The organism is Flavobacterium sp. GSA192 (genome assembly GCF_006386525.1).
GTDB classification, from domain to species: Bacteria; Bacteroidota; Bacteroidia; order Flavobacteriales; family Flavobacteriaceae; genus Flavobacterium; species Flavobacterium commune.
This window is the reverse complement of the sequence record NZ_VAHC01000001.1, coordinates 1-461373: the sequence shown is the minus strand read 5'-3', so window position 1 is coordinate 461373 and position 461373 is coordinate 1. Positions and strand designations below refer to the sequence as shown.

General features: G+C 34.4%; 373 protein-coding genes and 9 tRNA genes (1 of these 382 only partly in view). 136 read left to right on the top strand and 246 right to left on the bottom strand.

Annotated elements, in window-relative coordinates:
* The 7 genes from FDM27_RS16270 to FDM27_RS01875 form a co-directional block, all read right to left on the bottom strand.
* Positions 1-605 carry the 5' end (the start) of a recombinase family protein gene (locus tag FDM27_RS16270; RefSeq protein ID WP_410503833.1) on the bottom strand. It extends 1048 nt beyond the left edge of the window, so only the first 605 of its 1653 coding nucleotides appear in the window; it begins with the start codon at positions 603-605; its stop codon lies beyond the left edge, outside the window.
* Positions 606-609: 4 nt separating this feature from the next.
* Positions 610-762, bottom strand: coding sequence for a hypothetical protein (locus tag FDM27_RS15990; RefSeq protein WP_181161618.1), 153 nt, complete (start codon positions 760-762; stop codon positions 610-612).
* A gap of 150 nt (positions 763-912) precedes the next feature.
* Positions 913-1575, bottom strand: coding sequence for a recombinase family protein (locus FDM27_RS01895; RefSeq protein ID WP_140484979.1), 663 nt, complete (start codon positions 1573-1575; stop codon positions 913-915).
* 297 nt (positions 1576-1872) lie between these two features.
* On the bottom strand, positions 1873-2508 hold the full coding sequence (locus tag FDM27_RS01890; RefSeq protein WP_140484978.1) for a hypothetical protein: 636 nt from the start codon (positions 2506-2508) through the stop codon (positions 1873-1875).
* Between the two features lie 498 nt (positions 2509-3006).
* Positions 3007-3573 (bottom strand): hypothetical protein, encoded by a 567-nt coding sequence (locus FDM27_RS01885; RefSeq protein ID WP_140484977.1) that lies wholly within the window; start codon positions 3571-3573, stop codon positions 3007-3009.
* A 57-nt stretch (positions 3574-3630) separates the two neighbouring features.
* Positions 3631-3957: a hypothetical protein gene (locus FDM27_RS01880; protein ID WP_140484976.1), complete on the bottom strand. Its 327-nt coding sequence runs from the start codon at positions 3955-3957 to the stop codon at positions 3631-3633.
* 8 nt (positions 3958-3965) lie between these two features.
* Positions 3966-4214 (bottom strand): hypothetical protein, encoded by a 249-nt coding sequence (locus tag FDM27_RS01875; RefSeq protein WP_140484975.1) that lies wholly within the window; start codon positions 4212-4214, stop codon positions 3966-3968.
* Between the two features lie 108 nt (positions 4215-4322).
* Here FDM27_RS01875 and FDM27_RS01870 point away from each other — a divergent pair, with 108 nt between their 5' ends.
* Positions 4323-4535 (top strand): helix-turn-helix domain-containing protein, encoded by a 213-nt coding sequence (locus FDM27_RS01870; RefSeq protein ID WP_140484974.1) that lies wholly within the window; start codon positions 4323-4325, stop codon positions 4533-4535.
* A gap of 8 nt (positions 4536-4543) precedes the next feature.
* Here the strand turns inward: FDM27_RS01870 and FDM27_RS01865 are convergent, their stop codons facing one another.
* On the bottom strand, positions 4544-5452 hold the full coding sequence (locus tag FDM27_RS01865; RefSeq protein ID WP_140484973.1) for a DNA adenine methylase: 909 nt from the start codon (positions 5450-5452) through the stop codon (positions 4544-4546).
* Positions 5452-7029: a ParB N-terminal domain-containing protein gene (locus FDM27_RS01860; protein WP_140484972.1), complete on the bottom strand. Its 1578-nt coding sequence runs from the start codon at positions 7027-7029 to the stop codon at positions 5452-5454. Before FDM27_RS01860 ends, FDM27_RS01865 begins: the two co-directional genes overlap by 1 nt.
* A 374-nt stretch (positions 7030-7403) precedes the next feature.
* Between FDM27_RS01860 and FDM27_RS01855 the strand changes: the two genes are divergently transcribed.
* The 3 genes from FDM27_RS01855 to FDM27_RS01845 all read left to right on the top strand — a co-directional run bounded on the left by FDM27_RS01855 (position 7404) and on the right by FDM27_RS01845 (position 9348).
* Positions 7404-7658: a GIY-YIG nuclease family protein gene (locus tag FDM27_RS01855; RefSeq protein ID WP_140484971.1), complete on the top strand. Its 255-nt coding sequence runs from the start codon at positions 7404-7406 to the stop codon at positions 7656-7658.
* Between the two features lie 120 nt (positions 7659-7778).
* Complete coding sequence (locus FDM27_RS01850) at positions 7779-8033, top strand: GIY-YIG nuclease family protein (RefSeq protein WP_140484970.1); 255 nt, start codon at positions 7779-7781, stop codon at positions 8031-8033.
* Positions 8034-8316: 283 nt separating this feature from the next.
* Positions 8317-9348 (top strand): LacI family DNA-binding transcriptional regulator, encoded by a 1032-nt coding sequence (locus tag FDM27_RS01845; protein ID WP_140484969.1) that lies wholly within the window; start codon positions 8317-8319, stop codon positions 9346-9348.
* A 46-nt stretch (positions 9349-9394) separates the two neighbouring features.
* On the opposite strand, the gene FDM27_RS01840 is transcribed toward FDM27_RS01845, so the two are convergent.
* Positions 9395-11323, bottom strand: a complete 1929-nt coding sequence (locus tag FDM27_RS01840; protein ID WP_140484968.1) for a sialate O-acetylesterase — start codon at positions 11321-11323, stop codon at positions 9395-9397.
* Positions 11324-11330: 7 nt separating this feature from the next.
* Positions 11331-13547: a glycoside hydrolase family 3 C-terminal domain-containing protein gene (locus FDM27_RS01835; RefSeq protein ID WP_181161617.1), complete on the bottom strand. Its 2217-nt coding sequence runs from the start codon at positions 13545-13547 to the stop codon at positions 11331-11333.
* Positions 13548-13780: 233 nt separating this feature from the next.
* Here FDM27_RS01835 and FDM27_RS01830 point away from each other — a divergent pair, with 233 nt between their 5' ends.
* The 7 genes from FDM27_RS01830 (at position 13781) to FDM27_RS01800 (ending at position 24622) form a co-directional block, all read left to right on the top strand.
* On the top strand, positions 13781-15946 hold the full coding sequence (locus tag FDM27_RS01830) for an alpha-glucuronidase family glycosyl hydrolase (protein WP_140484967.1): 2166 nt from the start codon (positions 13781-13783) through the stop codon (positions 15944-15946).
* Positions 15947-15969: 23 nt separating this feature from the next.
* The gene (locus FDM27_RS01825) at positions 15970-18864 is read left to right on the top strand and encodes a glycosyl hydrolase 115 family protein (protein WP_219846395.1); all 2895 of its coding nucleotides are present in this window, start codon (positions 15970-15972) and stop codon (positions 18862-18864) included.
* 25 nt (positions 18865-18889) lie between these two features.
* Positions 18890-20014 carry an endo-1,4-beta-xylanase gene (locus FDM27_RS01820; RefSeq protein ID WP_140484966.1) on the top strand — a complete coding sequence of 375 codons (1125 nt, stop codon included), beginning with the start codon at positions 18890-18892 and terminating at the stop codon, positions 20012-20014.
* 26 nt (positions 20015-20040) lie between these two features.
* Positions 20041-21474: an MFS transporter gene (locus FDM27_RS01815; RefSeq protein ID WP_140484965.1), complete on the top strand. Its 1434-nt coding sequence runs from the start codon at positions 20041-20043 to the stop codon at positions 21472-21474.
* 30 nt (positions 21475-21504) lie between these two features.
* Positions 21505-22524 carry a glycoside hydrolase family 43 protein gene (locus FDM27_RS01810; protein ID WP_140484964.1) on the top strand — a complete coding sequence of 340 codons (1020 nt, stop codon included), beginning with the start codon at positions 21505-21507 and terminating at the stop codon, positions 22522-22524.
* A gap of 182 nt (positions 22525-22706) precedes the next feature.
* Positions 22707-23561 (top strand): transketolase, encoded by an 855-nt coding sequence (locus tag FDM27_RS01805; RefSeq protein ID WP_140484963.1) that lies wholly within the window; start codon positions 22707-22709, stop codon positions 23559-23561.
* A gap of 107 nt (positions 23562-23668) precedes the next feature.
* Positions 23669-24622, top strand: a complete 954-nt coding sequence (locus FDM27_RS01800; protein WP_140484962.1) for a transketolase family protein — start codon at positions 23669-23671, stop codon at positions 24620-24622.
* A gap of 198 nt (positions 24623-24820) precedes the next feature.
* On the opposite strand, the gene FDM27_RS01795 is transcribed toward FDM27_RS01800, so the two are convergent.
* The 26 genes from FDM27_RS01795 to FDM27_RS01670 form a co-directional block, all read right to left on the bottom strand.
* Positions 24821-26062, bottom strand: a complete 1242-nt coding sequence (locus FDM27_RS01795) for a cellulase family glycosylhydrolase (RefSeq protein WP_140484961.1) — start codon at positions 26060-26062, stop codon at positions 24821-24823.
* 127 nt (positions 26063-26189) lie between these two features.
* A complete protein-coding gene (locus tag FDM27_RS01790; protein ID WP_140484960.1) occupies positions 26190-27893 on the bottom strand; it encodes an endo-1,4-beta-xylanase in 1704 nt (567 codons plus the stop codon).
* A gap of 36 nt (positions 27894-27929) precedes the next feature.
* Positions 27930-28964, bottom strand: a complete 1035-nt coding sequence (locus FDM27_RS01785; RefSeq protein WP_140484959.1) for a DUF5627 domain-containing protein — start codon at positions 28962-28964, stop codon at positions 27930-27932.
* 43 nt (positions 28965-29007) lie between these two features.
* Positions 29008-30759: a RagB/SusD family nutrient uptake outer membrane protein gene (locus FDM27_RS01780; RefSeq protein WP_140484958.1), complete on the bottom strand. Its 1752-nt coding sequence runs from the start codon at positions 30757-30759 to the stop codon at positions 29008-29010.
* Between the two features lie 27 nt (positions 30760-30786).
* The gene (locus FDM27_RS01775) at positions 30787-33801 is read right to left on the bottom strand and encodes a SusC/RagA family TonB-linked outer membrane protein (RefSeq protein ID WP_140484957.1); all 3015 of its coding nucleotides are present in this window, start codon (positions 33799-33801) and stop codon (positions 30787-30789) included.
* 44 nt (positions 33802-33845) lie between these two features.
* Positions 33846-35741, bottom strand: coding sequence for a RagB/SusD family nutrient uptake outer membrane protein (locus tag FDM27_RS01770; protein WP_140484956.1), 1896 nt, complete (start codon positions 35739-35741; stop codon positions 33846-33848).
* A gap of 11 nt (positions 35742-35752) precedes the next feature.
* Complete coding sequence (locus FDM27_RS01765; RefSeq protein WP_140484955.1) at positions 35753-38965, bottom strand: SusC/RagA family TonB-linked outer membrane protein; 3213 nt, start codon at positions 38963-38965, stop codon at positions 35753-35755.
* A 948-nt stretch (positions 38966-39913) separates the two neighbouring features.
* Entirely contained in the window at positions 39914-41647 is a 1734-nt protein-coding gene (locus FDM27_RS01760; protein WP_140484954.1) for a glycoside hydrolase family 43 protein, read from the bottom strand.
* Between the two features lie 169 nt (positions 41648-41816).
* A complete protein-coding gene (locus tag FDM27_RS01755; RefSeq protein WP_140484953.1) occupies positions 41817-43181 on the bottom strand; it encodes a glycoside hydrolase family 43 protein in 1365 nt (454 codons plus the stop codon).
* Between the two features lie 4 nt (positions 43182-43185).
* Positions 43186-45120 carry a glycoside hydrolase family 97 protein gene (locus tag FDM27_RS01750; protein WP_140484952.1) on the bottom strand — a complete coding sequence of 645 codons (1935 nt, stop codon included), beginning with the start codon at positions 45118-45120 and terminating at the stop codon, positions 43186-43188.
* A gap of 57 nt (positions 45121-45177) precedes the next feature.
* Positions 45178-46074, bottom strand: a complete 897-nt coding sequence (locus FDM27_RS01745; RefSeq protein ID WP_140484951.1) for an alpha/beta hydrolase — start codon at positions 46072-46074, stop codon at positions 45178-45180.
* 34 nt (positions 46075-46108) lie between these two features.
* Positions 46109-47263 (bottom strand): alpha/beta hydrolase-fold protein, encoded by a 1155-nt coding sequence (locus tag FDM27_RS01740; RefSeq protein WP_140484950.1) that lies wholly within the window; start codon positions 47261-47263, stop codon positions 46109-46111.
* Between the two features lie 11 nt (positions 47264-47274).
* The gene (locus tag FDM27_RS01735) at positions 47275-48387 is read right to left on the bottom strand and encodes an alpha/beta hydrolase-fold protein (RefSeq protein ID WP_140484949.1); all 1113 of its coding nucleotides are present in this window, start codon (positions 48385-48387) and stop codon (positions 47275-47277) included.
* Positions 48388-48419: 32 nt separating this feature from the next.
* On the bottom strand, positions 48420-49718 hold the full coding sequence (locus FDM27_RS01730) for a glycosyl hydrolase family 8 (protein ID WP_140484948.1): 1299 nt from the start codon (positions 49716-49718) through the stop codon (positions 48420-48422).
* Positions 49719-49727: 9 nt separating this feature from the next.
* A complete protein-coding gene (locus FDM27_RS01725; RefSeq protein WP_140484947.1) occupies positions 49728-51287 on the bottom strand; it encodes a glycoside hydrolase 43 family protein in 1560 nt (519 codons plus the stop codon).
* A gap of 8 nt (positions 51288-51295) precedes the next feature.
* Complete coding sequence (locus FDM27_RS01720; RefSeq protein WP_140484946.1) at positions 51296-52255, bottom strand: glycoside hydrolase family 43 protein; 960 nt, start codon at positions 52253-52255, stop codon at positions 51296-51298.
* A 43-nt stretch (positions 52256-52298) separates the two neighbouring features.
* On the bottom strand, positions 52299-53141 hold the full coding sequence (locus FDM27_RS01715) for a sialate O-acetylesterase (RefSeq protein ID WP_140484945.1): 843 nt from the start codon (positions 53139-53141) through the stop codon (positions 52299-52301).
* A 33-nt stretch (positions 53142-53174) separates the two neighbouring features.
* Positions 53175-55634 carry a glycosyl hydrolase family 95 catalytic domain-containing protein gene (locus FDM27_RS01710; protein ID WP_140484944.1) on the bottom strand — a complete coding sequence of 820 codons (2460 nt, stop codon included), beginning with the start codon at positions 55632-55634 and terminating at the stop codon, positions 53175-53177.
* Between the two features lie 431 nt (positions 55635-56065).
* Positions 56066-57052, bottom strand: coding sequence for a pectinesterase family protein (locus FDM27_RS01705; RefSeq protein WP_140484943.1), 987 nt, complete (start codon positions 57050-57052; stop codon positions 56066-56068).
* Between the two features lie 15 nt (positions 57053-57067).
* Positions 57068-57877, bottom strand: coding sequence for a rhamnogalacturonan acetylesterase (locus FDM27_RS01700; RefSeq protein WP_140484942.1), 810 nt, complete (start codon positions 57875-57877; stop codon positions 57068-57070).
* A 6-nt stretch (positions 57878-57883) separates the two neighbouring features.
* Positions 57884-58840, bottom strand: a complete 957-nt coding sequence (locus tag FDM27_RS01695) for an alpha/beta hydrolase (RefSeq protein ID WP_219846394.1) — start codon at positions 58838-58840, stop codon at positions 57884-57886.
* 42 nt (positions 58841-58882) lie between these two features.
* Complete coding sequence (locus tag FDM27_RS01690; RefSeq protein WP_255510438.1) at positions 58883-59884, bottom strand: alpha/beta hydrolase; 1002 nt, start codon at positions 59882-59884, stop codon at positions 58883-58885.
* A gap of 97 nt (positions 59885-59981) precedes the next feature.
* Positions 59982-61520, bottom strand: coding sequence for a RagB/SusD family nutrient uptake outer membrane protein (locus tag FDM27_RS01685; RefSeq protein ID WP_140484940.1), 1539 nt, complete (start codon positions 61518-61520; stop codon positions 59982-59984).
* A gap of 29 nt (positions 61521-61549) precedes the next feature.
* Positions 61550-64870 carry a SusC/RagA family TonB-linked outer membrane protein gene (locus FDM27_RS01680; RefSeq protein WP_219846393.1) on the bottom strand — a complete coding sequence of 1107 codons (3321 nt, stop codon included), beginning with the start codon at positions 64868-64870 and terminating at the stop codon, positions 61550-61552.
* 99 nt (positions 64871-64969) lie between these two features.
* Positions 64970-66121 (bottom strand): FecR family protein, encoded by a 1152-nt coding sequence (locus FDM27_RS01675; RefSeq protein WP_140484939.1) that lies wholly within the window; start codon positions 66119-66121, stop codon positions 64970-64972.
* 102 nt (positions 66122-66223) lie between these two features.
* The gene (locus FDM27_RS01670; RefSeq protein WP_071185036.1) at positions 66224-66808 is read right to left on the bottom strand and encodes an RNA polymerase sigma factor; all 585 of its coding nucleotides are present in this window, start codon (positions 66806-66808) and stop codon (positions 66224-66226) included.
* A 336-nt stretch (positions 66809-67144) separates the two neighbouring features.
* Between FDM27_RS01670 and FDM27_RS01665 the strand changes: the two genes are divergently transcribed.
* The 8 genes from FDM27_RS01665 to FDM27_RS01630 all read left to right on the top strand — a co-directional run bounded on the left by FDM27_RS01665 (position 67145) and on the right by FDM27_RS01630 (position 78652).
* The gene (locus FDM27_RS01665) at positions 67145-69631 is read left to right on the top strand and encodes a DUF2339 domain-containing protein (RefSeq protein ID WP_140484938.1); all 2487 of its coding nucleotides are present in this window, start codon (positions 67145-67147) and stop codon (positions 69629-69631) included.
* The gene (locus tag FDM27_RS01660; protein ID WP_181161616.1) at positions 69618-70847 is read left to right on the top strand and encodes a hypothetical protein; all 1230 of its coding nucleotides are present in this window, start codon (positions 69618-69620) and stop codon (positions 70845-70847) included. The genes FDM27_RS01665 and FDM27_RS01660 overlap by 14 nt, the downstream gene beginning before the upstream one ends.
* Before the next feature lie 80 nt (positions 70848-70927).
* Positions 70928-71947, top strand: a complete 1020-nt coding sequence (locus tag FDM27_RS01655; RefSeq protein ID WP_140484937.1) for a LacI family DNA-binding transcriptional regulator — start codon at positions 70928-70930, stop codon at positions 71945-71947.
* A gap of 46 nt (positions 71948-71993) precedes the next feature.
* Positions 71994-72983, top strand: coding sequence for an L-glyceraldehyde 3-phosphate reductase (mgrA, locus tag FDM27_RS01650; RefSeq protein WP_140484936.1), 990 nt, complete (start codon positions 71994-71996; stop codon positions 72981-72983).
* A gap of 341 nt (positions 72984-73324) precedes the next feature.
* Positions 73325-75661 carry a glycoside hydrolase family 2 TIM barrel-domain containing protein gene (locus FDM27_RS01645; protein ID WP_140484935.1) on the top strand — a complete coding sequence of 779 codons (2337 nt, stop codon included), beginning with the start codon at positions 73325-73327 and terminating at the stop codon, positions 75659-75661.
* A 198-nt stretch (positions 75662-75859) separates the two neighbouring features.
* Positions 75860-78004 carry a hypothetical protein gene (locus tag FDM27_RS01640; RefSeq protein ID WP_140484934.1) on the top strand — a complete coding sequence of 715 codons (2145 nt, stop codon included), beginning with the start codon at positions 75860-75862 and terminating at the stop codon, positions 78002-78004.
* A complete protein-coding gene (locus FDM27_RS01635; protein ID WP_140484933.1) occupies positions 77994-78287 on the top strand; it encodes a hypothetical protein in 294 nt (97 codons plus the stop codon). Before FDM27_RS01640 ends, FDM27_RS01635 begins: the two co-directional genes overlap by 11 nt.
* 294 nt (positions 78288-78581) lie before the next feature.
* Positions 78582-78652, top strand: a tRNA-Trp gene (locus FDM27_RS01630).
* Between the two features lie 64 nt (positions 78653-78716).
* Here FDM27_RS01630 and FDM27_RS01625 read toward each other — a convergent pair.
* The 8 genes from FDM27_RS01625 to FDM27_RS01590 all read right to left on the bottom strand — a co-directional run bounded on the left by FDM27_RS01625 (position 78717) and on the right by FDM27_RS01590 (position 97546).
* Complete coding sequence (locus tag FDM27_RS01625) at positions 78717-79760, bottom strand: alpha/beta hydrolase (RefSeq protein ID WP_255510436.1); 1044 nt, start codon at positions 79758-79760, stop codon at positions 78717-78719.
* A gap of 150 nt (positions 79761-79910) precedes the next feature.
* Positions 79911-81473, bottom strand: a complete 1563-nt coding sequence (pelA, locus tag FDM27_RS01620; RefSeq protein WP_140484931.1) for a pectate lyase — start codon at positions 81471-81473, stop codon at positions 79911-79913.
* A 108-nt stretch (positions 81474-81581) separates the two neighbouring features.
* Positions 81582-83141, bottom strand: a complete 1560-nt coding sequence (locus FDM27_RS01615) for a DUF4957 domain-containing protein (RefSeq protein ID WP_140484930.1) — start codon at positions 83139-83141, stop codon at positions 81582-81584.
* A gap of 78 nt (positions 83142-83219) precedes the next feature.
* Complete coding sequence (locus FDM27_RS01610) at positions 83220-85016, bottom strand: RagB/SusD family nutrient uptake outer membrane protein (RefSeq protein ID WP_071185029.1); 1797 nt, start codon at positions 85014-85016, stop codon at positions 83220-83222.
* Between the two features lie 10 nt (positions 85017-85026).
* A complete protein-coding gene (locus FDM27_RS01605; protein ID WP_140484929.1) occupies positions 85027-88548 on the bottom strand; it encodes a TonB-dependent receptor in 3522 nt (1173 codons plus the stop codon).
* Between the two features lie 173 nt (positions 88549-88721).
* Entirely contained in the window at positions 88722-89861 is a 1140-nt protein-coding gene (locus FDM27_RS01600; RefSeq protein ID WP_140484928.1) for a FecR family protein, read from the bottom strand.
* A gap of 414 nt (positions 89862-90275) precedes the next feature.
* Positions 90276-90980 (bottom strand): hypothetical protein, encoded by a 705-nt coding sequence (locus FDM27_RS01595; protein WP_071185027.1) that lies wholly within the window; start codon positions 90978-90980, stop codon positions 90276-90278.
* The gene (locus FDM27_RS01590; protein ID WP_140484927.1) at positions 90977-97546 is read right to left on the bottom strand and encodes a T9SS type A sorting domain-containing protein; all 6570 of its coding nucleotides are present in this window, start codon (positions 97544-97546) and stop codon (positions 90977-90979) included. Before FDM27_RS01590 ends, FDM27_RS01595 begins: the two co-directional genes overlap by 4 nt.
* A gap of 495 nt (positions 97547-98041) precedes the next feature.
* Here FDM27_RS01590 and FDM27_RS01585 point away from each other — a divergent pair, with 495 nt between their 5' ends.
* The gene (locus tag FDM27_RS01585) at positions 98042-98581 is read left to right on the top strand and encodes a sigma-70 family RNA polymerase sigma factor (protein ID WP_071185025.1); all 540 of its coding nucleotides are present in this window, start codon (positions 98042-98044) and stop codon (positions 98579-98581) included.
* Between the two features lie 116 nt (positions 98582-98697).
* On the opposite strand, the gene FDM27_RS01580 is transcribed toward FDM27_RS01585, so the two are convergent.
* The 7 genes from FDM27_RS01580 to FDM27_RS01550 form a co-directional block, all read right to left on the bottom strand.
* On the bottom strand, positions 98698-100056 hold the full coding sequence (locus FDM27_RS01580; protein WP_140484926.1) for a glycoside hydrolase family 28 protein: 1359 nt from the start codon (positions 100054-100056) through the stop codon (positions 98698-98700).
* Between the two features lie 8 nt (positions 100057-100064).
* Entirely contained in the window at positions 100065-100796 is a 732-nt protein-coding gene (locus FDM27_RS01575) for a rhamnogalacturonan acetylesterase (protein WP_219846392.1), read from the bottom strand.
* A gap of 6 nt (positions 100797-100802) precedes the next feature.
* Complete coding sequence (gene pelA / locus FDM27_RS01570) at positions 100803-102833, bottom strand: pectate lyase (protein WP_255510435.1); 2031 nt, start codon at positions 102831-102833, stop codon at positions 100803-100805.
* A 10-nt stretch (positions 102834-102843) separates the two neighbouring features.
* Positions 102844-104469: a glycoside hydrolase 43 family protein gene (locus tag FDM27_RS01565; RefSeq protein WP_140484925.1), complete on the bottom strand. Its 1626-nt coding sequence runs from the start codon at positions 104467-104469 to the stop codon at positions 102844-102846.
* Positions 104470-104719: 250 nt separating this feature from the next.
* Complete coding sequence (locus FDM27_RS01560; protein ID WP_255510467.1) at positions 104720-105943, bottom strand: glycoside hydrolase family 105 protein; 1224 nt, start codon at positions 105941-105943, stop codon at positions 104720-104722.
* A gap of 28 nt (positions 105944-105971) precedes the next feature.
* Positions 105972-107204, bottom strand: coding sequence for a glycoside hydrolase family 105 protein (locus tag FDM27_RS01555; RefSeq protein ID WP_140484924.1), 1233 nt, complete (start codon positions 107202-107204; stop codon positions 105972-105974).
* A gap of 71 nt (positions 107205-107275) precedes the next feature.
* Complete coding sequence (locus FDM27_RS01550) at positions 107276-108718, bottom strand: glycoside hydrolase family 28 protein (RefSeq protein ID WP_140484923.1); 1443 nt, start codon at positions 108716-108718, stop codon at positions 107276-107278.
* A gap of 327 nt (positions 108719-109045) precedes the next feature.
* On the opposite strand from FDM27_RS01550, the gene FDM27_RS01545 reads away from it, so the two are divergent.
* The gene (locus FDM27_RS01545) at positions 109046-110068 is read left to right on the top strand and encodes a LacI family DNA-binding transcriptional regulator (protein ID WP_140484922.1); all 1023 of its coding nucleotides are present in this window, start codon (positions 109046-109048) and stop codon (positions 110066-110068) included.
* A gap of 227 nt (positions 110069-110295) precedes the next feature.
* On the opposite strand, the gene FDM27_RS01540 is transcribed toward FDM27_RS01545, so the two are convergent.
* The 22 genes from FDM27_RS01540 to FDM27_RS01435 form a co-directional block, all read right to left on the bottom strand.
* A complete protein-coding gene (locus FDM27_RS01540) occupies positions 110296-111912 on the bottom strand; it encodes a UxaA family hydrolase (RefSeq protein ID WP_071185017.1) in 1617 nt (538 codons plus the stop codon).
* Between the two features lie 28 nt (positions 111913-111940).
* Positions 111941-113383, bottom strand: coding sequence for a tagaturonate reductase (locus FDM27_RS01535; RefSeq protein ID WP_140485282.1), 1443 nt, complete (start codon positions 113381-113383; stop codon positions 111941-111943).
* A gap of 30 nt (positions 113384-113413) precedes the next feature.
* Positions 113414-114085 (bottom strand): bifunctional 4-hydroxy-2-oxoglutarate aldolase/2-dehydro-3-deoxy-phosphogluconate aldolase, encoded by a 672-nt coding sequence (locus FDM27_RS01530; RefSeq protein WP_071185016.1) that lies wholly within the window; start codon positions 114083-114085, stop codon positions 113414-113416.
* An 11-nt stretch (positions 114086-114096) separates the two neighbouring features.
* Entirely contained in the window at positions 114097-115119 is a 1023-nt protein-coding gene (locus FDM27_RS01525) for a sugar kinase (protein WP_140484921.1), read from the bottom strand.
* A gap of 31 nt (positions 115120-115150) precedes the next feature.
* Positions 115151-116560, bottom strand: a complete 1410-nt coding sequence (gene uxaC, locus FDM27_RS01520; RefSeq protein WP_140484920.1) for a glucuronate isomerase — start codon at positions 116558-116560, stop codon at positions 115151-115153.
* Between the two features lie 18 nt (positions 116561-116578).
* The gene (locus tag FDM27_RS01515; protein ID WP_071185013.1) at positions 116579-117370 is read right to left on the bottom strand and encodes a gluconate 5-dehydrogenase; all 792 of its coding nucleotides are present in this window, start codon (positions 117368-117370) and stop codon (positions 116579-116581) included.
* A 4-nt stretch (positions 117371-117374) separates the two neighbouring features.
* A complete protein-coding gene (kduI, locus tag FDM27_RS01510) occupies positions 117375-118214 on the bottom strand; it encodes a 5-dehydro-4-deoxy-D-glucuronate isomerase (RefSeq protein ID WP_083382094.1) in 840 nt (279 codons plus the stop codon).
* Between the two features lie 142 nt (positions 118215-118356).
* Positions 118357-119802, bottom strand: coding sequence for an MFS transporter (locus FDM27_RS01505; protein WP_140484919.1), 1446 nt, complete (start codon positions 119800-119802; stop codon positions 118357-118359).
* Between the two features lie 446 nt (positions 119803-120248).
* The gene (locus FDM27_RS01500; protein WP_140484918.1) at positions 120249-124280 is read right to left on the bottom strand and encodes a hybrid sensor histidine kinase/response regulator transcription factor; all 4032 of its coding nucleotides are present in this window, start codon (positions 124278-124280) and stop codon (positions 120249-120251) included.
* Between the two features lie 23 nt (positions 124281-124303).
* Positions 124304-126139: a metallophosphoesterase family protein gene (locus FDM27_RS01495; protein ID WP_140484917.1), complete on the bottom strand. Its 1836-nt coding sequence runs from the start codon at positions 126137-126139 to the stop codon at positions 124304-124306.
* Between the two features lie 22 nt (positions 126140-126161).
* Positions 126162-129125 carry a glycosyl hydrolase 115 family protein gene (locus FDM27_RS01490; RefSeq protein ID WP_140484916.1) on the bottom strand — a complete coding sequence of 988 codons (2964 nt, stop codon included), beginning with the start codon at positions 129123-129125 and terminating at the stop codon, positions 126162-126164.
* Positions 129112-130173 carry a phosphatidylinositol-specific phospholipase C1-like protein gene (locus FDM27_RS01485; protein ID WP_255510434.1) on the bottom strand — a complete coding sequence of 354 codons (1062 nt, stop codon included), beginning with the start codon at positions 130171-130173 and terminating at the stop codon, positions 129112-129114. The genes FDM27_RS01490 and FDM27_RS01485 overlap by 14 nt, the downstream gene beginning before the upstream one ends.
* Positions 130174-130223: 50 nt before the next feature.
* A complete protein-coding gene (locus FDM27_RS01480) occupies positions 130224-131366 on the bottom strand; it encodes an acyltransferase family protein (RefSeq protein ID WP_140484915.1) in 1143 nt (380 codons plus the stop codon).
* 2 nt (positions 131367-131368) lie between these two features.
* Positions 131369-133603 (bottom strand): alpha-N-acetylglucosaminidase, encoded by a 2235-nt coding sequence (locus FDM27_RS01475; protein ID WP_140484914.1) that lies wholly within the window; start codon positions 133601-133603, stop codon positions 131369-131371.
* Positions 133604-133629: 26 nt separating this feature from the next.
* Positions 133630-134616: a family 43 glycosylhydrolase gene (locus FDM27_RS01470; protein ID WP_219846390.1), complete on the bottom strand. Its 987-nt coding sequence runs from the start codon at positions 134614-134616 to the stop codon at positions 133630-133632.
* Positions 134617-134646: 30 nt separating this feature from the next.
* Complete coding sequence (locus FDM27_RS01465; RefSeq protein ID WP_140484912.1) at positions 134647-136941, bottom strand: GH92 family glycosyl hydrolase; 2295 nt, start codon at positions 136939-136941, stop codon at positions 134647-134649.
* A 28-nt stretch (positions 136942-136969) separates the two neighbouring features.
* Positions 136970-138550 (bottom strand): glycoside hydrolase family 28 protein, encoded by a 1581-nt coding sequence (locus FDM27_RS01460; RefSeq protein ID WP_255510433.1) that lies wholly within the window; start codon positions 138548-138550, stop codon positions 136970-136972.
* 203 nt (positions 138551-138753) lie between these two features.
* On the bottom strand, positions 138754-139602 hold the full coding sequence (locus FDM27_RS01455; RefSeq protein WP_140484911.1) for a DUF4861 family protein: 849 nt from the start codon (positions 139600-139602) through the stop codon (positions 138754-138756).
* A gap of 81 nt (positions 139603-139683) precedes the next feature.
* Positions 139684-141477 carry a hypothetical protein gene (locus FDM27_RS01450; RefSeq protein ID WP_071185002.1) on the bottom strand — a complete coding sequence of 598 codons (1794 nt, stop codon included), beginning with the start codon at positions 141475-141477 and terminating at the stop codon, positions 139684-139686.
* Between the two features lie 11 nt (positions 141478-141488).
* On the bottom strand, positions 141489-143804 hold the full coding sequence (locus FDM27_RS01445) for a GH92 family glycosyl hydrolase (RefSeq protein ID WP_140484910.1): 2316 nt from the start codon (positions 143802-143804) through the stop codon (positions 141489-141491).
* A gap of 430 nt (positions 143805-144234) precedes the next feature.
* Positions 144235-145848, bottom strand: coding sequence for a RagB/SusD family nutrient uptake outer membrane protein (locus FDM27_RS01440; RefSeq protein WP_071185000.1), 1614 nt, complete (start codon positions 145846-145848; stop codon positions 144235-144237).
* 31 nt (positions 145849-145879) lie between these two features.
* Positions 145880-148894, bottom strand: coding sequence for a SusC/RagA family TonB-linked outer membrane protein (locus tag FDM27_RS01435; RefSeq protein WP_140484909.1), 3015 nt, complete (start codon positions 148892-148894; stop codon positions 145880-145882).
* Positions 148895-149476: 582 nt separating this feature from the next.
* On the opposite strand from FDM27_RS01435, the gene FDM27_RS01430 reads away from it, so the two are divergent.
* The 4 genes from FDM27_RS01430 to FDM27_RS01415 all read left to right on the top strand — a co-directional run bounded on the left by FDM27_RS01430 (position 149477) and on the right by FDM27_RS01415 (position 154851).
* Entirely contained in the window at positions 149477-150358 is an 882-nt protein-coding gene (locus FDM27_RS01430) for an inositol oxygenase family protein (RefSeq protein ID WP_071184998.1), read from the top strand.
* Positions 150359-150393: 35 nt separating this feature from the next.
* Positions 150394-151968, top strand: a complete 1575-nt coding sequence (locus FDM27_RS01425; protein ID WP_071184997.1) for a solute:sodium symporter family transporter — start codon at positions 150394-150396, stop codon at positions 151966-151968.
* Between the two features lie 40 nt (positions 151969-152008).
* Positions 152009-153937 (top strand): glucosamine-6-phosphate deaminase, encoded by a 1929-nt coding sequence (nagB, locus tag FDM27_RS01420; RefSeq protein WP_140484908.1) that lies wholly within the window; start codon positions 152009-152011, stop codon positions 153935-153937.
* Between the two features lie 101 nt (positions 153938-154038).
* Positions 154039-154851, top strand: coding sequence for an SDR family oxidoreductase (locus tag FDM27_RS01415; RefSeq protein ID WP_140484907.1), 813 nt, complete (start codon positions 154039-154041; stop codon positions 154849-154851).
* Between the two features lie 120 nt (positions 154852-154971).
* Here the strand turns inward: FDM27_RS01415 and FDM27_RS01410 are convergent, their stop codons facing one another.
* Positions 154972-155829, bottom strand: a complete 858-nt coding sequence (locus FDM27_RS01410) for a leucine-rich repeat domain-containing protein (RefSeq protein WP_140484906.1) — start codon at positions 155827-155829, stop codon at positions 154972-154974.
* A gap of 180 nt (positions 155830-156009) precedes the next feature.
* Here FDM27_RS01410 and FDM27_RS01405 point away from each other — a divergent pair, with 180 nt between their 5' ends.
* Positions 156010-156495 carry a DUF1761 domain-containing protein gene (locus FDM27_RS01405; RefSeq protein WP_140484905.1) on the top strand — a complete coding sequence of 162 codons (486 nt, stop codon included), beginning with the start codon at positions 156010-156012 and terminating at the stop codon, positions 156493-156495.
* Positions 156496-156538: 43 nt separating this feature from the next.
* On the opposite strand, the gene FDM27_RS01400 is transcribed toward FDM27_RS01405, so the two are convergent.
* On the bottom strand, positions 156539-156817 hold the full coding sequence (locus FDM27_RS01400; protein ID WP_140484904.1) for a 4a-hydroxytetrahydrobiopterin dehydratase: 279 nt from the start codon (positions 156815-156817) through the stop codon (positions 156539-156541).
* Positions 156818-156915: 98 nt separating this feature from the next.
* Between FDM27_RS01400 and FDM27_RS01395 the strand changes: the two genes are divergently transcribed.
* Positions 156916-158064 carry an 8-amino-7-oxononanoate synthase gene (locus FDM27_RS01395; RefSeq protein WP_140484903.1) on the top strand — a complete coding sequence of 383 codons (1149 nt, stop codon included), beginning with the start codon at positions 156916-156918 and terminating at the stop codon, positions 158062-158064.
* Positions 158065-158069: 5 nt separating this feature from the next.
* On the opposite strand, the gene FDM27_RS01390 is transcribed toward FDM27_RS01395, so the two are convergent.
* Positions 158070-158948 carry a diacylglycerol/lipid kinase family protein gene (locus FDM27_RS01390; RefSeq protein ID WP_317133606.1) on the bottom strand — a complete coding sequence of 293 codons (879 nt, stop codon included), beginning with the start codon at positions 158946-158948 and terminating at the stop codon, positions 158070-158072.
* Positions 158949-159010: 62 nt separating this feature from the next.
* Between FDM27_RS01390 and FDM27_RS01385 the strand changes: the two genes are divergently transcribed.
* Complete coding sequence (locus FDM27_RS01385; RefSeq protein WP_140484902.1) at positions 159011-159976, top strand: App1 family protein; 966 nt, start codon at positions 159011-159013, stop codon at positions 159974-159976.
* A gap of 21 nt (positions 159977-159997) precedes the next feature.
* On the opposite strand, the gene FDM27_RS01380 is transcribed toward FDM27_RS01385, so the two are convergent.
* Entirely contained in the window at positions 159998-161905 is a 1908-nt protein-coding gene (locus FDM27_RS01380; RefSeq protein ID WP_071184988.1) for an ABC-F family ATP-binding cassette domain-containing protein, read from the bottom strand.
* Positions 161906-161970: 65 nt separating this feature from the next.
* Here FDM27_RS01380 and FDM27_RS01375 point away from each other — a divergent pair, with 65 nt between their 5' ends.
* Entirely contained in the window at positions 161971-162351 is a 381-nt protein-coding gene (locus tag FDM27_RS01375; RefSeq protein WP_071184987.1) for a DUF983 domain-containing protein, read from the top strand.
* 200 nt (positions 162352-162551) lie between these two features.
* Here the strand turns inward: FDM27_RS01375 and FDM27_RS01370 are convergent, their stop codons facing one another.
* The 7 genes from FDM27_RS01370 to topA form a co-directional block, all read right to left on the bottom strand.
* Complete coding sequence (locus FDM27_RS01370; protein ID WP_140484901.1) at positions 162552-163604, bottom strand: NAD(P)/FAD-dependent oxidoreductase; 1053 nt, start codon at positions 163602-163604, stop codon at positions 162552-162554.
* Positions 163605-163686: 82 nt separating this feature from the next.
* Positions 163687-164577, bottom strand: coding sequence for a gliding motility protein GldN (gene gldN, locus FDM27_RS01365; protein WP_071184985.1), 891 nt, complete (start codon positions 164575-164577; stop codon positions 163687-163689).
* A 51-nt stretch (positions 164578-164628) separates the two neighbouring features.
* Entirely contained in the window at positions 164629-166167 is a 1539-nt protein-coding gene (gene gldM, locus FDM27_RS01360; protein WP_071184984.1) for a gliding motility protein GldM, read from the bottom strand.
* Between the two features lie 57 nt (positions 166168-166224).
* On the bottom strand, positions 166225-166875 hold the full coding sequence (gene gldL / locus FDM27_RS01355; RefSeq protein WP_071184983.1) for a gliding motility protein GldL: 651 nt from the start codon (positions 166873-166875) through the stop codon (positions 166225-166227).
* 56 nt (positions 166876-166931) lie between these two features.
* A complete protein-coding gene (gene gldK / locus FDM27_RS01350) occupies positions 166932-168350 on the bottom strand; it encodes a gliding motility lipoprotein GldK (protein ID WP_071184982.1) in 1419 nt (472 codons plus the stop codon).
* A 260-nt stretch (positions 168351-168610) separates the two neighbouring features.
* Positions 168611-169762, bottom strand: coding sequence for a formimidoylglutamase (locus FDM27_RS01345; RefSeq protein ID WP_140485278.1), 1152 nt, complete (start codon positions 169760-169762; stop codon positions 168611-168613).
* A gap of 55 nt (positions 169763-169817) precedes the next feature.
* Positions 169818-172337: a type I DNA topoisomerase gene (topA, locus tag FDM27_RS01340; RefSeq protein ID WP_140484900.1), complete on the bottom strand. Its 2520-nt coding sequence runs from the start codon at positions 172335-172337 to the stop codon at positions 169818-169820.
* A gap of 315 nt (positions 172338-172652) precedes the next feature.
* Between topA and miaB the strand changes: the two genes are divergently transcribed.
* The 7 genes from miaB (at position 172653) to groL (ending at position 179671) form a co-directional block, all read left to right on the top strand.
* Positions 172653-174098 (top strand): tRNA (N6-isopentenyl adenosine(37)-C2)-methylthiotransferase MiaB, encoded by a 1446-nt coding sequence (gene miaB / locus FDM27_RS01335; RefSeq protein ID WP_071184980.1) that lies wholly within the window; start codon positions 172653-172655, stop codon positions 174096-174098.
* Between the two features lie 320 nt (positions 174099-174418).
* Positions 174419-175675, top strand: coding sequence for a sigma-54 interaction domain-containing protein (locus FDM27_RS01330; RefSeq protein ID WP_140484899.1), 1257 nt, complete (start codon positions 174419-174421; stop codon positions 175673-175675).
* Positions 175676-175773: 98 nt separating this feature from the next.
* Complete coding sequence (locus FDM27_RS01325) at positions 175774-176277, top strand: LptE family protein (RefSeq protein ID WP_083382171.1); 504 nt, start codon at positions 175774-175776, stop codon at positions 176275-176277.
* 78 nt (positions 176278-176355) lie between these two features.
* Positions 176356-177216, top strand: a complete 861-nt coding sequence (locus FDM27_RS01320) for a tetratricopeptide repeat protein (protein WP_140484898.1) — start codon at positions 176356-176358, stop codon at positions 177214-177216.
* Between the two features lie 3 nt (positions 177217-177219).
* Complete coding sequence (gene secG / locus FDM27_RS01315) at positions 177220-177558, top strand: preprotein translocase subunit SecG (RefSeq protein ID WP_140484897.1); 339 nt, start codon at positions 177220-177222, stop codon at positions 177556-177558.
* A 143-nt stretch (positions 177559-177701) separates the two neighbouring features.
* A complete protein-coding gene (groES, locus tag FDM27_RS01310; RefSeq protein WP_071184975.1) occupies positions 177702-177977 on the top strand; it encodes a co-chaperone GroES in 276 nt (91 codons plus the stop codon).
* A gap of 65 nt (positions 177978-178042) precedes the next feature.
* On the top strand, positions 178043-179671 hold the full coding sequence (gene groL, locus FDM27_RS01305) for a chaperonin GroEL (RefSeq protein WP_071184974.1): 1629 nt from the start codon (positions 178043-178045) through the stop codon (positions 179669-179671).
* A gap of 293 nt (positions 179672-179964) precedes the next feature.
* Here groL and FDM27_RS01300 read toward each other — a convergent pair whose 3' ends face one another.
* The 5 genes from FDM27_RS01300 to xrtF form a co-directional block, all read right to left on the bottom strand.
* Positions 179965-180648 carry a DedA family protein gene (locus FDM27_RS01300; RefSeq protein WP_071184973.1) on the bottom strand — a complete coding sequence of 228 codons (684 nt, stop codon included), beginning with the start codon at positions 180646-180648 and terminating at the stop codon, positions 179965-179967.
* 140 nt (positions 180649-180788) lie between these two features.
* On the bottom strand, positions 180789-182147 hold the full coding sequence (locus FDM27_RS01295; protein WP_140484896.1) for an MBL fold metallo-hydrolase: 1359 nt from the start codon (positions 182145-182147) through the stop codon (positions 180789-180791).
* Between the two features lie 15 nt (positions 182148-182162).
* Positions 182163-182993, bottom strand: a complete 831-nt coding sequence (locus tag FDM27_RS01290; RefSeq protein WP_140484895.1) for a restriction endonuclease — start codon at positions 182991-182993, stop codon at positions 182163-182165.
* Positions 182994-183234: 241 nt separating this feature from the next.
* Positions 183235-183678, bottom strand: coding sequence for an exosortase F system-associated membrane protein (locus tag FDM27_RS01285; protein WP_140484894.1), 444 nt, complete (start codon positions 183676-183678; stop codon positions 183235-183237).
* Positions 183668-184204, bottom strand: a complete 537-nt coding sequence (gene xrtF / locus FDM27_RS01280) for an exosortase family protein XrtF (protein WP_140484893.1) — start codon at positions 184202-184204, stop codon at positions 183668-183670. Before xrtF ends, FDM27_RS01285 begins: the two co-directional genes overlap by 11 nt.
* 119 nt (positions 184205-184323) lie before the next feature.
* On the opposite strand from xrtF, the gene FDM27_RS01275 reads away from it, so the two are divergent.
* The 4 genes from FDM27_RS01275 to FDM27_RS01260 all read left to right on the top strand — a co-directional run bounded on the left by FDM27_RS01275 (position 184324) and on the right by FDM27_RS01260 (position 189054).
* Positions 184324-185334: an energy transducer TonB gene (locus tag FDM27_RS01275; protein ID WP_140484892.1), complete on the top strand. Its 1011-nt coding sequence runs from the start codon at positions 184324-184326 to the stop codon at positions 185332-185334.
* Positions 185335-185368: 34 nt separating this feature from the next.
* Complete coding sequence (locus tag FDM27_RS01270; protein WP_140484891.1) at positions 185369-186316, top strand: energy transducer TonB; 948 nt, start codon at positions 185369-185371, stop codon at positions 186314-186316.
* Between the two features lie 134 nt (positions 186317-186450).
* Positions 186451-186720: a 30S ribosomal protein S15 gene (gene rpsO / locus FDM27_RS01265; RefSeq protein ID WP_071184966.1), complete on the top strand. Its 270-nt coding sequence runs from the start codon at positions 186451-186453 to the stop codon at positions 186718-186720.
* Positions 186721-186909: 189 nt separating this feature from the next.
* On the top strand, positions 186910-189054 hold the full coding sequence (locus FDM27_RS01260) for a polyribonucleotide nucleotidyltransferase (protein WP_140484890.1): 2145 nt from the start codon (positions 186910-186912) through the stop codon (positions 189052-189054).
* A gap of 79 nt (positions 189055-189133) precedes the next feature.
* On the opposite strand, the gene FDM27_RS01255 is transcribed toward FDM27_RS01260, so the two are convergent.
* Positions 189134-189631 (bottom strand): hypothetical protein, encoded by a 498-nt coding sequence (locus FDM27_RS01255; protein ID WP_140484889.1) that lies wholly within the window; start codon positions 189629-189631, stop codon positions 189134-189136.
* A gap of 236 nt (positions 189632-189867) precedes the next feature.
* On the opposite strand from FDM27_RS01255, the gene FDM27_RS01250 reads away from it, so the two are divergent.
* On the top strand, positions 189868-190731 hold the full coding sequence (locus FDM27_RS01250) for an RNA polymerase sigma factor RpoD/SigA (RefSeq protein ID WP_007804760.1): 864 nt from the start codon (positions 189868-189870) through the stop codon (positions 190729-190731).
* A gap of 145 nt (positions 190732-190876) precedes the next feature.
* Positions 190877-191539 carry a ribulose-phosphate 3-epimerase gene (gene rpe / locus FDM27_RS01245; protein ID WP_140484888.1) on the top strand — a complete coding sequence of 221 codons (663 nt, stop codon included), beginning with the start codon at positions 190877-190879 and terminating at the stop codon, positions 191537-191539.
* Between the two features lie 69 nt (positions 191540-191608).
* Here rpe and FDM27_RS01240 read toward each other — a convergent pair whose 3' ends face one another.
* The 34 genes from FDM27_RS01240 to mraZ all read right to left on the bottom strand — a co-directional run bounded on the left by FDM27_RS01240 (position 191609) and on the right by mraZ (position 238632).
* The gene (locus tag FDM27_RS01240; protein ID WP_140484887.1) at positions 191609-192712 is read right to left on the bottom strand and encodes an aspartate kinase; all 1104 of its coding nucleotides are present in this window, start codon (positions 192710-192712) and stop codon (positions 191609-191611) included.
* 83 nt (positions 192713-192795) lie between these two features.
* Positions 192796-194088 carry an O-acetylhomoserine aminocarboxypropyltransferase/cysteine synthase family protein gene (locus tag FDM27_RS01235; RefSeq protein WP_140484886.1) on the bottom strand — a complete coding sequence of 431 codons (1293 nt, stop codon included), beginning with the start codon at positions 194086-194088 and terminating at the stop codon, positions 192796-192798.
* 296 nt (positions 194089-194384) lie between these two features.
* Positions 194385-195245 (bottom strand): sulfite exporter TauE/SafE family protein, encoded by an 861-nt coding sequence (locus FDM27_RS01230; protein WP_140484885.1) that lies wholly within the window; start codon positions 195243-195245, stop codon positions 194385-194387.
* 461 nt (positions 195246-195706) lie between these two features.
* Positions 195707-196573 (bottom strand): DUF2971 domain-containing protein, encoded by an 867-nt coding sequence (locus tag FDM27_RS01225; protein ID WP_140484884.1) that lies wholly within the window; start codon positions 196571-196573, stop codon positions 195707-195709.
* 329 nt (positions 196574-196902) lie between these two features.
* Positions 196903-197565 carry a hypothetical protein gene (locus tag FDM27_RS01220; protein ID WP_140484883.1) on the bottom strand — a complete coding sequence of 221 codons (663 nt, stop codon included), beginning with the start codon at positions 197563-197565 and terminating at the stop codon, positions 196903-196905.
* Between the two features lie 30 nt (positions 197566-197595).
* Positions 197596-198678 carry a formylglycine-generating enzyme family protein gene (locus FDM27_RS01215; protein WP_140484882.1) on the bottom strand — a complete coding sequence of 361 codons (1083 nt, stop codon included), beginning with the start codon at positions 198676-198678 and terminating at the stop codon, positions 197596-197598.
* A gap of 179 nt (positions 198679-198857) precedes the next feature.
* Positions 198858-200498 carry an arylsulfatase gene (locus FDM27_RS01210; RefSeq protein WP_140484881.1) on the bottom strand — a complete coding sequence of 547 codons (1641 nt, stop codon included), beginning with the start codon at positions 200496-200498 and terminating at the stop codon, positions 198858-198860.
* A 24-nt stretch (positions 200499-200522) separates the two neighbouring features.
* Entirely contained in the window at positions 200523-201977 is a 1455-nt protein-coding gene (locus FDM27_RS01205) for a RagB/SusD family nutrient uptake outer membrane protein (RefSeq protein ID WP_140484880.1), read from the bottom strand.
* 10 nt (positions 201978-201987) lie between these two features.
* On the bottom strand, positions 201988-205035 hold the full coding sequence (locus FDM27_RS01200) for a SusC/RagA family TonB-linked outer membrane protein (RefSeq protein WP_140484879.1): 3048 nt from the start codon (positions 205033-205035) through the stop codon (positions 201988-201990).
* Positions 205036-205897: 862 nt separating this feature from the next.
* On the bottom strand, positions 205898-206794 hold the full coding sequence (locus tag FDM27_RS01195; RefSeq protein ID WP_140484878.1) for a carbohydrate kinase family protein: 897 nt from the start codon (positions 206792-206794) through the stop codon (positions 205898-205900).
* Positions 206795-206816: 22 nt separating this feature from the next.
* The gene (locus tag FDM27_RS01190) at positions 206817-209036 is read right to left on the bottom strand and encodes an alpha-galactosidase (RefSeq protein ID WP_140484877.1); all 2220 of its coding nucleotides are present in this window, start codon (positions 209034-209036) and stop codon (positions 206817-206819) included.
* Positions 209037-209147: 111 nt separating this feature from the next.
* Entirely contained in the window at positions 209148-210893 is a 1746-nt protein-coding gene (locus FDM27_RS01185) for a RagB/SusD family nutrient uptake outer membrane protein (RefSeq protein WP_140484876.1), read from the bottom strand.
* A gap of 9 nt (positions 210894-210902) precedes the next feature.
* Positions 210903-214055 (bottom strand): SusC/RagA family TonB-linked outer membrane protein, encoded by a 3153-nt coding sequence (locus tag FDM27_RS01180; protein WP_140484875.1) that lies wholly within the window; start codon positions 214053-214055, stop codon positions 210903-210905.
* Positions 214056-214067: 12 nt separating this feature from the next.
* A complete protein-coding gene (locus FDM27_RS01175; protein WP_140484874.1) occupies positions 214068-215669 on the bottom strand; it encodes a glycoside hydrolase family 32 protein in 1602 nt (533 codons plus the stop codon).
* A gap of 3 nt (positions 215670-215672) precedes the next feature.
* Complete coding sequence (locus FDM27_RS01170; protein ID WP_140484873.1) at positions 215673-216992, bottom strand: sugar porter family MFS transporter; 1320 nt, start codon at positions 216990-216992, stop codon at positions 215673-215675.
* Positions 216993-217499: 507 nt separating this feature from the next.
* The gene (locus FDM27_RS01165; RefSeq protein ID WP_140484872.1) at positions 217500-220217 is read right to left on the bottom strand and encodes a substrate-binding domain-containing protein; all 2718 of its coding nucleotides are present in this window, start codon (positions 220215-220217) and stop codon (positions 217500-217502) included.
* A 344-nt stretch (positions 220218-220561) separates the two neighbouring features.
* Complete coding sequence (locus tag FDM27_RS01160; protein WP_181161615.1) at positions 220562-220780, bottom strand: zinc-dependent peptidase; 219 nt, start codon at positions 220778-220780, stop codon at positions 220562-220564.
* A gap of 13 nt (positions 220781-220793) precedes the next feature.
* Positions 220794-221381: a zinc-dependent peptidase gene (locus FDM27_RS01155; protein WP_255510466.1), complete on the bottom strand. Its 588-nt coding sequence runs from the start codon at positions 221379-221381 to the stop codon at positions 220794-220796.
* 226 nt (positions 221382-221607) lie between these two features.
* Positions 221608-221856, bottom strand: coding sequence for a GIY-YIG nuclease family protein (locus FDM27_RS01150; RefSeq protein ID WP_140484869.1), 249 nt, complete (start codon positions 221854-221856; stop codon positions 221608-221610).
* Between the two features lie 106 nt (positions 221857-221962).
* A tRNA-Arg gene (locus FDM27_RS01145) sits at positions 221963-222036 on the bottom strand.
* Positions 222037-222059: 23 nt separating this feature from the next.
* Positions 222060-222509: a GatB/YqeY domain-containing protein gene (locus FDM27_RS01140; RefSeq protein ID WP_071184942.1), complete on the bottom strand. Its 450-nt coding sequence runs from the start codon at positions 222507-222509 to the stop codon at positions 222060-222062.
* Between the two features lie 176 nt (positions 222510-222685).
* Positions 222686-224650: a cell division protein FtsZ gene (gene ftsZ, locus FDM27_RS01135; protein ID WP_140484868.1), complete on the bottom strand. Its 1965-nt coding sequence runs from the start codon at positions 224648-224650 to the stop codon at positions 222686-222688.
* Between the two features lie 55 nt (positions 224651-224705).
* Positions 224706-226091, bottom strand: a complete 1386-nt coding sequence (gene ftsA / locus FDM27_RS01130; protein WP_071184940.1) for a cell division protein FtsA — start codon at positions 226089-226091, stop codon at positions 224706-224708.
* 6 nt (positions 226092-226097) lie between these two features.
* Positions 226098-226823, bottom strand: a complete 726-nt coding sequence (locus tag FDM27_RS01125; protein WP_140484867.1) for a cell division protein FtsQ/DivIB — start codon at positions 226821-226823, stop codon at positions 226098-226100.
* Positions 226807-228162 carry a UDP-N-acetylmuramate--L-alanine ligase gene (murC, locus tag FDM27_RS01120; protein ID WP_140484866.1) on the bottom strand — a complete coding sequence of 452 codons (1356 nt, stop codon included), beginning with the start codon at positions 228160-228162 and terminating at the stop codon, positions 226807-226809. Before murC ends, FDM27_RS01125 begins: the two co-directional genes overlap by 17 nt.
* A gap of 139 nt (positions 228163-228301) precedes the next feature.
* Positions 228302-229390, bottom strand: coding sequence for an undecaprenyldiphospho-muramoylpentapeptide beta-N-acetylglucosaminyltransferase (gene murG, locus FDM27_RS01115; RefSeq protein WP_140484865.1), 1089 nt, complete (start codon positions 229388-229390; stop codon positions 228302-228304).
* Positions 229391-229400: 10 nt separating this feature from the next.
* Complete coding sequence (locus FDM27_RS01110; protein ID WP_140484864.1) at positions 229401-230693, bottom strand: FtsW/RodA/SpoVE family cell cycle protein; 1293 nt, start codon at positions 230691-230693, stop codon at positions 229401-229403.
* Between the two features lie 104 nt (positions 230694-230797).
* Positions 230798-232129: a UDP-N-acetylmuramoyl-L-alanine--D-glutamate ligase gene (gene murD, locus FDM27_RS01105; RefSeq protein WP_140484863.1), complete on the bottom strand. Its 1332-nt coding sequence runs from the start codon at positions 232127-232129 to the stop codon at positions 230798-230800.
* 1 nt (position 232130) lies between these two features.
* Entirely contained in the window at positions 232131-233360 is a 1230-nt protein-coding gene (gene mraY, locus FDM27_RS01100; protein ID WP_071184935.1) for a phospho-N-acetylmuramoyl-pentapeptide-transferase, read from the bottom strand.
* Between the two features lie 7 nt (positions 233361-233367).
* Complete coding sequence (locus FDM27_RS01095; protein WP_140484862.1) at positions 233368-234834, bottom strand: UDP-N-acetylmuramoyl-L-alanyl-D-glutamate--2,6-diaminopimelate ligase; 1467 nt, start codon at positions 234832-234834, stop codon at positions 233368-233370.
* Between the two features lie 43 nt (positions 234835-234877).
* A complete protein-coding gene (locus FDM27_RS01090) occupies positions 234878-236881 on the bottom strand; it encodes a penicillin-binding protein (protein ID WP_140484861.1) in 2004 nt (667 codons plus the stop codon).
* A complete protein-coding gene (locus FDM27_RS01085; protein WP_071184933.1) occupies positions 236872-237219 on the bottom strand; it encodes an FtsL-like putative cell division protein in 348 nt (115 codons plus the stop codon). The genes FDM27_RS01090 and FDM27_RS01085 overlap by 10 nt, the downstream gene beginning before the upstream one ends.
* 59 nt (positions 237220-237278) lie before the next feature.
* Complete coding sequence (gene rsmH, locus FDM27_RS01080; protein ID WP_181161614.1) at positions 237279-238187, bottom strand: 16S rRNA (cytosine(1402)-N(4))-methyltransferase RsmH; 909 nt, start codon at positions 238185-238187, stop codon at positions 237279-237281.
* A complete protein-coding gene (mraZ, locus tag FDM27_RS01075) occupies positions 238162-238632 on the bottom strand; it encodes a division/cell wall cluster transcriptional repressor MraZ (RefSeq protein ID WP_071184932.1) in 471 nt (156 codons plus the stop codon). The genes rsmH and mraZ overlap by 26 nt, the downstream gene beginning before the upstream one ends.
* A gap of 380 nt (positions 238633-239012) precedes the next feature.
* Here mraZ and FDM27_RS01070 point away from each other — a divergent pair, with 380 nt between their 5' ends.
* Both FDM27_RS01070 and yihA read left to right on the top strand, forming a co-directional pair.
* Positions 239013-239792, top strand: coding sequence for an alpha/beta fold hydrolase (locus FDM27_RS01070; protein ID WP_071184931.1), 780 nt, complete (start codon positions 239013-239015; stop codon positions 239790-239792).
* A 26-nt stretch (positions 239793-239818) separates the two neighbouring features.
* On the top strand, positions 239819-240442 hold the full coding sequence (gene yihA / locus FDM27_RS01065; RefSeq protein WP_071184930.1) for a ribosome biogenesis GTP-binding protein YihA/YsxC: 624 nt from the start codon (positions 239819-239821) through the stop codon (positions 240440-240442).
* 121 nt (positions 240443-240563) lie between these two features.
* Here the strand turns inward: yihA and gldC are convergent, their stop codons facing one another.
* Positions 240564-240899, bottom strand: a complete 336-nt coding sequence (gene gldC, locus FDM27_RS01060; RefSeq protein WP_071184929.1) for a gliding motility protein GldC — start codon at positions 240897-240899, stop codon at positions 240564-240566.
* Entirely contained in the window at positions 240899-241858 is a 960-nt protein-coding gene (gldB, locus tag FDM27_RS01055; protein WP_140484859.1) for a gliding motility lipoprotein GldB, read from the bottom strand. Before gldB ends, gldC begins: the two co-directional genes overlap by 1 nt.
* A gap of 102 nt (positions 241859-241960) precedes the next feature.
* Between gldB and nadE the strand changes: the two genes are divergently transcribed.
* Positions 241961-242761, top strand: a complete 801-nt coding sequence (nadE, locus tag FDM27_RS01050; protein ID WP_140484858.1) for an NAD(+) synthase — start codon at positions 241961-241963, stop codon at positions 242759-242761.
* A 96-nt stretch (positions 242762-242857) separates the two neighbouring features.
* The gene (locus FDM27_RS01045; protein ID WP_071184926.1) at positions 242858-243487 is read left to right on the top strand and encodes a response regulator transcription factor; all 630 of its coding nucleotides are present in this window, start codon (positions 242858-242860) and stop codon (positions 243485-243487) included.
* A gap of 1 nt (position 243488) precedes the next feature.
* Here FDM27_RS01045 and dnaG read toward each other — a convergent pair whose 3' ends face one another.
* The 6 genes from dnaG to rlmN all read right to left on the bottom strand — a co-directional run bounded on the left by dnaG (position 243489) and on the right by rlmN (position 250493).
* Complete coding sequence (dnaG, locus tag FDM27_RS01040) at positions 243489-245543, bottom strand: DNA primase (protein WP_140484857.1); 2055 nt, start codon at positions 245541-245543, stop codon at positions 243489-243491.
* Positions 245544-245681: 138 nt separating this feature from the next.
* On the bottom strand, positions 245682-247007 hold the full coding sequence (locus FDM27_RS01035; protein ID WP_255510432.1) for a hypothetical protein: 1326 nt from the start codon (positions 247005-247007) through the stop codon (positions 245682-245684).
* Positions 247008-247036: 29 nt separating this feature from the next.
* The gene (locus FDM27_RS01030; RefSeq protein ID WP_140484856.1) at positions 247037-247723 is read right to left on the bottom strand and encodes a hypothetical protein; all 687 of its coding nucleotides are present in this window, start codon (positions 247721-247723) and stop codon (positions 247037-247039) included.
* Positions 247710-248279 carry an RNA polymerase sigma factor gene (locus tag FDM27_RS01025; RefSeq protein ID WP_140484855.1) on the bottom strand — a complete coding sequence of 190 codons (570 nt, stop codon included), beginning with the start codon at positions 248277-248279 and terminating at the stop codon, positions 247710-247712. Before FDM27_RS01025 ends, FDM27_RS01030 begins: the two co-directional genes overlap by 14 nt.
* 130 nt (positions 248280-248409) lie before the next feature.
* Entirely contained in the window at positions 248410-249387 is a 978-nt protein-coding gene (locus tag FDM27_RS01020; RefSeq protein ID WP_140484854.1) for a polyprenyl synthetase family protein, read from the bottom strand.
* A 62-nt stretch (positions 249388-249449) separates the two neighbouring features.
* Complete coding sequence (gene rlmN / locus FDM27_RS01015) at positions 249450-250493, bottom strand: 23S rRNA (adenine(2503)-C(2))-methyltransferase RlmN (RefSeq protein ID WP_140484853.1); 1044 nt, start codon at positions 250491-250493, stop codon at positions 249450-249452.
* 82 nt (positions 250494-250575) lie between these two features.
* On the opposite strand from rlmN, the gene FDM27_RS01010 reads away from it, so the two are divergent.
* Complete coding sequence (locus tag FDM27_RS01010; protein WP_071184921.1) at positions 250576-251217, top strand: O-methyltransferase; 642 nt, start codon at positions 250576-250578, stop codon at positions 251215-251217.
* 81 nt (positions 251218-251298) lie between these two features.
* Here FDM27_RS01010 and FDM27_RS01005 read toward each other — a convergent pair whose 3' ends face one another.
* From FDM27_RS01005 to FDM27_RS00985, 5 genes are all read right to left on the bottom strand, one after another.
* Positions 251299-251862, bottom strand: a complete 564-nt coding sequence (locus FDM27_RS01005; RefSeq protein ID WP_140484852.1) for a phosphatase PAP2 family protein — start codon at positions 251860-251862, stop codon at positions 251299-251301.
* Complete coding sequence (locus FDM27_RS01000; RefSeq protein ID WP_071184919.1) at positions 251862-252188, bottom strand: twin-arginine translocase TatA/TatE family subunit; 327 nt, start codon at positions 252186-252188, stop codon at positions 251862-251864. Before FDM27_RS01000 ends, FDM27_RS01005 begins: the two co-directional genes overlap by 1 nt.
* A 120-nt stretch (positions 252189-252308) precedes the next feature.
* A complete protein-coding gene (locus FDM27_RS00995) occupies positions 252309-253058 on the bottom strand; it encodes a hypothetical protein (protein ID WP_140484851.1) in 750 nt (249 codons plus the stop codon).
* Entirely contained in the window at positions 253048-253770 is a 723-nt protein-coding gene (locus FDM27_RS00990) for a carboxypeptidase-like regulatory domain-containing protein (protein WP_140484850.1), read from the bottom strand. The genes FDM27_RS00995 and FDM27_RS00990 overlap by 11 nt, the downstream gene beginning before the upstream one ends.
* Complete coding sequence (locus FDM27_RS00985; protein ID WP_140484849.1) at positions 253757-254494, bottom strand: hypothetical protein; 738 nt, start codon at positions 254492-254494, stop codon at positions 253757-253759. The genes FDM27_RS00990 and FDM27_RS00985 overlap by 14 nt, the downstream gene beginning before the upstream one ends.
* Before the next feature lie 129 nt (positions 254495-254623).
* Between FDM27_RS00985 and pepE the strand changes: the two genes are divergently transcribed.
* On the top strand, positions 254624-255331 hold the full coding sequence (pepE, locus tag FDM27_RS00980; RefSeq protein WP_140484848.1) for a dipeptidase PepE: 708 nt from the start codon (positions 254624-254626) through the stop codon (positions 255329-255331).
* A 34-nt stretch (positions 255332-255365) separates the two neighbouring features.
* Here pepE and FDM27_RS00975 read toward each other — a convergent pair.
* From FDM27_RS00975 to FDM27_RS00965, 3 genes are all read right to left on the bottom strand, one after another.
* Positions 255366-255438 (bottom strand) — tRNA-Gly (locus FDM27_RS00975).
* Between the two features lie 85 nt (positions 255439-255523).
* Positions 255524-255596 (bottom strand) — tRNA-Gly (locus FDM27_RS00970).
* A 143-nt stretch (positions 255597-255739) separates the two neighbouring features.
* Positions 255740-256462, bottom strand: a complete 723-nt coding sequence (locus FDM27_RS00965) for a murein L,D-transpeptidase catalytic domain family protein (RefSeq protein ID WP_140484847.1) — start codon at positions 256460-256462, stop codon at positions 255740-255742.
* A gap of 264 nt (positions 256463-256726) precedes the next feature.
* Here FDM27_RS00965 and FDM27_RS00960 point away from each other — a divergent pair, with 264 nt between their 5' ends.
* Both FDM27_RS00960 and gpmI read left to right on the top strand, forming a co-directional pair.
* A complete protein-coding gene (locus FDM27_RS00960) occupies positions 256727-259063 on the top strand; it encodes a DUF5916 domain-containing protein (protein ID WP_317133604.1) in 2337 nt (778 codons plus the stop codon).
* Positions 259064-259204: 141 nt separating this feature from the next.
* Positions 259205-260728 (top strand): 2,3-bisphosphoglycerate-independent phosphoglycerate mutase, encoded by a 1524-nt coding sequence (gene gpmI, locus FDM27_RS00955; RefSeq protein WP_140484845.1) that lies wholly within the window; start codon positions 259205-259207, stop codon positions 260726-260728.
* A gap of 78 nt (positions 260729-260806) precedes the next feature.
* Here the strand turns inward: gpmI and FDM27_RS00950 are convergent, their stop codons facing one another.
* Complete coding sequence (locus FDM27_RS00950; protein WP_140484844.1) at positions 260807-261724, bottom strand: LysR family transcriptional regulator; 918 nt, start codon at positions 261722-261724, stop codon at positions 260807-260809.
* An 88-nt stretch (positions 261725-261812) separates the two neighbouring features.
* Between FDM27_RS00950 and FDM27_RS00945 the strand changes: the two genes are divergently transcribed.
* From FDM27_RS00945 to FDM27_RS00905, 9 genes are all read left to right on the top strand, one after another.
* Complete coding sequence (locus FDM27_RS00945) at positions 261813-262133, top strand: hypothetical protein (RefSeq protein ID WP_071184911.1); 321 nt, start codon at positions 261813-261815, stop codon at positions 262131-262133.
* Positions 262123-263085: a sodium-dependent bicarbonate transport family permease gene (locus FDM27_RS00940; protein WP_071184910.1), complete on the top strand. Its 963-nt coding sequence runs from the start codon at positions 262123-262125 to the stop codon at positions 263083-263085. The genes FDM27_RS00945 and FDM27_RS00940 overlap by 11 nt, the downstream gene beginning before the upstream one ends.
* A gap of 209 nt (positions 263086-263294) precedes the next feature.
* Entirely contained in the window at positions 263295-263966 is a 672-nt protein-coding gene (locus FDM27_RS00935; RefSeq protein ID WP_140484843.1) for a TetR/AcrR family transcriptional regulator, read from the top strand.
* A gap of 6 nt (positions 263967-263972) precedes the next feature.
* Positions 263973-265643, top strand: coding sequence for a peptidase domain-containing ABC transporter (locus tag FDM27_RS00930; RefSeq protein WP_140484842.1), 1671 nt, complete (start codon positions 263973-263975; stop codon positions 265641-265643).
* Entirely contained in the window at positions 265636-266991 is a 1356-nt protein-coding gene (locus tag FDM27_RS00925; protein ID WP_071184907.1) for an HlyD family secretion protein, read from the top strand. The genes FDM27_RS00930 and FDM27_RS00925 overlap by 8 nt, the downstream gene beginning before the upstream one ends.
* Positions 266991-268400: a TolC family protein gene (locus tag FDM27_RS00920; protein ID WP_071184906.1), complete on the top strand. Its 1410-nt coding sequence runs from the start codon at positions 266991-266993 to the stop codon at positions 268398-268400. The genes FDM27_RS00925 and FDM27_RS00920 overlap by 1 nt, the downstream gene beginning before the upstream one ends.
* Before the next feature lie 42 nt (positions 268401-268442).
* Positions 268443-269261, top strand: coding sequence for a type I methionyl aminopeptidase (gene map / locus FDM27_RS00915; protein WP_071184905.1), 819 nt, complete (start codon positions 268443-268445; stop codon positions 269259-269261).
* A gap of 90 nt (positions 269262-269351) precedes the next feature.
* Complete coding sequence (locus FDM27_RS00910; protein ID WP_071184904.1) at positions 269352-269768, top strand: GxxExxY protein; 417 nt, start codon at positions 269352-269354, stop codon at positions 269766-269768.
* Positions 269769-269819: 51 nt separating this feature from the next.
* Entirely contained in the window at positions 269820-270584 is a 765-nt protein-coding gene (locus tag FDM27_RS00905; RefSeq protein WP_140484841.1) for a class I SAM-dependent methyltransferase, read from the top strand.
* A gap of 60 nt (positions 270585-270644) precedes the next feature.
* On the opposite strand, the gene FDM27_RS00900 is transcribed toward FDM27_RS00905, so the two are convergent.
* Entirely contained in the window at positions 270645-273455 is a 2811-nt protein-coding gene (locus FDM27_RS00900; RefSeq protein ID WP_140484840.1) for a M16 family metallopeptidase, read from the bottom strand.
* 155 nt (positions 273456-273610) lie between these two features.
* Here FDM27_RS00900 and FDM27_RS00895 point away from each other — a divergent pair, with 155 nt between their 5' ends.
* The 3 genes from FDM27_RS00895 (at position 273611) to pruA (ending at position 277109) form a co-directional block, all read left to right on the top strand.
* Positions 273611-274876 carry a DUF5103 domain-containing protein gene (locus FDM27_RS00895; protein WP_071184901.1) on the top strand — a complete coding sequence of 422 codons (1266 nt, stop codon included), beginning with the start codon at positions 273611-273613 and terminating at the stop codon, positions 274874-274876.
* A gap of 81 nt (positions 274877-274957) precedes the next feature.
* Complete coding sequence (gene apaG / locus FDM27_RS00890; protein ID WP_066326834.1) at positions 274958-275344, top strand: Co2+/Mg2+ efflux protein ApaG; 387 nt, start codon at positions 274958-274960, stop codon at positions 275342-275344.
* Positions 275345-275480: 136 nt separating this feature from the next.
* Positions 275481-277109, top strand: coding sequence for an L-glutamate gamma-semialdehyde dehydrogenase (gene pruA / locus FDM27_RS00885; RefSeq protein ID WP_140484839.1), 1629 nt, complete (start codon positions 275481-275483; stop codon positions 277107-277109).
* 71 nt (positions 277110-277180) lie between these two features.
* Here pruA and rsmG read toward each other — a convergent pair whose 3' ends face one another.
* Positions 277181-277810 carry a 16S rRNA (guanine(527)-N(7))-methyltransferase RsmG gene (gene rsmG, locus FDM27_RS00880; protein ID WP_140484838.1) on the bottom strand — a complete coding sequence of 210 codons (630 nt, stop codon included), beginning with the start codon at positions 277808-277810 and terminating at the stop codon, positions 277181-277183.
* Positions 277811-277918: 108 nt separating this feature from the next.
* Here rsmG and FDM27_RS00875 point away from each other — a divergent pair, with 108 nt between their 5' ends.
* The 3 genes from FDM27_RS00875 (at position 277919) to FDM27_RS00865 (ending at position 281060) form a co-directional block, all read left to right on the top strand.
* Positions 277919-279013, top strand: coding sequence for a fatty acid desaturase family protein (locus tag FDM27_RS00875; protein ID WP_140484837.1), 1095 nt, complete (start codon positions 277919-277921; stop codon positions 279011-279013).
* 103 nt (positions 279014-279116) lie between these two features.
* The gene (locus FDM27_RS00870; RefSeq protein WP_140484836.1) at positions 279117-280307 is read left to right on the top strand and encodes a pyridoxal phosphate-dependent aminotransferase; all 1191 of its coding nucleotides are present in this window, start codon (positions 279117-279119) and stop codon (positions 280305-280307) included.
* A 177-nt stretch (positions 280308-280484) separates the two neighbouring features.
* Positions 280485-281060, top strand: coding sequence for a hypothetical protein (locus FDM27_RS00865; protein WP_140484835.1), 576 nt, complete (start codon positions 280485-280487; stop codon positions 281058-281060).
* Between the two features lie 48 nt (positions 281061-281108).
* On the opposite strand, the gene FDM27_RS00860 is transcribed toward FDM27_RS00865, so the two are convergent.
* Positions 281109-281960, bottom strand: a complete 852-nt coding sequence (locus FDM27_RS00860) for an AraC family transcriptional regulator (protein WP_140484834.1) — start codon at positions 281958-281960, stop codon at positions 281109-281111.
* 133 nt (positions 281961-282093) lie between these two features.
* Here FDM27_RS00860 and FDM27_RS00855 point away from each other — a divergent pair, with 133 nt between their 5' ends.
* The 7 genes from FDM27_RS00855 to purT all read left to right on the top strand — a co-directional run bounded on the left by FDM27_RS00855 (position 282094) and on the right by purT (position 288384).
* Entirely contained in the window at positions 282094-283182 is a 1089-nt protein-coding gene (locus tag FDM27_RS00855; protein ID WP_073241367.1) for a mandelate racemase/muconate lactonizing enzyme family protein, read from the top strand.
* Between the two features lie 383 nt (positions 283183-283565).
* A complete protein-coding gene (locus FDM27_RS00850) occupies positions 283566-284672 on the top strand; it encodes a putative phage abortive infection protein (protein ID WP_140484833.1) in 1107 nt (368 codons plus the stop codon).
* A gap of 392 nt (positions 284673-285064) precedes the next feature.
* Positions 285065-286186 (top strand): leucine-rich repeat domain-containing protein, encoded by a 1122-nt coding sequence (locus FDM27_RS00845; RefSeq protein ID WP_140484832.1) that lies wholly within the window; start codon positions 285065-285067, stop codon positions 286184-286186.
* 170 nt (positions 286187-286356) lie between these two features.
* Positions 286357-286656, top strand: a complete 300-nt coding sequence (locus FDM27_RS00840; RefSeq protein WP_140484831.1) for a nucleotidyltransferase family protein — start codon at positions 286357-286359, stop codon at positions 286654-286656.
* Positions 286649-286810: a hypothetical protein gene (locus FDM27_RS16165; protein WP_255510431.1), complete on the top strand. Its 162-nt coding sequence runs from the start codon at positions 286649-286651 to the stop codon at positions 286808-286810. Before FDM27_RS00840 ends, FDM27_RS16165 begins: the two co-directional genes overlap by 8 nt.
* Positions 286774-287010 carry a DUF86 domain-containing protein gene (locus tag FDM27_RS16160; protein WP_317133608.1) on the top strand — a complete coding sequence of 79 codons (237 nt, stop codon included), beginning with the start codon at positions 286774-286776 and terminating at the stop codon, positions 287008-287010. The genes FDM27_RS16165 and FDM27_RS16160 overlap by 37 nt, the downstream gene beginning before the upstream one ends.
* Positions 287011-287220: 210 nt before the next feature.
* Positions 287221-288384 (top strand): formate-dependent phosphoribosylglycinamide formyltransferase, encoded by a 1164-nt coding sequence (purT, locus tag FDM27_RS00830; protein WP_140484830.1) that lies wholly within the window; start codon positions 287221-287223, stop codon positions 288382-288384.
* Here purT and FDM27_RS00825 read toward each other — a convergent pair.
* The gene (locus FDM27_RS00825) at positions 288381-289247 is read right to left on the bottom strand and encodes a helix-turn-helix domain-containing protein (protein WP_140484829.1); all 867 of its coding nucleotides are present in this window, start codon (positions 289245-289247) and stop codon (positions 288381-288383) included. The two genes, purT and FDM27_RS00825, sit on opposite strands and share 4 nt — an antisense overlap.
* Positions 289248-289337: 90 nt before the next feature.
* Here FDM27_RS00825 and FDM27_RS00820 point away from each other — a divergent pair, with 90 nt between their 5' ends.
* On the top strand, positions 289338-289700 hold the full coding sequence (locus FDM27_RS00820; protein ID WP_140484828.1) for a DUF983 domain-containing protein: 363 nt from the start codon (positions 289338-289340) through the stop codon (positions 289698-289700).
* 204 nt (positions 289701-289904) lie between these two features.
* Here FDM27_RS00820 and FDM27_RS00815 read toward each other — a convergent pair whose 3' ends face one another.
* The 4 genes from FDM27_RS00815 to FDM27_RS00800 form a co-directional block, all read right to left on the bottom strand.
* Positions 289905-291311 carry a RagB/SusD family nutrient uptake outer membrane protein gene (locus tag FDM27_RS00815; protein ID WP_140484827.1) on the bottom strand — a complete coding sequence of 469 codons (1407 nt, stop codon included), beginning with the start codon at positions 291309-291311 and terminating at the stop codon, positions 289905-289907.
* A gap of 31 nt (positions 291312-291342) precedes the next feature.
* Positions 291343-294822 carry a SusC/RagA family TonB-linked outer membrane protein gene (locus FDM27_RS00810; protein WP_140484826.1) on the bottom strand — a complete coding sequence of 1160 codons (3480 nt, stop codon included), beginning with the start codon at positions 294820-294822 and terminating at the stop codon, positions 291343-291345.
* A 93-nt stretch (positions 294823-294915) separates the two neighbouring features.
* On the bottom strand, positions 294916-296100 hold the full coding sequence (locus tag FDM27_RS00805) for a FecR family protein (protein ID WP_071184890.1): 1185 nt from the start codon (positions 296098-296100) through the stop codon (positions 294916-294918).
* Between the two features lie 155 nt (positions 296101-296255).
* Positions 296256-296855 (bottom strand): RNA polymerase sigma factor, encoded by a 600-nt coding sequence (locus tag FDM27_RS00800; RefSeq protein WP_071184889.1) that lies wholly within the window; start codon positions 296853-296855, stop codon positions 296256-296258.
* A 296-nt stretch (positions 296856-297151) separates the two neighbouring features.
* On the opposite strand from FDM27_RS00800, the gene FDM27_RS00795 reads away from it, so the two are divergent.
* From FDM27_RS00795 to FDM27_RS00730, 14 genes are all read left to right on the top strand, one after another.
* On the top strand, positions 297152-297727 hold the full coding sequence (locus tag FDM27_RS00795; protein WP_140484825.1) for a Crp/Fnr family transcriptional regulator: 576 nt from the start codon (positions 297152-297154) through the stop codon (positions 297725-297727).
* A gap of 160 nt (positions 297728-297887) precedes the next feature.
* Positions 297888-298604: a pirin family protein gene (locus FDM27_RS00790; protein ID WP_140484824.1), complete on the top strand. Its 717-nt coding sequence runs from the start codon at positions 297888-297890 to the stop codon at positions 298602-298604.
* A 10-nt stretch (positions 298605-298614) separates the two neighbouring features.
* The gene (locus FDM27_RS00785; RefSeq protein ID WP_140484823.1) at positions 298615-298899 is read left to right on the top strand and encodes a GNAT family N-acetyltransferase; all 285 of its coding nucleotides are present in this window, start codon (positions 298615-298617) and stop codon (positions 298897-298899) included.
* A 26-nt stretch (positions 298900-298925) separates the two neighbouring features.
* Entirely contained in the window at positions 298926-299333 is a 408-nt protein-coding gene (locus tag FDM27_RS00780; protein WP_140484822.1) for an OsmC family protein, read from the top strand.
* Positions 299334-299335: 2 nt separating this feature from the next.
* Positions 299336-299563 carry a (4Fe-4S)-binding protein gene (locus FDM27_RS00775; protein ID WP_140484821.1) on the top strand — a complete coding sequence of 76 codons (228 nt, stop codon included), beginning with the start codon at positions 299336-299338 and terminating at the stop codon, positions 299561-299563.
* Positions 299563-300093 (top strand): NADPH-dependent FMN reductase, encoded by a 531-nt coding sequence (locus tag FDM27_RS00770; protein ID WP_140484820.1) that lies wholly within the window; start codon positions 299563-299565, stop codon positions 300091-300093. The genes FDM27_RS00775 and FDM27_RS00770 overlap by 1 nt, the downstream gene beginning before the upstream one ends.
* Positions 300094-300251: 158 nt before the next feature.
* Entirely contained in the window at positions 300252-300926 is a 675-nt protein-coding gene (locus FDM27_RS00765) for a response regulator transcription factor (RefSeq protein WP_140484819.1), read from the top strand.
* A gap of 3 nt (positions 300927-300929) precedes the next feature.
* Positions 300930-302297, top strand: a complete 1368-nt coding sequence (locus tag FDM27_RS00760; protein WP_140484818.1) for a sensor histidine kinase — start codon at positions 300930-300932, stop codon at positions 302295-302297.
* Between the two features lie 98 nt (positions 302298-302395).
* The gene (locus FDM27_RS00755; RefSeq protein WP_140484817.1) at positions 302396-303118 is read left to right on the top strand and encodes a hypothetical protein; all 723 of its coding nucleotides are present in this window, start codon (positions 302396-302398) and stop codon (positions 303116-303118) included.
* A 114-nt stretch (positions 303119-303232) separates the two neighbouring features.
* Entirely contained in the window at positions 303233-303760 is a 528-nt protein-coding gene (locus FDM27_RS00750; protein ID WP_140484816.1) for a YceI family protein, read from the top strand.
* A gap of 177 nt (positions 303761-303937) precedes the next feature.
* A complete protein-coding gene (gene fabD, locus FDM27_RS00745) occupies positions 303938-304810 on the top strand; it encodes an ACP S-malonyltransferase (RefSeq protein ID WP_071184879.1) in 873 nt (290 codons plus the stop codon).
* 180 nt (positions 304811-304990) lie between these two features.
* Positions 304991-305779 carry a HipA family kinase gene (locus FDM27_RS00740; protein WP_140484815.1) on the top strand — a complete coding sequence of 263 codons (789 nt, stop codon included), beginning with the start codon at positions 304991-304993 and terminating at the stop codon, positions 305777-305779.
* A complete protein-coding gene (locus FDM27_RS00735) occupies positions 305757-306140 on the top strand; it encodes a DUF3037 domain-containing protein (protein ID WP_140484814.1) in 384 nt (127 codons plus the stop codon). Before FDM27_RS00740 ends, FDM27_RS00735 begins: the two co-directional genes overlap by 23 nt.
* A gap of 104 nt (positions 306141-306244) precedes the next feature.
* Positions 306245-306496, top strand: coding sequence for a hypothetical protein (locus tag FDM27_RS00730; RefSeq protein ID WP_071184876.1), 252 nt, complete (start codon positions 306245-306247; stop codon positions 306494-306496).
* A gap of 153 nt (positions 306497-306649) precedes the next feature.
* Here the strand turns inward: FDM27_RS00730 and FDM27_RS00725 are convergent, their stop codons facing one another.
* From FDM27_RS00725 to FDM27_RS00715, 3 genes are all read right to left on the bottom strand, one after another.
* Positions 306650-306844 carry a hypothetical protein gene (locus tag FDM27_RS00725; RefSeq protein ID WP_140484813.1) on the bottom strand — a complete coding sequence of 65 codons (195 nt, stop codon included), beginning with the start codon at positions 306842-306844 and terminating at the stop codon, positions 306650-306652.
* A gap of 105 nt (positions 306845-306949) precedes the next feature.
* Entirely contained in the window at positions 306950-307387 is a 438-nt protein-coding gene (locus FDM27_RS00720) for a nuclear transport factor 2 family protein (protein WP_140484812.1), read from the bottom strand.
* Positions 307388-307389: 2 nt separating this feature from the next.
* Positions 307390-308523 carry a DegT/DnrJ/EryC1/StrS family aminotransferase gene (locus tag FDM27_RS00715; RefSeq protein ID WP_140484811.1) on the bottom strand — a complete coding sequence of 378 codons (1134 nt, stop codon included), beginning with the start codon at positions 308521-308523 and terminating at the stop codon, positions 307390-307392.
* 153 nt (positions 308524-308676) lie between these two features.
* On the opposite strand from FDM27_RS00715, the gene FDM27_RS00710 reads away from it, so the two are divergent.
* Complete coding sequence (locus tag FDM27_RS00710; protein WP_140484810.1) at positions 308677-309903, top strand: 3-deoxy-D-manno-octulosonic acid transferase; 1227 nt, start codon at positions 308677-308679, stop codon at positions 309901-309903.
* 381 nt (positions 309904-310284) lie between these two features.
* Positions 310285-310494: a hypothetical protein gene (locus FDM27_RS00705; RefSeq protein WP_071184874.1), complete on the top strand. Its 210-nt coding sequence runs from the start codon at positions 310285-310287 to the stop codon at positions 310492-310494.
* Between the two features lie 90 nt (positions 310495-310584).
* Here FDM27_RS00705 and FDM27_RS00700 read toward each other — a convergent pair whose 3' ends face one another.
* From FDM27_RS00700 to mutS, 5 genes are all read right to left on the bottom strand, one after another.
* Positions 310585-310932, bottom strand: coding sequence for a YegP family protein (locus FDM27_RS00700; RefSeq protein WP_071186273.1), 348 nt, complete (start codon positions 310930-310932; stop codon positions 310585-310587).
* A gap of 68 nt (positions 310933-311000) precedes the next feature.
* A complete protein-coding gene (locus FDM27_RS00695; RefSeq protein ID WP_071184873.1) occupies positions 311001-311294 on the bottom strand; it encodes a Bor family protein in 294 nt (97 codons plus the stop codon).
* Between the two features lie 177 nt (positions 311295-311471).
* Positions 311472-311557, bottom strand: a tRNA-Leu gene (locus FDM27_RS00690).
* Between the two features lie 14 nt (positions 311558-311571).
* Positions 311572-311644: transfer RNA gene (locus FDM27_RS00685), tRNA-Gly, on the bottom strand.
* Between the two features lie 151 nt (positions 311645-311795).
* Positions 311796-314402: a DNA mismatch repair protein MutS gene (mutS, locus tag FDM27_RS00680; protein ID WP_181161613.1), complete on the bottom strand. Its 2607-nt coding sequence runs from the start codon at positions 314400-314402 to the stop codon at positions 311796-311798.
* 165 nt (positions 314403-314567) lie between these two features.
* Between mutS and FDM27_RS00675 the strand changes: the two genes are divergently transcribed.
* The 3 genes from FDM27_RS00675 to FDM27_RS00665 all read left to right on the top strand — a co-directional run bounded on the left by FDM27_RS00675 (position 314568) and on the right by FDM27_RS00665 (position 318845).
* Positions 314568-315011, top strand: a complete 444-nt coding sequence (locus tag FDM27_RS00675) for a DUF1573 domain-containing protein (protein ID WP_140484809.1) — start codon at positions 314568-314570, stop codon at positions 315009-315011.
* A gap of 85 nt (positions 315012-315096) precedes the next feature.
* On the top strand, positions 315097-315633 hold the full coding sequence (locus FDM27_RS00670; RefSeq protein ID WP_140484808.1) for an RNA methyltransferase: 537 nt from the start codon (positions 315097-315099) through the stop codon (positions 315631-315633).
* A gap of 32 nt (positions 315634-315665) precedes the next feature.
* A complete protein-coding gene (locus tag FDM27_RS00665; RefSeq protein WP_140484807.1) occupies positions 315666-318845 on the top strand; it encodes a T9SS type B sorting domain-containing protein in 3180 nt (1059 codons plus the stop codon).
* A gap of 1 nt (position 318846) precedes the next feature.
* Here FDM27_RS00665 and folK read toward each other — a convergent pair whose 3' ends face one another.
* The gene (folK, locus tag FDM27_RS00660; protein WP_140484806.1) at positions 318847-319983 is read right to left on the bottom strand and encodes a 2-amino-4-hydroxy-6-hydroxymethyldihydropteridine diphosphokinase; all 1137 of its coding nucleotides are present in this window, start codon (positions 319981-319983) and stop codon (positions 318847-318849) included.
* A 124-nt stretch (positions 319984-320107) separates the two neighbouring features.
* On the opposite strand from folK, the gene sppA reads away from it, so the two are divergent.
* The 3 genes from sppA (at position 320108) to FDM27_RS00645 (ending at position 325231) form a co-directional block, all read left to right on the top strand.
* Complete coding sequence (gene sppA / locus FDM27_RS00655) at positions 320108-321868, top strand: signal peptide peptidase SppA (protein ID WP_140484805.1); 1761 nt, start codon at positions 320108-320110, stop codon at positions 321866-321868.
* 155 nt (positions 321869-322023) lie between these two features.
* The gene (locus FDM27_RS00650; protein ID WP_140484804.1) at positions 322024-324684 is read left to right on the top strand and encodes an AsmA family protein; all 2661 of its coding nucleotides are present in this window, start codon (positions 322024-322026) and stop codon (positions 324682-324684) included.
* A gap of 187 nt (positions 324685-324871) precedes the next feature.
* Positions 324872-325231: a type II toxin-antitoxin system HigA family antitoxin gene (locus tag FDM27_RS00645; RefSeq protein ID WP_140484803.1), complete on the top strand. Its 360-nt coding sequence runs from the start codon at positions 324872-324874 to the stop codon at positions 325229-325231.
* 99 nt (positions 325232-325330) lie between these two features.
* On the opposite strand, the gene FDM27_RS00640 is transcribed toward FDM27_RS00645, so the two are convergent.
* Positions 325331-326125 carry a DUF2797 domain-containing protein gene (locus FDM27_RS00640; RefSeq protein WP_140484802.1) on the bottom strand — a complete coding sequence of 265 codons (795 nt, stop codon included), beginning with the start codon at positions 326123-326125 and terminating at the stop codon, positions 325331-325333.
* 97 nt (positions 326126-326222) lie between these two features.
* Here FDM27_RS00640 and FDM27_RS00635 point away from each other — a divergent pair, with 97 nt between their 5' ends.
* Positions 326223-327749 (top strand): GH3 auxin-responsive promoter family protein, encoded by a 1527-nt coding sequence (locus FDM27_RS00635; RefSeq protein ID WP_140484801.1) that lies wholly within the window; start codon positions 326223-326225, stop codon positions 327747-327749.
* A 55-nt stretch (positions 327750-327804) separates the two neighbouring features.
* Here the strand turns inward: FDM27_RS00635 and FDM27_RS00630 are convergent, their stop codons facing one another.
* The 9 genes from FDM27_RS00630 to FDM27_RS00590 form a co-directional block, all read right to left on the bottom strand.
* Positions 327805-328335, bottom strand: a complete 531-nt coding sequence (locus FDM27_RS00630) for an SRPBCC family protein (RefSeq protein ID WP_140484800.1) — start codon at positions 328333-328335, stop codon at positions 327805-327807.
* A gap of 2 nt (positions 328336-328337) precedes the next feature.
* Positions 328338-328772, bottom strand: coding sequence for a VOC family protein (locus FDM27_RS00625; RefSeq protein ID WP_140484799.1), 435 nt, complete (start codon positions 328770-328772; stop codon positions 328338-328340).
* A 21-nt stretch (positions 328773-328793) separates the two neighbouring features.
* Positions 328794-329228 (bottom strand): SRPBCC domain-containing protein, encoded by a 435-nt coding sequence (locus FDM27_RS00620; protein WP_140484798.1) that lies wholly within the window; start codon positions 329226-329228, stop codon positions 328794-328796.
* An 11-nt stretch (positions 329229-329239) separates the two neighbouring features.
* Entirely contained in the window at positions 329240-329647 is a 408-nt protein-coding gene (locus FDM27_RS00615) for a VOC family protein (RefSeq protein WP_071184816.1), read from the bottom strand.
* An 11-nt stretch (positions 329648-329658) separates the two neighbouring features.
* The gene (locus tag FDM27_RS00610) at positions 329659-330069 is read right to left on the bottom strand and encodes an SRPBCC domain-containing protein (protein WP_140484797.1); all 411 of its coding nucleotides are present in this window, start codon (positions 330067-330069) and stop codon (positions 329659-329661) included.
* A 112-nt stretch (positions 330070-330181) separates the two neighbouring features.
* Positions 330182-331420, bottom strand: coding sequence for a phosphoserine phosphatase SerB (gene serB, locus FDM27_RS00605; RefSeq protein ID WP_071184814.1), 1239 nt, complete (start codon positions 331418-331420; stop codon positions 330182-330184).
* 160 nt (positions 331421-331580) lie between these two features.
* Positions 331581-332813 carry an ATP-dependent Clp protease ATP-binding subunit ClpX gene (gene clpX / locus FDM27_RS00600; RefSeq protein ID WP_071184813.1) on the bottom strand — a complete coding sequence of 411 codons (1233 nt, stop codon included), beginning with the start codon at positions 332811-332813 and terminating at the stop codon, positions 331581-331583.
* An 80-nt stretch (positions 332814-332893) separates the two neighbouring features.
* Positions 332894-333565 (bottom strand): ATP-dependent Clp endopeptidase proteolytic subunit ClpP, encoded by a 672-nt coding sequence (clpP, locus tag FDM27_RS00595; protein ID WP_071184812.1) that lies wholly within the window; start codon positions 333563-333565, stop codon positions 332894-332896.
* A gap of 385 nt (positions 333566-333950) precedes the next feature.
* Complete coding sequence (locus tag FDM27_RS00590; protein ID WP_140484796.1) at positions 333951-335276, bottom strand: trigger factor; 1326 nt, start codon at positions 335274-335276, stop codon at positions 333951-333953.
* Positions 335277-335541: 265 nt separating this feature from the next.
* On the opposite strand from FDM27_RS00590, the gene FDM27_RS00585 reads away from it, so the two are divergent.
* Both FDM27_RS00585 and FDM27_RS00580 read left to right on the top strand, forming a co-directional pair.
* On the top strand, positions 335542-336240 hold the full coding sequence (locus tag FDM27_RS00585) for a hypothetical protein (protein ID WP_071184810.1): 699 nt from the start codon (positions 335542-335544) through the stop codon (positions 336238-336240).
* Positions 336241-336272: 32 nt separating this feature from the next.
* The gene (locus tag FDM27_RS00580; RefSeq protein WP_140484795.1) at positions 336273-336665 is read left to right on the top strand and encodes a lysozyme inhibitor LprI family protein; all 393 of its coding nucleotides are present in this window, start codon (positions 336273-336275) and stop codon (positions 336663-336665) included.
* Here FDM27_RS00580 and FDM27_RS00575 read toward each other — a convergent pair.
* The 11 genes from FDM27_RS00575 to FDM27_RS00525 all read right to left on the bottom strand — a co-directional run bounded on the left by FDM27_RS00575 (position 336662) and on the right by FDM27_RS00525 (position 345942).
* On the bottom strand, positions 336662-337483 hold the full coding sequence (locus tag FDM27_RS00575; protein WP_140484794.1) for an MOSC domain-containing protein: 822 nt from the start codon (positions 337481-337483) through the stop codon (positions 336662-336664). The genes FDM27_RS00580 and FDM27_RS00575 overlap by 4 nt on opposite strands.
* 264 nt (positions 337484-337747) lie before the next feature.
* The gene (locus FDM27_RS00570) at positions 337748-338347 is read right to left on the bottom strand and encodes a DUF3347 domain-containing protein (protein ID WP_140484793.1); all 600 of its coding nucleotides are present in this window, start codon (positions 338345-338347) and stop codon (positions 337748-337750) included.
* A gap of 25 nt (positions 338348-338372) precedes the next feature.
* On the bottom strand, positions 338373-339176 hold the full coding sequence (locus FDM27_RS00565; protein ID WP_140484792.1) for a hypothetical protein: 804 nt from the start codon (positions 339174-339176) through the stop codon (positions 338373-338375).
* Positions 339177-339704, bottom strand: coding sequence for a heavy-metal-associated domain-containing protein (locus FDM27_RS00560; protein ID WP_140484791.1), 528 nt, complete (start codon positions 339702-339704; stop codon positions 339177-339179).
* 77 nt (positions 339705-339781) lie between these two features.
* Positions 339782-340156: a heavy-metal-associated domain-containing protein gene (locus FDM27_RS00555; protein WP_140484790.1), complete on the bottom strand. Its 375-nt coding sequence runs from the start codon at positions 340154-340156 to the stop codon at positions 339782-339784.
* Positions 340157-340305: 149 nt separating this feature from the next.
* Positions 340306-340674: a hypothetical protein gene (locus FDM27_RS00550; RefSeq protein ID WP_071184805.1), complete on the bottom strand. Its 369-nt coding sequence runs from the start codon at positions 340672-340674 to the stop codon at positions 340306-340308.
* 88 nt (positions 340675-340762) lie between these two features.
* Positions 340763-341104 carry a phage holin family protein gene (locus FDM27_RS00545; RefSeq protein WP_071184804.1) on the bottom strand — a complete coding sequence of 114 codons (342 nt, stop codon included), beginning with the start codon at positions 341102-341104 and terminating at the stop codon, positions 340763-340765.
* A gap of 89 nt (positions 341105-341193) precedes the next feature.
* Entirely contained in the window at positions 341194-343113 is a 1920-nt protein-coding gene (locus FDM27_RS00540) for a family 43 glycosylhydrolase (protein ID WP_255510427.1), read from the bottom strand.
* A gap of 12 nt (positions 343114-343125) precedes the next feature.
* Positions 343126-344226: a glycoside hydrolase family 43 protein gene (locus tag FDM27_RS00535; RefSeq protein WP_140484789.1), complete on the bottom strand. Its 1101-nt coding sequence runs from the start codon at positions 344224-344226 to the stop codon at positions 343126-343128.
* Between the two features lie 168 nt (positions 344227-344394).
* On the bottom strand, positions 344395-345156 hold the full coding sequence (locus FDM27_RS00530) for an alpha/beta fold hydrolase (RefSeq protein WP_140484788.1): 762 nt from the start codon (positions 345154-345156) through the stop codon (positions 344395-344397).
* A gap of 72 nt (positions 345157-345228) precedes the next feature.
* Positions 345229-345942, bottom strand: a complete 714-nt coding sequence (locus tag FDM27_RS00525; protein WP_140484787.1) for a pyridoxine 5'-phosphate synthase — start codon at positions 345940-345942, stop codon at positions 345229-345231.
* Between the two features lie 116 nt (positions 345943-346058).
* Between FDM27_RS00525 and FDM27_RS00520 the strand changes: the two genes are divergently transcribed.
* From FDM27_RS00520 to murI, 8 genes are all read left to right on the top strand, one after another.
* On the top strand, positions 346059-346715 hold the full coding sequence (locus FDM27_RS00520; RefSeq protein WP_140484786.1) for a CBS domain-containing protein: 657 nt from the start codon (positions 346059-346061) through the stop codon (positions 346713-346715).
* A 5-nt stretch (positions 346716-346720) separates the two neighbouring features.
* The gene (locus tag FDM27_RS00515; protein ID WP_071184800.1) at positions 346721-347605 is read left to right on the top strand and encodes an NAD kinase; all 885 of its coding nucleotides are present in this window, start codon (positions 346721-346723) and stop codon (positions 347603-347605) included.
* 168 nt (positions 347606-347773) lie between these two features.
* Positions 347774-348457: a DUF6089 family protein gene (locus FDM27_RS00510; RefSeq protein ID WP_140484785.1), complete on the top strand. Its 684-nt coding sequence runs from the start codon at positions 347774-347776 to the stop codon at positions 348455-348457.
* 3 nt (positions 348458-348460) lie between these two features.
* Positions 348461-349201 (top strand): isoprenyl transferase, encoded by a 741-nt coding sequence (locus FDM27_RS00505; RefSeq protein WP_071184799.1) that lies wholly within the window; start codon positions 348461-348463, stop codon positions 349199-349201.
* Positions 349202-349208: 7 nt separating this feature from the next.
* Positions 349209-351872 carry an outer membrane protein assembly factor BamA gene (gene bamA, locus FDM27_RS00500; RefSeq protein ID WP_255510426.1) on the top strand — a complete coding sequence of 888 codons (2664 nt, stop codon included), beginning with the start codon at positions 349209-349211 and terminating at the stop codon, positions 351870-351872.
* Positions 351873-351904: 32 nt separating this feature from the next.
* Positions 351905-353107: an OmpH family outer membrane protein gene (locus FDM27_RS00495; protein ID WP_140484783.1), complete on the top strand. Its 1203-nt coding sequence runs from the start codon at positions 351905-351907 to the stop codon at positions 353105-353107.
* Between the two features lie 26 nt (positions 353108-353133).
* Positions 353134-353634: an OmpH family outer membrane protein gene (locus FDM27_RS00490; RefSeq protein WP_071184796.1), complete on the top strand. Its 501-nt coding sequence runs from the start codon at positions 353134-353136 to the stop codon at positions 353632-353634.
* A 111-nt stretch (positions 353635-353745) separates the two neighbouring features.
* Positions 353746-354519: a glutamate racemase gene (gene murI, locus FDM27_RS00485; protein ID WP_071184795.1), complete on the top strand. Its 774-nt coding sequence runs from the start codon at positions 353746-353748 to the stop codon at positions 354517-354519.
* Between the two features lies 1 nt (position 354520).
* Here murI and FDM27_RS00480 read toward each other — a convergent pair whose 3' ends face one another.
* Complete coding sequence (locus FDM27_RS00480; protein WP_140484782.1) at positions 354521-355762, bottom strand: OmpP1/FadL family transporter; 1242 nt, start codon at positions 355760-355762, stop codon at positions 354521-354523.
* On the bottom strand, positions 355763-357085 hold the full coding sequence (locus FDM27_RS00475; protein WP_255510425.1) for a DUF4270 family protein: 1323 nt from the start codon (positions 357083-357085) through the stop codon (positions 355763-355765).
* 230 nt (positions 357086-357315) lie between these two features.
* On the opposite strand from FDM27_RS00475, the gene FDM27_RS00470 reads away from it, so the two are divergent.
* From FDM27_RS00470 to FDM27_RS00450, 5 genes are read left to right on the top strand one after another with little or no spacing between them, the layout of a single operon-like run.
* Positions 357316-358161, top strand: a complete 846-nt coding sequence (locus tag FDM27_RS00470) for a DUF6268 family outer membrane beta-barrel protein (protein WP_140484781.1) — start codon at positions 357316-357318, stop codon at positions 358159-358161.
* 15 nt (positions 358162-358176) lie between these two features.
* Entirely contained in the window at positions 358177-359181 is a 1005-nt protein-coding gene (locus tag FDM27_RS00465; protein WP_083382084.1) for a Kelch repeat-containing protein, read from the top strand.
* Positions 359171-359527, top strand: coding sequence for a DUF4907 domain-containing protein (locus FDM27_RS00460; protein WP_071184791.1), 357 nt, complete (start codon positions 359171-359173; stop codon positions 359525-359527). Before FDM27_RS00465 ends, FDM27_RS00460 begins: the two co-directional genes overlap by 11 nt.
* A complete protein-coding gene (locus FDM27_RS00455; RefSeq protein WP_140484780.1) occupies positions 359528-360610 on the top strand; it encodes a sensor histidine kinase in 1083 nt (360 codons plus the stop codon). It abuts the gene before it with no gap.
* Positions 360611-360616: 6 nt separating this feature from the next.
* Positions 360617-361339 carry a LytR/AlgR family response regulator transcription factor gene (locus FDM27_RS00450; protein WP_140484779.1) on the top strand — a complete coding sequence of 241 codons (723 nt, stop codon included), beginning with the start codon at positions 360617-360619 and terminating at the stop codon, positions 361337-361339.
* Here FDM27_RS00450 and FDM27_RS00445 read toward each other — a convergent pair whose 3' ends face one another.
* Both FDM27_RS00445 and FDM27_RS00440 read right to left on the bottom strand, forming a co-directional pair.
* Positions 361340-361858, bottom strand: coding sequence for a gamma carbonic anhydrase family protein (locus FDM27_RS00445; RefSeq protein ID WP_140484778.1), 519 nt, complete (start codon positions 361856-361858; stop codon positions 361340-361342).
* A gap of 18 nt (positions 361859-361876) precedes the next feature.
* On the bottom strand, positions 361877-362875 hold the full coding sequence (locus FDM27_RS00440; RefSeq protein ID WP_140484777.1) for a type IX secretion system membrane protein PorP/SprF: 999 nt from the start codon (positions 362873-362875) through the stop codon (positions 361877-361879).
* A gap of 147 nt (positions 362876-363022) precedes the next feature.
* On the opposite strand from FDM27_RS00440, the gene FDM27_RS00435 reads away from it, so the two are divergent.
* The gene (locus FDM27_RS00435) at positions 363023-363922 is read left to right on the top strand and encodes a NifU family protein (protein ID WP_140484776.1); all 900 of its coding nucleotides are present in this window, start codon (positions 363023-363025) and stop codon (positions 363920-363922) included.
* 360 nt (positions 363923-364282) lie between these two features.
* Here FDM27_RS00435 and FDM27_RS00430 read toward each other — a convergent pair whose 3' ends face one another.
* From FDM27_RS00430 to FDM27_RS00405, 6 genes are all read right to left on the bottom strand, one after another.
* Complete coding sequence (locus FDM27_RS00430) at positions 364283-366253, bottom strand: KUP/HAK/KT family potassium transporter (protein WP_140484775.1); 1971 nt, start codon at positions 366251-366253, stop codon at positions 364283-364285.
* 97 nt (positions 366254-366350) lie between these two features.
* Positions 366351-367028: a response regulator gene (locus tag FDM27_RS00425; RefSeq protein ID WP_071184784.1), complete on the bottom strand. Its 678-nt coding sequence runs from the start codon at positions 367026-367028 to the stop codon at positions 366351-366353.
* Positions 367021-368052, bottom strand: coding sequence for an ATP-binding protein (locus FDM27_RS00420; protein WP_255510424.1), 1032 nt, complete (start codon positions 368050-368052; stop codon positions 367021-367023). The genes FDM27_RS00425 and FDM27_RS00420 overlap by 8 nt, the downstream gene beginning before the upstream one ends.
* 75 nt (positions 368053-368127) lie before the next feature.
* A complete protein-coding gene (gene tsaB, locus FDM27_RS00415) occupies positions 368128-368796 on the bottom strand; it encodes a tRNA (adenosine(37)-N6)-threonylcarbamoyltransferase complex dimerization subunit type 1 TsaB (protein WP_140484773.1) in 669 nt (222 codons plus the stop codon).
* A gap of 57 nt (positions 368797-368853) precedes the next feature.
* Positions 368854-370149, bottom strand: coding sequence for an efflux RND transporter periplasmic adaptor subunit (locus FDM27_RS00410; protein WP_140484772.1), 1296 nt, complete (start codon positions 370147-370149; stop codon positions 368854-368856).
* Between the two features lie 7 nt (positions 370150-370156).
* Positions 370157-371527 (bottom strand): TolC family protein, encoded by a 1371-nt coding sequence (locus FDM27_RS00405; protein ID WP_140484771.1) that lies wholly within the window; start codon positions 371525-371527, stop codon positions 370157-370159.
* Between the two features lie 172 nt (positions 371528-371699).
* On the opposite strand from FDM27_RS00405, the gene FDM27_RS00400 reads away from it, so the two are divergent.
* Positions 371700-373106 carry a DUF4403 family protein gene (locus FDM27_RS00400; protein WP_140484770.1) on the top strand — a complete coding sequence of 469 codons (1407 nt, stop codon included), beginning with the start codon at positions 371700-371702 and terminating at the stop codon, positions 373104-373106.
* 1 nt (position 373107) lies between these two features.
* On the opposite strand, the gene FDM27_RS00395 is transcribed toward FDM27_RS00400, so the two are convergent.
* From FDM27_RS00395 to deoC, 11 genes are all read right to left on the bottom strand, one after another.
* Positions 373108-373374: a hypothetical protein gene (locus FDM27_RS00395; RefSeq protein ID WP_071184778.1), complete on the bottom strand. Its 267-nt coding sequence runs from the start codon at positions 373372-373374 to the stop codon at positions 373108-373110.
* The gene (locus tag FDM27_RS00390) at positions 373364-373906 is read right to left on the bottom strand and encodes a DUF420 domain-containing protein (RefSeq protein ID WP_071184777.1); all 543 of its coding nucleotides are present in this window, start codon (positions 373904-373906) and stop codon (positions 373364-373366) included. Before FDM27_RS00390 ends, FDM27_RS00395 begins: the two co-directional genes overlap by 11 nt.
* Positions 373907-373909: 3 nt before the next feature.
* Complete coding sequence (locus FDM27_RS00385; RefSeq protein WP_140484769.1) at positions 373910-374596, bottom strand: SCO family protein; 687 nt, start codon at positions 374594-374596, stop codon at positions 373910-373912.
* An 11-nt stretch (positions 374597-374607) separates the two neighbouring features.
* Positions 374608-375249, bottom strand: a complete 642-nt coding sequence (locus FDM27_RS00380; protein ID WP_071184775.1) for a hypothetical protein — start codon at positions 375247-375249, stop codon at positions 374608-374610.
* 76 nt (positions 375250-375325) lie between these two features.
* Positions 375326-375676, bottom strand: a complete 351-nt coding sequence (locus FDM27_RS00375; protein WP_071184774.1) for a cytochrome C oxidase subunit IV family protein — start codon at positions 375674-375676, stop codon at positions 375326-375328.
* An 18-nt stretch (positions 375677-375694) separates the two neighbouring features.
* Positions 375695-376672: a cytochrome c oxidase subunit 3 gene (locus tag FDM27_RS00370; protein ID WP_140484768.1), complete on the bottom strand. Its 978-nt coding sequence runs from the start codon at positions 376670-376672 to the stop codon at positions 375695-375697.
* 42 nt (positions 376673-376714) lie between these two features.
* Positions 376715-377302 carry a heme-copper oxidase subunit III gene (locus FDM27_RS00365; RefSeq protein ID WP_140484767.1) on the bottom strand — a complete coding sequence of 196 codons (588 nt, stop codon included), beginning with the start codon at positions 377300-377302 and terminating at the stop codon, positions 376715-376717.
* A gap of 2 nt (positions 377303-377304) precedes the next feature.
* Entirely contained in the window at positions 377305-378219 is a 915-nt protein-coding gene (cyoE, locus tag FDM27_RS00360) for a heme o synthase (protein ID WP_140484766.1), read from the bottom strand.
* Between the two features lie 142 nt (positions 378220-378361).
* On the bottom strand, positions 378362-378742 hold the full coding sequence (locus FDM27_RS00355; RefSeq protein WP_140484765.1) for a DUF2750 domain-containing protein: 381 nt from the start codon (positions 378740-378742) through the stop codon (positions 378362-378364).
* Positions 378743-378793: 51 nt separating this feature from the next.
* Entirely contained in the window at positions 378794-380914 is a 2121-nt protein-coding gene (locus FDM27_RS00350; RefSeq protein ID WP_140485273.1) for a capsule assembly Wzi family protein, read from the bottom strand.
* A gap of 19 nt (positions 380915-380933) precedes the next feature.
* A complete protein-coding gene (gene deoC / locus FDM27_RS00345) occupies positions 380934-381677 on the bottom strand; it encodes a deoxyribose-phosphate aldolase (RefSeq protein ID WP_140484764.1) in 744 nt (247 codons plus the stop codon).
* A 391-nt stretch (positions 381678-382068) separates the two neighbouring features.
* On the opposite strand from deoC, the gene FDM27_RS00340 reads away from it, so the two are divergent.
* From FDM27_RS00340 to FDM27_RS00305, 8 genes are all read left to right on the top strand, one after another.
* The gene (locus FDM27_RS00340; RefSeq protein WP_140484763.1) at positions 382069-383442 is read left to right on the top strand and encodes a phage integrase SAM-like domain-containing protein; all 1374 of its coding nucleotides are present in this window, start codon (positions 382069-382071) and stop codon (positions 383440-383442) included.
* A 417-nt stretch (positions 383443-383859) separates the two neighbouring features.
* Positions 383860-384093, top strand: a complete 234-nt coding sequence (locus FDM27_RS00335; protein ID WP_140484762.1) for a hypothetical protein — start codon at positions 383860-383862, stop codon at positions 384091-384093.
* A gap of 35 nt (positions 384094-384128) precedes the next feature.
* Positions 384129-384773 (top strand): hypothetical protein, encoded by a 645-nt coding sequence (locus FDM27_RS00330; protein WP_140484761.1) that lies wholly within the window; start codon positions 384129-384131, stop codon positions 384771-384773.
* A gap of 87 nt (positions 384774-384860) precedes the next feature.
* Positions 384861-385142 carry a helix-turn-helix domain-containing protein gene (locus FDM27_RS00325; RefSeq protein ID WP_140484760.1) on the top strand — a complete coding sequence of 94 codons (282 nt, stop codon included), beginning with the start codon at positions 384861-384863 and terminating at the stop codon, positions 385140-385142.
* Positions 385143-385682: 540 nt separating this feature from the next.
* Entirely contained in the window at positions 385683-386597 is a 915-nt protein-coding gene (locus FDM27_RS00320; RefSeq protein WP_140484759.1) for a hypothetical protein, read from the top strand.
* A gap of 96 nt (positions 386598-386693) precedes the next feature.
* Positions 386694-387104, top strand: coding sequence for a lipocalin family protein (locus FDM27_RS00315; RefSeq protein WP_181161612.1), 411 nt, complete (start codon positions 386694-386696; stop codon positions 387102-387104).
* A gap of 18 nt (positions 387105-387122) precedes the next feature.
* Positions 387123-387356, top strand: a complete 234-nt coding sequence (locus FDM27_RS00310) for a hypothetical protein (protein ID WP_140484757.1) — start codon at positions 387123-387125, stop codon at positions 387354-387356.
* A 62-nt stretch (positions 387357-387418) separates the two neighbouring features.
* Positions 387419-387985, top strand: a complete 567-nt coding sequence (locus FDM27_RS00305) for a hypothetical protein (protein ID WP_140484756.1) — start codon at positions 387419-387421, stop codon at positions 387983-387985.
* Positions 387986-388064: 79 nt separating this feature from the next.
* Here FDM27_RS00305 and FDM27_RS00300 read toward each other — a convergent pair.
* Positions 388065-388146 (bottom strand) — tRNA-Leu (locus FDM27_RS00300).
* A gap of 112 nt (positions 388147-388258) precedes the next feature.
* Here FDM27_RS00300 and FDM27_RS00295 point away from each other — a divergent pair.
* Positions 388259-389647, top strand: coding sequence for a dipeptidase (locus FDM27_RS00295; RefSeq protein WP_140484755.1), 1389 nt, complete (start codon positions 388259-388261; stop codon positions 389645-389647).
* Positions 389648-389684: 37 nt separating this feature from the next.
* Positions 389685-390122: an energy transducer TonB gene (locus FDM27_RS00290; RefSeq protein WP_140484754.1), complete on the top strand. Its 438-nt coding sequence runs from the start codon at positions 389685-389687 to the stop codon at positions 390120-390122.
* A gap of 50 nt (positions 390123-390172) precedes the next feature.
* On the opposite strand, the gene FDM27_RS00285 is transcribed toward FDM27_RS00290, so the two are convergent.
* The gene (locus FDM27_RS00285; protein ID WP_140484753.1) at positions 390173-391531 is read right to left on the bottom strand and encodes a saccharopine dehydrogenase family protein; all 1359 of its coding nucleotides are present in this window, start codon (positions 391529-391531) and stop codon (positions 390173-390175) included.
* A 319-nt stretch (positions 391532-391850) separates the two neighbouring features.
* On the opposite strand from FDM27_RS00285, the gene FDM27_RS00280 reads away from it, so the two are divergent.
* From FDM27_RS00280 to FDM27_RS00270, 3 genes are all read left to right on the top strand, one after another.
* The gene (locus FDM27_RS00280; RefSeq protein ID WP_071184765.1) at positions 391851-392243 is read left to right on the top strand and encodes a DUF423 domain-containing protein; all 393 of its coding nucleotides are present in this window, start codon (positions 391851-391853) and stop codon (positions 392241-392243) included.
* A gap of 75 nt (positions 392244-392318) precedes the next feature.
* Complete coding sequence (pckA, locus tag FDM27_RS00275) at positions 392319-393908, top strand: phosphoenolpyruvate carboxykinase (ATP) (RefSeq protein WP_140484752.1); 1590 nt, start codon at positions 392319-392321, stop codon at positions 393906-393908.
* A gap of 153 nt (positions 393909-394061) precedes the next feature.
* Positions 394062-395162, top strand: a complete 1101-nt coding sequence (locus FDM27_RS00270) for a DUF4407 domain-containing protein (RefSeq protein WP_140484751.1) — start codon at positions 394062-394064, stop codon at positions 395160-395162.
* 212 nt (positions 395163-395374) lie between these two features.
* Here the strand turns inward: FDM27_RS00270 and FDM27_RS00265 are convergent, their stop codons facing one another.
* From FDM27_RS00265 to FDM27_RS00240, 6 genes are all read right to left on the bottom strand, one after another.
* Positions 395375-395920 carry a hypothetical protein gene (locus FDM27_RS00265; RefSeq protein ID WP_140484750.1) on the bottom strand — a complete coding sequence of 182 codons (546 nt, stop codon included), beginning with the start codon at positions 395918-395920 and terminating at the stop codon, positions 395375-395377.
* A gap of 168 nt (positions 395921-396088) precedes the next feature.
* The gene (locus FDM27_RS00260) at positions 396089-396892 is read right to left on the bottom strand and encodes a hypothetical protein (RefSeq protein ID WP_140484749.1); all 804 of its coding nucleotides are present in this window, start codon (positions 396890-396892) and stop codon (positions 396089-396091) included.
* 233 nt (positions 396893-397125) lie between these two features.
* Complete coding sequence (locus FDM27_RS00255; protein ID WP_140484748.1) at positions 397126-398376, bottom strand: hypothetical protein; 1251 nt, start codon at positions 398374-398376, stop codon at positions 397126-397128.
* Positions 398377-398938: 562 nt separating this feature from the next.
* A complete protein-coding gene (locus FDM27_RS00250; protein ID WP_140484747.1) occupies positions 398939-399994 on the bottom strand; it encodes a phytase in 1056 nt (351 codons plus the stop codon).
* A 212-nt stretch (positions 399995-400206) separates the two neighbouring features.
* A complete protein-coding gene (locus FDM27_RS00245; protein WP_140484746.1) occupies positions 400207-403017 on the bottom strand; it encodes a TonB-dependent receptor in 2811 nt (936 codons plus the stop codon).
* Positions 403018-403158: 141 nt separating this feature from the next.
* Positions 403159-404232 (bottom strand): helix-turn-helix domain-containing protein, encoded by a 1074-nt coding sequence (locus tag FDM27_RS00240; RefSeq protein WP_140484745.1) that lies wholly within the window; start codon positions 404230-404232, stop codon positions 403159-403161.
* Between the two features lie 139 nt (positions 404233-404371).
* Here FDM27_RS00240 and FDM27_RS00235 point away from each other — a divergent pair, with 139 nt between their 5' ends.
* Together FDM27_RS00235 and FDM27_RS00230 are read left to right on the top strand one after the other, a co-directional pair.
* Entirely contained in the window at positions 404372-406732 is a 2361-nt protein-coding gene (locus FDM27_RS00235; protein WP_140484744.1) for a TonB-dependent receptor, read from the top strand.
* A gap of 18 nt (positions 406733-406750) precedes the next feature.
* Positions 406751-408136 (top strand): hypothetical protein, encoded by a 1386-nt coding sequence (locus tag FDM27_RS00230; RefSeq protein ID WP_140484743.1) that lies wholly within the window; start codon positions 406751-406753, stop codon positions 408134-408136.
* Between the two features lie 61 nt (positions 408137-408197).
* On the opposite strand, the gene FDM27_RS00225 is transcribed toward FDM27_RS00230, so the two are convergent.
* The 11 genes from FDM27_RS00225 to ruvC form a co-directional block, all read right to left on the bottom strand.
* Positions 408198-408875 carry a PH domain-containing protein gene (locus tag FDM27_RS00225; protein WP_071184754.1) on the bottom strand — a complete coding sequence of 226 codons (678 nt, stop codon included), beginning with the start codon at positions 408873-408875 and terminating at the stop codon, positions 408198-408200.
* A 185-nt stretch (positions 408876-409060) separates the two neighbouring features.
* The gene (locus tag FDM27_RS00220) at positions 409061-410629 is read right to left on the bottom strand and encodes a sodium:solute symporter (protein WP_071184753.1); all 1569 of its coding nucleotides are present in this window, start codon (positions 410627-410629) and stop codon (positions 409061-409063) included.
* Positions 410630-410641: 12 nt separating this feature from the next.
* Positions 410642-411793: a four-carbon acid sugar kinase family protein gene (locus FDM27_RS00215; RefSeq protein ID WP_071184752.1), complete on the bottom strand. Its 1152-nt coding sequence runs from the start codon at positions 411791-411793 to the stop codon at positions 410642-410644.
* Between the two features lie 8 nt (positions 411794-411801).
* Entirely contained in the window at positions 411802-412845 is a 1044-nt protein-coding gene (gene pdxA / locus FDM27_RS00210; RefSeq protein ID WP_071184751.1) for a 4-hydroxythreonine-4-phosphate dehydrogenase PdxA, read from the bottom strand.
* Positions 412845-413774: a dihydrodipicolinate synthase family protein gene (locus FDM27_RS00205; protein ID WP_181161611.1), complete on the bottom strand. Its 930-nt coding sequence runs from the start codon at positions 413772-413774 to the stop codon at positions 412845-412847. The genes pdxA and FDM27_RS00205 overlap by 1 nt, the downstream gene beginning before the upstream one ends.
* Positions 413775-413784: 10 nt before the next feature.
* Positions 413785-414927 carry an iron-containing alcohol dehydrogenase gene (locus FDM27_RS00200; protein ID WP_140484741.1) on the bottom strand — a complete coding sequence of 381 codons (1143 nt, stop codon included), beginning with the start codon at positions 414925-414927 and terminating at the stop codon, positions 413785-413787.
* A gap of 99 nt (positions 414928-415026) precedes the next feature.
* A complete protein-coding gene (locus FDM27_RS00195; RefSeq protein WP_140484740.1) occupies positions 415027-416034 on the bottom strand; it encodes a LacI family DNA-binding transcriptional regulator in 1008 nt (335 codons plus the stop codon).
* 129 nt (positions 416035-416163) lie between these two features.
* Positions 416164-416535, bottom strand: coding sequence for an MmcQ/YjbR family DNA-binding protein (locus FDM27_RS00190; protein WP_140484739.1), 372 nt, complete (start codon positions 416533-416535; stop codon positions 416164-416166).
* Entirely contained in the window at positions 416532-416933 is a 402-nt protein-coding gene (locus FDM27_RS00185) for a GNAT family N-acetyltransferase (protein WP_140484738.1), read from the bottom strand. Before FDM27_RS00185 ends, FDM27_RS00190 begins: the two co-directional genes overlap by 4 nt.
* 100 nt (positions 416934-417033) lie before the next feature.
* The gene (gene hemW / locus FDM27_RS00180; RefSeq protein ID WP_140484737.1) at positions 417034-418167 is read right to left on the bottom strand and encodes a radical SAM family heme chaperone HemW; all 1134 of its coding nucleotides are present in this window, start codon (positions 418165-418167) and stop codon (positions 417034-417036) included.
* A complete protein-coding gene (gene ruvC, locus FDM27_RS00175) occupies positions 418167-418721 on the bottom strand; it encodes a crossover junction endodeoxyribonuclease RuvC (RefSeq protein ID WP_140484736.1) in 555 nt (184 codons plus the stop codon). The genes hemW and ruvC overlap by 1 nt, the downstream gene beginning before the upstream one ends.
* Before the next feature lie 145 nt (positions 418722-418866).
* Here ruvC and FDM27_RS00170 point away from each other — a divergent pair, with 145 nt between their 5' ends.
* A complete protein-coding gene (locus FDM27_RS00170; protein WP_140484735.1) occupies positions 418867-419811 on the top strand; it encodes a hypothetical protein in 945 nt (314 codons plus the stop codon).
* Entirely contained in the window at positions 419811-420911 is a 1101-nt protein-coding gene (locus FDM27_RS00165; protein WP_140484734.1) for a glycosyltransferase family 2 protein, read from the top strand. The genes FDM27_RS00170 and FDM27_RS00165 overlap by 1 nt, the downstream gene beginning before the upstream one ends.
* A gap of 47 nt (positions 420912-420958) precedes the next feature.
* On the opposite strand, the gene FDM27_RS00160 is transcribed toward FDM27_RS00165, so the two are convergent.
* The 7 genes from FDM27_RS00160 to FDM27_RS00130 form a co-directional block, all read right to left on the bottom strand.
* Complete coding sequence (locus FDM27_RS00160) at positions 420959-423817, bottom strand: glycoside hydrolase family 2 protein (protein ID WP_219846389.1); 2859 nt, start codon at positions 423815-423817, stop codon at positions 420959-420961.
* Positions 423818-423840: 23 nt separating this feature from the next.
* Complete coding sequence (locus FDM27_RS00155; RefSeq protein ID WP_140484733.1) at positions 423841-425274, bottom strand: glycoside hydrolase family 28 protein; 1434 nt, start codon at positions 425272-425274, stop codon at positions 423841-423843.
* 13 nt (positions 425275-425287) lie between these two features.
* The gene (locus FDM27_RS00150; RefSeq protein ID WP_140484732.1) at positions 425288-427846 is read right to left on the bottom strand and encodes a glycosyl hydrolase 115 family protein; all 2559 of its coding nucleotides are present in this window, start codon (positions 427844-427846) and stop codon (positions 425288-425290) included.
* Between the two features lie 16 nt (positions 427847-427862).
* Positions 427863-428702: a sialate O-acetylesterase gene (locus FDM27_RS00145; RefSeq protein WP_140484731.1), complete on the bottom strand. Its 840-nt coding sequence runs from the start codon at positions 428700-428702 to the stop codon at positions 427863-427865.
* A gap of 15 nt (positions 428703-428717) precedes the next feature.
* A complete protein-coding gene (locus FDM27_RS00140; protein ID WP_140484730.1) occupies positions 428718-430199 on the bottom strand; it encodes a rhamnogalacturonan acetylesterase in 1482 nt (493 codons plus the stop codon).
* 161 nt (positions 430200-430360) lie between these two features.
* Complete coding sequence (locus FDM27_RS00135) at positions 430361-431617, bottom strand: PKD domain-containing protein (RefSeq protein ID WP_140484729.1); 1257 nt, start codon at positions 431615-431617, stop codon at positions 430361-430363.
* 130 nt (positions 431618-431747) lie between these two features.
* Positions 431748-432224, bottom strand: coding sequence for a hypothetical protein (locus FDM27_RS00130; RefSeq protein WP_140484728.1), 477 nt, complete (start codon positions 432222-432224; stop codon positions 431748-431750).
* A gap of 123 nt (positions 432225-432347) precedes the next feature.
* On the opposite strand from FDM27_RS00130, the gene FDM27_RS00125 reads away from it, so the two are divergent.
* From FDM27_RS00125 to FDM27_RS00110, 4 genes are all read left to right on the top strand, one after another.
* Positions 432348-432851 carry a DUF456 domain-containing protein gene (locus FDM27_RS00125; protein WP_140484727.1) on the top strand — a complete coding sequence of 168 codons (504 nt, stop codon included), beginning with the start codon at positions 432348-432350 and terminating at the stop codon, positions 432849-432851.
* A 46-nt stretch (positions 432852-432897) separates the two neighbouring features.
* Positions 432898-433824 (top strand): DUF58 domain-containing protein, encoded by a 927-nt coding sequence (locus FDM27_RS00120; RefSeq protein WP_140484726.1) that lies wholly within the window; start codon positions 432898-432900, stop codon positions 433822-433824.
* Positions 433825-433910: 86 nt separating this feature from the next.
* A tRNA-Asp gene (locus FDM27_RS00115) sits at positions 433911-433984 on the top strand.
* 254 nt (positions 433985-434238) lie between these two features.
* Positions 434239-434312, top strand: a tRNA-Asp gene (locus FDM27_RS00110).
* Positions 434313-434576: 264 nt separating this feature from the next.
* On the opposite strand, the gene trxA is transcribed toward FDM27_RS00110, so the two are convergent.
* The 17 genes from trxA to FDM27_RS00025 all read right to left on the bottom strand — a co-directional run bounded on the left by trxA (position 434577) and on the right by FDM27_RS00025 (position 458450).
* Positions 434577-434894 carry a thioredoxin gene (gene trxA / locus FDM27_RS00105; protein WP_071184740.1) on the bottom strand — a complete coding sequence of 106 codons (318 nt, stop codon included), beginning with the start codon at positions 434892-434894 and terminating at the stop codon, positions 434577-434579.
* 233 nt (positions 434895-435127) lie between these two features.
* A complete protein-coding gene (locus FDM27_RS00100; protein ID WP_181161610.1) occupies positions 435128-435517 on the bottom strand; it encodes a VanZ family protein in 390 nt (129 codons plus the stop codon).
* Positions 435510-435890 (bottom strand): glycine cleavage system protein GcvH, encoded by a 381-nt coding sequence (gene gcvH / locus FDM27_RS00095; protein WP_071186246.1) that lies wholly within the window; start codon positions 435888-435890, stop codon positions 435510-435512. Before gcvH ends, FDM27_RS00100 begins: the two co-directional genes overlap by 8 nt.
* A gap of 82 nt (positions 435891-435972) precedes the next feature.
* On the bottom strand, positions 435973-443190 hold the full coding sequence (gene sprA / locus FDM27_RS00090; protein ID WP_140484724.1) for a cell surface protein SprA: 7218 nt from the start codon (positions 443188-443190) through the stop codon (positions 435973-435975).
* A gap of 21 nt (positions 443191-443211) precedes the next feature.
* A complete protein-coding gene (ruvA, locus tag FDM27_RS00085) occupies positions 443212-443793 on the bottom strand; it encodes a Holliday junction branch migration protein RuvA (protein WP_140484723.1) in 582 nt (193 codons plus the stop codon).
* A 216-nt stretch (positions 443794-444009) separates the two neighbouring features.
* Positions 444010-444444, bottom strand: coding sequence for a CBS domain-containing protein (locus tag FDM27_RS00080; protein WP_071184737.1), 435 nt, complete (start codon positions 444442-444444; stop codon positions 444010-444012).
* 85 nt (positions 444445-444529) lie between these two features.
* Positions 444530-445471 (bottom strand): tRNA epoxyqueuosine(34) reductase QueG, encoded by a 942-nt coding sequence (gene queG / locus FDM27_RS00075; RefSeq protein WP_140484722.1) that lies wholly within the window; start codon positions 445469-445471, stop codon positions 444530-444532.
* Positions 445472-445473: 2 nt separating this feature from the next.
* On the bottom strand, positions 445474-445827 hold the full coding sequence (locus FDM27_RS00070; RefSeq protein ID WP_071184735.1) for a four helix bundle protein: 354 nt from the start codon (positions 445825-445827) through the stop codon (positions 445474-445476).
* Positions 445828-445925: 98 nt separating this feature from the next.
* Positions 445926-446948: a Holliday junction branch migration DNA helicase RuvB gene (ruvB, locus tag FDM27_RS00065; RefSeq protein ID WP_071186244.1), complete on the bottom strand. Its 1023-nt coding sequence runs from the start codon at positions 446946-446948 to the stop codon at positions 445926-445928.
* 165 nt (positions 446949-447113) lie between these two features.
* Positions 447114-448910 (bottom strand): cbb3-type cytochrome c oxidase subunit I, encoded by a 1797-nt coding sequence (locus FDM27_RS00060; RefSeq protein ID WP_071184734.1) that lies wholly within the window; start codon positions 448908-448910, stop codon positions 447114-447116.
* Between the two features lie 28 nt (positions 448911-448938).
* The gene (locus FDM27_RS00055) at positions 448939-450087 is read right to left on the bottom strand and encodes a cytochrome c oxidase subunit II (RefSeq protein ID WP_140484721.1); all 1149 of its coding nucleotides are present in this window, start codon (positions 450085-450087) and stop codon (positions 448939-448941) included.
* A 19-nt stretch (positions 450088-450106) separates the two neighbouring features.
* A complete protein-coding gene (locus FDM27_RS00050; protein WP_140484720.1) occupies positions 450107-451498 on the bottom strand; it encodes a quinol:cytochrome C oxidoreductase in 1392 nt (463 codons plus the stop codon).
* Between the two features lie 27 nt (positions 451499-451525).
* Entirely contained in the window at positions 451526-452071 is a 546-nt protein-coding gene (locus FDM27_RS00045; protein ID WP_071184731.1) for a c-type cytochrome, read from the bottom strand.
* Positions 452072-452078: 7 nt separating this feature from the next.
* Positions 452079-452606: a DUF3341 domain-containing protein gene (locus tag FDM27_RS00040; protein WP_140484719.1), complete on the bottom strand. Its 528-nt coding sequence runs from the start codon at positions 452604-452606 to the stop codon at positions 452079-452081.
* Positions 452599-454002, bottom strand: a complete 1404-nt coding sequence (nrfD, locus tag FDM27_RS00035) for an NrfD/PsrC family molybdoenzyme membrane anchor subunit (protein ID WP_071184729.1) — start codon at positions 454000-454002, stop codon at positions 452599-452601. The genes FDM27_RS00040 and nrfD overlap by 8 nt, the downstream gene beginning before the upstream one ends.
* Before the next feature lie 30 nt (positions 454003-454032).
* A complete protein-coding gene (locus tag FDM27_RS00030; protein WP_140484718.1) occupies positions 454033-457086 on the bottom strand; it encodes a TAT-variant-translocated molybdopterin oxidoreductase in 3054 nt (1017 codons plus the stop codon).
* A 32-nt stretch (positions 457087-457118) separates the two neighbouring features.
* The gene (locus tag FDM27_RS00025; protein WP_071184727.1) at positions 457119-458450 is read right to left on the bottom strand and encodes a c-type cytochrome; all 1332 of its coding nucleotides are present in this window, start codon (positions 458448-458450) and stop codon (positions 457119-457121) included.
* A gap of 217 nt (positions 458451-458667) precedes the next feature.
* Between FDM27_RS00025 and FDM27_RS00020 the strand changes: the two genes are divergently transcribed.
* Both FDM27_RS00020 and FDM27_RS00015 read left to right on the top strand, forming a co-directional pair.
* Positions 458668-459057, top strand: coding sequence for an SPOR domain-containing protein (locus FDM27_RS00020; protein ID WP_071184726.1), 390 nt, complete (start codon positions 458668-458670; stop codon positions 459055-459057).
* Between the two features lie 265 nt (positions 459058-459322).
* A complete protein-coding gene (locus FDM27_RS00015) occupies positions 459323-459688 on the top strand; it encodes a helix-turn-helix domain-containing protein (RefSeq protein ID WP_140484717.1) in 366 nt (121 codons plus the stop codon).
* A gap of 145 nt (positions 459689-459833) precedes the next feature.
* On the opposite strand, the gene FDM27_RS00010 is transcribed toward FDM27_RS00015, so the two are convergent.
* Together FDM27_RS00010 and FDM27_RS00005 are read right to left on the bottom strand one after the other, a co-directional pair.
* Entirely contained in the window at positions 459834-460310 is a 477-nt protein-coding gene (locus FDM27_RS00010) for a hypothetical protein (protein WP_140484716.1), read from the bottom strand.
* Between the two features lie 123 nt (positions 460311-460433).
* Positions 460434-461255: an RHS repeat-associated core domain-containing protein gene (locus FDM27_RS00005; RefSeq protein WP_140484715.1), complete on the bottom strand. Its 822-nt coding sequence runs from the start codon at positions 461253-461255 to the stop codon at positions 460434-460436.
* Positions 461256-461373 lie beyond the last annotated feature (118 nt).

The window sequence follows — 461373 nt, the reverse complement described above, 5'->3', positions numbered from 1 at the left end:
GTTATTAATTGCGTTTCATTCAACAAAGAATAATCACCCACTTTTTTCCCTCGCATCGTATAACCCCGAGGAGCTTTACCAAGCCAATTACCCGCTTTTAACAGAGCTTTCATCCCAGGGATAGTCTTCTCCAATCTATCCATGTTTTCTCGTCTTGCATCAAGAAGTTTACCGTAAATATCTAATTTACTGTATTCGTCATCAGTACAAAGTCCAGATGACGTTTCAATCAGATGGACCCCTAACTTATCTACTAATTCCTGTACTATTGTAATAGCATTTCCTCCCGTTCTAGAGAATCTACTTATAAACTTTATCGCTATTGCAAAAGGTTTTTTCTTTGAACTTTTAACCTCATCAAGTAATTTAGTAAATTCCTTTCTTGTAAAATCCCCACTAGCACTCTCATAAGTTCCTCCAAGTATATTTTTCAAAGAATACCCTTTTTCATTAGCAAATTGAGTTATTTCTCTTTGTTGTTCTTCCAAACTATTATTTACTAGCTGCATTTTGGAGCTAACTCTTGTATAACCCCAAATCTCTTTTATTTCAACTTTTTCTGTTATTTTTTCCTTGTGAAATTTCTTAAATTTTTCTATTCCCATGATTTTATTCTTTTAAATTATACCCTATAATCGCTAATTGATATAAGGTCTCGATTATTTCATTAACTTCAGATTCTGATATTTTATCAAAACCATCAAATTTTCTTAACTCTTCTTTTGTTAATTTTTCACTATTATTTTTTGCATCGCAAAACATTTTTTTACTCAGTCACCCTTCTCATTCTTTTTAATCGGGTGGAAGATTAAATTGGACATAAAAAAACCCAACACGTATCATAACACCATTATGACACTTCAACAAAGAGTACACCTTTTTATTTTTTTAACCAATATAAGTCTTGAAAAACTATTTTTTTTGATATAATTGATATACAGAAGCAGGAAAAAACTTATTCCCGTGACGGGTCTTAAAATTGAGTTGATTAAGATATTCAGCAATTTCTCTGTAGCTCATTCCTCTATCCTTACAGTTTTGAATAATCGATTTTGCTTGTCTATTTCTATCGTTGTTGATTGCATTTTCCTTAATCTTTTGAATACCTTTAGCTCTTGCATCACTATTAAGATTCTTAGGATTACCAAGAGTAACCCCGCTTTTGCGTAATTCGGCTAAAGCTAATCGGGTCCTAGAACTAATTAATTTGGCTTCTTGCTCTGCCAATGCTGAATATATATGGATAGTAAAATGATTAGCAGTTGGCATATCTACTGCTAAAAATTCTATACCCGCATCCATCAAAGAGCTCACAAAATTTACGTTTCTTGCCAAGCGGTCAAGTTTTGCAATTACCAGAATAGCATTTTCGTTTTTGGCTAATTGGATTGCTTTCTGGATTTCAACTCTAATACGCTTATTTGTTCCCGTTTCGATTTCGGTGTATTCGTTCAAAATAATCCCATCTTGACTGGAAACATATTTTTGAACCGAGCTTCTTTGAGCTGATAAACCCAAACCCGAAATCCCCTGTTCTTTTCTGCTGACCCTGTAATATGCAATATACTTTTTCATAGCTCAAATATTAGGTGTAATAAATCTTAGACGACCGTTTATGTTTTATTACACAACAAATGTAAATTCCTGGAATTCAATAAACAAGATAAATCCTGGTTTTCCTGGGCTTCACAGTGATTCGAGTAATTTCTAGGCATAAAAAAACGAGGACTTAGCCTCGTGATTTTGATTGCAGTAATTGTGAAAGCTCTGAAAGCTCTTTGGGAGTAAAATTTGCGCCTTTAAAAATGATAGGATACCTCAATTCTTCGGTTTTGAGAATCTTCTTTAGCTGTGCAAGGGTAAGCCGTATTTTCATGACAACTTATTTTTATTGGTATTAATAAAATCCCAATCTTCCCCATTCAAACCATCTTTTGCCATATAGAACAATCCCGCTTTGTATCTGTCATATATACTTACATCTGTCCTATCGTAGTTGAAGTATTCTTGAATATCCGTTACAATTTGTTCATGCAGTTTTTTATCTTCAATATAAATTACAAAATGATTGTGATACCCCCTTCGATTGGTAAATTGTTCTGTTGTAAAGAACAATCTTAAATCTGTGGTATTGCCATACTTTTCAGCAAGATAATCATACATACCATGCATCTGTTTAAAGCAACTATTCTTTTTGCGGTCCAATTTATAAGCAACTGTAAAAAAGAAACTCCATTCCATTTGCCAAAAAGTATACTGTAAACTATTCTTATCTTCTAGACAATCAATAAGATTTCGCATCGACTGGTTTTCTTGGCGTAAAATTTTGTTTTCGTCAAACATTATTTCGCTGTCAAAATATCGTGCATGGTCTATTGGAAATAGTCGCTTCCCATTCCTTAATATAGTATCTGAGAATAACTCTTCATTCTTTTTATAAAATCTGTATATCTTACTTTTACTGGCTTTGGTAGTATTTTTAAATTCTATTATATTTTCAAGTCTCATGATTAAATTATTTTCTATTTTGTTATTATTCAGATACAAGAACTCCATACAAGGTTTTTAATCGAGCATCTGTAACAATAAATACGGTAGAGAATGTAAAAGTGTAGCCTATTGGGACTTTTTTTTGAAAAATATTTTTTGGAACTTGTAAATTACTGTCTCAAAATGATACAGTCAGCCCCATAATCCAGAAAATTTAGCCAAAATCTGCTTAGGATATCGTAGGAATGATTGAATGTGTAATGCAGTCTATTTAGTAAGAAAGGTAACAAACAGCTCAAAATGCATGATTTTTGTCTAAAAGTCATAAGTGAGGAGGGGGCTGAGGGTAGGGACTACCTATTATTTTGGAAATTAGAGCTTTAACGACAAACGTGCTTCGGATACTCAATATAGCAACAATATTTCATTCTTAATAGCAAATTTATGGTCTATAAAAGCCAAAAAGCCACCCTGTTATGGAGTGGCTTAAATCTCTAAAATATTAACGTTCTATAGCTATCTACAAGTAGGGCAAGAACTTTTTCTAGCTTCACTGCAACATTTATTCGAGCAATATATTCCTATCGAAGTGGAAGAATTCGTACTATAACAATCTGACATTTTCCCAAGATGCGTATAATGTGCTCCGCTAAATGACTTCCCACACCATGAACATGTTTTAGAAGAGGAATAAGACGACGAACCGTTAGAGGTAGTTTCTTCATTATAATATTCGCTATGGTTGTTCGACATTTCTTTAAAAGATGCTATTTTACCAGCAATTTCATTTATTAATTCATCGTTATTCCAAACAATTCCTCTTTTTCTACATTCAGCAGTAAGACTCACTAAATCATCTTTTAATTCAGTATAATCTACAATTAATTTTTCAGTAGAAGTATTATCTTCTTCAACTAATAATCTATCATATTTGGAAAGACATGAATACTCTTTTTGTTTTAAATCAAGAGGTAAGTTATCACAACTAACTAATAAAAAAGGAATTACCATAAACAAAAGAACACTAAAAGACTTCTTATATTCTACAACTAGGTTTTCTCTTTTTAAAAATACTTTTCTCATTTATTAATTTGGTTTTTAAGTTAAATTTATTATCCGCATTGTTTAGCAAATCAGTAATTATTTTAATACATATATAAATGTCTTATAATCTCCTTTTACAGGAATTAATGTATTGTCTGCTTTTTTATAGGTAACTTCAAACTTACCTTTGACAGCATAAATAATTTCTTCTATGCTTTCCTTGTAAACTGAAACACTTTCTATTTTGCTAAAGTTATTACTTGAACTATTAAGATTTAATGCTCTATCAGTCGTGGTATCTGTATATTCAACAATTAAATCGAAATTATTATAACAACTATTAAAAATGTTAAACTCTGATTTTACATTGGTGTTATTTATATTATATCCTTGAAATTGTTGTTTTGTTTGTTTATGGACCAAGCTTACATCTAAAAATAATTTGATTTTTCAAACTGCTCAACATTCTGGCTTGTCAATTCTACATTGGCATCGCAGCTGTTCGCACCTAAGCTAAATGTTTCTCCTTCTTCAAATTCATGGTGTAATGTTTCTCCGTCAACTGTAACATTACAATAGCCCTGATTGTCAGAAACATTGTCTTTGTTATCATCATTTGAGCATGATGTAGTTGCCAAAAAAAGCAGAAAAGAAGGTAAATAAAGTAGTGTTTTTTTCATTTTTCTATGATTAAATTTTATTGAAAAAATAGCAGTTATCTTTTATGATAACCAGTTTTGGCAAATATATAACAAAATTTGAATTATCATAAAAGATAACTCAAAAAATTGAAAATTTCCCTACAAAAGAAAGTTGGTAAACGTATCCAACAGATACGAATTGAAAAAAATCTAAGTCAACAAGATTTAGCGGCTCTATGTAATTTTGAGAAATCTAATATGTCTAGATTGGAGAATGGCAATGCTAATGCAACTCTTTCAACTTTGGAAAAAGTATGTGATGCATTAAAAGTAGATTATATTGAATTATTTAAGTTTTAAAAAGCTATTTATATAGCTATTTTTTCTTTTGATTCTTCTAATAAAATTTTAGTTTTCGAATAATGTAAATAACTATCTGTCATCCTACAATTTTTACTACAAATAACTAGTTCTCTACCAACTTTGGTCTTATTAGCAAAATAATTAAACTCAAAAATATTTTTTCGTACTTCTTTATAAATTTTATGAATTAACGGATTGTCATCGTAGGACACTAACCAATTACAAGTTGATTTTTTCTGTAGAAATTTTGAAAGTTTTAAGTGGTCATCTTTTCTATAAAAAACGTTATAAAGTCCCTCTCCCTGTTCAACATATGGGGGGTCTAAATACAACAGAAGGTTCTCTTTATCGGATATAGTTTTTTCAATAGTTTTGAGAAAAGTAACAGCATCTTGATTATAAATTTTGATTCTGTCTTTATAATAGGAGATTTTTTCAATTTTAGAAATTAAGTCCGACTTATTAAATCTGGCATCCATTTTCCATTCTCCAGTCTGGGCATTTCCCCCAATTACACCTGCTTTTATTATTCCTGAACGATTGCACCTATTAAGAAAAAAAGTTGTAAAACCTATCTCTATATCACTTAAACTATTTCTTAATTTTTCATCTTGAAGAATTTGTTTACGATAATTCCATTCTTCCATATCTAATTTGCAGTCTCGAATCTTTTGAATAAACTCTTGGGTATGATTTAATATTGCATGCCAAAACTTATACACCATTTCATCTTTATCATTTAGATGAATTTCATAGACATTTTCTAGCATTAATAGTTTTAAAGCGGCACCAGCACCACCCGCAAATGCCTCTACATAAACACCATCAACTATATTATTAGCTTTAATTGTTTTGTTTAAAAAATCATATAATGATGTCTTACCACCTGGATATCTTAAAGGACTATAATTCATTATTTTTTTAATTGGATAACAAAATAATTTAATAGAGGAAAAATTTGGACCCAAATTTTCTTTAACTCTTCAGCATCTGCTGTATAATATTCATTATGAACTAATAAGTTAAAATCACTATGTCCTAAAAGTTTAATATCATTTCTGATATAACCTTGCAAGGCCTGTTTTAACTTCTCATCTTCGATTAAAGTTGTTGAATTAGCAATATGTGTAAGCATATATTTTAACGAAGGAGCTAAATTTGACCTATCTATTCCTCCATTTATTCCGATAGCTTTTTTTAAACTTTCATCAGTGACATCCATCAAAATATCCTCTTTCAATTTTAAAATGTTAGCTTTTGCTTTAGTAAATTTTTTATCATTGTCGGCATTAAATTTACTAATTGTTTCCAATTTTAAAGCTTCAAGACCATTTGTTTTCTTTAGAAATTGATATGAGAGCATATCTAAATAACTTCTAAAGAGAACAGCAACAGCATTTGGATTAGTTTTAATATTAAGTGCTTTTAGTTCATAAAAAATTTCATCAATTCTATTAATCCCAGAATCTAAAAAAGTATTTCCAGACATTAATTTGTTGTTATGAGGTTTATTTTTAAAAGGCCTTTTAGGTTCGGCAGGAGGAACTTCAACAGATTCTTCTTCTAATTCATCTTCTGGTTGGTGATTGTATTTTATATCAGGATTAATTGAAGTGTCAAATTTACCTGAATTTACAAGTCCATTAAAATAGTTTCTCTTGTCAGCATCATCATTAAGTTTCCTCGAATTAATTTCGCCATTAACTACATCAATAGCAATTTGTGACATTCTTTTTTCAAACTCTTCTTTGGGTAATTTTTTTATTAAAGAATAAGATGTTTCATCAAAATCAAATCCCATAAAGTTAAGCCCTTCTTTAAATTGATAAGCTCTTTCTACATTGGTCATTTTAAAACTAGTTTCATCTAAAACAGCTTTTTTAACAGTATCATCTAAGTCTAAATTACAAAGTTCTTTATAAACATTGTATCGCTTAATTGAATTTTTAATTTCAGTCTTTGAAATAGGAAATTTAGAAGCCATTTGTTCAACTGACTCACCTGCAACAAATCTGTTGTATAGAAATCTATCTTGTTTTGTTTTATCCCATTTTTCAACTGCTGAACCACCTGTATGGCGATTTACAATCATTATATCTGCATCCTCTCTAGTTGGAGCCACTATACATTCTAATTTTTCAATTATTGACAAATCAAATGTTTTCAAAAGTCTTTTTATATTAGTTTTTCTTACTGAGCTTTTTATTAAATCTGGATTCATTAAAATTTTTGAAGCAGAAACTCTACGATTTCCCTCCAGAACATGATATTTACCACTTTCTTTTACGACAATTGGTTGTTCATTTAAAAAATAGCCTTTAGTAACTATATCATTAGCAAGCTCATAAACTTTTTCATTCTCAATGAGATAATCAATTATCTCATTTTGATTTAATTTTTTAGTTGTTTCAGATAAACGAGGGTTACTTATATCTAATCGTAAAGTTGTTACACTAATTTTTTTCTTAGGCCAAATTGAATAGTTTATCATATTAAAAATTTAGAAGGAGTAAATTTCTTGCAATATAATGCTTTTTCAAATCTTTTTTTAAATGTTATATAAAAAACATTAAGAATAATATTATTTATTTTTAATCAAATGTGTTTGACAGAAGTTCATGGTCTTTTTAAAACTTTTCGACCTTCATTAATCTATGATATGCAAAGGATAATTTCTTCAAATCTTCGATAAATTGATTCGACAATTCAATTGTAAAGGGTACGTTATACTAAAAGTAATCACAAGCACAAACAATCTTATAATAATCATCTATAAACTGGTTAGATTTTTTCAAATCACCCGCTACTACAAAAGCTTCATAGAAATATGAGGCTTTTTTTATTTATATTTATCAATAAAAACATATGGATGAATTTGTAGTTTACATTCTGTTTTCTGAAAACTTCAATCAGCACTACACTGGATACACTTCCAACATTATTGAACGTTTCAAATCTCACAATCATTTAGCAACAAAAGGACATACCATCAAATACAGACCATGGATTATAATTCATATTGAATTTTTCAATTCTAAATCTGAGGCAATGAAAAGAGAAAAATATTTTAAAACAGGAATAGGACGAGAATTTATTAAAAACATTATCAAAAACTTATAACTCATCAAGCTCATATCCGCCACGGCGGACACAGCTTCGAGTCTCCGCCGCGGCGGACTACTAAGAAAAACTTCATAGAAATATGAGGCTTTTTTTATTTATATTTATAAATAAAAACATATGGATGAATTTGTAGTTTACATTCTGTTTTCTGAAAACTTCTATCAACACTACACTGGATACACTTCCAACATTATTGAACGTTTCAAATCTCACAATCATTTAGCAACAAAAGGACATACCATCAAATACAGACCATGGATTATAATTCATATTGAATTTTTCAATTCTAAATCTGAGGCAATGAAAAGAGAAAAATATTTTAAAACAGGAATAGGACGAGAATTTATTAAAAACATTATCGAAAACTTATAACTCGTCAAGCTCATATCCGCCACGGCGGACACAGCTTCGAGTCTCCTCCGCGGCTGACTACCAGAACAGCTTAACATAAATAGAACATTTTTTCCACACCTTAAAACAAATCACTTATTCATAGCTCTTTTCGAATCTATCCAAACGCATCAAAATATTTTTGTTTAAATTACTATTTGTATTCACCTCAGGCTAACATTGTCACAAGCTAGAAATATTCCTAAAAAACGACAAAGACAATTACTCGAAAATGTATATATTTGTGATTCACACGTTTTAGTTTATGGAAGAAAATAAAGATATTACCATTTATGATATCGCTGAAAAACTGAATCTTGCAACCTCTACCATTTCGAGAGCGTTAAAAGATCATCCGTCAATTAGCGATAAAACGATAAAGAAAGTAAAAAAAACCGCCGAAGAAATGGGTTATGTACCCAATACTTTGGCAGCAGGACTTCGTGGTAACAAAACCAATACAATTGGTGTTCTAATACCCACCGTTACTCAACCTTTCCTTTCTTCATTAATTAGTGGTATTGAAATTACGGCTCAAAAATCAGGATACAACGTAATTATTATGCAATCACATGACTCTTACGAAGAAGAAGTCAGTTTAGCAAAGTCTTTATACAGCAGTAGAGTAAGTGGTGTAATTAGCTCCCTTGCAATGGAAACACGTGACACTTCGCACTTTCAACAATTTGTGAGCAACAATATTCCTTTAGTTTTTGTTGACCGTGTACCCAAAGATTTTAATACGTTCCGGGTTATCATTGATAACTATGCAGCCGGTTACAAGGCTACAAAACATCTTATTGAACAAGGTTGCACCCGTATTGCCCATCTTACCGCCGGATCGGAATTTGGTAATTTGTACAGCGAAAGAAAAAGAGGTTATCTTGATGCTTTAAAAGACCACAATTTGTCTTTAATCGAAGAATTAATAGTCAATCTGAAAACAGTTACCTACGAAGAAGGAGCTAAAGCCAGTAACAAATTATTTGATTTAGAACTTCGTCCGGATGGAATTTTTGCTTCCGGAGATATTATAGCTGTTAGTGCTATTCAAACCGCCAAAAAAAGAGGTATTAAAATCCCTGAAGAATTAGCTATAATCGGTTTTAATAATGACCCTATCTCACAAATTATAGATCCTAATTTATCCACCATTACGCATCCCGCTGCCAAAATGGGAAAAGCATCGGCCGAAATTATACTAAAAAACATAAAATCAAATAAAAAAGACGAAGTCAAAGAAATCACTTTTCTAAATACCGAAGTACTGGTTCGGGAATCTTCTAAAAGAATCTAAAAAAGAAACCACGTTAAGCATAATGTCTGCTAACGTGGTTTTTTGATTATTTCTTTTTCACTTCAAAAGGTGTTGCTGGTAATCCTTCTTTCGAAAATAAATTAGCATCCTCGGGATTATTATCCCAGGCATATCGAACGATTGTGGGATTGCTTATTTTTTCATTCCAGACTTCTACGTTATTACCAATTATTTTAGCCTTTGCCCAGACAAAATTTTTGCCATCATTTGAAATAGCAAAAGATTTTAATTCAGTTCCTTTTTTTACAATTAGTCCTCCTCCACTATTTTTGAAAGAAATAATAGCTTTATCTTTTTCGAAAACAGACTTATTTGGCATCGGGCTTGAAGGTTGTAATTTACGCTCTCCATAAGCTAATTTTCGAGCCAATAAAGACAAGCGTTTCCCCACATCTTCTTTATTTAAAGGATGAATATCGTTCCACTCTCCCAAATCAATCGTTACTGCCATAGCTGTATTAGGCACGCTTAATGTTTCTAACTGAGCTTGTCTTAAAGCCGCCCAATTGCTTTCTCTGGGTTCTGAAAAAGTTTCCATATAATTAGGTAATTGAACAAAAAGAAAAGGAAAATTACCCTGTCCCCATTTTGTTCTCCAATCCTGTATTAATGCTGGTAAAGCTTTAGCATATAATTTAGGATTTCCTGAATTTGATTCGCCTTGATACCATAAAACCCCTTTAATTTTTAAATTAGTTAAGGGAGCAATCATAGCATTAAATAAACCTTCTGGTTTCCAGCGAATAAAGGTCTCTCCTCTTAACGGCTTCATTGTTGCTCCCAATTTGTATTTCCACAATCCTTTTAAATCGATAGTATCTTTATCTACCGCCAAATAATAAGGTTTGTCCAACACAAATCCTCCCTGTCCGGAATTATTAATCACTCTTATCGAAATAACATTCTTTCCTTCTTTCAAAACAGTTGGTTTTAGGGTATATCTGCGTGGCGGATATTGATAACCGGTAGTACCTACTAATTCGTCATTGACATAAACAAAATCTTGATCTACAATGCACCCCATAAACAATTTGGCTGGCTTTCCTACCATTGATTTAGGGACTTGTATTTCTTTTCTAAACCAAACTACCCCATTGACATTCCCAATAGACTGACGATTCCAGAATCCCGGAATAGGCATTTGCTCCCAGTTTCCATCATCTGTTCCTGCTAAATTCCAGTTATTCTTTACACCTTCATCATTTGCATTTAATAATTGATGCCATTCATCTGCTCTTTTTTTATCAGCGGCTTCAATTTCTTTGATGTAACCATTGTTTTTGAATTTTTGAGCTTCGCTATAAGCCTCCGGAAAAGCTTTGAGTGCCGTGTCACTCAACCAGGCTTCTATAGGGGATCCTCCTAATGCTGAATTAATCAATCCAATAGGCACCGGATGTTTCTCATAAATATTTTTAGCAAAAAAATAGGCTACGCCTGAAAAATTAAGCACCGTTTCCGGACTGGCAGACACCCAATTTCCCGATTCTAAATCGGTTTGCTCTTTTTGAAAGTTATATTTATCAGGCACTAAGAAATGTCTGATATTGACATTTTTTGCGTTTTTAATCACCTCTCCATACTTTTCTTTGAGGCGTTCCATAGGAAGCTCCATATTTGACTGTCCTGAGCAAATCCAAACATCACCAAATAGAATATCTTTGATTACAATTTCATTACTAGCCTTAAGAGCCATTTGGTAAGGTCCTCCTGCCTTTTCAGCCGGCAAAATAATACTCCAGTTTCCTTCCTGATCTGCTTCTGTAAAATACACTTTGGATTTGAATTCCAACTTGATTTTTTCCTTTGGTGAAGCCCATCCCCAAATTTTTACTTTTTCATTTCTTTGCAACACAACCCCATCACTAATTAATTTAGGAAGTTTAATTTGTGAAAGAATAGTATTCGTTTGTGCCAAAAGCAAAACGAGAATTAAAAATTTCATTTTTTTCATTTTCAATCTATTTTAGAGTAACTAAAACTTCAGCCATTTTAGGCGCACCTAATTCAAAACTTCTTTTCATAGGACTGGATCCTCCCGCATAAATTTTAAAATCTCCGGCTTCCATAACCCGATTACCTTTATTATTAACCATTTCGAATGCTTCAGGAGTCAGAGTGAATTCAACCTCTTTTACTTCTCCGGGTTCCAGAGTAATTCTTTTCATATTAGCAAGCTGAAAATTAGGCACATCTACTGAGGCAACCAAATCCGAAATATACAATTGTACTACTTCATCTGCTTTCACTTTGCCTGTATTAGTCACTTTTACAGAAACGCTAAGATTGTCTTTTTTCGAAATTCTATCCGAAGATACTTTTATATCACCATAAGAAAAAGTAGTATAACTTAATCCAAAACCAAACGGATACATCGGATCTTCGTTCATGTATCGATACGTTCTTCCTTTCATCGAATAATCTTCAAATGGAGGCAATTGATTTAAGGATTTTGGAAATGTTATTGGTAATTTTCCTGATGGCGCAGTTCTGCCAAAAAGAATATCCGCTACAGCAGTTCCTCCTTCTTCTCCCGGATACCAAGCCAATAATACTGCATCTGATAACTCCTGTACTTCGGCAAGATTCATTGGACTTCCGCCTGTAATTACAGTTACAATTGGTTTTTTATCATTCGGATTTTTATCGGCTGTTTTTCTTAATTCTTTGAGATAATCAATTTGATTTTGAGGCAAATTATAATCCAGTCTATCTCCGGCTGTGGAAGAATCTAATGAATCTCCCTCCTCTCCTTCTATAGTACTCGAAACACCCAACACTACGATTGTTACATCACTATCTCCTGCATTGCCTGTAGCATAATTAATAGGATTTATAGATTTTTGATTCAGCATTGCCCCTAAACGATATTGCAACTGACTTGCCGGACTTATAGAAGCAGTAATTCCCTCTAAAATAGTGACCATATTTGGATTTATACCATAATAATTTCCTAAAAGCACTTCGATACTAGCTGCATTTGGCCCGGTTACAAAATATTTAGAAAGGTCATTTTTTAATGGTAAAATTCCATTGTTTTTTAACAAAACCATACTCTTTTGAGCCACTTCTTTTGCTAATTCCCGATGTGCTTTACTATTAACAACTTCAGGTGCAATAGCATCATAAGGATTACTTCCCATAGGGTCAAACAAGCCCAGTTTGAATCTGGTTTGCAACAAAATTGCCAATTGTTTATCAATATCTTTTTCAGTTATTAATCCATCCTTAACAGCCTGAGGAAGTGATTTATAAGAATCTCCACAATTCAAACTTACCCCGCTTTTTAAAACTAATGCAGCGGCTTCGGATTGGGTTTTCACAATCCCATGCCCTCCTTTATCTTTGGAAACATAAAAATCATCAATAGCTCCGCAATCGGTTACCACATGACCTTTAAACCCCCATTGTTTCCTTAAAACATCAGTAATTAAATATTTATTAGCACAACAAGGTTCGCCATCGGTACTGTTATAAGCACACATTACGGATTCAACCTTAGCTTCTACCAATGCCTGAAAAGCAGGTAAATAGGTTTCCCATAAATCTTTTGGAGTAACTTCGGCATTAAATTCGTGTCTTACTTTTTCCGGACCACTGTGCACAGCGAAATGTTTGGCACAAGCAGCTGTTTTTAAATAATTAGGATTATTCCCCTGCAATCCTTTTACAAATTCAGTACCTATCATAGCCGTCAAAAAAGGATCTTCTCCATAAGTTTCCTGCCCACGACCCCAGCGAGGATCTCTAAAAATATTAATATTAGGAGTCCAGAAAGTCAGACCTCCGTATTGTTTATTATAGCCTTTGGTTTTTGCTACATTATACATTGCTCTGGCTTCGTCTGAAATGGCACTAGAAACCCTAAGTGCTAAATCGGTATCAAAAGTAGCTCCTAAACCTATAGCTTGCGGAAAAACGGTAGCAGTCCCCGAACGTCCCACACCATGAAGTGCTTCATTCCAATAATCATAAGGTGTAATATTTAATCTCTTTATTTCCGGGGTAGCATTCATCATTTGCTCTACTTTTTCCTCTAAAGTAAGTCTGGAAATCAAATCCTGAACCCTTTGATCAATCGGTAATTTCGGATTATAAAAAGGTAATGTCTGACTCTGACAATGAAGAGCAACAAACAGCATTAACAACATGCCTGATTTTTTAAAATTAACACTCATAAGTAGATTTTTGTTAGTTATTATGTCTTTTTTCAATGAATATAAAAAAAATATGAGATTTTTTTTTTTTATATGATACAATGTTTTACTTTTACGCAACCGATTGCAAATATAAATAAAAAACGACACAAAGATTAAGACTGTAAAAAAATTATAACATGTACTCATAACTCAAACAGAGAGTAAATTCAATTGATGTGTTAAAAAAAATCGTTATATAAAATCAATACTAAATGAATCAGCCATTATTTCTATATATCCTATTGCAACTATCTTTTTTGATAGCTCCATTTAATATGTCTGCACAGGAGGATTATAAATTGTGGCTTCAGTACAAAAAAGTGCAGGACATTAAAACCGCTTCAAATTATCAGTCTAAAATTCAAGGAATTCTTGCCTTAAATAATTCTGAAACAATTCAGGTTGCTACAAAAGAATTACTATTGGGGCTTTCCGGTTTATTAGGTCATCAAATTGCTCTTCAAAAAAACACCAATACAGGAAACATGTTGATTTTAGGCAATCAATCCGTTTTAGATAAATCGATTCTTAAAAATCTAAAAAATGAGTTTGACTTGATTAATAATGAAGGATATATTATCAAAACAATCCAATTAAACAACAAAAAAAATATCCTAATCACAGCAAAAACAGATATAGGAGTTTTATACGGCGTTTTTAATTTTTTAAAATTACTTCAAACCAATCAGTCCATTGAAAATTTAGCAATTACTGATGCACCAAAAACCAATATCCGAGCACTGAATCATTGGGATAATTTAGACCGAACAGTCGAAAGAGGTTATGCCGGTTTTTCGCTTTGGAATTGGCAAAAACTACCTGATTTTATTGACCAACGTTATATCGATTATGCTCGTGCCAATGCTTCAATTGGGATCAACGGCACCGTTATTAATAATGTGAATGCCAATGCTTTGATATTAACACCACAGTATTTGGAAAAAGTCGAGGCATTGGCTAAAGTATTTCGCCCTTATGGAATAAAAGTCTATTTAACAGCTCGTTTTTCGGCACCCATAGAAATTGGCGGATTGAAAACTGCTGATCCTTATGATACTGCCGTTAAAAATTGGTGGAAAGAAAAAGCAGCCGAAATTTATGTCCGAATTCCTGATTTTGGTGGATTTTTGGTAAAAGCAAATTCAGAAGGTCAGCCCGGACCACAAAATTACGGTCGAAATCACGTGGATGGAGCTAACATGCTTGCTGATGCAGTGGCTCCGTTTGGAGGAATTGTAATGTGGAGAGCTTTTGTGTATTCAGAACATGATGCAGACGACCGCGCCAGACAGGCCTATAGCGAATTTGTTCCTTATGATGGACAATTCAGAGATAACGTAATTGTTCAGGTAAAAAATGGAGCAATCGACTTTCAGCCTAGAGAACCTTTTCATCCGATGTTTGGCGCCATGCCTAAAACGCCGCTGATGATGGAATTTCAAATTACTCAGGAATATCTAGGCTTTAGCACTCATTTGGTTTATTTGCCTAAATTATACCAGGAAGTTTTAGAATCTGATACGTATAGTAAAGGAAAAAGTTCCACCGTTGCTAAAATAATTGACGGAAGTTTAGACAAACATAAAATTACAGGAATTGCCGGTGTGGCAAATATTGGGAATGACCTTAACTGGACAGGACATCCATTTGCGCAAGCGAATTGGTATGGATTTGGACGATTGGCATGGAATCCGTATCAGGATTCGGAGACTATTGCCGAAGACTGGTTGCGCATGACTTTTTCTAACGAAGAAAAATTTATAAAACCTGTGAAAGAAATGATGCTGGAATCCAGAGAAGCTGTAGTCAATTATATGACACCTTTGGGGTTACATCATATAATGGATACAGGTCATCATTATGGTCCAGGACCTTGGGTAGGTAATTTATCCAGACCCGAATGGAATCCTACTTATTATCACAAAGCTGATACCAAAGGAATCGGATTTGATCGTTCTAAAACAGGAAGCAATGCAACGGCACAGTATGCTCCTGAAGTAGCCAAAATATTTGATGATGTAGCAACTTGTCCAGAAAAAGATTTGCTGTGGTTCCATCATTTACCTTGGGATTACAAATTAAAAAATGGTGAAACGCTTTGGAATTCTTTAGCTTTGAAATACCAGGAAGGTGTAAATCAAGTGGAATCAATGAGTTCAACCTGGAATAAAATGGAGAACTATGTTGATGAAACAAGATTTAAAGAAGTTCAAATGTTGCTCAACATTCAGCATAAAGAAGCCAAATGGTGGCGTGATGCCTGCCTGTTGTATTTTCAACAATACTCTGGAAAAGAATTACCTAAAGGAGTTGAAAAACCAACACAAACATTGAACTATTTTCAATCATTACAATTTCCATTTGCACCAGGGAATTAATAAAAGAAAAAACCGATTTGATAATGAAAGTTACTATTCGAAAAAACACATTTTTACCGCTATTATTATTGTTTTCAATAATGAACATTGGCTATGCCATAAACCCGGATAAATATGTAACCAATAAGGCTTCTAAAGAAAGCTTCCCTTTGGCTTCGAATGGAAAAGTAGCTTCTCTATTGGTAAGCGATATGGATTTCCCGGGAGTTTTGCGTGTGGTGAATCATCTTCAAAATGACATTCGTTTAGTGACTAGTATTTCACCAACTATTACCAATAAAAGCAGTACCGAAAACTACGTTGTTATTATTGGAACTCTAGGTAAAAGTCCCATCATTGATCAACTAGCCCGAGAAGGGAAAATTGATGCCAGTAAGCTGCAAGGAAAGTGGGAAAAATTCACCACTCAAATTGTCAATAATCCTATTGAGGGAGTACAAAAAGCATTAGTGATTGCAGGCTCAGACAAAAGAGGAACTATCTATGGAATTTATGATCTTTCTAATCAAATAGGTGTTACTCCATGGTATTTTTGGGCTGATGTTCCGGCAAAAAAACAATCGGAACTACACGTCCTTTCTGGCGTTCATACATTAGGAGAACCAAAAGTAAAATACCGCGGTATTTTTATCAACGATGAAGCTCCAGCTCTTACCGGTTGGGTTCGTCAGAATTACGGAAAATTTAATGCTAAATTCTATGATAAGGTTTTTGAATTAATCCTTAGAATGAAAGGGAATTATTTGTGGCCGGCCATGTGGAGCGAAAAATTTTATGCCGATGATCCTCAAAACGGAATTCTGGCTGACGAATACGGAATTGTTATGGGAACTTCTCACCACGAACCTTTAGCGAAAGCGCATGGAGAGTGGAAAAAAAATAGTAATGGAGAATGGGATTTTAATAAAAACCCGGAAAGTTTAAAGAAATTCTGGACAGACGGAATAGAACGAATGGGCAATAAAGAAACGCTGGTAACTATTGGTATGCGAGGTGATGGTGACGAGCCTATGACCGAAGGAACTGCTATTGAACTTTTGGAGAATATTGTTAAAACACAACGTGAAATTATAACAACCGTAACTAAAAAACCAGCTGAACAAACTCCTCAAATTTGGGCTTTATACAAAGAAGTTCAGGAGTATTATGACAAAGGAATGAAAGTGCCTGATGATGTTACTTTATTGCTTTGTGACGACAACTGGGGGAACTTAAGAAAATTACCAGCTCTGGATGCAAAACCCAGAAAAGGCGGTTACGGAATTTACTACCACTTTGATTATGTGGGAGGTCCCAGAAGTTACAAATGGATTAATACCAACCAAATTGAACGCACCTGGGAACAAATGCACTTAGCTTACGAGCATGGTGTGGATAAAGTATGGATTGTAAATGTGGGCGATATAAAACCAGTTGAATTTCCTATCGAATTCTTTCTGGATTATGCCTGGAATCCGGAATACTGGAATGAAACCAATTTAAATGACTATTATTTCCAATGGGCGAAGGATAATTTTGGAGGACAAAATACCGAAGAAATTGCCCATCTGTTAAAGATGTATTCTAAATACAATGCCAATAGAAAACCGGAACTTTTAGATTCTTCCAGCTACAGTTTAATTCATTACAACGAAGCTGAAAATGTAGTATCAGACTATAATAAATTGGCTAAAAAAGCCCAGGAAATCAATGCTAATCTGAAATCAGAATACAAAGACGCTTTTTACCAATTGATTTTATATCCTATTCTGGCCAGTGCCAATTTAAATGAATTGTATGTCACCGCAGCAAAAAATAATTTATATGCTAATCAGGGAAGAGCTGCAACCAATGAATATGCTGAAAAACTAAAATCATTATTTGATAAAGATGCGGAACTTTCGACCTATTATCATAAAACAATGGCTAATGGCAAATGGAATCACATGATGTCTCAAACGCATATTGGATATACCAATTGGCAAGATCCAAGGACTAATATCATTCCCAAAACGACAACTATTGAAATCCCTGTTAAAGCGGAATTAGGTGTTGCAATTGAAGGTTCAACAAATTGGTGGCCAAACGCAACAGAAAAAGCGGTATTACCAAGCTTTAATTCTTCTGAAAACAACACTTCTTATATCGATATTTTCAACAGAGGAACGACTCCTTTTGATTTTAAAATTACATCTAAATCAAACTGGATCAAATTTTCTAAAAGCAAAGGAAGTATTGACAAACAGGAAAGAATCATAGTGCAGATAGATTGGAAAAAAGCACCTCAGGGAAGTCATACTGCAACTGCAATCATTTCAGGAGCCGGTAAAAAAATAGCTATTGCCATTAAAACCAATAATACTGAACTTACTGATGAAAAAGGATTTATTGAAAACAATGGATTTATCGCTATAAATGCCGTGAATTTCTCTAATAAATACGAACCAGAATCTTTTAAATGGAAAGTAGTTCCTAATTTAGGAAAAACCGATGGAGCTGTAATTTCATCGCCTATCAAAAAAGGCAGAGTGGAACTGAATGAAAATGCTCCAAAACTATCGTATAATGTTCATTTGAAAACCCCGGGAACAATAAAAGTACAGTTGCATTTTTCTCCTACTATTCATTATTCCACAAGAGAAGGGATGTATTACGGATTGTCATTTGATAACGGAAATCCGGTTAAAGTAAACTATGCGTCAGATCCTGTTATTTTTGATTATAATGGAAAGGTGACCAAGAATTGGGACAAAAATGTTACTGACAATATCAAAGTTATTACAACTGAATTTCAAATCGATAAAGCAGGAAATCACACTTTAAATTATTATCGAATGGATGAAGGTTTAGTACTTCAAAAAATTATTATCGAAACAGAAAAAAGCGAATTAAAACCAACTCTTCTCGGTCCTTCTGAGAGTTCAAACATAAAAAAATAATCAAAAAATATAAAAATCAAAAAATATGAAACCAACCAAATCCTTTTTATTCTTATTCTCGGCAATACTTGCGTTAAGTAGTTGTAACAATAAAATCAATAGCCAATCTGTAGCAAAAAATTCTCTTAAAAATGCATACAAGGGTGATTTTTATATTGGAACAGCCTTAGATATTAATCAAATTGAAGAAAAGGATCCTAAAGTGACTAATCTAATTTCAAAAGAATTCAACAGCATCACTCCCGAAAACATCATGAAATCGATGTTTCTTCAACCCGAAGAAAATAAGTTTGAATTCGATGTAAGTGATAAATATGTAGCTTTTGGACAGAAACACAAAATGTTTATTCATGGACACACCTTGGTATGGCATAGCCAATTAGCACCTTGGATGTCAAAAATAAAAGACAGTGCGAGCATGGCTAATATGCTAACTAATCATATTACAACAGTAGTAAAAAGATACAAAGGAAAAATCGATTCATGGGATGTTGTTAATGAAGCCCTTAACGAAGATGGTTCATTAAGAAAATCAGTTTTTTTAAAAACGTATGGAAAAAATTTTATTACTCATGCCTTTAAAACAGCAGCTGCAATAGACTCAAAAGTAGAATTATATTATAATGATTACAATCTATGTAATGTTAAAAAAAGACAAGGAGCTGTTGAACTTGTAAAAAATCTTCAAAAAAACGGAGCTAAAATTGACGGAGTTGGAGAACAAGGACATTGGCATTTAGATACACCAACTCTTGAAGAAATTGAACAAACTATTTTAGATTTTTCTGCTCTTGGAGTAAAAGTATCTTTCTCTGAATTAGATATTTCTGTACTTCCAAGCCCTTATGGATTACAAGGTGCTGAAATAAGCCAAAGATTTGAGAATAACGAAAAAATGAATCCCTATCCTAAAAGCTTACCCGATTCTATGCAGGTTAAACTTGCTCAACGCTATAACGACATCTTTAAATTATTTTTAAAACACAAAGACAAAATAAGCAGAGTTACATTTTGGGGAGTTAATGATACTCAATCCTGGTTAAACGATTTTCCTATTAAAGGAAGAACAGATTATCCATTATTATTCGATACGAATTTACAACCTAAGAAAGCCTATGAAAGCGTTATCTCTTTGAAAGCAAAAAAATAAATCCACCTACTAAAACAAAAAATTAAATGACATCTATTTCACAAAAATTATCCATAAAAGAAAAAATTGGATACAGCTTGGGAGACCTTGCTGCCAACTTGGTTTTCCAAACCCTGATGACTTATCTTGCTTACTTTTATACTGATATATATGGTCTGTCTCCTTCCGATTCGTCAATAATTATGTTAAGCGTTGGATTAGTAGCTGCTTTTATCTTTAATCCAATCATAGGCGCCATAGCTGACAGAACCAATTCCAAATGGGGGAAATTTCGCCCTTGGATTCTGTGGACGGCAGTTCCTTTAGGAGTAATCGCTTTACTGGCTTTTACTACTCCTGATTTTTCATACAAAGGCAAAGTGATTTATGCTGTTATAACTTATACTTTACTACTCTTATTTTATGCAGGTAACAACCTTCCCTATTCCGCTTTAAGTGGTGTTATCACTGGTGATATGGGAGAACGCAACAGTCTTTCGTCTTATCGTTTTGTTGCTGTTATGTTTGCTCAGTTTTTCGTGCAGGTTTTCATGCTCGGAATCATTAAAAGTGCAGGAAATGGTGATAAAGCCATTGGTATCGAAAAAGTAATGACTGTGTTAGCTATTGTGGGAACCATCATGCTTTTAATTACTTTTTTTACTACCAAAGAACGAATTATTCCTAAACCGGAACAAAAATCGAGTGTTGGTGAAGACTTAGCCGATTTAGTGAAAAATAAGCCATGGTTAATTATGCTATCACTAACCACTTTAGTATTTATCACACTCGCGATGAAAGGTGGAGCTTATGTTTATTATTTTGAAAATTATGTAGATAAACAAGAATTGGCTATTGTTATCCAACCTATTTTGGACGTTTTAAACTCCATTGGATTGAATCAATTTGGTGAAGATCCTATTTCTGCCGGTTTCGGATTGTTTAATGCGGGAGGTATTATTTTTATGATTGTTGGAATTACTTTGTCAAAAAGATTAGCCGATAAATATGGCAAAAGAGACATTTTTGGATTTTTCCTTTTTATCTCAACCTTATTCATTATTGCTTTTTATTTTTTCTCTCCGCAATCGGTTTCCATGATGTTTATTTCCCAAATTTTTCACGGATTTTTCTACGGTATTACCATACCGCTTCTTTGGGCCATGATTGCTGATGTTGCCGATTATTCAGAATGGAAAAACAATCGTCGTGCTACTGCTATTATATTTTCAGCAATGATGGTTGGGTTAAAAGCGGGATTGAGCATTGGCGGAGCCTTAACAACTTCATTATTGGGTTATTTTAACTATACCCCAAACTCATTAGAGCAATCAGCAACGGCTATAAACGGAATAAAATTATTAGTAAGCGTATTTCCTGCCATTCCTTTTATGATAGGAGTTGGACTATTGTTTTTCTATGAAATCAATAAAAAAATGGAAGTTCAAATAGAATCGGATTTAAAAGGAAGAAGAGCTTAATCATTTTGCATCACAATAAAATTAAATAAAATGCCAGAAGAAAGTATAAAACATATAGACTTTAATGAATTAGCAAAAACAGCTATATCACAACCATTAGTATCCAATATATACACCGCAGATCCTTCGGCTCATGTATTTAATGGTAAAATTTATATTTACCCATCCCATGATATTGATGCAGGAATACCTTTCAATGATAATGGAGATCATTTTGGAATGGAAGACTATCACGTTATATCAATGGAAAGCGTTACTTCCGAAGCTGTAGATAACGGATTAGCATTGCATGTAGACGATGTTCCTTGGGCAGAAAGACAGATGTGGGCTCCTGATGCTGCTCATAAAAACGGAAAATACTATTTGTATTTCCCAGCCAAACGTGCCAATGGAATTTTCCAAATTGGAGTAGCTATTAGTGATTCACCAATAGGTCCTTTTTTACCAGAACCCGAAGCCATCAATAGAAGTTACTCTATTGATCCAGCCGTTTTTGAAGACGAAGATGGTAAATATTACATGTATTTTGGCGGAATTTGGGGAGGTCAACTTCAAAAATACAGAAACAACAAATATGCTGAAGAAAACGAAGAACCTTCAGCCGATGAAGCTGCTCTGGGACCAATTGTTGCCTTATTAACAGATGACATGAAGGAATTTGCCGAAGAACCTAAAGAAATCAAAATTCTGGATGAAAACGGCGAAGAAATTTTAGCAGGAGATAATGAAAGACGTTTTTTTGAAGCTTCATGGGTACATAAATACAATGGAAAATATTACTTCTCCTACTCTACCGGTGACACTCATTTTATTTGCTATGCAACCGGTGATAATCCTTACGGTCCTTTTACCTACCAAGGAATAATTCTTAAACCCGTAATTGGATGGACCTCACATCACTCTATTTGCGAAGTGGAAGGAAAATGGTATTTATTTTATCATGATTCCAGCCTTTCTAAAGGAGTAACTCATTTGAGATCTATTAAAGTAACTGAAATTACGTATAATGAAGACGGTACAATAATTCCTATAGATCCATATAGAGAATAAACTTCTAAAATTTCAAAAGAAAAAAATATCAGTTTTCTGTTTATTACTGTTTTACCTTTTTTTATAGTATTAATTTCTCAAAGTAAATAATACTAAGATAGGAAGGCTATCAAACATAGATTTATAAAAAAATTAATGTTTTGGTAAAATAACCATAAAGAGATTAATCATAAAAATATAAAATGAAACCTAACACTCAACAATTAAACGATTTAATTATCCAAGTAAGAAGAGACATCCTTCGAATGGTACACGCTGTTAATTCAGGTCATCCAGGAGGTTCTCTAGGTTGTACTGAATTTTTAGTAGCCTTATATCAAAATATAATGGACCGCAAAGAAGGTTTTGACATGGACGGAATTGGTGAAGATTTATTCTTCCTTTCAAACGGACATATCTCTCCAGTTTTCTATAGCGTTCTAGCTAGAAGCGGATATTTTCCAGTTTCAGAATTGGCTAGTTTCCGTTTGTTAAATTCAAGATTACAAGGACATCCAACTACTCATGACAACTTGCCAGGAGTACGTATTGCATCAGGTTCTCTAGGTCAAGGAATGTCTGTAGCAATTGGTGCAGCTCAAGCTAAAAAATTAAACAAAGACAATCATATCGTTTATACACTTCACGGTGATGGTGAATTGCAGGAAGGTCAAAACTGGGAGGCTATCATGTATGCTTCTGCTAAAGGTGTGGACAACTTAATTGCAACTGTTGACCTTAACGGAAAACAAATTGACGGTACTACTGACGAAGTTTTAGCAATGGGTAGCCTTCGTGCTAAATTTGAAGCTTTTGATTGGGAAGTGGTTGAAATCACTAAAGGAAATGATGTTGAAGCTATCATTGGAGGAATGGCTGAAGCAAAAGCAAGAACCGGTAAAGGAAAACCAGTTTGTATATTATTGCATACTGAAATGGGTAATGGAGTTGATTACATGATGTACAGTCATGCTTGGCACGGTAAAGCACCTAACGATGCTCAACTTGAAAACGCGTTAGGACAAAATTATAATACTGGAGGCAATTCAGATTACTAATCCCCTCCTAACCTCCCCAAAGGGGAGGAATATCAAAATTAATAAATAACATAAACCCTATTACCCCAATAGGAACTCCCCTCCTTCGGAGGGGTTGGGGGAGGAAAATGAAAAAATATATAAATACAGGAAGTAAAGATACCCGTTCAGGTTTTGGAGTGGGAATGACTGAACTAGGTCAGAAAAATGAAAATGTAGTAGCACTTTGTGCGGATTTGATTGGATCATTAAAATTTGATGATTTCAAGAAAAATCACCCGGAGCGTTTTTTCCAAATTGGTATTGCTGAAGCAAACATGATTGGAATTGCTGCAGGTTTAACTATTGGTGGAAAAATTCCTTTTACAGGAACTTTTGCTAACTTTTCTACAGGAAGAGTTTATGACCAAATTCGTCAATCAGTTGCTTACTCTGATAAAAACGTAAAAATCTGTGCTTCTCACGCTGGGTTAACGTTAGGAGAAGATGGAGCAACTCACCAAATCCTTGAAGACATCGGTTTGATGAAAATGTTACCGGGAATGACTGTAATCAACACTTGTGATCACAACCAAACTAAAGCAGCTACAATTGCATTAGCTGACCACCACGGTCCTGCTTACCTGCGTTTTGGACGTCCTGTTGTACCTAACTTTACTCCTGCTGACGAACCATTTATCATTGGAAAAGCAATCATGTTAAACGAAGGCACTGATGTAACTATTGTTGCTACAGGTCACTTGGTTTGGGAAGCTTTAATTGCTGCTGAGAAATTAGAAGAAAAAGGAATTTCTGCCGAAGTAATCAACATCCACACCATTAAACCATTAGACGCTGAAGCTATTTTGAAATCGGTAGCTAAAACAAAATGTATCGTAACTGCTGAAGAGCACAACTACCTTGGTGGTCTTGGAGAAAGTATTGCAGGTGTATTAGCTTTACACCATCCTACTCCACAAGAATTTGTAGCTGTTAGAGATAGTTTTGGTGAATCAGGTACTCCTGAACAATTAATGGAAAAATACAAATTAAACAATCAAGCGATTGTTGAAGCTGTAGAAAGAGTTATTAAAAGAAAATAATTCGCCCCGATTCCGATAGCTATCGGGACTTTCGGGACTGAAATAAAAAACGAAACCGTCAAAAGTAAAATTTGACGGTTTTTTTTTATGGATAAATTATAAGGTACTACATAAGCCTAAAAAAGGCTGCCCGAAAGGGCAGCCTTAATAAAGATAGATTCTCTTTTACTACAAGATTCACTACACTACAATTTAACATTAATTGCAAATAACCATCTTTTTAGCATATTCTTTAAACCATTTATTCACTGGATTTGCACATGCCTGTGGATCATTATCATAAGCAATACCTCCGTTGACAGATCCTTTATCGATAAGATTTTCCGGGGATAAAACATTCCAGCTTACGTTGCCAGATTCATCAGTCAGCACTTTAAAATTAGCACCAAATCCCCAGCCTCCGGCTGTACCTGTCACTCCTCCTTTTCCCCAAACAGCATATTTATCTGGTCCCCAATCAATTTCTGTAATGGCAATAGGAGCTTTATCGGCAATAGGCTTAATATTTTCATTCCAATTTGCCCTAAATACAGTTGGATCATTATTATCTTTTCCCCAATAACCAGGATAAATGTGTACTGCATAACCAATATTTTCTCCTTCAATAGGATTTACAGCATAACCTTTATATTGCGATTGCCAACCCGAACCTGGAATCCAAAGAATATTATTAGCCCCATTCGTTCTAATCATATCGACAATGGGTTGGAAAAACAATTTCAACTGATCAAAGTGAGCTTGGGTATTAGCTCCATAAGTACCATCGGGAAGTTTAATTCTTACGGGTTCATTAGCCAGTTCAAACATCACGTGATCTGAATTTTTTAAAGAAGGATGTTTCGATATATAATCCCAAATTACTTTTAAATAATCATGATAAGCATCACCTACTGCTATATGCTCAGGACAAACACCAGGTGGACGCAAAACAATATACATTCCTCTGGTTTTAGCATGTGCAATAAGAGGAAGAATCACTTTGTCTACCGCATCCTTGAAACGATCGATATTAAATTGAGAAATATCATTTTCCTGAATCCCTGAAACACCTAAATTATTAGTCCAATAGGGATCGATATGCAATCGCACATAATTAAGATACCAACCTTGTTTAGCATCAGATAATTTATCCATAATTGCTTTGTTATATTGTAAACAAGAAGCAACATCATAATTATTCCAACGCCATTCGCCAACTGCTCCACCATTGAACCAAGGACTTGGTGTCATAGCAACTCCATGCATATTAATTATATTACCACAAGGATCTTTTAGATATTTACCAACTACTTTTAATTTAGGCGTTGCCAATGGCCAGGCAATGGTTTCTTCAACCGGGACTTCTTTTACAGGTTCTGTTTTGGTTGGAGTATCATCCTTTGAACAGGAAAACAAAAACAAAAAAGCAAATTGTATGCTAAATAATTTATATAATTTCATTCTGACTGATTTTAAAATTAATAAACCCTTTGAACGTAATTAAAAAATAAGTACGCCCAAAGGGTAAACTCAAACTAGTTATTTATGATTGATTTTAGATTATAAAGTTTTTCAACTATTACAATGCTTATTTTGAGGATTTAAGACCTTCGGCAAAACCAGCATAAGCAGGTTTACGACTGTAGTTTAAACTCCAAAGTCCGATAGGTTCTCCTCCTCTCCAGGATGAATTAGCTGGACTATCTGTCGCAGCCCATTGCGTAATACCGTAACGCTGAGCAGCTGGTACAATGTCAAAATAAGCTTCTACTATTTCTTTATAAAAATCTGACATCTGCTGTAGTTGGGCTGGAGTAACATTTTCCGTTTTTACCATGACTCCGCCCACTTTGATTCCCATATCAAGTTCCGATATTTTCACGAGTTTGCCAGTTGCTGCTAATTTTGTTAACATTGTTCTTATTCTCTCAATTGTAGTTTCCCCTAAGGTTACATGCATCTGAGTACCTATACCGTCAACAGTTTGTCCTTTACTTTCAATGTAATTGACATACTGAATAAGACCGTCACATTTATCACCACCTCCTTCTAAACCGTAATCGTTAATAAAAAGTATATCATTTGGATTTCCATGTAGTCTGGCCAGTCTAAACGCTTCCACAGCATAATCCTTTCCTAAATAATCCTGCCAATAGAATTCATCAGCAGCCATATTAGTTTTACCAACACCTGTTTTTAACTCAAATTGATTTGGCCAATCTGACATTGGCTCATTCACAACGTCCCAGGCTTTTACATACGTTTTACAATTACTAACCATACCAGTTATCCATTTATCAAGTGCTTCAGCGATTATGGCTTTCTTTTGTTCAGGAGTTTTTTCTTGTGTTTGAATACTTCCCGTTGCATTATACTTTTCAATTTTGACATTATCATAATAAAAACTAGAAGCGGTTTTTCCAAGATTAAAGGCAATTGTATTACAGTCTTTCATTTGTTCAGTAACTGTAATCTCTTTTACATAAGCTGTCCATGTAGTAGTATAAGGAACAGCACCAAAGAAATCCCAATGTCTATAACCTCCTGGGTTTAATTGCGCCTGTGTAGGTGAAGATGCTGTAACATCAGCACGCACATCCATAGTAAGCCTGTATTTCTCACCCACTTGTACAGCAGGAGAAAATTTTATATAAAGCTGTGCATCCCATTCATTAGTACGAACACTGGCATTAGTCAATTTAAGTGCTTTTCCTGTTCCGTTTGCTCCTTGACCAACTGCAGTATAACTAGAAGTTAAACCTGCATTAATCTGATAATTGGAACTATCATCGGTCTCAAAATTATTTTGCATTATCAAATCCCAACCTGGACCTGTTGTTGATAAAACATTTGGAGCGATCAATTTATTCAGATAAGTCGCATTTTGATTGGCATGCCAACACAGTGTATGCCCAAAAACAGATACATTAGCTTCCTGAGCCGTTTCTAATAATTTATTGACATTATCAAGTGAAAGACTTCCATCAGCTTTCACTATTGCGCCATGCTTCATTTCATACCCAAGAGTAATCTCATCAAAGTTTCTATTGGCCAATCTGTACATTACATTTTTATTTACGTAATCAGACAAACTGATTCCTAAACCTAATTTAAAATTAGGATTAGCTGTTCTGTCAACATACGTCTTTAGATCAGCATAGGCATCTATTACCTCCTGATCTGCAATACTCGATGGCTTTTCAACTTCGAAAGGGAGCAGATGTGATTCAGTACAGGATGCTAATGAAAACAGCAAAGCTGAAAGTGGTAAAAATTTAAATATATTTTTCATTTTAAATAGTTTTAATTGTTGATAAAATTATCAAGACTAATTAATCTCTGGAGTAAAAACTTCGGCTTTTACCCCTCTATTTCTTAAAACCAGAGTATCCGTTGTAGTAATGTTAAAATCACCATAGTTAACATTGTAATTTAAGTAAAGTGCATCTCGATCCTTAGCACCCCAACTATTTTTCTCTCCTCGTTTAACAAATTTCCCTGTTCCAGTGGCTGGATATAAAGTAGGATTAGAAGAAGAAATACTAACATCTCCTGTAGTCTTGTCAATAGTTAATATCAAATTCAAATTCATGTTATTACCGGATGCATCCTTGTAAGTAACAGGGAAATCAATAGTAGATAATGAAAGTGTGTTGATTTTAAAAACTTGATCTTGCTCAACATATTGTTGATGTCTCTTATCAGTTCTATTTTGAGCAGAATTAGTACTGTTTGTATAAACGTCAACTCCTCTTCTTAAATAGAAACCATCCCAAGGATTGATATATTTGATAGCATAAAATATAAAATCCTTTGGAGCTATAGACCAATGACTAATAATAGCTCTATTAGGATTCGAAATTAATTGCTTACCAGACAAAATAGTATCGGCATTTACCACATTAGTCATTCTAAGAGGAATTACATAGGTGTTTTTTATTGCAAGAGGGTCTGCAAAGAAGGCATCAGTAAGTTGTACATCGATACCACCAGTAATTTGACCTTTAGAAATTACAATTTTATCAGAAAGCAAAGAATAGTAGTTACTGGGCATAGCAACAATAGGATCTCCTCCTGGCCTAAACAATAGACCAGTAGTTAGAGGATTAGCCACTTCAACATCAATAGTAACATCTTTATTATTACTATCGACCCCACCTAGTGTAGCCATAATTCTACATTTATAGTCATTATCTAAAGTAGTATCAAAAATATCTTCTCCCAAAGTTATGGTTCTGACAGGAAATTGATAAGCAAAATAGACTGACTGATAGTCAAAATTATTAAAATCAGTATCTTGATTAGTACATGAAGATAAGGAAACCAATAAAATGACTAAAACTGAAAATATTTTATTTTTCATTTTTTCTTATGTTATATTAAATAAATTACAAAGTAGGGAATGTCTATCTCCAACCTTTGTTTTGAATCAAAGCAGTAAATTTTAACGTTTCAAAATAAGGAATAGGGCCATAAATCATGTCAGTAGTGAACACTCTATTCTCCACTTCAGGAAGTATTGTGTAGGTTGGTAATCCACTTGTAACTTGAATATTAACACCTTTAGCAGGTTCTGTCAAGTTTTCTTTCCATCTTCTTAAGTCCCAAAAACGGAAACCTTCAAAACACAACTCTAAACGACGTTCATTTCTGATTAATTCTCTCATAGCATCCTTATCAGATTTAATCGACTCTAAATAAGCATCCGGTTGTGTAATTCCGGCACGTTTTCTTAGTGCTGCAACAACATCATAAGCAGAAAAACCATAACTAGCTGTTGCTAAAGGTCCCCATGCTTCATTAGCTGCTTCTGCATAGATCAAATACAATTCAGTGTAACGCATACGAGGTCTGTAATGTCTTTGTTGGGTTCTCGATTGAGGGTTCAGGTTTATATCCTGTCTAAGAAGTTTTTTCATGTAATAACCAGTACGAGTACTGGTTTCCACTTTGTTTAAACCATCAACAGTTGTACTATTACTTGCAGTTGAAATTACACTTCCAGATACACCAGCTGTTTGACCATTAACTAAAATAAAATGATTCAAACGTGAATCACGGTTAGTATATGGATTTGAATCGTTGTAATTGCTCAAAGGATGAGAAATTGGGTAACCATTAGAAGCAGGAAAAGCATCTACCAAATTTTGAGTTGGGTTTAGACGACCACTACCAAAAAGTGATGGCGGATAATGATCCAATTCTAAGTTGTTACTGTTAGCAATATCTCCTCTCCAAACTACCTCTCTAGAGTTAACTCCTGAACCTAAGGTTTCAATTTCTGCATTTCGATACCAAGTTAAACCATTAGGATCTATTCCTGCAACACCACCATTTAAGGCAAGTAATTCACCTGCATAATCAGCAGCATTTGCCCAAGCCGTTTGACTACCATTATTAAAAGCCGGACTAGCAGCTAGTAATGCTACTTGCGCTTTCAGGAACATCACTATTCTTTTACTTACACGCTGTCTTGCCTGATTATCAAATACACGATTATAATCACTTAAATTTGTAAAACCAGGAGGTAAAGTGGTAGCAGTCTCATAATCCAATGGGAGCATAGCACTCGCCTTTTCAATATCACTGTATATTTGAGCTAAACATTGCTGAAACGTGTTACGTGGAATATTAAAATTAGATGAAGTTGATTCTGGATCTAACAAAATTGGAACCCCTAGCAGTTCATTATTATCCGTCACTCCAGCGTGAGCTTGTAATAGATAATACATATATAAAGCACGAAGTCCGTAAGCCTCTCCTTTTAATCGTTGTGCAAATAACAATCGAGCACCTTCATCTTTAGTCCAAGTTACCTTGTCTGCCTCAGCGATAAAAATATTCAAATATTGAATTGCAGCTTTTGAATTTGTCCATTGGTCAAAAGGATTAAAATTAGAATCCCATTGACCAGTTGCAGCTCTTCTGAAATTATTCTGTAAATCATTAGATACTGCATCATCTGTTGCTACATCACTAAAAGTCCATCCATTAGTAGGTAAACGAGTGTACCCATTCAAGAGAATACCCTGAGCGAATAATGCATCATCATACATATCTTCAAGATTTCTATTGTTAGCAATGTTTGGATCAATCAAATCCTCGCAACTAGTAAAGGTGAGCGTAAATGCGATTAGTATTAAAAAAAATTTATTCATATCATTTAATTTTATAATGATTTGTAATTAAAAGGAAGCTTTCAAGCCTAAATTAAAAAACCTGGTCTGTGGGGCACCACCTATGTTTAATTCCATCAATTCACGTTCTTGAGATATAGTCAATAAGTTAGCTCCATTAATGTAAGCACTTAACTCATTTACAAAAGAACTCTGCAAAATACGTTTTGGGAAATCATAAGTAAGCTGAACTCTAGAAAGATCAAATCTGTTAGTACTGTACAGCCAGAAATCCGAATTACGGTAGTTATTATCAGAAGTAAGCGTTGTCAATCTTGGGAAAGTAGCTGTAGCCTGATTTTCAACTGTCCAACTATTTCTCACATTAACAGAGTACTTGTCAATACCATCAATATTGTAATATGCACTCTGATTTTTCAAAGCATAAGCACCAACTTGACCCGTAGCCATAGCAAATAATGTAAAGTTTTTCCATTTAGCTGTGAAGTTTAGACCTCCAAAGAAAGGTGAACCATTAAAACCGGCTTTTCCTAAATAGACTTCATCCTGTTGATTAATAACTCCATCGCCATTTTGATCCTGATATTTAATATCACCAGGTTTCACTGTACCAAAAGCAGTAGCTGGACTATTAGCAATATCCTGTGCATCAGTATAAAAACCTAGATTTTTTAAACCAAAAATAGCATCCAACGGTTTCCCTTGTCTATACTGATAATCATCTTCTAATATTTCGGCTCTGCGTGATGCTGTAGTATTATAGTAATTTCCAGTAACTCCTAAAGATAAATCAACTGCACCTACTTTTTTATTAAAAGTAATATTAAAATCCAGACCTATACGATCGTCATTATTAAAATTAATAAAAGGAAGTAACGAACTATTAGGAAAATTAGTAACAAAATAATTTGGAAACAAAGCATTTGCTTGTGTAATATTTCCTTTCATTCTGTTAGCATAAAAACTACCATTGAAGGTAATCAATCTATTTAAAAATGACGCTTCAATACCTGCATTAATCTCACGTCTTTGCGCAAATGTAAGATCCAAATTTTCTCCTCTTCTAATGTCTGTACTTCTCTCTAAAGCACCATCTCTCCAGCTAAACCATTGTCCATCTGTTTGAGAATAAACCGTTTCATAAAGATAATAGTTTGAAGCACTAATGTCTGTATGTAATATACCTGCAGAAACCGTAATTTTTAGATTATCTAAAGCTTTCCAGTTTTTAAGAAATTTTTCTTCACTAAGCCTCCATCCTAAGGACAAAGTAGGTGATGGCATCATTCTTTTAGACTTAGCAAATCTTGCAGAATGCACTAAAGCTTCATTGAAATCAACATAGTACTTATTGTCATAATTGTATGAAAGGTTTAAACCTAAATTGGCATTACTCTCCTTGTGATAAATGGCAGAAGTTGAACGTTGATAACCGTTGACAAGAAACATGGCACCGAAGTTATTTTTGTCAATTTGCCTTTTATAATCAAGATTAGTTGAAAAAGTAAGTGTTTGTCTGTAAAAACTATTCGTTACATTCTGTCTACCATTACTAGCATCGTCATTAATCTTAGATAATGACGAGATTTGATCAAAACCTGCAAAAGTGTTCCAAGTAGGCTGATAAACAGCATAGGTATCATTATAAGAAGTCGTGTATTGTGTATCATAGTCAATACCAAAATTAGTATGTAATGTCAAACCTTTCATTAAACTATTCAAATTGGCATCGATACCTGTATTGAATTGAAATTGACGACTTACAAAATTACTATGACCTCCTGCATAAATTGAGCCAATTGGATTAGTTGTTTCTAATTGATTACCACCTAATAAATACCTCCCATCAATTAAATTCTTACTATTTCTGATTTGCAATTGTGATGCGGCATCAGAAGCTTCAATAAGGTCAATAGGAATTAACGGAGTATAACGAAATGGTCTCAAAGTAGCAGCACCACCCCAATAATCGGCATTTACACCACGAGAATTAGAATAAATAGCATTAACACCCAGTTTTGCAGTAATGAAATCATTTATCGCAACATCAACATTACCTCTAACATTAAAACGAGTCGTCTGGTTGTTTTTAGCTTCACCAAAGTTTAAAAGATCATTATTGTTAGAAAAATTCACAACTGTATAATACTGCGCAACTGGGCTTCCGCCTTTTATTTCAACATTAGCATCATAACGTCTTGAAAAACTTTTCAAGTATTTGGATGAATAATAATCAACATCAGGATAACGAAATTCGTTACCATTTGCATGATTAAAAATTGTTTCCTCACTGTACAAAGGAGCAAGACCATCATTAGCCAATGCCTGATTGTAATAAGACATATACTCAGCTGATCCCAGATACTTAGCAAATCGTTTTGGTACATCAATCCCTGCATTGGCACGAACACTAATTTGCTGTTTTTGCACAGAACCTCTTTTAGAAGTAATGTAAACTACACCTTGAGCAGCTCTACTACCATACAAAGCAACTGCATTAGCTCCTTTTAAGAAAGTAATTTGATCTATTTCAACTGGCAAAATAGACCCTGGCTCACGAAGAAAACCATCAACTAATACTAAATATCCACCTTGTCCCCAAATGTTATAATTAAATCCTCCAACTAAAGACTGCATTCCATCCAAACTGAATGTGGAATAACTTTTATTTAAAATATCCTGTACATTAACAAAAGAAATACCACTGGAAAGATCTCTCTCTTGTACCTTCTTGAAAGCAACTTGTACAGCATTGTCTTTGAGTAAAGAAATATTAAAATCATTTGATTTACTATTAACCGTAAAAGATTTACCAACAAACCCTTTGGCAACAACTGATAATTTTGCCCCTAAAGGAACATTAATCGAAAACTTACCACTAGGGTCGGTAGTCGATAATATATTGTCTTTCTCACCTACAAGAGAAGCACCATCAATAGGCTTTCCTTCTGCAGTCTTCACGATACCATTAACTTCAACATTACTAACTTGAGCCAATGACACCTTAGGAAAAAAAGCAATAATTAAAAAACATAACACTATTCTTAGCTGTATATATCTCATTATTTTCTAATTTGTATTTATAAATTTTAAAATGATTGTAAGTATTACCAACCTGGATTTTGAGGAAACTCAAGATACATACTCACATCAGCGTTTTTTAATGGCAACCAATAGTGCTTTTCTGAAAAATTTCTTTCCAAAATAGTTACTTGTCTTAGGTTATTAACCTTATTCGTCTTTGGCGTAGCTGGATTAAATGAAGCGTCACGATCAAACTCAAGTGATTTTTTCAATGTATAAGGACTTTTAATCAATAACATCCAACGACGTAAATCATTAAAACGATGTCCTTCAAAAGCCAATTCTACAGCACGCTCTCTGCGTAACTCTGGCATAAAAGCATCAACTGAACCTGTAAATTTACTTGCAACATGACCTACTCCTGCTCTGTCTCTTACAAAGTTAATAGCTTCAACAGCAGTTTTATTATAAGATGGATCCTTAGCCGTAGGCGAATTGTAAGCAACAGCAGTAGCCTCAGCATACATCAAATAAATATCAGACAAACGCATCCATGGAATATGAATATTCAAATTATTACCATAATTATATCCTCCATCATACAAATTAGCAGTGATAGGAATGAACTTATACAATAAATACCCTGTACGGCTACCAGTACTAATATTTCTATAGCTTCCACCAGTGTATAAATTAGCATTACGGTTAGAAGCGCTCGCTGCTGGCATTGTACCACTTACCATTTTTACCCCATCATAAATGATATCATTATAAAAACGTGGGTCACGGTCTTTCCATGGATAAGAAGGATCATACCCTGATTCAGGATCTGCTTGTGTTGGGTCGGTAATTGGCAAACCATTAGCCATACCATAATTATCAACATAATTAGCGGTAGGTAAAAATTTAACATCCCCATCAGTTAAAATTGGTGCAGGCTGATATTGCTTTGCAGTACCATAAGTTGAGCCATGTGCTCCTAAATAAGGACCTCTAAAAATAGCTTCGGTTCCACCAGGTATAGCCCAGTTTTGTCCAGTTGTATAAAAATTATCACTGTATTTAGCAAATGGTAATAAAGCATGTTTAGAACCTCCAGACTCTGTAATATTCAATAACTCAGCAAATGCCTCACTAGCTTTTTTACAAAATTCAGTATTATAGGATTCATTACCTGTTGAAACTTTGTTCATCAACGGACTACCCGCCCATAAATAGTTTTTACCAAGATAACCTAAAGCCATGATTTTATTAATACGCAACGCATTTTTAGTTTCGGTTCTCTTACCTGTAACGGTATTATCCCAATCAGCTGGTAATAAATCGGCTGCAGCTCTAAAATCTGCTGCTGCTTTCTCTGCACATTCTGCATAAGAAAGTCTTGGCAATTGTATAGGTGCATCAGCAGGAATCACATGATCAATATAAGGTAAACCACCAAAATATTGCATAAACTGGAAGTGAAACCAACCTCTAAAAAAAAGCAACTGTCCTTTTATCAAATTTTTTTCTTCCTGAGTAGCTTCTTCTAAAAGATCGATGTTAGCTAAACCAAGATTGGCTTTACGAATACCATACCAACCCAAAGTCCAAAGGTCTTTATTAAACCTACTGTTGTCGGTTCTCATATTATTCCTGTTTCTATTCATCCATCCTGCTTGCCAACCGTCATGTTCAGATTGCCAACCTAAAAAATTACCGTTGTCAATTTTCACTACAAAGTGAAAATCACGAGCCGTAGATTGAATCTCATCTTCACCCCAATTCCATGAATTAGTCCAATAGGCATTAGAAAAATCCGGAATACACATGTATAATTCTTCTGTAAAACCTTGAAATCTAGTAAAATTCTCAAAAGCGGCAGTCTCAGAAACAACAGCCTCTTGTGTTATATCCAAATACTCTTCACAAGAACTGGAAGAAATAATTACACTAAATAAGAAACTATACTTTACTATTGATTTAAAATAATTTTTCATATTTCTAAAATTTAAAAAATAATATTAGCACCTACATTATAACGCTTCACTGTAGGATAAGCTCCCTGTGATGCCCAACCAGTTCCAGCAAAATTACTCTCTCTATCATCCGGCATTTTTGACCAAATATATAAGTTATCACCATTGACAAATATTCTTACACTTTGTATTCCTAAAGACTTTACAAAAGAGGTCGAATTATCAAACGTATAAGCTATTTCAGCATTTTTAAATCTTACATAGGAGCCATCATACATAAAACGCTGTGCATTATTATACGGACTCGGTGTTGACAACCATCGTGGCATAGGAACATCAGCATTTACATTGTCTTTATTCCAAAGTGATCCTTGATCATAAACTACGGTGTTTTGTGAAACTAAACTACCTAGAACTACTTGTCTAGTCACATTGTTTACGCCATAAAATTGAACAAAGGCACTAAATTTTTTCCAGTTTAAACCTACGTTTGCATTGTAGGTATTTTGCGGTACACCAGCATATCCATAAGGTATATTATCAAAAGTATTGATAACCCCATCAGCATTGTAATCGATAAGATTATAATTACCCGGTAACTTTTGAGCATCATTCTGATCGTGGATTGTACTTGCATACAACTCATCCCAAGTATTATAATAACCTTGAGCTACATGAGAGTAAGCTTGACCTAGAGGTCTTCCGTTTGGCTTCTGATAATCTGGCAAAAGTTTTGGAGCATCCAATTCAATGACTTCACTCTTAGCATGAGTCATATTTAAATCTGACCATAAATTCAAGCCATTAGCAAAAGTATGATTCAGTTTTACTTGAATCTCATAACCCTTATTTCTAACTAGACCAAGGTTAGCCGCAGGAGGTGAAGAAGCTCCATAGTAAGAAGGAATTGCTCTAGCGACACCGTTCAACATAATATCCGAACGTTCATCTTGAAAGACATCAACAGAACCTTTTAAGAATCCTTTGAAAAAACCAAAATCAATACCAAAATTTGATTTAACCACTTTTTCCCATTTCACATTAGGATTCCCTACTGTATTTTCCGTGTACCAAACATAAGGACTCAATTCACCGCCTTCACCAATAGTACCCAGTTGAGACTGACCTCCCAATCCCCATAATGATTGATAAGCAAATCTTCCTCCTGCATTATCATCCCCAACTTCACCATAATTGGCTCTTAACTTTAATAAATCAATAAAGGAACTGGTTTTCTTCATAAAATTCTCCTTGGTGATAATCCAACTCAAACCACCTGAAGAAAAGAAACCAAAACGATTCCCTTCACCGTATTTTTCTGAACCATTGTAAGCTCCATTGTATTCTATAAAATATTTTCCTTTGAAATCATAAGTAGTACGGAACACCCAGTCCTCACGATAACTAGGAATTTGAGAACCTTGTGTGAATTCGTTACGATTCACCAAAGCTGTAACTCCTATGTTGTGATCACTGTTTATTGTTGTATTATAATTTAACTGTCCTTGGTAAAACAATCTTCTATAAGTTTGATTGTTATCAACATTACCTGCACTAGGTGTCCACCTTACACCATCTTGAAAGTCAAATCTATTATTTGCATCGAATGGTCTTTTGTAAATTGTAAGACCCGTTGCTGGATCAATCCATTTTTCCTGAGTATTATTATTAATATCATTAACACCTCTAGAAACTTCACGAAAACTATTATCAAAGGCAATTGTACCCGTTAAAGAAAGTCCTTTTATGAATTTATCCAAATTTTGTGTTAGAGTAAAATCCGTATTAATTCTGGTAGTAGTCTGATATTCCACTCCACTTAGTGCCAAACTACGAACGGAGTTAGAGGCTCTACCTTCATTAGGTGCAAAATACCCCCAAGAACCATCACTCTCATAATAAGGTAAAAACACGTCTGGTGCAGTAGAATAAGCAGCATCCCACATGGTATATTCATTTAAACGTGCGGCTGGCATTTTTCTAACACCATGGGAACCTGATAAACTAACTTTAAAAGTAGTTGTAGGGCTTAGAGTAAAATCTAAATTTGTTCTTACGTTTATACGGTCAAAACCATAACCTCCTTCGTAACCTCTATTATTATCAACCTTTCTAAAAAGATCACCCTCATGTAAATAATCGATACTAGAGAAATATTTCACGAAATCGGTACCACCACTTACGTTTAAACTAGCATTGTGTGACATTACAAAATCTTTAAATAATGTTTTTGCCCAATCCACATTTGGATAACGTTCTCTCTCCGTTTGGTCAGCTGGAAATCGGTATTTATCAATAATCTCCTGAGGCAAATAATTGTTCCATCCTCCAGGAGAAAGAGACAACTCATTTTCGATAGCCTGATTTTTTATCATTAAAGCGTCATAAGCGTCAAACTTATTGGGCAATTGAGAAGGACTTTTCATAGTAGAGTTAACTCTTGCACGAATTTGAGCCTTTCCTAAACTACCTCTCTTAGTAGTAATAATAATAACCCCATTAGCCCCTCTACTACCATAAACTGCAGTAGCAGAAGCATCTTTCAATACCGAAACCGTTTCAACAGATCCAATATCAACACTATTCATTGGACGCTCAATACCATCTACCAAAACAAGAGGATCTGATCCACTAGGCGAACTGGAGCCACGTATTACGATACGAGGATCTTCTTCACCTGGCATTCCCGTACTTGCATTGGTTACTAAACCTGGTGCATTCCCCGTTAAAGCAGCACCTAAACTTGAAACACCTCCAGCGCGTTCTAAGGTTTTACCTGAAACTTGAGAAATAGCAGCAACTAAACTCTCCTTTTTTTGCGTTCCATAACCTACAATAACAACTTCTTCTAAAGTAGTTTGATCTGAAGTCATAATTACATCAATTACAGATTGCCCGCTTACCTTCTTCTCAATGGTTTTGAAACCAATGCTGGAAAAAACCAATATAGCATCTGATGACGGTACATTAATTTTATATTTTCCATCAAAATCGGCTACCACCCCAATTTTCGGATTTCCCTTCACTACAATAGTTACTCCAGGAATTGGCATCTTGTCGTCTGCCGAAATAATTGTTCCCGAGACAGTAATTTGTTGACTGTTTTGATTCTTTTTAAGAGCTAAATAAGGTAAAGATGAATTCCCTTCACTAGCCAACAATACATTCGAAAACAAAAACTGAAATAAAACTCCCATTACCACGATATTTGTTTTTCGTGGAATTTTAATTAATCGTATTTTCATATTAATATTTTGACATTTTTTAATTTATTACAAATTAGAACTTAACTTTTTTTTGCCATATAATTTTTTTCATTTTCAATAAAACTGATTTCTAATGAATCTAATTTATGGTTATGAAAATCACCATACATAAATACAGTGAAATTTTAAAAAAAACTTTCATTTCATAGGCTTGAGTTGGTCTGTTTAGTTGTTAGTTAATAGTTTTTTGTTTGGTTATTTAATTTAGTTTTTTGAATCTGTTTATGAAGCATTAAGCACTCCATAATTAATTGTCCTTTATTTTCAAATGCAACACCGCTGCTTAGCTATACTCTTTATAAATGTAAAAAAAGACTTTATAAAAAAACAACCGATTGTGCAGTTTAATCAACTTTTTTAATTTTTTTTTCCAGTTCTTACTAATATCAACACCTTCTACATTTATCCTGAATACAGTTTCTGACTTAAAAAAAGCCGAGAGTAACCAATTCCCGGCTTTAATAATAAAACCACACTAACTATGAATTCAAACTATTATTAAGAAAGCATTAATTACAATCTTCTATTAATACATTTACATTAACAAAACATTAAGAACTTAACAAATGTAAAATAAATTTACAAAACACACAACCGATTGCGTATTTATTTTTTAAAAAATTTACAATTAAAATTAACATTGTATATTTATAATCACATATAATTACCAAATAAACAATTTCAAACCAATTAACAAATTGGATTTTTAAACTTATTTCTAAATGAGTTATTGAGTAATAATTATTTTTAAAATGATTTTTCCACGCATTAACATAATTTTTAATAAAAAATCGTATCGAGAACAAGGTAATTTTATTAAAATGTCATCGATACGATTTCGTAAAAAAACACAATTCATTATCGGTAGTTTAGACCTCTACAGATAGCCCAACCACTTACAAGCATCCTTTTTAGTAGAAATTTTCATTATGGTCGTGCATCATTAGTTGAAGTAGCATACAATCCTAATAAACAACCTGTAAATCCACCTGCAACATCCGTTGATAAAATATCTCCGGAAACAATTCCTCCTACATTAACAAAATCAGTTCCGTTTACAGAATAAGCAAATTCATAATCATCCCCATTCGCTTTCATTTGAAGCTGAACCGGTTTTTTAAGATCTATTTTTGCACTTGCCACAATTGTAGAATTTATTGCGGCATCTCTTCTTGTTTTTTGATTTTTTTGCAGCACTACATAGTATTCTTTATCCTTCATGGTAATTCCAAAAACATAATTAGAACCTTCATTTTGCAAGGCTACAACCCCAGCTAAATCTTTGTCTGATTTCGGTTTGTAATCAATAGTAGTTGTCAATGAAAATCTATTATGTTGTTGGCGATAAAACAACGTAGATGTTGGTTTTAACTCTTTTATATTGGTTTCAAACGGATTAATTTGCAATCCTTTTTTGGTAATTGCTGTAAATTTTTCACGAGGTCCTCTTAGACCAATCCAACGATTATCCAATTTGTTTGATGTGAAATTATCATTGAAAGTGAAATTACCATTCGGGAAGAATCCTTCCTTACCTGTTTTGTTTTCAGTAGCTCCTTGTGGCATTTTCATTTTTGGTTCCAATGGAACCAATCCATTTTCGAAAACCGGAAATTCACCAGACCAATCTACAGGCAAAATAAAAGTTTCACGACCGGTATTTACCCTATTTTTTTCGTTTGGTCTAACCGCTAAGAAAACACCATAATATTTGTCTCCAGGTCCTTTAACCAAATCGGCATGACCAGCCCAATCGACTTTGTTTTTTCTGTCTCTTCCAAAATACTTTTGTGTTAGAATTGGATTGCTTGGTGCAGGAATAAATGGTCCTTTTGGACTATCACTTTTAAAGATAACCTCAGTATGATTGCCTCCAGTACCACCTTCAGCACACATTAAAAAATATTTTCCGTCTTTCTTATAAAGATGTGGTGCTTCAATCCAAATTGGATTTTTAGCAGGATCTACTCCTCCATCAACAATAATCTTGTCAGTTCCCGGAATTACTTTATCATTTTCAACATCATATTCCCAAATTTTAATCACACGATGTCCATTGTAACGCTCTTTCCCATTATCTGGAGCATCATTATGAACGATATAACCTTTACCGTTATCATCAAAGAAAATAGAAGGATCGATACCTCCAAAACCTAATTTTATTGGATTCCCCCAACCTTTTTTAGGATCTTTTGTTTTTACAATAATATTATTCAAACCTCCTGAAAATGCTGTTACAATCATATAGAATGTATCATTATGTGGATTATAAGTAATTCCAGGCGCATAAACTCCAGCACTAATTCCGGTGTCATGAGGATTGAATTGCGTAACATCATTCAATACTCCTCCCAGGTCAGTCCAGTTGACCAAATCTTTAGAGTGAAAAATAGGCACACCCGGAAACATGGCAAACGAAGAACATACCATGTAATAATCGTCCCCTTTTCTAGTGATGGCCGGATCAGGATAGCATCCTTGTAAAATAGGAGTATAAAACTCATCAGATTTTAATGGATTATCTATATACACCTGATCGTTTCCTTGATAGCTGAAATTAGAAAATAAAGGAGGATTATTTTTTGGTTTATTTTGGCTGTTTGCTCCAGTTACAGATAACAAAACAACGCTTAATAATAGTAAGACTTTTGTTTTTTTCATTAGGTTAATTTTTAATTGTTTATTTTTTATTGCTTAATTATTTTATTTCTAGACTTAATTTAGGATACTTTTGAAATCAGCTAACATAATTTTTATTCATGTATCTTTCGAATCCTAATTTAAAAACTTTTTAGACAACCGATTGCTTTTTTCTTAAAAAAAAATAAAATTATTTTGAGAATTTCCAATAATCAAAATACATAATATCCTTTTGGGCTTTCCCTTTAAAAACGAAATAGACATCATGAATTCCGGATACTTTTTTTATATCAATTGTCTGTAATACCCATCTGTCATTTCCTCCTGTCATTGGAACATTTACAGTTCCAATTAATTCTCCTTCTTTACTGTCCAATCTTACTTCCATAGTTACATTCCCGTTGTGAGTTGTACCTATTCGGGCTGTAAATTTAGAAGCTCCCTCTTGACGAAAATCTACCTCTTTGACTTTGGTATAAGCATTATTATATTTTGCTGTAATAAAATTACCAACTACATTATTCTTCATAGACTTCACACCTTCAGACCACGCAATAGTTTCTGCTTCAGTTTTCACATAAGGATTTAATGGAGCTAAACTCTTTTTTATGCCTTCGGTCATATTCATCTGTACAATCGAACCGTCTTTATTAAACTTAGCCTCTTCTACACTAACGGAACGGGTAAAACCTCCACCTCCCGGCAATGCACCATTATGATAGAAAAAATAACTTTTCCCTTTAAAATCAATAATCCCGGGATGATTGGTAAAAGAACCTCCTTGTGTAGGCATTACAACACCTTGGTATTTCCAGGGTCCAAGTGGACTTTTACTGGTTGAATAGCCAATATGTTCGGATATAGGTCCTGCTGCAAATAATAAATAGTAAAGACTATTTCGTTTGTATAGCCATGGTCCTTCTTCATAAGTTGTTGGTCTTTGTTCATTCACTTTTCCTTCACGCTTTCCAAATGCTTCTATTGTATTAGGAAATTGTTGGATTTCACCTTCATAAGAAATCATGTCTTCATTCAACTTAACATAATAACATACCGGATTTCCCCAAAATAAATAAGCCTGACCATCATCATCTATAAAAACGGTTGGATCTATATCGGCATTACTATTCGAAACTAAAGGTTTCCCTAATGGGTCAATAAATGGTCCATAAGGACTATAGGCAACAGCAATACCTATACCGTTCTTTCCTTGACGATCGGTAATGGGTACATACATATAAAATTTTCCCTTTCGTTCAATACACTGAGGTGCCCAGGCATTCATTTTTGCCCAGGCAAACTCTTTATAAGACAATACCGCTCCATGATCAGTCCAATTGACCATATCTTCAGTGGTATACAATCGCCAATCGTTCATGGTAAACCAGGTAGAATCATCTTCATCATGGCTTGTATATAAATACACTTTACCATTGTATACCATTGGAGCAGGATCGGCTGTATAATTGGTTTGTACAATAGGATTTTGTGCTTCTCCTATTGAACAATTTAAGAGGATAATAAATATTGCTACTATTTTATAGGGTTGTTTCATAGTTCTAATTCGTTATTACAAATCCTCCATTAGGTTGTATTGTTATTGATAACTGTCCGTTTTTAGAAACTTTTAAATTGCTTGTATACGTTTCTTTATCCGCTTTATCATTATACATAGTAACACTTTGGCCTGCAAGCATAGGAAGTTTAATTTTTAATTCTTTAGCTGTTTTTTCTGCATTTACACCTGCCACGTACCATTTTTGTCCATGTCGGCGGGCTAAAACACTGTATTTTCCTGGATATCCATCTATAAAAACCGTTTCATCCCATGTAGTTGGAACATTTCTTAAAAATTCCAATTCAAAAGCAGGTACATCTACAAGATTATTAGGAGTTAGACCAAACATTTGAACAGGATTTTGAAAAAGAACTGAAGTTGCTAACTGAAAAGCATCTGTAGTCAATCGGAGTTGTCCTTTTTGATTTCCTTTGTTTAGATATTTATTTAATAATACTCCTCCAAATTCCATACTACCTACCGCATTTCGAATAAAAGGATGCAATGAGGCAAAATAGGCTTCTTTTTCGCGTACATCCTGCGAAAAAATCAACATTTCAGAAGCTACTACCGCTTCGCTTCCCACAAAATTTGGATACATTTTTTCCCAGCCACGAGGCAATGTAGCACCATGAAAAACAATCATCAAACCATAATCATTAGCATCTGAAAGAATATCTTCATACAATTTCATCGTTTCTTGTTTGTCTCCTCCAAAGAAATCTACTTTCAATCCTTTTACTCCCGCTTCTTTAAGCCATTTCATTTCGTTCTTTCGGGCAATCGCAGTATTCATTTTATTAAGTGGAGTCTGAAAAGCATCATTAACAGTACCATTAGAATTGTACCACAAGAATACCTCTACATTTTTAGATTTAGCATACTGGATTAATTCTTTCATTTTATCATACCCAATTCTATCATCCCACCAGGCATCAATTAAAATGTATTCAAATTTCATAGCGGCGGCCAGATCAATATATTTTACCTGATCTTCATAATTCATACTATTGTCTTGCCATACAATCCAGCTCCAACTGCCTTTACCCATTTTATATTCTTGTGAAGGCTTGTAAAGTGGTTTTACAACATCAAAAGGAATTGTAGTTTCGACAATAGGTTTTAGTGTCTCTCCAACCGTAATTGTTCGCCAGGGTGTTACACCAGGAAGACTTATTTGTGCTCCCGAACTTCCAAAACCATTGTTTTGTTTCGAATTTGGATATTCTACAGTATATATTCCGTTTTTATACCCACTTAAATGTGAAGCGGTATACAAACTACTCACTCCTGTTTCTGATAATAAAACCCAAGCTTTATTGGCTAAATTGAAAAGTCCGGGAAATACATAACCTTCAGAAGATGTGGTTTTACTTAATGGAGCATCAGCTTCGTAACCGCTTTCATAACTAGGTGCAGTACGAGCAAATCCTGTCATTGGTCGCATCATTGGAGAAAGAAAAGTTGTGGTTGATGACGGAAATTTAAATCCTGTTTTTTCTTCAGAAACTACACAAACTTTAGTATCTCCCCACGCAGGAAGCTCATATCTAAAAGCAATATTATTATTACTTACCTGAAACAAAACTGCTATTTTTTGTTGCTTAGCATTCGAAAACACACAATTTAAAGTATTGGCATTATAGTTTACTTCTGATTGTTTAATCTTAGTCTGATGATAAGTTTCCTCTACTTTAGCTGCAGTTGAATTTACAAAATTCATATTAGTTGTAAAATCGCCAGCATTAGTAATTAATCCTAGTGGAGAATCTTCTAATACAATTCCTCCCTTGTAAGTAACGGAATAAAATGCCGTTCCATCATTAATTAATACCTTCAATGTCAGGTCTCCATTAGGACTGGAAACCGACATTGTATTTTGTGAATAAGCTGCTGAAAAAATTATGAAGCAGCATAAAACAATTATATTTTTCATTATCCTTTTTTTAATTCTATTCACTACATTTTTTTTAAAAATTCTAGTGTGTTTTTTTTATTTAGCGGAAGTAGAAGTATTATCCAAAATAGTGTATTGACCCAATGAAGAAACATCAACAGGCTTAAACAAAAACTGTGACAACATATACAAACCATTTTTCCAAACTTTAAAATCATGTCCGCCTGGCTCTAAGTAATATACATGTGGTACGTTTTTTTCCAATAAATAATCATGTAAACGCTTGCCATAAGTAATTAATCCATCTTTGTCTCCACAGGAAATCCAAAGCAATTTTAATTTTTTCTTTGCTTCTTCCGGATTTGGTACTAAAACTTCTGGTAATTTAGTATTAGGTGCAGATGAAAAACCTCCCACCCAGGCAAATTTGTCTAAGTTCCCTAAACCAAAATTAAGTGATTGACCTCCTCCCATAGAAAGTCCTGCAATAGCGCGGTTCTCTCGATCAGTCAGAGTTGGATATGTTTTTTCGATAAACGGAATTAAATCATCCAAAAGATCTCTTTCAAAAGTGGCAAAACCTTGAACCTTATCTGGAGCCATAATATTTCCAGTAGCCCGGTCATCTTTAATAGCTCGTCCGTTTGGCAACACCACTATCATTGGCTTGATTTTTCCTTCAGCAAATAAGTTGTCCAATATGATTTGTGGAGTCCCTCCTTTTAGCCACTCTTTTTCATCACCGCCAATACCATGCAGTAAATAAAGTACAGGATATTTTTTGTCCTTTGAAAATCCAGGAGTCTTATAAACTAAAGCCTTTCTGGTGGTTCCTACTGTTTTTGAATCATAAGCGATGGTATCTATTGTACCGTGAGCGATAGCTGGCTTTAATTGGTCAAATCCCTTCGGACCTTCTTTTTCGATTTTTTGTGCAACAACAATTAGATTACACATAAAAAGCATTGTTGCTGTAACAATAATTTTTTTCATTATTTTATTTTTAGGTTGGTTGATAATTGGTTTTTTATTTAAATAATTGAGTTACAAATTGATTTAAGCATCTTCTCCATGTAAGCCATTCATGCGCTGTTTCAGGAGATTCATAATAGGCATATCTAATTCCTTGTTGTTCTAACATGGTTCGAAATGCACCCACTGAACCCGGAAACGGATTAGGTTCTTTGGTTCCCAATCCTAACCAAAAGAGCTTTACTTTTTTATTAAGTACATTACCATCTTTAAATTTTCCATCTAAAAAAGTGTTGACATCAATTGCATCAGTACTCGGATAATTAGAAGTTCCGCTAAATCCTCCATAATGAGAAAAAGTATTTAAATTATTCATCATGATTCTCATCGTTTGATTGGCTCCCATAGAAAGTCCTGCAATTGCTCTATTTTCTCTGTTTGCAATGGTGCGAAACTTAGCATCAATCATAGGAATTATTTCATTTATTACAACCTCTTCAAATACTGATTCTGGGCGAGCTGTATTGCTTTGAGGTTTATAAGCATAACCATTATCCATTACAATAATCATAGGATTTGCTTTTTTCGAAGCAATCAAATTATCCAATATTAGATTGGCTTTTCCTTGAACTGCCCATCCTGTTTCGTCCTCAAAACTTCCGTGTTGTAAATAAAGTACAGGAAAACGAGTTTTTGAATCTTCATTATAATTTGCAGGCGTATAAACAAAACAGCGTCTAAACGAATTCGTTAGTTTAGAGAAATAAATATTTTCGCTAACAAGACCATGCGGAACATCTTTCATGGCAAAAAACTCCTGATCAACAGCTGGAATTTCTATACCGCTTCCCAACCTCCCAGCGCCGTAAAAATATACTGTTCCGGGGTCAGGAACTGATGCTCCGTCAATATTCAATTGATAATAATGGAATCCCTCATCCTGAGGTTCAGATACTCCTGTCCAGATACCTTTCTCATCTTTTACCATATCATATTTTGTACCTCCAAGATCAAGCTGAACCTTATTAGCCTGAGGTGCCAGAATACTTGCTCTAACCCGACCTTCGGAATTGACTTGCGGATATAACTTCCCTTGTTGATTTACAGACGATGGTTTAAAATCTTCTCTAACTTTAGGCGGATTATTTTGAGCAATGCCAATTGTGGTTATCAAGACACTCACTAAATAAATAATAGATTTATAATTCATAAAAATCTTTTTTAATCCTTAAAAAGTAATGGTGCTAACTCCTTAAAACTACGTCGCCAAGTTTGAAATTCGTGTCCTGTTCCTTCTGAAACATAGGAAATGGCATTAAATCCTGCGTCTTTCAGGCCAGTTACTGCATTTTTTACACCATCAGGACGCTCTTTACTTCCACAACTTAAAAAGATAAGTTTCACCTTCGATTTTTCTTTAATATCTTCCGGTTTATAAGTTCCACCGCTCAAAAGTGCATAATGAGAAAATACTTCCGGTTTGTTCAGTGTTATGGTTTTTGTTTCCATACCTCCCATTGAAAGTCCCGCCATGGCTCGATTTGCATGATTAGCCAGAGTACGGAAATTTGCATCGACATACGGAATTAATTCATCGACAAGAACCGTTTGAAAACCATCAATTTTGAAACTAGCCATACCTCCCCATTTAACTTCATTGGTCATTCCGTAAGTCATTACAATAATGAATGGTTTTATTTTCCCTTCGGCAATTAAATTATCCATTATTAAATTGACGCGTCCCTGATTACTCCAGGCAGTTTCATCTTCGCCCCAACCATGTTGCAAATACAACACAGGAAAACGTTTTGATTGTTCTTTTGAATAACCCGGTGGTGTATAAACATAAGCACGGCGCGAAGTGTTAGTACTTTTTGAAGGAAAAAGAATTTGCTGTACATTACCATGAGGAACGTTTTTTAATGCATAAAAATCCTGATCATGGGCTGGAATTTCTATTCCGCTTTCCCAACGGGTAGATCCATAAAAATTTAAGGCTCCGGGATCATTAAAAACACCTCCATCAACAGTTACATGATAATAATGAAATCCTTCATCCATTGCTCCTGCTGTAGTTCCCATCCAAAAACCATTCTCTCCTTTGGTAAGAACAGTACCTCCCTTTGCTCCTCCTAGTCCAAGACTCACCACAACCGATTGTGCTTCTGGAGCTAAAATTTTGAATCGTGCGTAGCCCTGAGAATTAACTTGTGGATATTCCTGTCCTGGCTGATTGACTGTGGAAGGCTTAAAATCTTCCACAATAGATTGTCCTAAACACAAATAGCTCGATAAAATAAATACCAATAACGTAACATTTAAATACTGTTTCATATTTTATTTTTTTAAGTTTAAAAATTTCAATTTCAATTAATTTCTGGCTCTATAATTTGATATTTCCCACTAAGGTGCATTAAACTGAAGAGATACATCAAACCATCATAATAGGGATCAAAATAGCCGTCTTCATAAGGCTCCAGTTTGGCATTCCAAATTGCATGAACAAAATCTACACTCCCTTTATCTTTATTGACAAGCGAAGCAGTTGCTGCAGTGGAAACCAATCCTATAGAATGTCTCAACTTTTTAACTGGACCAGCCTGAAGAATAAAATCCGGAACAGAACCATCTAAATTGAATTGATCCTCATAAGTTTCTAATCCTTTAGACCTAAGGAAATTTTGAAATCTCTTAGCGTAATCTTCCTGCCATTTTTTATCTTTTCCATACCAGGTATAATCCATCGCAATATTCATTGGAACACGCCAGGAATCATAACGAAAAGCTGCCGGCATCCATCGAGTGGAATGTGGTTGACCATTAAATTCCGTATAATCAGCATTTAAAGCCGTTACAGGATGACAGGCTTTGTGCAAAAAATCACGGGAAACATCCGCACATTCTTTATAAAACTCCTCATGTCCATCTTTGGCATACAATGCCCAAACTTCATAAAATGCAGGCAAATGATAAGAAGGATCTGTCCAATTGTAACTTCCTCCTTCAGGTACAAAGGTTATTTGCTTGTGCTCCGTATTTATCAGATTATATACATTATCAGTACCGTCTTTTTTCCACATCACATCTAATATTCTACGAGCTTCTTTATAATAATCAATACCAGTATTATTACCCCATTTATTAGAGGCAAATAGTAAACTGGTTATATAATATAATTCGCCATCTGAAGCTGAATTCTGCGAATTCTTTTTCTTGGTTTCTGGATTTACACTCCAAGCAAAGTACCCTTCTCTTGGTCCACTTTGATGCTGCATGTATTTTACTGACCAACGCCAAAGACGGTCAAAAACCTCTTTTTTATCCAATTGAACTGCGACCATCATACCATAAGACATGCCTTCGGTACGTGCATCTTTATTTTTAACATCAGAGACGTAACCTAAAGAATCGCCTTCTTCAAAATAAACATGATTTGGCCCTTCGAAAATATCATAGTATGCTTTAGCTAATTTCTGGTCTATTTCAACCTGACTATATCCTGCTTCTTTAAAAAGATTACGATATTGAGATGTTTTGATTGCTGATTTTACGGTTTTCTTTTTGTTTTGGCTTATGGCCAAAGCCGGAACTATCAAAATAAGAATCAGTACAAAAAATTGGATAATTCGATGATAATCCTGCTTATAAAATTTATTTATAACCATACTCAATCTTTATTTAATTCTGAACCAATCAAAATCTACATATCCACCCGTATTTTTTGTAGCATAATTAAACAGACCAAAACGGTATCCCATAAAATGTGGAAGTGTGTAAGGTAACTTTATAGTGTTCCCAATACTAATCCATTCTTTTCCGTCCAAACTGTAATAAAACTTTCCTTTATCTGCTCTATCTTTAAAATCACATTCTGCTTTAAAATATACTTTGTCTTGGTTTACAGTTACACTTGCAATTTCTTTTGGAATTCCTTTGGAAGCATCAATCATTACAATTTTTTTAGAACCATTTTCAATTTTCACCGCTATTAATCCAAATTCTTTTTGCAGTAAAGCAAGTCCTGCCATGTCTCCTTCTTTCATTTTAGAAATCTCAAGCATTGTTGAAGCCGAACTTTCAGGTCCAAAAGTTCTTTGAGTCAAGGTATTTTTAGCCTGAACAAAACTGCTGTCTATTCTGGCTGTTTTTAATCTTAAATACCCTTTTCTCTCTCTCACAGACCAAAGTGAATTGTCTGGGTTATGATTCCATTGCCAAACTAAAGACAAATCTTGATCACTTCTTTTACGTGTAAACTCATCTGAATTTACAATTCCAGGAATCAATCCTTTGCTTGGTGGTAAATCTAAATATTCAGGAACTTTTCCATTCACTCCTAATATTGGCCAGCCATCTTCCCATTTAACCGGAACTAAATAAGGAATACGTCCCACACCTCCGGCATCTTTAAATAAATAAGAAAACCATCTACCATCTGGAGTATCGATAAGTCCACCTTGTGCCACACCCTGATCTTGCAATCCCACTTTTCCTTCCCAAGGACCATTGATGTTATCGGCACGATGAATAATTACAGTACGCATTCCTCCTCTTGGCCAGTTGATATTAAATAAATAATATTTTCCGTTAATTTTAAAAAGTTGAGAACCTTCAGATTGCAACATTATATTGTTTCCAGCAGGAGCACTTGCATTTTCTATTAAGACTCTTTTAGTTTCTTCTTTTACTCCTGAAAGATCCTTATTTAGCTCTATAATTTGAATTTTTCCTGCTCCCCAAACCATATACACTTTTCCATCATCATCAAAAAGAATGGAGTGATCGTGGTATGAATTATTTAATACTATTTTTTTCCAAGGTCCTTTTTCTATGTTTTTTGTTGAATAAATATATGTTTTACCCGTTGTTCCTGAAAAAGTGCTTACATAATAAATTCCTTCATGGAAACGCAAACAGCTAGCCCATGAACCTCTACCATAATCATTTTTTCCATTATCTAAATTGAGTCTGTCATTGTCATCTTCTAATGTTTCATAAGCATAATTAACTAATTTCCAATTTACTAAATCAGTAGATTTCATAATTGGAACTCCCGGATTAACGTGCATTGTAGTGCTACTCATATAATAAGTATCACCTACTCTAATCATTGATAAATCAGGAACATCTGCATGAATCAATGGATTTTTAGCTTTATTTTCCTGAGCATAATTAGTAGTAATTGTTAAACCAACCAGCAAAACAATATAAAAAAAAGTATCTCTTATTTTCATGTCAATTTTTATTTTAAAGCTTTTACACCTTCAGTAGTTTGTACTATTTTCTGAATAGTTCCATCCTCATTATAATACATATAATCTACACAAACAGAGCGTCTGTAACTACCTCCTGTAGGCAAAGTTCCGTTATGATAAAAAAAGTATGAGTTTCCTTTATAATCAATAATTCCCGGATGTGTCGTAAAACTGTTAGGTACATTTTCCTGAATAATCCCCTGGTATGTCCATGGACCTGCGGGATTTGTAGCGGTACAATATTCAATCATTTCCGGTTTTGTACCTGAACTGGCATATACCAAATAATAAAGTCCTTTTCTTTTATAAACCCAAGGACCTTCGATATAATTTTTAGGCTTGAAAGTGGTAATAGGGCCATCCATTTCTATCATGTTCTCTTTCAATTTCACCCATTTACAGCTTCCATTACCCCAAAACATGTAAGCTTGTCCATCATCATCCACAAATACGGTAGGATCAATATCATCCCAAGCGTGAGGTAAATCTTTGGTCATTTCGTTTATCACAAGAGCTTTACCAATGGCATCTTTAAAAGGACCTGTAGGCGTATCTGAAACAGCAACTCCTATAGCTGCTCCGCCTCCACTAACTCCATCTTTTTTATGAAAGGTCGAAACAAACCAGTAAAATTTCCCGTTTCTCTCGATACACTGTGCGGCATAAGCATCACCTGTAGCCCACGAAAAAGTACTCGGCGAAAGTGGTGCCCCGTGATCTTTCCAGGTTGCCATATCAGTTGTAGAAAACACATGCCAATCGGCCATTTTATAATTAGTATCAGCTTCGGTAGCGACATCATGCCCTGTGTATAAAAACAGCGTATCTTTATGTACTATTGGCGAAGGATCAGCAGTAAAAATATGCTTGATGATAGGATTTTGTGCTGTAATTTCAATCATCGACAAACAACATAATGCCAATAAAACCTTGGTATTCAATTTCATATTTATATTTTTTTGGTTGGTTATTTTAAAAGACTAGCCTGATTTAAATTTTATTCTTTTTCATTATCTCAAGCATCTTTGCAGCATATCGTTTCCCAAACACTCTATATCCTTCGGCTGTAAAATGAAGATTATCTGCACCATCCTGGCATCCGCTGGAAGAAATCACATAGGAATTGGGGATTGTTTGAGGCAAAGTGGCAATAATTTTATTCATACCGGCACATACCCCATTTTGGTCTGCATGAACCACTTCTCCAGCCAATAAAGGCGTAGATTCAGCTTTAAGATTTAAATCTTTCAATAAATTATCATAAACTACTTTTACCTTTTTTGTCCAAAGCGTATCACCAGTATTCGATTCTCCCTGATGTAATAATATTCCTTTTATCACTCCGTCTTTCTGAGCAATTTTAGCCATTTCTACCAATCTGGCATACGGATTCCCGTCATATTGAGACACCGTCGATTTCAACCATTGTGGTGCTGTACTCACGTAAGCTTCATAATTATCTTTGTCAAAAAGTTCAATTTTACATCCTCCCACAGCTACATTGATAACACCAACTTTTACATCTTGCGGAAGATTAGCAATCATTTCTCTTCCAAAATAATCTGCCGGGCTAAGTCCTGTAGTACAACGACTCAAAGGCGGAACTGCTGTGTACCATTGTCCTTTTTTTCTGTTCAAATTATCACAATCTACTGCTTCTAAAACCTGAAAACGCTTATTTACTATAGTATCCTGAGGTTCAATTTTAGCATAGCCTTCCATATTAGACTGCCCTAAACAGAGATAAATATGAAATTTAGGATTTTGGGCAAATGTATTTGTTCCAAAAAATAATAGTGTGAAAGCAAAAAGTAGATTTAATTTTTTTTTCATTTTAGTCCTATTTTTAATTTTTATAAAATTGTTTTATTTACTAACAAATGTGTAAACATTCCCTTTTTTTGTTTCAATATCAACCAATATTGTAGGTTTAAGCTCAAGTGGTTTTATATTGGATTTTTCAGATATAATGGCTTGTGCCGTTTCATCAACAAAATAAAAAGGATTCGGATTTTCTCCATTTGCCATTGCTAATTCAGCACCTGATTTTTGTTTGAGATTATTTGGTAAACGCAATCTTAGATTCCCTCCTAATGTTGATTTTACAACTAATTTGGTAAGTTTATAATTCTTCCATTTCATCTCTACAATTTCGAAACCACCTCGAGCACGTATTCCTTCAACGCTACCGTCTGGCCAAACATCAGCTAATGCCGGAAGCAAATGAATAGCTCCGTCAGAACTTTGAACTAACATTTCTGTAATTCCCGAAGTACAACCAAAATTTCCATCAATCTGAAATGGCGGATGCGCATCAAAAAGATTATTATAAGTGCCTCCTCCTCCTTTGTTTACTCCTAAAGGTGTTAGCTGATTTTTTATAAGCGAAAAAGCATGATTCCCATCTTGCAATTTTGCCCACCAATTAATTTTCCAGCCCATACTCCAACCCGTGGATACATCTCCTCGTTGAAGTAAGGTATTTTTTGAAGCAGCAAATAATTCAGGTGTTCTATATGCAGAAATTTGATTAGAAGGAAATAATCCATAAAGATGAGACACATGTCGATGATTATCATTCGGATCATCAATATCATCCAGCCATTCTTGAAGCTGATTGTATTTCCCCACATGCATTGGAGCCAATCGACTGCGTAACTGTTTCAACGTATCTATTAAAATAGCATCCTCTTTTAAAATTTGTGCTGCCCGAATTGTGGTAGAAAAAACATCATAAACAATTTGGTTATCCATTGTTGTTCCTGCATCAAGCGATGAACCATTATGAGCCTGCGGAGCATTTTCCGGAGAATTCCCCGGATTTACAACCATCCATTTATATTTAGGATGTTCTACCAGAAAATCTACATAAAATAAGGCTGCACCTTTTAGTACAGGATATATAGATGCCAAAAATTCTTTATCTCCTTTATAAAGATAATGTTCCCATAAATGCTGACTGGTCCATCCGCCTCCAGCGGTCCATAATCCCCAGAAAGCACCATCCACAGCACCAGTAGCGCGCCAAATATCAGTATTATGATGCGCCATCCATCCTCTTGTTCCATACATGGTTTTGGCAGTTTCTTGTCCCGTCACAGCTAGATCTTTTACCATTTCTAAAAAAGGTTGGTGTAGTTCTGAAAGATTGGTTTTTTCAGCAGGCCAATAATTCATTTCAGCATTTATATTAATAGTGTATTTACTGTCCCAGGCCGGAGTAAGACTATTATTCCAAATCCCTTGTAAATTAGCCGGTTGTCCTCCAGGTTGCGAAGATGATATCAATAAATAACGACCATATTGATAATATAATGCTACAAATTGTGGGTCATTTGTATTTCTAAAATTTTTCAAACGTTCATCTGTTGGTAAATCAGCTGCCGGAGTTGTCCCCAAATCTAATTTAACCCTATTGAAATACTTTTGATAAGCTGCAATATGTTTCTTTCTAATGGTTTCATAAGATTTTCCATAGGCTGCATTCATATAATCAGCAGCACGTTTCGCTTCATTACCACTTACATCATTATAGTTATTAAAATTAGTTGCTATAGATATAAAAATAGTAACAGCATTCGCATTTTTTACAATAAGTGAATTATCAGTTTGTTCTAATTTTCCGTTATCTAATTTGATACGAGTTATTCCTTTAAAATTAATCAAACTTTTTACTCCTTCATGATCACTGGTAGTACCTGTGATTTCAAGATCTTTTGAATTGCTTACTGCAAAATTCTTAATCTTATGGGGCGAAGTATAATTAGCAGTGAATGAAAGACTCCCTTTTTTATTTGCCGTAAGATGAATTACAATCACTCTTTCTGAAAATGAAACAAAAGCCTCTCTCATATAAGTTACACCATCAACCTCATAACTGGTTTTAGAAATTGCATTTTCTATGTTTAGTTCTCTCCTATAATTAGAATACTTTTCATGCCCTTCAAAACTTAAATTAAGATTCCCTACCGACTGAAACATCTGCCCTTGTGATTTTTTTGAAATAAAAGCCTGGTTTGCTAATTTTTCAGCATCCTTATGTTTTCCATCAAAAATCATTTTCCGAATTTCCGGCAACGCGGCTAAAGCATTTGGATTATCGTTTCTATTCGGTCCACCACTCCATACGGTATTTTCATTTAACTGGATAATTTCATTTTCAACATTTCCATAAACCATAGCACCTAGAAAACCATTACCAATAGGCAAAGCATTTTCCCAAGTTTTCCCTGAAGGTTGATTATACCAAAGTTTCAGTCTATTATTCTCTTGGGAATATCCCAATGAAAACACTAAAACCAAGTATATTAAAAAAAAGTTTTTCATTCTATTAATTGACAAAATCCTAAATTATCTCCAATACTCCAATTTTAACAAACAGCTCCTTTATATATGTGTTTAAATAACACTTAAAAAAAGGAATAAAAAAAACCTTCAAATTAAAGTTTTTTTTTAATCACCAGATTGTTATTTTTCTTTTGAATTTTAACTTCTTTTGTCAGACTCAAAAGCTTAAGTATAAATTCAACTTTACAAATATATAAAAATTACACAATCGGTTGCATATTGTTTGTTATTTTATTTTTGATAAAAATATTTTAGTATTTTTTATAATACCATAAAATAATTCAATAAAAATTAGCCTAATATTTATACGATGAAAGTTATTACAAAAAAACCAGTGAAATATAATCCACTGGTTTAAAAATTTGTTGTTAACCCTGTCAATCTATTTTTAAGGTACCTATTTTAAAAAATCACAATTCATACCATTCCTTTTCTGAAGATTTTGAATTACTACCCAAAATAGTTTTCAAAGTATATCTTTCGGCTTCTGCTTTTTTCAGTTGATGTGTCCATGATGCTCTTTCTTTTGGTTTAAAACCTTCACCACTACATTCGTATTCCGCAAAAAAAGCAGTTTTTTCATTCTCAACATTTCCCCAATTATCCCATGCTGCCGGGGCGATTTGTTTAGGCAATTCACATTTTATAAATACTGATTTTGCCCAGGCTCTCCAAGGTCGGCCAAGGTACATTTTATCAACTTCGCTAGTCACACTAACTTTACAATCCATAAAGACAAAACCAAACTCTTTATCTTTTGGAGTATTGGGTGCTGTGATATAAGAATTCGCTTTACAAAGGATTGTACAATTTTTAAAAACTGCCGTTGCCGGACCGAATATAAAATCGGTTGTTCCCTCTATATGACAATCCACAAAAAATTGTCTCGAATATTCACCGCCATGATAGATCGTATCTTGATTTCCTAAAAATTTACAATTTTTAAAAACGGCTTTATCAGCATCAACATACAAGGCTACTGCCTGCCCTACCCTGCCTGCTGAATTTTCAAAAGTTATATTCTCGGCTTTGAATCGGTTTCCGGATATTTTAGCCGTATAGGAATTAAAAGTGCCCATTTTGCCTCTACCGGAATAATCGTTATAAGTAATAATCGTTTTATCTACACTTTCACCAATAAAAGTAACATCGGTATTATTAGCCGACAACTCTATCTTTTCGTTATAAACTCCATTTTTAATATATAAAGTGATTGGAGCCAAAGGGAATTTTCGCATCGCATCGATTGCATCCTGAATGTATTTATAATCACCACTACCGTCTTTAGCAACAACAAATTGATATTTATATTTTTCAGGATTTGCTGTTTGGGCAAAAAAGAATTGGCTAATAAATAAAAAAAACAAAATGTATTTTAGTCGGATTACATTTCTCATAGAAAACAGTTTTTATTAATTTTTAATAGTTGCATTTAATTCTTTCATTCCTTCAAAAACAAGTCGGGCTACCTCTATTGCTCCTTTGGTTTGAAAATGGGTATTGTCTTTTTGTCCCTCTGGATAAGCTTCATATTTACCGGCAGGGAAATTCATAAAATAATTTTCAGCCGAAAAAGTCTCTCCTTTTTTAGTGAAAAAATCCATTGATTTCTTGTTCAAATCGATAACCAAAACCTGCAATTCATTTGCCACATCTTTTGCAGCCTGATCGTACAATCCGTGAACATTTTGCAATTTCCCATCTTTCCAAGGATAATTTCTGGCCACTGGTGTTAAGATAATTGGAACTGCTCCTTTGGATCTGGTTTGGCTCACAAACAATCTCAAAAATTCCTTATAACCTTCAATGGTAACATATCTTTCGGCTCTGTCTTCGGCAGCATCGTTGTGCCCAAATTGCATCAAAACCAAATCATCTTTTTTAAGATTTTCATACACCGCCCGCCATCTTCCTTCCTGAAAAAATGTTCGTGTACTGCGACCGCCTCTGGCTCGGTCATCGACAAAAGCACTGTCAGTTTTGATTAATTTATTCACTTTTCGCAAACTATCTTTCACTAAATATTGCTGAAAAACCTGTCCCCATCCTGTAACCGGATATCTTGTTTTCATATAATCTTTGCCCGGCTCGTAATTATTAGCATAATCCGCCATTGTGGAATCGCCAACTAAATAAACCGTTACGTGATTTTTTTTCACACCGAAAGCCATTATAAAACTAGCTATTACACAAACGGCTGGAACTATAAATTTTATTTTCATATTCATTTATTTAAAAACTTTAAGTAAAAAATCATTGATATAATTCGCCGTTGGATCAATCCAGGGATTAAACAACCAGAATGTATGGAGCTGGATATCAAATTTATGAACTTCGGTATATATTCCCCAATCTTTCATCATCCCGATTAACTCATCCTGACCGGCGTGAAATCTTGGAAAACCACTATTGACAAACAAGATGGGACAAGATTTTTCATTAGCCCAAAAGATAGGAGAAGCATCTTTCCAAATTTCCGGTTTTTCATAAAAAGTGCCTCCTAACCATTGTACGTCTGGTGAATCAGGACCTCGTTTTAGATTAAGAGACAAAGGTGCCATAAAATCCACTACTCCATCCAAATCTACAATAGCTTGAACATTACTTGAAAAACCTAAATTTCCCTGATTTCCTTCCTTGGCTTCCACCCCGTTTGTCAATCCAACCAACAAAGCCAATTGTCCTCCTGCCGAACAGCCTGAAATCGCTATTTTATCCGAATCAATTCCGTATTTATCCGCATTGGCACGTACCCATCGCACTGCCGATTTTATATTAAAAACAGCTGCCGGATATTTGGCTTCCTGCAACAATTGGTATTCGACACATACTGTTACAATTCCTTTGGCTGCCAATTTTTGAGCCAGCGGTACTTGCAATGCTTTATCTCCCGCTCTCCATCCTTCGCCATGAACCATAATTAAGGCTGGATATTTTCCTTTTTTCTTTGGAGAAAACACATCAAGATGCAAATCTCTGTCTCCAAAAAGAGTATTTTTTAATGTGTTATAAACCAAATTCCTACTTTCATTTACATTTTCCGGCAAAGAATCTTTAGCGGGTTTTATATGTGGAAAGTTTTTCAGGTATTTTTTGTATTCATTTTTTACCGTAAAAGAAGTGTCTTTTGGAATCTTAATTGTGGTTTGTTGTGCTTTTGCATAAAAAGAAACAAAAAGGACCATCCAAAAAACATTTTGAAAAAAGGGCTTCATAGCATTGAAATATTATTTATTAAAAACTTTAGTTAAAAAATTGTCTATATATTGAATTGTTGGACTAAACCAAGGCTCATACAAACAAAATGAATGCGGTGCTCCTTCGAATTCTTTTACTTCCGAATAGATTCCGTTTTTATCCAAAACTTTGATATAATCTTCCCGCCCCGCATGCATCCAAGACACAGCACTATTGATAAAAAGTGTTGGTGGCGTTTGAGCACTTACATAACTCAACGGCGATGCTGCTTCCCATAATTTCGGGTTTTCTGCTTTTGAATAGCCAAACCAATAAGTCCCAGCTGAAATTCCTTTGCTATCGTCTCCTTCTCGACCATCCGGATGTACAAAAGATAAGGTTCCGTCAATATCTACCACGGCATTTGCATGAGATTTTGCATTTAAATTACAAGAAGTTCCTTCAAATAATGGCATATTTCCAGTTGTCCCCATAAAAGAAGCCATTTCGCCTCCAGCTGAAAAACCTAAAACAGCGATTCGATTGGCATCAAAATTATAAGCTGCTGCATTTTCCCGAACCCAACGAATAACTGCTTTAATATCATAAATAGCTGCCGGAAAAAGTGCTTCGGTAGAAAGACGATACTCTGGTGTAAAACACACATACCCCAAACTGGCTAACTTTTGCGCCATCGGATAATGTTGTTCCCTGATTCCCGTTCGCCAACCGCCACCGTGAATAATGATGATTGCTGTTCGTTTGGAATTTGCCTTTTCAGTATTGTAAAAGACATCCAAATTCAATTTACGTTTCCCAATTTCGCAATAGCTAATATTTCGTATTTCTTTAACTGAAGAAAACTTAAATTCAGTAACAATCTTGATAGACGGATGCGTTTTTACATCATATTTATAAGCATTTTTAGTAGAATAAGAAGAATCTCTAATTCCAGTTACTCCTGTATAAGATTGACCATAACTATGGTTCAACGATAGTACTAAAACAAAAATTAAAATAAATCTAATCGATACATTGGTAAAAGACATCATTACACACAAAATTAAATTAAGATAAAAAACCCATGTATTTTAGAATAATCTAGGAACACATGGGTTTAACCAACTATTTATTAACCAAATTTATTACTTAATTCAAAGGGTAACCTGGATTCTGTTCCAGTTTTGGATTTGCAGTTCGCTGCTCCTGAGGAATAGGATATATACCTCTAAAAGTATCCGTTTGCGTTGTTTTGAATGCCCAGGTTCCTGTAAAATAAGTCCCAAAACGAATCATATCTCTTCTACGGTGACCTTCCCAAATCAATTCTCTAGCTCTTTCGTCTTCAATATTTTTCAAAGTCAAGCTTGATAAAAGAGACGCATTACTTCTACCTCTTACGGTATTTACTAAATTTAATGGTGTATCAGTGATTGTTGTAGTACCTCCTCTAAACAAGGCTTCGGCTTTTATCAATAAAATATCAGCATAACGTATTAAAACCAAGTCATTATCAGCATTAAAACCAGACCAGGATGTTCCAATAGGAGTATATTTCAACACTTTATATCCTTCGTTATCCTCAGCACTTACTAAATCTTGCACTGCAATTATATTTAATTGCGTTCCATTTGGGTAAGTTAAAGGTGTAACACCATCTAAATAATATTGTGGACCATATTCAATCAATGACTTACGGACATCCTGATTTTCATATCTATCAAGAGCTTCCTGATAGGTACTGTAACCATTGGCGGGTGTAAAAGGTAAATTGTATTTTAATTTATCTAATGCGTTTTGAGTATATAAGATAAATTGATTGCTTCCTGCATTCTGTGCTGGTGCAATAGAAAAAGAGGAAATTATTTCTGTTGAATTCTGCTCTTTAGTTGACTTGAAATTATCTACTACAGCTGCTTCCAATGAATATTTATTGGTACCAATAATTTTATCACACATGGCTACCGCTTCAGTCCATTTAGGAGTTCCTGTATATACCTGAGCATTTAAATACATGGTTGCCAAAACTCCATAAATAGCTTCTTTTGTAAACCTTGGATAATAACTTGCTTTGTTTACAGATGTTATTGAAGGCAAATCTTCTATTGCAGCCAACATTTCTGTTTCAATAAAATCAAATATTTCTGCTCTGGGAGTAGTACCAGGTAAATTATTAGGGTCTATTCTTGCCACAGTAACTAATGGTACATTACCCCAAAAATCCATTGCATAAAAATAACCATAAGCACGTAAGGCTCTTACCTCAGCAATTAATCCTTTTAAATTGGCACTATTTGGCGATGCCTGCAAACTTTCTAAAACAGCATTAGCCGTACCAATTTCCTGAAAAATATTTCTCCATGCTCTACCACAAGTAGCGTTTGTTGGAGCTACAGTATGATTGATTATGTCAATATTATTTTGGTCAAACCATCCCCCACTGGCTCTTCCGGGAACTATAAACTCATCGGTTCCAAATTCGGCGATACGCCAAGGATCCCCAATATGAGCTACCTGAGACAAAGCCTGATAAACTCCCACTACAGAAGAAAGTGCCTCTGCTTCATTGTTATAATAAGTATCAGGAGACAAACTTCCAAATGTTTCCTCCTCTAAATTGGTACATCCCGGCAATAATAGTGAAACAGCAAATGAACACCATATTAATTTGATTATATATTTTTTCATAATAGTATTATTTTTAATTGAAGTTTAGTTTAGAAGGTTACACTTAATCCGGCACTTACTGTTTTAGCTTTTGGATAAGCTAAATAATCAACTCCAATAGGAGCAATTCCAGTACCAGAAACATCTGAATTAACCTCAGGATCTAAACCTGAATATTTAGTAAACAACAACAAATTCTGTCCCGTAATAAACAATCTTGCATTAGAGATTGCAGGCAAATTTTTAAGATTAATATCATAACCTAAAGTAATATTGTCTAATCTTACAAAAGAACCATCCTCAATCCATCTGGAAGAATATTGTTTAGGTTGCGTTCTTAAAACACCGCTTGAAACAGCTTCCTGCAATACATTTCGTCCAGGAAGATTACTTAAATACCCTAAGTTATTAGCAGTTAAATTAAACACATCATTACCAACAGATCCTCTAAAATTAAATCCTAATGATAATCTCTTATAGCTCAATGAATTTGTAATACCAAATGTAAAATCAGGTTGTGCTGAACCAATCACTTTCATTTCCGGATCAATTATCTCAACACCATTTTCAATCCCTTTAAATTCTCTTCCATAAAAAGTCCCCACAGGCAATCCCGGTTGTATAAGTTGGGCATAAATACCTGCTGTTAAGCCTTGTCCTTGCAATGGTGCAACCTGAATATTATCCCCTTTGTACAAACTATTAGAAAGACTTAATACCTTATTTCTATTTCTTGTATAGTTGATAGAAGTACTCCATGAAAAATCAGCTTTTTTAATGATATCAGCAGAAATTTCTAACTCAATCCCTTTATTTTGTACACTTCCCACGTTTGCTAATTGGGTACTAACAGCTGTAGGCGAAGGCACCGGAATACGCAGTAAAAGATCCGTAGTTTTTTTAACATAATAATCGATACTTCCGCGAATTCTACCATCTAATATCGAATAATCGATACCCGTATTAAACTGGGCAGTTTGCTCCCATTTTAAATCAGGATTAGCATATTGCAATGGCAACACAGTGGTAATTCTTTGTCCTCCAACAATATATCCTGCTGAAGTAGCTCCAAGTCTTGTAATGGAATTCAAATTTCCAATTTCCTGATTTCCTGTCACCCCATAACTGGTCCTGATTTTTAAATCAGAAATAGTTTTAGATTTAAAGAAATCCATATTAGAAACTCTCCATGCCAAAGACCCCGATGGAAATACCCCCCATTGATTTCCTGAACCAAATCGGCTTGAACCATCTCTTCTCACAGTTGCGGTTGCCAGAATAATATCATCAAAATTATAGTTTACCCTACCATACATCGAAATTAATTTATTACTTCCTTTGAAAGAAGTTACACCTTGATTCGTACTGGCAGCCTGAAGGCTATACCATCTGAATTCATCTGATAAAAATCCTGATACGGCATTACGGATTCCTTCGTTTACAAAATATTGGTATGAATAACCCGCAATAGCATCTACACTGTGTTTACCAAATGAGTTATTATATCTCAAAACAGTTTCTAATAACTTGCTGTAATCTTCTAGTTTTTGAACACTGGCATATCCGCCCATTCCTTCTCCTAACGGATTTGATTTTTTAACATAGGAATTTCTATTAATTGCTTGGTTAGTATAACCTAAATTCACATTCACACTTAAAGGATTAAAAATCTTATAAGTAGTGGATAAATTACCTAAGAAACGATTATTAGTTACTTCATCTAAAACATCATTAGAAAAAGAAACCGGATTGATTCTATAAGGAGGCACATGGTTGTAGTTTCCATTGGCATCATAAATTGGATACGTTGGATTAAAAACATAGGATTCGTAATTGATACTGGTTCCTGCTTCACTTCCTACTGTGTTTGACACCGGTGAATTATTAGAAAATGTTTGACCATAATTCACTCTAAAATCAAATGTAAGTTTATCATCAAGTGCAGAATGATTCACGTTGATTCTTGCATTAGCTCTTTCTAATTTGGAACCAATTAAAACCCCTTCCTGATTACCATATCCCAAAGAAGCTCTGTATGCGGTTTTGTCTGAGCCTCCTGAAAAAGATAAGTTGTAATCCTGTGTTTTTGCGGTTCTATAAATTTCGTCTTGCCAATTTGTATTTCCTCCTAAATCAGAAAAAGTCAAACCTAAATCGGTATTAATTTTTCTATACTCATCAGCAGACAAAACATCTAATTTGTTTGAAACTGTCGAAATCCCTCCGGTAACATCAAGACTCACTTTTAAATTTCCTGATTTTCCTTTCTTAGTGGTAATAACAATTACTCCGTTTGCTCCTCTCGAACCATAAATAGCTGTTGAAGAAGCATCTTTCAAAACAGTTACTGATTCAATATCATTTGGACTAATAGTCATCAAAGGATTGGTTGGTTCCTGATCGAAAAAATCAGTTCCATTTCCTCTAATATTTGCTGAACTCACTCCTGCCGAAGTAGAAATGGGCACACCATCAATAACATACAAAGGATCATTTGTTCCTGTTAAGGAAGTTCCTCCACGAATGATTACTGTATTAGAACCTCCTGGTTTACCACTATTCTGAGCAATTACAACACCAGCCATTTTTCCTTGAATAGCTTGCTGTGCACTTAATTGTGGTCCTTTGTTAAAATTTTCTGATTTTACAGAAGAAACAGAACCCGTTAAATCTTTTTGTTTACTTGAACCGTAACCCACTACAACAACTTCTTCTAATTTTGCGGTTTCTGGCAGAAGTTGGAAATTGATTACGGACTGATTATTAATCTTTATTTCTTTGGTTCCATATCCTATAAATGATACAACCAAAACACTCTCATTTGATGGTACTTTTATTAAATATTTACCGTCAAGATCAGTCTGTGTGGCTATTTGAGTTCCTTTAACAAGAATACTGGCTCCCGGAATAGGTTGATTATTCTCATCGGTTATTTTACCGGACACTTTTATTTCCTGAACAGCTTTTTCTTTCGCTTCAATGGGCTTTTCTTTCGCCTCAGTACTTAAAGTCTCTTTAATGATAATATTCTTATCGGCTGTTATTTCGAAATTCAAATTACGAGATTTAAAAATCGGAGTTAATAATTTAGAAATTTCAATGGTCCCTTTTTTCAATTGCACCTTTGGAGCATCTTTAAAAAAGTCGTTAGGATAAATAAAACTGTAATTGGTTTGCTTTTGAATTATTTTAAAAACTTCTTTGACCGAAACCAATTGATTTTCATCAATAGATATTTTTGCCTGCGAAAAAGTGGTTTCAGTATTGAAACTGAAAACGGTCGTACAAAATAGGATTAAAAATGTTTTCATCATAATCAATAGAAGCCGTTTTTGAAATTCAAAACGACAATTAATAGAATTAATTTTCATAGTTTTGTGGTTGTTAGTTGAACAATAGTTTAATTAATGTATAGGGAGGGAAGTAGTAAGGAAACCGCTAAATATCTAAACTACTAACCCTCTTTTTTTTTATTTCAGTATCAAGGTTTTATTTTTAAATTCATATTTCTTTATAATTCCGGAGTTTTTAATAGACCTTAAAATTTCATCAATATTTCTGTCTTTTATTAAAACTCCATTAAATTGCTCTTTTTTGATAGATTCGTTTTCAAAAACAACCTGAATATCATACCATCTCGATAGCACTTTCATAATTTCATCCAGTGGTTTATCTTCAAAACTGAAAACGCCATCTTTCCAACATATTTCGCTATAGACATCAACCTTAGCTATTTTCACCTTATTAGTTTTAAGATCAAAATTGGCGCGTTGATTTGGAATTAAGTTTTGTTTGACATTATCAAATTGCATTTCGACCTTTCCTTCTACTAAAGTGGTAGAAATACTCAAATCGTCTTTGTATGCTTTTATATTAAATTCGGTACCTATAACGTGGATTTTTTGAGCCTTTTGAGACACTGTAAAACCCGCCCCTTTATGAGCTGTACTTGGAGACACATCAAAGTAAGCTTCACCATAAACTAATTCTACTTCTCTGGTTTTTCCTTCTACAAAATTTACCGGAAATTTCAATTTGGTTTCTGAGTTCAACCAAACTTTTGTACCATCAGAAAGTGTGATGGCAAACTGCCCGCCTCTTGGAATAGTCAAATAATTATACGCTATTTTTTTTGAAGCCGAATTGGATTTGTTGTACAACAACTCTTTTCCAGTACTATTTACGTTTTTATTATTGTAAGTTTTACCTTTTTCTAAAACAACAGTGGAACCATCTTCCAAAGTTAACATTGCTTTATCAGTACCAACTTCTATTTTGTTAGGAACCGCTGCAACAACAGTATTTGTTTCTTGTTGATTAAAAAAAGCTGTAAATGCTATCAATACTGCTACTGATGCCGCTACAGCATATTTAAAGAAAGGTTTTTGATATAACGGAATTACTTTAGTTTCTTCTTTTTTATCAAAATCCAATTCTAATCGGATTTTTTCATAAATCCTTTCCTGAACATCTTCTTTGGATCCCAAATGAACAGGCCAATTTTCGATTTCCTGATTATTCAAAAAGAAATTCAGCAGTTTGTCTAATTCCTCTTTCGTAATAGAACCATCGAGAAGTTTACTAACTAATTCTGAAAAATAGTGTTGGTGATTGAAACTCATTTGTTCGTTTTTTGTATGCTTATATAACTAAGTCTCCAAAAAAACGTTTCACACCTGCTCTATTTGTAATTATTTTTACTTTTTTTTACACATCTTATTTTTTTACTTTAAAAAAAGTGTGATAAACTCAATACTTACGGCTACTCCAAGCGATTCTTTTAAAATCTTTAAAGCTTTAGAAATATGACCTTCAACCGTACGTTGCGAAATATTTAATTGCTCAGCAATCTCTTTATTAGACAACATATTTTCTCTGCTCAACTTATAAACCTCTTTGCATTTGTCCGGTAAAGTATCAATAATGGAATCTAAATGATGAATTAATTCTTCATGCATTAATTTGGTTTCTGGATTAGAAGTTTCAATTTTATTTTCAAAATTATCAAACAACTCGCCCTTTAGCATCTTTTTATTTTTATCAAAATGGTCATAGACTTTATACACAGTACTAGTGTACAAATAACTTTTCAAAGAAACTTTTATCTGCAACTTCGCCCTTCTTTGCCATAGCGAAATAAACACTTCTTGAACTATATCCTCACATACCGATCTATCTTTAACAAGATTATAGGCCGCCAAATACATGATTTCCCAATATTCTTTATAAATAATCGTCAAAGCTTCTTCTTCGTTTTCCTGAAGACGCTTCACAAGATCTATGTCATTGTATTTATTTACAAATGCCATTTAAAATATGCTTTAAGGGTTAGTGGGTCAAATCTAAAAATAAATAATCAATTTTCGAATATCTTAAAATTTTAACATAATATTTTATCAAACAAAGAGAACAATCCCTACAAACATTAAAAAAATAGGGTTTTGAAAATTATTTTTATTTCTCAAAAAACAGCATTCGTTACTATCATCCACAATAACAAGAATCAATGTAATTCTTTATTAAAAAACAAAACATTAGCAAAACGAATAAACCAACTTAAAAAAAGCAGCTAACATCAGAAAAAAATGACAGTTGATTTATAAATGTTACTATATTTACATTTCATTATTTTCAAAAAACCTGCTATGACCATTTTTTTATTGTTATTACTTTTTGGATTTTTATACTATATCAAAACCACTCTTGATTCAAAATTCGACGGACTTGAAGACAATTTAAGAGAATTGAGTCGGAAAATAGACCAACAAAAAGTAGTAGAAAAACTTCCTGAAAAACCAATTGCAACTCCTGAAGCTACAAAACCTCCAGTAGCTGTTGCAATCGAAAAACCAATAGTTCAAACCCCTATTGAAAAGGAAACAATTCAGGAAAAGACAGAGAACGTTATTCAGACAATAGAGACAGTTCCTACTCCAAAATTTGAAGAACAAAAACTAGCACCAAAACCATACATTCCTGTAGAACCTGAGAAAACTTTTTGGGAAAGATTCAGAGAAAACAATCCTGACTTAGAGAAATTTATTGGCGAAAACCTAATTAACAAAATCGGAATTTTAATTCTGGTTTTAGGCATTAGTTATTTTGTAAAATACGCTATCGACAAAGACTGGATTAACGAACCGGCCCGTGTGGGAATTGGTATGCTTGCTGGCGCATTAATCCTGGGAGTTGCACATAAATTACGTAAAAAATATGCCGCCTTCAGCTCTGTTTTTGTAGCTGGCGCCATTGCCGTTTTTTACTTTACTATCGCTATTGCTTTCCATAGTTATCATTTATTTGGTCAAACCGTGGCATTCATCATTATGGTGCTTATTACCGTATTTAGTTCACTCATTTCACTTTCTTATAACCGAAAAGAGTTGGCTGTACTATCTCTAATTGGCGGATTTGCAGTTCCGTTTATGCTTAGCACGGGCGAAGGAAATTATGTGGTATTGTTTAGCTATATCCTCATTTTAAACATTGGGATTTTAGCTTTAGCGTATCATAAAAAATGGGGGATCATCAACATCTTGTCTTACGCTTTTACGGTATTGTTGTATGGCGGTTGGTTATTTAATGAACTAGACGAAAAAACACCGCATTATCTTGGTGCGTTAATTTTTGGATTTGCATTTTATTTTGTTTTCATACTCATCAACATTATCAACAACATTAGAACCAAAGGACTTTTTTCTGTAACAGAATTGAGTATTCTGGCCAGTAATAGCTTTTTATTTTATGCTGCCGGAATGGTGATTTTAGAAAATTTCCATCCTGAACTGAAAGGAATATTCACCACCGCATTGGGATTATTAAATTTTACTTACGCCTGGTTTTTATACAAAAAAATGGGTCTGGACAAAACAGCTGTTTATCTATTGATTGGATTGACACTTACCTTTATAACACTTGCCATTCCAATACAATTTGAAGGTAATTACATTACTTTATTTTGGGCTGCAGAAGCTGTAATTTTATTATGGCTGGCTCAAAAATCAAAAATAAATTATTACCGATTTGCTTCAGTTATTGTTCAAGCCTTAATGACCATTAGCTTGTTGATGGACTGGAAAGCGATTTACCTATCTGATCTTGCGTTACCAATTGTATTCAACAAAATTTTTCTAACTGGTATTTTTGCTGTTGCTTCCTTATTTGCTGCCTATTATTTATTAAAAAACGAAGAAGAAAATCAACAAGAATTCGGAATCACTTTTAACCCAAAAGAGTACCGCTATTTTATAAATATCATCGGAATTCTAATCGGTTATTTGGTTGGATTATTTGAAGTAAATTACCAGGCTAATCTTCTTATCCAAGGAGTGAATTCGGCATTTACGCTTCCTATTACTTATCATTTTATCTTTAGTGTTTTTGTTTTCAATCATTTTTGTAAAATCAAAAACACCGTTGCAAATCAACTGGCAAATATTCTGGCGATTATCAATATTGTATTGTTTACATTTTTCTTTTCTAACTATTCGTTTTACGAACACGAACAATACATTGCAACAGGAATCCACCAAAGAATAGGATTCTATTTGCACTATATTTTGTTAATTATTACGCTGTTTTTTGGCTATAAGCTGTACCAAATCAATTCTGAAAAACCGATATTTGAAATATTCCAAAAGAAATTTTTTATTTGGATTGCCGCATTTTTCATTGTCTATCTAGCCAGTACCGAATTAATGCTTCACGGATTGGCATTTTCAAATGCACCAGTTACAGCACAAGATGTTCAATCTAGTCCATTTTATAAAAATTACGCAGCAAGCAATTTACAATATCTAAAACAGCAAATCGCTTTTGATCAAATACAACTCAGCCGAAACCAAATTATAAAAACCGCATATCCAATTTTATGGGGAATTCTTGCTTTTGTTTTCCTAATTATTGGAATTCGAAAACACATTAAAAACCTACGAATAGCAGCTTTAATCTTATTAGGAATTACTATTCTTAAATTATTTTTGTTCGACATCAGCAATGCTTCCGAAACTGGGAAAATAATTGCCTTTATCTTATTGGGAGTTCTAATTCTAATTATTTCATTTGTGTACCAAAAATTAAAAGTCTTGGTTCAGGATGATAATAAAAACCACGCCAACAATGAAACTGAATAAATTTTTAGCGTTTTTAATTCTGCTTACAAATGGTATTTTGGCACAATCCAATACTACTGCAAAAATCAATGCTGTAGCCAAAAATGGTTTGCATAAAATGAATTTGCCTGCCGAAATTCGTTCGTTTTCGAAAGAAGATTTGAGTGATTTTAGAATTCTTGATAGCAAAGGAACTGAAGTCCCTTATTACATTCTGCAAGGAAATATGGAAAGTAAATTCAGCTCTTTTTCGGAATTTAAAATACTTTCCAAAACGGCAATTCCAAAAAAAGAAACCACTATTATTTTCGAAAATGATAAAACATCAATTTCCGAAATCGCACTGTCAATAAACAATTCTGACGTTAGAAAACCGTACAGCATCAGCGGAAGTAACAACCAAAAAGAATGGTTTGGATTAGTGAACAAAGCCGTTTTAAGCGAACTTGAAAATAGTGAAGCTGTTAGTGTTTTCAAAACCATTCCGTTGCCGCTTTCCTCCTATCGCTATTTAAAAATTGATTTAAACGACAGCATATCATTACCCATAAACATCTTAAAAATTGGCTACTTTACCCATAAAATCAATGCTGCCAATTTAGTTGAAATTAAAACAAGTAGCATTAAAACAATGCAAATTCAGGCGCAGAAAAAAACGCTGATTCATGTTGCTTTTAAGTATCCTCAAATTGTTAACCAAATTCATTTCACAGTATCCAATCCGAATTTATTCCAACGCAATGCCCGAATTTATGTCAACAAAAAAACGCTTGTAAAACACAAAACCAAAAGCTACCAGGAAACGTTATCCAATTTCGAATTGAATTCCAATCAAAAGAACAGCTTTACAGTTCCTCAGTTTTTTGAAAAAGATTTTTTCATAGAAATTGAAAATCACGATAATCAACCTTTGACTTTTACTAAAATTCAGATTTTCCAAAATCCAATTACTGTAATTGCCGATTTCAAAGCCAATGAAAACTACAGCATCCAAACAGGAAATCCAAAACTTAATCAGCCAAAATACGATTTAGAAAACTTCAAAAACAACATTAATACTGATTTACCTGAAGCTACAATTCATGACATCCAACATCTTACTGCTAAAGAAAACAAAATCAAAACCCAGTCTTTTTGGCAACAAGCCTGGTTTATGTGGCTTTGCATTGGCTTAGGTGGAATTGCGATTGTATTTTTTACCGATAATTTGGTAAAGGATATGAAAAAGCATTCATAAACAATAATTTAGAAAATTTAACTCCCTCCTACTTCACTAATTCAAAATAATATTTTACTTTCGTAAACGATTACGTAAATATGAAGAATAAAATAACCATTAGCGATATTGCCAAAGAATTAGGAATTGCTCCTGCAACGGTTTCTCGTGCCTTAAGCAATCACCCTGAAATAAGTGCCAGTACGAAGAAAAAAGTAAAAGCAGTTGCTGAACGTTTGGATTATATGCCCAACAAAATAGCTTCATCCCTACGTTCTGGAAAAACAAAACTGATTGGTGTTTTAATTCCAACAGCCGAACATTTATTCTTTGGATCTGTAATTCATGGCATTTCAAATTTAGCGAGTCAACATGGCTATGATGTTTTGATCTATCAATCGAATGAATCGGAAGAATTTGAAAAAAAGGGAATTGACACTTTTATTGGTGCCAGAGTCGATGGCATTCTGGTTTCCATTTCTAAAAACACCACTAATTTCTCTCATTTCAAATCGGTTAAAGAGAAAAATATTCCGATTGCTTTTTTTGACCGAACCAATGACGATTTAGAAATTTCTTCGGTTTGTATTGATGATTATTTAGGTGCATTTATGGCAACCGAATCCCTTATAAAATCAGGATATCAGCGAATTGCTCATATTTCCGGACCGCAACACATCAAAGCTTTTTCGGAAAGGATTCGTGGTTATAAAGCCGCATTGGAACAATACAATATTCTTTTTGATGCCAGCTTAATTTATAGTGGAGACATTAGTATTGAAGCAGGAAGAAAAGGAGCAACTTATTTTTTAAATTTAGAAAATAAGCCGGATGCTATTTTTGCCGTGGAAGATTTTACAGCGCTTGGCGTTTTAAAAGAATTAAAAGAAAAAGGAATTCAAGTTCCAGATGCATTTGGAGTCATTGGTTTTTGCAATGACTTATTCGGGGAACACATCACTCCTTCTCTATCTACTGTCGATCAAAAAACAGTGCAAATGGGCGAAGAAGCCTTCCATCTTATTTATGAGTTAATTTCGAAAAAAGTAGAAAAAACAAACCATCAAAAACGAATATTGACTCCAACATTAATAACAAGAGAGTCATCCAAAAGAAACTAAAAAAATTTAATACTCACCGTAAACGATTACGAAAAACAACAAAAATATGACATATCAACCAGCAGCAAACCGATACGATAAAATGGAATATCGCCGATGTGGAAATTCAGGATTGAAACTTTCTGCATTTTCATTAGGACTTTGGCACAACTTCGGAGAAAATAGCGATTTTGAAAACAGCAGAAACTTAATTAAAACTGCTTTTGACCATGGAATTACCCATTTTGATTTGGCTAACAATTACGGTCCGCCTCCAGGATCAGCAGAAAGCTGTTTAGGAAAAATTTTAAAATCAGATTTTAAAAACTACAGGGACGAAATGATTATTTCGTCTAAGGCTGGTTATACGATGTGGGATGGCCCTTATGGCGATTGGGGTTCGAAAAAATATTTGGTTTCCAGTTTAGACCAAAGTTTAAAAAGAATGGACTTGGAATATGTCGATATTTTTTATCACCACAGACCTGATCCAGAAACGCCTTTAGAAGAAACTATGGCGGCTTTGAATTTAATTGTGCAACAAGGAAAAGCGCTGTATGTTGGAATTTCAAACTATCGCCCAGCAGAAGCGGAAAAAGCTTTTCAATTATTAAAAGAAATGGGAACACCTTGTCTGATTCACCAGCCTAAATACTCCATGTTTGAGCGTTGGGTAGAAGACGGACTTTTGGATTTATTAGGAAAAGAAAAAGTAGGTTGCATTCCGTTTTCTCCATTGGCACAAGGCTTATTGACTGACAAATATTTGAACGGAATTCCAGCCGATTCAAGAGTAGCCACCAGCGGACAATTTCTAAAAGCAGATCATATTACTCCTGAAAGAATTGAAAAAATCATAGCCTTAAACAACATTGCCAAAGAAAGAGGTCAAAAGTTAGCCCAAATGGCGCTAGCCTGGATTTTACGCGATGAGAGAGTAACTTCAGTACTAATTGGTTCCAGTAAACCCGCACAAATTTTGGATTCTATTAAAGCCTTAGAAAATACCAATTTCAGCACGGAAGAATTGGAAAAAATCAATTTGATTTTAAAATAAGATCCGCCTGTTTGCTAACGAATTAAACTGCCACGGAGCTGAGCCCACGAGGTATTAAAAAACAACCGCAGATTCGCAGATTATAATATGAAAATCTGCGAATCTGCGGTAAAAAACGAAGCAAAGCTCCGAGAAATTAAACCTAAAGAGATTAAATAAAAAAGACCACAGACCTGTCTGCCGACAGGCAGGTGACACTGATTGAACAGATAAAAACGGATTTATCATAGCCCTTTGTAAATTACAATCTGAGATAATCCGCTAAAATCAGTTTCATCTGTGTGCCATTCTTTAAAATCAGTAGAAGAAACATAAAATAAATCAACCTAAACCCAATCAAAATGAAAAAACAGAAAAACATAAAAGCCTACAGTCTTTTATTCTTTTTAGCTTTTGCAACGACCATTTTCGCTCAAGGCCGACAAACCATCAATTTTGATGCGAACTGGCAATTTACAAAAGGAGAAATAGCCGGTGCTGAAAAACCGGAGTTCAACGATAAAAGCTGGAGAAATCTTGACGTGCCTCACGATTGGAGCATTGAAGGTCCTTACGACCGTGAAAATCCAACAGCACGTGGCGGAGGTTATTTGCCTGCTGGAATTGGCTGGTATCGCAAGACCTTTAAAGTAGACGCTGCCGATGCTAATAAATTGTTTGCTATCGAATTTGATGGTGTTATGGCTAATAGTGATGTTTGGGTCAACGGAAAACATTTAGGAAAACGTCCTTATGGCTACATCAGTTTCAGTTATGATTTGACACCTTATTTGAACTTTGGAAAAGATAAAAACAACACCATTGCCGTTAGAGCCGACAATACCATTCAACCCGCTTCCCGTTATTATACAGGTGCCGGAATTTATCGTCATGTACGTTTAGTTGCTGTCAATAAAACGCATTTTAAACATTGGGGAACACAAATTACAACTCCTAACCCAACTGCTAAAAAAGCAGTGGTAAGTATCAAAACCGAAATAGAAAATAAAGGGGCTTCCGGAACTTATAAATTACAAATTGAGCTTGTTGACAACACCGGAAAAGTGGTAAAATCCAGCGAAAGCCAGGAAAATATTGCAGCCAATAAAACCAACGAATTATCAAAGGAAATTGAAATTCTAAATCCTAAATTATGGGATATTGAAGCGCCCAATTTATATACGGTGAATACCAAATTGTATTCAGGAAAAACACTTGTTGACAATCAGACGATTACTATTGGAATCAGAAATGCCGAATTTAGAGCCGATACCGGTTTTTGGTTAAACAATAAAAATTACAAAATAAAAGGGGTTTGTCTGCATCATGACGGCGGTGCGGTTGGAGCGGCAGTTCCGCTTGGCGTTTGGAAAGAACGTTTGCAAAAATTAAAAGAAGTGGGCGTAAACGGAATTCGTACTTCGCACAATCCTGTAGCTCCCGAATTTCTTGATTTGTGTGATCAGATGGGATTTGTGGTTATGGACGAAACTTTCGATACCTGGACGGCAGCCAAACACAATGGTGAAAAAGGATATAATTTATATTTCAAAGAATGGTGGGAACAAGACACCAAAGACATGATTTTAAGAGACCGAAATCATCCATCAATCGTGATTTATAGTATTGGAAACGAAATTCATGATGATTTAAGCTATCCGGAAGGTTACAAAAAATACAAGATGCAGGAAGATGTGGTCAAAAAATACGACAACAGCCGACCGGTAACAATGGCTCTTTTTAGACCAGCGAATTCTAAAGTATATCTTAGTGGTTTTGCAGAACAAATGGACGTTGTAGGTCAAAATTACCGTGAAAACGAACTGATTGCTGCCCACGAAGCGCATCCAAGCTGGAAAGTTATTGGTACCGAAAACACGCATGTATTAAATCAATGGTTGGCTTTAAGAGACAAGCCGTATATGGCAGGACAATTTTTATGGACGGGTTACGATTATCTGGGTGAAGCCGACTGGCCAGAAACTACTAATAATCAAGGTTTATTTGACAGAGCCGGAAACTGGAAACAACAATCGTTGCAAAGAGACAGCTGGTGGTCTCCAGAACCTGTGGTGCATATTGTTAGAAAATCAGATAATGCAGGTGCTGGATTTTGGGTTTCTGATTGGACACCGAACGACTTTGATACCTATGACAATGCCAAAGTAAATGTGTACAGTAATTGCGAAGAAGTAGAACTTTTCCTGAACGATAAATCATTGGGTTCATTGAAAAAACCGGCTGACGATTCGCCAAGAGAATGGAATGTTACTTTTGAAGAAGGAACCATAAAAGCTGTTGGAAAAAACAACGGAAAAGTAGTTACTCAGGAAGAACATACTTCTGCCGGAAAACCTGCCAAAATTATTCTAACGCAAAGCAAAGGCACAGTTGCTAACAACTGGGATGATGTGACTTTTATTACCGCAACTATTGTGGACGACAAAGGAATTAGATGTGCCAATGCTGATCATCTAATCCAATTCTCTATTACGGATTCCGGTAAAATTATTGCCGTTGACAATGGGAACATCATCAACCACGATGGTTACCAGGTTCAGAAAACAAGAGCCTACCAAGGAAAAGCCATTGCAATTGTTAAAGCCGCTAAAGACAGCGGAAGCATTTCAGTAAAAGCAGATGTTGAAGGTTTGATACAAGGAGCAACAACGCTTAGTATTGTTGCTGAGAAGAAATAATAATATTTAATTTTTTATATTCTAAAAGTACAGTGCAAGCTGTACTTTTTTTGTTTTATAGAAGTACGAAAAGTATTCAATAAATAAAAGTGCTTTTGATGATTTGTAGTGAATTATTTATATATTTGAAATCAAATATTATATATGACGTTTATCAAACATATAAACTAGTTCTGCCCAATATTAGAAAAAATCAAGATGAAAATTGACATTCATGTACATACAAGAAAAGTAAAATCTGGTGACGCACCTACAAGGAACATTGAAAAAGAAAGGTTTGTTGAAATTTTAAGTGATACTGAGGTAAATATTTTAGCAATTACCAACCATAACCATTTTGATGTTAAACAATATGAACAATTTAGAGAAGGAGTTGAAACTCATTGTCAAGTATGGCCAGGTATTGAGCTTGATATTTTTGAAAATGGAAAAAGATCTCATTTAATAGTAATTTGTAACCCGAAAAACTATCTAAACTTTGACAAAGCTGTGAGTGAAATATTAGATGGAGAAAATCCTGATACTTTTACAATAACCTTACAACAAACCGTAGAAAAATTCGACACTTTAGACTGTATATATATTGCCCACTATTTCGTAAAAAAGCCAAACTTAGGAGATAAAGAAATCGAAACCTTGATTGAATTGGTTTCAAATCCTAAAAGAATTTTAAAAGAGGCTACAAACTCTATTTCAGCGGGGATTTATATCAGTCACGGACATAATTCTATTTATGGTTCAGATATACATGATTGGAATGACTACATAAAACAATCACAAGACCTACCAGAACTAAGACTCCCTGTTGAGAGTTTTGAGCAATTCTGTCTTTTGCTTGAAAAAGATGAAGCTACTATAAACACAATTCTAGACAAAAAAACTAAAGAAAGTATTGAATTATTTCCTTTTAAAAATGACCCTTTTGAGAAAATCGTTTTAGATATCTATCCTGATATAAATGTTCTTTTTGGAAGTAAAGGAACTGGAAAAACAGATATTTTGGAATCCTTATCTAAACATTATAATAGCAAAGGTCACAAAACATCTGTTTATAAATCAAATGATAATCATTTAAATGCTGTTTTCGACATAAAAGGCAACACGTTCAATTGCAATGCATCTGATTTCGGATTTGATGAATGTGTTGACGAAATAAGATTTCTTAAAGACGTTACCGAAGAGAAAGTAACTACTTTAAATAAATATGAATTACATTTTTCATTTCAAGAGACCAATAAAATTTCTCAAAAATTAAAAATCAAGAGTATTACTCAAGAAGATGAGACTCCTTCTGAAAGAGTTCTTGAAGAAATTACAAAAATCCTAGATAGTTTTAATTCCTTTGAAACTTATATAAATGAAATTTCTGAAACAACAAAATACATTGATGATGAATTAATTAACGAACTTAAAGTCATTATTGAGAAAATTCTTTTGCAACTAAAAAATGGAACTGAACGCAATTTTATAGAAAATAAAAGTATTAAGCTACTTAATGGCATTATTTCTTGTTTCAACAATGAAATTGCAAAGAAAACTAATCAACCACCAAAACCCACAAAAACAGGTTTTTTAGAATATTCTAGAAACAGAATTAAAATTGAAAGAGCGTCTAAAAAAATAACTAAAATAATTAATCAACCAATTAATGCAATTGATGAATACGCTGGTAGTCTTGGCGAAAAAGGACAATTGATATGCAAAACAAACTTAGTATTTCATAATGGTTCTTTCTCAAATGGAGACTACTCGCCTGTAAAAAATGTTTTCAAAACACCACAAAAAGATTTTGCAAATACTGTTTTCTCTATATCAAAACATATTTATTCAAATGATTTGTTTTCAAAAATCACCGAATTAAATGATATAGAGAACATTAACACCATTAATTCTCTTAGTGACTTACTTTTAAAACACAAACATTTTACACTAGACGGAACTATTTATAACCCTTCGAATGGAGAATCTTCTATGATTCTATTACATAAAGAACTTGCGGACGACAAGGATATTTATTTGATTGACGAACCAGAAAAAAGTCTTGGAAATGATTACATAAATGATGTGATAGTACCTTTAATTAAGGAAAAAGCACTTCTAGGGAAAAAAATAATTGTTGCAACTCATGATGCAAATATTGCGGTTAGAACATTACCTTATAATTCCATCTATCGACTTAATGAACAAGGAAAAGGATATACTCTTACTGGTAACCCATTTTCAAATTCTCTGAATTGTATTTATGGTTCGAGACCAAGTCTAGACTGGAAGGAAATTAGTATGAAAACTTTAGAAGGCGGTAAAGATGCCTTTGGAGAAAGAGGAAAAATATATGGAAACTAAAAAAGCAACTATCAAAAGAGAAGAACTACATACATATTTGGTTCTTGAAGTTGGAGATACCCCAATTCAAATTACATTAACAGACGACAATCCCAACAATGTTAAATCAGTGTTTAATTTAATTTTAAAGGGATTAAAAAAAGGGTTGTTTGAGTTTAAATTAGAAGACGAGAATTCAGACTTGTTCAATAACATTTGCGTGGAATATTTAAACCAGTTAAATACTGAAATGAAATCAATACATGAGGAATTAGTTGAATATGAGTTAACTGAAAATGAATAAATACTGGGCACAACAGCCGTTTGGCGAGATTGGTTTTTTAGGCTTAATGGAAAGTTAGTCTTGTACTTGTAAAATTTTTGTTTAACCGAAAAAACCCGCATCTTTAATCCTCAACCCCTTCAAGCTCCAGAGCGTTTGATGGAGAAAATTATCCAGAAATAAAAAAATATTTCCGTGCAAGTACCTCCTAACCATTTCATTAGAAAATAGCAACAAAATTTATTGATTTATACTCACTGATGCTGTTCGTTTTTTCTCTAAATAAACCTATATTTGCGCCCTCAAGGTTATTCTACGGGCGTAGTTCAAGGGTAGAATAGCGGTCTCCAAAACCGTTGATGGGGGTTCGAATCCCTCCGCCCGTGCAAACTAAAAATAACAAAGCCTCAAAAATAATTTTGAGGCTTTGTTATTTTATAAAACTTACTTTTATTTCTTAAACACTTTTTTCAAAAAACCATCAATATATTGAATCGTAGGTTCAAACCAAGGATTAAAAAGACAAAAAGTATGTGGCGAATTTTCGAATTCATGCACTTCTGAATAGATTCCGTTTTTATCTAAAACCTTTCTGTAATCGTCTCGACCAGCGTGCATTCGGGCTACTGAACTATTGATAAATAAGGTTGGCGGTGTACTCGCACTTACATAACTCAAAGGCGAAGCTGCTTCCCAAAGTTTTGGATTGTCTTTTTTCGAATAACCAAACCAGTACGTTCCCGCAGAGATATTCTTACTATCATCGCCTTCACCTCCTTCAGGATGTACAAAGGATAAAGTTCCATCAATATCCACCACTGCATTCACTTGGGATTGTGAATTAGAATTGGTCACCACACCTTCAAAAAGCGGCATATTCCCGGTTGTTCCCATGAAGGCTGCCATTTCTCCTCCTGCCGAAAATCCCAATGCCACAATTTGATTCGGATCTACATTGTATTGATTAGCGTTTTTTCGAACCCAACGAATAGCGGCTTTCACATCATAAATGGCTGCAGGAAAAAGTGCTTCAGTTGAAAGTCGGTATTCGGGAGTGAAACACACATACCCCAAACTAGCTAACTTTTGTGCCATTGGATGGTGTTGTTCTCTACTTCCAGAACGCCAACCTCCACCGTGAATGATAATGATGGCTGTTTGTTTTTTCTTGCTGTTTTTATCAACGAAAACATCCAATTTCATTTTGCGTTTTCCATAACTACAATAAACAACATCATTTTTTTGCTTTACATTTTCAAAATTCATTTCGGGAACCATCGTAGTATTAGGATGGTATTTCAATGTCTTTTTGAAAGCGCTCGCTGTCGCAAAAGAAGTATCTCTAAGTTGAGTTAAACCTTTTAGGTATTGAGCGTTTAAAGACGTAACAAATCCAATGAGACAAAAAATAAATAGTGTTTTAAAATTGATGATATTATTTTGCATAAATCTGGTTCTTACAATGATTAGTTTAATTCCTTTATAAAAAATCATGAGTCGGTTTAAATTCATCAAAATTAATTCCCCCTATCCCTAAAGGGTGTAATTTTGATGAATTTTCAAGAAATTTTCCGCCCTTTAGGGACGGGGAAAAGAAAATTTCTTTTTTTAAAATAAATTTAAACAGGCTCTAATTTTAATTATTTACAAACCGTGTTTAGCTTTCCAATTGGTATATTCTGAACCAATCAAGGCATTGGGCCAATTGCCATACCAGGAATAATTAACTCTTCTTTCATTCTCAATTTCGGCTAAAGTTGTTTTTGGGATTCCGTCACGACCACAAAACATTGGTAAATTGTTCGTTAAATCATAAAATCTTGCCCATATTACATTTCCAGGAGATGAAACCACAATAACATCCTGCCCTGTAGGCTGAGAAGCATCGGTAATTTTTTGTGTAGCAATTCCGATAATCTTAGCTCCATTAAACCAGTCAATGGCATCTTTTACAGCCTGTTTTACCGCTGCTGATGGTTGCTCTACCAGCATTAAAACACGTACAATACCAACTGATTCCGAACCGCTAAAAGAAGGTAACTCATAAGATCTGGCTAAAGCAGGTAGCAAAGTCACCTCATCATGTTGTGCACACCAAACTGTTTTTTTGCCTTTATATGTTATTTGAGTTTGTAATATAATATCGATACCTTTATTGAAAGCGGTAGTTGCTTTGTCTTTGTATGTTGGATTTACCAGTTCTAAATTATTTTTGCCTTTTATAATATCCCACATCAGGTTCATCACATTCGCAATAGCATTATCATTATAGGTAATTTGATGTCTGTACCCACTTTTATCCGGATAATATTGTGGCCAACCTCCATTAGCATATTGGGCTAAAAACAGCCAATCAATCGCTTTTTCGGCAGCTGCTAAATAATTAGGATTCTGAGTTGTTTTGTAATCGGCTAGTAACCATCGTAATTCGGTTACCACATGCCCGTTGTCTATAGTAGTATCAGTATTGTTTTTTGTGGCCAATGCAGCTGTTTTTTCTTGAGTTGTAGGTGCTACATTATAATCATTTAAATCAGCAATGGTTTTCCCCCATCCTCCATTATTTCTTTGCCACAACAAGATACTTTCGCCTCGCACTGTAGTTAGATACACGGTGGTGACTCCTGAAATAGTTATTTGAAGTTGGGTACTTTTTCCGCTTCCATCAGTAGCTGTAGCTGTTACAGTAATTGTACCATTAAGTCTGGGAGTTAACAAACCATCGGCACTAATAGTTGCTATTGCCTGACTTGAAGTAGTCCAGCTGAGCGTTTTAGTAGTCGCATTTGCAGGAGCAATTTGAGCGGTCAATTGCAATGGCTGACCGTTAGTAATTGCAGCAGCTGTAATAGCAATACTTTGTATCAATACGGCAGGTGATGTTATTCCTGAAACAGTGTAGGTTTTATCTCCATAGCTACCAGAACCGTCTTTGGCTGTGGCAGTAACTTTTACCGTTCCGTTTTTTAGGCCTGTCAAAAGTCCGGTTTCGGTAATTACAGCTGTTGATGGATCCGAAACACTCCAGCTTACTTCCTTGTTTGTCGCATCAGCAGGAAGTACATTCACTGTTAATTGTTTAGGTGTGCTGGTTAATGAATTATCTCCATTAATGACAATTGTTTTCACTTGTATTTCTTTTTCTATATCATCTTTTGAACAGGACGAAAGATTCCAAACAAAGAACAGGATTAGTATATATTTCATAATTGATTATCTTATTTTAGAAAAAATTCTATTGTTAATTCAAAACACATTATAACTAAAGAGGCATGCTAATAGCACACCTCTTTATTGTATTTAAAATATTGAAGATTATTTAATCCAACGTGGATCACCTATTTGATTATCTTTTAAAGTTTGATTGCTAATGGTAAAATCACCAGTTGCAGTATTTGTAAATCCAGGGTCTAAAAGAGTAAATGTTCCTGAGTTATCAAATTTAGTTGCCGTTGTATGAAGCCCTGTTGAATTAAAATAATTATTACTTAAAAAAGTAGGATTAGCGGTATTTGCTTGATTTGAATAAATTGCAGCAGTATTAGCGAAGAGCGTTTTACGAACTGTCAACGCATTGTTTAAAAAACGAACGTATAATATGCGTCTTGATGCTATGTTACTTACTTTATGAATCGTGCAATTTTCCAGCAACACATTAGTGGTTAAACCTGTACCTGATGCACCTGCTGCATCAATTCTGATAAAATCTCGCTCTGCAGAAGTAACTGCTGCACAATTATTGAATGTACTAGTTTTAACAGTAAGATTAAGTACATTCATTTTTCTAAAATCTATAAAATCACTTCCATTACACCACATATCAGTAACAACAGAATTCTCTACAGTTACAGAATTAACAACTGAATTGTCCAAATCTCCATAAATAAGTGCTTTTCTAAAATTACGAATAGTACAACCACTAATTAATAAAGAAGTATAATTTCCAGCTTGATTATATTTCACAACATCATTATTAGAATCAATAGTAGGTCCATCTCCTTCTAAGTCTAAATCAATTAAACTAATATTAGCAGCACCGGTATTAATTAAAAATCCATTTTTTAGTTTTGGTTTATCAAAACTTCTCAAACCTCTTAGAGTAATTGATTTTGAAAGTGTAATAACACCCTTTTGAGCCGTATAATCTCCAGGTTCTAAAACTAAGACAGCACCAGATGCTGCGTCGGCAATTTTTTGAAACAAATCATCAGTAGGCTTTATAAGAGTGGCATCTCCTACATCAACACCTGTTGTAAAATTGAGTACACCTCTAATTTTTATACCATTGTACAAGGTAGCTGTATAGGCTGTTTCTCCGGATAATCCGGTTATGGTTGCCATACCATTTATTTTTTCCTGAGCTGTAATAACATGAGTAATATCACCAGGAGAAAGTTTAATTTGAGTCACATTACTATTAGGCGTCCAACGAAGTGTAGCCTGAGTCCCCAAAATATCACCATCAACAATTCCGGTAAAAATCTGCTCTGTAAGTGTTGTAGCAGTAACAGTCGTCCAATTAGAATCTTCCAAACCATTTACAATGGCTTTTACTCTAATAGAATAGACTGTTTCCCCTTCCATTTGTACTCTCAAAGGCAATTCGGAAGCACTCACTTCTAAGCTTTTGACAATAGTAGTAAAATTAGGATCATCGGCACTAAATTCAACTACATAATGATCTACATTATCTCGTGGAGTCCAGTTTAACTCGACTGTAGTTTGTGTTCTGATTGTTGCAGTAAGTTCTACAGGAGCAAAAGCTCTGTTAACCTCCAGCATATCGATTACGTCTTCATTGTAACCTGTACAACTCATTAGAGTCCCTACAACAAATAAGGAAGCTAAAAATATTTTAACTATAAATTTTTTCATAATTTTTTATTTAATGAATCCTGCTACCCAAAAGTTATAAATACAACATAAATATTTTTTCGAATAGCAAAACCAGCTTTAATTTTCATTTCCGTATCCGTAATCATTTACTAATTGTTTGTTACTACCAGTAATAAAGACTTGCCAAATAGGCCAGAATTGTCTTGTATCCGGATTAATAGTAGCATCATATAGTGTACTGATTTTAAGTGGCTCTAACTTAAGCCAGCTTTTTGCAGTATATCCTACACCGGGATTGGTAGTTTCTCCACGGTTTAATCCGTAAATTTCCAATGAAACATTATCAGCTGCGGTTTTAAAATATAAAGTTGAAGGTACATCGGCATATTCGCCAGTACGAGCCTGAAGGTTTGTCATTTTCACCTTAGCTTCGTCTAATTTTGTTTTCAATAAATTCCAACGAATTAAAGCTTGTTTACGCTCCATTTCTCCGGTGAACTCAAATTTATGTTCATCCACAATGGCATTAAACATCGCCTCTTTAGACGCCAAAGCATTTACATAAGCATCTACCATGGTTGCATGTGATGCCGATGGGAAAGCTCTTTTTCTAATTTCTTTTAAATAGGGAGCAGCAGCTGAAGGCCCTTCTAATTCGTTAGCCGCTTCGGCAGCTATTAAAAGCACTTCGGCATAACGCATATACAATTTATCTACTCCATCATCATTAGTTGAAGTAACATAACGAGACATCCATTCGTAACGGTATTTTCCAAAATACCAGGTATCCAAATCATTCAATTCCTGCTTAGAAACACCACTAACCGCTGTACCATATTTATAAGGCACACAGGTCACATCTCTACGGGTATCGGCCTGATTGTAGTCATAGAATACAAAAGGTAATGGTCCTGCAGCTCCTCCTCTATTATTACCATTTGCCTGAAATTGATCAATACTATTATGACGAACTGCAAAAGTAAACAACATACGTCCACGACCATCAGCAAAAGGAATTTGCCATAATGATTCGCCTCCGGCAGTTACATCTTCCTGATTGTATTTTCTCCATAAGGTTTCAAAAGAAGTTTCTAAACGCGCCGTACCACTGTTGATTACATCTCTACATTCATCCAAAGCCAGTTTGTACATTTTGTCAACCGTAAGATCTGCATCATTACTTCTTCTTATTCCATCAGGATATTGCTGCAATCCGCTGGCTGCCATTGCTAAACGGGCGCGTAATGCTTTCACAAAAGCTTTATTAATTCGGTGTACACTGGAAGTAGCTGCACTTCCATTAGGCCAGGGCACTAAATCAGCAGCCTCTCCTAAGTCCTGAATAAGTTGTTTATAAATCACATCACGACTTGATTTAGGGATATATATTGTTGCGGAAGTTATTGGTTCAAAACGTGCAGGAATATCTCCCCAGGCTTTTAACAAATCAGCATAATATACCGCTCTCAACGCCAAAGATTCTCCTAAAAGATAACCCAATTCAGTTCCCGGTTGCGGATTCCCATAGGTACGCAAACCACGGATACAAATATTAGCACGTTCAATACCTGAATACATCATAGCCCAGGCATTGTTAGTCGTATTCATATTGGTATTATCCCATTTTGTGTTGTAATTACACAATTCTGAATTGGCATTTATGGTTTGAGAAGTATTAAACCACTCCACATCCGTATTCAAACCGTACCATGGTAAAAAACGTCCACGGTAAGAGTTCGTTTCTCCAAATGGAACTTTAATTCCGTCTACAGCTCCTTTAGCCAAACCTGCATTAGAAAAGATAACCGACTCATCTAAAGTTGATTTTGCGGGAGCATCTAAAAAATCATCCGAATTACATGAACTTAAAAAGCCAACTGTAATTATTGATATATATAAAAGTACTTTTTTCATTTTTTAAAAATTAAAAATTAAGATTTAAACCTAAAGAAACTTGTCTGCTTCTTGGGAATGGGGCAAAATCCACTCCTGGCGTAAGAGGTGTTCTTCTGATTGTAGAAACCTCCGGATCTAAACCTGAATATTTAGTGATAACAAATACATTATTAGCCGTTGCATAAAATCTTAATTTGGCAATACCATATTTAGAAAGTGCATCTGCCGGTATAGTATATCCTAATGAAAGGGTATTTAGACGTAAGAAAGAACCATCTTCTACTGCCCAGTCACTGAACACATAATTTCTCATGAATGGAGACCACAAAGTAGTATTAGCATTCAAGGCTTCTAATTCGGCCGGATCAGTAACAATTTCTCCCGCTGCATTCAAATTAGTCCATCTATTATCAGAAGCCATCAAAGTACTTAAATTTCTATACTGTGTATTTTCAGTTGCTGTACTATACTCGATTTTATTGGCATTATAAACATCATTACCAAAGCTATAATTAAAAGCTGCCGATAAGTCAAAACCATAAGCGTTAGCATTTAACACAAAACCTCCTGTGTGCTTTGGATTAGCATTACCTATTATCGTTAAATCTTTTGCATCAACTACTTCATCCCCATTAATATCCTTTAATTTCATTACCCCCGGAGCAAGTGTACCCAGGAGTGTAGTATTAGGAACTCCTGCTTTTAAAGTATAACTGGTTCCATTGTAATCAAAATCAGATACTTCATAACGTCCATCACTTTTATATCCTTGCATTATTCCTAATGGCTGTCCAACTCTTACAGCATAATCATCTGCAAATGCGGTAGATGCCCAGTTTGTTGACCAAAAGAAATCATTCATTACTCCTAATGAATTGATTCGGTTTTTATTCATCCCAAAGTTCATAGAAAGACTTAAACCATAATTCGGTTTATTAATAATATTAAGATTCAACGAAGCCTCAATACCGGTATTTTGAGTCTCTCCCATATTTCGGTACTGTGTATCGTATCCACTACCCGGAACATTGAAATTAATCAACAAATCCCTGGTGATATTTTTATAGGCTTCAACACTTCCACTCACTTTTCCGTTAAACAACTCATAATCCAAACCGAAGTTTTGAGTTATGGTTGTCTCCCATTTTAAATCCGGATTAGGCATTGTTTTGGACGGAGCCCAAAAACTGCTAACACCTTCAACCCATGTTGTAACATTAGGATTAAACAACAAACTGGTTTGACCTGTTGGAATATTGTTATTCCCTGCCTGACCATAACTGGCTCTTAGTTTCAATAATTTTAACCAGGAAACATTTTTCATGAAATCTTCTTCAGAAAGTTTCCATGCCACAGCAGCTGACGGGAAATAACCCCAACGGTTTTTTCCTAAAAACTTACTGGACCCATCGGCGCGGTAGGTTGCGGTAAATAAATAACGGTTTTTATAATCATAATTTACACGTCCAAAAAAAGATAGTAATTTATCCTCAGGAGCATAAGTAGTTTGTGTAAATTGTGCATCTCCCTGAGAGGAAAGATTTTTGGCACTTTGAAAATCAAAAAACAAAGGGAAGGCATGAATTTCACTGGTTAATTCAGTACTATTTATTTTTATTAATTCCTGACCTGCCAGTAATTTTAAGCTATGATCTTCTCCTAATATTTTCTTGAAATCATAATTAGCTGTATTAGCAATTCTAAATGTAACATTCTTTCTGTCTAACAAAGCTAAGGCTGGTTTCCCTTGATTTTCTGCCGCTACCTGATTTCTTACATAAAAAGTTGAACGTCCATAAAAACGATAATCCTGATTATAGTAATTATCCAGACCTAAATCAGAACCTAATTGAAGTCCTGGTAAAATTTTATAGGATATTCCTCCTAAAATATTGAAGTTTTTTCTTAATTGCAGACGGTCATTATCAGCTGCTGCTACAAAAGGATGTACTAAAAAGCTGGCATCGGCCTCATCTGTATTATCGGAAGTCAAACCTTCTAAAGGAATTGGTGCATAAGCCACACTATTACGTAAACGGGCATCGGCCGAAACAGATTTAGCATTTTGCTCATTAGTTCCTCCACCTTTAATTTCTGTATCCGAATAACGCACCGTGAAAGACAAATCAATTTTATCAGTAGCTTTGTTTTTTACAGCCAGAGATAAATTGTTTCTTTTGTATTCAGAACCGATCATAATGGTTTTTTCATCAATATGGGCATAATTAAAATTGAAGTTCACTTTATCGGTCCCACCTCTAATACCTAAATCTCGGCTTCTGGTTTCTCCCAGACGACCATAAACCTGTTTTTGCCAATTATTACCTTTCATTCCTGTATAAAGATCACGATCAGACCATTGTCCAAAATATTGTTGATACGAACTGTCGTCTTCTTTAAAACGATTCACATATTCGTATTGCAATCTTGCATATTCTTCAGGATTTAAAACATCAATAGTGTTAGCAATCTTTTTAAATCCGTAAAAAGAATTAAATGTTGTAGAAATTTTACCGTCTTTTCCTTTTTTAGTAGTTACAAGAATAACTCCATTAGCTCCTCTGGAACCGTAAATTGCAGTAGAAGAAGCATCTTTTAAAACCGTTATCGTTTCAATATCCGATGGAGCAATATCATTTAAATTGGCTATTGGAAAACCATCTACAATGATTAATGGAGACGCATCCTGAGTTAAAGAACCTCCTCCTCTAATTCGAATATTGATTGCAGCATCCGGAGAACCTTCAGAAGAAGTTACCTGAACCCCTGCTACACGTCCTGTCAAACTCTCAGCCACATTATTCATATTAGTTTTTTTCAAATCTTCTCCTCCAATTGAAGCAACAGAACCTGTTAAATCTCCTTTTTTAGCAGTTCCATAACCAATAACCACCACTTCGTTTAAGGTAGAATTTTCGTCCTTTAAAACAATATTCAAATTGCTGTTTTGTCCTACTGCTTTTGATAAGGTCTCGAATCCAATGAATGAAAAAACCAACACACTGGATGATCCTTTTACACGAATGGTGAATTTCCCGTCAAAATCAGTTTGAGTACTGTTTTTAGTATCTTTTTCTAAGATATTAACCCCCGGAATTGGCATTCCCTGAGCATCTTTGACTACTCCTGAAACTTTTACTTCCTGAACATCCAGAGCTTTCACCGCATTAGTTACTAATGGAGCTGCTTCTTTTTTTCTGACTAATAATATCTGTCGGTCGTTTATCGTATAAGAAACATCCGTTCCTTTAAAAACTTTGTCTAATATTTCAACTATTTTTTTGTTCTCAACATTAACAGAAACCTTTCTGTCTAAATCAATCAAACTGCTTTCAAATAAAAATCGATATTCTGAAACGGACTCGATTTTATTGAACAGCTGCTCAACAGAAGTATTGTTCACATTTAATGTCAACTTTGTATTTTGCGAATAGGTACTTGCCTGGATTCTGACCAAAGAAAGTATCAATAATAGCGTGGTTAGTTTCATCTTTAGACTAATTTTAGGCAAATACGGACTGAGCCATTTCCCTTTAATTATTTTTTTCATAATTTTGGATGGGTTTTAAATGATTTTAATTTCGATACGTCGTTTGAAACACATTACTAAATCGGGAAATACTGGTACTATTTTCCGATTTTTTTTTAATGAGTTTCTTCTTTCCTTAAAAAAAATTACACTCTTATTTCATTAATTGGCGTTTTAGTTTGTTAGTAAATTAGTTAGTTTATTTTTATGAGTTTACCTTCTTTTTTATAGGTGAAATTTTGAATTTCACTCATTGTTTGCAAGACCTTATCAATACTTTCAATATTTTTATTAAAACTGGCATTGAATTTTTTGTCTAAAAGTTCTTTTTTATTATTCTCTATTGTAACATTATAGGTACGTTCTAATCTTATGATGATTTCTCTAAAAGTTGCCTTTCTAAAAACAAGCTCTCCTGTCATCCACTCGGTATAAATTCGGGTATCTACTTTTTCAACTGCTATTGCTGTTTTCTGATTATTCCAAGTTCCTTTTTCGCCTGGAACAAGCATTGTTTTCTCATTTGGTTTAGCCTCGCTAGACAAACTAACTGATCCTTCAACCAAAACGGTATTAATATCAGCCTCTTCTTTATAAGAACTCATATTGAATTTTGTCCCTAAAACTTTAACATCCATACCTCTTGTTTTAACTATAAAGGGATGTTTTTTATCTTTGGTAACATCAAAAAAAGCTTCTCCCTCCAGCACCACTTCACGATTGTGCCCTTTTATAAATTGCACCGGATATTTCAAAGAAGAACCTGCATTCATATTGACCACTGTACCATCTGACAAGGTAACAACAAAAGTTTTCCCGTAAGGAATCTTGATTTGATTGTAAACCAATTTATCTACTGAAGCATCAGAAGCATAACTAATTTGATTCTCTTGTTGAGAAGCCACTACCTCTCCATTTTTCTTGATTATTTGCTGATCACCATTTGGGCTTAAAATCTGAATATCTCCATTTTCTAATACTAATTGAATGGCATCATCAGGAATTACAATTTCATCTGAATTATTTGTATTATTTTGAAAAACATAAACCAAGCCCAATAAACACACAAAAACTGCCGCATATTGAAAAACAGTTCTCCAATTAATTACAACGGGCTTTTTTCTAAGTTCAATTTTATCTTTTAATTCTTCCCATGATTTTTGGGTATCTATCGATTCCACATACAACAATGCTTCTTCGAGCATACCATTAGCCTGGAGTTCTTTTATTAAGTCTTGCTCTTCCTGAGGCAACAAGGCAATTTTAGAAGCATCTACACTTCCATTAGTAACTGTTTCCTTTAGGATATTTATCAAATTTGTGCTGGAATCCATTGTATTTATCTTGTATGTTAATGTTATGTTAGCAAAAAAGTTTTTTAGGGTGACAATTTTACTAATTATTTTTTTTTAGGATTAAAATTTAACACGATGTAAAAGTTAAGCATAAAAAATGAATTTTATTCAAAAAACAAGTAAAAAACTACACACTAACAACTTACATAAGACAAGCTATCCGAAACGACCAAAAAAACAATCTCAATTCGCATCTTATACACCATTTAGAAATATGGAGAAATCTAATTATTTTTTGTAAAATGGAGCAGAGTCGAGATTCAATAGCGGTTCTCGACTGCGCTCGAACTGACAATAAGACCATTTTATATTTCCAAATGGCATTATTTAATTACAAAAAAAATAGCCCGGAAAAAACTTCCAGGCTATAATTTAGATAACTGTATCGAACGTCTAGTTCACCGTAAATTGTACTATTTGAGAAAACGAACTGCTATTAGCATCAGACGTTTTTACTCTCCAATAATACACTCCACTGGTTACTGAAACACTAATTTGTGTATCTGATATATTAGTCAATCCCGATAGAGGAGTTTGTTTTCCATCTACCTTATCAAGATAAATAGTATATTTTAAGCCACTACTATCCGTATCAGATCCAGCCCATTTTAAGGTAATTTTACCATCAACGGCCGTTACCATTTTATCTTGAATTGGTGCAATTAAATCAGCCGGAAAAGGTGCATAATTAGCCACACTTTCACCAGCAGAGGCATAAAATTTCCATACTTTACTAAGATTATTGAATTCCTTAGACAAATCATCTGTAGAAGACACTTTCCATGAAAAAGGAACATCTTTGTCCAAAGTCACTTTATACGAAGTCGTTTCAATATTATTCTTAATCAAAACCACTTTGTTTGTCTCAAGATTAGTTATTGTCAACGTATAACTATCGGTATCAGCTGTAGGTTCCCAAGCCAAAGTAACTTCGCATTTGGTACCGGAAACAGAAGTCCCTTCGCAGGTAGAATTATCCAAAGGACTCGCCAAGAACAATTCTCCTAATTCGGGAGTATTTTTTTCATTATCATCATTACTGCAAGCAGTAGTAAAAATAACCAATGAAAGAACAAAATAAATTAATGGTTTTCTCATTTTTTTATAATTTTAAATGTTTTGCTTATCGTTTTTCCTTCTAATTGAATCAAATACATTCCATCCATATAAGAAGACAATTCTAATTGGAAATTTCTATTAGTCGCAATTGATTTTACATATTTTGAAATCAGATTTCCTGCCAAATCAAAAACAGCAACATTCACTTCGTTATCCACTCCTGCTAAATAAATCTGAACAACTCCCGAAGTTGGATTTGGAAAATACTGAATCCCTTCTGACAAAAATATCGTTTCATTAAAAGCACCCTGACACTCTAAATCAGTACTTACTGAAATGGTATTGGTTCCTGTTTTTAGAGCAGCCGTATAATTAGTTCCTGTAACCAGCTCTTCAACACCATTTAATGTTACTTTGTATTGGCTGGCACCTTGCATCGAAAGTCTCACAGTATTTGAATTTTTAGAAACAAAAGAACTAACCACTATTTTTTCAGGCTCTTCAATTTTTACCTCATAACATTGTTTGTAACCCGGAATACTTGTAGTTGAAAAACAAATTTCATATACTCCTGCCGACAGATTACTCAATGTTTTTGTGTATTCATTTTCAGAATTTAAAACATGACTATTACCATTGATTTTAACATCATAAATTAAAGTGTTTTCTTTAGAAGAAACTGTTATAGCGCCATTATTTGCCCCATTACAAGTAGCACTATTAACTAATACAGCGAAATTATCCGATGGTAATGTTACAATTGTTTCCAAGTTGGGAATTGGATTCCATCCATCAGTTCCTTTTGTAAAATTAAAGGTCGTAATATCAGTACCATCAGCCAACTTAGGAGTTGTAAGCATCTTAGACCAACTTACACGATTAGCTGAATTATCAACACCTGAATCTTCTATTGTTCCAAACTCATAAATATTATCAGATGTACCTCCTAATGAACTTGTCCATCCTGCAGGTGCTATTAAAGACAAACCTTCTGAACCAGTGAAATTAGAAGTTTCAATTTTAGTTTTATACAAAACCACCTCACTTGTATTAGCCGACCATGGACGTCCAAAATAACCCGGCTTAGCTCTAAAGGCTGAAGCGGTTTCATCTCCCGGCACTGCCGAAGTAACTTTACATTCATACAATAAGAAACCTCTACCGGAACTTTGCTGAGGAGCTGTTAAATAAGAAGCATCTCCGGCAACATCACTCACATTCATTACAAAATCGGTTTTATAAAACACTCCAATCATTCCTCCAAAGATATAATCTACAGCTCCCATTACCGCTCCTTTGTAAACCACTACTCTGGAACCTACGCCTCCGTAAAAAGAATCCTGACGACCTACTACTCTACAGTTTTTCAAAACAGTCTTATCAACACCATTTGGAATACCAATAGCCGCAGCTCTTTCAACAAAACTTCTGTTTTGAACCGCTGTATTTCCGTAATCTGTTGGTCGCTGACCTTTATTACCTACAGTCCACATCACTACTTTATCTTGAGATTCTTTTTTAGAAATGTATTGATTGAATGAATTTTCGAAAATAATATCATTGGCCTCAAAACCATTAGCAGCAATTACAGCTGTAGCATTCCAATAAGAACCATTGGTAGTTCCACTAACATTCTCATAAGTATAACTATTATTCGCTTTGTTCACTGCTAAAACATCAGCATTCCATTTATTGTCATTACCCTGACTGTAATAACTATAGCCATAACCATAATAAGAAGTAACACGAACTGCATTAGCATCAATATCCACACCTTTGTTTTTCAAAGCAATACTTGGTTTAGCCGCAGCATTCTTAAAGGTAACATTAGGACTATTGACCACAATCATTTCTTCGTAGTTACCCGGATCAATTACCACAGTTACTCTTTGCTCAGCTGTACGAACCATTTTAGAAATGGCTTTCAAAGCACCATTAATAGTTTGATAATCTTTGTCGATTCCAACAGTAATCACAGAAGTGTAAGGTACAATTAGATCGACATTAATATCCGTAAAATAACTTGTTCCATTCACAGCAATAAGAACATTCCCCGGACTAGTTCCTGTATAAACATAATCAACCTTTTCAAAAAGACCTGTACTATTACTACTGGTTGTAACGGCTGCACCTCCTTGTATAGAAAAATTAGCTGCATAATAATAAGTAACCGTTATTTTTTGATTTGGATTTACAGGGACACTAATTGTAGAACCCGTCCCAGCATTTAGATGACCTTTGGCAATTTCGTTAGCAACAGCACCAGTAAACAACATTCCTTTGTAACTAGTTGTTCCATTAGCAATTACTTTATCATCAAAAGACCAATTAGTAACAGTTTTAAATGTTAGTTCTTTTGAAACTGCTGCATTTGAAACTACAAGATTAGATGTCATTGCTAACTCTACCGGATATTCATCCAATCCTAAAGCGCTAACGGAATAAGTTCCTTTACGTAAATTGACATTATTAATATCCGTAAAAGTATAAGTTATTCCAGCCTCATTAATATTTGAGAATTTCAATCCTAATTTAGTCAATTGAGTTGCATCCAAAGAAGGAGCTGTGATAGTAACTTTGTACTTCGGTTTTAGAGTAAAAGCGACATCGACAGTAGTGTTTGACGAAACGGTAACTGAATTAGCTAAAATTTCATATTCATTAACTCCAACACCTGAAACAGTATATCCTACACCCGATTCTAATTTTACGGAATACTGCCCTGTAACAGCATTAACAACAGCTACCGGAACATAGGTTTTATTAGCTGCTGGATCAGAAGTATACTTCAAACTAAGATTAGAAATAGCTGTTCCTAAACCGGTAACATTTCCAGTTACTGTAAACAATGTAACTTTTGAAATTGTAATATTATGTTGGTTTGAACCTACAGCAACCTCAAAACTATCTCCACTAGTAATTAAATATCCGTTGGCATTACCTACACTTAATGTATAAGTATATCCCGCTGGCAATGTTACATTATACTTCCCATTAGCCACAACAGCATTCCAGATTTTCCCTGCTGCATTAGTAAAACCAACTGTATATCCTGAAGGAATATCTGCTGCGTTAGTTACATCAATAGACCCGGAAACCGCTACTAAAGTTGCCGGTTTTCGAATAATACGATAATAACTTGGTTTATTTACCTGATCATAAATTTTATAAACTCCTGTTTGTTTAGCTACAAATTTATATTCTTTAGTTGTAGTTGTTGTTTCTACAAGATCCGATTGTACATTAGCATCAGTAAGATATACAAAATTTAATCTACCCGCTGCGTCAGTGTTAGCAACAACTGTTAACTCATCATTTTCTTTAAGATTAAAACTTAAATAACGACCAGCCTGAGCCGAACCATTTACATAAATTCTTCCTGCATATCCGGCTGCAGCACCAGAGCCTACATTACTATCATATCGAGTAAGTGCTGTGTTACTGGATCTAAGACGATCGTTGGAACCTCCAACCCAAGACAAATCCCCAGCAGTAAACGAAGTAGGCATCACATACGTTGTACTAGCCGTACCCACCACATAACCAACAGGATACCATGAGTTAATAGTTGCAACATCTAATTTGTTATTATATAAAACATCGTCCAGCTGTTGCGCACCAAAATCCCAAACATCAGCTTTAACAACATCGGTATTATCCGGTATAATTTCTAGCGATGGCAAATATAAATCAGTCCCCGGAGCCACCAATTTAAAGCGCAATGTTCTTGCTCCACCAATATACTTAAACTCATAAGTATCCACACGATCAACAGCAACTTTAGTGGCTATAGTCCCTAAATCACCTGCTACCGAAGCGGTACCTTCCATTTGCAATGAAGAATATTGTGACCCTAAAAACCGAACTGTACAACTTCCGGTTACTGCAATATCAATTTGTCCACCAACCTTCATATTAAGACCATAGGTGGCACCATGTAGCTTATAACTTCCCCCACTCAAAGTAACAACATTATCAGTACTTTTACCCGCAGCAATAATTACTCCATCCCTAAAATCATAGACAACAGAACTTGCTACTTGCTCTGGCAAAACTTTTAATGTCGCTGAAATACTTCCCGCGGCATAAATTGAAGTAGCAGCCTGATTAGCCGTAATAGTAGTTGTTCCTTCCCCTACAATAGTTACCATATTTCCACTTACCGTAGCAACCGCTGTATTACTGCTTGTATAAGTAAAAGTCCCATCACTATTAGATGTAGGAGCTGTTAATGCAAAAGCAGCATCGCCTACAACTTTATCAGCAATAGTAAAATTAGAAATTGATGGAGTTATTAACGCAGGAGTATCATATACCGTTTTTATATAAAATAAATTTGCTGTATCTCCTTTAAGAATCGTATTCGTTCCTGCAGCTACCGAAGGTATCACCACTACACCTGCAACTGCTGTATAGGATACATTGTTCAGCTTAACCTTTCCTGAAAATGAACTATCAAAAACTAAGGTCAAAGTTGAAGTTGCCGTTGTTGTATAACTAATTACAGTAGCACTTTCCATTTTTAAACGAGCCGTCAAAGTCAAACCATCATAAGTTTGAGAACCATCAGTAGAGTTCATATTTCCTGTAATAGTATAAAAAGAACTCGTTTTCCCTGAAGTTGTAAAGTTATGCACCTCACCACCTGTTGTAGTTCCGGGAGTCGATACCGTAATCGTTCCAGATCCTGTTGCCGGATTTCCAACTGTACCTGTAGTTGCAATAGAATAAGACACATTGGCTGTAGGTGTACCGGAAATAGTGATAGTTTTAGCAGTCGCATCTTTTACAAAAGTAATTCCCGATGCAGGCAATCCTGTTACCGTAGCATCAGTTGCATCTCCTCCCCAGGTATATACAATATTTGCAATTGCTGAACCAGAGTTAACTGTTTGATTCGTATTAGAAGTCGATGTTAAAGTTTGACTGGAAACTACTGTTTCTCCTTGTACCGCTACTAAACTAGTGGTATAATTAGTAATAGCCGTTTTTAATGCAGTAATTACAGAAGAGGAAGTATCATCAACATTATTACTAAAAGTCCATTTCAAATCACCACCTCCTGTACGTCCTGAGTATTGCATAACTTTTGATTTAGCCACTTCAGGAGAATCCGGAACTAAATTTTTCACATATAATGCTACATCAGTATCAAAGTTATTATAGACGTTTGCTCCCGCATACGATTTTACAGTATTAGGAATCTGCTCTCCTCTGGTAGTTGCTAAATAAGCATCAAAATCTATTGTAGAACTAATTTTACCTGAAATATTATACAACGGATTAGGATCACCATAGGCTACAAAACGCATTTCATTAGTAGCAATATCTGCATCAAAAGTATTATTAAAAGCTTTGATGATTCCTCCATCTTCACCTGAAAAAGTCCCAACATTTCCCGGATCATTGGCTTGTTTAGAGCTACTCCAAACATCTGTTCCCTGCATAGAAATCATCATAGGACGTTTAGAATTACGGAAATAATTATTTTCTACAAACAAAGAAGAGCCACTTGTAGAACCAGCACCATACTTTGAAACCCCATCATAATAATTATTATAAATGTGAGCTGAATAAAAACGTACACGAGGGTGACGTGAATCAGAATGATCAAACCAGTTATGATGATAAGTCACATACAAACCGACAGTTGTATTTTCACTCAAGCCTAAAAGACTACATTTCCCACTATCCCAAAAGTGATTGTATGAAAACGTACAATAAGTTGAACCTTTATTATCTAATGCACCATCACCTTTTATCTGATCCGCATCACTACCTGCATTACCATAGAACATCTCATTATTATGTACCCAGATATGATCATTATCCTGTTGCATTCCAAAATCATCACCTGCTGTACTGTTGACATTCATAGTAGCGAGATTTCGAATTTCAACATTAGAGGCATACTTCAATCTTACTCCCCAATCATTACAAACAGCATCATTCCCTACACCTTCAAATGTAATAGAACCTGATGCGTTATTTTTATTCTCAATAACAATATCTCCACCGTCCATAACACTCATATCAGTAATATTACCGATTAAACGAACAATCAAAGGACGATTATCTAATCCTTTTTTAAACCCAAATAAAATATTTTGCAAACCTATACAAGGATTTGTTGTTGCCCCTGTAACTGTTAAGGAAACTGTGTTTTTTGTGTTCTCGGTAACATATATGATTACCGCATTAGACTTTGGTGTCCCGTCCATATTATATCCACCTGGTATGCGTCCTCCCTGAAACGCAAAACCATTACGGTCATGCGCTAAAACGGTAAGACTTTGTGTAGTTGCAGCATCTCCTTCCACTCCCGCAATCACAGCTTTCACCGAAACAGTATAATTCCCGGCAGCCAGTCCTAAAACATCGGCACGAAAATAAGTACCATAACTGCGAATTAGCTGGTTATCTATTTTTTGATTTGTAATACCATTACCGCTATAATACACATTATAACTTTGCGCCCCGGAAACAGGCTGCCATTTTACATAAGCAGACTCTAACCATCCGGCTGATTCAGTAATAGTTACTGTTTGTGAAAACATTTGCAATGACGCAAATAGAACGGCCAGATAAAGTAAAATTTTTTTCATAATTTTGGTCAGTTTTTAAATGATTTAATTTCGATACGTCGTTTGAAACACATTACTAAATCGGGAAATACTGGTACTATTTTCCGATTTTTTTTTGATGTATTTCACTTTTTAAATACAGTCTTACTTCATAAATTAATTAATTTAATAGTTAATAAATTCGTTGGCTTTATTATAAATCTCAACTTTTAAAATACTTCCAGCTTATTGAAATAACTCCTTTCATTTATTTCTAAAATCAACAACCCAATACCTGAATATTAAAACAAATTACCCTCGATTATTTTCTATAAAAAGTTCTATAACCTTAGAAACACATTCAACTACTTGTTTTTATTTTTAGTTGTTAAATATTTGTTATCAAAAAAAACTTTTAGGGTGACAGCTTTAGTAAAAAATTTTATTTATTTTTACATATAACAAAAAAAAACTAAGTTTTTATTTTACATTTGACACAATGTAATCCATTATAAAACAAATAATCCTTATTTACAAATGTCATCTCACAAAGATTTAAAAATATTTGAAGACTTGTACAAAGAGCATTTTGCCTACCTTTCTTTAGTTTCTTTTAACATAACTAAGGATAAAGACGTGGCAAAAGATGTTGTACAGGACTTTTTTATTTATCTATGGGAAAAAGAAGAAGCGCTCAGTTTCACGATTTCGTTTAAGGCTTATGCTACAAGAGCGGTAAAAAATTTAAGCCTTCAATATTTAGAAAAACACAAAACAATAAGTTTAGAAAACAATAAAAACATCCTCCCGAGGATGGAGGAACAACATGTTTTTGAAAAAGCAGAAGAAAACAAAAAAACTAAAATTTTCACTTTGGTAGATAAAATCCCGCAAGCCCGAAGAGAAATTTTTATATCACATATCGTGGAAGGACACAGCTATGCAGAAATTGCAGAAATGTACAACATATCTGTTAATACGGTAAAAACACAAATGAAGAGAGCGTATGCTTTTTTAAGAGAATTTGAAAACAGCAGCACTCTTTCGGCAATATTATATTTTCTATTTAGAAATTAATTCATCTTTACTTTTTTATAAAATCAAAGCGAAGTCAAAAAACAGCTTGTTTTCTGACTTCGCTTTGATTTGTTTTTTTTTACAAGATGAAACAACAAACTTTTTTTTCAAAAAAACTATTTCACAGCGCTTGGCACCCCTATTTTATCACCAATTATAATTTCGTTTACACTTATATTCTGGGTATTTGTCAAGGTCATTCCGTTTTTAGCTGATTTTACCGTAATTTTATCCAAAACCACATTCTCCACTTTCTTTTCCGGAAAACCTTCAATAACAATTGCGGTATTAGAAGCACTCTCACAACTCACATTAGAAATCAAAATATCGGATATTTTAGAAGGATACAAACCAGCTCCTTCACCGTGATAATTAGCAGTCATATAAATGCAATCCTCAACTTTCCCCAAAGCAATATTAGAAAAATACAAATCTTTAACATAACCTCCTCTATCGGAATTGGTCTTGATATAAATCCCTCTTTTCAAATAACCTCCGGCCTTGCAATTATCTACATACACATTGCGTACACCAGCTGACATTTCGCTACCAATAACCACAGCATGCAAACCTTTGAATTCGCAATTTCGAATCACAATATTTTCCGAAGGACTATTGGAATTATCACGTCCTTCATTATCACGTCCGGCTTTGATAGCAACATTATCATCTCCGTTATTAAACTTAATATTCTCAATTAAAACATCACTTGAATATTCCGGATCAATTCCGTCATTATTATTATTCTGCGCATCATATTTTAAACCGCGAAGCGTAATACTCCTGGATTTTAATAAATGTACACACCAAAATGGAGAATCTTCAATTTTAACATCCTCAATCAAAATGTTTTTAGAATTGACAAACTGGATCAGTTGTGGTCTTAAATAATGACCTTCACCAAAAATACGCTCTTTTAGGGGAATATTTTTATGATTCATTTCCCTGCTTAAAAGCTTATCTTTTTCTTCAAGAGGCTTCCATTTTATCCAGGTATCCTTAGCTTCACCATCAATAATTCCGTTTCCCGTTATGGCAACATCTTCCACATTATTGCCATAAATCAATGGGCTATAATTGTACAACATGGTTCCCTCCCAACTGGTTAAAACCAAAGGATAGTCTTTAGGATTTGATCCAAAACGAATTTTAGCCCCGGCTTCCAGATGTAATTTTACATTACTTACAAAATGGATTGGTCCATTAATGGTATAAACTCCTTTAGGAACCACAATAGTACCGCCTTGTTTTTTTGCACAGGCTTTCATTGCTTTGTCAAAAGCCGATTTACAATTGGTAATCGAATCGCCTTTAGCACCAAATTTAGTAACACTAACTTTATAATTTGGAATAACAGGCAACTGAATGCTATTAACAATTTTCTCTATTTCAATCTTTTTGTCTACAATTTTAGTTTGCGAACATAAAACATTAAAACACAACAACAGGACAAAATAAAAAGTATTGTTTTTCATAGCAATAATTATTTAATGTGTTTTTTCAAATCCAAATCCGTTTTCTTCAATTCAGCTACAACTAATTTAGCAATTTCAGTAGCACCTAACAAGGATAAATGGGTATCATCATGTTTTTCGGTTTTATAAAAAGCACTTTCGCCTGCATTAAAATGCAAATGCAGTTTTTTAGAACCTTCTATTCCATAAGACTCTTCTAACAACTCGGTCAAATATTGTAAATCAATAAATGGCACTTTATAATCCGTAGCCACTAATCGGGTTTCCATTGGATACAAACCATGAGTGTCAACCAAAGTACCTTCGGCATTAAAATTCCTTCTTACAATCGAAGAAAACAAAACCGGAATTGCGCCTTTAGCACGAGCTTCGGTTACAAATTTGATTAGATTTTGGCGATAAGCCGTTCGCGGATTAGTATAAACGCTCGGTTTATTTTCTTTTTGGTCATTATGTCCAAATTGGATAAAAACATAATCCCCTTTTTTCAAGGTTTCCAAAATAGCATCCCACCGTTTTTCATTGATAAAACTGCGGGTACTACGACCATTTTGCGCTCTGTTATCAACCACAACATTGTTGTCAAAAAATTGCTGTAAGACCTGAGCCCAACCGTGTTCGGGATTTTCTGTCGGGTTGGATTTATTTGCCATTGTCGAATCGCCAATGGTGTAAACTGTTGTTTTTTGTGCAAAACAACTGGTAGCAATTAATAAAAAAAGGAATAATTTTATTTTCATAATGTTTTATTTAAAATTTGAATACCAATTCGAATTAGAATCTCCTAAGATATTTTCTAAAGTATATTTTTTAGCTTCTGATTTTTTTAATTGATGTGACCATGCCACTCTATTTTCTGGCTGAAATCCTGGCCCCGAGCAATTATATTCGGCATAAAAAGAAGCTTTTTCAGCTTCTGTTTTAGACCAATTGTTCCATCCTTCTTTTCGAATATGACTCCCCATTTCGCAATTCAAATACACCGTTTTAGCGTTAATACGCCAAGGTCGTCCAAGATACACTTCTGTTGCTTTTTCGTCTGCAGTCAATTTGCAATTCATAAACACAAAACCGTATTTAGAACTTTCAGGCGTTGAAGCCGCTGTTAGATACGAATTGCTTTTGCTGTGAATATCACAATTATCAAACACCGCAGTCGCATTTCCAAAAATAAAATCGACTGTTCCTTCAATAAAACAATCTTTAAAATACTGTTTGAATCCTTCTCCCGAAGTATATAAAGTGTCCTGGTTTCCTGAAATTACACAATTTGAAACCACTACTCTATCCGCAACTACCGACAAAGCTATTGCCTGACCAACAGGACCCGCAGTATTTTTAATGGTTAAATTAGTTGCCTTAAAATCATTTCCCTCCACCAATACTGTTGGAGTCAAAAAGGTACTATTTCGTCCTAAATTGATTTTTCCAAAATAATCATCATAGGTGATTATCGTCTTTTCTTTGCTTTCCCCAATTAAAGAAATCTTAGTATTCCACTCCGGAATGCGGACTTTTTCATAATAAACACCATTTTTAACCGTAATCAAAACTCTTTTGTATGGAAAAGAAGGCGAATTATAAATAGCATCCTGAATACTGGTATAATCCCCGCTGCCATCTTGCGCCACTACAATATTGTACTCATCTTTGGGTGCTTTCGCTACTTTTTTTTTAATCGAATTCAGTTCAGTTGAAAGTTTTTTTTTCCACTTATCGTATGCTTTCAACACTTCTTTAGGCTCATTAGTGTACCAGGAATAACCATTTCTTCTTTCGTCACCTATTTCAGCCAGAGAATATTTCTTTATGCCATCGCGATCACAAAAAAACGGTCTATTGTCATCCAATTCCATAAAACGAGCCCAAAGTGCCGGGGCATTGGCATCGGTAATCATCTTTTTGTCGGTAATTTTCCCTTTAGCATCTACCACTCGTTCTTCTCTCAATCCAGTAATTTTTACTTTTTCAAACCAGGCTACCGCAGCCTCAACTGCCGCAATTATCTCTTTTGAAGGATTTTCGACAGCCATTAACAACAATGTAATTTTAGCCGATTCTTTCCCGCTTAATGACGGTAATTCATAAGCACGGGCTTTAGCAGGTAACAAAGTAACCTCATCATGTTGTGCGCACCAGGCAGTCAAAACTCCGTTTTGTTTGTACTGACTTTTGACAATACAATCAATTCCTTTATCGAAAGCTATTTTAGCGTTTGCAACCAAATCATCTGATGCCTTTATTGAATAAAAATCCGTTTTATCTTTAACTTCCTTTAAGACATTCAGAATATTTACCATAGAATCGTCGTTATACGTAATATGTGTATAATAGCCTTTTTTCAAAGGAAAAAATTGCGGCCAACCTCCATTATCATATTGCGCTTTCAGTAAATAATCCAAACCCGAAAGAAAAGCTTTTTGATAGCTGACATCCGGTTGTTGTTTGTTTATTTTAGAAAGAAAAAGCATTTCCTGAACTGTTCCTCCATTATCAGTCGTACAACCTTCTGTAGAAGTTTTAAGAGCCAACAATTCTTTCTTTTGAGCATCAGAAAGAGGTTTCTGCATTTGAGTGTTTTTTGGCCAGCCACCAATATTGCGTTGGTACAACAACACATTTTCGGCAACTGCTTTTGCTTCTGCAGATGCAAACCAACTTTCATCTTTAATCTCGGTAATGCTCTTCCATGATTTATCCAAAACCTGAGCATTCATGTTTATCCCTGCCAGAAAAAAGCAGAAAAGTATCATTATTCCTTTAAAAAAATTATTCATCGTTCTATTTTTATTTAGTAAATCTAAACCAATCAACCGCTACACTTCCGGCATCGTTTATTTTTCCTTCTCTAAGAGCTGTTAAACCAATTTTAGCTCCAATCCATTTCCCTTCACGGGATTTAAAATCTTCGCCTAAAGCTTTAAAATTTTCACCATCGGTACTGTAAAAGAAACTGCAAATTCCGCCCGCTTTTACCTTAGTTTGTAAATAAAAAGTGTTTTTATCTAATTTTACTGCTGCTAATTCTTTCTCAACGCCTTTTTTATCGGCATTTTTACAAACAAGCTGAGAAATAAACAATTCGCCATTTTGCTGTTTTACTTTTAGCACACTATAATCCAACCCCATAATCACCAATCCAATACTTTCTCCATCAAAACGAGCGTTGAAAGTCATTTTGGAGGTAGCCGTAAATTCATTAGCCGGGAATTTTTGTGCTAAAATATTAGGAACATCAAATAAATTAACTGCTTTTTCAGGCATTGGACGACAGAACAAATTATAAAACCCCATTGATGTTGGCATTCCCCAATACACCTGATAGTTAGCATGCCATTGCCATTGCAGCCCTAATTTAGTCGAATTAAATTCATCTGAATCAGGTGGTGTCATAATTGGAAATGTTTTACCAACATTTGGTTTTTTATACGTTAAAACCGGTTCTCCTTTCCCGTCTTTGTCGTTATCAATTCCAATAACCGGCCAATCGTTTATCCATTTCATCGGTTGCAAATGCACAATTCTTCCATAAGCACCTTTATCCTGAAAATGAAAAAACCAGTCTTCACCTGTTTGAGTATCCACCCAGGCACCCTGATGAGGACCATTAATAGGTGTTTTACCCTGATCGATTACTTTTCGTTTTTCATAAGGACCAAAAACATTTTTTGAACGCATAACGGTTTGCCAGCCTGTAGGAACACCACCAGCCGGGGCAAAAATGTAATAATAACCATTGCGTTTATAAAACTTAGGTCCTTCTACCGTAGCTTCATCAAGATGTCCATCAAGAACCATAACAGCATCATCATTAGCCACTGTTCCTTCAGGATTCATCGAACAAACAGCCAGCAAACTTTTGGCACCGGCACGACTTCCTGCAAAAGCAAAACCTAAATAAGCTTTGCCGTCATCATCCCATAAAGGCGCAGGATCAATCAATCCTACTCCTGCTTTTACCAATATTGGCTCTGACCAAAGTCCTTTTGGATCCTTGGTTTTAATCATATAAATTCCGTAATCAGGATCGGGGTAATAAATATAAAACTCCTCATTGTGATAACGAATGCAAGGTGCCCAAACTCCGTTTCCATGTTGTGGCTTATCAAAAATGTCAAAAGGAGGCTGTTTTGGAAGTGCATAATTTACTAATTCCCAATTGACTAAATCCTTAGAATGCAAAATAGGCAATCCCGGAATACAATTAAAAGAAGAAGCAGTCATATAATAATCGTCCCCTACACGAATAGCATCGGGATCCGAATAATCCGCATGTAAAACTGGATTTTTATAAGTTCCGTCGCCGTTATCAGCTACCCAAACTTTAGAAACCTCATTTGTTTTTTGTGCAACAATTAGTTGGCCAGATAGTATAACTAATCCTATTGCCAATGTATTATTTAGAAACTTCATAGAAGAAAATTAAATATTAATAATGTGTTTTTCTTTACCCTATACCTGTCTGCCGACAGGCAGGAGTCATATAAATCTGAACGAAAGTTTTTTCAACTTATAACCTAAAGTTTATATAAGCAGATATTGGCTAGAAACACACTATAAATCAAAAGGATATTTTTAAAAAAACCATTAAGAAATCAAGAAACGTTAAGTCTAAATTTTCTTAATTTCTTAATGGTGAAATTTTAATTTTTATGGCTTGAAATTATCTGTTTAATTCGATTGCCGCTAAGATAAACGGCCCTGTGGCTTTAGGATCATTATCTTTCTTTTTCTCATTTACATAATACTCATAAGAACCATCTCGGTATGGATTTCCTCCTAAACCTGCTACCTGACAACATTGAGTCAAAGTAATTCCGCCATCGGCATCCACTCGGATTAATTTGGTTGTCAATCCGTCAAAAGCAAAATTAGCTACTTTTTTAAATTTAGCTGGCAAGTATCCTTTGTTTACTCCTTTTGCTAAAGCATAAGCAAACATTGAAGAACCGGAAGCTTCAAGATAGTTTCCTTCTCTTCCTGCCATATCCGTTACCTGATACCACAATCCTGTTTTTTTATCCTGCACTTTTTCTAAGGCTACTGCCAATTCGTTCAAATAACCTACTAATTCCTTTTGTTTTGGATGTTCTTTTGGGAAATTATCCAAAACATCAACTAATGCCATAGCATACCAACCTAAAGCACGAGACCAGAAATTAGGTGATTTACCTGTAACTTTATCAGCCCAAGGCATCTTTCTGCTTTCGTCCCAGGCATGGTATAACAATCCGGTTTTAGGATCTTTATCATTTTTTTCAAGTAATTCAAATTGTTTGGCTACATCATCCAGTTGTTTTCCATTTTCAAACTTTGTAGTATATTGAGCGTAGAATGGCTGTCCCATGTACAAACCATCTAACCACATTTGGTTAGGATAAATTTGTTTGTGCCAGAATCCGCCACTTGCAGTTCTAGGCTGATTATCCAATTGTTTTCTGATGGTTTGCATCGCAACTAAATACTTGTTTTCTTTTGTTCTGTCATAAATATCAAACAAGATATTAGCAGCCACTACCATATCGATATTGTATTTATCCATATCATAAGTAGCAATATTCCCCTTTTCATCAATTAAAGCATCTGCATAACCTTTTACATACTCATAATACTTTTCATCTTTGGTTTTTTTGTACAATTCCTCGATAGAACTGGCTACTAAACCATGAACATAATCCCATTTTGCAGTAGTTCTGTCATCAATTTGAAAAGCTTTTGGATGACGCATCATTAGCGTTAAAGCCATTTTCTCTGACCATTTTAACTTTGGAGATGTTAGCTCTTTTGATGCCGAAACTGCGTTTGACTGCGATTTACAACTTGTAAATCCTAATGCGCCTATTAAAATAAACGTAAATAAAAATTGTTTTGCTCTCATTAATTTCATCATTTTATGTTTTTAATTATTTTTTTTATTATTTATCTAATTCGATTGCTGCCAATAAAAAAGCCCCTAAGCCATGTGAATTGTCAACTTTGATTTTTTCACTCATATAATATTCGAATGAACCATCTCGGTATGGATTTCCTCCTAAACCTGCACTGGCACATACTTGTGTGATATGTAATTCGCCATTATCGTCCACTTTTATCAGTTTAGTTGTCAAACCATTAAAACCTTTAAGAGCAATTTTATTCATCGCTTTAGGCAAATAGCCTTTATGTACTCCTTTTGCAATTGCGTAAACTAACATTGACGAACCTGAAGCTTCTAAATAATTTCCTGCCCGGTTTGGTAAATTAGGTACTTGATACCATAATCCCGATACGTCCTGATATTTACTAACACCGCTGGCTAATTCATTCAAATAAGCTACTAATTGTTTTTGTTTAGGATGATTTTTAGGAAAATAATCCAAGACATCCACTAACGCCATTCCGTACCACCCCAGAGCTCTTAACCAAATATGCGGAGCTGTCCCCGTTTCTTTATTGGCCCAAGGCATTTTTTTGCTTTCATCCCAGGCGTGAAAAAACAATCCTGTTGTTTTATCATAAGCATGATTGCGAAGCAACTCAAATTGATGTGCCACATCGTCTAATTTTTCACCCTTTTCAAACTCAACAGTAAATCTTGCATAAAAAGGTTGTCCCATGTACAAACCGTCTAACCACATTTGATTAGGATATATTTTTTTATGCCAAAATCCCCCGGAAACCGTCCTTGGATAATCAACAAATTGATTTCGTAATGTTTGCAAAGCCTTTAAATACTTCTGATTTTGGATTTTATTATAAAGCCCAAAAAGAATTTTTCCGGCATTAATAAAATCAATATTATGATCCTGAGGATTAAAATTTTGAAAATTCCCAGAATCATCAATCAATGTATCGGCATATCCTTTTATGTAATCAAAATATTTTTCTTCTTTAGTTTGAGCATACAACTTTTCATAAGCCGTTAAAATCATACCAATCTTATAATCCCATTTTGGTTTTTCGTGATAATCAATCTGCCAGGCTTTAGGATGACGCTTCATAATGGACAATGCCATTCGCTCTGACCATTTTAACTTATCAGAAATTGATTGTTCTTGTTTATTTACAGCAGTGGCTTTTGCTTGTTCAATTGGTTTACAACATAAAAACAAGACACAAATGGTAAATATCCCCAAACCAGAATATACAAACAAAGAAAATTTTCTCATAATGCTAAATTTATCGTGAATACTCAATATTTCTAATTCTGTCTAAAAATGATTCAAAGCTTCCTTATCTTTTACAATCCCTTAGGACTAGCTACTTTTTTTCCGTTGATATAAGTGTTTATAAACTGAATATTCTTCACATTATCTATCGAATAAGCCTCTCCTACTTTCTCAATAGTTACATTTTTCAACAATACGTTTTCAATAGGTAATTCTTTATATCCCTGAGCTAAAACGCCATATTTTCCACCATTTTTAACTTTTACATTCTCCAGAATCACATTCTTTACCTGAGGAATATAATTGCCTGTTTGGTTTCCGTACACATTATAGAACATATTAATTCTTAAAACCGCTTCTTTAACCTGACCGACTTTAATATTTCGAACAAAAACATTTTCTACAATACCACCTCTTCTTGAATTGGATTTGATACGAATGGCTCTGTCTAAATTGGGACTGTCCATAGCGCAATTTTCAACAAAAACGTTCTTAATTCCGCCCGTCATTTCGCTACCCATTACTACTCCTCCGTGACCATCAAGCATTTTACAATCTTTCACAATAATGTTCTCGCTTTTCATGGCTACACGTCTTCCATCACCATCTTTACCTGCTTTAATTGCAATACAATCGTCTCCTGAATTAAAAGTACAGTTTTTTATAATCACATTTTTAGAATATTCAGGATCACAACCATCGTTATTAGGCCCATGGCTTTCAACTGTTACACCATCAACCGTCACATTTGTTGATTTCATAGGATGAATAACCCAAAATGGCGCATTTATAATTTTCACATCTTTAATCAATGCGTCTGTACAACCAAAAAACTCAATAAAATTGGGTCTTAAATAAGAGCCCTCACCATAAATTCTTTCATCAACCGGAACATTTTGTTCTCCTGATTCTACTAATCGAATACGATTTTGAGGATCATTCTGATTCCCTCTTCCTTCAGCCCATCCGTATTGTTTTGCACCGCACCAATACCACCAATTATCATTATCGGCCTGACCGTTCAAAATCCCTTTACCTGTCACAGCAACATTTTTTTTATTATAAGCATAAATAAGCGGAGAATGATTCATTAATTCTGTTCCTTCAAATGAAGTTCTCACCAAAGGGTAATCAGATGACTTTGTGCTGAACAAAATTTCAGCTCCGGCCTCCAAATGAAGATTGACATTGTTATCCAAATGAATTGGTCCTGTTAAGAATTTACCAGACGGAATAACCACCTTTCCACCTCCGTTTTTAGCGCAGGCTTCAATTGCTTTTTTAAAAGCTTCTGAATTATTAATCAATCCTCCACTCTTAGCTCCATAATCAACAATACTATAGTTTTTATTGACAAAAACAGGAACTACTACTGACTTTTCAATTTGCTGCTTTACTTTCCAGGGATTGGCTAAAATGGCATTCGCTCCTTTTTGGGCTGAACAATTAGTTAAAAAAGCAGAAACCAAAACAATAGAGAAACTAAAAAACGAACGATGCAGTTTATTTTGCATGGATTAAAAATTAAAGAAGTTAAATTCAAAAAAATTATTCGACTTAAAAAACGGTTGATTTCATGTAATCGATTACACAAATCTATAGTTATTTTTTTATTTAAACTATAAAAATCATCAAAAAAAATAGATTTACACAAAAAAAAGAACATTTATTTTACTTTATAAAAAAATAAGCTTTTAATTCGTAAAATACTATAAAACCGTATTTTAGATAAAAAACATAGGCAAAAACCTTAATTTGATTTTAAAATCTTATCAATATCAGTACCAAACAAATAATTATATAAAAAAATATAGTATTTTTACCGAGATAGACCAATTATAATGAGTGGAAAAACAACAATTTATGACATTGCCAAAGCGCTAAATATAACTGCTGCAACTGTTTCGAGAGCATTAAACAACAATCCTAAAATAAGTCAAAGCACTCGAAAAATAGTCCTTGAAACGGCTAATAAAATGAATTACAAGCAAAACAAATTAGCATTAGCATTAAGAAGTGGAAAAAGTAACAATGTAGGTGTTATTGTGCCTCGCATTAACACTAATTTTTTCGCTTCGGTAATTCGGGGGATTGAAGAAGGCTTGCATCCTGAAGGCTACCAGGTTATTATTTGTCAAACTCATGAAGACGAAAACAGAGAGGTCGAAAATGTCAACACCTTATTGAACGCTCAGGTTGACGGTATTTTTATGTCTATTTCCAATCTTCCAAAGGAAAACAACCACTACATAGAACGCGTTATCCAAAAAAACATTCCTTTAATCTTTTTTGACCGAAAAAAAGAAATGAAGAATGTGAGTTCGGTAACTATTGATGATTATCTGGCTTCATACCAGACCACCCAACACCTTATTGAACAAGGCTGTAAAAAGATAGCTTATTTCTCAGGAGACCGCTCGTTAGAAATCTATGAAGACCGCTACAGAGGTTACGAAAAAGCCTTATTAGACAATAATATCCCCATCAATCCCGATTATATCATCTCTATAAAAAGTAATGTTACCGAAGGAAGAGATGCTGTCGAAAAATTATTAGCCTTAGAGAATCCTCCCAACGCTATTTTTTCTACCAGTGATTTTGCAGCTTTAGGTGCTATTCAAAAATTAAAAGAGCGCGGTATAAAAATCCCTGAAGATTTTTGTGTCTTTGGTTTTGGAAACGAACCTTTTACCAAATTCATGGAATTGTCTATTTCTACAATTGACCAGTCGCCTTTAGAAATGGGAAAAATGGCTGCCCAGGTATTTTTAGACAAAATCAACAATAAGAAATCTGAAAGCAAAGTGATTTTATCACCTAAATTACTTATCCGACAATCTTCAACCAGAATACCGCAGATTTAAACCACAATAGATTTGATTTTACAGAATCAAAAAAATCAAAAAGAATCACCGCAGATTCACAGATTATAAATTTTAAAAATCTGCGGCTCGAGCGATAGCGAATTGGCGAAGCAATCTGCGGTCTTTTTTTAAGCTTGAGTAAATTTCTATTTGAAACCAATAAAAAAAGGGAGGCATTATAAAAAACACCTCCCTTTTTAACTAAAAACAAAATCTAAAAACAATCTTTATAGCGATACTCCTCGTTTCCAAGGAATGAAGTCATTTTGATTTAAAATGGCAGCTTTGGTTTTTACTTCACCACTAGCTACTTTTATAATAAATTCTAACATTTCGTCAGCTGTTTCTTCAATCGATTTATCACCTGTTATAATTCCACCAGTGTTAAAATCGATAATATCAGACATTTTTTGAGCCAATTGAGTGTTAGACGATACTTTTACAACCGGAGCAATTGGATTTCCTGTTGGAGTTCCTAAACCTGTTGTAAACAATACCATATTAGCTCCTGAACCTACCATTGCAGTAGTACATTCAACGTCGTTTCCTGGAGTACATAACAATGTAAATCCTGGTTCGTTGATATACTCTCCATAATCATAAACCCCTACAATTGGAGAAGTTCCTCCTTTTTTAGAAGCACCTGCTGATTTCATAGCATCAGTAATCAAACCGTCTTTGATGTTACCCGGAGAAGGATTCATATCAAATCCTGAACCAGCATCAATAACTGTTTTCTCATACCATTTCATTAAGTCTAAGAAACGTTGTCCGTCTTTATCATCGATACAACGGTTTACTAATTCCTGCTCAACACCACATAATTCTGGGAATTCAGAAAGAATTGTAGTTCCTCCCAACGCCACTAATTTATCAGACAACACTCCTAATGTTGGGTTTGCAGAAATTCCTGAGAATCCATCAGAACCACCACACTCTAAACCAATTCTTAATTTAGATAATGGAGCAGGTTTTCTTTCAATTTTATTAGCCTCTTTAATAGCAGCAAATGAATCTTTTACTACAGTACTCAACATTTCTTCAATTGTACCAATAGATTGTTGGTCGTAAATTAAAACTGGTTTGCTGTAGTTTGGATTAATTTCCTTCATTGCATCCTGGAAGATAGAAATTTGTAAGTTTTGGCAACCTAAACTCAACACAGTAGCTCCGGCAACGTTTGGATTGTTTACATATCCAGCCAACAATTTAGCCAAGCTATGAGAATCCTGGCGGATTCCTCCACAACCACCTTGGTGCTGAATAAACTTTACTTCGATATTTTGGAATAAATCTACTTCTGTTGATTTTTGTACCACTTCATCACCACCTTTTTCAGAATTAACCAAAGAACGAAGCAACAATTGGTAATCGTTCTCTTTTGGTTTCATTAATTCTTTTTCGAAAATACCTTTTAAGATTTCGATATTTCTGTTCTCACAAAATACTAATGGGAAGAACAACCAAACATTCTCAGTTCCCACTTGTCCGTCTTCACGGTGGTATCCCATGAAAGTTTTATCTTTCCATTTGTCAACATTAGGAACATCCCAACCAATAGTTTCTGTTTTACCAGTTACCTTAGCACTTTCGTGTTTTACATTAGTAGTAGCAATAACATCACCTTTAGCAATTTTTTGGCTAGCTTTTCCAACGATTACACCGTACATATAGATTTTATCTCCAGGCTCAAAATCTACCATTGCAATCTTATGCTTCATTTTAGTATCCGATAATACTAAAACATCTTCTCCTTCAAAAGCGATAGTTTCTCCAGCAGTTAGGTTTACTAACGCTACAGCCACATTATCAGAAGGGTCTACTTTTATTAATTTCTTTTGCATCTTAATTAACTTGATTTTTTGTCTTTTTTTATTTTTTTTGAGAAAAATTGATAAACCCCTGCTCTATACCATTGGTCTCAATTTCATTTAAAGCAAGCACTAAAGCTTGTGATAATCCGTCAACTTTTGTTAAATCTTCACCCCAAAATTCTGTATTAGCTAAAACTGTAGCAACAACTGAATTTAAATCTTCTAACTCCCAAGCTTTTTGGAATGCTTCAACTAATTCCGGAGTATCTTTTACCGGTAAAGCTTCATTATTCCAAATTCCTTTGTAGAATTGGATTAAACAAGCTAATGAAAAAGTTAAACTAGTAGGAAGTTCTTTTTTCGCATTATAATATCCTAATAAACTAGGCAAAACTCTTACTTTGAATTTTGAGATTGAATTTAAAGCAATATCAGCAAGTGCATGTTTGATAAATGGATTTTTAAAACGATCCATTACCTCTTCAGCATAGGCAGTGATTTCGTTTTTATCCATAGGAAGCGTTTCACTAATTTCACTGATAACATTATCTACAAACGGTCCGGTAAAATCTCCATTAACTGTTTCCATTACTAATTTGTTTCCAAATAAAAGAGAAACAGGAACCATTGCAGTATGCGCTCCATTCAAAATACGAACTTTAATCATTTTGAAAGGACGAATATCGTCAACAATTTTTACATTCAAATCTGTTTTATGGAATGGTAACTTCGCTTTTAAATCTTCCCCACCTTCAATTGCCCAAAGGAAAAATGGTTCAGCCGCAACAATTAAATTATCCTGATAATCTAATTTGCTATTGTATTCTTCAATATTAGCTCTTGGATATCCAGGAACGATTCTGTCAACCAAAGTACTGTGATAGGTACAAGCCTCAGAAACCCAAGTTACAAATGCTTCTTCCAACTTCCATAATTCACAATATTGCAAGATACATTTTTTCAAGGCTTCTGAATTGTAATCAATCAATTCACAAGGAATGATAGTCACTCCTTTTGAAGCATCACCATTAAAATGTTTGAATCTTTCAAGTAATAAAAGAGTTAGTTTTGCAGGAAATGAAGCTGGTGGCTGCATATCCGGAGTGTCAGTTCCTACGAATTCAATTCCGGCTTCAGTAGTATTTGAAACAATAAACTGAAGCTCTTTTTCTTTAGCTAACGCTAAATAATCGGCAAAATCAGTATAAGGATTGATTCCTTTTACCACATTAGTAATTAACTGAATGTCTTCTATTTTTTCTCCTTTTTTGATTCCGTTCATAAACAAAGTATAAAGACCGTCCTGGTCATTAATCATGTTTACCATACCACCTGCCAATGGCTGAACCATCGCAATACCAGCATTGAAATCAACTTCATTATTTAATCTTTGAAAAGCGTAATCAACAAAAGCTCTTAAAAAGTTACCTTCACCAAATTGTACTACTTTTATTGGATTCAATTGTTCTAATCCTCTATTCTTTCTGTTTAATTTTTCCATTACTTCTGACATAGTTGGTTGTATTGTTTTTTATTTTTTACGTAAATCGGCAATAGTTGCTATCGTTTCTTTTACTTTTTGAGCTAATCCTGCATAATCTTTATTTTTCAAAACTTCAGCTGAAATTAATTGAGATCCAATTCCAACACAAGTTGCACCAGCATCAAACCAAGATTTTAAATTGTCTCTTTCAGTTGAAACCCCACCTGTAGGCATGATATTAGTCCAAGGGCAAGGTCCTTTAACACCTTTAATAAATTGTGGTCCGTAGATTTCACCTGGGAACAACTTAACAATCTCACATCCTAATTCCTCAGCTCTTGCAATTTCAGATAATGTACCACAACCAGGAGACCATAATACTTTTCTACGGTTACAAGCAATAGCAATATCTTCTCTAAATACCGGAGTTACAATAAAATTAGCTCCTAATTGCATATACAATGAAGCAGCTGCGGCATCAGTTACTGAACCTACTCCCATTATCATTCCAGGTAATTCTTTGATAGCGTATTTTGTTAATTCAGCAAAAACTTCGTGAGCGAAATCCCCTCTGGCAGTAAACTCCATCAAACGGGCACCTCCGTCATAACAAGCTTTCAATACATTTTTACTTAATTCCAGATCATTACTAAAAAACAAAGGAATCATCCCTGTTTCTTTCATTGCTGTAGCAACTTCTATACGTGTAAATTGAGCCATTTTATATTTTTTTATCTTGAAACCTTACCTGTGAAATCCCCATCAAGTAATTTTTCAATTTCATTTTTAGTAATTAAATTATAATCTCCGTAAATAGTGTGTTTCAAACAACAAGCCGCAACCGCAAAGTTTAATGCTCTTTGTTTATCCAAAGGTTCTTCGTTTAAACCATAGATTAAACCTCCCATGAAAGCATCACCACTACCAACTCTATCCACAACCGGAGTTACTTCCTGTACAGCAGCTTTATACACCTGGCTACCATCATAAAGGATTCCTCCGATACGTTGGTGAGAAGCACTAACAGAATAACGCAAAGTAGTTGACATGTATTTTAATTCAGGGCAAAGTTTAAACACCTGATTATACAAAGCCGGCAATGTCGCTACTTGCTGATAATCAGGATCTACCTTATCCAAACCTAACATAAAGTTAGCTGTATCAATATCGCCTAATATAATGTTACTGTATTTCAACATTTCTGGCATTACGTCTTTAGGTTGTTTACCATAATTCCAAAGTTTTGAACGGTAATTCAAATCGGTAGAAATAGTCAAACCTAATTCGTGAGCTACTTTTATAGCTTCAAAACAAGCTTCGGCAGCAGTTTCAGAAAGCGCAGGAGTAATCCCGCTCCAGTGAAACCAAGTTGCATCTTTTAATATTTCTTTCCAGTCAAACTCCCCTTTTTTCAAAGTAGACATTGAACTGTTTGCTCTGTCATAAATTACATTAGATGCACGAGTACTGGTTCCTGTTTCAAGGAAATAAATTCCTAAACGATCTCCACCTTTCAGTACATTTTGACAATCTACATCCAGTTTGCGCATTTCGTGGATAGCACAACTTCCTAATTCATTATTAGGTACTTTAGTAACAAACTCAGCCTTCATCCCGTAATTTACAAGCGAAACAGCTACATTAAATTCTCCCCCACCATAGGTTGCTTTGTAAGACTCGGCCTGAGCAAACCTCAAATGTCTGTCTGTAGACAAACGCAGTAGAATTTCTCCAAAAGTGACTACTTTTTTCAAGTGAAATATATTTTTATAAATTATACTTTAATTATTTTACCGGGAATTTGAAATATTCCTTAGCATTACCATAGCTAATGTCTGAAACCATTTTTCCAATCCATTCCATTTCAGAAGCCGGTAATTCTCCTCTTTTGATTTCGTCTCCTAAAAGGTTACAAAGAATACGACGGAAATACTCGTGTCTAGGGAAAGACAAGAAACTTCTTGAGTCAGTCAACATACCCACAAAACAGCTAATCAAACTCATGTTAGAAAGAGCGTTTAATTGTTTTGTCATACCGTCTTTTTGATCTAAGAACCACCATCCTGAACCAAATTGTACTTTTCCTCTAACACTTCCGTCGTTAAAGTTACCAATCATGGTAGCCATCACTTCGTTATCAGCAGGATTCAGGTTATAAATAATGGTTTTAGTCAATTTATCTTTACTATCCAAAGCATTTAAGAAAGCTGATAATTTTTGAGCCTGTGGATAATCTCCAATAGAATCCCATCCTGTATCAGGTCCTAAAATACGGTGCATACGAGCATTATTATTTCTCAAAGCTCCTAAGTGAAATTGTTGAACCCATCCAAATTCATGGTACGTTTCACATAAGAATACTAAGACAGCACTTTGGAATTTCAATGCTTCCTCATTGCTAATCGCTTGATTTTCTCTTTTCTTTTTGAAAATAGCAACAACTTCGCTTTCAGTATAGTTTTCGAAATAGATTTGGTCTAATCCGTGGTCACAAAGTTGGCAACCATTAGCATTGAAATACTCAATTCTGTTTCTTAAAGCCGCTTGTAAATCAGCATAAGTATTAATCGAAATTGAAGCTTTTTGTCCTAAAACATCAAGATATTCGTTGTAACCGTCATTTGCAATCAAAATTGCTTTGTCAGGTCTAAAAGCAGTACTTACTGTAGTTTTGAAATCACTTTTAGCTAATTGCTCGTGAAAATCTAAACTATCAATTGGATCTTCAGTAGTACAAACTAATTCCGCATTTACTTTGCGAAGTAAATTTCTTGTGCTGTATTCAGCTGAATTTACTTTAGCCGAAGTCTCATCATAAATTCTTTCAGCCGATTTTTCATTCAATAAATCAGTAATATCAAAATAACGAGCCAACTCTAAGTGAGTCCAGTGATACAATGGATTACGCATTGTATAAGGAACTGTTTTTGCCCAGTTTAAAAACTTATCTTTATCAGAACCATTACCGGTAACAAATTGCTCATTGATACCTAAAGTACGCATTGCACGCCATTTGTAGTGATCACCTTTAATCCAAACATCAGTAATATTGTTAAAGATTTTATCTTCGGCGATAAACTGAGGATTCAGGTGATTGTGGTAATCAATAATAGGTTGGTTTTTAGAATAATTATGGTATAATTCTTCTGCGAATTTATTTTCTAATAAAAAGTTATCGTTTATAAAAGTGCTCATTATAATTTACTTAAAATATTAATCTTCATTTGATGGTTTACCAATGGTAGCTAAAATTCCACCATCAACATATAAAATATGTCCGTTTACGAAATCACTAGCTTTAGATGACAAAAAGATTGCCGCTCCGGCTAAATCACCCGGATCACCCCATTTTGCTGCAGGTGTTCTGCTAATGATAAAATCGTTAAACGGATGACCGTCAACTCTAATTGGTTTTGTTTGCTCTGTAGCAAAATATCCAGGACCAATTCCGTTAATCTGTACATTGTATTTAGCCCATTCTGTTGCCATATTTTTAGTCAGCATTTTCAAACCTCCTTTTGCAGCAGCATAAGCCGAAACAGTATTTCTACCTAACTCACTCATCATTGAGCAAATATTGATGATTTTCCCTTGTCTTCTTTCAATCATTCCTTTAGCTACATGCTTAGAAACAATAAACGGACTCACTAAATCAATATCAATCACTTCTCTGAAATCAGCAACCTCCATATCCAGCAATGGAATTCTTTTAATGATTCCGGCGTTGTTAATTAAAATATCAATAGGTCCAACTTCACTTTCAATTTTTGCAACAGCAGCTTTAACTTCCTGCTCTTCCGTTACATTAAATTTACACCCCACTGCATTGATTCCTTCACTTTGAAGTTCCTTTACAGCTGCATCAATTTTTTCCTGAGAGGAATTCCCATTAACAACAATGGTTGCACCTGCCTCACCTAAACCTTTAGCCATAGCCATTCCCAGACCATGAGTACTTCCAGTAATAAGAGCAACTTTTCCTTTTATATCAAATAAATTTGTCATTTTTTTATCTTAAATCAGTGATTTTACAAACATCCATATCTCCGTAATCTAAGTTTTCACCTGCCATACCCCAGATAAAAGTATAATTAGAAGTTCCTGAACCTGAGTGAATAGACCAAGGTGGAGAAATAACTGCCTGATGATTGTTCATCCAGATATGTCTTGTTTCTTGTGGCTCACCCATGAAGTGACAAACCGCCTGATTTTCCGGAATATCTAAATAAAAATAAACTTCCATACGACGATCGTGTACGTGCGCTGGCATTGTATTCCAAACGCTTCCCGGATTTAACTCAGTCATTCCCATTTGTAATTGACAAGTAGTCACTACACTTCCAATAATCATTTGGTTCACTGTACGGTGATTAGCCGTTTCCATTGTACCTAAGTGCAATTTGTTTGCTTCTGCCAAACTCACTTTTACAGTAGGATAAGTGGTGTGAGCCGGAGCAGAATTGATGTAAAATTTAGCCGGATTTTTAGCATCAGCACTTTTAAATATCACTTCTTTATTTCCGCTACCTATATACAAAGCATCTTTAAAACCTAGTTCATAAGTTTCTCCTTCAACAACAACAGAACCATTTCCTCCAACATTAATGATTCCCATTTCTCTACGCTCTAAAAAATAAGCTGATTTAAGAGGGTCGATAGTTTCTAAAACCAAATCAGCAGCTACTGGAACAGCTGAACCGGCAATATATCTGTCGTAATGTGAATAAGTCAATACAATTTCATTCTCTTGCATTAAATCATCAATTAAGAATTCTTCTCTTAATTCTTTTGTATCATATTTTTTTACCGCTTGAGGGCTAGATGCGTATCTAGAACTGTATTTTGTCATAATTATTTTGTGTTTAGTGTAATCGATTACAAAGGTATTAATTTAATTTATTTCTACATCAACTTTTATAAAAACAAGTTATTCATAAAAAGTTAAAAAAAGAAAAACTCTCTTGCACGACACAAGAGAGCTTTAACAAATTTTACAAATCAGTTATCGGAGCATATTTAGGCACTAAAGATTTCATCACCGTCCATCCTATTAAATAACAAACCGCACAAATAGAAAAGATGATAAAGTAACCTGCTTCAATTCCTTTAAAGCCCATGAAAACCATATCCGTTTCTTTGGTATAATCAAATAAAACTCCTGAACCTTTATTAATAACTGTAGAACCAATTCCCCCTGCTAAACCACCAATACCGGTAATAGTAGCGATTGCCTTTTTAGGAAACATATCCCCTACAGTTGTAAATATATTCGCTGACCAAGCCTGATGAGCCGCTCCTGCAATACCAATAATAATTACCGGCAACCAATATGAAATATATCCTAATGGTTGAGCAACTAAAGCTAACAATGGAAAAAACGCAAAAATCAACATTGCTTTCATTCTTCCTTCATAAGGATTCATTCCTTTTTTCTCTACAAAATAAGTTGGCAACCAACCTCCAATGATAGACAACAAAGTAATCATATACAATACAAATAAAGGAAAAGCAGCCTCTGTAGAATCCATATCATAAACAGAACTCAAATAAGCAGGTGTCCAGAACAAGAAAAACCACCAAACACCATCGGTCATAAACTTACCAAAAGCAAATGCCCATGTTTGTTTGTATTTAAAACAAGCTGCTAAAGAAACTTTATCCGTATTCTCAGGAACATAACCTTCTATTTTACTATCAGCTAAAACATCTTGTTGAATGTATTCTAATTCGGCAGCATTTACTTTTGAATGACTTTCAGGCTTATCATACATAAACATCCAAAATCCCATCCATACAAAACCTAAAGCTCCAATGATAATAAACGCCATTTCCCACCCGAAAGACTTAGCAATAAACGGAATTGTAATTGGTGCCGCCAATGCTCCTACAGTTGCCCCGGCATTGAAAATACTGGTAGCAAAAGCTCTGTCTTTTTTAGGAAAATATTCAGCCGTAGTTTTAATAGCCGCCGGAAAGTTCCCTGCTTCTCCTACTGCCAAAACAAAACGCGCAAAAATAAACAAAGTAACACTTACATTAATTACCAATGCAGTATCTTCAATAGTTCCAATAACTTCCTTAGCCCCCTCAAAACCTACAAACCAATTTCCGGTAATAATACCAGAAGTTGCAATTCCGGCAAAAGCATGCAAACAAGCTCCTATAGACCAAACTCCAATAGCCCAAAGAAAACCTTTTTTAGTATCCATCCAATCGATAAATCGCCCGGCAAACAATAAAGAAACTGCATAAAAAATCGAAAACAAAGCGGTAATATTTCCGTAATCGTTATTAGTCCAATGAAATTCAGGAGCTATAAAATCACTCCATGTTAAAGAAAGAACCTGTCTGTCTAAATAATTTATAGTTGTTGCAAAAAACAATAACGAACAGATTGTCCAGCGATAGTTTCCAACAGCTTTGTTTGTTTGGTTCATAATTAAAATGTTTATAAATTTAGTTAAAGTTAAATATTCATTACTTGTTGTTTTTTTCACCGAAATCGTTTTAGAAAAAGGCAAAAAAATTAGCGCTATATCCAAAAATAAAGCGCAAAACACTATTATTCAATAAATTAATACCAAAAACAGAATAATCACAACAAAAAAAATTGTAATCGATTACACAAATATAATTCTTAATAATCGAAACACAACTATTTTGTTCAATATTTTAAAAATCTAACAAAAATAAACAGTTTTTGTAAAAATTAGACTTTTAAATTTAACATCTGCTAATGTATGTATTAAATTCTAAAATTAGCCAACACAATCAGCCAAAATTATGCCAAAACGCAATTTTTATTGAATATTCGTTAAAAATGAACTTGGATAACGAAATATTTAAAAGCCATACTAACAAAATTTAAATTATTAAAAAACAACTACTTAATCAATCGGCTTGGCGAATATCCAAACTGTTTTTTAAAACACCTGCTAAAATATAGCGGATCATTAAAACCCACTTTATCAGCCACTTCCGAAACATTATTCACTTTTAATTTTAACAACTGCGCCGCTTTTTTCAAACGAACCGTTCTAATAAACTCATTAGGTGACAAATCGGTTAATTGCTTGATTTTTCGATACAATTTAGACGAACTCATCCCTAATTCAGCACAAAGGAAGTTTGCCGTCAATTCGGGATCACTCATATTTTGCTCAATCAAATCGGTAATATTCGAAATTAAATCAATATCTAATTGTGAATGCGTCAATGTTGAGACATCACTCTCAATTTCGCCGGAGAATTTTTGTTTTAACTCGGTACGGGTTCTAATAATATTATCAATTCGGGTTTTTAATAAAGAAGGATCAAATGGTTTAACCATATACTCATCTACACCTAAATTGTATCCTTTAATTTTATTTTCGTTTTCTGATAAAGCAGTCAGCATAATCAATGCTGTATGACTAATATCGTCATCATTCTTTAAGGCTTCAACAAACTGAAAACCTCCCATAACCGGCATCATTGCATCGACCACACAAAGTGCCGGTTTAATTTTTCTACAAAGATTCAAGCCCTCATCACCATTCTCTGCCTGATACACTCTGTAAAATTCAGATAAATATTCGACTATAAAAAAGCGCAACTCGGCATTGTCTTCAATAACTAAAACAGTTTGTTTCAACTCTGTACTTTGATTGCCTTTTTTTATTTTATCTGCGGCTTCATAAGCCACTTCGGTTTCTTTGTATTCAATATCAAAAACTTCCGATTTTTTATAACTGCTTTTAGACACAGGCAATTCCAAGGTAAAAACACTTCCCTGCAAAGGAGCACTTTTTAATTTCAATTGCCCTCTGTGAACCTCAACCAATGAAATTACTAAAGACAATCCAATACCCGATCCGGTATTATTTTTTTTACTGGTTTTAACCTGATAAAATCTGGAGAAAATCTTCTTCTGGCTTTCCAGTGGAATACCAATTCCATTATCGCTTACCTCAACAACCAATATTGTTTCACCCTCTTTTTCTTTTGTTCCGATGAACAATTCCACTGTACCATAGTTATTGGTAAATTTCAACGCATTTGAAAGTAAATTGTAGAGAATCTTATGGTATTTATCTACGTCAATCCAGGCTTCGAGATTTTCAAGTTCGCAGTTAAAATTAAAATTAATCTCTTTGTCCTGTGCCAATTGTGTAAAGGAATCAAAAACGGTTTGCGTATTAGCAACAATTTCTGTTTTGGACACTTTTAATTTTAATTCTCCGGATTGTGCTTTCCTAAAATCTAAAATTTGGTTTACCAGCAACAACAATCTACTGGCATTTTGATAAATCAAATGAACTTTGGATTTATCATAATCCACGCCCTCATTTTGTTCTAATAATTGCTTGGCCGGGCCTAAAATCAATGTTAATGGTGTCCTTAATTCATGTGAAATATTAGTAAAAAACTGTAGCTTTTCATTCGATAGACGCTCGTCACTATCGCGTTTTACACGCTCTAACAAAAGTGCCTGTCTTAGCTTAAGACGGGATTTAATTTCTTTTCGGATGTAATATGAAGACACCGAAAGTATTAAAATCAGTAACAGGAAAATCTTTGTATTAGTCCAAAAGGGAGACAGAATAGTAATTTTGTAAGCTGCCGTTTTACTCCAAATTCCATCACTATTACTAGCTCTTATTTTAAATGTATATTCGTTAGGATTAAGGTTAGTATATTGAATAGTTCTGGCATCGCTAGTGGTAGTAATCCAGTTTTTATCAAAACCTTCCAGCATATACTCAAAGGTATTCAATCGCTCATTAGTATAAGAAGGTGCCGAAAACTGAATGGAAAAATTGCGATTATCATAATTAAGTTCCACTTCCTTATGGATGTTAATATCCTTATAAAACGGAATCTGACCATTGATTTCTAAGCCAGGAAACACCTCTTCATTTTGAACTTTAAACTCTGTTATAATTGGCGAAGGCGCTATTTTATTCTCTTTAATTTTATCAGCCGAAAAATAGATGATTCCATTTTTACCTCCTAAATAAATAGTTGAGTTATTTAAACTGTAAAATCCTTTAGAACTAAAAACATCTAGTCTATTACCGCTATCAACATAATAAATATTTATTTTCTTTGACTTTTTCTTATATCTGGCAATACTGTTATTGTTGATATTTAACCACAAATAGCCATCATTATCCATTTCTAAATCGGTAATCCATTTTCCATGCAGTTCTTTAGGCTCTAAAACAGGAACAAAATTATCTTTCTTGGCATCATAAAGGCCAATACCTTTGACTGTTGCCACCCAAATATCTCCATTGACATCAATTAAAATATCACTCACATGACTGGCAGGCAGTCCTATTTTTTCATGCTCACCCTTCAAATACAGTTTGAGTTTTCTGCTCTTTACATTATATCTTGCAACCCCAGTTTCAGTTGCAAACCATAAATTCTTAAAACGATCTGTTTTTATCTTATTAATCTGAAAATCTGACAACAAAACACCTTTTGGAACTTTAATTTCTAAAGTTTTTGCGTCTAAAATTACAGCTCCTTCCCCAAAAGAGCCTACTACCAAAGTATTGTCATCGGCTACTAAAAAAGAAATTATAGGCGAACTTTTCACCCCAATATCAACTAATCTGGAACTATTGGACAAATAATTATAAACCAATATTTTACCATCCCACAAACCACAGTAAAACAGCTTTCCGTCATTAGAATAAATACTGGCAATATCATATCTGTTATTGAACAATGGAACAAATGACTTTTCTCTGGAAACAAAAAGCCCATTGTATCTTGTAGCCACAATCACTTTGCCGTCATAAGTTTTAGCAAAACCACGGATATTAGGTTTTTGATTGTCATTATACAATGAAATATCTTTGTTAATTTTAAACTGATCTCCATAAGGATCATATTTATCTAAACCATCCTCTGTACCTATCCACAGCACCCCTGATTTATCAAAATACAAGGAATTCACTAAGTTTCCTACCAGTGAATTATCATCGGTAAGTTTGGAGAAATACCTTTGAAAATTACCCGTAGCTATATCTTCTAATTGATTACAAACCAAAAGTCCTCCAAGAGTTCCAAGCCAATATTTACCGTCGGGAGCACGGGCAATTGAAATAAAATAAGGTCCTAATTTATTTCTTAAAACCGCATCCTTAATATAAAGATTCTCAAATGTGTTTTTTGACTTGTTTAACTTATAAAGACCTTCTCTTGTACCAACAAAAATATCCGATTTAAAATCTTCATAAATGAAATTGATATAAGGATTTTTTTGATTCGAATTAGGGATAGACAAACCATAAGTAGCTATTTTTAAAATCTCACCCTTGGCTCCCAGTATAATTTTAGCTACTGAACCTTTGCCAAAACTTCCTACCCAAATATTTCCTTTTTTATCCTGAAAAACTTCTTTTACATACTCAAAACCTTTAATATTTATTTTAGAAAACCGTTGTTCTTTAGGGTAATAAACAGCGAGTCCTTTACTCATTGTACCTACCCAAACTCTTTTAAATTTATCTACATGAACAGCACGAATTTCATCTTCAGGCAAGCTATTTGGATTGTTTTTTTCATTAAAAAAAGTACTAAAAACATGCGTATCCATTTTATACAAGGTAAGCCCTTTTCGGGTTCCTATCCATAAATTATTAGAAGTTTCATCAAGTTCTAAAGCGGTAATATCATCATTATACAGTTTGTTCTTACCCAGTTCCGAACTCATATAAGGTTTGAACTGATAGCCGTCAAATCTGTTCAGTCCAAAAAAAGTACCCAGCCACATAAAACCGTTCTTATCCTGAACAATATGCCTCACCGAATTATACGAAAGTCCATTACTCTCATTATAATGTTCGAATTTTATATTCTGCCCAATACTCGTAGAGAATGAAATAAAAAAAACTAAAATGATAATCAATTTAGATTTCATAAATAAAGTGGTTTAGCACAAAATTAATTGTGGATAGTATTTCTATTCAAATTTATGATAAAATTATCTGATGGAGCATCATTTAGAAAACTTTTAAAAATGGAACAAAATTCATAAAACGAAGTTTCTAGTTTAGTTGGATTAGTCTGTTTTTTATAATGTGCTATATAAGAATCAATAATGATTTTGTATTGACGAATCCGCTCTTCTCCAATGTCTTTTAATGCCAATTCATCAGCTGAATACAGTCGATAAAAATCAAAAATCAAATCAAAACCTGTCCAGCTTTTATCTTTAAATTTCTGTTGATTTGAATGAGAAATATTAGCAAAAGCACACAAATCCTTTGCTGTCGATTTCAACAGGAAATCTTTAAAATCTTCAGGCCAATCCTTTTTAAGAAATCGTGTTCGAACGAGTTCTTTGAGATGCCAATTCGTAAATTCATGATAATTTTTAGCTTCTAAGATTCCTTTATCCCAAATATCCGGATTTCCAGTACTTTTTAAATAAGCATATTCCTGTTCGTACAAAGGAAAAAGCGTTTTAAATCCAGGCACCGAATCAATAGCAACTGTACTTATCTGCATCTTATTTTTACTTTGAATCGTCAGGATTTTATACCCCGGAATATAAGCCGCCAATGATGGAATCTGGATATTCACTAATCCCTTTCCATTTTTATATTTTCTGATTCCCGTGTCATTGATGTGCATGTGTCCCGCAAAATGAAGTTGCACTCCGGCTTCCGCAAAAATTTGTGCCACTTCTTCACTTGGAACTCTATGCAACTGCATTTTATCTTCACCAAATAATGCTTTCATCATAGCTGAAGCACCATCATTAAACTCAATCATCGGATAATGACTGAACGCAACTAAAGTTTTGCCTCTTTTTTTTGCCTCCTGAACCACTTTAGTCACCCATGCAATTAAATGTTTTTTATGCGTTAAAACTTGGTTGTAACCAATATTGGCACTATTGTAATTTAATGGATTTTTCGGATGCTCCTTTGCCTCTTCTTTGGGCACATACACATTGCCATCAATGGCTAAAAACCAAACGTCTTTTTGGGCTTCTACCAAATAACTTAAATCGGGAATTTGCGAATTGTAAGGCGGAATGGCATAGGTTCTTTTTTCGATTGTGGATTGCTCCAATGCCTTTTCGAAACTATAATTATCCGGATTGTAAGGCGTAAATGGAGTTTCCCAATACAAATCGGTTTTCTTTGGAAAAAAACCAAAATCGCCTAGTTCTTCTAAAACTTCGGCATAGCCCATCGTACCGATATCTTTTGTAATCACCGCAGGAAGTTCATCAGAACTTTTAGAAACGTACATTCCCGCTTTACTCATTATCACTTGATTTTTTCCTCCTTCGCCCAGAAAATCAGTTTTACCGGAATCGGTCAAAAAGGGTTTTGCAACATCGTGATTTCCTGTGGTAATTATAAAATGAATTCCATATTTATTCGAATACTCATTCAGAATCTTTTTTAATCCCCGAATGTTTATGGGTTGTCCGTCATCACTAAAATCTCCAGGAAGAAGAACCGTCTTTATATTTCGTTTTGCCACATCATCCAATGCAGCAATAAAAGCAAAATAATTTTCGTTAAACAATCGGGTGGATTGCAATTGGGATTTCATAGTTCGCGCCAAAGTATATTTCCCATCATAAAGATTCAGTACACCTTTATAATCCGAATCGGAAAATGTCCCATAAATATCCAGTAAATGAACATCAGATAAGAATGCAACTTGAGTGCTTTTAGGTGTAAATTCCCTGACCGAAGTACAAGAAACAACGGTCAAAACAATAGTCAAGCCCACAATTACTTTCTTACAATAGTTCATTCAATATAGTATTTTTCAAAATTTACATTTTTGTTTCTGCTGGAAAAGCATAGGAATCCTTCCAGCCTCCCAAATCAATTAAAACGCGGTCAATCATTACTCCGGGATCAACCATCCAGATTCTCAATTTATGTTTTCCTGCTTTATTGATAATTTGTGATGCCGATTTTACTGCCGCATTTTTCAATACATTTTGTAGCCATTCGTCACTTCGACCAAAAGTTTGAAAATCTAAAATAACAGGTTCCGCATCATCAATAGCTACGGCACATCGCACTCCTTTTCCCTGGTAAAAAGCATGCGTCGGAATGGCCTGTACTTTTACATTGGCCTGACCAAAATTAAAACTATAAAAATCATATTCCATAACTGGACTATTGGCTTTTATGGCTTTCAAATCCACTTCAGAATTAGCCGTTCTTGGTAAAGCCACACTTACTTTTCCTGCATATCCAATACCTTCAAAAGTTTCCCATTTAGCGGCTGTACCTTCTTTTTTATTCGAATAATTCGCAGCATTAATCGAAACATATCCTTTGTCTTCCACAAAACCTTTATAATTTTCTAATGCTTCAAACTTTGGGTTAAAAGCCGAAACCCCAATAGTAATCAAAGTGTCTTTACTCACAAAATCTATTGCCGAATTGACTTTGTAACTTGGTGGAATCAATTGGTAATCATGTCCTAATGGTGCTTCTTTTTTATTTTCTCCTTTTGGAACTTTACTCCAGTCGATACTTACCCAAATGCGTTGCTGACTGTTTTTATTATTATCCAAAACACCTTGTTTTTCGGAAATTTTAATCCAATCTGCTTTTGGTTTTGCTTGCCAGGAAACTTCGCCAGCGCCTTTCATAAAAACATCAATATAGTACTGATTGTTTATGTAAGCGTTAAAAACAGGCAAAACATCGGCATAGGAATTCTCCGTTTTATGATTGACTTCCATTTCATAACTTTCCAGAGCCAGTTTCAATTCCGGTTTTGTTACTGCAACTGCTGTGGTTGCTGTGGTTTGTCCAAAAACTGGCAAATGTCGCGGAGCCATACTCATAATATGTTTCCATTTTCCGTTAGCCAATTCGTTATTAAAATAGTTTGTTTCTTTCTGAATTCGATTATAAGCTTCTTCAGCTTTTGCGGCAAAAAAAGAAGCGCTGCCTCTTCCCTGTTCGGCAACGAATTTATTTTTATACGAATACAACCATTTATGATTTAAACTTGCTGCACCAACAACAGGATAGGTTACCAATTCGTAAAAAGCATTTTGACGATTCGCTGGAATTGCATTTTTCAATTTTTCGGCAGTATCCATCAGATTTTGGTATTCGTCAATTCTTTTCGAAACCTCATCTCCATAATGGATTTGAGTCAGTGCTGTTGGTTTTGATTTCGTTTCAGGTTCTACCTGATTCCAGGCCATAAACTCAGGACGACGCTGGAAAGCCAAACGATAATATTCAAAAAACAATTCTGTTATCGAATTAGAATTCTGAGTTCCAAATTCTCTCGAAGCCCAATTTTGCATGTGTGTTTTCACACTTTGGCTTTTAGCAAAAGAGTTCATATCCCAAGCCATATCTAAAAACAATTCGATATTGTATTCATGGGGTTTGATATCTCCACAGTTCAAAATCCATAAATCACGGGATTGAAATTCATAGGCTTTTTCCATTTCTTCCCACATTAAAACAGGATTAGTCGAATTCAACCACAAATAATCATGTGGACGTCCCCAATAAGAAGTATGGTAATAAATTCCCGCACCACCAGGACGTTTTTGCTCTTTTAGGTTACTCAATTGACGGATGTATCCATAATTGTCATCAGTCCAAACCAGTTGTACATCTTCCGGCAACTGCAATCCTTTTTGGTAATAATCCAATACTTCTTTATATGGAATAAATGCCTGCGGAATTTTAGCAGCATCTTTCCCTGTAGCTTTTTTCAAAATCGCTCTTTGATCGGTAATTACCTGTTCCAATAATTTAACCTGGGAATCCGAATCGTCTTCGCCAACAATCATCGGAGAATCGTGTTCACCACGCATTCCTACGGTATAAATATTTTCGAAAGGAGCGGTTTCCTTAGCTCTTTTCCTGAAAAAATCTTTGATTACTCCTGAGTTCGTATCATAACGATATTCACCCATAGTATTATGATTCCATTCTGCATTAATATTACTCAACATCGGTTCAGCGTGCGAAGTTCCTACCACAATAGCATAATCATCAGCAACTTCTTTGTTTTTTGGGAAAGAATAAAAAGCTTTGGTGCTTTTGTGCATTGCTGGCCAAATGGTATTGGCTCTTAAACGCAACAATAATTCAAAAACTTTCGCATAGGTTTTGGGTCCAATATCTCCCGTTTCCGGTTCGAATGTTTTGGCTGCCCAGGGTTGTAATCCCCAATCTTCGTCGTTTAGAAAAATCCCTCTGTATTTCACCGATGGCGAACCATAGGTTTTAGTTGCTATGTTTAAAACCAAATTATCTTTTCTGTCCGGTGTAACATCAGCCCACCATTCCCAAGGAGAAACACCAATCATTCTGGAAATTTCTAATAAACCATAAGCCGTAGCTCTTCTGTCAGAACCTACAATAACCAATGCTTTTTTTATGGTTGCTGTTGGATTTTCGACTACTTGAATTTTATAGGTTTCCCATTTTCCTTTTACATCAGTAACAGTGATTTTTTGCTTCGAAACCAAAGCGTCTATCCATTTACTTTGTCCAATAGTTCCAGCCATAATTACTATTCCTGAACTATTTTTCGCAATGTTCAATCTTTGATTGCTTATAGAAAACACATCATCGGTCAGCATTTTAGCAGCGATATGAACCACTTTTGGTTCTTTGTCTTCTACTAAAATACTCGCTTTTTGATTTGCCGAAACAATAGTAAAATTGCTATTTTGTGCTTTTAATGCATTGGCAAAAAAGACAATAAAAACTAGAAAAATGGTATTAAACTTATTTTTGAACATGATTTCTTTTTTTAATTCTTTCGTAACGGTTATTGTCAAAACTCACCTGAAAAGATGATTTAAAAAGTGTCGATGGCATATAATAATCAGTTGAAATGACCTGTGCCCCCGATGCTTTTGCTTTTTCGAATTTAGTATAATCATTCGTTCTGGCTTCCGTTGTTCCGTCATCGGCGCGAGTGCGAACGATATAACCTTTGGCTACTAATTCCTTTATATAATCAAAATTTTTAATCGGGTCGTTTATGACTCTAAAAGCCGCTTCAGGATTTCCTTCTTTACTGTTTACAAACAACACTCTGTTTTTTAAACTGGGATGTCCTTCAAGATAGCGATTCATTTTAGTTTCATTTTCATCCAAAACAAAAAGGAATCTTCCTTTAACAGCATTCAAATCAGGCCAGCCTTTTTTTAAAATAGCCTCTTCTAAGGTATTGAATTTTCCCCGAACCAAATCAGGAGTTATCAATTTTGAATCATCAAAAACCGAACGAATTTCGATATCAATACTATCTAAAGCCGATTTTGTAAAAGGCAAGGGCTCTCGTAATTTTCTATTATTATCATCTTTGGCATTTATCAAAATAAAAACAGGTGTATGCTTTGGATTTTTATCCGACCATTTCTTTAAAGCGAATAATCCTTCTTTAAACAACAAATAATGACTTCTAAAATCGATATCGGGAACATGAAACATTTTTAATCCGGGCTGAGCCAACTTATTTGCTGTGTCATATTCCAGTGGTACTTTCCCTAATGATTTTACAATTGCCAAACCTTTTGGATTAGAATAATAACCTCCTTTAGGATCATGCAGCACATCGTATTCTAAATTTCGAAGCCCTAAATCCAATTGCTTTTCAATAGGAATATGACCGTATTGAAGTGACTTTGCCACTGCCGAATCTCGTTGAAACAAATAATTCCACAACGGCTCTTCAATAGCAATTTTATATGAATTATGACTCCCAATCACCTGAATTTCATTCATTTTTACAGGTTCTTCTTTTTTAAAAGAAACCAATAAAAACAAAAAGATTATTAGCAAGCTTAAAATTTTATTTTTCGAAATCATATCAAACCATTTAACTTCTATGATTAAAGTTTAATATAAATACGCTTTTTATTCAACCACCAGCCCAAAGACCAGCAAACCAACATGAATACAATGGCGGTAACAAATGCACCAAAACTTCCTGGAAAGATTCTTTGAAAAATACGTTCGCTCACCCATTCAAAAGCATCCATCTCCGAATTTACCGGAATCAGACGTAAAGTGATAAAAAACAATTCAGAAAACAAATAAATAAACAGAGGATTTTTACCAAAAATGGTGGTGAATTCTACTCCAAAATGCTTTTGTTTTAATTCGATGAAATAAATTAAAATAGCCATGATGGACAAATCAATTCCAACTGTGTACAACACAAAAGAACCTGTCCACAATTTTTTTGAAATGGGTAATACCAAATCCCACCAACGTGCTAAAGCCATCAGAAGAAAACCAACAATCAACAGTTTTGCTATTCCTTCAAATGTTTTTCCAATTCTCTGAATAAAACTTCCTGCAATAAAACCACCTATAACATTGACAATGGATGGCAAAGTGCTTAAAATTCCTTCCGGATCAAATGGAATACTATCGCGTTTGTAAATATGACCTTCTCCTAAAACAAATAAATCAAAACGAGTTACAGCATTGGTGGCCATTTCTAATTCGGCTCCTGGTTGTCCAAATAAATACAATATTGCCCAATATCCCAACAACAATATTACCGAAAGAATTATTGCTGCTTTCTCTGATAAATAAAAAAAAATAATAGCCGTAACAAAATAACATAAAGCAATGCGTTGCAAAACCCCCATAATGCGGGTTTCGGCAAAAGGTTTTAATTCCCAGGCGCCATCCATTCCTTGTCTAAAAAAAGGAAACCAATACATTAAATAACCCAGAAGAAAAATGATAATGCTGCGTTTGATGACTTTTTTCCAAAATACATTAGCCGTAGTTTCTTTCATTTTTCCCATAGAAAAACTCATTGCATTTCCCATTGCAAAAAGAAAGGAAGGAAATACCAAATCAGCTAAGGTGAATCCAAACCAATTGGCATGAGTCAAATAGTCATAGAAATGAGCTCCCGTTCCAGGTGTATTGACTACAATCATTAAACAAATCGTTAGTCCCCTGAACATATCAAGGGACAAAAAACGATTGGAATTTGGGTTAGAAATTGCGTTCATGTTTAGTAATCGTATTTAATTGGTGCCATTCTTTCCGTTACGGGAATAATACGGGATCTGTATTTTTTATGTAATGCTTTGGCAACCTCATTTGGATTCCCTTTAGCTTTTACCGGAAAATCTTTTCTCTCCGTTACCCATTTCCATTCCCATTCTTTTATTTTATTATCAAAATTATCCTGATTGAATTTTCCCCAATTGGCTTTTACATCTGTAAAAAATTGTTGCCAACGTGGTTTGTAAAAATCAGTAAACAGTCCACTCCACTGACGGTTGCTGTATTCATGCAATCTGTTATCAGCTCCGCCCCAAAGCGTAATTAAATCACGGGCGTTTTGCTCATACAATGCTTTTTCTTTTTCGTCAATCCCCCAGCTTCTGGCATCAGCAATCCAAGGTCCTAAAAGGAAATCCTGACGTGTAGCTAATAACAAATCCATATCGTCAATCAATTCTAAAAATTCCTTGCTGTATTTATCAAATGCTGCTTTATCGTTATTTTGATACGCCTTAGTTATTTCTTGTTGCAAAGGCAGCGCATAATTTGCCAAAACTTGTCTGCTCACATCCACCAAATCATATTGGAAACCATCTGATTTTTGAACAACAGGAATGGCTTTTATAAAAAGATCCCAAGCTAGAAGTAGATCTTTTGGCGCATAATTTAATTTGGTTCTTGCCCAACGACGGTAACCTTCAAAAGTAGGACGCGACACAATAATTGATTCTGCTCCATCACGAATCACTTCTCCATTATATACTGTTTTTACCAGAATATCCCAGGCTTTAGAAATATCAGCATTTGATTTTCCGTAGCGGTTTAACGTATATTTAGCCAACCATGAATTCAATTCGATAGGTGTATCTCTCCATGTATTATCCGTCATCAACTCATACAAAACCGGATTTTGCTCAATCGCTTCCATCGTTAATCCAATTCCTTTTAATTTTCCTGATTTAGGATCTTTTAAAGCTTTAGCAGGTTCATTGGCAACGGCTTCAATTCTTCCAAACATCGAAATATTTCCACCAAAATTGTGCAGCATATTCCAAATCCATTGTTTGCCATAAAAAGCTTCTGTTCGTTTCCAAACCGGTTCAATTTCGGTAGCCAAATCCAAGATAATCATGCGATCATCAGGAACAGCATCGAGCATTCCTTTGATTTGTGGTGCTTCCCAAAATTCTCTGTGACTGTAAAAAAGCCAACCCTGCATTACCCAAACCGCATCTTTATCGGCTGATTTCATGCCTTCGAAAATCTTCTTACTCAATTCAGAAAGATAAGCCGGATCATTGGATGGTGGCGTATTTTCGTTAAAAGTATCCGCTGAATACAAGTGATCGGTTCCGTAAACTTCAGATTGTTTTTCTAAGAATTTCTTACCTATTTCGGCAAATAACGGATCATCAGAATCTAAGATGTATGTATCTTCAAAGTCATTCCCCCAGTTGGTTTGTTTTAATTTAGCATTTGGAAAGAACTTTTTGAAAGAAGCTGGAACGTGACCTGTAAAAGCAGGCAACACGGTTTTCATTCCTAATTCACGTTCTCTTTTTAGAATTTTCAATTGCAAATCACGGTGCGTATCTTTCCAGTTTTTAGACAAAGGTCCGCCCCAGCCGTCTAAATTTCCCATCCAAAACCAGGAGAAATAAGCAGGTCCACTAAAAAAAGTACTCAAATCTTCATCAGTAAAACCATAAGATTTATAAACTTCATCCCAGATGTATTCTTCTCCTGTAATGGCAAGCGGCATGTTGATTCCGTGCAAAGCCATCCAGTCAATTTCTTTTTCCCAACGAGTCCAATCCCACCAACTCATGCTGTAATTGAACGTACAATAGTTCAAATAATAGCGGTATTCATAAGGTGTTTTTTTATGAATCAATTTAGGAACTGCCGGTAATTTTTTAGGCAAATTCAAATTGGTTCCATTCCAGGTAATTTGGCTGTTCGTAAAATTATTTAGATAATAATACAAAGCCGATGCAACCGAAACCCCATTGTTTCCTCTTAAAACAATTTTGTCTCCTTTAGAAATAATTTCGAACCAATCTTCTTTATTGGAAGATTCGATTTCGACACTAAACTGCGAAGCGTGATTTGGCACAACGCGAGCAATAAGCTGGCTGGCAGTAGTAGCTATTTCTGTTTTTGATTTTGTCGATTGACAGTTTCCTGCTTCAAAAACAAAAACAATAAACAATAGGATTAATTTAAAATTGGTTCTCATATTTTTTTAGATTATATTATAGAAAATCAGAAACTGGAAATACCAGTTGGTTTTATTTTTATTATTTGGTGATTCGTATCAAAATTCAAACTATCAATACAAATTTGGCGTAAAACATATTCTTCCTTTTGTGGAAAAATTCGATGGTATAAGATATAATCCTGTCCTTTTTCATTAAATACAGAATGATGTCCTGGTCCATAAGTTGTACTATCAGCAGACGTTTCCAGAATAGGACTATTCGAAGCTGTTTCAAATGGACCTAATGGAGAATTTCCCACAGCATATCCTACTTTATAAGTGGCATCTATGGCTTTTCCTGATGAATACATCAAATAATATTTCCCAAAACGCTTAATCATGTATGGAGCTTCAAAATAATCTTTAGGAGTGACTGCTTTGGGTTCTCCATGAAATGAAATCATATCTGAATTTAGCTTAGTAGCCATACAAACACCATTTATCCAGTTAAATCCCGAACCCCAATATAGATAAGCCTGACCATCTTCATCAATAAAACAATCGGCATCGATATTATGTACAGCAGGATAGTCTTTTGATGAAATTAAAGGAGAAGAATCTTCTTTGGCATTTTTCCAGGGACCTAGCGGAGCATCGCTCACACCAACCCAAATTTCGCTTCCAACAGAAACATACATATAATATTTTCCGTTAGCTGCTTTTTTAACAGAAGGCGCCCATACCATAGAATCATTTGAACCCGGACTTGTGCACGCTTTTTTTGTGGGCCAGTTTAAATGATGACGTTCAAATTTCACGAAATCCTTTGTTGAAAACACAGCCAGTTCATCTCCTCCCCAAGGATCGATAGTGGCATAAATAAAAAAAGTATCTCCCTCTTTTACAATGCAGGGATCTGCAAAATATCCCTCTATAATAGGATTTGCTATTCTTGATTTAGTTTGTAGATTTTCCTTCTTGCTTGTTAGCTTACAAGAAATCAGCAACATGCTCATCAGCAAAATAAAAATACCCGGTTTAAAATTCTTCATTACTATTATTTTAATCATCAATAAAAATTATTATTCCTCAATTATTTGATCTGATTTAGATGGCGGAACTTGTTTTGTTCCCCAGGTTTTAGAAGGTGTTGCAGCCATTTCAAATTCTAACACACCACCCGCAACAATATCGCTGTGCTCAATAAATGCATTTTCGAATGCTTTTCCGTTTAATGTTACCGATTTGATGTATTTGTTTTTATCCGAAAAATTCTTGGCTTTGATGGTAAAATCCTTTCCATTTTCCTGATGAATCACCGTTTGTTTGAAATATGGCGAATTGATCAAATAATAAGATTGTCCCGCATTAGGATACAAGCCCATCATGTGAAAAGCCAGCCAGGAAGACATCGCACCTGAATCGTCATTTCCTGGAATCCCATTTCGGCTGCTATTGTAATTCTTATCAATAATTTGGTGAATGCGGTCGTTACTCAAATCAGGACGACCAATCCAGTGGTATAAATTCGGACTCAAAAATGAAGGCTCATTCGCAACGTTATAAAATCCTTTATCAAACAGCGTGTTTAGTCTTTTCTTGAAAGCTTCATTTCCACCTGTTTTTTTGATTAACATCGCCACATCATGAGGCACTGAAAGTGAATATTCCCAAGAACTGGCTTCGTAAAAAACACCACACCACCAGCAAACACAATTAGGCCAATCCTGCGCCAAAGGTGTGTAAGGCACATAAGAAATTTTCCCGTTGGTTGCAGCGCATTGAATGCTATCTACCCATTTTCTATTGGAATCTTTTGGCATAATAAAACCACGGGAACCATTGTCTTCGATGTCTCTCCACAGGTTTTGCCAGTTGTCAGCCTGCTTGATAAAACGCCAATATTCTCCTTTGCGTTTGGTTCCTTTGGCTACAATTGCCAGACAATAATCATTATACGAATATTCTAAAGTCCGGTTTCCGGAACGCACATAATCCGTAGAAACATATCCCAAACGATTGTAATCTACTAATCCGCCACGACCTTCTTTTTCTTCATTTCCACCCGGAGGAAACAGAGCATCTTTCATCATCGCTTCCAATGCCAACTTGTAATTAATGCCTTCCAGTCCTTTTACAAAAGCATCGGCAATAACCACCTCAGCGTTTGACCCCCCCTGAGTTCGTCCATTCGAATTTCCACTTCTTGCTTCCGGCAAATAACCGTCGCGTTTGTAAATTTGCAACATCGCATTGACAATATCAATTTCGCGTTTAGGATCTAAAAGTGTAATTAATGGACTTGAAGAACGATAAGTATCCCAAATGGCATAAAAATCATCATAATAAGGTGAATCATTTTCCCATAACGGATTTTCTCCTGTACGATCCACCGGCATCAACATAGTATGATACAAACCCGTATAAAACATAGTTTTCTTTTCTGTCGAAGCTTCTTTTTCAACTTCCACTCTTTGCAATAAATTCTCCCATTTTTGTTGGGTTTCGGCCAATTCTTTATTAAAATCCCAATGCGGAATTTCTTTATCGATATTTTCTCTGGCTTTCAAACTGCTAATGAAAGAAATTCCGATTTTCATATTCACTGTCTTGTTTGCTAAGCTTTCGAAAAATAACATCGCTCCGGTTTTCTTTCCGTTGTCCACCTGATTTTTTTCATTTGGAAAAAACTTCTCGTCTTTCCAGGTAGAAAAATTAGTAAATGGCTGATCGAATACCGCAGAAAAATAAACGGTATAAGTAGCTCCGTTGTTCCAACCACCACGAACTTTAGTGTAACCACGAACTTCAGTATCCGAAATCACTTCTACCTGAGAACCTACAAATTGCTGTGCTTCTCTTCCGTCAGGAATAATGGACTCGTCCAAATATCTTCCTAAATCAATTTTAATTGCATTTTTAGCATTCGAATTAAAAATAAATCGATAAAAAGCAGCTCTGTCAGAAGTTGTGATTTCAGTTTGAATATTCCATTTTTTCAATAAAGCGCCATAATAACCTAAGGCCACCTTTTCGTTTTCTCGTAAAGATTCCTGTTTGATAGTTTCAAAATCGCCCGAAATTGGCATGATAGAAACATTCCCATATTTAGCTCCACCTCCGGTACCACTCACGTGAACCTGGCTAAAACCATAAATAGGTTTGGTCATATCGGTGGTAAAACCACTATTCGCGTTTAAGTCATTATCGGGTCCAGGTTTGATCATTCCGTAAGGACATGAAGGACCTACAAAAACATTTCCCAGTCCTTCTGACCCAATCATTGGATCAACAAAACGATGATTTTGTGCATTCAAAAACAAACATTGCAACAGCAATGTCAAGCAAACAAAAATGGAATTTCGACTTTTCTTCATGATTTCTATTTTAAATACTAAAGCGGTTTTATGGTATGGTTTTTATATTCGTTTCTTTCAAGTCTATTCTGGATTCAGAGACATTTTTTAAGACAAGCTGTTCCTTTTTGTCTTTGGGTAAATCAATTTGTTCCATATTCAAATTTTGAACATCATCAAAAACAAAGGCAGGTCGGAAATCAGTATCGTCCAAAGTAACTTTGATATTTTTGAAACTGATTCCTTTGGCATGACGAACATAAAATGACCAGGCTGGCAATTCGCCAAACATAGAAAACTCAGGATACTCTTTTATCACTTCCGGTACCTGATTCAATCGGTTTAATGATACGTAAGCCATTCCTTTAGTAGCTCTGCCGGGATACGAAATAGTAATATTTTCAAGACTTACATTTTCTATTTGGTATCCTGGTATCCCAACAATTGACGATGGAAATGGATTATGGAAAAAATCAACTTCAGGACCTCTTAAATCGTAATTGATATCCGGTCTTCCAAAAGGCACTTGCACTTTTACATTTTTGATACTCACATTTTTAATACTTCCTGCTTTATCCCCACTTCGTTGTCCTATTCGAATAAAAATGGCATTTCCTGTATTTACTGCATTGATATTAGAAACTGCAATATTTTCTATGACCGCTCCATCAACTGATTCGATAGCAATGGCTGAACGAAAAGTGTCATATACTTCAATATCTTTAATAAGCACATTTTTGAATCCGCCATAGGAAGCAGTTCCAAATTTTATCGCACTGGCACTGGATTTTATCGTACAATTAGCAATATAAATTCCATCATTAGCATATCCCGGATAATAGGATTTAAGGCAAATCCCGTCATCGGCCGTGTCCAAATCACAATTAGTAATTTTTACATTTTTACAATCAGTAATATCGATTCCGTCATTATTCCAATACGAACGATTGATAACTTTCAGCCCATCCAAACTAAGATTAGAACACAACTCGAAAGACAATCCCCAACAAGAAGCAGCTCCCACTTGTAAACCTTCAATGGCTACATTATCACACTGAGAAAACCGAAATAATTTAGGTCGCATCGTTTCATTAGGCCTGTTTCTGCGAATGGTATAATTAGGATCTACAACAATTCCTGCATGATGTAAACTGTCTATATTTAAAGCCAATTGTAACCCCTGACCGTCAATTTTTCCTTTTCCATATAGTTTAATATTGGTTGCTTTGTGCGCTAACAGTAAAGCCATTTGTGAATTATCGTCTTTCTTTGGAGAGTCAGGTCTTCCCGGAAAATCCATTTTGTAATAATCCTTAGGATTTGTACTTCCTAACAAAACGGCTCCTTCTTCCAGACGCAGACTCACATTCGATTTCATTTGAATACTACCCGATAAAAATTCCCCTTTTGGAAAAACAACAGATCCACCTTTGTTTTTAAAAGCGGCATCAATCGCTTTTTGAATTGCGATTGTATTTAAGGTTTTTCCATCTGCTTTTGCACCATAATTAGTAATTAAAAACTCTTTTTGAGTTTTAACTTTTTCTTGTGCCTGAGCTTTAAGCCCCAACAACAAAACGCTTACTAATAAGACGGTAAAAAACAGTTTTGGAATTATTTTTAACATCATATTCATTTTTTACATTTTCTTTACCTAAATTCAAAAACACTTAAAATTCAAATACTTAACTCTTTAACAAAACAATATTTCACTTAAAAAAAAGCACAAAAAAAGTACACAGATGACACCGATTGATTAAGTATCATCTGTGCACTTCTTTTTTGAGTTTCAGAATTTCAAATCCTACAAAAAATAAAGCGCTGTTGTATGCTTTATTTGATGTAAGCTTCTAATTTATCTAACGTATTTATTTCTTTTTCCTTAGCACAAGCTGATGCAATTTCAGTTGCTAAATATTTTGTTGGCTTAGAGATTAATAAATACTGTGTTCCATCATCGGTATTTTTTACATAATTCTTAGGATTGTATTTTATTGCTGCTCCAATTCCTACTACTTCTGCGGCTACATCCTCAGGATGCGTTCCCCAAACAGCGATATAATTCTCTCCTTTTTTAGTTTCAAATCCTTTAAAGTAATTTACTCCTGTAGCAAACTGTACTTTTTCGCCATTCAAACTAAAGGCTTCCACTTTAGCTTCTCTTTTTCCAGAGAAAACGGTAACACGAACCAGAATATCAACTTTTTTCCCTTTGTAAGGCACACCTCTGGAAATCATCTCCATCCATGAAGTGTTCTCTGTTTTTCCAACACGAGCTAAACGATTTGTCACTGGATTCAATGAAACTAATTTTTCTCCATCCCAAAGTTTCACTCCTCCTAAACCTACAGTTGATGCCACTTTATAATAATCAGCTCCCCATCCTTCTTTTTGTTGCGCCGGAGTTGGATACCAATGTGCCGCTTTCAACTCTAAACCTTTCTTGGCTTTATTATAAACATCGATAGCTACTTTATCACTAAAATAGATTCTCAATGCCATCCATTCATTTTCTACTGCCGGACCGTGATGCCCAATAGTCTGGTATAAATCTCCTGATTCTGAACCAATATCAGTCAGGTAACTTATTTTTTCGGCTTTCATATACAAACTGTTGTCTGTATTATTTTGTCCAAAACAAATACCGCAAAACAGCAAAGCAGCCATAAATGATAATTTCATAATTTCAATTATTTATAGATTAAACTTAATTTTCGTAAAATTAAGTAAACTTTCTGCAATGCCCGAAAAATTCCTCTATTATTAAGAAATTGTCATTTTATGTCGAAATGGTGTGAAACCGGTAATATAAACATGAACTCCATCGGTACGTAAAGTCCCCTGATGATAGGTGTATTCTTCACTATCTAAATTACTTACGTTTTGATGTTCACAAATCCCTGGGCCTAGCTGGATGGCATCTGTTCCCATTGATAATTGAGCCGTACCTGATTTCAAAAAATAATTTCCTTTTTCTCCCAAAGTTGCTCCAGCAACCTGAGTCCCTTCTTTGAAACACATTTCTACCGTTATTTCCACATTAGGCGGACCATCCACTTTAAAATCCAAACTTAAGGCTCCATTATTTTCCTCAATTTCAACAACCGTGGTTTGCGTTTTTATATTGCTTGCAACTCGATTATCAAAATCCATTTTGTTCCAAAACCTTCCATCCTTTGACTCTGACAATTGATAATCGCCATCAGTTTTCCGGAATTCCGGAGCCAGTGGCTGATAATAATCGGCTTCTTTTGTTTCTTTCAAAATGTATTTATTCCCTACTTTTTCGATACCATCACTACTGAAATAACCCATTCTGAAAAACGAAGACGACAATCGCATGTATTTTAATATGGCATCTCCTTTTCGATACATTAAAAAATTAGGGTTAGACGATCTTCCTGAAGCTATTAATACCGGTTTGTCATTTCCTCCAAATAGCGTTATCGAAGTTTTGCCTCGTCTGATTCGGGCCAAATTGGAAAGAACAAAAAACTTTTCAAAATCATTTTCAACATTAGAACTCACAGGAATTTGCTGCTGCAACTCTGGATCCCCCATAAATTCAACCAATGAATCCTGTAGAATATACTTGTCAAAATCGGGACTTTTTTCAATAAGTTTTACCATATACGCAAACAATGGATTTCCCGTATGAATAGCCATATAACGGTATTGCAAATAAAATTTGGTAACCGTGATATCCATAAACTGATCCTGTCTTTTAGAATCTACAGTAACCAAATCGCCATTAGGTTCCGTGTAATAATAAGTTGTGATTAAGTTTTTTTGAACCATTTTCAACAACTCCGGCCTATTCAGTAATCGGGCCATCGTAATTAAGGCCTTGTCTATAACCGCCGAATAAATCCCGCTTCGTTCCGAATAATGTCCATCCTGATTGATATAAACTCCTTCGGCCAACCATTGGTCAATTCTTTGAACGTATCTGACATCCGGATAAAGCGAATTGATATTGGCCAGAGCTGCACTAACCACCCATCGGTGATTAGGCGTGTGAACTCCTCCTGTTATCATTGCTTCCCCGGCATTCTGAATAAACTTTTTAAGTTTCACTTTTACCGGATCCAAATCTTTTTGTTTATTTTCTCTCAAAACTGTCGCAGCCGAACAAATGTATTCTAAAACAAAAGCCGTATCAGGTGGTGACTGTCTGTTTCCACCAGCATCAACCGTCCCATCGCTGTATTGTCCTTTTAATAATACATCAGCCGATTGATTCAAACGTTCGACAACAATTTTAGACTTATAAAACCTCGATTCCGAATGAGAAACCGAGGCGGATAATACCGCAATACTATTTGCCAAAGAACGAAAACTACTCAGACGAATAGCAGAATCAGTGAGCTCCTTTTGAAGCAGCTGTTCCACCTTTGCATCATTACTTAAAAGAAGTTTTTTCATCAAAAGAGAATCCACTTTAGTTGTCGGGGCACTAAAAAATCCATCATTTGCCAAAACAGCGTCGCTAACCAAAGCACCAAGCAATGATAGACTTCCTAGTTTTAAAAATTCGCCACGACTTATCTTGTTCATCTCTTTTATTTTTAATTCGATAATGAAAATGGCTTACTTTCCTTAGCTGTTCCCCATGATTTATTAGGTTGGTTTCCCATTTCAAAATCTAAAATTCCTCCCTTCATAATAGAAAAATGATCCAAATAGGTTTTATCATATTCTACTCCGTTAAACCTTATTTTCTGGATGTAATTATTCCCGGAAGAAGCTCCTTTTGCATTAATAATCAATGTTTTTCCGTTTTCCAAACTCAGTGTAATTTTATCAAAATGAGGTCCCGAAATCACATATTGAGGCACTGAAGGAGCAACCGGATAAAATCCTAAGGCTGCAAAAACATACCAAGCCGACATTTGTCCTGCATCGTCATTTCCGCTTAATCCGCCCACATCGTTACTGTATTCGGTTTTCATGATTTCGGTTACCAATTCCTGAGTTTTCCAGGCCTGTCCTGAAAAATTATACAAGAACGGAATTTGGTGACCGGGTTCATTTCCATGCCAGTATTGTTTGGCGGCATGGAAACGATCCAAGTTGGCATTAAACCCATCTTCTCCTCCCATTAAATTCATTAACCCTTTGATATCCTGAGGCACATACCAAGTGTATTGATACGGTGTTCCCTCTGTGATATATGATTTTCTGATAAACTTGTCAAAATCTTTAGTAAAAGTTCCATCGGCAAAACGACCTCTTACACTGGAATCTGATATACTGTACACATTTTCATAATTCAATGCTCTTTTTTTCAAAAGTCGGGCGTGAAGTGTGTCTCCTTTTTTGGCAGCAATTTGCGAAAGCGCAAAATCATCAAAAGCATATTCTAAAGTTCGGGAAACCTGCTCTCCTTTATGAAACGATTCTAATACGGCATCTTCCAATGGGACATAACCATATTTTAAATAAGAGTCCAAACCACGGCGCCCTTTTCCATTTACATAATCGGCATGATTATCCGGTGTTTTAAAGGCGTTTTGTATCAAATAGCTGTATTCTTTGTCGGATATTTCGATATTATTTTTCATATAAGCGTCAGCTACTGCCGCTACTGAATGATCGCCAATCATAGCCGAAGTATAACTATTCCAGCAGGGAAAAATAGGCATCCATCCACCTTGCTCCGCCATAGAAAACAGACTTTTCATCATTTGTCCATTCACTTTTGGCGTTAGCATATTAAACAACGGAAGCGAGGCTCTATAAATATCCCACATAGAGAAATCAGTAAAATAATCGTCTTTGCCACTATTCATTAATTTTGTACCTCCATTAAAACTCACATACGTTCCATCGACATCATTAAAAGTTCTTGGCTGCAAATAACTATGATACATTGCTGTGTAAAACTTTACTTTATCATCTTTATTTGTTCCTTCTACCTTTGCTTTTGAAAGTAAGTTTTCCCATGTTTCTTTTAAATTTTCTTTTGCTTCAGCAAAATCTAAGTCTTTCGTTTCGGCTTCTAAATTCTTTCTGGCTTGTTCAATACTGGTGAATGAAGTCCCGATTTTTGCTTCGATGGTTTCTCCTTTTTCAACCATAAAAGAAATGTAAGCTCCTATATTTTCCAGATTAGCAATTTGTGTGTTTCCTTCAAGAACTTTTTCATTTTGATAAACACCAAATTTCCCTGAACTTTTACTCAATTGTACTACAAAATAGCCACTGAAACCCGCTTTATCACCCCAACCCTGGTAAATTTTATGTACAGGATTATAGCCAATAATCTCGTTTTTTTCTGCATTTATTTGGATAAAACCTTCTCCTTCGTCACTATTTGGATTCACAATAATATGAGCTTCACCTGAATTTTCGAATGTAAACTGGAACAAACCACAACGCTTAGTTGCTGTCATATTTACATCAATCTTATAATCAGCCAGAGTAACATTATAATTGTATGGAGTCGTTTTTTCGGTATCATGCAAAAAATTGGATGCTCTATCATCGGCCTGACATTTTAATTTTCCTGATATAGGCATAATGGTCATACTTCCATAATCCTGCACGCAGGAACCACTCAACCAGTGACTTCCTCTAAAACCTGAAATCTTTGTATCAGTATAATAATAAGGAGCCACACATTTGGTTTCCGTTGCTTTGGTTTGCGCTGTCCAGTTAGTCATTCCAAAAGGAACAGTAACGTAAGGCACTACCTGGGCATTATTTTCTTTTTCATCTTCTCCATGCTGCAAAGCACTAATAGTTGTAGAAGGTGCTGTCCCTATTAAAGGATTGACAAAGTCCACATACCTACTTACTGATGTTTTTACCGAACAGGAAAGCACAACTAATAAAACGGGGAAGGCTATGAGCCTATATCTAAATAAACGGTACAAATTCATATTGATTGATTTGTGTTTTTTTGATGCCGGTGTATTGCGTTTAAAAAGGCAATACAACAATCATCAGGAATAAGCTCTATGCTTGAGTCTTTGAATTTTAATTGATTATGCTGTTGCAACAAATAGCATTCTAAAGAAATCTTACATTATACCAACAAATTGATATGGATTAATTAAGGCAAAAGCATTTCTTCTCATTCACTTTTAAAACAGTTGAATTTCTCTTTTTATTAAAAAAAATTAAACTATTGAAATAAGTAAAGATTAGATTTTACCGATTTTTAAAACAAACACTTTGAATGAGATAATGAATAACAATCTTGTTGAATTCATTTTTTAAGAAGAAAAGAGAAGAAGAACGAGCTTCTTCTCTTTTCAGGGGTAACTAAATTACCAACCAACTTTAACAATCAAACAATAAATAATAAACTTAATTATTAATATAATCCGGGTTTTGAACCAAAGCAGGATTTAACACCAACGCATTAGTTGGAATTGGGAAAACACGACGTTTAACATCTGAATCTGTTTTGAAGCCCCATTGTCCTTCAAATTTCCCAAATCGAATCATATCATTTCTATGCCAAGCTTCCCAAGCAAATTCACGAGATCTTTCTTTGTACAAATCCTCTAATGTTACACTTGTCCATGCAGTTGAAGTAGAGCGATTAGAACGTATCGTGTTTACTAAAGAAAGTGGTGTATCACCTAAAGTAGCAGCTCCACCACGAAGAATAGCTTCAGCTTTCATTAATAAAATATCTGAATAACGTAAAAACGGTACATCATTATTTTGATTACGGCTTGTTGAAGAAGCATCAGGATAGAATTTAATATTTCTATATCCCATATTCCATGCAATTTCATCGTTACCTAAATCTGTTAATGGAACACTTTGACGAAGAACAATATTAGGAGTTAAATCTACTTGGTAAGTATATGGATCTCCACCATCAGAACCGGTATAGAATTGATCATATCCTTTTTTTGTTGTAGTAACAGTTAATGGAGTTCCATTATTATTGTATTGTAATCCTGTCAGCCATTGTTTGTTACGAATATCATTAGCATCATTTTCAAAATGGGTATAGAATTCAGGCAATGTACTTCTAGGTGCACTCGGAGTAAAAGGCAGAGCAAACTTAGCACGCATAGATCGAGGAACATCATAACGCGCATGGTACATTAATCCACCACCACCTACAGCCGGATCATAAGGTACTGCAAAAATAAACTCCTTCATTTGTGGTCCATTATTAGGATAGAACATCTGAAGATAAGTTGCTCTTGGTTCGATATTATACAAACCTGAACCTATTACCTGGTCACAAGCTGCAATACAGTCATTATAACGTTGTGTCCCTGTATATACCTGAGCATTCAAATACATTTTAGCCAGTAAAGCATTAGCTGTTTGTCTGTTTGGTCTTCCATAAGTAGCTACTCCTGAAGCAGGATTCAAATTAGGAATAGCTTCTTTCAATTCTTTTTCAACAAAATTGAATACCTCTACTCTTGTTGATTTTGGTTTAGAGCTAAAGTCTCCATATACTGTGTCTAATGGTACTTCTCCAAAATTATCCATCATGATGAAATAAGAAATAGCACGCATGGTTTTTAACTCAGCAATTAAAGTCGATTTTTCAGTTCCAGCCGGCATTGCCTGTTCTAAGATTGAAATAGCCTGATTACTTCTTCCAATTACACCAGAAGACCAATTCCAAAGACTTCCTACGATACCATTATCTACTGTCCAATCATGGAAGTGCATAGCAATGTAGTTTCTGTTATCAAACCAGTTTCCTCCTCTTGCAGGCAGAATGGCTTCATCTGTACTTAATGATTGTGTCCACCACCAGGAAAATGAAAAATCTCCACGGAAAGCAACATAAACCGGCCCTGCTGTTTGAATAAACTGAGTTGAATTTTGAGGAAACACATCAGGGGTTAGTTGTGTCGTAATTGGCACATCTAAATTTTCACAGGATCCAAACAAGCCCATAGCCAGTATTGGAAGTCCCAAATATTTCATTATTTTTTTCATAATATTTACAATTATTACAATTATTATTTTCTTAGAATACCACGTTAAAACCTAATAAAAACGTTCTGGTTTTTGGATAAAAGTTATTTGAATCTACACCAGGAGCTGTACCACCTTGTTCTACCTCAGGATCAATTCCACTGTATTTAGTAATTACAAATAAATTATTTACTGTAGTGTACATGCGGAAACTTTTAACAAACTTGTTGATGTTTTTAAAATTATAGCCAAGAGTTGCATTATCTAATCTGATATAACTACCATCTTCTATAAAGCGTGAAGAATAACGATAAGAATTCAAATCATTTGGTGATTCGTTTTGTGCATCAACTAAAATATTTGTAGTCATTGCTGTGGCAGGTCTAAATAAATCGGCGCGGGTAGCATTGAAGATTTTATTTCCAAATACTCCTCTAACGAAAACGCTTAAATCAAAATTCTTGTATTGAAAATTATTTGACCAACCCAATAATACTTTTGGTTGTGCACTTCCTAAGTAATGGTAATCAACACCGTTTAATGGAGTTGTAGTTAAATTTCCATTTTTATCATAATATTGAGAAACTCCATTTTCATTTTTCCCGGCATAATCCAATGTAAAGAACTGTCCAAGAGGTTTACCTTCTTTAAAAATTTGTAAAGTCGCTCCTGTTTGTCCTCCACCATCAGGTTGTACTCTTCTGATAGAATCTCCACCAATAAAGAATGGGTTTGTCAATTTTACAATTTTATTCTTGTTACTAGCAATATTCAGGTTAGTTGACCAAGTAAAATTAGCCGTTTTAACTGGGGTAGCACCTAAAGCAATCTCAATACCTTTATTAGACATAATACCTCCATTAGCGACAATAGAACCTACAGGAACTAATACTGGGTTTACCTGATAATTGAAAATCATGTCTGTTGTTTTCTTGTCGTAAACATCAACCGAAGCCGTAATTACTCCTTTTAACAATGAAAAATCAAGACCAAAGTTTGTTGTTGTAGTTTTTTCCCATTTTAAATCCGGATTAGCAGCCTGTATTGGTCCATAAGCACCTATTTGTTGTCCATTATAATAGAATGTCCCGGCACTTCCTGAAATAAATTGAGCAGTATAAGCATTAAATCCTGAAGAGTTTCCTGTTACACCATAACTGGCACGAAGTTTCAAGTCGCTGAAAATATTTTGGTTTTGCATGAAGTTTTCTTTATCAATTCTCCAAGCTCCTCCTACAGAAGGAAAATATCCCCATCTGTTGTTAGCCCCAAATACTGAACCTCCGTCTCTTCTTACTGTACCTTGTAAAAGATATTTATCATTAAAATTATAATTCAAACGTGCAAATTGAGAAATCAAACGTGTTTTTTGATATGCCTGACTATCTCCAAAATTCACCACATAACCTCCTACTGAAGTATAATTACTTAAAGCTAAGTTATTGTAACCCACATTATCTACAGGAAAGTTAGTTGTTGTAGCCTGAAAACCATCTCCTAAAGTGTTTTCCTGCCATGAATAACCTAAAACAGCTTTAATTTTATGATTACCTATTTCTTTATCCCAATTTAAGAAACTCTCTATAATATTATTAGTATTTTCATAATAGTTTCTTAATGCCGAACCATTTACACCAAAATTAACCAAAGTTTTTGTAAATGGTGGATCTGGATTATTGTAAAAGTTAGCACTGTTGTATTGAGAATAATAACTATCATAAAACTCTCCATGAGAAGTACTCAACTTTTGGTGAGCAATGTTTAGGTTATAAGTAAATCCAAATGGCAACTTAACTTCTGTTGTGAAATTTCCAATAAGGTTGTTTGTTTTAGTTTCATCTGTTCCGTGCTCAATCAAAGCAACCGGGTTAAAATATCCTGTACTAACAAAATTTTCAAAGAAACTACCATCTTCATTTCTAACCGGAGAAACAGGAAGGTGATTAATTGATTGTAAAAGTACCGAGTTACGTTGTGGAACATTTACATAGTTACTAACAGAATTAGTTACATTCAAACCAAATTTCACTTTATCATCAAAAGCATATTGTTCAACTGACAAACGGGCAATTACACGTCCAAAATCACTTTTCAAAAGAACACCTTCTCTTTTTATAGAAGTTAAACTAGCCGAATAATTACTTTTTTCTCCACCGCCACTTATCGATAAGTTATGGCTGCTTGAAAGTGCTCCAGATCTCAAAATAGCTTTTTGCCAATTTGTATTAGCTCCCTTATCATTTTCAGGAGTAAAATTCAAATTATTTTTAGTTGTAAAAGCTCTTAATTGAGAAGCATTCATCATATCCAATTGATTAGAAACATTCTCTATACCAAAATAACTGTTATATGAAATTTGAGTTCTTTCTTTACTTCCTTTTTTAGTTGTTACCATAATAACTCCATTTGCGGCACGGTTACCATAAATAGCAGTTGCAGCAGCATCTTTAAGAATATCAATAGTTGCAATGTCATCTGGTGAAATCATCGAGATATCAACACCCGGAACTCCATCAACCACATAAAATGGACCTTGTGAACTATTTAAAGTAGAAACCCCACGCATTACAACAGAAGCTGATCTTGTAGGATCACCACTAGATGAAATATTCAAACCGGCAACTTTACCTTGCAACAATTGTCCTACATCACTAATAGCTCCTTTATTCATATCCTCTGCTTTAACAGAAGTAACAGAAGTAGTTAAATTTTTTCGAGAACCTTTACCGTACCCTACTACCACAACTTGCTCAAGGTTTTGAGCCCCCGATACTAATTTAACAGTCAAGTTAGATCTTGAACCGCTTAGCTTAACGCTTTGATCAGCAAAACCTACATAAGAAACAATAATAACAGCATTGGGATTTGAGACTTCGAGTCTGAATTTCCCATCTAAATCTGTCTCTACACCATTTTTCGTTCCGCTTTCTAAAATATTAGCACCCGGTAATGGTAAATTTTGATCATCTACCACCTTACCTGACACCTGTGTTTTTTGTGCCCACGAATTAATTGAAAACGCTATCAAGAAAAATAACGTCAATAATTTGAATTTGGTTTTTTTCATTTTTAATTAGTATTAGTTAATAATATTATGGTAAAATTAACAGTTCGACTCCAGCTTGAAATGGATAAATTGGTCAAAAACATATAAAATTCAATCAAATTCCCTTAAAAAAAGAGACCAAAAAATACATTTATCGTTTTTAAACTGTTATTTTTTTATATTATCACCAATACTAAGCCCTAAACGACAGGACTTTAGCTGACTCTCCATGTTTGAAACACCAAAAACCATTTAAGTTAATTTTGAATGCTCTTTTTTAACATCTTCAACAGTCAACAACAGCTATTTTTTAACCCTAAACTGTTCTTTTAGAATTTCTCTAAGCAAATTCTACCTAAAAAAGACCTTTTCCCAATTGATTTTCACAAATCAATACCACAACAAAAAGACCTATTAAATACATATAACATTATTTAATTAGTAAAAAATTGACACTATGAAAAATCCATCCATGTTTTTGGACCATTTATCCATTTTAGAAAAACACTATCTGCGTAATTTTGAAATTCACAATAAACTCAATAATTGGGGTTTTAAAAAAAAGACAAAACATTTAGTAAAACATCATAAAAAACAACACCAATGGAAAAAGCGAACAACACCGACAAATTCAATAATCCGATGCACCAAATTGATGATTGGGAAGAAAACTTAATCGAACGCTATCCTGATCCTTCATTAGAAAAAAAAGAAAAAGAAGAATTCCGCAATTATGTGGATTCTGAAAGAGTAGAAACCGTAAGAGAGTTTTACCGAATTAACCATACTTATCAAACCTATGATTTTGTATGCGAAAAAGAAAAAGAGTTCCTAAAATTTGATCGCAAAGAAATGTCACTATGGGAAGCCGTGGATTTCCTGAATACTTTAGTAGATGATAGTGACCCGGATATTGACTTAGACCAATTCCAGCATTTATTGCAAACATCAGAGGCCATTCGCGCCGATGGTCACCCGGATTGGTTTGTACTAACAGGATTTTTACATGACATTGGAAAAGTATTATGTTTATTTGGCGAACCACAATGGGCTGTTGTAGGCGATACATTCCCTGTAGGATGTAAATTCTCAGATAAAATAGTTTATCCGGAGTTTTTTGCTGCCAATCCGGATAGTACTAATGAAAAATACAACACTAAATATGGTGTTTATTCTCCTAACTGCGGATTAGACAAGGTAAAAATGAGCTGGGGACATGATGAATATTTGTACCAAATCCTGAAAGATCACTTGCCTGAACCAGCTTTGTACATGATTCGTTACCATTCATTCTATTCTCAACACAGGGAAAATGCTTATACGCATTTAATGACCGAGCATGATATTGAAATGTTTGAATGGGTTAAAAAATTCAATCCTTACGATTTGTACACTAAAGCACCTGTAAAACCCGATTCGAAAGCTTTACGCCCTTATTACGAAGAATTAGTTGCTAAATATTTGCCTGCAACTTTAAAATTCTAAGCGAATTTAGCACGTAACTTAAACATCCATTTGACATGTTATATACCTATTTAGGCTTTTTTGGATTCACACTCCTGGTTATCTTTTACACGAGTTACAAACTCCGAAAAGATAATCTAAACACGTCAAATGGATATTTTTTTGCCGGAAAGAGTTTATCAGCACCTGTTATTGCAGGATCTATGTTGTTAACAAACATTTCCACCGAACATCTAATTGGGATGAATGGGAGTGCTTATAAAAACGGAATTATCGTCATTGCCTGGGAAGTAACCTCGGCAATAGCCTTAGTTATAGCCGCCATTTATATCATTCCTCGCTTTCTAAAACTAGAACTTACCACCATCCCTGAATTTCTGGAAAAACGATTCGATTCGAGTGTACGCTCCGTCGTTGCTGTTTTACTGGTTAGTTCATACGTGGTTACCTTATTACCAATCATTTTATACTCAGGAGCAATTAATATCGAAAGTATTTTTGATTTTGCAACTGTTTTCTCGATAACCAAAGAAGAATCCCTGGTCTATACAGTACTGGCTATTGGAATTATTGGTTCAGCCTACGCAATTTTTGGAGGGTTAAAAGCCGTCGCTTTTTCCGATTCTCTCAACGGAATAGGATTAATGCTTGGAGGTCTGTTAGTCACAATTATTGCCTTGTATCAAATTGGAAAAGGAAATATTTTTGAAGGAGTCAGTTCCATTTATAATTTTGCTCCAAAAAAGTTTGACATCATAGGAAAAGAGGATTCTGTTTTACCTTTTTCGACACTTTTTACAGGACTGATGATTAACCAAATTTATTTTTGGGGAATGAATCAAGCTATTATCCAAAGAGCTTTGGGAGCAAAAAATTTAATAGAAGCTCAAAAAGGCTTAATCTATACCGGCATTTTAAAACTATTAATGCCGCTCATCATTGTAGTTCCCGGATTAATTGGATTTTATTATTTCCAGGAGCAATATTATGACAAACCCGATTTGATTTATCCTCTTTTGGTTAAAAAAGTTTTACCCACTTATCTCTACGGTTTTTTTGCCGCAGTGATATTAGGAGCCGTACTAAGCACTTTTAACAGCATCTTAAATTCTGCTAGTACTATTTTTTGTATGGATATTTACAAAAAAAGCTTAAACAAAGATACCACCGAAGAAAAGCTGGTCTATTATGGAAAAATTACCTCTATCATACTCGCCGTAATAGCCATTTCGGTAGCACCATTAGTAGCTCATGCACCTTCCGGATTGTATCTTCTTTTACAGGAATTAAACGGAATCTTCTTCATCCCGGTTTCATCCATATTAGTTGCCGGTTTATTTTTTAAGCAAATTAATGCCGCCGGTGCAAAAGCGGGATTATTTTTTGGATTTGTATTCTACATCCTAACTTCATTTGTATTTAAAATCAACATCCATTTTGTGCACTTGTGGGGAATCGAATTTGTACTGAATTTCATTATTATGTTGCTCGTTTCAAAACGATTTAATACAACCAATACAGAATACGAGGAAGAACTTTCTAAAAATCATGAAAAATCATGGCCCGGAATGAACCTGGCAGGAACTATTTTAGTTTCATTAACCATTTTAATTTATATCATACTATCTTAGTAAAGCATTTCATTCATTTTCATAAAACAAAAACAACACTATGATAAAAAGCAATATTGACAAAGCTACAGGATTTGAAAAACGTTTCGAAAATATCAATACTGTTGTTTTCGAAAATTCAAAAACTGCCTCAATAGCTGTCGCTCATGAGATTGCGGCATTAATCCGATCCAAACAGGAACTGCAGGAATCCTGTGTTCTGGGACTAGCAACCGGATCTTCTCCAAAAGGTTTGTATGCCGAATTAGTGCGTATGCACAAAGAGGAAGGTCTTAGTTTTAAAAATGTTATCACTTTCAACCTGGACGAATATTATCCAATGGAACCTGATTCTATCAATAGCTACGTGCGATTTATGAAAGAATTACTATTGGATCAGGTAGATATTTTACCCGAAAATTACAATATTCCTGACGGTACTTTATCAAAAGAACAAATTCAGGATTACTGCGCTCAATACGAAGAAAAAATAGAAGCACTTGGCGGAATCGACTTGCAAATTTTGGGTATCGGTGGTAACGGACACATTGGTTTTAACGAATCAGGCTCTTTACAAAACTCGAAAACGAGATTAGTTGCTCTGGATCATATTACAAGAGTAGCGGCGAGTAAAGATTTCTCCGGATTAAATAACACGCCCAGAACAGCCATTACTTTAGGCGTAAAAAAAATAATGGAAGCCAAAAGAGTTATTCTACTGGCTTGGGGTGAAGGAAAATCAAACATCGTCAAAGCATCTGCCGAAGGAACTGTTACCAATCTTGTCCCTGCTTCTTTCTTACAGGAACACAATAATGCTATTTTTGTACTAGATCAGGAAGCTGCTTCAAAGCTAACCAGAATCAACAAGCCCTGGCTGGTTGAAAAAATTATATGGACAGACAAATTAACCCGAAAAGCTGTTCTGGGAATGGCATTGGAGCTTAAAAAGCCAATCTTGCGACTTACCGATGCCGATTATATCGAAAACGGAATGAGCGATTTATTGGCCGATCTAGGTCCGGCTTACAACATCAACATCAATATTTTTAACAAACTACAACACACTATTACCGGGTGGCCGGGTGGAAAACCCAATGCCGATGATTCCAACAGACCGGAACGCGCCGCACCTGCCAGAAAAAGAGTGTTGATTTTTAGTCCGCATCCTGATGATGATATTATTAGTATGGGAGGTACTTTTATGCGTTTACAGGAACAGGGGCATGAAGTTCATGTAGCTTATCAAACTTCAGGAAATATTGCTGTAGCCGATAGTGAAGCCGAAAGGTTTGCGCGATTTGTATGTGATTACAACGAAAAATTTGATATTAAAAGTCCTGAAGCCAACGCAATTTACGAGAAAGCTCAGGAATTTTTAAACAACAAAAAAACAAGCCAAATAGACACGCCCGAAGTAAGGCACATAAAAGGGCTTATTAGAAAAGGAGAAGCCCGTGCAACCAGCCATTTTGTGGGACTGACTGACGATCAAATTCACTTTATGGATCTTCCTTTTTATGAAACCGGAACTATCGAAAAGAAACCTTTAGGTAAGGCTGACATTCAATTGACAATGGATCTTATTGAAAAAATAAAACCACACCAAATATTTGCAGCAGGAGACCTTGCCGATCCGCACGGAACGCACAAAGTATGTTTGGATGCCATTCTCGATGCAGTAAAAAACCTAAAATCAAAAGATTTTATGAACGACTGCTGGTTGTGGCTGTATCGCGGTGCCTGGCAGGAATGGGGCATTGACGAAATAGAAATGGCAGTACCTATGAGTCCGGATCAGGTTTTAGCTAAAAGACACGGAATATTCAAACATCAATCTCAAAAAGACGGTGTGGTATTCCAAGGCACAGATGCCAGAGAATTTTGGCAAAGAGCCGAAGACCGTAACAAAGAAACCGCTGAATTGTATGACCAATTGGGCTTATCCAATTATGCTGCAATGGAAGCCTTTGTTAGGTGGAAATATTAAAACAAACCCTATTATTTTTTTTGAAAAAAGCTGTGTGAATTCTAAGCAATTCATGCAGCTTTTGTACTAAAAGAACAAAACAAAAACCTTAAAATTAAAAAATGAATTTATTTAACATTAAAAACAAAGTTGCCGTAATTACCGGAGGAACCGGTGTTTTAGGCAGCTCTATTGCCGGGCATTTAGCCGCTTCAGGCGCAAAAATTGTCATCATAGGCAGAAATCAGGAAACAATAGACAATAGCATCAGCACACTTACAAAAAATGGTTATGATGCCTTAGGAATTGCTGCCGATATTCTCAACAAAAAATCATTAGAGGAAGCCAGAGAAAAAATCGTAAACTATTACGGGAAAGTGGATATTTTATTGAATGCCGCCGGAGGAAATATGCCGGGAGCAACCATCAGTGAAGACCAAACAATTTTTGATTTATCGATGGATGCTTTTCAAACTGTGACCGATTTAAACTTAAATGGTACTGTACTTCCTTCGATAATTTTTGGTGAACTGATGGCGAAACAAAAAGAAGGAGTTATCATTAATTTCTCATCAATGACTGTTGAAAGAGCCGTAACCCGTGTGGTAGGTTATTCGGCATCTAAGGCTGCGATGGAAAACTTTACCCGATGGATGGCAGTAGAAATGGCTACAAAGTTCAGTGATAAAATTCGGGTAAATGCAATTGCTCCGGGATTTTTTATTGGAAACCAAAACCGAAAACTGCTAACCAATGAAGACGGAAGCTATTCTCCAAGAGGAAACAGCATTATTAACAACACACCAATGAAGAGATTTGGAGAAGCCAATGAACTAGCAGGAGCAATTCACTTTTTATGCAGCGAGGCATCTCAATTCATCACCGGAATAGTACTTCCTGTAGATGGTGGATTTAGTGCTTTTAGCGGAGTTTAAAAAGTCCGAAACAAAAAAACCTGTGAGATTATCACAGGTTTTTACAAACACTAAACTTATTATAAAACTAACTTAATAAAAAAACCAATATTCTATAAAAACAACCAAACCAATTAATTATTAATCCTCAGCTACAATAGGTCTTTTTTCCATTTCTACAGCAACATTCATTAAATAAGCCACACCACTTTCATTAACCATAGTCATATTTAGTGTATCTAACATAGCCAATTTTTTAGTTACCAGACCATTAAATTTATTATAAGAAATATTCATCTCTTTCAATCCGTTTAATTTCTCAAGAGCTAAAGGCACCTGTCCTTGAAAATTATTTTCAAACAAACTTAAATTGGTCAGTTTAGTCAAATTAGCAATATCAGCACTCAAACTACCACTCATTTTGTTACTGTTCAACAATACTGTTTTTAAAGATTTCATTTGGTAGAACGAAGCAGGAATAGCTCCTTCAATTTCGTTATTAAAAACTGCTAAAGTCTCTAAATTTTGCAAATTCCCAATACTAGCCGGTAACTGGCCTGAAAGTCTATTCATGTATAATTCTAAAGTTTTCAGATTAGTTAAATTACAAATGGATTCTGGAATAGCAGACGTTAAAGCATTAAAAGACAAGTCTAAAACTTTTAATTCTTTTAAATTTCCTAAACTCGCAGGAATACTTCCGGATAATTGATTTTTGTGTAAATTTAATTCTTGTAAACTCTTCAAATTACCCAATTCAGCTGGAATTAAACCTACCAAATTATTATTTTGCAAATCTAAAGCAATTACTTTATCATTCTGAACCTTAACACCTGACCAGCTAGTCATAGGTTGAGACAAATCCCATTTTACTTTCCATTGGCTACCGCTAGTAGCTTCATACAATTTTACAAGTATTTCTTTATCAGAAAGCGTCACATTAGCCATCATTGAAAATGAAGCTAAAAGCATTAAAAATAGAGTAAATATTTTTTTCATAATCCCCGCTTATTAAATTTCGATGATTAAATGTACAACAAAACACAGTTAAAATACCAAAAAAATCGACGAAATACATCGTTATCTTTAATTTACAGTATTTAATCCTACAAAAAAATCAAAAACCACTTTGCAAATATTTTATTTATATTTGAACCAACAACCTAAAAAACCAAACCTATGGAAATTAATTTCTTGGCATTATTTGTCGCTGCATTATCAACTTTAGTAATTGGATTCATTTGGTACAGTCCAAAAGTATTTGGAACAATCTGGATGAAAGAATCCGGATTGACCGAAGAAAAAATGAAAGGTGCTAATATGCCCGTTATCTTTATTATGGCAGTATTTTTTGCTTTATTGATTGCTATGATTCTACAGTTTTTAACCATTCATCAGTGGGGAGCCTTCGGAATGATTGGTGGCGGAGGCGCAGCAGACATCAAACCTTCATATGCCGCCTTTATGAACGATTACGGAACAGCTTACAGAACTTTCAAACACGGCGCTTTACATGGATTTCTGGCGGGACTTTTCCTTGCTTTCCCGATGATTGCAACCAACGCATTATTTGAACGAAAAAGCTGGAAATACACCTTTATCAATAGCGGCTATTGGATGCTATGTTTTATGATTATGGGCGGAATTATCTGCGCCTGGCAATAAAAAAAAGCTCCTCATTTTCACTAATTGTTATGAGGAGCTTTTTCTAAAACAATTTTTCAATTGCTTTAGCTAAATCAAAATCCTTATCGGTTACTCCATTAGCATCATGAGTTGATAATCGAATGTTAACTTTGTTGTAAACATTATACAATTCAGGATGATGATTTTTAGTTTCTGCCAATAATCCTACCTGAACGATAAAAGCAAGTGCCTGATTGAAATTTTTAAACTGAAATTTCTTTTCTATACCATTATTTACAAAAGTCCAGTTAGTCAATTCTAACAACATAGACTGAGCTGTATTTTTATTATAAACTTCCATAATCTTCTTCTTTTTCTATAAAATTAGTTAATTTCTGCTTGTAAACATTGTAATAAACTTAAAATAGTAACTTCGCTAAATAATTAATTTTTCAACTATTGAACCCATCCTATTCTTTTAAAATATACAATTCAGTCCAAGACCTGCCTGTGCATTGGGATGATTTGGCAACCAATACTATTTTTCTTAATCGAAAGTATTTAAGAATTCTGGAAACTGCTGCCCCGGGCAATATGAGCTGTCATTTTATTGCATTATTTTACAACGAAGAAATTGTTGGTATTGCCGTTTCTCAATTTTTAGATTTAAGCCAAATCCCTTCTTTTGGAGAAAGAGACAGTTGTTTGAGAACCAAAATCAGGAATTTTGTTTTTAAAAGATTTGGTTCAAAAGTGCTAATCATTGGCAATAATATGCTAACAGGACAAAATGCTTTTTCTCTCCACCCAAAATTCCCAACCAAAGAACTTGTCAAACTACTTAAAAAAGCTACTGACAACTTAGAAAACACATTGGAAAAACAGGGAAACAAACCACATCTTAGCATTTTTAAAGATTTTTCGGCAACGGAGATTGACATTTTCAACATTCCGGAATACGATTCTTTTTATCGGTTTTCTACCCAACCCAATATGATTTTTGACATTAAGAATTCCTGGCATATTTTTGACGATTACATCGCTAATAAAAACAAAAAATACCGAGATCAATACAAAAGAGCCCGAAAAAAATCGGAAGCCTTGATAAAACAAAAAATGAGTCTCGAAGACATTCAAAAACATCGAAAACGTATTTATGAATTGTATTTGAATGTTGCCCAAAAAGCCGCTTTTAACACCTTTTACCTCAATGAAGATCACTTTGAAATATTCAAGAAAAACTTAAAAGAGCAATTTTTATTTTATGGTTATTTTGACAACAATCAATTAATTGGGTTCAACACCCTAATCAAAAATGGCTCCGACATTGACACTTATTTTCTGGGCTATGATGAGCATTGCCAAAAAGAAAAAATGCTGTATTTGAATATGCTGTATGATATGATAGGCTATTCGATTAATAAAAAATACAGCCGTATTATTTTTGCCAGAACTGCATTAGAAATCAAAAGTTCAGTAGGCGCAAAGGCGGTAAATATGTTTGGGCTTATCAAACATAATAATCCTTTTTTGAATTTATTTGTATCCAGAACATTTGGTTATTTTGAACCTAAAATGGAATGGCAGGAGCGAAATCCATTCAAATAAAGAATTTAAACTTTAAGCATCGCCACTTTTAATTTTCTTTTGGACATAGCAATATCCAGATTGGTTTCGGTACCACAGTATTCTCCATCTATTTGAAAACTTATAGGTTTATCAATACTAATCATAGCATTGTCAGTAGAAATCACGGTAATATCGCCAGAAGAAACGGTTATTTTTCCCATTATAATCTTAAAAAAAACACTGAAATCTAATTTTTTCAAAATAATCAATTCAAATTTACCGTCACTCATAATTCCGATAGGGTTAATCACTACTCCAGTTCCGTACTTTTGAGAATTGGCAATAACAATCATACGAGCTTTAGTTTCAACCAATTGTTGATTAGTTTTCACAATTACCTGAAACGATTTTTCAGCATGTAACAAAGTATTGAAAATTTGCAAAGCATAACCTAATTTTCCCCGAATGGCACTTTTATGATAATTTTTAATCAACTCGGCATTCAATCCTAAATCACTCAAATGCAAACACATTTTACCATTAATAATAATACAATCAATGGCTACAAAATGGTTTTGAAAAGCAATGGCAATATTTTCTTCTGATGATTTCACTAAACCCAAATCGGTGGCTAAACCATTTGACGAACCAACCGGTAAAATTCCAAAAATCACATCCTCAAGTTTCAAAGCTTCAGCAACAATTTTGATGGTTCCATCTCCTCCGGCTATCAACACCCGCTCGGGATTAAACTTTTTGTAATAGGTTCTTATATTATCTAAATCATTAACACCAGTGGTTTCAAAACACATTAAATTTAGATTTAACTGTTGAGCATAATGCGACACCTGATCGACCAAATAGCCTTTATCAAGTCCACCCGAAACAGGATTTACCACCATCATTACATTATTTTTCAACATTTGATTTCATTTTTACACTAAAATTAATTAATTTAGAATACACTACAAAAGAAACCTTATAAATGAAGCCCATCATAAAACTATATCGTGGTTATGCTAATGAACAGGAGCTAATTGTAATGGGACACGTTTTTTTACCCACAAGAAAAGTAGAATACGATTTTCAGGATAAAAATTTTAAAAATGCCAGTTCGATTATTGGAATGTATCGAATGAAAACCTGGTCTAACGCTGATATTTACTTAAGTCACAACCAGAAAACAATCCATACCCGAACATTAAAAGACGGTTATTTTAAATTTTGCATTCCGCTGGGACAAGAGCATTACGGATGGATAGACTATGAGGTAAGTTTGAATTACAATGGTGAGACCATAGCCGCAAAAGAAAGCTATATCCGCCCTAAAATAGACCATCTGGGCATCATATCGGATATTGACGATACATTTTTAGTTTCTTACACGCTCAATCCGTTGAGAAAAATGTACCATCTGCTGTTTAGAAATGTAAACCGTCGTAAAATTTTTGAGGATGTTACAGCGCATTATCAGGCACTGAGTCAATCAGGCAGAGAAAACAAAGAAGAGCTTAATATCTTTTTTTACGTTTCCAGCAGTGAGTGGAATCTCTACCGTTTTATTGTCAAGTTTACCGAAATTCACCAGCTACCCAAAGCAGTTTTACTATTGAAAGACATTAAAACCAGTTTGCGAAATTTTTTCTGGACTGGCAGAGGCGGACACAATCATAAATTTGAAAAAATCAAACACATATTAGAATTTTATCCCAACTTGAAATATGTTCTCATAGGCGATGATTCACAGGAAGACCCTTATTTATACGAAGCTATCAGCAAAATTTTTCCCTTAACTATTCAGGCTATTTATATCAGACAAACTGCCAAACACAAAAAAACAAAAGTGCTTAAAACACTTCAAAATCTCGAAAGTCTTTCTGTAGAAGTTTGTTATTTCAAAAAAAGTAAAGAAGCTATTGCTCATTCTAAAAAAATAGGCTTGATTAATTAATCAAGCCTATTTAATATTCTACTACAAATTATCTATTTCTTCCTGAACAACTTCCCAATCTAATAACAACTGATCTAAGTCAGCTTTCTTTTTATTATACGCTTTAAAAAAGGCTGCGTCTTCGATGTGTTTGTCATAATTAGATGCCAGCATTTTATCATCGTGCTGAATGTCTTTTTCTAACTGACTGATTTGGCTTTCTATCTTACTTAAACGGTTTTGCAAAGTCTTCCCTTTTTTCTGATCTTCGTAAGAGGTTTTCTTACTTTCTTTAGGTGTTGCAGTTTTAATCACATCTTTTTTCTCTACTTCACGCATATTCTCCATATTGCGTTGCTCTAAGAAAAAGTTAATATCACCTAAATATTCTCTGATTTTTTGATCTTTGAATTCATAAACAATATTTGACATCCCTTGAAGGAAATCCCTATCGTGAGAAACCAACAGTAAGGTTCCGCCAAATTTTTGCAAAGCCGCCTTTAAAACGTTCTTAGACTTAATATCAAGGTGGTTTGTAGGCTCATCCATCAACAAAACATTGATAGGCTGTAAAAGCAATTTACACAAGGCCAGACGGTTTCTCTCGCCTCCCGAAAGAACTTTTACCTTTTTCTCCACATCATCACCACGGAACAAAAACGAACCTAACATATCACGCACTTTTGAACGATTGCTATCTAATGCAGCATCTTCCATGGTTTGCAACAACGTAATTTCACCATCCAAATATTCAGCTTGATTTTGAGCAAAATAACCTAATTGTACATTGTGTCCTAATTTGATAGTTCCTTCGTATTCAAATTCGTTAACCAAGGCTTTGATAAAAGTCGATTTTCCCTGTCCATTTTGTCCCACAAAAGCAATCTTGCTTCCACGTTCCACTAACAACGAAATATCTTTTAAAATGGTTTTGTCACCATAAGCTTTGGTCACATTTTCGGCTTCTATTACCACTTTTCCAGGCTCTTTAGAAACCGGGAACGAAATATTCATCACCGAATTATCGTCTTCATCAACCTCGATTCGCTCTACTTTATCCAGTTTTTTAATTAAAGATTGTGCCATCGAAGATTTGGTAGCACTATATCGGAATCGATCAATTAGTTTCTGTGTTTCTTCAATTTTCTTGGCTTGGTTTTTTTGAGTTGCCAATTGTTTTTCGCGAAGTTCCTCACGCAATTCTAAATATTGCGAATAAGGTTTATTGAAATCGTATGCTTTTCCAAGAGAAATTTCGATAGTTCTATTGGTTACATTATCTAAAAACATTTTATCGTGCGAAACAATTACCACAACTCCCGGATAATTACGCAAGAAATTCTCTAACCAAATAATACTCTCAATATCCAGGTGGTTGGTAGGCTCATCCAACAACAAAACATCATTGTTCTGCAATAATAATTTAGCTAACTCGATACGCATTCTCCATCCACCTGAAAAAGTTTCCGTCTGATTATCGAAAACTTCTCTTTTGAATCCTAAACCTAAAAGAATTTTCTCGGTATCACCTACATAATTATAACCACCCAACAATTCAAAACGATGGGTATAATCAGATAAATCTTCAATAATTTTAGTGTATTCATCACTCTCATAATCGGTTCTGGTAACCAATTGATGATTGATTTCTTCCAGTTTTTTCTCAACAATTTTAATCTCGGTAAAAGCTTCATAAGCTTCTTCAAGAACCGTTCTTCCTCTTTCAAAATCAATATCCTGACGCAGGAATCCCATTCGAATGTCTTTCTCCTGAGAAATCACTCCCGAATCAGGCTTGAAATCGCCAGCAAGCATTTTAAGCATGGTAGATTTACCGGCACCATTTTTCCCTACAAGACCAACTCTATCTCCGGCTCCTAATCGAAAAGTTACTTCTTCAAACAAATAAGTACCCCCAAACGAAACCGATAAATTGTGTATATTAAGCATATTTTGTGACTAATGTTACATCGGTACTTTTTCAAAAAATGTACCTTTGATAAAAATTTTTGCAAATGTTAAAAAAAGGATCCAAACTAAATAGCATTTTAACAGGAACTTGTCCGAAATGTCAAAATGAAAGCATGTATGTGGATAAAAATCCGCTTAATCTGGCTAATGTTTTAAAAATGAACGAAAAATGCTCGCATTGTGGTTTGACTTATCAGATAGAACCATCCTTTTTTTATGGTGCTATGTATGTAAGCTACGGACTTAATGTAGGTATTGGAATAGCCTCTTTTATTGTTTCTTACCTGTTATTTCACACTTCGCTAAAAACTGCCTTCATAGCCATAATAGCCACTTTAATTATCTTATTTCCATTTGTACTTAGATGGTCGCGCAACATTTATATCAATATGTTTGTGAGTTACGACCCTGATTTTAAAGTCTGAAACTAAGAGCAAATACATTAATTCCAAAAATAAAAAAGCCACGAATTCCACGAAATAAGACAAATTTAGATGCCATAATTCCACGAATCTGCCAAAGGCAGATAAAAATTTGTGTAATTCATTTAAAAAATCAATACTATTTGTGCTAATTAGTGTAATTTGTGGCAAAAATAAAATCTCTTCGTTTACCAAGGCATAAACTAACTTTTATTTTTAGGCTTAAAGCGGTCAATATTAATTTCTTTATCAAACGGAATCCCTTTTTCTATACTATCAAATAAAGATTGAGCCATCGCCGGCCCCAGCATCACTCCTCTCGTTCCTAAACCATTTAAAACATGAATGGATTGATAGTCTTTGTGTGTTCCTACCAAGGGTCTGCGATCTTTTACTGTAGGCCGAACACCGGCAAAATGAGCTACTATTTCAAATTCGCAGTTTATAATTTCTTTAATTCTATCTGTCAATTCCTTTCTTCCCTCTTCGGTAGGCAAATCGGTTTTGTCTTTCCAATTATAAGTTGCCCCTACTTTGAACAATCCATCACCAAGCGGAAGAATAAACACCGAAGTATTAACAATAACGTCCAAATTCAATTCAGGTGCTTTAATAATAAAAAGTTCGCCCTTGGTTCCATCCAAAGGTAAATTATTAAAATAAGGATTTGCATGTAAACCAAAACCTTCTGCAAAAACGATATGTTTAGCTTCAATATTTTTATAACGAATACCTTTCGACAAAACTTCTAACTTTTCATAATCAAAAGATTCCTGAAGCAAAAGTTGTTCTTGCAAAAGATACTTTTTATAATGTTCCAATAAAGAAGCGGTATCTACATAACCGGTATGCAAAACCTCTCCATAATTAAATGGTGAATCGATTCCGGAGTATTTTTTTGTAATTATCGAAGTGGATAAAAATGGTGCTAAAGCTGGTTTATCAGAAGCTGCAAACCAGTTATTCTGTTCTTCGATAGAAAAAAACTTTCGCAAAATAGGCGTTTTAAAATCTACTTTAATCTTCAGTTTCTGCTCTAAATTAACATAAAACTGATTCATCAAAATCAATTGCTCCTTAGCCTGCCAAACTTCACTGAAACGTTTTAAAATAACCGGATTATACAAACCACCTGCAATCTTAGAAGAATTCTGCGATTCATTATCTACAACTAAAATGCTTTTATTATTTGCCAAAGCGATTTCAGAAAACGAAATCCCAGCCAGTCCACAACCCACAATTAAATAATCAATCATACTATTCAAATAAAACACAAAAATACAGAAAACAAAAAACTCTTACCATCAGGTAAGAGTTTTATAAAACTTATATTCAAAATTAATAATTCCACATATCGGATTCAAAATCACGAATCTTCTCTTTCACACGTTCGGCTTCCAGCAATTGGCTCTGTGCATTATCCTTCATGTACTCTTTGATTTCTCTGTCTCCATACACGTTTTCTTCTTTGTAAATTGTACTGTTAAAACGTCTTGAATTTAAGATTTGGTCAAAAGAAACCGGCATTGCCGAATTTTTATTATTGAATGATTTTGCTTCGTGTAACACCTCTCTGGCATCGGGGAAAAAGATCCAAAACAACTCGATATAATCTTTCTCCTCATTATTCATCGTATAAACATCTGGTGTAACCGGACAAATAGCCAACAAACGATATTTTAACTCACTCTGACGTTTGTCAAAATACCAAAAGCCTTTGATTTTGTATTGGGTTACATCCTGAGCAGTCAAATCAGATCTCATAACGTATTCATCAGAAACCTTTTGTCCTGCATTGATTTGCTCTCTACCTGCATCAGTAGTATCAATACGACTCAAAGAAGCCTGAATATCTTTGTATGTTTTTTTAGTATTAAAATAACTATCCGAATACACTTCTGATATTTCCCCACTTTTTATTGCTCTTGTCAGAACATCATATAAAGAACGTCTGTTTGAACCAATATTAGCGGTATCAATAGGAAAATAAAGCGGAAAATTAATTTTCTCACTCAAATCAATAATTTCCCATACCATCCTACCCATCAATACATCTCTATCATGAACATAACCATAAGCTAACGGTTTATCATTATCTGAAATCTGTTGAGCCTTAGTTTTCAAACCAATTTCTTCAGGAATCCTAGCATTCAGCAAATTAGACTGAGCATAAGAAGCCACTCCTCCAATTAAAGAGATTGCTATTATCAAAAAATTTCTCATATTCATCATAGTATCATTAATAAGAATGGATGTATTTACCTTAATGGTAAAAATGTATTATTGAATTTCAAAAATAACAGGAGCCGTTCTTGGCAATAAATAACCACCTGCACCAACTAATCTTGTCTTAATTTCAGAAATGGTAACCTGATCACCTCTCACTGCTTTAGAAAGAACGGATTTACATTGTGCATTTAATTTATTACCCTGAACAACCACTGTAGGCTGACCGGTAACTTTTAAATTAAACCCAACAACATCTATATTAACATCAAAATCAAAATCAACTAATTTAGCACCAATAGTAGCAATTTCAAGGTTAGACTTAGGCCCTTTAACCACACCCATTTCTCCTCTAATTGTACCTGTTGGTCCCGGAATACCTTTGATTCTAAATACTTTTCTATCAGAAGCAACTTTACCATCAGCCATTTTACCTGACACGTTAATTACTACTTCATTACCACCTTGTGGATTCATCACATATTTTCCGTTACCAACCTTAGACAAACCAGGGGCAGAAGCGTTAACATTGTTATCAGCAATACCTGCAAATGAAATTGAGATAGGATTTGAAACACCTCTATACACTACATTCATTTTATCGGCAGAAATTGTAGCCGAATTAGGTCTTGGAACTACAACATATTTTCCTGAAAATTTTAATGGTATCGTTTTTCCATCTTCAGCAAAAGTAAATTGACCTCCAATAGTTTGTTCTCCTACACCACCTGCTGTTAAAGAGATTACTGCCTGACCGTTTACAATTTTACCAGGACCTGAAAAAGAAGTTGGCTTTGTGTTTTCATCATAACGACCTAAAACTACTTTACCAGTTACTTGTTCCCCTTGGAAATAAGCATTTTTATCTAAAACTACAATTGCCTGGTAATTACTGTATGAAGCTGCTTCAACTGCTGCTTTACCTAATGCAATACTATAAACATCCGATTCCACTTTGTTGATGTCATTTTGCCAAGAGGACAACTTAGCTATAGTTGCAATAGCCGGAAAACCTTTAAAATGGTAAGACAAATATTTATCTTTTAAACCTTCTTTGTTTTTTACATCAGAAAGATCAAATTTCTCTTCAACCTCTTTTATAATACCACTATATTTTTTTTCTGTACCTAAAGTAGCTTTAATATCCGCTTTGTACTTTTCTATAGTAGCAACAATTTCTTTACCTTTTTTAGAGTAACCCTCTCCTGTAAACCAATCATCAACATTATCTCCTTTATCCATATCTTCATATGGTAATTTTCCTGTTTCCGGATTGGTTTCAAAACCTTTAGTAGCCTGCTCTTTTAAAGAATTGATATAGTTATAAAAATTATCTGTAATTGTTTTAACCTTATGAGCTGTTGCTGATGCTACAGCAAATTCTCCTTTAGCCTCAGCGGCTTTTGTATCTAAAGCTAGAAGCATTTGATCATTAGTTTGTTTAGAACTTGCATTTGAACTTTCAAATTTTTCGTTCATCAATCCAAAACCTGATATTACTTCTTTCGAAACATTCATTGCCAACATAGCGATGAAAACCAGATACATTAGGTTAATCATCTTCTGTCTAGGGGTTAGTTTTCCTCCTGCCATATTTTCTAATAATTAGTTGTGGTAATTTTTTCTCAATACTTATTTAAAGACTAATTATTATCCTTTATTACTCATAGCAGTAAGCATACCTCCATAAACCTGGTTCAATGAAGAAATGTTTGCTGTCATCGATTGCATTTGCTCTTTTAACTTAGATGCGTTTTCAGCAATTTCTTTGTTAGCTTCAGCATTTCTGGAAGCACTTTCTAATTGTACTTTGTACAAACTATTCAAAGCTTCCATTTGAGCGGCAGCCATTGATAATTCGTCGCTGTATTTTTTTGTAGCAGCAATTCCGTCAGCAGCAGGAGCAATTCCTTTTGCAGCTGATTCAAAGTTTTTAATACTGTTTCCTAAGCTAGCCATCAACTCACCATCAATTTTAGCATCTTTAAGCATAGCGTCTAATTTTTGAGACAATAAACCTTGTGCCTCAGAAGGAGATTCAGCTTTAGGTTTTCGGTTTGCATTAGGCGTTCCATTAGCTAATTCAGGATAAACTAATGTCCAGTCTAACTCATTTTCTACAGGTTCAAAGGCAGAAAGAGCAAAGATAAATGCCTCTGTTATTAATCCGATTGAAAGCATCAAAGTACCTGTCAATGGTCCAATTTCGAAGTGCGTAATTTTAAAAAGAGCTCCAACAATTACAACTGCTGCTCCCATACCGTATGCAAAATTCATTGCTTTTTTTCCTAGTAATGCCATAATTTTTAGTTTTAAAGTTTGTGTAGGTTTTATTTAATTAATTTTAGGGGTATTTTTTATCTGTTGTTTCTTGCACTTCCTGTTCCATTACCTGTGTTTTGCACACCCATATAATCCTGAACAGTTCTAAATCCAATATAACTTCTTGCCGAGTCGGCGTATTCGTAATCTCTGGTACTTACCTGCAAGAAGTAAGCAACATCTTTCCATGATCCACCACGAACTACTTTTCTTTTATTTGATGCGTCTAAAACATTTGGGTTCATTGTAGATACATACTCGTAAGCATTCGGATCATAAGAAGAGTCGGTCCATTCAGATACGTTTCCGGCCATGTTGTATAAATTATAACCATTTGGCTCATACGATTTTGCTTCTACCGTATATAAGGCCTGATCAGCTGCATAATCTCCTCTGTTTGGTTTGAAATTAGCTAAAAAACAACCTCTGTCATTTTTAGTATAAGGTCCTCCCCAAGGATAAGTAGCCGATTCTAAACCTCCTCTGGCAGCATATTCCCACTCAGCCTCTGTAGGCAATCGGAAGGAATTGATTAAATCACGACCACTCTTTTTAGATTTTATATAAGTATTCTTGTTTAAGGTTCTCCATGCACAAAAAGCTTTAGCCTGTGTCCATTTAACACCTACCACCGGATAATCACCATAAGCTTTATGCCAAAAATAATCATTGTGCATTGGCTCATTGTATGAATAAGTAAAATCTTTAATCCAAACTGTTGTATCCGGATATACTTTTACTTCTTCATTTCTGATAAAATCTTTTCTTTTACCCACTTTAGCCTTTGCAGCAGCCTGAATATCCATCCATGAATAACGGAATTTCAACTTATCTACATCAATACTACGCAAACCATTATAAGATTCTTCAATAGGAATATACATTGAATCCATTACTTCTACATAATATTCATCAGGGTATTGTTTAGGATCTTTAATTAGCTTAATGTTTCTATTCAATTTTCTGCCGGCATAAGGATCTTCGGCAGTACCAACACTATAATAATTATCATACATGTATTTATCATAAGCGGTCATTTTCTCAGGATCGGCATCGTTGAAAGCAAAATCACCTATACTCCCGGCATTTTTACCTTTACCTTTTGAATCACCTGCCTTCACTCCAGTTTCATCAGCCAAAATAGCTAATTTCATTCTGATTGTTGAGTCTTTTACCCACTCCACAAACTGACGGTATTCACTATTGGTAATTTCAGTTTCGTCCATATAAAATGAACGTACTGTTACAGTTTTTGTTTGAGCGTCCTGAACTCCCGCTACGTCCTCATCAGATTTACCCATAATATAGGCTCCCCCTGGCACTAAAGTCATTCCGTAAGGCTTTTCCGGATGCCATTTTGCACCTTTAACACCGACTAATTCTCCTTTATCACTTGATTTACCACAGCTTATTAAAAGTGACAAAATTGCCATAAATGCAATGAACTTCTTCATATAAATTCGGGTTAGATATTCTTTATTATTTAAGTTTGTAAACCTATTTATTATTTATTAATAAAACAATATTTTTTTTCTCTAATTAAATAACTAATCAAAAGTAGCGTTAAATAAATTATAAAAAAAATATTTTATCGATAAAAAGCAAAAAAATACGATTAAAAACACATTTTCTCGCTAAATTACGTCTTTCTTACTTTTATTGTTATTACTAAAAAGCAGTCATTACAATGTTATTTGACATCAAAAAAAACTACTTATAACACATTTTTCCTTTGCGCTTTCCACCATCGTTCTGGCAATTCCTGATTGCAGGCTCCTAAATACTCTTCATACGAACAAGGTAATAACGTATTGCGCTTTAATTTATTATTCCCATTAGAAATAAAAGGTATTTCAATCCACCAGCGATCGGTTTTATCACTTTTATAAAAAACCAGAGTTTCGTTGTCTACAGGAACACTGTATTTGATATAATTTTCCCTGCTCCCAAAAGGATATTCATTGGAACGATAATGAAACCCTTCTATAAAATACCAAATGATCTGTGTTATTAAAATGGCTTCCTGACGGGAATTATGATGATTAAAAACTCCAAATGTGGAAACCTTATCACTAATTCCGGCGTATCTTGCCAAAGCACAAATTTCCTTTCCATTAAAACCATTAGGTTCAAAAGATGTAAAATTCCCAGAATCAGCAGATTTTACAGCATTCAAATCCAAGCTCACAATATCAGCATCTCTGAATACCGGCTCGGCAATCGCAATATTATTCGAAACTTCCCCAAGACGATACCCATCAAAAAACAACTTCTCGATTAAATCTATTTCTTCCTGAGAATTATAATAGGTTTGGTAACCAATATTGCAAAAATTAAACAGATTATTCGGTTCATCAATAATCATTTGAGACAAATACGAATTGCTCGACATCAACTCTTCTTCTTTTCCAAAGTCGAATTTACTATCGATAGCAACCAAATTCACCATTTGTTCCAATTCATCATAAGCACGATACATGCTGTATGTTAAATCCTGGGAACCGCCAATAATTATGGGAATTACTTTTTTTCTAATCAAGTCGGCAACTACTTTGCGCAAAGCAAAATAAGTATCTTCCTTTGAATTTCCAGGTAAAATATCACCTAAATCAGCAATGGTAGCAGCCCAGTTTCCCGGAAACATACTGTACAATTCCTGTCTTAAAATCGACAAATCCCCTGAATTTTCAATAGCTTCACTTCCCCGATTTTCCAAAACACCTATCAGAGCAATCTTAACCTTATCTAAATCCGGAAAATCATCTTTAGTATGAAAAACCACCTTGCTCCCTAATTGCTGAGAGCTTAATGATTTTAACCACCCTAAGACTTCATCATTTATTGGCTCGAGAAAATCAAATCCGATCATAATTAGCTATTCTCCACTTTTTACTTCCTGAGAACAAAGGAAAATGCTATGATTATTTCTTTTTAGTTGTAGTCTTTTTTGCTGCCGGTTTTTTAGCCGTCGTCGCTTTCTTAGCCGGAGCTTTTTTAGCAGGCGTTTTTTGAGCTATCAATTCCTGAACTTCAGCCAAAGTCATTTTGCTTGCATCCACATCTTTACTCAATTCAATTTTGATTTTTCCTTTCAAAATCACCGAACGTCCCCATCTTGCCTTTTCAACCAAAATTCCTTCTTCTTCCCAATTATGAATTACTTTGTCAATGTTTTTTTGTAATTTATCTTCAATCAAAGCTTCAATATCTGATTGTGACAAATTATCAAAATCATATTTTTTACTCACATTGATAAAAATTCCGCCCCATTTAATAAACGGACCGAAGCGTCCTGTTCCTTTTTGAACACCTTCCCCTTTGTAAGTTGCAATTGGCGCATCGGCTTTAATTTTCTCATCAATTAATTCCTGCGCTCTTTCCTTAGTTACCGCCAACGGATCTTCTCCTTTTGGCAACGAAATAAAAACACTTCCATGACGTACATAAGGACCAAAACGACCATTACTTACCTCGACTTCTTCATCCTTATAAATCCCAAGATTTTTTGGCAACAAAAACAAATTCAAAGCTTCCTCCAGAGTGATGTTTCCAATATTTTGCTCTTTCATTAAGCTTGCAAACTTTTTATCTTCATCTTCAGCATCACCAATTTGAGCCATTGGACCAAATTTCCCTAAACGAACCGAAACCGGCTTGCCTGTTGCAGGATCTATTCCTAAAATTCGTTCTCCACTTTCCCTGTCAGCATTGGCTTCAACATCTTTAACCGTTGGATGAAACTGATCATAAAACTCCTGCATCATCTTAGCCCATTCGATATTTCCTTCGGCAATTTCGTCAAAATCCTGTTCAACTTTAGCCGTAAAATTATAATCAAGAATATTCCCGAAATTCTTAACTAAGAAATCGGTAACAATAGTTCCGATATCAGTAGGAACCAATTTCCCTTTATCCGAACCGGTGTTCTCTTTCAACAACTTCTCTCCTACTTTTCCTGATTGCAAAATAAGTTGAGTATAATTGCGTTCCTGACCTTCCAGATTTCCTTTTTCAACATAATTTCTATTGATAATGGTAGAAATAGTTGGCGCATAAGTTGACGGACGACCAATTCCTAATTCTTCTAATTTTTTAACCAAAGAAGCCTCGGTATATCTTGCTGCCGGACGTGAATAACGCTCAGTAGCTGTGATATAATTATTCTGTAATTTTTCGTTCACCTTCATTGCAGGCAACATGCCTTCTTGCTCTTCCTCGTCATCATCATTTCCTTCCAAATATACTTTTAGAAAACCTTCAAAAAGCAATACTTCTCCCGAAGCTGCGAACAACTCACTGTGATTATTAGCTGCGATTTTAACATTGGTACGCTCTAACTGCGCATCACTCATTTGCGAAGCTAAAGTTCGTTTCCAAATCAAATCATACAAACGCGCTTGATCCCTATCGATATTTACGGTATGACGTGACATATCCGTAGGTCTAATTGCCTCGTGAGCTTCTTGCGCACCCTTGCTTTTATTTGCAAATGTTCTTGGTTTAGAAAACTCCTTTCCATAAGATTTGATAATCTCAGCTTCGGCGGCATCCATTGCTTCTTTAGACAAGTTCACACTATCGGTTCTCATATAAGTAATCAATCCCGCCTCATACAGACGTTGCGCTAACTGCATGGTAATTCCAACAGGCAAATACAATTTACGCGCTGCTTCCTGTTGCAAAGTAGAAGTAGTAAATGGAGCTGTTGGTGATTTTTTAGTTGGTTTGGTTTCTAAATCCGAAACTTTATAAGTAGAACCGATATTTTTATTTAAAAAATCTTCGGCTTCTTTTTTAGTATTGAAATTCTTAGGCAATTTCGCCTTGAAGGTTTTCCCAGCTTCGTTAGTAAATTCAGCCACAACCGAATAAGTTGCAACAGCTTTAAAATCCTGAATTTCGCGCTCGCGTTCTACAATCAAACGAACCGAAACTGATTGTACACGACCAGCAGAAAGTCCGCCTTTAATTTTTCTCCAAAGAACAGGTGACAATTCGTATCCCACCAATCGGTCTAATACACGACGGGCCTGCTGTGCATTGACTAAATTATAATCAATCTCACGCGGATTATCGATAGCTTTAAGAATAGCATTCTTTGTAATTTCGTGAAAAACAATTCTTTTGGTTTTCTTTTTATCTAATTTTAGTTCTTCCGCCAAGTGCCATGAAATAGCCTCTCCCTCGCGGTCCTCATCACTTGCCAACCAAACCGTTTCGGCATTTTTAGACAAAGATTTCAATTTAGTAACCAGGGCTTTTTTATCGGGAGAAACTTCATATTTAGGCTTAAATCCATTTTCTACATCTACCCCGATTTCCTTTGAAGGCAAGTCGGCAATATGCCCGTAACTTGACTCTACTTGGAAATCACTTCCTAAAAATTTCTCGATTGTTTTTGCCTTTGCAGGTGACTCAACTATTACTAAATTCTTTGCCATTGCTATATTTTTCTGAGACAAAAGTAGAAGATTTTTTTAAATATCGAACTTTAGATTTATTTTTTGGAAGAAATAACACTTTATAAGCTTACATATATTAGGTGTAATATTTTCGAAGAAAGAGAAAAAGCATAAAAAGACACAACTGCAATTACTTCTTTAAAATTACTCTCCAAATTCAACATCACAAATCAATCCCGACAACTATCGGGATTAATCTTCACTCTAAAATCCTTTAAATTTTGTTAATTCTTCATCTGACATCTTGTCATATCCGTTTGGTTTCTCTTATCTTTGTACTTTGAAACAACTCGAATGGAAAAGATTATTGAAGAGAGCAAACAAGGCGAAAGTCTTGTACTGGAAAACAAACCAGAGAACACTAAAAAATTATATATTGAAAGCTATGGCTGTGCGATGAATTTTTCGGACAGCGAAATAGTTGCTTCTATATTATCCGGTAACGGATACAACACCACTCAAATTTTAGAAGAAGCCGATTTGGTTTTAGTAAACACCTGTTCGATTCGTGACAAAGCCGAGCAAACCATTCGCAAACGCCTTGAAAAATACAATGCCGTAAAACGCATCAACTCAAAAATGAAAGTGGGTGTTTTAGGTTGTATGGCCGAGCGTTTAAAAAGTCAGTTTTTAGAAGAAGAAAAAATAGTCGACTTAGTTGTTGGGCCTGATGCTTATAAAGATTTACCAAATCTTTTAAGCGAAGTTGAAGAAGGTCGTGACGCCATCAATGTGATTTTATCAAAAGAAGAAACTTACGGCGATATTTCGCCTGTGCGATTGATGAGCAACGGAATTACAGCCCTAGTTTCAATCACTCGTGGTTGCGACAACATGTGTACTTTTTGCGTGGTTCCTTTTACCCGCGGTCGTGAACGCAGCCGTGAACCACAAAGTATCATGGCAGAAATTCAGGATTTATGGAATAAAGGCTTTAAAGAAATCACATTATTAGGTCAAAACGTGGATAGTTATTTATGGTACGGTGGCGGATTGAAAAAAGATTTTGAAAACGCAACCGAAATGCAAAAAGCAACTGCTGTAAATTTCGACCAACTATTAGAAATGGTTGCGGTTACTTTTCCTAAAATGCGTATTCGTTTTTCGACCTCAAATCCTCAGGATATGCACGAAAGCGTTTTACATATTATTGCAAAATACCCAAATATCTGTAAACACATTCACCTGCCTGTGCAATCAGGTAGTAATCGAATTTTAAAAGAAATGAATCGTTTGCATTCTCGCGAAGAATACATGACTTTGATTGATAAAATCAGAAGTATTATTCCCGAAGCAGCCATTTCACAAGATATGATTGCCGGATTCCCAACAGAGACCGAAGAAGATCATCAAGACACATTGAGTTTGATGGAATATGTAAAATATAATTTTGGTTATATGTATTCGTACTCCGAACGTCCGGGAACTTTGGCAGGAAGAAAAATGGAAGATGATGTTACCGAAGAAACCAAGGCCCGAAGATTACAGGAAATTGTCGATTTACAACAAAAACACGCTTGGTTCCGTTCAGAAGAATTCATTGGAAAAACAGTTGAAGTATTAGTTGAAAAAGTTTCAAAAAAATCTAAAGAAGAATTCTCGGGAAGAAACTCTCAAAGTATTACAGTGGTTTTCCCTAAAGAAAATTACAAAATAGGTGATTTTGTAAATGTAAAAATCACTTCTTGCACTAGCGGAACTTTGAAAGGAGAAGCGGTTGGATATTCTGAAATGAATTAGGTTTTTAGTCATTGCGAGGAACGAAGCAATCACCATAAAACAAGTTCGAAGCAATTGGAATCGATATACAAGATGTGATTGCTTCGTTCCTCGCAATGACAAATAAAAAAAATAAAATGACACGAAAACAAATACTAATAGTTATAATAACTTTCATCATTGGATTTGGAGCAACTTTCTATATTATTAGAACTTATTTCCCAAAACACAAATTAGAAAATACTGCTGTTGCAAAAGATACTTTGACAAAAAGAAAAAAATAAATCTGCGAATCTACGTTTAATAAAAAAAGAGATTGCTTCGTGCCTCGCAATGACAAAATGGAATCAGTTCAAAACATAAAACAGCGATTTGAGATTATTGGGAATGACCCAAAGCTCAATCGCGCGATAGAAAAAGCCATTCAGGTAGCTCCTACTGACATTTCAGTGTTAGTTACCGGAGAAAGTGGTGTTGGTAAAGAAAATATTCCAAGAATCATCCATTCGCTATCACACCGAAAACACGGAAAATACATAGCCGTAAACTGTGGTGCCATTCCCGAAGGAACTATTGACAGTGAACTTTTTGGTCACGAAAAAGGTGCTTTTACAGGTGCAACCAGCACACGTGAAGGTTATTTTGAAGTTGCCAATGGCGGAACCATTTTCCTTGATGAAGTAGGTGAATTACCACTTACTACCCAAGTTCGTTTGTTGAGAATTCTTGAAAACGGCGAATTCCTGAAAGTAGGTTCTTCTCAGGTTCAAAAAACCGACGTGAGAATTGTAGCAGCGACCAATGTGAATTTGTTTAATGCTATCGAAAAAGGAAAATTTCGTGAAGATTTATACTATCGATTAAGTACCGTAGATATTGCCTTGCCACCTTTGCGAGACCGTGAAGAAGACATTCATTTATTGTTTCGAAAATTTGCCGCCGATTTTGCTCATAAATACAAAATGCCTCCGTTAAAACTAGATGAAAATGCGGTGCAATTATTGCAAAAATACCGTTGGAGCGGAAATATTCGTCAGCTTAGAAACGTTGCTGAGCAAATTTCGGTTTTGGAAACCAATCGCGACATCACGGCAACAACTTTGCAATCTTATTTACCGCCAACAGAAGGCAGCAACCTTCCTTCGGTAATTAAAAGCAACAAAAGTGAAAGTGATTTCAGTACCGAAAGAGATATTCTATACAAAGTGCTTTTTGACATGAAAAGTGATTTGAATGATTTAAAAAAACTGACTCTCGAACTAATGAAAAGCGGTGCTGCAAAAGCACAGGATATTAATCCAAATTTGATTCAGAAAATATACGGTTCTAAGGAAGAAGACAGCGAAATCGAGTTTGAAGAACAACCGGTAACCGCTGTAATGACACCAACGCATAACGAAAATTACAGAGAAACCGAAGACAATTATCTTTTTGCCGAAACCATCGAAGAAGAGGAAATATTGCGCTTAGAGCAAAAAGAAATCGAAATGATTAAAAAATCATTGGAAAAAAACAAAGGAAAAAGAAAAGCAGCAGCAGATGAACTAGGAATTTCAGAACGAACGCTGTATCGAAAAATCAAGCAATTCGATTTATAAAATAATTAAACTACAAATTCCAATTATTATATTTGGACACAATTGGAATTTGGAATTTTATCCCGAAATTTCGGGATTGGAATTTTTCAAAAAATATTATGAAAAAAATACATTCTCTTTTTGCATTAATTAGCCTTTTCATGTTGAATGGTTGTGGAATTTACAACTTTACAGGAACAGGAAAAATTGATGCTAAAACCTTTCAGGTTAATTTCTTTCAAAACAATGCCGATTTAGTTGAACCCGGAATTGACCGAACTTTCACTCTGGCCCTACAAGATATCCTAATTAATCAAACTAATTTAAACCTGGTCAGTACTGGTGGTGACTTAGTTTATGAAGGTGAAATTACCGATTACAGAATTAGCCCTATGACGGCTACTGCCGACCAACAAGCAGCTCAAAACCGATTAAAAATAAGAGTCAATGTACGATTTACAAATAAAAACAAAGAAACAGATGATTTTGAAAAAACATTTGAGTTCTTTTATGATTTCCCTGCAACCACACAGTTACAAGGCTCTGTTTTAAACACCGCATTAAAAGAAATTTTTGAAAGAATCACTCAGGATATTTTTAATGAATCATTAGCTAAATGGTAACAAACAGTTGGTAATATTTAGTGTTCAGTTTACAAACTAATACTGAAAACTGCAAACTAAAATCTGAACATAAAAAAAATGAACGTAACCGATTATACTTATTTAATTAACAAACCCCATACAATTACCGAAAAGCAAACCCTTGCTTTAGAGAAAGTACTGGATGAGTTTCCGTATTTTCAAAGTGCCCGAGCCTTGCGCTTGAAAGGACTCTACAATGAAAATAGTTTTAAGTACAATTCGGCATTAAAAGTTACGGCAGCACATACTACTGACAGAGCTGTTTTATTTGACTTTATCAGTTCAGAAAGCTTCAATGCGATTCAAAAAGAATTATTCGAAAAGAAAACAAACGAATTACTTTCAATCCATGTAATTGACAGTATCGAAGTAATTCCAACAAAAAAAGCAGCCATCAACGAAAACAGTATTGCATTCAAAAATACAACTTCAATCAATACCACAGAAGAATTAGCTGAAATTAAAGAACCAACTCCAACTCCTGAAGAAAAACTAGAAATTGGTAAACCTTTAGAATTTTCTAAAACCGAAACCCATTCTTTCCAGGAATGGCTTCAACTTTCAAGAATACAACCTATAATTAGAGAAGCGGAAACTAACAATAGTTCAAAAAACACAGCTTCGGATGAGGATTTAAAAAAGAAAAAAGAATCCATTATCAATAAATTCATTGAAAACAACCCGAAGATTTCACCCATAAAAGCAGGAACTACGGCTAACCTTAACATAGAAATCAACAAAGAAGACACCAGTTCGTTGATGACAGAGACTTTAGCCAAGGTATATTTGGAACAAAAAAAATATCAAAAAGCAATTCAAGCTTATGAAATATTAATTTTGAAATATCCAGAAAAAAGTAGTTTCTTTGCAGACCGCATATCGGATATTAAGATTTTACAACAAAACAATAATAATTAAGTAATGAGCACATTTTCAATTTTTTTAGTTTTAATAACTATAGTTTGTTTTCTACTAATTGTAGTAATTATGGTTCAAAACCCTAAAGGTGGTGGATTATCATCTTCAATAGGTGGTTCACAAATGTTAGGTGGTGTACAAAAAACAACCGACTTTTTAGACAAAAGCACCTGGACATTAGGTATCGTTTTAATCGCTTTGATTATACTATCAAGCCTAAGCTTCAACGGATCTATGAGCGACAGCGAATCTAAAATCATTGACAATACTGAAGCAGCAGCACCTGCTACTCAACCAACGGCTCCTGCCACTCCGGTTGCTCCTGCTGTTCCTGCAAAATAATTACTATTCCCAATAGATATAAAAAAATGCCAGCCTGTCAAAAGCTGGCATTTTTCATAAGAAAAAATGTCAGTCTAAGTAGGCTGGCATAATTTCTGAATACCAAATGCAAAATTTAATTAATTCATTTAAAATAAAAAATCATGACATTAAACATTAAACCACTTTCAGACAGAGTACTGATCGAACCAGTTGCAGCTGAAACTAAGACAGCGTCAGGGATTTTTATTCCAGATACTGCCAAAGAAAAACCACAAAAAGGAACTGTTGTAGCCGTAGGAAATGGCACAAAAGATCATGAAATGACCGTAAAAATTGGAGACACTGTACTTTACGGAAAATACGCCGGTACCGAACTAAAATTAGAAGGTACTGACTATTTGATTATGAGAGAAGATGATATTCTTGCAATAATTTAATCCGTATTAAGAATTAAGTACAAAGTATTAAGATTTTTAAAACAACAATAAAAGTAAAAAACAAAATGGCAAAAGACATAAAATTTGATATCGAAGCACGTGACGGACTAAAACGTGGTGTTGACGCATTAGCAAATGCAGTAAAAGTAACTTTAGGACCTAAAGGTCGTAATGTAATCATTGGAAAAACTTTTGGTGGACCAACAGTTACTAAAGACGGTGTTTCTGTTGCAAAAGAAATCGAATTAAAAGACCCATTAGAAAATATGGGAGCTCAAATGGTAAAAGAAGTAGCTTCTAAAACCAATGATTTAGCCGGAGACGGTACTACAACTGCAACAGTTTTAGCTCAGGCTATCGTAAAAGAAGGTTTGAAAAACGTTGCTGCCGGAGCTAACCCAATGGATTTAAAACGCGGTATTGACAAAGCGGTTGAAGCTATTGTTACTGACCTTGCCAAACAATCTCAGGTAGTAGGAAGTGATTCTGACAAAATCAAACAAATTGCTTCTATTTCGGCAAATAACGACGAAGTAATTGGTGAATTAATCGCTACTGCTTTTGCAAAAGTGGGTAAAGAAGGTGTTATTACTGTTGAAGAAGCTAAAGGTACTGATACTTTTGTTGACGTAGTTGAAGGAATGCAATTTGACAGAGGATATCTTTCTCCATATTTTGTTACTAATTCAGAAAAAATGGAAGTGGAATTAGACAATCCTTACATTTTATTATACGACAAAAAAGTTTCTTCTTTAAAAGAATTATTACCGGTTCTTGAGCCAGTTGCTCAATCAGGAAAGCCCCTTTTGATTATTGCGGAAGATGTAGATGGTGAAGCACTTTCTACTTTAGTAGTAAACAAATTACGCGGAGCATTAAAAATTGCTGCTGTAAAAGCACCAGGTTTTGGCGACAGAAGAAAAGCAATGCTTGAAGACATTGCTATCTTAACCGGAGGTACTGTAATTTCTGAAGAAAGAGGTTACACTCTTGAAAACACCACTATCGAAATGTTAGGAACTGCAAAAAGAGTAGCTATCGATAAAGACAACACTACAATTGTAAGCGGTGCCGGTGAAGCAGAAATGATTAAAAACCGTGTGAACCAAATTAAAGGTCAAATGGAAGTTACTACTTCTGACTACGACAAAGAAAAATTACAGGAGCGTTTGGCTAAATTAGCCGGTGGGGTTGCTGTACTTTATGTTGGTGCTGCATCTGAGGTTGAAATGAAAGAGAAAAAAGACCGTGTTGACGATGCCTTACACGCAACTCGCGCTGCGGTAGAAGAAGGAATTGTTGCCGGTGGTGGTGTAGCCTTATTGAGAGCTAAAGCTGTTTTAGCAGAACTTAAAGCTGAAAACGCTGACGAAGCAACAGGAATCCAAATCGTTTCTCGCGCTGTTGAAGCTCCATTGAGAACTATTGTAGAAAACGCAGGTCTTGAAGGTTCGGTTGTAGTTGCAAAAGTAGCTGAAGGAAATGCTGATTTTGGATACAATGCTAAAACTAACGAATATGTTGACATGCTAAAAGCAGGAATTATCGATCCTAAAAAAGTAACTCGTGTAGCATTAGAAAATGCAGCATCAGTTTCAGGAATGATTTTAACTACTGAATGTGCTTTGATTGACATCAAAGAAGAAAACGCAGCTGCTGGCCACATGGGCGGTGGAATGCCGGGAATGATGTAATATTTTAAAATTACAATCCCGAAGTCTCGGGATAAATTCCAAATTGGAAATAAAAAATCCGTCTTGATTCATTTCGAGACGGATTTTTTTTTCAAATTCTAATATAGATAACAAATTCCATATCTGAAGCTTCAAAGATACCGTAATCACATTGACTACGCTTTACATAATGGCATTAGCTTTCATAACGATCTTTTCTGCGTATCGTTATTTCAGGAGGGGACAAAATAGAAAACAAAAAATCCGTCCAGTTATCGGGACGGATTTTTTTATACAAATAAAATGCTATTTTATTACTCTTTAGATTCCGGTAGTTTCTTTGCTAATTTAATAATTACAGGCAATAAAGTCACCATAACCAATCCGATGACAATAATCTCAATATGCTCTTTTAAATCAATTTGGTAATTTTCAAGTAGAAAACCATACAAATAATGACCTGCAAAAATCAATGTAAAAGACCATAATAAAGAACTCACAACATTAAAAAACATAAATTTCTTTTTATCCATTGTCACAATTCCTGCTACAATAGGTGCAAAAGTCCTAAAAATAGGCAAAAATCTGGCAAAGATAATAGCTCTTCCACCGTGTCTTTCAAAAAAGTCTTTTGACTGAATAAGATACTTTTTCTTAAACCAGAAACTATCTTCTTTATTATACAAATAATAACCACTTTTAGCCCCAAACCAATAACCTACGGTATTTCCTAAAATACCTGCTAAAGCAATCATTGATGATAACAAAGTGACATTAACAAAATCACTTTCGATAAAAAGTATATTTTCTATTAATTCACGATTATAAATCCCAGCAAGAAAAAGCAAACTATCGCCCGGTAAAAAAAAGCCGGCAAACAAACCTGTTTCAGCAAAAACAATAAACAATACAATATAGATTCCCAGTTTTATTCCATTTACATCAAAATGAATATAAAAAAGAGGGTCTATTAAATTTTTCCAGTCAAAACTATCCATTCTTCAAGGTTTTATTCAAAATATTTTTGGGTGTGAAAGTAAGAATAAATTAGTTGAACCACAATTTATTCGTTCCTTTTTAAAGTTTTATTAACGATAAAAAAGTTTCTTGAAGAATACTACTATTTTTTGTGTATTTGCTAAAATTCAAATTCCTGCCCCATCAAAGGAACTGAACAATTAACACGATAGATTTCTTTAACTTTAAGACGTAATTCATCGGCAGCGGCTAGCTCTCCGTGAACTAAAAAAACTTTCTTTGGTTTATTTTCTAATTCAGAGAGCCAATTCAACAAATCAGCCTGATCACCATGAGCCGAAAGCCCGTTGATAGCTACTATTTTGGCACGTACATTATAATAATTACCAAATATTTTAATAGACTTTGCCCCTTCAATTAATTTTCGCCCTCTGGTTCCCTCTGCCTGATAACCCACTATAATGATGGTTGTATCAGGATTTCCGATATAATTTTCTAAATAACTCAAAACACGACCGCCCGTAATCATCCCACTTGCAGCAATTACCACCTTAGCACCTTTGTTATTTATTGCTGCCAAGGTTTCTTCGTAATCAGAATTGATTACAAACATCTTGCTCATTGTATGACAATCAGGAATACTTAATTTATGCCATTTGGGATTATTAAAAAAAACTTCAAAGGCGCCCACTCCCATTGGAGAATCAACAATATAAGGAATATCAGGAATTCGTCCTTCTTTTTTTAATTCCCATAATAAGTACATAATTCCCTGAGCCCTTTCTACTGCAAAACTCGGAATAATCACCGTTCCTCCTTTTCTGAATGTGGTATTGATATAATCTTCCAATTCTAATTTAGGATCGGTTTCAGGATGCAAACGGTCTCCATAAGTACTTTCTAAAAACACTAAATCGGCTTTTTTAGGTTTAATCGGAGGATACAACAACACATCATTATCCCTGCCTAAATCTCCCGAAAACACCAAGGTTTTTCCTTCCAAAAACAAACTGATACTACAGGCTCCAATAATATGTCCGGCCGGAGTAAATACTGCTTTAATTTCCGAATCAAATTCGAATATTTTTTCCGGTTGTACAACATTAAAAAGTGGAAACACTTTTTTTGCCTGTTCAACGGTATATAAAGGCTCGGCTATTTCGTGCTTGGAATAATTCTCTTCGTTGGCTTTTTTAGCATCTTCTTCCTGAATTTTAGCACTGTCTATCAATATCAATTTAGCTATTTCCATTGTAGGACTGGTGCAAAATATTTTGCCACTAAAACCCTGATTTACCAGAATAGGCAACCAGCCACAATGATCTAAATGCCCATGTGTTAATAATACAAAATCAATACTCGAAGCCAACACCGGTAAAGGTTCCCAATTGAGTTCCCGTAAAGATTTTATCCCCTGAAACAATCCACAATCGATTAAAACACGGACACCATTATTGCTTTCAACCAAAGTTTTAGATCCTGTTACTGTTCCTGCTGCCCCTATAAATTTGATTTTCATATTGTTTCATTTAAATTAAAAACACTTACACAATTCAGATACTTCTTTTAAAACATTTTTAATCCTGTTAGAACTAATACCGATTTCTTTTAAAATCGATCTATTATCTACTAATTCTTTAACCAGAATTACATCTAACAATAAAATTTTTTCTTTTTCAGCCCTTGACAGAGTAGTCAAACAGGTTACAGGATACAAACAATCAATATTATTACGGGATTTTAAACTTCTTTTTTCGGGATAATCCCAACTCAGTAAATTAATACCCGAACATTCTGCAAAAGCAATAGCATCGGCTGTAAAACGGGTATTGGTAACAATCCAGCAATCGGTTATTTTTTCTTTACTTGAAAAAAGATTATAAGTCTTGTGTCTTAAGTCATTGAACCTGGAAAAAACATACATGGGTACTTTGACATCCGAAGCCGCTTCCTTTCCGCCGTGGAATTTGCATTCAACCATAGCAACCATATCGTTCTTTTTAATCAGGATATCCACTTCGTGCATGACACAATTACCCTGTAAAACAACATTGGTCTTGGTAGTATATTTTTCGGCCTCAAAAAGACGTGCAATGTATTTTTCAAAATAAAATCCTTCGGGGCCCAACATTTCTATGGCAGCTCTCAAGTTGTATCGGGCTGCGTGGGAATTAGTATGCTTCTTTAACAAGGCAAATGCTTTCTTGTAAATATTCTTGGTCGAAATTCCCTCGTATATTTCAGAAGTAATTTCTTTAACAATAGCTTCAGCGGTAAACGAGTCGGCACCTGATTTCAATAAGGATTCGACCAGTTTTTCCGGATTAAAATTTACAACTGCACCTGAATGTTTTACAATTTTCATACTCCAATTGATTAAACTTATATACAACTACAATGTTTTCTTAAAGTTACAAAAAAATAAAGGCAAACGCATAAATTTTATTTTTGCCACGAATTACACTGATTTTATCTGCCTTTGCCGGATTCGTGTAATTAATGGCATCTCAACTTGTGTTATTTCATGCAACCTGCCTGTCGGCAAACAGGTTCGTAGCTGATTTTTTTTATTCCGGAAACTGATGCTTTCGCTCTGAAAAAAAATACTAAGAATGTTGTTTTTGAAAATAAAATGCGGGAATAAAGAGTAAAACAAATATAGGCTGGATTAAAAATCGTCGAACATTAAACAGTAAAAAATTATTTTCGGCACCATAAAAATAAATTACTGAAAAGAACAAAAACAACAGCAATACAAAAGCTATCAAATAAAGAAAAAAAGAAAACCGAATCATCGTAACATCTTTAAAAATCACATAAAGCAAGCCTAATGAAAGTAGCATATTCAAGCCATAACGAAACAATAAATTCAAAATAAGTAAGAAAGTATTAAAAACCGGTAATGGCAAATTGTTAAAATCACTTTTAAAATAAGCCAGGAAAGGATCATAAAACAAAACCTCTTCATAAAAACGAACCAGCACAAGACAAAAAACCAATACTGAAGCCAATAGCAATTGAACAGGATGAGTAACTATTTTATTTAGCATACAATGAAAATTTATTGACCCAAATTACCCATAAAACAAACACTACCCCATAAATAAACAACGGAAAAACCACATCGTGCAATAAGGATTCCTGCTCCGGAAACCAGTAAAGCCCCATACACAACAAACCAATTCGCATTATATTTAAAACATAAATAAAAGCACTCCCCCCCATTATAAACAGCAAAGTAGATTTTAATTTACCCGAAAAAGACACCACAAACGAAACAAACAAAACCATAACACTAACAGCATTACAGCCTTCAATCATTCGAGCCATATACTGACCATTATAAAGCAACATTATAAAAGGAACACCCGGAACTTCCTTAGCTAAAAAATTGACATTAAAAAAACTAAAAAGAGCTTCGGTATTTCTAGCCACTATCTTAGTTAGGGAATCAACAGAATTCTCATCAAACCAAGACAAATAACCCTGATAAATCAAACTCAAAACCAAATAAGTCAGAAAAAATTTGGTCAGAAAAACCAAAAAAGGGCGATATAGAATAAGGTATTTTTTCAAAGTTTGATTTTTTCAAATTTATGCAAATTACAGCAATGATCACTGTTAAAATAAATTCCACAAATGTAATACAATACTGTAGTACATTTCATTATATTTGAAAAAAATTTATATTAAAAATGAAAACCTACCTACTAACCACTTCATTGTTATTTGCCACTATGGCCTTGTATTCGCAAATTATTAAACCTACACGTTACAATCTTGATTCCTTAGGTAATCTTACCAACAAAGAGGATTATAAATACATCAGGGTTGTAGAAAACTACAAAGAACAACCCAACTTATTTATTTTTTCTGAATATTATAAGTCTGGAGCAATAAAAATGAAAGCTATTTCTACTAAACTGGACAAGCCTTACTTCGAAGGCCCACAAATAGAATATTATGAAAATGGCAACAAAAAAAAAGAATCCAACTACCTTAACAATAAATTAAGCGGACTACAGATGGAATGGTATGAAAATAACCAAAAAACAGTTGAAAAAATAGTCCAATGGGATTCTAAAGCAAGAGCTTATAATGAAGAAATAAAAAACTTTTGGGACAAAAACGGACAACAAACCGTAAATGATGGAAATGGTATCTATGAATACACCACAACCGAACTCTACGAAAAAGGACAAATAACAAATGGAGAAAAACAAGGGGTTTGGGAGGGGAAAAATTTCAAAGAAAATTACAGTTATTCCGAAATTTATAATAACGGTAAATTTATTTCAGGAATTAGCTCTGACGAAAACAACAATAAATTTCCTTATAAAGAACTTACAGGAAAAGCTGATGCAAAAAATGGAATGCAAGAATTCTACAGGTTTATAGCTAAAAATTACAGAACACCCAATATACAAGGATTACAAGGAAAAATATATGTTACCTTTATTATTGACAAGGAAGGAAAACTAACCAAATTTAAAATCCTAAGAGATTTAGGCCATGGAACAGGACAGGAAGCCATCCGCGTACTACAAAAAGCCGAAAATTGGATTCCCGGAAAAATGAGAGGTATGCCTTGCGAAACACAATATTCATTACCAATTTCAATAAAAACCTCCGGAAGTTCAAACTATCCTAATCAGGAACCAACTTTCGAATCCCAAATGACAAGAAATACAAATCCTCGTTGGTAATACTCAACATATCATAACATAAAAACCATCTATTATGAAATCAATTCTTTTATCTATACTATTGCTTTTCATTCCCGAATTAGTTATTTCTCAAGTTTCTGAAAATGATAAAATAATTTATTTGGATTCTCTCCATCTAGAAACAAAATCAAAAGATTACAAGTTCTACCGAATAATCAAAGATTACAAATTAAACAAAGAATCTTATACGGTTCTTGAGTATTATAAATCAGGCACACTGCTAATGGAAGGAACTTCAAAAACAAAAGAAGGAAACACTAAAGAAGGAAAACATAGTAATTACTATGAAAATGGGAATAAAAAATCAATAACCAATTACATTAACGGACGTTTAAATGGTAAAAATTTCGAATGGTACGAAAACGGAAACAAAAAACTCGAAGGAGAATATATTGAAGATGAAAAAAAACGCACATCTCAACATAAAATAGATCAATTTTGGGATATGAATGGCATACAAAAAATCAGTAATGGTAATGGTTTTTTTGAAGACCATGGAGAAAATGAATCTTCAAAAGGAGAAATAAAAAATGGTTTAAAAGATGGTACTTGGGAAGGTTCATTCAACAAACTAAAATATAAATATAAAGAAATATACAAAGACTCAAAATTAATCTCCGGTGTTAGCTACGACGACAAAAACAATTCATACAATTACACCGAAGTAGCAATTACTCCTGAACCCAAAAATGGCATTATGGATTTTTATAACTTTATTGCTAAAAAATACAGAATACCAAATACTCCAAAAGGTATCAAAGGAAAAATATATATTTCATTTGTGGTTGATAAAGAAGGTAAAATAATCGAACCAAAAATCCTCAAAGATCTTGGATATGGTACAGGTGAAGAAGCTATAAGAATAATAACTGACTATAAAGGTTTTACTCCAGGAGAAGAAAGAGGACAAAAAGTAAAATACTCTTATTCGCTTCCTATTTCTATCCAAAGTCCAAATTAAAACAATTCACAAATCCACGTTGGTAACAAATCAAAATATTTGAATTGCATTGTCAATTCAAAATAATGTATTACTTTTGCTGCCGTCTTACAATAATTGTTTGACATACATAATAATCATTAAATAATATTAGCATGTACTTATCTAAAGAAGTAAAAGCAGAAATCTTCGCTAAACACGGAGGAAAAGCAGAAAACACAGGATCAGCAGAAGGACAAATCGCTTTGTTCTCTTTCAGAATCAACCACTTGACTGAACACTTGAAAAAAAATCGTCACGATTACAATACTGAGCGTTCACTTGTGAAATTAGTAGGTAAAAGAAGAGCTTTACTTGACTACTTGAAAAAGACCGAAATCAACAGATATCGTGAAATTATCAAAGTATTGGGTATCAGAAAATAGTCAATATAAAAAAGAGGTGCGCAAGTACCTCTTTTTGTTTTTAACAAATTCAATTTTCTCCTGCCGGACGGCATTGAAAAAAAAATAAAAAAAAGTTTGGTTTTTCATTGGGTATTACGCATTAACTACGCGCACAACAACTACAACACAACTATCACCCATAGTATAAACTAAAACAAGGAAAAATTTATGATTCCACAAGTAAAACAAGAAATTATCGATTTAGGAGATGGAAGAAGCATCTCAATCGAAACAGGTAAATTAGCCAAACAAGCTGACGGTTCAGTGGTTGTTCGTTTAGGAAACTGTATGCTTTTAGCAACAGCAGTATCTGCAAGAACCTCTAACCCAGGTGTTGACTTTTTACCATTAACGGTAGATTACCGTGAAAAATTTGCCGCTGCAGGTCGTTTCCCTGGAGGTTTCTTTAAGAGAGAAGCTCGTCCAAGCGACAGCGAGGTATTGACAATGAGATTAGTAGACCGTGTATTGCGTCCACTTTTCCCAGACGATTACCACGCTGAAACTCAGGTTATGATTCAGCTAATGTCTCATGACGACAACGTTATGCCGGACGCATTAGCCGGTTTAGCAGCATCAGCAGCTTTAGCTGTTTCTGACATTCCATTTTACAACTTAATTTCTGAAGTTCGTGTTGCACGTATCGACGGTAAATTAGTTATCAACCCAAGCAGAGAAGAATTAGAACAATCAGACATCGACATGATGATTGGAGCTTCTATGGATTCGGTTGCAATGGTAGAAGGTGAGATGAAAGAAATTTCAGAAGCCGAAATGATTGAAGCTATCAAATTTGCTCACGAAGCTATTAAAGTTCAAATTCAGGCTCAACAACGTTTAAGAGCGGCTGTTGGAAATCCTGAATACAGAACTTACGAAGGAGAAGTTGAAGACGAAGCTGTTTATGCAAAAGTAAAAGCGGCTGCTTATGACAAATGTTATGCAATTGCTGCAGAAGCATCAGGAAAAAGCGAAAGAGGTGAAAAATTTGCTGCTGTAAAAGAAGAAGCAAAAGCTTTGTTTACAGAAGAAGAATATGCTGAAAACGCTGACTTAGCAGGATTAGTTGGAAAATATTTCTACAAAACCAATAAAGAAGCCGTTCGTAATGTAATCCTTGAACAAGGAATTCGTTTAGACGGAAGAAAAACAACCGAAATCAGACCAATCTGGTGTGAAACTGATTACTTACCTTCTGTACACGGTTCTTCATTATTTACACGTGGAGAAACTCAAGCTTTGGCTACAGTAACCCTTGGAACTTCAAGAGAAGCTAACCAAATCGACTCTCCATCTGAACAAGGAGAAGAAAAATTCTACTTGCACTACAACTTCCCTCCTTTCTCAACTGGTGAAGCTCGTCCGTTAAGAGGAACTTCAAGAAGAGAAGTAGGTCACGGAAACTTGGCTCAAAGAGCATTAAAAAACATGATTCCCGCTGATTGCCCTTATACAATTCGTGTAGTTTCTGAGGTTTTAGAATCTAATGGTTCATCTTCTATGGCAACAGTTTGTGCCGGAACTATGGCATTGATGGATGCAGGAGTTCAAATGGTAAAACCAGTTTCTGGTATTGCTATGGGATTAATCACTGACGGTGAAAAATTCGCTGTACTTTCAGATATCTTAGGAGACGAAGATCACTTAGGAGATATGGACTTTAAAGTAACCGGAACTGCTGAAGGAATCACTGCTTGTCAAATGGACATCAAAATTGACGGATTGCGTTATGACATCATGGAGCAGGCGTTAAGCCAGGCTCGTGACGGACGTTTACATATTTTAGGAAAATTAGTTGAAACTATCGCTACTCCTAGAGAAGACGTTAAAGCACATTCTCCAAAAATCATTACCAGAACTATTCCTGGAAACTTCATTGGAGCATTAATTGGACCTGGAGGAAAAGTTATCCAAGATCTACAAAAAGCTACCGGAACTACAATTGTAATTAATGAAGTAGACGAGCAGGGAGTAGTTGAAATTTTAGGTACTAATCCTGACGGAATCAAAGCGGTATTAGCTAAAATTGACTCTATTACATTCAAACCACAAATGGGTGAAGCTTATGAGGTAAAAGTAGTTAAAATGCTGGATTTTGGTGCTGTAGTTGAATATACTGCTGCTCCAGGAAACGAAGTTTTATTACACGTATCTGAACTGGCTTGGGAACGTACTGAAAACGTTGCCGATGTAGTAAAAATGGGAGATGTATTCCATGTGAAATACTTAGGAGTTGACCCAAAAACTAAAAAAGAGAAAGTGTCTAAAAAAGCACTTATCGCTCGCCCTCCACGCGAGGCCAAACAAGAGTAATCAGATCTTAGTTTACTAAAGGTTTATTATATAAAATCCTGTCTCGTTTTTAGAACGAGACGGGATTTTTGTTTTCCTATTACTCTTTATCAATATAGGTTTTATTACCGTTTTTATTGATGTAATATTTACCTCCTTTAGGCCCTGTATAAACCTTATGCCCGTTATACGTACCCGTAACTTTATATTTAGCTGCCGTAGCTTTTTCTTTTGTTGCTGTGGCTTTTTCTTTCACTTTAGACTCTTTTGCCAAAGCATTATCTTTAGCTATTTGCGCTTTATTGGCTGACATATTTGTTCCTGCTTCTTTCTTAGCTTTTAGCTCTTTTTTAGCTTTACTCGCCAATTCCTCTTTTTTCATATCGGCAGCTTCTTTTTTAGTCTTAGCCTCATCAGCTAATTTCTTTTTTTTATCCGCAGCAGTAGCTTTCTTTTCTTTAGCCATCTGATCCGCTTTTTTCTTATCAGCTGCAAGTTTTTCCTTTTTTTCTTTCAAAACAGCACTACCACTAGCGTCTTGCGCATAAAATTGACTTGAAAAAGTCAGAAGTAAACAAAATAAAATCAGTTTTTTCATGATATGATAATTTTAAGATTAAGTAATAAATTTACTCAACTTTGAGATATAAAATACAGTTTTTAGAAAAAAAATACAATAAAAAAATAACTACAAACCACTAATTATCAACAACAAACCTTATTTTGACTTTGCCAATATTAAAATTATATAATTTTTTTACAAATTCTTGTAACTTTTCTACAACTCCTAACGTATAACCACTTGTACACTATAAAAATTGGGACAACAAAATCATGAGACAACTTAAAATCACCAAGCAGGTTACCAATCGTGAAACTGCTTCATTAGACAAATATTTACAAGAAATTGGAAAAGTTGACCTTATTACTGCTGACGAAGAAGTAGAATTAGCACAACGCATCAAAGCTGGAGATCAAAGAGCTCTTGAGAAATTAACAAAAGCCAATTTACGTTTCGTTGTTTCGGTAGCTAAACAATACCAAAATCAAGGATTAACCCTTCCTGATTTGATCAACGAAGGAAACTTAGGTTTGATTAAAGCTGCTCAACGTTTTGATGAAACGCGTGGATTTAAATTCATTTCGTATGCTGTTTGGTGGATTCGTCAATCGATTCTACAAGCTTTAGCTGAACAATCCCGTATTGTACGTTTGCCTTTAAACAAAATTGGTTCTATCAATAAAATCAACAAAATGTATGCTTTATTAGAACAATCTAATGAGCGTCCACCATCTGCTGAGGAAATTGCAAAAGAATTAGACATGACTGTAAATGATGTAAAAGAGTCTATGAAAAACTCTGGTCGTCACTTATCAATGGATGCTCCTCTTGTTGAAGGAGAAGATTCTAACCTTTATGATGTATTGCGTTCAGGTGAATCTCCAAATCCGGACAGAGAATTAATCCACGAATCATTGCGTACTGAAATCGAGCGTTCCTTAGAAACATTAACTCCAAGAGAGGCTGATGTAGTTCGTTTGTATTTTGGTCTTGGAGATCAACACCCAATGACTCTAGAAGAAATTGGAGAAACTTTCGACCTAACTCGTGAGCGTGTTCGTCAGATTAAAGAAAAAGCCATCCGCAGATTAAAACATACTTCCAGAAGTAAAATCTTAAAAACTTATTTAGGTTAATCTTTGCATTAATCTCTTAAAACTCCAGCTTAAAACTGGAGTTTTTTTTATACAATCATCTCTAAAACAAAGCTTATAAGTTGATTGCATTAAAAACATTTGATTTTGTACCTTTGCAAAAAATTCAACACACAACACAACCATAATGAAAAACACACTTATTGCTCCATCAGTATTAGCTGCTGATTTTGCTAATCTGGAACGCGACATCAAAATGATTAATGCTAGTGAGGCTGACTGGTTTCACATCGACATCATGGACGGTGTTTTTGTTCCTAATATTTCTTTTGGAATGCCAGTTTTGGAAGCAATCAAAAGACATGCTACTAAAACCATCGACGTACACCTGATGATTGTTGATCCGGACAGATATATTGCTACTTTCAAAAAATTAGGTGCTGATGTACTTACAGTTCATCTTGAAGCAACAACTCACTTACATAGAACCTTACAAGCTATTAAAGCTGAAGGAATGAAAGCAGGAGTTGCTTTGAATCCACATACTAATGTTGATTTACTGGAAGACGTTATCAATGACATTGACTTGGTTTGTATCATGAGTGTGAATCCTGGTTTTGGAGGACAATCTTTCATTGAAAACACTTACGATAAAATCAGAAAGTTAAAAGCTTTAATCAACAAAAAAGGAGCCTCAACCATTATCGAAATTGACGGTGGTGTTACCAATAAAAATGCTGCCCAATTAGCCGAAGCCGGCGCTGACGTTCTGGTTGCCGGAAGTTATGTTTTTGGTGCCGCCGATCCAATTGCAACCGTAGCCGATTTGAAGAAAATCACCGCTATCTAAAAATACAAATCCCATTCGTCGCGGCGAATGGGATTTTTTTTTTTAACACTAATTCTAAAAATTAGAAGTCTAAATCAATTCCAAAACAGTTTCTTCAATTTTAATTTTTTCCGAAAGTTCTAAAATATCGCTAAGTACTCTTCGGGCTGTCACCTGTCTTCCGGCACCTGCTCCCTGAATCACTATAGGAGTAACATTATTTTTAGTATAAATTTCAACCAGATTATCAGCACCTCTCAACTGCCCAATAACGGAATCCCTGGATACCGAAACCGGTTTTACTTCCAATTTCTTTTTGGCAATATCTAATTCGGCTACATAACGCAGTACATTATTTTCAGCCTGAGCCAGTTTAGCCAGTCTAAAAGGTTTGTCCAATAAGTTTTTATTGCGATTGTACTCTGCTTTTGAGGTATTCTCATTCAGATTAGGCAACAGCAACGACACTATTTTTACATCCGAAAAATCAAATTCATTTTCGATTTCGCGGGCTAAAATGAGTAATTTTCGAGCCACATCATTTCCGGCTAAATCTTCGCGGGAATCCGGTTCAGTTAAACCTAATTTCTCGGCATCCTTTAATATTGCCGAAAAATATTCATCCTCATTAGAAAACCGATTGAAAATATAACTCAATGAGCCTGAAAAAACCCCTCTGATTTTGGTGATTTTTTCACCCGAAAAATGCAAATCGCGAATGGTTTTAATTATCGGTAAACCTGCGCTCACCGTAGCTTCATACAAGAAACTCTTGTCGTGCTTTTTTAATACCCGACGCAATTCCTTATAAAATTCAATATGTAAGGTATTGGCTTTTTTATTGGCAGCCACAATATTAAAACCGTTTTGGATAAGCGGAATATAATTTTTAATAATTTCAGAGCTTGCAGTAGCATCAACCGCAATCAGGTTGTCTAATTTCTTTTCCTTCACATAATCCAATATGTCCTGAAATTTATACGGAAATGCCAATTTGGTAAAATCGGCTTCCCATTTATTTTTAACGCCTTCTTCTTCAAAGAAAGCCAATGTAGAATTTGTAATTATTGGAAAACGCAAATCGATATTTCTTTTTTCAAGAAAAAATCGTTGGCTTTCAATGACCTGACTTAACAGTTCACTGCCTATGTTTCCAACTCCAAAAAGGACTACATTTATACGTATTGCTGACATGATTTCTCTATTACTAATTTATTGTTTTTTCAAACTGCCCCAACCAACCAATGAGGGCAGCTATAAAAAAAACCAAAAACAAACTAAACTAACTTTTCAACCGGAAGCTTTGCAAAAGCCTCTTTTAAATCGGCTTTTAAATCTTCTATATCTTCTAATCCTACTGAAAGGCGAATTAAATCATTGGTAACACCAGTAGCAATTTGCTCTTCTTCTGACAATTGCTGGTGTGTTGTACTGGCAGGGTGAATAATCAGGGACTTGGTATCTCCTATATTGGCCAAAAGAGAAAATAATTTCACACTGTCAGCAACTTTTTTAGCGGCTTCGAATCCTCCTTTTAGACCAAAGGTCAAAACCCCACTCTGCCCTTTTGGTAAATATTTTTGTGCCAAAACATATTGCTTACTCACCTTCAATCCCGGATAATTTACCCAAGCCACTTCTTTTTGAAGTTCAAGCCACTGGGCTAAAGCCAAAGCATTTTCACTATGTCTTTTAACACGAATTGCCAAAGTTTCTAAACCCTGAATAATCTGGAAAGCGTTAAACGGACTCAGCGCTGCCCCGTAATCGCGAAGCCCTTCTATGCGGACTTTTGCAATATAAGCGGCATTGCCTAATACTTCATGATAAACTACGCCGTGATAACCCGGAGATGGTTCGGTAAATTCAGGGAACTTGCCATTACTCCAATCAAAATTTCCTGCATCGATAATTACGCCTCCCAGCGAAGTTCCGTTACCCGAAATGTATTTAGTCAACGAATGGATTACAATGTTTGCACCATGCTCAATTGGGTTTAACAAATAAGGTGAAGCCACCGTATTGTCTACTATAAAAGGAACTTTAAATTCTTTGGCCGCAGCCGAAATAGCTTTTAAATCCAACACATCCAATTTTGGGTTTCCTAAACTTTCTGCAAAAAATACCCTGGTATTTTCCTGGGCTACTTTGGTAAAATTAGACGGATCTGAAGCGTCTACAAATGTGGTCGTAATCCCTAATCTAGGCAGGGTTACTTTAAACAAATTATAAGTTCCTCCATATAAACTATTGGAAGCCACAATATGATCTCCCGCTTTTAATAAAACCAATAAGGCAGTAGCTATGGCGGCTGTTCCCGAGGCTGTAACAACGGCTCCAATTCCGCCTTCTAATTTAGCCAGTCGCTGTTCTAAGATATCATTTGTGGGATTGTTTAATCGGGTATAAATAAACCCTTCTTCAGCCAGGCCAAAAAGATTAGCTGCGTGTTCCGTGTTATTGAACACATAAGAGCTGGTTTGATAAATTGGTACTGCTCTGGTTCCTGCGTTTTTTTCTAAATTGTGTCCTGCATGTAAGGCTGCTGTTTGAAATTTTTGAGTGCTCATGATTGCTATGTTTTAAATTTTTAAATATTATTTTTTTGAAATTTGGGGCATAAAAAAAGTCCTTTTGGAAAGCTTACCAAAAGGACTTTAGTTTTCATAGGTATACTATGATTACATCTTTCGCTTGAGGCAATAGCTATGCGTGCTGCACATTGGCATCATACAACACATATTCACTTTTTTTGTTATTATTTTCATCTTTGTTCTATTTTTAATTTTTAAAATGCTTTCAGGCTAAACTACTTAATCTATAAAATTACTCACCAACTAGTTAGTACTAATAAAATTCAAATTCATTAAAAAATGACTTTTGAAAGTGTATAAAATGAAGTCAATATAATTAAGACTCCCACGGTTATCATCATCGTTTTTACAGCTAACTTTTTTGCGATGTAAGCTCCAAAAGGTGCTGCTAATGTACCTCCAAGTATTAGCCCTAAGATAATTTGCCAACTTTGAATTCCTGTGAAAAAAATTAAAATTCCTGCGGTAAAATACGTTACAAAAAATTCGGCAGTGTTTACTGTTCCTATTACCGTGCTAGGTGTATGTCCCTCTTTTATTAAATTAGAAGTTACAATTGGCCCCCAACCTCCGCCTCCAATGGCGTCTAAAAAACCTCCAAAAAGAGCATAAACAGGTGCTTTCTTCAAATCAGTTTTTTTGCTAGCATTTTTCTTAAACGCTTTAGAAATAATAATTCCTCCCAGAACTACTAAATAAAGACTAACATAGGGTTTTATATATTCCCCATCGATAACAGAACCTAATAAATAAGCTCCAACTGAAGCGCTCAAAACTCCGGGAACTATTAATTTTAAAAACAATGCTTTGTTAAAGTTACCAAACTTAATATGCGAAAGTCCTGATACACCAGTAGTAAAAACTTCTGCCGTATGTACGGCTGCAGAAGCTAATCTGGGAGAAAGTCCAAAACCTAGTAATACCGAATTTGAAGTAACACCATAGGCCATTCCTAAAGCTCCATCAACTATTTGAGCCAAGAATCCCGCTAGCAAGAACCAGAAAAAAGTTTGATTAAATGTTAAATCTTCTGCTGAAGCGTTGGGTAAATACTTGATAACTACTACTGATATTAACAACAGTTTTAATGCAACAATTACTACTGAAATATGTTTTAATTTGATTTTCTCCATTTTTTAATCTGTTCGTTTTTTTTATTGAAAAGTTTCTAATCAGATTTACAGCACTGATTACATCTTATTTTGATGCAAACCTACAAAATTATTTTATAAACTCTATAGAATTAGTAGAATTATTTTAAATAAAAAAAATAAACCACTAAAAAAACAATGACTTAACAACTGTTTTTTAGTACAATTCGTTTTCAAAAGGTTCAACATCTTGAATTTTGGGTAAAGGAGGTATCAGGATTTTCTTTTTTGTCTATGTAAAGTTAGTAACTCCTGTATTGCTTGCTAACTTTTACGGGGCACTGTCTTACAAAACCGCTATCCGTTGAACGAGATATTTTGTTATATCCGAGCCATCGGGGCTATCCGTTTACAAGATATTTAGTTATATCCGAGCTATCTGATAAATAATATTCCTATTTACAGAAAAACAACCAATTAGCTTATCCGTTGTTATGAAAATTTCATCTATATGATGCGTTTGATCGTTTAACTTCTACATTTGGAATGTTTAAAGTTTCCAAATATGTAGAAATTGCAGTAGATAAAACTAAATTCTTTGGACCTATGATAACTTCTTTGATAGGAAATGATTTCCCACTATTTGAAAAATCTAAATCTATATATGTTTTAGGAGCATTTTGTGACATAAGAAATTTAACCTCTTGACCTGGACAATCTTTTCCGAATGCGATCCCACCATTGTCTACAAGTTTTAATGAGTTATTGCTTTTTTCGAAATTTAGGAGGTGAACTAATCTAACCTCTTTTTCTTCAGAAAATGCTGGATTTTTATATGAGGCGGAATCAAATGATAATAAAGTACAAAGTTCTACAAACCCCTCTCCAAATTTTTCTTCCTCGGGTAAAGATTTTTCAACATCGTAAATTGCTTTAACAACTTTTTTAATTTCCTCAATTTGTTTTTTCTCACGATACTCGACTTTTAATGCTCTGACAGACATTTTTTTCAAATCTTGTGCGTTAAAGCCAATTACATAACCATTTCCATCATCAGCATAAGCTCTCCATTGGCTTAACACGTCTCCATCTAAAGAGAAGCAAGAGGCAAGAAGTAAACCCCATCCTCCTGAAAAATGGATTATATGATCGATAGCGTTTAGAAATTCCTCGCCAATTTCAGGAAGTAATTCTGTGGCAGCTTTTTCCCAAATTGAATAACCCCAATGCATTTCTAAATAATCATTCATGCTAAATAAATCACACATCCGAATAGTTTTATTTGTGCAAATAGCATGAAAGGTTGTTGCATCACAATAATGATAAAGTAATTCTTTTCGTTTTGGTTTATAAACTCTATCAACAATCATAGCGTAAGGTTCTTTGTAAATTCACACAACTCGTTTATAGCTACCATAAAATGGCTCCAATCTACCCAAATATAGGTACTTTTGTGTCGTTACAATAGCTTTTATTTTTCAAATATAATTATAATAATTTTCTTAAAAATATAAATCTACAAACAACAAATAAACCCGTTAATCAACAACAAATACTACAAAAAAAGCCCAAGAGCTAAATCTTGGGCTTTTGCTTTATTTTTTTCCGGATTTTAATTTCCAGAGGGTTTCTATAAACGCATTCACATCCTAGATGCTGTTGTAAAAGTTTAAAAAAACATTTCAGCTAATTTAGGCTATCAACTCTTAAATCGTACTATCCTCATATTTGCAAATTTCCCTCCTGAATTATCACCTACAAAGAGACCAACTTTTCCATCAGAATAAGGGCTTAAGCGTTTTACATGAAGTACTGGATTGGGATTTTTTTCGACAAAAACTGTTACTTCGGTTGCACTAATTTCAATTCGCGCATGAAACCATCCGTTAGGATCTGGAGCATTAGGAATTGCTTTTTCAAATTCGGCATTTCTTTCTTTCCTCAATTTCTCCCAAGTGAACTTTGGATGCGCAATATATTGCACCGCATGAATTCGTCTCACGGAATCCTGAGCATAAAAATTAAAGGGTCTAAAATAAACCGCTTCATAAATCGAATCATTTTGACCGTGAAACGCAATCCCCAGAAAACTCTTTTGAAAAACATCCTGCCCCTTCACATCTATTTCGATACTTCCTTTTGAGAAATTTTGGTTTTGAAGCCAGACAATCCCTTCGCCTTCCTTTTCGTTTAGTTCCAGTCCTTGGTATTTTTTATCATTCAAAGGGCTGGCAATTCTATTTGCAATATGAAGTCTGTTCTTCTTAATTTCAGTATGCAAGTTTATTTTCTTCACCTTCTGTGCTGAACTCGTTTCAATTGCAAGCAAAAGCACCAAAAACAATAATATCTTTTTTCTCATAATGTTATATATATTTTTAAAACACAAAAATTATTGAGCATCTTTCACACAGCGAAAACCCAGGTGATTACAAGCGCTTGTAGTCTCTCCTTTTCCTCGGCTACCAGCAACATAGCGAATGCAATATTGGTCGCTACACAAATAAGAACCACCTCTTTGCACGTGTTTCTCCACTCCGGGTTCTTCCGGATCATGACTATTCGGAGGTCCTTGTGGATTATCCTGAGGACTCATTTTATAATAATCATCTCGGTATAAATCGTTACACCATTCCCATACATTTCCTTCTAAATCATAGATTCCAAAAGGATTTTTTGGAAAAGACTTTACCGGAGCTGCACCCACAAAACCGTCTTCGGCGGTATTGTTATTTGGGAAAGTTCCCTGAAAAATATTGGCTAGCCATTTACCATCCGGTTTGAGTTCGCTACCCCAATAGTATTTAGTATGTTCTCTACCTGCTCTGGCAACAAACTCCCATTCTGCCTCTGTTGGCAAACGCTTCCCAGCCCAATCGGCATAAGCCTTAGCATCCAGATAACTAATTTGTACCACAGGATTATTTTCGAGTCCCACAATAGTACTTTCAGGTCCAGACGGATGTTTCCAATTGGCACCTGGCACATATTTCCACCATTGTTGAATATTCCCTAACGAAACTTTATCCGTTGGAGGAGAAAATACTGCAGAACCCGGCACTAAATTTTCAAGAGGAACTCCGAGATAATCAGCTGAATTTAAAGGTCTTTCGGCAATAGTAACATAATTAGTCGCTTTTACAAATGCTTCAAATTGGGCATTGGTAACTTCGTGTTGATCCATCCAAAATCCTTTTACACTTACGCTGTGAACAGGCTGCGCATCGGGATAATCATTGGTTCCCATATTGAATTCGCCTGCTGCAACCCAGACCATTCCGTCAGTTGACTTAGTACTTTTTTCAGTAGAATTATTGGCAATAGATTGTAACAATAAGGCTTTCTTAGAGGTATTTGCCTTGCACATGGCTTCACAACTTGTTGCAGAAACCTCAGCTACTACCTTATTTTCCTGCGCAAAACTTGAGTACAAACTACTAAAAACAACTCCTATTATTAAACTATGTATTTTCATAACTACCTTTTTTTTGGGTTATCCCTTAAACAAACCCTATTACTTTCATTACATTAAAAATCAATAAAACAGAGTAAAAGGGACAACCGAAGTAGCCCCTTTTTACCAAACTAACACTAACAAACCAAACCAAGAGTTGCTCTCAATTTAAAAGATTATAGTTCTTTATTGAGAAATCATTATTTCTTTGCAGCCGCACCCGGAATTAATTCATTCCCTGGTCTTATTTTGCTGTATTCTACCACGCCTGTTTTATTAGCCCAATCAAAATATTTAGCCGAAAGATCGTTCACAATTGCTGGATTTTGTTGAGCCAGATTGGTTGTTTCTCCTCTATCGGATTCTAAATCGTATAATTCCCATTGGTATGACGGAAAGATAGAAACCAACTTCCATTTGCCTTCTCTAACGGCTCTGTTTCCTGCTCTTTCCCAGAATATTGGAGCACCACGATTCACTTCAGAAGCACCGTCGAATAACACAGGTAACAAACTTTTTCCTGCTAACGGATTTGATGTTACACCTTTCAATTCTTTTGGATACTCAATTCCTGCTAGTTCGTAAAAAGTTGGCGCTAAATCAATAAGGTGTCCTGTTCCTTTATCAATTCTGCCTGCCTTAATTTTTGACGGATACCAGGCAATAAAAGGAGAACTAAAACCACCTTCGTGCATATTATTTTTATAATCCTGCAAAGGTGTGTTTGACAAATAAGCCCAGTTTTGTTCCTGATAATCAAATGATCCCGAAGTTCCAATTGGCCCATCATTTTTAACCAAACCTCTTCTTAAAGGATTGTAAGTATTGAAACCACCTTGCGCTCCATTATCTGAAATGAAAACAATCAGTGTATTTTTATCTTTTTTCAAAGCTTTTAATTTATCCAAAACTTTCCCAACATTTTGATCCATGTTGTCTACCATAGCTGCATACACTTCCATTTTAGCTTTCCAGAATTGCTTTTCATCATAAGTTAATTTACTCCATTCCGGTACTTCCGGATCTCTTGGAGCAATAGTTTGATTAGGCAATAGAATTTCGTTTTCTTTTAATTTCTGAATTCTTTTTTCTCTCAACACATCCCAACCTTCGTCAAATTTCCCTCTGTATTTAGCAATATCAACCGGTTTTGCCTGTAACGGCCAGTGAGGCGCTGTAAAAGCTAAGTACAAAAAGAACGGTTTGTTCTCTTTATTTTGTTCGTCCAAAAACTGCACGGCATTATTACCAATTTCATCTGTAAAATAATACGAATCCGCTTTGGGATGCAATTCTTCATTATTTCGAATTAAAGCTACCGGATATGGTGTTTTCCCAAAAGGCAATCCATCAGTATTAAAATAATTAGCAGCTCCTTTTAAGATTCCGTAAAACTTATCGAATCCTCTCTGATTAGGCCATTGCGATTTATCTTCAGAACCCACATGCCATTTTCCAGACAACAAAGTACTATATCCTCCTGAACGAAATACTTCTCCTAAAGTTAAAGACTCTTTGTTCAAATAACCCTGATAAGCCGGCAATCCCAAGTTCACATCAAAATAACCCACTCCTGCTTTATGCTGGTATTGCCCTGTTAGCAAAGAAGCTCTGGTAGGTGCACAAATAGAGTTGTTGTAAAATTCGCGAAGGCGTGTTCCTTCTTTTGCTAATCTGTCCAGATTAGGTGTTTTAATCTCTGAACCATAATTTCCTAAATCAGAATATCCCATATCGTCCACCATGATTAAGATAACGTTTGGTTTTGAAGTTGCTGTTTGTGCCTGGCCAGATAGACCAAATGCCAATAATAGATTTAATGCTATAAATGTTTTTTTCATTGTATTTAAATTTAAATAGTTGTCTTATTGTAATTTCCAGGCTGGAACCTGATCCAAATTCGGGTTCAAATCCAATTCTCTTTGCGGTATTGGGAAATGAACATGTTTAGGCTGTGCATTTGTTTTTCCGGCAGCTTTTAATCGGGCTACAAAATAATCCGGACCTCTTCGTGCCAGATCAAACCAGCGTTGGTATTCGTAAACCAATTCTTTTCTTCTTTCATTAAAAACCACTTCTCTAAAATCGTCTTTGCTTAAAGCGGGAGAAATTTCAGAAATCAACGGAATGTGGGCTCTTTTTCTCACGCGGTCAATCGCTTCATAAGCTAATGCTGACGGTCCGTTTTGATATTCATTTGCTGCTTCGGCATAGATTAACAATACCTCAGCAAATCGAATAATCGGTGTATTTTTTGAAGATTGTCCTGGTGAAGCTGGTGTAGCCAAATCAAAATATTTATAAAAATGTGGAATTGTAGTATATGTTTTTCCATCCGTTGGACTTACATATTTAATTCCAAAAGTCACATATTTACGTGTATCGTCTTCTGCAAAAGATTCAAAAAGTCCTCCGGCTGTGTGCAAAGCATCTGCCTGATCTCCTGCAATTCCCGGTACAGAAGTTGGTGCTGATGTAGAAGCCAACATGTTTCCATTCCAGTTAGTAAGTCCTTTAAACTGTGCCGAGAAAATATGCTCTTTACCATTTTTAGTAGCTACATTAAACACGTCTGCAAAATCTTCGAACAAATCATATACTTCACTATCAATCACTTCTTTACTTTTTTCGGCTGCTTGTTGCCATTTCTTTTGTGTCAAATACACTTTAGACAAAATACTTTTTGCTGCACCCGATGTCGGTCTTCCGTTAATTTGTTGTACTTCAGGCAATGCTTCGGCATCCAATAAATCCGTTTCAATTTGGGTATAAACTACTGCTTCTGGTGTATTCGAAACATTCAAAGCTTCCGAAGTTAAAGTTGTGGTTTCATGTAAAACTAATGGTACATCACCAAACCATCGCACCAAATTGAAATACAGTACAGCTCTTAAAAACTTCGCTTCATTAACCAAATCTTTATCTTTTTGGGTGCTTAGATTTGGATTTTTCGAAATATTATCAATCGCGACATTGGCTCTGTTGATTCCATCATAACTTTGACGCCAAAGTTCTAACATGCGGTCATTTGAGGCATCGTGCGTTAGATTAGACAAAGCTCTAACATGCGCATTTCTGGCGCGTGGTCCTGCTTCATAATCATCCGTAGCCATTTCTGTCGAAATCTGAATTAAACGATTGTATAAAGTATGCGTACCACTATTCATCGCGTTATGAATGGCAATTACAGCTGCCTCAGCATCTTCTGTTGTTTTATAAAAATTATTCGCTGCAATAAATGCTTTTGGATCTTCGTCCAAAGAATTACAAGCACTGATTGTAAAAAGAATCAGTAAACTTAATATGCTTATTTTTTTCATGATGTTTCTTTTAGAATGTTACACTTAAACCTGCCGAAATACTTTTAGCTGTTGGATAAATTCCCGTATCTGTTCCCGGAGAAATAGAACTTCCGTTAGTTACTTCCGGATCAAATCCGCTGTAGTTTGTAAATGTGATTAGGTTCTCTCCTACCAATCTTAACTTTACAGCAGTCAATTTAAATTGCTCTATTAGTGTTTTAGGTAAATTATAGCTCAATGTGATGTTTTTGAATCGAACGAACGAACCATCTTCTACAAATCGATTTGAGAATACGGGTGCCGGATCTAACTTAGCACGAGGAGTCGTTGTACTTGGATTAGCTGGTGTCCAGGCATCTAAAGCAGATGTTGACGCATTTTGCTGTCCGTTGAACAATTCTAAGGCTTGTGAATTCCCGTTCAGGATATCATTACCAACAGATCCTTGTATTATAATACCCAATTCAAAACCTTTATAAATAAAGTTATTTGAGAATCCAAATGTGAAATCAGGTTGCGCATTCCCTATAGTAGTTCTATCAGCAGCAGTTGTAAATGCACCATCGCCATTGATGTCTTTGTACAAACGATCCCCAGCTTTAGGTGTAGCATTTCCTGTAAAAATGCCTTTAGTTGCTATATCAGCCGTTTGCAAAATCCCATCAGTTACTGCTCCATAAAATGAACCTAAAGGGTCTCCCACTTTTAAAATGTAATTTCCAAAAGTGTAGAATTCAGCATCATTACCTAAAGCCAAAACTTTATTTTTATTGAAAGCAATATTAAAATTAGAGATCCATGATAAATTGCCATTGCTTAAAGAAGTATTAATTCCTAACTCAATTCCCTGATTTTGTACCGAACCAAAATTTTGCAATGAAGATGTAAATCCGCTAGTGTATGGGATTTGAACATCTAACAATAAATTCTTAGTCGTTTTGCGGTAAGCATCAAGAGTAAGAAACACTTTATTATTAAAGATTCCTAAATCAATTCCTGCATCAAACTGTTTGGTTAATTCCCATCCTAAATCGTCATTTGCAATTCTTGTTGGTGTAAATCCAGTATAAATTTGGTCACCAAAAAGATATTTCACACTGCTCAATGTAGATAATGATTGGTATTCCCCTATTTCCTGATTTCCTGTAGAACCGTAACTTGTTCTCAATTTCAGACTATTAATTACATTAGACAACGGACTAAAAAAGTTTTCTCTGTCTATTTGCCAAGCTGCTGCAACCGATGGGAAATAACCCCATTTATTGTTTTTACCAAATCGGGAAGAACCATCAGCTCTAATACTTGCCGTAAAATAATATTTGGAATCATAATTATAATTCAATCGTGACAAATACGAATTCAATGCCCATCTACTTTCACCAGAAGTAGGAATCAATGCTAGATTTCCACTTTGCAAACTATTGTCTGAAGTCACATCATTTACAAACTGTTGTGATCCTGTAGTAACAAAATCTCTTGCAGAACTTTGTTGTGTATATCCTGCCAATACATTTAAACTATGTACATCATTGAAAACTTTAGTGTAGGTTAACGTATTCTCGTTCAGCCAGGTTTTGTTGTTACTGTTTCCTATTTTTGCTTCACCATTAGTAATCAAACCTTCGTAAATTGTAGAAGGAATATAGGTTGTTTCTTTGTTCGCAATCAAATCAGCTCCAAAAGAAACTTTTAAAACTAAGTTTTCCAATACATCATATTCGCCAAAAACAGTTCCCTGAGTTCTTGTATTTATCGCTCTGTTTTTACGTTCGTTTAAAGTAGCAATTGGGTTTGAAAATATATTTTCGAAAGGATTTCTCAAAGTATAACTTCCATCTGCTTCATAAATAGTTGCTGTAGGAGGCATACTTAATAAAGCCGTTACTAATCCTGATGGCGCTACTTTTGATTTGGTTTCTGCTATCGAAAGGTTTACACCAAATCTTGATTTATCACTTAATTTTGAATCTAAATTAATTCGGCCACTCAAGCGTTCGAAACCTGTATTTTTTATAATTCCTTCCTGATTGAAATAGTTACCTGAAATAGCATATTTAGTTTGATTATTTCCTCCTGTAATACTCAATTGGTGGTTTTGCGTTTGCGCTGTTCTAAATGCTTCATCCTGCCAATCCACCCCTTTTCCTAATTGAGCTATTTGAGCATCTGATAAGTATTGGTTAGTCCCTCCCGCCGGATTAGTATCATATAAAGCTGCATTTCTAAGTCTTGAAAACCCCGCAGCGTCTAATACTGATACTTTTTTACGAACTTCTTGTTGCCCTAAAGAGTAATCGTAATTTACGGCCATGATATTCGATTTTCCTTTCTTAGTAGTAACAATTACTACTCCGTTTGCCCCTCTGGAACCATAAATAGCTGTAGAAGAAGCGTCTTTTAAAACTGTAATCGACTCAATATCTGCAGGATTAATTGCCGAAAGTGGATTAGTCGGACTACCGCTCAAAACACCTGAGGTTACATCTGAGTTGTAAATTGGAAAACCATCAATAACATAAAGCGGCTCGTTTCCTCCTTGTATCGAACTTCCTCCACGAACTCTAATACTCAATCCTGCTCCAGGCTGACCCGATGTTTGAGTCACATTGACCCCCGCAACCGAGCCTTGGAGTGCGCTCTCTAAACTACGTTGAGTAGATCGCAACGCCTGAGTAGAAACGGTTTCGGCTGCTCCTGTATAGTCTTTTTTGGAAGTAGTTCCATAGCCAATAACAACCACTTCATTCAGCTCCTTTACATCCTCTTTTAATGCAATTTGTATGAACTTATCGTTTACAAATTGTTCTTTAGTAACATAACCTACAGCACTAATTACTAATGTGTAAGGAAAACTTTGTCCTGTTTGAAAACTAAATTTCCCGTCTAAATCAGTAATAACACTATGGGTAATTCCTTTAATTTGAACGTTAACCCCTGGAATGGGTTGTTTTGTAATTTGGTCTATAACTACACCATCAAGGGTAGAATTTATAGTGGGTTTTGTGCTTTGTGCGCTAATTCCTAATGAAACTAGAAAAACAGCGAACCATAAAATTATATTTAATTTTTTTTTCATTACTTTGTTTTAGTTTAAATAATAAGGAGCCTGAAGGCTGATTTTATCAACTTTCTTTTTTCCTTTTCTGAGATGAACATTTCTTTTTTAAACTTCGCCATTTCTGTTGCCGCAGAAATGGCTTTTTTTATTTACAACACATTAACTTCATTTCTTTTATTTTTAATTAGTACTATTTTGATTTTTTATCAGATTTAAAAAAATATAATTTCTGTTTTACCATAAGAAATGTACTTTGCTCTCTCAGGAACATTTCGCATCTATTTTTTTCCAATAAATTTTTTGTGTAATTCTTCTTTTAAGAATTGGTATGTTTTTGATTTTGTAAAACAAATAATGCTTAAACTTTTCAACAAAGAGTAACTGTACTTTATACAAACTCAACTAAACTCAAACTCATAAAAACTCTAACAGCAACAACACATTCGTCCGGGATTGGAGAATACTTGACTTAATTGCGTGATCAAAAATGAGGTGTTTTTGATAGTTTTCAAAGCGTTGTTTTTTTATTGATAAATAGTTATTTTAAACTCTACTAATTCTATAGACAAAATTAAGTTAAATTTTAAACTGAGCAAAAGAAAACTTAATTATTTTAAAACAAATTACAAATTACATCTAAAACAAAAGGGTTATCTCAACACAAAACCCTAAAAAACAAACACTTAAACAACCAATACAGGTTTTACAGAAAAAAACAAAAATTGAATTAAAAAATACAAAATGACCAACTAAAAGAAGTAAAAACCTATAGTTTATATTATCTAAAAAGAGAAATAGTAAATAAAAAATGGGATAATCCCTCAAAAAGAGATTATCCCATTAATAACACGACAATATTTTAAAAACCTTGGTTATAACTTTAAACCATCATAAACTTCTTTATTTCCTTATCCGAAATCTTCGGATTAGCTCCTTCTTGTCCTGCAACTAGTGCTCCTATGGCGCAGGCGTAGTTCAACGATTTCTGTGGGGATTTTCCTTTTAGCAATCTTACTATCAAGGTAGCCAAAAAAGAATCTCCTGCTCCAACAGTATCTACCACTTTTACAAAGTAGCCACTGTTGTAATAGAATTTCTGATTATAATACAAAACTGCTCCAAAAGCTCCTTTGGTAACACAAATTTGTTTGGTATTTGTTTTTTCGGCAATGAATTGAATATTCTGTTCAAAAGAATTATAAGGAGATTCTAATTTTTGACTTATCTCATACAACTCTTCGTCATTGAGCTTTATAAAATCGGCCTTGAACATCAATTCGATAAGTACTTCGGTAGTATAATAAGGTGCTCTCAAATTGGCATCCAATACTTTATACTTTGCCTTATTCAAAAGAGAGAACAAACTCGCCCTTGAAATTTCGTCTCTACAAATTAAACTACCAAACACAAAAGCATCGGCTTCACTAACTTGCTTTTCAGCGGCTGAATTGACAACAATTTTGTCCCATGCCGAAGGATAATGAATATCATAAGAAGCATTTCCTTTTTCATTGATCATTACGTGAACAACTCCGGTCATATAATCAGGATCTATTTGTATCAAACTGGAATTCATATTGTGATCTTCGATATATTTGATTATATCTTTCCCATTTTCATCATTTCCAATTTTACTAATTATAGTCGAAGCAACTCCTATAGAATTCATTCTCAATGCCACATTCAAAGGTGCTCCGCCAATTTTTTTATGCGTTGGAAAAACATCCCATAAAACTTCTCCAAAGCAAACAACATTTAATGCTTGTTTCTTTTTCATATTTTAAATCTTTAAATTGTAATTATTTCACCTCATTTACTTCCAGCACTACGCTTGTTCTTTTCAACGTAACATTAGGATTAAAGCCTGCTTTCATTAAAAAATCTCCTGTAAATACTTTATCGGAAGAAAATGTCGAACTTACGCCAGGATAAAGGTTGATTTCTTTTACCGTGTAACGTTTATTAGCATCCAGACCGTTAAAAACGACCGGCCGTTTAGTAGCCGTAATGCTGAATCTATTGTTCACCAAATAATTAAATACAATTGCTTTGCTTTTATCCTTACTCACATACATTAATGCTGAAATATCATTTTCATGCGGATTAACCAAACGAAACATATCGCCATGCCATACAATATCTTTGAATGAATTGTAATTATGAATAGCTTCTTTGCAAAATATTTTGTCATTAGTATCTAATTCACCGGCTACAATATCAAATCCCAGCTTACCCATACTGGCCACATCTACCCTAAATTTCAGCGGTTGTTTTCCCCAATCGGTAACATGATTGTCTGTTGTAATTGACGGAAAGAAATATGAATAATCCCATTGTAAAAATATACGTTCTACAGGTTCGGTATCATCACTAGGCCAAAATTCGGTAAAATATTTTAAAAACTCATAATCAGCACGGCCACCACCACCGGAACACAGCATCATGGGAACTTTTGGGTATTTGGCACGAATGCGTTGCAGCACTTTATACAATCCTTTGACATAATCTACATACAAATTAGACTGTGGGATTCCCTTTTTATTTAAATAAGCCGAATAGGCATTATAAATAACCGCATTACAATCCCATTTAATGAAAGCCAATTCGGGATTTTTTACAAATAAATCATCTACAATTCCAAAGACAAAATCCTGGACCTCGGGATTCGACAAATCCAACACCAACTGATTTCTATAATAAATCTCAGGTCTTTCGGGTTGTCGTATTACCCAATCCAAATGTTTTTCATACAATTCACTCCTTGGATTTACCATTTCAGGTTCAATCCAAATACCAAATTTCACTCCTTCTTTTTTAGCTTCTCTTACTAAATATCCCAATCCGTTTGGCAACTTCTTTTTATTTTCCTGCCAGTCACCCAATCCTGCATCATCATTATTTCGTGGATATTTATTCCCAAACCAGCCATCGTCCAACAAAAACATATCGACACCCAAATCTTTGGCATCTTCAAACAAAGCTTTGATTTTATTTTCATCAAAATCAAAATAAGTCGCCTCCCAGTTATTCAACAAAGTCAAACGTTCGCCCTGACCGTCCAATACCCGATATTTCCTTGCCCAATCATGTAAATTTCTACTCGCTTCTCCGGTTCCGTTATTCGATAAAGCATAAATTAACGAAGGAGTTTTAAAAGTTTCGTTTGGAACCAACGAATATTCGGAAGCAAATGGATTGATTCCGGCAATGAAACGGAGATTTTTATGCGAATCAATTTCAAAATCCAATTTAAAATTACTGCTCCATGCCAGTTGTCCCAACATAACCGTCCCTTCATTTTCGGAAGCCGGTTTACCAAATGACAAGATAAAATTAGGCGTTTGTAACAACATTGCTCTGGTTCCCAGTTTAGAATCCACCGTTCTTATTCCCTGTGAAAGTTTAGTTTCAACAGGCTGCATTTCTTTTAAATATTCTCCCTGAAAACTCGTGAGATAAAAATCTTTATTGGCAAAATATAAATTAGCCGAGGCATATTTTTGCAATACAACCGGCTTTTTCTCCTTGTGTTTTATTTCGGTCCATTGCTCGATTACATTCTCTTTTTCCCAAACTTTATAAAACAAAGTCACTTCAAACGGATAAACAGGATCTTTGAGAAGAATACTGGTAACAGCTACATTAGCATCTATTTGTTCTTTTTTATGACTTACATACTTTAATTCCAACGACGTATTTCCATCGGCATGTTTGACCTGAATAGCAGGTTCAGACAGATTCCAGGTTCCCGCAGGCGTATAAGCCGAATTATAAATTCCGGCATTGGATTCATCATAATTATAATTTGCCGCGACAGCTTTGTACTCGCTTTCGTTGGCAAGTGGCTTTCCAAAATAAATGATTCGCAATCTATTGCTATTGTCTGTTTGCATCAACAACAAATTATTTTTGGTAGCAACAGGAATGACTGTTTGTGCTGTTAAATTGCAAACACAAATAATCAAACTAAAAAGAAATCCTATTTGGTTCCTTTTATAAGTTTGTCTTTTCTCTCTCATAATTCCGGTTTAAAATATTTTAAGACAATGTGAAAAAGCTAAAGGCAAATAAAGATTTGCCTTTAGCTAAATAAAAAACACTAATTTAAACAACCATTATTAACCTTATTTTTAATACCCTGGATTTTGAGTATATAATCCTCCTGTAAAATCAATTTCTCTTTGAGGTATTGGATAATATTCATCTCTACCCGCTGTAAAATGTGCACTTGAAAGGAATCCTTTTTTTACTTTTTCAACAGCAAGGTAAGCGTTTAAAACCGGTTCGGCGATTCCCCATCTTACCAAATCGAAGAATCTAGGGCCTTCCATACCAAATTCCAATCTTCTTTCAAACATCAATGCTTTCATAGCATAATCTTTTGAAGGAAAAGAAAGATACGGTTCTACTTTATACACATTTGAAGCTCCTGCGGCTAGAGGCATTGCTGTACTTGCAGCGGCTCTGGCTCTTATTAAATTAATAATAGGTAAAGCTTCATCCTTTCTGTTTAACTGAATTAAAGCTTCTGCTTTAAACAACAACACATCAGCATATCTAATAAAATCCACGTTTTTAGAAGTTCCTACGAAGGGTCCGTTTTTAACGTAACAAGAACAGTCTGGTGATTGTTGCTCTTTCATATTCCCAAAGTAGCCGTAAACCCCCGGATCTCTAGCCCAGCTAAAATTATAAACCATATCCCCAGCTGTTTTCAAACTATTTTTATACTTAAATGGTCTTCCCGGGACCCCTACCGTATGGTCAATTCTTGGATCAATAGTAACTCCTGGTGTTAACGATGATTTACCGGTACCATCAACAGTATTATAAATATCTGAATTGTTAAAAGTATCTAACAATGGTAATCCCGTAACAGCATCTGTTTTAAATGCGTTTACCATGTTCTGACTGGCCATGTGGAAACCACAACATCCGTAAAGCGGGTTACCATGAGGCGAATTTAATCCTGTTACAAAACTTACTCTGCCGGTATTTGTTCCGTCATTGATGGAAAACTGTACAGCCCAAATCGATTCCGGACCATTATCACGACCATCTAAGAAATTATAACCAAAATCAGTTTCTAAACTTCCGGTTACTTCATTAGCATAATCAATAACTTCCTGTAATCGGGCTGCATTGATGTTTACTACCTGATGATCATCATTTTGTTCGTATGCCTGATACAATCTTAATTTTGCCAAATAAGCCGATGCTGCGTTTTTATCCGCTCTACCTACCTGTTCCTGTGAAGGAGGTAAATTATCATGAGCAAAAATAAAATCATCTGCAATTTTATTCCATAAGGCATCTGAAGACAAATCATTTGAAGTTGCCAAAATTTGTTCTTTAGTAAGGTCTTCTGTAATGAAAGGCACTTTATTAAACAACAACTTCAACATAAAATAAGAGTGAGCTCTTAGAAAACGCAATTCAGCCTGTCTGATTTTCTTTAACGGATAATCGGCTTCATCAATATTATTAACTACAGACAAAGCAAAGTTAGCTCGGGAAATTGCCTTATAGTGATTTGTCCATGTTCTAGGCAACATCCAGTCGCCATAATCAGGAATGGTCAGATTATATTGCTCATATCTGTCCACAACATCTACGTCACCGCGACCTCCGCCACCTTTGTAGGCATCATCAGATCGAACACTTCCATAAACCCACTGACTGGTAATTGGTCCAATCATTTCGTCATTTCCAATTGCCGCATAAGCAGCAACAACAAGCGCATCCGCATTGGCTATAGTAGCAACCTGATCCGGTCTTAACGCCCCTTTAGGTTCATAATCTAAAAAATCGGAGCTACATGATGCCAACAATATAGCTGACATGAAGCTGATAACTATTTTATTATATTTTTTCATGAGAATTAATTAAAAGTTTAAGTTTACACCTAATGAGAATGTTGTAGGTACTGGTATTGAATTTATATTAGTACGTTCCGGATCAGAACCGATATATCCTTTTGGAGTAAACCAAAATAAGTTCTCTCCCTGAGCATATATTCTACAACGAGTAATAAAACCGGTTTTTTCAGTTATACTCTCCGGCAATGAATATCCAATTTGGATGTTTCTAACTTTGAAATAAGAATTGTTTCTTAATAAATAATCGGACATATTAGCGTAATCCGTATTATTTGTTGTTAGTGAAGGTATCGTACTACTAGTATTGGTTGGAGACCAGGCGTTCAAAGTTCCAGGTCCTGCATTTTCTCTACCCTGAACAAAATTATTCCAATAAATATAAGGATCAACTCCTTTTCTTCCGGTAACTCCGGAACCAAAAACAGACATATCGATATTTTTATAAGCCAAACTAATATTAATACCGTATTCTAATTTAGGTTGAGTGGAACCGATAAAAGTTCTGTCATCAGAATTAATAACTCCGTCATTGTTAATATCTACAAATTTAACTCCTCCTAATCTTGCAGCTACTTGTGTAGCATGAGAATCGATATCAGCCTGTGATTGAAATAATCCATCGGTTTTGTATCCAAAAATTTCAAACTGAGAATGACCAACGATAGAGTTAGCTGCTGTTCCAGGATAAGCTGTTCTTACTTCTTCAGGTAAAGCGGTTATTTTGTTTCTGGTAGCACCAAAGTTAGTGGTAACATTAAAATTCAATCCATTCTCTAATGTATCTGAGTATCCTAGAACCAATTCCCAACCTTTGTTAGAAGTAGAAGCTCCATTCACAAAACGCTGTTGTCCTTCTCCTAAAACCGAAGCAACTGGTGGTTTAATTAAAATCCCATCCGTTTTTCTGGAAAAATAATCAAAGGAACCTGATAGCTTGTTATCCAGAAAAGCAAAATCCACCCCTAAGTTAAGCTCTTTAGTCGATTCCCATTTCAATCCTGAATTAGCCGCTTGGATAGAAACAAAACCAGATGGTAAATTTCCTGTATTCACTCCACCCAAATCATAAGCAGTACCTACATTGTAATAAATATTGAAAAAATCAGGTATAAAAACATTTTGATTAACTCCATATCTGGCTTCAAACAAACCTAAACTGGCAAAATCTCCAATGGATTGATTTCCTACTTCACCATAACCGGCACGAAGTTTTAATGACGAAAGTGCTTTAACATTTTTCAGAAAATCTTCATTACTGATTTTCCAACCTACTGTAGCAGCCGGGAAAACTCCGTATCTGTTGTCTTCACCAAATCGGGAAGAGCCATCTCGTCTGATAGTAAAAGTAGCCAAATATTTATCAGAAAAGGCATAGTTAACTTTCCCAAACTGAGAAAGCAATCGGCTTCCTGTTGTCAGTCCGTTTGAAGTTCTTGCTCCTGAAGCAGCTGATAATACAAAATAAGATTCTGATTCTACAGCAAAATTCTCTCCACGGGATAATAAACTATGAAAATCTGTTTTAACTGATTCCATCCCTACCAGAACACCAATTTTATGATCGGAAAGCTTTACATTATAATTCAAAGTATTCGAAATAGTTAAACTCGAATATTTATTGGTATCATGAGTTAAGCTATTATTATCTCTGTTAACCGAACCATTACTAACCCTTGGTTCAATATCTTTTCTGTTGAAATCATTAAAATCCATACCAATACTATTTCTGTAGGTAAGGTTTTTCATTAAATCTATTTCTGTAAAAACATTTCCGTACAACGAAATTCTTCTGGTATTATCCCATCTGTTTAAATATTGCATCAACAAAGGGTTATTTCTATCAGAATAACCGGAACCCAGAGGCCCACCGAATCCACCGGAATTAGTATAAACCGGAATTGTTGGTGCTAATGAAATAGCCAAGGCAGGAACCGGAGAATTCCCAACGTCATTAGCTGCTAATCTTTCATTAGATTGGGTAAACTGTGAATTAATACCAAATCGTACCTTGTCGTTAAACAACTTGAAATTAGCATTCAATCTTGCGGTATATCTTTCGAAATTAGTATATTTCAACATTCCTGTATTATCCAAATAGCCTAAATTCAACATGGCATTGGATTTATCAGTACCTCCTGATACGGACAAATCATTATTGATAACAAATCCTGTTTTATACACTACATCCTGCCAATCTGTATTTCCTGCCGGCATATTAGTATCCCCACCTACATAAGGCTGAACGGAAACACTATTCAATACCGGATTATTCAGGTCATTATTCCAGTCAAAATTATAGATTGCTCCGTAAGCATCTGTCGGATTAGCCCCATCATTAACCGATGCCTGCCATAAAACCTTTCCTCTATCTACTGAATTCAGCATTTTATACCTTTGTTTTTTCTCTGACATAGCAGAAATACTGGTACTATAAGAAACATTCATTCTTTCTCCTTTAAAAGCATTTTTGGTTGTTACAACAATAACACCATTAGCCGCTCTGGAACCATAAATAGACGAAGCAGAAGCATCTTTCAATACCTGAACCGATTCTATTGCACTTGGATTTAAACTGGCAAAAACCTCTGGTCTTACTGTAGGCACACCATCAATTACATACAATGGATCGGTATTACCCAGGGTACTTACCCCTCTGATCAAAATCTTACTACTTGCACCACTTGGATCTCCCGATTTTTCAATAGACAAACCGGCAACCCTACCTTGTAAAGCCTGCATGGCGTTACCAGAACTCATACTTTGTCCTTCGATGGGTTTCATCTCAACAACAACTACAGCTCCTGTCACATCGACTTTTCGTTCTTTAGAATATCCCGTTACCACAACCTCTGTTAATTGCTGCGATTCTGATTTTAAAATAACATTAATTGTTTCCTGACCGTTTACTTCTAGCGTTTGATTTGTAAATCCCACATAACTAAAAGTCAAAGTTGCTTTTGGATCTACATTTCTAAGTTCATATTTACCGTCCATATCAGTAATAGTCCCCTTATTAGACCCTGATACTACAACAGATACCCCCGGGAGCGACATACCGTCTTCAGAAGAGGTTACAACTCCTTTTATTCCGATGTTTTGGGCCGAAAGTGAAAAAAATGACCCCATTAGAATTAAATAAAAAATGATTTTTCGTTTCATAGTTTAGATAGTTTAGTTAAAATTTAATTGGTTAATAGTTAAGTTTTCGATGGTGAAATCGAATTTTTCTTTCGTTACAGAAAATGTTTCCATTGGTTTTTCCGGAAAAAATATTTCGGTCATTACTGTTTTGCCGTTATCGTAAAACACTTCGATTGAAGTTTTATCGACTATTACTCTTACGTCTATTTTATCAAAATCTTCAGTAAAAGGGGCTTTCGAAATTTGTTTTGCAAAAGCATCCGAGAAAGACAAATCCCCAGATTTTTTTCGGTCGATAAAAAAGTATTTGTCCTTTTTATTAATACCAAAACTGATATTGTTATCAGAACTGTTACACAGTGAAAAAGTATAGATGTCTTTTTTAAGATTTCTTAAGGTAAATTGAATGTCTAGTCTTGTTAAGTCAATTGATGATTTATCAATTAAAACCGTTTTTTTATCGGTAATTTTAAACGCTTTTTTCTTGATTGTATTGGCTACATAATTTTGTAATTCTCTTACCGGAACTGAAGAAAGCCTGTAATGATTATTTTCCTTAATCAATTTTAATTCTCTGGCTACAGTCATGCTGCTTCTCCATTTTTGAGTTGGAACTTTTTGGGCGTAATCCCAATTGGACATCCACCCCATAAACAATTTTCTGCCATCAGTCTCTGAAATATTAGACCAGGTTACACCTGCATAATTATCTCTTCCGTAATCAATCCATAGCCCTTTTTGCCCATTTATATCTTTAGAAAAAGATTCATCCAGCTTAAATGTCTTACCATCAAAATCACCTACAAAATATTGCGTAGCCGAACCGCCGTTAGGTCCTCCCGGATTGATACTCAACAAAAGCACCCATTTATATTCGTCCGAACCTTCTACCATCATCGGAAAAAAATCAGGACATTCCCAAACACCGCCGTGTGCTCCGATATTTTTTCCAAAATCAGAAAGCATTGTCCAGTCTTTTAGGTTTTTAGAACTGTAAAAAATAGTTTTATCACCTGCGGCTAAAACCATTAACCATTGTTTGTGAATGTTATCCCAGGTCATCTTTGGATCTCTGAAATCTTTAATCGAAGGAAATTCTACTACCGGATTTTTTTCATATTTTTTCCAAGTCAATCCTTCGTCTAATGAATAGGCTATCCCTTGTGACTGAATTCCCGGCTCTTTCGTTTTTTCTTTTGTTGGATCATGATAGGTGAACATGGCTACGATAGGAGGATTTTTCAAACTCCCAAATCCGGAAGTGTTTTGTAAATCCACCACAGCACTTCCTGAAAAGATATATCCTTTTTCATCCGGGTAAATGGCAATTGGTTTTTCTGTCCAGGTGACCATATCAGTACTTATTGCATGTCCCCAGTGCATAGGTCCCCAAACAGTTGAATCCGGATAGTGTTGATAGTAAAGATGATAGTAGCCGTTGTAATAAAACATGCCGTTAGGATCATTCATCCAGGCTTTTTTAGGCGTGAAATGAAAATTAGGTCGGTACAATTCTTCTTCCGTATATGCTTTTTTATCTGATACTGAAGACTCTTTACAATTAAACAAAGTCAGTAAACCTATGGTACACAACAATAATTTAGCGTGTTTTTTAATAGCAATTTTAGTCATGATCTATTCTTTTATTAATTTTTTACTTAATTCTTCTAAAGAAATTCCTTTAGTTTCCGGCATTAAAAAAGCCACAAACAAAAGTTGAAAAACCATCATTACGGCAAAGAATAAAAACACCACACCCGCTCCGATTGAAGAAAACAAAAATGGTATTAGTGATGGAATTATTGCTGCCAAAACCCAATGCGTAGTACTCCCAAAAGCTTGTCCTGAAGCTCTAAGGTGATTTGGAAAAATCTCTGAAATAAAAACCCAGATAACAGCACCCTGACCAATGGCATGAGCTGCAATAAACAAGAACAGAAAAATCGGAACTGCCATTCCCTGCCATTTTAAAAAGAAAGCGATGGCTACAAGACTCAGCGAAATAATATAACCTACTGAGCCTATGTACATCAGTACTTTTCTACCCAACTTATCAATTAATGAAACCCCTAATAAAGTAAAAACTAAATTGACAACACCGATACCAATACTGCTAAGTAACGCAGTACTCTCTCCCAAACCAGCCTCCTGAAAAATTCGGGGAGAATAATACAGAAAAGCGTTAATCCCTGATAACTGATTAAATAAGGCTATTAAAAAAGCCAGGATTAGTGGAGTACGGTATTTTTTTAAAAAAATGTTGTCATTGGTATTAGCGGCATTGCTATTATCCAGCTCAATCTCTTTTTTCATTTGCTCATAATCGGCTTCCTGCCCCATTAAAGCCAAAATCTTTTTAGCTTCTTCATTTCTGGATTTAGACAACAGCCATCTTGGACTCTTAGGAATACCAAAAACGAACAGCGTATAAATAAAGGAAGGAAAGGCTTGTACTCCCATCATCCATCTCCATGAATTCTCTCCTGTATTTCTCAACAAATAATTAGACAGAAAAGCCATCAAAATCCCTAAAACAATATTAAACTGATAGAAAGCAACTAATTTCCCTCGGTCTTTTGCCGGTGCTATCTCAGAAATATAAGCCGGAGCAGCAATTGTAGATGCTCCTACACCCAAACCTCCAATAAATCTAAAAGCCGCAAAAACATAAGGATCATTTGCTAAAGCGGATCCAATGGCCGAAAAGAAAAATAAAATACCTATCCATAATAAAGTATTCTTTCTTCCTATTTTATTAGTAGGTATTCCCCCAAAAATGGCTCCGAAAACAGTACCCCATAAAGCCATTCCCATAACTACAGTTCCATGAAAAGCATCAGATGAATTCCAAAGCTCTTGCAATTTTTTATCAGCTCCCGAAATGACTACTGTGTCAAAACCAAACAGGAATCCTGCAAGCGAAGCAATAACAGACCAAACGACTATTTTTTTCATTATCAAAAATTATTAAATTGAATTGCTAAGGTATATGTAAAAAAAAGCTAGATATTTTGAATATGTATCAATTACATACAATCTCACCAAAACCCCAATACCACACCCTCAAAACACTTGATTTCAGTGAATTAAAACTAAAATCAAACTAAAAACTATTTCGTTATAGTTACAATCATGTTACAGGAAATACAACTATGTTACTTCCAGTTTTAGAAAATGATACCCCGTTTACGTATTTTCAACCTTGATTAATCGCTTTTTATACTTTTTTAAGAAAATGGCAGATTTATTTATGAAAATTTTAAGTGGACTTGATTTTCAAAACAACTAATCAATCAACCGGATTTATTTTTGAATTGGGTAAAAATGAAAATTTAGCAGTCCAGTTTTCAAAACAGTTAATAACAAAAAAAAGCCTGTCAAAATACTCTTGACAGGCTTGATTGTAACGCTAAAAAATAAACACGTTCTTTTAAAAGGTGCCTATCATAAATGAGTTTTGAATTATTTAATCTTATACTCTTTTGGCGAGATGCCAAATTTATTTTTGAATGAGGTTGAAAAGTAATTCGGTGTAGAAAAACCTACCGCATAAGCAATCTCTGAAATTGTTAGATCTGATTTTTTCAAAAATTCTTTAGACTTTTCTAATCTTATATTATTGATATGATCACTGATGCTAATTCCCAATATTGCTTTGACTTTACGATACAATTGCACACGGGAAATAGCCAGGTTTTTAGCTAAATCTTCCACGGTATAAGCCGAATTATCTAAGTTTTTCTCAATCAGTTCGTTAAGCTTTTTAAGAAAATCCTGTTCGCTAACTCCAAAAGTCCCTTCTTCGATATTAATTATATTATTGGTATAATAATACCTTAATTTCTCTCTGTTAAAAAGCAAGGCTTTGATGGACTGCGCCAATACTTTTAAATTAAATGGTTTGGTCAGGAAAACATCTGCACCACTATCTAAAGCCTGTAAATAAGAATCCTGATCGTCCGAAGAGGTTAATATAATCGTCGGGATATGAGAAGTTCTCAAATCTTTTTTGAGTTTTTCACAAATTTGAAATCCATTCAGCTCCGGCAAATTCAAATCGCAAATAATAATATCAGGAATTAACTCTAAAGCATATTCCACAGCATTAGTTCCATCTGAAGTAAAAAAAGTATATTCGGTTGAAAACTTATTCGATACAAAATCCAAAAGATCTTTATTATCCTCTATATAAAGAATCGAATACCTATCCTCATTATGCTGAGGTTCTTTCTTTTGAATAACTTCAGAATCCAAATAATCGGATTGATGTACATAATCTAATGCAGCTTCTTTAACTATCGATTTTTCATCTAAATGCTCTTTTCCAAGTGGTAATGTAATGATAAATTCTGCTCCGTTTTTTGAAACAACATCAATACTTCCTTTGTGCAAATCAATAAAACTCTTTGATAAATGCAGTCCAATTCCCGAACTGTTTCTATAATTATTAGACCCCTGATAAAAAGCGTTAAATACCTGATCAATTTCTTTTTCTGGTATGCCAATTCCCGAATCCTTAAAGTGAATATGAACAACATTATTCTCCCTATCTTCTTTTATCGAAATACTGATTTTACCGTTTTCAGGTGTAAATTTAAAGGCGTTTGACAACAGATTAAAATAGACTTTATCCATTAAATTTCTATCGATATAAACCTCTAAATTTTCATTGTTAGTAGTCAATGAAAATTCAATATTCTTTTTCTTTGCTTCGCGGTCAAAATCACTTACAATACCTTTTGAAAAATCCAATAAATTGGTTTGCGATGCTCTCAAAGTAAATTTTTGATCCTCGGTTTTTCTATAATCCAATAACTGATTGATTAAACGCAGTAATCTTCTGGAATTGTTATACATCAAATTAATTTCTTTATTGATAGCAATTCCTTTATTCTTAAATTCACTTTCCAGGGATTCAACCGAACTCAAAATCAGCGTTAAAGGTGTTTTGAATTCGTGTGACAAGCCCGTAAAAAAGTTCAATCTCGCCTCATTACTTTGTTTTAATTCATTAGAAAACTTTTTAATTTCATTTCTTTGGTGTTTGATTTTTTTATTGGTTTCCTCTAATTCCTGTTTCTTTCGACTAATCATAATTCTCGAGTAAATACTATAAATAGCCAGACCTAAGACTATTACCAATAAAAAAGTCAACAATTTTAAAAGATTATTCTGGCTTACATATTTTTTCTCCTGATTTTTGATAACCTTTTGCTGCTGCTCAATATCCGATTGCTGAATTGTTATCCGATCAAACTGATTACTTATAATATTTGCATTAAGAGAATCTATCAAAATGGTATTTAGCTTATTGTTTTTAGGAACAATTTCTTTATTGGCTATTTTCAAAGCCAACTTTATTGCTTCGGCAGCTCCTGTAGGATATAAAACCGTGGCTTCTAAAATCCCTTCCTGAACCAACTGAAGTCCACCATTAGGCCCATTAAGACCATCTACTCCTATAATTTTTATACTTTTCTCTAAGCCTCTTTTTTTAAGAACCCTCCAGGTCTGATAGGCAATTTCGTCATTGTAAGCATAGATATAATTAATATTGGGAAAATTATTCAGTATTTTTAAAAAATCATCTAAGACTAATTCATCTCTTTTAGCCTCCATGGTAACCACTTTGACACCCGGATATTTATCTAAAATTTGCCTGAAACCTAAATTTCTCTCATAACCGGGCGAGGTAGATGAATTTCCTTTTATCTCAACAACATTAGCATTCCCTTTAGACAAGGAAACAATATGCTTAGCTGCAATTCTTCCTACCTCAATATTATCTGCACCTATATGAGCCGTGTAATTTGAAGTATTTACTTTTCTATCCACAACAATTACAGGAATTCCTTTAAGAACCGCCTTTTCTATTACAGGAACAATCGAATCCGATTCAAAGGGAGAAACAATTATAATGTCTTTTTTATCCTGAATCATCTTTTCAATGTCCTGGATTTGCTTTTTTACTTTACGGTTAGCATTAAAAATAGTCAGTTTAACTCTCGGGTGCAGAGAAGCTTCTACCGTCATTTCATGATTCATCGACATTCTCCAAATATCCTGATTAATACATTGCGAAAATCCTATCGAAACCGGATCTACTTCGGTGGATGACTTACATGAATTAAAAAAAATGATAACACCAAAAATTATTATGAAAGAGTATTTTCTTAGCATAAATTATATAAATTAAATAACAACTGTGAATTATATTCTCAATATACTTTGGTTAGCATATTGCTTAAAATTTTATTTCAAAATAGATTAAAACTTCTTTTTGATTCAGAAAAAATATCGAATAGAAAATGGGAAAGTGAAGAAATAATTTATTTTATATGATAGTAAATAACATTCTAATTTTAAGATTTTCTTTAGAAAAACTGTAAACAAATATATAAAAACACATCTATATAAGCTTGTAATAGAGCTAAAAGAATCCTATTATTTCTATAATTTTAGCTCTAAGTATTAGTTAATCGATTACTCAAAATAAATAACTTACAAAAAAATCAGCAACAACTCTAAAAAGAATCTTCAACTAAATACTCTTTAAAATTAAGCATATTGTTAACAATGACAAACAACTCCGGATGTTCCTTTCTAAATTGCTTCGGAGTTTCAAAAAAATGCTCCAAAATTACTGCTAGAAATTCGAATTGATTTTGATAAGCATACAATCTGAAATAGCCTTTAGAACGCAATTCGGCATTTAATTCCGCATCAGTGTAATACCTTGTCACTTTATTAAATTCATCAAAAAAAAACGGCTGCGCTGGAATCATTACTTTTCATACAATGAAAATGCAAGGCATGAGCAAATTCATGAAGACCTAAATTAATATTATCATTGGTAGTCTGATGACCTAAAATATAATCTTCCCAGGAAAAAACAATCGACTTCATTCTGGGATTGAACTCGCCTTTATGGTAAGCATCGTTTGAAGACGAATAATAACTTGAAGGATAAATAATAATTCTCGTAAATAAAGTAATTAGGTATTTCCGCAGACCAAAAGTCAGCATCACATAAGTTCCCGCTATGAGTATTTGCATCGTTTCGGTAATCACTATATCCTTACCTATAAACTCATATTTACGCACAAACTCTTTAACACGATGCTCAAAATAGCGCTTCTTTTTTGGAGTAAGCCGATTATAAAAAAGGAAATTCGTTTTTAAAATTTCTTTTTGCTCATTATTCAGCTTTTTAGAAAAAGGGTAAATATGTAAAAACAAAGGTTTCTTAAAGAAGAAAACATAAATAGGTTCAATAATTCGAAACACGATCAAGAGAAGAGCTAATATCCCAAAAACAAAAATGATAAAAAATTGAAATACCATAGTTAGCTCCATCAAAAAGATTTTAAATTCAATACAATTTAAAACAAAAAGCTTCAAAAACAACCAAATTAACCTGATTATTTTTGAAGCTATAAAAAGTGACCGCGGCAGGGTTCCCTGCCCGACCGGCAGGCGGGGAACCTGCAACCCTCAGAGCCGAAATCTGACATTCACTGCCTATAGGCAGACAGGTATTCAGTTGACTAACAAAACTAAATCCAACTGGTCATTTATTTTGTAATTTCTCTTTCAAAAAAGCCCTTCCACTTCCTGTCTTAAAATATTTTTCACGCTCTAATACTTCTTCTCTTGTTTCATAAACCTCAAAATAAACTAATCTCCAAGGTTTATATCCTTTTGTAGATTTTGTTTTTCCTAAATTATGTTCTTTTATACGTTTATCAATATCAGATGTCTGACCTTTATATAACCTCCCATCAATTTCACTTTCCAAAACATATACATAATATTTCATAGTTTACTGAAAATTGATTTTTACTATAGATTGACTTTTTCTATTTTAAAACAAAAAGCTTCAAAAACAACCAAATTAACCTGATTATTTTTGAAGCTATAAAAAGTGACCGCGGCAGGGTTCGAACCTGCAACCCTCAGAGCCGAAATCTGATATTCTATCCAGTTGAACTACGCAGCCAAATTTATTTTAGATTTATGATTTTAGACTAATAATTTTTTTACTATAGTAGAAATCGTTTTGCCTTCGGCAGTTCCTCCTAATTGAGCAGAAGCTAATCCCATTACTTTACCCATAGATGCAATTCCAGATGCTCCAGTTTCAGCAATAATTTTAGCAATTACAGCCTCAATTTCAGCTTCACTCAATTGAGCCGGTAAAAACTTTTCGATTACAGCTACCTGAGCTAATTCAGGTTCAGCCAAATCAGCACGATTTTGTTCAGTAAAAATTCTTGCGCTTTCTTTACGGGTTTTCACCAAACGTTGCAATAATTTAATTTCTTCTTCTTCTGAAATTTCTTCTTTAGAACCAGAAGCCGTTTGAGCTAAAAGCAATTCTGATTTTATTGCTCTTAATGATTCTAAAGCTACTGTATCTTTAGCTTTCATGGCGGTTTTCATCTCATCCATGATTTTTACTGATAAACTCATTTGTCTATTTTATTAATAAGCAATACTGCTAGTTTGATATTTAATTGAAATCGAATTTGATAAGATAAAACAGCTTTAAGAAGCATTCTCTTTGACTCAAACTCCGTGCGAAGGTAAAAAAAATAACCCGAAAATTAAATGCAATTTTCGGGTTATTATCTATGAAATTAAGTTCACTAATCTACATTATCATGCAAATAAGAATTATTAGAACGCAATTGTAAATCGTTATTACTATCTGTTCCAACAGAGATTCTTGAGTTAGCATTATTCATTTGATTATTCGAAATATCGATACCTAATCTTTTGTAAGCTGGTTCTTTTTCGTACTCATCAATCTTAGAAACGTTATTATGAAACTTATAATTAAATTCTTTTAATTTCTTTCTTCTTTCGTCAGCTCTTAAACGTAAAGTTTCTTCAATTGTCATTTCGATAGGAGAAATATCTTCTGCATTAGAAAAATCTTCCGGAGCTAATTCTACTTTTTTCATTGTAATATTCAACTCCTCAGGAATTACTTCTTCCACCACTTTTGCAACTGGTTTAGCTAATTCGTTCTCAGCATCCATGTACTCTTCCAAAGAATATTTGATAACCCCGTTATCAGACAATTCTGTTACAGGTACAAATTGAACCGCTTGGTTTACTTTGATTTCTTTAGTTTCATTTGTCAATTCGAATAAGATTTTTTCTTCTTTTTCCTGAACTGGCTCGGCTTTAAAAAGAGGCAAATCAAATGAAATAGAAGTTTGTTCTTGCTTTTCGATTGCTTTTGGTTGTTCAACAATTGGCTGAACTGCTTGTCTTACTTCTTCTACTTTTGGTGCAGAAAATGTAAACTCTTCTTCTTTTATAGGAGAAACAATTTCGAAAGTAACATCTATATTTTTAATAAATTCAGATATCGCCATCAATTCTTCGTTTCCCTCAACCGGAACAACAGGAGCTGGAGCAACAACAGCAACTACTTCTTCTTCCTCTTCGTCAACTAAATCGAAAACTACACGCTCTTCAGCTGTATTAATTACCGGTTTATCAATACTTAAATCAAAACTAGCAACAGGAGTACTACTTAAATTGTGAACAATTTTTTGCTCATCCTCTAAACTGTGAATGATTTTTTTAGGCTCAGTATTTACAATTCCGTTTTGTTGTTCAATATCAAATCCAGTAGCAATGATCGTTACAGCAACTGCATCACCTAATGATTCATCTTCACCAACTCCCATAATGATATTAGCATTATAACCCGCTTCACTTTGAATGTGGTCATTGATTTCACCAATTTCATCTAAGGTAATTTCATTAGATCCAGAAACGATGAGCAACAATACGTTTTTGGCTCCTGTAATTTTGTTATCATTTAATAATGGAGAATCTAAAGCAGCAATAATAGCTTCTTTAGCTCTGTTTTCACCTGAAGCAACAGACGAACCCATGATAGCCGTTCCACTATTAGCTAATACGGTTTTAGCATCACGTAAATCGATATTTTGAGTATAGTGATGTGTAATTACTTCGGCAATTCCTCTTGAGGCTGTTGCCAAAACTTCATCGGCTTTTGAGAATCCTGCTTTGAAACCAAGATTTCCATATACTTCTCTTAATTTGTTATTATTGATAACAATTAAAGAATCAACTTGTTTACGTAATTTTTCAATTCCAATAAGCGCTTGTTCCTGACGCACCTTTCCTTCAAAAGTAAACGGCAAGGTTACAATACCCACGGTAAGAATCTCTCTTTCTTTAGCCAGTTGAGCAATTACAGGCGCAGCACCAGTTCCGGTACCTCCACCCATTCCGGCTGTGATAAAAACCATCTTAGTTCCGCGGTCCAACATCTTTTCGATATCGGCAATACTTTCTATAGCCGATTGTTGTCCTACGTCTGGATTAGCTCCGGCACCAAGACCTTCAGTCAGATTCACACCCAATTGAATTTTATTAGGAACACCACTATTTTGCAGTGCTTGTGAATCAGTGTTACACACAATGAAATCAACTCCTTTGATTCCTTGCTTGAACATGTGATTGATAGCGTTACTTCCGCCTCCACCTACACCTATTACTTTGATTACATTTGATTGATTTTTTGGTAAATCAAATGAAATACTTCCAAATTCTGAGTTGCTCGTCATAATATTTGGTTTTTGATATTTATATATTTTTTGTGCTTTATTCTCTTCTATCTTACTACTCTGCGTTATCTAAAAAGTCTTTAATCTTATCAACATAACGATCAAAGAAAGATCGCTTAATCTTTTCTCCTGTTGACTCTTCATTTTTAGAATAAACCGGTACTTGCGTTTGTACCTCTTCTACTTCCGGTTCAAATCGCTCTACCGTTTCCACAACCGGCTCACGATAATAAACAGTTCTTTGAGGAACTACTTCTTCTTTTCTTATCGCACTCTGCGTATTATTACAAATACTATTCATTACTAATCCAACTGCAGTTGCATACAATGGACTAGAAAACTCTTCGTCTGAATTACCTGCTAAATGCTCATTAGGATATCCAATTCTGGTATCCATCCCTGTAATGTATTCTACTAATTGTTTGATGTGTTTCAATTGAGCACCACCACCAGTAAGTACAATTCCAGCAATTAGTTTTTTTCTTGGATCTTCGTGGCCATAAGCTTTTACTTCTGTAAAAACCTGCTCAATGATTTCCACCACACGGGCGTGAATAATCTTGGACAAGTTTTTCAACGAAATCTCTTTAGGCTCTCTTCCTCTTAATCCCGGAATAGAGACAATCTCATTGTCTTTATTTTCTCCTGGCCAAGCCGAACCAAATTTAACTTTCAACAATTCAGCCTGTTTTTCTATAATAGAACAGCCTTCTTTGATATCATCAGTAATTACATTTCCTCCAAAAGGAATTACTGCGGTATGACGAATAATTCCATCTTTAAAAATGGCCAAATCAGTTGTTCCTCCACCGATGTCAATTAAGGCAACTCCAGCTTCTTTTTCTTCTTGGCTCAAAACCGCATCAGATGAAGCTAATGGCTCTAAAGTCAACCCTGACAATTCGATACCAGAACTTTGAATACAACGCCCTACGTTACGTATAGACGAAGCCTGACCTACTACAACATGGAAACTGGATTCTAGCCTCCCGCCATACATCCCAATTGGTTCTTTTATTTCAGATTGTCCATCTATTTTAAATTCCTGAGGTAAAACGTGAATAATTTCTTCCCCTGGCAACATGGCCAATTTATTAACCTGATCAATTAGTAATTGAATGTCATTTCCACCAATTACTTCTTCCGGATTACTTCTGCTGATGTAATCGGTATGCTGAATACTACGGATGTGTTGTCCTGCAATCCCTACAACAACATCTTTAATTTTATAACCTGAATTTGTTTCCGCATCATTTATTGCTTGCTGAATAGATTGAATGGTTTGTGTAATATTATTAACCACTCCTCTAGCCACACCTAGACTTTTGGATTTTCCAACTCCCAAAATTTCTAACTTACCATACTCATTTTTCTTGCCTATCATGGCAACGATTTTGGTTGTCCCTATATCTAGACCTACTGCAATATTCTCTTTTTCCATTTTCTATTATTTAGTGCAAACTACTTGTTTTGTAAACCTGAGGTCAATCTTTTTATATTTATATAACGTACTATCTAAAACTGCTTTTTGAAAAAAGGCTTTATAATTTTTAAATTTCGTTTCAAAATTCATCATACTACCAAAATCAATCTGGTAATCGTAATTCCTATTGAACATTTTTAAGCTAGCATTAGGCATAATCTCTATAGCAATGATGTTTTTTTTCAAAAAATCATCCTCATAAATCACACGAAACAAACGAGCCAATTTTTCGTTATCCCCTCTATTTATATCCCCCGAAACAAGTGGAACTCTAGCTGTGAAATTATCCGATAGCGGCATCTTACCACCTTTATAATCAACATAAAAAGATTCTGAACCATTAATCACTCTAGCCACAGGAGTCTTTTGCTTTACAACCGCTTTCAGAACACCATCAATACTTACAAAAACATCTGATTCGTCAATCATCGCATTTGAATTCAGCTTTCCTTCCAGCTTATTCAAATCTAATTTATCTTTTTCAATAGCTAATGGGTCGCCCATATTTTCTATTAACAATTTATTAACCGTTTCTTTCTTGACAAAAAGATTGTTTTCTCCTACAAAAACAACAGCTATTTTTGCTAATTTTCGCTTTTCATTTCGCTTTGAAGTAAACGAAAAAAGAAAAACAACCAACCCTAACATTAGGATTAATCTGATATTTATCCAATTAAATATTTTTTTCATTTAAAGCGTTTTTAATTGCTCCCACCATTTCACCAATATCACCAGCTCCAATTGTAACCATAACCGGAGCATCACTTTTCAACATAGTTGCTATCAAATCTTCTTTTGAAACTAATTTTTTATTCTGATTTTCTATCAGAGACAACAACCAGTCCGAAGTTACTCCTTCCATAGGCAACTCACGTGCCGGATAAATATCCATCAATAACACTTCGTCAAACTGAGAAAGACTTTTTGCAAAATCATCTGCAAAATCTTTGGTTCTGCTAAAAAGATGCGGCTGAAAAACTGCCAATACTTTTTTGTTAGGACACAACTCCCTAACCGCCTGATGTACCGCATTTATCTCAGTAGGATGATGTGCATAATCATCAATATAAACCAGGTTTTCAGTTCTAATTTGATACGAAAAACGTCTTCTTATTCCTTGGAATGAAGCTAAGGCTTTTGCAATGGCATCGGTTGGGGTGCCGAAATTTACTGCCATTGCAAAAGCCATTAAAGCATTCATCAAATTATGTCTTCCTGGTAGTCCAAAACGAAAATCTTTTAAAACTCCAGCAGGTGTTTTAACATCAAAAACATAGTTTCCGTCTTCTATTCTAATATTAAAAGCATTGTAAACCGCTTCTTCCTCATTTACTCCAACAGTAATTCCTGAAAGTGGCAAATCAGTCGTAATAAACAATTTAGATTTATCCTCTACTTTATCTGCAAACTCAGTAAACGATTCTTTTATAGCATCGCTAGTTCCGTAAATATCCAAATGATCAGCATCCATTGAAGTCACACAGGCAATATCCGGATGCAAATGCAAAAACGAACGGTCAAATTCATCGGCTTCAACAACAGTTACGGTTTTCCCGCTTCCTATTAAATTCGAATTGTAATTTTCTACAATTCCTCCAATAAAGGCTGTTACATCAGCACCACTTTCATTCAAAATATGTCCTAAAATACTGGACGTAGTCGTTTTCCCGTGCGTTCCCGCCACTGCAAAACAAAAAGTATCCTTCGTAATAATCCCTAAAACTTCGGCTCTTTTTTTAACCTGATAATCACGCTCTAAAAAGTAATTCCACTCGGAGTGGGTTCTTGGAACTGCTGGCGTAATTATCACCAAGGTATTTTCGACAAAATAATCCTTAGGTATTAAATTGATATCATCATCAAAATGAATAGCAATACCACTTTCGATTAGCTCATTAGTTAAAATCGTTGGTGTTTTGTCATAACCGGAAACCTGTTTCCCGATATACTTAAAATAGCGCGCCAAAGCACTCATACCAATACCACCGATACCGATAAAATAAACGTTATGTATTTGATTTAGATTCATTTTCAATGTCAATTTCAATAATGTTTCAATGTTAATTTCAACAACAATATCAATTGTCAAAAATCAAAACTGAGATACTATTGTGTTATTATTTTTATTTCTATTTTGCTATTGCCATTATTATTGACAATTATCATTGCTATTGTATCAATTTCACAATTTCGTCGGCAATTTGCTTTGTTGCTTCTGGCAACGCGAGTTCTTTTATATTCTCACTCAACTGCTTTTGTTTTTCCGGATCTTTCAACAAAGCTTCAAAAACCAAACTAAACTCGGTATCTAATTCAGATTCTTTGATTAAAAGCGCTCCTTTTTTATCGACAATGGCTTTTGCATTTTTTGTCTGATGATCTTCAGCTACATTAGGCGATGGAATAAAAATTACCGGTTTCCCCACAATACACAATTCCGATACCGAAGAAGCTCCAGCACGCGAAATAATAATATCGGCGGCAGCATAAACAAAATCCATTTTTTCAATAAAAGCAACCACCTGAACATTCTCCGAATTGTATTTTTTATAATCCTCGAAATACAACTTCCCACATTGCCAGATAATCTGAACGTCTTGAGCCTGTATATTTTTCAGTTCTTTTTCAATTAACTGATTGACTCGTCTGGCACCTAAACTTCCACCAAGAACTAAAAGCGTTTTTTTATTGGTATACAATTTAAAATATTCAATTGCTGCTGCTCTTTTGCTTTCAATTGCAATCAAATCCTGACGAACAGGATTCCCTGTCAAAATCATTTTTTCTTTTGGAAAAAATCGTTCCAGATTTTCATAAGCCACACAAATAGCATTGGCTTTTTTACTCAACAATTTATTGGTAATTCCCGGAAAGGAATTTTGCTCCTGAATCAATGTTGGAATACCAAGCATATTTGCCATTTGCAACAAAGGACCGCTTGCAAAACCACCTGTTCCTATAACCGCATCGGGCTTAAACTGTTTTATTATTTTTCTGGATTTCCACAAACTGCTAATTAATTTCAATGGAAACATAGCATTCTGTAGAGTCAATTTTCTTTGCAATCCGGCAATCCACAAACCTTTGATAGCATATCCTGCTTGCGGTACTTTTTGCATTTCCATCTTATCCTGAGCTCCTACAAATAGAAACTCCACATCCGGAAATCTCGATTTTAATTCATTGGCAATTGCAATTGCAGGATAAATATGTCCTCCGGTTCCTCCGCCACTCAATATGAATCTATACTGTTTCATTGCTATCAATCTATTTATTTAAAACGGCATTCATTGGATTAGTCATTTTATCTTCTATCGAATAGGACTCTTTCTGTTGTTGCTCTTCAGCAGCTAATTCAGCATCAATCAGTCTTTGAAGCGCTTCTTCTCTTCTGGCAGCATCTTTTTGTTCTTGTTCTATTTCTTCTTCTTTTTTGGTTACACCAATGATGATTCCCAATGCGATACAAGTCATCCAGATAGAAGTTCCTCCACTACTTATTAACGGAAGCGTTTGTCCTGTAACAGGTAATAATTCTACAGCAACTGCCATATTAATCATCGCCTGAAAAATCATTGGAAAACCGAGCCCAATGACGACTAATTTTCCAAAAAGCGTATTGGCCTTATGCGAAGCAATCACAAAACGAAAAAGCAACAATAAATACAAACACAGCACTCCTAAACCACCTAACAAGCCGTATTCTTCAACAATAATGGCGTAAATAAAATCGGAAGACGATTGTGGTAAAAAGTTTTTCTGAACACTTTTCCCCGGACCTAATCCATATATTTTTCCAGATGCAATGGCAATTTTGGCTTTCTCTATTTGGTAATCATCTTCATCAGGCTTATTGGTACTAAAATTTTCAATTCGGCTTTCCCATGTTCTAACCCTGCTAAACAATTTAGCATCTGGAAAAGCTTTAGACAATACCCAGAAAAAACTAAGAAAAACTATTCCTGAACCTACAATAATTCCGATATATTTCATTGGATATCTCCCTATGAATACCAACATTACAACCATTGAAAAAATCAAAGCTGTGGTTGAAAAATTCGAAGGCAGGATTAACATTAGCGTAATAAAAACAGGCAACCAAAGTTCCTTTAAAGACTCTAAAAAGTCTATCGGCTCTGTTCTTGTTTTTGATAAATAACGTGCTACAAACACAAACAAAACCAAAGCTGCAAAGGCAGAAGGCTGAAATGACAAACCTACAAACGGAATTTGGAGCCATCTACTTGCATTGGCTCCGCCTATCACTGTTCCTTTTATCATTGTAATCCCTAAAACCACCCAAACTACAGGCAGTAACAATTTAGAAATAGACCGGAAATAATGATACGGAACATTGTGTACCGCATAAATAATTGCAAAACCACAACAAATATGTATCAGATGTTTTAATAAATACCCTAAGGTATTTCCTGTTCCATGACCCAAATAAGCCAGGTTACTACTGGCACTAAAAACAGGCATAAAGGAAAACAGGGCCAATAAGGCCACAAATGACCAAATCCCTTTGTCCCCTTTTAAACTGCTAATTAGTTGTTTCATCGTTTTTAAGTTATGGGTTGTGAGTTATAAGTTATGGTGCATGGATTCTGAATTTTGAAACATATACACTTCCAGCTTCCATCTCCTAACTTCTAGCTTTTTTTTTACAAATTATGCACCGCATCTTTAAATTGTCTTCCTCTGTCTTCGTAGTTTTCAAACAAGTCAAAACTAGCGCAGGCTGGAGACAATAAAACAGTATCTCCTTTTTCTGAAATGTGTTGTGCCATTCTTACGGCTTCGGTCATCGTGCCTACTTCAACCATTACATCCACCACATTACCAAAAGCATCAATAATTTTTCTGTTATCAACTCCCAGACAAATAATCGCTTTTACTTTCTCGCGAACCAATGCCATCAATTCGTTATAATCATTTCCTTTATCAACACCTCCAACGATCCATACTGTTGGCGAATTCATACTATCTAAAGCAAAAAAAGTAGCGTTTACGTTAGTTGCTTTCGAATCGTTGATGTATTGCACATTTTGGATTTTCAATACTTTCTCAAGACGGTGTTCTACACCCTGAAAATTTGATAAACTTTCGCGAATTGTTGCTTTTCTAATTTGCATCAATTTAGCTACAGAAGTTGCTGCCATGGCGTTTTTAAAATTATGTTTTCCCTCCAAGGCAATTGCTGCTGTTTCCATTTGAAATTCCTCTTGATTGATTATTGCTTCCATTGTGTTATTTTTTATAAAGGCTCCTTCTTCAAATGTTTTTGTCAATGAGAAAGGAATTAATTTTGCTCTTGTTTTGTTCTTTTGTAACCATTCTGAAATTGCTTCGTCATCTGCATCATAAATGAGATAATCCTCTTCGGTCTGGTTCATTGTTATTCTAAATTTCGAATCAATATAATTCTCATATTTATAATCGTATCGGTCTAAATGATCCGGACTGATATTAGTTATAATGGCTATATGCGGCTTATAATTTATGATTCCGTCCAACTGAAAACTACTCAACTCCAACACGTAACTATCGTACTTATCTTCGGCGACCTGTTCAGCAAAGCTTTTCCCGATATTCCCTGCCAGTCCTACATTCAATCCCGCTGATTTCAGCAAATGATAGGTTAACATCGTAGTAGTTGTTTTCCCGTTACTTCCTGTTATTCCTATCGTAATTGCTTTAGTAAAAGGAGCAGCAAATTCGATTTCAGAAATTACCGGTATTCCTTTTTCGACCAGCTTTTTTACTATGGGTGCTTTCTCAGGAATCCCCGGGCTTTTCATCACCACATCGGCATTCAGAATCAGGGATTCTGTATGTTTTTCCTCTTCCCAATCAATACCATTTTTTATAAGAACTTCTTTGTAATTTTCTTTTATCTTTCCAAAATCAGATACAAAAACATCGTATCCTTTTTCTTTTCCAAGGATTGCTGTTCCAACCCCGCTTTCGCCTCCGCCTAATACTACTAATCTCATCTTATCTTAGTTTTAAGGTAACAATGGAAAGTATCGCCAGCATGATGGCCACAATCCAAAATCGGGTAACAATCTTACTTTCGTGATAACCTTTCTTTTGATAATGATGATGCAATGGCGACATCAGGAAAATTCTTCGGCCTTCGCCAAAACGTTTCTTGGTATATTTAAAATAACTCACCTGTAAAACCACTGAGAAATTTTCTACAAGGAATATTCCGCATAATAATGGAATCAATAATTCTTTTCGAACAGCAATTGCTAATACCGCGATAATTCCTCCTATAGTTAAACTTCCTGTATCTCCCATAAAAACCGAAGCCGGATAGGAATTGTACCATAAAAATCCGATGAGTGCCCCAACAAAAGCAGCAATAAAAACCGTCATTTCTCCCGAATTAGGGATATACATAATGTTGAGATAATTAGAGAATATAATATTTCCCGAAACGAATGTAAAAATGGCGAGTGCCAGTACCGAAATAGCAGAAGTTCCTGCCGCTAGTCCGTCGATACCGTCAGTTAAATTAGCACCGTTAGAAACCGCCGTGATAATAAAAATTACTACCGGAATAAAAACTAACCAAGCCCATTTTTCATAACCTTCGCCTGTCCATGCCAAAACTTCAGCATAATCAAACTCATTATTTTTGAAAAAAGGAATTGTTGTTGCTGTAGATTTTTCCTCAATACCGGCTGGCACTATAACGGCTGCAGTTGTTTGCTTAAAAACATCGGTTTTTCCGGTATCAGTTCGAACGGTTACTTGTGGATTAAAATACAACACACTTCCCACAATCAAACCTAATCCAACCTGACCAAAAACCTTAAAAATTCCTTTTAATCCTTGTTTGTCTTTTTTGAAAATCTTGATATAATCGTCTACAAAACCAATTGTTCCCATCCATAAGGTAGTCACAATCAACAAAACGATATATATATTATGCAATTTGGCAAACAACAAAACAGGAATTAAGGTTGCAAAAATGATAATCAATCCTCCCATGGTAGGAGTTCCTGCTTTCTCATTCTGCCCTTGTAAACCGAGTTCTCTAATAGTCTCGCCTACTTGCTGTTTTTGTAAAAAGCGAATGACTCTTTTTCCATAAATTGTTGACAACAACAACGAAAGAATAAAAGCTAATGCCGATCTAAAAGTGATGTATTGAAAAACTCCTGTTCCAGAAATATTCAATGTTTTGTTGAAATAATCAAATAAATAATACAGCATAATTTCACTATTTATGTAGTTCTTCTAAAATTCCCTTAACAATCTCCATATCATCAAAATGAGTACGAATACCCTTGATTTCCTGATAGGTTTCATGTCCTTTTCCTGCAATTAAAATAATATCATTGGGCTGAGCCAATTGGCAAGCAATTTTTATAGCTTGTTTTCGATCGGTTACAGCAAAAACTTTTTTATGATTTTGTGGTGGGACTCCCGCTTCCATTTCTCCAATAATCACTTCCGGGTCTTCGTCCCTTGGATTATCAGATGTTAAAATGGTTTTGTTACTCAATTCAGATGCAATTTCAGCCATAATTGGTCGCTTCGCCTTGTCTCTGTTTCCTCCACAACCTACAATAGTTATCAGTTGTTCGTTCTTAGTACGCACTTCATTGATGGTTTTCAACACGTTTTCTAAAGCATCAGGAGTATGTGCATAATCCACAATAGCAGTAACATTAGAATCAGAAACAATGTATTGGAATCTTCCGGAAACACTTTCCAATTCGGACAACAAACGAAGTGTTTCCAAGTTATCCAAACCTAATTCGATAGCAGTTGCATAAATTGCCAACAAATTATATGCATTAAAAACACCTATCAGTTTTACCCAAACTTCGTTGCCTTCGATTTTAAGCAACAAACCTGACAATAAATTCTCTAAAATTTGAGCCTTATAATCAGCATAGGATTTCAGTGCATAAGTACGTTTTTTAGCTAGCGTATTTTGCATCATCACCGCTCCATTCTTATCGTCAATGTTCGAAATAGCAAAAGCAGTTTTTGGTAAATTGTCAAAAAACGATTTTTTAACATCTCTATATTCTGCAAAAGTCGGATGATAATCTAAATGGTCATGTGATAAATTAGTAAAAACACCTCCTGTAAAATGTAATGCCTCGGTGCGTTTTTGGTGAATTCCATGGGAGCTCACTTCCATAAAACAATACTCAATACTGGCGTTGACCATTTCATTCAAAAAATGATTAATCGTAATAGAATCAGGTGTGGTGTGCGTAGCTTTAAATTCCACATCATCGACCAATATTTTTACTGTAGAAAGCAAGCCCACTTTGAATCCTGCTTTTTTAAATAATTGATATAATAAAGAAGCAATAGTTGTCTTGCCATTAGTCCCCGTAATTCCAACTAATTTTAATTTTTCGGATGGATTTCCAAAATAATTAGCAGCCATAAAAGCTAATGCCTTATTGGTGTCGTTTACCTGAACATAAGTAACCTCACTAGCAAATTGCTCCGGAAAAGCATCACATATAATTGCTTTAGCTCCTAAATCGATTGCTTTTTGAATATAATCATGACCATCGGAAATAGAACCACGAATAGCCACAAACACATCATTGGCTCCGATTTTTCTGGAATCAAAATCCAATTTCCCGATAACAACATCTGTCGATCCGTGAACCGCTTCGATTGCTACTTTATATAATATGTCTTTTAATAATTTACTCATATCTTTCATTTTTCACTCTCTTTGATGAAGAGCTTAGTTGAGGCTACAATAATTCTAAAGTTATGGTAGTGTTTTTTATAATATTTTGTCCTGCCTGTAACGATTGCTTTTTAACCTTTCCCATTCCACTGGTTCTCACTTTCATTCCTAAATTTTCCAGCAAAGCAATGGCATCCATTCCCGGCATCCCTTTAACATTAGGAATTAATTGCTGATTCTTTTGGAGTTTAGCATAATATTCGTTGTAATTTTTCTCCTGTTTTGGAATCTTTCTATCCAGTTTTTTGATTTCATTTGTCGAAGGTACTTCGGTGAAAATCTTTTGGGCTATTCGTTTAAAAACAGGACCTGCCACATCGGCACCATAATAATTATTATTGGATGTATTAGGCTTATGAACCACTACAATACAAGAATATTTAGGATGATCCGCTGGAAAATACCCCACAAAAGAAGAGGCATAATACAAGCCTGAACCGTCACGTTTTCCGTAATTTACCTGAGCTGTTCCGGTTTTTCCTGCCATAGAAAAATCCTTAGAATATAATTTTGAACCTGTTCCTCGTTTAACTACATTTTTCAAAACAGCTCTTACTTTTAAAAGTGTTTCTCGCGAACAAATTTTAGGATTAATAACCTCCGGCTCCATTTTTTTGATGGTTCTGTTCCATTCTTTAATTTCAGAAACAAATTGTGGTTTTACCATCACTCCATTATTAGCCACCGCATTATAATAAGCTAAGGTTTGCATTGGCGTAACCGAAACCCCGTATCCAAAAGCCATCCAAGGCAATGAAATATTAGACCAATTTTTATCCGTAGGTTGTGGGATAAACGGACGTCCTTCTCCTTTAAAATCCATATTCAATCGTTTATTCAATCCATAAGAATTCACTCGATTGACAAACTTGGACGGATTGTTTTTATAATTATCATATACTGCCTGAACCAAAACGGTGTTTGAAGATAATTCGAAACCTCTTCCTAAAGAAATTTTCCCATAACCTCCTTTATGAGAATCCCTCACTGCCTTACCCGAGTACCTTATTTCTCCTCCTTTGGTATCATAAACCGTACTGGTATCGGCAACTTTATCTTCCAGAATAGTCATTAAATCAACTAATTTAAAAGTAGAACCCGGCTCATGCGATTCGGCTACTGCGTAATTAGTTGTTTCATAATAGGTTCCATCGCTAGCTCTTCCTAAATTAGAAATAGCTTTTACCTGCCCCGTATGCGATTCCATCACCACCACGCAACCATGATCGGCCTGATAATCTTCTAATTGTTTCAATAAAGCGTGGTGTGCAATATCCTGAATGTAAACATCTATTGTAGAAATCACATCGTAGCCATCCTGAGGGTCAACCTCATTCAAATCTCTGATAGGTTTCCATTGTCCTTTAGCAATTTTTTGCTTCAGAATTTTTCCATCTTTACCATTCAAATAATCTCTGTAAGCCCATTCAATTCCTTTTCCATCCGAATGTCCTACCTGGTATTTTCTTTCGTACCCAATGGTTCTTTCGGCAATTTTACCAATAGGATGCTCGCGTACTGTTTTTTGTTCGATTATAATTCCGCCTTTATAAGCCCCTAATTCAAATAAAGGAAAACTCTTTATTTTCATATAATCGGTATAACTTAGATCCCTGGCAACTAAATAATAACGATTATTATTAGCTCTTGCTTTTCTGAGTTCATTTTGATAAAAACCTGCTGATTTCCCTAAAACAGTAGCTAATGAATCGGCCAAAGCATTCACATTTTGCTCGAAAGCTTCTTTTTTTGGAGTCAAAGCATCAAAGCGGATAATGTATTTTGGGATTGAAGTAGCCAACAAACTTCCATCGGCAGAATAAATATTTCCTTTATTAGCAGGAATAACAAAATTCCGAACCGTTCTTTCCTTTGCTAATTCTCTATAATACTCTCCTTCGACCCATTGAATATTAGTCAACTTAACAGCAATTCCTATTGCCATCAAAAAGATAGCACAAGCAACCAGATAGATTCGGTACGATATGTGTTTATCATCTACTGCCATAATTTCTTAAGGAAACTTTTTTCTTCTTCTTTCTTCACTTTTATCTTTACCGGAGGTACTGTAGATGGGAAAATTTCTTTTTCCACCATCTTTTCAGAAACGGTTGACTCCATTCGTAACTTCATTAATTCCGAACGTCTGTCAACAAATTCTGAGCGCAATTCTTTTACTTCTGAAGTTAATTCAGCTATTTTAAATACTTTTTGTTCGTATCGCTGTGTATTTGCAATCATAATTATTGCCAGAACAATCAAAAAAACAATAAAACGCCAATTTTTTATCGCATCATCATCGATTAAAAACCTTGCTTTTAACAGATTATAAATACTCGTTTTCATATTTTCCTCTCCCCAACCCTCTCCAAAGAAGAGGGAGACTGGGTGTTAATTTGTTATCTTTATTTTTTTTCGGCAATTCTTAACTTGGCACTTCTTGCTCTGTTATTCACCTTAATCTCTTCGTTATCAGGAACAATTAATTTTCCAATAGTTTTAAACGGAACCGAAAAATTGCCAAAAAAATCACGTTCAGGTTCTCCTTCAAACATGCCGTTTTTTATAAATCTTTTCACCAAACGGTCTTCTAAAGAATGATACGAAATCACACTTAATCGTCCTCCCGGATTCAAAATTTCTAATGATTGTTCTAAAAATTCTTTTAAAACATCCATCTCCTGATTCACCTCAATTCGAATCGCCTGATAAATTTGAGCCAATACTTTATTTCGAACTCTTTCAGGTAAATATTTCGCCAAAACTTCTTTTAATTCATCAGTAGTTTTTATTGGCCTGTGTACTCTGGCTTCAATAATGGTTCTTGATAAAGCAGGTGCATTTTTCAATTCACCATAATCATAAAAAACCCTTCTTAAATTAGCATCATCATACTCATTAACTACCTTATAAGCATTAAGATCATTTTTTTGACTCATTCTCATATCCAAACCTGCATCAAATCGGGTTGAAAATCCTCTTTCCGGCACATCAAACTGATGAGAAGAAACTCCTAAATCACCTAAAATCCCATCAACATTTCTCACACCATGAAAACGAAGGAATCGTTTTATATGTCTAAAATTTTCATTAATCAATACAAATCGCTCATCAGGTAGTGCATTAGCAAGTGCATCTTCATCCTGATCGAAGGCAAATAATTTCCCGTTAAGCCCTAATCGTCTTAATATCTCTTTCGAATGACCACCTCCACCAAAAGTCACATCTACATACACTCCGTCTGGCTTAATATTTAAACCATCTACTGTTTCTTTTAGCAAAACCGGATTATGATATTCCATCGTTGTTGTCATTTATATTACCCATTACCTCTTCAGCCAAATCTGCAAAATCAACTCCATCATCTATTGACTGCTCATACAAATCCTTATCCCAAATTTCCACAATATTCACCGCAGACGAAAAAACAACATCCTTAGTTATACTGGCAAAATTCACCAAATCCTTAGGCACTAATAAACGCCCCAAAGCATCAATCTCAACTACCTTGACACCAGCAGTAAACTTGCGGATAAAGTCGTTGTTCTTCTTAACAAATCGATTAAGCTTATTGATTTTTTGCATCATCAAATTCCATTCTTCCATTGGATACAACTCCAGACAAGGCTGAAACAAAGAGCGCTTCAAAACAAAACCGTCCTGAAGAGAGGTCGCCAATTGCTTTTTCAAAGGAGCAGGTAACAAAACCCTCCCTTTAGCATCAACTTTACACTCATATGTTCCAACAATTGTATTCAAAAGAATAGCTTTAAATGATATAGAGCAAAAATATAAAAAATTTTACCACCTTTTACCACTTTCTACCACTTTGTTGATAAGTTTACCCACTTCAAACCAAAACCCTTTAATTTTTAGACAATCAGAACATTAGCCAAAAGAGCATTTCTTAACAAGAGCATAATTCAATTCGAAAAACCACTCTTAAAAACAATTTATTTCTTAAAGCATAAAAGCATTATAATCCCATAAAAAAACCATAGACATTCAACAACATAAACACAAAAACACACCTTCAACACTAAAAAGACTTATAGATTATACTCAAAAAATGTTTTCAAAAATTCTTTTTAACTGATTATATCCTATATTTGTCGAAATTGAAATTCGCATCCAAAAGCATGGAAAAAAACTATAAAAAAGAAGGCAGATACAGCTATTATGAAGCAGGAGAAGGAACCCCAATTGTCATTTTACATGGCTTAATGGGAGGCCTAAGCAACTTTGATGGCGTAGCTCGTTACTTCTCTGACAAAGGATACAAAATTGTTATTCCGGACTTACCCATATACACTCAAAGCTTACTAAAAACTAACGTAAAAGCTTTTGCGAAATACGTAAAAGACTTTATTACTTTCAAAGGCTTTGACCGTGTAATACTTTTAGGAAATTCATTAGGAGGACACATCGCTTTGTACCACACTAAAATGTATCCTGAAAAAGTAGCCGGACTAGTAATAACAGGAAGCTCAGGACTTTATGAAAGCGCAATGGGCGATAGCTACCCAAAACGCGGTGACTATGAATACATCAAGAAAAAAGCTGAAGACGTATTTTATGACCCAAAAATTGCCACTCCGGAGTTAATTGACGAGGTTTACGCAACAGTAAACGACAGAATAAAATTAATCAAAACCTTAACCATTGCTAAAAGTGCCATTCGTCATAATATGGCTAAGGATTTACCTAAAATGCACGTTCAGACTTGTATCATTTGGGGAAAAAATGACAAAGTTACCCCTCCTGATGTAGCCCAAGAATTCAACAAATTATTACCTAATTCAACCTTATACTGGATTGACCAATGCGGTCACGCAGCCATGATGGAACATCCTGATGAATTCAATAAATTACTTGAAGAATGGCTGACAAAAACTAATTTAAAAGCAGCTTCGGCATAAAACAGCTTTTTTTATATTAAAAAAACATGAAAATCAATACCGCCGAATTCGTAATTAGCAACTCAGACGTAAGCAAATGCCCTAAGGACTTTTTGCCCGAATATGCTTTTATAGGCAGGTCTAATGTAGGCAAGTCTTCATTAATAAATATGTTGACCAACCGACAAAAATTAGCCAAAACATCAGGAAGACCAGGAAAAACACAATTAATTAATCACTTTTTAATTAACAACAATTGGTTTCTGGTTGATTTACCCGGCTATGGTTATGCTAAGGTTTCAAAGAAAACCAAATCTGTTTTTCAGCAATTCATTACTGATTATTTTGAAAAAAGACAGCAATTAGCCTGCGCATTTGTATTGATTGATATTCGCCATGAAGCACAAGCTATCGACATTGAATTTATGAATTATATGGGCGAAAGCGAAATTCCTTTCTGCATCATTTTCACCAAAGCCGATAAAATCAGTAAGGTAAAAATTGACTCTCATGTTGCAGCCTACAAAAAACAAATGTTCGCTAACCATTGGGCTGAAATGCCTCCTTATTTTGTAACCTCATCAACTGAAGGCACAGGCAAAGAAGAAGTCCTAAATTACATAGACGAAGTCAATCAGGAAATTTTTAAAAACAACAGTGGTGGATTTTAAATTCCAATCCCGATAGGAATCAGGATACAAATCCAAATTCCAAACGTTTAAAATAAAAAATCCCAAACTCCAAGATATTAAAATTGGAATTTGGGATTTTTCTATTAGAGTTTTTCAAAAATTATTTTGTCAACTCTAATTTCTCTGCAAAATACTCGCAGAAATCTTTCATCGTTGCTGACATTTTTTCATCACCGGTTGCACGGTGAAAAGTATCCGACATTGCCACTAAAGTCTGGTGAAAGAAAATTTTCATCTCATCTACAGGCATATCTTTAGTCCATAAATCAATACGCATACTTTCTTTAGCCTTGCTATCCCAAACTGACAACATAATTGCTTTCGACTCTTCTAATTCAATTCCACCATCTTTTGCCGTCCAATATAATTTTTCCGGAACACGGTTTTCATCTAATTCTACCAGGAAATTTATTTCTGATTTATTTGTATTTGACATTATTTCTTAGGTTTATAATTTGATTTTTCAAAAATTTCTTTTGCACTCATCTGCATTAATTGCGGCAAAGATACTTCATTATTTTTCATATACGAACGCACAATTTGCCAACCAATCCAGGCTCCTACCTTACCCGGAGACTCATTATCAATTTCTAAATAAAATTTAGAAAAAGGCGCTGGACTAATAAACCTAGGAATCAACTTAGGATCATCATTATACAGCAATTGATCTTCAATAAAATAACGCCACATATAACTCTCGTTTTCCTGACACCACAACAATTGCTCAGCTGTGTAACCTATTTTATCCGCATCAGTATAATCTTCTGACAACAATTTATCTTTTAAATACAATTGCTTTCCGGAATAAATCATAGCCGCCAAAAAGTTTTTTTCTATGCTTGGCGGGATTTGTCTTCTTGCAAAACTTTCTACAACATCAGGCATCATTTGTCTGGGTTCGAAATTTTGTTTTAAATAATTCGGAAACTGATAAAATTTATGTTCCTTCCCCAGATACATTTCAAGCGAAATAATCAATAAGCTATCAGCATAAATCACCTTATTATTATAATCCATTTCAGCTACAATAGTATATACTTTAGGCGTAGCTGTTTTAGGAAAATTGTATTTTATATGCTTAAAAACCCCTTCTAATTCTGCTTTATACAAATCAAAATTGGAAAACTTTTTTTGCACTTCCGAGTATAATTCCCGCCAAAGTGGGTTTTGCATTTTTTCTAACCAAACAGCATCATCATTTCCGGTCGGAAAGAAAAAAGGAAATTCTTTTTTAATCTTTGGCAGATCCTCAGGAGCGGTTTCGAAAAATATTTTATCAAATCGTACCACTTTTAAATCAACCGAAATAGCCTCTACTGCTTTTTCTGTCTTATTTTTAGTCTCACATGACAAAAAAAAGAACAATAGAACTAAGGAAAATACACAAGTTTTCATTTTATTTTAATTAAATTTGCAGCATTATAACAGGAACAACCAGTATGTTAACGAAAATTTGATGCAAAGATACGTTCCTGATGCTTAAAATTTGAACTATTTATGACTAAAAAAAGCACTCTAAAAGTTGATCAGGTAAACACTCAGATTGTCAATTGGTTAAAATCTTATGCAGCAACCACAAAAGTTAATGGTTTTGTAGTAGGAATTTCAGGCGGTGTAGATTCGGCTGTAACCTCTACTTTATGCGCTCAAACCGGACTTCAGGTTTTATGTGTTGAAATGCCAATCCACCAACATGCCAGTCATGTAAGCCGCGCTAAAGAGCATATTGAACAACTTAAGAAACGTTTTTCTAATGTGAGTAGTGTTCACACTGACTTAACAGCTGTATTTGAAACTTTTAAAAAAGAAGTTCCTACCAACTTTGAAGAAAACAAACTTAATCTAACCTTAGCCAACACCCGCGCACGATTAAGAATGACTACCTTATATTATTATGCAGGAGTTCATGGACTATTAGTTGCAGGAACCGGTAATAAAGTAGAAGACTTTGGCGTAGGTTTCTACACTAAATACGGTGATGGCGGTGTCGATTTAAGTCCGATTGCCGATTTAATGAAATCAGATGTTTTTGCTTTAGCCGAATATTTACAAGTCCCTAATTCTATCTTAACAGCTCAACCTTCAGATGGTTTATTTGGAGATGAAAAAACCGATGAGCAACAATTAGGTGCCACTTATGACGAATTAGAATGGGCAATGCTCGAAGATGAGAATAAAAATCCCCAAAACAATTACTCTGAAAGAGAAAAAAAGGTGTTTGAAATCTACAAAAAACTCAACACAATCAACCAACACAAGATGAATCCAATACCAGTTTGTGTAATTAATCGGATTTAATACTATTTTATCTATAAAAAATAGTATTGTTGCTTTTTTTTACTTAAATTTATATATATAATTCACACAAAAAAACAACCCTAAAAAAAAAAAATCATGATTAAAGTTTGTCTAGCCGATAATTTTCCGGTAGTGCATTTTGGAGTAAAGTCGTACTTCAAAGACCATTCAGACATATCAATTACTGCCAATGTTGGTAGTTTTTTGATGATAAGAGATATACTCTTAACAAAAGAAATTGACGTTCTTGTCTTGGACTTAGAACTTGAAGGTCTTTCGAGTATTTTTGAAGTAAAAGCGCTTTTAAAGAATTTCCCTAAAACTAAAATTATTATTTTTAGTGGACTTTCTGAACAAATTTATGCTCCTAATGCCATCAAAGCTGGAGTTTCCGGATATGTTCATAAAAAAGAGAAATTAGAGACTCTGGGACAATCTATAATCAAAGTTCATCAAGGTAAAATTATCATGAATGAAACGGTTAAGAAAAACCTAGCTTTAATTGCTAAACAAAGTAAAAGCGAGCGTTTGTACCGTAAACTTTCTAACCGTGAAGTAGAAGTTTTACGTTATTTAAGTGGTGGAAAGAAAAACCACGAGATTGCAGAAATCTTAGGTTTGAACGAAAAAACCATTAGTACTTATAAATTACGTTTATTAACGAAACTAAATGTTACTAACTTAGTTGATTTAGTAAACAAAGCTAAAAGTTTAGAGATCGTTTAATCTAAAAACGAGACATAACCCTACCCAGTTTTTTTGAAAAAGCTCGAGTGAGTTCATTATAATCTCTAATCATCATTAAAGACTCCATATTATCCTGATCAGGAGATATGGAGTTTTTTAATTCATCAATAATTCTACCGACTAAATACCATCTTAAGGTTAAAATAGTCTCAGAAACATTTTGGCTTATAGTATCCTGTTTTGTTTTAGGAAAAATATTTTGACCTTCCCAATCATGCAAAACTAATCGCTCATCTTCCATCAAAATATCAGTCACTTCCTGGGCATATTCTGCTGGCAAATGCATCAAATACTGTTCTAAACTAAAAGAATCATTTTGAAGATAATGGTTAATCAAATCAGTAAATATTCCACGAAACAAAGGGTTAGCTAATTCAACTTCATCTTCTTGTAAACTTAAATAGATACGTTGAAAAACTTTATAGGACTTCATTTCAGAGACATACACGATTTCGCCATCTTCATTTGACTTCATCAAAACATCTTCAAATTGTTCTGTTTTATTTCCATAAAGCAATAAAATTTCAATAACTTTTCGTTCTAAACGATAAAGAACATCTACTTTTTCTGTAGGCTCGCTTTGATATCCCGGTTCTCCAGGATAGTCCTCTGGCGGTCCAAATCTAGGGTCTTCTGGATCTCCTCCTGAATACCCTGTATTTTTCGGGTTTTGGTTTCTATGAACTTCAAAAGGTTTTTGTTCCTGCTTTTGCTTTTTAGCAACTTCAGCAACATCTTTTTGAATCAACTGAGCTAAAGTACTAATAAGGACTTGCTCCGAAATATCCATAATTCGAGAACATTCCTGGATGTAAACTTCGCGCTGAATACGATCTGGAATTTTAGAAATACTTTGCACCATATCCCGAATCAAATCGGCTTTCTTGATAGGATCATTCTTGGCTTCATCCATCAACAACGAAGCTTTGAACTGAATAAAATCCTTAGCATTATTTTCTAAATAGGCAACCAAATCATCATGCGAGGTTTTTTTAGCAAAACTATCCGGATCTTCTCCATCAGGAAAAGTACAAACTTTCACATTCATTCCTTCCTCTAGAATCAAATCGATTCCACGAACAGAAGCCCGAAGTCCGGCAGCATCACCATCAAAAAGAACGGTAATATTTTTGGTCAATCGGTTGATTAATCTGATTTGATCCGGAGTCAAAGCAGTTCCCGAAGAAGCCACAACATTCTCAATTCCCGCCTGATTAAACTGAATTACATCAGTATAACCTTCAACCAAAAAACAATTATTCAGTTTGGCGATAGATTGCTTAGCCTGAAAAATTCCGTACAGAACTTTACTCTTATGATAAATTTCACTTTCCGGTGAATTCAGGTATTTAGCCGCCTTTTTATCATTGGTCAGAATCCTTCCACCAAATCCTAAAATACGCCCTGACATACTTTGAATAGGGAACATCACACGCCCCTTGAATCGGTCAAAAGGACGATCTTCCCTAGGGATAGTCAAACCGGTACTTTCTAAAAATTCTAATTTATAACCTTTTCCCAAAGCTTCTTTGGTAAAAGCATCCCAGGTTTCAGGCGAATACCCTAAACTAAACTTTTCAATAGTTTCGGTAGTAAAACCTCTTTCTTTAAAATAAGAAAGTCCAATTGCTTTTCCCTCTTCGGTATTTAAGAGTGTTTTATGAAAATAGTCTTTTGCAAATTCCGAAACCAGATACATACTTTCTCTAGCATCCATATTGGCTTTTTCAGCATCAGTCTGTTCGGTTTCCTCAATTTCGATATTGTATTTTTTAGCCAGATAACGAATGGCTTCCGGATAGGTGAAATGGGAATGTTCCATCAGGAAAGCCACAGAGTTCCCTCCTTTTCCGGAGCTAAAATCTTTCCAAATTCCTTTAGCCGGCGACACCATAAACGATGGCGAACGCTCATCAGAAAACGGACTCAATCCTTTAAAATTACTTCCGGCACGTTTTAATTGCACAAAATCACCAATTACCTCCTCAACACGGGCAGTTTCGAAAACGGTATCTATCGTAGCTTTTGATATCAATTTTTAAAGAATAAAGTTGGAAAGGTCAAAGATACAATATCAACGGCAATGGCAATAGTAATTTTCAATTTCAATACATCTTTAAATTTGATTTTTTTTGAGATTGCAATTGATTTTTGACATTGATATTGATTCTCATTAATTAAAATCAAATCGTAAACCTAAAGAAACATTGTTTTGCTTTACTGAATTATCTTTAAACAACGGATTCAAATCGTATTTCAAATACAAACTAGTTGCTTTGTAACCAATATAAGTACTCAGTCCGTATATAAAATCATTGGTGTTAAAGTCGTCTTTGGTCTTTATTCTAATTTCATCTTCGCTATTATTATAATACAATTTTTGCTTTGTCTTCATTCTAGTACCAAGATAACCTCCTACTCCTAAACGAAACCCTTTATGTGTGGAAAAGCCAGAATTACCACTTTTTGATTTATTACCAGAAAAATCAAATTCTAAATGTATAGGTGCTACGAGATATACATTTTTAAAGCGAGAATTTTTTAATTCAGAAGGAAACACTTCCAGATTGGTTTGATTTTCTTCTGTAACATAATAACGATTATCTGTTGGCCGAATGTTGTTATACATTACTGAAAATCCATATTTTAAATGTAACAAATTATAATTTTTAAATATTCTAGTGTTATATGTAAAGCCCCATTCGAAAAAACGGGATTTCCAATAGGAGAAATCAGAATTAGCAACTGCGTTATTAGTAATTAAATTATTCGCCCCAAATGCCAATACAAACTGCGAAGTACTTCGTTTTTCGTTTTTGTTATTAGAATTTATTACTTTCATCGCTGGGACTACAAATGTTTTCCTGCCTACTGAATCTTTCTCAATATATCCATCACCTTTACCTAAACCTAAAACTGCATGTTTTTCATGTACTTCTAAATCAGAATCCACGTCATCTTGAATCAATTTTTTCAAGGCTTCTTGCCTAAGGCTTACTTTTTCTTCAATAGTCTTCGCTCTAAACCCTGCAAGCTTTAACTTTTGCTCTTCTGCTTGTTTTTTTGTTATCACACCTTCAATCAATTGTTTATCCACCTCTTCAACCTCCTTCTTCAATAATTCTTTTTCTTCACGAACATCTTTTTTAATTCCTTGGGAAATCCAAAAAGCTCTCCCTTCAAAACTTTTAGCTCCCATTTCTGGAAATTGTTGAAATAAGTTATCTGAATTCAACTTATCTCTTTCTTTTATATTCAATTCCCTTTTTTTCTCTAAAACGTTTTTTTGTTTTTTGAATTCTTGTTTCGAAATAACACCATTTTTTTGCTGCACTTTTAACTGATCTAGTTTTGCAGAGAATATTATCTCTTCCTCTTTAATTATTTCCTTACGCTTGGCATCGAATTTTTCGCTAGCTTCTTTATAGGTTTCTTGTGCATTTATTTTACTCACAAAAAGACATAGGAATAACACTAAGTAAATGGTAAAATTTCTCATATTGATTTAATTTTTAAATATTGTTGGTTTTATTCTTCTTTGTTTCTATTTACAAAAGCATCTTTTACTGCCTTAAAATTTTCAGCAACTTTACTAAATACATTTTGTCGATAAGAAGGTTCTAAATCCTTATCAACTTGTTGCAACAATTGATTTGGATTAACATGTACTTTTAAATCTGGATTAGTTTTATTATTTAATCTTGTCGATTTATCAACTCTTACTAACAGTTCGTCAACTGTAAGAGAATTCGTTTGCGTAGAAATTGATTCTTGCTCTGCTTCTTGATTGATAATTACAACATCATCCACTTGATTAAGATTGTTTTTAACCACAATTCCTTCTTTTTTCAACTTATAAGATGGATTGCTTTTTGAAGTCGATTTTTGAATTATTTGAACTATCGATTCTTTTTTCTCCATTTTTAAATTAACAGAATCTGACGTTATTGCTTTAATTTTAGTATCAACTGTTTTTTGAATTACCACTTCATTTTTCTGGGTTTTAATTGTCTTTTCTTGAAAAGTAAAATACACTGTTCCAATCAATAACAAAGCTGTAAAACTTGCCGCCACATACAACCAGGTAAATTTAGCTTTTGGTTTTTCTGTTGCCGAAAGCATAGTATCGAGTTTTGTCCAAGCCATTTCAGAGGGTTTGATTTCACGAGAATTCAATTGTTCCCTAAATTGCGTTTCTAATTTATTCGGTTCCATTGCTATACTTTTTCAACTTATTAATTTGTCCTTTCAATACTTTTCTGGCATGCGACAACTGCGATTTAGACGTCCCTTCACTAATTCCTAACATACCAGCAATTTCCTGATGTTTATAGCCTTCGATAGCATACAAATTGAAAACTACTTTATACCCATCTGGTAAACTGTCTATCAAAAACTGAATATCAGCTACTGAAAATTGACTTTCAATAGCATCAAAACTTTCTTCATCGCGTCCAATGACGAAATCATCTTCGATATACTTCAATTTTTTGTGAACCCTGATAAATGAAATACATTCGTTTACCATAATTCGCCTTATCCAACCTTCGAAACTTCCTTTGAATTGAAAATTCTTCAAATTGGTAAACACTTTCATAAAAGCAGTTATCATGATATCTTCGGCCTGATGAATGTCTTTTATATATTGTCGGCAAACACTTAGCATCTTGGGTGAAAACTGGCTATAAATCTTTTGTTGAGCTTGTCGATTGTTTTCGACCGCTAACCGGATTAGTTCGTTTTCCTGCTGATGTAAGTTGATTACTTTCAAAATTTTATAAAGTGTTTCTATTAGCAAGACGATTGTCGATGCAAAAAGGTTGCATGAGGAGTAGATTTATTTTTGATTTGATAATATAAAAATCAAAAAGTCCAATAAAATCAATAGTTGGCAAAGGAAATTATTTTTTCCTTTCGATAACATAATTCACCATCAAAGTCAAAGCATCTTTGAATTCGGAATCGGGATAATTTTGAAGTAAAGAAAGAGCTTCCTGTTGGAATTCAATCATTTTATTTTCGGCATAAGTCAAACCGTTATTGTTTTTCACAAAAGCAATCACTTCTTTAACGCGTTTCTTGTCTTTATTGTGATTTTTTATCGAATTGATTAACCATGTTTTTTCTTTTTTCGAACAAATATTCAAAACATGAATTAAAGGCAAAGTCATTTTTTGTTCTTTAATATCGATTCCTGTTGGTTTCCCAATAGCCTCGTCTGTATAATCAAACAAATCATCCTTTATCTGAAAAGCCATTCCAATTAATTCGCCAAACTTTCGCATATTTTCTACCTGAACTACATCTTCAGAAACTGATTTGGCTCCCAATGCACAACAAGCTGCAATAAGTGTTGCCGTTTTTTTTCGAATAATTTCGTAATAAACATCTTCAGTAATATCGAGTCTTCGGGCTTTTTCTATTTGAAGTAATTCGCCTTCACTCATTTCACGCACAGCGACAGAAATAATTTGAAGTAAATCAAAATCACCGTTATCTATAGAAAGCAACAATCCTTTGGATAATAAATAATCACCTACAAGTACAGCAATTTTATTTTTCCAAAGAGCATTAATTGAGAAAAATCCGCGACGACGGTTACTGTCATCCACCACATCATCATGTACTAAGGTTGCCGTATGAATCAATTCAATAACCGATGCTCCGCGGTAGGTTCTTTCGTTCACAATTCCTCCGGAAATCATCTTAGCGGTTAGAAAAACAAACATCGGACGCATTTGTTTTCCTTTTCTGTTAACGATGTAATACGTAATTCTGTTTAACAACGCCACTTGAGAAGACATCGACTCGTAGAACTTTTTTTCAAAAAGTTCCATTTCATTAAATATGGGCTGTTTTATTTGAGAGGTAACATTCATTCGTTTCCAAAGATACTATTTTATATAAAACAGGACTGTTTAAACAAAATAATTTATCATTTTCAGACTTCTTTATTAGCTAATTGCCCACAGGCCGCATCTATATCTTTTCCACGACTTCTCCTTACTTTAACTACCACTCCAATAGCTTCTAAAGCCTTAATATAAGCATTTATGGATTCCTCAGAAGCTTGTTGAAATTCGCCATCATCAATAGGATTATATTCAATCAAGTTAACTTTACAAGGAACATATTTGCAAAATTTAACCAGCGCATCTACCGAAGCCTTATCGTCGTTGATTCCTTTCCAAACCACATATTCATAAGAAATTTTACTTTTAGTTTTTCGATACCAATACTCCAAAGCTTCACGCAAATCAGCTAAAGGAAAGTTTTTACTAAAAGGCATAATTCGGGCTCTGATTTCATCAATGGCTGAATGCAGGGAAACTGCCAATTTGAATTTCACCTCGTCATCGGCCATTTTCTTTATCATCTTAGGAATTCCAGAAGTTGAAACCATAATTCGTTTTGGAGACATTCCCAATCCTTCTTCCGAAGTAATCATCGAAATAGCCTTAATGACATTATTATAATTCATCAATGGCTCACCCATTCCCATGAAAACAATATTTGACAACGGATGATTGTAATACAAACGGCTTTCGCGATCGATAGCCAAAACCTGATCGTAAATTTCCCCTGGCTCCAGATTCCGCATTCTTTTCAAACGCGCAGTAGCACAAAAATTACAATCCAAACTACACCCTACCTGACTGGAAACACAGGCAGTAGTACGTGTTTCAGTAGGAATCAACACGGATTCAACCACCAAACCATCATGCAAACGAACAGCATTTTTCACCGTTCCGTCTTCTGAACGCTGCATGGTATCGACTTTGATATGATTAATCACAAAGTTTTCTTCTAACATAGAACGCGTTCCTTTGGAGATATTTGTCATATCCTCAAAACTGTGCGCTCCTTTACTCCATAACCATTCATAAACCTGATTTCCACGAAATGCTTTATCATTATTGGCAACAAAAAAATTGCGTAATTCTTCTTTAGATAAGGCTCTTATGTCTTTTTTCTCCATTTGCATGCTGCAAATTTAATGACTATTTGTTGATTTGTTGTTTTGATAATTTGATAACTTTGGCACAAATTGAAAAAAACACAGCAAAATGCATTTCATTTCTCAAGAATTAGAAGATTACATCGAACAACATTCTGAAAAAGAGCCCGAATTATTAGCAGCTTTAAACAAGGAAACCTATCAAAAAATTTTATTGCCACGAATGTTAAGCGGGCATTTCCAAGGCAGGGTTTTAAGTATGTTGTCTAAATTAATTCGTCCGTTGAATATTCTTGAAATTGGAACTTATACCGGTTATTCGGCTTTATGTTTATGCGAAGGTATGCAGGAAAACGGCCAATTGCATACCATAGACATCAAAGAAGAATTAGTCGATTTTCAGAGAAAACATTTTGACAAATCACCTTGGGGCAATCAAATTGTTCAACATTTAGGCGAAGCAGTCGATATCATCCCTACGCTTGACATCAAATTTGATTTGGTTTTTATTGATGCCGATAAAGAAAATTACCTGAATTATTTTGAGTTGATTGTTCCCAGAATGAATAAAGGAGGCATTATTTTATCAGACAATGTACTTTGGAGCGGTAAAGTTTTAGAACCTTTAAACCCAAAAGACAAAAGCACAAAAATATTACTTGATTACAATAAATTATTAAAAGAAGACCCAAGAGTAGAAACCGTTTTACTTCCTATCAGAGACGGGCTAACAGTAAGCAGAGTACTTTAAAACATTCCCTAAAACAAAAACGCACATCCACAAACTATACAAACTGTGAATATGCGTTTTTTATTTTCACAAACTTTCTTCTTAAAGCGGAAAATATTTTATTTGTGTAAATTGATATATTCTAAAAACTAACCACCCTGTTAACATTCCAAATAAATAACCACTCAAAATATCTAACGGATAATGCAATCCTAAATAAATTCGGCTATAAGCAAAAATTAAAGGCCAAAGAAATAATAAAAAAGTATATTTAAAATACGGTTTAATAAGATGATAAATAAACACAGCTGCCGCCATACTATTTGCTGCATGTCCCGAGAAAAAACTAAACGATTTTGTTTTTTTCACCACCCGGATCATCGAATAAACATCCGGATTATTACAAGGACGTAATCGCTGCACTCCATGCTTAAACAAATTAGTACACTGATCAGTAATAAAAATAAGTAATGCTATAAACAACAGCACATACAATATTTGCTTACCACCTATTTTTTTATAAATAACATAAAGTAGTATTAAAAAAAGTGGAATCCAATTGGTTTGTTTGGTTATAAAAAGCCACAAACTATCGTAAGACTCTGACCCAAGTCCATTTAAATACACTAATAATTGAACATCTAACGAGAGGAGCTTATCTAACATTATCGACTACGTTTTACCGGACCGGCAATATCTTCAATATCTTCTTTGATTTTGGTTGCCTGAACAACACTATCTCCTAAAATATCTTCTTTTACCTGATTAATTTGCGAATTGATACCACCTGTCATTTCTGACAATGATTTTGCATCTAAACCATTTTCCTCTGCACCTTTCTGAATTTCATGTTTTATATCATTTGTAGCATTTTTTAATTGCGCCATTGCTTTTCCCATTGTACGGGCAATTTCCGGAATCTTATCCGATCCAAACAACAATAAAACTACAAACATTATAAAGACTAACTCTCCTCCTCCAATACCAAACATATTCTATATTTTTTTTTAAAATGCAAATATACCAAAATTAAAAAAGTCTATTTTTAAATTTTCTCTTAAAATAAAGACCTTTATTTTTTGTAAACCAAACGCTTGACGATTATTGTTTTTCTAGTGTTTCGTTATTTTTTTATACTCCGTGTTCTTAGTAATAAGAAAATCCATTAATCGAAACTCCTCACTTGGTTGCATTAATTGTCGTGACTTAGAATCATTTTCACAATAAATTAAAAACAATTTAATCTCATCATCTTTTAAATGCAAGGTGTTAGAAAAAAAACCATAATTCACCTTATCCATTACCACTTCAGAAAAACTGGTTTCTTTATAAAAATCCGTTTTTTGAGGATTGTTTTTTCTTAAAACTCCCAAGACATCTTTATAAATCCTTACAAAGTCCACTCCGTTTTCTATACCGCCAACCGGAGGTAAAGTCCTGTTTTTAGGAGAAGATTTAGCATCATCAAAGTATTTCAAGTCAACATATTTTTGCGTATTTCCTTCAACAGGATTTAATTCTTTCTTAGCCAGAATTAAAACCTCAGCCAATTCATTAGTAAAAACTTCTAAATTGACAATCAACTTAGACGCAACAAAATCAGCCTCGGAAAGAACAATTTTTCTAGATTTAAAAGACAAACTGGAAAAAACTAAGGTATCATGAGCCTTTGCCTTAACTTCAAACAAGCCATATTGATCCACTACATCTCCCACATTTGAATTCACATTAAAAACAATTACGTTTTCAACCGGAACCAAATTATTTCGCACTTGACCTTTAAGTGTTTTTTGCTCACCTACTTGACCAAAAGAAAATTGAGTTAAAAGAAGAAAAATTAAAATACTTACTTTAGTTTTCATAGACCGTTATTTTATTATAATTTTTAGCCAGAGTTAAGATATAAAACTTGGACAGAGTTTTGTTTTTTGATTTTAACGAAGACACAAAATCATCATTTTCTATGCAATACAACTGAAAATCCCTGATATAATCTTTCCTGATTTTTAATGTTTCAATATAAAAATTTTCTTCAAAAAGATATTCTAATTTAGCCATCAATTGTTCTTTTTCAGCAACAATTAACTCCTTCTTTAGCATCGCTGTTCTTCCTGACATCCAGTTCAACGGCCTGTCTAAAAAACCTGATCTTGCAGTGTACAATCTCCTTTCAGCAACCGTATATTTTTTTTGCCCACTTGGAATAATCCCTAAACTTTCAGCATTAATTTTGGAATCTTCTTTAATGATTACTTCTTTGAGCGGGATGCTTTCAATTTGTAACTGAACTATTAAAACAGCTTTTTCTAAATCAGCCTGAACTATCTTTTTACGTAAAGTTACAAGATTTACCGCAGAAAACAGCAGTTCGTCACCTTCTTTTAAAAAAAGTGTAAAACTTCCATTCTTGTCGGTCGAAGTTGTTTTTTGAGTAGTTTGATTAACAATATTCACCCCTTCTACCGAAGTAGAATCAACGCGAATAAGTCCACGGATTTGCTTTCGATTATCCTGACCAAAAATAATTTGGCCAAACAAAAACAGCAATAGTAAAAGAAAATTATTTGTTTTCAAGGGCAATTATCGCTTTGTATTTCACTGCCAATTCTCCTAACAAAAATTCAATTGTAGTTTTGTTTTTCATCTCTAATATTTTAGTGAATTTTTGATTATCCACTACATAATACTCAAAACCTTTTATATATTCCAAAGGCAACTGCAATGTATTAATAAAATGTTCTTTATCAAACATTTTTTCCAACATAGCCATATATGATTCTTTTTTCTCGACCTCTATTTCTTTTTTCAACATCTTACTACGACCGGAAATAAGATTAATTACAGGATCCAAACCCATAGGATTTAAACGAGCCGAACTTGCAGTGGCATATTTTCTCTCGGCTGGGGTATATTTTTTTTGGCCTGAAGAAACAATTCCAAGTGACACCGCATTAATCGAATTATAATTTCTAACTACCACTTCATTCAATTCATGAATCATGGTAATTAAATGCACTTTCAAAACAGCTTTCTTAAAATCTTCGGCATTCAACACTACTTCTTTGCGTTTAGTTTGCAAACCCGAAAAAACCAAAGTATCACCTACATTAGCCTCAATAACAAATTCTCCATTTAAATCCGTAAAAACCGTTTGCTCAGATTTTAGATTAATAACATAAATGCCGTCCAAATTAGACACATAAGCACTCACCTGCCCTCTTATTTCAGAAGCTTTCTTTAGCTGCCCCAAAACAACAGTTGTAAACAAAATAAAAAAAACAGCTACAAATACCCTCATCTGACACAAAATCAAAGAGTAAAAATAAATCAAGCTCATCCCAATTTGATACTAAGAAGCTGATAAAAATTTGTTAATAAATCAAACTGATTAGCAAACCGATTTTATATCTTTAAATCAAAAAATACCATGAAAAATCTATTACTAGCCAGCACCTCTACCCTTTTCGGAAGCAGCTATTTAGAATACTTACTCCCTAAATTGAAATCACATTTCAAAAACTGTAAAACTGTGCTATTCATTCCTTACGCCAGGCCCAGCGGGATTTCGTATGATGAATACACTCAAAAAACAGCTTCGGTTTTCGCCAAAATCAATATCGTCATAAAAGGAATTCATCAATATGAAAACCCTGCTCAGGCCATTCAAAATGCCGAAGGAATTTTTACAGGCGGAGGCAATACCTTTTTATTAGTAAAACAATTGTACCATGAAAAAATCATGACTACGCTAAAAGAAACACTCGAAAAAGGCACTCCCTACTTAGGAACCAGCGCAGGCAGCAACATTGCCGGACTGAGCATGCAAACCACTAACGACATGCCTATTGTTTATCCACCAAGCTTTCAAACCTTAGGACTAATTCCTTTTAATTTAAACGTACATTTTATAGATGCCGATTCCCAATCGACTCACATGGGAGAAAGCCGGGAAACCAGGATTAACGAATTTCATCACTTTAATAATTTCCCGGTTTTAGGACTAAAAGAAGGAAGTTGGCTCGAAATAAAAGACGGAAAAATAATTTTGAAAGGAAAGTTATCAGCCAAATTATTCCAAAAAAACCGCATTCCCGTTGAAATAAAACCAAACTCGGAATTGAGTTTTATCCAATAAAAAAAACCGAAACTATTAAGTTTCGGTTTCTAAGAGCGGAAGACGAGGCTCGAACTCGCGACAACCAGCTTGGAAGGCTGGAGCTCTACCAACTGAGCTACTTCCGCATAACGGGTGCAAATATACAAATTATTCAAACACCTCCAAATTTTATTTTAAAAAAACCGAAACTATTAAATTTCGGTTTCTATGAGCGGAAGACGAGGCTCGAACTCGCGACAACCAGCTTGGAAGGCTGGAGCTCTACCAACTGAGCTACTTCCGCATTAGCGTGGTGCAAATATAAAGAATAAGTTAAGTTGAAAACAAATTTTTAGAGCATATTTTTTTTAGTCAAAAAACAAATTCAAGCTTAACTTTTTTAAAACTAAATTGTTACCTCCTGATTTTTTTTTTCATCAAACCGAACTAAGAAACCAACTTTGACAAATTTTGATAGGAATCCGAAGGATAATAAATAAACAAACAAGATTTATCCTTGATAGTACTAATTAATTCTTCTGTTATTCCCAATGGAATCGCCGGACAACCAAGACTTCTGCCTAATCTTTTGTTATTATGAATAAAAGAATCCGAAACATAATCAGCTCCATGGACAACAACCGCTCTTTCTCTGGCATTGTCATTAATTCCTTTCTCTAAACCGTCCAGTTTCAATGACTTTCCATGTTTTCCATTATACACTTCTCCCGTAACATAAAAACCCAAACTACTCTTATAGGATTCCGGAGTATTAGAAAAACTATTAGCAAACTCACCTCCGGTATTTCTTCCGTGAGCCACCAGCGAATGATACAAGATAACATCAGTATCCAAATCAATCACCCAAAGTCTTTTAACATTAGCTGATAAACTAAAATCAATAAGTGTAATTATGTTTTTAGAAACAACTCCCTGAGCTTTTAACTTATAAAAACCTTCCAAAGCCTTCTTAAAACTTTCCAGTTTAGGCAAATCATAATTTGCCGAATGCAATTTATTATAAACTTCCTCAACACTTGGCTCTACAAAATCACTTCCCTGATGATTTTTCAAAACCACCTCAGTTTTACTTTCTTTTGAAAAAAAGACATTAGTTGTTCCTAAAAAAAACACGAGCAACACACAACCCAAAAAACCCTTACAAACCATTGAATACTAATTACTTAAAAACCTAATTATGCAGCCAAAAATATAAAAAAAGCCCCCTTAAAAAAAACAAAGCCGCATTAATAAGATAGTTTTAACCTATTAGTAGTTTTTTTATTACGCCAGAGGTTGTTAAAAAGTTGTTAATTTCACTTATTTTATTATTTTTGCCTAAGATATCATTCCTTCATGAAGTTATTTCGTTTATCAATATATTGCTTCTTAGCGTTATTAAACCTGAGTCTTTTTGCACAAAAAAAAAGTATTTTGGCAAAATCAAAGACAAAGGAACTGGCTATTGACGGAAAAATTGAAGAAGACGAATGGCTGGAAAACACCGAAACAGCTTCTAATTTCATTATGTTTGAACCCGATAACGGTAAAGCCATAAGCGAAAATAAAAAAACCGAAGTCAAAGTTCTATACGACAATGAAGCCATCTACATTTCGGCACTACTTTACGACGACGAACCTGATAAAATCCAACGGGAATTAACCGAAAGAGACGTTTTTGGCGTAGCCGATCATTTTGCTGTTTTCATAAACGGTTTTAATGACGGACAACAGGATTATCGTTTTTATGTAAGTTCTACCGGAGTGCAAATGGACTGTTTAGCTACTGAAGAAACTGAGGATTTTACATGGGATGCTATATGGCAAAGCAGTGTCAAAATAACTCATTTTGGCTGGTCAGTAGAAATGAAAATCCCTTATGCTGCAATCCGTTTTCCTAAGAGCCAAAAACAAAGCTGGGGCATTAATTTTATGCGTGAAATTAAAAGAAATGCGCAAAAATTCACCTGGAATCATATCGACACCCGAATAGGCGCTGTCTTAACACAATCAGGAACATTGGAAGGAATAGAAAACATAAATCCTCCTACCCGATTGTTCCTAATTCCTTATACTTCGGCTTATTACCAAAAAGACAACTTTTCTGCTGACAAAACACTTAAAGCAGGATTAGATATAAAATACGGAATCAACGATGCATTTACTTTAGATGCCATTTTAATTCCTGATTTTGGACAAACTAAATTTGATAATGCAATCCTAAATCTGGAACCTTTTGAACAGAAATTAGACGAAAACAGACCTTTTTTTACCGAAGGAACTAACTTATTCAACATTGGAAATATATTTTATTCCAGACGAATTGGCGGAACTCCAATTATTAGCAAATCAACTTTAGAAGAAAGCTTTGCTAACAACGAACAAATCACTAACTATCCCAGTACTGTAGATTTAATCAACGCGATAAAAATTTCAGGACGAACTAAAAAAGGATTGGGAATTGGTTTTCTAAACGCCATTACCGAAAAAACCTTTGCTACAATAAAAAACACCAATGACAACAGCAGCCGAACTGAAGTAATTGAACCTTTAACAAATTACAACATCCTTGTACTAGATCAACGATTCAGACAAAATTCTTCGGTTTCTTTTATCAATACCAACACTAGCCGTAACGGTAATTTTAGAGATGCCAATGTTAGTGGATTAGTATTCGATTTAAACACTAAAGGCAATACTTATAATTTATCCGGTGATTTCAAATACAGCAGCATCAATGACACTGAAAGCTATGACGGTTTTAAAAGCTTCATCACTTTTGCCAAAACAAGCGGAAAATACCGTTACCTTTTTAACGGAAAATACACTTCAAAAAACTTTGATTCTAATGATTTAGGCATTTTATTCTACACTAACTATTATAGTGGTTTTGTGAATGCCAGTTATCGAATTTTAAATCCAACAAAATTGTTCAACACCTTAAAAATTGAACAGGAAGTAAATTTAGATGTTGACAACAGTACTAATAGAATTCAAAATACCAGTTGGATACAAACCATTATAACAGCCACTACTTTAAAATTATTCTATTTTCAACTTGGGATTAATGTACTTCCTTTTGAAACATACGATTTTTATGAACCACGCCAAACAGGTCGTTTTCTCTATATTCCCAGAAGATTTTCTGTTTATCTGGAAATGGAATCCAACAAAAACAACAACCTAACTTTTGACATAACTCCTTCTATTGAAAAGTTTGACGAAAACAAACGATTTTCATACCGAATTTATGCCGGTCCCAAATATAGATTTAGTGACAAATTCTCTCTGGGTTTTTATACTGATTATTCAAAAAACAGCAACAATATTGGCTGGGTTGACTCTGACAATTCCGGAATTATTTTTGCCAAAAGAAACATCGAAACCCTACAAAACAATCTCACGGGTAAATATTCCATCAACAACAAGATGACAATAAACCTTAATGCCCGATATTACTGGTCGTATTCGTCCAACAAAAATTTCTATAACCTGGAAGACAATGGCCGTTTAACAGCTAATAATAGCTACAACACTAATAAAAACAGGAATTTTAACTCCTGGAATTTTGACTTTTCTTATTCCTGGTGGTTTGCTCCCGGAAGCCAATTATCCTTATTATATCGAAATTATTCTCAGGAAGAAACTAATAGTATTCAAAGAAACTTAAAACAGAACATCAACTCCGTTTTTAATGCTAATATGACTAATATTTTATCCATTAGTCTGCGTTATTTTATTGACTATAATTCGGTGAAAACCAAATTTTAAACTGCATTTATTTTAACAAAACACCATTTCAGCAACAAAATTGTCATTTTTACCATAGCTAAATTCTTGAATACATAATTGTGATTTTATTCGCAACGAAGATTTTAGAAATAATTTATCTTTGCCAAAAACTAAAAACTAATGAGCAAAAAAGTAATCCTTATGATTTTGGATGGTTGGGGAAAATCACCTGACCCGAAAGTATCTGCAATTGACAATGCAAATGTTCCCTTTATAGACAGTCTTTATAAAAAATATCCTAGCGCTCAACTTAGAACCGATGGTTTACACGTAGGTTTACCGGAAGGTCAAATGGGAAACAGCGAAGTAGGACACATGAATCTTGGTGCCGGAAGAATTGTTTATCAGGATTTAGCTAAAATTAATTTGGCTGTAGCCAATAAAACTTTGGCACAGGAACAAGTATTAAAAGATGCTTTTCAGTACGCAAAAGACAATAACAAAAAAGTACATTTCTTAGGATTAGTTTCTGACGGAGGTGTACACTCTCATACTTCTCACTTGCGTGGATTAATTGATGCCACTCAGGATTACGGTTTAGATCAGGTTTTCATCCACGCCTTCACTGATGGTAGAGATGTTGATCCTAAATCTGGAAAAAAATACATCCAGGATCTAACTGATTATATTGCCAATACTCCGGTAAAAATTGCTTCTGTAATTGGTCGTTACTATGCGATGGATCGTGATAAACGTTGGGAAAGAGTAAAACTTGCTTATGACTTAGTGGTTCATGGAAAAGGAACTCCAACACATAATGTTGTTACTTCAATTGCTACCAGCTATGGAAATGACATCACTGATGAATTCATTGAACCGCTTGTAGCTGTTGACGCTGACGAAAAACCATTAGCAACTATTCAGGATGACGACGTTGTTATTTTCTTCAACTTCAGAACGGATCGTGGCAGAGAATTGACTGAAGCACTTTCGCAACAGGATTTCCACGAGCAAAACATGCATAAATTAGATTTGTACTATGTTACATTGACTAATTATGATGAGACTTATCAAAATGTAAAAGTAGTTTACAACAAAGACAACATTACTGAAACATTAGGCGAAGTTTTAGAAAAAGCAGGCAAAAAACAAATCCGTATTGCCGAAACAGAGAAATACCCACACGTAACTTTCTTCTTTTCAGGTGGTAGAGAAGTGCCGTTTGAAGGCGAATCACGTATCTTAAGAAACTCTCCAAAAGTCGCCACTTATGATTTGCAACCTGAAATGAGTGCTTATGAATTAGCTGACGCACTTTGCCCTGAACTTGAAAAAGGAGAAGTGGATTTTGTATGTCTAAACTTTGCCAATGGAGACATGGTAGGACATACCGGAATTATGGAAGCTGCTATCCAAGCTTGCGAAGCTGTAGATAAATGTGCCGAAAAAGTAATTACTACTGCACTGGCAAACGGCTATTCGACTATTGTAATTGCTGACCACGGTAACTGTGAAACGATGATTAATCCTGATGGAAGTCCAAATACAGCCCACACAACTAATCCTGTTCCTTTTATATTAGTTGACAATGACCAAATAGCTATTCAGGATGGTGTTTTAGGAGATATTGCTCCAACAATTTTAGACTTGATGGGAGTAGCTCAACCTGCTGCTATGTCCAGTCATTCATTATTGGTGAAATAACACTTTTTTACTAACACATATATGGAATGCCCTAAATCGTTTTCACGATATAGGGCATTTTTACATCAAATTCGAAAATTAGTAACCTTCGTACCAACTAAATTTTTCCTGAATTATTTTATCTTTCTCCTGTCTTAAAAAATCCAAATAGGCCACAGCAATCGGCGAAAGTTTTTTCCCTTTTAACCAAATTAAACTCCAAACTGTTTTAATAGGAAGTCCTTTTACTGGAATAATCTGCAACTCATTATTTTGCAGTTCATTTTTAATTCCAATTAGTGGCATTATAGAATAACCAAAACCAGCCAATAAAGCTTGTTTAACAGCCTCGTTAGAGGTAAGTGTCAATTTCTTCAATACTGAAACTGAATTTTGTTTTATAAACCCTTCCATTGTTTGTCTTGTGCCAGAACCTTTCTCTCTGTAAATTAAAGGTAATTCACTAAAATTTTTATTGGTGTAAGCGATCGCATGCTCTTTGCTATTTCCAACAAGGAATAATTTATTTTGTAATAAATCCAACTTTTCAACTTGAATGGTCTCAGGTAATATGGATACTAACGCAAAATCAACTTCATTATTCTCCAAACTTTTTATCACTCTATTTTTATTAGTCACATCCATTAACAATTCTATTTCTGGATTCAATTTTATAAAATCTGAAAGATAAAAAGGCATAACATACTTACCTGTTGACACCACAGAAATTTTCAACCTACCAGACAAAAGTCCTTTATAAGAGAGACTTTTATAATTAATAGCATAAACCTGATTAATTATATTTTCGACCGATTCGGCTATTTCCAATCCAAAATCTGTAATAAAAATTTTTCTCCCAATAACTTCCGTCAATGGAATATCAAATTGATTTTGAAAATTCCTCAGCTGAATTGAAACAGCAGGCTGGGTTAAATTCAAGTCTTCAGAAGCTTTAGTGATACTCCTAGTTTCAACAATTTTAAGAAATATCTTAAGTTGATTTAAAGTATAATTCATAAAATATTTTTATGCAATTCATTACAAATATAAATAAAAATATATAAAATTTAATATCCATTTTTGCATCATCTTTAAAACAAATCATATGCAAAAATTAAAATTAATCGAGGGAGAATTTACTCCTTTTGAATTTAGAGAAGTTTTAAGCAATCTCCTTTTGAGCAAAATTAGCTTTTATGAAAAAAAGGATTTTAGTTCATTAATCAGATATGGCAAACATGACTTACAAGCCATCCAAAAAACCGAAGAATTGAAATTAGTTTTAAAATCGTTTTTGGAAACATCTTTAAAAGCAGAAAAGGAGAAAAAAAAATTAATGATTTGGTCAGAAATACAAATTAGTTTGAAAAATCCCGAAAGCTCAAATAATAATACAAACATAAACCAGAACAGAAATGAATTTTAATCTACTAATTGAAAACCTCACCAACCCTGCTTTACTTTTTTTTGTATTGGGTATTATTGCAGTATATTTAAAAAGTGACTTAGAAATACCCCAAAACTCCTCTAAATTTATTTCACTTTACTTATTATTTGCCATAGGCTTTAAAGGAGGGCAAGAACTATCACACGAAACCTTTACTAGCGAAATAGCTTGGTCTATGGTATTCGGAATTTGCATTTCGATATTTATCCCTTTATATACATTCTTTATCTTGAAGAAAAAATTAAACATATTTGATTCGGGAGCAATCGCAGCAGCCTATGGATCGGTTAGTGCAGTAACATTTGTGACTGCTGTTTCATTTCTCGAAGCACAACAATTAAAACTCCATGGACACATGGTTGCGATAATGGCATTAATGGAGTCACCCGCAATAATAATAGGATTAGTTTTAATATCTATCTTTAACAAAAAAGAATCCAAAACTATTAAAAAGAATTCAATACTAAAACATTCGTTAACTAATGGAAGCGTGCTACTAATTCTAGGAAGTTTAACTATAGGTTTTATGGCTAGTGACAAACAAGCAGAGGGTATTGCTCCTTTTACTAATGATCTTTTCAAAGGATTCCTTGCTATATTTCTTTTAGACATGGGAATAACAAGCGGTAGAAAACTACAATCATTCTTCTCTTTTGGGCTATTCCCTTCCCTATTTGCCATATTAATACCATTGTTTAACGGTTGTCTGTTTGCAATAATAAGCTCATTAATTACCGATGACATTAGTAATAGATTTATGTTTGCAATATTAGCAGCTAGTGCTTCATACATTGCTGTACCAGCAGCTATGAAAATAACTGTACCGAAAGCAAATCCGGGGCTTTTTTTACCAATGGCACTTGCAGTAACCTTTCCCATAAACATAACAATAGGAATGCCAATCTATTTCTTAATTATAAATGCATCCTAGATTCAAAATGAAATTCACATCACCAATACCCTATAAAATATTTTCTAAAAAATCTAATTATAAATTAAACTAACCTTGCACTAAAAATAACACCAAAAGCAACTCCAACATTAAAACAACATTAGAAAACGCTTTGTTTTAGCATAATTATATGTTAAAAACACGAAATTAAAAGTATTGCTATTAAATTTGCACAAAAATGAATAGCAATGGATTTGTTAGGAAATTTAAAAATAAAAGTAAATGAGAAGCTCTACCTGAAAGATCCTGAAACATCTGAATTAGGTAAAAAAATCATTCAGCAAAGCATTTTATTAATAGACGAAATTGGTTTAGAAAGTTTTACATTTAAAAAATTGGGTGAACAAATTCAGTCTAACGAAAGCTCCATTTACAGGTATTTTGAAAACAAGCATAAATTAGTTGTATATCTATCCTCCTGGTATTGGAGTTGGATGGAATACAGACTTGTTCTTGCCACTAATAACATTAACAATCCGGTAGAAAAACTAACCAAAGCAATAATAGTTGTTACCGAAAAAATTAAAGACGATGACAACACCAAACATATTAATGAAGCTATTTTAAATAAAATTATCATCGCTGAATTCAACAAAGCTCTTTACACTAAAGAAGTAGATGAAGACAACAAGGAAGGATACTTTTTAGTCTATAAAAGAATAATCAATCAATTAGCCACTATGATTTACGACGTTAATCCTGATTATCCTTATTCTAAAAGTCTGGCTTCAACAATAGTAGAAGGAAGTTTGCACCAGCATTTTCTTAACGAACACCTAAAAACAATAACCGACTGTAGTGATCTGATTTCGCCAACTGATTTCTACCTTGACCTGATAACCAAAGCCTTAAAAAAATAAATATCTATGAAGCCTTTACAACGATTTTATAACTTATTAAAACTGGATAAAAAAGACGTTTATCAGCTGTTTTTTTATTCCATTTTTTCAGGAATTATTAGTTTATCATTACCATTAGGGATTCAGGCGATAACTAATTTTATTCAATCAGGAAGAGCTAGTGTTTCCTGGATCATGTTAATTATTCTGGTTGTTTTTGGTGTGGCCTTAGTGGGTATTTTATCTCTAATGCAGTTGCGAATAACTGAAAATTTGCAACAAAAAATATTTATCCGTTCTTCTTATGAATTTGCTGTACGTCTTCCAAAAATTAAATTTGAAGAATTCTATAACAATTATCCGCCTGAACTGGCTAACCGCTTTTTTGACACCTTAGTAATTCAAAAAGGAACTTCAAAACTATTGTTAGATTTTTCGGCCGCCTTACTCCAAATTGTTTTCGGACTCACCTTACTCTCATTATACCATTCCTATTTTATCTTTTTTGGTATTCTACTATTTGCTTTACTGTATTTCATTTTTAGATTTTCTTATGTTTCAGGTCTAAATACCAGTTTAACAGAATCTAAATTCAAATACAAAATAGCGGGTTGGCTTCAGGAAATAGCCAGAAACAACTTTAGTTTCCGAAACCAGTTACACCATGATTACGCCTTAGAAAAAAACGACAAAATACTGACTAATTACCTCAACTCAAGAGAAAATCATTTTGCCGTAATCAAATCACAGTTTAGCCAATTAATTGTGTTTAAAGTAATCATTACTGCCAGCTTACTTTCAATAGGAGGTTATCTGGTGTTAGCACAGGAAATGAATATTGGTCAATTTGTGGCTGCCGAAATTATTATTTTATTGGTAATTAATTCGGTCGAAAAAATAATCTTGGGACTGGAAACTTTCTACGATGTATTGACCTCAATAGAAAAAATAGGAACCATAACCGACATGGATTTAGAAGAAGAATTCCCTATTGACTATGACAATTGTTATACTTCAATAGCATTAGAAGTAGATGATGTTAGTTTTAGATTTCCTGATTCAAAAAACAAAATTTTAGACAATATCTCTCTGAAAATTCAACAATCGGAACATATTTTTATTGACGGAGAAAATGGTTCCGGAAAAACAACCCTGATCCGAATTTTATCAGGACTTATTCAACCATCATCCGGAGTGATGTACATCAATGATGACAGTTTTACTAAAATAAATATCAATCAATACCGCGCACAAGTTTCGAGCATCATTCATGGTGAAACTCCTTTTGAAGGCACTGTCATTGACAACATTACATTTAAAAACAAAAATATTACTGATGAAACTTTAAAATGGGCATTTGATGGTGTACAACTCAGCAGTTTCATTAAATCTTTGCCTAAAGGTTTAATGACTCCTATTTTCCCTGAAGGAAGACAGCTATCATCCTCTAATGCTCAAAAAATATTATTAGCCAGAAGTATTGTAAACAAACCTAAAATTTTATTTCTTGAAGATCCTACGGACACTATGGACGAAAAAGTAGCCAATGAAATCATTGACTTTTTAACCTCCGAAGAACACAAATGGACAATTGTTGTTTCTTCAAAAAATCCATATTGGAAAACAAAATGCAATAGAAAAATTACTATGCAAAAAGGAAAAATTATTTTAGATACTAAAAATCAAAATTATGCTTAATATTTCTAATAATAACGAACACGGTTCAACATTCCTGGATCGCTACAACACCGTTAAATCGCTGGCTAAGAGACCGCATTATAAAATACTGAACCGAATAATAACTATAGTTTCTATTCTGGCTTTAATTGGGCTATTCCTTCCGTGGACTCAAAATATTTCCGGAAAAGGGGCTGTAACCACATTAAAACCCAATCAAAGACCCCAGTCAATTCAAAGTGTAATCTCAGGAAGAATTGAAAAATGGTACGTTCAGGAAGGCGATTTTGTTCACAAAGGAGACACCATCCTTTATATTTCTGAAATCAAAGAAGATTACATGGATCCTAACTTAGTTGCAAATACTAAGAATCAGCTTGACGCTAAAAAACAAGCTTTGGAATCTTATGACTCTAAGGTAAGTGCATTGTCTATTCAAATTCAGGCTATTCAAAATGAAAAACTACTTAAACTGGAACAGGCAAAAAACAAAATTAGACAATCCCTTTTCAAGATAGAAAGCGACTCTATGGATTTAATTGCGGTAAAAACACAACTCAAAATTGCCAACACTCAATTTAATCGTACTGTACAATTGAACAAAGAAGGTCTAAAACCCCTGACCGATGTAGAAGAAAAAAGATTAAAACTTCAGGAAGTTGAAGCCAAAATTATTACTCAGGAAAATAAATTATTAACCAGCAAAAACGAATTAATCAACGCTAAAGTTGAACTCAATCGAATTGATGCTGAATACAGTGAAAAAACAGCTAAAGCCAAAAGTGATCAATTCACCGCATTAAGCAGCCAGTACGATACCGATGCTCAGGTAAACAAATTAAAAAACCAATATGCTAATTACAGCATCCGTAACGGAATGTACTACATCAAAGCTGCTCAAAACGGCTATATTAACAGAGCCTTACAAGCAGGTATTGGAGAAACTATTAAAGAAGGAACACCCATAGCAACCATAATGCCTTCTGAATATGATATTGCCGTAGAAACCTATGTCAATCCATTAGACTTACCTTTAATTTCCAAGGGAGCAAAGGTTAGAATATGGTTTGACGGCTGGCCTACTATTGTATTCTCGGGCTGGCCTGACATCTCCTACGGAACTTTTGGAGGAAAAATTGTAGCTGTCGAAAATTTTATCAGTGACAATGGAAAATTCAGAGTACTAATAGCTCCGGATAAAGATGAAGCTTCATGGCCTAAACAAATCAGTATAGGTTCCGGAGCTCAAACGATAGCTTTATTAAATACTGTTCCTGTTTGGTTTGAAATTTGGAGAATCTTAAACGGTTTCCCTCCTGACTATTATCAAGTACAAGAAAAAACAAGTAAATCTAAAGAAAAAAAATAATGAAATACCTCATTTTATTTTTACTGCATTTTACTTTTATTCTTCAGGCACAGCAAACTAATGGAGAAACAGAAGCGCCTAAACAATCTGAATTTACTTTCAATGAATATTTAGGCTATGTCAAAAAATTTCATCCGTTAGTCAAAACCGCTAATTTAGAAATCAGTAAAGCACAGGCTAATTTAATGACGGCCCGTGGTGCATTTGACCCGAAAATTGGAGTAGATTTTGATAAAAAACAATTCAAAGGCACCGACTATTATTCTATTTTGAATAGCAGTTTTAAAATTCCTACCTGGTATGGAATCGAAATTAAAGCGGGTTTTGATCAAAACGAAGGTTATTACCTCAATCCCGAAAACACGGTTCCTAATCCGGGCTTAACCTCCTTTGGAATTTCGGTACCTGTAGGTCAGGGACTTTTTATCAACCAAAGAATGGCCGATTTGCGAAAAGCTAAAATGCAAATTCAATTGAGCCAAGCCGAACGAAAACTACAAGCAGTAGCCATATTATATGATGCTTCGGTAGCTTATTTTAATTGGAAAAAAAATTACGACGAATTCCAAATGTACAGTCAGTACACCACTAATGCGCAAACACGTTATAATGCTATTTTAACTTCTATTGAACAAGGAGACAAACGAGCAATTGATAGTGTCGAAGCAGGAATTAGTTTAAAAAGTCGCCAATTGAGTCTGGAAAATTCAAAATTAAAACTCTATAAGGCTAAACTCGAACTTTCTAATTTCTTATGGTTAGAGAATTTGATACCAATGGAACTTTCTGAAACACTTTTTCCTGAACAACAAATTGAAAATACCATTCAAGAAACTTTAAAAACAAATGATTTATTAACACAGGATTTCACCATTGACAATCATCCTAAGATAAATGCAATAGAAACTAAAATTGATATGCTTGAGGTAGAACAAAAATTAAAAGCCAATATGCTTTTACCTAAAATAGACCTCAGCTATTCCTATCTTTCCGAACCACAATATATTGACAACTATAAATTTGAAAATTATAAAATAGGAGTCAATTTTAGCTATCCTATTTTTTTGAGAAAAGAGAGAGGCGGACTCAAATTAGCCAAATATAAAATTCAGGAGACAACAAACAGCCTTAATTTAGAGCGTTTGCAGCTTTCGAACAAAATCAAAGCTCAAAAAGAAGTTATTAGTTCGTTAAACAAACAATATATTTTAGCCAATGATTTAGTTGCTAATTACAAAACCATGTTACAATCTGAAGAACGGTTATTTTCCTTTGGGGAAAGCTCTTTGTTTTTAATCAATAGCCGGGAAAGCAGCTTGATTACAGCACAGTTGAATGCAATTGCTTTGAGAAATGAATTTTGCAATTCCAACTCCGAATTGTATAAAATTATAGCAAATCCTGATTAAATCAATTAAAATCGTAATTTTGCAAACTCAAAATTCAAAACTATGATTGTAGTAAAATCACGTGAAGAAATAGAATTAATGCGCGAAAGTGCCTTAATTGTATCGAAAACATTAGGAATGCTTGCTTCTGAAGTTAAAGAAGGAGTTACCACTTTACATCTTGATAAATTAGCCGAAGAGTTCATTCGTGATCACGGTGCCGTACCTAGTTTTTTAGGTTTATATGGTTTCCCAAATTCACTTTGCATGAGTCCAAACGCCCAAGTAGTACACGGAATTCCAAATAACACTCCTCTTGTAAACGGTGATATTATCTCTATTGATTGTGGTGCTTACAAAAATGGTTTTCACGGCGATCACGCCTATACTTTTGAAGTAGGCGAAGTAGCTCCGGAAACTAAAAAACTGTTACAGGTTACCAAGGAATCGTTATACGTGGGAATGCGCGAATTCAAAGCCGGAAATCGTGTAGAAGATGTAGGGAATGCTATTCAAAAATATACTGAAGGTCATGGTTACGGAGTAGTTCGTGAATTAGTAGGACACGGATTAGGACAAAAAATGCACGAAGACCCTGAAATGCCTAACTATGGAAAAAAAGGTCGTGGAAAACTTTTTGTTGAAGGAATGGTTATCGCATTGGAACCCATGATCAACCAGGGAACCCGCAACATCAAACAATTAAAAGACGGCTGGACAATCCTGACTGCCGATGGAAAACCATCTGCACATTTTGAACACGATGTCGCATTAGTAGATGGAAAACCCGAATTGCTGTCTACCTACGCTTACATCTACAAAGCTTTAGGAATTGAAAGCAACGAAGAAGATGAGTTTAGAAAAGTTCCTTTGATTATCTAATATATCAGATACAAATTTCATAAGCTATTTCGCAGAGACAATCAGAGAAAGCACAGAAATTCGCAAAGATTTAATAAAAGATACGGATAAATGGAAGAAAATGCCAATTTAGAGTTAAGCGAAGAATTAAATGCACTTTCTTATAAGGTTATTGGATTAGCAATTGAAGTTCATCGAGAATTAGGATCAGGACTTTTAGAATCAGCTTATCAAGCATGTTTATTTTATGAATTACAAAAAGCAGGACTAAAAGTAGAAAAGGAATTATCATTACCTATTACATATAAAGAAATTGAACTCAACCAAGGTTACAAAATTGATTTACTAGTTGAAGATAAATTAGTAATTGAATTAAAAACAGTCGAAAATTACACATCAGTACATTTTGCCCAAATACTTACCTATCTAAAATTAGGAAATTATCCATACGGACTATTAATCAATTACAATTCAAAAATTTTAAGAAATAGTATAAAACGTTTTATTAATTCGAACACAAATATTTAAAAGAACTCTGCGAATCTCTGTGATAGCTTTGCGAGTCTCCGTGTAATAGCCATGAAAAAACTCTTCAAATTAGTCTTAAATACTATTCCTCGACCATTATTAATTCGTTTGAGTTATTTGGCGCGTCCAATTATTGCACTTTCATTAAAAGGAAATAAATATACCGATCCTATTGACGGGAAAAGCTTCAAATCGATGTTGCCTTACGGATACGAAAAACAAAGAAACAATGTGCTTTCACCAAGTACACTTTCGTTAGAAAGACATCGTTTACTTTGGTTGTATTTAAATGAAGAAACTGATTTTTTTACAGCTCCCAAAAAAGTGTTACACTTTGCACCGGAACAGGCTTTTTACAAATTGTTCAGAAAACAAAAAAATTTGGATTACACCACAACCGATTTGTTTTCGCCTTTGGCAGATGTAAAAGCTGATATTTGTAATCTTCCGTTTGAAGACAATCAATACGATGTGATTTTATGCAATCACGTTTTAGAACACATTCCTGATGATACTAAAGCCATGCAGGAATTGTATCGTGTATTAAAACCGGGCGGAATGGCAATTTTACAAATTCCGCAAGACTTGAATCGAGAAGTTACCTTCGCTGACGATAGTATTACAGACCAAAAAGAGCGCGCTAAAATTTTCGGACAATACGATCACGTACGCATTTACGGTCGTGATTATTTTGACAAATTAAGAAGCATCGGTTTTAAAGTAATTGAAGAAGATTATACTAATAAAATTGCTCCCGAATTAGTCACTAAATATTGTTTAGCAAAAGGAGAAATCATCCCTATTTGTTTCAAATAATCCATATCATAAAAAAACCTGTTTGCCGTTGCAAACAGGTTTTTACTTTTAAATGAAAATCTATTTTTTTTCTGGCATCAAAATCCCAATTACCTTATCCTTTGTCAGGTATTTTTGAGCTACATTCTGAATATCTTTAGCAGTAATTGCATTTACATATTCTTCGAATTTCAATACTTCTTCTGCACTATTGCCTTTGGTATAAGAACTAGTAAAATTAGACAACCAAAATCTATTTTCTTTACTATCCTTTTTGTATTCGAGCAATTCACCTTCTTTAAATTTAGCGACATCTTTTTCTTCTGGTCCGTTATTTATAATTTTCTGAAGTTCTTCTAAGGCTGATGCGGTCAATTTCTCAGCGTTTTCTGGTCCGCACGGAAATCCGATAGAAAAATTATAAGATCCATAAGGCACTTTACTCATGCCTCCTCTTGCAGAAACTCCATAAACGCCACTTTCATTTTCACGCAATTGTTCGATTAGTTTTATAGTCAAAATTTCGCCTAAAGCCTGCATACTCATAGCTTCTTTATTCGAATATTTCGCATCTCCATAATACAATATCATGACATTACTTTTAGGATCAGCACCTTTATTTACTACTTTTTTCAAATCACCTTTTAGCATTCTATATCCTAAATCAGTTGCTTTTTCTTTTTTATTAGAAGAAGGCAAAGAAGCCAAATATTTAACCGCATATTCTTCTATTACTTTATCATCAATATTCCCAACAAAATAAAATTCGAAATCAGCTGCATTAGCAAAACGTTCTTTGTATTTGTTGTATGCCAAAGTATAATCAGTTTCTTTCCAGATTTTATCATTTGGAATTAAACCATTAAATCTAGGATTACCTTCATATAGAACATTAGAAAGCTCTTGCTGAAAATAAAAATTAGGTTGAGAAGCCAGATTATTATAATAAGTAGATTGTTTTTGTTTGTATGCTTCAAAAACCTCTGGATCTAAATTCAAATCAGTAAAATAAGCATAGGTCATTTGGAACAAATATTCCAAATCCTTAGGAGTTGCATTGCCTCTCAATCCTTCAGTTACGTTACTAATATATGGCATTACAATTGCTTTTTTTCCCGTCATGAATTTATTGATATCATTTAGTTTCAAACCTGAAAAACCCGCTTCTCTCAAAGCTCCGTTTGCAAATTCTACTTTTTTCATATCAGTATCAGAATACAAATTAGTACCTCCAAAACTAACCGCTTCAAAAAGAATTTCGTCATTTTTAAAATCGGTATTCTTGTAAATCACTTTTGCACCGTTGGACAAAATCAATATCTTGGTTCCAATTTTTGGATTACTTTCTCGCTTAACAATTTTACCCGGCTTAATTTCATTTCGAATCAAACTAGTTGCTACAGCTGCATCCTGATAAGGCTCAATAGCATCTGTATTGATTTTTAAAGCGTCCAAAACTTCTTGTTCAGCCACTTTTTTAAGACCTTCTTTTTCTGGACCTGTTAAGATGACCACACGATTGTCTTCTTTCAAATAACTTTTAATTAAAGCATTTACATCATTCAAATTAATAACTGGCAATAGTTCTTTTACGGTTTGATACGTCCATTCTAAACCGGGTGCTGGATCATTATTTAAGAAATTAGACTGATATTCGCTTACAAAATTTGCTGAATTGGTTTTATCCCTATCGTTATACATTTTCTCAATAGAAGCAAGAATTTCAGACTTAGATCGATCTAATTCTCCTTGGGTAAAACCAAATTTCTTAACTCTTTCGTTTTCGGTAACCAATACTTTCAAAGCACTCAATTGTTTGTCTTCCTGAGACATCGCTACCGATTGAAACGCTTTTTTATTTCGAGCAAAAGTACCTCCATAATAAGAATAGCCATAAGTAAACGGCGGCGCTGGAGAGTTAACCAATTCGCCTAATCTAGTATTCAAAATAGTTGTAAATAGACCTTCAACCAAATCATCTTTAAAATCTCCAACATTTATAACTGTTTTTGGAGCTTCATAATCTTTGTACAATAATTGAATTTGAGCCGATGGAGCCTCTTTATCTGTTTCAACAGCTACAAAAGTTTCTTTGTGATTCGGAATCTCGAAAGTTTTTCTGACCTTCTCGTTCGTTGGATTTTTATATGTCGAAAAATGAGAGATGATTTTTTGCTCCATTTCGTTAACATCAATATCTCCCACAACAATAACACTCATCAAATTTGGTCGATACCAATCTTTATAAAAACGATTTAAGGTTTCATATTTGAATTTTTCTAAAATTTCTTTTTTCCCAATAGGCAAGCGTTCCGCATAATGCGAATTGTGCATCAATTTAGAAATATAACGATTTAGCATTCGTTTTTGAGCACCTAAACCCAAACGGTATTCTTCTAAAACTACGCCTCTTTCTTTATCTATTTCTTCAGGACTCAAAACGGTATTGAATGCCCAATCTTCAAGTATTTGAAAACCTTTCTCTAATTTTTCAGGACTATCCGATGGAATTGGCAGAAAATAAACCGTTTCATCAAAACTGGTATAAGCATTCAAATGTTGTCCAAACTTTACTCCTATACTTTGCAAATAATCAACTAACTGATTTTTAGGAAAACGTTTTGTGCCATTAAAACACATGTGCTCCATAAAATGAGCCAATCCTTGTTGGTCATCATCCTCAAGAATAGAACCTACATTTACCACCAGCCTAAGGTCAACTTTTTTCTCTGGTTTGGTATTTTTCTTGATATAATAGGTCAAACCATTTTCAAGTTTTCCTGTTTTTACAGTTGGATCAAAAGGAATTTTTTTTGAAAAATCGATTTGCTGTGCAAAAACAGCCAATGGAAACACCATCATTCCGAATACTAAATTGTTGATTTTTTTCATATAGCCAAATAAAGTTACAATAAGATAATTCTTAACAGCTAACGAAGATACATTTTATTTAACAGAAAATACACACGAAAAATATTTTTGAAAATTATTTAATAAATAAAAACAAGGAGTATTCGTTATATTTACAAAATCTTAAGTAGTACAAAATGGCAAAGTCTTTTTTCAAAATAATCTTATTTTTTCTTTTAGTACTTTCAATAAATCCTTCTTTAGCTCAAACCGAAAAAGAAATAGCTCCCCCATACAACATAAAAACAGTTTCCTTTGTTCAAAACGACCAAAATATGGTTCCAATTTTTGAATTAGGAAGTAGTTTTCAGTTTCAGTTTGACGACCTTTTTGGTAATGAAGCCAATTATTACTACGAAATTGTTCATTGCGATTATAACTGGATCCCAACTAATATCCCAAAAAACGAATACCTACAAGGATTTGACAATCAAAGAATTCAGAACTACACTAATTCTTTCAACACCCTGCAAATTTATTCTCATTACAAGCTGAGCCTCCCAAACCAATTCACCCAGCAATTGCGTCTAAGCGGTAATTATATTCTTAAAATTCTCAATGAGGACAAGGAAGTTGTGCTGTCGAGAAAATTCATGCTTTACGAAAACATCGCTACAATTCCTTTACAAATAAAAAGAGCCCGAAACGTAAGCAATATCGAATACATGCACAATTTAGATTTTGCAATAAAATCCAATACTATTACTTTTCAAAATCCATTAAAAAACATCAATGTCCGTCTTATTCAAAACGGTAATTTTAATTCTGAAATAAAAAATATCAAACCACAATACACCATTGGGAACGACTTAATTTACAAGTATGACACAGAAACCCAATTTTGGGCAGGAAATGAATTTCTTTATTTCGAAAACAAAGACATTCGGGTTGCAAGCAATTTTATAGCCCGTGTTGATTTTAGCACAGACATTTACAATTGCCTACTGCACACCAGCAATGCTCGAGCCAATTCTCCTTACACACTATTTGAAGACATCAACGGTAATTTTGTTGTAAAAAACACTAACGCAAGCAATAACGAAGTGGAAGCCGATTACGCCTGGGTCTATTTTAGCCTTTCAGCACCTACGTTCCGACTCAACAAAAACATCTATATCAGCGGAATGTTCAACAATTACAGTCTTTCCCCGGAATACATGATGGATTATAATGAAAAAAAAGGTATCTATGAAAAAGCTGTCTTAATCAAACAAGGTTTTACCAATTTCCAATATGTTGTTGCAGACAGCAAAGGAATCATTGATAACGCCAATGCAATCGACGGAAATTTCTATCAAACTGAAAACGAATATACCATTTTAGTTTACTATAAAGAAAACACCGGACGCTACGACAGAATCATCGGAAAAGGAACTGCTAATTCCCTGAACATCATTAATTAAAAAAACATTTAAAAATAAACAAAAGCAAATGAAAATTTTGTAATTTTGAACCAGTTAAGCACAACTATTTACCACATTAGTATGGTTTCTCAGATAACAAGAGGCATAAAAATTACCGTTTTGACTAGTTTTGAAGGCACTTACTTCAAGAACTACAAAATTCACTTTGCCTTTAGTTACCATATCACCATCGAAAACCACAGTAAAGATTCAGTGCAACTTACTTCTCGTCACTGGGAAATTTTTGATTCTCTAAACAATATAGAAATTGTTGATGGCGAAGGTATCATTGGCAAAAAACCGGTTTTAAAACCAGGAGAAAATCACACTTACAGCTCTGGTTGCCTCCTTTCTTCTCCTTACGGAGCCATGAAAGGCCATTTCAATATGATTAACTTTACCAATACCAAAAATTTTAAAGTAATCATTCCTACTTTCAGGCTTTGTGCTCCTTTTGCTTTAAATTAATTCCCCGTTTAACATTTTTTAAAACTTATTTATAAATCTTTATAAAAGTTTTAAATTCTCCTTTTGTATTTTTGTTAGCAACCTTTATTCTTCATTTTAGAATAAAGATTCTCTAACCTAAGATAAACAAAATGCAATGCTAAAAGGATTTTTTAAAGTACCCAAAGCTATCAACGAACCTGTAAAAAGTTACGCTCCAAATTCACCCGAAAAAGAAGCTGTTCTTGTGGCTTACAAAAAAATGTGGAACGAAACCATTGATGTCCCCCTATACATTGGCAATGAAGAAATCAGAACCGGAAACACCCGAAACATCACTCCTCCGCACGACCATAAACACATCGTAGGTAGCTATCATCTTGCCGAAAAAAAACATGTAGAAAACGCTATTGCAAATGCATTAGAATCAAAAACAGCATGGGCAAATATGGCCTGGGAACAACGCGCAGCCATTTTCCTGAAAGCCGCCGAACTGATTGCCGGTCCTTACAGAGCCAGAATCAATGCCGCAACTATGATTGGCCAATCTAAAAATATTCATCAGGCTGAGATTGATGCATCCTGTGAGTTAATTGATTTTTTGCGTTTCAACGTAGAATTCATGACGCAGATTTATGCTGACCAGCCTACCTCCGACTCCGCTATCTGGAACCGATTAGAATACCGACCTTTGGAAGGTTTTATATATGCCATCACTCCGTTTAACTTTACCGCTATTGCTGCCAATCTTCCTGCAAGTGCTGCCATGATGGGAAATGTGGTGATTTGGAAACCCAGCGACAGTCAAGTATTTTCGGCAAAAATTATTATCGATATTTTCAAAGAGGCAGGACTTCCTGATGGTGTTATCAATGTTGTTTTTGGCGATGCAGCCATGATTACCAATACCATTTTAGCAAGCCGTGATTTTGCCGGATTACACTACACGGGTTCCACCTTTGTATTCAAAGAGCTGTGGGCAAAAATTGGAACGAACATTCATAATTACAAAACCTATCCTAGAATTGTAGGCGAAACTGGCGGAAAAGATTTTGTTATAGTGCATCCAAGTGCCAATGTAAAACAAGCCGTTACCGGAATTGTACGTGGCGCTTTCGAATTCCAGGGACAGAAATGTTCGGCGGCATCAAGAGTGTATATTCCGCAAAGTTTATGGCCAGCTATTAAAGAGCAACTAACCACTGATATAAAATCGATGAAAATGGGATCGCCGGAAGATTTCGGTAATTTTATTACAGCTGTTATTCACGAAGGCTCTTTTGATAAGTTAGCAGCTTATATTGAAAGAGCCAAAAAAGATACTGATGCCGAAATCATCATTGGAGGAAATTACGATAAATCGGTTGGTTATTTTATTGAACCGACAGTAATCCTGACTACAAATCCAAAATACGTTACGATGGAAACCGAATTATTCGGACCTGTTCTAACTATTTATGTCTACGAGGATTCCAAATGGATTGAAACCTTAGAACTGATAGATCAAACTTCAGAATATGCTCTTACGGGAGCTATCTTTAGCCAGGATCGTTATGCCATTGAAGAAGCAACGGTAAAACTACAAAACGCAGCAGGAAACCTTTATATCAATGATAAATGTACCGGAGCTGTTGTAGGCCAACAACCTTTTGGCGGTGCCAGAGCTTCGGGAACTAATGACAAAGCGGGTTCGGCAATGAACTTGTTACGCTGGGTTTCGCCAAGAACCATTAAGGAGGTTTTTGTATCTCCGGAAAATTACAGATACCCATTTTTAGGAGAATAGAGTCATTGCGAGGAACGAAGCAATCACACTTGTTGCTCTCGTTATGAGATTGCTTCGTTCCTCGCAATGACTTAAACCACAAATTTCAGTGGCAAATGCACCACTTTTTTAGTTTGAAAGAATTCATCTTTGAAGAAATCAGCTAAGTCGTATTGCGTTGCTTTTGGAAAATCCTTTAACTCTTCTGTCAGATCTCCTCCTTTTAGGTAAAGAATCCCGTTTTTTAGTTCGTGTTTTTGTTGTTTCTTGATTTTAGTTTTTACCCAGGAAACAAAATCAGGCATATTTGTTACTGCACGACTCACGATAAAATCGAAATCGCCTTTTACATTTTCGGCTCTGATTTGCTCTGCCTTTACATTTTTTAAACCTAGAGCATCAGCAACACCTTGTACTACTTTTATTTTTTTGGCAATAACATCAATTAAATAAAAACGGGTTTCAGGAAACAGAATAGCCAATGGAATCCCAGGAAATCCTCCGCCAGTTCCCACATCCAGCACATAACTTCCAGGTTCAAACTTCATGATTTTAGCAATTCCTAAAGAATGCAAAACATGTTTAGTGTATAAAGAATCAATATCTTTTCGGGAAATCACATTAATTTTTTCGTTCCAATCGTGGTATAAAAAATCCAGTTTCTGGAATTGTTCTTTTTGAATATCGGTTAAATCCGGAAAATAGCTCAATATTTCGTCCATCGTTTATTTTTTTAACAAAAGTACTATTTTTAAGTTTGAAATATTTAACTCAATTTTGCAGAGTTAAAATTTATAAATAATTATCTTTGAACGCTATTTTTGAATTATATGAATACTACCGCACCTACATTTGCTAAGCAAGACAAACTAAAGTTCTTTAGAACGCTTAACTCGCGGGTAAACAACTACTTCAAAGAAAATAACATTTCGAAAGCAGGTAATTGGAAACTGCATTTAAAAGCGGTCATTCTTTTTACTGTTTTTCTGGTTCCTTATTTTTTAATCCTTACTTTGGATATGCCTTTTTGGGCTCACTTACTTTTAACCATCGTTATGGGAATAGGCATGGCCGGATTAGGAATGAATGTGATGCATGATGGCAATCACGGTTCGTATTCGAATAAAAACTGGGTCAATAAAATAATGGGCGGAACTATTTATGTCCTGGCAGGTAATGTCTATAACTGGCAGGTACAACATAATGTTTTACATCATACTTACACTAATATCCCCGGTCACGACGAGGATCTCGATGCCGGAAGGATTATTCGTTTTACTAAAAGTGCCCCATGGCATAGTTTCCACCGTTTTCAACATTATTATTCTGTTTTCCTTTACGGATTATTAACTTTCAACTGGGCGCTTACGACTGATTTTAAGCAAATGAGAAACTACCTTAAAAGAAAATTGTCTTATGGAGAACCTAAAAGTCCTAAAATTCTATGGACTACTCTAATTATCACTAAAATAATTTATGTTTCCATCTGGATTGTAATGCCTATCCTAATTGGAATCGTTTGGTGGAAAGTATTAATTGGATTCTTCGTAATGCATTACACCGCCGGATTGATTTTAAGTATTGTGTTCCAATTAGCACACGTAGTAGACGAAACAGAAAATCCTTCTCCAAATGAATTAGGAGAAATGGAAAACACCTGGGCAGTTCACCAATTGTTCACCACAACTAATTTTGCTCCAAAAAACTGGTTGGTTAACTGGTACACCGGAGGATTAAATCACCAAATAGAACATCATATTTTCCCAAATATCAGTCATATTCATTATGGCAAAATTGCAAAGATTGTTCGCGAAACCGCACAAGAATGCAACCTGCCTTATTATGAATACAAAACTATGAGAAGTGCCGTAATTGCACATTTCAAGCATTTAAAAGAATTAGGAACAAACCCAGAAATGGCTTAAAATAAAGAAACACTTTGGTGTTTTTAAACAATAATTAATTAAAATAAATAATTAACCTCCCTTAATTCACTAATAGGAATTCGGGGCTTTCAACACTTTATTAATGAGTAATCCACTTTCAGACAGAATTAACAATCTTGCTACATCACAAACATTAGCAATGGCAGCTTTGGCTAGAGAATTAAAAGCGCAAGGTAAAGACATTATCAGTTTAAGTTTAGGTGAACCTGACTTCAACACGCCTGATTTCATCAAAGAAGCCGCTAAAAAAGCGATTGACGAAAACTACAGCACTTATTCTCCAGTTGACGGATATGCTGAATTGAAAGATGCTATCTGCAGAAAATTCAAAAGAGACAACGGTTTAGATTACAAACCATCTCAAATTGTAGTATCTACAGGGGCAAAACAATCTTTATATAACATTGCACAGGTAATGCTAAACGACGGTGACGAAGTAATCTTACCAGCTCCTTACTGGGTTTCTTACTTTGAAATCGTAAAATTATCAGGTGGTGTTCCTGTAGAAGTTCCAACTTCTGTAGAAACTGATTTCAAAATCACACCAGAACAATTAGAGGCTGCTATCACACCAAAAACAAAAATGATGTGGTTCTCTTCTCCTTGCAACCCTTCAGGATCTGTTTACAGCCGTGAAGAATTAACTGCACTTGGTAAAGTTTTAGAAAAATATCCAAACATATACATCGTTGCTGACGAAATCTATGAGCACATTAATTTCTCAGGAACATTCTGTAGTATCGCTTCTGTACCAGGATTATTCGACAGAACTATCACTGTAAACGGGGTTGCTAAAGCTTTCGCAATGACAGGATATAGAATTGGATACATTGGAGCACCAGAATTTATTGCAAAAGCATGTACTAAAATTCAAGGACAGGTAACTTCAGGAGCTAACTCTATCGCACAACGCGCTACTATTACTGCTGTTGATGCTGATCCGTCTGTGTTAAACCACATGGTTCAGGCTTTCCATTCTCGTAGAGATTTAGTTGTTGGATTATTAAAAGAAATTCCAGGAGTAAAAATTAACGTTCCGGAAGGAGCTTTCTACGTATTCCCAGACGTTTCTTCTTTCTTCGGAAAAACATTAAAAGGAACTAAAATTAAAGATGCTAACGATGTTTCGATGTATCTTTTGGCTGAAGCCAATGTTGCTACTGTAACTGGTGATGCTTTTGGTAACCCTAACTGTATCCGTTTTTCTTATGCTACCAGCGACGAATTGTTGAAAGAAGCATTAAAAAGAATTAAAGACGCTTTGGCAGGATAGTCTAAAGTTAGAAGTCAGAAATTAGAAGTTAGAACGCTAACTTAAATTTTATATCAAAGCCTCAAGGAAACTTGAGGCTTTTTTCATATAACGAAACCAATTTTATAGTTATTTATTTACATATTTATCTGAATTAATTCTATTTTTGCAATCGAATTTTTAAAATTAATCTTTTATATGCCAACACCTTTTCGCTCCATAATAATCTTAATACTAGTTTCCGTATTAGCCTCAAATTCATTAAAAGCTCAACCCAAAAAAGGAGAATACATCAATGCTTCTATTGGTCTAGGACTTAACACTTCCTATTACGAAGAAGACGGTGGAGGAAGCGGTTTTTATGCACAGGCTGAATACGCAAAAGGAATAACAAAATGGATTGGCGTAAGATCCTACGCGGGAATTTTACTCACCTCAGGAGACAAAACTAATGAGAATGGAGATCCAACCGAATACAGAATAAGCGCTAAAGCTTTTTCTCTTGGCGGAAAAATTCGTGTTGCAGCACCTATCCCTTATATTGCTCCGTTTATCGAGTCAGGAATTGGGGCTTCTATTGGTTCTTTTCAAACTTATACGCCATCCACTAATATCAAAAAAAATGGTATTTTGATGCATATTCCCGTTTCGTTAGGGTTAGCAGTCGGCCGCAAACATAGTGTAGATATCGCAGTTAGCTATTATTTCTATCCTTCGATGAAACAAATTTCAGGTGCTCTTGCTGCAGGAATTTCAATTCCTATAAACAACTAATTTCATGTCTCATATCAAAGCCTCAAGGAAACTTGAGGCTTTTTTTTATTAAATATCCCGATACATTTTTCGGTATTTAGAAGGCGACATTTTTACAAACTTATTGAACTGTCGATTAAAAAAACTCAAATTATTATAACCTACTTCATAACCAATTTCAGAAGCTGTTAAATCAGTATTGATAAGCATTTTGGTCGCCATACTGATTTTGTATTCGTTGATAAATTCAAAAAAAGATTTGCGAAAGGTCTTCTTAAAAAAACGGCAAAAGGATTCCTTGTTCATCGCTATTTTTTTAGAAACATCGTCCAGACTAATTTGTTGGTTGTAATATTCCTTCACATAATTGTAAATCAAATTCACACGCTCACTTTCTTTAATAGTCAAATTGGTAGTAAAACCTTCGCCAGCCAAAAAGTGATGACTCCCATTAACAGCCAATTCCTGTAATATTTGCAAAAAAGACAAAAGCCGTTCAAAAGGCGGTAAATCAATCAAGTTTAACAATTTGCTTTCGACCTTCAGAGCCGTTTCAAAATCAAACCGAATTCCTCTGGAAGCCAAAGCCAGCAGTTGTTTAATGTGCTGAAATTCTTTTTTCTCTAACCAATCTTCGAGCATTTCTTCGTCCCATTGCACAATAATACAGCGTACTTCTTCTTTTTGTTCGCCAATGGTTTTCCAGCAATGCGGCAAATTCGAACCAACCAAAACCAAGTCGCCGTATTCAAAATTCCCCATATTGTCACCCACATATCGGATACCGCTACTTCCCAGAATATAAGTGAGTTCATATTGAGGATGAAAGTGCCAGGAAGCAATAAATTCTTTGCCTTCAAAAAGAGTCGTATTAAAAGAACTACCCAGCGACGGACTTATACTTCGGTATTCTGCTTTCATTTCTACACTACAATGGTTTAAGAGGCTTTAAAAATACACTATTCTTTATCAATATAGTGTTTAAAAATCCATTTATTGTGTAAATAGTGTTGCTTTTAGAGTTGTAATATTGTAATTCTAAAAACTACATAGCATGAATACAGATACCGCCATCAGAGACGTCAAATTATACAAGGCTTCCACTACACTAAAAAAACCAATATCGGATGCCACGCACACGCTAACCGAAATTGCTTTTATCGTAATGCGAATCCAATTGGAAAATGGAGTCATTGGCGAATCCTATTTATTGTCTTTTCAATATTCTCCCAATGCGATTGTGGGCGCATTAAAAGATATTATTCCGGTTATCAAAGGTTATAAAGCCAATGAAACTGCAGCAGTTTACCAAAAACTGGACGAATTAGCCGAATATTTTGGAAACCAGGGCGTATTGCGTTGGGCACAAGCTGCCATCAATATTGCCATGTGGGACGCCTGGGGAAAAACTTTGGGCCAACCCATCCATAAAATCTTAGGCACACACAAAGAAAAAGTATCCATTTACGGAAGCGGCGGCTGGATTTCCTATTCTATTGACGAATTGATTGAAGAAGTGACCAATTATGCCGATAGAGGTTTCAAAGCGGTTAAAATAAAAGTAGGTTCGCCAAAAGTCAGCACCGATGTGGAGCGTTTGCGTTTAGTGCGTGAAGCCGTGGGCGACAAAGTCGACATCATGATGGATGCTAATCAGGGAATGGATTTGCCATCGGCAATGAAACTGGCTCGTGAAGCGCGAGATTTAAATATCAACTGGTTTGAAGAACCGATCCATCACCAGAATTTTCAGGGCTACGAAATCCTGAAAAACCAAACCGGAATTTCACTGGCCATGGGAGAAAGAGAATTTGACACTTTGCCGCTTAGAGAATTAGCAACCAGAAATGCCCTGGACATTTGGCAACCCGATATTTTGAGAATTGGTGGTGTCGAAGCCTGGCGAGAAAGTGCAGCTTTGGCTAAAAGTTTCCACCTGCCTGTGCTCCCGCATTATTACAAGGATTACGACGTTCCGTTGTTATGTACCATTTCAAATGGTGTGGGCGTAGAATCTTTTGACTGGGTCGATCCATTGATTGACAATCCTATGGTTATTCAGGATGGTTTTGCAAAACCACACGATTTACCGGGTTGGGGATTTAGTTTTATCGATGATCGAATGACTGAAATTAAGTTGTAAAACAACTCCTTTTTCTAAAAATAGTTTAAGATTTGAAGTGGCGATACTCCAAATTTTAAACTATTTTTTTTGAGGGTTCCCTACGGTCGGGCTATTCGCTATATCTTTGTCTCGTTTTAAAGAACGAGACAAAGGATGCCGCTGCTATCCCTAACCCACAATCCTGTTACCACAAAACATCCAGACTTACTTCAACACCAAAACAACACCCTAATAAAACTACAAATCCAGCTGGAAACCTTAAAAATAAATTATTGGCGAATAAATGTTACTACAAACTATTTTGTAAGATATTTTAATATATTTGGGAAATAAATAAGTATAATAGTAATCAGACCTACACATAAGTTAGCATCAAGGCGAACAAACAGTACACATAATCCATGAACGAAAAAACGAAAAAACTCTACAAAAAACTTATAGACGGCAAAAAGCCAGATTTGGCTCTCTGGGCTTTCCCGATAATTACTTTACTCGCATTTTTTGTTTTTCCGTTTCTATTGACACTGCCCAGCTTTCAATGTTTTGACTATTCGAAAACTGGCGACATTGGCGATACTATCGGAGGGATTTCAGGTCCAATTATCGCGTTAGTTGCCGCATTTCTAACATTTATAGCTTTTTGGGTACAAGTAAAAGCTAACAAAGCTCAAACTCGTCAATTCAAATTTCAAGATATTGATACTAGAATTAATCGATTTGAGAATAAGTTTTATGAGCTTCTACGTTTACACAAGGAAAACGTTAATGAAATATCTATTGACGGATACGATCAAAGAAAAATAGAAAAGAGAAAAGCATTTGCCTCAATGTATCGAGAATTTCGAAATGCTTTTTTTACTACAAAAATCAAGTATGACGAGTTAAAAAAGTCAGGCGAGTTAAAAATAAACTATGAAGATCGTGAACTTGTAAAGTTAGCTTACATATTTTTCTATGCCGGTGTTGGAATTCACTCTACAAAATTGAGTTTAGCAATGGCCGGAAAACGATTTGACAAAAAGTTATTTGAAGCTGTTCAAAAAGAACTTAAGTCAATTCAGGACAATCACAAAACACGTAGCAAAGAAAAAAATCTTCCTGAACTTGAAATCAAAAATATTGGTAAATCAATGATGCCAAAGAGCTACCGTCCATTCGTCGGTCATGTCAATAGATTTGGTCATTATTATCGTCATTTATTTCAAACCGTCAAATTCGTCGTAAATCAAGATGAGAAGCTCATCAAAAAAAATGCGAAGTTGGAATACCTAAAAACATTGCGAGCACAATTGTCCGACTATGAGCAAACGATGCTTTATTACAATGCAATTGGTGGCTTCGGTCAAGCGTGGATTGACAATGAATATTTTACTAAGTATCGTATGATCCATAATTTACCACTGCCATTAGCAGATTTCGGAATCACGCCGGAAGAAAAGTTTGAAAAGGAAATTTCTGAAGGAATGGATTTGTTCGAATGGCCAGTGAAAGTTGAAAGTCTTTCATAATTCCCAACTGCTAACAGCCGCTTTAATAAATTTAAAGTTTTTTTTTATCCCATTCGGTCTGACTCAATATCATCAACTTAAGGATTTTCAATAGTCAATTCAAGGTGTAATTTTATTCAAAAAAAGCAATATAAAATGACCTTACAAATTATCGTCAGTTCGAGTGAATTTTAATCCTAATACTATAGTTAGAGAATAAAAAAAACCCGAGTGGACGAACCGGCTCGGGGAATTTAACTATAGTTAAAAATAGTGAGGTTGTCGAAACGAGTCTGTTTATCCGAAAAACCCAGTCCTTTGGACACATTTTCGTCTACCCTGACTTAATTATTAAACCCTTTCCTCCGAAGGGAAATGTAAAATTAATATATTTGGTCTTATATAAAAGAATTATGATTCAAATTCCATCAAAAAATATTTCAAAGTTAAATTTGTCCAACCAAAATCTTAAGGAATTCCCAACTCAAGTCTTTGAATTGAAAAATTTAAAAAAACTTAATTTGAGTGGAAACAAAATTTCTATTATTCCTAAAGAAATAGAAAGCTTAAAGTATTTAGAAAGCCTAGATTTATCAAATAATAGCATAACTAACTTTTATTCAAAAATTTGTTATCTTAAAAACCTGAAAATATTGAATCTAAACAATAATAAGTTAAAAACTCTTCCTAATCAAATAGAAAATTTAAAAAAACTAGAAATACTGCAAATTGCAAACAACCAAATTGAAAAGCTTCCTCTTAGTTTTGTAAACTTAAAAAATCTCAGAGAATTAAATATTTCCAAAAACTCATTTACTAAATTTCCAATCGAAATTTTAAAAAATTCAAAATTAAAATCTTTGTGGATAAATAATTTGGAATTGAAGTCATTTCCTATGTTAGAATTGTCAAAATTAGAACACTTGGAATCCCTTTATTGTTTTGGTTTAATACAAAACAATAAAGTTATTGATAATAATTTTTATAATCTTTCTAAAATAAAAGGAAATTCTATTGGTAATCTACTTATGAGCGCTAACGTTGAAGTTCAAAAGAAAGAATTAGCTCTTATTGAAAATAATAATCAAAAAGGTAAAATCTTTATTAGTTATTCCCACAAAGACAAATCTTGGTTAGAAAAAGTTCAAATAAATTTAAAAGTTTTGACTTTTAACGATTATGAATTTGATTTATGGGATGACTCTAAATTAGCAGGCGGAGATAAGTGGAAAGATGAAATTTCAAAAGCTTTAGAAACTGCCAGCATTGCAATTTTACTCGTGTCTACTGATTTTCTAGCATCTGACTTTATTAGACAAATTGAACTTCCTAAAATTTTGCAAAATGCTCAAAATAACGGAACGAAAGTTTTACCTTTAATTTTGGGTCATTGCTTATTTACAAAAGACAAATTATCAATATTTCAGTCTGTTAATGACCCGAATAAGCCACTAAGTTCTCTCTCTCAACCAGAAGCTGAAAAACAATTAGTAAGATTAACAGAAAGAGTAATGGAAATATTGAAAAGCAATTAATAACTGCTACCACTCCCACTGGTGCTCGTTTGCAACGAGTACCTACTTACTGATAAAACACAAAACCAAGCATTTACAATGCGACTCCTTTATACTTTAAAGCTACTAGTCATTGCTATAAATAGTTTGAACTTAGCATAAAATAGAACTTTTTTATCTAAATTTGTTATATGGGAATAGTTGACCGAAATATGGAAGATTTAAAAAAGCTTTGTGCAATGCACAATGTGGAAAAGATGTATCTATTTGGTTCTGCTTTGAATTCAAACTTCAATAAAAAAAGTGATATTGATTTACTTGTAAAATTTAAATCTATTGAGCTGTCTAGGTATTTTGATAATTACATGGATTTTAAAAATAATTTGAAAAAATTATTTGGACGTGAAGTTGACTTAGTTGAAGAGCAAACGCTAAGAAACCCAATCCTAATCAACTCAATAAACAAATCTAAAGAGCTAATTTATGGATGAAAGAATTCTTAAATGGCTTTATGATATTAAACTCTGTATTGATGAAATAGATAGCTTTTTTCAAGAAGAGGAAAAAGATTTTTTCAAATACAAAAATAACTTAATGCTTAAAGAGCTATTGAAAGAAATCTTGAGATCATTGGTGAAGCCGTAAACAGAATAATCACTCGTGACAATTTGTTTACTGAAAAAATTAGTAATGCAAAAGCAATTATTGGATTGAGAAACCAAGTCATTCACGCTTATGACAATATTTGGGACGAGAATATTTGGTCAATACTTACAAACCATCTTCCAAAATTAAAAGGCGAAGTTGATGCGTTAATCAAAGAAGGCGAAAATAGCTACTGCTAATCGAGTAGACAGCTCCGTCAGTACCAAACTGGCTCGTTAACCCTACTATTTTACACTTAAAACTACTAGCCATTGCTATAAATAGTTTAAAATTTGAAGTGGCAATACTCCAAATTTTAAACTATTTTTGTTTTTTAATTATTCATTAGTAACTCTCGTAGTGAGATTGCTTTGCTTCGTGCCTCGCAACTCCTCGCAATAAAATATAAAATGGCAAAAATCCTTCTTCTCGGCTCAGGCGAACTCGGTAAAGAATTTGTAATCGCTGCACAACGCATCGGTCAAACCGTAATTGCAGTTGACAGTTATCCAAATGCTCCTGCTATGCAAGTCGCTCACGATTTTGAAGTGATTAACATGCTTGATGGCGACGCTTTAGATAAAATTGTAGCAAAACACAATCCCGATTTCATCGTTCCTGAAATAGAAGCCATTAGAACCGAACGTTTTTACGATTACGAAAAACAGGGAATTACCGTAGTTCCATCGGCTAAGGCGGCCAACTTTACGATGAATCGCAAAGCCATTCGGGATTTAGCTTCTAAAGAATTAGGATTAAAAACGGCCGAATACCGCTACGCTACAACAGCCGAAGAACTGCGAAAAGGCGTTCTCGAAGTTGGAATTCCTTGTGTTGTAAAACCATTAATGTCATCGTCAGGAAAAGGACAATCTACCATAAAAACCGAAGATGACATCGAAAAAGCATGGGAATATGCTGTGGCAGGTTCGCGTGGCGATGTGGTCGAAGTAATTGTAGAAGCTTTTGTAAAATTCAATTCGGAAATTACTTTATTGACCGTAACACAAAACAACCGCCGTACATTATTCTGTGCGCCAATTGGCCACCGACAAAAACGTGGAGATTATCAGGAAAGCTGGCAACCCGCCCGGATTTCTGACAAGGATTTATACGAAGCCCAGGACATGGCCGAAAAAGTTACCGAAGCCTTAGGTGGCGCTGGACTTTTTGGTGTCGAATTTTTCATAGCCGATGATGGTGTTTATTTCTCTGAACTCTCGCCTCGCCCACATGATACCGGAATGGTAACATTGGCTGGAACACAAAATTTCAATGAATTCGAATTGCACCTCAGAGCGATTTTAAGTTTGCCTATTGCCGAAATTACCTTAGAAAAAACGGGAGCAAGTGCTGTAATCCTGGCTTCGGAAAATAGTTCGAATCCAACTTATAGCGGAATAGAAAATATAGCTGCCTTACCCAAAACCGATTTCAGGTTTTTTGGCAAACCATCTTCAAGACCTTACCGACGAATGGGCGTGGCTTTAACAAGCGATTCTTTAGAAACTCATGTAGAAGAAGTGGTAGAACGTGCTGTAAAGGCCGCAGCTTTAGTCTCTGTAAATCCTTAATTGTCTTTCAACAATCGGAAAGCGGTGGGTGTTACACTCGTGTGTTTTTTAAACAAACGCGTAAAATAAGAGTAATCTTCATAGCCTAACTCGATTGCAATTTCGTTAACTGTCCAGTTTTTGTCGAGAAGCATTCGTTTGGCTTCCAGCATCACTCGATCTACAATTACTTCGGTGGTTGTTTTTTTTAGAATTTCATTGCAAATGCGGTTCAAATGCTTCAAACTGACATTCAATGCCGAAGCATAAAACGCCGCCGATTTTTCTTCTTTAAATTTCGTCTCTAAAAGCTGCTCCAGACTTTTAATTTTTACATTATAAGAATGCGCTTCGTGAATGTAAATTTCGTTGTACTTACGAGCGAGTTCAATGTGAATAATATCCAATAGATTCATTATTTTATCGCGTTTCAATACCTTATTGGTTTGCATTTCGGCAATCAAATTTTCGAAATAAGGCAAAACAGCGTTTATTTCGGCTGTATCCAATACAATTTCCGGACTATTTTTTACCGAAAAATAAAACGGATAATCTTCGATAGTCTTATTCCCAAAATACAAATTATACATTTCGGCTGTATAAAAAACGATAAATCCTTCAATATCTTCGGATAAAACCCAATGATGCATTTGCCCTGGCTGCAAAACAAAAACACTTCCTGGGCGAATATCAAATCGGTCAAAATCGACCTCATGAATTCCCGAACCATTGGTAAAAAAAACCAACAGATAGAAATTATGGCGATGTGGTTTTTCTACAAAACTATGATTGATCAAGTGATTTTTAAACGTATTAATATACAAATCGCTGGTTACTGAATTGCAATTAAACTGTTCAATACTATAAATGGGATATTTTTTCATCCTAAAAATGTCTTTTTTGTCCTAGAATAAGCGAATATAGAAAATAGCCAGCAGATTGATAATAAATACCTTTGATAAAAATTAGAAATCATGTCAAATACAATCCTTCACATCCTGAACAACGATTGTCCCCATTGTCAACAAGGAAAAGTTTTTAATGAAAAAAGTATCTTCTTTAAATTCAGTTTTCCAAAAATGAACGAATACTGCTCGCATTGTCATTATAAATTCAAAAAAGAACCCGGTTATTTTTTTGGAGCTATGTATGTCAATTATGGATTAACAGTAGCTCAAGGAATTACAACTTACGTTATATGTAGTTTCTTTTTTCAAGAAACTTTCGATTTAAGAATAATTCCAATTATTATGGCTGTAATCATTGCTTTATCACCATTAAACATAAGATTATCAAGGCTATTATGGATTTATATGTTTAAGAATTATTCGAGTTAATAAAGAACTCCAAAACAATGTAGTCTCATCTACTTTTTTTTCACATCGAGCGCAGTCGAGATGTAATAGTCGTTCTCGACTGCGCTCGAACTGACAGATGGAATAACAGACTTTGGAATAAAGAAAGACCGCTCACCAGTCTATTCAACAAGCAAGCGGTCTTTCCAACTAACCAAACTAACACACTAACTAACCACTAATTTTTTATTTGTAAGCCTCATTTTGAGAAATCACATCCGGATTTTGGTTGATTACTAAAAACGGAATAGGCAACAACAATTCTTCTTCTGTAATAGTTATATTTTTATCACTATTTTTAATCACAGTAATTGCTCTTCCGGTTCTTATTAAATCAAACCAACGGTGAAATTCACAGGCAAATTCTACCTGCCTTTCATGTTCTAAAGCTAACTCAATCGTATTGTACTGAGCCGGATAACCCACACTTCCATAAAGTGGTAAGTTAACACGGGCACGAACTTCGTTCAGGTATTTTGGATCCGAAGTTGCTTCGGTCAGCATTAAAAGAACATCTGCATAACGAAGAACAATAAAGTTATTGTTTGATGCTTCTCTTAAACCGGCAACAGGTGCAGCTGCATCTTTCCATTTAATTGGGAATTTTACGTCAACAAAAGAATTATTAGCTGTTGTGTAACCGTTTTGAATAGAAATATCTCTCCTTGGGTCACCCGTTTCATAGGCATTCCATAAGTCATCGGTAATTTGATTAAATCCTCCTCCCCAGGCTGTAACCACGCGATTATCAACCGGTGAAAACATAGCCCAATACAAACTGTACGGACTGGATACACCACCTTTGTATTGAATCTCAAAAATAGACGAAGCTCCATTTTTCTTAGTTAAATTCCATAAATCAGCATAAGGCACCAGAGTAAACTTGCCATACACTTTCAACAAAGTTTCAGCAGCTTTGGGTTTATTCCCCATAGTTAAATACACCTTACCCAATAAAGTATTAGCCGCTTCCTGGCTGGCAGCACCTACAAAACGCTGACTTGTTTTTACCGGTAATTTGGCTGCTGCGAAGTCTAAATCGGCAACAATTTGAGCATAAACCTGCTCCTTTGGTGTACGTCCTTGTGCATAAGCATTAGCAATACTTAGCGGAGTTGTAACCAATGGCACATCGCCCCAGGCACGAACCATATCAAAATAATACAAAGCACGTAAAAACTTGGCTTCGCCAATTAAAGCATCTCTACTGGCAAAATCCAGTTTTTCAGCACTGGCAATAATATTATTTACAACATAGATTGCCTTATAATAATTATTCCAAAAATTGAAAACCAACTCATTATCGATGGTCATGGTATGCAACTCAAAGCTTTCATAGTCCTGTATTCTTCCGGCAGCATTATCACTATAGGCATTATCAGACATTAACTCACCATAGAACGACGGCAAACTTTCAGGTCCGTACAAGGTATAAAGCGAATTATAAGCAGACCACATCGCTGTTTCAATATCTTTTTGAGATTTATAGAACTCTGCTTCGTTAGCATTTGAGATAGGCGCTTTATCTAAAAAATCGGAACTACATCCCAATAGGAATAAGTTGCAAAAAAGGATGATATATATTTTTTTCATTTTCTTAAGTTTTAAATGATTGATCCCGATGTTAAAAACTAATATTTAATCCGGCAGTAGCTGTAAAAGGATTTGGATAAGCACCATAATCAAAGCCTACCAATACACCTGATTGATATGTACTTCCTTCCGGATCATAACCTAAGTAATCAGAGAATACATGTACATTTTCTAAATTCACATATAACTTTATGTTACTTAATTTCATCTTATCTACTAATCTTTTTGGTAAATTATAGCCCATACGAATGTTTTGGATACGAACAAACGAACCGTCTTCAACCCAATAACTGGATCCAAAATCACGAACAGTAGTTGGTAACATACGAGGCTTAGGAATCATTCCGTTTCCAGGCTCAGCATCCGATTTCCAGTAATTATTTACCACAGCATACATATTACGGTTACCTCCACCAACACCTGATTTTAGGTATCTGGCATTATGGTTCAGAATTTCTCCACCTTGAGAACCGCGCAACAAAACTGAAAGTTCAAATCCTGCGTAAGAGAAATTGTTGGTCATTCCCCATTGAAAATTAGGTTGGTAATTTCCTAAATAGGTACGGTCATTAGAATCAATCTTACCGTCTTTATTAACATCTCTTACCTTTGGATCTCCCGCTTCACTGCCTGTCCATACCGGATAAGCATTACTATCTAATTCTGCTTGCGACATAATCACACCATCAATAACATAACCATAATACATTCCTATTGGTTGTCCTACCGCTGTACGCGATGTCATACTACTAATATTAATATCTATCGGAGCATCGTTAGCACCCAGTTTCAACACTTTATTTCTATTGGCAGAAATATTAAAATCAGTACTCCACTTGAATTCGCTGTCGATATTTTGTGTGCTCAGATTAAGTTCAATTCCTCTGTTTTCAAGCTCTCCAATATTAGTCAAAGTAGAAGAGAAACCGGAAAGAATTGGAATAGGTACATTCAATAATAAATCTTTTGTTTTAGAATAATAAATATCTCCTGTAAATTTCACACGTCCATTAAAAACACTGAAATCAACACCAAAGTTAGTTTGACCTGTTTTTTCCCATTTCAAATTTTTATCAGCAAAATTTGAGGTATAAATCCCTTGGTTCACAGTTCCGGAACTTACATAAGGACTATACCCTAATGTTCCAATCGATCCATAATTTGGAATCGAATTGTTACCTGTTGCCCCATAACTCAATCTCACTTTCAGGTTACTTATCCAGGAAATATCTTTTAAGAAAGCTTCTTCAGAAATACGCCAGGCAAGTGATCCTGAAGGGAAATAACCCCATTTATTATTGGCTCCAAAACGAGAAGAACCATCGGCTCTAATTGCCGCAGATGCCAGATATTTACCTTTATAAGAATAATTGGCACGAGCCAAATAAGAAACTAACGACCACTCTTCTGAAAAAGTGTTTCCGGCATTCACCACACCCGCATTTAAAGTATGTACTAAATCATTTGGAAAATTACCGGCTGTCATACTACTCAAATCTGTAGCTTGTTCCTGAGCAGAATAACCCGCCAATAAATTTAAAGTATGAGCCTCATTAAATGTCTTATTATAAGTCAGTGTATTTTCTAAAATCCAGTTATTGGATTGTAACGTTTTGAAATCAGCCTGAGCGGGTACCCATCCGGAGTAACCCCAGTTTTGACCTGCATTCCAATAAAAATTATGAACTGTATTTTCAATATTAGAACTTCCGGAAGTTTTAAAAGTTAAATCTTTAACAATATCCCATTCTAAGAAAGAAGTGATTGTAGCTACATTTGTTACTTTTTTAGCAGTTGCTTCTCTTGTTAATGAATAAGGATGCCAAAGTTGGAAACCATATTTCGCAAATGTATTCCAAATTGAAGCAGGGTCTTTAAAACCTAAACTTCCGGTTTCAACATAAAGCGGAAAAAATGGATCACTTTGTAAAGCCAAACTCACCACGTCACTTTTTCCACCTGTACCGTAAGGCGCTTCATTGGCACGGCTAAGACCAATATTCATTCCCATGCGAACTTTATCATTAAACTTATGCTTAATATTAGATCTTAAATTAATTCGCTCGTAAGTATTTCTGTCAACAACACCTTCTGAATCCAAATACCCCATTGACACCATAAATTGTGTTTTCTCATTACCACCGGAAGCCGATAATTGGAAATTATTATTTCTTGCAGTTCTAAATACCACATCCTGCCAGTCCGTTCCGTTACCAATTCGGTCAAGCCAAGCCTGATCAGAGAATTCTACAGGAACTTTTGTATCATTCCCTCTTACAGCCAATGGTTTTGCAGCAACAATTGTAGCCCATGAATTATTTCTTGCTGCCGTATTGAAAGCAATGAATTCTGAGGCATTCATCAAATCAGTTTTACGGTTAACACGCGAAAAACCAGTTTCCAGAGTTGCATCAATTTTAGTTTTACCCGCTTTTCCTTGCTTGGTAGTAATAATAACAACACCATTTGCCCCTCTGGAACCATAAATAGCTGCTGAAGATGCGTCTTTCAAAATATCAATCGACTCAATATCGTTAGGGTTGATAAAATTCAATGGATTTCGGTTAAAACTTAAGTTACTGGCTGTAGTAATTCCTGTATCCGTTGAATTTGTTGAACTGTCTTCCAACGGAATACCATCAATAACATAAAGCGGAGTAGTTCCTGCGTTTATCGAAGAAGCACCACGTACTTTTACAGTTGGGGCAAGACCAGGAGCACCTTGGGATTGTGTAATTTGTACACCGGTAGCCTGACCTGCCAGCGATTGAAGCACGTTAGAATTCGACCTGCCTTCCAATTTTTCTGCACCAACAGAAACGATTGCTCCTGTCAAATCTTTTTTCTTAACAGAACCGTAACCCACAACTACTACTTCTTCCAGTTTAGCTGAATCTTCTTCTAATTTAATAGTAAGATTAGTTTGTCCGCCTACTGAAATTTCTTTTGTTGTAAAGCCAATAAAAGAAACTACTAATATCGCTTTGTCGCTTTTTAGTTTTAATGAAAACTTACCATCAAAATCCGTTTGAACTCCATTTGTAGTTCCTTTTTCAACAATATTTACTCCCGGAATAGGTTGTCCTGAAGCGTCAGTAATTTTCCCGTTTATTGTTTTTTGCTGTACTTCATTAATTACAACTACAGCTTTTTCTTTAATTAAGATGGTATTATCATCTGTTAACTCAAAATTGAGATTATTTTTAGAAAGGCATTGTCCTAGTAATTTAGTTACTGCAATTGTCCCTTTTTTTAATTCAATATCCGGGATGTCTTTAAAAACCTTTCTGGGATAAACAAAATTCAAATCAGTCTGTTGCTTGATGATTTTAAATACCTGATAAATGGTTACCGATTGATCTTTTTCAATAGTTACATTCGCTTGTGCAAATATCTTACTTACATTGAGGCAAAAAACATTGGTACACCATAAAAAGATAAACGCTCTCATAGCAGTTTTAATTAGCCTTTCTCTAACGAGAACAAAGACATTACGTACTTTAATTTCCATAATTTTTGGTTGGTTTTGGTTGGTTATACAATAGCTAAATCAATTTAAATAGTCGGGATGAAGTAAAAGAGGGTTATAACTCCTCCCGTTTTTTTATTCCAGGGTTACTTGTTTATTTTTTATTTCATAGTTTTTTATAATTTTAAAATTCTTAATACTCTTCAAAATCTCGTCCAGGCTTTGGGTTTTCCTTATAACACCATCAAAAATCTCATTTTCGATGGCTTTATTTTTAAATACAACATCAAAATCATACCAGCGTGATAAAACTTTCATCATATCCTTAAGTGTTATATTTTCGAAACTAAAAACCCCTTCTTTCCATGCTATTTCGTTATAAACATCTATATTTTTTATAAGCGAATTACTGGTTGCGATATTTAAACTTAATTGCTGGTTAGGCATTAATCTTTGTTTTCTGTTTCCAATATTTACATCTACCTTACCCTCAACCAGAGTTGTATAAATACTGGTTTCATCTTTATATGCTTTGATATTAAATTCGGTTCCTATAACATCTATTTCCTGTTTATTGTTAAGCACTTTGAAATGGGCCCCTTTATGTTTTGTACTAGGTGAAACATCAAAATAGGCTTCTCCGTAAACCAATTCTACTTTTCTGGTTTGTCCTTCAATAAAAGCTACCGGGAATTTTAATTTAGTTTCAGAATTCAACCACACCTCAGTGCCGTCAGACAATTTAATAACGAATTTACCTCCTCTGGGAATTGTTAAATAATTATAGACCAACTTGGCGGCATCGCCTTTTTTAGCTTCATAAATAATTTCCTCTCCGTTACTTTTGGCATTTTGGGTTTTCACCGAAGCCCCGTTGGCTAAAACCACTTGCGAACCGTTGGCTAACGTTAACACCGCCTTATCTGTACCCGGTTCAAGGTCTTTTACAGCCTGTTTCACAATTGCCGGAGTAGTTTGAACTTGTTGGTTCAAAAGAACATCCTTGAAAAAATAAGCCGTAGCTAAAACACCTATAAAAACAGCGGCAGCCGCGTATTTCATAAAATGGTATTTTCTTTTTGATAGCAAATCTTGTTCTTTTTGAGGAGTAGCTAATATTTTATCCCGAATGCGCATAGCATCAAGTTCAGTCAACATTGGCTTTTCATCTAAAATTGCCAATACTTCTTCTACAGTTGGTAGTCCGCTAGATTCGGTTAAATTCTGAATGTAGCGCACCACTTCATCAACTTCTTGCTGGGAACATTGATTCAGAATGAACTTTTTTAATAAATTTTGAATATGGCTATCGTGTTGCATAATATACTTTCTTATATATAATACAGATGAGAAAATGAAAAGTACTACTCAGTATTATTATTTTTTTCGAAAAATAGAAAAATAATAATAAAACAAAGCGAAATAAAAAGAAATAGAAAATGCAAAAGAAAGAAAAGATAATAATCAACGAATCATTATTCCAGCCAACGGGATGAAAGAAGCGTTATTAGAAGTGTAACATCGCCATGTGTTTCTAAAAAATTTCTAATATCGGCTAAAGCCTTACTCATTTGACCTTTTACAGTACTAACCGAAATATTTAATTTCTGGCTTATTTCCTCGTAACTCATTTCTTCATTACGGGACATTTCAAAAATAGCTCTGCGTTTAGGAGGCAGTTGTTCAATAGCCTTTTGCTTTAAAGCATCATAATCCGATTCATCAATAATATCTTCAATTGGACTATAGGATTTTTGGCTTACATAAAATACTTCTTCCTTAAGCTTGTGGCTATTGGCTACTTTACTAATAAGGTTAAAGGTGAGGTTACGCGTAATAGTAAACACATAGGATTTGAAAGACAAATCAGCATTAAGTCGCTCTCTGTGTAACCAGATATTTAAGAATACATCCTGGACAATTTCTTCAGCTAAAGCCTGATTTTTAAGCATACTTAAACTATAAGCATACACATCATTACAATAGGTATTAAAAAGCGTACTAAATGCTTTTTCATTACCCATCATAAGCTCTGTAACCAATATTTTATTATTAATTGCTTTTGTTTCAGACATTACGAAAAAACTCTATACACATTAAATTATTACAAATCCTTGCTGTTTTATACGAAAATTCTATTCTAGAACCCTGCTCAATACGAATATAACAATTTGAATCAAACAATTGTAAAAAAAGCAAAATTTAGCAAATTTAACTTTACAACAAATGGATGCTTAAACCAACTTTGATTTTCGATTTATTTCGAAAAGTTTACTAATAACTTTTCTGTTTTGATGAATTATTCGAATTAACAAAAGAACAAACAAAGCAAAATGGCTATATTGCAGAGTCAATTTTTTAAAAAACAACAATGTCTCTGATTTTAACCAATATAGAAAAATACGTCCAGCTAACAGCTGAAGAAAAAGAGCTTTTCTTAAGCAAAACTGAAATTCATCATTACAAAGCCAAAAGTATTTTGCTTAGTTCAGGACAAGTATGTAAACATTCTTATTTTGTAAACTCAGGAATTTTAAGAAGTTTCAATATCAATGATAACATTGTCGAACATGTTTTAAGTTTTGCCTGCGAAGGCTGGTGGATGGGCGATATGTACAGTTTAATTTCGCAAAAACCGGGAAATCTTTTTATCGAAGTCTTAGAAGATGCTGAATTGGTTTTACTTTCGAAAGAAAATCAAGAGCAACTTTATACCGAAATTCCTAAACTGGAACGCTTTTTTAGAATTCTTACCGAAAACTCATTAGTTGCTAATCAGGAAAGATTAATGGATAATTTGAGTTTATCGGCCGAAGAACGCTATGATAAATTTCTGAAACGATACTTAAATCTCAATCACAAAATACCACAAAAACAAATTGCTTCATATATAGGTGTAACACCGGAGTTTTTTAGTAAAATGAAAGCCAAGTTACTCCGTAAATAGTTAGCAGTGGTCAGTTAATTAGTGGTCAGTCTTTACTACTATTTTTTTTCTCTGATTACTAAAAAATCTGAATACTAAACACTTCTTAATCTAGGTTAAGTGCAAAACGCTAACGACGGATGTACCTTTGTAATGTAATAATCAAAAAACATAAAATATCATGGCAAATACAGTTTTTCACAAAGCATACACAAGAGGACACGCAGATCACGGATGGTTAAACGCTTACCACAGTTTTAGTTTCGCTAGCTGGTACAATCCGGACAGAGTACAGTTTGGAGCACTTCGTGTATTGAATGATGACACCGTTGCTCCGGGAATGGGTTTTGGAACACATCCTCACGATAATATGGAAATTATTACTATTCCACTTGAAGGTGATTTAGCACACAAAGACAGCATGGGAAATGCAGCAACCATCAAAACAGGTGATGTACAGGTAATGAGTGCCGGAACCGGAATTCAACACAGTGAATTTAACCCAAATGCAGATTTAAGAACTAAATTATTCCAAATTTGGTTGTTTCCTAAAACCAGAAATGTAACTCCTCGCTACCAACAAATAACTCTGGACAAATCATTAGAAAAAAATGATTTTGCTCAAATATTATCTCCAAATCCGGACGATGCCGGTGTATGGATTCATCAGGATGCCTGGTTTTATTTAAGCGATTTTGATAAAGATTTCTCAAAAAAATTAGCTCAAAAAAAAGAAGGAAACGGTTTCTACATCATGAATATCGAAGGAGAAATCGAAGTTAACGGACATCAATTAGACACCAGAGACGCTTTAGGAATTTGGGAGACTGCCGAAATTGAAATCAAAGCAACTACTGCTGCTAAATTTTTAGTAATGGAAATTCCAATGAAATACTAATACTAAAGTTATGAATGAAATTATAGGACTGGAATACAACGAAAAGAAAGGTTATTTTTATGTAAAAATCGATGGTAAAACAGAGGCAAAAATGACCTTTGTTTTTGCAGGACCTCATAAAATCATTATAGACCACACCGAAGTAAATCCGGGACACAACGGTAAAAACTTTGGAAAGAAAATGGTTGAAAAAGCCGTTTTATTTGCCCGAGAAAAAGAGTTAAAAATTCTTCCTCTGTGTCCTTTTGCAAAAAAGGTTTTCGATAAAACACCCGAATTTAGTGATGTTTTGTAAATTGACTTAAAAAAAATAATTTAAAAATGGGAAACTTACTAGAAAAAGACATTGTTGGAACAATAGGTTCTCAAAAATATTTGTGCACTATTTCGTGGCGCAACGGTCAACTAATTATGGATGAACCCGAAAGCAACGGAGGAAAAGATTTAGGACCGGATCCTTTTTCAGCTCTTTTAGCATCTTTAGCGGGCTGTACCTTGGCTACTTTGCGAATGTACATTGACCGAAAAGGCTGGGATATTCCCGAAATTAATATCACAGTGAATGCTACTCAGGAATTAGATGGCGAATTTGAAACTATTTTTTCAAGACAAATTTCTTTTTCTACTAATATAACCACAGAACAAAAAGAACGATTACTACTAATTGCTGACAAATGCCCCGTTTCTAAAATCTTAAAAGGAAAAATAACTATTAACACAATGCTGTAATTATGAATCCAAAAGAGCTAACAAAAGAATATACCAATGGTGAAGTTACCATTGTATGGCAATCGGCTAAGTGTATCCATTCGGCTAATTGCGTTCGGAATAATCCGGATGTATTTCAGCCTAAAGAAAAGCCCTGGATAAAACCGGAGTCTTCAACAACAGAAAAAATTATCGATACCGTAAATAAATGTCCTTCGGGAGCTTTAACCTACTTTTTAAACAAGAAATAATGACTAAAAAAATTATTGCCTTTGGCGCATCTTCAAGTACAAATTCTATCAATAAACAATTAGCCACTTATGCTGCATCACAATTTGAAAATACTGATGTAGAAGTTTTAGACTTAAACGATTATGAAATGCCTATTTTTTCTTTAGATAAAGAATCTAAAAATGGCATTCCCGAATTAGCAAAAGACTTTTTCAATAAAATAGGAACTGCTGATTTGGTAATTGTATCACTTGCCGAACATAACGGAGCTTATTCAACCGCTTTTAAAAATATTTTTGACTGGACTTCACGAATAAACCCTAAGTTCTTTCAAGAAAAGCAAACGCTAATCTTAGCTACTTCTCCGGGACCTAGAGGAGGACTTACTGTTTTAGAAATTGCAAAAAATCGTTTTCCTTTTCAAGGAGCTGATGTTAAAGGAAGTTTTTCACTACCAAGTTTCAATGATAATTTTAATGCAAATGAAGGAATTACAAATGAAAAACTAAAAAGCGATTTGCTTGAAATTATTCAATCTATCGAACTTTAAAAAAATAATTCAAACCCTATCAGAGAGCGTTGCAGTTTGCAGCGCTTTCTTTTTTTTTAACAAAAGCTACAATTTAATAAAACAGAAGATTCGTCATTATTTTGCAAAATTTTAAGAAGACAATCTCTATTTTTGAAAAAAGAATTAAAAAATCATTTATGAAACTACTTATTGTTGAAGACGAACCCCATCTTTTATCGATTATTCGAAAAGGACTTTCTGAAAAAAACAACGAAGTAAGCGTAGCACTTGATGGTACAACAGGACTTGAAATGATTTTGAATCACAATTTTGATGTGATTATTCTCGACATCATGCTCCCGGATATTAACGGAATTGAAATTTGCAGACGACTAAGAGCCGCTAAAAACTTTGTCCCCATCTTACTCTTAACCGCTCTGGGAACTACCGAAAACATTGTTACCGGACTGAATTCCGGAGCTGATGATTATCTGGCAAAACCTTTTAAATTTTCGGAATTAGAAGCCCGAATTGCAGCCCTGGCAAGAAGATCAAATCAGGAACACAGACCCAATGACCTGATTCAGATTGATGATTTGGAAATTGACAGAAGAGCCAAATCAGTCAAACGAAATGGAGAACTTATTCAGCTAACCGCTAAAGAATTCAAACTATTATACTATCTGGCCAGCAACTCTCAAACCATCTTGTCCAGAGAAAAAATATTAGACAATGTTTGGGATATTAATTTTGACATGAATACTAATGTAGTTGATGTTTATATCAATTATCTTCGGAACAAAATTGACAAACCTTATCAAAACAAATTAATCCACACTATCAAAGGATTGGGTTACATTATAAAACCATAATTTATGCAAATTAGAAAAAAAATAACCATCACTTACATTGCGCTATCTTGTTTTAGCACCTCGCTTTTGTGCATTGTCATTTTTTCTCTATTCAAACAAAACAATGAATATTATTTTATAAAAAGACTTCAGGATCGCGCCAAAATTGCTTCATCAGCTCATTCTCAAAAAAATCTGGAGAAGAAAAATTATTTTAAAGAATTCAAAAAAAGCGGACTGGAAGAACTTATCGAAGAAAAAGAATACATTCTGTCTGTAAAAGGAAAAAATACCTTTGAATACAACACCGATTTACATCTTCCTCCGGAATTCTACAAAGAGATCATGAAAAAAGGATCGAGCTGGTTTGAAGAAGATTACCGCTATTATTATGGACAAATTTTTGGCGAAGAAGGACAAAAACACATTGTAATTGTCACTGCCAAAGACCGTCGGGGAAATACCAGTACCATTTATATTTTGCAAATTCTAATCTTTGGAGGAATTGGCTTTATTATTCTGGCCTACTTTTTTGGTCAGTTTTTAGCCCGAAGAGTAATCAACCCTATCGCATTAATTACCAAAGAAGTACACCGAATCAGTGCATCAAATCTTCATAATAGATTAGCCGATACTGACGGAAAAGATGAGATTAGCGATCTTACCAAAACCTTCAACGACATGCTGGATCGATTAGAAACTTCATTTGAAATTCAGGCTAATTTTATCAACAATGCTTCGCATGAATTAAAAACGCCAATAACCACCATTATTGCCGAAACCGAAATTATGCTCCTGAAAGAAAGAGCTACCGAAGAATACATTTATTCGTTAGAAAACATCAATAAACAGGCTTCAAAATTAGGCAATCTTACCGAAAGCCTTTTAAAACTAACCCAAACAGGCTATGATGGTACCAAACAAGTACTGGATATGGCCCGAATTGATGAAATACTGCTGGAAGTAAAAGCATCGATAGATACTCTTTTCCCTAACAATCGTGTCAATATTAAAATTAAAGCAATTCCGGAAGACGAATCGCTGTTAACCATCCCCTGCAACAGACCTTTGCTGGAATTAGCCTTGAATAATATCATTTCAAATGCTGTAAAATATTCTGATAACGACGAGGTCTTTGTGAATCTTTCTGTTGACGATGCTAAAATCAAAATTGCCATTACTGATATAGGAATTGGAATACCACCTGAAGATATTCCTTATTTGTACGAACCTTTTTTTAGGGGTAAAATTGCTTCTAAATACAACGGTTACGGACTTGGTTTACCATTGGCAATGAAAATCATCCGAATGCACAACGGAGAACTTCAAATTCAATCGGAAACAGGAAAAGGAACTGTTGTAAACATCACCTTTGAAAAAAACGAACATTAGGAATTCTAATCCGGAATCTTAGGGAATTCTAATTTTAATCCAAGCTGTTTTTAATTTTCGATAACTTCTTTTGTATGTATCATCTAAACAATACATACATGAAAAACGTATTAATACCTTCAACATTAGAACCGGACACCATAAATGCTGTTAAAATAGCCATTCAACAATCTAAGGGTAAAAAATGCACCCTGTTTCTGGTCCTAGTCGAAGAAATCCCGGATAGCTATTCTTCGACAACATTTTTAAGAAGCATGAAAAGCGAAATGACGGCATCACAAAAAAAAGTATTGGAATACTGTAGAGAATTAATTACTATTTCTCAAAACTGCAATCTTAAAATCCACTATCAATACGGAATTTCAGCCCCATTGATGCGAAATTTAATCCAACACCTTGAAATCGAATTAACTATCCTTAGCCCTTCGTACAGAAAAGACGAAAGAAAAACTCACAATCAGTTTGTTCAGATACTGAGTAATTGCAAATGCCCTATTTTACATCTAAATTCAAATTGCGAAGAGTACAATTTAACTACAGCGATGTATCTTGTAAAAACAAAACCCAAACTTCAAATTGAAGATTTGCATGAATTAATTCCGGAACGTTTTGATATTAAAATCATAAATAAAGCCACAATTATTAACAACCAAGACCCTGAAGATTTAGAATCCTTAATAAATGAAGCCATCGTAAAAAACAACATCAATCTTTTAATCGAAACCAGAAAACCTAAAAAAATTAAACTCAAAAATGAAAACGCCACTGCTAACGAAAATTTTGGCTTACCAATCCTCTCTTTATACGAAGAGACAGCATAAATTTGAAAGTTAATATCCGGTTTTTATTTCTTAATCTAGGTTAAGTGACACGCCTGTATAGTTGCCATAAATTTGCCTTATCAAAATAAAACAACAATTTAAAAAAATAAAATTATGGCAACTACAAAATGGGCAATTGACTCGACACACTCAGAAATTGGATTTAAAGTAAAACACATGATGTTCACTAATGTTTCTGGAAATTTTAGCGACTATGAAGCGAATATTTCCACCGAAGACGACAACTTTGAAAATGCCAATATCGAATTCTCTGCAAATATCGATTCGATTAATACCAATAATACTGACAGGGACAATCATTTAAAAAGTGGAGACTTTTTTGATGCCGAAAACTTCCCTAAACTCACTTTCAAAGCCTCTTCTTTTACTAAAAATGGTGATGATTATGAATTAACTGGAGATTTGAGTCTGAGAGGAGTAACAAAAACGGTTACACTTCCTACCGAATTCAGCGGATTAATGAAAGACCCTTGGGGAAACACTAAAGCAGGATTGAATATTTCCGGTAAAATAAACCGTAAAGAATGGGGATTGAACTGGAACTCTGCTCTTGAAACCGGTGGTGTTTTAGTAGGCGAAGATGTAAAATTGAACATCGAATTACAATTAATAAAGCTATAAAGAATCTCACAAAACTGATTTTTCCCACATACAAACCTCCCTACTTCATTAGCAAGCAGGGAGGTTTTCTTTTATGCACTTTTATCTTTTCATATAAATCCTAAAAAAATACTACTTTTGCATCCCGATTGAATATAATTTTTCAATCTTTAAATTATAAAAATAAAACAAATACAGATGAAAGCATACGTATTTCCAGGTCAAGGCGCACAGTTTACAGGAATGGGTAAAGACTTATATGAAAACTCTCCATTAGCAAAAGAATTGTTTGAAAAAGCAAACGAAATATTAGGTTTCCGCATCACAGACATTATGTTTGAAGGAACTGCCGAAGAATTAAAAGAAACTAAAGTAACGCAACCGGCAGTATTTTTACACTCGGTAATTTTGGCTAAAACTTTAGAAGATTTCAAACCGGAAATGGTAGCGGGACATTCTTTAGGCGAATTTTCAGCTTTGGTTGCCAATGGTGCTTTGTCTTTTGAAGACGGATTAAAATTAGTTTCTCAAAGAGCTTTGGCCATGCAAAAAGCATGCGAAATCACTCCTTCAACTATGGCTGCCGTTTTAGGATTAGCAGATAACATTGTGGAAGAAGTTTGTGCTTCTATCGACGGAGTTGTAGTGGCTGCAAACTACAACTGCCCTGGACAATTAGTAATTTCGGGAGAATTTAAAGCAGTAGAATTAGCTTGTGAAAAAATGAAAGAAGCAGGTGCAAAACGTGCTTTATTATTACCTGTTGGTGGTGCTTTTCACTCCCCAATGATGGAACCTGCAAGAGAAGAACTAGCTGCTGCAATCGAAGCAACTACTTTCTCTGCTCCTATTTGCCCTGTATATCAAAACGTAACAGCAAGCGCAGTTTCGGATGCAGATGAAATTAAGAAAAACCTAATCATTCAATTGACAGCTCCTGTAAAGTGGACACAATCAGTTCAACAAATGATTGCTGACGGTGCTACTTTATTTACCGAAGTAGGTCCTGGAAAAGTATTAGCGGGACTAATTGGAAAAATCAACAAAGAAGCTGCTACTGCAAATGCATAAAATTGCAGATTTCAGAAGTTAGATTTCAGAATTGAAAACCAACACTATAATAAATAGAATCCTCATAAACTTCGGTTTTTGAGGATTTTTATTTTTATAAAAAAGGAAATTCAGCACAACAATACAGAAAAGAATGCATCCTTTAATTTTAGTTATCTTTGTTAAAAGAATTCCAAATTTATGATTTTAGATTTACGAACAGTAAACGTTATACGATACATTACGCCACTTCGGGAAGGTGGATCCTTACCTGCCTTAGCAGAAGCTGATGATGATTTTAAATATGTATTAAAATTTAGAGGAGCCGGTCATGGGGTAAAAGCATTAATTGCTGAATTTTTAGGCGGTCAAATAGCAAAACAATTAAGTTTACCTGTTCCTGAATTAGTTTTTGCACACTTAGACGAAGCCTTTGGGAGAACAGAAGCTGACGAAGAAATTCAGGATTTATTAAAGTTTAGTCAGGGTTTAAATTTAGGCCTACACTATTTATCAGGAGCAATTACCTTTGATGCCGCTGCAAATGATTGCGAAGCTTTATTGGCATCAAAAATTGTTTGGTTAGATGCTTTTATTACTAATGTTGACCGAACCTTTAAAAACACCAATCTTTTAATTTGGAAAAAAGAACTTTGGCTTATTGATCACGGGGCATCTTTTTATTTTCATCATTCCTGGATTAATTGGGAAAAAACAGCCCTTACTCCATTTACATTAATTAAAGATCATGTTTTATTACCAAAAGCATCAAAACTAGAAGAAGCTCATTCACAATACTCCAACCTATTAAACGATGCTATTTTAAAAGAAATTGTAAACCAAATTCCGGAAGACTGGCTACAATGGGAAGATCAATCCATAAGCCCGGAAGAAATTAAAAACATCTATTTCCAGTTTTTAAGCTTACGCTTGAAAAATGCTGAAATATTTTTAAAACAAGCTCAAGATGCAAGAACAACACTTATATGATTATGCTGTCATTCGTGTTGTACCAAGAGTAGAACGCGAAGAATTTATAAATGTAGGTTTGATGCTTTATTCCAAGCGTCAAAAATATTTACGAATTCAATATCAAATTCCTGTTGCTAAAATCAGCTTGTTTTGCAATGAATTTGATTTAGACCAACTCAAAATCAATTTAGATTCTTTTGTAGCCATTTGCGAAGGCAAAAAGGAAGCAGGACCTATTGCTCAATTTGAAAAAGACGAACGATTTAGATGGCTTACTGCTGTTAAAAGTTCGAGTATTCAAACTTCAAGACCCCATTCGGGATTTAGCAGCGATTTAGACCAGACTTTCGAAAAACTATATTCTGAATTAGTCTTGTAAGAAGAATTGTTTTTATAAATACATCTCCGTAAGCGAAAGTTTACGGAGATTTTTTTTATATTTGAAAGACAATGCTTTAAATTCAAATCTTAAATATCCTACACATGAGAAAAACAATTTTAGCAGCAGCTTTTATGCTGGTTGCGATGGTTTCCTGCCAAGACAAAACAAAAGACAAACTAGAAGATGCTAAAGAAGCCGTTGGAGCCGAAGTAGAGCAAAAAATGGATACTGTGGCTGAAAAAGTTGAAAAAGCCATTGATTCAACCCAATCAAAAACAGGAAAAATCCTTGAAAAAGGAGCAGAAAAAATGGATGAAGCCGCAAATAAGTTAAAAGAAGCTGCTAAAAAATAATCCAACAAAAAATCCCAAACTATCTATTTCGATAATTTGGGATTTTTTTATAATTCATTAACTTGTCATTGCGAGGAACGAAGCAATCTCCCTAGTTGCTCTCGTTATGTGATTGCTTCGTTCCTCGCAATGACTTAAATCAAAACCATTTTTTTATTTCCCCCACCATAATCTAATTCTTTTCTTCATTTCAGCCTTAAACTCTTCTGGAGTGTACCCATTTGCAAATTCAGTATCAAAATCAAATGTAGCGTGATCAATGCCTTGTTGTTTCCCTTTAGAAAACTCGTAAGCAGTAGCAGGTTCTTCTACTTTATCTATTTTAGATTTTTTCCCTTTTGCATTCATGGCCTTTCTTTTTTCTTCTAACGAATTTACAACTAATACTTTAAAACAAAAAATCCCAAACTATCAATTTTGACAATCTGGGATTTTTACTTTTATATAGTTTTTTTACTGAGGTAATTTAAAAGCCTGTCTGGCAATCAGCAACCACTTGTCTTTTTGTTTTTGCCAAACGAGTACGTTTCCAATTTTTATGTCTTTTTCGACACCGCTGTCTTTAGTATGTGCCGCTAGATTATGTCTTACTATGGCAACATCTCCAGTAACTTGAATACTTTGATTTTGAAATTCTATCGTCACAAAATCAGATTCTCCATTGAGCAATTTTTCAATAAAAACTTTTTGATCCTGTAGTACACCACTAGAATGTCCGTAGCTTAAATCTTTTGAAGTCAAGGCTTTCAAATTGCTTTCTGTTGGATCAATTAATGCTTTTCTAAAAGCTTCAACGCTATTTGCAACAGTACTTTCTTCTTTAGAAACTGCTTTTGTTTGTGCCCAATTGGAAACCGAAATCAAAACAAACAATAGAAAATACTTTTTCATTTTTATTTATTTAAAAATTCTAAAACACTATCAGTAATAAATTGTATTTGTTCATCGTCTAATTCGGTGTGCATTGGTAACGAAATTACTTCTTTTACCAATTGATTCGTTACCGGAAAATCTTCTTCTTTATACCTTGCATCTAAATATGCTTTTTGCGAATGCAACGGAATTGGGTAATAAATAGCGCAAGGAATTCCTTTGTCTAACAAATACTGCATCAATCCGTTTCTGTCAGCATCAATAATTCGCAATGTATATTGATGAAAAACATGGTTGTTTTCATTTGCCTCAAATGAAGGAGTTATAATATTTGAATGAGCAGATAAAGCCGCATTGTATTTTGCAGCAGCATTACGACGAGCAGTATTATAATCATTCAAGAACGGCAATTTTGCATTTAAAACAGCTGCCTGAATACTATCTAAACGTGAATTCACCCCTACTACATCATGATGGTAACGCTCGTACATTCCGTGATTCACAATTCCTCGAATAATGTGTGCCAAAGCATCATCATTAGTAAAAATAGCTCCACCATCACCGTAACAACCCAAATTTTTAGAAGGGAAAAACGAAGTTGCTCCTACATGACCAATCGTCCCAACTTTAGTTTTTGTTCCTGAAGCCGAAATAAAATCGGCTCCGATAGCCTGTGCATTATCTTCAATAACATACAGATTATGTTCTTTGCCCAAAGCCATAATTGCATCCATATTAGCCGAACGACCAAACAAATGCACCGGAACAATTGCCTTAGTTTTTGGAGTAATCGCTGCTTTGATTCTGTCTAATGAAATATTCATATTATCTAAATCAACATCGACTAATACTGGTGTTAATTGCAACAAAGCAATTACTTCAACAGTCGCAGCAAAAGTAAAATCGGCAGTAATAACCTCATCACCTGGTTTTAAATCTAATCCCATCATTGCAATTTGCAAAGCATCAGTTCCATTCGCACATGGAATTACGTGTTTTACGCCCAAATAATCTTCGAGAGCTTTTTGAAATTGATGTACCTGAGGTCCATTGATATAAGTATTAGTATCCAAAACTTCCTGAATAGAAGTATTTACTGTAGTAGCAATTTTATCATATTGACTTTTTAAGTCAACCATTTGAATTTTCTTCATTTCAACTTTATTAATAATTAGAAAGCTGTTGTTTTTACACTTCTTACGCAACAACAAAACTTTCATAAAACGGAAACAAAAATAGGTATTATTGATTTCAAACCAATGAATTTAAGCCAAAGAAAATGTATTTTAGCCCCAAAAAATATACGAATGCTTTTTCTGTACAATATCACCATTACATTAGCGGATTTTTTATTGAAAATTATCGCGCTATTCAACCCAAAAATGAAATTATTTATTACCGGAAGAAAAACGGTTTTTGATACGCTTTCGCAAAAAATAAATGCTAACGATAAAACCATTTGGTTTCATGCGGCATCACTTGGCGAATACGAACAAGGCCTGCCTGTGATTGAAAAAATAAAAGAAAAATACCCTTCGTATAAAATTATTTTGACTTTCTTTTCTCCTTCAGGTTACGAAGTTAGAAAAAACAATATTGTAGCTGATGCAACGGCATATCTACCGATGGACACTAAAGAGAATGTTCAAAAATTCCTAAAACTCGTTCATCCGGAAATGGCTTTCTTCATCAAATATGAATATTGGCCAAATTACCTAAACGAACTAAAAAAAGAAAATACACCTACTTATTTGATTTCAGGCATTTTTAGAGAAAACCAATTATTTTTTAAATGGTATGGTCAGTTTTACAGAAACGCGTTAAATACTTTCACTTATTTTTTTGTACAAAATGAAGCTTCAAAAAAACTATTACTGCAATTAGGAAAAACAAATGTTGCTGTTTCCGGAGACACGCGCTTTGATCGTGTTGCCACAATTTTAGAAAAAGACAATACTTTGGATTTTATTTCCGAATTTAAAAACGACACATTGACTATCGTTATTGGAAGTTCCTGGCCAAAAGACGAGAGTTTATTGATTAATTATATCAATTCAACCAATCATAAATTAAAATTTATCATAGCGCCTCACAACATAAAATCCGAGCAAATAGAACAATTAAAAAATAGCATCTCTAAGAAAACGGTTCTTTTTTCAGAAAAAGAAAATAAAAACCTTGCCGACTTTGATGTATTTATCATTGACACTATTGGGATTTTAACCAAAATATACAGTTATGCCGATATCGCATACGTAGGTGGCGGATTTGGAAATCCTGGTGTACACAATATACTGGAACCGGCTACTTTTGGCGTGCCAATTGTTATAGGACCAAACTTTTCACATTTTGCAGAAGCTACAGCCTTAGTAAATTTAGGAGGCTGTATCAGTATTATGAATGCAAATGAATTACAAAACACTTTTGATTCATTAATTTCTGACAACATTACAAGAAACAAAAAAGGAACTATTTGCAGGGATTTTGTAAAAACAAATACAGGTGCCACAAATATGATATTGGAAAGCATCTAAAGATTTGATCAAAATTAAATCGATTTTCGGCTTATTTTAGCGCAAGAATGAAAGACCAAAATCTTTAAACAAATCTTAAAAATCAAGCATTAAAACACCTTAATTCTCAAAAAAGAAAGCTTCAAATTTCATAATCTACAAAAATCCAACTCTACAACAACACAAAAACCTAACAATCAACACATTACCAACTAACAAAGCATCCATTCCTTAAAGTCACATATTCATTTAAGCTATTACATTCCCTATAAAATCCATATTTTGCCAGGTGAGAAAAATAATCGAAGAATATTTTAAAAAAAAAATGAAAAAATATTTTACATATTAAAAATTTTATATCTTTGCCTCGAATTAATAATTAACCTTTTATAATAAAGTAAGATGAAAAAAGTATTTTTAAGTTTAGCTGTAGTTGCTGTATTATCTGTTGTATCTTGTAAAAAAGCTGAAGAGGCTCCTGCTGAAGAAGCTGTAGATACTACTGCTGTAGCTGTTGATTCTGCTGCTGTTGTAGCTGATACTGCTGCTGTTGCTGTTGATTCTGCTGCTGCTGCTACTGAAGCTCCTGCTGCTGAAGCTGCTGCTGAGTAATTTTAAATTACAGTAAAAAAAATAAGCCGTTCACATTGTGACGGCTTTTTTTATACCCAAAAACGAGATTATAAAAAATCAGAACTCAAATTAATCAATAAACTCAAAATCATTATTAGCAAAATCCAATATCTCCGCTTTTGAGCCATATTTCACAATCTCATCAATCCCCTTCTGAACCATCAACTCAGTACTGTATTTTCTGCTTACTGCAATCACCTTACCATCAACCACCACCCTAAAGAAAAACTTCCCCTTAGAAGTTTTAAATTTCACGTAAGAACAACTTTCGAACACAGATCGCAAATACTCCGCATCTGCCTCACAATCCATCCGCAATTCATACGCATTGCTCGTAAAAATGGTTTTTCCTTTTCTAGAAGTAAATTCAAACTTATAATCACCACTAAATCTTTTACTAATAACAAAAGTTCCCATTTCTATTTCTCCCTTAATAAAAAAAGGTCGTTCACAGAACAACCTTTTTACTTAAACAAATCTTTTTTTTATTTCGTAACAGTCGTTGTTGTTGGCGAATAAATACCAAATGTCAAACCACCTACAAGCATATTCACAAATGAATGTCTAGTAAATACAGTATAATCATTTGCTCCTGCCGCCATAGCTTTAGAATCTGAAACACCTACTGGCGCAAGACCCCCAATTACATAATGGTTCCATTTAGTAACTTTTGAGTTACCCGTACCACCATTACCCACTACACTAGTGTATGAATAACAAGAAGTCAACATAATTGCAGCTCCACAAGCTACCGCCAAACGCGTAAACATTTTTTTCATTTTTTTATAATTTTTTATGATTTGTAATTAACACGAAAATACATAAAAAAATAAATAAAACACAATTCAAATTTATTTTTTTTTACATAAAATACTACAAAAAAACCTCAAGCCATCTCAGACCCACGAAAAACCAATCTAAAACAAAAAACCCCTTAAAAATAAGGGGTTTCTTTGTACTCAGAGCGGGACTTGAACCCGCACGAACATTGCTGTTCACTGGATTTTAAGTCCAGCGTGTCTACCAATTTCACCATCCGAGCATGATGTAAAATCGAGCGAAAAACGGGGCTCGAACCCGCGACCTCGACCTTGGCAAGGTCGCGCTCTACCAACTGAGCTATTTTCGCATTTTTCAATTCTTATAAAGAACCGCGATACTTGTTCTGTATTGCGGATGCAAATTTAAGAGCTTTTTTCGATTACACAAACGTTTTTCGAAAAAATAATCAATATTTTTTTTAAGCTTTTGATTTGCTTCAATTTAAAAATGAAAAAAAATTATTTTCGGGTTAACATCCGTTTAATTTCATTCAACTTCATCAAAGCTTCAACAGGAGTAACCGAATTGATATCAATATTTAAAATCTCTTCTTTGATTTCTTCCAACAAAGGATCATCAAGATTAAAGAAACTCATTTGCATTTCTTCCTTATCCGATTTAATTCCGTTTAACGCATCACTAGAATGATCTTTCTCTAATTTCTTCAAAATCTTTTGCGCTTTTAAAATCACAATTTGTGGCATTCCCGCCATTTTTGCTACGTGAATTCCAAAACTATGTGCACTTCCGCCTTTGACTAATTTTCGAATAAAAAGCACATTATCTTTTAACTCTTTTACAGACACATTATAATTCTGAATTCGAGTCAGAGATTCACTCATCTCATTCAACTCGTGATAATGCGTAGCAAATAATGTTTTGGGCTTTGATGGATGCTCATGCAAATATTCTGCAATAGCCCAGGCAATCGAAATTCCGTCATAAGTACTCGTTCCTCTTCCAATTTCGTCCAACAAAACCAAACTTCTATCGGAGATATTATTCAAAATCGAAGCCGTTTCATTCATTTCGACCATAAAAGTGGATTCTCCCATCGAAATATTATCGCTCGCTCCTACTCTGGTAAATATTTTATCAACAAGACCCATTTTAACACTATCAGCAGGAACAAAACTTCCCATTTGAGCCAAGAGCACAATTAAAGCTGTTTGACGCAAAATAGCCGACTTACCCGACATATTGGGACCTGTAATCATAATCAATTGCTGGGCTTCTCTATCCAGGAAAACATCATTTGCAATATAAGGAACACCTACCGGCAATTGTTTTTCGATAACAGGATGTCTTCCGTTTTTTATATCCAGTTCGAAAGTTTCATCCAGTTCAGGACAAACATAATTGTTCTCAATAGCCAATTGGGTAAAAGAACACAAACAATCCAGTTGCGCCACCAAATTAGCATTTAACTGAACAGGTTTGATATAAGTAGCAATCCAAGCTACTAATTGTTCAAATAATTCCGATTCAATTTTGTGAATTTTTTCTTCAGCACCTAAAATCTTCGCTTCGTATTCTTTTAACTCTTCAGTAATGTAACGCTCGGCATTAACCAGCGTTTGTTTTCTTATCCACTCCGTCGGAACTTTATCTTTGTGCGTATTTCTAACTTCTATATAATAACCAAAAACATTATTAAACGAAATTTTTAAAGACGAAATCCCCGTGCGTTCAGACTCTCTCGCCTCAATCCCTTCTAAAAATTCTTTTCCCGAAGTAGAAATCGCTCGTAATTCGTCTAATTCTTCATTGACTCCTTTGGCAATAGCATTTCCTTTGGCTATAGCTACAGGCGCATCCTGATTTAAAGTCGCTTTTATTTTTTCGCGCAATAAATCGCAACTATGCAAATTATCACCAATAACTTTTACCGCTTCTTGCGGACTTTCTAACGACAGCGTTTTTATTGGAATAATAGCATCTAATGATTCTTTCAAGTAAACCACTTCACGAGGCGACACTTTTCCCGCAGCAATTTTAGATATCAATCGCTCTAAATCCGAAATTTGTTTGATTTGGTATTGCATTTTTTGCAACACTTCCTGATTTTCTTTCAAATAAGCCACCACCTGATGACGGCTTTGTATTTTATTCGCGTCTTTTAACGGCAATGCCAACCAACGTTTCAACAAACGTCCTCCCATTGGCGAAAGCGTTTTATCAATTACATCCAAAAGCGTAACCGCATTAGGATTGTAACTGTGGTACAATTCGAGATTTCGTATCGTAAACCGATCCATCCACACATAAGCATCTTCGGCAATACGCTGAATAGCCGTGATGTGTTGTACTTTGTTATGTTGTGTTTCTGACAAATAATACAAAACCGCCCCCGAAGCTATAATCCCTTCTTTTAATTCTTCGACTCCAAAACCTTTTAAAGAAATCGTCTGGAAATGCTTGGTCAATGTTTCAAAAGCATAATCTTCTTTATAAACCCAATCTTCCAGATAAAAACAATGATAATCTTCTCCAAAATTTGTCTTAAAATCATTCTTATGATTCTTTTGAATTAAAACCTCTGACGGACTGAAATTCTGCAATAATTTATCGATATATTCTGTATTTCCCTGCGCGGTAAGAAATTCTCCGGTAGAAACATCCAAAAAAGAAATCCCTATTGATTTATTTGAAAAATAAACCGATGCCAAAAAATTATTCGTTTTAGAATGCAAAACCTCATCATTCATAGAAACTCCGGGAGTAACAAGTTCGGTCACACCACGCTTTACAATGGTTTTAGTCATTTTAGGATCTTCCAGCTGATCGCAAATAGCAACACGTAGTCCAGCCTTGACTAATTTAGGTAAATAGGTATTAATAGAATGATGTGGAAATCCTGCCAAAGCCGTTTCGGTCTCTGAACCCGCGCCTCTTTTTGTTAATGTAATTCCTAATATTTTTGCAGAGCGAATGGCATCTTCACCAAATGTCTCATAAAAATCGCCAACTCTAAACAGTAAACAAGCATCCGGATATTTTCTTTTTATCTCATTGTACTGCTTCATCAATGGGGTTTCCTTAAGCGTTTTCTCTTTAGATGCCAATTTGTATCGTATTTAATTTATTAGAAAAATGTGAAGGCGAATTTAAAAATTTTATAACGAATAACTATCACTTCAAAAATTAAAAGCATTTTTAAGTAAAATTTAAGTCATTGGCATGATTTTTTCTTTAGTTTTGTTCTACAAATACTAAAATATATAATTAAGATGAAAAAGATAATTTTACTTGCTGCACTAGTTGTTTTTGGAATTACTAACTCGAAAGCACAAACAACAACTAAAAAAATCAAAGCTACCGCTACCAAAATAGCAAAAGTAAACGGAGCAGGAATGGTTTTTGAAAAAGAGACTATTGATTACGGAACAATTCCTCACAATGCCGATGGAAAACGTGAATTTGTTTTTACAAATAACGGAAACAAACCTTTAATCATTACAAATGCTGTAGGTTCATGCGGATGTACTGTACCAACTTACCCAAAAGAGCCAATTGCTCCGGGTGCAAAAGCAGTTATCAATGTAAAATATGCAACTGACAGAGTAGGTGCTTTTACAAAAACGGTTACCATCACTTCAAATGCAGAAGGACAGCCGTCAAAAACCCTAACTATCAAAGGAACAGTACTTCCTGATGATGCTAAAAAAAGCTAATTTTTAAATTACATACTACTCAAAAGAGCTTCCTTTCCTAAAATCGGAAGCTTTTTTTATTTCAAATAAATGCCATTATTAAAAAATGAGAAAACTAGAAAATAGCGAGCTGGAGAGAAAATCCATTGAAGACTTTAAAAAATCAGAAAAAACACCTCTTATTTTAGTTTTAGACGATGTACGTAGTTTACACAACATTGGTTCGGTTTTTAGAACTGCCGATGCTTTTTTGATTGAAAAAATATATTTATGTGGCATCACCGCGACACCTCCCAATAAAGAAATCCACAAAACAGCTCTGGGAGCAACCGAAACCGTAACTTGGGAACACAACGAAAACGTACTCGACACCATCGCCACCTTAAAACAACAAGGTGTAATCACACTGGCTATCGAACAGGTTGAAAGTGCTATTTTTCTACAAAATTTTGAAGTAAAAGAAGGACAGAAATACGCTTTGATTTTTGGAAACGAAGTGCATGGTGTTGCCCAGGAAGCCGTAGCCTTATGTGATGGTTGTATCGAAATTCCTCAGTTAGGAACCAAACATTCATTGAACATTTCCGTAAGTGCAGGAATCGTTGTTTGGGATTTATTTAAAAAAATAAATTGGACTAAATAAGGCTATATTCAAAAAAATAATATTTTTACAATATGATAAACAAAACTTTACATATTGTAATTGTATTATTTTTTTTTTACAATCATAATTATTCCGCTACTACCTCAACTGTAATTGACCCTCCATCAATAACAGCTGAAAGCTACGATGTATATTGTCCTCAAACGTATCAAAAAATTGCGAAAAATGTAACTATCAGTCACGACCCATCTGAAACGAGTACTAATTCAGTTTACATTCAAATTTCTTCAGGTTATAGTATTGGACAAGATCTATTGCAATTAAGCAATGATTACAGATTAAACAATCCTTCTATTTCAAGCACGTTTATTGCTTCTGAAGGAAAACTAAAAATTTTTAATTCTTCTGGCAATTTAATACCCTATTCAGATTTAAAATTTACCATAGAAGCAGTTGAATTTTACAATTCCTCTACTAACCCTTCTGGAACAAGAAGTTTTTCTATAAGTATTGGTAATGGACAGGTAAGCTATTTACCCAGTAATGGACATTATTATGAATATGTAAGCAGCTATGGAATTTCTTGGACTGGAGCCAAAGATGCAGCAGCCCTAAAAAAACACTACGGACTACAGGGATATTTAGCTACACTAACCTCTGCTGAGGAGGCCCAATTAGCCGGAGCTCAAGCCCCTGGAACTGGATGGATAGGAGGTAGCGATGTTGAAACAGAAAATATCTGGAAATGGATGACAGGACCAGAAGCCGGAACTGTTTTTTGGAACGGAGGAATTAATGGTACAAGAACAGCACCTTATTTTTATGCAAATTGGAACAACAATGAACCAAACAACAATATACAGCCATTTAAACCAACTGGAGAGCATTATGCACACATTACAGCACCCGGGATAGGAAGGGCTGGCGCATGGAATGACCTGTCTAACGATGGAGATCCTCCAGGTAATTATCATCCAACAGGCTACATTGTAGAATATGGTGGCATGTCTGGAGATCCTACTTTGCTACTTTCAGCAAGCACGATGCTTAGCATGGCGAAAATCACAAGTACGACAGTAGCTACAAGATGTGGAAATGGAACAGCAACACTACAAGCAACTGCCGAAAATGGAACGGTGTACTGGTACGATTCACAAACTGCAACAACTCCAATTGCAACTGGAAACAGTTTCACAACACCTATTTTATCCTCTACCACTAGCTTTTATGTAGATGCGGGATGTATCAACCAAAGAAAAACAGTAATTGCAACAGTTGATCCATTACCAATTGTAAATGACATTAGTATTTTACAATGTGATAGTGATTCATCACCTGACGGAAAAACACTTTTTAATTTAACCGTGAAAAACGATGCTATTTCTGCTAATTACAACAACGAGACTATCACCTACTATACCTCTTTAAATGGGGCTAATAATGGAGTAGCAGCTGATTTAATTTCTAATCCGCAAGCTTTCGAAAATACTACTTCTACCAACATGGATATCTGGGCTAGGGTAGCCAATTCACTTACAGGATGTTTTAGTGTTGCCAAAATCAGCTTAATAGTTTCCGCAACTAATATTCCTACAAATTACAAAATAATAGTTCCTGCTGTTTGTGATGATTTATTAGATAGTAATGGCAATAATAACAATAACGACAGAGACGGTATTAGTTCTTTTGATCTTTCTGCAACAAAAGCAACTATTCAAGGACTATTACCAACCACTGAAATTTACAACATCAACTATTACAGAAATGAAGCAGATGCTTTAGCTGAAATGAATAAAATTACAGACATTACTAACTACCGAAACATTGGCTATCCAAATACCCAAGATATTTGGGTGCGGGTAGATAGTCAAATCGAAAATGCCTGTTTTGGACTTGGCCCATACATCAGTTTAAAAGTTGAGGCCTTACCTTTTGCTCATCCAGTAATAATTAGCCGCCAATGTGATGACAATGATGATGGCATCTTTACTTTTAATACCGTTACTTTAGAGTCTGACCTAATAAAAGGACAAACCAATGTAACCGTAACCTATTTTGATTCAAACAACGATCCTCTAAAAGATGTTAACGGAGTACTTATTTCAAGTCCCTTTCCTTCAAATTTCACAACAACATCACAAATAATAAAAGCAGTAGTAACCAATAACACTCCGGCACAATGTTATGACGAATCTACTATTGAATTTATTGTAGACAAAACGCCGCAAGCTTTCTCTATAAATCCAGCATTAACAACTAGCTGTGATGATGAAATCAATCCGTTAGAACAAGACGGAAAATATGCATTTGACACCACTGGTTTTGACACCACAATTTTAGGTGGACAAACAGGAATGACTCTAAAATTTTATGATGAAAATGGTGCTTTGCTACCTAGTCCACTACCTAATCTATTTGTAACTGGAACACAAAAGATTACCGCAACGGTTGAAAACCCTAACAATCTAAATTGTACTGCTTCAACGATAATTGAATTTAATGTACACCCTCTTCCTAATATTGATATTAACCTTGACGGAAGTGCTAACCAATTAGTTTGTTCTAACCTAACTACTTTTTATGTGACTTTGGATGCAGGCATTACCGATAACACTCCAACTTCGGATTATAATTATATATGGAAAAAAGATGGAATCGATTTAGGTATCAACTCACCTACAATAGACGTAAATGAAATTGGAAATTACTCTATCGAAGTTATCAATAGTTTAGGCTGCAGCAGAACAAGAACAATTAACGTAAATGCTTCCAATATAGCTACTATTGCATCAATAGAAATCGTTGAATTGTCCGATGAAAATTCCATTACCGTTAATGTAACCGGACCTGGAGACTATGAATTCAGTTTAGATGAGGCATCTAATTTTTGGCAGAATTCTAACCAATTTAATAATGTCCCAGCAGGAATTCACGAAGTTTATATTAATGACAAAAACGGCTGTGGTGTAGTTTCTAAAAGTGTAATTGTAGTTGGTATTCCAAAATATTTCACCCCAAACAATGATTCCTATAATGACTATTGGGGAATCAAAGGAATGACAAAATACCCTAATGCGTATGTACAAATCTTTGATCGTTACGGAAAACTTATTAAATTCCTGAACAATGCTAATCCTAATTGGGACGGAACTTTCAACGGAGCCTTATTACCAGCAAATGATTATTGGTATGTGATAAAATTAGAAGAAGGAACCCCAGAAATCCGAGGACATTTTTCTTTAAAAAGATAAATTAGCTATTGATTCTCTTTTGAATTTCATCTAAAATAAAAAGATAATCCGATTGATTGTTTACAAAATTCCTATTGGTTACATCAATAATAAGAACATTCAATTCGGTTTGCGAATTCAAATAAGCCAAATACGCACTATTGATTTTTTCCAAATATTCAACCGAAATTCCCTGCTCGTAATCTCTGCCTCTTTTCTTTATGTTTACCAATAATTGTTCAGGATGTTGTAACAAATAAACATACAAATCCGGCTTAGGCATTTCTTTATAAACAATATCAAACAGACTTTTATACAATTGATATTCGGCTTCTTCCAGAGTTACTTTTGCAAAAATCAACGATTTAAAAACATGATAATCGGCTACTAAAAAATCTTTCTTCAAATCCAACGAAGCCAAATCTTCTGAAATTTGCTGGTAACGATCGACCAGAAAAGAAAGTTCTAACGAAAAAGCATAACGCTGCTGATCTTTATAAAACTTAGCCAAAAAAGAATTCTCAGCAAAACGCTCTAATAAAGTTTTTGTATTAAAATCGGCTGCGATTTTGGTTGCCAATGTGGTTTTTCCTGCCCCAATATTTCCTTCAAAAGCGATATAACGTGTTTTATCAAAAGAATTCTTTTGCAACGGATTTTCTAAATCAGCCACAGCAACACAAATGCCTTCATCAGGACAGCTTTCAATTAACTCCAAAATATTTTTTTGTAAAACAGGATGCGTCCAATTAATTTTTAAATCCTGAAAAGGAAGCAATACAAACTTTCGATCTTGCATCAATGGGTGTGGAACAGAGAGCGTTTCGGTATCAATAATTTCCTCATCAAAAGCAATCATGTCAATATCAATAATCCGGGATTGATAACCACTGGCATTTTGCCTAATACGTCCTAATTTTTGCTCTACATCCAAGGCTTTCAAGAGCACTTGTTGAGCAGAATGATAGGTATGCAAAACCAGTGAACAATTATAAAAAGCATCACTATCAAAACCCCAGGCTGCGGTTTCATAAACCCGGGAAACCTGAATTACCGTTCCTATTTCCTGATGAATTAATGCGACACATTGCTTAATTGCCTCTAAACGTTCGCCTTGATTACTCCCAATGGATAAAATAACCTGATGTTGTGCTCTCATATTAAGCACAAATTAACTAAAGAATTTTAGAAATAGCAATATATTTGCACAAAGTGTCCGCATTCCAATTCGAAAAACAATCAAAAATCCGGATATTTTTACCTCCAAATTCAAAGAATATATTATGAAGTTTTTAAGCAATGTTATCGCTACGGTTGTAGGTTTATTTGTGTTTCTAATGCTGTTTTTTTTCGGAATCGTTTTTATCGCTGCAATTTTTGGCGGGGAAACAGAAGGAGAAGCTCTTAAAACCAATTCGGTAATCGAATTAAATCTTGAAGATGTAAAATATGATTATGCCGGCAAATACAAAGATCCCTGGATGAGTTTTTTTTCGGAAGAAAAAAACATTGGGTTTTCGGATGTTATTAACGCTATTGATGTGGCTTCGATAGACGACAACATCAAAGGAATTTCTATTTTAAACAACAATTCCCAATTAGGAATGGCACAGAGTAAAGAGTTGAGAAATGCTTTAGAAAACTTCAAAAAATCTGGAAAATTTGTCATGGCTTACGCCAATAGCTATTCGCAAAAAGAATATTATTTAAACTCCGTAGCCAATTCTATTTATTTGAATCCTGTGGGAGAAATGGACTTCAAAGGATTATCTTCTGAAATTATGTTTTTCAAAGATTTACAGGAAAAAACAGGTGTAAAAATGGAAGTCCTTAGACATGGAAAATACAAAAGCGCCGTTGAACCTTTCTTAGAAAATAAAATGAGTGATGCCAATAGAGAACAAACCACGGCATTGCTGCAATCCATTTGGAATTCAGTTTGTTCCGATATTTCAAAAAGCAGAAAAATTTCAACTAGTCATTTAAACCAAATTGCCAACGGCCTGCTTGCCAGAACTCCCGAAATGGCTAAAAAACAAAAACTAATTGACCATATTGCTTATGAAGACGAATACCATAACGACATTAAAAAAGCGCTTAAGATAAATCCTGATAAGGACTATAATAAAATCTCGATTAGTGATTATACCCGTAAAATAACATCTACCTCAATTATCTCTGAAAGCGAAGACAAAATCGCTGTTATTTTTGCACAAGGCGAAATTCAAAGTGGCGAAGGCGATGTAAACACTATTGGCGAAGGCTCTATACGCCGTTCTCTAAAAGAAGCACGAAAAGACAAAAAAGTAAAAGCTATCGTACTGAGAATTGACAGCCCCGGAGGAAATGCCTTAACTTCTGATTTAATTTGGAGAGAAGTTGAATTGACTAAAAAAGTAAAACCCATAGTGGTTTCAATGGGTAATTATGCCGCTTCAGGAGGTTATTATATTGCCTGTAATGCCAATACGATTTTTGCCGAAAGCAATACTATTACAGGTTCTATAGGTGTTTTTGGTATTTTACCCAACTTTAATCAGCTGACAAAAAAAATAGGCATCAATATCGAACAGGTAAAAACACATCAAAATGCAGCCAATTATAGTCCTTTTGTTCCAATGGATGAAAATTTTAAAGCAGTTACGCTGGAAGGAATTGAACACATCTACAAAACTTTTGTAAGCCACGTTGCTCAAGGTCGAAAAATGAGTTTTGCTGCTGTTGATTCTATCGCCCAAGGTAGGGTTTGGTCGGGTTCTGAAGCGTTAAAAATTGGTCTTGTCGATAAAATTGGCGGATTAAACGCAGCAATTGTCGAAGCAGCCCGTTTGTCTAAAACACAAAATTATGACATCCGAAACTACCCTGAATACGAAAAAGATTTTGATGAAATGTTTTCTAAAATCCCTTTTGCCAATTCTAAAGAGAACATCATAAAAGAAGAAATTGGCATCGAAAATTACCAACTATTACAGCAAGTAAAAAAGCTCCAATCCCGAAAAGGAGTTCAAGCCATGATGCCATTTGAAATTTCGATTTATTAAAAAACAATTAACCGTTTAAGTCATTCTTAAACGGTTTTTTTATCCCGCATTGCCCGGTAAAAATTGTAAGATATTGTGAAAATATTATAAACTACTTATCAGCTAATGCTTTATTTTTGTAGTAGAACATCTTTATTAAGACAAAATCCGTCGCCATGTTAAAAAAAACAATGATAATTATAGGAAGCTTCATCCTCTTAGTTGCAGGATCATTATTTGCAATACCTTATTTTTTTAAGGATCAGATAAAAGCTAAAATTATTGACGCTATCAACCAAAAAGTGGATGCCAAAGTCAGTTTTGCCGATGCCGATTTGAGTTTATTTAAAAACTTTCCTAATGCTAATGTTACCATCGAAAAATTAGCTATCATCAACAAAGCGCCATTTGAAGGCGACACCCTAGTTGCATTAGGCGAACTGAATTTAAAAATGTCAATCAAAGAACTTTTTAAAGGCGATAATGAACCTATGAATATTGACGGAATTAGTTCTAAAGACGGTTTAATCAATATTATTTTCAACAAAGATGGGATTGGAAATTATGACATTGCCATAAAAGACGATAAAACTTCCACTGATGATTCAAAAAGCAAACCGCTTGCTCTCAATATCCAGAATTATAAACTAGAAAATTTTCAGTTCCGCTATTTTGATGAAAGTTCGAAAATAAAAATGCTTATCGACAGTTTAAACCACGAAGGAATCGGAGATTTTGCGGCTTCCAAATTAGATTTGAATACCAAATCAACTGCCAAAATAAGTCTGAATATGGACAAGGTCAATTACATGAACCATGTAGCTTTGACACTGGATGCTGTTTTAGGAATCGATTTAGAAAAAAGCAAATACACTTTTAAAGAAAACAAGGCTTTAATCAATCAATTGCCATTGGAATTTGATGGCTTTATTCAATTAGTCGATGCTGGTCAGGAATACGACCTGAAATTCAAAACACCTACTTCTTCCTTTAAAAACTTCTTAGGTGTTATTCCAGCGGCTTATGCTTCCAGTTTAGATAATGTAAAAACAACAGGAGATTTTACTGTAGCCGGTTTTGCCAAAGGATTGTATTCGGACACCACAGTACCTCAATTCAATGTCGAAATTGCCTCTAACAACGCTTCTTTCCAATATCCTAATTTGCCAAAATCAGTTCAAAATATTATCATTGATACTAAAATCATCAATCAAACCGGAATTTTAAATGATACTTATGTCAACTTAGACCAACTTTCTTTCCGTATCGATCAGGATGTTTTTAATGCCAAAGCCAATATCAAAAATGTCACCCAAAACGCCATTGTTGATGCCGCATTAAAAGGAACAATCAACTTAGGAAACCTATCGAAAGCCTACCCTATCAAATTAGACAAACCGCTAAGTGGAATTCTAAAAGCCGATGTAACGACCAAATTTGACATGCAATCGGTAGAGAAAAGTCAGTACCAAAACATCAATAATGCGGGAACGATGAGTCTTTCAGGATTCAAATATACTGACGAAAACGGCAAATCGATGAACATTAGCAACGCTGCCATTGTATTTAATCCGTCAAGAGTGAACTTAAAACAATTTAATGCTTCGACCGGAAAAAGCGATTTGAGTGTTACGGGTGTTTTAGAAAATTTCTACGGTTTTATATTTAAAAATCAAAACCTGCAAGGAAACTTCAACCTGACTTCCAATCAATTAGCGGTTAATGATTTTGTAACTTCGGAAGAAACTCCAAAAACAGCAGCTGTAAAAACAGAAACCAGCGATACAAAAGCAAAGAAAACCGAAGCTATGAAAATTCCCGCTTTCTTAGATTGTACGCTTACTGCAAAAGCCAATACGGTATTGTATGATAATTTAACCTTGAAAAATGTTTCCGGAATATTAATCGTTAAAGACGAAAAACTAACGATGGAGAATATTAAAACAAACATTTTTGGTGGTTCTATTGGTTTAAACGGTGCCGTTTCCACCAAAGAAAAAACACCAACATTCGATATGAATTTAGGTTTAAACCAAGTTGACATTGCACAATCTTTTACGCAATTAGACATGCTTAAAAAACTGGCTCCAATTGCCGGAATTGTCAATGGAAAAATCAATTCGACCATCAAATTAAATGGAAATCTGGATGCTAATGAACTCACTCCCGATTTAAAAACCATCACAGGAGATTTATTAGGTCAATTTCTTTCTACGACCATCAATTCCAGTAATTCGACGCTGTTGACAGCTCTGACTTCGAATATTAAATTCTTAGACATGAGTAAAATCAATTTGAACGATTTAAAAGCTGCTATTACATTCAAAGACGGAAAAGTAAATGTAAAACCTTTCACTATCAAATACCAGGACATTCAAGCTAATATTGGCGGAACACATGGTTTTGACCAAAGTATGAATTACAACATCAAATTCAATGTTCCTGCCAAATATCTCGGAACAGAAGCCAATGCGTTAATTTCGAAATTATCTGCTGCCGATGCTCAAAAACTGGAAAACATTCCGATTAACGCAATGTTGACCGGTAGTTTTTCGAAACCTAAAATCACCACCGATTTAAAAACTGCAGCTACTAATTTGACCAATCAGTTAATCCAGCAACAAAAAGCTAAATTAGTCAGCAAGGGAACCTCAACCCTAACTGATATTATCAATAAAAACAAAAAAGCGGGAGACACTACTAAAACAGTTATTCCAGCCACCAAGGCTGAAGCACAAACTAAAGCTAAAGAAGAGGTAAAAGCAAAAGCTACTGATTTATTGAACAATCTTTTCAATAAAAAGAAAAAAGTAGCGGATACTACAAAAACGAATTAGCAATACTCTTTTTTAAACGAACAAGCCGTCTCAAACTACTATTTTGAGACGGCTTGTTTATTTTTTATCTAACACAAAGCCTTACTACCTACTGAAATTCAAACATTTAAACCAAAACAAAATTTACCAGATTAACAATATTAATTATCTTTGTCGAATAAAAATCATTACAAAAAAAGATTTAATTATGAACTGGAAAGTATTAAAAACAGAAGACGATTACAATAAGGCTTCAATACGAATGATGGAAATCTTCAACACAGAACCCAATACAGCTGAAAGTGACGAATTGGATTTATTGATTGTTTTGATAAAAGATTATGATGAAAAACATTATCAATTACCTGAACTCGATGCCTTAGAAGTAATTAAATATAAAATGGAGGAAATGGGAATAAAAGCAAAAGATCTTGAAGCAATTATAGGAAGTAAAGGTCATGTTTCAGCTATTCTTTCAGGGAAAAGAGAAATCACTTTAAAAATGGCTCAGAAACTAAAAAACTATTTTAGCATTCCTGCAGAAGTATTTCTACATAATGCAAGTTAATATGACTTTAATTTTTTAAACAAACAAGCCGTTTCAAAATAAAATTTGAAACGGCTTGTTTGTTTTTATCAAAAGAAAGAATCCTTAATAAAAATCTTTTTAAACCTCAATACTCACCACATAACCCTCCGAACCACGAACATTAAAAACAGTTCCGTCTTCAAATAACAAATATTGTCCTTTTATCCCGATTAATTTCCCTTCGTAATTTGGGGTTTTATCTAAGCTCAAACTTTTAACTTTAGAAGGATATTGCAAAACAGGATAATCCATTTGGTACAAATCATTTTTATTCGAATAAAAATACTCTTGAACTTGAGCCGGAATTAAATCCTGCAATTTCAATCGTTCGGCAACTAAATCGACTGCTTCAATATCATTCGTTAACATTTTGCGCCAATTGGTTTTATCGGCATAATGGTCTTTCAGCGCCACCTCCGTAATTCCTGCCAAATAACGATTAGGAACTTCTACAATAGCTATCGCCTCATTGGCCCCCTGATCAATCCATCGCGTAGGAACTTGTGTTTTTCTGGTTACGCCTACTTTTACTTCGCTTGACAATGCCAAATACACAATATGAGGCTGCAACTGTACTTTTTCTTCATAAGCCAAATCCCTATCGGCAATTCCAAGATGTGCCGTACTCAATTCAGGTTTCATAATCCAATCACCCACAGCGGCACTCGAATAAAAGCAATCGTAACAAAAACCCTGACGGAATATTTTTTTCTTTTTACCACAATTCAAACATTGGAAACCAACAAAATTAATGGCAATATTTTTATCTAATAGTTGGTTTACATTCAAAAAACTACTCTCAAAAACCAAGTAGTATTGAATCGGGTTTCCGTATTCGGTTTCCATTTTAGTAAGCACTCCTTCGTATTGCATTAAGATTAGTTTTTTTAAGTTTGCTATTTCGTAAATTTTCCTATTTTTGGTAAAGTTATTACTCCTAAGCTAAATTTCATAACCCAATTTTTTAAAAATGCCAACACAGCTTATCAATTCATTCGCCTCTTGGGTTTTAAAACAACGAATCCATCAGATTGAACTTTTCCTGAAATACCCTAATGAGGTTCAGGAAGAATTACTTATGAATTTGATTTCCTCGGCAAAAAATACGATTTTAGGTAAAAAATACGATTATGCTTCGATTAATTCCTATGCTACTTTTGCAGAAAGAATTCCGATTGCTACTTACGAAGAATTACAACCTTTAATAGAGAGAACACGTCAGGGAGAACAGAATGTTTTTTGGGAATCACCTATCAAATGGTTTGCAAAATCAAGCGGAACTACCAATGCCAAGAGCAAATTTATCCCTGTAAGCAACGAAGCTCTCGAAGATTGCCATTACAAAGGCAGTAAGGATTTATTGTGCCTGTACCTGAGCAACAATGAAAACTCTGAACTTTTTACAGGCAAGAGTTTACGCCTGGGAGGAAGCTCTCAAATCTATGAAGATAACAATAGTTTTTTTGGGGATTTATCAGCAATATTGATTGAAAACATGCCTATTTGGGCAGAATTTAGCAGTACTCCCAGCAATCGAATTTCGTTAATGAGCGAATGGGAATCTAAAATGGCTGCCATTATCAACGAAACCAAAAAAGAAAATGTAACCAGTTTTGCCGGTGTGCCTTCGTGGATGTTAGTTTTGATGAACAAAATGCTAGAAGAAACGGGCAAAGGGAATTTGTTCGAAATTTGGCCTAACCTCGAAGTGTATTTCCACGGAGGTGTAAGTTTCAATCCTTATCGCGAACAATACCAAAACTTACTTCCTAAAAAAGAATTTAAATATTACGAAATATACAATGCTTCCGAAGGCTTTTTTGCCATCCAGGATTTAAATAATTCCAGTGATTTATTGCTAATGCTGGATTACGGAATTTTCTACGAATTTATTCCAATGGATACTTTTGGAACGTTAAAACAAAAAACTATCCGTCTGGCCGATGTGGAATTGAATAAAAACTATGCTGTTGTGATTACTACTAATTCGGGTTTATTCCGCTATTTAGTGGGCGACACGGTTCGTTTTACTTCGCTAAATCCATTCCGAATCAGAGTTACCGGAAGAACCAAGCATCACATCAATGTTTTTGGTGAAGAATTGATGGTCGAAAACACCGATCAAGCCTTAGCCAAAGCCTGCCAAATCACTCATGCCGAAATTGTCGATTATACGGTAGCCCCCATTTTCATGAAAGAAAAAGAAAAAGGAGCACACGAATGGATGATTGAATTCAAGAAAAAGCCTGCCGATATGATAGTTTTTCAAAAAGCCTTGGACGAAACTTTGCAAAGCCTAAATTCTGATTACGAAGCCAAACGTTACAACAACATGACACTAAATCCTTTGGTAATTAACGTTGCCAGAGAAAATTTATTTTACGATTGGCTAAAAGACAACAATAAATTAGGCGGTCAACATAAAATCCCGAGATTATCTAATGAAAGAGATTACCTGGAACAGTTAAAGAACATGCAGGAAAAAGTGATTTTATAAAAAAACCTTAACTCATTGAATTAAGGTTTTTAACTATATATTTTACAAAAAGAATTTATTCTTCCAATATTTTCTTCAAATTGGCTAAGTTTTGAGTTTGTGCGTCTGTTATAAATTTCTTCCCTATAATAGACATTAAATTCATTGGATAAGCGGCATGACCATAAAATTCATTGGTAACTTTCGTTTGATTTTCTGAAACTGCTTCTACAATGATAGCCGCTTTATCATCGCCTTTCATTGGTCTTTCAAAATGTAAATCGACATCAATTCTGTCATCAGTAATTTTTGCAATTTGCTGTGAGCCTTCGCCCACATTATCATCTTTACTATTCCAAGCTGCTTTAAACCCTTGGGTACCGTCAACACCGGTATAAGTCATTACAACATTAGGATCCTGCATCACCCAAACACTATATTCCTCCTGATTTTTAATTAGTTTCACATAATCAAAAACCACTGCTTTGGGTTGGTTTATAATTGTCGAAACGGAAACCGTATAATCCTTTGGAATAAACAAAGCCACTATTAAAAGTAAAACGATGAAAGCTAAAATTCCAAATACTATTTTTTTAATGATTCTCATGCTTATTGTTTTTCGTTTTTATCAAAATTCACCATCCAATTGATTCCAAATTTATCGGTAAACATTCCAAAATAAGCACCCCAAAAAGTATCAGCCATCGGCATATAAGCATTTCCTCCTGCTGACAATCCGTTGAAAATTCGATCGGCTTCCTGCTTATTTTCTACATTAATCGAAATTGAAACATTCCCTCCAAAAACAACATCACCACTGACTGAATTACTGTCACTTCCCATCAAAACAGCCTGACCAATTGGTAAACAAACGTGCATGATTCGGTTTCCTTCTTCTTCGGATAATTCAGGAGTATTATCGCCCGCAGGCATATCTTTAAACCTTCCGATATATGGAAATTCCCCTCCAAAAACGGATTTGTAAAACAAAAAAGCTGCTTCGCAATTGCCATTAAAAATTAAATACGGATTAATTGTTGTCATGATTCCAATTTTAAATTATGATTATTCCTCTGAAAGTTCTTTTATTATCATTAATGCCTTTAAAAACCTGGTGTTAAAATAGTCAACATATTTATCGACCGTATCCACCGTAGCTTTTAGAACCGTTATCCCGTTACTGCTTGTTAATCGATAGCTTTCTATTGCCCCAACCCACTCCTGATTTGCATCAACAGGCAAAACTTCAAAGTTTTTCATCATACTCAAATGCTTGAAAGCCATATATTCGTTTTCAATTTTCTCCTCAATAACACTGTACATTCCTTCGCCGTTTGGTGTAAGAAACTGAACAATACTCCCTTCAGTCCAATCGCTTATAGCATAAGTTCCTTCACAAAAAACAGTAGCCCATTTTCTATAACTCGCATCTTCCCACAAAACTGACCATACTTTTTCTCTGGGAGCCTGAATTTCAACCTTAAAAGTTAATGTTTCCATATTCAATTATATTAAGACAATTTACTATAATCCATATACAAAACTCCCCAACGATGTCCATCTAAATCAGCAAAACCACAGCCGTACATCCAACCCTGACTTAAAGCCGGTTTTGAAAAAACGATTCCTCCAGCTTCCTCAACTTTATAGGCAATTGCATCTACTTCTTCCCAACTTTCAGCATCTATTGAAATCAACACTTCTGAACTTTGCTGGGTATCAGTTACTTTATTTTTTATAAAATCCTGAAACATCGTTTCTTCAAAAAGCATGATTACAAAATTATTTTCCCCTACTAACAAACAAGTTGAATATTCCGTATCGTGTTGCTCATTAAAAGAAAAACCAAGTTTAGAAAAAAACAGCTTCGATTGCTTAATATCTTTTACCGGAAGATTAAGCCATATTTGTTTTGCCATCGTTATTGAATTTAGCTCAAATTATTTTCAACGTACCTTTTAAAATTGTCTAATATAGCTTGCCACCCCTGATGCTGTAATTCCTCTGAATTTACGGATTCCGGTTCAAAATATTCCCTGACTTCAAACCCATCTTCCAGCTCCTCAAAAACGATAATTACCACTCTTCCGTCCTCGATAGTATAAGCGATTAATTTTTTATCTAAGATAGCGGAATAAGTTCCAACAAAATCAAAACTCATTGTCCCGTCTTTTGAAGCCATAGTCGATTTAAATCTACCACCTACTTTCAAATCATTCTCTGCAAAAGGTGTGTGCCAGTCTTCAGAAGCCATATTCCACTGGATAATATGCTCCGGCAATGTCCATAGATCCCAAATCTTATCTATGGAAGCTTGAATTTTTGTTTGAACTGTTATCATTGTTTTCTATTTTGAGTTCGTATTATAAAAATACAATTTTAAATTTAACGGAATAAAAAAAACCTTAGTTCAAATTTGAACTAAGGTTTTGAAAATGTTATATTTATGTTGTTTAGATATTGTCCATCATATCAATATGACGATCATGGTAACCTAAAAGATACAAAACTCCGTCAAGTCCCAGACTCGAAATAGAAGTGGCTGCACTTTCTTTTACTGTAGGTTTCGCATGAAAAGCAATTCCTAATCCCGCTAAATTAATCATTGGCAAATCGTTTGCTCCATCACCCACAGCAATAGTTTGGTTGATATGAATACCTTCTTTTTCAGCAATAGCCTGTAAAAATTCAGCTTTCTTTTGACCATCAACAATTTCACCAATATAATTACCTGTCAGCTTACCATCTTTAATTTCCAATTCGTTGGCGTGCACATAATCAATACCTAATTCTTTTTGCAAATAATGACCGAAATAAGTAAATCCTCCCGACAAAATAGCGGTTTTATAACCGTAGTATTTCAAGGCTTTCATCAATCGATGTGCTCCTTTTGTTATTGGCAAATTGATGGCCACATTATGCAATACATCTTCACTTAAACCTTCTAACAAAGCCATACGCTTCTTAAAGCTTTCGCTAAAATCAATCTCACCATTCATCGCCGATTCAGTAATAGCTTTCACTTGTTCACCCACACCGGCTAATTCAGCCAATTCGTCAATTACTTCGGTTTGAATCAAGGTAGAATCCATATCAAAACACACCAAACGTCTGTTTCTTCTATAAATGTTATCTTCCTGGAAAGAAATATCAACATCTAAGGTTCTGGAAATTTCCATAAAACTTGCCGCCATAGCACTCTTATCAACAATTTCTCCCGAAACGGATAATTGCACGCAGGAACGAGGATAAATTTCTGTTTCTACAACCGAAGTTCTTCCTGTTAATCTTTTTATCGAATCAATATTTAGATTTTGGTCGGACATTATTTTAGTCACCGCAGCCAGTTGTGCCGCAGCCAATGTTTCACCTAAAATATTAATAATATAACGTTGCTTAGACTGTGCTTTTACCCAACTTTCGTAATCTGCAATTGTAATTGGGATAAACTTTACTTTGATTCCTAATTCATAGGCTTTAAACAACAAGTCTTTTAAAACCGGTGCTGAAGAAGAACCCGCTTCGATTTCGAACAAAATTCCTAAAGAAAGTGTATCATGAATATCGGCTTGTCCAATGTCTAAAACAATGGCATTATAGGTTGCCAAAACTGATGTTAAACCAGCAGTTACCCCTGGTTTATCCTGACCAGAAACTTTTAATAAAATAATCTCTTTATCCTCAATTGCCATTTTTAATCTATATTGATTTTAGAAGCGACAAAAATCGACAATCTATCGCTTATAAAAAAAAATATCTGGTGTTTTTTACAAAGAGATAACTTCAAATAAAAAAACAAACCCGTTTGGTTCTAAAAAACGAGACGGGGTTGAAAATTTATAAATCTAAAATTTAAGAAGCAATCTCTAAACGCTTCAATAAATTTTTATTCAAAGTTTCCTTAGCGTAATCTACATCAATTTCTAATATTTTATCATCAGAACTTGGTAATTCATACATAGCATCAGTTAAGATAGCCTCACATAGTGAACGCAATCCACGAGCTCCTAATTTATATTCCAATGCTTTGTCCACAATAAAATCCAAAGCTTCATTAGTGATAGTGAATTCCACATCATCCATTAAGAATAACTTTTGGTATTGCTTGATTAAAGCATTTTTAGGCTGTGTTAAAATAGAACGCAATGTTTCTCTATCCAAAGGATCCATGTGCGTTAACACCGGTAAACGGCCAATTATTTCCGGAATCAATCCAAAATCTTTGATGTCTTTTGGAATGATGTATTGCAAAAGATTTTCCTTATCAATATTGTCTTCATTTTTTGACGTAGAATAACCCACAGCCTGACGGTTCAAACGTTTAGAGATAATACGTTCTACTCCATCAAAAGCACCACCGGCAATAAACAAAATGTTTTGGGTGTTTACTTCCACAAATTTTTGGTCTGGGTGTTTACGTCCTCCTTTTGGGGGTACGTTTACAACTGTTCCTTCTAATAATTTCAATAATGCCTGTTGTACACCTTCACCCGAAACGTCACGAGTTATGGATGGATTATCGCTTTTACGAGCAATTTTATCTATTTCGTCAATAAATACAATTCCGCGTTCCGCCTTAGCCACATCATAATCAGCAGCCTGTAAAAGACGTGTCAAAATAGTTTCCACATCTTCTCCTACATAACCTGCTTCAGTTAAAACTGTCGCATCCACGATAGCCAAAGGAACATCTAACATCTTAGCAATAGTTTTTGCCACCAATGTTTTTCCGGTTCCTGTTTGTCCCACCATGATGATGTTACTTTTTTCAATCTCTACCTCATCGTCCAATTGCTGTTGCATTAAACGTTTGTAGTGATTATAAACCGCCACCGACATTACTTTTTTAGTCTGGTCTTGTCCGATTACATATTGATCCAGGAAAGCTCTAATTTCTTTTGGTTTTTGCAAAATCAAATCACCAACTAATTTTGAACTTCCGCTTGATTTCAATTCTTCCAGAACAATTCCGTGAGCTTGTTCGATACATCTGTCGCAAATGTGCGCATTAATTCCAGCAATCAATAAATTGGTTTCTGGCTTTTTCCTTCCACAAAACGAACATTCTAATACTTCTTTTGCCATCTTTTTAAGTTAGAAGAGAGAAGTTAGAAGTTGGAAGTTAGGTTTTTTTCCCAGCTTCCAGCTTCTAACTTCCATCTAAATTATCTTTTTAAAACCTCATCAATCATTCCGTACTGTTTTGCCTCTTCAGCAATCATCCAGTAATCACGTTCACTATCAGCATATACTTTATCGAATTCTTGTCCTGAATGGTGAGATATAATTCTGTATAACTCATCTTTCAATTTCAACATTTCTCTTAAGTTGATTTCCATATCCGAAGCAACTCCTTGAGCTCCTCCTGACGGTTGGTGAATCATTACTCTTGAATGTGGTAAAGCCGAACGTTTTCCTGCCGCACCTGCACATAACAATACTGCTCCCATAGAAGCTGCCATTCCTGTACAAATAGTTGCTACATCAGGTTTGATGTATTGCATGGTGTCATAAATTCCTAATCCTGCGTAAACACTTCCTCCCGGAGAGTTCAAATAAATTTGAATATCCTTAGAAGCATCAGCGCTTTCTAAGAAAAGTAATTGTGCCTGAACGATGTTTGCAATTTGGTCATCAATTCCTGTTCCCAGAAAAATGATTCTATCCATCATTAATCTTGAGAAAACGTCTAATTGCGAAATATTCAACTGACGTTCTTCAATAATATATGGAGTCATATTAGTAGGATTCATTGCCGCTACGATTTTATCGTAATACATAGCATTTACTCCTTGGTGCTTTGTAGCAAACTTTTTAAATTCTTTACCGTAGTTCATATTTATTTGTTCTAAGTTTTACGTTATATCTCGTTCTGTTGTACTTGTACAAAGGTTATACCTCTTTACAAATAATGCCATTATGTCTTGTTTTTTAGCCCAGATTACTTCACCTGTCTTCTATTTTAAGCGGAGTTCAGTGAACTTCGTTTGCAGCGAAAAGCTTTTTGAAATCCGTTTTTTATTTTTTTATTCTTGTAAAGCGACCGGAGGAAGCTCTTTCAAGAATTTTAAAAACTGAAACGGATGAAAAAACTTGTAGCGTATAGCTGGATTTTGCTCCTGAAACAATTTAAAACAAAAGAGCGTCAAAAAAACTTCTGACGCTCAAATATAACTATTTTTTTAACTTTTGGCTAATGCCTTCAGCTATTCCCGAAATTATTTATTCTCCGTAAGAAGCAGCAATAAATTCTTCGTAAGTCACTTCTTTAGTTGTTGGGTTTGCTTTTTGTTTGAACAATTCCAATAATTTTTCAGCAACTACCTGATCAGAAAGTCTTTTTACTTCGTCTTGGTTAGACAAAACTCTAGCTACAATTCCCTGAACTTCTTCGTCAGTAGGATTTGTTTGCCCGAATTGAGCCATTTGAACTCTGATGTTTTTAGCTGTGAATTCTTTTAAGTCTTCAAAAGTGATTTTGATATCATTTTGAGCCAATGCTTTTCCTTCGATTAATTGGAAACGCAATCCTTTTTCAGAACGTGCATATTCTACTTCAGCTTCTTCTGGAGATAATTTTTTCTCACCTACAGTTTGCAACCATTTTTTAAGGAATTCAGCTGGCAAATCGAATTTTGTGTTTTCGATTAAAAACTCAGTAACGTCACCTAATAATTTTTGATCCGCTTGTTGAGCAAATTGAGATTCAGCATCTTCTTTGATTTTTGATTTCAAATCTTCCAATGAAGCTACTTTTCCTTCTCCAAACAATTTGTCGAATAACTCTTGGTTCAATTCAGCTGGCTCAGAAACACTAATAGCCTCGATAACGAAATCTACATCAATTGCTAAACCGTGAACGTTATCATGACCTACTTTTAAGTAATCCATCAATTGGTGATCGTCTTCAAATAAACCACTAGTGTTTACAGTAACAACATCACCCACTTTTTTACCGATGAATTTATCAGCAGTAGCTTTGTCTTTGAAAATATCTAATGAAATAGTAGTTGTGTTACCAATTCCTTCAGCCTCGTTAGTAAAAATTCCTTTGATGTCAGAAGTAGCTTCAACAACTTCCTGAGGAATTGCAGTACCAAATTGTTTTTGGATACGAGCTACCTGACCGTCGATTAATTTATCATCAGCAGTAACTACATATTTTACGATATCGTTTTTAGCATCTAAGTCTAATTCGAAGTTTGGCACTAAACCAATTTCGAATTCAAAAGTCAATTCTTCAGCAGACCAATCCAATTCTTCGTTTACTTTAGCAAGTGGAGTTCCAAGAAGATTTAATCTTTCAGATTGAATATAACGCTCTAAAGCCAAGTCAACAACTTTCTTAACCTCTTCTTGTTTAATTGCTTTTCCGTATTGTTTTTCAACTAAGTCTTTAGGCACAGCCCCTTTTCTAAATCCTTTTACTTGCGCCAAAGGCATTTTTTCGTTGATTCTTTTGGCTACTTGTCCTTTGTAATCCATGTGTACCACAGTCATTACAATGGTTTCAGTTACAGCATCAATTGCTACTCTTTTAATATCCATCTTCTTCTTTAATTTACATAATAAAATTGGCTGGCAAAATTATAAAATTTTCACAAGCCAACCAAGCTTTTTATTCCGAACCTTCGGGATTGAATTTAAGGCAGTTATTTATTAAAAAACTGGATAACAGAAAAAGTAATTACTAAAATGATTTTATCTAATTATACCTAAATAAAAAAGTAACACCCGCTTAAAAAAAAGTAAGAATATTTTTTATATTTGAAAAAATGTTAACTAATTTCATTCAAAACAATCAAAAGAAATCATGAAACAATCTTTTTTATTATTATTCTTTTTTTTAAGCCAAATTGGGATTTCACAAACCACAAAAACAAATTACACTAATTTAAATAAATTATTGGCAGAAGGAGAGAAAGCGTATTCCGAGAATAATTTTGCTTTAGCTAAAGAAATTTACACCAAAGTAACTGACTCCGTTTCATGGAATCATGAATATTTATACAATCTTGCTGCAGTTGAATTAAAATTAGGAGAAACAGATAATGCTTGTGAGCATTTCTATAAAATATATTCGTTAAACGACATGAGAGTTGTTAAGTATCTTGCTGAATATTGCCCTAACTACAGAGGCGAAAATAAATACTCAATTGAAGAAGTAGAAGAAAAACCCAAATTTATATACAAAGACAAAGAATATCCATTAATCAAGAACAATAATTTAAATCCTGTATATCTTTCAGCTATTAACAAAGCCTTTAACAAATCGAAAATCTTAAAAGAAAAAGCTAGAGGAAGAAACGTTCTTTCAATTAGCATAAACAAACACAATGAATTTAACACTGGCAACATATTTAAACCCGCATCCAGTAAGGAAGATTATGACCTTGTAACAACAGAAATAATGTCAATTCTGAAAAACACTGTTACTTATATCGCTGCAAAACAGAATGGTCATAATGTCGATTTATGGAACAAATGGGATTTTCTTATTTCTGTTTTTTAAGTTATAATTTATATTCACTCAAAACAAAAAACATGAACAAAATCATCCTATCACTCTTGCTTACTTTTAGCATCAATTGTTTTTCCCAAACCCAGGCTGAAATGAATCAAAAAGCCTATGATATTTACGATAAAGCAGACAAAAACCTAAACACAGTCTATCAACAAATTTTAATCAAATACAAGTCAGACAAACTGTTTGTGGAGAATTTAAAAAAATCACAACGCATTTGGATCACTTTTCGAGATGCCGAGATGGATATGAAATACCCCAATTATCCGAACTACTATTACGGGAGCATTCAGCCTACTTGTAGAGCAATCTATTTAACTGAATTGACTGAAAGCCGAATAAAAAATCTAACAATCTGGCTCAACGGAATAGAAGAAGGAGACGTCTGCTCAGGTTCTGTAAAAACGAATTAAATGCTTTTTTGAACCGTCACTAAATCCCCCACTGCAACATTTCCTTGTTGTTGCGTAATTATATTTTGACCAAACAACACCTTATTCCCTACTTTCTTGTATTTCGACAAAGTATATAAAGGCTCTTTGCCTGCAAAAGCACCTAATTCAGGATTAACCGTAGTCATAATACAGCGACTACAGGGTTTTACACCATAAAATGGAAGATTGCCAATTGTAAATTCCCTCCAGCTTTCCTCTTGATAAGCTTTACCACCGCTAAAAACAAAATTAGGCCGGAAACGACGAATGGGAACAGGATTTTTTAATCTCGAATTCAAATCATCCAAGGAAGACTGCCCAATCAATAAAAACGGAAATCCATCTGAAAAAGCCGTTTCATTATCGGCACTCACTGCATAATCAGGATCTACTTTTCGGTGACTTTCCTCGGGCATATACACCAATCGAGCCTCAAAACCCAATCGTTCAGAAAACCAAATATTAGCTTCAGTACTCACTTCATAGACTGCTACTTCATCCTCCCAAATTTGGACTTTAACTTTGCTTTTTTGTTTTGAATAATCAGTCGTTACGTTAACTTTCAAGGTTTCTGATTGCTTTCCTTTATAGCTAATTTTCAAAAATTCAGCATCAATTTCAGGCTGAAAAAGAGCTAATTCAGGATGTTCCCTTTGGGTTAGAAATAATCCGTTTTTATCCACCAGCAACCAACGACGGTCATTTTCCAAACCACGAACAGTAACTTTAGCTTCTTTTAAGGCAATTCCGCCCAATGATTTTACAGGATAAATCCAGATTTCTGAAAGTTGTAACATTTTATTTTTTTTCAAAAATAATAAAAAACTATAAAGGTCTAAAACCTATAAAACCATTAAGGTAGTTAAGAAAATTAAGCAAAAACTTAATGAACCTTAACTACCTTAATGGTTTAATTTTATTCTCTAAATATTTACTTTTAGCCAAAGACCTGTCTGCCGACAGGCAGGTTACTCAGATTATCACAGATCATTTTAAAAAAAACTTTGTAAACTTTGCGAAAACTTCTTCCCCCGATAACTATTGGGATTATGATTAAAACATTATTTAATTTCTTTAATCATTCCTCCACATTCGAGCATTTCGGAACCATAATACGGATTCTTGATTACTTTGAATTCGCTTATCCAATAGCCGCTTTTCCCCTCATCGTACATCGGACAATAATCCTGATATAATTTCTGTTTACTTCCAAAAGTAGCAATCAGACTCGTTATATTTTTGCTTAAAACAGCAAAATACAATCTTTGCTGGTCTATTTTTCCTGAATTCGAAACAATTAAAGCCGCTTGTTTTTTGGCTTCCTCAGTAGTTTTAGAATACTTATCTTTTAATTCCGCTGCTATTTTATCGGTTTTGGTAGCTTCAACTGCTTTAGAAAAATCTGCTGCTACTTTAGCTGCTTCGGCTGAATTGTCATTAGCCAAAGCATTTTTAATTTTCAAATAACCATTAATGATTGCCTCAGTAGAAACAGATGCTTTCACGGCATCACTAACTGTCGTAATTTCTTCAACAGCTTCAGTTTCCTGTTCTTTTGCTGTTTCTACTTCTGTTTTTTCTGTTTGCTCCTCTTGCTTTTTTTGATTACAAGCCATAAACAACATGGTCAAAACCATCGATGAAAGAATTATTTTTCTCATTTTTAAAATTTTATACTATTTAAAACTAATTGGTTACATTAAAAAAAGTGTATTCTAATTTTAACAAAATACTATTGGTACTAATGCGCTCCATATCGCTATATATTTGTCGTCTGTATGCCAAGTCTATTCGAGCCTGACTATTGATAATAAACTGAACCGAAGGTACAACATCCAGATAAGATTTCCCATTTTGGTTCAACCGCTGACCTAAAAATTCCAACATTGCGTTGATATTGGTCTGCTTAAAATTAATATATTTTTTAGGATACATCAATTGACCAATCGAAAAAGTATAATTCAAAGCACTATTACTAAAGGCATCCGGAAAATCATAATCCTGATTATTCAAAGCTCTTTCGTAACTTATTGAAGTACTCAAAGCTGTTTTATTAATCAATTGAGTCGCCACAGCTCCAATTTCACAACCTGAATTCATCCCCATAGTTTCTATATCTTCCTGATGAATACCGGCATTACTTGTACTTATCCTGCCGTAAGCCGCTAATCTAAAATGACTATGAAGATCATCAACCGAGAAAAAACGGTATTTAGCATATAAACTTCCTCCCTCTAACTTTAAATTCCCTTCTTTGTTACTCAAAAAAGCCGAAGCATGAAGCATCCAATCTTTATTCACCCCCCACATCAACTCGGGCATATTGTGGTAATTATAACCATCGGTTTTTTTGAAAGCAAAAAGACTCATATCTCTAACACCTATGGAACCTGTAGGCATGTTACTGGCCGGTTCGGTCATTACAAATAATTCCTGAGCATTAATATGAAACGACAACAAACACAACATTACAATTGCTAAATATCTCATTTAAATTGTTTTTACAAAATAAGTTTCGTCCTCAGTACCATCAGTCAAATATTTCGACAACATTTTAACCGATTGTTTGTACTCTTTTTTAGTTACATAGCCGCTGTTTAATACTTTTAGCCTAAGTGCTCCATTAGGTATTTTCTCTTTGGCTTCTACAAAAACATAAGTCCCACTTTCATTTTTAAAGCTTGCATTATCTTTTATTTGTACGGTATCAACATCCAGTGTTAAAACCATTGAACCCACAAAAAATCCCGCTTTTTCAACACTCATTCTTAATGCCTGCGGTGTAATCCCACTATTTTTTTTCAAAGAAATCATAAAAGTATTGGCATTCAAATCGATGATTACTTTTTCTACTTCGGGCATTGCCTTAAGTTGTTTATTAATTGCATTAGAACACATTGAACAGGTTAAACCTGTAGCAATAATTTCGGCTTTCGAAATTTGGGAATATGAATTCATAACACTAAACAGCATTACAAACACAAGTAATAGCTTTTTTATATTATCTGTTTTCATCATTTTTAATTTTAAAAATTATAATTTACTACAGTCTTTAGTACTTTAAAAACAACCCAAAGACTGTAGTAATAAAAAAACTAGTGTTTGTGTTCTTCTTTTTCAGTAGTTCCTGTTGGCTTTCTATTGTATTGACAGCAAGTGTGCAATTTTTTATACTGCTCTTCAGTAGCCGAAAACTTCTCACTATCATAACCGGCTTTAGCAATTCGGCTCAAAATTTCATCTGAATTTGTTTTAGTAGAATCATAAGTCAGCGTTGCCATTTTAGAATTGACATCCCATTCTACAACTGCTACTTTTTTAAGACTTCCAGCTGTTTCAATTTTCTTTTTGCACATTTCACAGTTACCGGATATTTTTACAGTTTCTGTTTTTTTATTTTTAACTTGTGCACTAACACTCATTGATAGCAACACTACAGCTGCTATCATTATTTTTTTTAATGATTTCATGATTTTATATTTTTTTAATTGAATGAAGTTAACCAATAACAACAGCATAGCTACAACAAACTATTGCTTATTATTTCAATTAACAGAAAGATTGTATTGTAAAGTATTTACTTTGAATTTGATACACCAATGGCTATCAACAAAGGATTTTAGCCTATTTTAGGTATCAACCAAAGGCTAACATATCCAGCAGAAGGAAAGGATACGGAGTGAGAGAAATTTTGTTTTTTTTCTGAAAAATGAAATGTTGCTTTTGGAATTTCATATTGAATCTCAGCAGCAATCCCAATGTTTACAGGAGAAACACTACACATGGATTGTCCGCATTTTCCGGAACAACCTTTGTCTTTGGTTTCTTTAGAATTTGATTTTTTACTGCAGCAATCTTTCATTTTTGTTTTGGAAGACATTTCCATTTTGCAGGAATGCTTGCCTGAACCTGATCCACAAGCATAGCTAGCACCTGGCATCAAAAAGAAACCAAGTAACATAAATACTATGATGTAAATCTTATTCATTTTTAAATCTTTATCAAGAACAAAATTAATGTTTTTTACTCAGCCAAAAGTAAAATCAATTTGTTTTATGATTATTTTATAAATTAAATTACTTATCTCCCACAAAAAGATTCACAATAGATTGCGAAACAGACAATATGATACTAAAAAGTAAGGCTGTAAAAAAATTATCGACATCAAAACCGCCTACAATATTATCACACAATATAATGATTAAGCCATTGATGACTAATAAAAACAATCCTAACGTAAAAAAAGTAATAGGCAACGTAAACAAAACCAAAATAGGCTTAATAAAAATGTTAAGCAAACCTAAAACAACCGCAACAAAAAGTGCTGTTGTAAAACTTGCCACATGAACCCCGGTCATAAAATGAGAGATTATCAATACCAAGATTGAAGTAGTCAGAACTCTAATAATTAATTTCATTTACTTTATATTTATTCTTCAAAAATACTACTATTTTAAATTATAGCAATTTCTTTAAAAAAAGAAATTGCTATAATCTGCATTCAGTCTTATTTGATAACGCCTTCGGTAGTCATTACAATACGTTTTATAGTACCATCATTATTGTATTCTAATTTATCAATACAAACCGATCTACTGTAACTCGAACCATTTGTTTGGATTGCTCCGTTGTGATAAATAAAATAAGGTTTTCCTTTAAACTCTAAAATAGCCTGATGATTCGTATTGCTATTTCCTGCAATTTCATTTAAAATACCTTTGTATTCATAAGGGCCTTCTATATTATCAGCCATTGCGTAGGCAATTTTTTCAGGAAAACCAGTTGCATAACTTAGATAATATTTCCCATTCTTTTTATGAACCCATGGTGCTTCGGTAAATTGCAATCCTTCGAAATCAATTTTCTTAACTGGACCGTCAATTTCAATCATGTTTTCTTTTAGTTTTGCGTAATAGCAAACTCCATTACCCCAAAACAACCAAGCCTGCCCATCATCATCTATAAAAACGGAAGGATCAATACAAGTCCAGGAATGTGTAGATGCAAAACAATCAGCATTAGTCAACAATGGTTTTCCAATAGCATCTTTATAAGGCCCCTGCGGTTTATCAGACACAGCCACCCCTATTCCGGAACCATTAGTACTGATATACCAATAATACTTCCCATTTCTTTTGATGGTTTGACCTGCATAAGCATCATTGGTCTTATCCCATTTAAAATCTTCAATTTTTAACGGCACCGGATATTCCGTCCAATTTTTCAAATCGGTAGTTGAAAAAACCAGCCAATCTTTCAATTTATATCCTTTCTGACCTCCTTCAAAATCGTGCCCTGTAAACAACCACAAGGTATCTTTTTCAACAAAAGCTGCTGGATCAGCCGTAAACTTATGTTTGATTATTGGATTTCCTTCTGCCTTAAATTGGAATGTTCCATCCTTTGAGGTCAGTAAACTTTGAGGAACACCACCCCATTTTTCATTTAACCTTTTGGCTTCTTCTTTTGTAATACCAATTACGCTTCCATGTCGCGGAAAGAAATCTTTAGTAAACGATTCGGTTTTATCTGTAAAATGATACAGGTCTTTAGAACGTTGAAACTCATAACGCCCACTGGAATACAAATCATACATCAAAATATATTCGTCGCTATTATTCAATTTAAAAACTGATGAACCTTCCACTGCCGTTTTTTTATCGGAATAATAATCTAAATATTCAAAACTTTCTTTCCAGGGTCCCTGAAGCTTTTTGCTTGTAGCCTGTTTGATACCGTTTTTGATTTCTTTTCCGTTTTCGTCTTTTGTATTTCCTTTATAAAAGAAGTGATACATCCCATCTTTATAAATAATATCACCATCAATAGCACCGTCTTTTGGACTAAACATCAACTTCGGCTCTTGTTCAAAAGCTGTAAAATCCTTATTTGCATAAGCACAATAGAAATCAAGCTTTAAATTATATTTGAAGCGAACCGTAAAATATACCAAATACTTCTTGGCTTTTGTATCATAAAAAGTCTGTGGAGCCCACACCCATTTGATGTCTTTAAATTTTTTAGGGTATAATTTTTCCAAATCAATTACCGACGATTTCCAATCCAAAAGATTATTAGAATGCATCAAAACAATTCCCGGATTGTAATCCCATCCATTTTTCTTGGTGTTCATATCGGTAGCCGTCATATAAAAACTGTTTCCATCGGCACTTCTAAGAATATGGGGATCCCGAATTCCTCCCGTATTAGAAATATCCTTAGAGGCCACAACAGGCTCATTATTATTTAATGCTTTCCAGTTCACTGCATCATCACTCACGGCAAAACGCAGCTGTTCTTGTTTTTCGCCAGGTCCTTTGCCTTCGAAATAAGCAAATAAATAGCCATCCATTTTTTTGTTTTGGGCAAGCAAACCTGAAAAACCTACAATCGTAAAGAGAATTGTTTTTAATAAATATTTATTCATGCTGTGTTTTTTTTATTTGTCAAATGAAAAATTCATATTCCAATGTTTAGCTAAAAGCTCCGCTTCTTTTTTAGTCAGATGAATTACCGAACCATGTTTTTGAACCGAAAAATTAGTACGTTTCATCACTCCTTCATCAAAATGACCAAGATTAGTAAACGTCTTAAAATCGCTGGTCTCAGCAAATCCGAAGTTGTGTGGATTTACACTAAAAATATCGTACATCAAAACCCATTTATTTTCACCGATACGTTGAAACACATTGGGAGCTTCACATGATTTTTTCTCAAAATCAACTTGCTCAGGCTGGTACACATAACCCGAATTTATTTTATCCGAAAATGCCATTTTAATACCACCCGGATTTTCCTGCGCAACATACATCATACAAAATCTTCCATCAGGAAGTTTAGTAATATCAGCATCTAAAACCTGTTTCGTACTATCCGGATACTCAAAAAGAATTTCCGGAGTTGTTTCCAATGCCGTAAACTCCTTATTCATGTAAGCATAATACAATTTAGTTTTCCCCTTAGCTTTACGCATGGTGAAATAAATCATGATTCTACCTTTTACGTCGTCATAAATCAATTCGGGTGCCCAAACGCAACCTACATTCCACTCCGGATACATCTTGTCAATATCTAAAATAGAATGTGACCAATGAATCAAATCTTTTGATTTCATTAAGACCAAATCCCTATTATTTCCCCAGTCATATTTATCCCCAGGACGTTCCCATTCGGTTTCACGATAACCTTTTTGTTTACCATAAATATGCAAATCGGTCATTGCCAAATAAAAATAGCCATCGTTTCCACGCATGATATAAGGATCACGAATTCCCTTTTGTTCGGCAATAGTATCACCGGCAATAACTGGTTTTGCGTTGTTCACATCGGTAAAAGTATAACCGTCTTTACTTAATGCAAAATACAATCCATGTGTATCATCTTTAAAATAAGTCATTAAATAAGCACTCATTTTCTCTTTTGAAGAGCGATTATTTTTTACTGAACCGCAACTTTGCAAAAAAAGAATTGCTAATAGACACATAACAACTCTTATGGGTTCAATACGCTTTAAAAAAATAGGATAAATTGTCGCAGTCATTTTATTTTGGTTTGGTGGTTAATTACTCATTTTAATTTAAGAAAAATAATATCATTTTTCGAAGAGCACAAACATAAGTGTTTTTTTTACATTTATCAAAACATCTTACCATAAAAAAAAAGCAGCAACTCAAAAGTTACTGCTTTATATAAAATTGTTTGAACAAATTTATTTTAAAAACGAAATCACCATTTGATAAAACAAGGCCGGGTTTTCGGCATGAAGCCAGTGTCCGGCATTTGGAATGGTTTCCAGTTTCATTAATGGAAAATGAATGGCTATATCCTCAACATCAGAATCTAAAATATAATTCGAACTTCCGCCACGAATAAAAAGTGTTGGTTTTTCAAAAACCAATTCTGACGGCAATGGTACTCCAATTTCCCCAACTTCTTTAGTTAAAACAGCCAGATTAAATCTGAAAGCTAATTGTCCCGGCTCCTGCCAATAAAGATTTTTTAGCAAAAATTGTCTCGTTCCAAAATCGGTGATGTATTGTCCTAAAGTTGCTTCAACGTCGGAGCGACTTGGTTTAACCGAAAAATCTACGGCGTTTAATCCTGCCAAAATAGTCTGATGATGTGGCGCATAATACTTAGGGCCAATATCGGCAACAATTAATTTTTCGACCATTTCCGGATATCGGGTTGCAAAAAGCATCGCTATTTTCCCTCCCATCGAATGCCCTAAAATATTGATTGATTGCAAAGCATGAGCCTGACAATAGTCAAAAACATCCTGAACCATTAATTCATAACTAAATGCTGATGATTGAAAACTTCGCCCGTGATTGCGCATATCGAGCATATGAACCTGAAAACCTTCGCCGGCAAATTGCTGCCCTAAAGTTTTCCAATTATCGGACATTCCAAGAAATCCGTGTATGATTAAAAAAGGTTTCCCTTCTCCTTCTATTTTTGAATAAAGCATTTGATTGCAGATTTTAGATTGCAGATTTTAGATTGCAGAAAAAATTTCTGCTTAATCTTCAATCAATTGAAATTATTTTAATTTTCGCAGATACATATTAACCACGTTTTCTAAACCTAAATATAAAGCCTCGGCAATTAAAGCGTGACCAATGGAAACCTCTAATAAGCCGGGAATATTTTCTTTAAAAAACTGAATGTTATCTAAACTTAAATCGTGTCCGGCATTGATACCTAGCCCCAATTCGTTAGCCAAAATAGCCGATTCCACATAAGGAGTAATTCCTTTTTCATTTCCTAGGCTGTATTGATGAGCAAAAGCTTCGGTATATAATTCGATTCTGTCGGTTCCGGTTTTTTTAGCACCTTCAATCATTTCTAATGCTGGGTCAACAAAAATAGAAGTACGAATTCCGTTGCGCTGGAATTCCTGAATCATCTCTGTTAAATACGCTTGGTTTTTTACGGTATCCCAACCCGCAGAAGAAGTAATGGCACCAATAGCATCCGGAACAAGAGTCACCTGATCCGGTTTACATTCTAAAACCAAATCAATAAAATTATGTTGTGGATTTCCTTCGATATTGAATTCGGTGTAAACAATTGATTTCAAATCGCGGGCATCCTGATAACGGATGTGACGCTCATCGGGACGCGGATGAATGGTGATTCCCTGTCCTCCAAATTTTTGAATATCGCTGGCTACTTTTAATAAATCAGGAACATTTCCTCCCCGGGCATTACGTAAAGTAGCTATTTTATTGATGTTTACACTTAATTTTGTCATTGGAACAATTTTTGATTACGAAAAACTATAATTTTGGTTACAAAAATACAAAGTAAAAGCTAGGCGAATTTGCCTTTTTTTGATTATTTTGCATAAAAATTGAGCATTCAAACAAAATGGAAATTACAAACTACATTACCAACGATTTCAAACCCATTGACAGCCAAGAAACTATTGAAGCTGTTAGGGATTTTTTGGGCGATTTCAATTTTTCTCATTTCCCAATAGTTGAAGAAGGTATCTACATAGGAAGTATTTCGGCCGAAGATGTTGAAACTTTTGAAGAAGAAAAAAAAGTTCAGGACTACAGATACAGCCTGGAAACTTTCTTTATCAGGACTGATGCTATCTGGATGGAAGTTTTAGAAGTTTTTGCAAAAAACCATTCGAATTTAATTCCGGTTCTGGACGAGAACAACAAATATGTAGGCTATTATGAAATGGAAGATATTATCAATTTTTTCCACCAAACGCCTTTTATAAAAGAACAGGGAGCTATTGTAAAAATCAGAAAAGGAATTTTAGATTATTCGATGAGTCAAATTACCCAAATTGTTGAAAGCAATAATGGTAAACTCTTAGGATTGTTTATTTCAGAATCCGATATCGACAGTGTTGAAGTAACCATAAAAATCAGTTCGGGAGCTATCAATGAAATCATCCAGACTTTTAGAAGATACAATTACGAAATTATCTCCGAACACCACGAAGACTCATATATTACTAACTTAAAAGAACGTTCAGACTATTTAGACAAATATCTTAACATGTAAACCCAATGAAAATAGCCATTTACGGTCAATATTATCAAAATAGTACAGAACCAATCATAAAAGACATCTTTGTGTTTTTTAACAAAAGAAATATAGAAATAGTCATCGAATCTAAGTTCTTAGCTTTAATTCAGGAAAAAAAAATAATCGAAAAGGAATACAAAACCTTTTGTTCCCACACCGAATTGGATTCGAGTTTTGATATGCTTTTAAGTATTGGAGGGGACGGAACCATTTTAAGAGCTGCTACGCTGGTTAGAAATTCCGGAATTCCAATATTAGGGATTAACGCAGGAAGATTGGGCTTTTTGGCTACAGTTCAAAAAGAAAAAATCGACGAATTTTTACAAATTGTAATCGATAAAAAATATACTCTTTCTAAAAGAACGCTGTTAAGCCTGACTGCAACACCGGAAAACGAAGCTTTAAACGACATCAACTTTGCCATGAACGAGGTTTCTGTTAGTCGAAAAGACACCACATCGATGATTACGATAGAAACTTATCTCAATGGAGAAATTCTAAACTCCTACTGGGCTGACGGACTTATCATTTCGACACCTACAGGATCCACAGGTTATTCTTTGAGTTGTGGTGGTCCCATTTTAACTCCTGATGTAAAAAGCTTAGTCATTACACCTATTGCCCCTCATAATCTTAACGCAAGACCACTTGTAATTCCTGACGAAACTGAAATCATGCTAAAGGTTTCGGGTAGAGAAGAAAATTATTTGGTTTCTTTGGATTCCAGAATTACATCTATAGGAAACGAATCGGTTTTAACAATTAAAAAAACACCATTCCAAATTAATATGGTCGAAATACCTAACGAAACTTTCTTAAAAACCTTAAGAAGTAAATTGCTTTGGGGCGAAGACAAAAGAAATTAGTTTTTTTATCTGCTAATTTATACAATACCATCAAAATTTATCGTTTAAGTATAAGCAAAACGAGTTCTGATTAAGATAAATGGATTTTTTTTCAAAAAAAAGTACATTTATCTTAATGAGCATTGTTTCGTATTGATAATTATTATATTTGCAGAATTTTCTATGAAAATGAAAAAATTTTTAAGCGTAATAATAGGTTTATTGCTAAGCGTGAGTTTACAGGCACAAATACACGAAATAGGAGTTTTTATTGGCGGAAGCAACTACATTGGCGATGTAGGTTCGACCACTTATATCGCTCCTAATGAACCTACTTTTGGCGTTTTATACAAATGGAACAAAAGTCCCAGACATTCCTGGAGAATCTCCTATTCACAGTCCACAATAACTGCTGATGATCGCGATTCTGAAGAACCTGGCAGAAGTCTGAGAGGCTATCATTTTGAAAATAGCATAAAAGAACTATCTTTAGCCCTTGAATTCAACTTTTTCGATTTTGATCTTCATACTTTAGACCGTAAAATCACGCCTTATGTGTCTTCGGGAATAAATTTTTTAAGGTATGACGAGTTATATATCGAGCTGGGGGAAACAAAAAAAAATAACGGAAGAAGCGGCATTGCAATTCCGATGATTGTAGGAATAAAATCCAAAATTTCAAGGAGTTTTGTATTAGGAGTTGAGGCTGGAGCACGCTATACATTTACTGACAATCTTGACGGCAGCAACCCTAAAGAAAACAGCTTAAGTGTATTGCGTTTTGGAAATTTAAATAATAATGATTGGTATGTTTTTTCGGGTATAACATTAACTTATACCTTTGGCGAAAAACCTTGCTACTGTGCACAATAAAAAATGAGCGTACTGGACACTTTAAATAAAAATAATTTACCTAAACACCTTGCTATCATCATGGATGGCAATGGCCGTTGGGCTAAAAAACAAGGCTTATTAAGAACAATAGGCCATGAAAACGGCACAAAATCAGTAAAAATAACTATAGAAAACTGTGTTAAATTAGGCATTGAAAACTTAACATTATATGCGTTTTCTACCGAAAACTGGAACAGACCCAAGCTTGAGGTAGATACCCTGATGAAAATTTTGATTAAGTCATTGCAAAAAGAGTTCATTACTTTTCAGGAAAACAATATCAAACTCAATACCATCGGAAACTTAGAGATGATGCCAAAATCAGCTCAAAAAGAACTTCTGGAGGTTATGGAAAAAACAAAAAACAATACCCGAATGACCTTAACACTAGCCCTCAGTTATGGTTCAAGAGAGGAAATAGTCAATGCGGTAAAGAAGATTTCTGATAAAGTTAAAAATAATATAATTTCAATTGACGCTATTGACGATTCAATTATAAATGAGCATCTTTACACGCAAAATCTACCCGATGTAGATTTATTAATTAGAACAAGTGGAGAACACAGAATAAGCAATTTCTTACTATGGCAAATTGCTTATGCTGAATTATTTTTTTCTGAAGTTATGTGGCCTGATTTCAGAGAAGAGCACCTCTATGAGGCACTCATGAGTTATCAAAAAAGAGAACGTAGATTTGGAAAAACAAGTGAACAAATTAAATAATTTTTTAGTGTTGAATAAAAGTATCAAGGCATTACTTACCCTAGTATTTCTGGGAAGTTTTTCACAAATTAAGGCACAAGACAGAGTACCATTTGACCAAGGAAAAAAATACATTTTAGCCAAGGTTGAATTGACCAATAAGATCAGTTTTAACGACCAAACAGTAGTTACTTTTGCCGGTTTGCAAAAAGGGCAGGAAATTACAGTACCAGGTGAAGAAATAAGCTCAGCTATCAAAAAACTAGGAAAACTAGGTCTTTTTGACGAAATTTCCTTTTACGTTAATCATATTGAAAACGACAGTATCTATCTGGATTTAGACATCAAAGAACTTCCTAAACTAAATGATGTCAAATTTGTAGGCGTTAAAAAAAGCAAAACCGAAGCTTTAATCAAGGATAACAGCCTTACAAAAGGAAAAGTAGTAAACGAAAACCTGATTACTACTACTAAAAACTACATCGAAAACAAGTATAAAAAAGACGGTTTTTTTAATACTAAAGTCAATATCAACACAGTAAAAGACACCTCGGCCATCAATCAGGTTAATATGGTGGTGAGTGTTGACAAAGGTGATAAAATAAAAATCAGCAGTATCGATTTTACGGGAAACAGCAAGATTTCAGACAAAAAGCTGCGTAAAGCAATGAAGGATACTAAGCAAAAAAATCCTATTCGTTTACTAAAAGCATCTAAATTTGTTAAAGACAAATACAAAGAAGACTTAGAAAAAGTAATCGAAAGTTACAAAGAAAAAGGATACCGCGATGCCCGTATCGTATCAGACACTGTAGCTTACAATAAAGAAAATAACACCTTAGCCATTAAAGTAAATGTCGAAGAAGGTAACAAATACTACTTTGGAAACATTAAATTCTTAGGTAACTCTGTTTATTCTGATCAGTTTTTGAACCGAATTTTGGGTATTAAAAAAGGAGAAACATACAACGGTGTATTACTTGAAAAAAGAATTGCCGACAAAACAAAACCTGACGGAGAAGATATTACCAACTTATATCAAAACAATGGTTATTTATTCTCTAACATCAATGCGGTAGAGGTAAAAACAGCTAATGACACTATCGATTTTGAAGTAAGAGTTACCGAAGGGCCTCTGGCATATTTTAACCACATTACTGTAGTTGGTAACGACAAAACTAATGACCGTGTAATTTACAGAGAATTAAGAACAAAACCGGGTGAAAAATACAGCAAAGAAGAACTGGTAAGAACAGTACGTGAAATAGGTCAATTAGGATATTTTGACCCTGAAGCTATTGATCCAAAATTCAAAAATGTTGATGGAGCTGCAGGAACAGTTGATATTGAATACAACTTAGTCGAAAAAGGATCCAGCCAAATCGAACTTCAGGGTGGTTACGGCGGAGGTGGTTTCATTGGAACCTTAGGGCTTTCGTTCAATAACTTCTCGGCGAGAAATATTGCAAACAAAGCAGCATACAAACCATTACCAATGGGTGATGGACAAAAAGTATCCTTACGTTTACAAGGAAGTACTTATTTCCAAACCTATAGTGTTTCGTTTTCTGAGCCTTGGTTTGGACAAAAAAAACCGGTACAATTCAGTTCATCCATTTCATACAGTAAGCAATTCTTAAACAACTTTATCACTTTTGATGTTGATAAATCAAGAAGCTTTAACATTTTTACAGTATCGGTAGGTCTTGCAAAACGTTTGACTGTTCCTGATGATTTCTTTGTATTATCACAATCTGTAAGTTACCAACATTATGATTTGAATAATTACAACACAGGATTATTCACCTTTGGAAACGGTTCTTCAAGAAACTTAGCTTATACAATAGGACTTACAAGAAACAACAAAGGGGTAAATCCTATTTTCCCAACTTACGGTTCTGAATTTAGTTTTTCGGCAAAAGTTACTCCTCCATATTCATTATTTAACGGGGTAGATTATGGCGATTTAAAAAATCAGGAAGCTTATAAGCTAAAATACGACCCTAATGCCGGATTAACAATTGACAACAGCAATGGGATTCCAGTTGCTGGTGAATATTTGACAAGAACTAGCTCAGGAAGCTACATAAGAGCCAATTCTGCTGCAGATGCCACGGCAGACAATGCTCTCGTAGATCAAAAGAAATACAATTGGTTAGAATATTACAAAATTAAGTTCAAAGCCGATTGGTATACCAAAGTTTATGGTAAATTTGTTTTAAGAACATTAACCGAATTTGGATTCCTTGGTGCTTACAATCAGGAAAGAGGTTTAGTTCCTTTTGAAAGATTTTTTGTGGGTGGAGATGGTATGGCCAACTTTGCGATGGACGGTAGAGAAACTGTCCAGTTAAGAGGATATCCTAACAGCTCGTTAACACCTCTTCAAGACGGAGTACAAGTAGGAGCTACAGTATATAATAAATTCTCTATGGAATTACGTTATCCTATAACATTAAAAGCAGCAGCATCTATTTATGCACTGGCTTTTTTAGAAGCGGGTAATGCTTTCAACAATTTTAAAACTTATAATCCGTTTGATATTAAACGTTCGGCAGGAGTTGGTTTAAGAGTATTTATGCCGGCATTTGGATTATTAGGAATTGATTTTGCACATGGATTTGATGCCTTACCGGGATTAAACACTCCAAACGGTTGGGAAACTCACTTCATTATTGGGCAACAATTTTAAAACTGCTTACTGATTTTCTAATACTTTAAGTTATGAGAAAACATTTTTTATTTCTATTTTTAGCCGCGATTGCTGCAAACAGCCTTCATTCGCAAACTCGTGGAAACAGAGTGGGTTTTATTGATATGGAATACATTTTACAAAATGTAAAGAGTTATAACGAATCCAATTCACTTTTGGAAGAAAAAGCAGAAAAGTGGAAGCAGGAAATAGAAACTAAAAAATTAGAAATAAACAAAATCAAAGAAGCACTCACAGCCGAAAAAGCTTTGCTAACCAAATCATTAATTGAAGAAAGAGAAACAGAAATCAGTTTTCTGGAAAATGAATTATTAGAATTACAACAAAAAAGATTTGGTCCAAATGGTTTACTGATGAGTCAAAAAACATTATTAGTAAAACCTATACAAGACCAAGTTTTTACAGCAGTTCAGGATATTGCCGAAGCAAAAAAATACGATTTTATCTTTGACAAATCATCCGATTTAACAATGATTTTTGCTGACAAAAGATTTGACATAAGCGATCAGGTACTACGAATAATTACCCGAACCGAAAAAAGAGAACAGCTAAGCAAAAAAGAATTAGCAGCCGAAGAAGAAAAAGAAAACAAAGAAGACGCTATAGACGACAATCCAAATCTTGCTCAAAGACAAAAAATATTAGACGAAAGAAAGGCAGCAAGAGACAAAATACTGGAAGACAGAAAGCTGGCGCAAGAACAAAAAAAACTGGAATACGAACAAAGAAGACAAAAAATTCTGGACGACAGAGCCGCTAAAAAAAATGGCACGGTTTCTGAAACAGCTAAAACTGAGGTTCAAAAAGTTGCAACAAATGACTCTCCAAGCGAAGCTGAATTAGCCAAACAAAAAGCTGCTGATGCTAAAGCAAAAACACTTGAAGAAAGAAACAAAATTATTGAAGACCGTAAAAAAGAATTAGAAGAAAGAAGACAAAAAGTTCTTGATGACAGAGCTGCTGCTGCAGCTGCTAAAAAAGCAAACACTGTTCCTGAAACAGCTAAAACTGAAGTTACTAAAGACACAACAGTACAAACGCAGACTGAAGCAGAATTAGCCAAACAAAAAGCAGAAGAAACTAAAACAAAAACTCTGGAAGAAAGAAAAAAAATTATTGAAGATCGCAAAAAAGCGTTAGAAGAAAGAAGATTACAAATTATTAAACAAAGAGACTCTATCAAAGCTGCTAGAGAGGAAAAACTTAAACAATAAATTAATTACTTAATATTTTAAAACCAATGAAACAAATTAAAACTTTATTAATTGCTGCTCTTTTCGTTTTTGGAGCAAACCAAACCATCAATGCACAAGCAAAGGTAGCACATGTAGATACAGGTGAAATTATGGGAAAAATGCCAGCTATGCTAGATGCTCAAAGCCAATTAGAAAAATTAAGCACTACATACGATGCAGATTACAAAAAAATGGTAGAAGAATACCAGGCTAAATTGAAAAAATACGAAGCTGAATCTACAACAGTAACTGAAGCTGTAAACACTGAGCGTGGTAAAGAAGTTCAGGACATGCAAAAAAGAATTGTTGACTTTAGAGATAACGCTCAAAAAGAATTACAACAAAAAGAATCAGACATCGTAAAACCATTAATGGAAAAAGTAAGAGCTGCTATCCAAAAAGTAGGTAAAGCTAAAGGATTCCAATATGTTTTAGACAGCACTAATCTTTTATTAGCTGATGGTCCAAACATCACTGCTGACGTTAAAAAAGACTTAGGATTCTAATTTACAATCTTATAAAATCAAAAAAACCGCTCTTTTTTCTACACGAAATTGAGCGGTTTTTTTATGCTTAATTTTTAGGAAAATTAATCCGTAGCTATTAAATTTGTTTCAATGGACAACAACAAACCCATAGGTATTTTTGACTCCGGTATAGGAGGAACTTCAATCTGGAGGGAGATTCACAATCTCTTGCCCAATGAAAAAACCATTTATTTAGCCGATAGCAAAAATGCTCCTTATGGAGAAAAATCCAAAGAAGAAATCATTCGATTAAGCATGAAAAATACCGATTTCCTGCTTAATATGAATTGCAAACTCATTGTTGTAGCCTGCAACACCGCTACCACTAATGCTATACGGGAATTAAGAGCGCATTATGATGTTCCTTTCATTGGAATTGAACCAGCTATAAAGCCTGCCGCAATACACTCAAAAACACAAGTCATAGGCATACTGGCAACTAAAGGAACCTTGAATAGCGAGCTGTTTAACAAAACCACCGAAATGTTCTATCACACTAAAATTATAGAACAAATAGGTTACGGACTGGTAGAATTAATCGAAAATGGACAGATGGAATCCCCAGAGATGACACAGTTGCTTCAATCTTACCTTAATCCTATGATTGATGCTAATATTGATTTTCTTGTACTGGGCTGTAGTCATTATCCGTATCTCATCCCTCAAATAAGAACTATTCTTCCCGATCATATTGAGATAATCGACTCCGGTTTGGCCGTGGCAAGACAAACACAAAATCTATTAAACCAAATCGGTTTTAATAGTGATAACAACAAGCAGCCCATTTTTTACACTAATACTAACCCTAAAGTGTTGCAAAACATTTTAGGCAGCAAGTACATCGTACAAGAAAAAGATTTTTAGATTATTCGATTTTTCTCTTTACAAACCAAATTCCGTCTAAAGATAAGTTTACTGATAACTTATGATAATTTTCCTTAATCAGACCATTACTTATTCTGCCTTTTTGTCCGTAGGAATACGAAATATTAAGAGTCGAAAAAGTATTTTCGATAGGCAGAGAAACCCCAAAAGAAAGCGCCTTATTTTCAATACGTTTATTGTCTATTTCTAAAAAACCGGTATCATAATTCATTCCTGCCGAAAACTGAATGCGATCAAAATAATTTCTTAAATTTTTACCCTTTCGATAAGAAAACCCCAATTTGAATTTATCCTGATTCAAATAATTCCCATACATTGTATTTTGATTTGTATTTTCCCAAAAGGCTTTCTCATAATCGGCACTTACGCCGAATTTGTTTTTAAACATTTTATGAAAACCCACCGAAAATTCAGAAGGCAAGTAGAAATCGTCAACATCTGAAGCTACATCAGTTTCAATTGTATTCGAAGCATCTAAGTCAGCATTATAAGATACCACCGATTGTACTTTAGTAGCATTAACTTTAGAAGGCGATTTAAAAACAGCTCCAATTGTAAAGGTAGAATCCACCTTAAATTGCCCACCTAAATTGAGTCGAACACCAGTATAACTCGATTCTTTGTCAATAGTAGTTTGCGAATTAGCAATTAGATATTCTCTATTATCAGTTGTACTCCCAAAAAGGACTGAAGTAGTCAAGCCTAAGCCTAACTTTTTACCAATTCGATGACCATAAGAAATATCAAAATTATTCAACCCTCCTGTTCCTGTTGCGCTCAAAGTATATTCTTCGTTGCTGTCCTGAATAGGCAGTTTATAATCAGAAATTTTAAATCCCGCACTGGAATACGGTTTTAAAGCAAGACTAAACGCCGATTTTGTACTCAATGGAAAAGCAAAAGCAATATGCGAAAACTGGACATTATTTCGATTCTCTTTTTTAGACAAATCCTGATAAGAAGTCTGTATTGCCTTCCCACCTACATCAAACAAAAAATGATTTCGATAACTAAATCCCAATGAAGCCGGATTCAAATTATTGATAAATCGTTCCGAAGGCAAAGCAACTCCCGAAGAACCCATAGCCGAAATAGTTCCAAAATCAGAATCATACAAGCTGCCTAAACCGTATATCGAATAAGGAGAGCTGGACAAACTTTGTGAAAATGCACTAAAAGAAGCCAAAATCAAAAAGAATAAAAAAGTGAATTTATTTTTCATCTAATAAGAGATATAGTAAATTTTCAATTGAACTTTATTTCCGGTATTCTTTTGATTTCCTAAAACCAACCTGTTTACCGCCTTGGAAATATTAGGAATAGTCAGGATAAGAGCCGACTTAGAATCGGATTGTTTCATCATTTCCGATTGCATAAAAGTCCCCAGAGGTATGCTGTAGCCAATATTTTCATCAAATTCATCCTCCGTTTTATTAAGTACCGCATAAATAGGGGTTCCGGCCGCCGAATTGAGCGTACCCCCTATCCGATTTAATTGATCAGCAACATACACATTTAGTGAATCGGCTAACGGATACGTTTTAGAATAAGTATTATTTACCGGACGAATAATTAATTGAGCATCAACAATTACACCTTTTTCGGCAATGTATTTTAATTCTTTTATATTAGGAAAATCAACCCTGCAAGCCAGTCCCGTTCCTGATTGAATAAAAGACTTGTTTTCGGTTAAATCACTCGATAGTCTCGCTGTAGTACCCGGCAAACTGCTCAAAATAGTCCCTGTCCTGTCTAAGGAAATTCGGTTATACTGTTTAGAATAATCACCTATGGTGAATTCTTTTAAAATCGAGGTTTCTGAATCGCTTACTTTTTTCGAATAATACAATTGTAGTTTACTTGTAACTCCATATCCCATTACACAAGCAGAAGTAGCCGTAGTGGATTGAATAACCAAACCTTTAAAATACTCCACAAATTCTTCCTGAGTAGTAATCTCACGCTTTTTTAGTTTTTGAAAAAGAGCATCACCAAAAGTATTATCTAATTTGACAAAAATAGAATCCTGTCTAAGCGGCTTTGGTAAAAACGAAGCTGTACCCAAACTCAAACCGTCATAAGTCAAATTCGAATTATTATAAAAACTATCATCATCTGAATTAGGATTCACTTTCTGCAACAAACGATGAACACTTATCGATTGCACTTTAGTAGTATCACCATAATAATATTTATCCGGAATTAAAACCATTCGAATAGAATCAAAAACATAATTAGCACCTTCTGTATCCGAACTTGTAGTTTGCAAATTATAACCCGAAGCCGTAAGCTGGAAATAACTGTCTGATTTTACTTTTCCAAAAATGGGATCATCATAATTCCCCAAAAGTATTCTGCTTTGATTAGAAGTTACCAATGAATCAAAATTGATTGTCGAAACTTCAACTGTTGCGGTATCAATCAAAATCACCTTATTAGTTACCGATAAATTATCTGAACCCACCACAAATTCTCCCGCATCTACATCGGAGTCACAACAAACAAACAGCACTCCAAGAAACAACATAATATATAATCTATACATAAAATATTTTTGGACAAATATAGCAGAGCACTATTTACAAAGCCTAACAACATATACAAGCAAGGATTTTGCATCTATAAAAAGCCTTTTTTAATCTATAAAGACAAATTCAATTGCGCTAATGAATTCGACCATACAAATCGGCAATCTGTCTATAAAAAACAGCCGTCTATATATCTTCTTTTTTTAAAATAGACAGAGCATCTACTTTTGGCTCAATAAAAAAATAAATGAAGTTAAAACTATTTACAACTCTGATTTTTATGATTTCAATTCTTAAGATAACTGCCCAAAGTAGCTATTCGTTAGAATTGAACTTAAAGACAATTCCAACAAAAGAAATCAGCAAAAACGAATCCGGAATAGGCTTTTCTTTTCATCAAAATTTAGATTCGAAAAACAAAATCACAAACAGCCTGACGTATAAAAACAGTAGTTTGAATTATGGTTCGGGGAATTATTTTTCAGCAAACAACAATAAATACAACTGGATAGAAAACAAACTGGAACTGACACATCAAATTAACAATAAAGTCAATTGGAATTTAGAATTGAAAACAATAGCTGCTTTTGAAAAAAGTTTTGATTTTTCAGACATCACAATTCTTGGAGGCGCAGGGATTGGATATGCTTTTAACGAAAAAAATAATATTTACCTGGGAGTAAAAAGAATGACATTGTTTGGAAAAGCCCAAATACTTCCTACGATTGCTTTTCATAGCCAATTCAATTCGAATACCGCTATCGAGATAGGCTTTCCAAATTCAGCTATTAGCTATTCTAACAATGAACGAAACGCTTTCCGATTAACAAACGTTTTTGATGGTGAATATTACAATCTCGATCAGGCAAAAGCCATCAACAGCAATGGAAATGCAAGCAAAATAAGTTTCTCTCAAATGACAACTGCATTGGAATACGAGAGAAATGTTGACCGCAACTGGTATATGAGTTTTCAGGGAGGCTACCAATTTGACAAAAAATACACACTAACAAACAACAGAGGGACAACAAAATACAATTTCGACGCTAATGATGGTTTCCTCTTTAACATTGGCATAAAATACAAACAGTAACAAATAAAATAAATTATGACTATTTTAAAAGGAAGAACATTCATTACCCTACTATTAATGGGATTAGTATTTGTGGGTTGCAGTAATGACGACGAAGAAGAATTATTAGGTAACTGGATTAAAAAATCTTCATTTGATGGACCGGCAAGATCAAGTGCAAGCAGTTTTGTGATAGGTACTTATGCTTATGTTGCTACAGGATATACAGGTGACGAATATTTAAAAGACCTATGGGCTTACAATTCTGATGGGGATTATTGGGAACAAAAAGCGGATTTTAGCGGAATTGCCCGAAGTGCCGCATCTGGATTTGAATTAGACGGAAATGGATACATTGGTCTTGGATACGATGGAGTCAACAAGTTAAAAGATTTTTACCAATACAATCCTGACACCAACAGCTGGACTCAAAAAGCCGATTTTGCAGGAAGTGCCCGTTATTCGGCTGTAGGATTTCAAGTGGGTGGAAAAGCATATTTTGGGACAGGATATGACAATAACTTTCTAAAAGATTTTTATCAATACGATGCTAATACTGATACCTGGACTCAGGTAAACGGATTTAGCGGAAACAAAAGAAGAAATGCCTCTGTTTTTGTTATTGACAACAAAGCCTATTTAGTAGCAGGGATTAACAACGGAGCTTATCAGATTGATTTCTGGATGTTTGACCCCAGTACTGATACCTGGACTAAAAAACGCGATATTGACCAGGACGATGATGACGACGAAACATACAATGACGATTATGCCATTAGCCGTTCTAACGCATCGGCATTTTCAATGAACGGATTAGGTTATCTGGTCTGTGGTGAAAGTTCAAAAACCATTTGGGAATACAATCCGTCAACTGACGTTTGGGAAGAAAAAACAGCCCTGGAAGGAGCAGGCAGAACCGATGCTATAGGATTTTCTATTAACGAAAGAGGTTTTGTATTATTAGGAAGATCGGGATCTTCTTTTTATGACGATGTATGGGAATTTAAACCACTGGAAGAACAAAATGACGATGACAATTAATTCAAACCCTAAATTCTTCCGGACTACTATCCGGAAGAATTTTTTATTAAACACCACAAAAAAGTACTTTTTACTAATTGTTTTTTTAACATTCTTTTCCTGCAACAGCCCGCAGGATTTTAGCTTAGAATCCATAAAAACACCAAGCGGTTGGGGATATGTGATCAAAAATAATGACAAAATCATTATCAAACAATCTATAATTCCAGTAATTCAAAACATCAAATCATTTGAAAGCGAAACCGAAGCACTAAAAGTAGGGAATTTGGTATTAGATAAATTGAAACAGCAAACATCGCCAACAATTACAAAAAAAGATTTAATTTTATTGTCAATTAGAATCTAAATGAACATAGAGGGAATTACAAACAACAATACTAACAGAATACTGATACACAGTATTATTTGGTGCTTTTTAATAATTGCCTCATTATTGCCATTTTACCAAAATTTCACCAGCATCAATGCCGAGTTTTATGTACAATGGTCCAGTGGCATTCTATTGTTTTATGCTAACTATTTTTATTTTGTACCTAATTTGCTTTTGCAAAAAAAATATGCCGCTTATCTTGGAATTATTTTGAGTATTGTTAGTATTTTAACTTGTATTAAAATCTTCTATTTCAGTCCTGAATTCCACAATATGCCACATCAAAGAATATTTGACAGTAATGGAAAAGAAATCATTCGAGAAAAATTCTTCTTTAAAAAACGTCCCCCTTTTTTCTTCAAATTTTTCCCATCACTGTTTTATCTATTCATTGTTTCTATAAGCACCTTAATCAAAACACTTTCAGAATATTATACCAATCAACAAAATAAATTAATTTCTGAAACCCGTAAAACATCGACTGAATTAAACTATTTAAGAAAGCAAACTAATCCGCACTTTTTGTTCAATGCCTTGAATAGCATTTATTCATTAGCGTATAAAAAATCAGATTTAGTTCCGGATGCCATTGTAACCTTATCCGAAATGATGCGCTACATGCTTTATGAAACCGACAATAAAGCAGTATCTTTAGAAAAGGAAATCAATTACATTAAGAACTATATTGATTTACAAAAATTACGATTAAACAATATCGAAAACATTTTCATCAACATTCACGGCGATACCCGAAACAAGTCTATCGAACCTATGCTTTTGATTTCATTTATCGAAAATGCTTTTAAATACGGAACTGATTATAAAGGAACCACTTATGTAAAAATTAAAATTGTTATCGAAGAAAACAACTTTGATTTTTGGATTGAAAATAGAATTGAGAATCAAATAAAAGATCCTAACAACTCTGGAATTGGTTTAAAAAACATTAAAAACAGATTGAACATCCTGTATCCAAATGCTCATCAATTGAACATTACGCAGACGGATAACCTATACAGTGTACATTTGAATTTGAAACTGGAACCATTGGAAAACTAAATAAAGATGAAGTGCGTAATTATAGATGACGAACCCCTGGCGGTTGATTTAATCAAAGAATTTGTTAGCAAAGTTGAAAGTCTCGAACTAATCAGCACCTTCAATAATGCTATCGACGCCATAGCGATGATTAATACTTCTAATGTAGATTTGATATTTTTGGACATCGAAATGCCTCATTTTTCGGGCATCGATTTTCTAAATGCCATTGACAAAAAACCATTGGTTATTTTCACAACAGCTTATTCTGACTATGCCGTGGAAGGATTCAATCTGGGTGCGGTTGATTATTTGGTAAAACCAATTCCTTTTAATCGCTTTTTAAAATCGGTGATGCGCGCCCAACAAACGTTTCTTTCACAAAATAACACTCCTGCTGCTGCTATTACTCCAAAAGTAGTTGCTCCGGAAATTGAACCCGATTTTATGTTTGTACGTTCAGAATACGAGAATGTAAAAATCAATTTTTCGGATATTTTATTTATCGAAGGTTTGAAAGATTATGTCAAAATATATACCACTGACAATAAATTTACGCTAACTCTAATCAGTTTAATTAAGCTCGAAAATTTACTTTCGTCTAAAGGTTTTGCACGAATTCACCGTTCGTATATAATCAATATCAAATACGTGAAATCCATCCAAAAGAATAAAGTATTAATTGCCGACAAGCGAATTCCTATCAGCGAAAGTTACAAAACAGCTTTCTTTGAAAAAATTAATTTATAACTATTCCTCCTCTTTAAACCAGCTGGAATACAATAAATAATTTTCGGCGATACGTTCAATCTCACCCGCAAAACTGGATTGATTGATATCTTTTACTTTTTTAGCAGGAACTCCCGCCCATATAGAACCCGAAGTAACCACGGTGTTTTGGGTAATCACCGCACCTGCCGCAATAATAGAATTGCTTTCAATAGTACAATTATCCATTACAATTGCTCCCATCCCTATTAAAACATTATCGTGAACCACACAGCCGTGTACTATGGCATTGTGCCCAATAGAAACATTATTTCCTATAATGGTTGGGTATTTTTGATACGTACAATGAATCACAGCACCGTCCTGAATATTAACTTTGTTACCAATTTTGATATAATTAACATCACCTCTAATTACAGCGTTAAACCAAACGCTACAAGAGTTTCCAAAACTAACATCTCCTACAATAGTAGCATTTTCAGCTACATAACAATCCTCAGGAATACTAGGTGATTTTCCATTAACCGATTTTATTACCATTTCTGAATGTAAATTATTTTAGTTGATTGCTGGACAGTGACATTCATATTTCTCACGCTTGCAAAACAAATTAAGACCTAATGTAATTTGGTGAAAACCGCCTGTTCCAAATTTAACATCTCCTCCTAAATGAGAATAAGTGTAGGCAAACATAAAATTATTGTAATTCACACCTAAAATTGGCGAAATAGACTGGTATCTTTGTCTTGATGTACCATTTCCGTTATTAAATTCGGCTCCGTCAAAACTGGTTCTATAAGAAAGTCCGCCCCATACAGTACCAAAATCCATAGCTTTATAAGCTTTCAAATTAAGATCGACTGCCTTTTCAGTAGTCTGACTGGTATATTGAAACAATACCGAAGGCTCCCATAAAATTCGATCTCTGTCTCCAAAAATATAACCCGTACTCAAGATAAACTTTCTCAAATTATCACTTTCATATCCTGAATAGATTTTACGTCGGGTTTCAATAGCATTTTTAATAGTTCCATGAACATAAAAATCCAAATAGTTGTAAGACATCCCTATATCGACATTAAAGTAAGATGCTTTTTGAATAATTGTCCCATCTACAATTGGATCAAAATCTCCTGATTGCAAAAAAGAAGTTTCATCTAATTGACTCTGAATTAATCCCCCACTAATACCAAAAGACAGCTGATTCAAATCGATTTCATCTCGGGAAAACATCAAATGATACGCATACGTCAACTTCATTCCTTTTTGAGAATGATAACCGTTTTTATCATTAAAAAGAATAATCCCCCCACCGGCTTTCTCTCCTATCCTGCCATTGTAACTTAGTGTTTGCAGTGAAGGTGCTTCTTCCTGATCGAACCATTGTTTACGGGCGGTCAGTCTTAATTTAGCACAATTAGAAGCCCCGGCCATCGACGGATGAAGCAGATAATAATTATCCGAAAGATAATCTGAATATACCGGAATTCCTTCTTGAGAATAAGAATACAAACCAATAAAAAAACAGATTAAAAAATAGTTGAATTTAGTATTCATGTAATAGATGATGTTAATCAGGATGCTTGATAAAACAACCTAAATTTTGTCCAAAAACTAAAGTTAAGTTAATTTATTCATTAATAATTCAAATATAGTTAATCATAGAAAATAACTTTAGTAAATTTGTGAAAATTTACAAACATCATGACAAAAATAACCGTTAAAGAAACACAAAACCCTACAATATTAAAGTTTGAATTTGAGGATTTTATTACCCGAAATGAAAGTTTTGAGTTTAAAAACATAGACGAAGCCAAATCTTCTCCTCTTGCACAACAATTATTTTACTTACCATTTGTAAAAACTGTTTACATTTCGGGCAATTTTATTGCCGTTGAAAGATTCAGCATTGTAGAATGGGACGATGTTAAAGAAGCTGTTGCTGAACAAATTGAAAACTTTGTAAACAATGGCGGCGTTATCATCAACCTTGATGAGAACAAACCTAAAAAACAACCGATTACAGTTTATGGAGAAACTACTCCTAATCCTTCGGCTTTGAAGTTTGTTGTGAGCCGAATGCTGACTAAAAATGCTATTGAATTCAAAAACATCGACCAAACGGCTTCTTCGCCTTTGGCAAAAGAATTATTCAAATTTCCTTATGTGAAAGAAATTTTCATTGACGAAAATTACATTTCGATTACAAAATACGAATTAAATAGCTGGGACGAAATCACACTGGAACTTAGAACATTTATCAAACAATACATTGAGAATGGCGGAATTGTTCTTGACGACAGCGTGGTAATCAATGCCGAAAAACAAGAGCAAATTAAAACCGAAGAATTTGACAAACTGGATGTTACTTCGCAACAAATTATCAATATCTTAGAAGAATATGTAAAACCTGCCGTTGCTGCCGATGGTGGAAATATTGCTTTTGAATCTTATGATGAAGAAAGCAAAACTGTAAAAGTGATACTTCAAGGTGCTTGCAGCGGTTGTCCATCTTCTACTTTTACTTTAAAATCAGGAATCGAAAACATGTTAAAAAGCATGCTTAACGATGAAAAAATTCAGGTGGAAGCAATTAATGCTTAATACAATCAATATGACTATCCGTTTCTTATACCAATTATTGAGAATGGCACACAGATGAAACTGATTTTAACGGATTTTCGCAGATTGTAATTTACAAAAAGCTTAAAAAAATCCGTTTTTATCTGTTCAATCAGCCCCGATAGCTATCGGAATTGTGACCTTTTTTTCATGGTCCGCTTAGCGGTTAGCCATAAAAATCAATACTATTTTCAAACTCTAAAAACAAATTGAGTTTGTCAATTCCTGACAAAGGAGGAATCTCAATAAACTGCTTACGCAACAAAGAGATTCCTCCTTTTTTTGAAATTACAGATACAAATTTTCCACAAACTATCTCGACTCAAAAAACAGCTTTTCTTATTATCTGTTTACCCTATTTAATTTTATGTTTGTTATAGGCTGATAAACCAATGGAATCTGCTCAACTATGACATCTGATTTTTCCAATCCAAATGCTTTTTCATCACTTACTCCTAAATGTTTCAAAAAGAAATAGCCATTCAACAAAAGATCTTCACGCAAAACAAATTCATTCTCAATAGATAAAAATTTCTCAATAACCACAAATTTAAAATCGGGTTCGTTATTGTATTTACTGGAACCGTCTGATCGAATATGTAAATTGAGTTCTTTGTTAGCAACCAATTCTTTGACAATATTTTTGAAATACAATTCGGTTTTAGGTTGTATTCTAAAACCAACATTAATGTTCACTTTAATCACTTTATCATCAACCAGCTCAGAAACATCATAGGATAACGTAAAAGGATCTTCGGTGCGATTGATGTGTAAAAACCAATATACATCGGCACGTTTTGGTTTTTTAGAAAAAATGGATTTGATGATTTTTTCTTCAATTTCGTATCTTCTGTCAGCTTTAGTAAGATAAACTAAATGGGTTGCAAATTTAGGAATAGCATCGTCTTTGCTTAATTCGGTGAGTTGGTCGCTGTATTTCCCTAATTGCACAAATTGAGTAAATTTATTGTTCGTTTTTCGGGCAAAATACCAGACATACATTACCATAAAAATAAATAATTCAAAAAACAAAAACATCCAACGTTCCTTTATTTTAGCCACATTGGCAATAAAAAAAGACATTTCAATAGCTCCAAAAACGGTCAGAAATAAGATGACATATATTTTTTTCCATTTTAATCGGTAATAAATAAAATAGCTTAACAATAGAGAAGTCATCATCATGGTTATAGTAATTGAAAACCCATAAGCGGCCTCCATATGCGAACTCTCTCTAAAATAAATCATCATTAAAACACATCCAAACCAAAGGATAGTGTTAATACTTGGTATGTAAATTTGTCCTTTACTATCACTAGGCTGCCTTACGGTAACTCTTGGCCAAAAATTAAGATTCATTGCTTCGCTAATTAGCGTAAAACTTCCGCTTATCAGTGCCTGTGACGCTATAATAGTTGCACAGGTTGAAATAACAATACTAGGTAATAAAAACCAGCTTGGTATGATTTCAAAAAATGGATTTCTACCATTTAATAAGGTTTCTCCCTGGTGCATCAACCAGGCAGCCTGACCTAAATAAGCAATAACTAAACTTACTTTCACATAAATCCAGGTAATGCGAATGTTTTTAATTCCGCAATGTCCTAAATCAGAATATAAGGCTTCAGCTCCTGTTGTACAAAGAAAAACAGCTCCTAACAGCCAAAACCCGTTAGGATAATTCACCAATAAATCATAGGCATAATAAGGATTTAGCGCTTTCAAAATATCCGGATGATGGCTAATTTGGTTTATTCCGGCAACAAATAACATGGTAAACCAAATAGTCATAATAGGCCCAAAAGTTTTTCCTATAACCTGTGTACCAAATCGTTGAAAGAAAAATAATAATGACAAAATAGCCACAACAATTCCAATGGTTAAAAAATTACCGGGAACAATAGTGTTTTCCATACCTTTAACCATACTTAATCCTTCGATAGCCGATGAAACGGAAATAGGTGGCGTAATAATACCATCGGCGAGTAAAGTAGTCGCTCCAAGTATTGTTGGGATGACTAATTTTTTGCCATAACGTCTCACTAATGCGTATAGGGAGAAAATTCCACCTTCGCCCTGATTATCCGCTCGAAGCGTGAGCCAGATATATTTTATGGTTGTTTGAAAAACCAATGTCCAAAACACACAGGAAACACCACCATAAACCAGCATTTCATTAATGTCCTTCGTCCCAATTATTGCTTTGAAAACATATAGCGGACTCGTACCAATATCTCCGTAAATAATCCCAAGTGCGACTAAAAGTGAGGCAATAGTTACTTTATTTGCAACTCCATTTTTTGTTGTATTCATTATTTAATTGATTAAAATTCTAATGATACAAAGTTCCGTCAAATGGTATTTACAGAATATAAAGATAAATATTCCTGATATAAAGATTTTATAAAGATCAACTGAAGCGATATCCCACACCACTTTCGGTAATAATGTGCTTGGGTTGATTAGGGTTTTCTTCTATTTTCTTACGCAAGGTTGCAACAAAAACTCTCAGGTATTGGGTTTCGGTCTGATAGCCAACACCCCATATTTCTTTTAAAATATATTGATGTGTCAAAACCCGACCTTCATTTTTCATAAAAAGAGCCAATAAATTAAATTCGGTAGAAGTAAGCTTTAATATCTCCTGATTTCGTTTTACAACTCTGGCTCCAAAATCTATTTCTAAGTCTTCACAAGTCAGTATGCTGGAATCATTTTGCAATTGATTTCTACGAATAGCCGAGCGAATTCGTGCTAAAAGTTCGGCTGTCCGGAAAGGTTTTGTCAAATAATCGGTAGCACCGTTATCCAGAGCTTTCACAATATCTTCTTCACTATCCTGAACCGATAGTATAATAATTGCCTTATTGTACCAGGTTCTCAATTCTTTCAGAATTTCATGACCGCTTTTATCAGGCAAACCAATATCCAGCAAAATTAATTCCGGAGGATGGTTTACTGCTAAAATCATCCCTTCTTTTCCTGTTTCGGCAAACCAAACTTTATAATCATTACTCTCTAAAGTTATTTCGAGTAATTTTCTAATTGGAGCTTCATCATCAATAACTACTATTTCTGCTTTATTCATTTTTGAGATGATTTAAATAAGACGTTTCTGTTGGAATACTTATAGTGAAGCAAGCACCGGAATGACTGGAATTATTTTCTAATCTAATTGTCCCATTATGCGCTTCAACAAAACCTTTTACAATAGACAAACCCAGACCGTTTCCTCCGGTTTTTGTATTGGGCAAACGATAAAATTTATCAAATGCAAATTGTATTTCATTTTCGGGAAAACCGTTTCCGGTATCAGAAACAGATAAAACACAACAATCGGATTGATACTGAACATCAATTGTTATAATGGTATATTCAGGAGTATATTGAATGGCATTGGTGACTAAATTCTGGATGATTTCTTCAATCAACCCGGCGTCTAATTTGAACAATGGTAATTTTTCATTTGGAATAAAATGAATCGTATGATTGTGTTTTATCGAATCACTTTTTTGGATTACGGTATAAATAAGCTCGTTTATATCGCACCAGTCTTGTTTTAACTTTAACATTCCCGTTTCCAGTCGACTCATGTTTAATAAATTTTCTACTTGTCCGTTGAGTCGAATGCTGGCCTTATCAATTTCTTCTAGCAATTCCGTTTGATTTGTTTCAGAAAGTTTGTTTTTGTTTTCTTTGAGAATATCAATAGAGCCAATAATGGTAGCAATTGGAGTTCGCAACTCATGAGAAAGTGAATTCAGTAAGGTGTCATAAAGTTGTATTGTTTTTACTTTTTCCTCTTTATCACGTGCTTTATTTTCGGCTTCCCTAATTTTGAATGTCAATACTGCATTCACTAATGCAATAATGAGATACATCAAGAAGAGTAGAATATCTTCGGTGTCAGTAATATGAAAAGTAAAAATAGGCTGAATGAAAAAATAGTTCAATATCAAACCACTTAAAACAGCCGTTAACAACACTGGCAAAATATCAAAAAGCATCGCTACGAACGAAACAGTCATTAATAAAACTAAGGCTGTTATCCGATAATCGATATATTTTGGCAAGAAAAAACAAATTATAGAAACCACAAATACCAATACCATGCTGATTAAGCATTGCTGTACGATGGAGTATTTTTTGGTTTTGAACTGTATCAAAATAAGATTAAAATAACTTCATTATTTCTTCGAGGTAGTTATCATAAAATCTTTCAAATAATAAGGTTCAAAATAAGCCACATCTACAAAATTTTCTTTTAAGTATTTTTGATAACTCAAAGCACTCATTTGGTTCGCCGAAGGATATTTTATATTTTCTAAAAAAACAAAATTAGATTGGGTTAATACTTCTTTGCATTTCTCGGCACAATCACCCACAAAATATAAGGTTTCATCAAATTCCTGAAAAGAATCTTCGGTGATAACTTCAGCAAGAATAGCTCTTTTAGATTCTAAATCGGCAGTAAAAACAGCACTATACACTTCCATTCTTCTCGCATCCAGCATGGGAACAATTAAACCACTAGCAACGCTTGCCTGAGCTGCTAAAGCCTGTAAAGTATCCACAGCAATCAACGGAATTCCTAGCGCAAAACACAATCCTTTTGCTGCCGAAACTCCTATTCGAAGTCCTGTATAAGAACCCGGCCCCTGACTCACTGCGATAGCAACCAAATCCCTATAAGTGATTCCGGCTGCTGCAATACTTTCTTCAATAAATACGTGTAAACGCTCAGCATGCGAATAACCTTCTTCGGCAATTTCATTACAAACCAAAGTCTTGCCCTCTTTGGCAATGGAAACCGAACAATTCTTTGTTGTTGTTTCTATGTTAAGTATATAATTCAATGTTTTATTTTTTTGCAAAGGTCTAAAAAATTAGAAAAAACAGTCTAACCACAATACTTATTTCTTCTTATTTTCAGATTTCACTGTTACTTTATTTCCCGAATTCAGTTCTTTACTCACTATCGTATAAGGTCCGGTTATTACTTCATCTCCTTTTTTAACTCCGCTTAGAATTTCAATATTAGTATCATCCTGAATTCCGGTTTTTACAATCTTAATCTTAGCCTTATCACCTACTTTTAAGAAAACACATTCGTATTTTTTATCACTTTTAGGTGCTTCTTTTTTCTCTTCATCAGGATTTGGAAATTCCTTATCCGAAACAGCTACAGCCGTAGTATCCGATTTCACTACAACAGAACTAATTGGCACTGCCAAAACATTCTTCTTCGTCTTAGTAATAATATCTACCGTAGCCGTCATTCCTGGTCTGAATGGCGAATAGGTTTCCGGTTTTCCAACTAATAAATCCTGATAAGACTCTTTTTGGATTCGAACTTTTACTTTAAAATTAGTCACCTGATCGGCTGTTAAAGTAGAACTGGCCGAATTAGAAATACTGGTTACCACTCCTTTGAATTGTTTTTTCAAATAAGCATCGACTTCAACATTAGCCAAATCGCCAACTTTTATTTTTACAATATCATTTTCGTTAACATCTACTTCCACTTCCATATTATTCAAATTGGCGACTCTTAAAAGCTCTGTTCCTGCCATTTGTTGCGTTCCTAAAACACGTTCGCCTATCTCGACATTCAATACCGAAATTGTTCCGTCAGCCGGAGCATAAATAGTTGTTCTTCCTAAATTATCCTTAGCCTCATTAACCGAGGCCGAAGCACTCTGCACATTATAATAAGCCGACTGTCTTGTAGCCTTTGCTACCTCAAAAGATGCAATTGACTTATCCCAATCCGATCTTGAAATCACTCCTTTTTCATATAAAGTTTTGTTTCTTTCATAATTAGCTTTTGCCTCTTTAAAACTGGCTTCTGACTGGGTTAAACCTGCCTTTGTTCCGGATAAATTAGAAACCGAACGATTGTAACTTGAGGTATATAAATCAGGATTTATTTTTACTAATAAATCGCCTTTTTTAACCACCTGACCTTCTTTTACATTTAACAAAATAATTTCTCCGGAAACTTCGGGTGCTATTTTAACTTCAATTTCAGGTTGGATTTTCCCTGTTGCTGATACAGTTTCAACAATAGTCATCGGAATTACTTTTGTTATTTCTATCTCTTTAGCATCTTCTTTGTTTCCAAAAATGCCTTCTTTTCCGAAATATAACAATGAACCAATTACAACTACAAAAACAGCAAGAAGGATATAAATATTTTTCTTTGACATGACTTATTTATTTTTTTAGGATTGGAATTCCAAAATAGAATTCTAAAATTTTAGTTTTAAAAATATAATCGTATTTAGTTCTTATTACTTCCGATTGCGCATTAGCCAATAAGGTTTGCGACTGACTTAATTCGAAAGCATTCATCAAACCTACTTCAAATTTTTCTTTCGAATAATTGTAAGACTGCGTTCTGGCATCTAAGGCTTCAATTGCCGATTCATAAGCTTTCAAAGCTCCTTTAGCATCAGTAAAAGCAGTGTAAACATTACGCTGTAAATCTAATTCCTGCTGTTCTAAGGCAATTTTAGATTTTTCTAAATTGACTTTATTTCGCTCCACATTGTTGCGAACTACAAAACCACTAAAAATAGGAATATTCAATTGTGCCCCAAAAGACTGTCCTTTATTATCACTAAACTGATCAACAAAACTAGGTGGCGCTTGTGTTCCAATAACAGCCCCCGTATTGTCTCTCAAAGCCACATCGGCATAAGAAACACGACTATTAAAATTATAAAAACCTCTCAAAGTGGGTTGATAAGCTGCTCTTGCTATAGCAACATTTTTCTCGGCTATTTCCAGATTGGTCTGAGCTATTTTCAACTCCACCCGTTGCTGTTTTGCTTTATCGTAAATTGAAGTTGGTGTTTGAGATAAAAGTGATTGTTCCATTTGAAACTCATTTACATCAACAACATCAAAATTTTCAAAACTATCCAATTGTAGTAATTGTGCCAAACTCAGCTTTGAAATCAACAAGGTATTTTGGGCATTAATCACTTTTTGATTATCCGCTGCGATAGTTGCTTTTACATCCAATAAATCGCCTTTAGGCAAATTACCGGCATTTACCAATTCCTGCGTTCGGCTCAATTGTTTATTATCAATAGCCAATTGCTCGTTTTGAACCTTCAAATTTTCTTTATTAAACAACACTTGCAAATACGCATTGGCTACATTTAGCGCAATGTCTTCCTGCATTTTTTGCAATTGATATTTGGCAGCCACAATAGAAAGATTGGCTTTTCTTAAAGTATATACATTTTGCAAACCTTTGTAAATATCAATACCAACATTAGCTCCGGCCGAAGTAAACTGGGTAGTTTGTGTGGCTGCAATATTCGTAACTGGGTTAATATTCAAACCTATATTCCAGGAATGAGAAGCACTGGCTGAGACATTAGGCAAAAAACTTCCAAAAGCATCTTTCTTATCAATTTGAGCGGTTTGTATATCCAAGTCTGATTGTCGAATGGAAATATTGTGATCTATAGCATATTTCACACAGTCTTCTAACGACCATTGGCGCGATTGTGCATTCGAATAAAAACTTATTATTATAAAAAATAACGAACTAAAATATTTTTTTGGACTCATATTTATTCGAACTAAAATGAAGTAAAGTTACTACACAAAAATAAGTTTTTATAATTAACAACAATCACAACTTTTAAAAACATTTAACAGTCTAACAAATTAAAATATACTCACTTAAATTAGTAATGAGAATAAAAAGCTTTTTCTAATTTTACAGCCTTAAATCAATCCGATGAAAAAAATTGTCTTTTTAGTGGTTTTCACAAGTTTGCTCTCCTTTACAGGCTGCACAAGTTCTCATAAAATTGCCACCTTAAAACCTGAACCGGACGATGCCAGTCCGATTATTTACAACAATGTTCCCTCGTTTATCAATTTGCCTGTCAATATCAAACTTAAAGATATTGAGAACCAAACTAACATTGCTCTAAACGGATTAATTTATGACGACAGCAACATAGAAGATGACGATATTGAAATGAAAATTTGGAAGTTAGCTCCCATTACTATTAAAAACGGTAACAGCACTACTTCTGACAAAATCACAACGGTGCTCCCTTTAAAAGCAACCATAAAATACCGAATAGGTACCAAAACTATGGGAGTTTCCATGTACAACGTCAAAGAATTTAACCTTAACGGAATTCTAACACTAAACAGCACGGTGAGTTTAAACAACTGGAAACTCAAAACCCAAACCGAATTAGCTAATTTAGACTGGAACGAAAGTCCGACAATGAGTGTTTTTGGTAAAAACATGCCCGTAACTTACCTGATTAATCCTTCCATCAAATTATTCAAATCTAAAATTGAACATAAAATTGATGCTGCTATTGAAAAATCAACGGATTTTAAACCTAATGTACTTTCGGCATTAGAAAAAATCTGTACTCCTTTTCAAATGAATGAAGCCTATGAAAGCTGGCTTCGAATTGTACCTTCCGAAATTTACTCCACAGCTGCGCATTTAAAAAACGAATCCTTTGTATTGCAAATGGGTATGAAATGCAACATGGAAACCATTATAGGACAAGTGCCGGAAACCAAATTCAATCCGAATCAAATCACACTAAAAGCCGTGAGCAAAATACCCAATCAGATTACGGCTAATATTACTGCCGTTTCCAGTTATGCAGATGCTTCCAGAATAATGAAGAAAAACTTCGCCGGAGAAGAATTTTCATCCGGCAGCAGAAAAGTCAAAGTAGAAGATGTTAACATCTGGCACAAAAGCGGAAAAATGGTTATTGCCCTGGACTTAAGCGGTTCTCTAAACGGAACAATCTATCTGGCAGGATTTCCAAAATACAATGCTGAGAAAAAAGAAATTTATTTTGACGGACTGGACTATGCCTTAGACACTAAAAACAAATTAATGCGCACCGCCAACTGGCTTGCACAAGGAATTATTTTAAGAAAAATTCAGGAAAACTGCCGCTATTCCATCAAACCTAATTTAGAGGAAGGAAAGAAAACCATGCTTAATTACCTCAATAATTATTCGCCAATGCCCGGTGTTTTTGTAAATGGAAAAATGGAAGACATTCAATTTCAAAAAATAGAACTGAGTCAAAATGCCATTATTGCTTTTGTAAAAGTAAACGGAGTAATCAACATTACTGTTGACGGTTTTAAATAAACTACTTCGTTTTATTTTTCTTCATTCGATAAACAAAATAACCAATCAAAGCCACTAACAGATAAGGTACTACCATTAAAAAAACGATACCATCGTTAACAGCCTGCGCTTTTTCCACATTAGCATCACCAGCTAAGGCCGCTCGGCACATAGCGCATTGTGCATTCGTAGTAAGAGAAAACAGAAAATAGAAAATAGAAAATAGAATTTTCACTTTGCCATTCTCACTTCTCACTCCTGACTTCTGACTTCTGACTTTATTGAGCATAATAAGGAGCAATCATTAAATAAACAACAACACCGGTAACTGCTACATACAACCAAATAGGAAAAGTAATTTTAGCAATTTTTTTATGCTTATCAAATACCTGTGCCAAAGCCCGAACATAAGTAATTAAAACCAGCGGAATAATGACAACAGACAACACAATATGGGTTATTAATATAAAATAATACACATATTTTATAATTCCCTCGCCACCAAATTTAGTAGAATCGGAAGTCATGTGATAAGCCACATACATTGCTAAAAAGGCTACAGAACAGCCTATAGCTGTTTTCATTAAATTTTCATGCAATTTAACATTCCCATTTTTTACAGCTATAACTGCTAAAACCAACAAAATTGCTGTAATTCCGTTTATAGTTGCGTAAATAGGCGGTAAAAAAGAAAGTGGCTCTACATCATAACCTAATTTTCTCAAATTAACACCAAAAAGTAATGCCACCACAAGTGGAATTGCTACTGATAATACTACAATCCACTTATTGTATCTTGTTTCTAAATTTTGCTTTTCCATAATTTATTCTGCTAATAAAATACTAATGTCTTGTTGAATATCTCTAACTCCTGCTTTTTCTAAACCGTCATAATACAAAATAGGATTTCCAAACTCATCTTTTCGACAACGGATATCTCCATTTTTATCAATCAAAGCAAACATACCAGAATGCTCAAATCCACCACTTACTTTACTGTTTTCGCCTGCATAAAGATTAAAACCTTTGTTAGCCAAATCAAATATGGTTTGCCTCTCACCTGTTAAAAAATTCCAGTTAGAGGATTTAACTCCTAATAATTCGGCATGCGATTTCAGAACTTCCGGCGTATCGTGTTTGGGGTCGATCGTGATAGAAACAATTCCGAAATTAGGATTTCCAAAGAATTTTTTTTCCAAAACCAGCATGCTTTGATTCATTTTTGGACAAATAGAAGGGCAAGTAGTAAAGAAGAATTCTAACACATATACTTTGCCTTTATATGTCGCGTTATCAATCTTCTTATTGTCCTGATTAGTCAACTCAAATTTGGGAGCCGGCCCAATTTTCACTAAAGACTCTTCTGAACTCATTCCTGATGAAACCTTATCCAGACGATTGCCTTTAATAACCTCACCGTTTTGAATTCGGGAAACAATTTTAGGAACGGCATAAATCCCAAAAATTAAAACAATAAACGCAATCCCGATATATGATTTATTTTTCAACATAAAATAAGTATTTACAACTTTTTAGTTGCATTATGATTCTTTTTAAGTGCAGCACGATACTCATAAAGAATAATCTTGAAATCGTCTAACATTTCATTACTCAATTCCGAAGGATGAAAAGTATTATAACCTTCTCTATATTCTTTTTGATCTTTTCTACCTCTTAAATTCCTTTGTTTGTCAATTATAAAAACATTAGAAGTACCCACATTAGCATCCAATTGACTTTCTAAATTCAGTTTCTTGTAATACGATTGAATTTCTTCAGGAGTTGTAAAAACAAAATGCCATTGAGAAACATCGGTAAAATCATCAAAAGCATCCATAATGTTCTCAATATCTTTTTCAGTTCCCAATGGACAAACCATCACAAACTGTAAATCCTTAAAAGCATGATAACGCTGATATATTTTTTCATTCAAATTAAAAAGATTGCCTCTGTTTTTTAAAATTTCAGTTCCTGAAAATCCCAGGATAGTAATTTTATTATCTAAATTCACCTTTTCTCCTTTTAAAGATTTCCAGTCACCCAAATTGGCAACTTTAGGAGTAATCACAGGCAACTTAGTAAAACTATTAACGCCTGAAGCAAAGAAAAGATAAGCTACTATAGGAAGAATAAAGAGTACAAAAAGAACTATATTTTTTTTCATCAGAGAAAAATTAATTTAAAGTGCAAAAATAAAAAAAGGCACGCAATGCGTGCCCTTTTTTTGAATTAATATAGTGTTAAAAATTCCATTTAATGGTTGAATCTTTAAAAACCCCATAAATATAATTCCCTTCAGTCAACAGAATGAAAAGCAAGTATAAGACAAGAAAAATAACCGGTAAAACTACTGACCATCTAAGACTGGAAGTCTCTCCCTCCATGTGCATAAAAGCCCAAACAATGTAATAAGCTTTAAAAACGGTTAGTATATAAAAAATCCAGTTTAATAAATTCATACCAAGAAAATGGCTAAAATTTAATGATTCAGGTTTGTAAATACCTAAAATAACCTCTATAATTGTAACTACTGACAATATCCCGAATACTTTCCAGATTCTGGCAGTGTTTGATTCATGTGCGTGTGACATAATAATAACTTTAAAAAATTAAACTAGATAGAAAACTGTGAATACAAATACCCATACCAAGTCAACAAAGTGCCAGTATAGTCCAACTTTCTCCACCATTTCATAACTTTTTCTTTTCTCGTAAGTCCCAAGAAGAACATTAAAGAATATAATGATATTGATGATAACTCCAGAGAAAACGTGGAATCCGTGGAATCCGGTAATAAAGAAGAAGAAATCAGCAAATAACTTACTTCCGTATTCGTTTCTTTCTAAGTTAGCCCCTTCTACCACATAAGCTGCCTGAGCCAATCTTTCTTCTGATTCCGCTCTGGAAAGAACTGTTTTTTGTTTTTTCTCAGTTAAAACTTCTGTTCTAATCAATAAATCAGGATGCGCTTTAAAACCAGCCTGTACTTCTGCAATTGAAAAAGAAGGCAAATCTGCTTCTTCCATAAACCATGTTGCTTTACTTCTGGACAACTGTGCTCTTTCTTCTGGTAAATGCGCAGCAAAATCAGCAAGTGCTACACGTTTTCCGTCTTTATCAACAAACTGCAATAAACTCCCACCTTTTGTTTCGATAGCACCATATTCACCCTGAATGAAGTTTTTCCACTCCCAAGCTTGAGAACCAACGAAAATCAAACCACCAATAATGGTTAAAAACATATACAAAATTACTTTGTTTTTCTTCATCTGATGTCCCGCATCAACAGCCAAAACCATTGTTACAGAAGAGAAAATCAAAATAAAAGTCATTAATGCTACATAATACATTGGAGCAGTAACTCCGTGTAAAAATGGGAAGTGAGTAAACACTTCATCAGCCAAAGGCCAAGTTTCAATAAATTTAAATCTAGAAAAACCGTAAGCCGCTAGAAATCCCGAGAATGTTAAGGCATCTGATACGATAAAAAACCACATCATCATTTTCCCATAACTTGCTCTCATTGGCTCATTGCCGCCTCCCCAAGTTTTTTCTTCACTATTTGCAGTAGTAACTGTCGCTTCCATAAAAGTTATTCGTTAAAAAGTTTCCAAATTTACGTTTTTTTCTTATTTAAAGAAATATAAAAACAAAAATAATAAAACCCACAGCAGGTCTAGAAAGTGCCAATACATTGCACCTAGTTCTATACCAAGAGTTTGAGTCGAATTGTATTTTTGTTTAAAATGATTATAAATTATAATTAAAAGTGAAATTAAGCCTCCGGCCAAGTGCAATAAGTGCATAAAAGCAATGATATAAAGAAAAGTCACCGTAATCGAGCTTCCCTCACCAGTCATATAATAACCGTTTTCGATAATTTGCCCAAAACCTACAAATTGAGAAATCACAAACAATACTCCTAAAACTAAAGTAGCCAAAAGCATTATTGTAGTTTGCGATTTATTATCTTTTTGAATTGCTTTTTTAGCCAAATGAAAAGTCACACTACAGCCAATTATCACGATAGTACTAATATAAAAAGCTATTGGCAACTCAAAATCCTTTAACCAATCTACCCTTGACTTACTTACCACAAAAGCACTCGTCAATCCGGCAAACATCATCGTCATACTAATCATAGCAAACAACAAAATCAACTTATAAGATCTTGCTGTTCTTTCTTTTTGCTCTTCAGCTGTCATTGTAACTTCCATAACTATCTTAAAAATTTATCAATTATATAAACCAATTGCAATAATGAAATATACGAAACACTCACTAACATTAATGTTCGGGCGGCTTTTGCAGTTCTAATTTTATAAAGTTGTACTGCATAATAAAGCATCCAAAGTCCCAATAAAAAAACAATTCCGGCTGCAACTGGAGAAATAAACAATTTTCCTGTATATCCAATTGACGGTAATAGCGAAGCGATTATTAACCAAACAGTATATAAAATTACCTGCAATGCTGTTCCTTTATCTTTCTTTCCGGTTGGCAACATAAAAATCCCTGCCTTCTCATAATCTTCATACAAAAACCAGCCAATAGCCCAAAAATGAGGAAACTGCCAGAAAAACTGAATCAAAAACAAAGTTCCCGCTTCAATTCCAAAATTCCCTGTGGCAGCCACCCAGCCCAACATGAACGGAATAGCACCGGGAAAAGCCCCCACAAAAACCGATAAAGAAGTAAGGGTTTTAAGCGGCGTATAGACACTGGTATATAAAAATATCGAGATTGCCCCAAACATGGCTGTTTTGGGATTAATCATATATAATAAGGTGAGCCCTACCAATGTAAGCAAACTCGCCACTAATAAAGCTACATTTGAAGACATCCTTCCCGATGGAACCGGACGATTTTTAGTTCGATCCATCAAAGCATCTATATCTTTCTCAATTACCTGATTGAAAGCATTTGAAGCTCCCACCATGCAGTAACCACCAATACAAAGCATTAATAAAACCGACCATTGAAAAGGAAATTCATTATCAAAACCTAAAAGATAACCCGCAATAGAAGAAAACAACACACTAATAGCCAATCCAGCTTTGGTGATTTCTTTAAAATCGGTAAAAATTGCCTTAAGGGAAAATGTATTTGTAGTTGTGCTCAATGCCGTTTTCATTAGGTTTTTGTAAAACTGCTGCAAAAGTAACTCATCGAAAGGGATTTGGCAAAAAACTAATCATAAAATATTGTTGAAGAAAAATTATGTTTTTTTTTAGAATATGATTTTAAAAAAAAACTCAATCATTCTCTTAAAAAAACTAATAACTACCTAACTCATCACTTAAATCTCTGGAAAATTCATCTAAATTAACCACAAAACCTGATTTTCCATTCACAGGAAAAACATTAATCAAATAATTTTCAGACGCTATTAAATCAAATATCTCATCTTCTAAATCATCAAATGTTAGTTTTTTAGGACTACAATTTTCCCAGCCATCATTTAAGTTTGAATCAATATATTCTTTAGCTGACCAAAATGAAATCAATACTTTATCATCAATATCAGAAAGAGCAAAATCTCCACTTTGATCTATTATAGTCCAAAGCTCCTCATAATCAGCAACTTTTTTGATAAAATACTGATATCTATTATAAGGTTCTAAATTTGAAACATTTTCAATTTCTTTATCATTCATAATATACTATTCTCAATCAAATTATTTCTATTACAACCAGGATATAGATTATCAATAATCAAAATACCAGTTAAATATATCCGAACGAACCCCTATAGAAAACCAATTCGTACTTTCCTTAAAAACAGTAGCTGTATTTTGCATTGGATTAAAATCCCTGTAAATATAACTGGCAAAAAGTTTCAAATTAGTTGATGGATTAATCAGGTAACCACCCTGAATATCAGCCATAAAAAAATCGGTTTTATTTCCTTGTCCTACCACTACACCTGAATTAGCAAAACGCTCTAAATCGTAATCACGGTAAATATTTCCTCCATAATTAGAATTCGCTCCAGAGTCAGCAAAATCAAGCCCTCTCACTCCTATTGTAAATTTAGCATCAGCAAAAATTCTCTCCTTGTGATAGCGTGCAATAGCAATAAATTCTCCAAAATTACCACCCCACTGATGACCAATACTCTGATTATTATGACCATAATTGGTTATTGGATCAGAATGTGAATACACATAAGGTCGTACTCTGTTGTATTCCAGTTGCAATAATAAATTTGGCACATTAAAAGCATTGTAATATTTAGCCCCTAATTGGTATCCGTATTTATTTTTCCAGCTATTATCACCTTCTTTAATATCACCCAACGAGAATTCATCCAAAACAAACTGTCCGTAAAAATTAATTTGGTTATCCCATTTGTATTTAAAAGTCAGTCCCAAAAGCGCATTCCCCGATCTGGAAGAAGAACCAAACTCTACCGAACGATAAAAAACAATCGGATTTACAAAACTCGCATCAAAACCTCTATCATTCGCATTAGTCCACACCACCGATTCGAAGAAACCTAAATTCAATTTATTCGAAACATTCCAGCTTAAATAATGATTTGCCATAAATTTAGTCGCATAGGTTCTATCCACAGTCACCTCAGGACGCACATCCTTTAACCACATATAAGTATTGGTATATTTTATTTTCCAAAACCTGGTATTCAATTTCAAATAAGGATACGGACTGGCACCATCACTTTCCAACAAAGAACGATAACCATCACCTATAAAATTCCTTCCATACCCCAACTGCAAATCCAAAAATTTACTCGGTGCAAAAGTTAAATTGGCTTCTGCCAAAGGAAAATCGTAGGCATCAGTTTTAAAATCTTTTGCAATTCCCACGCCCGGAATAATGGCTGGATTTCCTCCAGCGGGTTGTATCGACTCGGCATAACGATTAAAATAACCCGCAAAACGCCCCTGACTTTCAAAAATGGTTGTTGTAAAATTCAATTTATCACCTAAACCACCTCTAAAATTAATGGCTCGTGTATTGACAAATGTATTCGTCGAATTATTCCCCGATGCTTTTCCCACCTGCAAATCCAAAACAGGATTCAGGGTAAACCAATAATCTTCTCCTCGTATTTCTACCATATTTTCATTCCACAATTTCCTGGTCCACCAGCCCGAAGTTTTTTTCTTTAACTTCTCATTTCCCTGTTTAAAATTGTAATACTTAGCAACCTCAGCATAAGAATACGGTTTTGAAGCCGTATGATTATTACTCCCCACCTGATTTAAAGCTCCATCAAATTGCGCATAATAACTATGCGAAAAAGGAATATTCAAATGACTTTCAAACTCCGGATTATTGTATTTTTTATATACTATATTATCTAGCTCAGTCAATTGTTGGGTAGTATTTCTAAGAATATCGGCTTTTGCCAAATTCTCAGCCGCTAATGTAGCCGGGCTTTTCAACGGAATCGCAATGGTAATATTATATCTCGAATATTCCGCTTTCCCGTTATAAGTGGAAGGAGTGATTTTCGGGAATTTTGTAAAAATGCGCTTGGTTTCCTGAATTAGATTTTCATCAACGGCATTCACATAAATCACTTTAAAAACCCCGGTCGCATCTACTTCAAAAAGCACTTTGACATTTCCCTTGAAATTATTCTGCACCAAATTTTCCGGAACAACAAAATTTTGAAAAACAAACTCCTGTACCTCATTATAAAAACAACTTTCCAGTGCTGCTGCTTCTAAACTTTTACAGGTTGGAAAAACAGGAAATCTTTGTGAATTCAACACCGCATCAGAACTCAAATCCTGAGATTGAGAATGACCCAAAATCGTAAAAAAGCACAAAAATAAAATTGGCACTATTTTTTTCATATCGTTTATAACCGTTCTTTTAATACTCATTTTGATTTTTTTCTCCATTTACAATTGCTTTTGCTGCCGATGTCCCAATCCGTTTGACGCCTAATTTAATCATCTCCACCGCATCTTCATAGGTTCGAACTCCACCGGCCGCTTTTACCGAAAGTGGCGATGCGTTTTCAATCATCATAATTACCGCAGGAATCGTAGCACCGTTAGGCGCATTATTTTGAGTTTGATAAAAACCCGTTGAAGACTTCACAAAAACAGCAGCATAATCTGCTTCTTTAAAATTAGCCATAACAACATTTTTTATCAAAGTAGACAACTGAATTATTTGCTTATCACTCAAGGCGGCAACTTCAATAATCCATTTGATTATTTTATTATTATCCAATGCTAATTGGGTTCCTCTGAGAATTTCTTCTTTCAACAAATCTACATTACCATTTTTAAAAGCCTCATAATTGCATACAAAATCCAATTCGTCAGCACCGTCAACAATCGCCTGATTAGCCTCACACAATTTTTCTTCAATACCTGATTGCCCTTGGGGAAAATCGATTACAGTTCCTATCTGGAGATTCGATTCCGATTCTGAAATTATTTTTTTGGCTACAGCAACCATTTCCGGACGAATCATGATAAGCTTAAAGCGCTCTTCAACAGCTTCTCTTATAAAAGTCTCCACCACAACTTGGTTTTGAGTTTCATCCAGTGCCGCCTGTGAAGCTGTTTTTAAATAAGTTGAATCTATAAAAGGTCTAATATCCATGTATTGTTTTGAATATTTGCAGTTGTTTGAACACAAAAATACATTTAATTTTCTAACAAACTCATTCTTGCTTAGGTGAAGCACAAAAATAGAAGGCATAAAAAAAGCTTCTCGATTGAGAAGCTTTTTGTGCGGATAATAGGACTCGAACCTACACGCCTACACGTTCAATTTGGCATTTTCAATAAACCTATAAAAAACACACACAATCCAACTAAAAACCTAACAAATTCAATACTTAACAAAGACTACAGGTACAATATAGAAATAGAATAAAAATGAATAAAATAGAATGAAATCTTAAAATGGTTGGGCAACGGTTGGGCAACTTTGTGAAACGTATTACAAAATTGATTACTTTTGAATTGTTCAAAGTTCAAAAGTTCACAACATGGCAACAATACAATTTAGATTAAGAAGCAAGGCAAATAAAAACGTTTCTATCAAAGTTCGTTTATCAATAGATAGAAATAATGTATTTGAGTTAAATACTGGTTTTACCATTAACCCGAAAGACTGGAGCGAAACAACCGGACTACCCAAACAAAACAACGAAACCAACAAAAAAATATCTAATGACCTAAAAAAGTTAGATTCTTATATCAGTAACAATCTAAATACTGATTTAGGAAATGGAATATTAATAGATTCGAATTGGTTAGAAACAAAAATCAATGATTGTTTCAGTAGAGTAATTAAAACCGATACCGGTTTATTAATAAATCATATTCAATACATCATTGACAACGCGAACACTCGAAAAGTTAAAAACAAAATCGGTTTGAGTCCAAGTACAATAAAAAACTACACTTTGTTTAAAAACATCATTACTGAATACCAAAAGAAGATTAAAAAGCAAATCCAGTTTGTAGAGATCACAAAACCCTTTGTTGACAAATTCACTAACTGGCTAATTAACACTAAAAATTACTCTACTAATTACGCAGGCAAACAATTAGAAATCTTAAAAACGGTTTGTATTGATGCTGAAAAGAACGAAATTCCAGTTACTCCCTATTCTAAAATAATCCCTTTTTTTAGAGAAAGTGACAAAGACCGTTATATTCAAACTCTATCTTTTGAAGAATTAGAATTGATTAAAAATGTGGACTTATCGAATATCGAACAACTTAACCAATTCAAGAAAGACAATCCCGAGTTAACTAAAAACCTTTCTATTACTCCAGAAAGTTTAAACAACGTTCGTAACTGGATTTTATTAGGTTGCGAGATTGGACAACGTGGAGGGGATTTATTGGAAATCACACCCGAAAACATTAGATATAACAGTAAAAATTACTATATCGACCTCATTCAACAAAAGACAAACAAAAGTGTAACAATCGGCATTATTGCGCCTCATGTTATAGAGATTATTGAAAACTGTTTACCAAAGAAAATCCAACATCAAAAACTTAATGAATACGCAAAGGTTGTTTGCAAATTAGCCGGAATAATAGAAGTTGTTAAAGGCACTAAATTAAACACTGAAACTAACCGTAAAGAATTAGACTTTTACCCCAAATACGAACTGATTTCATCACATTGTTTTAGACGTTCATTTGCTTCCAACTATTACAAAAAGATACCTACAGCAATCTTAATTAACATCACAGGTCATTCAAAAGAAAGTTTGTTTTTAACTTACATTAACAAACGAGAAGATAAAGATGCTAATGCGGATTTATTCATGCAATTCTATGAAAAATTGAATAAAGACAAAACACCTGAAATGAAAGTATTAAAAAACGGAACCAACAATTAGATCAACTTATAATTTAAAAACACAGAGACTTAAAAATATCATTTATTATTTAACGTTGACGGATACGCAAAACACTTATAGACAACATGAAAAAGAAAAATAAAAAAACAATATGCGTATGTTGAAAAAGATTGACTTTGATGTTCTTAATTAAACACCATTTAAAAAATATGCCTTTAGTGGAATCGCATCAATTAAAACAAATGGTTTTTAAAAAACATCAAAATAAGATAGTTATAAGACTGTCTAACCAGTAAAGTCGAGAATTTCAAAAAAACTGAATAAGAAAATCAAAAAAAAAGACCCACCCCCTTAAATAAAAGGACTTTCATTTATCAAAAGAAGCCCCTAAAAACAGGGTATAACCTAGTCTATCTAGTTGTAAGAACAAAATTAACTTTAACAAAGACATTAAACATGAGCACTTTAAACCAGACACAGAAAGATTATTTAAAAACAGTAACAAGTATTGAAAACAGAAAAAAACTTGAAAAAGAATTTCTAAAAGTAAACGAAGAAATTGCAGGTTTAACCGAAGATCAAATTTATTGCTTAGACAACACAGTATATAGCGAAAATGCTAGGAAAAAATTAATCAAAATATTTAGAGTAGAAAATTTAGTAGCCAATCTAAAAAATTCCATAAATTAACACCTACTTAGTTCAAAACACAAATTAACAGGCAAATGCAAAATAACTCATCAGAAAGCAAACAATTTATAATTAAAAGACTTGAAGAAGAATATAATTATAAAAAAATAACTTTTCTAATTGAAAACCCTGACAAATCAGAAAAAGACTTTATAGAAAATGAAATTACAATTATCAAAAAAACAAATGATGAATTTGACAGAAAATGCAATTTAACTGATGACGAAGTTTATGAAGAAATCAAGAAAGAAAAAAAATACTTAAATTCTTGCAAATATGCTACAACTAGTGAAATAGAAGAATTTCTAAAACATTCTTTAAAACAATATAGAGAAAAATTCAAACACACTGAAAAGAAAGGATTTAAATCAATTTTCTACAACACAAAACTGAAAAACTTTTTAAAAACTGAAAAAAATATAAATGTAAAAGAAAACAAAAGTCTATTATTAAAGGGAGAAAAATTAAACCTCTCCGAGCGTTACACAATTGCCAATAAGATTTTAAAAATAGATTCCAAACTAAGGATCCTTAATATACAGGATTTACAAAAATATCAACTTCTAGCCTATATTCTTGGCTGTGATAAAGACAACGCACGAAACCTAATGAACGGGACATATAAATCAAAAGACCGTGATTTAACAGACTTTTTTAATGACTTAGGTTTAAACCAATAAAAAAAGGGTAAAGTTTTCTTTACCCACTTTTCACCCACAGTACCACCTTTCAATTCATTTGCATCATAACAATTAAACATTTAAGTTATGAGTGCAACCGTTCAATTTATCCAGTACACGCCCGAGCAACTACAAACCGAAATCACAGCAGGCGTAAAACATCAATTAGATGAATTTCTAAAACATTTCACACCAAAACAACCAAACGAATATTTAACACGCCACGAAGTTGCTAAAATGTTCAATGTAGATATTTCTACTGTTCACAATTGGTGTAAGTCAAAAAAACTTAAACCTCTTGGATTAGGTTCAAGAGTTTACTTTCTCCGTTCAGACATAGAAGCCAGTCTTAAACCTTTAAACGATTAAGACTATGGAACTTTATAGTAACAAACCCCCTATTCAACATCTATTTTCAGGATTGAAACAATGTAATCCAATATCAGATAAATTATTGATGAGGTTACTTGAACGAATAGGAATCAATTCTAACTAATCATTTTTTCAGCGAACAGAAAACACAAAAAAAACGAGAGTTGTTCAGGCTCTCGTTTATACTTTGTTCAAAAGTTCGTTTCAACAGGCAATATCAAAACGTATTACAAATATAGTCAATTGGTAGACTTCATAAAAATTATTATTAAGGATCAGTTTCACTCTATTTTAGAGGCAAATCCCTTATTGGATTTCTATGATAATATCAATTTATCAACGGGAGAACTTAAGACAGTAAACAGGTACGGTAATAAGATTACACCCTTTAAAAACGCATTTTATAACGGTTTAGAGTTCATCATATACGATACTGGCACAATTACACTTTCAGGCAGTTTACATAAGTATTGGAACAACGGAGCGCATAATTTCAATGACTTCAATTTTGAAGCTTTTTTATGGGTATTAAAAGACTTGGAAAACAAATTTAAGATACAACTAGAAAACTGCATTTTGAAGTGTCTTGAAATAGGAATTAACATAATCCCCCCAATAGCAACAAACGAAATACTAAACTATTGCTTTCTACACAAAACCTTACCATTTGAATATAAACATAATTCAGACGAAGGCAAATACAAACAGGCTCAACACTCGCAATATATTATAAAAATCTACAATAAGGCACTACATTACAAATCAAAAGGGTTTGAGATTAAAACTGAAATAATGCGTTTTGAGATTAAATATACCAAAATGGAAAAATTAAATAATTTAGGAATTTACAACCTCAACGATTTAAAAAAATACGGATTGCATAACTTCAAAAATGAATTACTAAAAGAGTTCAATAATATACTTTTCTATGATAATTCAATTCGCTCACAAAGTAAAAGTTTAAGCAATTACAAAAACCCTCTTTTCTGGACTGAATTGCTTTCTAACAACCAAAAGGACTTATTTAATTACCACAGAAAACAACTTAAAAATTTAACTGCTCGAAGTTCCGACAAAGTACAGTTTCAAACCACCGAAATATTAAGCAAAAAAATTGATTTACTAAATATCAATACTACGCAAATTGACCCTTTAACTATATTGTCAAATCGTGTAGTTTGTCAGGTAACAAAAATTAATATTTCTATGCAGAAAGACAATAGTGTTTTACTATCCCATACAGGACTGAAACACTATTATAAAAATGATCCGAAAGTATTTGAACAAATCAAACGGCGTTTTCTTTCAAAACGTTGGTCGTCGTCGGACTTCGAAACACAGATAAAAGAGATAGCACATAATATCAGGAACGCAAAAAGCAATAAAAAACGAAAACAAGATCGGATATATCCTCTTCAACAAATTAATATGTTTTCTGATTTAGGTTTTTAAAAATCACTAAAAATGGGTATTGTTGTTCTCATTTAATAGTTATACATTTATAGGAAAACACGTTAAGAATTTATTTTAATTAAAAATCCTATGATTATGAAAAAAACAATTTTATTATTTGTCTTATTACTATTTACCCTTTTCTCTTGTTCAAATAATGACAATGAAACCACCTCCCCAACTATTGACACAACAAAACTAACAGGCACTTGGCTACTTGACAATGCCAAACTAGACGGGGAAAATGTTAGTTCTTCATATAAAATAGAATTAACCTCAGATAATATAGCAAATTTCTATTATCAAAATAAAACTTCTAATACAACCTATGATCCGGATACTATTGAAACTGGCCCCTATTTATTGAATAATACAACTTTAAAAATTTCATGGTATGGATCAGGTAGCACAACCACCTATCAAATTGCGGAACTAACTTCCACAAAATTAATTTTAAAAAGTGTTATTACCGGAGAAGGAACACTTGTTGAAACTTATACCAAATAATTTAAAAAATAAATCATCATGGAAAAAGCATGGAAATCATGTAAAGTAATTGCTTTTATTTTAAGTTTAACAGCATTTGTTTACGTAGGCTATATGATAAGTCAAAAAGGGCGTTATCAACCAATTCCAAATACCGTTTTATCTGTAATTGACACACAAACCGGTGTAATTTATCTTCATGACTTAAGAGAGAACATCTATTATAAATATGACTCTCAAAATCAATCTCTAAAAAAAACAACAAAAAATTAATCCATTAAGTTGGTTAGACAAAATAATTTTAAATAAAATATTTCCACAAATAAATCTACAATTTGAACTCATCCAGTTTCTCAATAAAAAAATCAATATTACTTAAAACTTTAAAAGAACTATCTAGGGTTTTAGGGCGAATTTCTAAACTGAACAAATCCACCGTTTTAGAAATCACCATTACTAATGAAAAACTAACGTTAGTTATTCCAGGAGCAAAACATATACTAGATTGTGATACTACAAATACAGTAAAGGCAACTATAAATTTATTTTATTTCTTAGAAGTTATCAGTTCACAGAAAAAAACCAAGATACATTGTAAGTTTACTGAAGGCAAAATTGATATTGAAGGACTGACTTTAAATATTCAAACTACATTCTTCGAAACCGATAAAATTCTAAGAAGTGTAAAAATGCCTTTAAACTATACAGATTGGCATCTACTTAGATTAGAGAAAGAAGGTTTTACTAAAGAAGAGATTGAATTTAATAATTTGAATTATAAAGTTTATTGTGCTAAAAGAACTCTAAAATTAAACATCAGTAAAACATTTGACTTACTTAAAATTTATGGAGTAAATGAAAAAGACATTGAAGAAATTATAAATAAAAAGATAGAATTATGACACCGTTGGGCAACGGTTGGGCAGGTTTCAAAAACAAAAAATGCAACTATCTAAAAATAAGAAAGTTGCATTTTAAAAGTGCGGATAATAGGACTCGAACCTACACGCCTTGCGGCACCAGATCCTAAGTCTGGCACGTCTACCAATTTCGCCATATCCGCTTAATTGTGGGTGCAAATATAAGGATACTTTCCAATATTCAAAGTAAAAAATTAAAAAAAATTATAATTCTGTTTTTTGTATTTTTGAAAGTATCAAAACACAGCATAATCAATGGAAAATATTACAAATTACATCCAACAAAATAAAGACCGTTTTATCAACGAATTAATTGAACTATTAAAAATTCCATCTGTAAGTGCTGACTCTGCTTATTCCCAGGATGTAATTGACACCTCCGAAGCGGTAAAACGAAGCTTGGAGAAAGCCGGCTGTGATAAAGTCGAAATATGCGAAACCGATGGCTACCCTATTGTTTATGCCGAAAAAATAATCGATCCTAATTTACCAACAGTTTTGGTTTACGGTCATTATGATGTACAACCGCCAGACCCAATGGAACTCTGGACGTCTTCTCCATTTGAACCCGTAATAAAAAAAACGGCGATTCATCCCGAAGGCGCTATTTTTGCCCGCGGTGCTTGTGATGACAAAGGCCAAATGTACATGCATGTCAAAGCATTTGAATATATGATTCAAAACAAAACCCTGCCTTGCAACGTGAAATTCATGATTGAAGGCGAGGAAGAAGTTGGCAGCGTGAACCTAAAAAGCTTTGTCGAAAACAATGCAGCAAAACTAAAAAACGATGTGATTTTAATTTCCGACACCGGAATGATTTCCAATCAGCAACCATCGATAACCACAGGATTACGCGGTTTGAGTTATGTTGAAGTCGAAGTTACAGGCCCTAACCGCGATTTACATTCGGGATTGTATGGTGGAGCTGTTGCCAATCCTATCAATATACTAAGCAAAATGATTGCTTCGCTTCACGATGAAAACAATCGCATTACTATCCCGGGATTTTATGACAAGGTCGAAGAATTATCACTAAAAGAAAGAGCCGAAATGGCCAAAGCCCCTTTCGATATCGAAGAGTACAAAAAAGCACTCGATTTAAATGAGGTCTATGGCGAAGAAGGCTATGTTACCAATGAAAGAAACGCCATTCGTCCTACGTTGGATGTCAACGGAATTTGGGGAGGTTATACCGGTCAGGGAGCCAAAACCGTGATTCCGTCTAAGGCTTTCGCCAAAATTTCGATGCGACTGGTTCCGAATCAGGATTGGGAGGAAATCACCCAATTATTTACCAAGCATTTCACCGCGATTGCTCCCAAAGCTGTTACCGTAAAAGTAACTCCGCATCACGGCGGTCAGGGATATGTAACCCCTATTAACAGCATTGGTTACCAGGCTGCTAATAAAGCGTACACCGAAACCTTTGGCATTCCTGCCATTCCGGTGCGTTCAGGCGGAAGCATCCCCATTGTATCCTTATTCGAAAAAGAACTAAAAAGCAAAACCATCCTGATGGGATTTGGACTCGACAGCGATGCCATCCATTCTCCCAACGAACATTTTGGGATTTTCAATTACTTAAAAGGAATCGAAACCATTCCGTTGTTTTATAAATATTTTGTGGAGCTTTCAAAGTAATTGAGTGTTAAAAACGGATAAAATCAAATTAAAACAAATGAGTACAAAAACAAATACCTTTTTATACGTAGTATTTCTTGCAACACTATTTCTTTTTAGCACAAAGGGATTAGCACAAGAAACGGCATCAGATAATACAAATCAAGAAACGAAAATTTATAACACTTCCGATTTAATAGAAAAACCAACTTACCCTGGTGGAATGAACGAATTTTACGTATTTGTTTCAAAACATTACAAAATCCCAAAAACACCCCCTAACATTCTTTTAAAAGGAAACATCTATCTTACGCTTATAGTCCAAAAAGATGGCTCTATTACCGATTTCAAAATACTAAGAGACCTTGGCTATGGTACAGGAGAAGAAGCTTTAAGAGTTTTGAAATTATGTAAAAAATGGATCCCAGGGAAACTAAACAATGAAACAGTAGCAGCACGTTATAGTTTACCTATAACAATAGAATCAGCAAACTAACTGAAAAAATCTAAGTTTAGTTTATCCAAAGTCAAAGTTTCTCTACTAAACTAACTGTATTTATACCCCAAATAAGGCAGCATTTGCGAATGAAAAACAACGCCATACTGTTCCAATTCTGCCAAAACAGGCAAATACACTTCTTTACGGATTGGGAGTTGTACTCCGGTAATTGTAATCTTTCCGTTGAGGATTAACAAAGTAGCCATGGCAACAGGTAGTCCAACGGTTTTTGCCATCGCGGTATAAGTCTGGTCTTGTCCTATGCAAACCATTTGGGAATCCATTTGGACTTTTTTACCATCGATTTCGTAGCCAAATTTGTGATACATGACAATCATGTCTTTATCATCGGGCTGAAGTTTCCAACTATCATTGAGGATTTTCTCTAAAATCTGGGCTGGAGTCGCATTTTTAAGTCCGACGATTTTCTTGTCGTTGAACAAATCCAACTCTAGCAATTTGTCCCACATAATATCGTCCTGATCGATTTTGAGTATCAAACGGGTTTTTATCTCCACTGAATCCGTTGGGTGGTACGGCAAAAACGAATTGATAAATTGACGATAGCTCATGTTTTCGGAATCTTCCATTACATAAGAATCATCGGTCATGCCGAGTTGCACAAACATATTCCAGGCTTTGGAAAAACCAACACGACGAATCGTTCCGCGAAATAAAGTAAGAATATCATCTAAGCCATAAATGCTTCTGTATTTTAAAGAATCCCGATTAGAATACGCCTCAAATCGGCCGTAACCTTCTATTTCCAGAAATTCGGTACGTCGAAACAAAGAATCATAGGGGATGTATTTATACGTCCCTTCCTGAATAAACTTAGCCACACCTCCCTGACCCGCTAACACCACATTGCGGGGTGCCCAGGTAAATTTGTAATTCCAAAGATTGGTATCCGATTCGGGAGCTACGAGTCCGCCACAGAAAGACTCAAACAAAAGCATTTTTCCGCCTTTTTCTCTAATTTCGTCAATTACTTTCATCGCACTCATGTGATCGATTCCGGGATCTAAGCCCATTTCGTTCATAAAAATCAGTCCATTATTTTTCACCTCCTCATCCAATGCCTGCATGGCATCACTGATATAGGAAGCAGTGACCAAATTTTTCCTGAAATTCAGGCAATCTTTGGCAATTTCGATATGCAAATGCGCCGGTAACATCGAGATTACGATGGTGGCTTTTTCAATTGCGGCTCTTCGCTCTTTTTCATTAAAGATATCCAAGGCAATTGGAGTGGCATTAGGATGATTATTGGTTTTCTTTTGAGCTAATTCCAAAGACAAATCGGCAATTACAAGATGCAATTGCTCTTCTTGGGATTTTTCCAAAAGATACTGAATCAGCGAAGAAGCTGACCGGCCTGCACCAATAATTAAAATCTCTCTCATAGCTGAAAAATATAACTCAAAAATAGGCAATTGTTCGTGCTAACACAAATGAGAATGATTAATTAAGCATCTAATAAAAATAACCGCAGATTCGCAGATTTATTTTTAAACCAACTTATTTGCATTAATTTCTCTGAAGGTTATTTATTTACGATTACAATTTTTATTAAAATCTGCGAATCTGCGGTAAACAAATCAATCTACTTCTCGAATAAAAATTCACAAAACTTTAGCACAATAAGCAGCAAACTATCCTCCAAAAAACTTTTGGTTTCCTTTGATTTCGAATACTTTTGTGTAGAACCTAAACAGAACAAAAATGGATAAAAAAACAATTTCTACAGCGGCTTTACTCGGAATGATTGCAATAATTTTAGGGGCTTTTGGCGCTCATGCCTTAAAAAAAGTACTCAGTATAGAACAATTGGCCACATTTGAAACGGGAGTTCGCTACCAAATGTATCACGCCTTATTTTTATTATTCATTGGGCTACTGCCTGTTTTAAATTCGAAAACCAAAAAAATTATTTATAACCTGGTACTTTTTGGAGTACTGCTATTCTCAGGTTCCATCTATTTATTAGCCACAAATGGCCTTACTCCTATTGATTTTAGAGTAATTGGTTTTGTAACGCCTATTGGAGGACTATTATTAATCAGTGCCTGGACGGTATTGTTGTATAATATCACAAAAAAGTCCGATAAAAATTAAGCTTTCAAAAGGGGAACTAAAATATATGTTTTATCTTTAATATAGAAACCTAAGAACTACTAAATAAGTCACCTTATGATTGTCAACAATTTGTTTTCGCTTGAAAATATCGGAATTAAAAACGCGGAAATACACTATCAATTGAGTCCGGATGAGTTGCACCAATTGACCTTAGATCGTGGAGAAGGAACAGAAACATCTACTGAAGCCTTAGCCATCAATACAGGAAAATTTTCAGGTCGTTCACCACAGGATCGCTTTATTGTAAAAGACAGTATTACCGAAAACGAGGTTTGGTGGGGAGACATTAATATTCCCTTTGAACCGGCAAAATTTGATGCTTTATATACCAAACTAACAAACTATTTATCGAATAAAGAAATCTTTGTCAGAGATGCTCATGTATGTGCCGATCCAAATTACCGATTAAATGTTCGCGTTATTACCGAAACTCCCTGGGGAAATTTATTTTGCTACAATATGTTTCTCAGACCGGAGGAAAAAGAGCTGGCTGATTTTACTGCCGATTGGACATTGATTTGTGCACCCAGTTTCTTAGCCGATCCTACAACCGATGGAACACGTCATGAAAATTTTGCGATATTAAATTTCAGCCGCAAAGCCATCATTATTGGCGGAACCGGATATACAGGCGAAATGAAAAAAGGAATTTTCTCTGCTTTGAACTTCATACTACCTGTTTTTAAAAATGCTTTATCGATGCATTGTAGCGCCAATGTGGGAGAAGATGGAGAAACCGCTATTTTCTTTGGATTGTCCGGTACCGGGAAAACTACGCTTTCTGCCGACCCAAACCGAAAATTAATTGGAGATGACGAACACGGCTGGACGAGTGAAAATACCGTTTTTAACTTTGAAGGTGGATGTTATGCCAAAGTAGTAAACCTTAGCGTAGAAAATGAACCTGATATTTTTAGAGCCATTAAAAAAGGCGCATTATTGGAAAATATTGTTTTTAAAGAAGGAACAAACGAAGTTGATTATACCGATATTTCCATCACTCCAAATACTCGCGTAAGCTACCCAATTGATCATATCGATAATATCCAAGCGGGTTCTATTGGTACAAATCCAAAAAATATCTTTTTTCTGACTGCCGATTCATTTGGAATCCTGCCTCCTATTGCCCGCTTAACTCCGGGTCAGGCGGCTTATCATTTTATTTCGGGTTATACCGCAAAAATTGCAGGAACTGAAGCCGGAATCAATGAACCTCAGCCTAATTTTTCAGCTTGTTTTGGAGCGCCCTTTATGCCGTTGCACCCAACAAGATATGCCCAAATGTTGAGCAAAAAAATGAAAGATGCCGATGTAAAAGTGTGGTTAATCAACACCGGATGGACGGGCGGTTCTTATGGCACCGGAAACCGAATGAAATTAAAATACACCCGCGCTATGATTACTGCTGCTTTAAACGGTCAGTTAAACGATGTGAATTATCACAATCATGCTGTTTTTAAAATGGCTATTCCGGAATCCTGTCCTGATGTTCCCAGCGAAATTTTAAATCCTAGAAACACTTGGGAAGACCCAAACTTATACGATACTAAAGCAGTAGAATTAGCCGAAAAATTCAAAGCGAATTTTGTACAATTTGAGTCGTATGCGAATGATGAAATTCTGGCTGGTGCTCCTTTAGCCTAGATTATAATATTGATTGAAAAACTTAAAGCTGTTCCTGACGAACAGCTTTTATCATTTTAAAAAAACCTAAACAAATACATATCAATTATTTACACTATGATTCGTTTTTTGGCGTTAAATTTGTAATCAATACACAAGCTAAAAAAATCAATCATGTTAAAATCATTTTTTATCCTCTGTTCCGGAGCCGACAAAAACCTCTTGGAAGGTTGCTCTGAAGGGGAACAAACAAAATATGTAGGTATTGGTGCGACGGTTTTCTTCACCGCTGTCATGGCTTTTATAGCCAGTGCATATGCGCTTTTTACCGTATTTGACAGCCTGTATCCCGCAATTGCTTTTGGGGTGATTTGGAGTTTGCTGATTTTTAATCTGGATCGTTTTATTGTTTCTACTATTCGAAAAAGAGAGCATTTTAGGAGCGAATTTCTACAGGCTTCGCCCCGAATTGTTCTGGCAATTATCATCGCTATCGTTATTTCGAAACCTTTGGAAATTAAAATTTTCGAAAAAGAAATCAACACGGTTTTATTGAAAGAAAAAAATGCCATGGCTTTGAATAACAAAAAAGAAGTGGCTAATTATTTCAAATCGGATTTGGATAAAAACAAGGCTGAAATAGTAGCTTTAAAAAATGAAATCACCCAAAAAGAAAAAGAAGTCAATAGCTTATACGAAACCTATATTACCGAAGCCGAAGGAACCAAAGGCACTATGAGAATAGGAAAAGGTCCCGTTTTTAAAGAAAAAATTGCCAAACATAATTTGGCTTCAGCCGAACTCGACACTATTAGAAAAAACAACCTGACAAAAATTGCCGAAAAAGAAAATCAGAACAAAATCTTTCAGGCTGATTTAGACAAAAAAGTAACCGAAACCCAACCTATCATTGATGGTTTTGACGGACTCATGGCGAGAATCAATGCCTTGAGTAAATTACCCTCGCTGCCTTCCTATTTTATCATGTTATTGTTTCTTGCAATTGAAACTTCCCCGATTATTGCTAAATTATTATCTCCAAAAGGCGAATACGATTATAAATTAGAAGATTTAGAAACGGCTTTAAAAACTACATTGGAACAAGACAAATACCAACGAAGTTTACTCGTAAAAACCAGTGCTGCCATGCACGACAAGGTATATCAGGATATTGCCGAAGATAAACAATTATATGATTTACAACGAAAAAACGCAACTCATTTACTGGAACTGCAATCCAATAACTTTTTAGAAAAACAGAAGAAAACGTTATAAAACACAAAACCTTAGCTCCGGAAAGTCTTTGACTTTGAGGAGGTGTCAATCTGTCTGTGACAGATATTAAAACAAATCATTAAATATCGGTTATAAACCGATAATCACTACCGCAAAGTTGCAAACTTTGCGGAGCTGGTTTACCCCAAATCATCCCAAATACAAAACCAACTTTCCATTAAGCCAAATGCCCAAATCCGTTGTAGTGACTGTTAGGCGTTCGGTTTTCTATCCGCTAAAAACGGACGATGTTTCAATTGTTCTTCGTATTGTTCTTTATTTATAAATGGCCAATAATCAAAATCTCCAATTTTTTTCATTTCAACTAGTTCTCTTTCTTTTTCATTCATTTTGTTTTTATAATATTTTCCAAAGGATAATAGATTGGAAATATGTTCACTAAATGAAAACCTAATTGTTGGATTTATTGCATCAAAATAAGGCCATTGATATTCAATGTCAGAATTTAAAAACAAAATATATTTAGCTATTTCTTTTAATTGTTCTTCTGAAAGTTTGTTTTTACTTTTCAGTTTATGTTCTTCTAAGTCACTATATAAGCACCAACTTAATTCAAGTATTGGTTGGATTATCCCATCATCAAATTTAGCTTCTTTTGATCTGTAGTATTGCTCAGGAAGCCATCCAAAACTCACATCGTCTGTTATATAGTCTTCAAATTCATCATTACTTATTAATCCTATAGATAAATGTCTAAGATGATATGCTAATTTTTTTCTTCTTTCTATATCTACCATTTTTTTCTCCTCGTTTTGCCAAACTGACGCCTAACGTCTTGGCGCTTTGCGTGGTTGGGGATTAAAGATGCGAGGTTTTTCCATTAAACACAAATTTTCCAAATACAAAACCACCTTTAAATTAAGCATAATACCCCAATCACGCAAAACGGCTGTTGCCAGTAGTTTTTATTCGGTTTTCGGTTTTCCTTCTTTTGTCCTTTCTTCAATAAGTTCATCAGCATCTCTTTTGAAAAAACCTAAACTTTCATTATATCTCTCTAAAATTTCCTTTTGGCTTTTATTGTGATTTTTATTTTGATCTTTAATTTCATTAAATAAGTTCGACACGTTTTTGAATTCCGAAATCAGTTCAATAATAATCGGCTTATCGACATTTTTTATTAATACATTTTCCATTATTGGTCTAATGAAACAAGTGTAATGAAAATTTAAATCGCTCATATCTCCAACATTGTCATAAAAGTACTTAAAAATGCGATTAATTTCAGTCAGATATTTAGGTTCTAATAAGTTGATTTGTAATAGTCCGGCTGTTCTATTCATTAAGTCGTTAACAGTTCGTACAAATGATTGTTTTCTGTTGTAATCAAAAGTTTGGGCAATTTGAGTCATTTCCCAAATTTGTTTTTCCTGTTCTACGAAAAAATCCACTTGAAGTGAGATATTATTATATTTTTTGAGGTTCTTTTTTCCGTACTTTTTAAAATAGGCTAAAAAGTAGTTCTCATTATTTAAAATCTCACTTAAGCGGTTTAAACTCGAATTTGGGTTCTTCGTTAATAAGTGAAAGTTTAAGTTATCAGTTTCAAAATCTGCAATGCTTTTTTCTAAATTCGTTATAAAAGATTCAGCTTGATTTTTAGTTGCAGTAGTTACATTTGACAGATAATCAAGTCGGCGTATATTTTGTTCATTTTCTTCTTTATTTGCTTTTTTTCTATCGGCCTTTAATGTTAAGTAGAAAATCAACAATGCGGTTCCAGTTCCGATTAGTGCACTAATCAAATCTTTAAAAAAATCATTATCAAAAAAATTCCAATCTATCTCGTACATACGGTTTTTCTTAAAATTACTGGCAACGGTGGCGGTATGAAAAGTTGCCGATTGCGGACGATTACCTGTCGAGTTACACAAAAGTTGAAGCGGGCTACAACCCTTGAATAACCTACTATACCGGCAATTTTTTATACCGCGTGTTACCGCTAGTGTTTATTATTCCAATCAATTTTTGTAATCTCTTTGTCTTTAATTATAATCATTGAAACTTCTCTTTCTCTACCAAGTCCATAAAAATCAAGATTCATTAAAATCACTCCATTTTCGTATTGAGTTGTAATCGGGTCATGTGTGTATAAATCTGAATTAAAGAGTGGGTCAACAATTATTATATCCTTTTTTCTAATTTCAGATAGAAATGTCCTGTCTTGCCAATTAACCATATAGATTGTTTGCCCATTCCAATTAAAGCTTGAAAAAATCTGAACCCAATAAAAATCAAAAACAGTTTTGGGATGACCTGATTTATCAGAGTATCCAAGAGCATTTATGTTTTTAGTTTTTGAGTCAAAATCTTTTAGATTAGACAGTTTTGAAGGGTCAGCAATTAATTTCAAATCAGCACTGCCCATTCCGTGTCCTAGATGCGATAAGACTTTATAGCCTTTATCTGTTTCAATTATCGAATTTGCACAAGTGGCCTCGGTAAAATATGTATTTTCATTTGCCCTGTTATAAAAATAAACTGTTCCACCCCATTCTCCATGACAATCACAATAAGCAAGGTATTCCTTGTTCTCAAAAAGTTTTGGTTTTTTTTCAAACGGTAATTTTTGTTCAAATTTCGTCCAATTGCTTGTAGAGTCAAAGAGCCAATATTTTCCATTTGATAATCCACACAAATTATTGTTGATTAACCAGTGGTAATCAAATCGTTTTGTATTTAATTCTTTTTCAAGTTCCTCGTTTCTTGAAAAGTCTGATAGTTTATGACATACAAAAGTTCCAGGCTCAAACAGCGACACTATGTTTTCTTTGAATATTACCGAAAATGATAATGGAAATGAATTATTTTGATTAGGGTTTTCAAATACAATTTCTTTCTCTTTAAATTCGAGCGAAGATTCAGAAAGAATTATATTAAAGTCTTCTCCTTTATGAATAACAGGTAAATTCACCTTGTAATCATCATATTCTAGTCGTTCCCTAAACTTAGTAACAAGAGTATCAAAATCGTTCGTTTGACAGAAACAATTCAAAAAAGAAAAACTCAATAATCCAATCAGTATATGTTTCATTGTATGTAGGTGTTTTCTTAACATTAGCGGTAACTCGTTTATAGGTCTGATAAAATCAGACTTATCTACCTTAAATTGGGTGGATTGGTCTGATAAACTCCAGATTCTATTTTTCGCTAATTTATAAATAAATCTTACAAAAAATAAAGTTTTTTTCAATTGCGTCTGGCTTTAGCCAGATGATTATAATTTGCAAAACAAAAAAGGCTTTAGCCAAATCCGTATTTAGATTTCGGCTAAAGCCTATTGAAAACTTTAATTTTAAAATGGCTTAAAAGCCATTTCTATTGATTTTTATAGAAGCGGATATCCTCTTTTGTTTGCTTTATGCTAGCAGTCTATTCTATTTTCCTAAAAAACTAGTGTTAAACACTAATACTATTGGTTCGAAATACCAATACTATTGGTGTTAAGTACCTCTATTATTGGTGCTAACTAGGTGGTCTATTGGTTCGAAGTACATATACTATTGGTTCGAAGTACATATACTATTGGTTCAAACTACCTCTATTATTGGTTCGAAGCACTAATGCTATTGGTTCAAACTACCTCTATTATTGGTTCGAAGTACCAATAGAGCAGCTGTTAAACCGTCCTAATTGCGTTGAATGACAAAAAAGCGACAAAAAAATCGCCTCTTTTATTGCTAAAAGAGGCGATTTAAAGATTTCCAGAACCCTATTAGGGTTTAAAACCCTGATAGGGTCGTATTAAAAAAAACTTACTTTTTAGCTACATCAATCAATTGCTGAATACTATCCCAGCTGTAGTAATGAAACGTCATTCCGTTGCTCATGGCAACAAAAAGTCCGTTTTTAAATTGACCTCCTAAGTTTACACTTGTTACATCGGCGCCATCACATTCTATGGTAGAAGTTGGAATTTCGGCCAATAATGGATATTCATTTGGATTTCCATTTGCTCCTTCTCTTGGATACACCATAAACGTATTGGCTTGCTGATTAGAAACCAAGATATAACCTTCGGTTGCTGATTTTTTATAAATAGCAATTCCTTCGTTATCGGCTTTAAAGTCTTTTTGACCAAAAAGGGCTAATTCGTTATCATTTTTAGCGGCTGGATCAGCTACATATTTTCTGATTCCAAATTGCTCGTCACAATATAAAATAGTCCCTAATTCGTTATCCACGGCAATGGCTTCAATTTCTTTTTTACCACTGTAGTTTCCAAATTTACGTACCACCGTTGCACCCGCTTTTCCGTTTCCGGCATCGATCAATTCGTATTGCCACAAATAACCATTTGCAGGCCCTTCTTTTCTTCCTACCACAGCAAAAATCTTTTGGTCGCTCGGGCGTGTGTACAAGGCAATTCCCATTGGGTCGCGCAGGATTTCGCCTTCAAAAACAGGAATTCCGCCATTGTCAATTGGTTTCAAATCAGGAAGACTAAAAATTCTGATTTTGTTATTTTCCCTTTCGGTCGTTACGGCAACATCTGTTTTTTTGCCGTTTAATATTAATCCGTAAGCAATATCCACATTGTTAGGTCTCATTAAAACTTCCGATTTTCCAATGATTTTACCGTTCAAATCAAAGGCGTACAATCCGCCATCAGTATCTTTATCTGTACCAATAATGATGCTTTTGGTAGCATCTGTTGGGTGTATCCAAATCGAAGGATCATCGGTATCATGTGATAATGCTTGTGTCACTATTGCCGGTTTCAAAGCATCTTTTCTAACAGCTGCCAGTTTGCTCCCGCAAGACGCCGCTGTCAATCCTAAAAGTGCAATTGCTATATATTTTGTTTTCATATTTTCTTATACCAATTATTGAGAATGGGACACAAATTAAACTGATTTTAACGGATTATCACAGATTGTGATTTACAAAGAGCTATGAAAAATCGGTTTTTATCTGTTCAATCAGTGTCACCTGCCTGTCGGCAGACAGGTCTGTGGCCTATTTTTTTATTTAGTCCGCTTAGCGGACAGTAATATTAAATTAATTATATTTTTCTGTGGAACTAAAAGTCAAATTTTAAACCAAAGTTAAAACGTGCCTGATAGTATTCTACTTGTTTGGTATTGGCTGCAACACCTTGGTAATAACGCAACGGTTGATTAGTTAAATTATTGGCTTCTGCAAAAAGACGAATGTGTGGCGTGATTTTGAAAGCAGCATTGGCATCCAGGAAAAATTGTTTGTCATAATAACTATCCTGGTAGCTATCAGCTCCTAATTCGTCTAAATAGTCAGCGGCAAAATTGGTAGAAACTCTAGCCGAGAAACGTTTGTTTTCCCATGACAATGAACCGTTGAACATGTGCGGTGCAGTTCCCGGAAGACTGATATTTTTTCTTTCGTTTCCATCTTCATCCGAAATTCCTTTTGCTTCTGATTTGGTATAAGTATAGTTCAAATACACTCCGAATCCTTTTAAAAATTTACTTTCGAAGAAATCCAACTGACGTTGTAAAGCTACCTCAAATCCGTACACATCAACACTTTTTCCGTTTCTTGATTGTACAAATGACCAGTTTTCACCTGTTGGGATTGGGTTATTTTGATTTGGGAAATCAGTTGCAAACTTATCCGTTGTATATTGGTTATCGCTGTAATTGTAGATAAAATCATTTAATCTTTTGTAGAAAACACCTCCTGAAATCAAACCAACCGATTTGAAATAATTCTCGGCCATGAAATCATAGTTGTAAGAATAGGTAACATCCAAATCCGGATTTCCTGCTGTAATTTCCATATCCGAAGCAATGTTGTTCACATATGGAGCCAAGGCATAATAATCAGGTCTTGCCAAAGCCGTTGTTGCTGCTGCTCTTAAAATCAAATTTTTAGTAGCGTTGTATTGCAATGTGATACTTGGCAAAAGATTAGTGTAGGTATTCTTTGTGTTGATTTCTCCTTCTAATTCTTCTTCGTCCAGTACACGATTTCCGGTGTAGTTGATATGAGTAGTTTCGGAACGGAAACCTAACACCATCGATAATTTATCATTAAAATCCTGATCCCATCTTACATAAGCAGCATAGATATTTTCTTTCGCATTGTAATTTACTGCTAAAAATTCAGCTGGATCAGCTTCTTTATCGAATAATGAAGCATTGTTTAAATCCAGATTTCCTAAAAAGTGAGCCGAAGCAAAAGTTCCCGGTACAAATTTATCTCCCGGATTGAATCCTTTTCCATCAAAATAACTGGTAGGAACATCCGATAACAAAGCCATATCATCATTGATTGGTTCGTAAGCATAGAAAATATTGTTTCTCATTTTCTCTTTCATACGCAATCTAAGACCGGTTCTAAATCTTCCTTTTTCAGTTGGAATAATAGTAAAAGGCACACGGATATTTACTTTGGCTCCAAATTCACTTTCGGAAGTATCATCGGTATTTTCAGAAACTGAGTCAAATTCTAATTCGTCCAAAGCTTCTTCCGATGTCGTTACCAAAGGAAACCTGTGTTCTGAAAAATCCTGAGTCATATCTAAACCTTCTTGACGGTATTCGATATAACGCTCACCCGGACGGTATTCTCTGGCTTTAGCATAATTAGCTGACCAGTCTAAATCCAGTTTAGAGTTGATTAAATGTTCCCCACGCAATGAATAATTTTGCACACGTTGGTCTTCCAGTCTTCTGCTTTTATTTCTATTATTATCCACTCCACCTTTGGTTTCGCGTTTTACACGACCTTCAAAACCAATGATGTCTTCACCATTATAAATCGCTTCAATATCATCATAAGTGGTTCTAAAACGATTCTCTCTATCGTCTCTCCAGTTGTAAATAGCATTCGCAAAAATGCTGTTGTTTTCATTGAATTTATAATCCAAAGCTAGCGAAGCACTACGACGAATACGCTGTACATCGTACTTTCTAACCTCAGAAGCCTGTAAAAATTCGTTTCCAAAATCATCTTTTGTCCATTCGTTTTCTACGTTATCCGAACCATAATCTACATTATTGTACGAACCGCTAATAACCGCTCCGAATTTATCGTTCAAAAAACGATTTCCATAAACCAAACCGGCTGTATAAGATGCTTTTTCGCGAATAGGCAAATAACCTCCGGCCACTGTAGCCGAAATTCTCTCACCGTTTGGAGTAGCTCTGGTAATCAAATTCACCGAACCTCCAATAGCATCAGCATCCATATCAGATGTCAAAGTTTTATTGACTTCGATAGTCGAAATCATATCCGATGGAATTAAATCCATTTGTACGTTTCTATTGTCTCCTTCAGCCGATGGAATTCTGTCTCCATTTAAAGTAACAGAGTTCAATGATGGCGCTAAACCTCTAATGATAATGTTTCTGGCTTCTCCCTGGTCGTTTTGCATCGTGATACCCGGAACACGTTTTAAAGCGTCTCCCACATTCGCATCCGGAAAGCGCCCCACCTGATCTGACGAAATTACGTTTCCAATATTTTTATTGTGTTTTTGTTGACTCAAAGCTTTAGCCTGACCTTTTAAAACATCACCTATAACTACTTCGTTCAATTGTGTTCCTGAAACTTTCAGCACAAAATTCTGAACTGCATTTGTACCTTTTGAAACCACAAGATTAGCCGATGCAGCTGCATAACCTATATAACTTACCTTAACGGTATAAGAACCTTCTTGAACATTTAAAAACTCATAACGACCGTTGTAGTCAGAAATGGTATATTTATTCATTCCTTCTAACTGAAGCATTGCACCCGGTAACGGCATTTTGTCATCGGCATCTAACACTTTTCCGGATATAACTCCTTTTTGAGCATAACCTGCCAGTGCCAGTAAAAAAAACATCACGACTAAATAATTTTTTTTCATTGTTGTTGTTTTAATTAATTTGTGGCAAAACTAGGCGCCATCTATTAAGTTAAACCCTGAAAAAAATTAAGCTATTGTTATCAATACAGGCTTTAAGAAAGATTTTAATTACAATAAGATAACATCTTAAAAGAAAAAAGTTTAAACAAAACAGAAATCAATTGAAAGAAAGTCTAGATAAAGTATATCAAAAAAATCCCAGTATAAAAGATAGATTTTAGCACCCAAATTTATTTTCCTGAAACTGGCTGGAGTAAAGCCATAAAAAAACTTAAAGGCTGCCGAAAAATGCGACACGTCTTTATATCCACATTTATAAGCTACTTCGCCCACATTAGAAGCTTCATTTTTGAATAAATCCTTAGCATACTCCATTCGGAGTTGCGTAACGTAGCTTTTTATAGTGGTTTTAAAACAAGCCTTAAAGCCTTTTTTTAGTTTGAATTCGTTAAGCGAAACTAATCTGGAAAGCTCCGAAAGAGAAGGCGCATTCGTAAAGTTTTTTTCTAAAATTAATTTGGCTTTCAAAAGTTTGCTCCTCTCTTCCTCGCCTAACTGTTCTTTATTCTGAGGTTTTTCTATTAAAGAATCCAACTGAAAAATCAACAATTCTTTGATTTTAGCTTCCAAATACATTTTTTTCATCGAACCTTCGTAAGTGCAATTTTTAATTTCGTGAATTACCCATTGAATTCCCGAATTGAAAGGAGCATATTTAGGTGTTAAATACCCTGTTTTTTTTTGATTGATGTTTTTAGAGAATTTTTTATGCAGTGCCCAATCTTCGTTAATTAATTTAGAATAAAAGTCAGGCGATAAAATAATAGTCACACAATTTATTTCTTCTAAAGCCGGAATTCGCAAAGTAGCTTTTAGCTCAGAGGCATAGAGAATATTATGAGTGTTCTCAATTGAAAACGGCTCGCTTTCCAGTTGGTCCACATGTGTTTCTAAATTATTCGAACAAATAAAACTCATCACAATTGATTCCCCAACAATTTTCGTTTGGATAGTTTGGGGTTTTGAAAAATACATTTGGGCATCCAGAATTAAAATCCCCTCAGTAATTTGATTATGAATTGTAATTTCTTCAATTCCATCGTTTTTGATAGTGATTTTCTCCTCTACAAACTGACTTTTATGACTGTAACAATCCCCCGCCTCAATCGATATGAGGGGTTGCTGCTGTCCTAAAATTGTAGATATGAGTTTCAAAATAATAATCCGTTTTTACAAAGTAATAATCCGTTTTTCCCTATTTGTTTCTTGTACTGTGATAGTATTTTTGCGACAAATTTATTTATAATAAATCTAATTAAGAATAATTTTTCAAAAAATATAGATTACTATCAAAATGACTACTAACAAACTATTCCATCTGCTGTTTCTTTTACTAACTATTTCAGCCTTTTCACAGCAGGATGAAACAGCCGAAAAAGTCACTCTACCTACTAAAGCTCCTGTTACAGAAAAGAAAGTAAAAAAAGAAAACAAGATTGAAACCTTAAAAACGGTTAATATTCAGGGAAAATCACGCAAACAAAAAATAGAAACTACTGGTTTTGCTGTTAATGTTATAGAAACTAAAGAAGCATCCTTAAGAAATTTAACTACTAATGAATTATTAGATCGATCCGTTGGTGTTCGCGTAAGACAAAATGGAGGATTAGGTTCTAATGTAGAATACAACCTGAATGGTATGTCCGGAAGCACAATTGGAATTTTCTTAGATGGTATTGAAGTTTCTACTTTTGGATCTTCTTTCAACCTCAACAATATTCCTCCGGCAATGATTGAGCGTATTGAAGTTTACAAAGGGATATTAACTTCACACTTAACAGGTGATTATGTAGGTGGAGCAATAAATGTGGTACTAAAGAAAGATGTTTCTCAAAACAATGCTACTGCAGCAGTTTCTTATGGTTCGTTCAATACTTTTCAATCGGATTTAAGTGCCACTTTTCGTGACAAAAAAACAGGGATTTCTTTTAGAGGTTCTGGCTTTTACACCTACACTGACAACAGCTATAAAACATGGGGCAGATCAACAACTTATGTCAATGAAGGTCAAGAAATTATTAGACCCTATAGAGCAAAACGTTTTAACAATGACTATGAATCTATTGGTGGTCGTTTTGAAGTTGGTTTTACTGATACCAAATGGGCTGATCAATTTTTCATTGGATACAACGGATCAAGCAATTACACCGAAATCCCACACGGAATTACTATGGCTGTTCCCTATGTAGGTCGATTCAACGAAACTGAATCTCATGCTCTGTTACTCAATTATACTAAGAGAGATTTTCTTTTGAAAAATTTGGCTTTAAATATTAATGCAGTACGAAGTAACAGAAGTACCTACATTCAAGATACGGTAGGACTTGCTTATAACTGGGATGGAAAAGTAAGAACCAGGCCTGTCTTAATACCTGTTCTTGATGCTAACGGAGAAGAACAATATAAAACGAATGATAAAGGTGAGCAAGAACTAATAACTGAGACAATACATATACCATTAAATACACTTCAAGGAGGACAACAAGGGCCAAAAACTATCACCAATACAGATAGAAAAATAACCAATGCCCGTTCTAATTTGGGATACATGATTACTCATGGACATCGTATTTCATTGAATCATAAATACGAATCAACAGATAGGAAAGATGAAGATTTGTTGAAACCAGGCACTAGAGACCTAGCGACTAAAAGTATTGTTTCTAAACACATTATCTCTATGAATTATGAAGCAGAAACCTTCAACAGAAAAGTGAGAACAAATATTTTAGGTAAATATACCCACAATCGAAGCGATCAAACAAGATATGAAATCGTTTCTAGCGAAGGAGAAAACTCAATAGTAAAAAAAGATTCCACCAGAACGGATTACAATTTTGGTTACGGAGCTACAGTTTCTTACAATATAATTCCTAATTTTTTCATCATTGGTACGATGGAGAACTCCTATATTATGCCAACTGAAAATCAACTATTTGGATCACCTGATATTAATATATTACCCAATCTCACATTAGATCCAGAAAAAAACATTAACTACAATCTGGGTTTTCGTTACGGAGCATTGGATTTTGGCAAACACAAAATATCATTTTATGCCAATGCGTTCTGGCGCAATGGTTTTAATAAAATCACACAGCAGGTAGTCGATGCAACAGACCCTGATTTCAAAGAAGAGGATGCTGATATCCAAACTACTCGTTATGTCAATCTCGGCAAAACACAAGCACGTGGTTTTGAAGCAGAAATTATCTATATCTATAACAATCGATTGAACGCTTCTTTAAATTTTTCGAAGTTCAACAACGTGTTCAAACAGGAAACAGATAATAATGGTGAGGCACATAGCTTTTTTGGTCAACAAATACCTAACGAACCATTTTTTACAGCTAATGCCAATTGTCAATATCGATTTAATGATGTTTTTCAAAAGAAATCGATACTTAACGCATATTATACGATGGGCTATGTGGGTGAATATTACATAGTGTGGGGACAACCTGACTGGTCTTTAACTCCAAACCAATTTGTACATGATTTAGGTGCAAGTTACCGTTTTCCGTCTAAGAAATTAGTAGCTAGTATAGATATAAAAAATCTGTTTAACGCCGAAGTCTATGATAATTTTCAAATACAAAAACCCGGTAGAGGAATCTACTTCAAATTGAATTACACTTTTAGTAAATTTTTATAATCAAATTAAATCAATATCATGAAAAAAAATCTATTTAGAATAGCACTATTGAGTACTGTTTTTGCGGCTCTAACGTTAGGAAGCTGTAACAATGATGACAACAACAACGATTCAGGAGGCAATTCAGAAGATGACGGTACACGTTGGATTTCCTTAACAGGATCTTTTCCAGACGCAACTGGAACTCCAGGAAACGGAGGTACTCGTGCCTATGCCATTACACCGGAGAATGCTGCCAACCCAGACTACGAAGTAGATCTTTTTAAAATGAACGGCGAGCAATACGTTAATGGATTTGCTTTAAAATCAAGCCGTACCGCTCGTGTTCAGGCTTCTGAAGACGGTAAATTTTTATACAATATCCAATATACCGGAACCGATGGTGGTGTATTCAACAAATACAAAGTTTCGGGAGCAGGAAAATACGAAGAAGTAGGTTCTGAGGTAAATACTGCTTCTATTTTAGGAACATCGCCACGATGGGTAAAAGCTGCCGAGGGAATTGGCGTAGGTGTATATGCAGGTTCAGCAATATTAGATTATGAAGGAACTGCTCCAAACTTTAATTATAAAAATAGAGATAGTGAAGTTAAAATTGCAACAATAGATTTGAATAACACCTATATTATTAATACTGCTATATTTAATTTCCCTTGGACTGACGAAGAAAGAGCAGCTGGTTATGGCGTAAGTCGTATTGATGTTCCTGTATTAAATGCTGCTAAAAACAAACTATACATTGGTTGTAATGTAAGCAAAGTAGATCCTACAAAAACACCAACTATAGATGCTAATGGCATACCTTCATGGCCAGCTGACAACGCTAACATTAATGGTACCAAAACTTTAGTAGTAGATTATCCTTTACTAAGAAATGCTAAAGTTATTACTTCTACTTTAACAAAAACAAACAACCACGGTTACCGTACCATGACACAATATGTAGGTACTGATGGTCATGTATATCAGGCTACTGCAACTGGCGGTGCAGATATCTTACGCATTAGTAAAACAACTAATGATTATGATGCGTCTTACCACTTTAATCTGAATACTGCTTTAGGAATTACAGGAGCTCAAATTAAAGCCTGGAGGTATGTTAAAGATGGAGTTGCTGTAGTTCTTTATACAACAACAAGTGTAGCAGGCGGATACGTTGCCATTATCAATCTAAATGATAAAACGGCAGTTAAATTGGCTACCGAAGTTGAAACCGATGCAGCATTATCTACAACCTTAGGACAATTCCAAAATATTGGTCTTATTGGCGACAATGTGTATCTTCCATTAACACCTGCAGGAAAAGATGGTAACATTTATATTGTAAACACAAAAAACAAAACCATCACAAAAGGAGCTAAACTAAAAGCTGCTTCTGGTAGTTTCTACTTAGGTGCTTACTAAAAAAAACAAATCCCGACGAGTTAAAAACTTGTCGGGATTTTACTTTTAAAACTGTCCTTTTTTACATCAAACTCAAAATCTCTTTTTTGAAAGCGTCGTATTCTCCTTGAAGAATCAATCCGTTATCGAGGAGTTTCTTGTAATTCTGCAATTTGGCAAAAAGTTCGTCCTGAGACAAGCCTTTTAATTCATTATCACCAGCAACCTCATTAGCTGTAAACACTGGCTGGGTAGCAGGCAGAATTTCGGCGTAGTTAGTCACTTCTTCGGTTTCGATTTCTTCAATTTCCTCAACCACCGCAGCAGTTTCCTCCGGAACAACCACAGTATTTTGAGCTGAACCGGCTTTTAAAAGATCCAATTGTTCTTTGGCAAAAGTATAAATTTTTCTGGCCTGAATTTTCGGAATATAATCTATGGAAACCGTCATATCAGTTTTAGTCGAAAAAGAAAACTCTGAACCCAGAATGTTTTCTTTTACAAAAGTACCTTCTATCTGATCCCAGGTATAATCGACAAAATCCATTGAAAGCCCTAAATTTTTAGGCTGACAAATAATGATTCTTTTATTGGTTAAAACAATACTATCCGGAAAAACCGTAAGTGCCGGTTTTTTTTGAACGCCTATATATCCTATTTCTTCGTTTTTCATTAATAAATCATTCAGCTTTGAAGTGATTTTTTCAATAGCTTTAGGATCTTGTTCCTCGTTTAAAAATTTCTTGATTTGATCTTTCATTTTAAATTCGATTTATTTTCAATTGGTTAAATAGTCATTTTTTATCTTACAAAAGTAAAACCTAATTTCTTAAACAGGAGTTAATTATTTGAACTTTACTTTACAATTATTTTTGATAAAAATACACAAAAAAGCCTTAGTTATTTTCTAAACAACTAAGGCTTTTTACTATTGATTATTCTTTTTTAGATTAATCCTTTTCGCTTTTTCTCTAAATAACCGTAATACGTCAAATTATTAGGCACCTCAGTCTTTGGAAAGAAATAACTCGCTATCCAGCCCACGCTAAACAATACTAAATGACTGTAAACCCCTAACATATATTTATGTTGGGTGTAATTATAAATCCCCATATCCAGCAAGAGATGCCTGTTTGCACCATTGCCTGTTGAAGTTGAAGTTAATAAGGCAAATCCCGTAAACAAAATACAGGCAACAATCCCAACATTCAAACCTTTTCTGTTAGCTCTGTTTACAAAAAGCCCTAACAACAGCATCCCTGCAATTCCTCCCGAAAAAATAGCATACAACATAAAAACTGTTGATAAAATCCCATCGTTTTCACCAGCAAAAACATAAAAACTGGCTACTAAAATAGCAGCTAATCCAGCAACAACTACCAGAATTTTCCCCATTCGAAGCTGATCCATCCCTGAACTGTTAGGATACAATCGTTTATAATAATCATCTACACCTACAGCTGCCAGACAGTTCAAATCGGCATCCAAACTGGAAATTGCCGCTGCTATCAATGCCGATAAAATCAAACCTATTAATCCCGGTGGTAATTGGGTAGTTATAAAATGAGGAAAAACCGCATCTGATTTAATTCCCTGAGGTAATTCTACCGGATTTAAACCGTAAAAAGAGAACAAAGCTGTTCCTATAAACATAAAAGCAATCCAAACCGGTACTGTAATCCCAATTCCTAAAACTGCCGCTTTTATAGCATCTTTATCTGATTTTGCGGTAAGATAACGTTGTACAATAGTCTGATCGGCGCCATATTTTTGAATAGCATAAAAAGTACCATTGATAACCATAACCCAAAATGTAAGATTAACAAAGTCAAAATCATAAGGTCCAAAACCTATTTTATCATGATCTACCGCATAATTGACAATAGCACCAAATCCGCCATCTGTTTTTAAAAGAATAACTACTATGGCAACAATACCTCCTAAAATCAACAAGAACCCCTGAATTACATCTAACCAAATTACCGCTTCCATTCCGCCAAAAAGCGTAATAAAAACAATTGCAATTCCTATTATCCAGATTATCGACAAAGTATTAACACCGGTCATTGAAGACAAGGCTAAAGCCAGAAGAAACAACACCGAACCCATTTTAGAAAAATGAGCAAAAATAAATCCCAGCGAGCCATAGACTCTGGCAAGATAGCCGAACCGTTTTTCAAAATATTCATAGGCACTTAATCCAATGACATTGCGATACAAAGGCACAATAAATCGTATGGAAAAAAGAAGAACAACCGGAACCATAAATCCCTGAATAAGAAGAATCCAATTTGACTTATAGCCTTCTCCAGGATAAGCCAAAAATGTTACACTACTAATTAATGTTGCAAATATTGACATCCCAACTGCCCAGGCAGGAATATTTCCTCCTGCTGCAAAATATTGCTCGGTATTAGTGTTTTTCTTAGAAAATCGGACACCAAACCAAAAAGTAATAATAAGTGATAAAACAATAATAAAATAATCAATAAAATGTAAGGAGGATTCATTCATAAGTTAAAAAGATTAAAATTTCCAGACAGACTCAGTCCACTGATAACTTCCTGGTTTTAGGGTTAAATACATTTCTTTTACTTGCTCTATTTTCATTCTTATTACCCCTTGTGCTAATTCTTGTTCAGGGTAAAACTTTTTATATTCTAAATGTTCAATAATAGAATAGGCAGTAGCACCACCTTCTATCAATAATTCTTCCAAAGTTACCCTTGAGAGTACTTTTTTTACTACTGAAGCTAATATTTCTTTTATTTTACAAGGAACATCAGTAACTCCATCGCATTCAAGTGTATCAATAGCAATAATTACTTTGTCATTTTTTTCAATAGCATCAATAATTGCATCTCCCCAATTTTCAATCATTTCCTTATAATCCCCAACACATAAAATGTTTTCAGGCATATACAAAACAGCTCCTCCGGCTTGTTTTGCTTTTCGAACCACTTCCCTGCTTGGCTCATAATTACTTCCACATACATACAGCGCTTTTTTACCAAAAGACATAGTTTTGACTGCTGTGGTTTTTTCTTTTTTTATTTTTCTCAAAATAGCATTGAAAAAACTCGCTCCCCCCGCAGGCAACATTGTATCATCAATTACATTAGCCCAACTCATCAAATCTTCACTTGTGGGGGTGTTACCAATAATAAAACCCTCATAAGGCATTTTTTGTCCCAAAGAAACAGAAAAAGATTGTGCTTTGTAATCTACTCCAATTAAATCCAAAACATTAGAAGTAGTTCCTTTTTCAAATTCGTCTCCAAAAAAATCAGATTCCATCAAAGGGATTTTATTCACATAATAGATACCATCAACAATAGTTCGGTTCATCGCCGGATTAGCAGGAACAAGCAAAACCTTTTTCTTGCCCGAAACTGCTAATTGCACCTCTAATTCATCTCCAATTTTTCCACGAAGTAGCGAATCAGTTTTTTTGTAAATAAAATCGGGATGTAATTTAAGTAATTCTTCTGTAACTTTTTTAATTTGTTTTTGTGCCTCAATCTTACAGAGAGATCTGGTATTTGTTGCGATTACCAAAACATCACAGTTGTAATTTGTATTTACGCTAGTGTCTATCGTAACAGTAAATCCGTTGCGAAGCGCAATTCCGCCAATTTCGGCAGCACCTGTAAAATCATCTGATATAACCGCTATCATCTCCCTCTCTATTGATTGTCTTGTTTATTTTTATGTAGTTTAGCCGCATATTCTATAGCTAGCACCATAGCATCCGGGCTGGCAATTCCTCTTCCTGCAATTTCCATTGCGGTTCCGTGGTCAACCGAAGTTCTGATAATAGGTAATCCCAAGGTAATGTTTACTCCTCTTACGCTTTTCATTTGTCCTTTAGACTGATCCCAATTAAATCCTACTGTTTTAAAAGGAATATGTCCCTGATCATGGTACATAGCCACACAACCATCATATACTCCTCCAATTGCTTTTGGAAATAAAGTATCGGCAGGAATTGGCCCTTCAACATTATAACCTCTTTTTAATGCTTCCTGAACTGCCGGAAGTATTTCCTGCTCTTCTTCGTAACCAAAAAGTCCGCCATCACTGGCATGCGGATTTAACCCTGCCACACCAATTTTAGGATTAAGAACACCCAGTTTTTTACAGGCATCATTTATAAGAGAAATACATTCCAGAATTCTGTCCTTTTTAACCAAATCACAGGCTTGTCTCAAAGAAACGTGCGTTGAAACATGCACTACTCTTAAATTTTCTTCCACCAATAACATTCCGTATTTTTTGGTATCAGTATAATGAGCATATATTTCGGTATGACCGGCAAAAAGATGTCCTGCTTTTTGAATAGATTCTTTATTAATAGGTCCTGTAACCGTTCCGTCGATTTCTCCTGCCAGAGCCAATTCGATATTTCGAACTACCGTCCTAAAAGATACATCACCCGCTTCGGCTGTGATTTCGCCCATCTTTAAATCGGCGATATTCATGTAATTCAAATCAAAAACATCTGCTGTACCTTTTTCAAATTTGGCATCAGCAATTTTTGAAATTCTGTTTACTTTTAAATCCAATCCGCAAAACTGAATTGCCTGTTCAAAAACATCAGCTTCCCCTACTAAAACAGGCTGACATACTTCATACACCTTTGGATCTAATAATGCTTTTACAGCTACTTCAGGTCCTATACTTGCGGGATCTCCCATTGTTATCCCTAATATTGGCTTTCTATTCTCCATTATTCAATGCTGTTTAAGCTTTTTAAATCGGTTCCGTAGTTTTTTATTTTTTCTGTTGCTATCTTTTCGTCAGCCTCATTTAGAGCAATCATTGGCAATAAAACAGCTTTTGTACATAAATTATATTTTGCCAATAAAAATTTCAAAATCGGAATAGCATTAACCAAGATTTGATTTTCCTGATATACTTTAGAAATCGCATCGCTTTTTTCCTGAGCTTTTTGTGCTGATTCATTATTTCCGGAAAGCACACTTTCATAAATAGTACTATACAATTGTGGAGTTAAATTTCCGGTACTTGGTACTAAACCGTCAGCTCCCAGCAACATAGCCTCATAAGATTTAGCAGCCCAACCCAATAAATAAGAGAAATCAGCTCTGTCTTTCCAAAGCCCAATGGCTTTAGCCATACGTTCTTCACCTCGTTCTGATTCTTTGTAACCAACAATGTTAGGATGTTTACTCAACTCCTCTGCCGTTTCTAAATCAATAGACATATTAGTTGTCATTGGCATATTATAAACAATTAATGGCAATGCAACTGCCGATGCTAATTGGTTAAAATAATTCAAAATGTGATTTTGATTCAACGGATAATAATAAGGAACATGCGCCACCAGAACATCCACCCCCAAATCAGTATAAACCTTAGCCTGATCTAAAGATTCCTGAAAACAATTCCCCGAAATTCCGGCATAAACCGTAGCTTTTCCTTTAGCTACCTCAACGGTTTTCTTAACTAAAGCCACTTTACTTTCGAAAGAAATTGAACTCGATTCTCCGGTAGTTCCCAGTACAAACGGATGACATCCTCCATCAATAAGATGATTAACCAATACAGTTACCGCATCTAAATCGATATTCATATCGGAATTAAATGGCGTTACCATCGGCACTACTACTCCATTATATTTTTTACTATTTTTCATCTTTATATAACTAAAAAGCGGCTTTATAAATCGCAACCGCATCATCTACAGCAATTTCTCTGATATTATTTTTCAACAAACGTTGCACTTTAACTGCTCCTTCGGCTAACAAAGGGATCGATTCCTGTTTTACACCTGCTTGTTTCAAAGTTATTGGTAATCCACAATCTACTATCAATTGTTTCATAATTTTAACTCCTTCTAAAGCGGTTTCTTTCGAAGTAGCTTTCTTTTCTGCACCTAAAACAGCAGCTATTCTTTCATATTTAGTAGCATCAGCCTCAATATTGTATTCCATTACATAAGGTAATAACAAGGCATTCGACAGACCATGAGGAATATGATACTCTACTCCCAAAGGATAAGACAAGGCATGAACTGCAGCTGTATTTACCGGACCCAAACACATCCCTCCATACATACTCCCCAATGCTACCTGACTTCTGGCTTCTATATCAGCACCATCATCACAGGCTCTTTTTAAGTATTTTGCAATAAGTCGAACTCCTTCCAGAGCATATAAATCCACAAATGGATGGGCAAATTTATTAGTATAAGCTTCTAAACAATGGGTCAAAGCATCGATTCCTGTTGCAGCGGTAACACTTTTAGGCAAAGAAACTGACAATATAGGATCAATATAGGCTGCATCCGGAACTAAATACGGACTAATAATCCCTACTTTTTCTCCTAATTCATTAACAAAAATAGCATTGGGCGAAACCTCACTTCCTGTTCCGGAAGTAGTAGGAATACAAGCTACATAAATCTGTCTTTCTTTTAGATTCCCAATTCCTTTTATTTCATCTAAGGTTTGGGTGTTTTTTAACTGAGCGGCAATCAGTTTGGCAACATCCAGAACGCTTCCGCCACCAATACCTACAACACTATCGGCTTCAAAATTTTGAGCTTTCAGCAAAACCTGACTAAAATCATCAAAAGTAGGTTCTCCCACTATAGATTCATCTGTAAAAATTTCAATTCCCTGTGATTTTAATTCTTCTAAAAAAGGTTCTAAAACATTGCGAAGTTCAACAATGCTCAACAAAAACATTCGTTTAAAACCTTTCTCGACAAAATCACCAACAAATCGTTGCATACTTCCCTCCCCGAAAACAACACGATTAGGATTTAAAATTATAATTTCTTTCATTTTTTCCTTTTTATATAAACCACTCTAATACAGAAAAATAACCCCAAAAAAACTTTATGTTTAAAAATGTAAACGTTTACATTTTTAAACATAAAAAAACTACTCTAAACGAGCAGTAGATTTCCTCAGCATTAACTCTGTTTTCAAAATAACTTTTTCTTTTTTACTGCCAGGATTTAAAATCCTTTCATACAACATCTCTGCTGCTTTTCTTCCCATATCAAAACCAGGCTGACGAACAGCACTTAATGGCGGATTTAACGAAATAGACCATGGCATATCATCAAAACCTATAATCGAAATTTCCTCCGGAATCTTAATCCCTTTAGCATGTATAGCCTCGAGAGCACCTAAAGTCAACAGATTATTCCCTGAAAATATCGCTGTTGGACGTTCTTTTAATTCTAAAATTTTATTAGCTATTTCAAATCCACTCTTGTAATCGGTATCTCTCGCAAAAATCAGATTCTCATCAAAAGGAACTCCGTACTCGCTTAAGGCTCTTTTATAACCAGCCAAACGTTCAATATAGGTTGGGATTCTGAAATTACCCGAAATAAATGCAATCTTTTTGTGACCGATACTTAACAAATGATCAATTGCATTAAAAGCACCCTGTTCATTATCCACCTTCACCACATCAACATCAATATCTGTCAAACCTCTATCTATACAAACAACCGGAATATTCTTTTTAACTAAGTTTTCAATTCCCTTATCTTTTCCATGTATAGGAGCTACTATCAAACCATCAATGTTTTCAGATTGAAGAATATCCAGATATAACTTCTCCTTTTTCTCATCCTGACCAAAATTGCCAATCATAACTGCAAAATTATTCTGGTAGGCATAATCCTCAACTCCTCTAACCACGTCAACGAAAAAAGGATTCTGAATATCGGGAATAACTAAACCAAGTAATTTAGTTTTTTTGCTGGTACTTCTTAATCTTTGTGCTACACGATTGGGTTTGTACTCCAATGCCGCAATCGAAGCCTGAACTTTAAGCATAGTATCCTTGCTTACCTTAGGATCATTATTAATGACTCTAGATACTGTGGCTATAGAAACCTTAGAATGTTCAGCTACCGCTTTTAAATTTGACAATTTGAATAATGTAAACGTTTACATTACAAATGTGAGGAATTAAATTTTAAAAAACAAATTTTCTCCACTTTTGTTTTTAATTCTAGCAAAACCCCCATAAAACACTACAAATAAAACAACTAGAGAATCCTAACTAAGTCTAAGCAAAACTTCCTGCTGCACTTTTTTAGTTAAACCCTTAAAAACCAACCCATAGGAATGATCTATCATTTCTTTTAAAAATAAATCAGAAACATCCGAATTTATCGCAACTGTATTCCAATGATTTTTATTCATGTGAAAACCGGGTTGAATCCCTTCAAACTGTGCTCTCCATTCTTTAGCCAAATCAGGATTACATTTTAAATTCACCGATGGACTCCCTATCTCCCATTGTTTTAATGACGATAAAGCAAATATTTTATCACCAACCTTGAAAACCAAAGTGTCTTCGTCAAAAGGAAAATGCTCGGTCACTCCTCTCTTCGAAGTACAATATTCATAAAAAGTTTCTAAGTTCATAACACTATTTTTTCCATTAATTTCTCAGGATGAGCCAATAATTTGAATCCGAATTTTTGATATAAAAAATGAGCATCTGTGGTTGCTAATCTCCAAATTTTAATTTCCTTTAATTCCGATTCGTTCATCATGGCATCAATCAAAATAGACGAATAGCCATTTCCTCTATATTTTTCATCAATAAAAACATCCATCAAATAGGCAAACACCACATAATCAGTAATTACTCTTGCAAAACCTATTTGTCTGCCGTCAAGATAAATTCCAAAACAAAAAGAATTCTCAATACAAACCTGAACTTCTTGAATAGTTCTGGGTGCGGCCCAATAAATATCCTTCAGAAAATTATGAATAAACGGAATGTCAAGTTTACTTTTATCTGTAGAAACGCTAATCATATTTTAACGACATTTTTTAACCGCAAAGTTTACTAAGATTTACACCAAGTTCACAAAGCTTTGTGGTCATTGAGCCTTCTTTGTGTCCTTAGCGGTTAGATTATTCCAAATTTAAATAAAATAAATCCGATGCAATCCCATCCGTTAAAAACTTTCCTTTTTTAGTTGGTTTCAGGATGTTGTTTTCAATAAAAAGCAAATCATCGCTTAAGAATTTCTGTGCCTGATTTAATAGATAATCCAAATAATTTTGTCCAAATTCAGTCTGAATCCTATCTAACGAAACACCCCAAATAGTTCGCAAACCCGTCATAATATATTCATTGTAACAATCGGCAACGGATAGAATCTCAATTTCATTTGGAAGTTTACTTTCCTGAATGGATTTCAGATAAAGTGCATTGTTAGCCACATTCCAACTTCTGGAAATCCCATCATAACTATGTGCCGAAGGACCAATCCCAATGTATTTTTTACCCAGCCAATAAGCCGAATTGTTTTTGGAGAAATAATCGGGTTTTCCAAAATTTGATAATTCGTAATGAACAAATCCATTGGCTTCAAGCATTTCGACCAAAATCATAAAATGCCCTGAAGCCACCTCATCTTTTGGCTCGGCAATTTTCCCCATTTGAATCAATTTATTCAAAGCTGTTTTTGGTTCCACCGTCAAGGCATAACTCGAAATATGCGGAATTCCAAAACTCAAAGCCGTTTCTATATTTTGTTTCCACCGTCCATCACTCATCCCCGGAATACCATAAATCAAATCGAGTGAAATATTATCGAAATATTGTGTCGCTACTTCCAGACATTTTTTGGCTTCCGCCGAATTATGTGCCCGATTCATCATTTTCAAATCATCTTCGAAAAAAGATTGAATCCCAATCGAAAGACGATTGACACCTATTTTTGTAAGTTCAATCAAATAATCTTCCGATAAATCATCCGGGTTAGCTTCTAAGGTTATTTCAGGTTTTTCGATTACTTTATAATTATTATAAATCGCAACAATCTGCAATCTCAAATCTGCAATCTGCAATCTGCTCGGCGTTCCTCCTCCAAAATAAATGGTTTCAACAGTTTCCTGAGCAAACTCATTTTTACGCATTTCCAATTCTTTGGCCAAAGCCAAAACCATCTCATCTTTTTTCTTCATAGAAGTCGAAAAATGAAAATCGCAGTAATGACAAGCCTGCTTGCAAAATGGTATGTGTATATAGATTCCTGACATTACTTTTTCACTCTTTCTTCATTTTGTTTCACAAAAGCATCCCAACCCGAATAACTTTTGCCTGCCACCACCTTTCCTGAGTTAAAAAAATGACAAACTGCAGCAGCCAAACCATCCGTTGAATCAAGGTTCTTAGGCAGTTCTTTCAGTCCTAAAAGCTGTTGCAGCATTTTAGCAACCTGTTCTTTACTGGCGTTTCCGTTACCGGTAATCGCCATTTTAATTTTCTTAGGTTCGTATTCTGTAATTGGAATATCTCTGGAAAGACCTGCCGCCATAGCTACACCCTGGGCACGGCCAAGCTTTAACATCGATTGAACATTTTTACCAAAAAAAGGAGCTTCAATGGCAATTTCGTCCGGATGATGCGTATCAATTAACTCAATGGTACGCTCAAAAATGATTCTTAGCTTTTGGTAATGATTATCGTATTTGGATAATTGCAATTCATTTAACTGAACAAATTCCATTTTTTTATTGATAACACGTATCAAACCAAAACCCATTATGGTTGTTCCCGGGTCAATCCCTAATATGATGCGTTCTTTTGTCAACTGATTTTTCGTTTGGGTTACACAAAGTAGCGCCAAGTTACCACAGAGATTCACAAAGTTTTTTTATTCCTCTGTGGGTCTTTGTGTTTCCTTTGCCAATCTTTGTGAAATAGCTTTTTCGCAATAGTTTTCTTTACTTTGCAGCATGATTTCAATTCCTCACAAAACTAAGCAATTCCTCGTACTTCTAATCAAAATTCTGATTGTAGCTGCTGCCTTTTATTTTATTTACGACCAACTGGCGAATAACGATAAACTGAATTGGCAAAAATTCATTGTTTTGTTCCAAAAAAACCAATCCGTTTCGGGAATCAGTTTTATTTTATTGTTGAGTGTTTTAAACCGTTATTTCGAAATCTTAAAATGGCAAAATCTGGTGCAAAACATCCGTAATATCACAATAGCCCAATCAACAAAACAGGTTCTTGCTGCTTTAACCGCCGGATTATTTACCCCAAACGGTGTGGGTGAATACGCCGGAAAAGCTTTGTTTTTTAATAAATCAGAAGCTAAAAAAGTCATTTTCCTGAACCTGATTTGCAATGGAATTCAAATGATTTTAACCATTATATTTGGAATTTTCGGGCTGCTGTATTTCAATGCACAGTTTAATGTTATTACACCAAAAACGGTTTTAAGCCTGGTTGGAATTTGTTTTTTGCTTTTTGGAATTTTATTCTTTTCGAAAAAAATAAACATAAAAGGCTATTCGATAGAAAAATTAATCCATAAGATTAACGAAATTCCCAAAAGCATTCACCAGCGCAACATCCTCCTTGGTATTTGTCGCTATATTGTTTTTTCACATCAATACTATTTTTTGTTTTTAGCTTTTGATGTTGATTTGCCTTATTTAACACTCATGTCAGCCATTTCCTCTGTCTATTTTTTGGCATCTTCCTTACCTACTTTTCAGTTTTTGGACTTTGCCGTCAAAGGTAGTGTAGCCATTTATTTCTTTGGGATTTTAGGCGTAAACGAATGGATTGTCGTTTTTATCTCTACCCTGATGTGGTTTCTTAATGTAGTAATTCCTGTGGTAATTGGCAGTTATTATGTATTGAATTTCAAGACCAGAAACATTGCATAATGCTTTTTGTAATCGTCATATTATCCATTTATTTAGCAAGCATATTACTTTTAATTTATGGTTTTACCAAAGTAAAAAACTACGACACTATTGGCTTAAAGCCAAAAAACAGCTTTACAATTATTGTCCCTTTTAGAAACGAAGCTGAAAATTTACCCGTACTTCTCGAAAGCTTTTCGAAAATGAATTATCCGGCGGATTTATTTGAAGTGATTTTGGTAGATGATGAGTCAGATTTTAGATTTCAGATTTTAGATTTTAGATTTCAGATTACAGTTGTAAATAATATTAGAGTTTCAAATTCTCCCAAAAAAGACGCCATTACAACCGCCATTCCTTTGATAAAAACAACATGGATTATCACCACCGATGCCGATTGTGTAGTTCCCGAGAATTGGCTTTTAACCTTAGACAATTACATTCAAACACATAAAGTCGCTATGCTAGCCGGGGCGGTGACTTATGAATGTAACAATTCCTTTTTACATCATTTTCAGCAACTGGATCTGGCGAGCTTGCAAGGCGCAACCATTGGCAGTTTTGGAATTGGAAAAGCTTTTATGTGCAATGGTGCGAATTTAGCTTACACCAAATCACTTTTTGAAGAATTAAACGGTTTTGACGGGAATAACACCATTGCCAGTGGCGATGATGTTTTCCTGTTGCAAAAAGCCATCGCAAGATTTCCCAAAAAAGTACATTATTTAAAATCAGAAAATAGTATTGTCACCACAAAACCAGTTGACAACTGGAAATCCTTATTTTATCAAAGAGTCCGTTGGGCTTCGAAAACGAGTTCGTATCAAAGTAGTTTTGGAAAATTATTAGGATTAATAGTTTTTGCAGGAAACTTGATTTTGGTTTTGAGCCTAGGGTTTTGGATTATGGGGAGTATTCCGTTTCTCCAGCTACTTTTTTTATCTCTTTCAAAATTTATTATCGACAGTATTTTGATTTTTAAGACTAATCGATTTTTAACTCAAAACAAAATACGCTATTTAGTTTTAAGCAACTTATTTTATCCTTTTTTCAGTCTAAGTGTGGCTTTGTATGCTGTGTTTGGAAAGTATGAATGGAAGGGGAGAAAGTTTAAAACATAAAAAAGAGGGCTATAAAAGCCCTCTTCTGAACTAAAAAAACCTAAAAACTAATTTGGTGATTTTTCCTGTTGATCTACTTTTGGTGTTCCAAAAAAGAAAAAGATAGTACGTTCTTTAGCTTCATTTATTTTATTCAAATCACTCGATGACCCTAGTCCCTTAACGGCATTATTACTAACAGCTTCTTTAGAACCAATAGGAGGAATCGCATCCAGAAACGAAATATCTCCTGTAGGCAATACAGGTGTTTTTTTATTGGCATTGATTCCGTAAAAATCAAACAATCTTACAAACAAATCTTTATCTGGAGAAGCAATGGTAAATCGTCCCATTTGTGTACTGAATTCCATCCAGACAATATCAGAATAATAACCTTTAAACTCAGGATAAATCCATGGTGCACTTCCCGTTTCGGTATTATTATTCATGTTTTGATAAACACTTGTGGTAACTCCTTGCATACGATTTTTCCACACACGGCCAGGTCCCTGACCTAACCATTTTACGCTATTTACCAGTCCTTGTGGATAATTAAAACTAATTCCTGCAAAAGGATAACTACCATTAAGCGTGTATTTATAGTTCATTTCCAACCAACCATTAGCATGCATTTTCCAACGTACAAAAGAAAGATCTCCGCTATAACTGAATTCAACTACATAAGTATCTTGTTCTTTGAAATGTTTAACTGCGGTTACCGTTGCATTTCCACTCACCAAAACAGGACCATTATCAAAAGGCAAAGCAGGACTTTTATCATTGGCCAATTTAGAAATCATTCCGGTTTTGGTATCAAAACTCACCGCAATTTCTCCTCCTTTTACAGTAAGTATATTATTTTCTTCTTTTGCTGAAATACTTTCGATTTTAGATTCAGGAACAGTTAATAAGGATGCCGTTAAAGTTTTATTCGTCTTTATTTTCCAAACCCAATGGTAAATTTCATTATTATCCGGATCATAGGCTGTAACTGCCAGAGCATCATTATTCATCCAGTCTTTTGGCAAACTTAGCTGTAAATTACCTTTGGCAGTCGGATCAACATTAGGCGATTTAATAGTTCCTTGTTGATTTACATTATATCCCGACTGCATATCATTGACACTGTGAAAATTAATCAACTCATAACGGAAACTACAATCCTTAAGATTGGTAAAATGGTAACGGTTTTCTACAGGAATATTTCCATTAAAATTTATAGGCAATTCTTTTAAGGTGATATGAACAGGTGAATATATCTCTTTGATGGCATTATAACTGCCTTCTTTCTGACGATGTGGACCAACAACTCCGTCAGCTGCATTATTAGCATTTACATCAATCATATTGTTCATATCGGTGCGCATAATGCCTTCATCGGCAAAACTCCATATAAAACCTCCACCACCGTGTTTTCCATTCCATTGCAATTCCCAATAATCTGCTAAAGCAGCTGCAGCTCCTCCATCGTGCATAGCATGTAAAAATTCAGTTGGCATATGAATATTTTCACTCTTTTCGCTCACTAATGCTGCAGTACTCTCATAACCTTCATAATGGTTGCAATCAATTCCATTAATCGCATTACCTGGTTTATGGTGTGCATGAATTACGGTTCTATTTGATAAATCGTATTTTGCAAAATCATCATCAAAATCAAAATTATGTCCCCCCTCATTTCCATTACTCCAGAAAATAATAGACGGATGATTGGCATCGCGAATCACCATTTCTTTTACTAATGGTGTTCCTGCTGCAGTACTATACGCTTTTTGCCAACCGGCTAATTCATTAATAACATAAAGTCCTAGAGAATCGCAAACTCTAAGGAAATTTTTATCGGGTGGATAATGCGAACAGCGCACCGCATTCATGTTCATTCCCTTGATTAATTTTACATCCAATAAATCGGCTTCTGGATAAATAGCACGTCCATATTCAGGCCACATCACATGGCGGTTAATACCTTTCATTTTTACTTGTACGCCATTAATATAAATTCCATCCTGCTTTCTTACCTCAATTGTTCTAAAACCAAATTTATCATCGGTGGTATAAATTGTATTATTTCCTTTTTTAAGATGAACTCTAAGCTGATACAAATTTGGCGTTTCAGCATTCCATAACAATGGTTTTTGGACTTTTGTTTTTACAGAAACGACAGAATCATTTGCTGTTTTTGTAACAGTAGTTTCAATTGTTTTTCCTTTATTATCAATTATTTCGGTCACAATTTCGGCTCCATCGACAACTTTATTTAAGTGTACATTCATATTGAAAGTTCCATCGGCTTTTGCATCAATAGCAGTCCATGAAATATGCTCTTTGGGAACAGCTTCCAAATAAACAGGTCTGTAAATACCACCAAAAATCCAATAATCAGCAAAACGTTCAGCGCCATTTATCGATTTATCAGCAGACATTTTACTAACGGTTACTTCTAATAAATTACTGGCTCCATATTGCAATTTATCACTAATGTTATATTTAAAACGGTAAAATGCTCCCTGATGAACAGTTCCTGCTAATTTCCCATTAATCTTAACATCGGTATCGGTCATTGAACCTTCAAAAACGATATTAACCTCTTTATTTTTCCATTCAACGGGTACATTAAATTGCAATTTATACAAGCCTTTTTCATCAGCAAACTGAAAATTCTTTCCGTAGTTTACATTATCACGACCAAAGTTATAATTACCAAATCCCTGCTGTTCCCAGTTTGAAGGTACTTGGATTGTCGTCCATTTTTCACTATTACGTCCTGACGTACAAAAGAAATCCCAGGTTTTGGTATGGGTAGCATCAGTACCTGAAAGATATTGAATTTCTTTTTTTGTATTGGATTGGGCAAAACTATTCAAGGTAAAAAACAGCATTACAATAAGGCAAAGGCTGAAATAGTTTTTTTTAAATAATTGGTTCATTACAATTTATATTAAAGTAAGTTTTATTTTTTTGAGTTGTTATCGTACTTAAAAAGTTCTCCGTTTATAACTACGTTTTCTAATTGCATACTTTTTACATGGTCAATTTTTAAAGGGGTTTTAATGCCATTAAATTTACAGTTAACTACTTTAAGATTTTCTATTGGAGAATCTTTGTAGGCATTAACCCAAATAGCATAATCACCACCTTTTTCGACATTTAAGTTCTCTACCCAAATATTGCGAATAGTAGGCATGAAATCTCCCGGATTTTCATAAAACATATTGAAATGAATCGCCGATTCGCCATAACTTCCCACTATGATATCCTTTAAGAAAATGTTCTCGATAGTTCCTCCTCTTGATGATGAGGTTTTAACACGCAGTACTCTATCCAGATTTTTACTGTCCATTTTACAGTTAACAGCAAAAATATTTTTGGCGCCTCCGGCAATTTCACTACCAATTACAATTCCGCCGTGACCATCTTTCATTGTACAGCCTTCAATGATGTGATTTTCGGCTGGTTTTTTGTTTCCTCTTCCATCTTCATCTCGACCTGATTTTATAGCAATACAATCATCTCCTGTATCAAAATAACAATCTTTAATCAATACATTTTTGCAGGCATCAGGATCACAACCGTCAGTATTGGGACCATGAGATATGAATTGTACTTTTTCAAAAATCACATTTTCACACATTACCGGACTTGCAAACCACATAGGAGAATCAATCAGTTTTACGCCTGACATTAAAAAGTTTTTGCAGTTGTAAGGCTGAATCATATAAGGTCTTAAATAATGACCATCACCAAAAATTCGTTTTCTTGGATCTATCTTTTCTTTCATTAAGACATGCAGACTATCTCTGGCTATAAATTGATTGGGATCTCCTTTTTTCCAGCCATAAGAAGCTCGTCCTTTCCATGGCCACCAGTTATTCTTGTCAGCATTTCCATTGATTGTTCCGCTCCCTGTGATGGCTATATTTTTTTCATTGTAAGCATAAATCTGAGGAGAATAATTCATGCAATCCATACCTTCCCAACGCGTGAGTACGATAGGGTAATCTTTGGTGTCCTTAGAAAATGTTATTGTTGCTCCTTCACTTACAACTAAGTTTACATTGCTTTTTAGATAAATAGGACCTGTAAGGAAGTTACCTACCGGAATTACCACTTTTCCTCCTCCAGCTTTATTACAAGTTTCAATAGCTTTTTTAAAAGCTTCAGTATTTTTAGTTACTCCATCACCTTTAGCTCCAAAATCGGTTATTAGGTATTCTGTGTTTTTAAACTTTGGAGCCTTTATCAATTTCCTGATTTGCTCCATTTCTTTCAAAGCCTCCTTTGAAGACGACCAGAATTTAGACTGTTTGTTTTGGCTATAAGCCATAAAAACAAAAAGACAGCAAGAGAATAAAATGACATTTTTAAAACTGTTTTTAAGTTTCATTCTGTAGATTTTTTTATAATTTATCAATATCAATTTGACTTAAAGCCAAACCTGTATCCTGTAAATAGATGCGAATTGTAGTCTCACCTTCTTTTTCAACTTTAAAAGGAACTAATTTTTCAAAATATCCTCTTACTACACTCATCGTCCAGTTTTTATCCTTTTTAGAAGTATCCGCATCTACAAATTTAGGGGCTTGTTGATTGATAACCAATGCCAGGTTTAGATTTCTTTCTTTATTAATCGTTTTAGTTGGAAGACTTTTAAGTGACAATTGATATTCCCCTGCTTTTAAATTCACTTTATATTCCACATAAGGTGCTTGAGCATATTCTTCATTTTTAAATGATTTTCCGGTAAACGGATAGCGGGAAATACTTTTTCCGTTTAAACCTAGTCCATCAACTGTAATTATTTTATCGGAAGGAATATCTTGTTTGCTTTTAAAATCGGAAGCACTCAAAGAAATTACATTAGCCGACTTAGCCGCTTCAATTGTGGTAATTACTTTTTCTATATATCTTTTATCAAATGCTGCAGGATTTCGCAACGAATCACTTAAGATTTCCGGATTGGCAATCTTAGGCATCGCATAGGTTTCCAGATTTCTGGGAGCATGGGTAATGATACCATCCCATTTACCATTTTGAATTTCTTTATTGTAATGATGCGTCAGACTGATAATTTGTTCCAAAGCATTTTTTGCTTTTTGCGAATAGTCTAAAGCCAGTTTTTTATTGGTTTCAGCCACTTCCAAACTCATTTGGGCATAAAAGAATTTCTGATTCATTAACGCCGCTCCTTTTACAGGATATTCTATCAGTTCAAAATAAGCATCTTTAAGTAAATCTGGAATACGATTTTTCAACTTATCCACTTTTGTTACCAAATCAGCATAAGCTGCTAATCGCTTGTTTTTAGCATTTGTATCAAATTGCAGCATTCCCATGTGTTCCGGTTTTCCACTTTGAGCCAATTGATAATACTGGTTTTTGATAGCGGCAATTTCAACGGAAAATGCTGTACCAAAGGTTTCTGCTGCCCAACTTTGTACATATTGGGTTGCATTTTCAGGTGTCCATTTTTTTGCATCCCAAGCCATATCTAAAAAGAACTGTGTTTCTAATTCGGCAGGTTTGATATCTCCCACATTCACAACCCAAAATTTATCTGCCCCAAACTGATACGCTTTAGTCATTTCATAAGCTATTAGAGAAGGTGAATTAGTAGATAACCATGTATAATCATGTGGCCCCCCTAAATAGGAAAGGTGATAATAAATTCCGCTGGAACCGCTTCTTTTTTGTTCGGCTGTGTTTGATAATTGACGTATATAACCATAATTATCATCCGTCCAGACGAGAGTCACATCATCCGGCACTTTTAAACCGGCTGTATACAATCCCAATACTTCTTTATACGGACAGAAAATCTGAAGCGCATTAGTAGTCGAACCAAAATATTTTTTGAAAATGTTTCTTTGGTCTCCAATGACATTTTCTACCAAAGCTATTTTACCCTCTTTGGTTTCAGGTCCTGTAATTTCGCCATCACGTACTCCACGCATACCCACAGTATACATGGCTTCGTAATTTTTAGCTTCATTTACACGGTCTTCCCAGTATTTATAAACCTCGGCTTTGTTAGTGTCATAACGGTATTCCCCCGGTTTACGACCATATTCATTTTCGAAATTATGTTGCCATTCAAACGTATTGCTGCGTAACATCATATCGCAATGGGTGGAACCCATTACAATAGCATATTTATCAGCTACAACAGGATTTTGTTTGTAACACCAGAATGCTTTGGTACTATCATGCATGGCCGGCCAGATTAAATTAGCTTTCAATCGAAGTAATAATTCAAAAACTTTAGCATAGGTTTTAGGACCAATATCTTTAATATCGGTATCCATATTTTTAGCTGCCCATGGATTCAATCCCCAATCTTCATCGTTAATGAAGATTCCTCTGTATTTTACCGATGGTTCTTTTTGTACCAGTGTTCCTGGTACAACATACAATGATTTTCTTGGCGTTGGTTTAACATCAGCCCACCAAACCCAGGGAGAAACACCGGCCAGTTTTGAAATTTCAAACAAACCATAAGCCGTTCCTCTTCTGTCGCTTCCTGCCACAACAAGAGCTTGTTTTACACCTGCAACAGGAGTAGTAATCGTAGTAATAGTATACGATTCCCACTTGTTTTTAACAGCAGAAACATCCAATTTTCCGGATTTAATTAACTCATCAATAACAGCCGATTTTCCGATAGTCCCTGCTATTATCAGGTATTCCTCGTTGGTTCTGTCATTTACAACCTTCGGGGCAAGCCCACTGATTAATCCAAAATCTGAAGCAACAGCATTGGCAACAATAGAAACTACTTCAGCATCAGCTTTATCTGTAAGTATCGAAGGAACAATCCCTTTTTCGATTAATGGAAAGGATCCGGTTTTAGCTTGTGTATCTATCGTTAATTTATTTGTTACTCCTTGAGCCTGTATTTCAGAACATCCAATAACTATAAATAAAGCGATGATAATTTGTGACAATGATTTTCGATTCATAATATTCTTTTAAAACCTATTTATAAAACTTTTCAATATACTTTGCTGCAAATCTTTTGCCCATTTCTCTTTGGCTTTCACCATCAAAATGAACTTTATCTCCTTTGTCTTTCAAATCGGCAGTTTCAACTATGTCGGCATATTTGTCGTCTTGGATATATTTATAGTTAGCTTTATTTATTTCAGCCCACAATTCAGGTTCTTTTGAAAAAGAGCCTATTTCTCCAATTAATATTGGTAATTTTTCATTGCCAATGTCTTTTCTGAAAGAGGCGAACAGCATTTTTAGATTTTGGTCACGGTTTGAGATTCCATCTTTATTAGCATCTGATTCTCCCTGATGCCACAATACTGCTTTTATAGTCCCATATCGTTTTCCTAATTCCAATTTTTCTTTAAAGTTTGAATACAGGTTTATTTTTCTGTGAGGTAAATCTTTTATCCATTTCTCAATTGGACTACCTCCCACTGCGGTTGGCAGCAATAGTATAACTACATCCTTTGGAATACTTTTCAATAATTCATTTGCAAAAGACATTCCGCAGTCTAAACCTCTGTAAGCCGGAGTACTAAAATGGATTGGCTCTTTGGCAAGAACCAATTCATTATTACTATTTATAGTTAAAATTCTATTATTGGCAATGGTGTCCTGAGGTTCAACTAAACCACGTCCTTCCATATTCGATTGACCAGCCATCATAAAAACCCATACCTTCGATTTATTGGGAATAGTAACAACCTTTTCTTCTTTATGAGGAAAATATTTTGTTCTGTTCTCTTTTTCTTGAGCAAATGCAAAAAAACAATTTAGGGACAACAATAACAGACTGTATTTTTTAAAGCTTATTTTCATCATTTTTATTTTAAAAAATTAATTTCCATCAGGTTTTACCACTTCTTTCAGCGGACTTAAAGGCCAGTAAAAATCCTCGTATTTTCCAGGCTTAGCCGGATCTATTTCTGACACATTAGCTAAAATTGAATTAGCCAATTTCATATTATTATCTCTAATTCCCTTAACAACTAATTTAGCAATCTCATAAGCTCCATAAGGTCTAAAGTGCGTGTTATCAGCCAATGGTTTGTCTTTACCGGGAAACATATTAGCAGGAAAATGAACGAAAGCTTTAATAGATTCTTTTTCACCCAAGGCTTCATACATGATTTTAGACATGGCATTCAAATCAATCATGGGAACATTTTGTTCTTTGGCCGTTACTCTTACTGCTTCCGGATAATCGCCTAAAGTTTCAACAATCTTACCATTTTCATCAAATTTTCTTCGTTGTACAGAAGTAACTAAAACCGGAATTCCGCCTCTTTTCTTTATTTCCTCTATTACAGCTTCAAGCTGTTTCTTGTAGTTTTTAAATGCTCCATCATTTTCTCCTTTTTGCTTTTGATCATTGTGGCCAAATTCTACAAAAACATAATCTCCGGCTTTCAACAAACTATACACTTTATCAAATCGACGCTGAGCAATGAAACTACTCAAAGTTTCACCTGATTCAGCATAATTCGCTACAGCAACTTGGCCTGATTTAAAAAATGCAGGGATCATTTGTCCCCAGGAAGCCCATGGCTCATTAGACTGGTCTACCACTGTAGAATCCCCTGTTAGAAATACCGTAGTAACTTTGTTGTTTTCAGGATAAATTTCGATAGCATTTACTTTTGTACTTAAACCATTAAATTCTAAAGTAAGCTTATCATCCCATTGGTAATTGTCTTTTTCTCTTGGTTTCAAACTTACTTTTTTAAATTTTCCTCCCCGAATGATACTGTCACGAATATGTATTGTAAACTCAACAACCTTATGTTTTCCGTTATCTGTTTGCAATCTATTCACCATCATTCTACGGTTCTCGGCTCTAATCACCGTTTCTGAAGCTGCCAAATCATCGCCTAATATTACTTTAACATGATAGTTCCCTTCCGGAAGTTTTACTGAGAAATAAAAAGGCTTGTCTGATGTAAGATAACCATCTGTCAAAGATTGTTTCCCTGTTTTTTGATTAGCTGTTGCAGTTGTTCCAAAATCAATTCCATATCCCTTTTCAGGAGTATATATTGTTTCCGGCAGAACTTTAAGATAGCCCGCTTCAGAATTTCCAGTACCAAAATCAAACTTAAGTACATTTAATGGTTCTTTAGTCTGAGTTTTATTTTGTACCAAAGCAGTATTAGCATTTTGGATTAACTCAAAAGCAGTCGGTTTAGGTTGGTTTGTTTTTGTTCGTGACCATAGTTGAGTACCACCTATGATTAAAAAAAACAAGAGTATTTTTTTCGAATTTGAGGTAAACTTAATTGATGATTTTTTTAAAGTAATGGTTAAATGGTTAAAATTCATAGCAACATAAATTTGATTTTTTGGTTTAAAAAAACAGTTCTTTTTCTTTGAACTAATCAAATATAGAAAGCTTTGAATTTATGACATTATTTAGCATTAATCAAAGTACGTCCAAAATTATGTACGCACAAAAACACTGATTAACAACCAACTAAAAACATTTAAAAAGAATAATGAATTTCCCCTTCTAACGAACGCAATTCACATTTTTTGATAAATCCGTTGCGTTCAAACTCCAGGAAGAGTCCCCTTAACTCACCTAATGAAACATTATATGTAGTTTCATAAATTTTAGAATCGTTAACAAATAGTGTCAACTTTTTATTTTGATTGATGAGTCTGATGGTATTCCATTTTTCAAAATTAATTACAAACGGTGATAAATTTTGAGTAACACCATCAATAGTTTTATCACTAATAACGTTTTGGATTCTGGAACTACAACCTGAATTAACAAAATTGAAACGGATATAATTATCGGAACCCGAAATTTTAAAGACCAAACCGTTACAAACTATTCCATTGTCGTTAGTATCTTTTTTAAAAGTAGTTTCAAAAACAAAACTATCAGCACTATGTTTTATAGGGCTATAATTACACACACGGATAAAAAAAGGCTGAATGGTATCTATACCTTGTTTTTGTAATTCCTTATTGGGAACATAAAACAAACTATCCTGATTTTTAGTGGCTAAAAAGGCATAGTAATTCTTAGGGATTAAACGCTGTCTTTGAAAACCCAAAGCATACCATTTTTTATTAGTATCCACATAAACTTTGGCTTTGATACTTTTTTTAACCCTATTGGTGATACTCACATCAAAAACACCTGGTAAAAAATAAGTATGTGAGACTGATTTTTGATTAGGTCCCAAATGAACCAAAGAAGACCGGTCTCCAAAATCTATAAAAATACTATCCGGAATATTAGTACTATTTACATCAAAAAAACAGGTTTTAGGCAATTTACCCTCAAATGAAGTAAGCCTTAAATTAATTTCATTACCATTAAAACCCGAACTTTTATAAATCCAATAAGCTATAACCGAAATTGACAGTATAATTACAGCTAAAAAAGCAATGCATTTCCTTTTAGTACTTGATTTAAAAGCGAACTCCTTCTCTTCAACAACTGAAACTTCAGGATCTAATACCTCACTAATACTTTCATTTACGTCAAAATCAGAATACTCAATCAAGGCATCAACAGTAGCTTGTTGCGGAAGATAAAATTCATCTGTAGCTAACTTCCCAAAAATACGTTTCAACGTATTATGACTGATACTTGTCTTAGTTTTTTCGAAAATTAATTTACTAAAGTCAATATAATCGTTATGCTTCCAATTCTCTGAACTACCCCGTCCAAACTTTTGTTCACATTTTTTAATTATAATTTTAAGTTGTAATCTTTTATTCATTTCTAAAAAAACTCCAGTTAAATCATTCCCTAATTCAAAATTTAAATACCGAAAATATGAAAACAAATATAACCCGAAGTAATCAGGACATCCAAATACATTATTCCTATTCCAGAATTACTTTTACAAATTAGTTAGTCTTTATAATTACCGGTAAAATAAATTGGGTTTTTACCGGAATTCCCTGTTTGATTGCCGGATTTACTTTAGGAAATCCAACTAATCGGGCGTGCAGTATACTGTCTATTTTAATGGTATCATAAGCCACAGAATCTTTAGGGAATTGGGGTTCGAACTGCATTTTAGAATTTGGGAATACAGTCACTTTCACTTCTATCGTATCAAGTTCCGGATAAAGAGCCGAAAGTGTGTCTATCTCCAATTTTTCCTGTATGAGTTGGGTTAAACTATCAAAAAAACATTGTTGGCGTTGGACTTTTTCATCCAGTTTGTCGCAATCCACAAAGGAAGGATATTCATCTACCTCTTTCCAGTTTATTGCTTTCAACTCTTTTTGCAATAATTCTTTCTCTGACGGCACTTGCTTTTCGAAGTATTGACAGGAATTGAATATAGCGAAGAGTAAAAAAAAGTAATAATGCTTCAAAGTTTTGTTTTTGAATTCGACTAATATTTTATAAAAATACAATTATTTTTTTGAGATGCTTTATAAAGCCAATAATCTTGCTAACTTTCTATAATTTATTTTTCAAAATTAATAAAAAAGTTTATGGATATTGTACTTTTCATTCTTGGCTTAGTTTGCATGCTCATTGGGGTTCTGGGAAGTTTTTTACCCGTATTACCCGGAATTAGTGTTAGTTGGTTAGGTATTGTGCTATTGTATTTTACAACTGCCGTACCTGCTAATTATTGGATTCTAAGCAGTACTTTTCTGGTGCTTGTTCTTTTTTCTATTGCTAATTACATTTTGCCTTCCAAAGGAACAGAACGATTTGGCGGCAGTAAGGCGGGTATTTGGGGAACTAACATCGGACTTGTTGTTGGCTTATTAGCTCCCATACCTATGGGGTTTATCATTGGTCCGTTTCTGGGTGCTTTGATCGGCGAATTAGTGTTTGATGCTAAAAATGTACAATATGCGTTACGAGCGGCCACCGGATCAGTTTTAGGATTTTTAGCCTCCAATTTTATACAATTTATGCTTAGTATAATTTACTTTGGAATATTCATTTCTATTGTGTGGGAATACAGAACACTGCTTTTTAGCTAGAAAGAAACCTTTTTATTTTTTAATCCTAATTTAATACATTTGAGAGATGAAGATAGAATCACAAATAGGGAAAATTGCCAGTTTTCAGCATTTAGAATTACTTGCTAACCAAGTGGTCGAAGGTTTTATTTCAGGAATGCATAAAAGTCCGTTTCATGGATTTTCGGCCGAGTTTGCTGAACATAAAGTCTATAACACCGGCGAAAGCACCAAGCATATCGACTGGAAATTGTTTGCAAAAACAGATCGTTTGTACACCAAACAGTTTGAAGAGGAAACCAATTTGCGCTGTCATATCATTATCGACAATTCTTCGTCGATGCACTATCCCAAATTAAAATCCAATCAGAATTTTTACGAAAGCAAAATAGGCTTTTCTGTTTTGGCTTCGGCCGTGTTGATGAATCTCTTAAAAAAACAAAGGGATGCAGTAGGCTTAAGTGTGTTTTCGGATACTTATGAGTATTATGCGCCCGAAAAAGGCAGCGATCGTCATCATCGAATGGTGTTGAATGCACTGGAAAATTTACTGCAAGAACCCGTTATTAAAAAAAGCACCGATACAATTACTTTTTTACATCAAATAGCCGAGAAGATTCACCGTCGTTCTATGATTGTTTTGTTTACGGATATGTTTCAAACAGGAGAAGAAGAGCGTTTATTGAATGCTTTGCAACATTTAAAACACAACAAGCATAAGGTAGTTTTATTTCATGTAGTAGATGGAAAAACAGAACTCCGTTTTGATTTTGATAATGCGCCACGAAAATTTATTGATGTAGAAACTGGCGAAGAAATAGTTGTTTTTGCTGACAATGTAAAAGAAGAATACGAAAAACAGGCCACTTTGTACTTCAAAAAACTTACATTGAGCTGTGCGCAAAACAAAATCAAGTATGTTCCGGTAAGCGTGAGAGAAGATTTTGAAAAAATCATACTCACTTATTTAACTGAAAAACAAAAGTTTGGATAAACTACATAAAAATATATTATTATTTTTAGTAAAAAGACTTGTTTAAATAGAAATCTATTGTATCTTTGCCACCGCAATAAAGCAGAGGTTTGGTAGTTCAGTTGGTTAGAATACATGCCTGTCACGCATGGGGTCGCGGGTTCGAGTCCCGTCCAGACCGCTAATATTGGGAAAGCCTTTCGTAACAGAAAGGCTTTTTTTTCCACTATACGGTATCTAAAGCTAGTTGTGTTGTTAGGTCGGCCTAGTTAGCTGATCTCGGTTTAGTAGTTAAACCAATGAAAAGCTTTTCACTTAAATGTGAATGGCTTTTTTGATTTTAAGGAGGCACTAAAAAAAGAATTATTTTTTTTTAACAGAAGGCTTGTTTTTAAAAGAAATTATATTGTATATTTGCACTCGCAATAAAGCAGAGGTTTGGTAGTTCAGTTGGTTAGAATACATGCCTGTCACGCATGGGGTCGCGGGTTCGAGTCCCGTCCAGACCGCTAAAATTGTTAAAAGCGATTCAGAAATGAATCGCTTTTTTTATTTGTTTTTTTGATTCCGAATAATTAAAAACATCTATCATCTCGTCTTTTAAAAATCAATCTCAAAACTTAGGGAGAGAAAAAGAATCCACCGCAGAGAACACTAATTTTTTTAGCCTTAGCTTTTCTTTTAGAAACATTCAGAATTAATCCTCATTACTGCACAAAAAAAAGGCTTGACTCACGCCAAACCTTTTTCTCATATAAATCATAATCTTACGATTACAACAAAGCGTCTAAACTATCTGCATAAGTTTGCTTAGGAGCAACTCCTACTTGCTTTCCTACGACTTCTCCGTTATGAAAAACCAATACAGTAGGTATGTTTCTCACTCCGTATTTAGCAGCAAATTCCTGGTTTGCATCTACATCAACTTTCCCCACAACAACTTTCCCATCGTACTCATTGCTTAGTTCGTCAATGATTGGCCCAACCATTCTACAAGGCCCACACCATGCTGCCCAAAAATCTACCATAACTGGTTTGTCTGACTTCAATACTACTTCTTCAAAAGTAGCGTCTGTTATTGCTAATGCCATATTTCTTTATTTAAAGTTTATAAATATAAAGTCTTTAATTCCTTAAACACTATGCAAATTTAGAAATTAAAAACTAACTAAACACTATTCCAAAATTAGTTTTGGCTATTAATGTATTGTTAATAATTATCTGTAATTCCAAATCATCCTGAATAGCACCTTCAACAAAACAAGAAGGAAACAAAATTCATTTTGAAAAACAATAAAAAATCCCGCCGAAGCAGGATTAGTATTTATTCTTGAATTTTATTTAAAAACAAATTTTTACCTAAAAACCGGATAAGCAAAATAGCCAGTAAAGAACCTGCAGTATTAGCTACAACATCAATAACATCGCCACTTCTGCTAGTTGTCAAAAAAGTTTGAAACAATTCTATTGCGATTCCAAACACAAAAGCCATTAGAACAACAACAACAAAAAGCTTTTTACGACTTACTCTTTTAAAATAAAACTGAAGCGCATAAAACCACAACAGACTAAACACGAAATAAAAAAATGCGTGTATATATTTATCGATGTATGAAATCTTAATTTCAGGAAGCTCGCTTATTCTTATTAAACAGAGATACAAAATATTCACTGTCCAACACAGTGCAGCCCCGATACAAATTTTCTTAAGCACCAATCAATTCTTTGTAGCCTTCAGCAGTTAACAAAGTATCGTATTCAGCTAAATCTGAAACCTTAACTTTTATCATCCAGCCAGCTCCATAAGGATCTGAATTCACTAATTCCGGAGCATCTTCTAAACCTGTGTTGAATTCAATTATTTCTCCGGTTAAAGGTAGAAACAAGTCCGAAACAGTTTTTACCGCTTCAACAGTACCAAAAACTTCATCTTTTTCAAGTGTTTGATCTAAAGTTTCCACTTCAACATAAACAATATCACCCAACTCTTTTTGAGCAAAATGCGTAATTCCTATTGTTGCAACATCTCCTTCAAGACTTACCCATTCGTGATCTTTAGTGTACTTTAAATTTGCAGGTATATTCATAGTAATAGTAATTGAAATATGATAATTATTATTTTTTGGCAAATGTAACAATCTTCAAATTAAATCTTTTGCCATTTTAAAATTAATTCCCAAAATTATATCGAAGTGTAAATCCGGATCGAATATTAGTTATAGGGAAAGATGTTGAAATTACAGCCTTAGAAAACGAATGATCGTAATAGAAAATAGCTGTTAGATTTTTACTAAACGAATAATCAGCCGTTACTTTTAAAGACCATAAATTTTGCCCACCAGCCAATTGATTATTATCATAATCCAAATAACGCACAATAGTTTGGTTGTTTCTATATGACAAATCGGCTTTAAGATTAATATCTCCTTTAATAACCCCGGTAGGATTATCAGCCAGTCTTGAAGAAAAAACCACGTTTTTAAATCGATACCCTAATCCCACAATGTATTCCACCCCTTTTACTTCGGTCAATAAATTATTATCAAAACTCATCGATAAAGCACGGTCTTTTTTAATCTCTGTCAAGACTTTTAACGAATTTTTCAATTCAAAATCCATTCGAAGAAGAGGACTAAATTGTTCCACTAAATTCACATTAGACATAATGGTTTTATTATAAAAATTACCATTATCATCTGTTCCGTTTGGATCTTTATCATAATCAAAATTAGAACGGTATTGATTAATTGTATAAGAAGCCCTGTAACTATGCTGCAAAGAGAATCGTCTGAAGGTTTTTTTAAACATATCATAACGCATCAAACCATTGTATTTTACCGTCCAGTTAGGAATAGGAAAATTTCTAAAAATGCTTGTAGAAACATTTGAAGCATCGGCTCCGGAATAAGCAGCTACAAAAGCCGGCAACAATACCGCCTGATTACTTTTCCCAAAACCTATCGGAAATCCATCATTACTAATAATTCTTTTTCGTTCAGGATTATTAGGATTTGCTAAATCGGTTTCCGGAGCAGTTGTATTCTCCGCCGGAAGTGCTGCCGCATCGTACCTAGGTACAATACTACCATAACGTTCGGCTGCCAATTGATTTGCAACTAAAAGTCTATTGGATCTAAAATCGTCAAAAGCTGCCGAAATACTCTCATCACTTTGAGAAAAAGCAGTCTTAATCAAAATTGTAGATATAGAAAACATTCCGTAATTATAAGGTGAACGCGAATTATAAGTTCCATCAGCCGACACATCATATTGCTCTGAATAATTTTCAGAAAAAGATCGATCCATCGTCAAATCAATTTTAAAATCAGGAAACAAATCCACATTAGCCGTAGCACGCAAAACTTTGTTACTTACCTGAGTATAATTTTGATTAAACTCCTGATAATTGGTCAGCCAACCATTTTTAGCTGCTTCATAACGCACATCATCCTGACTACCAAAAATAAATCCTAATGATGGTCTTGAAGAACCTAAAAACCCTATACTTGGCATATAACCCGGCAACATAGTACCACTATTTTCAGTATAATTAATCTGAACGTTCTTAACGCTGGTCAAAACCCCCAACAATCCATCAACAAACGGACTAGACTGAGCCTGTTGCTTCACCGGAGTACTCGTAATTTTTTGACCCGGTCTAGGAGCAACAGTAGGTCTGGCTGCTACTTTTGGTTTTTTGGACAAACCTAAATACTTATACAACATATCCATATTAAAACTAGCATTCAAAGTATTAGTACGTGCGTTTTGAACTGTATTTCCTAAATTAAACCCCGTACCATCCACTACTATTTCAGATAAGGCATTAGCCGATTTTTGCCAACTATAATCCCCTGTATAAGTATAATTTGCTTTTACAAAACCAAACAATGGTATTTTATTAATAGGAATATCATAGTTCACAATAAGCTGCTGCGTATGACGGTTAGGATCACCTATATCCCAGTAACTATCCCAAATAGAAAAACTATCGATAGGCTGATCGTCCTGATCCAGATAATTTTTCACCAAATTATTAGTAGAAGCCGCATAACTAAATTTCAAAGATTTTGTCAAATTATAATTGAATCCATAGTTATAATTAAAACCGAAATTTCTACGATACAAAGGATTCAACTCAAGACCTGGCACATTATCTACCTGTCTAAACTGCTGACGATTGTATTGCCTGTTAATATTGGTATTAAAGGTGATATTTGATGGTAAAAAATTAAAATTAAAATCACTCAATAATTTCCAATACGAACTTTTCTTCATGAATTTCGTTTTCTTAAAAGGCTCCACCGCTTTATTATCAAATGTGTAAGCATAATCAACTGAAGTACTGGCCTGCTGATCCAGATAATCTTCAACCTCATAATCATGATGTTCTACTTTATTAAACGATTGAGAAAAAGTAAAATTCTCCGGATCATAAATATGTGGTTTTTGCTCTGCCGCTCTTTGTTTTCTCACTCCAATAAAATTAATACTGGTACGCTTAGTATAATCAATCGCACGATTTCTCAAATTAGCTCTTGTATCAGCATCAGCAGTATTCTTTAAAAGCTCCTTTAATTTAATATCCTGATTAAAAGGGTCGTATTCCGGCTTAATTGTTTCCTCACCTACACTGTAATTAAAAGGTAAATTAATACCCCATTTATTAGGCAATAGTTTCCCCAGATTCAGATTAGTCACAATATTATACTGCTGAATATCTTCTCGACTTCTTTCATTTGGACCTTGTTCAATAGTTCCAAAACCTACAGTACTCATTTTTCCGGTTGCAGAAATAGTTGCAAAATCAGCAAAGTTTGTATCCACATTCAGCACAGCAGCCATACCACCGCGATTGTCCATTTCGGCCAAACGAAGTTCGTTAAACCAAACTTCTCCTTTAATTTTCTGATGAGGCTCGTTACTCTTTATCCCAACCATCAAAGTACGCACCAAACCAAAATTAGGATTTCCTTTAATACCTAATCGCAGTTTATTGATTTTACTTGCCAAACTTCCGTCTAATTCGTCCTCATTTTTATAATAAATTCCATCCAATGGCAGCGTACTGGCGTCAACTGACATGGCTTCTACTTTTAATTGGGTCAACAATGCTAATGACAAATCGATTTCATTGGCCTCCGGCCAAACATCATCGGCAGTGTATTTACAAACACCATCTGTTGTTTCGGTAACCTTTAACGGAATCTCTATTTGATAAAAATTTTGTGTAAAATCATTTCCAAAACGTATAAAACCTACCATTTGATTATCTTGTAATAGCATTTCATTCTTCAACGATTCGGCATGTAAAAACATTTTCAGTTTTTTAAACTGACGCATATCCACGCTTACATTTTTAAATACAGCTCTTGAATCGTTCGGTTCCAAACCTTCTCCGGCAACTCTTAAAGATAATGATTGCTCATTTTGATTAATCAGGGTATTATTATTATACAACTGTTCTCTTTGAACCCCCGGAGGTGTAATATAATTTACAGGACATCTGGTGTCGTTTTCCTGAACATTAACCGCAATAACATCTAACTCCGTATTATCATCGCCAACATTAGTATCAGCAGGATCTAATGTTGTAGTATATCTTCTCCATTCTCCACGAACTAAATCCAAAGCTCCAAAACGCATCGTTACTTCATCCTCAAATCCTGTCATAAACATTCGCATAAAACGAATGGATCTAAAATCTTCAATACTACCTATTTTATTTTCAGGCTGTGAAACAGGAATTTTAAACTGAATCCATCGCGCTGCAGTTGTTGCTCCGTTAGGTAATGTCACATCAGCCTCTCTAACATCCGTAACATAATTCTCCCCAATTTGCATATTAGGTTTCATATCAATGCTGTACTCATAATACGCATTAATCGTATTCATCGTATTATCTCTGTTCACATCCTCAACATCAGGAAATGTTGTTGCCCCACGGTTAGGATCGTTTATATCAACCGCAGAGTTACCATCAACTCCGTTATAATTTTTATAACGCTCTTTTACGCCACCATTAGAGTTAAGGTAAAAAGTGTAATCATCGGCTGCCGGATCCGGTTCTGAGGCGAAATTATCATAAACAGCAGTCTCAGCATTATTAGACAAACCATCTAATCCAACATCTTGATTCCTTCTGTTTTGAGTATCAGCATCAAATGTATAAATCAAAGATTGCGATGCAGGAACATCTCCCCAAATTGGTCTTGGATTCACCAAAACCTGATCTGGACCTAATCCGTTTTCATATTGTTTTCGACCATCTTTTAATATATCCTCTGATATTTCTCCTAAGTTAAAATAGACCTTACCTGTATTAGTCGCTTCTGATTTTCCATTACCCACATAAGGATCTAAGACCCAAAACTGAATGTACTCGACATTTCCCTGCTCAAAATTAGTTGAGCTTATTGAACGCATAATTCCTCCAAAATTTTCTTTTGGATTCAAATTAAAACTCGAATTATTGTTATACGGCCCTCTCTCAGACGGGTAATATGTTAAGTCCAAAGTATTAATTACCTGAGTTTGTCCTTGAGCAATGTCTAATGTTGGATACAACTCTTTGCTATAAATTCTTCTGGTAGAGTTCAACGAAATATCGTCATTCGATATTCCCGATGGTCGCTGCACATAAAAAATCGGATCAATAGTGTACCAGGCCAATTTGGATCTTTTATGTCCATAAGACAAATCATTAGCTTTAGCATTAAAATTATAAGCACTATTTGTATTTTCTTCAGGCGTTGATGCTAAACTCCAGGCATAAGCCGAACGCATATCGATAGTAGATTGCGAACCTTCAAAATCATCTACATAAAGAGTGGATTCGCCATTAAATTGATCTGCTTTTGGAGTATCCGGTTTTAAGAATGCTATTTCTCCCCTTATGGACAAATTCGACGGAACATCAGTATCAACATTAGGAAGCATATTGGCTAATCTTGTAAAAAACGGAACCTCAGTTGAAAAATTAGTATTAAATCCAAAAATGGTATTATTAACCGATTCCTGTCCGTAATTTGATTTTTGTGTAAATGGTCTCTCAGTCATTTTCAAAAAAGTACCGCCTAAGGTAAATTTATCCGAAAATTTATGCTCTACATTCACTCCCATAAATCTTCGGGTTTGTTGACCAAAAATGGAATTATTTTCAAGCGAAACATTAATAGGCGTATTTGATGCCTGCAACGACGGATCTAAAATTTGAACCCTTCCTAATTGATAATTCACACTATAATCCACACCCTCGACTAAAATTCTACCACCGGCAGTAACCACAACTGAACCTTGCGGCACATTGAACGCTCCAATTGGAATTCCGTCACCAGCTGAGGATTTATATCTTCCTCTCAGCAAGAACTTATTCTTTTCGCTGTCCTGCAATGCTCCGGACTGTGTGTTTCGATACATACTTCTAAACACATATTTAGCCTGATTAGCATTGTAAGTAGTCGAATTATTATAATCTTCGCCTGAATTTGGATTGGCTAATTTTGAAAACAACAATTCTCCAAATGGTTCTTTAGTGGTAAAAATAATTCGTCCGTTTTGACTATCCATTGTTAAGCCCGGAACAAAATCAAAGAAACCATCCCCACCTAACTGACGATCGTTATTATAATTTAATTTATCCAAATTAAAAACATTCAACAATGGTGTTTCGGCCACTTTGTTTTCCAGCGATGGATTTGACGGAAAAGAACTTCCTGCCACCGGAGAAATATAATTTAATGGTGATGGATCCGTAAAAAGGATATTGAATCTAAAATCTTCCTGTTTGATTTGATAAGCCCCCGGAATTTGATAAATATTTTTCATCATCAAGTTCCAAACCGGATTCTTTACATTCGTCAAATTACTTTTCAGCATTTTCAAAATTAAACTTTGCGTAATAACTGCCTGAGTCGATTGTGGAGTTCCTGTAACCAATGTTGCATCAACACCATCGTTACCAAATTCCCCAACCTGATACACCTGATCTCCTATGGTATATTCATAAGCTACAGCCAAAATCTCATCATTAGACAATCTTTGCTGTAGTGAAATATAACCCAACTGCGGATGATAAGTAAATTCATTGGAGGTTAACTTTCGGGCATTTTCAAGTTTCGAATAATCCTGTCCTTCTATTACAGTAGCGTTAAATCCGGAACTGGAGGTTGCCATTTCACGGATATTAGAATTCAACAAGCCACCACCTGTTTGAATTTGGGCAGGATTGTATTTATTATTAGAGTTATCCGAAGGCGAATCGGCAGGATTATTAAACATTCCTGTAGAAGGATCTAAAACCACCAGTTCACTGTCTGCCAATCCAGTCAGTTGAGATTCTCCTAAATCCTGAAGCGCAATAACATTTCTAAGATTATTAGAAGTGGTATTCAAACGTGTTTGTTTATTAGTTACCCACACTTCAATTCGGGTTATTTGCACCCTACTGTCTATAAAAGGATAACTTTTTAATGCAGCATCATATTTGTTTCTAAAATATTGCGAAAGAAAAAAGTGCCTGTCATTGTCATAATCCAAAGCAAAAATATCAAAATCCTGAACGGTTCCTCCATTTTGAGAAACCACTGTTTTTGTTTGTGATTTTTGTTCAGAATACACCCCCGTAACCATGGTTTTACCAAATTGCAATTGGGCTTTGACCCCAAACAAACTCTGAGCACCTCTAATTAAAGAACTATTTAGCGGCATACTTACATTTCCAACTTCAATTTTCTGGATAATATCATCTTCAGTTGGAGCATATTCTAATTTCAATAAGTTTTGAAAAGCAAAAGTAGATTGGGTATCATAATTGGCATTTACATTCAGTCTGGTTCCTACTTTCCCCATCAAACTCATACTAATCCTCTGATCAAAATCAAAAGCTAAATTAGACCTGTTTCTGGGTGAAAACGAAGGATTATCCTGTCTGGTAAAACGCACTCCCATATCCATTTCTACAGAACCTGTAGGTTTTACATCGATGGTATTACTCCCAAAAATAGATTCAAACAATCCCGATTTCACATAATAGCGAGGTAATAAATCTTTTTTTGCCTCTTCACTTCCCTCTTTTTTCCCATCAATAGCATCCGATTTCTTTTTGAAATAATCCTTCATCGATTCTTTCAAAACTAAATTCTCGTATTCTTTAGGTGTTAAGATTAAAGGATATTTAATTGAAAATCCATTAACTGAGCTGGTATAAATATAACGATCGGTTTTAGGATCATAAGTATATGCCGAAAGGATACTCTTAGGGTCTTTAATTTCAATCTTACCCAAGGAATATCCTCTTTTTGTTGTATCCTGAACTGGTTCATTTACTTGAGCTAGTGATACAAAACCACACAATAAAACCGCCAAAAAAATACAGATTTTATACATACAATTGGTTTTTGCTGTGTCTTATAAGCTTTTTAATGCTTGTTTGATAATCGATTCTACAGATGCCTCCGGATTCTCCTTTATTATTTTATCGATAAGCTTTTCTGAAGATTTTCTAACAAATCCTAAAACCTCTAATGCAGATAACGCTTCATCTCTGCTTGTATTGCTTTGTACAACCGAAACTTCATCCAAATCATACAATTTCAACACCTTATCTTTTAAATCTAAGATTACCCTCTGTGCTGTTTTACTTCCAATTCCTTTTATAGACTGAACGGTACTAACATCACCGGATGCTATTGCATTGATAATTTGTTTTGGATCTAATGACGACAACATGGTTCTTGCAATACCTGCACCTATACCCGAGACCGAAATCAATAATTTAAAAATCTCTCTTTCTGATTTCTCTACAAAACCAAATATAGTATGCGCATCTTCTTTGATTTGAAGATGGGTAAACACTTTTATAAAATCAGAAACAGGAAGCAAGGAATAAGTATGTAATGATATATGAACCTCATAACCAACTCCTCCACAATCGATAACAATTTGTGTAGGCGATTTTTCTACTAACTTCCCCTGTAAATGTGCAATCATCCGGTATTTTTTGTAAAATATATTTTTAAATTTCGCTCACTAATTAACTGCTTTTCACCTTTAACAGTTATAGCAGTTTTATCTTATATACAAAGATAGAAGTCTTGACGTAAAAAGTTAACATTTTCATAATTCTTTTATAAAAAACTAAAGATTGATAACATAAAAAAAGCCACAAAATTGTGGCTAAAACATCTTTATTTGCAAAATTTAAAACTAAACCTGACCTCCATTAATATAAGAATCCAATAAGTGAATTGTTTCTTTTTGTTTTTCAATTATCACTTTTACAACATCCCCAATAGAAATCAGTCCTATAACTTTATTTTCATCCACCACAGGAAGATGTCGTATCTTATTAGAACTCATCAATTCCATACAATAATCTAAATCATCTGTAGGCTTAACAGTAATCACTTTACTTACCATTATTTCCTGAACCAAAGTACTCTTGGAAGATTTTCCTTTAAGAACAATCTTTCGCGCATAATCTCTCTCAGACAAAATACCTTTTAACAAATCATCTTCAATAACGAGTATTGCACCTATGTTTTTCTCACCCATTATCTTAACAGCATCATAAACGCTAATAGTCGAAACAATTGAATACACAGTATCCCCTTTCGTGCTTAATATTTGATTTACAGTCATATTGAAAATATTTTAGAATAATAAATTTAAAAAAAATCACCGAAAAACAGCTCATAAATAATTTAAAATTTAGGCACTAATTTTCTCATTTCTTCAAAAAATTAACATTTCTACTCAATCCCTGAAACTTAGTTCGCTTAACAGCCGATTCTTTAAAAACAATTTTAAAGGTTTCTTCGGTCATTTCTTCCCAATCTTTTTTGGTCATCGAAAGCAGAGCCGGATTGGAATTAAACAAAGGTTCGTTATGACTTTTAGAAAATCGGTTCCACGGACAAACATCCTGACAGGTATCACATCCAAATACCCAATCATCAAAATATCCTTTCATTTCCAAAGGAATATTTTCTTTTAATTCAATTGTAAAGTACGAAATACATTTGCTCCCATCAACAACATAAGGAGCAATAATAGCCTGCGTGGGGCAAGCATCAATACAGGCAGTACAACTTCCACAATGATCAGTTGTAGGATTATCATATTCCAAATCCAAATCTATAATTAATTCAGCTATAAAATAAAAAGAACCTACTTTTTGGGTCAATAGATTACTGTTTTTCCCTATCCATCCCAAACCACTTTTGGCAGCCCAAGCCTTGTCTAAAACTGGCGCAGAATCAACAAAAACACGACCTGAAACTTCTCCAATATTTTCTTGAATGGAGAAAAGTAATTCTTTTAATTTTTCCTTTATAACAAAATGGTAATCCTTTCCGTAAGCATATTTAGAAATCTTATACGAATCCTGAACTTGTTCTTTTTCGGGATAATAATTCAATAAAAGTGACACTACACTTTTAGCATCATCAACCAATAAAGTAGGATTGAGTCGCTTGTCAAAATTATTCTCCATATAGCTCATCTTCCCATTGAGGTTTTTATTCAACCAATTTTCTAATCGAGGCGCTTCTTCTTCCAGAAAACCCGCTTTAGATATTCCACAAGACAAAAATCCGAGGCGTTTGGCTTCGGATTTGATGAATGATGTATAGCGGGAAGCCTGAAGCTGGGAGTTGGAAGAAGCCATTATTATTTCAATTTCGTTTTAAAAGCAATAGTCATATTCATCAAATTAAACGAATCGTTATATAATTTATCAAAAACTTCATTGCTAATATAACCTCTTCTTTTTGCTTTATACAAACAAGTAACAACTTCAGCTAAGGATCGAACAGAATAACCTAAAAACCTACTAAATTCGGGATTCGACTGTTCAATAGCCCCTTCTGAAATATTTAAAGCTATAGAATCTGAAGCTCTTAACATTTGAGACGAAAGATTATACATTTCGTGCTTAGGGAAGTCTTTTATAACAAAATTAATCTCTTCTCCAAAATCCATAGACTTCTGCCAGATAATTAATTTTTCGAATTTAAAACTCATGATTTTATATTTTTTTGTTGGCAGTAGGGAGTTAGAAGTTTAAAAGAGGAGTTTCTTAATTGTGGATTACTTCCAACTCCCTACTTCCCTCTTCCCCCCTAAAATAATCCTCCCTGAATATTAGTTCTAACTTTTCCTAAATGTTTATAGGCTTTCTCGGTAACTTCACGTCCGCGTGGAGTACGCATAATAAAACCTTCCTGAATTAAAAAAGGCTCGTAAACTTCTTCGATAGTTTCACTACTTTCGGAAACAGCAGTTGCCAAAGTACTCAATCCTACAGGCCCACCTTTGAATTTATCAATTATGGTATTCAGTATTTTATTATCCATTTCGTCCAAACCATGAGCATCAACATGCAGTGCTTTTAAGGCATATTTTGAAATTTCAATATCAATAGTTCCGTTTCCTTTTATTTGAGCAAAATCACGAACTCTTCTCAACAAAGCATTTGCAATCCTTGGTGTTCCTCTGCTTCTTCCTGCAATTTCTATAGCGGCTTCCATAGAAATAGGCATTTTTAATATGGAAGCACTTCTTTGCACAATGGTAGTCAACAATTCAACTGTATAATATTGCAATCTGGAAGAAATACCAAAACGAGCTCGCATAGGCGCTGTTAAAAGTCCTGAACGGGTTGTAGCACCAATTAAGGTAAATGGATTTAAATTGATTTGAACTGTTCGGGCATTAGGCCCGGATTCTATCATAATATCAATCTTAAAATCCTCCATAGCCGAATACAAATATTCTTCAACTACAGGACTCAAACGATGGATTTCATCAATAAACAAAACATCTCTTTCTTCGAGATTAGTCAACAAACCAGCTAAATCGCCCGGTTTATCCAGCACAGGACCCGAAGTTATTTTGATTCCTACACCCAATTCATTAGCTAAAATATTTGCCAATGTTGTTTTCCCAAGTCCCGGAGGTCCATGGAACAAAGCATGATCTAAGGCTTCATTTCGTTGATTTGCAGCTGCAACAAAAACTTTAAGATTTTCCAAAACCTGATCTTGTCCTGCAAAATCATCAAAAGTAAGAGGTCTTAATCTTTTTTCAAGATCAAGTTCTTCTGAATTAAAGCGTTTGTTTGTTGGGTCTAAATTTTCATTCATGTAACAAAGATAGACAAAGTAATCAGTTTCTAAAACAGTTAAATTCCAAATTAAAAATCCCAAATCCCAATATAAGACTATACATCATTGGGATTTAAAATATTGGGAATTACTTTTTTTGATTAACAAAAAAAAGACCCTCTTTTCAGAAGGTCTTTATAATATTTAGTGGTGTAAAACTGATTCACCTGGTTTCATTGGAACCGTTTGAGGAACAAAATCTTCTTCGTGTTCAGGGTTACTGTAATCGTAAGCCCATCTATGAACTTCAGGAATTTCTCCTGGCCAGTTACCGTGAATGTGTTCTACCGGAGTAGTCCATTCTAATGTAGTAGATTTCCATGGATTTTGCTCTGCTTTTTTACCGTAGAAGATACTGCTAAAGAAGTTGTACAAGAATACTAATTGGAAAGCTCCACCAACTAATGCAAATGTTGTAATTAATACATTAACATTTTGCAAATCGTCAAATAACGGGAAGTTAGTGTTTGTATAGTAACGTCTTGGTAAACCTGCTAATCCAATAAAGTGCATTGGGAAGAAAACTCCATAAGCACATACTGCAGTAATCCAAAAGTGAACGTAACCTAAATTTTTATTTAACATTCTACCATACATTTTAGGGAACCAGTGGTAAATACCAGCAAACATTCCGTAAAGTGCAGAGATACCCATTACTAAGTGAAAGTGAGCAATTACAAAGTAAGTATCGTGAACGTTAATATCTAATGTACTATCTCCTAAAATGATTCCTGTTAAACCTCCTGTAATGAAAGTAGAAACCATCCCGATTGAGAACAACATAGCAGGGTTTAATTGTAAGTTACCTTTCCACAAAGTTGTAATCCAGTTGAACGCTTTTACAGCAGATGGAATTGCAATTAATAAAGTAGTAAATGTAAATACAGAACCTAAGAAAGGATTCATACCTGAGATAAACATGTGGTGACCCCATACAATTGTAGATAAAAATGCAATTGCAAGAACTGACATAATCATCGCTCTGTAACCAAAGATTGGTTTACGAGAATTGGTCGCCATAATTTCAGATACAAGACCCATTGCAGGCAAGATTACGATATAAACCTCAGGGTGACCTAAGAACCAGAATAAGTGTTCGAACAATACAGGAGAACCACCTTGGTAATGTAAAACTTCACCAGCAATATAAATATCAGATAAGAAGAATGAAGTACCAAAACTTCTATCGAAAATCAACAATAAAGCTGCAGACAATAATACCGGGAACGAAATAACACCAATAATTGCTGTCACGAAGAATGTCCAGATAGTAAGAGGAAGTCTTGTCATAGACATTCCTTTAGTTCTTAAGTTGATTACAGTTACGATGTAATTTAAAGATCCCATCAAAGAAGAAGCAATGAATAAAGCCATCGATACTAACCAAAGAGTCATACCAGCACCTGATCCAGGAATTGCCTGCGGTAAAGCACTTAAAGGCGGATAGATTGTCCAACCTGCTGATGCAGGACCAGCTTCTACAAATAATGAACTTAACATCACTACTGCTGACAAGAAGAACAACCAGTAAGAAATCATATTCATAAATCCGGATGCCATATCTCTTGCACCAATTTGAAGCGGAATAAGCAAGTTACTAAACGTACCACTCAATCCGGCTGTCAATACAAAGAATACCATGATGGTACCGTGTATTGTAACTAAGGCAAGATAAACATCATTAGCCATTACACCTTCAGGAGCAAATTTATCACCTAATAAAACATTGAAAATTTTAAAAGACTCTTCTGGCCATGCTAATTGCATTCTAAAAAGCAAAGACATACTAATACCAATAACTCCCATAATAATACCTGTAATAAGGTATTGCTTAGCAATCATTTTGTGATCAATACTAAAAATGTATTTAGTAATGAATGTCTCTTTATGGTGGTGTTCGTGTTCGTGATCGTGAGCGTGATCGTGACCTTCTGCTGACATATATTAAACTTTAAATTTTCTTAATAAATTATTTAACAGCAACTTCATTAGCAGCTGCTAGTGTATCATTGCTTTTAGTTTCTCCTGATGCGTCATCAGCAGGTTTTTCTAATGAAGCTTTCACCTCATTAACTAAAGTAGTTTTATCTGCTAACCATTTTTTGTAATCTTCAGGTGTATCAACCACAACCTTCATTTGCATATTGTAGTGAGAAGAACCACAAATTTTATTACAAAGCAACAAATAATCAAAAGTATAAGGATCTAAACCAGGCTGACCTTTAGCAATTAAATCAAGGCTTTGCTTAGCTCTTAACTCATTGATATGAGCTACTTTTTCAATCATATAAGGCAATTCTCTATACTCAGCAGTTGTGTAAGTAGGAGTAAAAGCAAATTCAGTAACCATACCAGGTACACAGTTCATTTGTGCTCTAAAATGAGGAAAATAAGCTGAGTGTAAAACATCCTGAGAACGGAATTTGAATTGTACTTTTTTACCTTTTGGAATGTGTAATTCAGTTACAACAATATCATCCTGTGCATTAGGATCAGCTAAATCAACTCCTAAAGTATTTACACCTTCAATATATCTAACATTAGCTTTCCCAAGAACGTTATCTTCTCCAGCTAATCTGGCAGTCCATTTAAATTGTTGAGCGTATAATTCGATTACAATAGTATCCTCATCTTCATCAACAAACATAATATTAGTCCAAGCATATAATCCGTAAAGAATTAAACCGGCTAATGTAACTGCAGGAATGATACTCCATAAAGCTTCTAACTTATTGTTATCAGCAAAATATAAAGCCTTTTGATCTTTTTTACCTTTGTATTTAAAAGCAAAGTAGTGTAATAATAACTGAGTAATTGCCTGAACAACAAAAATTAAAACCCAAGTAATATTCATTAATCTGTCAACTTCTGTTCCGTGCTCAGAAGCAGGAGTATGAAGAGGTAAATTACCCCAAGTAAGCAAACCATATATAGTAAATACATATAAGAATGCTAAAAAACCAAACATCAAATATCCTTGAATATTATTGTCTTTATCATTAGCTACCTGAGAACTATCTGAAGAAGAACCCACTTGAGTAAGGTCAAATATTTTAGTCAATTGCCATAAAGCAACAGCTAATAAAACTAAAACTATAATTACCAACAAACTTGTCATCTGTTTATCTCTTTAAAAATTAATAATGGAAATGTTTACTTTCTTCGATATAAGGATTTCTTTTTGCTAATAAAGGAGTTTTAGTTAATGCTGTAAATACAGTAAAAATAAACAACCCAAGGAAGAAAAGAACTGATGAGATTTCAGGAACACCAATAAACCATTGATCTCCTACAGTACCAGGCATAATCATATTAAAGAAATCAATATAGTGACCTGCTAAAATAACAATACCAGCCATAACAATTACCCAAGTAATTCTTTTGAAATCAGTATTGATAAGAATCAATATCGGGAAAACAAAGTTCATAACAACAGCTCCAAAGAATGGAAGATTGTATAAGTTAATTCTAGTTACAAAATAAGTAATCTCCTCAGGAATGTTAGCATACCAAATCAACATAAATTGAGAGAACCATAAGTAAGTCCAAAAGATACTGATACCAAACATGAACTTAGCTAAATCATGAATATGACTTGTGTTTACATATTCTAAGTAACCTCTTGATTTTAAGTAAACAGTCACCATAGCAATCATAGTAATTCCACTTACAAAGAAACTTGCAAATACATACCATCCAAACAATGTAGAAAACCAGTGTGGATCAAATGACATAATCCAATCCCAAGACATAATAGACTCAGAAACGATAAAAAACACTAAGAATCCTGCTGATAATTTAAAGTTCTTTTTGTAGAAAGAATTATCATTAGCCTCATCTTGAGCCAAACAGTTCTTTTGAGAATAATGACGGTATAAATTCCAACCCAACAAGAAAATTGCTGCTCTTACAATCCAGAAACCAAAGTTTAAATAACCTGATTTTCCAGCAATCAATTCGTCATAATTAGCGCTTTTAGGATCAGTTACACCATCAGCTAACCAAGTGAATAAATGATTGAAGTGAAGACCACATAAAACTAATATTATAAAAAATATTACAGAACCATAAGGAAGGTAAGCTGTAATACCTTGCATAACTCTGAACAAAACCGGAGACCATCCAGCCTGTGCTACTTGTTGAATTGCATAAAACACTAAAGTTCCCATAGCAACAAGCATAAAGAAAATACAAGCAACATATAAGGCTGCCCAAGGCTTATTTTGCAATTGGTGCAAAACATGAGTCAAATGTTCTTCGTGTTCTGATGCTTCTTTAGCTTCATCAGCTTTAGCATGTTGAGAAACAGCTGCGTTAGCTTCTTCTCCATGGGCTGCTGCGTGAGCACCTCCTGCTTTAGCTTCTTCATGATGTGCTTCTCCGTGACCACCGTGAGATTCAGCAGCGAGTATTTTCTCAACTTCATGAATATCTTTTGGTGCGTTTAAAAAACCATAAGCTATTCCTAATATACCAACGGCCATTAAGATGATAGAAAAAGTTTTTAATTTACTTGAAAATGTGTACATATCTATTACGATCAGTTTGTTCAACAATTATAATTGGCTTTTAAGTTTAAGAACATAGTCAGCAATTAACCAACGTTCATGAACACTTAATTGATTGGCATGAGAACCCATTGAATTTAAACCATAAGTCTGAACGTGAAATATACTTCCTTCAGTAATTTCTCTGTCAGCATAACTAGGTACTCCCAGGAATTTCTCTCTCTCAACTAATTTTCCTTTACCATTACCAGTTGCACCATGACAACTAATACAATAGATATCGAAAAGTTCTTTTCCTTTATCAGAATTTCTATCTAATGAATCCAATGGTGATTTTAAATTTGCTTTAGCTAATTCATAACCTTCCGTAGTATTTGGATACTCATAAGGTTCAAAACCTCTGTTAATACTTCCTTCAGCAGGAAGTAAACCTTCTTTACCATCAGGAAAAGCTTTAGATTCTGAATAAGTTTCATAGCCTACTGACTCATACATATTTGGAAAATACTGATAATTCGGCTCTTTATCATTATGACATGAAGCTACTAAAATAGTTATGCCTAACAATAGTGTTATTTTATATACCCTTTTCATATCTAAATTAATTCTTTTCTATTACTTTAACTTCTACAGCACCTGTACTTTTGAAAAAAGAAACTAATTCTTCCTCATTGTCTTTAATAGCTACTTCCATTAAGAAATGATCATCAGTAGTTCTTACATCAGGATTTTCAGCTTCTTTAAAAGGCCACAATCTACTTCTCATATAAAAAGTAATAACCATTAAGTGAGCTGCAAAAAATACAGTCATCTCAAACATAATTGGCACAAAAGATGGCATATTTTGGATAAAACTAAAACTAGGTTTTCCTCCAATGTCTTGTGGCCAGTCATGAATCATAATATAACTCATCATGAAAGTGGCAACAGAAATACCAACACATCCATATAAGAATGCACAAATTGCTAATCTAGTAGGTGCTATTCCCATAGCTTTATCCAAACCATGAACCGGGAATGGAGAAAAAACATCTTCAATATGATGATGAGCTGCTCTGGTTTTCTTAACCGCATTCATCAATACATCATCGTCATTATAAATGGCGTATATTACTTTACTACTACTCATGGTGTGAATCTTTATTTGCTTCTCTTTCTCTAATGTAATTATCTCCTGTTGCTTTAAGGATTGTTTTAACCTCTGCCTGTGCAATTACAGGGAAAGTTCTTGAATACAATAAAAACAACACAAAGAAGAAACCTATTGTTCCAATGAAAATTCCAATATCTACAAATGTTGGAGAGAACATTGTCCAAGAAGACGGTAAATAATCTCTATGTAAAGAAGTTACAATGATTACAAAACGCTCAAACCACATTCCTATGTTTACAACAATCGAAATTACAAATGAAAACATGATACTTGTTCTTAACTTTTTAAACCACATAAATTGTGGAGAGAAAACATTACAAGTCATCATCGCCCAATATGCCCACCAGTAAGGTCCGGTAGCTCTGTTCAAGAACGCATATTGCTCATACTCTACTCCTGAATACCAAGCAACAAATAACTCAGTAATATAAGCCACACCTACGATAGAACCGGTAATCATAATGATAATGTTCATCAACTCGATGTGTTGTAAAGTAATGTAAGCTTCTAAGTTAGAAACTTTTCTCATAATGATAAGCAAGGTGTTAACCATCGCAAATCCTGAGAATACCGCTCCTGCAACGAAGTAAGGAGGGAAAATTGTAGTATGCCATCCCGGAATTACCGAAGTAGCAAAGTCCATAGATACAATGGTATGTACAGAAAGTACAAGAGGAGTTGCTAAACCGGCAAGTACCAAAGATACTTCTTCAAAACGTTGCCAATCTTTTACTCTACCACTCCATCCGAAACTCAAGATTGAATATACTCTTTTATTAAATGGAGTAACAGCTCTATCTCTAAGCATTGCAAAGTCAGGCAATAAACCAGTCCACCAGAAAACTAATGATACTGACAAATAGGTAGAGATTGCAAATACGTCCCAAAGTAATGGCGAGTTAAAGTTAACCCATAAAGATCCAAATTGATTTGGTATAGGTAATACCCAGTAAGCTAACCAAGGACGTCCCATGTGAATAATCGGGAACAAACCTGCTTGTACAACCGAGAAAATTGTCATCGCCTCTGCCGAACGGTTAATTGCCATTCTCCATCTTTGACGGAACAACAATAATACTGCAGAGATAAGTGTACCAGCGTGTCCAATACCTACCCACCAAACGAAGTTAGTGATATCCCAAGCCCATCCAACTGTTTTATTTAATCCCCATGTTCCAATACCTGTAGATATCGTATAAACTATACATCCTATTCCCCAAAGAAAGGCTGCTAAAGCGATTGAAAATACAATCCACCAATGTTTATTAGCCAAACCTTCGACAGGCGCTGCCACATCTACTGTTACATCGTGATAAGATTTATCACCTATAACTAAAGGCTTTCTAATACTAGAGTCGTATATATGAGACATATTCCTTTATATTGATTTTAAATTTATTTCTTAAGTGTTTCTAACTTTTACGTGATAAACCACATTTGGTTTTGTTCCAACATGCTCTAACAAGTGGTATGATCTTTCATCAGCAGCTAATTTAGCAACCTTACTTGCTTTATCATTAACATCTCCAAATATCATTGCTCCGGAAGAACAAGCTGCAGAACAAGCCGTTTGGAATTCACCATCAACTACTTCTCTACCTTCTTTCTTAGCATTTAAGATAGTGGCTTGTGTCATTTGGATACACATAGAACATTTCTCCATAACACCACGAGAACGAACATTAACATCCGGATTCAATACCATACGTCCTAAATCATCATTCATGTGGTAATCAAACTCACTGTTTTTGTTGTACAAGAACCAGTTAAAACGACGTACTTTATAAGGACAGTTGTTAGCACAGTAACGAGTACCAACACATCTGTTATAAGCCATGTGGTTTTGACCTTGACGACCGTGAGAAGTTGCAGCAACAGGACAAACTGTTTCACAAGGTGCGTGGTTACAGTGTTGACACATTACCGGTTGGAAAGCAACCTGTGGATTATCTGAAGCTTTTTCCATTTCATTGAAAGTAGAAAGCGAACTAGATAAACCTGCAATTCCTTCTTTTCTTTCGTTATCTCCTACGAAAGTTTCTTCAGAAGAATAATATCTGTCAATACGCAACCAGTGCATATCGCGGCTTCTTCTTACCTCTGATTTACCTACAACAGGCACATTGTTTTCAGCATGACAAGCAATCACACAAGCTCCACAACCTGTACAAGCATTTAAATCGATAGATAGGTTAAAGTGATGACCTACAGAACGATCAAAAGATTCCCATAAATCAACAGAAGTAGCTTCTACTTCTTTGTGATCTAATGATACTTTTGGAGTTTTGTTCCAGATTTTAGAATCTTTAGTATTGAAAATCTCTAAAGAAGTCTCTTTAATGATATCTCCTCTACCCATTAAAGTTTTTTGACCTTGAACACAAGCAAACTCATGTTCTCCGGCAGCTTTAACTAATTCAACTGATTGAACATCATTAAAACCTTTATATAAAGCGTAAGCATTTAAACCTACCTGCATTTCTTCTTTCAAAGCCGCTTTACGACCATATCCTAAAGCTAAACCTACTGTTCCAACAGCCTGACCTGGTTGAACAATAACTGGTACATTTTCTAATTTAGCCCCATCAGCAGTTGTAATTGTAGCATAACTACCGTTCAATCCACCATTAGCAACTATCTCATTAGACAAACCTAATGTTTTTGCATCAGCATTAGAAACTGTAACATAGTTATCCCAAGATACTCTTGTAATTGGATCCGGGAACTCTTGTAACCATGGGTTGTTAGCCTGTTGACCATCACCCATACCCGTTTTAGTATATAAAACTAATTCTAATCCGTTAGCTGCTTTTGATTTTGCTAATTCAGCAGCAGCACCGGCATAATCAGCCGTACCACCTGACAAAGCAACAGGAGCTCCAACAAAAATTCCATCGTGCAAAACTTTATTCCAAGTTGAACCTGCAATAAATGATGCCGAATAAGCTTTTAAATAATCGTAGTAAGTTCCGCTAAGACCATTAATAGACATCAAAACATCCTGAAACTGTTTTGTTTTAAATAATGGACGGATAGTTGGCTGTGTTAAACTATAAGTTCCTTTAGTTAGAACTAAATCTCCCCAAGCCTCTAAGTAATGAGGAACCGGAGCAGCAATAGTTGCAATAGCAGCAGTTTCATCCTCTTTAATAGATAAAGCAACAGAAGTTTTTACTTTTTTAAGACCCTCAACAAAAGAAGCTGAATCAGCCAAAGTATAAACCGGGTTCACCCCACTCATAATCAAAGTATGAACACTTCCCGCTTTCATATCATTGATTAACTGAGCCACTTGTGCATCAGAACCTTTTCTTATTTGTCTTGCACCAACAGTAGAGAAAGCTTCACTAGCTAAAACCTGATTGATAGCCAAGACTAATAATTGTGCATTTTTATCCTGAATACCTGAAACTAAAAGCCCTTTAGAACCCGCAGCTTTTAATTGCTGAGCAGCCTTAGTAACTTCAGCTTTAATTTCCGGTGATAAGTTAACCGCTACAGATGATCCTGTAATGATATTATATATAAGTACTAATGCTTGCTTTTGATTAGCAACTGACATAGGCAAACGCTTATCAGCAGCAGCACCAGACAAAGTCATATTAGCTTCTAATTGGAAATGACGGGACATTTTTCCGTTTTTAGGAATTCTTCCCTGCGCATATCCTGCATCATATCCTCCACCTTGCCAATCTCCTAAGAAATCAGCTCCTACAGAAACAATAAGAGATGCTTTTGAGAAATCATAATCTACTAAAGCTCTTTCTCCATAAACAGCTTCAAAAGCATCTAAAGCTTCAGAAGAAGAAACAGCATCATAAATTACATGTTTTGCATTTGGATTTGAACCAATAAAATCAGCAATTAATTTTTCTGTCGAAGGACTCGCTAAAGTGTTTGTTAAGAAAACCACCTGACCACCTTTAGCTTTCGCTTCAGCAATGCTTGATTTAATTTTTGAATCTACTACAGACCAAGCTGAATCTTTACCTTCAACTTTTGGTTCTTTCAAACGCATATTATCATACAATGACAATATTGAGGCATGAATTCTGGCATTTGCAGCAAATTTAGCTCCCGAAATAGTATTATTATCTATTTTAATAGGACGCCCTTCACGTGTTTTAACAAGTAGATTTGCAAAATCAAAACCATCAAAAACAGAAGTTGCATAATAATCTGCTACTCCGGGAATGATTTGCTCCGGTTGTAATACATAAGGAATCGACTTGTTCACAGGGCCTTCGCATGCTGCAAGTGTAGCTGCTGCAGTACTGAACCCAACGTACTTTAGAAAATCACGTCTTGATGTTGAAGATGACGCCATTGCATCAGCATTCCCTAAAAATTCATCCGTAGGAATTTCTTCGACAAACTCGTTATTTCTAAGCGCCTCAACAATAGAACCATTTTCTAGTTCCTCAACACTTTTCCAGTATTTTTTGTTTGATGACATTGTATATATATATTAAAATCTTAATAATTTGATTAATAGTGGCATTTTCCACATTCTAAACCTCCCATTTGTGCTTCAGTCAATTTATCCACACCATATTTCTTAGAAAGTTCTTCATGTATCTTAGTATAATACCCATTTCCTTCCATTTTAACATCAGTTTTTCTATGGCAATCAATACACCAACCCATAGTTAATGGAGCAAATTGTTTTTGAATTTCATAAGTCTCAACAGGACCGTGACATGTTTGACATTCAATTCCACCAACAGTTACGTGTTGTGAGTGATTGAAATAAACAAAATCAGGTAAATTATGGATACGAACCCATTTAACTGGCTGTGTTTTTCCAGTATATGACTGAGTTGTTTTATCCCAACCCACTGCATCGTATAATTTTTGAATTTGAGCATCATAGAAAGCTTTGCTGTATTCCGGAGTAGCCGTAGTTTCAGCAACTTCTGAAATATTCTTATGACAGTTCATACAAACATTTAAAGAAGGGATACCAGCATTTTTACTTACTCTGGCAGCAGAGTGACAATATTTACAGTTAATCTCATTATCACCAGCGTGAATTTTATGAGAATAATGTATTGGCTGAATCGGAGCATAATCTTGATCAACACCTACCTGCATGAAATAACCATACACAAAATAACCACTAGCAAGTAACAAGAAAATACAAGAAACCAATACTAAAAATTGATTTTTAACAAAAGCCTTCCATATTGGAGTACTTTCAGCCTTAGCAGCTACTTCAATTCCATTTGCTTTAGCAACTTTTCTCAAGACATTGTTTACCATAAACAACATCACTACTAAAACCACTAAAACCAACGCAAGCACTCCTAATATCATATTATTAGAGTTACCTCCACTAACATCAGTTCCCGGAGGAGTTGCAGCGCCTGTAGCAGCACCCGCAGCAGGCTCAGCTTTTGGTTCAGAAGTATATGCTATAATATTATCAATATCCTCATTAGACAACTGAGGGAAAGATGTCATTACTGCCTTATTGTTTTCTTCAAACAACTTAACCGCAGCAGCATCACCTGACTTAATCATGTCAGAACTGTTATGAATCCACTTGTAAAGCCATTCTGCATCATGTTTATCAGCAACCCCTCTCAAAGCAGGCCCTGTTGACTTAGCATCAAGCTTATGACAAGCAGCACAATTAGAATTAAAAAGCGCCTTACCTTTTACCGGATCACCACCGGCAGTAGCAGCTGCAGGAGCAGCCTCGGTTGGAGCTGCAGGAGCAGCATCTTGCGCAAATGAAGAGAAGGAAAAAGCCAGCATCATCGCTAAACTTAAAAACATTTTCCTTGAGTTCGAATTATGGTTACCCACCTTTTTCATAAAGTATAATGATTATCTACTAAAAATTGGCACAATTTTTTATACAACAATTTCATATAAAAACGTCCCTTTATTTTAAACAGCCACAAAAATACGACTTAAGAACTATTCTCAAAACCCTAAAACAACCCAAACAACAATTTATATCAATTCTAAATAAGTTTTTTATTTCACATTAAGTATATAATTAGTAATTTTACTTAAAAATCTTCACGTTATGAGAATTTTAACTATTCAAAACAGCATTTTCTACATTGCCTATCTAAGTATTTTAAGCCTAAAAGTATCCGCTCAGGAAACAAAAATTAACATTCAGCAAAATCCTAAATTCGAACAACTGCTAAGCGAAAAAAGAAAAATCAACTCCTCAATAGCTGTAAATGAACGATATAAAATTCAGGTTTTTAGTGGCGTTAGCGAAAAAGCAAAAAAGACCTTAAGCGACTGCAAACAAAATTTCACCCATTTAGACGGAACTATCGTGTTCAACACACCTAATTACAAAGTTTGGATAGGGAATTTTAAAAGCCGCATTGAAGCTGAACGAAATTTAATCGAAATCAAAAAAAGCTATCCCAACGCTTTTTTAATTAAGCCTAAAAAATAAAATTTTAACACTATTTGTTACAAAAAAAGAGTCTAATAAAGCGTCATTTTGCTTTATTAGACTCTTTTTTTTATGTGTTAAATCAAATCAAAAGTCGAAAATTAAACTCGCTTAAACTTATTGATATTACTGTCAAATAAAACTCAAAAAGCTTACATTAAAATGTAGTGGCTTACTAAAAAAAAAAAAAAAACATTCATCATAAAGTAACTTGTTAATATAACTGCGTTGCAAACGCTACGATTTGTTTTCTAATTTAAAGTAGATACTCGCCACAGGCAAGCACCAGAGTTATTTACAAACGAGGACGAGTGGGAGTGTAGTTTCGGAACTTAGAAAACAAAAAGGAATATCCCAAACCGACTTAGCCAGTCAATTGGGTATTCATAAAAATGTATTAGGAAGATACGAGAGAAACGAAGTTTTTCCCTCTATTGATATTGCCCGTAAAATTGCCGATATACTCGATGTATCTTTAGATTACCTTACTGGTAAAGAAGATGTACAGATTGATAAAAACACCAGTTCCCGTATTTTAGAAGTATCTAAATTTGAACCCGAAGACCGCAATCATATTTTTTCAGTTATTGACGCTTTTATAGCCAAAAGAAAAATTCAAAGTATTCTATAAAACACAAAAGCCACTCCGTTATGAAGTGGCTTTGTTGTTTTAACCGCGTTACAAACGCTACGATGTTTCTTTTAATCTAAGTAGGCACTCGCCTATAAGCAAGCGGCAGAATTGTTGACAAACGAACGCCAGTGGGAAAATCCCACTACCACCATAAAATCAGCTTACTAGCATTTTCAAGTTTCAATTTTTCATCTTCAGTAATATCATTATTTTCTACAATAATTTCTTTTCTATAATCATAGCAATCTTCAAATCTAGCCAATATTGTATAATCACTATCTAATATTAAAGTCTCTTTTCTCGAATCAAAACCTCTCTCATCGTAATAAACTTTATATGCATCATTATATTTTTTAAATTTTACTTTTCCTTTACTACATAGATAAAAATTTTCTATCTTCCTGTTAACATGAAAACAAGTATCTTTTTTATCAGGAGAAAAATATAAAAATTTAGTATTATCATTTTTTATGTTTGAAAAAATAAAAACATCTCCTTCTTTTTTATAAAATATCCGTTTATAATCATATGTCTTTTTACCATTTAAGTCAATAGTTAAATATTTTTCCTTAATTGTATCTTGACTAAATACATATTTTCTTAAAGAAAATCCAATCAAACTATCCTTTTCAGAATATAATTTATAATAAATATTTTTCTCTTTAATTACTTCTGTATTATTACAGGAAGAAAAAACTAATATTAATAAAATACTGATTGTACTTAATACTTTTTTTTCATTTTACTTTCTTTTAGGAGTATCCTGAACACCCACTGAATAAGTTTTCTTAACATCCTTGTTTACTTGTTTTTGGACTTCAACTGGATTGAGAACAGTTTTTAACTGCGAAATATATTCATAATATTTTTTTGCTCTTCCCTGCATATCTTCTTTTACAGCACGATGATCCTTATATCCATTAGGATTTGATTCATATTCTCTTCTATCATAATCCATTGCGCCACTAATTCCTCCTTTTTTAAGTGCAGATATTAAACCATCTAATCCCTGTATCAAGTGTAGAAATACTTCATGACCTAAAGTTTCTACCACATTAACCCCTGGATTTTCCATATCTTTATTTAAATTTATTCCGAAAGTTATACTGCTAAAAATCATTGGTCGTTCTGTTTCTCCTTCATATCCAGTATCACCTTCTACTTCATTTAAATTCAAATCATGTTTAGAATATTTTCCATCCTTATCAAAACTCAAACTTCCAATTTTATCTCCCTTTTTTGCAAAGCTTGATAAAAAACTATATCCTGCTTTGGTTTTTCCAAAGTCTACTATTCCTTTTTGAATGTTTTTATCAAGTTCTTTAAATTTAACTTGTTCCCATTCTCCAGTTTTATCATTTTTCTTCCAAAACACAATATCTTTTCCAGTTGGGTCAACAAATGATATTGGATTGTTTGCAAATGATGTATATGACGATAATGAAAAATAATTTTCACTACTAGGGTCAATATTTATCCATCTTCCAAGTGCAGGGTCATAATTTCTCGCTCCATAGTCATACAAATTCAGCTGATTCCCTCCAATACTCTCGTCCAATGTCATTAAGTTAAGCCGAAATCAAATAGTATCCTTTTGATTCTTAGTTGTTTTAGGTTTTATTCTAGATCTGTATTTACCTGATTTTCTCTCAAATGACCGATTTGGTCTTATTGGAACGAGA

What these genes read in the sequence shown, in the direction of transcription:
- nrfD (WP_071184729.1), bottom strand. Translation starts at nt 454,002, where the DNA reads ATGTCTCATATATACGACTCTAGTATTAGAAAGCCTTTAGTTATAGGT.
- FDM27_RS00155 (WP_140484733.1), bottom strand. Translation starts at nt 425,274, where the DNA reads ATGAAACTTAAAAACAGTTTTAAAAATGTCATTTTATTCTCTTGCTGT.
- FDM27_RS01670 (WP_071185036.1), bottom strand. Translation starts at nt 66,808, where the DNA reads ATGGCATTTGTAAATAAATACAATGACATAGATCTTGTGAAGCGTCTT.
- FDM27_RS01295 (WP_140484896.1), bottom strand. Translation starts at nt 182,147, where the DNA reads ATGAAAATCAAATTTATAGGGGCAGCAGGAACAGTAACAGGATCTAAA.
- FDM27_RS01775 (WP_140484957.1), bottom strand. Translation starts at nt 33,801, where the DNA reads ATGAGATATATACAGCTAAGAATAGTGTTATGTTTTTTAATTATTGCT.
- FDM27_RS00590 (WP_140484796.1), bottom strand. Translation starts at nt 335,276, where the DNA reads ATGGATATTAAAAGAGTAGCAATTGATGCTGTAACTGAAACCATTGTA.
- gldK (WP_071184982.1), bottom strand. Translation starts at nt 168,350, where the DNA reads ATGAAGAAGTTCATTGCATTTATGGCAATTTTGTCACTTTTAATAAGC.
- FDM27_RS00755 (WP_140484817.1), top strand. Translation starts at nt 302,396, where the DNA reads ATGAAAAACGTATTAATACCTTCAACATTAGAACCGGACACCATAAAT.
- FDM27_RS01535 (WP_140485282.1), bottom strand. Translation starts at nt 113,383, where the DNA reads ATGGAAAAATTAAACAGAAAGAATAGAGGATTAGAACAATTGAATCCA.
- FDM27_RS01390 (WP_317133606.1), bottom strand. Translation starts at nt 158,948, where the DNA reads ATGTTGAAAAATAATGTAATGATGGTGGTAAATCCTGTTTCGGGTGGA.
- FDM27_RS01540 (WP_071185017.1), bottom strand. Translation starts at nt 111,912, where the DNA reads ATGCAAAAGAAATTAATAAAAGTAGACCCTTCTGATAATGTGGCTGTA.
- FDM27_RS00570 (WP_140484793.1), bottom strand. Translation starts at nt 338,347, where the DNA reads ATGAGAAAAATAATTCTTTCATCGATGGTTTTGACCATGTTGTTTATG.
- FDM27_RS00435 (WP_140484776.1), top strand. Translation starts at nt 363,023, where the DNA reads ATGACAAAAATAACCGTTAAAGAAACACAAAACCCTACAATATTAAAG.
- FDM27_RS00750 (WP_140484816.1), top strand. Translation starts at nt 303,233, where the DNA reads ATGGCAACTACAAAATGGGCAATTGACTCGACACACTCAGAAATTGGA.
- FDM27_RS00270 (WP_140484751.1), top strand. Translation starts at nt 394,062, where the DNA reads ATGTTAAAATCATTTTTTATCCTCTGTTCCGGAGCCGACAAAAACCTC.
- FDM27_RS00020 (WP_071184726.1), top strand. Translation starts at nt 458,668, where the DNA reads ATGAGAATTTTAACTATTCAAAACAGCATTTTCTACATTGCCTATCTA.
- FDM27_RS00280 (WP_071184765.1), top strand. Translation starts at nt 391,851, where the DNA reads ATGGATAAAAAAACAATTTCTACAGCGGCTTTACTCGGAATGATTGCA.
- FDM27_RS01820 (WP_140484966.1), top strand. Translation starts at nt 18,890, where the DNA reads ATGAAACCAACCAAATCCTTTTTATTCTTATTCTCGGCAATACTTGCG.
- FDM27_RS00120 (WP_140484726.1), top strand. Translation starts at nt 432,898, where the DNA reads ATGAAGATAGAATCACAAATAGGGAAAATTGCCAGTTTTCAGCATTTA.
- pepE (WP_140484848.1), top strand. Translation starts at nt 254,624, where the DNA reads ATGAAAAATCTATTACTAGCCAGCACCTCTACCCTTTTCGGAAGCAGC.
- FDM27_RS00725 (WP_140484813.1), bottom strand. Translation starts at nt 306,844, where the DNA reads ATGAATGCAAAAGGGAAAAAATCTAAAATAGATAAAGTAGAAGAACCT.
- FDM27_RS00555 (WP_140484790.1), bottom strand. Translation starts at nt 340,156, where the DNA reads ATGAAATCATTAAAAAAAATAATGATAGCAGCTGTAGTGTTGCTATCA.
- FDM27_RS01185 (WP_140484876.1), bottom strand. Translation starts at nt 210,893, where the DNA reads ATGAAAAAATATAATAAAATAGTTATCAGCTTCATGTCAGCTATATTG.
- FDM27_RS01110 (WP_140484864.1), bottom strand. Translation starts at nt 230,693, where the DNA reads ATGAAACAACTAATTAGCAGTTTAAAAGGGGACAAAGGGATTTGGTCA.
- FDM27_RS00875 (WP_140484837.1), top strand. Translation starts at nt 277,919, where the DNA reads ATGAATACTACCGCACCTACATTTGCTAAGCAAGACAAACTAAAGTTC.
- FDM27_RS01615 (WP_140484930.1), bottom strand. Translation starts at nt 83,141, where the DNA reads ATGAAAAAATTTATAGTTAAAATATTTTTAGCTTCCTTATTTGTTGTA.
- FDM27_RS00285 (WP_140484753.1), bottom strand. Translation starts at nt 391,531, where the DNA reads ATGAGAGAGATTTTAATTATTGGTGCAGGCCGGTCAGCTTCTTCGCTG.
- gcvH (WP_071186246.1), bottom strand. Translation starts at nt 435,890, where the DNA reads ATGAATATACCTGCAAATTTAAAGTACACTAAAGATCACGAATGGGTA.
- FDM27_RS01370 (WP_140484901.1), bottom strand. Translation starts at nt 163,604, where the DNA reads ATGATTGATTATTTAATTGTGGGTTGTGGACTGGCTGGGATTTCGTTT.
- FDM27_RS01645 (WP_140484935.1), top strand. Translation starts at nt 73,325, where the DNA reads ATGAAAAAACAGAAAAACATAAAAGCCTACAGTCTTTTATTCTTTTTA.
- FDM27_RS00950 (WP_140484844.1), bottom strand. Translation starts at nt 261,724, where the DNA reads ATGAATTATACTTTAAATCAACTTAAGATATTTCTTAAAATTGTTGAA.
- FDM27_RS00905 (WP_140484841.1), top strand. Translation starts at nt 269,820, where the DNA reads ATGAAAAAACTCTTCAAATTAGTCTTAAATACTATTCCTCGACCATTA.
- gldN (WP_071184985.1), bottom strand. Translation starts at nt 164,577, where the DNA reads ATGAATATGAGAAATTTTTTGATAATAGCAATCTCTTTAATTGGAGGA.
- nagB (WP_140484908.1), top strand. Translation starts at nt 152,009, where the DNA reads ATGATAAAAAGCAATATTGACAAAGCTACAGGATTTGAAAAACGTTTC.
- FDM27_RS01675 (WP_140484939.1), bottom strand. Translation starts at nt 66,121, where the DNA reads ATGAGTTTCAATCACCAACACTATTTTTCAGAATTAGTTAGTAAACTT.
- pruA (WP_140484839.1), top strand. Translation starts at nt 275,481, where the DNA reads ATGCTAAAAGGATTTTTTAAAGTACCCAAAGCTATCAACGAACCTGTA.
- FDM27_RS00840 (WP_140484831.1), top strand. Translation starts at nt 286,357, where the DNA reads ATGGGAATAGTTGACCGAAATATGGAAGATTTAAAAAAGCTTTGTGCA.
- FDM27_RS01415 (WP_140484907.1), top strand. Translation starts at nt 154,039, where the DNA reads ATGAATTTATTTAACATTAAAAACAAAGTTGCCGTAATTACCGGAGGA.
- FDM27_RS01405 (WP_140484905.1), top strand. Translation starts at nt 156,010, where the DNA reads ATGGAAATTAATTTCTTGGCATTATTTGTCGCTGCATTATCAACTTTA.
- FDM27_RS01095 (WP_140484862.1), bottom strand. Translation starts at nt 234,834, where the DNA reads ATGAGTAAATTATTAAAAGACATATTATATAAAGTAGCAATCGAAGCG.
- FDM27_RS00625 (WP_140484799.1), bottom strand. Translation starts at nt 328,772, where the DNA reads ATGACAACAATTAATCCGTATTTAATTTTTAATGGCAATTGCGAAGCA.
- FDM27_RS00150 (WP_140484732.1), bottom strand. Translation starts at nt 427,846, where the DNA reads ATGAATCGAAAATCATTGTCACAAATTATCATCGCTTTATTTATAGTT.
- FDM27_RS00145 (WP_140484731.1), bottom strand. Translation starts at nt 428,702, where the DNA reads ATGATGAAAATAAGCTTTAAAAAATACAGTCTGTTATTGTTGTCCCTA.
- FDM27_RS01705 (WP_140484943.1), bottom strand. Translation starts at nt 57,052, where the DNA reads ATGAGAAATGTAATCCGACTAAAATACATTTTGTTTTTTTTATTTATT.
- FDM27_RS01790 (WP_140484960.1), bottom strand. Translation starts at nt 27,893, where the DNA reads ATGAAAAATATATTTAAATTTTTACCACTTTCAGCTTTGCTGTTTTCA.
- gldC (WP_071184929.1), bottom strand. Translation starts at nt 240,899, where the DNA reads ATGTCAAATACAAATAAATCAGAAATAAATTTCCTGGTAGAATTAGAT.
- FDM27_RS00825 (WP_140484829.1), bottom strand. Translation starts at nt 289,247, where the DNA reads ATGAAAAAATATCCCATTTATAGTATTGAACAGTTTAATTGCAATTCA.
- FDM27_RS00370 (WP_140484768.1), bottom strand. Translation starts at nt 376,672, where the DNA reads ATGGAAGCGACAGTTACTACTGCAAATAGTGAAGAAAAAACTTGGGGA.
- FDM27_RS01225 (WP_140484884.1), bottom strand. Translation starts at nt 196,573, where the DNA reads ATGATTGTTGATAGAGTTTATAAACCAAAACGAAAAGAATTACTTTAT.
- FDM27_RS00910 (WP_071184904.1), top strand. Translation starts at nt 269,352, where the DNA reads ATGGAAGAAAATGCCAATTTAGAGTTAAGCGAAGAATTAAATGCACTT.
- FDM27_RS01835 (WP_181161617.1), bottom strand. Translation starts at nt 13,547, where the DNA reads ATGAGTGTTAATTTTAAAAAATCAGGCATGTTGTTAATGCTGTTTGTT.
- FDM27_RS01765 (WP_140484955.1), bottom strand. Translation starts at nt 38,965, where the DNA reads ATGAAAATACGATTAATTAAAATTCCACGAAAAACAAATATCGTGGTA.
- FDM27_RS01195 (WP_140484878.1), bottom strand. Translation starts at nt 206,794, where the DNA reads ATGAAAAAGAAACAAGCATTAAATGTTGTTTGCTTTGGAGAAGTTTTA.
- FDM27_RS00505 (WP_071184799.1), top strand. Translation starts at nt 348,461, where the DNA reads ATGAGCGTACTGGACACTTTAAATAAAAATAATTTACCTAAACACCTT.
- FDM27_RS01795 (WP_140484961.1), bottom strand. Translation starts at nt 26,062, where the DNA reads ATGAAATTATATAAATTATTTAGCATACAATTTGCTTTTTTGTTTTTG.
- FDM27_RS01045 (WP_071184926.1), top strand. Translation starts at nt 242,858, where the DNA reads ATGATTAAAGTTTGTCTAGCCGATAATTTTCCGGTAGTGCATTTTGGA.
- FDM27_RS00400 (WP_140484770.1), top strand. Translation starts at nt 371,700, where the DNA reads ATGAAAAAAATTGTCTTTTTAGTGGTTTTCACAAGTTTGCTCTCCTTT.
- FDM27_RS01855 (WP_140484971.1), top strand. Translation starts at nt 7,404, where the DNA reads ATGGATGAATTTGTAGTTTACATTCTGTTTTCTGAAAACTTCAATCAG.
- FDM27_RS01155 (WP_255510466.1), bottom strand. Translation starts at nt 221,381, where the DNA reads ATGGTATTTCAATTTTTTATCATTTTTGTTTTTGGGATATTAGCTCTT.
- FDM27_RS01745 (WP_140484951.1), bottom strand. Translation starts at nt 46,074, where the DNA reads ATGAAAAAAATTATTGTTACAGCAACAATGCTTTTTATGTGTAATCTA.
- FDM27_RS01690 (WP_255510438.1), bottom strand. Translation starts at nt 59,884, where the DNA reads ATGATGTCTTTTACCAATGTATCGATTAGATTTATTTTAATTTTTGTT.
- FDM27_RS01215 (WP_140484882.1), bottom strand. Translation starts at nt 198,678, where the DNA reads ATGAAAATACATAGTTTAATAATAGGAGTTGTTTTTAGTAGTTTGTAC.
- queG (WP_140484722.1), bottom strand. Translation starts at nt 445,471, where the DNA reads ATGGCTTCTTCCAACTCCCAGCTTCAGGCTTCCCGCTATACATCATTC.
- FDM27_RS00250 (WP_140484747.1), bottom strand. Translation starts at nt 399,994, where the DNA reads ATGAAAACAAAATATATAGCAATTGCACTTTTAGGATTGACAGCGGCG.
- FDM27_RS00895 (WP_071184901.1), top strand. Translation starts at nt 273,611, where the DNA reads ATGGCAAAGTCTTTTTTCAAAATAATCTTATTTTTTCTTTTAGTACTT.
- FDM27_RS00480 (WP_140484782.1), bottom strand. Translation starts at nt 355,762, where the DNA reads ATGAAAAATAAATTCACTTTTTTATTCTTTTTGATTTTGGCTTCTTTT.
- FDM27_RS01175 (WP_140484874.1), bottom strand. Translation starts at nt 215,669, where the DNA reads ATGACTAAAATTGCTATTAAAAAACACGCTAAATTATTGTTGTGTACC.
- murC (WP_140484866.1), bottom strand. Translation starts at nt 228,162, where the DNA reads ATGAATCTAAATCAAATACATAACGTTTATTTTATCGGTATCGGTGGT.
- FDM27_RS00730 (WP_071184876.1), top strand. Translation starts at nt 306,245, where the DNA reads ATGAGAAAAACAATTTTAGCAGCAGCTTTTATGCTGGTTGCGATGGTT.
- FDM27_RS00405 (WP_140484771.1), bottom strand. Translation starts at nt 371,527, where the DNA reads ATGAGTCCAAAAAAATATTTTAGTTCGTTATTTTTTATAATAATAAGT.
- FDM27_RS00365 (WP_140484767.1), bottom strand. Translation starts at nt 377,302, where the DNA reads ATGGAAGTTACAATGACAGCTGAAGAGCAAAAAGAAAGAACAGCAAGA.
- FDM27_RS00215 (WP_071184752.1), bottom strand. Translation starts at nt 411,793, where the DNA reads ATGATAGCGGTTATATCAGATGATTTTACAGGTGCTGCCGAAATTGGC.
- FDM27_RS00780 (WP_140484822.1), top strand. Translation starts at nt 298,926, where the DNA reads ATGGGAAACTTACTAGAAAAAGACATTGTTGGAACAATAGGTTCTCAA.
- FDM27_RS01710 (WP_140484944.1), bottom strand. Translation starts at nt 55,634, where the DNA reads ATGAAAAACTTTTTTTTAATATACTTGGTTTTAGTGTTTTCATTGGGA.
- secG (WP_140484897.1), top strand. Translation starts at nt 177,220, where the DNA reads ATGAGCACATTTTCAATTTTTTTAGTTTTAATAACTATAGTTTGTTTT.
- FDM27_RS01435 (WP_140484909.1), bottom strand. Translation starts at nt 148,894, where the DNA reads ATGAAAAAAACCAAATTCAAATTATTGACGTTATTTTTCTTGATAGCG.
- pelA (WP_140484931.1), bottom strand. Translation starts at nt 81,473, where the DNA reads ATGAAATATATACTAATCCTGTTCTTTGTTTGGAATCTTTCGTCCTGT.
- FDM27_RS01475 (WP_140484914.1), bottom strand. Translation starts at nt 133,603, where the DNA reads ATGAGAACCAATTTTAAATTAATCCTATTGTTTATTGTTTTTGTTTTT.
- FDM27_RS00585 (WP_071184810.1), top strand. Translation starts at nt 335,542, where the DNA reads ATGAAACAATCTTTTTTATTATTATTCTTTTTTTTAAGCCAAATTGGG.
- FDM27_RS00490 (WP_071184796.1), top strand. Translation starts at nt 353,134, where the DNA reads ATGAAACAAATTAAAACTTTATTAATTGCTGCTCTTTTCGTTTTTGGA.
- purT (WP_140484830.1), top strand. Translation starts at nt 287,221, where the DNA reads ATGGCAAAAATCCTTCTTCTCGGCTCAGGCGAACTCGGTAAAGAATTT.
- FDM27_RS00805 (WP_071184890.1), bottom strand. Translation starts at nt 296,100, where the DNA reads ATGCAACACGATAGCCATATTCAAAATTTATTAAAAAAGTTCATTCTG.
- FDM27_RS01020 (WP_140484854.1), bottom strand. Translation starts at nt 249,387, where the DNA reads ATGAATGTTACCTCTCAAATAAAACAGCCCATATTTAATGAAATGGAA.
- FDM27_RS01850 (WP_140484970.1), top strand. Translation starts at nt 7,779, where the DNA reads ATGGATGAATTTGTAGTTTACATTCTGTTTTCTGAAAACTTCTATCAA.
- FDM27_RS01500 (WP_140484918.1), bottom strand. Translation starts at nt 124,280, where the DNA reads ATGAAATCTAAATTGATTATCATTTTAGTTTTTTTTATTTCATTCTCT.
- FDM27_RS01605 (WP_140484929.1), bottom strand. Translation starts at nt 88,548, where the DNA reads ATGAAAAAAATAATTAAAGGGAAATGGCTCAGTCCGTATTTGCCTAAA.
- FDM27_RS01750 (WP_140484952.1), bottom strand. Translation starts at nt 45,120, where the DNA reads ATGAAAAATATAATTGTTTTATGCTGCTTCATAATTTTTTCAGCAGCT.
- FDM27_RS00770 (WP_140484820.1), top strand. Translation starts at nt 299,563, where the DNA reads ATGACTAAAAAAATTATTGCCTTTGGCGCATCTTCAAGTACAAATTCT.
- FDM27_RS01865 (WP_140484973.1), bottom strand. Translation starts at nt 5,452, where the DNA reads ATGAATTATAGTCCTTTAAGATATCCAGGTGGTAAGACATCATTATAT.
- FDM27_RS00235 (WP_140484744.1), top strand. Translation starts at nt 404,372, where the DNA reads ATGACTACTAACAAACTATTCCATCTGCTGTTTCTTTTACTAACTATT.
- FDM27_RS01550 (WP_140484923.1), bottom strand. Translation starts at nt 108,718, where the DNA reads ATGCAAAATAAACTGCATCGTTCGTTTTTTAGTTTCTCTATTGTTTTG.
- gldL (WP_071184983.1), bottom strand. Translation starts at nt 166,875, where the DNA reads ATGGCATTACTAGGAAAAAAAGCAATGAATTTTGCATACGGTATGGGA.
- FDM27_RS00575 (WP_140484794.1), bottom strand. Translation starts at nt 337,483, where the DNA reads ATGTTACAACTTTCAGAAATCTGGATTTATCCTGTAAAATCATTGGGC.
- FDM27_RS01005 (WP_140484852.1), bottom strand. Translation starts at nt 251,862, where the DNA reads ATGTTAGATAAGCTCCTCTCGTTAGATGTTCAATTATTAGTGTATTTA.
- FDM27_RS00710 (WP_140484810.1), top strand. Translation starts at nt 308,677, where the DNA reads ATGCTTTTTCTGTACAATATCACCATTACATTAGCGGATTTTTTATTG.
- FDM27_RS01565 (WP_140484925.1), bottom strand. Translation starts at nt 104,469, where the DNA reads ATGAAGTTTCTAAATAATACATTGGCAATAGGATTAGTTATACTATCT.
- FDM27_RS00535 (WP_140484789.1), bottom strand. Translation starts at nt 344,226, where the DNA reads ATGACTGCGACAATTTATCCTATTTTTTTAAAGCGTATTGAACCCATA.
- FDM27_RS01170 (WP_140484873.1), bottom strand. Translation starts at nt 216,992, where the DNA reads ATGAAAAAAATAGTCGTTTGGTCTGTTATTGCTTCGCTTGCAGGATTC.
- FDM27_RS00765 (WP_140484819.1), top strand. Translation starts at nt 300,252, where the DNA reads ATGAAACTACTTATTGTTGAAGACGAACCCCATCTTTTATCGATTATT.
- FDM27_RS01890 (WP_140484978.1), bottom strand. Translation starts at nt 2,508, where the DNA reads ATGAGACTTGAAAATATAATAGAATTTAAAAATACTACCAAAGCCAGT.
- pckA (WP_140484752.1), top strand. Translation starts at nt 392,319, where the DNA reads ATGATTGTCAACAATTTGTTTTCGCTTGAAAATATCGGAATTAAAAAC.
- sprA (WP_140484724.1), bottom strand. Translation starts at nt 443,190, where the DNA reads ATGTATAAAATCTGTATTTTTTTGGCGGTTTTATTGTGTGGTTTTGTA.
- FDM27_RS15990 (WP_181161618.1), bottom strand. Translation starts at nt 762, where the DNA reads ATGTTTTGCGATGCAAAAAATAATAGTGAAAAATTAACAAAAGAAGAG.
- gpmI (WP_140484845.1), top strand. Translation starts at nt 259,205, where the DNA reads ATGAGCAAAAAAGTAATCCTTATGATTTTGGATGGTTGGGGAAAATCA.
- ftsZ (WP_140484868.1), bottom strand. Translation starts at nt 224,650, where the DNA reads ATGACGAGCAACTCAGAATTTGGAAGTATTTCATTTGATTTACCAAAA.
- FDM27_RS01770 (WP_140484956.1), bottom strand. Translation starts at nt 35,741, where the DNA reads ATGAAAAATTATTTTAAATCAATAGTAAAGTATAGTTTCTTATTTAGT.
- FDM27_RS01575 (WP_219846392.1), bottom strand. Translation starts at nt 100,796, where the DNA reads ATGAAAATAAAATTATTCCTTTTTTTATTAATTGCTACCAGTTGTTTT.
- FDM27_RS01200 (WP_140484879.1), bottom strand. Translation starts at nt 205,035, where the DNA reads ATGAAAAAAAAATTAAATATAATTTTATGGTTCGCTGTTTTTCTAGTT.
- FDM27_RS00055 (WP_140484721.1), bottom strand. Translation starts at nt 450,087, where the DNA reads ATGACAAGTTTGTTGGTAATTATAGTTTTAGTTTTATTAGCTGTTGCT.
- FDM27_RS01655 (WP_140484937.1), top strand. Translation starts at nt 70,928, where the DNA reads ATGAAGAATAAAATAACCATTAGCGATATTGCCAAAGAATTAGGAATT.
- FDM27_RS01700 (WP_140484942.1), bottom strand. Translation starts at nt 57,877, where the DNA reads ATGAAAATAAAATTTATAGTTCCAGCCGTTTGTGTAATAGCTAGTTTT.
- FDM27_RS00845 (WP_140484832.1), top strand. Translation starts at nt 285,065, where the DNA reads ATGATTCAAATTCCATCAAAAAATATTTCAAAGTTAAATTTGTCCAAC.
- FDM27_RS01290 (WP_140484895.1), bottom strand. Translation starts at nt 182,993, where the DNA reads ATGAAAATTGTAAAACATTCAGGTGCAGTTGTAAATTTTAATCCGGAA.
- FDM27_RS00475 (WP_255510425.1), bottom strand. Translation starts at nt 357,085, where the DNA reads ATGTATAGATTATATATTATGTTGTTTCTTGGAGTGCTGTTTGTTTGT.
- FDM27_RS00395 (WP_071184778.1), bottom strand. Translation starts at nt 373,374, where the DNA reads ATGCTCAATAAAGTCAGAAGTCAGAAGTCAGGAGTGAGAAGTGAGAAT.
- FDM27_RS00550 (WP_071184805.1), bottom strand. Translation starts at nt 340,674, where the DNA reads ATGAATAAGATTTACATCATAGTATTTATGTTACTTGGTTTCTTTTTG.
- FDM27_RS01590 (WP_140484927.1), bottom strand. Translation starts at nt 97,546, where the DNA reads ATGAAAAAAATTTTACTTTATCTGGCCGTTCTATTTGCGTCATTGCAA.
- FDM27_RS01800 (WP_140484962.1), top strand. Translation starts at nt 23,669, where the DNA reads ATGAAAAAATATATAAATACAGGAAGTAAAGATACCCGTTCAGGTTTT.
- FDM27_RS00760 (WP_140484818.1), top strand. Translation starts at nt 300,930, where the DNA reads ATGCAAATTAGAAAAAAAATAACCATCACTTACATTGCGCTATCTTGT.
- map (WP_071184905.1), top strand. Translation starts at nt 268,443, where the DNA reads ATGATTGTAGTAAAATCACGTGAAGAAATAGAATTAATGCGCGAAAGT.
- FDM27_RS00965 (WP_140484847.1), bottom strand. Translation starts at nt 256,462, where the DNA reads ATGGTTTGTAAGGGTTTTTTGGGTTGTGTGTTGCTCGTGTTTTTTTTA.
- FDM27_RS01555 (WP_140484924.1), bottom strand. Translation starts at nt 107,204, where the DNA reads ATGAGAAAATTTTCTTTGTTTGTATATTCTGGTTTGGGGATATTTACC.
- FDM27_RS00670 (WP_140484808.1), top strand. Translation starts at nt 315,097, where the DNA reads ATGAGAAAACTAGAAAATAGCGAGCTGGAGAGAAAATCCATTGAAGAC.
- FDM27_RS00205 (WP_181161611.1), bottom strand. Translation starts at nt 413,774, where the DNA reads ATGAAAAATAGTAAAAAATATAATGGAGTAGTAGTGCCGATGGTAACG.
- FDM27_RS00380 (WP_071184775.1), bottom strand. Translation starts at nt 375,249, where the DNA reads ATGAAAAAAAATATAGTTCTTTTTGTACTCTTTATTCTTCCTATAGTA.
- FDM27_RS01450 (WP_071185002.1), bottom strand. Translation starts at nt 141,477, where the DNA reads ATGAACAAGATAAGTCGTGGCGAATTTTTAAAACTAGGAAGTCTATCA.
- FDM27_RS01785 (WP_140484959.1), bottom strand. Translation starts at nt 28,964, where the DNA reads ATGAAAAATAAAATATTTTCAGTTTTAGTCATTTTATTGGTTTCCTTA.
- FDM27_RS00860 (WP_140484834.1), bottom strand. Translation starts at nt 281,960, where the DNA reads ATGAAAGCAGAATACCGAAGTATAAGTCCGTCGCTGGGTAGTTCTTTT.
- FDM27_RS00995 (WP_140484851.1), bottom strand. Translation starts at nt 253,058, where the DNA reads ATGAAAACTAAAGTAAGTATTTTAATTTTTCTTCTTTTAACTCAATTT.
- FDM27_RS00040 (WP_140484719.1), bottom strand. Translation starts at nt 452,606, where the DNA reads ATGAGTAGTAGTAAAGTAATATACGCCATTTATAATGACGATGATGTA.
- FDM27_RS00450 (WP_140484779.1), top strand. Translation starts at nt 360,617, where the DNA reads ATGAAGTGCGTAATTATAGATGACGAACCCCTGGCGGTTGATTTAATC.
- FDM27_RS00060 (WP_071184734.1), bottom strand. Translation starts at nt 448,910, where the DNA reads ATGTCAGCAGAAGGTCACGATCACGCTCACGATCACGAACACGAACAC.
- FDM27_RS01445 (WP_140484910.1), bottom strand. Translation starts at nt 143,804, where the DNA reads ATGAATTTGTACCGTTTATTTAGATATAGGCTCATAGCCTTCCCCGTT.
- FDM27_RS01895 (WP_140484979.1), bottom strand. Translation starts at nt 1,575, where the DNA reads ATGAAAAAGTATATTGCATATTACAGGGTCAGCAGAAAAGAACAGGGG.
- FDM27_RS00560 (WP_140484791.1), bottom strand. Translation starts at nt 339,704, where the DNA reads ATGATGAAAACAGATAATATAAAAAAGCTATTACTTGTGTTTGTAATG.
- FDM27_RS00230 (WP_140484743.1), top strand. Translation starts at nt 406,751, where the DNA reads ATGAAAAAAAATCTATTTAGAATAGCACTATTGAGTACTGTTTTTGCG.
- FDM27_RS00610 (WP_140484797.1), bottom strand. Translation starts at nt 330,069, where the DNA reads ATGATAACAGTTCAAACAAAAATTCAAGCTTCCATAGATAAGATTTGG.
- FDM27_RS01070 (WP_071184931.1), top strand. Translation starts at nt 239,013, where the DNA reads ATGGAAAAAAACTATAAAAAAGAAGGCAGATACAGCTATTATGAAGCA.
- FDM27_RS01665 (WP_140484938.1), top strand. Translation starts at nt 67,145, where the DNA reads ATGACCATTTTTTTATTGTTATTACTTTTTGGATTTTTATACTATATC.
- FDM27_RS01755 (WP_140484953.1), bottom strand. Translation starts at nt 43,181, where the DNA reads ATGAAACAACCCTATAAAATAGTAGCAATATTTATTATCCTCTTAAAT.
- FDM27_RS01490 (WP_140484916.1), bottom strand. Translation starts at nt 129,125, where the DNA reads ATGTTCAAAAATAAGTTTAATACCATTTTTCTAGTTTTTATTGTCTTT.
- hemW (WP_140484737.1), bottom strand. Translation starts at nt 418,167, where the DNA reads ATGTCAGGAATCTATATACACATACCATTTTGCAAGCAGGCTTGTCAT.
- FDM27_RS00775 (WP_140484821.1), top strand. Translation starts at nt 299,336, where the DNA reads ATGAATCCAAAAGAGCTAACAAAAGAATATACCAATGGTGAAGTTACC.
- murG (WP_140484865.1), bottom strand. Translation starts at nt 229,390, where the DNA reads ATGAAACAGTATAGATTCATATTGAGTGGCGGAGGAACCGGAGGACAT.
- miaB (WP_071184980.1), top strand. Translation starts at nt 172,653, where the DNA reads ATGGAAAAGATTATTGAAGAGAGCAAACAAGGCGAAAGTCTTGTACTG.
- groL (WP_071184974.1), top strand. Translation starts at nt 178,043, where the DNA reads ATGGCAAAAGACATAAAATTTGATATCGAAGCACGTGACGGACTAAAA.
- murD (WP_140484863.1), bottom strand. Translation starts at nt 232,129, where the DNA reads ATGAGATTAGTAGTATTAGGCGGAGGCGAAAGCGGGGTTGGAACAGCA.
- FDM27_RS00005 (WP_140484715.1), bottom strand. Translation starts at nt 461,255, where the DNA reads ATGACATTGGACGAGAGTATTGGAGGGAATCAGCTGAATTTGTATGAC.
- FDM27_RS00810 (WP_140484826.1), bottom strand. Translation starts at nt 294,822, where the DNA reads ATGGAAATTAAAGTACGTAATGTCTTTGTTCTCGTTAGAGAAAGGCTA.
- FDM27_RS00430 (WP_140484775.1), bottom strand. Translation starts at nt 366,253, where the DNA reads ATGAATACAACAAAAAATGGAGTTGCAAATAAAGTAACTATTGCCTCA.
- uxaC (WP_140484920.1), bottom strand. Translation starts at nt 116,560, where the DNA reads ATGAGCACTTTTATAAACGATAACTTTTTATTAGAAAATAAATTCGCA.
- folK (WP_140484806.1), bottom strand. Translation starts at nt 319,983, where the DNA reads ATGAGAGCACAACATCAGGTTATTTTATCCATTGGGAGTAATCAAGGC.
- FDM27_RS00740 (WP_140484815.1), top strand. Translation starts at nt 304,991, where the DNA reads ATGATTTTAGATTTACGAACAGTAAACGTTATACGATACATTACGCCA.
- FDM27_RS01385 (WP_140484902.1), top strand. Translation starts at nt 159,011, where the DNA reads ATGAAGCCCATCATAAAACTATATCGTGGTTATGCTAATGAACAGGAG.
- FDM27_RS01805 (WP_140484963.1), top strand. Translation starts at nt 22,707, where the DNA reads ATGAAACCTAACACTCAACAATTAAACGATTTAATTATCCAAGTAAGA.
- FDM27_RS00705 (WP_071184874.1), top strand. Translation starts at nt 310,285, where the DNA reads ATGAAAAAAGTATTTTTAAGTTTAGCTGTAGTTGCTGTATTATCTGTT.
- FDM27_RS00800 (WP_071184889.1), bottom strand. Translation starts at nt 296,855, where the DNA reads ATGTCTGAAACAAAAGCAATTAATAATAAAATATTGGTTACAGAGCTT.
- FDM27_RS00855 (WP_073241367.1), top strand. Translation starts at nt 282,094, where the DNA reads ATGAATACAGATACCGCCATCAGAGACGTCAAATTATACAAGGCTTCC.
- FDM27_RS01180 (WP_140484875.1), bottom strand. Translation starts at nt 214,055, where the DNA reads ATGAAACGAAAAATCATTTTTTATTTAATTCTAATGGGGTCATTTTTT.
- FDM27_RS01380 (WP_071184988.1), bottom strand. Translation starts at nt 161,905, where the DNA reads ATGCTTAATATACACAATTTATCGGTTTCGTTTGGGGGTACTTATTTG.
- FDM27_RS01885 (WP_140484977.1), bottom strand. Translation starts at nt 3,573, where the DNA reads ATGAGAAAAGTATTTTTAAAAAGAGAAAACCTAGTTGTAGAATATAAG.
- topA (WP_140484900.1), bottom strand. Translation starts at nt 172,337, where the DNA reads ATGGCAAAGAATTTAGTAATAGTTGAGTCACCTGCAAAGGCAAAAACA.
- FDM27_RS00225 (WP_071184754.1), bottom strand. Translation starts at nt 408,875, where the DNA reads ATGAAAGATCAAATCAAGAAATTTTTAAACGAGGAACAAGATCCTAAA.
- FDM27_RS01595 (WP_071185027.1), bottom strand. Translation starts at nt 90,980, where the DNA reads ATGAGAAAACCATTAATTTATTTTGTTCTTTCATTGGTTATTTTTACT.
- FDM27_RS00135 (WP_140484729.1), bottom strand. Translation starts at nt 431,617, where the DNA reads ATGAATAAAAGATTACAACTTAAAATTATAATTAAAAAATGTGAACAA.
- ftsA (WP_071184940.1), bottom strand. Translation starts at nt 226,091, where the DNA reads ATGGAAAAAGAGAATATTGCAGTAGGTCTAGATATAGGGACAACCAAA.
- FDM27_RS01325 (WP_083382171.1), top strand. Translation starts at nt 175,774, where the DNA reads ATGAAAAAAATACATTCTCTTTTTGCATTAATTAGCCTTTTCATGTTG.
- FDM27_RS01320 (WP_140484898.1), top strand. Translation starts at nt 176,356, where the DNA reads ATGAACGTAACCGATTATACTTATTTAATTAACAAACCCCATACAATT.
- FDM27_RS01400 (WP_140484904.1), bottom strand. Translation starts at nt 156,817, where the DNA reads ATGGAAGTTTATAATAAAAATACAGCTCAGTCTATGTTGTTAGAATTG.
- FDM27_RS00580 (WP_140484795.1), top strand. Translation starts at nt 336,273, where the DNA reads ATGAACAAAATCATCCTATCACTCTTGCTTACTTTTAGCATCAATTGT.
- FDM27_RS01150 (WP_140484869.1), bottom strand. Translation starts at nt 221,856, where the DNA reads ATGAAATATTATGTATATGTTTTGGAAAGTGAAATTGATGGGAGGTTA.
- FDM27_RS01275 (WP_140484892.1), top strand. Translation starts at nt 184,324, where the DNA reads ATGAAAACCTACCTACTAACCACTTCATTGTTATTTGCCACTATGGCC.
- rsmG (WP_140484838.1), bottom strand. Translation starts at nt 277,810, where the DNA reads ATGGACGAAATATTGAGCTATTTTCCGGATTTAACCGATATTCAAAAA.
- FDM27_RS00720 (WP_140484812.1), bottom strand. Translation starts at nt 307,387, where the DNA reads ATGAAAAAGTATTTTCTATTGTTTGTTTTGATTTCGGTTTCCAATTGG.
- FDM27_RS01430 (WP_071184998.1), top strand. Translation starts at nt 149,477, where the DNA reads ATGGAAAAAGCGAACAACACCGACAAATTCAATAATCCGATGCACCAA.
- FDM27_RS01240 (WP_140484887.1), bottom strand. Translation starts at nt 192,712, where the DNA reads ATGTCAGCAATACGTATAAATGTAGTCCTTTTTGGAGTTGGAAACATA.
- FDM27_RS01470 (WP_219846390.1), bottom strand. Translation starts at nt 134,616, where the DNA reads ATGAAGAATTTTAAACCGGGTATTTTTATTTTGCTGATGAGCATGTTG.
- FDM27_RS00815 (WP_140484827.1), bottom strand. Translation starts at nt 291,311, where the DNA reads ATGAAAAAAATATATATCATCCTTTTTTGCAACTTATTCCTATTGGGA.
- FDM27_RS01860 (WP_140484972.1), bottom strand. Translation starts at nt 7,029, where the DNA reads ATGATAAACTATTCAATTTGGCCTAAGAAAAAAATTAGTGTAACAACT.
- FDM27_RS01085 (WP_071184933.1), bottom strand. Translation starts at nt 237,219, where the DNA reads ATGAAAACGAGTATTTATAATCTGTTAAAAGCAAGGTTTTTAATCGAT.
- FDM27_RS00445 (WP_140484778.1), bottom strand. Translation starts at nt 361,858, where the DNA reads ATGGTAATAAAATCGGTTAATGGAAAATCACCTAGTATTCCTGAGGAT.
- FDM27_RS00295 (WP_140484755.1), top strand. Translation starts at nt 388,259, where the DNA reads ATGGAAAATATTACAAATTACATCCAACAAAATAAAGACCGTTTTATC.
- FDM27_RS00715 (WP_140484811.1), bottom strand. Translation starts at nt 308,523, where the DNA reads ATGAAGAAAATTCAAATGGTTGACTTAAAAAGTCAATATGATAAAATT.
- FDM27_RS00620 (WP_140484798.1), bottom strand. Translation starts at nt 329,228, where the DNA reads ATGGAAACATTAACTTTTAAGGTTGAAATTCAGGCTCCCAGAGAAAAA.
- FDM27_RS01560 (WP_255510467.1), bottom strand. Translation starts at nt 105,943, where the DNA reads ATGAAATTAATGAGAGCAAAACAATTTTTATTTACGTTTATTTTAATA.
- FDM27_RS01270 (WP_140484891.1), top strand. Translation starts at nt 185,369, where the DNA reads ATGAAATCAATTCTTTTATCTATACTATTGCTTTTCATTCCCGAATTA.
- FDM27_RS00355 (WP_140484765.1), bottom strand. Translation starts at nt 378,742, where the DNA reads ATGAATGATAAAGAAATTGAAAATGTTTCAAATTTAGAACCTTATAAT.
- FDM27_RS00335 (WP_140484762.1), top strand. Translation starts at nt 383,860, where the DNA reads ATGAGCACTTTAAACCAGACACAGAAAGATTATTTAAAAACAGTAACA.
- deoC (WP_140484764.1), bottom strand. Translation starts at nt 381,677, where the DNA reads ATGGATATTAGACCTTTTATAGATTCAACTTATTTAAAAACAGCTTCA.
- FDM27_RS00080 (WP_071184737.1), bottom strand. Translation starts at nt 444,444, where the DNA reads ATGACTGTAAATCAAATATTAAGCACGAAAGGGGATACTGTGTATTCA.
- gldB (WP_140484859.1), bottom strand. Translation starts at nt 241,858, where the DNA reads ATGAAAACTTGTGTATTTTCCTTAGTTCTATTGTTCTTTTTTTTGTCA.
- FDM27_RS00455 (WP_140484780.1), top strand. Translation starts at nt 359,528, where the DNA reads ATGAACATAGAGGGAATTACAAACAACAATACTAACAGAATACTGATA.
- pdxA (WP_071184751.1), bottom strand. Translation starts at nt 412,845, where the DNA reads ATGGAGAATAGAAAGCCAATATTAGGGATAACAATGGGAGATCCCGCA.
- FDM27_RS00030 (WP_140484718.1), bottom strand. Translation starts at nt 457,086, where the DNA reads ATGTCATCAAACAAAAAATACTGGAAAAGTGTTGAGGAACTAGAAAAT.
- FDM27_RS00790 (WP_140484824.1), top strand. Translation starts at nt 297,888, where the DNA reads ATGGCAAATACAGTTTTTCACAAAGCATACACAAGAGGACACGCAGAT.
- FDM27_RS00900 (WP_140484840.1), bottom strand. Translation starts at nt 273,455, where the DNA reads ATGAAAAAAATCAACAATTTAGTATTCGGAATGATGGTGTTTCCATTG.
- FDM27_RS01495 (WP_140484917.1), bottom strand. Translation starts at nt 126,139, where the DNA reads ATGAACTATTGTAAGAAAGTAATTGTGGGCTTGACTATTGTTTTGACC.
- FDM27_RS00315 (WP_181161612.1), top strand. Translation starts at nt 386,694, where the DNA reads ATGAAAAAAACAATTTTATTATTTGTCTTATTACTATTTACCCTTTTC.
- FDM27_RS01530 (WP_071185016.1), bottom strand. Translation starts at nt 114,085, where the DNA reads ATGGCTCAATTTACACGTATAGAAGTTGCTACAGCAATGAAAGAAACA.
- FDM27_RS01580 (WP_140484926.1), bottom strand. Translation starts at nt 100,056, where the DNA reads ATGAAAAACAATACTTTTTATTTTGTCCTGTTGTTGTGTTTTAATGTT.
- FDM27_RS01875 (WP_140484975.1), bottom strand. Translation starts at nt 4,214, where the DNA reads ATGAAAAAAACACTACTTTATTTACCTTCTTTTCTGCTTTTTTTGGCA.
- FDM27_RS01090 (WP_140484861.1), bottom strand. Translation starts at nt 236,881, where the DNA reads ATGGCAGTAGATGATAAACACATATCGTACCGAATCTATCTGGTTGCT.
- mraY (WP_071184935.1), bottom strand. Translation starts at nt 233,360, where the DNA reads ATGCTGTATTATTTATTTGATTATTTCAACAAAACATTGAATATTTCT.
- FDM27_RS01255 (WP_140484889.1), bottom strand. Translation starts at nt 189,631, where the DNA reads ATGAAAAAACTGATTTTATTTTGTTTACTTCTGACTTTTTCAAGTCAA.
- FDM27_RS00330 (WP_140484761.1), top strand. Translation starts at nt 384,129, where the DNA reads ATGCAAAATAACTCATCAGAAAGCAAACAATTTATAATTAAAAGACTT.
- FDM27_RS01285 (WP_140484894.1), bottom strand. Translation starts at nt 183,678, where the DNA reads ATGCTAAATAAAATAGTTACTCATCCTGTTCAATTGCTATTGGCTTCA.
- FDM27_RS00565 (WP_140484792.1), bottom strand. Translation starts at nt 339,176, where the DNA reads ATGAGATATTTAGCAATTGTAATGTTGTGTTTGTTGTCGTTTCATATT.
- FDM27_RS01680 (WP_219846393.1), bottom strand. Translation starts at nt 64,870, where the DNA reads ATGAAAATTAATTCTATTAATTGTCGTTTTGAATTTCAAAAACGGCTT.
- FDM27_RS00340 (WP_140484763.1), top strand. Translation starts at nt 382,069, where the DNA reads ATGGCAACAATACAATTTAGATTAAGAAGCAAGGCAAATAAAAACGTT.
- FDM27_RS00925 (WP_071184907.1), top strand. Translation starts at nt 265,636, where the DNA reads ATGCTTAATATTTCTAATAATAACGAACACGGTTCAACATTCCTGGAT.
- FDM27_RS01260 (WP_140484890.1), top strand. Translation starts at nt 186,910, where the DNA reads ATGATTCCACAAGTAAAACAAGAAATTATCGATTTAGGAGATGGAAGA.
- FDM27_RS01300 (WP_071184973.1), bottom strand. Translation starts at nt 180,648, where the DNA reads ATGGATAGTTTTGACTGGAAAAATTTAATAGACCCTCTTTTTTATATT.
- FDM27_RS00650 (WP_140484804.1), top strand. Translation starts at nt 322,024, where the DNA reads ATGTTAAAAAAAACAATGATAATTATAGGAAGCTTCATCCTCTTAGTT.
- cyoE (WP_140484766.1), bottom strand. Translation starts at nt 378,219, where the DNA reads ATGAAAACGGCATTGAGCACAACTACAAATACATTTTCCCTTAAGGCA.
- yihA (WP_071184930.1), top strand. Translation starts at nt 239,819, where the DNA reads ATGAAAATCAATACCGCCGAATTCGTAATTAGCAACTCAGACGTAAGC.
- FDM27_RS00460 (WP_071184791.1), top strand. Translation starts at nt 359,171, where the DNA reads ATGACAATTAATTCAAACCCTAAATTCTTCCGGACTACTATCCGGAAG.
- FDM27_RS01330 (WP_140484899.1), top strand. Translation starts at nt 174,419, where the DNA reads ATGGAATCAGTTCAAAACATAAAACAGCGATTTGAGATTATTGGGAAT.
- ruvB (WP_071186244.1), bottom strand. Translation starts at nt 446,948, where the DNA reads ATGAATGAAAATTTAGACCCAACAAACAAACGCTTTAATTCAGAAGAA.
- FDM27_RS00350 (WP_140485273.1), bottom strand. Translation starts at nt 380,914, where the DNA reads ATGAAAAAAATAGTGCCAATTTTATTTTTGTGCTTTTTTACGATTTTG.
- FDM27_RS00675 (WP_140484809.1), top strand. Translation starts at nt 314,568, where the DNA reads ATGAAAAAGATAATTTTACTTGCTGCACTAGTTGTTTTTGGAATTACT.
- FDM27_RS01250 (WP_007804760.1), top strand. Translation starts at nt 189,868, where the DNA reads ATGAGACAACTTAAAATCACCAAGCAGGTTACCAATCGTGAAACTGCT.
- FDM27_RS00515 (WP_071184800.1), top strand. Translation starts at nt 346,721, where the DNA reads ATGAAAATAGCCATTTACGGTCAATATTATCAAAATAGTACAGAACCA.
- FDM27_RS01455 (WP_140484911.1), bottom strand. Translation starts at nt 139,602, where the DNA reads ATGAAATTATCATTTATGGCTGCTTTGCTGTTTTGCGGTATTTGTTTT.
- FDM27_RS00385 (WP_140484769.1), bottom strand. Translation starts at nt 374,596, where the DNA reads ATGTTGAAAAATAAATCATATATCGGGATTGCGTTTATTGTTTTAATT.
- FDM27_RS00665 (WP_140484807.1), top strand. Translation starts at nt 315,666, where the DNA reads ATGATAAACAAAACTTTACATATTGTAATTGTATTATTTTTTTTTTAC.
- FDM27_RS00495 (WP_140484783.1), top strand. Translation starts at nt 351,905, where the DNA reads ATGAGAAAACATTTTTTATTTCTATTTTTAGCCGCGATTGCTGCAAAC.
- FDM27_RS01410 (WP_140484906.1), bottom strand. Translation starts at nt 155,829, where the DNA reads ATGAAAAAAATATTTACTCTATTTTTAATGCTTTTAGCTTCATTTTCA.
- FDM27_RS01780 (WP_140484958.1), bottom strand. Translation starts at nt 30,759, where the DNA reads ATGAATAAATTTTTTTTAATACTAATCGCATTTACGCTCACCTTTACT.
- FDM27_RS01515 (WP_071185013.1), bottom strand. Translation starts at nt 117,370, where the DNA reads ATGACAAATTTATTTGATATAAAAGGAAAAGTTGCTCTTATTACTGGA.
- FDM27_RS01585 (WP_071185025.1), top strand. Translation starts at nt 98,042, where the DNA reads ATGTCATCTCACAAAGATTTAAAAATATTTGAAGACTTGTACAAAGAG.
- FDM27_RS00245 (WP_140484746.1), bottom strand. Translation starts at nt 403,017, where the DNA reads ATGAAAAAAAATTATTTAGTCGTGATGTTTTTTTTACTGGCACTGGCA.
- FDM27_RS00870 (WP_140484836.1), top strand. Translation starts at nt 279,117, where the DNA reads ATGAGTAATCCACTTTCAGACAGAATTAACAATCTTGCTACATCACAA.
- FDM27_RS00695 (WP_071184873.1), bottom strand. Translation starts at nt 311,294, where the DNA reads ATGAAAAAAATGTTTACGCGTTTGGCGGTAGCTTGTGGAGCTGCAATT.
- FDM27_RS01810 (WP_140484964.1), top strand. Translation starts at nt 21,505, where the DNA reads ATGCCAGAAGAAAGTATAAAACATATAGACTTTAATGAATTAGCAAAA.
- FDM27_RS00645 (WP_140484803.1), top strand. Translation starts at nt 324,872, where the DNA reads ATGAACTGGAAAGTATTAAAAACAGAAGACGATTACAATAAGGCTTCA.
- FDM27_RS00520 (WP_140484786.1), top strand. Translation starts at nt 346,059, where the DNA reads ATGGAAATTACAAACTACATTACCAACGATTTCAAACCCATTGACAGC.
- FDM27_RS01610 (WP_071185029.1), bottom strand. Translation starts at nt 85,016, where the DNA reads ATGAAAAAAGTACTTTTATATATATCAATAATTACAGTTGGCTTTTTA.
- FDM27_RS00310 (WP_140484757.1), top strand. Translation starts at nt 387,123, where the DNA reads ATGGAAAAAGCATGGAAATCATGTAAAGTAATTGCTTTTATTTTAAGT.
- FDM27_RS01600 (WP_140484928.1), bottom strand. Translation starts at nt 89,861, where the DNA reads ATGGATTCCAGCACAAATTTGATAAATATCCTAAAGGAAACAGTTACT.
- FDM27_RS00700 (WP_071186273.1), bottom strand. Translation starts at nt 310,932, where the DNA reads ATGGGAACTTTTGTTATTAGTAAAAGATTTAGTGGTGATTATAAGTTT.
- FDM27_RS01030 (WP_140484856.1), bottom strand. Translation starts at nt 247,723, where the DNA reads ATGGAACCGAATAAATTAGAAACGCAATTTAGGGAACAATTGAATTCT.
- FDM27_RS01140 (WP_071184942.1), bottom strand. Translation starts at nt 222,509, where the DNA reads ATGAGTTTATCAGTAAAAATCATGGATGAGATGAAAACCGCCATGAAA.
- FDM27_RS00390 (WP_071184777.1), bottom strand. Translation starts at nt 373,906, where the DNA reads ATGGAAAAGCAAAATTTAGAAACAAGATACAATAAGTGGATTGTAGTA.
- murI (WP_071184795.1), top strand. Translation starts at nt 353,746, where the DNA reads ATGGACAACAACAAACCCATAGGTATTTTTGACTCCGGTATAGGAGGA.
- FDM27_RS01840 (WP_140484968.1), bottom strand. Translation starts at nt 11,323, where the DNA reads ATGAAAAAAATGAAATTTTTAATTCTCGTTTTGCTTTTGGCACAAACG.
- FDM27_RS00410 (WP_140484772.1), bottom strand. Translation starts at nt 370,149, where the DNA reads ATGTCAAAGAAAAATATTTATATCCTTCTTGCTGTTTTTGTAGTTGTA.
- FDM27_RS00125 (WP_140484727.1), top strand. Translation starts at nt 432,348, where the DNA reads ATGGATATTGTACTTTTCATTCTTGGCTTAGTTTGCATGCTCATTGGG.
- FDM27_RS00170 (WP_140484735.1), top strand. Translation starts at nt 418,867, where the DNA reads ATGATTTCAATTCCTCACAAAACTAAGCAATTCCTCGTACTTCTAATC.
- FDM27_RS00795 (WP_140484825.1), top strand. Translation starts at nt 297,152, where the DNA reads ATGTCTCTGATTTTAACCAATATAGAAAAATACGTCCAGCTAACAGCT.
- FDM27_RS00220 (WP_071184753.1), bottom strand. Translation starts at nt 410,629, where the DNA reads ATGAATGAATCCTCCTTACATTTTATTGATTATTTTATTATTGTTTTA.
- FDM27_RS01815 (WP_140484965.1), top strand. Translation starts at nt 20,041, where the DNA reads ATGACATCTATTTCACAAAAATTATCCATAAAAGAAAAAATTGGATAC.
- FDM27_RS00530 (WP_140484788.1), bottom strand. Translation starts at nt 345,156, where the DNA reads ATGCTTTATTCAAAAATAGAAGGAGAAGGGAAACCTTTTTTAATCATA.
- FDM27_RS01640 (WP_140484934.1), top strand. Translation starts at nt 75,860, where the DNA reads ATGAAAATTGACATTCATGTACATACAAGAAAAGTAAAATCTGGTGAC.
- FDM27_RS16165 (WP_255510431.1), top strand. Translation starts at nt 286,649, where the DNA reads ATGGATGAAAGAATTCTTAAATGGCTTTATGATATTAAACTCTGTATT.
- trxA (WP_071184740.1), bottom strand. Translation starts at nt 434,894, where the DNA reads ATGGCATTAGCAATAACAGACGCTACTTTTGAAGAAGTAGTATTGAAG.
- FDM27_RS01425 (WP_071184997.1), top strand. Translation starts at nt 150,394, where the DNA reads ATGTTATATACCTATTTAGGCTTTTTTGGATTCACACTCCTGGTTATC.
- FDM27_RS01230 (WP_140484885.1), bottom strand. Translation starts at nt 195,245, where the DNA reads ATGGAGAAAATCAAATTAAAACATATTTCAGTAGTAATTGTTGCATTA.
- FDM27_RS00375 (WP_071184774.1), bottom strand. Translation starts at nt 375,676, where the DNA reads ATGTCACACGCACATGAATCAAACACTGCCAGAATCTGGAAAGTATTC.
- FDM27_RS00525 (WP_140484787.1), bottom strand. Translation starts at nt 345,942, where the DNA reads ATGACAAAATTAAGTGTAAACATCAATAAAATAGCTACTTTACGTAAT.
- clpP (WP_071184812.1), bottom strand. Translation starts at nt 333,565, where the DNA reads ATGAACTACGGTAAAGAATTTAAAAAGTTTGCTACAAAGCACCAAGGA.
- FDM27_RS00140 (WP_140484730.1), bottom strand. Translation starts at nt 430,199, where the DNA reads ATGAATTTTAACCATTTAACCATTACTTTAAAAAAATCATCAATTAAG.
- FDM27_RS00640 (WP_140484802.1), bottom strand. Translation starts at nt 326,125, where the DNA reads ATGCAATACGAAGGAGTGCTTACTAAAATGGAAACCGAATACGGAAAC.
- FDM27_RS01715 (WP_140484945.1), bottom strand. Translation starts at nt 53,141, where the DNA reads ATGAAAAAAAAATTAAATCTACTTTTTGCTTTCACACTATTATTTTTT.
- FDM27_RS00185 (WP_140484738.1), bottom strand. Translation starts at nt 416,933, where the DNA reads ATGATTAGCGTTTCTACAGATAAAAGTAAACTTGACATTCCGTTTATT.
- FDM27_RS01625 (WP_255510436.1), bottom strand. Translation starts at nt 79,760, where the DNA reads ATGATTTTTTATAAAGGAATTAAACTAATCATTGTAAGAACCAGATTT.
- FDM27_RS00785 (WP_140484823.1), top strand. Translation starts at nt 298,615, where the DNA reads ATGAATGAAATTATAGGACTGGAATACAACGAAAAGAAAGGTTATTTT.
- FDM27_RS01660 (WP_181161616.1), top strand. Translation starts at nt 69,618, where the DNA reads ATGAAACTGAATAAATTTTTAGCGTTTTTAATTCTGCTTACAAATGGT.
- FDM27_RS01210 (WP_140484881.1), bottom strand. Translation starts at nt 200,498, where the DNA reads ATGAAAAAAACATTTATAGCATTAAATCTATTATTGGCATTTGGTCTA.
- FDM27_RS00070 (WP_071184735.1), bottom strand. Translation starts at nt 445,827, where the DNA reads ATGAGTTTTAAATTCGAAAAATTAATTATCTGGCAGAAGTCTATGGAT.
- FDM27_RS00265 (WP_140484750.1), bottom strand. Translation starts at nt 395,920, where the DNA reads ATGGTAGATATAGAAAGAAGAAAAAAATTAGCATATCATCTTAGACAT.
- FDM27_RS00635 (WP_140484801.1), top strand. Translation starts at nt 326,223, where the DNA reads ATGCCAACACAGCTTATCAATTCATTCGCCTCTTGGGTTTTAAAACAA.
- mgrA (WP_140484936.1), top strand. Translation starts at nt 71,994, where the DNA reads ATGACATATCAACCAGCAGCAAACCGATACGATAAAATGGAATATCGC.
- FDM27_RS01760 (WP_140484954.1), bottom strand. Translation starts at nt 41,647, where the DNA reads ATGAAAAAAACAAAAGTCTTACTATTATTAAGCGTTGTTTTGTTATCT.
- FDM27_RS00045 (WP_071184731.1), bottom strand. Translation starts at nt 452,071, where the DNA reads ATGAAAAGGGTATATAAAATAACACTATTGTTAGGCATAACTATTTTA.
- FDM27_RS00920 (WP_071184906.1), top strand. Translation starts at nt 266,991, where the DNA reads ATGAAATACCTCATTTTATTTTTACTGCATTTTACTTTTATTCTTCAG.
- FDM27_RS01830 (WP_140484967.1), top strand. Translation starts at nt 13,781, where the DNA reads ATGAATCAGCCATTATTTCTATATATCCTATTGCAACTATCTTTTTTG.
- kduI (WP_083382094.1), bottom strand. Translation starts at nt 118,214, where the DNA reads ATGACAAAATACAGTTCTAGATACGCATCTAGCCCTCAAGCGGTAAAA.
- FDM27_RS00440 (WP_140484777.1), bottom strand. Translation starts at nt 362,875, where the DNA reads ATGAATACTAAATTCAACTATTTTTTAATCTGTTTTTTTATTGGTTTG.
- FDM27_RS00160 (WP_219846389.1), bottom strand. Translation starts at nt 423,817, where the DNA reads ATGAACCAATTATTTAAAAAAAACTATTTCAGCCTTTGCCTTATTGTA.
- FDM27_RS01235 (WP_140484886.1), bottom strand. Translation starts at nt 194,088, where the DNA reads ATGAGCACTCAAAAATTTCAAACAGCAGCCTTACATGCAGGACACAAT.
- FDM27_RS00820 (WP_140484828.1), top strand. Translation starts at nt 289,338, where the DNA reads ATGTCAAATACAATCCTTCACATCCTGAACAACGATTGTCCCCATTGT.
- sppA (WP_140484805.1), top strand. Translation starts at nt 320,108, where the DNA reads ATGAAGTTTTTAAGCAATGTTATCGCTACGGTTGTAGGTTTATTTGTG.
- FDM27_RS00865 (WP_140484835.1), top strand. Translation starts at nt 280,485, where the DNA reads ATGCCAACACCTTTTCGCTCCATAATAATCTTAATACTAGTTTCCGTA.
- FDM27_RS00940 (WP_071184910.1), top strand. Translation starts at nt 262,123, where the DNA reads ATGAATTTTAATCTACTAATTGAAAACCTCACCAACCCTGCTTTACTT.
- FDM27_RS01825 (WP_219846395.1), top strand. Translation starts at nt 15,970, where the DNA reads ATGAAAGTTACTATTCGAAAAAACACATTTTTACCGCTATTATTATTG.
- FDM27_RS01685 (WP_140484940.1), bottom strand. Translation starts at nt 61,520, where the DNA reads ATGAAAAAATATATAATCAAATTAATATGGTGTTCATTTGCTGTTTCA.
- FDM27_RS01725 (WP_140484947.1), bottom strand. Translation starts at nt 51,287, where the DNA reads ATGAAAATAAGAGATACTTTTTTTTATATTGTTTTGCTGGTTGGTTTA.
- FDM27_RS01000 (WP_071184919.1), bottom strand. Translation starts at nt 252,188, where the DNA reads ATGTTTGGTATTGGAGGAGGAGAGTTAGTCTTTATAATGTTTGTAGTT.
- FDM27_RS01545 (WP_140484922.1), top strand. Translation starts at nt 109,046, where the DNA reads ATGAGTGGAAAAACAACAATTTATGACATTGCCAAAGCGCTAAATATA.
- FDM27_RS01465 (WP_140484912.1), bottom strand. Translation starts at nt 136,941, where the DNA reads ATGAAGAAAAGTCGAAATTCCATTTTTGTTTGCTTGACATTGCTGTTG.
- groES (WP_071184975.1), top strand. Translation starts at nt 177,702, where the DNA reads ATGACATTAAACATTAAACCACTTTCAGACAGAGTACTGATCGAACCA.
- FDM27_RS01740 (WP_140484950.1), bottom strand. Translation starts at nt 47,263, where the DNA reads ATGAATTATAAATCTATTATTTATTTAGTGAGTGTCTTGATAACCACA.
- ruvA (WP_140484723.1), bottom strand. Translation starts at nt 443,793, where the DNA reads ATGATTGCACATTTACAGGGGAAGTTAGTAGAAAAATCGCCTACACAA.
- FDM27_RS01205 (WP_140484880.1), bottom strand. Translation starts at nt 201,977, where the DNA reads ATGAAAAAAATAAGCATATTAAGTTTACTGATTCTTTTTACAATCAGT.
- FDM27_RS01720 (WP_140484946.1), bottom strand. Translation starts at nt 52,255, where the DNA reads ATGAAATTGAATACCAAGGTTTTATTGGCATTATGTTGTTTGTCGATG.
- FDM27_RS00630 (WP_140484800.1), bottom strand. Translation starts at nt 328,335, where the DNA reads ATGAGAATCATTAAAAAAATAGTATTTGGAATTTTAGCTTTCATCGTT.
- FDM27_RS01480 (WP_140484915.1), bottom strand. Translation starts at nt 131,366, where the DNA reads ATGAACGCAATTTCTAACCCAAATTCCAATCGTTTTTTGTCCCTTGAT.
- apaG (WP_066326834.1), top strand. Translation starts at nt 274,958, where the DNA reads ATGGTTTCTCAGATAACAAGAGGCATAAAAATTACCGTTTTGACTAGT.
- FDM27_RS01845 (WP_140484969.1), top strand. Translation starts at nt 8,317, where the DNA reads ATGGAAGAAAATAAAGATATTACCATTTATGATATCGCTGAAAAACTG.
- FDM27_RS01635 (WP_140484933.1), top strand. Translation starts at nt 77,994, where the DNA reads ATGGAAACTAAAAAAGCAACTATCAAAAGAGAAGAACTACATACATAT.
- FDM27_RS00190 (WP_140484739.1), bottom strand. Translation starts at nt 416,535, where the DNA reads ATGAACTTAGAAACTTTTTATGAATATTGTACTTCGAAGAGAGGAGTG.
- FDM27_RS00290 (WP_140484754.1), top strand. Translation starts at nt 389,685, where the DNA reads ATGAGTACAAAAACAAATACCTTTTTATACGTAGTATTTCTTGCAACA.
- FDM27_RS00420 (WP_255510424.1), bottom strand. Translation starts at nt 368,052, where the DNA reads ATGGTATTGGTATTTGTGGTTTCTATAATTTGTTTTTTCTTGCCAAAA.
- gldM (WP_071184984.1), bottom strand. Translation starts at nt 166,167, where the DNA reads ATGGCAGGAGGAAAACTAACCCCTAGACAGAAGATGATTAACCTAATG.
- FDM27_RS01125 (WP_140484867.1), bottom strand. Translation starts at nt 226,823, where the DNA reads ATGAAAAAAATATTTAATTGGATAAATATCAGATTAATCCTAATGTTA.
- FDM27_RS01440 (WP_071185000.1), bottom strand. Translation starts at nt 145,848, where the DNA reads ATGAAAAAAATAATGAAATATTTGGGACTTCCAATACTGGCTATGGGC.
- FDM27_RS00545 (WP_071184804.1), bottom strand. Translation starts at nt 341,104, where the DNA reads ATGAAATTAATTATTAGAGTTCTGACTACTTCAATCTTGGTATTGATA.
- FDM27_RS01730 (WP_140484948.1), bottom strand. Translation starts at nt 49,718, where the DNA reads ATGGTTATAAATAAATTTTATAAGCAGGATTATCATCGAATTATCCAA.
- FDM27_RS01505 (WP_140484919.1), bottom strand. Translation starts at nt 119,802, where the DNA reads ATGAACCAAACAAACAAAGCTGTTGGAAACTATCGCTGGACAATCTGT.
- rlmN (WP_140484853.1), bottom strand. Translation starts at nt 250,493, where the DNA reads ATGCAAATGGAGAAAAAAGACATAAGAGCCTTATCTAAAGAAGAATTA.
- FDM27_RS01190 (WP_140484877.1), bottom strand. Translation starts at nt 209,036, where the DNA reads ATGAGAGAGAAAAGACAAACTTATAAAAGGAACCAAATAGGATTTCTT.
- FDM27_RS00425 (WP_071184784.1), bottom strand. Translation starts at nt 367,028, where the DNA reads ATGAATAAAGCAGAAATAGTAGTTATTGATGATGAAGCTCCAATTAGA.
- FDM27_RS01010 (WP_071184921.1), top strand. Translation starts at nt 250,576, where the DNA reads ATGCATTTCATTTCTCAAGAATTAGAAGATTACATCGAACAACATTCT.
- FDM27_RS00200 (WP_140484741.1), bottom strand. Translation starts at nt 414,927, where the DNA reads ATGAAAGAAATTATAATTTTAAATCCTAATCGTGTTGTTTTCGGGGAG.
- FDM27_RS00615 (WP_071184816.1), bottom strand. Translation starts at nt 329,647, where the DNA reads ATGGCAAAACAAATATGGCTTAATCTTCCGGTAAAAGATATTAAGCAA.
- FDM27_RS00850 (WP_140484833.1), top strand. Translation starts at nt 283,566, where the DNA reads ATGAACGAAAAAACGAAAAAACTCTACAAAAAACTTATAGACGGCAAA.
- nadE (WP_140484858.1), top strand. Translation starts at nt 241,961, where the DNA reads ATGACTAAAAAAAGCACTCTAAAAGTTGATCAGGTAAACACTCAGATT.
- FDM27_RS01735 (WP_140484949.1), bottom strand. Translation starts at nt 48,387, where the DNA reads ATGAAACAGTATTTAAATGTTACGTTATTGGTATTTATTTTATCGAGC.
- FDM27_RS01220 (WP_140484883.1), bottom strand. Translation starts at nt 197,565, where the DNA reads ATGAGAAAAAAGATATTATTGTTTTTGGTGCTTTTGCTTGCAATTGAA.
- FDM27_RS00050 (WP_140484720.1), bottom strand. Translation starts at nt 451,498, where the DNA reads ATGTACACATTTTCAAGTAAATTAAAAACTTTTTCTATCATCTTAATG.
- rpsO (WP_071184966.1), top strand. Translation starts at nt 186,451, where the DNA reads ATGTACTTATCTAAAGAAGTAAAAGCAGAAATCTTCGCTAAACACGGA.
- FDM27_RS01375 (WP_071184987.1), top strand. Translation starts at nt 161,971, where the DNA reads ATGTTAAAAAAAGGATCCAAACTAAATAGCATTTTAACAGGAACTTGT.
- FDM27_RS00945 (WP_071184911.1), top strand. Translation starts at nt 261,813, where the DNA reads ATGCAAAAATTAAAATTAATCGAGGGAGAATTTACTCCTTTTGAATTT.
- rpe (WP_140484888.1), top strand. Translation starts at nt 190,877, where the DNA reads ATGAAAAACACACTTATTGCTCCATCAGTATTAGCTGCTGATTTTGCT.
- FDM27_RS01460 (WP_255510433.1), bottom strand. Translation starts at nt 138,550, where the DNA reads ATGATGTTAAAAATAATTCCAAAACTGTTTTTTACCGTCTTATTAGTA.
- FDM27_RS01035 (WP_255510432.1), bottom strand. Translation starts at nt 247,007, where the DNA reads ATGAGAAATTTTACCATTTACTTAGTGTTATTCCTATGTCTTTTTGTG.
- serB (WP_071184814.1), bottom strand. Translation starts at nt 331,420, where the DNA reads ATGGCAATTGAGGATAAAGAGATTATTTTATTAAAAGTTTCTGGTCAG.
- FDM27_RS00985 (WP_140484849.1), bottom strand. Translation starts at nt 254,494, where the DNA reads ATGAGGGTATTTGTAGCTGTTTTTTTTATTTTGTTTACAACTGTTGTT.
- FDM27_RS00470 (WP_140484781.1), top strand. Translation starts at nt 357,316, where the DNA reads ATGAAGTTAAAACTATTTACAACTCTGATTTTTATGATTTCAATTCTT.
- FDM27_RS00465 (WP_083382084.1), top strand. Translation starts at nt 358,177, where the DNA reads ATGACTATTTTAAAAGGAAGAACATTCATTACCCTACTATTAATGGGA.
- fabD (WP_071184879.1), top strand. Translation starts at nt 303,938, where the DNA reads ATGAAAGCATACGTATTTCCAGGTCAAGGCGCACAGTTTACAGGAATG.
- rsmH (WP_181161614.1), bottom strand. Translation starts at nt 238,187, where the DNA reads ATGACAACAACGATGGAATATCATAATCCGGTTTTGCTAAAAGAAACA.
- FDM27_RS00325 (WP_140484760.1), top strand. Translation starts at nt 384,861, where the DNA reads ATGAGTGCAACCGTTCAATTTATCCAGTACACGCCCGAGCAACTACAA.
- FDM27_RS00510 (WP_140484785.1), top strand. Translation starts at nt 347,774, where the DNA reads ATGAAAAAATTTTTAAGCGTAATAATAGGTTTATTGCTAAGCGTGAGT.
- FDM27_RS00025 (WP_071184727.1), bottom strand. Translation starts at nt 458,450, where the DNA reads ATGAAAAAGGTGGGTAACCATAATTCGAACTCAAGGAAAATGTTTTTA.
- FDM27_RS00935 (WP_140484843.1), top strand. Translation starts at nt 263,295, where the DNA reads ATGGATTTGTTAGGAAATTTAAAAATAAAAGTAAATGAGAAGCTCTAC.
- FDM27_RS00165 (WP_140484734.1), top strand. Translation starts at nt 419,811, where the DNA reads ATGCTTTTTGTAATCGTCATATTATCCATTTATTTAGCAAGCATATTA.
- clpX (WP_071184813.1), bottom strand. Translation starts at nt 332,813, where the DNA reads ATGGCAAAAGAAGTATTAGAATGTTCGTTTTGTGGAAGGAAAAAGCCA.
- pelA (WP_255510435.1), bottom strand. Translation starts at nt 102,833, where the DNA reads ATGAATAATTTTTTTAAAGGAATAATGATACTTTTCTGCTTTTTTCTG.
- FDM27_RS00735 (WP_140484814.1), top strand. Translation starts at nt 305,757, where the DNA reads ATGCAAGAACAACACTTATATGATTATGCTGTCATTCGTGTTGTACCA.
- FDM27_RS00540 (WP_255510427.1), bottom strand. Translation starts at nt 343,113, where the DNA reads ATGAATAAATATTTATTAAAAACAATTCTCTTTACGATTGTAGGTTTT.
- FDM27_RS01165 (WP_140484872.1), bottom strand. Translation starts at nt 220,217, where the DNA reads ATGCTAAGAAAATACTCTTTCATAATAATTTTTGGTGTTATCATTTTT.
- FDM27_RS00930 (WP_140484842.1), top strand. Translation starts at nt 263,973, where the DNA reads ATGAAGCCTTTACAACGATTTTATAACTTATTAAAACTGGATAAAAAA.
- FDM27_RS01695 (WP_219846394.1), bottom strand. Translation starts at nt 58,840, where the DNA reads ATGGTCCTTTTTGTTTCTTTTTATGCAAAAGCACAACAAACCACAATT.